General features: G+C 71.8%; 414 protein-coding genes, 5 tRNA genes and 1 riboswitch (1 of these 420 running past the window's edge). Of the genes, 198 read left to right on the top strand and 221 right to left on the bottom strand.

Features of this window, described 5'->3' with window-relative positions; genetic code table 11:
- Both D9598_RS02095 and D9598_RS02090 read right to left on the bottom strand, forming a co-directional pair.
- On the bottom strand, nt 1–408 hold the start of the coding sequence (locus D9598_RS02095; RefSeq protein ID WP_370591913.1) for a TonB-dependent siderophore receptor. Its footprint begins 1,827 nt before the window's first position; 408 of the gene's 2,235 nt are visible here — the first part of the coding sequence; the start codon lies at nt 406–408; its stop codon lies off the left edge, out of view.
- Nucleotides 409–570: 162 nt separating this feature from the next.
- Nucleotides 571–1,827 carry a D-amino acid dehydrogenase gene (locus tag D9598_RS02090; protein ID WP_198365008.1) on the bottom strand — a complete coding sequence of 419 codons (1,257 nt, stop codon included), beginning with the start codon at nt 1,825–1,827 and terminating at the stop codon, nt 571–573.
- A gap of 152 nt (nt 1,828–1,979) precedes the next feature.
- Here D9598_RS02090 and D9598_RS02085 point away from each other — a divergent pair, with 152 nt between their 5' ends.
- From D9598_RS02085 to D9598_RS02070, 4 genes are all read left to right on the top strand, one after another.
- A complete protein-coding gene (locus tag D9598_RS02085; protein ID WP_232476803.1) occupies nt 1,980–2,456 on the top strand; it encodes an Lrp/AsnC family transcriptional regulator in 477 nt (158 codons plus the stop codon).
- 67 nt (nt 2,457–2,523) lie between these two features.
- The gene (locus D9598_RS02080; protein ID WP_198364728.1) at nt 2,524–4,134 is read left to right on the top strand and encodes an ABC transporter substrate-binding protein; all 1,611 of its coding nucleotides are present in this window, start codon (nt 2,524–2,526) and stop codon (nt 4,132–4,134) included.
- Entirely contained in the window at nt 4,131–5,558 is a 1,428-nt protein-coding gene (locus tag D9598_RS02075) for an amidase (RefSeq protein ID WP_198364727.1), read from the top strand. The genes D9598_RS02080 and D9598_RS02075 overlap by 4 nt, the downstream gene beginning before the upstream one ends.
- Nucleotides 5,555–5,740 (top strand): hypothetical protein, encoded by a 186-nt coding sequence (locus D9598_RS02070; RefSeq protein ID WP_198364726.1) that lies wholly within the window; start codon nt 5,555–5,557, stop codon nt 5,738–5,740. Before D9598_RS02075 ends, D9598_RS02070 begins: the two co-directional genes overlap by 4 nt.
- 25 nt (nt 5,741–5,765) lie before the next feature.
- Here D9598_RS02070 and D9598_RS02065 read toward each other — a convergent pair whose 3' ends face one another.
- Nucleotides 5,766–6,638 (bottom strand): squalene/phytoene synthase family protein, encoded by an 873-nt coding sequence (locus D9598_RS02065; RefSeq protein ID WP_198364725.1) that lies wholly within the window; start codon nt 6,636–6,638, stop codon nt 5,766–5,768.
- Between the two features lie 200 nt (nt 6,639–6,838).
- Between D9598_RS02065 and D9598_RS02060 the strand changes: the two genes are divergently transcribed.
- Entirely contained in the window at nt 6,839–7,477 is a 639-nt protein-coding gene (locus tag D9598_RS02060) for a superoxide dismutase (RefSeq protein ID WP_198364724.1), read from the top strand.
- A gap of 83 nt (nt 7,478–7,560) precedes the next feature.
- Here the strand turns inward: D9598_RS02060 and yajC are convergent, their stop codons facing one another.
- Nucleotides 7,561–7,899: a preprotein translocase subunit YajC gene (gene yajC, locus D9598_RS02055; RefSeq protein ID WP_198364723.1), complete on the bottom strand. Its 339-nt coding sequence runs from the start codon at nt 7,897–7,899 to the stop codon at nt 7,561–7,563.
- 106 nt (nt 7,900–8,005) lie between these two features.
- On the opposite strand from yajC, the gene D9598_RS02050 reads away from it, so the two are divergent.
- Together D9598_RS02050 and D9598_RS02045 are read left to right on the top strand one after the other, a co-directional pair.
- Complete coding sequence (locus D9598_RS02050; RefSeq protein WP_198364722.1) at nt 8,006–8,899, top strand: ATP-binding protein; 894 nt, start codon at nt 8,006–8,008, stop codon at nt 8,897–8,899.
- Nucleotides 8,900–9,080: 181 nt separating this feature from the next.
- Nucleotides 9,081–9,872: an MBL fold metallo-hydrolase gene (locus D9598_RS02045; RefSeq protein ID WP_370591912.1), complete on the top strand. Its 792-nt coding sequence runs from the start codon at nt 9,081–9,083 to the stop codon at nt 9,870–9,872.
- An 11-nt stretch (nt 9,873–9,883) separates the two neighbouring features.
- Here the strand turns inward: D9598_RS02045 and D9598_RS02040 are convergent, their stop codons facing one another.
- From D9598_RS02040 to D9598_RS02030, 3 genes are read right to left on the bottom strand one after another with little or no spacing between them, the layout of a single operon-like run.
- A complete protein-coding gene (locus D9598_RS02040) occupies nt 9,884–10,417 on the bottom strand; it encodes a lysozyme inhibitor LprI family protein (protein WP_198364721.1) in 534 nt (177 codons plus the stop codon).
- Nucleotides 10,407–10,895, bottom strand: a complete 489-nt coding sequence (locus tag D9598_RS02035; protein WP_198364720.1) for a DUF192 domain-containing protein — start codon at nt 10,893–10,895, stop codon at nt 10,407–10,409. The genes D9598_RS02040 and D9598_RS02035 overlap by 11 nt, the downstream gene beginning before the upstream one ends.
- Nucleotides 10,896–10,902: 7 nt before the next feature.
- Entirely contained in the window at nt 10,903–12,042 is a 1,140-nt protein-coding gene (locus D9598_RS02030) for an acetoin utilization protein AcuC (protein ID WP_198364719.1), read from the bottom strand.
- 107 nt (nt 12,043–12,149) lie between these two features.
- A riboswitch (TPP riboswitch) is annotated at nt 12,150–12,261 on the top strand.
- On the opposite strand from D9598_RS02030, the gene D9598_RS02025 reads away from it, so the two are divergent.
- From D9598_RS02025 to D9598_RS02010, 4 genes are all read left to right on the top strand, one after another.
- Nucleotides 12,257–13,000 (top strand): ABC transporter ATP-binding protein, encoded by a 744-nt coding sequence (locus D9598_RS02025; protein ID WP_198364718.1) that lies wholly within the window; start codon nt 12,257–12,259, stop codon nt 12,998–13,000. Its footprint overlaps the riboswitch before it by 5 nt.
- Nucleotides 12,997–13,761 carry an ABC transporter permease gene (locus tag D9598_RS02020; protein ID WP_198364717.1) on the top strand — a complete coding sequence of 255 codons (765 nt, stop codon included), beginning with the start codon at nt 12,997–12,999 and terminating at the stop codon, nt 13,759–13,761. The genes D9598_RS02025 and D9598_RS02020 overlap by 4 nt, the downstream gene beginning before the upstream one ends.
- Nucleotides 13,758–14,780, top strand: a complete 1,023-nt coding sequence (locus D9598_RS02015; RefSeq protein WP_198364716.1) for an ABC transporter substrate-binding protein — start codon at nt 13,758–13,760, stop codon at nt 14,778–14,780. The genes D9598_RS02020 and D9598_RS02015 overlap by 4 nt, the downstream gene beginning before the upstream one ends.
- Nucleotides 14,781–14,872: 92 nt before the next feature.
- Complete coding sequence (locus D9598_RS02010) at nt 14,873–15,685, top strand: peptidoglycan-binding protein (protein ID WP_198364715.1); 813 nt, start codon at nt 14,873–14,875, stop codon at nt 15,683–15,685.
- Nucleotides 15,686–15,689: 4 nt separating this feature from the next.
- Here D9598_RS02010 and D9598_RS02005 read toward each other — a convergent pair whose 3' ends face one another.
- From D9598_RS02005 to D9598_RS01995, 3 genes are all read right to left on the bottom strand, one after another.
- Nucleotides 15,690–15,995 carry an alkylphosphonate utilization protein gene (locus tag D9598_RS02005; RefSeq protein ID WP_198364714.1) on the bottom strand — a complete coding sequence of 102 codons (306 nt, stop codon included), beginning with the start codon at nt 15,993–15,995 and terminating at the stop codon, nt 15,690–15,692.
- 109 nt (nt 15,996–16,104) lie between these two features.
- The gene (locus tag D9598_RS02000) at nt 16,105–17,148 is read right to left on the bottom strand and encodes an isopenicillin N synthase family oxygenase (RefSeq protein WP_198364713.1); all 1,044 of its coding nucleotides are present in this window, start codon (nt 17,146–17,148) and stop codon (nt 16,105–16,107) included.
- 17 nt (nt 17,149–17,165) lie between these two features.
- A complete protein-coding gene (locus tag D9598_RS01995; RefSeq protein WP_198364712.1) occupies nt 17,166–18,521 on the bottom strand; it encodes an O-acetylhomoserine aminocarboxypropyltransferase/cysteine synthase family protein in 1,356 nt (451 codons plus the stop codon).
- A 176-nt stretch (nt 18,522–18,697) separates the two neighbouring features.
- Between D9598_RS01995 and D9598_RS01990 the strand changes: the two genes are divergently transcribed.
- The 16 genes from D9598_RS01990 (at nt 18,698) to D9598_RS01915 (ending at nt 35,090) form a co-directional block, all read left to right on the top strand.
- Nucleotides 18,698–19,540, top strand: coding sequence for a CoxG family protein (locus tag D9598_RS01990; protein WP_198364711.1), 843 nt, complete (start codon nt 18,698–18,700; stop codon nt 19,538–19,540).
- A 3-nt stretch (nt 19,541–19,543) separates the two neighbouring features.
- Entirely contained in the window at nt 19,544–20,494 is a 951-nt protein-coding gene (locus D9598_RS01985; protein WP_198364710.1) for a MoxR family ATPase, read from the top strand.
- A gap of 9 nt (nt 20,495–20,503) precedes the next feature.
- Nucleotides 20,504–21,667: a VWA domain-containing protein gene (locus D9598_RS01980; protein WP_370591911.1), complete on the top strand. Its 1,164-nt coding sequence runs from the start codon at nt 20,504–20,506 to the stop codon at nt 21,665–21,667.
- Nucleotides 21,668–21,873: 206 nt separating this feature from the next.
- Nucleotides 21,874–22,203, top strand: coding sequence for an XdhC family protein (locus D9598_RS01975; protein WP_198364709.1), 330 nt, complete (start codon nt 21,874–21,876; stop codon nt 22,201–22,203).
- Complete coding sequence (locus D9598_RS01970) at nt 22,200–22,937, top strand: XdhC family protein (protein ID WP_198364708.1); 738 nt, start codon at nt 22,200–22,202, stop codon at nt 22,935–22,937. Before D9598_RS01975 ends, D9598_RS01970 begins: the two co-directional genes overlap by 4 nt.
- Complete coding sequence (locus tag D9598_RS01965) at nt 22,934–24,622, top strand: NTP transferase domain-containing protein (RefSeq protein WP_198364707.1); 1,689 nt, start codon at nt 22,934–22,936, stop codon at nt 24,620–24,622. The genes D9598_RS01970 and D9598_RS01965 overlap by 4 nt, the downstream gene beginning before the upstream one ends.
- Complete coding sequence (gene folK / locus D9598_RS01960) at nt 24,619–25,110, top strand: 2-amino-4-hydroxy-6-hydroxymethyldihydropteridine diphosphokinase (protein ID WP_198364706.1); 492 nt, start codon at nt 24,619–24,621, stop codon at nt 25,108–25,110. Before D9598_RS01965 ends, folK begins: the two co-directional genes overlap by 4 nt.
- 79 nt (nt 25,111–25,189) lie before the next feature.
- Nucleotides 25,190–25,585 carry a DNA-directed RNA polymerase subunit omega gene (gene rpoZ, locus D9598_RS01955; RefSeq protein ID WP_198364705.1) on the top strand — a complete coding sequence of 132 codons (396 nt, stop codon included), beginning with the start codon at nt 25,190–25,192 and terminating at the stop codon, nt 25,583–25,585.
- Between the two features lie 82 nt (nt 25,586–25,667).
- A complete protein-coding gene (locus D9598_RS01950; RefSeq protein ID WP_198364704.1) occupies nt 25,668–27,944 on the top strand; it encodes a bifunctional (p)ppGpp synthetase/guanosine-3',5'-bis(diphosphate) 3'-pyrophosphohydrolase in 2,277 nt (758 codons plus the stop codon).
- Between the two features lie 31 nt (nt 27,945–27,975).
- On the top strand, nt 27,976–28,389 hold the full coding sequence (gene acpS, locus D9598_RS01945; RefSeq protein ID WP_198364703.1) for a holo-ACP synthase: 414 nt from the start codon (nt 27,976–27,978) through the stop codon (nt 28,387–28,389).
- Nucleotides 28,390–28,474: 85 nt separating this feature from the next.
- Nucleotides 28,475–29,050, top strand: coding sequence for a hypothetical protein (locus tag D9598_RS01940; RefSeq protein ID WP_370591910.1), 576 nt, complete (start codon nt 28,475–28,477; stop codon nt 29,048–29,050).
- Nucleotides 29,047–29,550, top strand: a complete 504-nt coding sequence (locus D9598_RS01935; RefSeq protein ID WP_198364702.1) for a hypothetical protein — start codon at nt 29,047–29,049, stop codon at nt 29,548–29,550. Before D9598_RS01940 ends, D9598_RS01935 begins: the two co-directional genes overlap by 4 nt.
- A gap of 58 nt (nt 29,551–29,608) precedes the next feature.
- Nucleotides 29,609–32,146 (top strand): ligase-associated DNA damage response DEXH box helicase, encoded by a 2,538-nt coding sequence (locus D9598_RS01930; RefSeq protein WP_198364701.1) that lies wholly within the window; start codon nt 29,609–29,611, stop codon nt 32,144–32,146.
- Between the two features lie 48 nt (nt 32,147–32,194).
- Entirely contained in the window at nt 32,195–32,923 is a 729-nt protein-coding gene (gene pdeM, locus D9598_RS01925; protein ID WP_198364700.1) for a ligase-associated DNA damage response endonuclease PdeM, read from the top strand.
- Nucleotides 32,920–34,356, top strand: coding sequence for a deoxyribodipyrimidine photo-lyase (locus D9598_RS01920; protein WP_198364699.1), 1,437 nt, complete (start codon nt 32,920–32,922; stop codon nt 34,354–34,356). The genes pdeM and D9598_RS01920 overlap by 4 nt, the downstream gene beginning before the upstream one ends.
- Entirely contained in the window at nt 34,353–35,090 is a 738-nt protein-coding gene (locus tag D9598_RS01915; RefSeq protein ID WP_198364698.1) for a metallophosphoesterase, read from the top strand. The genes D9598_RS01920 and D9598_RS01915 overlap by 4 nt, the downstream gene beginning before the upstream one ends.
- Before the next feature lie 116 nt (nt 35,091–35,206).
- Here the strand turns inward: D9598_RS01915 and D9598_RS01910 are convergent, their stop codons facing one another.
- The gene (locus D9598_RS01910; protein ID WP_198364697.1) at nt 35,207–36,181 is read right to left on the bottom strand and encodes a tripartite tricarboxylate transporter substrate binding protein; all 975 of its coding nucleotides are present in this window, start codon (nt 36,179–36,181) and stop codon (nt 35,207–35,209) included.
- Between the two features lie 209 nt (nt 36,182–36,390).
- Between D9598_RS01910 and D9598_RS01905 the strand changes: the two genes are divergently transcribed.
- Both D9598_RS01905 and D9598_RS01900 read left to right on the top strand, forming a co-directional pair.
- The gene (locus tag D9598_RS01905; protein ID WP_198364696.1) at nt 36,391–36,732 is read left to right on the top strand and encodes a carboxymuconolactone decarboxylase family protein; all 342 of its coding nucleotides are present in this window, start codon (nt 36,391–36,393) and stop codon (nt 36,730–36,732) included.
- On the top strand, nt 36,729–37,670 hold the full coding sequence (locus tag D9598_RS01900; protein ID WP_198364695.1) for an NAD(P)-dependent oxidoreductase: 942 nt from the start codon (nt 36,729–36,731) through the stop codon (nt 37,668–37,670). The genes D9598_RS01905 and D9598_RS01900 overlap by 4 nt, the downstream gene beginning before the upstream one ends.
- A 55-nt stretch (nt 37,671–37,725) precedes the next feature.
- Here the strand turns inward: D9598_RS01900 and D9598_RS21550 are convergent, their stop codons facing one another.
- Nucleotides 37,726–38,652 carry an NAD(P)-dependent oxidoreductase gene (locus D9598_RS21550; protein WP_370591909.1) on the bottom strand — a complete coding sequence of 309 codons (927 nt, stop codon included), beginning with the start codon at nt 38,650–38,652 and terminating at the stop codon, nt 37,726–37,728.
- Complete coding sequence (locus tag D9598_RS01890) at nt 38,649–39,053, bottom strand: carboxymuconolactone decarboxylase family protein (protein ID WP_198364694.1); 405 nt, start codon at nt 39,051–39,053, stop codon at nt 38,649–38,651. Before D9598_RS01890 ends, D9598_RS21550 begins: the two co-directional genes overlap by 4 nt.
- A gap of 164 nt (nt 39,054–39,217) precedes the next feature.
- On the opposite strand from D9598_RS01890, the gene D9598_RS01885 reads away from it, so the two are divergent.
- Nucleotides 39,218–39,952, top strand: coding sequence for a GntR family transcriptional regulator (locus tag D9598_RS01885; RefSeq protein WP_198364693.1), 735 nt, complete (start codon nt 39,218–39,220; stop codon nt 39,950–39,952).
- A gap of 4 nt (nt 39,953–39,956) precedes the next feature.
- On the opposite strand, the gene D9598_RS01880 is transcribed toward D9598_RS01885, so the two are convergent.
- The 10 genes from D9598_RS01880 to D9598_RS01835 all read right to left on the bottom strand — a co-directional run bounded on the left by D9598_RS01880 (nt 39,957) and on the right by D9598_RS01835 (nt 51,268).
- The gene (locus tag D9598_RS01880) at nt 39,957–40,283 is read right to left on the bottom strand and encodes an NIPSNAP family protein (protein WP_198364692.1); all 327 of its coding nucleotides are present in this window, start codon (nt 40,281–40,283) and stop codon (nt 39,957–39,959) included.
- Nucleotides 40,284–40,362: 79 nt separating this feature from the next.
- On the bottom strand, nt 40,363–41,724 hold the full coding sequence (locus D9598_RS01875; protein ID WP_198364691.1) for an MmgE/PrpD family protein: 1,362 nt from the start codon (nt 41,722–41,724) through the stop codon (nt 40,363–40,365).
- Complete coding sequence (locus D9598_RS01870; protein ID WP_198364690.1) at nt 41,724–42,443, bottom strand: SDR family oxidoreductase; 720 nt, start codon at nt 42,441–42,443, stop codon at nt 41,724–41,726. Before D9598_RS01870 ends, D9598_RS01875 begins: the two co-directional genes overlap by 1 nt.
- A complete protein-coding gene (locus D9598_RS01865) occupies nt 42,440–43,249 on the bottom strand; it encodes an N-acyl homoserine lactonase family protein (RefSeq protein WP_198364689.1) in 810 nt (269 codons plus the stop codon). Before D9598_RS01865 ends, D9598_RS01870 begins: the two co-directional genes overlap by 4 nt.
- Nucleotides 43,250–43,258: 9 nt before the next feature.
- Complete coding sequence (locus D9598_RS01860) at nt 43,259–45,001, bottom strand: ABC transporter permease subunit (RefSeq protein ID WP_198364688.1); 1,743 nt, start codon at nt 44,999–45,001, stop codon at nt 43,259–43,261.
- On the bottom strand, nt 45,001–45,954 hold the full coding sequence (locus D9598_RS01855; RefSeq protein WP_198364687.1) for a branched-chain amino acid ABC transporter permease: 954 nt from the start codon (nt 45,952–45,954) through the stop codon (nt 45,001–45,003). Before D9598_RS01855 ends, D9598_RS01860 begins: the two co-directional genes overlap by 1 nt.
- Before the next feature lie 6 nt (nt 45,955–45,960).
- Nucleotides 45,961–47,190, bottom strand: coding sequence for an ABC transporter substrate-binding protein (locus D9598_RS01850; RefSeq protein WP_198364686.1), 1,230 nt, complete (start codon nt 47,188–47,190; stop codon nt 45,961–45,963).
- Between the two features lie 429 nt (nt 47,191–47,619).
- Entirely contained in the window at nt 47,620–48,648 is a 1,029-nt protein-coding gene (locus D9598_RS01845) for a DUF4105 domain-containing protein (protein WP_198364685.1), read from the bottom strand.
- Nucleotides 48,649–48,743: 95 nt separating this feature from the next.
- The gene (locus D9598_RS01840; RefSeq protein WP_198364684.1) at nt 48,744–50,039 is read right to left on the bottom strand and encodes an HdeD family acid-resistance protein; all 1,296 of its coding nucleotides are present in this window, start codon (nt 50,037–50,039) and stop codon (nt 48,744–48,746) included.
- A complete protein-coding gene (locus D9598_RS01835) occupies nt 50,036–51,268 on the bottom strand; it encodes an MFS transporter (protein WP_198364683.1) in 1,233 nt (410 codons plus the stop codon). Before D9598_RS01835 ends, D9598_RS01840 begins: the two co-directional genes overlap by 4 nt.
- A 156-nt stretch (nt 51,269–51,424) precedes the next feature.
- Between D9598_RS01835 and catC the strand changes: the two genes are divergently transcribed.
- Nucleotides 51,425–51,703: a muconolactone Delta-isomerase gene (gene catC, locus D9598_RS01830; RefSeq protein WP_198364682.1), complete on the top strand. Its 279-nt coding sequence runs from the start codon at nt 51,425–51,427 to the stop codon at nt 51,701–51,703.
- Between the two features lie 35 nt (nt 51,704–51,738).
- On the opposite strand, the gene D9598_RS01825 is transcribed toward catC, so the two are convergent.
- The 4 genes from D9598_RS01825 to D9598_RS01810 all read right to left on the bottom strand — a co-directional run bounded on the left by D9598_RS01825 (nt 51,739) and on the right by D9598_RS01810 (nt 54,912).
- Nucleotides 51,739–52,464, bottom strand: a complete 726-nt coding sequence (locus D9598_RS01825) for a hypothetical protein (protein ID WP_198364681.1) — start codon at nt 52,462–52,464, stop codon at nt 51,739–51,741.
- Complete coding sequence (locus tag D9598_RS01820) at nt 52,454–53,026, bottom strand: hypothetical protein (RefSeq protein ID WP_198364680.1); 573 nt, start codon at nt 53,024–53,026, stop codon at nt 52,454–52,456. The genes D9598_RS01825 and D9598_RS01820 overlap by 11 nt, the downstream gene beginning before the upstream one ends.
- A 10-nt stretch (nt 53,027–53,036) precedes the next feature.
- Nucleotides 53,037–53,999, bottom strand: a complete 963-nt coding sequence (locus tag D9598_RS01815) for a tyrosine-type recombinase/integrase (protein ID WP_198364679.1) — start codon at nt 53,997–53,999, stop codon at nt 53,037–53,039.
- A 115-nt stretch (nt 54,000–54,114) separates the two neighbouring features.
- Nucleotides 54,115–54,912: a FadR/GntR family transcriptional regulator gene (locus tag D9598_RS01810; protein ID WP_198364678.1), complete on the bottom strand. Its 798-nt coding sequence runs from the start codon at nt 54,910–54,912 to the stop codon at nt 54,115–54,117.
- A gap of 86 nt (nt 54,913–54,998) precedes the next feature.
- Here D9598_RS01810 and D9598_RS01805 point away from each other — a divergent pair, with 86 nt between their 5' ends.
- Nucleotides 54,999–56,186 (top strand): alpha-hydroxy acid oxidase, encoded by a 1,188-nt coding sequence (locus D9598_RS01805; protein ID WP_198364677.1) that lies wholly within the window; start codon nt 54,999–55,001, stop codon nt 56,184–56,186.
- Between the two features lie 21 nt (nt 56,187–56,207).
- On the opposite strand, the gene D9598_RS01800 is transcribed toward D9598_RS01805, so the two are convergent.
- From D9598_RS01800 to D9598_RS01790, 3 genes are all read right to left on the bottom strand, one after another.
- A complete protein-coding gene (locus D9598_RS01800; protein ID WP_198364676.1) occupies nt 56,208–57,809 on the bottom strand; it encodes a bifunctional aspartate transaminase/aspartate 4-decarboxylase in 1,602 nt (533 codons plus the stop codon).
- 24 nt (nt 57,810–57,833) lie between these two features.
- A complete protein-coding gene (gene aspT, locus D9598_RS01795; RefSeq protein ID WP_198364675.1) occupies nt 57,834–59,522 on the bottom strand; it encodes an aspartate-alanine antiporter in 1,689 nt (562 codons plus the stop codon).
- Between the two features lie 147 nt (nt 59,523–59,669).
- Nucleotides 59,670–60,275 carry a DUF6134 family protein gene (locus D9598_RS01790; protein WP_198364674.1) on the bottom strand — a complete coding sequence of 202 codons (606 nt, stop codon included), beginning with the start codon at nt 60,273–60,275 and terminating at the stop codon, nt 59,670–59,672.
- Between the two features lie 126 nt (nt 60,276–60,401).
- On the opposite strand from D9598_RS01790, the gene D9598_RS01785 reads away from it, so the two are divergent.
- The 5 genes from D9598_RS01785 (at nt 60,402) to D9598_RS01765 (ending at nt 65,519) form a co-directional block, all read left to right on the top strand.
- Entirely contained in the window at nt 60,402–60,935 is a 534-nt protein-coding gene (locus D9598_RS01785; protein WP_198364673.1) for a histidine phosphatase family protein, read from the top strand.
- Complete coding sequence (locus D9598_RS01780) at nt 60,932–62,422, top strand: CHAD domain-containing protein (RefSeq protein WP_198364672.1); 1,491 nt, start codon at nt 60,932–60,934, stop codon at nt 62,420–62,422. The genes D9598_RS01785 and D9598_RS01780 overlap by 4 nt, the downstream gene beginning before the upstream one ends.
- Nucleotides 62,423–62,485: 63 nt before the next feature.
- The gene (locus D9598_RS01775) at nt 62,486–63,052 is read left to right on the top strand and encodes a thermonuclease family protein (RefSeq protein ID WP_198364671.1); all 567 of its coding nucleotides are present in this window, start codon (nt 62,486–62,488) and stop codon (nt 63,050–63,052) included.
- Nucleotides 63,053–63,240: 188 nt separating this feature from the next.
- Nucleotides 63,241–64,548, top strand: a complete 1,308-nt coding sequence (gltA, locus tag D9598_RS01770; RefSeq protein WP_198364670.1) for a citrate synthase — start codon at nt 63,241–63,243, stop codon at nt 64,546–64,548.
- 443 nt (nt 64,549–64,991) lie between these two features.
- A complete protein-coding gene (locus D9598_RS01765) occupies nt 64,992–65,519 on the top strand; it encodes a hypothetical protein (protein ID WP_232476801.1) in 528 nt (175 codons plus the stop codon).
- Nucleotides 65,520–65,569: 50 nt separating this feature from the next.
- Here D9598_RS01765 and D9598_RS01760 read toward each other — a convergent pair whose 3' ends face one another.
- The 3 genes from D9598_RS01760 to D9598_RS01750 form a co-directional block, all read right to left on the bottom strand.
- A complete protein-coding gene (locus D9598_RS01760; protein ID WP_198364668.1) occupies nt 65,570–66,664 on the bottom strand; it encodes a hypothetical protein in 1,095 nt (364 codons plus the stop codon).
- Nucleotides 66,665–66,871: 207 nt separating this feature from the next.
- Nucleotides 66,872–68,692, bottom strand: coding sequence for an ATP-dependent zinc metalloprotease FtsH (gene ftsH / locus D9598_RS01755; RefSeq protein WP_198364667.1), 1,821 nt, complete (start codon nt 68,690–68,692; stop codon nt 66,872–66,874).
- An 84-nt stretch (nt 68,693–68,776) separates the two neighbouring features.
- Complete coding sequence (locus tag D9598_RS01750; protein WP_198364666.1) at nt 68,777–69,007, bottom strand: hypothetical protein; 231 nt, start codon at nt 69,005–69,007, stop codon at nt 68,777–68,779.
- Between the two features lie 197 nt (nt 69,008–69,204).
- Here D9598_RS01750 and D9598_RS01745 point away from each other — a divergent pair, with 197 nt between their 5' ends.
- Nucleotides 69,205–70,059, top strand: a complete 855-nt coding sequence (locus D9598_RS01745) for a transglutaminase family protein (RefSeq protein ID WP_198364665.1) — start codon at nt 69,205–69,207, stop codon at nt 70,057–70,059.
- 198 nt (nt 70,060–70,257) lie between these two features.
- Here the strand turns inward: D9598_RS01745 and D9598_RS01740 are convergent, their stop codons facing one another.
- Together D9598_RS01740 and D9598_RS01735 are read right to left on the bottom strand one after the other, a co-directional pair.
- Entirely contained in the window at nt 70,258–70,770 is a 513-nt protein-coding gene (locus tag D9598_RS01740) for a DUF177 domain-containing protein (protein WP_198364664.1), read from the bottom strand.
- On the bottom strand, nt 70,767–71,333 hold the full coding sequence (locus D9598_RS01735; RefSeq protein WP_198364663.1) for a ubiquinol-cytochrome C chaperone family protein: 567 nt from the start codon (nt 71,331–71,333) through the stop codon (nt 70,767–70,769). The genes D9598_RS01740 and D9598_RS01735 overlap by 4 nt, the downstream gene beginning before the upstream one ends.
- Nucleotides 71,334–71,497: 164 nt before the next feature.
- On the opposite strand from D9598_RS01735, the gene D9598_RS01730 reads away from it, so the two are divergent.
- Both D9598_RS01730 and D9598_RS01725 read left to right on the top strand, forming a co-directional pair.
- Nucleotides 71,498–72,022: an outer membrane protein assembly factor BamE gene (locus D9598_RS01730; protein WP_198364662.1), complete on the top strand. Its 525-nt coding sequence runs from the start codon at nt 71,498–71,500 to the stop codon at nt 72,020–72,022.
- A 118-nt stretch (nt 72,023–72,140) separates the two neighbouring features.
- Entirely contained in the window at nt 72,141–73,352 is a 1,212-nt protein-coding gene (locus D9598_RS01725) for an MFS transporter (RefSeq protein ID WP_198364661.1), read from the top strand.
- A 33-nt stretch (nt 73,353–73,385) separates the two neighbouring features.
- On the opposite strand, the gene thiL is transcribed toward D9598_RS01725, so the two are convergent.
- The 10 genes from thiL to rpiB all read right to left on the bottom strand — a co-directional run bounded on the left by thiL (nt 73,386) and on the right by rpiB (nt 81,131).
- Nucleotides 73,386–74,354, bottom strand: a complete 969-nt coding sequence (thiL, locus tag D9598_RS01720) for a thiamine-phosphate kinase (protein WP_198364660.1) — start codon at nt 74,352–74,354, stop codon at nt 73,386–73,388.
- A 73-nt stretch (nt 74,355–74,427) separates the two neighbouring features.
- Nucleotides 74,428–74,940, bottom strand: a complete 513-nt coding sequence (gene nusB / locus D9598_RS01715) for a transcription antitermination factor NusB (RefSeq protein WP_198364659.1) — start codon at nt 74,938–74,940, stop codon at nt 74,428–74,430.
- Nucleotides 74,937–75,416 carry a 6,7-dimethyl-8-ribityllumazine synthase gene (gene ribH / locus D9598_RS01710; RefSeq protein ID WP_198364658.1) on the bottom strand — a complete coding sequence of 160 codons (480 nt, stop codon included), beginning with the start codon at nt 75,414–75,416 and terminating at the stop codon, nt 74,937–74,939. Before ribH ends, nusB begins: the two co-directional genes overlap by 4 nt.
- Nucleotides 75,413–76,540, bottom strand: a complete 1,128-nt coding sequence (ribB, locus tag D9598_RS01705; RefSeq protein ID WP_198364657.1) for a 3,4-dihydroxy-2-butanone-4-phosphate synthase — start codon at nt 76,538–76,540, stop codon at nt 75,413–75,415. The genes ribH and ribB overlap by 4 nt, the downstream gene beginning before the upstream one ends.
- Nucleotides 76,537–77,154 carry a riboflavin synthase gene (locus tag D9598_RS01700; protein WP_198364656.1) on the bottom strand — a complete coding sequence of 206 codons (618 nt, stop codon included), beginning with the start codon at nt 77,152–77,154 and terminating at the stop codon, nt 76,537–76,539. Before D9598_RS01700 ends, ribB begins: the two co-directional genes overlap by 4 nt.
- A complete protein-coding gene (ribD, locus tag D9598_RS01695) occupies nt 77,155–78,282 on the bottom strand; it encodes a bifunctional diaminohydroxyphosphoribosylaminopyrimidine deaminase/5-amino-6-(5-phosphoribosylamino)uracil reductase RibD (RefSeq protein ID WP_232476800.1) in 1,128 nt (375 codons plus the stop codon).
- Nucleotides 78,279–78,854 carry a GNAT family N-acetyltransferase gene (locus D9598_RS01690; protein WP_198364655.1) on the bottom strand — a complete coding sequence of 192 codons (576 nt, stop codon included), beginning with the start codon at nt 78,852–78,854 and terminating at the stop codon, nt 78,279–78,281. Before D9598_RS01690 ends, ribD begins: the two co-directional genes overlap by 4 nt.
- Nucleotides 78,855–78,861: 7 nt before the next feature.
- On the bottom strand, nt 78,862–79,320 hold the full coding sequence (gene nrdR, locus D9598_RS01685; protein ID WP_198364654.1) for a transcriptional regulator NrdR: 459 nt from the start codon (nt 79,318–79,320) through the stop codon (nt 78,862–78,864).
- A 24-nt stretch (nt 79,321–79,344) separates the two neighbouring features.
- Nucleotides 79,345–80,640 (bottom strand): serine hydroxymethyltransferase, encoded by a 1,296-nt coding sequence (gene glyA / locus D9598_RS01680; protein ID WP_198364653.1) that lies wholly within the window; start codon nt 80,638–80,640, stop codon nt 79,345–79,347.
- Nucleotides 80,641–80,645: 5 nt separating this feature from the next.
- A complete protein-coding gene (gene rpiB, locus D9598_RS01675; protein WP_198364652.1) occupies nt 80,646–81,131 on the bottom strand; it encodes a ribose 5-phosphate isomerase B in 486 nt (161 codons plus the stop codon).
- A 217-nt stretch (nt 81,132–81,348) separates the two neighbouring features.
- Between rpiB and hemB the strand changes: the two genes are divergently transcribed.
- Nucleotides 81,349–82,449 (top strand): porphobilinogen synthase, encoded by a 1,101-nt coding sequence (hemB, locus tag D9598_RS01670; protein WP_198364651.1) that lies wholly within the window; start codon nt 81,349–81,351, stop codon nt 82,447–82,449.
- Between the two features lie 72 nt (nt 82,450–82,521).
- Here hemB and D9598_RS01665 read toward each other — a convergent pair whose 3' ends face one another.
- A complete protein-coding gene (locus D9598_RS01665) occupies nt 82,522–83,655 on the bottom strand; it encodes an alpha/beta hydrolase (RefSeq protein WP_198364650.1) in 1,134 nt (377 codons plus the stop codon).
- Nucleotides 83,656–83,818: 163 nt separating this feature from the next.
- Between D9598_RS01665 and D9598_RS01660 the strand changes: the two genes are divergently transcribed.
- Nucleotides 83,819–85,330 carry an aldehyde dehydrogenase family protein gene (locus D9598_RS01660; RefSeq protein ID WP_198364649.1) on the top strand — a complete coding sequence of 504 codons (1,512 nt, stop codon included), beginning with the start codon at nt 83,819–83,821 and terminating at the stop codon, nt 85,328–85,330.
- A gap of 39 nt (nt 85,331–85,369) precedes the next feature.
- Here D9598_RS01660 and D9598_RS01655 read toward each other — a convergent pair whose 3' ends face one another.
- Nucleotides 85,370–86,563 carry an OprO/OprP family phosphate-selective porin gene (locus tag D9598_RS01655; protein WP_198364648.1) on the bottom strand — a complete coding sequence of 398 codons (1,194 nt, stop codon included), beginning with the start codon at nt 86,561–86,563 and terminating at the stop codon, nt 85,370–85,372.
- A 159-nt stretch (nt 86,564–86,722) separates the two neighbouring features.
- On the opposite strand from D9598_RS01655, the gene D9598_RS01650 reads away from it, so the two are divergent.
- Nucleotides 86,723–88,021, top strand: coding sequence for an AmpG family muropeptide MFS transporter (locus tag D9598_RS01650; RefSeq protein ID WP_198364647.1), 1,299 nt, complete (start codon nt 86,723–86,725; stop codon nt 88,019–88,021).
- Between the two features lie 30 nt (nt 88,022–88,051).
- On the opposite strand, the gene D9598_RS01645 is transcribed toward D9598_RS01650, so the two are convergent.
- From D9598_RS01645 to dapA, 3 genes are all read right to left on the bottom strand, one after another.
- Nucleotides 88,052–88,315: a DksA/TraR family C4-type zinc finger protein gene (locus tag D9598_RS01645; RefSeq protein ID WP_198364646.1), complete on the bottom strand. Its 264-nt coding sequence runs from the start codon at nt 88,313–88,315 to the stop codon at nt 88,052–88,054.
- Nucleotides 88,316–88,433: 118 nt separating this feature from the next.
- The gene (gene smpB, locus D9598_RS01640; RefSeq protein ID WP_198364645.1) at nt 88,434–88,919 is read right to left on the bottom strand and encodes an SsrA-binding protein SmpB; all 486 of its coding nucleotides are present in this window, start codon (nt 88,917–88,919) and stop codon (nt 88,434–88,436) included.
- 123 nt (nt 88,920–89,042) lie between these two features.
- Nucleotides 89,043–89,921 (bottom strand): 4-hydroxy-tetrahydrodipicolinate synthase, encoded by an 879-nt coding sequence (dapA, locus tag D9598_RS01635; protein ID WP_198364644.1) that lies wholly within the window; start codon nt 89,919–89,921, stop codon nt 89,043–89,045.
- 150 nt (nt 89,922–90,071) lie between these two features.
- Between dapA and D9598_RS01630 the strand changes: the two genes are divergently transcribed.
- The 8 genes from D9598_RS01630 (at nt 90,072) to D9598_RS01595 (ending at nt 98,776) form a co-directional block, all read left to right on the top strand.
- On the top strand, nt 90,072–92,132 hold the full coding sequence (locus D9598_RS01630; RefSeq protein ID WP_198364643.1) for a lytic transglycosylase domain-containing protein: 2,061 nt from the start codon (nt 90,072–90,074) through the stop codon (nt 92,130–92,132).
- A gap of 1 nt (nt 92,133) precedes the next feature.
- Nucleotides 92,134–92,652, top strand: a complete 519-nt coding sequence (locus tag D9598_RS01625) for a phosphatidylglycerophosphatase A (protein ID WP_198364642.1) — start codon at nt 92,134–92,136, stop codon at nt 92,650–92,652.
- A gap of 5 nt (nt 92,653–92,657) precedes the next feature.
- Nucleotides 92,658–93,161 carry a CinA family protein gene (locus D9598_RS01620; protein ID WP_198365002.1) on the top strand — a complete coding sequence of 168 codons (504 nt, stop codon included), beginning with the start codon at nt 92,658–92,660 and terminating at the stop codon, nt 93,159–93,161.
- Nucleotides 93,162–93,243: 82 nt separating this feature from the next.
- Nucleotides 93,244–94,452, top strand: coding sequence for a sensor histidine kinase (locus tag D9598_RS01615; protein WP_198364641.1), 1,209 nt, complete (start codon nt 93,244–93,246; stop codon nt 94,450–94,452).
- A gap of 76 nt (nt 94,453–94,528) precedes the next feature.
- Nucleotides 94,529–95,002: a preprotein translocase subunit SecG gene (gene secG, locus D9598_RS01610; RefSeq protein ID WP_198364640.1), complete on the top strand. Its 474-nt coding sequence runs from the start codon at nt 94,529–94,531 to the stop codon at nt 95,000–95,002.
- A 200-nt stretch (nt 95,003–95,202) separates the two neighbouring features.
- Nucleotides 95,203–96,831: a CTP synthase gene (locus D9598_RS01605; RefSeq protein WP_198364639.1), complete on the top strand. Its 1,629-nt coding sequence runs from the start codon at nt 95,203–95,205 to the stop codon at nt 96,829–96,831.
- 179 nt (nt 96,832–97,010) lie between these two features.
- Nucleotides 97,011–98,288 carry a phosphopyruvate hydratase gene (gene eno, locus D9598_RS01600; RefSeq protein ID WP_198364638.1) on the top strand — a complete coding sequence of 426 codons (1,278 nt, stop codon included), beginning with the start codon at nt 97,011–97,013 and terminating at the stop codon, nt 98,286–98,288.
- A gap of 164 nt (nt 98,289–98,452) precedes the next feature.
- Nucleotides 98,453–98,776, top strand: a complete 324-nt coding sequence (locus D9598_RS01595; protein ID WP_198364637.1) for a septum formation initiator family protein — start codon at nt 98,453–98,455, stop codon at nt 98,774–98,776.
- Here D9598_RS01595 and D9598_RS01590 read toward each other — a convergent pair.
- The gene (locus D9598_RS01590; RefSeq protein ID WP_198364636.1) at nt 98,770–99,663 is read right to left on the bottom strand and encodes a LysR family transcriptional regulator; all 894 of its coding nucleotides are present in this window, start codon (nt 99,661–99,663) and stop codon (nt 98,770–98,772) included. The genes D9598_RS01595 and D9598_RS01590 overlap by 7 nt on opposite strands.
- A gap of 104 nt (nt 99,664–99,767) precedes the next feature.
- Between D9598_RS01590 and D9598_RS01585 the strand changes: the two genes are divergently transcribed.
- Nucleotides 99,768–100,796: a YeiH family protein gene (locus D9598_RS01585; protein WP_232476799.1), complete on the top strand. Its 1,029-nt coding sequence runs from the start codon at nt 99,768–99,770 to the stop codon at nt 100,794–100,796.
- A 33-nt stretch (nt 100,797–100,829) separates the two neighbouring features.
- Here D9598_RS01585 and gshB read toward each other — a convergent pair whose 3' ends face one another.
- Complete coding sequence (gene gshB / locus D9598_RS01580; RefSeq protein ID WP_198364634.1) at nt 100,830–101,777, bottom strand: glutathione synthase; 948 nt, start codon at nt 101,775–101,777, stop codon at nt 100,830–100,832.
- A gap of 147 nt (nt 101,778–101,924) precedes the next feature.
- Here gshB and D9598_RS01575 point away from each other — a divergent pair, with 147 nt between their 5' ends.
- The 3 genes from D9598_RS01575 to dnaQ are packed head-to-tail and all read left to right on the top strand — an operon-like array spanning nt 101,925 to nt 104,046.
- The gene (locus tag D9598_RS01575; protein WP_198365001.1) at nt 101,925–102,761 is read left to right on the top strand and encodes a shikimate dehydrogenase; all 837 of its coding nucleotides are present in this window, start codon (nt 101,925–101,927) and stop codon (nt 102,759–102,761) included.
- Nucleotides 102,758–103,342 carry a dephospho-CoA kinase gene (gene coaE, locus D9598_RS01570; RefSeq protein ID WP_198364633.1) on the top strand — a complete coding sequence of 195 codons (585 nt, stop codon included), beginning with the start codon at nt 102,758–102,760 and terminating at the stop codon, nt 103,340–103,342. Before D9598_RS01575 ends, coaE begins: the two co-directional genes overlap by 4 nt.
- Nucleotides 103,339–104,046: a DNA polymerase III subunit epsilon gene (gene dnaQ, locus D9598_RS01565; protein WP_198364632.1), complete on the top strand. Its 708-nt coding sequence runs from the start codon at nt 103,339–103,341 to the stop codon at nt 104,044–104,046. The genes coaE and dnaQ overlap by 4 nt, the downstream gene beginning before the upstream one ends.
- A gap of 24 nt (nt 104,047–104,070) precedes the next feature.
- Here dnaQ and D9598_RS01560 read toward each other — a convergent pair whose 3' ends face one another.
- Together D9598_RS01560 and D9598_RS01555 are read right to left on the bottom strand one after the other, a co-directional pair.
- A complete protein-coding gene (locus D9598_RS01560) occupies nt 104,071–104,925 on the bottom strand; it encodes an aldo/keto reductase (RefSeq protein WP_198364631.1) in 855 nt (284 codons plus the stop codon).
- Between the two features lie 132 nt (nt 104,926–105,057).
- Complete coding sequence (locus D9598_RS01555; protein WP_198364630.1) at nt 105,058–106,224, bottom strand: amidohydrolase; 1,167 nt, start codon at nt 106,222–106,224, stop codon at nt 105,058–105,060.
- A 25-nt stretch (nt 106,225–106,249) separates the two neighbouring features.
- On the opposite strand from D9598_RS01555, the gene D9598_RS01550 reads away from it, so the two are divergent.
- The 5 genes from D9598_RS01550 to D9598_RS01530 all read left to right on the top strand — a co-directional run bounded on the left by D9598_RS01550 (nt 106,250) and on the right by D9598_RS01530 (nt 114,120).
- Entirely contained in the window at nt 106,250–108,160 is a 1,911-nt protein-coding gene (locus D9598_RS01550) for an autotransporter assembly complex family protein (RefSeq protein WP_198364629.1), read from the top strand.
- 67 nt (nt 108,161–108,227) lie between these two features.
- Nucleotides 108,228–111,977 carry a translocation/assembly module TamB domain-containing protein gene (locus tag D9598_RS01545; RefSeq protein ID WP_198364628.1) on the top strand — a complete coding sequence of 1,250 codons (3,750 nt, stop codon included), beginning with the start codon at nt 108,228–108,230 and terminating at the stop codon, nt 111,975–111,977.
- A 176-nt stretch (nt 111,978–112,153) separates the two neighbouring features.
- Nucleotides 112,154–112,567, top strand: coding sequence for a MarR family winged helix-turn-helix transcriptional regulator (locus D9598_RS01540; RefSeq protein ID WP_198364627.1), 414 nt, complete (start codon nt 112,154–112,156; stop codon nt 112,565–112,567).
- A gap of 467 nt (nt 112,568–113,034) precedes the next feature.
- The gene (locus D9598_RS01535) at nt 113,035–113,223 is read left to right on the top strand and encodes a hypothetical protein (protein ID WP_198364626.1); all 189 of its coding nucleotides are present in this window, start codon (nt 113,035–113,037) and stop codon (nt 113,221–113,223) included.
- A gap of 15 nt (nt 113,224–113,238) precedes the next feature.
- Nucleotides 113,239–114,120 carry a DMT family transporter gene (locus D9598_RS01530; protein WP_198364625.1) on the top strand — a complete coding sequence of 294 codons (882 nt, stop codon included), beginning with the start codon at nt 113,239–113,241 and terminating at the stop codon, nt 114,118–114,120.
- A 43-nt stretch (nt 114,121–114,163) separates the two neighbouring features.
- Here the strand turns inward: D9598_RS01530 and minE are convergent, their stop codons facing one another.
- From minE to minC, 3 genes are read right to left on the bottom strand one after another with little or no spacing between them, the layout of a single operon-like run.
- Nucleotides 114,164–114,511: a cell division topological specificity factor MinE gene (gene minE / locus D9598_RS01525; RefSeq protein WP_198364624.1), complete on the bottom strand. Its 348-nt coding sequence runs from the start codon at nt 114,509–114,511 to the stop codon at nt 114,164–114,166.
- Complete coding sequence (gene minD, locus D9598_RS01520; RefSeq protein WP_198364623.1) at nt 114,508–115,326, bottom strand: septum site-determining protein MinD; 819 nt, start codon at nt 115,324–115,326, stop codon at nt 114,508–114,510. Before minD ends, minE begins: the two co-directional genes overlap by 4 nt.
- A 45-nt stretch (nt 115,327–115,371) precedes the next feature.
- A complete protein-coding gene (gene minC, locus D9598_RS01515; protein ID WP_198364622.1) occupies nt 115,372–116,124 on the bottom strand; it encodes a septum site-determining protein MinC in 753 nt (250 codons plus the stop codon).
- A 236-nt stretch (nt 116,125–116,360) separates the two neighbouring features.
- Between minC and D9598_RS01510 the strand changes: the two genes are divergently transcribed.
- Together D9598_RS01510 and D9598_RS01505 are read left to right on the top strand one after the other, a co-directional pair.
- Nucleotides 116,361–116,813 (top strand): thioesterase family protein, encoded by a 453-nt coding sequence (locus tag D9598_RS01510; protein WP_198364621.1) that lies wholly within the window; start codon nt 116,361–116,363, stop codon nt 116,811–116,813.
- A 142-nt stretch (nt 116,814–116,955) separates the two neighbouring features.
- A complete protein-coding gene (locus D9598_RS01505) occupies nt 116,956–117,783 on the top strand; it encodes an alpha/beta hydrolase (protein ID WP_198364620.1) in 828 nt (275 codons plus the stop codon).
- Between the two features lie 13 nt (nt 117,784–117,796).
- Here the strand turns inward: D9598_RS01505 and gloA are convergent, their stop codons facing one another.
- The 20 genes from gloA to D9598_RS01405 all read right to left on the bottom strand — a co-directional run bounded on the left by gloA (nt 117,797) and on the right by D9598_RS01405 (nt 139,855).
- A complete protein-coding gene (gene gloA / locus D9598_RS01500) occupies nt 117,797–118,210 on the bottom strand; it encodes a lactoylglutathione lyase (RefSeq protein WP_198364619.1) in 414 nt (137 codons plus the stop codon).
- A 13-nt stretch (nt 118,211–118,223) separates the two neighbouring features.
- Nucleotides 118,224–119,084: an LpxI family protein gene (locus D9598_RS01495; RefSeq protein WP_198365000.1), complete on the bottom strand. Its 861-nt coding sequence runs from the start codon at nt 119,082–119,084 to the stop codon at nt 118,224–118,226.
- Nucleotides 119,085–119,145: 61 nt separating this feature from the next.
- Nucleotides 119,146–120,009, bottom strand: coding sequence for an acyl-ACP--UDP-N-acetylglucosamine O-acyltransferase (gene lpxA, locus D9598_RS01490; RefSeq protein WP_198364618.1), 864 nt, complete (start codon nt 120,007–120,009; stop codon nt 119,146–119,148).
- 5 nt (nt 120,010–120,014) lie between these two features.
- Nucleotides 120,015–120,521: a 3-hydroxyacyl-ACP dehydratase FabZ gene (gene fabZ, locus D9598_RS01485; protein ID WP_370591908.1), complete on the bottom strand. Its 507-nt coding sequence runs from the start codon at nt 120,519–120,521 to the stop codon at nt 120,015–120,017.
- 139 nt (nt 120,522–120,660) lie between these two features.
- Nucleotides 120,661–121,698, bottom strand: a complete 1,038-nt coding sequence (gene lpxD / locus D9598_RS01480) for a UDP-3-O-(3-hydroxymyristoyl)glucosamine N-acyltransferase (protein ID WP_198364617.1) — start codon at nt 121,696–121,698, stop codon at nt 120,661–120,663.
- A gap of 4 nt (nt 121,699–121,702) precedes the next feature.
- Nucleotides 121,703–122,467: an OmpH family outer membrane protein gene (locus D9598_RS01475; protein WP_198364616.1), complete on the bottom strand. Its 765-nt coding sequence runs from the start codon at nt 122,465–122,467 to the stop codon at nt 121,703–121,705.
- Between the two features lie 20 nt (nt 122,468–122,487).
- Entirely contained in the window at nt 122,488–124,806 is a 2,319-nt protein-coding gene (gene bamA / locus D9598_RS01470; protein ID WP_198364615.1) for an outer membrane protein assembly factor BamA, read from the bottom strand.
- Nucleotides 124,807–125,005: 199 nt separating this feature from the next.
- A complete protein-coding gene (gene rseP / locus D9598_RS01465) occupies nt 125,006–126,115 on the bottom strand; it encodes an RIP metalloprotease RseP (protein ID WP_370591907.1) in 1,110 nt (369 codons plus the stop codon).
- A 42-nt stretch (nt 126,116–126,157) separates the two neighbouring features.
- A complete protein-coding gene (gene dxr, locus D9598_RS01460; protein WP_198364614.1) occupies nt 126,158–127,324 on the bottom strand; it encodes a 1-deoxy-D-xylulose-5-phosphate reductoisomerase in 1,167 nt (388 codons plus the stop codon).
- Nucleotides 127,321–128,178: a phosphatidate cytidylyltransferase gene (locus D9598_RS01455; protein WP_198364613.1), complete on the bottom strand. Its 858-nt coding sequence runs from the start codon at nt 128,176–128,178 to the stop codon at nt 127,321–127,323. The genes dxr and D9598_RS01455 overlap by 4 nt, the downstream gene beginning before the upstream one ends.
- Nucleotides 128,179–128,181: 3 nt before the next feature.
- On the bottom strand, nt 128,182–128,949 hold the full coding sequence (gene uppS / locus D9598_RS01450) for a polyprenyl diphosphate synthase (protein ID WP_198364612.1): 768 nt from the start codon (nt 128,947–128,949) through the stop codon (nt 128,182–128,184).
- Nucleotides 128,950–128,957: 8 nt separating this feature from the next.
- On the bottom strand, nt 128,958–129,530 hold the full coding sequence (frr, locus tag D9598_RS01445; RefSeq protein ID WP_198364611.1) for a ribosome recycling factor: 573 nt from the start codon (nt 129,528–129,530) through the stop codon (nt 128,958–128,960).
- A 25-nt stretch (nt 129,531–129,555) separates the two neighbouring features.
- A complete protein-coding gene (gene pyrH, locus D9598_RS01440; protein WP_198364610.1) occupies nt 129,556–130,275 on the bottom strand; it encodes a UMP kinase in 720 nt (239 codons plus the stop codon).
- Nucleotides 130,276–130,444: 169 nt separating this feature from the next.
- Nucleotides 130,445–131,359 carry a translation elongation factor Ts gene (gene tsf / locus D9598_RS01435; protein ID WP_198364609.1) on the bottom strand — a complete coding sequence of 305 codons (915 nt, stop codon included), beginning with the start codon at nt 131,357–131,359 and terminating at the stop codon, nt 130,445–130,447.
- A gap of 31 nt (nt 131,360–131,390) precedes the next feature.
- Complete coding sequence (gene rpsB, locus D9598_RS01430) at nt 131,391–132,224, bottom strand: 30S ribosomal protein S2 (RefSeq protein ID WP_198364608.1); 834 nt, start codon at nt 132,222–132,224, stop codon at nt 131,391–131,393.
- 211 nt (nt 132,225–132,435) lie between these two features.
- The gene (dnaE, locus tag D9598_RS01425; protein ID WP_198364607.1) at nt 132,436–135,885 is read right to left on the bottom strand and encodes a DNA polymerase III subunit alpha; all 3,450 of its coding nucleotides are present in this window, start codon (nt 135,883–135,885) and stop codon (nt 132,436–132,438) included.
- Between the two features lie 58 nt (nt 135,886–135,943).
- A complete protein-coding gene (locus tag D9598_RS01420) occupies nt 135,944–136,624 on the bottom strand; it encodes an ABC transporter ATP-binding protein (RefSeq protein ID WP_198364606.1) in 681 nt (226 codons plus the stop codon).
- Nucleotides 136,617–137,870 carry a lipoprotein-releasing ABC transporter permease subunit gene (locus D9598_RS01415; RefSeq protein ID WP_198364605.1) on the bottom strand — a complete coding sequence of 418 codons (1,254 nt, stop codon included), beginning with the start codon at nt 137,868–137,870 and terminating at the stop codon, nt 136,617–136,619. Before D9598_RS01415 ends, D9598_RS01420 begins: the two co-directional genes overlap by 8 nt.
- A gap of 8 nt (nt 137,871–137,878) precedes the next feature.
- Nucleotides 137,879–139,189 (bottom strand): proline--tRNA ligase, encoded by a 1,311-nt coding sequence (gene proS / locus D9598_RS01410; protein ID WP_198364604.1) that lies wholly within the window; start codon nt 139,187–139,189, stop codon nt 137,879–137,881.
- Nucleotides 139,190–139,591: 402 nt separating this feature from the next.
- Nucleotides 139,592–139,855, bottom strand: a complete 264-nt coding sequence (locus tag D9598_RS01405; RefSeq protein ID WP_198364603.1) for a DUF1467 family protein — start codon at nt 139,853–139,855, stop codon at nt 139,592–139,594.
- Nucleotides 139,856–140,127: 272 nt separating this feature from the next.
- On the opposite strand from D9598_RS01405, the gene D9598_RS01400 reads away from it, so the two are divergent.
- Entirely contained in the window at nt 140,128–141,246 is a 1,119-nt protein-coding gene (locus D9598_RS01400) for an acyltransferase (RefSeq protein WP_198364602.1), read from the top strand.
- 24 nt (nt 141,247–141,270) lie between these two features.
- Here D9598_RS01400 and D9598_RS01395 read toward each other — a convergent pair whose 3' ends face one another.
- From D9598_RS01395 to D9598_RS01280, 24 genes are all read right to left on the bottom strand, one after another.
- Complete coding sequence (locus D9598_RS01395) at nt 141,271–142,929, bottom strand: ribonuclease J (RefSeq protein WP_198364601.1); 1,659 nt, start codon at nt 142,927–142,929, stop codon at nt 141,271–141,273.
- A 317-nt stretch (nt 142,930–143,246) separates the two neighbouring features.
- On the bottom strand, nt 143,247–144,014 hold the full coding sequence (locus D9598_RS01390) for a biotin--[acetyl-CoA-carboxylase] ligase (protein ID WP_198364600.1): 768 nt from the start codon (nt 144,012–144,014) through the stop codon (nt 143,247–143,249).
- A complete protein-coding gene (gene nuoN, locus D9598_RS01385) occupies nt 144,011–145,429 on the bottom strand; it encodes an NADH-quinone oxidoreductase subunit NuoN (RefSeq protein WP_198364599.1) in 1,419 nt (472 codons plus the stop codon). The genes D9598_RS01390 and nuoN overlap by 4 nt, the downstream gene beginning before the upstream one ends.
- Nucleotides 145,430–145,434: 5 nt before the next feature.
- Nucleotides 145,435–146,946, bottom strand: a complete 1,512-nt coding sequence (locus tag D9598_RS01380) for an NADH-quinone oxidoreductase subunit M (protein ID WP_198364598.1) — start codon at nt 146,944–146,946, stop codon at nt 145,435–145,437.
- On the bottom strand, nt 146,943–148,859 hold the full coding sequence (nuoL, locus tag D9598_RS01375) for an NADH-quinone oxidoreductase subunit L (protein WP_198364597.1): 1,917 nt from the start codon (nt 148,857–148,859) through the stop codon (nt 146,943–146,945). The genes D9598_RS01380 and nuoL overlap by 4 nt, the downstream gene beginning before the upstream one ends.
- A 4-nt stretch (nt 148,860–148,863) precedes the next feature.
- Nucleotides 148,864–149,175, bottom strand: a complete 312-nt coding sequence (gene nuoK, locus D9598_RS01370) for an NADH-quinone oxidoreductase subunit NuoK (RefSeq protein WP_198364997.1) — start codon at nt 149,173–149,175, stop codon at nt 148,864–148,866.
- Between the two features lies 1 nt (nt 149,176).
- A complete protein-coding gene (locus tag D9598_RS01365; RefSeq protein WP_198364596.1) occupies nt 149,177–149,902 on the bottom strand; it encodes an NADH-quinone oxidoreductase subunit J in 726 nt (241 codons plus the stop codon).
- 127 nt (nt 149,903–150,029) lie between these two features.
- Nucleotides 150,030–150,518 carry an NADH-quinone oxidoreductase subunit NuoI gene (gene nuoI / locus D9598_RS01360; RefSeq protein ID WP_198364595.1) on the bottom strand — a complete coding sequence of 163 codons (489 nt, stop codon included), beginning with the start codon at nt 150,516–150,518 and terminating at the stop codon, nt 150,030–150,032.
- Nucleotides 150,519–150,571: 53 nt separating this feature from the next.
- Complete coding sequence (nuoH, locus tag D9598_RS01355) at nt 150,572–151,582, bottom strand: NADH-quinone oxidoreductase subunit NuoH (RefSeq protein WP_198364594.1); 1,011 nt, start codon at nt 151,580–151,582, stop codon at nt 150,572–150,574.
- A gap of 6 nt (nt 151,583–151,588) precedes the next feature.
- On the bottom strand, nt 151,589–153,655 hold the full coding sequence (nuoG, locus tag D9598_RS01350) for an NADH-quinone oxidoreductase subunit NuoG (RefSeq protein ID WP_198364593.1): 2,067 nt from the start codon (nt 153,653–153,655) through the stop codon (nt 151,589–151,591).
- Between the two features lie 6 nt (nt 153,656–153,661).
- The gene (gene nuoF / locus D9598_RS01345; protein ID WP_198364592.1) at nt 153,662–154,972 is read right to left on the bottom strand and encodes an NADH-quinone oxidoreductase subunit NuoF; all 1,311 of its coding nucleotides are present in this window, start codon (nt 154,970–154,972) and stop codon (nt 153,662–153,664) included.
- A 4-nt stretch (nt 154,973–154,976) separates the two neighbouring features.
- Nucleotides 154,977–155,606: an NAD(P)H-dependent oxidoreductase subunit E gene (locus tag D9598_RS01340; protein ID WP_198364591.1), complete on the bottom strand. Its 630-nt coding sequence runs from the start codon at nt 155,604–155,606 to the stop codon at nt 154,977–154,979.
- Nucleotides 155,603–156,820: an NADH-quinone oxidoreductase subunit D gene (locus D9598_RS01335; RefSeq protein WP_198364590.1), complete on the bottom strand. Its 1,218-nt coding sequence runs from the start codon at nt 156,818–156,820 to the stop codon at nt 155,603–155,605. The genes D9598_RS01340 and D9598_RS01335 overlap by 4 nt, the downstream gene beginning before the upstream one ends.
- Entirely contained in the window at nt 156,817–157,485 is a 669-nt protein-coding gene (locus D9598_RS01330) for an NADH-quinone oxidoreductase subunit C (protein WP_198364589.1), read from the bottom strand. Before D9598_RS01330 ends, D9598_RS01335 begins: the two co-directional genes overlap by 4 nt.
- Complete coding sequence (locus D9598_RS01325) at nt 157,478–158,032, bottom strand: NADH-quinone oxidoreductase subunit B family protein (protein WP_198364588.1); 555 nt, start codon at nt 158,030–158,032, stop codon at nt 157,478–157,480. Before D9598_RS01325 ends, D9598_RS01330 begins: the two co-directional genes overlap by 8 nt.
- 7 nt (nt 158,033–158,039) lie before the next feature.
- Nucleotides 158,040–158,408 carry an NADH-quinone oxidoreductase subunit A gene (locus D9598_RS01320; protein ID WP_198364587.1) on the bottom strand — a complete coding sequence of 123 codons (369 nt, stop codon included), beginning with the start codon at nt 158,406–158,408 and terminating at the stop codon, nt 158,040–158,042.
- A gap of 228 nt (nt 158,409–158,636) precedes the next feature.
- A tRNA-Asp gene (locus D9598_RS01315) sits at nt 158,637–158,713 on the bottom strand.
- A 148-nt stretch (nt 158,714–158,861) separates the two neighbouring features.
- A tRNA-Val gene (locus D9598_RS01310) sits at nt 158,862–158,933 on the bottom strand.
- Between the two features lie 119 nt (nt 158,934–159,052).
- Entirely contained in the window at nt 159,053–159,325 is a 273-nt protein-coding gene (locus D9598_RS01305; RefSeq protein WP_198364586.1) for an HU family DNA-binding protein, read from the bottom strand.
- Between the two features lie 186 nt (nt 159,326–159,511).
- Nucleotides 159,512–161,923, bottom strand: coding sequence for an endopeptidase La (gene lon / locus D9598_RS01300; RefSeq protein ID WP_198364585.1), 2,412 nt, complete (start codon nt 161,921–161,923; stop codon nt 159,512–159,514).
- A 139-nt stretch (nt 161,924–162,062) separates the two neighbouring features.
- Nucleotides 162,063–163,319: an ATP-dependent Clp protease ATP-binding subunit ClpX gene (gene clpX, locus D9598_RS01295; RefSeq protein WP_198364584.1), complete on the bottom strand. Its 1,257-nt coding sequence runs from the start codon at nt 163,317–163,319 to the stop codon at nt 162,063–162,065.
- A 205-nt stretch (nt 163,320–163,524) separates the two neighbouring features.
- Nucleotides 163,525–164,166: an ATP-dependent Clp endopeptidase proteolytic subunit ClpP gene (clpP, locus tag D9598_RS01290; RefSeq protein WP_198364583.1), complete on the bottom strand. Its 642-nt coding sequence runs from the start codon at nt 164,164–164,166 to the stop codon at nt 163,525–163,527.
- Between the two features lie 238 nt (nt 164,167–164,404).
- The gene (gene tig, locus D9598_RS01285) at nt 164,405–165,742 is read right to left on the bottom strand and encodes a trigger factor (protein WP_198364582.1); all 1,338 of its coding nucleotides are present in this window, start codon (nt 165,740–165,742) and stop codon (nt 164,405–164,407) included.
- A gap of 46 nt (nt 165,743–165,788) precedes the next feature.
- Nucleotides 165,789–165,873 (bottom strand) — tRNA-Leu (locus D9598_RS01280).
- A 150-nt stretch (nt 165,874–166,023) separates the two neighbouring features.
- Here D9598_RS01280 and D9598_RS01275 point away from each other — a divergent pair.
- Nucleotides 166,024–167,217 carry a pyridoxal phosphate-dependent aminotransferase gene (locus D9598_RS01275; protein ID WP_198364581.1) on the top strand — a complete coding sequence of 398 codons (1,194 nt, stop codon included), beginning with the start codon at nt 166,024–166,026 and terminating at the stop codon, nt 167,215–167,217.
- A 73-nt stretch (nt 167,218–167,290) separates the two neighbouring features.
- Complete coding sequence (locus D9598_RS01270) at nt 167,291–168,247, top strand: hypothetical protein (protein WP_198364580.1); 957 nt, start codon at nt 167,291–167,293, stop codon at nt 168,245–168,247.
- A gap of 5 nt (nt 168,248–168,252) precedes the next feature.
- Here the strand turns inward: D9598_RS01270 and D9598_RS01265 are convergent, their stop codons facing one another.
- Complete coding sequence (locus D9598_RS01265) at nt 168,253–170,643, bottom strand: 1-deoxy-D-xylulose-5-phosphate synthase N-terminal domain-containing protein (protein ID WP_198364579.1); 2,391 nt, start codon at nt 170,641–170,643, stop codon at nt 168,253–168,255.
- Nucleotides 170,644–170,786: 143 nt separating this feature from the next.
- Between D9598_RS01265 and D9598_RS01260 the strand changes: the two genes are divergently transcribed.
- The gene (locus D9598_RS01260) at nt 170,787–171,548 is read left to right on the top strand and encodes an EAL domain-containing protein (RefSeq protein WP_370591906.1); all 762 of its coding nucleotides are present in this window, start codon (nt 170,787–170,789) and stop codon (nt 171,546–171,548) included.
- Nucleotides 171,549–171,563: 15 nt separating this feature from the next.
- Here the strand turns inward: D9598_RS01260 and D9598_RS01255 are convergent, their stop codons facing one another.
- Both D9598_RS01255 and D9598_RS01250 read right to left on the bottom strand, forming a co-directional pair.
- Entirely contained in the window at nt 171,564–172,958 is a 1,395-nt protein-coding gene (locus D9598_RS01255) for a malonyl-CoA decarboxylase (protein WP_198364578.1), read from the bottom strand.
- A gap of 47 nt (nt 172,959–173,005) precedes the next feature.
- Nucleotides 173,006–174,481, bottom strand: a complete 1,476-nt coding sequence (locus D9598_RS01250) for an NAD(P)H-hydrate dehydratase (RefSeq protein WP_232476797.1) — start codon at nt 174,479–174,481, stop codon at nt 173,006–173,008.
- Nucleotides 174,482–174,700: 219 nt separating this feature from the next.
- Here D9598_RS01250 and D9598_RS01245 point away from each other — a divergent pair, with 219 nt between their 5' ends.
- From D9598_RS01245 to pcaB, 8 genes are all read left to right on the top strand, one after another.
- Nucleotides 174,701–175,510, top strand: coding sequence for an ABC transporter ATP-binding protein (locus D9598_RS01245; protein WP_255528544.1), 810 nt, complete (start codon nt 174,701–174,703; stop codon nt 175,508–175,510).
- Nucleotides 175,500–176,369, top strand: a complete 870-nt coding sequence (locus tag D9598_RS01240; RefSeq protein ID WP_198364576.1) for an ABC transporter permease — start codon at nt 175,500–175,502, stop codon at nt 176,367–176,369. Before D9598_RS01245 ends, D9598_RS01240 begins: the two co-directional genes overlap by 11 nt.
- Before the next feature lie 90 nt (nt 176,370–176,459).
- Nucleotides 176,460–177,038 (top strand): NMCC_0638 family (lipo)protein, encoded by a 579-nt coding sequence (locus tag D9598_RS01235; RefSeq protein ID WP_198364575.1) that lies wholly within the window; start codon nt 176,460–176,462, stop codon nt 177,036–177,038.
- A 103-nt stretch (nt 177,039–177,141) separates the two neighbouring features.
- Nucleotides 177,142–178,185, top strand: coding sequence for a TRAP transporter substrate-binding protein (locus D9598_RS01230; RefSeq protein ID WP_198364574.1), 1,044 nt, complete (start codon nt 177,142–177,144; stop codon nt 178,183–178,185).
- Nucleotides 178,186–178,260: 75 nt separating this feature from the next.
- On the top strand, nt 178,261–178,719 hold the full coding sequence (locus tag D9598_RS01225) for a TRAP transporter small permease (RefSeq protein WP_198364573.1): 459 nt from the start codon (nt 178,261–178,263) through the stop codon (nt 178,717–178,719).
- 10 nt (nt 178,720–178,729) lie between these two features.
- A complete protein-coding gene (locus D9598_RS01220; protein ID WP_198364572.1) occupies nt 178,730–180,055 on the top strand; it encodes a TRAP transporter large permease in 1,326 nt (441 codons plus the stop codon).
- A gap of 71 nt (nt 180,056–180,126) precedes the next feature.
- A complete protein-coding gene (gene pcaC, locus D9598_RS01215) occupies nt 180,127–181,293 on the top strand; it encodes a 4-carboxymuconolactone decarboxylase (RefSeq protein ID WP_198364571.1) in 1,167 nt (388 codons plus the stop codon).
- Between the two features lie 31 nt (nt 181,294–181,324).
- A complete protein-coding gene (pcaB, locus tag D9598_RS01210) occupies nt 181,325–182,713 on the top strand; it encodes a 3-carboxy-cis,cis-muconate cycloisomerase (RefSeq protein ID WP_198364570.1) in 1,389 nt (462 codons plus the stop codon).
- Here pcaB and epmA read toward each other — a convergent pair.
- Complete coding sequence (epmA, locus tag D9598_RS01205; RefSeq protein WP_198364569.1) at nt 182,695–183,795, bottom strand: EF-P lysine aminoacylase EpmA; 1,101 nt, start codon at nt 183,793–183,795, stop codon at nt 182,695–182,697. The two genes, pcaB and epmA, sit on opposite strands and share 19 nt — an antisense overlap.
- Nucleotides 183,796–183,832: 37 nt before the next feature.
- On the opposite strand from epmA, the gene D9598_RS01200 reads away from it, so the two are divergent.
- Nucleotides 183,833–184,903 (top strand): lysine-2,3-aminomutase-like protein, encoded by a 1,071-nt coding sequence (locus D9598_RS01200; RefSeq protein ID WP_198364568.1) that lies wholly within the window; start codon nt 183,833–183,835, stop codon nt 184,901–184,903.
- Here D9598_RS01200 and D9598_RS01195 read toward each other — a convergent pair.
- The gene (locus D9598_RS01195) at nt 184,900–185,373 is read right to left on the bottom strand and encodes a hypothetical protein (RefSeq protein WP_198364567.1); all 474 of its coding nucleotides are present in this window, start codon (nt 185,371–185,373) and stop codon (nt 184,900–184,902) included. The two genes, D9598_RS01200 and D9598_RS01195, sit on opposite strands and share 4 nt — an antisense overlap.
- 23 nt (nt 185,374–185,396) lie before the next feature.
- Between D9598_RS01195 and D9598_RS01190 the strand changes: the two genes are divergently transcribed.
- The 7 genes from D9598_RS01190 (at nt 185,397) to D9598_RS01160 (ending at nt 191,037) form a co-directional block, all read left to right on the top strand.
- Nucleotides 185,397–186,482 carry an LLM class flavin-dependent oxidoreductase gene (locus D9598_RS01190; RefSeq protein WP_232476796.1) on the top strand — a complete coding sequence of 362 codons (1,086 nt, stop codon included), beginning with the start codon at nt 185,397–185,399 and terminating at the stop codon, nt 186,480–186,482.
- Between the two features lie 105 nt (nt 186,483–186,587).
- Nucleotides 186,588–187,331: a signal peptidase I gene (lepB, locus tag D9598_RS01185; protein WP_198364565.1), complete on the top strand. Its 744-nt coding sequence runs from the start codon at nt 186,588–186,590 to the stop codon at nt 187,329–187,331.
- A 6-nt stretch (nt 187,332–187,337) separates the two neighbouring features.
- Complete coding sequence (gene rnc, locus D9598_RS01180; protein ID WP_198364564.1) at nt 187,338–188,063, top strand: ribonuclease III; 726 nt, start codon at nt 187,338–187,340, stop codon at nt 188,061–188,063.
- On the top strand, nt 188,060–189,061 hold the full coding sequence (era, locus tag D9598_RS01175; RefSeq protein ID WP_232476795.1) for a GTPase Era: 1,002 nt from the start codon (nt 188,060–188,062) through the stop codon (nt 189,059–189,061). Before rnc ends, era begins: the two co-directional genes overlap by 4 nt.
- Before the next feature lie 57 nt (nt 189,062–189,118).
- Entirely contained in the window at nt 189,119–189,880 is a 762-nt protein-coding gene (recO, locus tag D9598_RS01170) for a DNA repair protein RecO (protein ID WP_198364563.1), read from the top strand.
- Nucleotides 189,864–190,400, top strand: a complete 537-nt coding sequence (locus tag D9598_RS01165) for a mismatch-specific DNA-glycosylase (RefSeq protein ID WP_232476794.1) — start codon at nt 189,864–189,866, stop codon at nt 190,398–190,400. The genes recO and D9598_RS01165 overlap by 17 nt, the downstream gene beginning before the upstream one ends.
- Before the next feature lie 70 nt (nt 190,401–190,470).
- Nucleotides 190,471–191,037 carry a DUF1003 domain-containing protein gene (locus D9598_RS01160; RefSeq protein WP_198364562.1) on the top strand — a complete coding sequence of 189 codons (567 nt, stop codon included), beginning with the start codon at nt 190,471–190,473 and terminating at the stop codon, nt 191,035–191,037.
- A gap of 15 nt (nt 191,038–191,052) precedes the next feature.
- On the opposite strand, the gene D9598_RS01155 is transcribed toward D9598_RS01160, so the two are convergent.
- A complete protein-coding gene (locus tag D9598_RS01155; RefSeq protein WP_232476793.1) occupies nt 191,053–192,471 on the bottom strand; it encodes an Nramp family divalent metal transporter in 1,419 nt (472 codons plus the stop codon).
- A gap of 263 nt (nt 192,472–192,734) precedes the next feature.
- On the opposite strand from D9598_RS01155, the gene parC reads away from it, so the two are divergent.
- Complete coding sequence (gene parC, locus D9598_RS01150) at nt 192,735–194,972, top strand: DNA topoisomerase IV subunit A (protein WP_198364560.1); 2,238 nt, start codon at nt 192,735–192,737, stop codon at nt 194,970–194,972.
- A gap of 39 nt (nt 194,973–195,011) precedes the next feature.
- On the opposite strand, the gene D9598_RS01145 is transcribed toward parC, so the two are convergent.
- Nucleotides 195,012–195,974: a tripartite tricarboxylate transporter substrate binding protein gene (locus D9598_RS01145; protein ID WP_198364559.1), complete on the bottom strand. Its 963-nt coding sequence runs from the start codon at nt 195,972–195,974 to the stop codon at nt 195,012–195,014.
- 164 nt (nt 195,975–196,138) lie between these two features.
- On the opposite strand from D9598_RS01145, the gene D9598_RS01140 reads away from it, so the two are divergent.
- Nucleotides 196,139–197,737 (top strand): ABC transporter substrate-binding protein, encoded by a 1,599-nt coding sequence (locus D9598_RS01140; protein WP_198364558.1) that lies wholly within the window; start codon nt 196,139–196,141, stop codon nt 197,735–197,737.
- A gap of 1 nt (nt 197,738) precedes the next feature.
- Entirely contained in the window at nt 197,739–199,304 is a 1,566-nt protein-coding gene (locus D9598_RS01135; RefSeq protein WP_198364557.1) for a GMC family oxidoreductase, read from the top strand.
- A gap of 108 nt (nt 199,305–199,412) precedes the next feature.
- On the opposite strand, the gene D9598_RS01130 is transcribed toward D9598_RS01135, so the two are convergent.
- Nucleotides 199,413–199,488 (bottom strand) — tRNA-Glu (locus D9598_RS01130).
- 75 nt (nt 199,489–199,563) lie between these two features.
- On the bottom strand, nt 199,564–199,863 hold the full coding sequence (locus D9598_RS01125; RefSeq protein ID WP_198364556.1) for a hypothetical protein: 300 nt from the start codon (nt 199,861–199,863) through the stop codon (nt 199,564–199,566).
- A gap of 16 nt (nt 199,864–199,879) precedes the next feature.
- Here D9598_RS01125 and D9598_RS01120 point away from each other — a divergent pair, with 16 nt between their 5' ends.
- The 5 genes from D9598_RS01120 to D9598_RS01100 all read left to right on the top strand — a co-directional run bounded on the left by D9598_RS01120 (nt 199,880) and on the right by D9598_RS01100 (nt 205,952).
- Entirely contained in the window at nt 199,880–200,905 is a 1,026-nt protein-coding gene (locus D9598_RS01120) for an RluA family pseudouridine synthase (protein WP_232476792.1), read from the top strand.
- A gap of 243 nt (nt 200,906–201,148) precedes the next feature.
- Complete coding sequence (rpoH, locus tag D9598_RS01115) at nt 201,149–202,039, top strand: RNA polymerase sigma factor RpoH (RefSeq protein WP_198364554.1); 891 nt, start codon at nt 201,149–201,151, stop codon at nt 202,037–202,039.
- A gap of 151 nt (nt 202,040–202,190) precedes the next feature.
- The gene (locus D9598_RS01110; protein ID WP_198364553.1) at nt 202,191–202,937 is read left to right on the top strand and encodes a gluconate 2-dehydrogenase subunit 3 family protein; all 747 of its coding nucleotides are present in this window, start codon (nt 202,191–202,193) and stop codon (nt 202,935–202,937) included.
- Between the two features lie 4 nt (nt 202,938–202,941).
- Nucleotides 202,942–204,708 carry a GMC family oxidoreductase gene (locus D9598_RS01105; RefSeq protein ID WP_198364552.1) on the top strand — a complete coding sequence of 589 codons (1,767 nt, stop codon included), beginning with the start codon at nt 202,942–202,944 and terminating at the stop codon, nt 204,706–204,708.
- Nucleotides 204,709–204,710: 2 nt separating this feature from the next.
- The gene (locus D9598_RS01100; protein WP_232476791.1) at nt 204,711–205,952 is read left to right on the top strand and encodes a cytochrome c; all 1,242 of its coding nucleotides are present in this window, start codon (nt 204,711–204,713) and stop codon (nt 205,950–205,952) included.
- A 19-nt stretch (nt 205,953–205,971) separates the two neighbouring features.
- On the opposite strand, the gene D9598_RS01095 is transcribed toward D9598_RS01100, so the two are convergent.
- From D9598_RS01095 to D9598_RS01085, 3 genes are all read right to left on the bottom strand, one after another.
- Nucleotides 205,972–206,685, bottom strand: a complete 714-nt coding sequence (locus D9598_RS01095) for a calcium-binding protein (protein ID WP_198364550.1) — start codon at nt 206,683–206,685, stop codon at nt 205,972–205,974.
- A 197-nt stretch (nt 206,686–206,882) separates the two neighbouring features.
- Nucleotides 206,883–208,172, bottom strand: a complete 1,290-nt coding sequence (locus D9598_RS01090) for an adenylosuccinate synthase (protein WP_198364549.1) — start codon at nt 208,170–208,172, stop codon at nt 206,883–206,885.
- Nucleotides 208,173–208,174: 2 nt separating this feature from the next.
- Nucleotides 208,175–209,320, bottom strand: a complete 1,146-nt coding sequence (locus tag D9598_RS01085) for an ATP phosphoribosyltransferase regulatory subunit (protein ID WP_198364548.1) — start codon at nt 209,318–209,320, stop codon at nt 208,175–208,177.
- 263 nt (nt 209,321–209,583) lie between these two features.
- Here D9598_RS01085 and D9598_RS01080 point away from each other — a divergent pair, with 263 nt between their 5' ends.
- The 6 genes from D9598_RS01080 to D9598_RS01055 all read left to right on the top strand — a co-directional run bounded on the left by D9598_RS01080 (nt 209,584) and on the right by D9598_RS01055 (nt 219,275).
- Entirely contained in the window at nt 209,584–210,138 is a 555-nt protein-coding gene (locus D9598_RS01080) for a hypothetical protein (protein ID WP_198364547.1), read from the top strand.
- A 102-nt stretch (nt 210,139–210,240) separates the two neighbouring features.
- Complete coding sequence (locus tag D9598_RS01075; protein WP_198364546.1) at nt 210,241–213,678, top strand: DUF2126 domain-containing protein; 3,438 nt, start codon at nt 210,241–210,243, stop codon at nt 213,676–213,678.
- A gap of 13 nt (nt 213,679–213,691) precedes the next feature.
- The gene (locus tag D9598_RS01070) at nt 213,692–216,214 is read left to right on the top strand and encodes a circularly permuted type 2 ATP-grasp protein (protein WP_198364545.1); all 2,523 of its coding nucleotides are present in this window, start codon (nt 213,692–213,694) and stop codon (nt 216,212–216,214) included.
- Nucleotides 216,211–217,101 (top strand): transglutaminase family protein, encoded by an 891-nt coding sequence (locus tag D9598_RS01065; protein WP_198364544.1) that lies wholly within the window; start codon nt 216,211–216,213, stop codon nt 217,099–217,101. The genes D9598_RS01070 and D9598_RS01065 overlap by 4 nt, the downstream gene beginning before the upstream one ends.
- A 153-nt stretch (nt 217,102–217,254) precedes the next feature.
- Nucleotides 217,255–218,409, top strand: a complete 1,155-nt coding sequence (locus tag D9598_RS01060) for an OpgC family protein (RefSeq protein WP_198364543.1) — start codon at nt 217,255–217,257, stop codon at nt 218,407–218,409.
- Entirely contained in the window at nt 218,409–219,275 is an 867-nt protein-coding gene (locus D9598_RS01055) for an SGNH/GDSL hydrolase family protein (RefSeq protein ID WP_198364542.1), read from the top strand. Before D9598_RS01060 ends, D9598_RS01055 begins: the two co-directional genes overlap by 1 nt.
- Here D9598_RS01055 and D9598_RS01050 read toward each other — a convergent pair.
- Entirely contained in the window at nt 219,254–220,462 is a 1,209-nt protein-coding gene (locus tag D9598_RS01050) for a Zn-dependent hydrolase (RefSeq protein ID WP_198364541.1), read from the bottom strand. The genes D9598_RS01055 and D9598_RS01050 overlap by 22 nt on opposite strands.
- A gap of 116 nt (nt 220,463–220,578) precedes the next feature.
- Here D9598_RS01050 and D9598_RS01045 point away from each other — a divergent pair, with 116 nt between their 5' ends.
- The gene (locus D9598_RS01045) at nt 220,579–220,959 is read left to right on the top strand and encodes a RidA family protein (protein ID WP_198364540.1); all 381 of its coding nucleotides are present in this window, start codon (nt 220,579–220,581) and stop codon (nt 220,957–220,959) included.
- Nucleotides 220,960–220,999: 40 nt separating this feature from the next.
- On the opposite strand, the gene D9598_RS01040 is transcribed toward D9598_RS01045, so the two are convergent.
- Genes D9598_RS01040 through D9598_RS01030 form a run of 3 tightly spaced genes read right to left on the bottom strand, consistent with a single transcriptional unit; the run spans nt 221,000 to nt 224,434 of the window.
- Nucleotides 221,000–221,785, bottom strand: coding sequence for an SDR family NAD(P)-dependent oxidoreductase (locus tag D9598_RS01040; protein WP_232476790.1), 786 nt, complete (start codon nt 221,783–221,785; stop codon nt 221,000–221,002).
- Nucleotides 221,782–222,744 carry a 3-hydroxyacyl-CoA dehydrogenase family protein gene (locus tag D9598_RS01035; protein ID WP_198364539.1) on the bottom strand — a complete coding sequence of 321 codons (963 nt, stop codon included), beginning with the start codon at nt 222,742–222,744 and terminating at the stop codon, nt 221,782–221,784. Before D9598_RS01035 ends, D9598_RS01040 begins: the two co-directional genes overlap by 4 nt.
- Before the next feature lie 19 nt (nt 222,745–222,763).
- Entirely contained in the window at nt 222,764–224,434 is a 1,671-nt protein-coding gene (locus D9598_RS01030; RefSeq protein ID WP_198364538.1) for a thiamine pyrophosphate-binding protein, read from the bottom strand.
- A gap of 148 nt (nt 224,435–224,582) precedes the next feature.
- On the opposite strand from D9598_RS01030, the gene queA reads away from it, so the two are divergent.
- The 7 genes from queA (at nt 224,583) to D9598_RS00995 (ending at nt 230,080) form a co-directional block, all read left to right on the top strand.
- On the top strand, nt 224,583–225,659 hold the full coding sequence (gene queA, locus D9598_RS01025) for a tRNA preQ1(34) S-adenosylmethionine ribosyltransferase-isomerase QueA (protein ID WP_370591905.1): 1,077 nt from the start codon (nt 224,583–224,585) through the stop codon (nt 225,657–225,659).
- A complete protein-coding gene (gene tgt, locus D9598_RS01020; RefSeq protein ID WP_198364537.1) occupies nt 225,656–226,783 on the top strand; it encodes a tRNA guanosine(34) transglycosylase Tgt in 1,128 nt (375 codons plus the stop codon). The genes queA and tgt overlap by 4 nt, the downstream gene beginning before the upstream one ends.
- The gene (gene queF / locus D9598_RS01015; RefSeq protein ID WP_198364536.1) at nt 226,780–227,247 is read left to right on the top strand and encodes a preQ(1) synthase; all 468 of its coding nucleotides are present in this window, start codon (nt 226,780–226,782) and stop codon (nt 227,245–227,247) included. Before tgt ends, queF begins: the two co-directional genes overlap by 4 nt.
- Nucleotides 227,231–228,331, top strand: coding sequence for a tRNA epoxyqueuosine(34) reductase QueG (gene queG, locus D9598_RS01010; protein ID WP_370591924.1), 1,101 nt, complete (start codon nt 227,231–227,233; stop codon nt 228,329–228,331). Before queF ends, queG begins: the two co-directional genes overlap by 17 nt.
- Nucleotides 228,332–228,380: 49 nt before the next feature.
- Nucleotides 228,381–228,695, top strand: coding sequence for a hypothetical protein (locus tag D9598_RS01005; protein WP_198364534.1), 315 nt, complete (start codon nt 228,381–228,383; stop codon nt 228,693–228,695).
- Nucleotides 228,696–228,786: 91 nt separating this feature from the next.
- Nucleotides 228,787–229,476 carry a 7-cyano-7-deazaguanine synthase QueC gene (gene queC / locus D9598_RS01000; RefSeq protein WP_198364533.1) on the top strand — a complete coding sequence of 230 codons (690 nt, stop codon included), beginning with the start codon at nt 228,787–228,789 and terminating at the stop codon, nt 229,474–229,476.
- 49 nt (nt 229,477–229,525) lie between these two features.
- Complete coding sequence (locus D9598_RS00995; RefSeq protein ID WP_198364532.1) at nt 229,526–230,080, top strand: VUT family protein; 555 nt, start codon at nt 229,526–229,528, stop codon at nt 230,078–230,080.
- Between the two features lie 8 nt (nt 230,081–230,088).
- Here the strand turns inward: D9598_RS00995 and D9598_RS00990 are convergent, their stop codons facing one another.
- Nucleotides 230,089–230,436 (bottom strand): PsiF family protein, encoded by a 348-nt coding sequence (locus D9598_RS00990; RefSeq protein WP_198364531.1) that lies wholly within the window; start codon nt 230,434–230,436, stop codon nt 230,089–230,091.
- A 134-nt stretch (nt 230,437–230,570) separates the two neighbouring features.
- Here D9598_RS00990 and D9598_RS00985 point away from each other — a divergent pair, with 134 nt between their 5' ends.
- Genes D9598_RS00985 through otnK form a run of 6 tightly spaced genes read left to right on the top strand, consistent with a single transcriptional unit; the run spans nt 230,571 to nt 236,004 of the window.
- Nucleotides 230,571–231,389, top strand: coding sequence for a RibD family protein (locus D9598_RS00985; protein ID WP_198364530.1), 819 nt, complete (start codon nt 230,571–230,573; stop codon nt 231,387–231,389).
- Entirely contained in the window at nt 231,386–232,378 is a 993-nt protein-coding gene (locus D9598_RS00980; RefSeq protein ID WP_198364529.1) for a zinc-binding alcohol dehydrogenase, read from the top strand. The genes D9598_RS00985 and D9598_RS00980 overlap by 4 nt, the downstream gene beginning before the upstream one ends.
- Nucleotides 232,379–232,386: 8 nt before the next feature.
- Entirely contained in the window at nt 232,387–232,785 is a 399-nt protein-coding gene (locus D9598_RS00975; protein ID WP_198364528.1) for a 6-carboxytetrahydropterin synthase, read from the top strand.
- A 5-nt stretch (nt 232,786–232,790) separates the two neighbouring features.
- On the top strand, nt 232,791–233,834 hold the full coding sequence (locus tag D9598_RS00970; RefSeq protein WP_198364527.1) for a glycosyltransferase family 4 protein: 1,044 nt from the start codon (nt 232,791–232,793) through the stop codon (nt 233,832–233,834).
- 18 nt (nt 233,835–233,852) lie between these two features.
- The gene (locus D9598_RS00965; RefSeq protein ID WP_198364526.1) at nt 233,853–234,731 is read left to right on the top strand and encodes a class I SAM-dependent methyltransferase; all 879 of its coding nucleotides are present in this window, start codon (nt 233,853–233,855) and stop codon (nt 234,729–234,731) included.
- A gap of 22 nt (nt 234,732–234,753) precedes the next feature.
- On the top strand, nt 234,754–236,004 hold the full coding sequence (gene otnK, locus D9598_RS00960) for a 3-oxo-tetronate kinase (RefSeq protein ID WP_198364525.1): 1,251 nt from the start codon (nt 234,754–234,756) through the stop codon (nt 236,002–236,004).
- A 4-nt stretch (nt 236,005–236,008) separates the two neighbouring features.
- Here otnK and D9598_RS00955 read toward each other — a convergent pair whose 3' ends face one another.
- Nucleotides 236,009–236,905, bottom strand: coding sequence for a diacylglycerol kinase family protein (locus tag D9598_RS00955; RefSeq protein ID WP_198364524.1), 897 nt, complete (start codon nt 236,903–236,905; stop codon nt 236,009–236,011).
- A gap of 14 nt (nt 236,906–236,919) precedes the next feature.
- Nucleotides 236,920–237,909, bottom strand: a complete 990-nt coding sequence (locus D9598_RS00950; protein ID WP_198364523.1) for a 2-hydroxyacid dehydrogenase — start codon at nt 237,907–237,909, stop codon at nt 236,920–236,922.
- A gap of 169 nt (nt 237,910–238,078) precedes the next feature.
- Here D9598_RS00950 and D9598_RS20920 point away from each other — a divergent pair, with 169 nt between their 5' ends.
- The 8 genes from D9598_RS20920 to D9598_RS00910 all read left to right on the top strand — a co-directional run bounded on the left by D9598_RS20920 (nt 238,079) and on the right by D9598_RS00910 (nt 246,130).
- Nucleotides 238,079–239,287, top strand: a complete 1,209-nt coding sequence (locus tag D9598_RS20920; protein WP_232476789.1) for a hypothetical protein — start codon at nt 238,079–238,081, stop codon at nt 239,285–239,287.
- Between the two features lie 974 nt (nt 239,288–240,261).
- Nucleotides 240,262–241,512 carry a D-alanyl-D-alanine carboxypeptidase family protein gene (locus D9598_RS00940; RefSeq protein ID WP_198364521.1) on the top strand — a complete coding sequence of 417 codons (1,251 nt, stop codon included), beginning with the start codon at nt 240,262–240,264 and terminating at the stop codon, nt 241,510–241,512.
- A 93-nt stretch (nt 241,513–241,605) separates the two neighbouring features.
- Complete coding sequence (locus D9598_RS00935) at nt 241,606–242,985, top strand: dihydroorotase family protein (protein WP_232476788.1); 1,380 nt, start codon at nt 241,606–241,608, stop codon at nt 242,983–242,985.
- Nucleotides 242,985–243,203, top strand: a complete 219-nt coding sequence (locus D9598_RS00930) for a hypothetical protein (protein WP_198364520.1) — start codon at nt 242,985–242,987, stop codon at nt 243,201–243,203. Before D9598_RS00935 ends, D9598_RS00930 begins: the two co-directional genes overlap by 1 nt.
- A 2-nt stretch (nt 243,204–243,205) precedes the next feature.
- Entirely contained in the window at nt 243,206–243,418 is a 213-nt protein-coding gene (locus tag D9598_RS00925; protein ID WP_198364519.1) for a hypothetical protein, read from the top strand.
- A 16-nt stretch (nt 243,419–243,434) separates the two neighbouring features.
- A complete protein-coding gene (locus tag D9598_RS00920) occupies nt 243,435–244,436 on the top strand; it encodes an N-carbamoyl-D-amino-acid hydrolase (protein WP_198364518.1) in 1,002 nt (333 codons plus the stop codon).
- Nucleotides 244,437–244,542: 106 nt separating this feature from the next.
- Nucleotides 244,543–244,821, top strand: coding sequence for a hypothetical protein (locus tag D9598_RS00915; protein WP_198364517.1), 279 nt, complete (start codon nt 244,543–244,545; stop codon nt 244,819–244,821).
- Nucleotides 244,822–244,930: 109 nt separating this feature from the next.
- Complete coding sequence (locus D9598_RS00910; protein ID WP_198364516.1) at nt 244,931–246,130, top strand: M20 aminoacylase family protein; 1,200 nt, start codon at nt 244,931–244,933, stop codon at nt 246,128–246,130.
- Here the strand turns inward: D9598_RS00910 and D9598_RS00905 are convergent.
- A complete protein-coding gene (locus tag D9598_RS00905) occupies nt 246,127–246,771 on the bottom strand; it encodes an aspartate/glutamate racemase family protein (protein WP_198364515.1) in 645 nt (214 codons plus the stop codon). The genes D9598_RS00910 and D9598_RS00905 overlap by 4 nt on opposite strands.
- Before the next feature lie 184 nt (nt 246,772–246,955).
- On the opposite strand from D9598_RS00905, the gene D9598_RS00900 reads away from it, so the two are divergent.
- The 5 genes from D9598_RS00900 to D9598_RS00880 all read left to right on the top strand — a co-directional run bounded on the left by D9598_RS00900 (nt 246,956) and on the right by D9598_RS00880 (nt 250,542).
- Nucleotides 246,956–247,453, top strand: coding sequence for a DUF983 domain-containing protein (locus D9598_RS00900; RefSeq protein ID WP_232476787.1), 498 nt, complete (start codon nt 246,956–246,958; stop codon nt 247,451–247,453).
- The gene (locus tag D9598_RS00895; RefSeq protein ID WP_198364514.1) at nt 247,446–247,916 is read left to right on the top strand and encodes a UPF0262 family protein; all 471 of its coding nucleotides are present in this window, start codon (nt 247,446–247,448) and stop codon (nt 247,914–247,916) included. The genes D9598_RS00900 and D9598_RS00895 overlap by 8 nt, the downstream gene beginning before the upstream one ends.
- 140 nt (nt 247,917–248,056) lie before the next feature.
- Nucleotides 248,057–249,160: an S-methyl-5-thioribose-1-phosphate isomerase gene (mtnA, locus tag D9598_RS00890; RefSeq protein WP_198364513.1), complete on the top strand. Its 1,104-nt coding sequence runs from the start codon at nt 248,057–248,059 to the stop codon at nt 249,158–249,160.
- 179 nt (nt 249,161–249,339) lie between these two features.
- Nucleotides 249,340–250,176 carry a transporter substrate-binding domain-containing protein gene (locus D9598_RS00885; protein WP_198364512.1) on the top strand — a complete coding sequence of 279 codons (837 nt, stop codon included), beginning with the start codon at nt 249,340–249,342 and terminating at the stop codon, nt 250,174–250,176.
- Between the two features lie 63 nt (nt 250,177–250,239).
- Complete coding sequence (locus D9598_RS00880; protein ID WP_198364511.1) at nt 250,240–250,542, top strand: plasmid stabilization protein; 303 nt, start codon at nt 250,240–250,242, stop codon at nt 250,540–250,542.
- A 20-nt stretch (nt 250,543–250,562) separates the two neighbouring features.
- Here the strand turns inward: D9598_RS00880 and D9598_RS00875 are convergent, their stop codons facing one another.
- Both D9598_RS00875 and D9598_RS00870 read right to left on the bottom strand, forming a co-directional pair.
- Nucleotides 250,563–252,086 (bottom strand): pyruvate kinase, encoded by a 1,524-nt coding sequence (locus D9598_RS00875; protein WP_232476786.1) that lies wholly within the window; start codon nt 252,084–252,086, stop codon nt 250,563–250,565.
- A 106-nt stretch (nt 252,087–252,192) separates the two neighbouring features.
- Nucleotides 252,193–252,606, bottom strand: a complete 414-nt coding sequence (locus D9598_RS00870) for a rhodanese-like domain-containing protein (RefSeq protein ID WP_198364510.1) — start codon at nt 252,604–252,606, stop codon at nt 252,193–252,195.
- Nucleotides 252,607–252,756: 150 nt separating this feature from the next.
- Between D9598_RS00870 and parA the strand changes: the two genes are divergently transcribed.
- From parA to D9598_RS00855, 3 genes are read left to right on the top strand one after another with little or no spacing between them, the layout of a single operon-like run.
- Nucleotides 252,757–253,407, top strand: a complete 651-nt coding sequence (gene parA, locus D9598_RS00865; RefSeq protein ID WP_198364509.1) for a ParA family partition ATPase — start codon at nt 252,757–252,759, stop codon at nt 253,405–253,407.
- Nucleotides 253,408–253,415: 8 nt separating this feature from the next.
- Nucleotides 253,416–253,871 (top strand): CopD family protein, encoded by a 456-nt coding sequence (locus tag D9598_RS00860; RefSeq protein WP_232476785.1) that lies wholly within the window; start codon nt 253,416–253,418, stop codon nt 253,869–253,871.
- The gene (locus D9598_RS00855) at nt 253,868–254,296 is read left to right on the top strand and encodes an N-acetyltransferase (protein WP_198364508.1); all 429 of its coding nucleotides are present in this window, start codon (nt 253,868–253,870) and stop codon (nt 254,294–254,296) included. The genes D9598_RS00860 and D9598_RS00855 overlap by 4 nt, the downstream gene beginning before the upstream one ends.
- On the opposite strand, the gene D9598_RS00850 is transcribed toward D9598_RS00855, so the two are convergent.
- On the bottom strand, nt 254,260–255,294 hold the full coding sequence (locus D9598_RS00850; protein ID WP_198364507.1) for a DMT family transporter: 1,035 nt from the start codon (nt 255,292–255,294) through the stop codon (nt 254,260–254,262). The two genes, D9598_RS00855 and D9598_RS00850, sit on opposite strands and share 37 nt — an antisense overlap.
- Nucleotides 255,295–255,335: 41 nt before the next feature.
- On the opposite strand from D9598_RS00850, the gene D9598_RS00845 reads away from it, so the two are divergent.
- The 5 genes from D9598_RS00845 (at nt 255,336) to glgX (ending at nt 261,001) form a co-directional block, all read left to right on the top strand.
- Nucleotides 255,336–255,980, top strand: coding sequence for an NUDIX hydrolase (locus D9598_RS00845; protein WP_198364506.1), 645 nt, complete (start codon nt 255,336–255,338; stop codon nt 255,978–255,980).
- Nucleotides 255,977–256,693: an alanyl-tRNA editing protein gene (locus tag D9598_RS00840; protein ID WP_198364505.1), complete on the top strand. Its 717-nt coding sequence runs from the start codon at nt 255,977–255,979 to the stop codon at nt 256,691–256,693. Before D9598_RS00845 ends, D9598_RS00840 begins: the two co-directional genes overlap by 4 nt.
- Nucleotides 256,694–256,710: 17 nt before the next feature.
- Nucleotides 256,711–257,553, top strand: coding sequence for a sulfurtransferase (locus D9598_RS00835; RefSeq protein WP_198364986.1), 843 nt, complete (start codon nt 256,711–256,713; stop codon nt 257,551–257,553).
- Nucleotides 257,553–258,761, top strand: coding sequence for a cystathionine beta-lyase (gene metC, locus D9598_RS00830; RefSeq protein ID WP_198364504.1), 1,209 nt, complete (start codon nt 257,553–257,555; stop codon nt 258,759–258,761). Before D9598_RS00835 ends, metC begins: the two co-directional genes overlap by 1 nt.
- A gap of 83 nt (nt 258,762–258,844) precedes the next feature.
- A complete protein-coding gene (glgX, locus tag D9598_RS00825) occupies nt 258,845–261,001 on the top strand; it encodes a glycogen debranching protein GlgX (RefSeq protein ID WP_198364503.1) in 2,157 nt (718 codons plus the stop codon).
- 12 nt (nt 261,002–261,013) lie between these two features.
- Here glgX and D9598_RS00820 read toward each other — a convergent pair whose 3' ends face one another.
- Complete coding sequence (locus D9598_RS00820) at nt 261,014–261,514, bottom strand: Fur family transcriptional regulator (protein ID WP_198364502.1); 501 nt, start codon at nt 261,512–261,514, stop codon at nt 261,014–261,016.
- A 64-nt stretch (nt 261,515–261,578) separates the two neighbouring features.
- Here D9598_RS00820 and hisI point away from each other — a divergent pair, with 64 nt between their 5' ends.
- The 4 genes from hisI to D9598_RS00800 all read left to right on the top strand — a co-directional run bounded on the left by hisI (nt 261,579) and on the right by D9598_RS00800 (nt 264,551).
- Entirely contained in the window at nt 261,579–261,986 is a 408-nt protein-coding gene (gene hisI, locus D9598_RS00815) for a phosphoribosyl-AMP cyclohydrolase (RefSeq protein ID WP_198364501.1), read from the top strand.
- Complete coding sequence (locus D9598_RS00810; RefSeq protein WP_198364500.1) at nt 261,976–263,064, top strand: GTP-binding protein; 1,089 nt, start codon at nt 261,976–261,978, stop codon at nt 263,062–263,064. Before hisI ends, D9598_RS00810 begins: the two co-directional genes overlap by 11 nt.
- 121 nt (nt 263,065–263,185) lie before the next feature.
- The gene (locus D9598_RS00805) at nt 263,186–263,836 is read left to right on the top strand and encodes a GPP34 family phosphoprotein (RefSeq protein WP_198364499.1); all 651 of its coding nucleotides are present in this window, start codon (nt 263,186–263,188) and stop codon (nt 263,834–263,836) included.
- Between the two features lie 7 nt (nt 263,837–263,843).
- Nucleotides 263,844–264,551: an SDR family oxidoreductase gene (locus tag D9598_RS00800; RefSeq protein WP_198364498.1), complete on the top strand. Its 708-nt coding sequence runs from the start codon at nt 263,844–263,846 to the stop codon at nt 264,549–264,551.
- Between the two features lie 12 nt (nt 264,552–264,563).
- Here D9598_RS00800 and D9598_RS00795 read toward each other — a convergent pair whose 3' ends face one another.
- Together D9598_RS00795 and D9598_RS00790 are read right to left on the bottom strand one after the other, a co-directional pair.
- The gene (locus D9598_RS00795; RefSeq protein WP_198364497.1) at nt 264,564–265,550 is read right to left on the bottom strand and encodes a tripartite tricarboxylate transporter substrate binding protein; all 987 of its coding nucleotides are present in this window, start codon (nt 265,548–265,550) and stop codon (nt 264,564–264,566) included.
- Nucleotides 265,551–265,620: 70 nt separating this feature from the next.
- Nucleotides 265,621–266,094: an META domain-containing protein gene (locus D9598_RS00790; RefSeq protein ID WP_198364496.1), complete on the bottom strand. Its 474-nt coding sequence runs from the start codon at nt 266,092–266,094 to the stop codon at nt 265,621–265,623.
- Between the two features lie 125 nt (nt 266,095–266,219).
- On the opposite strand from D9598_RS00790, the gene D9598_RS00785 reads away from it, so the two are divergent.
- The 4 genes from D9598_RS00785 to D9598_RS00770 are packed head-to-tail and all read left to right on the top strand — an operon-like array spanning nt 266,220 to nt 269,371.
- On the top strand, nt 266,220–266,834 hold the full coding sequence (locus D9598_RS00785) for a GNAT family N-acetyltransferase (protein ID WP_198364495.1): 615 nt from the start codon (nt 266,220–266,222) through the stop codon (nt 266,832–266,834).
- On the top strand, nt 266,831–267,718 hold the full coding sequence (locus D9598_RS00780) for a carbon-nitrogen hydrolase family protein (protein ID WP_198364494.1): 888 nt from the start codon (nt 266,831–266,833) through the stop codon (nt 267,716–267,718). The genes D9598_RS00785 and D9598_RS00780 overlap by 4 nt, the downstream gene beginning before the upstream one ends.
- Entirely contained in the window at nt 267,715–268,893 is a 1,179-nt protein-coding gene (lpxB, locus tag D9598_RS00775; RefSeq protein ID WP_198364493.1) for a lipid-A-disaccharide synthase, read from the top strand. Before D9598_RS00780 ends, lpxB begins: the two co-directional genes overlap by 4 nt.
- A gap of 52 nt (nt 268,894–268,945) precedes the next feature.
- Nucleotides 268,946–269,371, top strand: a complete 426-nt coding sequence (locus tag D9598_RS00770; protein ID WP_198364492.1) for a thioesterase family protein — start codon at nt 268,946–268,948, stop codon at nt 269,369–269,371.
- A 27-nt stretch (nt 269,372–269,398) separates the two neighbouring features.
- On the opposite strand, the gene D9598_RS00765 is transcribed toward D9598_RS00770, so the two are convergent.
- Genes D9598_RS00765 through D9598_RS00730 form a run of 8 tightly spaced genes read right to left on the bottom strand, consistent with a single transcriptional unit; the run spans nt 269,399 to nt 278,833 of the window.
- Nucleotides 269,399–270,463, bottom strand: a complete 1,065-nt coding sequence (locus D9598_RS00765; RefSeq protein ID WP_198364491.1) for an ABC transporter ATP-binding protein — start codon at nt 270,461–270,463, stop codon at nt 269,399–269,401.
- A complete protein-coding gene (locus D9598_RS00760; protein ID WP_198364490.1) occupies nt 270,460–271,461 on the bottom strand; it encodes an ABC transporter ATP-binding protein in 1,002 nt (333 codons plus the stop codon). The genes D9598_RS00765 and D9598_RS00760 overlap by 4 nt, the downstream gene beginning before the upstream one ends.
- Nucleotides 271,461–272,894, bottom strand: coding sequence for an amidohydrolase family protein (locus D9598_RS00755; RefSeq protein WP_198364489.1), 1,434 nt, complete (start codon nt 272,892–272,894; stop codon nt 271,461–271,463). Before D9598_RS00755 ends, D9598_RS00760 begins: the two co-directional genes overlap by 1 nt.
- A gap of 17 nt (nt 272,895–272,911) precedes the next feature.
- On the bottom strand, nt 272,912–274,537 hold the full coding sequence (locus D9598_RS00750) for an ABC transporter substrate-binding protein (RefSeq protein WP_232476784.1): 1,626 nt from the start codon (nt 274,535–274,537) through the stop codon (nt 272,912–272,914).
- Nucleotides 274,538–274,560: 23 nt separating this feature from the next.
- Nucleotides 274,561–275,460, bottom strand: coding sequence for an ABC transporter permease (locus D9598_RS00745; protein WP_198364488.1), 900 nt, complete (start codon nt 275,458–275,460; stop codon nt 274,561–274,563).
- Nucleotides 275,457–276,398: an ABC transporter permease gene (locus D9598_RS00740; protein ID WP_198364487.1), complete on the bottom strand. Its 942-nt coding sequence runs from the start codon at nt 276,396–276,398 to the stop codon at nt 275,457–275,459. The genes D9598_RS00745 and D9598_RS00740 overlap by 4 nt, the downstream gene beginning before the upstream one ends.
- 3 nt (nt 276,399–276,401) lie before the next feature.
- Complete coding sequence (locus D9598_RS00735; RefSeq protein ID WP_198364486.1) at nt 276,402–278,060, bottom strand: amidohydrolase; 1,659 nt, start codon at nt 278,058–278,060, stop codon at nt 276,402–276,404.
- Nucleotides 278,060–278,833: a class II aldolase/adducin family protein gene (locus D9598_RS00730; protein ID WP_198364485.1), complete on the bottom strand. Its 774-nt coding sequence runs from the start codon at nt 278,831–278,833 to the stop codon at nt 278,060–278,062. Before D9598_RS00730 ends, D9598_RS00735 begins: the two co-directional genes overlap by 1 nt.
- A gap of 349 nt (nt 278,834–279,182) precedes the next feature.
- On the opposite strand from D9598_RS00730, the gene D9598_RS00725 reads away from it, so the two are divergent.
- Complete coding sequence (locus D9598_RS00725; protein WP_198364984.1) at nt 279,183–280,781, top strand: ABC transporter substrate-binding protein; 1,599 nt, start codon at nt 279,183–279,185, stop codon at nt 280,779–280,781.
- A 40-nt stretch (nt 280,782–280,821) separates the two neighbouring features.
- On the opposite strand, the gene D9598_RS00720 is transcribed toward D9598_RS00725, so the two are convergent.
- Nucleotides 280,822–281,595: a class II aldolase/adducin family protein gene (locus tag D9598_RS00720; protein ID WP_198364484.1), complete on the bottom strand. Its 774-nt coding sequence runs from the start codon at nt 281,593–281,595 to the stop codon at nt 280,822–280,824.
- On the bottom strand, nt 281,596–282,537 hold the full coding sequence (locus D9598_RS00715) for a glyoxylate/hydroxypyruvate reductase A (protein ID WP_198364483.1): 942 nt from the start codon (nt 282,535–282,537) through the stop codon (nt 281,596–281,598).
- A 251-nt stretch (nt 282,538–282,788) separates the two neighbouring features.
- Here D9598_RS00715 and D9598_RS00710 point away from each other — a divergent pair, with 251 nt between their 5' ends.
- From D9598_RS00710 to D9598_RS00695, 4 genes are all read left to right on the top strand, one after another.
- Nucleotides 282,789–283,790: a tripartite tricarboxylate transporter substrate binding protein gene (locus D9598_RS00710; protein ID WP_232476783.1), complete on the top strand. Its 1,002-nt coding sequence runs from the start codon at nt 282,789–282,791 to the stop codon at nt 283,788–283,790.
- Entirely contained in the window at nt 283,787–284,269 is a 483-nt protein-coding gene (locus D9598_RS00705) for a tripartite tricarboxylate transporter TctB family protein (RefSeq protein WP_198364481.1), read from the top strand. Before D9598_RS00710 ends, D9598_RS00705 begins: the two co-directional genes overlap by 4 nt.
- A gap of 30 nt (nt 284,270–284,299) precedes the next feature.
- Nucleotides 284,300–285,799 carry a tripartite tricarboxylate transporter permease gene (locus D9598_RS00700; RefSeq protein WP_198364480.1) on the top strand — a complete coding sequence of 500 codons (1,500 nt, stop codon included), beginning with the start codon at nt 284,300–284,302 and terminating at the stop codon, nt 285,797–285,799.
- A gap of 141 nt (nt 285,800–285,940) precedes the next feature.
- Nucleotides 285,941–286,132: a cupin domain-containing protein gene (locus D9598_RS00695; protein ID WP_370591923.1), complete on the top strand. Its 192-nt coding sequence runs from the start codon at nt 285,941–285,943 to the stop codon at nt 286,130–286,132.
- 170 nt (nt 286,133–286,302) lie between these two features.
- On the opposite strand, the gene D9598_RS00690 is transcribed toward D9598_RS00695, so the two are convergent.
- On the bottom strand, nt 286,303–287,133 hold the full coding sequence (locus D9598_RS00690; RefSeq protein WP_198364478.1) for a sulfite exporter TauE/SafE family protein: 831 nt from the start codon (nt 287,131–287,133) through the stop codon (nt 286,303–286,305).
- 129 nt (nt 287,134–287,262) lie between these two features.
- Between D9598_RS00690 and D9598_RS00685 the strand changes: the two genes are divergently transcribed.
- Both D9598_RS00685 and D9598_RS00680 read left to right on the top strand, forming a co-directional pair.
- Nucleotides 287,263–288,057: a sulfite exporter TauE/SafE family protein gene (locus D9598_RS00685; RefSeq protein ID WP_370591904.1), complete on the top strand. Its 795-nt coding sequence runs from the start codon at nt 287,263–287,265 to the stop codon at nt 288,055–288,057.
- Entirely contained in the window at nt 288,054–288,785 is a 732-nt protein-coding gene (locus D9598_RS00680) for an aspartate/glutamate racemase family protein (protein ID WP_198364477.1), read from the top strand. The genes D9598_RS00685 and D9598_RS00680 overlap by 4 nt, the downstream gene beginning before the upstream one ends.
- A gap of 3 nt (nt 288,786–288,788) precedes the next feature.
- Here the strand turns inward: D9598_RS00680 and D9598_RS00675 are convergent, their stop codons facing one another.
- Nucleotides 288,789–289,307: an ankyrin repeat domain-containing protein gene (locus tag D9598_RS00675; RefSeq protein ID WP_198364476.1), complete on the bottom strand. Its 519-nt coding sequence runs from the start codon at nt 289,305–289,307 to the stop codon at nt 288,789–288,791.
- Between the two features lie 155 nt (nt 289,308–289,462).
- Here D9598_RS00675 and ggt point away from each other — a divergent pair, with 155 nt between their 5' ends.
- Entirely contained in the window at nt 289,463–291,193 is a 1,731-nt protein-coding gene (gene ggt, locus D9598_RS00670; RefSeq protein ID WP_370591903.1) for a gamma-glutamyltransferase, read from the top strand.
- 71 nt (nt 291,194–291,264) lie between these two features.
- On the opposite strand, the gene D9598_RS00665 is transcribed toward ggt, so the two are convergent.
- From D9598_RS00665 to D9598_RS00650, 4 genes are all read right to left on the bottom strand, one after another.
- Complete coding sequence (locus tag D9598_RS00665) at nt 291,265–291,936, bottom strand: general stress protein (protein WP_198364475.1); 672 nt, start codon at nt 291,934–291,936, stop codon at nt 291,265–291,267.
- A 54-nt stretch (nt 291,937–291,990) separates the two neighbouring features.
- Nucleotides 291,991–292,452: a PepSY domain-containing protein gene (locus D9598_RS00660; RefSeq protein WP_198364474.1), complete on the bottom strand. Its 462-nt coding sequence runs from the start codon at nt 292,450–292,452 to the stop codon at nt 291,991–291,993.
- A 227-nt stretch (nt 292,453–292,679) separates the two neighbouring features.
- A complete protein-coding gene (locus tag D9598_RS00655; protein ID WP_198364473.1) occupies nt 292,680–292,919 on the bottom strand; it encodes a hypothetical protein in 240 nt (79 codons plus the stop codon).
- Nucleotides 292,920–293,018: 99 nt separating this feature from the next.
- On the bottom strand, nt 293,019–294,092 hold the full coding sequence (locus D9598_RS00650; RefSeq protein WP_198364472.1) for a tartrate dehydrogenase: 1,074 nt from the start codon (nt 294,090–294,092) through the stop codon (nt 293,019–293,021).
- Between the two features lie 169 nt (nt 294,093–294,261).
- Here D9598_RS00650 and D9598_RS00645 point away from each other — a divergent pair, with 169 nt between their 5' ends.
- Together D9598_RS00645 and D9598_RS00640 are read left to right on the top strand one after the other, a co-directional pair.
- Nucleotides 294,262–294,714, top strand: a complete 453-nt coding sequence (locus tag D9598_RS00645) for a MarR family winged helix-turn-helix transcriptional regulator (protein ID WP_198364471.1) — start codon at nt 294,262–294,264, stop codon at nt 294,712–294,714.
- A 47-nt stretch (nt 294,715–294,761) separates the two neighbouring features.
- Complete coding sequence (locus tag D9598_RS00640; RefSeq protein WP_198364470.1) at nt 294,762–295,928, top strand: Bcr/CflA family efflux MFS transporter; 1,167 nt, start codon at nt 294,762–294,764, stop codon at nt 295,926–295,928.
- 22 nt (nt 295,929–295,950) lie between these two features.
- On the opposite strand, the gene D9598_RS00635 is transcribed toward D9598_RS00640, so the two are convergent.
- Nucleotides 295,951–296,883, bottom strand: a complete 933-nt coding sequence (locus tag D9598_RS00635) for a mitochondrial fission ELM1 family protein (RefSeq protein WP_198364469.1) — start codon at nt 296,881–296,883, stop codon at nt 295,951–295,953.
- Between the two features lie 51 nt (nt 296,884–296,934).
- Between D9598_RS00635 and D9598_RS00630 the strand changes: the two genes are divergently transcribed.
- From D9598_RS00630 to D9598_RS00605, 6 genes are all read left to right on the top strand, one after another.
- On the top strand, nt 296,935–297,660 hold the full coding sequence (locus D9598_RS00630) for an orotate phosphoribosyltransferase (RefSeq protein WP_198364468.1): 726 nt from the start codon (nt 296,935–296,937) through the stop codon (nt 297,658–297,660).
- A gap of 92 nt (nt 297,661–297,752) precedes the next feature.
- Nucleotides 297,753–299,090: an Nramp family divalent metal transporter gene (locus D9598_RS00625; RefSeq protein ID WP_198364467.1), complete on the top strand. Its 1,338-nt coding sequence runs from the start codon at nt 297,753–297,755 to the stop codon at nt 299,088–299,090.
- Nucleotides 299,091–299,141: 51 nt separating this feature from the next.
- Nucleotides 299,142–300,806 (top strand): peptide ABC transporter substrate-binding protein, encoded by a 1,665-nt coding sequence (locus D9598_RS00620; RefSeq protein ID WP_198364466.1) that lies wholly within the window; start codon nt 299,142–299,144, stop codon nt 300,804–300,806.
- Complete coding sequence (locus tag D9598_RS00615) at nt 300,791–301,732, top strand: ABC transporter permease (RefSeq protein WP_198364465.1); 942 nt, start codon at nt 300,791–300,793, stop codon at nt 301,730–301,732. Before D9598_RS00620 ends, D9598_RS00615 begins: the two co-directional genes overlap by 16 nt.
- A complete protein-coding gene (locus D9598_RS00610) occupies nt 301,729–302,556 on the top strand; it encodes an ABC transporter permease (protein ID WP_198364464.1) in 828 nt (275 codons plus the stop codon). The genes D9598_RS00615 and D9598_RS00610 overlap by 4 nt, the downstream gene beginning before the upstream one ends.
- A 13-nt stretch (nt 302,557–302,569) precedes the next feature.
- Nucleotides 302,570–303,292, top strand: coding sequence for a haloacid dehalogenase type II (locus tag D9598_RS00605; protein ID WP_198364463.1), 723 nt, complete (start codon nt 302,570–302,572; stop codon nt 303,290–303,292).
- A gap of 13 nt (nt 303,293–303,305) precedes the next feature.
- Here D9598_RS00605 and D9598_RS00600 read toward each other — a convergent pair whose 3' ends face one another.
- Nucleotides 303,306–304,211, bottom strand: coding sequence for a polysaccharide deacetylase family protein (locus tag D9598_RS00600; protein WP_198364462.1), 906 nt, complete (start codon nt 304,209–304,211; stop codon nt 303,306–303,308).
- A 115-nt stretch (nt 304,212–304,326) separates the two neighbouring features.
- On the opposite strand from D9598_RS00600, the gene cydD reads away from it, so the two are divergent.
- The 3 genes from cydD to D9598_RS00585 all read left to right on the top strand — a co-directional run bounded on the left by cydD (nt 304,327) and on the right by D9598_RS00585 (nt 309,052).
- Nucleotides 304,327–306,006, top strand: coding sequence for a thiol reductant ABC exporter subunit CydD (cydD, locus tag D9598_RS00595; protein ID WP_198364461.1), 1,680 nt, complete (start codon nt 304,327–304,329; stop codon nt 306,004–306,006).
- Between the two features lie 32 nt (nt 306,007–306,038).
- Nucleotides 306,039–307,694 carry a thiol reductant ABC exporter subunit CydC gene (gene cydC, locus D9598_RS00590; RefSeq protein ID WP_198364981.1) on the top strand — a complete coding sequence of 552 codons (1,656 nt, stop codon included), beginning with the start codon at nt 306,039–306,041 and terminating at the stop codon, nt 307,692–307,694.
- Between the two features lie 218 nt (nt 307,695–307,912).
- Nucleotides 307,913–309,052, top strand: a complete 1,140-nt coding sequence (locus D9598_RS00585; protein ID WP_198364460.1) for an acyltransferase — start codon at nt 307,913–307,915, stop codon at nt 309,050–309,052.
- Here D9598_RS00585 and D9598_RS21545 read toward each other — a convergent pair.
- From D9598_RS21545 to D9598_RS00565, 4 genes are read right to left on the bottom strand one after another with little or no spacing between them, the layout of a single operon-like run.
- Entirely contained in the window at nt 309,036–309,578 is a 543-nt protein-coding gene (locus D9598_RS21545) for a dihydrofolate reductase family protein (protein WP_198364459.1), read from the bottom strand. The genes D9598_RS00585 and D9598_RS21545 overlap by 17 nt on opposite strands.
- Nucleotides 309,571–310,392, bottom strand: a complete 822-nt coding sequence (locus tag D9598_RS00575) for a tetratricopeptide repeat protein (protein ID WP_198364458.1) — start codon at nt 310,390–310,392, stop codon at nt 309,571–309,573. The genes D9598_RS21545 and D9598_RS00575 overlap by 8 nt, the downstream gene beginning before the upstream one ends.
- A 57-nt stretch (nt 310,393–310,449) precedes the next feature.
- Nucleotides 310,450–311,391, bottom strand: coding sequence for a hydroxymethylglutaryl-CoA lyase (locus D9598_RS00570; protein WP_198364457.1), 942 nt, complete (start codon nt 311,389–311,391; stop codon nt 310,450–310,452).
- Nucleotides 311,388–312,644 (bottom strand): CaiB/BaiF CoA-transferase family protein, encoded by a 1,257-nt coding sequence (locus D9598_RS00565; protein ID WP_198364456.1) that lies wholly within the window; start codon nt 312,642–312,644, stop codon nt 311,388–311,390. Before D9598_RS00565 ends, D9598_RS00570 begins: the two co-directional genes overlap by 4 nt.
- A 56-nt stretch (nt 312,645–312,700) precedes the next feature.
- Between D9598_RS00565 and D9598_RS00560 the strand changes: the two genes are divergently transcribed.
- On the top strand, nt 312,701–313,375 hold the full coding sequence (locus tag D9598_RS00560; protein ID WP_198364455.1) for an IclR family transcriptional regulator: 675 nt from the start codon (nt 312,701–312,703) through the stop codon (nt 313,373–313,375).
- Nucleotides 313,376–313,381: 6 nt separating this feature from the next.
- Here D9598_RS00560 and D9598_RS00555 read toward each other — a convergent pair whose 3' ends face one another.
- The 4 genes from D9598_RS00555 to D9598_RS00540 form a co-directional block, all read right to left on the bottom strand.
- Nucleotides 313,382–314,050, bottom strand: a complete 669-nt coding sequence (locus D9598_RS00555; protein WP_198364454.1) for a glutathione S-transferase family protein — start codon at nt 314,048–314,050, stop codon at nt 313,382–313,384.
- A 102-nt stretch (nt 314,051–314,152) separates the two neighbouring features.
- The gene (gene gltB, locus D9598_RS00550; RefSeq protein ID WP_198364453.1) at nt 314,153–318,688 is read right to left on the bottom strand and encodes a glutamate synthase large subunit; all 4,536 of its coding nucleotides are present in this window, start codon (nt 318,686–318,688) and stop codon (nt 314,153–314,155) included.
- 5 nt (nt 318,689–318,693) lie between these two features.
- Entirely contained in the window at nt 318,694–320,136 is a 1,443-nt protein-coding gene (locus D9598_RS00545) for an NAD(P)-dependent oxidoreductase (protein WP_198364452.1), read from the bottom strand.
- A 211-nt stretch (nt 320,137–320,347) separates the two neighbouring features.
- On the bottom strand, nt 320,348–321,298 hold the full coding sequence (locus D9598_RS00540) for a complex I NDUFA9 subunit family protein (RefSeq protein ID WP_198364451.1): 951 nt from the start codon (nt 321,296–321,298) through the stop codon (nt 320,348–320,350).
- Nucleotides 321,299–321,521: 223 nt separating this feature from the next.
- Here D9598_RS00540 and D9598_RS00535 point away from each other — a divergent pair, with 223 nt between their 5' ends.
- Entirely contained in the window at nt 321,522–322,085 is a 564-nt protein-coding gene (locus tag D9598_RS00535; RefSeq protein WP_198364450.1) for a DUF1013 domain-containing protein, read from the top strand.
- Nucleotides 322,086–322,199: 114 nt separating this feature from the next.
- Here D9598_RS00535 and D9598_RS00530 read toward each other — a convergent pair whose 3' ends face one another.
- Both D9598_RS00530 and D9598_RS00525 read right to left on the bottom strand, forming a co-directional pair.
- Nucleotides 322,200–322,445, bottom strand: a complete 246-nt coding sequence (locus tag D9598_RS00530; protein WP_198364449.1) for a DUF3126 family protein — start codon at nt 322,443–322,445, stop codon at nt 322,200–322,202.
- 262 nt (nt 322,446–322,707) lie between these two features.
- On the bottom strand, nt 322,708–322,878 hold the full coding sequence (locus D9598_RS00525) for a YdcH family protein (protein ID WP_198364448.1): 171 nt from the start codon (nt 322,876–322,878) through the stop codon (nt 322,708–322,710).
- A gap of 240 nt (nt 322,879–323,118) precedes the next feature.
- Between D9598_RS00525 and D9598_RS00520 the strand changes: the two genes are divergently transcribed.
- Entirely contained in the window at nt 323,119–323,328 is a 210-nt protein-coding gene (locus D9598_RS00520) for a DUF465 domain-containing protein (RefSeq protein ID WP_198364447.1), read from the top strand.
- Nucleotides 323,329–323,445: 117 nt separating this feature from the next.
- Here D9598_RS00520 and D9598_RS00515 read toward each other — a convergent pair whose 3' ends face one another.
- The 5 genes from D9598_RS00515 to def form a co-directional block, all read right to left on the bottom strand.
- Complete coding sequence (locus tag D9598_RS00515) at nt 323,446–324,525, bottom strand: OmpA family protein (RefSeq protein ID WP_198364446.1); 1,080 nt, start codon at nt 324,523–324,525, stop codon at nt 323,446–323,448.
- A gap of 176 nt (nt 324,526–324,701) precedes the next feature.
- Nucleotides 324,702–325,835, bottom strand: coding sequence for a 5-(carboxyamino)imidazole ribonucleotide synthase (locus D9598_RS00510; RefSeq protein WP_198364445.1), 1,134 nt, complete (start codon nt 325,833–325,835; stop codon nt 324,702–324,704).
- Nucleotides 325,832–326,287, bottom strand: coding sequence for a 5-(carboxyamino)imidazole ribonucleotide mutase (purE, locus tag D9598_RS00505; protein ID WP_198364980.1), 456 nt, complete (start codon nt 326,285–326,287; stop codon nt 325,832–325,834). Before purE ends, D9598_RS00510 begins: the two co-directional genes overlap by 4 nt.
- Nucleotides 326,288–326,423: 136 nt before the next feature.
- Nucleotides 326,424–326,999: a COQ9 family protein gene (locus D9598_RS00500; RefSeq protein WP_198364444.1), complete on the bottom strand. Its 576-nt coding sequence runs from the start codon at nt 326,997–326,999 to the stop codon at nt 326,424–326,426.
- Complete coding sequence (def, locus tag D9598_RS00495; protein WP_198364443.1) at nt 326,996–327,532, bottom strand: peptide deformylase; 537 nt, start codon at nt 327,530–327,532, stop codon at nt 326,996–326,998. The genes D9598_RS00500 and def overlap by 4 nt, the downstream gene beginning before the upstream one ends.
- 212 nt (nt 327,533–327,744) lie before the next feature.
- On the opposite strand from def, the gene rpsU reads away from it, so the two are divergent.
- From rpsU to D9598_RS00480, 3 genes are all read left to right on the top strand, one after another.
- A complete protein-coding gene (gene rpsU, locus D9598_RS00490) occupies nt 327,745–327,948 on the top strand; it encodes a 30S ribosomal protein S21 (RefSeq protein WP_007006360.1) in 204 nt (67 codons plus the stop codon).
- 264 nt (nt 327,949–328,212) lie between these two features.
- The gene (locus D9598_RS00485; RefSeq protein ID WP_198364979.1) at nt 328,213–329,352 is read left to right on the top strand and encodes an efflux RND transporter periplasmic adaptor subunit; all 1,140 of its coding nucleotides are present in this window, start codon (nt 328,213–328,215) and stop codon (nt 329,350–329,352) included.
- Between the two features lie 62 nt (nt 329,353–329,414).
- A complete protein-coding gene (locus D9598_RS00480; protein ID WP_198364442.1) occupies nt 329,415–332,504 on the top strand; it encodes an efflux RND transporter permease subunit in 3,090 nt (1,029 codons plus the stop codon).
- Between the two features lie 9 nt (nt 332,505–332,513).
- Here the strand turns inward: D9598_RS00480 and D9598_RS00475 are convergent, their stop codons facing one another.
- From D9598_RS00475 to D9598_RS00450, 6 genes are all read right to left on the bottom strand, one after another.
- Nucleotides 332,514–333,713, bottom strand: a complete 1,200-nt coding sequence (locus D9598_RS00475) for an acyltransferase family protein (protein ID WP_198364441.1) — start codon at nt 333,711–333,713, stop codon at nt 332,514–332,516.
- A 178-nt stretch (nt 333,714–333,891) separates the two neighbouring features.
- Entirely contained in the window at nt 333,892–335,304 is a 1,413-nt protein-coding gene (locus D9598_RS00470; protein ID WP_370591902.1) for an MFS transporter, read from the bottom strand.
- A 77-nt stretch (nt 335,305–335,381) separates the two neighbouring features.
- The gene (gene ureC / locus D9598_RS00465; RefSeq protein WP_198364440.1) at nt 335,382–337,085 is read right to left on the bottom strand and encodes an urease subunit alpha; all 1,704 of its coding nucleotides are present in this window, start codon (nt 337,083–337,085) and stop codon (nt 335,382–335,384) included.
- Between the two features lies 1 nt (nt 337,086).
- The gene (locus tag D9598_RS00460; RefSeq protein WP_198364439.1) at nt 337,087–337,398 is read right to left on the bottom strand and encodes an urease subunit beta; all 312 of its coding nucleotides are present in this window, start codon (nt 337,396–337,398) and stop codon (nt 337,087–337,089) included.
- Between the two features lie 10 nt (nt 337,399–337,408).
- A complete protein-coding gene (ureA, locus tag D9598_RS00455; protein ID WP_198364438.1) occupies nt 337,409–337,711 on the bottom strand; it encodes an urease subunit gamma in 303 nt (100 codons plus the stop codon).
- 30 nt (nt 337,712–337,741) lie between these two features.
- Nucleotides 337,742–338,542, bottom strand: coding sequence for an urease accessory protein UreD (locus D9598_RS00450; RefSeq protein WP_198364437.1), 801 nt, complete (start codon nt 338,540–338,542; stop codon nt 337,742–337,744).
- 383 nt (nt 338,543–338,925) lie between these two features.
- Between D9598_RS00450 and D9598_RS00445 the strand changes: the two genes are divergently transcribed.
- Genes D9598_RS00445 through D9598_RS00435 form a run of 3 tightly spaced genes read left to right on the top strand, consistent with a single transcriptional unit; the run spans nt 338,926 to nt 340,803 of the window.
- Entirely contained in the window at nt 338,926–339,432 is a 507-nt protein-coding gene (locus D9598_RS00445; protein WP_198364436.1) for an urease accessory protein UreE, read from the top strand.
- A 24-nt stretch (nt 339,433–339,456) separates the two neighbouring features.
- Nucleotides 339,457–340,104, top strand: coding sequence for an urease accessory protein UreG (gene ureG / locus D9598_RS00440; RefSeq protein WP_198364435.1), 648 nt, complete (start codon nt 339,457–339,459; stop codon nt 340,102–340,104).
- 3 nt (nt 340,105–340,107) lie between these two features.
- Entirely contained in the window at nt 340,108–340,803 is a 696-nt protein-coding gene (locus D9598_RS00435; protein WP_198364434.1) for an urease accessory protein UreF, read from the top strand.
- Nucleotides 340,804–340,825: 22 nt separating this feature from the next.
- Here D9598_RS00435 and D9598_RS00430 read toward each other — a convergent pair whose 3' ends face one another.
- From D9598_RS00430 to D9598_RS00420, 3 genes are all read right to left on the bottom strand, one after another.
- Nucleotides 340,826–342,946 (bottom strand): HWE histidine kinase domain-containing protein, encoded by a 2,121-nt coding sequence (locus D9598_RS00430; RefSeq protein WP_198364433.1) that lies wholly within the window; start codon nt 342,944–342,946, stop codon nt 340,826–340,828.
- A gap of 257 nt (nt 342,947–343,203) precedes the next feature.
- Nucleotides 343,204–344,730: an MBOAT family protein gene (locus tag D9598_RS00425; RefSeq protein ID WP_198364432.1), complete on the bottom strand. Its 1,527-nt coding sequence runs from the start codon at nt 344,728–344,730 to the stop codon at nt 343,204–343,206.
- A gap of 4 nt (nt 344,731–344,734) precedes the next feature.
- Nucleotides 344,735–345,751, bottom strand: coding sequence for a hypothetical protein (locus D9598_RS00420; protein WP_198364431.1), 1,017 nt, complete (start codon nt 345,749–345,751; stop codon nt 344,735–344,737).
- A 751-nt stretch (nt 345,752–346,502) separates the two neighbouring features.
- Here D9598_RS00420 and D9598_RS21540 point away from each other — a divergent pair.
- On the top strand, nt 346,503–347,888 hold the full coding sequence (locus tag D9598_RS21540; RefSeq protein WP_198364430.1) for an SH3 domain-containing protein: 1,386 nt from the start codon (nt 346,503–346,505) through the stop codon (nt 347,886–347,888).
- Nucleotides 347,889–347,999: 111 nt separating this feature from the next.
- Here D9598_RS21540 and D9598_RS00410 read toward each other — a convergent pair whose 3' ends face one another.
- Nucleotides 348,000–349,007 (bottom strand): NADPH:quinone oxidoreductase family protein, encoded by a 1,008-nt coding sequence (locus tag D9598_RS00410; RefSeq protein WP_198364429.1) that lies wholly within the window; start codon nt 349,005–349,007, stop codon nt 348,000–348,002.
- Nucleotides 349,004–349,984 (bottom strand): tripartite tricarboxylate transporter substrate binding protein, encoded by a 981-nt coding sequence (locus tag D9598_RS00405; protein WP_198364428.1) that lies wholly within the window; start codon nt 349,982–349,984, stop codon nt 349,004–349,006. The genes D9598_RS00410 and D9598_RS00405 overlap by 4 nt, the downstream gene beginning before the upstream one ends.
- Before the next feature lie 69 nt (nt 349,985–350,053).
- Between D9598_RS00405 and D9598_RS00400 the strand changes: the two genes are divergently transcribed.
- The 9 genes from D9598_RS00400 to D9598_RS00360 all read left to right on the top strand — a co-directional run bounded on the left by D9598_RS00400 (nt 350,054) and on the right by D9598_RS00360 (nt 358,642).
- Nucleotides 350,054–351,178 carry a CaiB/BaiF CoA-transferase family protein gene (locus D9598_RS00400; protein ID WP_198364427.1) on the top strand — a complete coding sequence of 375 codons (1,125 nt, stop codon included), beginning with the start codon at nt 350,054–350,056 and terminating at the stop codon, nt 351,176–351,178.
- A gap of 52 nt (nt 351,179–351,230) precedes the next feature.
- On the top strand, nt 351,231–352,166 hold the full coding sequence (locus D9598_RS00395; RefSeq protein WP_198364426.1) for an SMP-30/gluconolactonase/LRE family protein: 936 nt from the start codon (nt 351,231–351,233) through the stop codon (nt 352,164–352,166).
- Between the two features lie 78 nt (nt 352,167–352,244).
- Entirely contained in the window at nt 352,245–353,381 is a 1,137-nt protein-coding gene (locus tag D9598_RS00390) for an ABC transporter substrate-binding protein (protein WP_198364425.1), read from the top strand.
- 4 nt (nt 353,382–353,385) lie between these two features.
- Nucleotides 353,386–354,255, top strand: a complete 870-nt coding sequence (locus tag D9598_RS00385; RefSeq protein WP_198364424.1) for a branched-chain amino acid ABC transporter permease — start codon at nt 353,386–353,388, stop codon at nt 354,253–354,255.
- The gene (locus D9598_RS00380) at nt 354,252–355,127 is read left to right on the top strand and encodes a branched-chain amino acid ABC transporter permease (RefSeq protein ID WP_198364423.1); all 876 of its coding nucleotides are present in this window, start codon (nt 354,252–354,254) and stop codon (nt 355,125–355,127) included. Before D9598_RS00385 ends, D9598_RS00380 begins: the two co-directional genes overlap by 4 nt.
- Nucleotides 355,127–355,888 (top strand): ABC transporter ATP-binding protein, encoded by a 762-nt coding sequence (locus tag D9598_RS00375; protein ID WP_198364422.1) that lies wholly within the window; start codon nt 355,127–355,129, stop codon nt 355,886–355,888. Before D9598_RS00380 ends, D9598_RS00375 begins: the two co-directional genes overlap by 1 nt.
- Complete coding sequence (locus D9598_RS00370; RefSeq protein WP_198364421.1) at nt 355,885–356,598, top strand: ABC transporter ATP-binding protein; 714 nt, start codon at nt 355,885–355,887, stop codon at nt 356,596–356,598. Before D9598_RS00375 ends, D9598_RS00370 begins: the two co-directional genes overlap by 4 nt.
- Nucleotides 356,598–358,196, top strand: coding sequence for an AMP-binding protein (locus D9598_RS00365; protein WP_198364420.1), 1,599 nt, complete (start codon nt 356,598–356,600; stop codon nt 358,194–358,196). Before D9598_RS00370 ends, D9598_RS00365 begins: the two co-directional genes overlap by 1 nt.
- Nucleotides 358,193–358,642: a MaoC/PaaZ C-terminal domain-containing protein gene (locus tag D9598_RS00360; protein ID WP_198364419.1), complete on the top strand. Its 450-nt coding sequence runs from the start codon at nt 358,193–358,195 to the stop codon at nt 358,640–358,642. Before D9598_RS00365 ends, D9598_RS00360 begins: the two co-directional genes overlap by 4 nt.
- A gap of 10 nt (nt 358,643–358,652) precedes the next feature.
- Here D9598_RS00360 and D9598_RS00355 read toward each other — a convergent pair whose 3' ends face one another.
- The 3 genes from D9598_RS00355 to D9598_RS00345 form a co-directional block, all read right to left on the bottom strand.
- On the bottom strand, nt 358,653–359,612 hold the full coding sequence (locus D9598_RS00355; protein WP_198364418.1) for an ABC transporter substrate-binding protein: 960 nt from the start codon (nt 359,610–359,612) through the stop codon (nt 358,653–358,655).
- Between the two features lie 251 nt (nt 359,613–359,863).
- Complete coding sequence (locus D9598_RS00350; protein ID WP_198364417.1) at nt 359,864–360,634, bottom strand: ABC transporter ATP-binding protein; 771 nt, start codon at nt 360,632–360,634, stop codon at nt 359,864–359,866.
- A 4-nt stretch (nt 360,635–360,638) separates the two neighbouring features.
- Entirely contained in the window at nt 360,639–361,490 is an 852-nt protein-coding gene (locus tag D9598_RS00345; RefSeq protein WP_198364416.1) for an ABC transporter permease, read from the bottom strand.
- 459 nt (nt 361,491–361,949) lie between these two features.
- Between D9598_RS00345 and D9598_RS00340 the strand changes: the two genes are divergently transcribed.
- A complete protein-coding gene (locus D9598_RS00340) occupies nt 361,950–362,750 on the top strand; it encodes a glucose 1-dehydrogenase (RefSeq protein ID WP_198364415.1) in 801 nt (266 codons plus the stop codon).
- 176 nt (nt 362,751–362,926) lie between these two features.
- Here the strand turns inward: D9598_RS00340 and D9598_RS00335 are convergent, their stop codons facing one another.
- The 8 genes from D9598_RS00335 to D9598_RS00300 form a co-directional block, all read right to left on the bottom strand.
- Nucleotides 362,927–363,904 carry a tripartite tricarboxylate transporter substrate-binding protein gene (locus D9598_RS00335; RefSeq protein ID WP_198364414.1) on the bottom strand — a complete coding sequence of 326 codons (978 nt, stop codon included), beginning with the start codon at nt 363,902–363,904 and terminating at the stop codon, nt 362,927–362,929.
- A gap of 103 nt (nt 363,905–364,007) precedes the next feature.
- Nucleotides 364,008–365,081 (bottom strand): tartrate dehydrogenase, encoded by a 1,074-nt coding sequence (locus D9598_RS00330; RefSeq protein ID WP_198364977.1) that lies wholly within the window; start codon nt 365,079–365,081, stop codon nt 364,008–364,010.
- 124 nt (nt 365,082–365,205) lie between these two features.
- The gene (locus D9598_RS00325; protein WP_198364413.1) at nt 365,206–366,456 is read right to left on the bottom strand and encodes a type III PLP-dependent enzyme; all 1,251 of its coding nucleotides are present in this window, start codon (nt 366,454–366,456) and stop codon (nt 365,206–365,208) included.
- Nucleotides 366,457–366,831: 375 nt separating this feature from the next.
- Complete coding sequence (gene speB / locus D9598_RS00320; protein ID WP_198364412.1) at nt 366,832–367,734, bottom strand: agmatinase; 903 nt, start codon at nt 367,732–367,734, stop codon at nt 366,832–366,834.
- A 120-nt stretch (nt 367,735–367,854) separates the two neighbouring features.
- Nucleotides 367,855–369,057, bottom strand: a complete 1,203-nt coding sequence (locus D9598_RS00315; protein WP_198364411.1) for a CaiB/BaiF CoA-transferase family protein — start codon at nt 369,055–369,057, stop codon at nt 367,855–367,857.
- A gap of 117 nt (nt 369,058–369,174) precedes the next feature.
- Nucleotides 369,175–370,497: an SLC13 family permease gene (locus D9598_RS00310; RefSeq protein WP_232476782.1), complete on the bottom strand. Its 1,323-nt coding sequence runs from the start codon at nt 370,495–370,497 to the stop codon at nt 369,175–369,177.
- A gap of 107 nt (nt 370,498–370,604) precedes the next feature.
- Complete coding sequence (locus D9598_RS00305) at nt 370,605–372,161, bottom strand: malonyl-CoA decarboxylase (protein ID WP_198364410.1); 1,557 nt, start codon at nt 372,159–372,161, stop codon at nt 370,605–370,607.
- Between the two features lie 125 nt (nt 372,162–372,286).
- Nucleotides 372,287–372,961: a GntR family transcriptional regulator gene (locus tag D9598_RS00300; RefSeq protein ID WP_198364409.1), complete on the bottom strand. Its 675-nt coding sequence runs from the start codon at nt 372,959–372,961 to the stop codon at nt 372,287–372,289.
- A gap of 131 nt (nt 372,962–373,092) precedes the next feature.
- Here D9598_RS00300 and D9598_RS00295 point away from each other — a divergent pair, with 131 nt between their 5' ends.
- Both D9598_RS00295 and D9598_RS00290 read left to right on the top strand, forming a co-directional pair.
- Entirely contained in the window at nt 373,093–374,019 is a 927-nt protein-coding gene (locus D9598_RS00295; protein ID WP_198364408.1) for an NAD(P)-dependent oxidoreductase, read from the top strand.
- A gap of 92 nt (nt 374,020–374,111) precedes the next feature.
- On the top strand, nt 374,112–375,098 hold the full coding sequence (locus tag D9598_RS00290; protein WP_198364407.1) for a tripartite tricarboxylate transporter substrate binding protein: 987 nt from the start codon (nt 374,112–374,114) through the stop codon (nt 375,096–375,098).
- Between the two features lie 14 nt (nt 375,099–375,112).
- Here the strand turns inward: D9598_RS00290 and D9598_RS00285 are convergent, their stop codons facing one another.
- A complete protein-coding gene (locus D9598_RS00285; protein WP_198364406.1) occupies nt 375,113–375,931 on the bottom strand; it encodes an IclR family transcriptional regulator in 819 nt (272 codons plus the stop codon).
- 162 nt (nt 375,932–376,093) lie between these two features.
- Between D9598_RS00285 and D9598_RS00280 the strand changes: the two genes are divergently transcribed.
- The 3 genes from D9598_RS00280 (at nt 376,094) to D9598_RS00270 (ending at nt 380,830) form a co-directional block, all read left to right on the top strand.
- Entirely contained in the window at nt 376,094–377,482 is a 1,389-nt protein-coding gene (locus tag D9598_RS00280) for an amidohydrolase family protein (RefSeq protein WP_198364405.1), read from the top strand.
- A gap of 136 nt (nt 377,483–377,618) precedes the next feature.
- On the top strand, nt 377,619–379,202 hold the full coding sequence (locus D9598_RS00275; RefSeq protein ID WP_198364404.1) for an ABC transporter substrate-binding protein: 1,584 nt from the start codon (nt 377,619–377,621) through the stop codon (nt 379,200–379,202).
- Nucleotides 379,203–379,231: 29 nt separating this feature from the next.
- Nucleotides 379,232–380,830, top strand: a complete 1,599-nt coding sequence (locus D9598_RS00270) for a M20/M25/M40 family metallo-hydrolase (RefSeq protein ID WP_198364403.1) — start codon at nt 379,232–379,234, stop codon at nt 380,828–380,830.
- 34 nt (nt 380,831–380,864) lie between these two features.
- Here the strand turns inward: D9598_RS00270 and D9598_RS00265 are convergent, their stop codons facing one another.
- From D9598_RS00265 to D9598_RS00240, 6 genes are read right to left on the bottom strand one after another with little or no spacing between them, the layout of a single operon-like run.
- Nucleotides 380,865–381,512 (bottom strand): GntR family transcriptional regulator, encoded by a 648-nt coding sequence (locus tag D9598_RS00265; protein ID WP_198364402.1) that lies wholly within the window; start codon nt 381,510–381,512, stop codon nt 380,865–380,867.
- 3 nt (nt 381,513–381,515) lie between these two features.
- Nucleotides 381,516–382,172: an ABC transporter ATP-binding protein gene (locus tag D9598_RS00260; protein ID WP_198364401.1), complete on the bottom strand. Its 657-nt coding sequence runs from the start codon at nt 382,170–382,172 to the stop codon at nt 381,516–381,518.
- Nucleotides 382,159–382,929 (bottom strand): ABC transporter ATP-binding protein, encoded by a 771-nt coding sequence (locus tag D9598_RS00255; protein ID WP_198364400.1) that lies wholly within the window; start codon nt 382,927–382,929, stop codon nt 382,159–382,161. Before D9598_RS00255 ends, D9598_RS00260 begins: the two co-directional genes overlap by 14 nt.
- Nucleotides 382,926–383,867, bottom strand: coding sequence for a branched-chain amino acid ABC transporter permease (locus tag D9598_RS00250; protein ID WP_198364399.1), 942 nt, complete (start codon nt 383,865–383,867; stop codon nt 382,926–382,928). Before D9598_RS00250 ends, D9598_RS00255 begins: the two co-directional genes overlap by 4 nt.
- Nucleotides 383,864–384,796: a branched-chain amino acid ABC transporter permease gene (locus D9598_RS00245; RefSeq protein WP_198364398.1), complete on the bottom strand. Its 933-nt coding sequence runs from the start codon at nt 384,794–384,796 to the stop codon at nt 383,864–383,866. Before D9598_RS00245 ends, D9598_RS00250 begins: the two co-directional genes overlap by 4 nt.
- Before the next feature lie 4 nt (nt 384,797–384,800).
- A complete protein-coding gene (locus D9598_RS00240; protein WP_198364397.1) occupies nt 384,801–386,165 on the bottom strand; it encodes an ABC transporter substrate-binding protein in 1,365 nt (454 codons plus the stop codon).
- 183 nt (nt 386,166–386,348) lie between these two features.
- On the opposite strand from D9598_RS00240, the gene D9598_RS00235 reads away from it, so the two are divergent.
- The 3 genes from D9598_RS00235 (at nt 386,349) to D9598_RS00225 (ending at nt 389,669) form a co-directional block, all read left to right on the top strand.
- A complete protein-coding gene (locus D9598_RS00235) occupies nt 386,349–387,824 on the top strand; it encodes a phospholipase D-like domain-containing protein (protein WP_198364396.1) in 1,476 nt (491 codons plus the stop codon).
- A gap of 130 nt (nt 387,825–387,954) precedes the next feature.
- The gene (locus D9598_RS00230; RefSeq protein WP_198364395.1) at nt 387,955–388,950 is read left to right on the top strand and encodes an NAD(P)-dependent oxidoreductase; all 996 of its coding nucleotides are present in this window, start codon (nt 387,955–387,957) and stop codon (nt 388,948–388,950) included.
- A 5-nt stretch (nt 388,951–388,955) separates the two neighbouring features.
- Nucleotides 388,956–389,669 carry a metallophosphoesterase gene (locus D9598_RS00225; protein WP_198364394.1) on the top strand — a complete coding sequence of 238 codons (714 nt, stop codon included), beginning with the start codon at nt 388,956–388,958 and terminating at the stop codon, nt 389,667–389,669.
- 8 nt (nt 389,670–389,677) lie between these two features.
- Here the strand turns inward: D9598_RS00225 and D9598_RS21335 are convergent, their stop codons facing one another.
- The 6 genes from D9598_RS21335 to D9598_RS00200 all read right to left on the bottom strand — a co-directional run bounded on the left by D9598_RS21335 (nt 389,678) and on the right by D9598_RS00200 (nt 397,752).
- Nucleotides 389,678–389,812 carry a hypothetical protein gene (locus D9598_RS21335; protein WP_255528536.1) on the bottom strand — a complete coding sequence of 45 codons (135 nt, stop codon included), beginning with the start codon at nt 389,810–389,812 and terminating at the stop codon, nt 389,678–389,680.
- 76 nt (nt 389,813–389,888) lie between these two features.
- Nucleotides 389,889–390,950, bottom strand: coding sequence for an ABC transporter ATP-binding protein (locus tag D9598_RS00220; RefSeq protein WP_198364393.1), 1,062 nt, complete (start codon nt 390,948–390,950; stop codon nt 389,889–389,891).
- Nucleotides 390,947–393,166 (bottom strand): iron ABC transporter permease, encoded by a 2,220-nt coding sequence (locus D9598_RS00215; protein ID WP_198364392.1) that lies wholly within the window; start codon nt 393,164–393,166, stop codon nt 390,947–390,949. Before D9598_RS00215 ends, D9598_RS00220 begins: the two co-directional genes overlap by 4 nt.
- A gap of 9 nt (nt 393,167–393,175) precedes the next feature.
- Nucleotides 393,176–394,207 (bottom strand): ABC transporter substrate-binding protein, encoded by a 1,032-nt coding sequence (locus D9598_RS00210; RefSeq protein WP_198364391.1) that lies wholly within the window; start codon nt 394,205–394,207, stop codon nt 393,176–393,178.
- 105 nt (nt 394,208–394,312) lie between these two features.
- Nucleotides 394,313–394,711, bottom strand: a complete 399-nt coding sequence (locus D9598_RS00205) for a response regulator (protein ID WP_198364390.1) — start codon at nt 394,709–394,711, stop codon at nt 394,313–394,315.
- The gene (locus D9598_RS00200; RefSeq protein ID WP_198364389.1) at nt 394,708–397,752 is read right to left on the bottom strand and encodes a response regulator; all 3,045 of its coding nucleotides are present in this window, start codon (nt 397,750–397,752) and stop codon (nt 394,708–394,710) included. The genes D9598_RS00205 and D9598_RS00200 overlap by 4 nt, the downstream gene beginning before the upstream one ends.
- Nucleotides 397,753–397,913: 161 nt before the next feature.
- Here D9598_RS00200 and D9598_RS00195 point away from each other — a divergent pair, with 161 nt between their 5' ends.
- The 4 genes from D9598_RS00195 to D9598_RS00180 all read left to right on the top strand — a co-directional run bounded on the left by D9598_RS00195 (nt 397,914) and on the right by D9598_RS00180 (nt 404,270).
- Nucleotides 397,914–399,725, top strand: a complete 1,812-nt coding sequence (locus tag D9598_RS00195; protein WP_198364388.1) for an AI-2E family transporter — start codon at nt 397,914–397,916, stop codon at nt 399,723–399,725.
- 51 nt (nt 399,726–399,776) lie between these two features.
- Nucleotides 399,777–401,324, top strand: a complete 1,548-nt coding sequence (locus D9598_RS00190) for a YdiU family protein (RefSeq protein ID WP_198364387.1) — start codon at nt 399,777–399,779, stop codon at nt 401,322–401,324.
- Nucleotides 401,325–401,476: 152 nt separating this feature from the next.
- Nucleotides 401,477–402,838: an aspartate aminotransferase family protein gene (locus D9598_RS00185; protein WP_198364386.1), complete on the top strand. Its 1,362-nt coding sequence runs from the start codon at nt 401,477–401,479 to the stop codon at nt 402,836–402,838.
- Nucleotides 402,839–402,854: 16 nt separating this feature from the next.
- Nucleotides 402,855–404,270, top strand: coding sequence for an amidase (locus D9598_RS00180; RefSeq protein WP_198364385.1), 1,416 nt, complete (start codon nt 402,855–402,857; stop codon nt 404,268–404,270).
- 19 nt (nt 404,271–404,289) lie between these two features.
- Here the strand turns inward: D9598_RS00180 and D9598_RS00175 are convergent, their stop codons facing one another.
- A complete protein-coding gene (locus D9598_RS00175; protein ID WP_198364384.1) occupies nt 404,290–405,873 on the bottom strand; it encodes an ABC transporter substrate-binding protein in 1,584 nt (527 codons plus the stop codon).
- Nucleotides 405,874–405,921: 48 nt separating this feature from the next.
- Nucleotides 405,922–408,225 carry a penicillin acylase family protein gene (locus D9598_RS00170; RefSeq protein WP_198364383.1) on the bottom strand — a complete coding sequence of 768 codons (2,304 nt, stop codon included), beginning with the start codon at nt 408,223–408,225 and terminating at the stop codon, nt 405,922–405,924.
- Nucleotides 408,226–408,400: 175 nt separating this feature from the next.
- Here D9598_RS00170 and D9598_RS00165 point away from each other — a divergent pair, with 175 nt between their 5' ends.
- From D9598_RS00165 to D9598_RS00155, 3 genes are all read left to right on the top strand, one after another.
- Complete coding sequence (locus D9598_RS00165) at nt 408,401–409,123, top strand: GntR family transcriptional regulator (RefSeq protein ID WP_232476781.1); 723 nt, start codon at nt 408,401–408,403, stop codon at nt 409,121–409,123.
- Between the two features lie 67 nt (nt 409,124–409,190).
- Nucleotides 409,191–411,359, top strand: coding sequence for a thiamine pyrophosphate-dependent enzyme (locus tag D9598_RS00160; protein ID WP_198364381.1), 2,169 nt, complete (start codon nt 409,191–409,193; stop codon nt 411,357–411,359).
- Nucleotides 411,360–411,425: 66 nt separating this feature from the next.
- Entirely contained in the window at nt 411,426–412,673 is a 1,248-nt protein-coding gene (locus tag D9598_RS00155) for an aminotransferase class III-fold pyridoxal phosphate-dependent enzyme (RefSeq protein WP_198364380.1), read from the top strand.
- An 18-nt stretch (nt 412,674–412,691) separates the two neighbouring features.
- Here D9598_RS00155 and D9598_RS00150 read toward each other — a convergent pair whose 3' ends face one another.
- The 15 genes from D9598_RS00150 to D9598_RS00075 form a co-directional block, all read right to left on the bottom strand.
- Nucleotides 412,692–414,260 (bottom strand): ABC transporter substrate-binding protein, encoded by a 1,569-nt coding sequence (locus tag D9598_RS00150; protein ID WP_198364379.1) that lies wholly within the window; start codon nt 414,258–414,260, stop codon nt 412,692–412,694.
- A 148-nt stretch (nt 414,261–414,408) separates the two neighbouring features.
- Nucleotides 414,409–414,594 carry a hypothetical protein gene (locus D9598_RS00145; protein WP_198364378.1) on the bottom strand — a complete coding sequence of 62 codons (186 nt, stop codon included), beginning with the start codon at nt 414,592–414,594 and terminating at the stop codon, nt 414,409–414,411.
- Between the two features lie 395 nt (nt 414,595–414,989).
- Nucleotides 414,990–415,066 (bottom strand) — tRNA-Arg (locus D9598_RS00140).
- A gap of 60 nt (nt 415,067–415,126) precedes the next feature.
- Entirely contained in the window at nt 415,127–416,239 is a 1,113-nt protein-coding gene (gene leuB / locus D9598_RS00135) for a 3-isopropylmalate dehydrogenase (protein WP_198364377.1), read from the bottom strand.
- A gap of 55 nt (nt 416,240–416,294) precedes the next feature.
- A complete protein-coding gene (gene leuD / locus D9598_RS00130) occupies nt 416,295–416,918 on the bottom strand; it encodes a 3-isopropylmalate dehydratase small subunit (RefSeq protein WP_198364376.1) in 624 nt (207 codons plus the stop codon).
- Nucleotides 416,919–416,921: 3 nt separating this feature from the next.
- A complete protein-coding gene (gene leuC / locus D9598_RS00125; protein WP_198364375.1) occupies nt 416,922–418,352 on the bottom strand; it encodes a 3-isopropylmalate dehydratase large subunit in 1,431 nt (476 codons plus the stop codon).
- A gap of 171 nt (nt 418,353–418,523) precedes the next feature.
- Nucleotides 418,524–418,898 (bottom strand): 50S ribosomal protein L19, encoded by a 375-nt coding sequence (rplS, locus tag D9598_RS00120; protein ID WP_198364374.1) that lies wholly within the window; start codon nt 418,896–418,898, stop codon nt 418,524–418,526.
- Between the two features lie 47 nt (nt 418,899–418,945).
- On the bottom strand, nt 418,946–419,677 hold the full coding sequence (trmD, locus tag D9598_RS00115; RefSeq protein ID WP_198364373.1) for a tRNA (guanosine(37)-N1)-methyltransferase TrmD: 732 nt from the start codon (nt 419,675–419,677) through the stop codon (nt 418,946–418,948).
- The gene (rimM, locus tag D9598_RS00110; RefSeq protein WP_198364372.1) at nt 419,674–420,276 is read right to left on the bottom strand and encodes a ribosome maturation factor RimM; all 603 of its coding nucleotides are present in this window, start codon (nt 420,274–420,276) and stop codon (nt 419,674–419,676) included. Before rimM ends, trmD begins: the two co-directional genes overlap by 4 nt.
- Before the next feature lie 27 nt (nt 420,277–420,303).
- Entirely contained in the window at nt 420,304–420,639 is a 336-nt protein-coding gene (rpsP, locus tag D9598_RS00105) for a 30S ribosomal protein S16 (RefSeq protein ID WP_198364371.1), read from the bottom strand.
- 34 nt (nt 420,640–420,673) lie between these two features.
- Nucleotides 420,674–422,062, bottom strand: a complete 1,389-nt coding sequence (gene ffh, locus D9598_RS00100; protein ID WP_198364370.1) for a signal recognition particle protein — start codon at nt 422,060–422,062, stop codon at nt 420,674–420,676.
- Between the two features lie 202 nt (nt 422,063–422,264).
- The gene (locus D9598_RS00095) at nt 422,265–423,860 is read right to left on the bottom strand and encodes an ABC transporter substrate-binding protein (RefSeq protein ID WP_232476780.1); all 1,596 of its coding nucleotides are present in this window, start codon (nt 423,858–423,860) and stop codon (nt 422,265–422,267) included.
- A gap of 14 nt (nt 423,861–423,874) precedes the next feature.
- On the bottom strand, nt 423,875–425,389 hold the full coding sequence (locus D9598_RS00090; RefSeq protein WP_198364369.1) for a serine hydrolase: 1,515 nt from the start codon (nt 425,387–425,389) through the stop codon (nt 423,875–423,877).
- An 84-nt stretch (nt 425,390–425,473) separates the two neighbouring features.
- Nucleotides 425,474–426,190, bottom strand: a complete 717-nt coding sequence (locus tag D9598_RS20905; RefSeq protein ID WP_232476779.1) for a DUF1428 domain-containing protein — start codon at nt 426,188–426,190, stop codon at nt 425,474–425,476.
- A 180-nt stretch (nt 426,191–426,370) separates the two neighbouring features.
- Nucleotides 426,371–428,539, bottom strand: coding sequence for an anthranilate synthase component I (locus D9598_RS00075; protein ID WP_198364368.1), 2,169 nt, complete (start codon nt 428,537–428,539; stop codon nt 426,371–426,373).
- Between the two features lie 428 nt (nt 428,540–428,967).
- Here D9598_RS00075 and D9598_RS00070 point away from each other — a divergent pair, with 428 nt between their 5' ends.
- Nucleotides 428,968–430,509, top strand: coding sequence for an ABC transporter substrate-binding protein (locus D9598_RS00070; RefSeq protein WP_198364973.1), 1,542 nt, complete (start codon nt 428,968–428,970; stop codon nt 430,507–430,509).
- A gap of 50 nt (nt 430,510–430,559) precedes the next feature.
- On the opposite strand, the gene msrB is transcribed toward D9598_RS00070, so the two are convergent.
- From msrB to D9598_RS00055, 3 genes are all read right to left on the bottom strand, one after another.
- Nucleotides 430,560–430,961 (bottom strand): peptide-methionine (R)-S-oxide reductase MsrB, encoded by a 402-nt coding sequence (gene msrB, locus D9598_RS00065; RefSeq protein WP_198364367.1) that lies wholly within the window; start codon nt 430,959–430,961, stop codon nt 430,560–430,562.
- A gap of 105 nt (nt 430,962–431,066) precedes the next feature.
- Nucleotides 431,067–431,867, bottom strand: coding sequence for an arginyltransferase (locus D9598_RS00060; RefSeq protein ID WP_198364366.1), 801 nt, complete (start codon nt 431,865–431,867; stop codon nt 431,067–431,069).
- A gap of 51 nt (nt 431,868–431,918) precedes the next feature.
- Entirely contained in the window at nt 431,919–434,390 is a 2,472-nt protein-coding gene (locus D9598_RS00055; RefSeq protein WP_198364365.1) for a penicillin acylase family protein, read from the bottom strand.
- Between the two features lie 91 nt (nt 434,391–434,481).
- On the opposite strand from D9598_RS00055, the gene D9598_RS00050 reads away from it, so the two are divergent.
- Nucleotides 434,482–434,859 (top strand): YraN family protein, encoded by a 378-nt coding sequence (locus tag D9598_RS00050; protein ID WP_198364364.1) that lies wholly within the window; start codon nt 434,482–434,484, stop codon nt 434,857–434,859.
- Between the two features lie 9 nt (nt 434,860–434,868).
- Here the strand turns inward: D9598_RS00050 and D9598_RS00045 are convergent, their stop codons facing one another.
- From D9598_RS00045 to D9598_RS00025, 5 genes are all read right to left on the bottom strand, one after another.
- Nucleotides 434,869–435,633 (bottom strand): short-chain dehydrogenase/reductase, encoded by a 765-nt coding sequence (locus D9598_RS00045; RefSeq protein ID WP_198364363.1) that lies wholly within the window; start codon nt 435,631–435,633, stop codon nt 434,869–434,871.
- 29 nt (nt 435,634–435,662) lie between these two features.
- Complete coding sequence (locus tag D9598_RS00040; protein WP_198364362.1) at nt 435,663–436,892, bottom strand: multidrug effflux MFS transporter; 1,230 nt, start codon at nt 436,890–436,892, stop codon at nt 435,663–435,665.
- A gap of 156 nt (nt 436,893–437,048) precedes the next feature.
- The gene (locus D9598_RS00035; protein ID WP_198364361.1) at nt 437,049–437,987 is read right to left on the bottom strand and encodes a lactate/malate family dehydrogenase; all 939 of its coding nucleotides are present in this window, start codon (nt 437,985–437,987) and stop codon (nt 437,049–437,051) included.
- Between the two features lies 1 nt (nt 437,988).
- The gene (locus tag D9598_RS00030) at nt 437,989–439,470 is read right to left on the bottom strand and encodes a DASS family sodium-coupled anion symporter (RefSeq protein ID WP_198364360.1); all 1,482 of its coding nucleotides are present in this window, start codon (nt 439,468–439,470) and stop codon (nt 437,989–437,991) included.
- A 698-nt stretch (nt 439,471–440,168) separates the two neighbouring features.
- Nucleotides 440,169–440,717 (bottom strand): hypothetical protein, encoded by a 549-nt coding sequence (locus D9598_RS00025; protein ID WP_198364359.1) that lies wholly within the window; start codon nt 440,715–440,717, stop codon nt 440,169–440,171.
- A gap of 1,338 nt (nt 440,718–442,055) precedes the next feature.
- Between D9598_RS00025 and D9598_RS21535 the strand changes: the two genes are divergently transcribed.
- The 3 genes from D9598_RS21535 to D9598_RS00010 all read left to right on the top strand — a co-directional run bounded on the left by D9598_RS21535 (nt 442,056) and on the right by D9598_RS00010 (nt 445,294).
- The gene (locus tag D9598_RS21535) at nt 442,056–443,405 is read left to right on the top strand and encodes a site-specific integrase (RefSeq protein WP_198364358.1); all 1,350 of its coding nucleotides are present in this window, start codon (nt 442,056–442,058) and stop codon (nt 443,403–443,405) included.
- 612 nt (nt 443,406–444,017) lie between these two features.
- Nucleotides 444,018–444,938, top strand: a complete 921-nt coding sequence (locus D9598_RS00015) for an ATP-binding protein (protein WP_198364357.1) — start codon at nt 444,018–444,020, stop codon at nt 444,936–444,938.
- Between the two features lie 14 nt (nt 444,939–444,952).
- Entirely contained in the window at nt 444,953–445,294 is a 342-nt protein-coding gene (locus tag D9598_RS00010) for an STAS-like domain-containing protein (protein ID WP_198364356.1), read from the top strand.
- 646 nt (nt 445,295–445,940) lie between these two features.
- On the opposite strand, the gene D9598_RS00005 is transcribed toward D9598_RS00010, so the two are convergent.
- The coding region (locus D9598_RS00005; protein ID WP_198364355.1) for a hypothetical protein at nt 445,941–446,318 on the bottom strand (378 nt) is incomplete at its 5' end.

Below are 446,318 nucleotides of genomic sequence, written 5' to 3'. Positions count from 1 at the left end.
GCGCTCGCCGCTGCGTCCCATGCGCGTCGAGTTGCGGCTGCGGACCGGCTTGCCGTCGATCAGGATCAGCGTGTTCTCCGGCCCCATGCCGCGCAGGTCGATCTGGCGGTTGTTGCCGTACTGGCCGGAGGAGGAATTCCCGGTGAGGTTCACGCCCGGCATCCTGCGGACGATCTCGGAGATGTCGTTCACCGGCGGGCTGAGGCGGATGTCGCGCTCGGTGATGACCGAGACACCCGGCGCCTGCTTCAGCTCCTGCTCGGCGGTGGCCACGACATTGACCTCCGGCAGGGCCATGGCGCCGCTGTCCTGGGCGCGGGCGGGGCTGATCGCATGGCCCAGGAGCGCGGCACCGGCGAGGAGGGCGAAGGGCGAGGCGGAGCCCGCCAGAGAAGAACGTCTGCGCACGGCTGATCTCATTCAAGATTGATAATCATTCTCACCATTGCAGGAGTTTCATATTCGGGCAAGATGGCTTGGCAAACTATTCGCCACCACAAGCGTTCCGGGCGCAAAAAAAGCCCCGCCTGAGGCGGGGCCCTGTCCGTCCGGAGAACGAGGCGAGACACTTCAGGCGGCGTAGCGCGCCATGGACAGGTCGGCATGCTCGATGTTCGGCCGCTGGCCGCTGACCAGATCCGCCGCCAGCCGGCCGCTGCCGCAGGACATGGTCCAGCCCAGCGTGCCATGGCCGGTGTTGAGGAACAGGCTCGGGAAGCGGGTCGGGCCGATGATCGGCGTGCCGTCCGGCGTCATCGGCCGCAGCCCGCACCAGAAGATGGCGCGTGCCGGGTCGCCGCCCTGGGGATAGAGGTCGGTTACGGAATGCAGCAGGGTCTGCCGCCGCTCCTCGTGCAGGCTGGTGTCGTAGCCGGCGATCTCCGCCGTGCCGCCGACGCGGATGCGGTCGCCGAGCCGGGTGATGGCGATCTTGAAGGTCTCGTCCATCACGGTCGAGACCGGCGCCGCAGCATCGTCCACCACCGGCAGGGTGATGGAATAGCCCTTCACCGGATAGACCGGGATGCGCAGGCCGAGCGGCGCCAGCAGCTTCGGCGAGTAGCTGCCGAGCGCCAGCAGGTAGCGGTCGGCGGTCAGCGTGCCGGCACCGGTGACGACCCCGGTGATGTCACCGCCCTCCGTCACCAGGCGCTCGATCGGCGTGCCATAGCGGAAGACAACCCCCTGCCCCTCGCAGATCGCCGCCAGGCGCTGGGTGAAGAGATGCGCGTCGCCGGTCTCGTCCTGCGGCAGCCGAAGCCCGCCCACGAACTTCTCCCGCACCCGCCCGAGCGCCGGCTCGGCGCCGACGCAGCCGGCGGCGTCCAGCACCTCATAGGGCACGCCGTACTGCTCCAGCACCCGCAGGTCGCCGCCGATATGGTCGAGCTGAGATTGCGTCCGGAAGAGCTGCAGCGTGCCCCGCTCCCGCCCGTCATAGGCGATGCCGGTCTCGGCGCGGAGGTCGGCCAGGACATCGCGGCTGTAGTCGGCGACGCGCACCATGCGGGACTTGTTGGTGCGGTAGGCCGCCTCCGTGCAGTTGCGCAGCATCTGCCACATCCAGGACCACTGCGCCGGGTCGAGGCGCGGCCGGACCACCAGCGGGCTGTGCTTCATGGTCATCCACTTCAGCGCCTTGAGCGGGATGCCGGGCCCGGCCCAGGGCGAGGAATAACCGAAGGAGACCTGGCCGGCATTGGCGAAGCTGGTCTCCAGCCCGGCCCCCGGCTGGCGGTCCACCACCGTCACCTCATGCCCTGCCCTGGCCAGGTAATAGGCCGAGGTCACGCCGACCACGCCGGCACCGAGAACGAGGACCTTCATCGCGACCATGCTCCGCCGCGCCACCGCCGCAGGCGCGGTGACGACCATGCGCGATGCTAGGGCCGGAAGCCGGGGCAGGTGCTTGCTAAGGTTGCGTGAAGATGCGAAGGCAGCGGGTCCCCCTCGAATTTTCTGCGAATCTTTCGAAGATCATGCCGAATTCCGCCCTCGACGCCCTGGACCGGAAGCTGCTGCGCCTGCTGCGCGCCGACGGCCGGATGAGCAACGCCGCCCTGGCCGCCGCCATCGGCCTTTCGCCCTCGGCCTGCCTGCGGCGGTTGCGGATGCTGGAGGCCTCGGGCGTCATCCGCGGCTATACCGCCATCATCGAGGAGCCCGCGCCGCAGGCACGCAGCGTCGTCATCGTGCAGATCACCCTGGAGAAGCAGACCGAGGAGGCCTTCAACCGCTTCGAGGCGGCGGTGCGGCGCTGCCCGGAGGTCTGCGAGTGCTACCTGATGACCGGCGCCGCCGACTATCAGCTCCGTGTCGAGGCGCGCGACGCCGCGGATTACGAGCGCATCCACAAGGAGCAGCTCTCCCGCATGCCGGGCGTCGCGCGTATCCAGTCGGCCTTCGCCATCCGCACCGTGGTGCATGGCGCCGCCCCGGCCTGGGTGGAAGGCTGAGGACCAGCGCTGGCACGGCCGTTGCTTAAGCTCCGTTGCATCCAAGGCAGGGGATTCAAGCTCCGTGATGAAGCATCGCCTCGCGGCCGTCATCCTGGCGGCATCGGTTGTGACCGGAACCGGCGGCGCCCTGGCGCAGGCACCCCAGAAGGTGCTGCGCATCGCCATGACCGCCTCCGACGTACCGACCACCACCGGCATGCCGAACAACGGCTTCGAGGGGCTGCGCTTCCTCGGCTACCCGATCTTCGAGGCGCTGGTGCTGTGGGATCTCGCCAGCGCCGACCGGCCGGCCACGCTGCGCCCGGGCCTGGCCGAGAGCTGGCGGCAGGACCCGGCGGATGGCCGCAAATGGCGCTTCACCCTGCGCCAGGGTGTCCGCTTCCATGACGGCACGCCCTTCGATGCCGATGCCGTCATCTGGAACATGGACCGCTTTTTCCGGGACGGCGCGCCGCAGATGGAGGCGGCCGGCGCCGCCATCGTGCGCGGCCGCGTCTCCGGCATGGCGGGCTACCGCAAGATCGACGACCGCACCGTGGAGTTCGAGACGGTCCGCCCCCTCTCCTATTTTCCCTATCTCTCCACGCTCTTCCTCTTCGCCTCGCCGAAGTCCTGGGAGGATGCCGGGCGCGACTGGGCGAAGGTGGCGCAGAGCGGCGCCGCCGGTACCGGCCCCTTCCGCATCGCCCGCTTCACGCCGCGCCAGAGCGTCGAGCTGGAGCGCAATCCGGACTACTGGGACAAGGCGAACGCGCCGAAGCTTGACCGCATCCTGCTGTTGCCCATTCCGGAGGCGAACACCCGCCTCGCCGCCCTGCGCAGCGGGCAGGTGGACTGGATCGAGGTGCCGCCCTCGGATGGCATCCCCTCGCTGAAGCAGGCCGGCTTCAAGGTCGTCACCAACTCCTATCCGCATGTCTGGCCCTGGGTCTTCGCCGCCGGCAAGCAGGGCACGCCGGTCGCCGATGTCCGCGTGCGGCAGGCGCTGAACTACTGCGTGGACCGCGAGGCGCTGGTGGCCCTGCTGAACGGCACGGCGGAGCCGGCGGTGGGCTTCTACAACGCCTCCAACCCGCTCTTCGGCAAGCCGGGCAACGCCTATCGCCTGGACCCGGAGCGCGGCAGGGCGTTGCTGGCCGATGCCGGATACACGGCGCAGAAGCCGCTGAAGCTCACCGTCGGCATCTCCACCTCCGGCTCGGGCCAGATGCTGCCGCTGCCGATGAACGAGCTGGTGCAGGAGTCGCTCCGCGAGCATTGCGGCGTGCAGGTCGAGTTCCGCACCGTCGAGTGGAACACGCTCCTGGCCGGATTGCGCAACCCGCCGGAGAGCCCCGCCTGGCTCGGGGCCGACGCCCTGAACATCTCGCTCGTCTCCTCCGATCCCTCGGCCATGGCGCGCTGGTTCCTGGCCGCCAATGCCGCGCCGAACGGCTCCAATGCCGGGCGCTGGAACGATCCGGGCTTCGAGAAGGCCTTCGCCGAGGTCGAGACCGCCACCGATCCGGCGCGGGCCGCGGCGGCGCTGACACAGGCGCATGAGCGCATCGTCGACGACGCGCCCTGGCTCTTCATCGTGCACGACCTCAACCCCCGCGCCATGTCGGGCAAGGTGACCGGCTTCGTCTCCGCGCAATCCTGGTTCCAGGACCTGGCCCGGGTCGACGTGAAGTGACCGCGCTGCATTTCGAGACCCTGGCCGGGCTGTCGGGGCTGATCGAGGCCGGGCGGCTCTCCCCGGTCGAGCTGGCCCGGCACTGCATCGCCCGCGTCAGGGCGCTGGACGGGCAGCTCAACAGCACCCTCCTGCTGCTGGAGGAGCAGGCGCTGGTCGAGGCCCGCGCCGCCGAGGCGGAGATCGCCGCCGGCCGCCGGCGCGGGGCGCTGCACGGCATCCCGATCGGGCTGAAGGATCTCTACGAGACCGCCGGCATACCCACCACCGGCCATTCCGCGCTGTTCCGCGAGCACGTGCCGGCGCGGGACGCGACCGCGGTGGCCAGGCTGCGCGCGGCCGGCGCCACCATCCTGGCCAAGCTGGCCACCTGGGAGTTCGCCATCGGCGGCTCCTCCTTCGACCTCCCCTGGCCGCCGGCGCGCAATCCCTGGGACCCTTCGCGCGACCCCACCGGCTCCTCCACCGGCTCGGCCGTCGCCGTCGCCGCCGGGCTGATGCCGGGCACGATGGGCACCGACACCGGCGGCTCGATCCGCATGCCGGCCGCCTGGTGCGGCATCGCCGGGCACAAGCCGACCTACGGGTTGGTCAGCCGCGCCGGGGTGCTGCCGCTCGCCGTCTCCCTCGACCATGCCGGGCCGATGGCCTGGACCGCCGAGGACTGCGCGCTGATGATGGAGGCGCTCTGCGGCCACGACCCGCGCGACCCGGCCAGCGCCGCGGTGCCGGCGCCGGATTTCCGCGGCGCCATCGCCGAGGGGCGGGACCGGGGCCTGGCCGGGCTGCGCGTCGGCGTGGTGCGGCACTTCTACGAGACCGACCTGCCCTGCGAGCCGGAGGTCCACGCGGCGACGGAAGCCTCGCTCGCCGCCCTGCGGGCGCTGGGCGCCTCGGTGCGCGACGTCACCCTCTCGCCGTTCGGCGACTATGCCGTGGCGGGGATGGTGATCTCGCGCGCCGAATCCTTCGCCCTGCATGCCGAATGGCTGCGCGCCACGCCGGAGCTCTACGGCGAGTACGGCCGCCGGCGGCTGATGGCCGGCGCCTTCCTCTCGGCGGCGGATTACATCAACGCCCAGCGCCAGCGCGGCCGGCTGCTGGCCGAGATGACGGCGGCGATGCGGGATGTGGACGTTCTGGTCATGCCCTCCTCCCGCCAGACCGCCGGCCCGCTCGGCGAGGAGAGCATGCTGCACGGCACCGCGCCGTTCTATGCGCGGCCCTTCAATCTCACCGGCTTCCCCGCCGTCTCCGTCTGCAACGGCTTCTCGGCGGAAGGCCTGCCGATCGGCTTCCAGATCGGCGGCCGGCCCTTCGAGGATCACCTCGTGCTGAAGGTGGGCGACGCGCTGGAGCGCGCCCTGGGCACGCGAGGCCGGCGCCCGGCCCTGGCCATGGGCGGCATGGAGGTCGTGGCATGACACGGGACATCGAGGCTTTCCGTCAGCGCCTCGCGGCGCTCGGCCTGCGGCTGCCGGAGGCGGAGCTGCCGGCGATGATGCAGACCATCGTCGAGCTCGAGGCCGCCGCCCGCACCCTCCGCGTCCCGCGCGACCATGCCGAGGAGCCGGCCTGCTGCTTCCGCCTGCCGCCCCCCGGCTGAAAGGGCGGGCGGAGGGGGCCTCGCCCTAGCCCCGCCGCAGGCCGCCCCAGATCACCGCCAGGCGGTCGCCCAGCCCGCGCGGCGGCGGCGGTTGCGCCGGGTCCCAGCCCGGCGCCAGCATCCGCCGCAGGTCGCGCGCCGCGAGCCGCCCCGGCAGGGCGGCCGCCACCGCCGCGCGCGGCAGGGCAGAGAGGCGGGACCGCCCTTCCCGCAGCAGGCCGAGGCCCTCCCCGGCCAGCACCCGCCCCGCCGCGGCGACCCCCGCCTGGCGCGGATCGCGCGCCACGTCGGCGGGGGTCAGGCCATGCTCGGCCAGGAGATCGGCGGGCAGCAGGCTGCGGCCGTGCCGGGCCTGCGCCGGGATGCCGCGCAGCACCCCCGCCAGGCCATAGGCGGCGCCGACCGCCTGCAGGCCGGGCAGGCTTTCGGCCGGGGCACCGAGCGCCCGCCCGGCCGCCACCGCGAAGCCGCCGGCGGTGCCGCGCAGATAGGCGAACAGCGCGCCCCGGCTCGGCATCTCCTCCTCCGTCTCCGCCTCCCGCGCATCGATCATGCTGTTGAGATCGGCGGCGTCGAGCCGGCCGGCGCGGATCGCCCCGGCCAGCGGCGCGGCCACCTCGTGGCGGCGCGCGGGCCGCCCCTCGACCGCCTCGGCCACCGCGTCGCGCCACCACTGCAGGCGGATCAGCGCCGTCATGGGGTTGCTGGTCGCGAGCCGGGCGCGGGCCAGCTCATGGTTGAAGGCGGTCAGCAGGAACAGCTCCTCCCGCCGCGCGGCGGGCGCGAAGAGCGCGCAGAGAAACCGGTCCGGATCGTGCTGACGGGCCAGTGCCGCCAGCGGGGAGAGGCCGTCCGGAGAGGCGGCGGCAGGGATGGGGGGCGGGGCAGGTTCGGCCATGCGGGGGTTATGGACACGGAAGCGGGCCGCACAAGGGCGATGGCGGCCGGCGCGCGGTGTTCATGGAACCGGCATTGTAACGGCGGCCCGGTTGACGCACAGGGGGGGCACGCCTAGCTCTGACGGGCCGCGGCGCCGGAACCCCGGCGCCCCGGGAATCGTCCACTCGGTTCCTGTCATTCATCGGGAGTTCAGCCACCATGGCCTTCAGCCTTCCGCCGCTTCCCTACGACGCCTCCGCCCTCGCCGGCTCCGGCATGTGCCAGGAGACGCTGGAGCTGCACCACGGCAAGCACCACCAGGCCTATGTCACCGCGCTGAACGGCCTGGTGGAGAGCAAGGGCCTGGCCGGCAAGTCGCTGGAGCAGATCGTCGCCGAGGCCGGCAAGGCCGGCGCCGAGGGCCTGCCGGTGCTGAACCAGGCCGGCCAGCACTGGAACCACATCCTGTTCTGGCAGGTGATGAAGCCGAATGGCGGCGGGGACAGCCTGCCGGGCAAGATCGGCGCCAAGATCGACGAGGATTTCGGTGGCCTCGCCCAGTTCAAGGAGGCCTTCAAGCAGGCCGGCGTGACGCAGTTCGGCTCCGGCTGGGCCTGGCTGATCGTCGATGGCTCGGGCAAGCTCAAGGTCACCAAGACGCCGAACGGCGCCAACCCGCTCTCCACCGGCGAGGGCACGCCGATCCTCGGCGCCGATGTGTGGGAGCACGCCTACTACCTGGACTTCCGCAACGTCCGCCCCGGCTACCTGGACAACTTCCTGAACAAGCTGGTGAACTGGGAGAAGGTCGAGGAGCTGCTGCTGAATGGCGGCCTGAAGTCCGGCCAGAGCGCCTGAGCCGGGCGCGTCCGGTACACTGACGACGAAAGGGCGCCGGGGTATCCCCCCGGCGCCCTTCTCGCTTTCGCCCGCTGGAGCGGTTACTTGCTGTCGTTCGCCGCCGCCGGGGCCCGCACCAGGCTGGCGATGGTGCTGCGCACCACGTTCACCCGCACGTTCGGCGCCAGCTCGACCTCGACCTCGTCCGAACCGTCCTTCACCCGGGTCACGCTGCCGATCAGGCCGCCCCCGGTGATGATACGGTCGCCGCGCTTGAGCGCCGTCAGCATGGTGCGGTGCTCCTTGGCCCGCTTCTGCTGGGGACGGATCAGCAGGAAGTAGAAGACGACGAAGATCAGGATCAGCGGCGCGAGCTGCATGACGATGCCGGCGGCGCCGGCGGCCGCGGCATCCTGGGCATAGGCGGGGGAGATGAGCATCGAAGGGGGCTTCCGTCTTGCCGTGTGTGGCGCGCGAAACTAGCCTCGCTGGGCCGCCCGTCAACCTGTCCGTCCTGTAACGCGGCCCGCCGCCCGGAGCCTTCGCTTGTCCAGCCTCGACGACACCGCCCTGCTGCCCGCCCTGACCCGCATCGCCGAGGCGCTGGAGCGCCTGGCCCCGCCGCCCGCCGCCGCGCCGGACCTCTCCGCCGCCGATGCCTTCGTCTGGCACCCGGCGCAGGAGGGCCGCCCGGCCCGGCTGGCGCCCGTCCCGCGCGTCGCGGCGGTGGAGATCGGGCTGCTGCAGGGGGTGGAGCGGCAGAAATCCCTGCTGCTGGAGAACACCCGGCGCTTCGCGCGCGGCCTGCCGGCCAACAATGCCATGCTCTGGGGGGCGCGCGGCATGGGCAAGTCCTCCCTGGTCAAGGCCGCGCATGCCGCCGCCAACGCGGAGGGCGGCGGGGGACGGTCCGGGGCGCTGGCGCTGATCGAGATCCAGCGCGAGGACATCCGCACCCTGCCCGAATTGCTGAACCTGCTGCGCCAGAGCCCCCGCCGCTGCCTGGTCTTCTGCGACGACCTCTCCTTCGAGCGCGAGGACCAGGACTACAAGGCGCTGAAGTCGGTGCTGGATGGCGGCATCGAGGGCCGTCCGGCGAACGTGCTGTTCTATGCCACCAGCAACCGCCGCCACCTGATGCCGCGCGACATGATCGAGAACGAGCGCAGCACCGCCATCAATCCCGGCGAGGCTGTGGAGGAGAAGGTCTCGCTCTCCGATCGCTTCGGCCTCTGGATCGGCTTTCACAACGCCGACCAGCAGACGTTCTTCGCCATGGTGGAGGGCTATGCCGCCGCGCTCGGCCTGGAGATCGCGCCGGAGGATCTGCGCCGCGCGGCGGTCGAATGGTCGGTGACGCGCGGCGGCCGCTCGGGCCGCGTCGCCTGGCAGTTCATCCTGGACCTGGCCGGCCGGCTCGGCGTCGCCATCCCGGCGTGACGGCACCGGACCTCGAAGGCGCCCGGGGCGCGTCGCGGAAGGGGCGGGCCTTCCTCAACCCCGACGGCTCCGTGGCCGGGCAGAGCTTCCGCGCCCTCTGGCGGCTGATGCGCGAGGCCCGCGCCCCGCGCCCGGCCCGGCCTTCGCGCCGCCGGAGCCGCCGCCGCCCGGCCATGCGGCGGTGACCTTCCTCGGCCATGCCAGCTTCCTGATCCGCCTGCATGGCGGACCGACGCTGATCACCGACCCGATCTGGAGCGAGCGTTGCAGCCCGCTGCCCTTCCTCGGGCCGAAGCGGGTGCGGCCGCCCGGCCTCGCCTTCGAGGCACTCCCGCGCATCGATGCCGTCCTGCTCAGCCACAACCACTACGACCATTGCGACATCCCGACGCTGAAGCGCCTGCAGCGCCGCGACACGCCGCGCATCCTGACCGGGCTCGGCAATGCCGGGCTCCTGCGCCGGCACGGCCTGCGCGACGTGGTGGAGCTGGACTGGTGGCAGGCGGCGCCCCTGCCCGGCGGCGTCGGCGCGCGCTTCACCCCGGCCCGGCACTTCGCCGCGCGCGGCCTGCACGACCGGGCCCGGACGCTCTGGGGCGGCTTCGCCCTGGAGACGGCAGCCGGCGGCCGGCTCTACTTCATGGGCGATTCCGGCTGGGGCGCGCATTTCGCCGAGATCGGCCGCCGCCTCGGCCCCTTCGACCTCGCCCTGATCCCGATCGGCGCCTACGAGCCGCGCTGGTTCATGGACGTCGTGCATATCGACCCGGAGGAGGCGGTGCGGGCCTTCCGCGACCTCCGCGCCCGGCGGGCGCTGGCGATGCATTTCGGCACCTTCCAGCTGACGCGGGAGCCGATCGACGAACCCGAGCGGCGGCTGGCCGCGGCGCGCGCCGCGATGGGAATCCCCGAGAGCGCCTTCCGCGCGCCCGGCTGCGGCGAGACGGTGCTGGTGCCGCTCGCGCTGGCCTGAGGCGGGGCGGCTCAGCGCGGGCAGAAGGCCGGCCGCGGCGTGGGCAGGAAGCCGCAGCCGCGCGCGATCTCATCCTCGATCATGGCGCAGGGATTGGAGTCGTGGCAGGGCGGGCGCGTGGCGGGCGAGACCTGGATGCAGCGCCGCACCAGCTCCCGGGCGGCGGCGGCCCCGCGCTCGGCGCGGCAGGCTCCCACCGGCGGCGCCGGCGCGGCCTCGAGCGCGGCGATGCGGTCGCGATAGGCCCGCCGCAGGCAGGCGGCGTCGCCGCAGCGGTCGCGGGCGGTGAGCCAGGCCCGCTGCTCCTGGCGCAGCGCGGCGCCGGATGCCGGTCCGCCGCCGGCGCGGAAGGCGGCGGCCATGCGCTCGTCCAGGCCGGAGAGTTCGTCGTCGGCGCAGATCATCCGCTCCACCGCGCCGCGCGCCTTGCCGCAGTCGAAGCTGGCGCCGGCGGCGACGCCCGGCGGCATCGCCACGAGCGACAGGGCGAGGATGGCGAGCGGCGCCCTCCGGCGCGGTCCGGTGCCGCCGGCCTCAGCCGGCATTGCCGAAGATCCGCTGCAGCACCCGGTCCCCGGGGCGCAGGTTGAGGCGCTCCGCCGTGCCGGCGGCCAGTTCCAGCACCGCCCGCACCGCGCCCCGGCTCTCGATGGTGGCCAGGCTGCGCGGCACGGTGCGCTCGGCGATACGGTGGATGCGGCCGTCGGCGGCGATGAACAGCATGTCGAGCGAGGCGATGGTGTTGCGCATCCACATGGCGCTCTCGCGCGGCTGGCCCCAGTCGAAAAGCATGCCCTCGTCCGGCCTCACCTCGGGCCGGAACATCAGCCCCACCGTCTGCTGCTCCGGCGTCAGCGCCATCTCGACGTTGAAGGCATGACGCTGGCCGTCGCGCGTGACGATGACGAGCGGCTCGGTGGGCAGGCGCGGCTGCGGCCCCTCGGGGGAGGAGCCCTGGGCCGGGGCGGAGCGGTTGGCGAGTGCGGCCAGCCCGGCGAGGGCCAGCAGGGAGCGGCGATGCATGACGCCCTTATGCCACGCCGCGCAGGGGGTCAGGCAGCCCCTCCAGCGTGGCGGCGGCCAGATGCCGGATCTCGCCCCGCACCGGTCCCGGCCGTGGCGGGTCGCGCAGGGTGGTGAACCAGTGCTCCGGCGGGTTGCGGCCGGCGGCGCGGTGGAAGCTCAGCGCCCGCAGCACCGCCTCCGCCTCGGGCGGCAGGCGCTCCGGCGGCTCGCGCCCATCCAGCACGCCCCAGATCCCGGCCCAGCAGCGCGCCACCGACCAGGGATTGTAGCCCCCACCCCCCAGCACGATCAGCCGCGGCGCCATCCCCCGGATGGCGCGCACCGCCTCCCAGTAGGCGTTGTTCGAGAGCGAGAGCCGCGCGAGCGGGTCCTCCTCCAGCGCATCGGCGCCGCATTGCAGCATGATCGCCTGCGGCCGCAGGTGGCGCGCCACCGGCAGCACCGCCTGGCGCAGCAGGTGGAGGAACTCGTTGTCGTTCAGTCCCGGCGGCACCGGGATGTTGCGGGCATACCCGCCGGCGCGGTCCTCCAGCGCCCCGGTGAAGGGCCAGCGCCCGCCCTCGTGGATCGACAGGGTGAAGACGCGCGGGTCGTCCTGGAAGGCGTCCTGCACACCGTCGCCGTGATGGGCGTCGATGTCGATGTAGAGGATGTTGGTCAGGCCGAGATCGCACCAGCGCAGCAGGCCGAGCACCGCGTCGTTCAGGTAGCAGAAGCCGCTGGCGCGGTCCGGCCGGCCGTGATGCGTGCCGCCGCCGGGGACATGGAGGATGCCGCCCTCCGCCGCCGTCAGGCTGGCGGCGAGCAGGACGCCGCCGGCGCTGGTCGCGGGGCGGCGGAAGATCTCGGGATAGACCGGGTTGCCCCGCGCGCCGATGTGGAAGCGCTCGCGCACCTCGGCGGGCACCGCCTGCTCCGCCTCGGCCCGCATCAGGGCGGCGATGTAGTCCGGGTGATGGAAGCGCGCGAGCTCGGCCGGCGTGGCGCGCGGGCTGTCGAGGTAGCGATCCCCGGGCAGCCAGTGCAGCGCGCGGATCAGGTCCAGCGCGGTGGAGACGCGCGGGATGGCCAGCGGGTGCTTCGGCCCGTAGGTGGACTTCCGGTAGATCTCGGAACCGATGAGGCGTGGCGAGGGGGCGGGCATCCGGTCACGGCGGAGAGGGAGGCTCCTGGAGATGGGGCCGCGGCGGCGGATGGGAAGCCTCCGGCCGCCCGGGCTTGCGCCCCGCCCGCGCCTGTCGCATAGAGACGTCATCTTCCGGGGGGAGCCCGATCGCGCGGGCTGAGAGGCAGGGATGGGCCCTGCGACCCCTTGAACCTGATCCGGGTCATGCCGGCGAAGGGATCGGTGGTCTGCCATGGCATCCTCGGATGGACTTGCCCTGCATGTGTCCCTGCCCGCCATCCGGCTGGGCGGCCGCGCGATCCTGGGCGCGGCGCGGCTCGATGTCGCCGCCGGGCGGCTGACCGCCCTGCTCGGCCCTTCCGGCGTCGGCAAATCCACCCTACTGCGTCTGCTCGCCGGCCTGCTGCCGTTGCCGCCGGGCGCGCGGGTCACGACCGGGGACGGCAGGCCGCTGCAGGGGCGCGTCGCCTGGATGGGCCAGCAGGATCTGCTGCTGCCCTGGCTCGACCTGATCGGCAATGTCGCGCTCGGCGCGCGGCTGCGCGGCGAGCGCCCCGATCTCGACCGCGCCCGCGCGCTCATCGCCGCCGTCGGGCTGGCCGGGCGGGAGGGCGCCCGGCCGGCCCAGCTGTCCGGCGGCATGCGGCAGCGCGCCGCCCTCGCCCGCACGCTGATGGAGGACCGGCCGATCGTGCTGATGGACGAGCCCTTCAGCGCCGTGGACGCCCCCACCCGGCACCGGCTGCAGGGGTTGGCCGCCGGCCTGCTGCGCGGCCGCACCGTGCTGCTGGTGACGCACGACCCGCTGGAGGCGCTGCGCCTGGCGCACCGCATCCTGGTGCTGCGCCCGGCCCCGGATGGCGCCGTGGCGGAGGAGCAGCCGATGCCCCCCGGCGAACCGCTGCGCCCGGCGCACGAGCCCGCGGTGCTGGCCGCGCAGGCGGCGCTGCTCGAGCGGCTGGCGGAGGCGGTGTGAGGCCGCTGCTCGCGGCCCTCGGGCTGCTGCTGATCTGGGAAGGCTTCGTGCGCTGGAGCGAGGTGCCGCCCTTCCTGCTGCCCTCCCCGCTGCGCGTCGCGGATGTGCTCTGGCGGCGCTGGGAGATCCTTTGGCCGCATGCGGTGACGACCGGCACGGAGATCCTGCTCGGCCTCGCCCTCGGCACGCTGCTCGGCTGCGCGACGGCGCTGCTGCTCGCCGCCTGGCGTGGCGGGCGGCGCTGGCTGCTGCCCCTGCTGGTCGCCAGCCAGGCCATCCCGGTCTTCGCCATCGCGCCGCTGCTGACGCTCTGGCTCGGCTTCGGCCTGGGCAGCAAGATCGCCATGGCGACCATCATCATCTTCTTCCCCGTCGCCACCGCCTTCTATGATGGGCTGCGCCGGACGGAGCCGGGCTGGCTCGACCTTGCCGCCACCATGGGTGCCTCCCGCCGCGCGGCGCTGTGGCGCATCCGCGTGCCCGCCGCCCTGCCCGGCCTGGCCTCCGGCCTGCGCGTCGCCGCCGCCGTGGCGCCGATCGGCGCCGTGGTCGGCGAGTGGGTCGGCGCCTCGGCGGGGCTCGGCTACGTCATGCTGCAGGCCAATGGCCGCAGCCAGACCGACGTGATGTTCGCCGCCCTGACCCTCCTGGCCGGCATGGCCATGGCGCTGTGGTTCGCGACCGACCGGCTGCTGCGGGCCCTGCTGCCTTGGCAGCCAGACCAGCTCTCCGAGGACACCGAGAAAGGAAGACCGTCATGACCGGGACGACCCCTGGGATCACCCGCCGGGCGCTGCCCGGTTTGGCACTGCCCCTGGCCCTGCCGCTCGCCGGCCCCGCCGCGGCCCAGGCGCCGGCCCAGGCGCCGGCTCAGGCCCCGGCACCGACCGCCGCGCCAGCCTCGCTGACCCTGCTGCTCGACTGGTTCGTCAATCCGGACCATGCGCCGATCGTGGTGGCGCAGGAGGCCGGCTTCTTCGGCCGCGCCGGGCTCGCCGTGCGGACCATCGCCCCGGCCGATCCGAACGACCCGCCCCGCATGGTGGCGGCGCGGCAGGCCGACCTTGGCGTCTATTACCAGAAGAACCTGCATCTGGCGGTGGACCAGGGCCTGCCGCTGGTCCGCGTCGGCACGCTGGTGGCGACGCCGCTCTCCACCCTCTCGGTGCTGCGCGACGGCCCCATCCGCTCGCTCGCCGACCTCAGGGGCAAGCGCATCGGCTTCAGCACGGCCGGATTCGAGGAGGTGGCGGTAGGCACCATCCTGGGCACGGTCGGGCTCGGCGTGCGCGACGTGCAGCTGGTCAACGTCAATTTCGGCCTGTCCTCGGCGCTGATGTCCGGGCAGGTGGAGGCCATCCTCGGCGGCTTCCGCAACTTCGAACTGCACCAGTTGGAGATCGAGGGCCGGCCCGGCCGCGCCTTCTACCCCGAGCAGCACGGCATGCCGATCTATGACGAGCTGATCTATGTCGCGCACCGCGACCGGGCGCGGGACCCGGCGCTGCGCCGCTTCATGGACGCGCTGGAGGGCGCCACCACCTTCCTCATCAACAATCCCGACGAGTCCTGGAAGATGTTCATCGCCGGGCCGCGCAAGGAGCTGGACAACGAGCTCAACCGCCGCGCCTTCCGCGACACGCTGAACCGCTTCGCCCTGGCCCCGGCGGCGCTCGACGCGAACCGCTACCAGCGCTTCGCCCGCTTCCTGCACGAGAAGGCGATGATCGGCGCGGTGCCGCCGGTGGAGCGGTACGCCGTGGAGCTTCCCGCCGCCTGAGGAGAATTAAATCCTAATTCCCTTGTGCGAGTGCCGCGTTTGATATAGGAATTTCTTCCGAATGCCCGATCGGGCCAGGAAGGAGTGCCCGTATGCTCACGCTGCCGCAACTGCGCGCCCTGTACCCGGAGGCCCCGGCCGCCCATCTCACCGCCTTCGCGGCGGAGGCGGCCCGGCTTCTCCCCGCGCACGGGCTGGCCGCCAACCGGCAGCGCTGCCACTTCCTCCTGGCGCAGCTCGGCCACGAATCGGGCGGGCTGCAGTTGCGGACGGAAAACCTCGCCTATTCCGCCGCCCGGCTGATGCAGGTCTGGCCCTCCCGCTTCCCGACGCCCGAGGCGGCCCGTCGCCTCGCCTTCTCGCCCGAGGCGCTGGCCGAGGCCGTCTATGGCGGGCGCATGGGCAACGACCGGCCAGGCGATGGCTACCGCTACCGCGGGCGCGGCTATATCCAGATCACCGGGCGGGAGACCTACCGCGCCCTCGGCCGGCTCTGCGGCCTGCCGCTGGAGGAGGAGCCGGGCCTCGCCGACGACCCCGCGCATGCCGTGACCATCGCCTGCGCCTACTGGTCCTGGAAGCGGCTCAACCCGCTTTGCGATGCCGGCGACTATGCCGGGCTGACCCGCCGCATCAATGGCGGCCTGACCGGACTGCAGGACCGCTACGGCTGGCTGGAACGGGCGCAGCGCTGCATCCCCTGGCCGGAGGCGGGATCGGAGGCGTTGCCGCTGCCCCGGCTCCGGGCGGTGCAGCGGGCGCTGAAGGCGCGCGGCCTCTATGACGGCTCGATCGACGGCATCATCGGCCGCCGCAGCCTCGCCGCCATCGCCACGCTGCGGGCCGAGCTCGGCCTCCCCGGCGAGGGGTTGGACGCGCCGCTGCTGGCCGCGCTCGCCGCCTGAGGCCTCAGCGCTTGCGCACGAACTCCGTGCGCAGCACCAAGCCCTTGATGCTGTCGTGGCGGCAGTCGATCTCCTCGGGATCGGCGGTCAGGCGGATCGAGCGGATCACCGTCCCCTGCTTCAGGGTCTGGTTCGCGCCCTTGACCTTGAGGTCCTTGATGAGCGTGACGGAATCGCCATCGGCCAGGAGGTTGCCCGCCGCGTCGCGCACCTCCACCCGGGCCGCCGCGGCGGTGGCCGCCGCGACCTCCGAGGCCGGGCGCCACTCGCCGCTGGCCTCGTCATAGACATAGTCCTCATCGCCGGACATCGCCGCCTCCCTGCTGGAACGCGGCGGTTCTCCGCCCGGGCCGGGCTTCGCGCAAGCGCCCTGATGCGCATGGCAAGGGGGCGCATGGCAGGGCGCGCGTGGGCTCCGCTCAGGCGGGGACGGCCGCGGGCTGCGCCAGCAGGTCGGCGTGGTACTTCTCGGCCACGTCGGGGTGCGAGCGCAGCCGGCCCTTCAGGTAGTTCTGGCCGACCGAGCGGAAGAGCGGGTTCTGCGGATCGCTCGCCGGCCCCTTGGCCTCGGCGGCCAGATGGGGCGGCAGGTCGAGCAGCGGCACCTCGGCATCGAGCCGCGCGCCGAGGAAGAACGCGACCGAGATCCGCTCCGCCCCCGCCTCCGGGCTGACCACGCGGTGCAGTGTCGCCTTGAGGTAGCCGTTCGAGGCCAGTTCCAGCAGCTCGCCGATATTCACCACGAAGGTGCCGGGGCGCGGCTCGGCGTCGATCCACGCGCCCGCCTCGTTCTGCACCTGCAGGCCGCGCCGGCTGTCCTGCAGCACGAAGGTCAGCAGACCGCTGTCCTTGTGCGCGCCGACGCCCTGGTCGCCGGCGCCGTCCTGGCCGGGATAGCGGATGATCTTCATCGTCTGGTTCGGCTGGCCGGCATAGATCGCCTCCAGCGCATCCGGCTGGCCGACCAGCGCCTCGGAGAAGGCGCGGAGCAGGCGGATGCCGACCTCGGTGAGCCGCGCCTGCCAGTGCAGCAGGGCGGGCTTCAGCTCCGGCAGCGCCTCCGGCCACTGGTTCGGCCCCTGCAGCCGCTTCCAGCCCGGATCGCCCGGCCGCCAGTCCAGCGCCTCCCGCTCGGCATGCACGTCGAACTGCTCGCGCTGGTCCTGCCGGCCGCGCGTCAGCTCGCGGCCGACGCGGTTGTAGCCGCGGAAATGCGGCGAATGGATCATCTCGACGGCGAGCTTGTCCGGCTCCGGCAGGGCGAAGAAGCGGCGCGAGATGGCCAGCACCGCCTCCATCTCGGCCTGGGTGACGCCATGGCCGCCGAGGTAGAAGAAGCCGACGTCGCGCGCCGTGGCGCGGAGTTCGGCGAGAAAGGCGGCGCGCTCCTCCGGGCCGGCGTCGAGGCGGCTGAGATCGAGCAGCGGGAGTTCGGTGATACCGGCGGCGACAGGGGCGGTCATGCGGGTTTCCTCGTCGTTCAGGCGGCGGCGGCGAGGCGCGCGCCGGCCAGGGCCTGGTCCAGATCGGCCAGGATGTCGTCGATGTGCTCGATGCCGATGGACAGGCGGACATAGCCCGGCGTGACGCCGCTGGCCGCCTGCTCCTCGGGCGAGAGCTGGCTGTGGGTGGTGGTGGCGGGATGGATCGCCAGGCTGCGCGCGTCGCCGATATTGGCCACGTGGTAGAACAGCTTCAGCCGGTCGATGAAGCGCGCGCCCTCGGCCGCGCCGCCGGCCAGCTCGAAGCCGACCAGCCCGCCATAGCCGCCGGAAAGGTAGCGCTCGGCCCGCGCCCGCGCCGCGCCGGATTGCCGCGTCGGGTGGATCACCCGGCTGACGCGCGGGTGCCGGGACAGCCACTCGGCCACGGCGGCGGCATTGGCCGAGTGCCGCTCGATGCGCAGCGCCAGGGTCTCGATGCCCTGCAGGATCTGGAAGGCGTTGAAGGGCGAGATCGGCGCGCCGAGGTCGCGCTGCACCGTGCTGCGCACCAGGGCCACATAGGCACCGATGCCGTGCCGCGCCGCCACCTCGGTCCAGACCGCGCCGTGATAGCTCGGATCGGGGGTGTTGAGCGCCGGCTGCCGGGCCGGATGCGCCGTCCAGTCGAAATGCCCGCCATCGACGATGATGCCGCCGATGCTGGTGCCGTGGCCGCCGAGATACTTGGTGGCCGAATAGACCACCACGGCGGCGCCATCCCGGAGCGGCCGGGCCAGCAGCGGCGCGGCGGTGTTGTCCAGGATCAGGGGGATGCCGAGCGGCCGGCCGATCGCCGCTACCTCGGCGATGGGAAAGACGGTCAGCTTCGGATTCGGCAGGGTTTCGCCGTAATAGGCCCGGGTGCGCTCGTCGGTCAGGCGGCGGAAATTCTCCGGATCGGCCGGATCGGCGAAGCGGACCTCGATGCCCTGGCGGCCAAGCGTGTTCGCCAGCAGGTTCCAGGTCCCGCCGTAGAGGTCGGTGCTGGCGACGACATTGTCCCCCGCCCGCGCCAGGGCCAGCAGGGCGAAGGCCGAGGCCGCCTGGCCGGAGGCCAGGGCCAGCGCGCCGACGCCCCCCTCCAGCGCCGCCACACGCTTCTCCAGCACGTCGGTGGTGGGATTTCCCGTCCGGGTGTAGGTAAATCCGAGCTTCTCCAGCGCGAACAGCTGCTGGGCATGCGCCGCATCGGGAAACTGGTAGGAGGTGGTCTGGAAGATCGGCACGGCGACGGCCCCCGTGGCGGGATCGGCCCGCCATCCGGCGTGCAGCGCCAGGGTCTCCGGCTTCTGCGGCCCAATGGCCGCGGCTGCGCCCTGCTGGACTTCGCCATCCCCCGCTGCTTCGCTCATGCCGTCCCCCAAATCACATTCTATCTTTGGTAATTACAGAAACAGCGAAATCATAAAGTCAATACGAAAGCGGCCGCCCCCTCCGGCCGGCTCGGTGACGGAGGCGGCGGAGCCACCCTTTCCCCCGGCCCCGGCCCGGCCTAGCTTCGCGTATCGGGTTACAGGGAGAGTTGACGATGGAAATGACCGGTGAACGCCGCATCGAGGCGCCGCGCCAGACCGTCTGGGAGGGGCTGAACGACCCGGAGGTGCTGCGCGCCTCGATCCCCGGCTGCGAATCGGTGGAGCGCACCGGCGAGGATTCCTTCCAGGCGCGCGTCTCGATCAAGATCGGCCCGATGGCCGCCAGGTTCACCGGCAAGGTGCAGCTCAGCAACATCAACCCGCCGGAATCCTACACCATCTCGGGCGAGGGCAATGGCGGCGCCATGGGCTTCGCCAAGGGCGGCGCCGATGTCTCGCTGAAGGAGGAGGCGCCGGCCGTCACCCTGCTCAGCTATGCCGTGAAGGCGCAGGTGGGCGGCAAGATGGCGCAGCTCGGCGCGCGGCTGATCGACAGCACCGCCAAGCAGATGGCCGACCAGTTCTTCACCCGCTTCGCCGCCCAGATGAACGCCCCCCAGGGAGCGGAGGCCAGGGCGGAGGCAGGGGCACCGGCGGAGGCGCCGGCGCCGCGCCCCTCCGCCGAGGCCGCCCTGCCCCCCGGCACCGTCCCGACCCCCGCGCCGGGCACGCCGGTCGGCGACGCCTCGCCGGTGGAGCGGCTCGGTGCCGCGACCGGCATCGGCGCCGGGCTGACCGAGCATGCCGGCGGCACCCCGCCCGGCGGCCAGGCGCATGCCGGGCAGCCCGGCGCCGCCGCGACGCCGCCGGCGACGCGGCCCGCGCCACCCCCCGCGCCCGCCGGGATCTCCATCTTCTCCCTGCTGCCTGACGAGATCTTCGGCCTGCCGCTGCTGTTCTGGGGCGGTTCGGCGATCTTCGTGGTGATCCTCTTCCTGCTCTTCGTGCTGGGCTGAGGCATGAGCGCCAGCGCCACGCCGGCGGCGGCCCTTCCTGCCTCGGTCGCCGAGACCGAGCGCCTGCTGGCGGCCGGCGGCTATGTCGCCGACCGGGCGCTGGCCACCACCGTGCATCTGGCGCTGGCCATGGGCCGGCCGCTGTTCCTGGAGGGCGAGCCCGGCACCGGCAAGACCGAGATCGCCAAGGTGCTGGCCTCCGGCCTCGGCCGGCGGCTGGTGCGGCTGCAATGCTATGACGGGCTCGACCTCCAGGCCGCCGCCTATGAGTGGAACCACGCGCGGCAGCTGATGGCGATCCGCCTCGCGGAGGCCTCCGGCGCGGCGCACAGCACGGAGGGCCGCGCGGCGCTGGAGGCCGGCATCTACGACCAGCGCTTCCTGCAGGAACGCCCGCTGCTCTCCGCCCTCTCGGGCAGCCCGGCGGTGCTGCTGATCGACGAGCTGGACCGCGCCGACGAGCCCTTCGAGGCCTTCCTGCTGGAGATCCTGGCCGATTTCCAGCTGAGCATCCCCGAACTCGGCACCATCCGCGCCGAGACGCCGCCCATCGTGGTGCTGACCAGCAACCGCACGCGGGAGGTGCACGACGCCATCCGCCGCCGCTGCCTCTACCAGTGGGTGGACTACCCGGACGCGGCGCGGGAGCGCGCCATCCTGGCCAGCCGCCAGCCGGACCTCCCGGCGGCCCTCTCGGCGCAGATCGTCGCCTTCGTGCAGGCGCTGCGCTCGGGCGACTTCTTCAAGTATCCCGGCGTCGCCGAGACCATCGACTGGGCCGCCGCGCTGCGCGCCCTGGACGCGCGGGAGCTGGAGCCGGTGCTGGTCGAGGAGACGGTCGGCGCTTTGCTCAAGTACCAGGACGACATCGCCAAGCTGCGCGGCGCCGAGGCGGCCAGGCTGGTCGAGGCGGCGAAGGAGGCCAGCCGGCCCAAGCCCGTCATCCCCTTCTGAGGCGGGACGGTGTCGCTCGCCGCCAACCTGCTCGGCTTCGGCCGCCTGCTGCGCCGCGCCGGCCTGCCGATCGGGCCGGGCGAGATGCTGGCCGGGGCGGAGGCGCTGCGGCGCGTCGAGATCGGCGACCGGTACCAGGTGCAGGCGGCGCTGCGGGCGACCCTCGTGCACCGGCACGAGCATGCCGAGATCTTCGACCACGCCTTCCGACTCTGGTGGCGCGACCCCGAGGCGGGGCGGCACGCCGCCGCCATGGAGGCGCTGCAGCAGGGCCGGGAACCGCCGAAGCCGCCGCCGGGCGGCCGCCGCCTGGCCGAGGCGCTGGGCAGCGCCGCGCCCCCGGCGCAGCCGCCCCCGCCGGCGGAGCGGCGGATCGACGCCAGCCTGACGGTCAGCGCCAGCGAGGCCTTGCAGACCATGGATTTCGAGGCGATGGGCGCGGCCGAGATCGCCGCCGCCCGGCAGGAGATCCGCCGCCTCACCCTGCCGCTCGACGCCCGCCCGACGCGCCGCTTCCGCCCCGACCCCGCCGGGCGCCGGGCCGATCTGCGCGCCACCATCCGCGCCAGCCTGCGCCAGGGGGGCGAGATCCTGGAGCTGCGCCGCATCCGCCGGGTGGTGCGGCCGCCGCCCCTCGTCGTCATCTGCGACATTTCCGGCAGCATGGCGCGCTACGCCCAGGTGCTGATGCATTTCCAGCACGCCGTCACCTCGGACCGCGACCGGGTGGCGAGCTTCCTCTTCGGCACCCGGCTGACCAACATCACCCGCGCGCTGCGCCACCGCGACCCCGAGGCCGCCTTCCAGATGGTCAGCCACATGGTGCCGGACTGGTCCGGCGGCACCCGCATCGGCGAGGCGCTGGAGCTGTTCAACCGCCAGTGGTCGCGCCGCGTGCTGGGCCAGGGCGCGGTGGTGCTGCTGATCACCGACGGGCTGGAGCGCGGCGGCGAGGCGGATCTGGCGAAGCTCGCCGCCGCCACCGAGCGGCTGCGCAACTCCTGCCGGCGGCTGATCTGGCTGAACCCGCTGCTGCGCTTCTCGGGCTTCCAGCCACGCTCTCAGGGCATCCGCACCATGCTGCCCCTGGTGCATGAGCACCGTCCTGTCCACAATCTGGAGAGCCTGCGCGCGCTGGTACGGACCCTCTCCGCCCCGGCGCTGCGGCGCTAGAGCGTTTTCCGTTCGCATTGGCTCACGGCAAACGCTCCAGCCACTTGTCTTGCGAGCATCTTCACCCGATCCGGTGATTCCGCCGGATCGGGATCTGCCCGAGTCGAATCCAGGGCCTGCCGCCCCGCCCCTCCCCACGCCGGACAGCCGGCGGGCCGGGCGCCAGGCCTTCCGAGATCGAGACTCTCCAGGGACGGAGGACCGGCATGAGCGACCAGGAAGACATTCTCTCGACCGCCGCGGACTGGCTGGCGGCCGGGGAGACGGTGGCGCTGGCCACCGTGGTGGAGACCTGGGGGAGTTCCCCCCGCCCCGCGGGCTCGCAACTCGCCGTGACCGCCTCGGGCCGGCTGGCGGGCAGCGTCTCCGGCGGCTGCATCGAGGGCGCGGTGGCCGAGGCGGCGCGGCGCAGCATGGCCGACGGCCAGCCGCAGCTGCTCGACTTCGGCATCAGCGACGAGCGCGCCTGGGAGGTCGGGCTGGCCTGCGGCGGCAAGCTCAAGGTCTTCGTCGAGAAGCTGGACGCTGCGGCATGAAGGCCGGCTTCCTGGCGCGCCTGCGGGCGGCGCGGACGGCGGGCCGCCCGGTCGCCGTGCTGACCCGGCTGAGCGATGGCGCCCAGCACCTCCACCCCGAGGACGAGCTGCCCGCCGCCCTGGCCGAGGCAGCGCGCGAGGCCCTGGCCAATGACGCCGCGCGCAGCCTGACCGAGGAGGGCGTCTCCTGGTTCGTCCAGCCCTACAATCCGCCGCTTCGGCTCATCGTGGTCGGCGCGGTGCACATCGCCCAGGCGCTGGTGCCGATGGCGGCCGGGCTCGGCTATGCCGTGACGGTGGTCGACCCCCGCCGCGCCTTCGCCACCGAGGAGCGCTTCGGCGCCGCCGTGACGCTGGTCGGCGACTGGCCGGACGAGGCCATGCAGGGCCTGGCGCCCGACAGCCGCACCGCCGTCGTCACCCTGACCCATGACCCCAAGCTGGACGACCCGGCGCTGGAGGTGGCGCTGCGCTCCCCCGCCTTCTATGTCGGCGCGCTGGGCAGCCGCCGCACCCATGCGAAGCGCCTGGCGCGGCTGGCCGAGGCGGGGCTGAGCGAGGCGGAGACGGCGCGCATCGCCGCCCCCGTGGGACTGGCCATCGGCGCGGTGACGGCGCCGGAGATCGCGCTGTCCATCATGGCCGAGATCGTGGCCCGCCGCCGTGGAGCGGAGATCGGGAGACTTCGTGGAGCGGAGATCGGGAAGCCACGCGAAGCGGCGCCGGCGCCATGATCTTCGGCCCCACCCGCCTCGACCAGGCGCTCGGCGCGGTGCTGGCGCATACCCGGCGCCTGCCGGGCCGCGTGCTGAAGAAGGGGACCGTGCTGGACGCCACCGCCATCGCGGCGCTCCGCGAGGCCGGCGAGGAGGCGGTGATCGCCGCCCGGCTGGAGGAGGGCGACGTGGCCGAGGACGCGGCGGCGCACCGCCTCGGCGAGGCCCTGCTCGGGCCGCACCTCACCCGTACGCGCGCCGCCACCGGCCGGGTCAACCTGCTGGCCGGGGCGGCCGGGCTGCTGGTGGTGGACCGCGCGCGGGTGGACCGGCTGAACGCCCTGGACGAGGGGCTGACGCTCGCCACCCTGCCGGGCCATGTGCCGGTCTCGCCGCGGGAGATGCTGGCGACCGCCAAGATCATTCCCTTCGCCGTGCCGGGCGCGGTGCTGGAGGCGGCGGAGGCGCTGGCGCGCGAGGCGCCGCTGCTGGCGCTGCATCCGTTCCGGCCGCTCACGGTCGGGCTGGTGCTCACGGAGCTGCCGGGGCTCAAGGAGAGCGTCATGGAGGGCGCGGTGGAGGCCACGGCGGAGCGCGTCGCCGGCCTGAGCGGCAGGCTGCTGCCGCCCGAGCGCTGCGCGCATGAGGCGGGCGCGATCGCCGCGGCGCTGCGGCGCCTGGGCGAGCGGGGGGCGGAGATGCTGCTGGTGGCCGGCGCCTCGGCGGTGGTGGACCGGCGCGATGTGGGGCCGGCAGGCATCGTCCTGGCCGGGGGCGAGATCCTGCATTTCGGCATGCCGGTCGATCCGGGCAACCTGCTCTGCCTCGGCCGGATCGGCGAGGTTCCCGCCATGGTCCTGCCCGGCTGCGCCCGCAGCCCGAAGCTGAACGGCTTCGACTGGGTGCTGCAGCGGCTGTTCGCCGGCCTGCCGGTGGGCCGTGCGGAGATCGCCGGCATGGGGGTGGGCGGCCTGCTGAAGGAGATCGAGCTGCGTCCGCTGCCGCGCGAGGCCGCCTCGCGCGGCGGCGCGCCCGCAAACGGCGCCGCTCCGGGCCCCGCTCCGGCGGCGGCGCGGCGGGCGCGGCCGGTGGCGGGGCTGGTGCTGGCGGCCGGCCTCTCCCGCCGCATGGCGCCGCGCAACAAGCTGCTGGTGCCGGACCGTCAGGGGCGGCCGATGCTGCGGCGGGTGGTCGAGGCCCTGCTGGCCAGCCGGGCCGGGCCGGTGATCGTCGTCACCGGCCATGAGCGGGAGCGGGTGGAGGCGGCGCTGGCGGGCTGCGCGGTGCGCCTGGTGGCGGCGCCGGACTATGCCGCGGGACTTTCCGCCTCGCTCAGGGCCGGACTCGCCGCCGTGCCGGAGGCGGCGGAGGGCGTGCTGGTCTGCCTGGGCGACATGCCGCTGGTCACCACCGCCATGCTCGACCGGCTGATCGAGGCCTTCGATCCCGAGGAGGGCCGCGCCATCGTGCTGCCGACCCATGCCGGGCAGCAGGGCAACCCGGTGCTCTGGGCCCGCCGCTTCCTGCCCGAGATGCAGCGCCTGACCGGCGACGCGGGCGCCCGCCGCCTGCTGATCGCGCATGCCGAGCAGGTCGCCGAGGTGGAGCTGGAGGACGCTGTGCTGCGCGACTTCGACACGCCGGAGGCGCTGCGCGCCGCGCCCGACTTCGCGCCCGCCGACCCCGCCGGACAGGTCCCATGATCCTGATCGCGCTCGGCGCCAACCTGCCCGGCCCGGACGGCGCGGCGCCGCTCGCCACCTGCCGCGCCGCCGCCGCGGCGCTGGACGGGCTGGCGGGCCTCCGCCTCGTCGCCCTCTCCGGCTGGTGGGAGACCGCGCCGGAGCCGCCGCTGCCGGGCGCGCCGTGGTACGTGAACGGCGTCGCCCGCTGCGAGGGGGAGCCGGAGCCGGACGCCCTGCTGCGCGCGCTGCAGGGGCTGGAGCGGGAAGCGGGGCGGGAGCGGCCCTATCCCAACGCGCCCCGCACGCTCGATCTCGACATCATCGACCTGAACGGGACGGTGCGGCGGGGGCCGGACCCGCTCCTGCCGCATCCGCGCGCGCATCTGCGCCGCTTCGTGCTGCAACCGCTCGCGGAGGTGGCGCCGGAATGGGTGCATCCGGCGCTCGGCCAGGGCGTCGCGGCCCTGCTCTCCGGCCTGCCGGAGGCCGGCATGCGCCGGCTATAGGGCCGCCGGAACACTTGCCTTTCGCGGGTGCGGTGGTTATCTCGGGGGTTCAGCACAGTATTGAGTTGGAGGCCGCCCCATGGCCCGCGTCACGGTCGAAGACTGCATCCTGAAGATTCCGAACCGCTTCGAGCTGGTTCTGCTCGCCGCCCAGCGCGCCCGCAACATCAGCCGGGGCGAGGAGCTGACGCTCGATCGCGACAACGACAAGAACCCCGTCGTCGCGCTGCGCGAGATCGCCGACGAGACCGTGCCGCTCGACTCGCTGCACGAGGACCTGGTGAAGTCCCTGCTGCGGGCGCCGGAGCCGGAGCCGGTGGAGGAGGAGGTGATCGACCTCATCGCCACCGACGAGAACATCTTCGGCGTCATGGATGTGAACGACGAGCCCCTGCCGGAGGCCGGCGGCGAGGATCTCTCGCCGGATGACATCGAGGCGGCCATCGCCGCCGAGCTGGGCGGCGGGCGCCGCTGAGCCGGGGGCGCGCTTGAAACCGGCGGACGGGCTCCCGCACGACCCGTCGCCGCGCGCACCCGAGGGGTTGCCGGGCCCCGCCATGGGCGTCGCCCCGGTGCCGTCTGCCCCGGTGCCGTCTGCCCCGGTTCCGAACGGAACGGTGGCACCTCCCGCCGAGCCGGTCATCGAGACGCCGGGATCCGAGCTCGCCCGCCGCGTCGCGGCCTATGACCCGCGCGCCGATGTGGCGCTGCTGGAGGCGGCCTACAACATGGCCGCCACCGCCCATGCCTCGCAGGCGCGGGAGAATGGCGAGCCCTATATCACCCATCCTCTCGCCGTTGCCGGCATCCTGGCCAGCTACCGGCTCGACACCGCCACCATCGCCACCGCCCTGCTGCATGACGTGGTGGAGGATACCACCATCTCGCTCGCCGAGCTGGAGCGGCGCTTTGGCGGCGACATCGCCCGGCTGGTGGACGGCGTCACCAAGCTGACCCGCCTGGAGCTGCAATCCGAGCGCACCAAGCAGGCCGAGAACTTCCGCAAGCTCGTCCTCGCCATGAGCGAGGATATCCGCGTGCTGCTGGTCAAGCTCGCCGACCGCCTGCACAACATGCGGACGCTACACTTCAAGCCGAAGCCCGAGAGCCGCGCCCGCATCGCCCGCGAGACGATGGAGATCTACGCGCCGCTGGCCGAGCGGATCGGCATGGACGCGGTCAAGACCGAGCTGCAGTCCCTCTCCTTCCGCGAATTGCAGCCCGATGCCTACCAGACCATCACCGCCCGCCTCGCCTTCCTGCGCGGCCAGGGCGCCGACCTGATCGACGATGTCGCGGCCGACCTGCGGGCGAAGCTGAATGAGGCCGGCATCCCGGTCATCGAGGTGACGGGGCGCGAGAAGTCGCCCTACTCGATCTGGCTGAAGATGCACGAGAAGAAGGTCGAGTTCGAGCAGCTCTCGGACATCATGGCCTTCCGCATCGTCACGACGGACAAGGCGAACTGCTACGCCGCGCTGGGCGCCATCCACTCGGCCTATCGCGTGGTCCCCGGGCGGTTCAAGGACTACATCTCGACACCCAAGCCCAATGGCTACCAGTCGCTGCACACCGGCGTCACCGTGCCGGAGCGGCGCAACGCCAAGATCGAGGTGCAGATCCGCACGCCGGAGATGCACGAGATCGCCGAGTACGGCGTGGCCGCGCACTGGATGTACAAGCAGGGCGGCGGCGGGGCGTCGGAGGGGCCGAAGCGCCGGCGCTACCCCTGGGTCAAGGAGCTGCTGGAGATCCTGGAGACGGCCGCCGAGCCGCAGGACTTTCTGGAGCATACCAAGCTCGCCCTTCACCAGGACCAGGTCTTCTGCTTCACGCCCAAGGGTGACCTGATCGCCCTGCCGCGCGGCGCGACGCCGATCGACTTCGCCTACCAGGTGCATAGCCAGGTGGGCGACGCCTGCGTCGGCGCCAAGATCAACGGCCGCATCGTGCCGCTGCGCCACCAGCTCGAGAATGGCGACCAGGTCGAGATCATCACCGCGCGCGGCGGCACGCCCAACCCGGCCTGGGAGCGCTTTGTCGTCACCGGCAAGGCCAAGGCGCGGATCAAGCGCTTCGCCCTCGCCCGGCAGCGTAGCGAGTTCCAGGAGCAGGGCCGCAGCGCCATCGCCAAGGCCTTCCGCCAGGAGGGCCTCGACTTCGCCGAGAAGCTGGTGGAGCCGGCGCTGAAGGCGCTGAAATACACCAGCTTCGAGGATCTCTGCGCCGCCGTCGGCAACGGCAATCTCGGCGCGCGGGAGGTGCTGCACGCCGCCATCCCCGAGCTGCGCGGCCCGCCCCGGCCGATGGACCATCTGCCGCTGGCCCGCGCCCGCGGCAAGCCCGGCGCCACCGTCATGCGCACCGAGCGGCGGCGCGAGGCCGCCTCGGGCATCACCGGGCTGATCGCCGGCATGGCGGTGCAGTTCGCGGGCTGCTGCCATCCGGTGCCGGGCGACCGCATCGTTGGCATCGTCTCCACCGGCAAGGGCGTGACCATCCACAAGAGCGACTGCCACAACCTCGAGGCCCTGGCGGCGACGCCGGAGCGCTTCATCGACGTGGACTGGGACTACGAGGCGGGCTCGGGGGGCGGGCATCTCGGCCGCATCGATGTCGTCACCGCCAATGAGGACGCGGCCGTGGCCGCCATGACGGTGGCCATCGCCAAGCAGAGCGGCAAGCTGCACAACCTGCGCTTCACCCATCGCGGCACCGACTTCGCCGAGCTGGTGGTGGATCTGGAGGTCAGCGACCTGCGGCACCTGTCCAACATCGTCGCCTCCCTGCGCGCCTGCCCGGGCATCATCCAGGTCGAGCGCAGCAAGGGATGACGCCGCGCGCCGCCGGCGGTAAGCCACCGGGATGATCATCGGCCTCGGCAACGACATCGTCGACATCCGCCGCATCGAGCGGTCCATCGAACGCTACGGCGCGCGCTTCCTGGAGCGCGTCTTCACCCCGCTGGAGCGGCGGAAGGCCGAGAGCCGCACCGAGAAGCTGCGCGCCGCCACCTACGCCAAGCGCTTCGCGGCCAAGGAGGCGGCCGCCAAGGCGCTCGGCACCGGATTCCGCCAGGGCGTCTTCTGGCGCGACCTCGGCGTGGTCAACCTCTCCTCCGGGCAGCCCTCGCTGCGCCTGACCGGCGGCGCGGCGAAGCGGCTGGACGCCATCACGCCGCAGGGCTTCGGTGCCCAGATCAGCCTGACCATGACGGACGAATACCCCTATGCCCAGGCCGTGGTGATCATCGCCGCGGTGCGCATCGCGCCGGTCTGAGCCGGGCCTTCGGAGCCGGCGGCTCGACCCGCGAAGGCCGAACGGCTATGCCGGAACGATCGGGAATCCACGGAGGCGCCGGGCCGTGAAGCGCGTGCTGCTGTTGGGGCTGCTTCTGCTGCCCGGTTGCAATGCCCTGCTGACGGAAGGCACGGCCGATCTCGCCGGTCTCGCCGGCGCCGGGATCTCCAAGGCCGTGACCGACAATGGCGCGGTCGCCGCCGGTATCGGCCTCGGCGTGCAGACCGTGGCGCGGGCCGGGCTGCAGTACACGCAGCGGCGGATGCAGCGTGCCGAGCAGGACAGCATCGCGGCGGCGGCCGGGCCGCTCCGCATGGGGGCGGTGGCGAGCTGGTCGGTCAGCCACGCCATCCCGATCGCCGACAACCACCAGGGCGAGGTCACGGTCAGCCGCGAGATCGGCGCCCTGGGGCTGGCCTGCCGCGAGATCGTCTTCTCCGTCCAGCGCCAGCCGCCGCCGGCCGAGGTGCAGGCCAGCGCCGTGCCTCCCATCGCGCCGCAACCGCCGGCCGGCCCCGGAGTGGCCGCCGCGCCGTCGCCGGAGAAGGACTTCTACACCGCCATCATCTGCCGCCAGGGCGAACGCTGGAAATGGGCCAGCGCCGAGCCTGCCACGGAGCGGTGGGGCTCCCTGCAATGAGGCTGGCGCTCCGCGCCGGCGCCCTGCTGCTCGCCCTGCCGCTGCTCGGCGGCTGCGAGATCGCCGGCGGCATCGCCGGTGGCGCCAGCGGCCTGGTGACCGGCGCCGTGACCACCAATGTGGCCGTCGGCTACGCGGTCGGCCTCGGCGTGCGGGTGGCGACGGACGCCATGGTGGCGAGCTGGATGCGCGGCCTCCAGCAGGACGAGCAGGACGCCATCGCCGCCGTCATCGGCGACCTCGGGCCGGAGGAGGTCCGGCCTTGGAAGGCCGGGCATGGCCTGCCCTTCGGCTACAAGGACGCCGAGGGAACGGTGCGGCTGGTCCGGCTGCTCGACACGCCCCTGGCGCAATGCCGCGAGGCGCTGTTCACCCTGGCGGGCGAAACCCCCGAGGGCCCGCCCGCCGGGATCTTCGTCACCACCGTCTGCCGGCAGTCGGAGGGCTGGAAATGGGCCATCGCCGAACCGGCCGTGGAGCGCTGGGGCGCGTTGCAGTAGCCCCGCTGAACGGCCAAGCTTGGCAGAGCCGCGCCGTGGCGCCATACCGGGCGTCTCCATGGGAACATTGCCGGAACCCTTCGCCCGCTGGTTCACCGCCCGCGGCTGGCGGCCCCGCCCGCACCAGCTGGCGATGCTGGAGGCGGCGCGCCAGGGCCGCTCCGCCCTGCTGGTCGCGCCGACCGGCGGCGGCAAGACGCTGGCCGGCTTCCTGCCCAGCCTGATCGAACTGGCCGGGGCCGATGCGGGGGAGCGGCTGCACACCCTCTACATCTCGCCGCTGAAGGCGCTGGCGGTGGACATCGCGCGCAACCTTCTGGCGCCGATCGAGGAGATGGGCCTCACCATCACGGTCGAGACCCGGACCGGCGACACCCCGGCCAATCGCCGCACCCGGCAGCGGCAGGCCCCGCCGCAGATCCTGCTGACCACGCCCGAAAGCCTGACCCTGCTGCTATCCCTGCCGGATGCGGCGGCCTTCTTCGGCGGGCTCAGGCGGGTGGTGGTGGATGAGGTGCACGCGCTGGCCGGCACCAAGCGGGGCGACCAGCTGGCCCTCTGCCTCTCCCGCCTCTCGGCCCTGGCGCCCGGCTCCTGCCGTGTCGGCCTCTCCGCCACGGTGGCGCATCCGGAGGCCATCGCCGCCTGGCTGGCGCCGGATGCGCGCGCGGGGTCCGTGGCGCAGGTCCGCGCCACGGGCGGCGCGGCGCCGGCGCTCGATGTCATCCTGCCCGCCGGCAAGCTGCCCTGGGGCGGGCATATGGGCCTGGCCTCGATGCCCGATGTCTATGAGCGGCTGCGCCGGGCGGCGGTCAGCATCGTCTTCGTCAACACCCGCGCCCAGGCCGAACTCTGTTTCCAGGCGCTGTGGAAGCTGAACGACGACAACCTGCCGATCGCGCTCCACCACGGCTCGCTCACCATCGAGCAGCGCCGCAAGGTCGAGGCCGCCATGGCCTCGGGGCGGCTGCGCGCCGTGGTCGCCACCGCCTCGCTCGATCTCGGCATCGACTGGGGCGCGGTGGACCAGGTGATCCAGGTCGGCGCGCCCAAGGGCGTGGCGCGGCTGCTGCAACGGGTCGGCCGCGCCAATCACCGCATGGACGAGGCTTCCTCCGCCCTGCTGGTGCCGGCCAACCGGTTCGAGGTGATCGAATGCCGTGCCGCCATCCAGGCCGTGGCGGCGGGCGAGGTGGATGGCGATCCGCCGCGCCCCGGGGGGCTCGACGTGCTGGCGCAGCACATGCTGGCCATGGCCTGCCACGGCCCCTTCCACCCGGACGAGCTCTTCGCCGAGGTGACGCGCGCCGCGCCCTATGCCGCCCTCTCCCGCCACGATTTCGACGACACGCTGCGCTTCGTGGAGGATGGCGGCTACGCGCTCGCCGGCTATGAGCGGTTCCGCAAGCTGTTCCGCGACAGCGAGGGCCGGCTGCACCCGCGCAACGGCCATGTGGTGCGGCAGTTCCGCATGAACCTCGGCACCATCGTCGAGACGCCGCTGATGAAGGTGAAGCTGCGCGGCGGCCCGGTCCTGGGCGAGGTGGAGGAATGGTTCGTCTCGACCCTGGAGCCGGGCCAGTGCTTCGTCTTCGCCGGCCGGCTGCTGCGCTACGAGCGGCTGGAGCCCATGGCCGTCGTCGTCTCGCCGGGTGGCGAGGGCGAGCCGCGCGTGCCCGCCTATGCCGGCAGCCGGATGCCGCTCTCGACCCATCTGGCCCGGCGCGTGCGCGCCATCCTGGCCGATCCGCGGCAATGGCGCGCCCTGCCCGAGCCGGTGCGGGAGTGGCTGCGGCTGCAGCGCCATGCCTCCGAGCTGCCGGATCGCGAGGGGCTGCTGGTCGAGACCTTCCCGCGCGAGGGGCGCTGGTTCCTCGTCGCCTATGCCTTCGAGGGGCGGCTGGCGCATCAGACGCTCGGCATGCTGCTGACGCGGCGGATGGAACGGATGGGCCAGGCGCCGCTCGGCTTCCTGGCCACCGACTATGTCATCGCCACCTGGTCGGCCTTCCCGCCCACCGACCTCGACCATCTCTTCGCCGAGGATCTGCTGGGCGAGGAGCTGGAGGAATGGATGGCCGACAGCTCCATGCTGCGCCGGACCTTCCGCAACATCGCCACCATCGCCGGGCTGCTGGAGAAGAACCATCCCGGGCAGGAGAAGTCCGGCCGGCAGATGACCATGTCGGCCGACCTGATCTACGACGTGCTGCGCCGGCACGAGCCCGACCACATCCTGCTGCGCGCCACGCGGGCCGAGGCGGCGGCGGGCCTGACCGATGTCGGCCGCATCGGCGCGCTGCTGGCGCGGGTGCGCGGGCGCATCCGCCACGTCGCGCTCGACCGCGTCTCGCCGCTGGCGGTGCCGGCGCTGATCGAGGAGGGTCGCGAATGGGTCTCCGGCAGCGCCGAGGACGCGCTGCTGGCCGAGGCCGAGGCGCTGGTCGAGGAGGCCACCGACGGCGCCGACCACTTCACCGGCAGCCTGGGCCTGGAGATGCTCTATCCGCCAGCGCCGGAACCGCGCCCGCCCCGCACGCGCCGCCCCCGCCCGGCGCGCCGCGCCAGCCACCGCCTGCGCCACGGCGCCGTGTGAAGAACCCCCTTCCCGCCCGCCCCGCCCTCCGGTAACGCAGTTGAAGCAATGATTTCCGCGCCCTTCCACCTCGCCGGCGAGCGCCTGGCCCTCGATCCCGCCGGGGTGCTGTTCTGGCCCGCCCGCAAGCTGCTCGCCGTCGCCGATCTGCACCTCGAGAAGGGCAGCCACTTCGCCATGCGGGGCCAGATGCTGCCGCCCTATGACACGCGCGAGACCCTGGCGCGGCTGGCCGCGCCGTTGCGCCGCTACGCGCCGGAGCAGATCGTCTTCCTGGGCGATTCCTTCCATGACGCGGCCGGCGCCGGCCGCCTGGCCACGGCCGACCGCGCGGCGCTCGGCGCCCTGCTGGCCGGGCGGCAGGTGTGCTGGGTGCTGGGCAACCACGATCCCGTGGCGCCGGCCGGCCTGCCGGGCGAGGCGGTGGAGGAATTTCGGCTCGGCCCGCTGGTGTTTCGCCACCAGGGCGTGCCGGGCAGCGGCGCCGGCTTCGAGCTGAGCGGCCATTTCCATCCCAAGGCCAGCATGCCGACGCGCTGCGGCCCGGTGACGCGGCCCTGCTTCCTGGCCGATGCGCGGCGCGTGCTGCTGCCGGCCTTCGGCGCCTATACCGGCGGGCTCGCCATCACCGCCCCGCCCATCGCCGCGCTCTTCCCGCGCGGCGGCCGCGCCTTCCTGCTGGGGCGCGAACGGCTGTTCAGCGCGGCGGTGGGGCCGATGCGGCATCTGGCGGCGGCCATGGCCATGCCGGCGCCCGAACCCACATCCATCGCATGAGCGAGCCCCTTTCCCTCCTGTGGCTGCGGCACGACCTGCGGCTGGCCGACCATCCGGCCCTGGCCGCCGCCGCGGAAGGGCGGGTGCTGCCGGTTTATGTTCTGGACGAGGCGGCGGCCGGCCGCTGGGCGCCGGGTGGCGCGGCGCGCTGGTGGCTGCACCACTCCCTGGCCGCGCTCTCCGCCGCCTACCGCGACCGTGGCGTGCCGCTGCTGCTGCTCCAGGGCGAGGCGGCGCGGCTCCTGCCCCGGCTGGCCGAGGAAACCGGCGCCGCCTCCATCGCGGTCAGTGCCGGCATCGCCCCCTGGGCGCGCGCACAGGAGGCGGCGGTGGAGGCGGCCCTGGCCCGGCAGGGCCAGAGCCTGAACCGGCATCCCGGCGCCACCCTGCTGCCGCCCGATCGGCTGCGCACCGGCCAGGGCAGGCCCTATTCCGTCTACACCCCCTTCGCCCGCGCGGCCCTGGCCCTGGGCGAGCCGCCGCCGCCCCTGCCGGCCCCGGACCGGCTGCGCGGTCCCGCCCGGCCACCGAAGGGCCTGGCGCTGGAGCGGCTCGGCCTGCTGCCGCCGCGGCGCGAGGGAGACTGGGCCGCCGCCTTCCCCGAATACTGGACGCCCGGCGAGGCCGGCGCCGAGGCACGGCTGCGCGAATTCCTGGAGGACGGCCTGCCCGACTACGCCCGGGGCCGCGACCGGCCGGGCGAGGACGGCTCCTCCCGCCTCTCCCCCCACCTGCACTGGGGCGAGATCTCGCCCCGCCGGCTCTGGCACGCCACGCGCGGCGGCGGCGCCCCCGCCGGGGCGGCCGACACCTTCCTGCGCGAGATCCTCTGGCGGGACTTCAACCACAGCCTGCTCTGCCACCGCCCCGAGATGCCGGAGCAGCCGTTGCGCGCGGCCTACCGCGACTTCCCCTACGAGCCCGACCGCCGCCTGCTGCGCGCCTGGCAACGGGGGCTGACCGGCTATCCCATCGTCGATGCCGGGATGCGCCAGCTCTGGAAGCATGGCTGGATGCACAACCGCGTGCGGATGATCGCCGGCAGCCTGCTGGTGAAGCACCTGCTGCAGCCCTGGTGGGAGGGCGAGGCGTGGTTCTGGGACACGCTGGTCGATGCCGACCTCGCCAACAACAGCGCCAACTGGCAGTGGATCGCCGGCTGCGGCAGCGATGCCTCGCCCTATTTCCGCGTCTTCAACCCCGTGCTGCAGGGCGAGAAGTTCGACCCCGAGGGCAGCTATGTGCGGGACTTCGTCCCGGAACTGGCGAAGCTGCCGTCACGGTGGCTGCACCGCCCCTGGCAGGCCCCGGCGGCGGTGCTGGAGCAGGCAGGGCTGCGCCTGGGCGAGACCTATCCGGCGCCGGTGGTGGATCACGAGAGCGGGCGCGCGCGCGCCCTGGCGGCGCTTCGTTCGTTGAAGGCGGGGAGATGACCGGACCGTCCTTCGCCCTGCTGACCCGGCTCAAGCACGACTTCAGGGGGCTGCGCGTGGTGGGCGACGTGCATGGCGACGCCCGCGCCTTCGCCAGCGCCATCGAGGGCGCGGCCGAGAAGCGGCTCTTCGTGCTGCAGCTCGGCGACCTGACCGACCGGGGGCCGGACAATCCCGCCACGCTGCGCATGGCCTTCGACCTGCTGGACAGCGGGCAGGGCCTCTTCATCCTCGGCAATCACGACCACAAGCTGCGCCGCGCGCTGGCCGGCGCCATGGTCCGGCCCGACCCCGAGGGGCTCGGCGTCACCCTGGCGCAGCTCGAGGCGGCCCCGGACGGCGCGGCGCTGAAGCAGCGGGCGCTCGCGGCCATCGCCGCCGCCCCGGCCTGGATCCGTCTCGGCCCCTGGCTCTTCGTCCATGGTGGCTTTCATCCGCGCATGCTGCGCGAGCCCTCGCCGCCCGATGCCGGCTCGGCGAAGCCGGAAGGGCTGGTCCCGCGCGCCCTGTTCGGCCAGGTGACAAGCCGCACTCGGGAGGACGGCTATCCCGAGCGGCTGCACAACTGGGTGCACCGCATCCCCTCGGGCATCACCGTCTATTGCGGCCACGAGCTTCGCAGCCTGAACGGCCGCCCCTTCGTCGCCGTCTCCGCCGCGGGGGGGCGCGCCGTCTTCCTCGACACCGGCGCCGGCAAGGGCGGCCACCTCTCCTGGATCGACCTGCCCTGGTAGGAAGCCCGGCGCCCATCGCGTTCTCCGTTCGCACCGGCTCACGGCAAACGCGCTGTGTCATGAGCTCGATCGCGTGAGTCACGCCTTTCGGTGAAGCCACCTCAGGCGATCACGCTCTACTGCGGCGTGATGCCGGCGTCCTTCACCACCTGGATCCAGCGCTCGACATCGGCCGCGATGCGCCGCCGCAGCACCTCGGGACCCCGCTCCTCCGGCGCCGGGGCGGTCGTCGCCAGCTCGGCGAAGCGGCTGGCCACGGCCGGGCTGGCCAGCGCCGCCTCGACGGCCTCCCCCAGGCGCCGCGCCGCCGGAGCCGGGATGTCCCTGGGCCCGACGATGGCGTTCCAGATCACCATGTCGAACTCGGGCACGCCGGCCTCGGCGAAGGTGGGCACATCGGGCAGCTGCGCCAGGCGCCGGCTGCCGGTCACGGCCAGGGCCCGGGCGGTGCCGCCCCGATGGGCGGGGATCATCGTCACTGTCTGGTCGATCACCGCGTCCACCGTGCCGGAGGCCAGGTCGCTCATCGCCGGGCCGGCGCCGCGATAGGGCACCAGGGTCGCCTGCAGCCGGGTCAGCGACAGCAGATAGGCGGGCGCCAGATGGCCGGTGGTGCCGGTGCCGGGCGTGCCGAAGGTCACGCCGTCGCCGCGCTCGCGGATGCGCGCCAGCAGCGTGCCGAGATCCCGCGCGCCCGACTTGTTGCTGGCCGCGATCACCATCGGCACATTGGCGACGATGCCGATCGGCGTCAGGTCCTTGCGGGGGTCGAAGCCCAGCTCCTTCGTGATCGCGACATTCGCGGCCAGCGAGCCCAGGTTGCCGAAGCCGATGGTGTAGCCATCGGGCGCCGAGCGCACCAGGCGCTGCATGCCGACGATGCTGCCGGCGCCGCTGACATTCTCGACGACCACGTTCTGGCCGAGGGTCTCCGCCATGCCCTGCGCCATCAGCCGGCCCAGCGCATCGAGCGTGCCGCCGGGGGCGGAGGGCACGATCATGGTGACGGTGCGGGCCGGGAATTCCTGCGCCACGGCGCCGTCGCCGCAGCACAGCGCCAGGACCGTCGCGATCCAGAACCTGCGTCGCATGGACAATCTCCTTCCTGTGTCGTCGAGGCTTCTTCGTCGGGCAAGCCCGAGGGCCGCCCGCCTCGGCCGGTGCATTGCCGGTAGCCCACCGCGATTTTGTCTGTCAATCTTACGAAGCATTGCCGGACGCCTCCAGGGGCCATAAGCTCCGGTCCGGGACGAAACCGACCGGACGCGGAAGGCGGCCGGCGACGCCAGGAGTGCCAGGAATGAGCAAGCCCATCCCGCAATCCGCGCAGCGCGACCGCGTGCGCAAGACGGTGCCGGCGCTGGTCGCCTACACGGAGGGCGTGGTCTACAGCGATCTCTGGGAACGCACCGATCTCTCCAAGCGCGACCGCAGCCTGGTGACGGTGGCGGCCCTCGCCGCCACCTACCGGCCCGAGCAGCTCAGCGTGCATATCGGCCGCGCCCTCGACAACGGCGTGACACAGGAGGAGATCGCCGGCGCCATCACGCATCTCGCCTTCTACGCCGGCTGGCCCGCGGCGATGTCGGCGGCGCAGGTGCTGACCGAGGTGCTGGAGAAGCGCGGCGGACCCACGGCATGAAGGTCGGGTTCATCGGGCTTGGCACCATGGGTGCCAGCATGGCCGCCAATCTCGCCCGCGCGCCGGGCGTCGAGCTTGTCGTCCACGACATGCGGCGCGAGGCGGCGGCGAAGCTGGAGGAAGGCGGCGCGGGCTGGGCCGCGACGGCGCGCGACCTCGGCGCCGCCTGCGAGGTCGTCTTCACCTCCCTGCCCGGCCCGAAGGAGGTCGAGGCGGTGGGAGCCGAGCTGATCGCCACGATGGCGCCGGATGGCGTCATCGTCGATATCTCCACCAACGCCGTGTCCGCCGTGCGGGCGCTGCACGCGGCGGCGGCGGCGCGCGGGCTGCATGTGCTCGACGCGCCGATCAGCGGCGGCCCGCGCGGCGCCGCCACCCGCAAGCTCGCCTTCTTCGTCGGTGGCGACAGGGACGTTTTTGACCGCGTGCGCCCGCTGCTGGACGCGATGGGCGACCGCGCCATCCTGGTCGGCGACATCGGCGCCGGCAGCATCGCCAAGCTGGCGCACAACCTCTCCGGCTATGCGCTGAACGCCATCATGGCCGAGGTCTTCGCCATGGGTGCCAAGGCCGGGCTGGAGCCGCTGGCGCTCTACGCCGCCATCCGCCAGGGCGTGCACGGCCGCCGCCGCACCTATGACGGCGTCACCGAGCAGTTCCTGCCCAACAGCTACGACCCGCCTGCCTTCCAGTTGCGGCTCGCGCACAAGGACGTGTCTCTGGCCTGCGCGCTGGGGCGCGAGGTCGGCGTGCCGATGCGCTTCGCCGCGCTGACGCTGGAGGAGATGACGGAGGCGCTGAACCGGGGCTGGGGCCACCGGGATTCCCGCTCCGCCATGCTGCTGGAGCTGGAGCGTGCCGGCGTGCGGATCGCCGTCGACCGCGCGGAGATGCAGGCGGTCATCGACGCCGATGGCGCGGAGCCGCCGCGCCGGTGACAGGAGGCCAGTGACGGGAGGGAGGCGGGGGGATCGCCCTCCCGACTCCGCCGCCTCAGCCCGGGCGGTTGCCGCCGCCCAGGGCCTCGCCGGCCAGGCGCTCGGAGAACTGCGCCATGGCCGTGTGGTCCATCCCCGGCCCCAGCAGCTTCACCGCGCTGGCCCACATCTCCCGGCACAGCGCCGAGAAGGGCGCCGGCGTCGCCGTGTCGCGCGCCACTTCCAGCGCCACGGAGACATCCTTCGCCATCAGTTCCAGTCCGAAGCCGGCATCGAAGCGGCGCGACAGCACGAACTGCTTGAACTTCTTCTGCGTGCTGTTGTTCATGCCGGTGGAGTTGTTCAGCACATCGACCATCTGCGCCGGGTCGAGGCCGAAGCGCTGGCCGATCAGCAGCGCCTCGACGCCGATCAGGAAGCCCGCCGCGCCCATCAGGTTGTTCAGCGCCTTCATCGCCTGGCCGGCGCCGACGCCGCCGACATGGGTCAGCGTTGTGCCCATGGCACGCAGCAACGGCTCCGCACGCTTCACCTCGGCCTCCGCGCCGCCGATCATGATGGCCAGCTCGCCGCTGATGGCACGTGGCACGCCGCCCGAGACCGGGGCGTCGATCATCGCGACGCCCTGCCCCGCCAGCGCCTCGGCGAAGCCGCGCGTCGCCGTCGGCACGCCGGAACTCATCTCGATCACCAGCGCGCCGGGCGCGAGCGCGTCGCGCATCGCCGCGACGGCCTCGCCGACATGCTTCGAGGTGGGGAGGATGGTGATGACGGCATCGGCGCCGCGCACGGCGGCCGCCGCGTCCGCCGCCGCCTCGCCACCGACCTCCTGGGCGAAGCGCGCCGCGCGCTCCGCCGCCACGTCGCAGGCGACGACCTGGAAGCCGGCGCCCACCAGCCGGGCGGCCATCGGCCAGCCCATATTGCCGATGCCGATGAAGGCGACGCGATGCGGCGCGCCGCCCTGCACGGGGGTGCTCACTTCTTCGCCGGCTCGCCGGTCAGCGCGCCTTCCTTGACCAGCACCTCATGCGCCGCCTTGAAGGCATCGAGCCCGGCCGGGATGCCGCAGTAGACCGTGGCGTGCAGCAGGATCTCCTTGATCTCCTCGACGGTCAGGCCATTGGCCAGCGCGCCCTTCACATGCAGTTTGATCTCCGGCGTCTTGCCGAGCGCGGTCAGCATGGCGAGGTTCAGCATCGAGCGCTGCTTGCGGTCGAGTCCGGGCCGGGTCCAGGCATAGCCCCAGCACCACTCCGTGGTGATGTTCTGGAACGCCATCATGAAGTCGTCGGCGCGGGCGATGCTGCCATCGACATACTCGGCGCCGAGCACGGCGCGGCGGACCTCAAGGCCCCGTTCGAACAGATCTTTCTCGGACATCGTGATCTCCCTTCAATGACCTGAATGTAGATAGCTGTATGATTGTCTGTCAATAATGGAGAATACTATCCGGCCGCCGGTCTTTCGCTGGACGCCACGCACCCGCGTCGCCAGATTGCGGAAGGCGGAGGCGGCGGGAGCTTCCGCAAGGATACGGGACTGGAATGCCGGACGATTCTTTGCAGATCACGCCACAGCCGGTGCGGCGCCAGGTGGAGGAGCGCCTGCGCGACGCCATCATCACCAGCCGCTTCATGCCGGGCGAGCATCTCTCCGACCGCAAGCTCTGCGACCTCTTCGGCGTCAGCCGCGGCGTGATCCGCGAGGCGGTCCGGCTGCTGGAGGCGGAGGGGCTGATCGTCGTCGTGCCCAACCGCGGCCCCTTCGTCGCCTATCTCTCGGCCGCCGAGGCGACCCAGGTCTACGAGGTCCGCTCGGTGCTGGAGGCGCTGGCGGGACAGGGCTTCGCCGAGCGCGCCTCCACCGAGGAGATCGCCGAGCTGCGCGCCGTCTTCGAGGAGATCGCCGCCACGCCGCCGGGCGCGGACCGGATGGTCCTGCTCGGCCTGAAGCGCCGCTTCTACGACGTGCTGCTGCGCGGCTGCCGCAACACCTACGTGGCGCGGATGCTGGATCAACTGCTGAACCGCAATTCGCAGCTCAGGGCCACCACCCTGTCCGATCCATCGCGCCTGCCGCACACCGTCGCGGAGATCCGCCGCATCGTCGAGGCCGTCGAGCGGCGGGACCGCGAGGGCACCTGGCAGGCCTGCCGCGAGCATGTGATGCAGGCGGCGCAGGTCGCGCTCCGCATCCTCAACGAGCACGCCGCGGCGGCCGCCAGCCGGCCGGCCCCGCCGCCGCGCCCGGCCACGGTCCCGCGCCGCCGGTCCCGCTGAACCCTCACCGCACCGAGGAGAAGCCCGTCGGCTGTAGGATCAGGTTGCTGATGCTGGCGACGATGGCGCCGTCGCGCTCCGTCTCGGCCCGCTTCGCGATCCATTCCGGGTCGGCCTGGAAGGCGTTCCACTTCGCCTCCCGCTCCGCCAGGGATTCCCATTCGAGCAGGTAGTAGAGATCCTGGTTGGAATCGCCGATGGCCACCGTCCAGAACCCCGCCTGGCGGATGCCGTGCTTCTGCCAGATGCCGAGGGTGATGGTCTCGAAGCGCTTCAGCAGGGCCGGCAGACGGCCCGAGACGCAGTGGTAGATTCGCAGTTCATGGATCATGGAACGTGTCCTCGTGATGTCGGTCGGGCATTGGGCCGCGTGATGAAGGGGACGTCCAGCCCCCGCGCCGCCTTCGCGGTCATGGGCGCGGCGCGGCCTCGCCGCCAGGCGCCTCGGCCAGCCGCAGCGCCGCGCCGAGATCGGCCACATCGGGCAGCCCGGCCAGGGCTTCGCCGAGCTGCCCGCCCCGCCCCTCCCCCAGCGCCGCGCCGGCCGCCTCCGCGAAGCGGCGGCGGACCGTGACCTCATCCGCCGGCTCCAGGTCCGGCATGGCGGCGGAGAGGCGGCGGCCATCGGCCAGCGTCACGATCACCTCCGCGGGCTGGCGGGCCGGGAAGGCGGCCGTGGCGGCCGGATCGATCTCGAGCCGGACCAGGGCGACGAGGCGCATCAGCTCGGGCGAGGCCGGCAGGGCGAAGTGTTGCTCCTCCACGGCACCGTGCAGCAGCGCGGCGGCCACGCAGAAGGCGATGCTCATCTTGGCCTGCAGCACGCGTTGGAACGGCCCCTGGCCGTCGCAGCCCGGATAGCGCACCGCCGCCTCCGAGGCGCGGACGGTGATGCCGGTGACCGTGGCCGGGTCGAACGCGTCCGCCTCCCGGAGCAGGCGCAGCGCCGCCTGGGCCGGGGTCTGCGCGAAGTTGCACAGCGGCAGCGCCTTGCGGAACACCAGCTCCACCTCGGCCGTGGCGCCGTCGAAGAGCGGCAGCCCGGCCGGCGGCTCGGCGCCGGCGGCGGCGATCAGCCCGGCGGGGCCGTCCAGCGCCATGGCCGATCCCTCCGCCCCGCCTGCCGCCAGGGCGAGCACCACCAGCGCGTTGCGTGCTCCGAAGCCGGGGTGGAAGAACATCTCGTCGCCACCGTCACGCGGCCATTCGTTCAGCCCGCCGGCGATGTTAGCGGCGAGCGAGAGGGCCGAGGCCGCCTGCTCCGGCGCCAGGCCGAGCAGCCGCGCCCCCGCCGCAACGGCAGCCAGAGGGCCGGTCCAGCCGGTCGGCCGCCATTGCCGGCTGAAGCGCGGATTGACCATCACCCGGCCCAGCCGGGCACCGACCTCGTAGCCGACCGCCGCCGCCTCGATGAAGGCGGTGCCGCTCACCCGGCGTTGCTGCGCCAGGGCCAGCAGGGTGGGCAGCACCACCACGCCGAAATGGCTGTTGGCCCCGGCATGCATGTCCTCCCGCACCAGCCCGTGGCCGGCGGCGGCATTGGCGAAGGCGGCGGCGCCCGGGGCGGCGCGGCGGGACAGGCCCAGGATCGTGGCCTCCCCGGGCTCGGCCAGGGCCATGGCCTGCGCGGCGCGGCTGGGCCGGCTGTCGCGCGCCGCGAAGGCGCAGGCCAGGAAATCCAGCAGGCACAGCTCCACCGCCGGCGTGACGCCGCCGGGCGGGCGGGCGGCGAGAAGGTCGCGGGCGAGGCCCGGGGTCAGCGGCGGGCGCATCAGTACATCACCATGCCGGCATCGGCGACGATGGTCGCGCCATGCAGGTAGGAGGCGCGGGGCGAGAGCAGCCAGGCGATGACCTCGCCGATCTCCTCCGGCGTGCCCAGACGGCCGAGGCTGGTCATGCCCTCGATGCGCGTCCGGATCGCCGGGTCGGCCAGCGGCGCGGCGGCGAAGGGCGTGTCGATCATGCCCGGCGCCACGGTGTTCACCGCGATGCCGCGCGGGCCAAGCTCACGCGCGGCGGATTTGGTCAGGGCGATGACCGCGCCCTTGCTGGTGGCATAGGGGGCGGTGCCGGCCAGCCCGCCGCCGCGAATCCCGGCGACGCTGCCCACGGTGCAGATCCGCGCACCGCGCACCATCCGCTTCGCCGCCTCGCGCAGGCAGAGGAAGGTGCCGATGACATTGACCTCGTTGACCCGGCGGAAGGTCTCGGCGGTGCTGTCGAAGAAGGAGGTGGTCTCGTAGATGCCGGCGCAGGTGGCGAGCGCGTCGATGCCGCCGAGCGCCGCCTCGGCCTCGGCGATGGCGCGGATCACCGCCGCCTCGTCCGCCACATCCACGCCGATGACGGGCTGGTCCCCGGCGACGGCGCGCGCGGCCTCGGCATTGCGGTCGAGGCAGGCGACGCGCCAGCCCTCGGCGACGAGGCAGCGGACCGTGGCGGCGCCGATGCCGCTGCCGGCGCCGGTGACGATGGCGCGACCGCTCACGCCGCACTCTCCTTCGGCGGCACGTCGAGCCGGACGGCGATGCCCTCCAGCGCCGGCGAGACCGCCGGGTAGCGCCGCATCACCTCCGGGTCGTGGCCGGGGACGATATGCGCCGGGCTCGGCGCCGCGGCGTAGAGCAGCTGCTGGCTCTCCAGCATGTCGGCCACGTTGACGCAGGTGGGGAAGGGCCGGCCCTTCTCCATGTTCTCATAGAAATGCGTGACGTCGGAGGCGAGCACCACCGGCCCGCGCGCCGTGTTGACGCGGACGAACTGCAGCCCCGCCGAATGCCCCGGCGCCGGATGCAGGGTGATGCCGGGTGCCAGATCCACCGGCCCCCTGTACAGCCGCACCCGCTCGGCGAAGTTCAGCCGGACGATGCCGACCACGTCCTCCACCTCGAAGGAATGCCGCAGATGGCCGAAGCGCATGTGCCGGCCGCAGGTGAAGTGCAGCTCATCCTCCTGCAGATGGAACTGCGCGGCGGGAAAGCGGTGGAAATTGCCGACATGGTCGTAGTGCAGATGCGTCAGCACCACGTCGCGCACGCTGTCCACCTCGACATCGAGCAGCCTCAGGCTGTCGATCGGGTCGCGCAGGAAGGTGCGCCCGCGACGGGCCGCCACCTCGGCGGTGAAGCCGGAATCGACGACGATGGTGCGGCCATCGCCGCGGATCAGCCACAGGAAGTAATCCATCGGCATCGGCCCGTCATGCGGATCGCCGCCGATGAAATGCTCGGAGCGCTTCGCCTCGCGCATGGCGTAGCGGAGCGCGAAGACCTCATAGGTCGGTTGCTCGGTCATCCTCTGTCCTCATGCCCCCAGATAGGCTTCGCGCAGGGTCTTGTCGGCCAGCAGCTCGGCGCGCGTGCCGCGCATCACAACCTCGCCGGTGGAGAGCACATAGCCGCGGTCGCAGATCTCGATCGCCTCGATGGCGCGCTGCTCGACGATCAGCACCGTCAGCCCTTCCTCGCGGTTCAGGCGCTGAACGGATTCGAAGATCGTGTCGACGATGGTGGGCGCCAGGCCCATCGAGGGCTCGTCCAGCATCAGCAGCCGCGGGCGCGAGGCGATGCCGCGCCCGATGGCCAGCATCTGCTGCTGCCCGCCCGAGAGCGATCCGGCGAGCTGCTGCCGCCGCTCCGCCAGCACGGGAAACAGCGCGTAGCACCGCTCCAGGCTACGCCCCGCATCGCGCCCGTCGCGCAGCGCCGTGGTGCCGAGCTGCAGGTTCTCCTCGACCGTCAGGTCGCCGAACACCTGCCGCCCTTCCGGCACATGCGCGAGGCCGAGATGCGGGCGCCTGGCCGGGGAGAGACGCTCGATCGGCTGACCCTCCAGGCGGATGCTGCCGGCGGCCAGCGGCACGACGCCGGATATCGCCTTGAACAGCGTGGTCTTGCCGGCGCCGTTCGGGCCGATGATGCCGAGGATCTCGCCGCGCCGCACCTCCAGCGACACGTCGGACAGCGCGTGCAGGCCGCCGAAGCGGACGTCGATGCCGCGCACGACGAGGAGCGGCTCGCCCGGCGCCTCCCTGTACTCGGGATGCGGCACCGCCGCTTCCTCGGACGGCGCGCCGTGGTCGGCCGGGACGCGCCCGCGGGGCGCGAGATGGTCGCGCACCGCCCAGTAGATGCCCTGCGGCCGGAACAGGATGACCGCCATGATGGCCAGGCCGAAGATGACGCCCTGCATGCCCGGCAGGCGGCCGCCGAAGGTGGCGTTCAGCAGCTCGGCCGCCGGCACCAGGATGATGGCGCCGATCAGCGGCCCCCAGGCGGCCCCGAGCCCGCCGAACATGGAGACGATCAGCGCCTGCGCCGAGGCCAGCATGCCGAAGACGGAGAGCGGCGTGACCACCAGCACCGTGGTCGCGTAGAGCCCGCCCGCCAGCCCCGCCATGCCGCCCGAGATGGCGATGGAGATGAGCTTGACGCGCAGGGTCGCGATGCCCGCGCATTGCGCCGCCAGCTCGTTCTGGCGAATGGCGAAGAGCTGCAGCCCGAGCCGCGTCCGCTCGATGCGCAGGCAGATCCAGAGCGCGGCGCCGAGCGCGGCCAGCACGATCAGCGGCATGATGCGGGGGTCGGAGAACTGCATGTAGCGCAGCGGATGCTCCCGCTCCAGCGGCAGCGCCACTTCCGACCAGCCGGCCCAGGTGAAGAGCGGGATCAACGCCAGAGGATAGGCCAGCATGGCCAGGCTGAAGTAATGACCCTTGAGGCGGAAGGTGACGGCGCCGATCAGCAGGCCGAGCGCCGCGCCGACCACCGCCCCGAGCGGGATGCCGATCCAGGGCGTGATGCCGAGATCGTGCGACAGGATGGCGACGGTATAGGCGCCGCCGCCGAAGAAGGCGGCATGGCCGAAGCTGACCAGCCCGGCATAGCCGCCCAGGATGTTCCAGGACAGGCCGAGCATGGCCCAGATGCCGACGAAGCAGACCAGCAGCAGCTCGTAGCCATGGATGGTGAAGGTCACGGCCACGCCGCAGAGCAGCAGCACGGCCAGCGCCGCGAGCTGGCGGCCGGGAGGGCTCAGGAACTGCATCAGGCGCGCTCCACGCTGCGGCCGAACAGGCCCTGCGGCCGGATCAGCAGCACCGCCAGGAAGACGACGAACACCGCCGTGTTCTGCAGCTGCGCCGGCAGCACCAGGGTCGAGAGCTGCTGCACCAGCCCGATGATCAGCCCGCCCAGGAAGGCGCCGCCGACGCTGCCCATGCCGCCCAGCACCACCCCGGCATACATGATGATGACGAAGTCGAAGCCGCTATAGGCCTGGAACGGATAGAAGGTGGCGACGCAGACGCCGGCGATGGCGGTCAGCGCCAGGCCGATGCCGAAGGCGGTGCGGAAGGCGCGGTCGACATTGACGCCCATGTAGAGGGCGGCGATCGGGTTGCTGGCCACGGCGCGCAGCTGCCGCCCGATGCCGGTGCGCGTCATCAGCAGGATGGCGAGCAGCACGGCCGCGACCGCCATCAGCGCCGAGAACGCGCGCGCCTGGTTGATGAAGAGCATGATGTCCCCGCCGAGCAGCTCCAGCGTCCAGGACTGCGTGCCGGCGTCGCTCGGGATCGAGACGGGAGAGGAGCCGAACAGCATCAGCCCGCCATTCTGCAGCACCAGCGAGAGGCCGAGCGTCAGGATGAGCTGCCCGGTATGGCCGGCATCGGCGGTGTCCACCGCGCGTGCGCCGGAGACGCGGCTGACCAGCGCCCAGTGCGTCAGCGCGCCCAGGCCGTAGAAGACCAGCGCCGCCGCGCAGGCCACCGCCATGGCCGTGGCGAAGGCCCAGGACCGGCCCGGCGCGAACAGCGCGACGCCGGTCAGGCCGAAATACATGGCCAGCATCATGAAGTCGCCCTGGGCGAAGTTGATCACCCGCATGATGCCGAAGATCAGTCCCAGCCCGGCGCACATCAGCCCGTAGAGGCAGCCGAGCAGCAGCCCCGCCGCGAGGATCTGCAGCAGGGCCTCGATCTCACCCGTGTAGCCCATCGTCGCTCAGCCCGGCCGCGGCCAGGACAGTTCCGCCTCGGCATCCGCCTCCGGCAGCACGGTCAGAGGCTTGCCGTTCTTCCATTGGAAGACGGCCGGCACGGCATCGGCGCGGCGACCGTTCTTCTCGAAGCGCAGCCGCTCGCCCAGGAAGAACCTCGCCGGGCCCTCGGTCGTGTCGGTCGCCAGCAGCGCCGCCATCAGCGCGTCGCGGTCCGCCTTGCCGGCGCGCTCCAGCGCATCGGCGATGAGCGCCACATGGCCGTAGAGCGAGAGCGTGTCCTGGATCAGCCAGGGCTCGCCCGAGCGCTTCATCAGGTCGGCGTTGAGCGCCGCCTGCCGCTTCGAGGTCCAGTTGCCGGCGACGCCGATGACGCCTTCCAGGTAGTTGGCGCCCATGTTCTTCAGCATCTCGGGCGTACCGAAATTGGCCGAGGGCGCGATCACCGGCACCTTGCCCTGGCCGAGGCCGAACTCGGTCAGCGTCTGCAGCAGCAGGCGGGAATCCGAGGTGGCGGTGGTGCCGAGCAGCACGAGGTCCGGCCGCGCGCGGCGCAGGCGCTGGATCAGCGGCGTGGCGTCCGAGAGCGGGACGCTGAAGTTCTCGTCCATCACCGTCTTCAGGCCGAGCTTCTCGAAGCCGCCCTCGCGCAGCGGCTTCATGTTGGCCTGGTTGACCGCCGTGTCGTCATTGATGCAGGCGATGGTCGAAGGCTTCTTGCCGGCGACCTTGCCGGCCAGGGCCAGCAGCGGCTCCAGCGCCGCCGGGATGATCCGGCTGGACGGCGGCGAGGAGGCGAGGACGTAGTGGAAACCGCGGGCGGTGATGGTGTCCGCCCAGGAGAGGGTGATCCAGGGCAGCTTGGCGCGCTCCGTCACCTCGGTCGCGGCCAGGGTGAAGGAGGAGGCCCAGGCGCCCATGCCGGCAAGCAGCTCGCGGTCCGCCGCCAGGCGCTGCGCCGCCGAGGTCACCTGCTCGACGTTGGCGCCGGCATCGGCGATCACCAGCTCCAGCGTCGCGCCGCCCAGCGCCTTGATGCCGCCATTGCGGTTCACGTCCTCGACGGCCAGGGTGGCGCCGGTGCGCATCAGCTCGCCCTGCCGCGCGAAGGGGCCGGAGAGCGGCGCCAGCAGGGCGAGCCTGATGGGCGCCGATTGAGCCCGCGCCGTGCCATGAACGATGGCGGGCATGGCCAGGGCGGTGCCGAGCAGGCCCCGCCGGGTGATGGTCGTCATGGACGTCTTCCTCCAGACCGGACTTGGCGCCGGTTCCTGCATCACACGCGCTGCTGATCCTCAGTGAAGAGAGCCCGCTGTCCAGGGCGTCCTGACCTCTTCCCCTGCCCGACGCGGCCGGCGCAACGGCGCGGTCCGGACATGAAAGGCGGGGTTCAGGCGGATAGGAAATCCGCTGAACGGGCCGGAGAGCATGGCTCCGGCCAGGCCGTGTGCCTGGACATGGTGTCTTCCTTCCGGATTGCGGCGAGCCTAGTCCGCCACCCTGAAGACCGTCAATATGACAATATTTGCGCCATCAGCCATGATCGGACAATGTTGCCGCATAAGAAATCCAACTTTATCAATTTCCTAGATTAAATTTGGGGTTATCGGCCCGGATTGCTGACAAAAGAAATGGAAGATTGTCGGGCGATTTCTGGCCAGGCCTCAGTGCCCTGAGGGGGCTTCCGTTCCGAGGGGCAGCGGGGTACCCGCCGCGTCATAGCCCGGCACGTCCTGCCGGATGCGGGCGGAGAAATCCTCCGCTTCCCCCGCCCGCCGCGCCCGTCTGGTGATGCACCCGCGGCGCCGCAGCTCCGCCACCGTGTGGCCCGGCGTCAATCCGCCCACCGCGTGCAGGTAGTCCGGCAGATAGCCGGAGCACAGCAGCCGCCAGTCGAGCGGCAGGCCCCGGATGATGCGGCGGACCATCTCATACACCATGGTCGTGCAGTTGGCGGTCAGCGTGTTGTAGAAGCGCGGCCGCGCCTCGATCGCCCGCGCCGTGTCGAGATAGGCGAGGAACAGCGAGCGCATCGCCGCGCGCGGCATCAGGACGCGGTAGAGATAAACGTCCTCGCCCCGCGCATTGGTCCTGAGCGCCAGGATATCCCGCTCATCGGCCGCCACCAGGCAGGCCTCGAACTGCCGGAACAGCCCGCCCAGCGCATGGAAGGCCTCGCCCCGCTTGCGCCGGATCTCGATGGAGAAAACGACGTGCCGCCCGTCCCGGAAGCCGAAGGAGACCAGGGTGTGCGCGATGGCCGGACCCATCCAGTAGGACAGGACGGCATCGACGCTGACCAGCCCGTCGAGATCGTAGCTCCGGCTCTCCCAGCGGGGCGTGAAATCCGCGGCCGAGCGCCAGGTGAAGTTGCGCAGGTTGTGCAGTGTCACCCTCTCGCCCGCCCGCTCGGCGCGGAGCAGCCGCGCCACGTCCTCGGCCCAGACACGGTCATGGCTCGGGCGCAGCGTGAACCACCAGAGCAGCAGCGCGGCGAAGCCCAGCGCATAGCCGCCGAGCGCGGGCCCGGGCACGCCGGCCCAGGCGGCGGCCACCGCGGTCAGCCCCAGCCCGAGCCAGCCCAGCGCCATCGCCCGGCGCCAGCCTGGCGCGGCGGCGGGGCCGCGGATGGCCAGCGCCGGGCAGGCCCAGACCAGCGACAGCAGGGCCAGCAGGCAGCCCGCCAGGACCATGCCCCCTCCCCGCCGCCCTCAGCGCAGCCGCCCGGCGAGGGGCGGGCCCGCCGGGAGCCCCGCAGGACCGGCGCGGCGGAGGCCCGGCCCCCGCCTCACAGGGCCCGCCCCTTCGGCCGCAGCAGCCGGTGCCAGAGCGTCTCGGGCGGGTGCACCACCGCGCTCATGGCGCGGGCGTAGTCGAGCACCAGCCCCGGCGTCCAGGCCATGCTCTCGGCCCGCTGGCGGATCAGCCCGGCGGCCCAGAGCTCGGGGTTGGTGATGGCGCCGAGCGCCGAGAGCACCGGCCGGCGCCGCCTGACGAAGGCGCCCTCCAGCGCGGCGTCCAGCGCGGCGGCGACGGCGCTGGAACAGTTGCGGCTGGTCAAGTTGTAGGTCGGGTCCTGCCGGTACCGCGCCCAGAAGCCGCGCAGCCGCCGCGCATCGAAATCCCGGAACGCCACCTGCACGGTGGAGGGGCACCAGCCGGCCGCCTCCTCGGCATAGCTGGGCTGGAAGCGGCCCGGCACGTCATTGTCGGCGGTGGCCCGCAGGACGCGGGCGAAGTCGGCGCTGGAGCGGTCGATCTCCACCGCCGGGTAGTGGCTGATGTAGAGATCGGGTGCCAGTTCCAGCGCCGCGTGGCCGGTGGAGATGACGCCCTGCGCGTCCACGGCGGCGATGTAGCGGTTGACGGCGCGCTGGCGCAGCGGCGTGCTGACCGTGCCGGTCGGCGTCCAGACATGCACGACCAGGCTGCCGGGCGGGATGTCCCCTGTCCCTGTTCCTTCCGGGGCCAGCGGCAGGAGCATCCGCGCCAGCGGGTTGCGCGAGAACAGGGCGGTGATTGAGGCCCCCGGCGGCAGCCGCCGCAGCCGCAGGGCGAGATGCACCATGCCGAAGCCGGTCACCGCCATGATCAGACCGACATTGCAGCCCACCGTCGCCTCGTACCAGGTCGGCCAGGGCTGCAGCGTCCAGATGGCGAGCAGGATCTCGAACACGCCGACGGCCAGCGCCCCGCGCCAGCCGCTGAAGCGCACCACATGCGCGCTGGCGATGCGCAGCCCGCCGTCGACGAGGAAGCCGGCGCCGAGGATCAGCGCCAGGATGAAGTTGGCGCGGTGATACCCGCTGAGCAGCAGCAGGGCGATGCCGAGCAGCGCTAGTCCCTTGACCAGACGCAGCCGCCGCGCCGTTCCATGGCTGCCGAGGGCGGCGAGCAGGCTGAGCGCGGCCTCGGGCAGGATGAACCAGCCGAAGAAGCGCGGCGGGATGAGGGTCCGCCCGTCCAGCGCATCGATCAGCAGGAAGGTCCCGACACCGCCCCAGAGCAGCCCGGTGGCCAGCAGGGCCCACCAGCGCCGCCGGATCACCTCCTGCCCCAGCAGCAGCAGCATGATGCGGATCATGGCGCGCCGCGCTCCGGCCGGCCGGGCTCGCGGCAGACCATCAGGAACAGGGTGAACAGGCCGCAGGCGAGCGCCACGAACAGGGGCAGCCCGTGCCGGGTGAGGTCGAGCGCGAGCCCGGCCAGGCTTGGCCCCAGCAGCGCTCCGCCGCCCCAGAGCAGCCCCATCGCGGCATAGACCCCGACCAGATCGGTGCCGCGGAAGCGCGCGCCGATGACCGCCAGCATGGTGGTGTAGATGCCGACGAACGCCCCGCCCCACAGGAACAGCGCCGGATAGGCCACCCAGTCATGGCTCAGCATCAGCGGCCAGGCGAGGGCGCCGGCGGCCGACACGGCGCCGAGGCCGAGCATCAGCCGCCGCCGGTCCATCTTGTCGCACAGCCAGCCGACCGGCAGTTGCAGCAGGATGGCGCCCACCATCAGCGTCGTGATCAGATGCGTCCCCGCCTGCTCCTCCCAGCCCAGCCGCACGGCATAGAGGGTGAGGAAGGAGAGGCCGGCGGTCTCCACCCCGGCATTCAGCGCGGTGGTGGACATCGCCACGGGCGCGAGCCGCATGGCGCGCCACAGATTGCCATGCCCATGCGCCCGCATCGCCGGCTGCCGCAGTCCGGGCAGCAGCATCAGCAGCAGCGCCAGCAGCGACACCGCGGCGCCGGCCGCGAAGGGCAGCACCCCGTCCGGCCCGGTGACGGAGAGGATCATCGGCCCGCCGGCGAAGCCCAGCGACAGCAGCGCGGTATAGGTCGCCATGACGCGCCCGCGCGTGGCGTCGTCGGCCAGTTCGCTGGTCCAGCTCTCGGTCAGCACGAACAGGATCTCGGCGCCGATGCCGAGGCCGATGCGCAGCAGGAACCACACCGCCACGAGCGGCAGCGCGGGAAACAGCGGCAGCAGGACCGCCGTCAGCAGCAGCGCGAAGAGGATCAGCGGCCGCGCCCCGAACCGCCCGGCGAGCCGCGGCAGGATGGGCGCCACCAGCAGCACCCCCACGGCGTGCATGGCGGCGTTCAGCCCGATCATCGTCTCGCCCAGCCCCCGCTCGGCCAGGTTCAGCGCCACCAGCGGCGCGGTCAGGCTGTAGGTCAGGCCGAAGATGGTGGCGGCGCCGATGACGGCGATGAGGGAGCGGCGGCGGGACCCCGCCGGGCCGGCCTCCCCCGCCGCTGCCCGGGCCTGCCTTCCGGCGGCCGGCGAACTGGGACAATCTGGCGGTCCGACGGCCATTCCGCATTGCTCCGAAGCTGCAGGGCGACAGTTTCCGAGCTAGATGGAAGCGCGGTGTCCGGCAAGCGGAATGCCACCTCCGATTGCAGGACCGCGCCGTTTCCGGGCGGAACCCGGGACGACACCCAGGCGGCGAACAGGGAGAAAGGACTGGACATGCTCTATTGTGTGCAGATGGATGTGCGCGTTCCGCCGGATATGGACCGCGAGGCCTTCGAGCGGCTGAAGGCCGAGGAGAAGGCCGTGGCGCAGGCGTTGCAACATGATGGCAGGTGGCGGCATCTCTGGCGGGTCGCCGGCCGCTACGCCAATATCAGCGTCTTCGACGTGGCGGATCATGACGAGCTGCACGGCATCCTCTCCACCCTGCCGCTCTTTCCCTTCATGGAGATCACCGTCACGCCCCTCGCGCGGCACCCTTCGGCCATCGACTGAACGCCCGGAGGGGGCGAGGCGGAGGCCTGGGCCGTTCAGCCCGCCGGATGCAGCAGGATCGGCCCGAAGGGGGTGGACTGCTCCAGCCGCAGCACCCCTTCCCGGCCCAGCTCGAGGCCGGCCAGGAAGGTGTCGGCCAGCGCCAGGCGGACGGACCGTGCGCCCGCCCCTTCCCCGAGCGGCGGCAGGGCGTCCTGGAGCAGGCAGGGCACCGGGGCACCGGCCATCCTCCGCCGCAGCCGGGCCAGGGCCCGTGACGCCCGCCGGACGGGAGGGGCCGCCGGCGGCCCGGCGTCCGGCATGACTTCGGCAGGGCGCGGCTCCAGCACGGCCAGCAACGCCTCCCAGAAGGCGAGCTGCCGCTCCGCCGGGCTCTCGGCCGCCGCCTCGCGCGGCGGCGCCCCGCGGCCCCAGACCGCCTGCCCGAGCTGCGGGCGGGCGGCCAGCCAGTCCGCGGCGGCCCGGGCCGGGGGCAGCGCCCCGCGCCGTTCCAGCCGCTGCCGCGCCGCGGCCTCCGCCGCCCCGCCGGCCCGACGGGGTGGCGGAGGCCGCGACCGCAGCAGCACCAGCTCGCTCGCCAGCAACACCCAGTCGCCCTGGCGTTCCAGCGACACGCGCCGCGCCGCCAGGGCCGAGGCCAGCGCCTCCAGCAGCGGCAGCAGCGGCAGCCGCCCCAGCTCGGTGAGAAGCTCCGGCCGCTCCGCCGGATCCGCCTCCTCCGTCCAGGGCATGGCGGGCGGCGGGGCGGTGTCAGCCGTCATCGTAATGCGGCGCCAGATCGAGGCGCAGGGCCGGCCAGCCGCGCCGCAGCCGCAGCAGGGCCGGCCAGGGCGACCAGTCGGCCGACCAGAAGGCCACGACCCAACGGTCCGTCCGCCGCAACCGGCGGTCCCGCGTCACGGGCAGTTCGTGCACCTGCCGCACGGCGCGGCCGGTGCCCCAGTGCCGCCAGAGCCAGTCCCGGCTCTCCGCCTCGTCCGGGCCGAGAGCCAGCAGCGACGCCGGCACCGGCAGAAGGCGGTGCAGGTCGAAGGGACAGGCACGATCCTCCGCCATGGCGCGCGCCTGCGCCCGGGCCTCGTGCAGGGCCACGGCGTCGCGCAGCCGGCGCGCCAGCAGCCGCGCTCCCCGCAGGCTGATGGCCCGCTCGCCCTCCGGCGGCGCGGCCAGGCCGAGGAACCATTCCTCCTCCAGCCGCGCCAGGTCGCGCCGCCAGGGAATGATCCCCGGCCCTGCCGCCGCGGCACGGAACCGCGCCACCTCCGCCGTGGCGCCGATGACGGTGAGGCTGTGGCGCAGCCAGTCGGTCCGCTCCGGGATCATGCGGCGGCCCTCACAGGTCGAGCAGGCGGGCGGGGCTGTCGCGGGTGATGCGGGCGCGGCGGCGATAGGCCTGGGTGGTGGCGATGCTCTTCTGCCGGGCATGGTGCATCACCTGCTCGTCCAGCGCGCCGCGCAGATAGGCCTCGGTGATGCAGCCGGCGCGCAGCCCGTGCGGCGACAGGCGCTCGGCGGCATCCACGGCCAGTCCGGCGCGCTCGGCCCGGCGGCGCAGGATGAACCAGACCCCGGCGGGCCTCAGCCGGCCGCGCGGCCGCCCGCCCCGTGTCAGGCTGGGAAACACCGCCCCCCATTCGATGCGCGCCCGCTGCAGCCAGGTCTCCATCGCCCGCACCGGGCAGGTGAGCGGGTTGAGCCCGCGCGGGATGCCGACGCGCGCCCCCTCGCCTTCCTGGTCCCCCTTGGCGCGTGGAATCCCGACCGTCATGCCCTCGGCGGTGAAGCGAAGATGCTCGCGGTCGATGCCGGTGATCTCGGAGCGGCGCAGCGCGCCGGCGAAACCGACCAGCAACAGCGCCCGGTCGCGCAGGCCCGCCATGTCGGTGCCGCAGGCGTTCAGCAGGCGCTTCACCTCGGCCGAGGTCAGCGCCGCCGCCGGCCGCGCCGCCACGCCATGCTGGCCGAGGATGCCGCGCAGCGTGGCGCGGATGGCCGGATGCCGCTGGTCCCAGGGCTCGCCGGCCTGGCGGTGCATGTGACCGATCGCGGCCAGCCGACGCCAGAGCGCGCTGCGCCCGACGCGGCCGGCCAGGCTGGCGAGATGGCCGGCCACCACCACCGGCGCCGCCGGCAGGGCGCGAGCGCCGCCGGCCTCGCACCAGGCCTGGAAGGCGCGCCAGTCGCTGGCATAGGCCCGGAGGGTGTTGGCGGAGAGGGCCTGCCCGGCATAGCGGGCCGCCTCGGCCATGGCCTCGCCGACCGGCCCGGCCAGCAGCCGCGCGGTGGCCTCGTCCATCACGTCCGCTCCACCCGGCCATCGTTCCGCCATATCCCCCACCTCCGCCCGACCGATGACGCGTTCTCGCAGTGTAGGGTCAGCCGGCGCCGGAACAAAGCGGCGGCGGCCTCGGCTAATCCTCCGCTACCAGCCCGCGCCGATCGCGCATGCGAAGGCTCTCCGCCAGCCTCTCCTCACCGGCGCGGAAGGCCTGGAAGGCCGATTCGGTGAAGTCGATATGGCCGCGCATGGCCTCCGCCGCCGCCGCCGCGTCTCCGGCCAGCACCGCCTCCCCGATCCCCAGATGCTGCGCCAGGATCGCGCCGCGCAGATCGTCGCGCCGCCAGTACTGCTCGTGGCTGACCAGGATGCCCCGCCGCAGCAGATCGGCCAGGACGCGCAGGACATGCAGCAGCACCAGGTTGTGGCTGGCCTCGTGCAACAGCCGGTGCAGCCGCAGATCGGCCTCCGCCTCCTCCGCCGGCACGGCGCGCCGGTGCGCCGCCTCCATCGCGGCCAGGGCCTCGCGCAGCGCCACGCGCTCGGGGTCCGTGATGCGCCGCGCCGCCAGGGCCGCCGCCTCCGGCTCCATCAGCCTGCGATACTCGAAATAGTCCCGGGCGATCCGCGGGCTCTGGCCGAAGAGCGTGGCCAGGGGTCCGCTCAGCGGCGCCAGGAAATCCGCCACCTGCGTGCCGGCTCGCGAGCCGGTCAGCAGGCCCCTGTTCTCCAGCTGCGCCAGCGCCTCGCGCAGCGAGGGGCGCGAGACGCCGAGGGCCTCCGCCAGCTCGCGCTCCGGTGCCAGGCGCTCGCCGGGACGCAGCACGCCCTCCAGGATCAGCGTCTCCAGATGGCTGGCCACGGCGCCGGCCAGGGGCTGCGGCCGGATCGGCTGTGGCCGGCTGGGCGGCGGTCGGGTCGGGTCGGGCATGCTCCCTCCTCCTGGTCAAAAGACTTTACCAAGAGCGCGGTGCGGGTGACAATGCCGGCCACCGACCCGCCGCCGGAGGATGCGCCATGCCGACCGTCACCAATATCGAGGATCTGCGCCGGATCGCCCGCCGCCGCATCCCGCGCGCCATCTTCGACTACGCCGACCGCGGCTCCTACGACGAGGCGACCTACCGCGCCAACCGCGAGGATCTGGCGGCGCTGAAGCTGCGCCAGCGGGTCATGATCGATGTCTCCGAGCGCAACCTGGCCTCGACCATGCTGGGCGAGCCGGTCTCCATGCCGGTGGCCATCGCGCCGACCGGGCTGACCGGGCTGTTCCACGCCGATGGCGAGATCCTCGGCCGCCGCGCGGCGCATGCCTTCGGCGTCCCCTTCACCCTCTCGACCATGTCGATCTGCTCGATCGAGGATGTCTGGGAGGCGACCAAGCTGCCCTTCTGGTTCCAGCTCTACGTCATGCGCGACCGGGGCTTCAGCCGCTCCCTGGTGGAGCGCGCCATCGCCGCGAACTGCTCGGCGCTGGTGCTGACGCTCGACCTGCAGATCCAGGGCCAGCGGCACAACGACATCAAGAACGGCCTGGCCGTGCCGCCCAAGCTGACGCTGCGGAACGCGCTCGACGTGATGACGAAGCCATCCTGGGCGCTCAAGGTGCTGCGCGGCCGGCGCAAGACCTTCGGCAACCTGACCGAGGCGCCGGGCGCGAAGGAGGGCCTGGCCACCCTGTCGCACTGGATCGCCGGGCAGTTCGATCCCTCGCTGTCCTGGAAGGACGTCGCCTGGATCCGCAGCATCTGGCCGGGGAAGCTCATCCTGAAGGGCGTGCTGGACATCGATGACGCGCGGATCGCCGCCGATACCGGGGCGGATGCCATCGTCGTCTCCAACCACGGCGGACGGCAGCTCGACGGCGCGCCCTCCTCGATCTCCGTGCTGCCGGCGATCGCCGAGGCGGTGGGCGACAAGACCGAGATCCTCTTCGACGGCGGCGTGCGCTCGGGCCAGGACGTGCTGAAGGCGCTGGCGCTCGGCGCCAGGGGCTGCATGATCGGCAAGGCCTGGCTCTATGGCCTGGCGGCGGGTGGCGAGGCCGGCGTGACGCAGGCCCTGCAGATCATCCGCAAGGAGCTGGATGTCAGCATGGCGCTGACCGGCACCCGGGATGTCCGCGACGTCACGCCGGAGGTGCTGCACGCGGCGCGCCACGGCGATGTGGTGCGGCCGGCCGGATCGCGGCTGGAGCACGCCTGAACCGGCCGCGGCGGCGCGCCTTCAGCCCGGAGGCGCGCCCTTCTCCTTCTCGAAGGCGGCGTGGTACTCCTCCGCCATGCCGCGCAGGGCACGCCCGATCCGCGCATACTCGTATTCGTTGAGATTGGCGAGGGAGACGCGACCGGCCGGCTGGTCGGCGCCGAAGCCGCGTCCGGGCAGCAGCACGATGCCCGTCTGGTCGGCGATGCGGAACAGCATGTCCCCGGCACCGGCCTTCTCCTTGATCCAGGCGGCGAACTCCTCACCATAGAGGTGCCGCGCGATACGCTCCAGATCGAGCAGGGTGTAGTAGCCCACCTCGTTCGGATCGGATTGCGGCGGCATCCCCAGCTCGCGGTAGAGCGTCGCCTCGCGGCGGCGGATCAGCTTCTTGAGCTGCGCCTTGTAGCCCTCGTTCTCATCCATCAGGGCGAAGAGCGAGAAGAGGACCATCTGCACCTGCTGCGGCGTCGAGAGCCCGGCCGTGTGGTTCAATGCCACGGCGCGGCTGTCGGCGACGAGCCGGTCGATGAAGCGGAGTGCCGCGACATCCGGCACCAGTGAGGAATAGCGCGTGACGAGATCGGCCTTCTCGGCCTCCGGCAGGGCCGCCAGCGCCGCGTCCAGCGCATTGTCCCGATGCGTGGCGATGACGCCAAGCCGCCAGCCTGTCGCGCCGAAGTACTTGGAGAAGGAATAGACGAGCATGGTGTTGCGCGGGCAGACCGCGAAGAGCGAGCGGAAGTCATCGGCGAAGGTGCCGTAGACGTCATCGGTCAGGATGAAGAGGTCCGGCCGGTCCTGCGCCACGATGCGCGCCACGGTCTGCAGGCTGCGGTCATCCATCTTCACCGAGGGCGGATTGCTCGGGTTGACGCAGAAGAAGATCTTGACCGCCGGGTCCTTCAGCTTCTCCAGCTCGGAATCCGGATACTGCCAGTTCTGCGCGGGATCGGCGTGGATCGCCACCTCCTCGAGACCGTACTCCGCGAGTTCGGGGATCTCGATATAGGGCGTGAAGACCGGCAGGCCGATCGCCACCTTGTCGCCGCGCCGGACCAGGCCGTTCTGCTGCAGGGTGTGGAAGACATAGGCCATGGCGGCGGTGCCGCCCTCCACGGCGAAGAGGTCGACGCCGCCTGTCGAGAGATAGCCGCCGACCATCTCCTTGACGATGTAGTTGCGCACGATCTCCTCGCTGACGCGCAGCATGCGCGGCGGCACCGGGTAGTTGCAGCCGAGAACGCCCTCGACCATCTCATGCAGGAAATCCGAGGCCGAAAGCCCGAGCTGGTCGCGCACATAGCTGAGCGCGCGGCTGAGGAAGAGCACGCCCGGCTGGTCGCGATGCTCGGCCGTGAAGCGCTCGAAGCGGCCCTCGATCCCCTCCAGCTGCGGCAGGCCGCCGACGCCATCCGGCATGTAGGAGAAGGAAAGCTCCGCCTCGTTCGTCGCGAAGAGGCCGAGGCGGAAGAAGGCGCGCCGCGGCAGGGTGGCCAGGAAGTTCGGATTGCCGCGACCGGCGTTCAGCATCAGCCGGTTCTCCCGCCCGGAGGCCAGCCGGATGAGTTCGTCCTTCAGCTCGAACGGGCTGAGCTTGGCGTACTGGCTGTAGTCGGTCATGGGCGTCTTGTCCTTGCTGGCGGTTCAGGCGAAGGCGACGACGAGCGGCCCGAGAAGGGTGAGGAAGACATTGGCCAGGGCATAGGTGATGGCGAAGGGCGTGGTCGGGATGGCGTTGCCGGCCTTGTCCAGCACCTCGCCGAAGGCCGGATTGGCGCTGCGCGACCCTGACAGCGCGCCGGCGAAGATCGCCGCATTGTCGTAGCGCAGCAGGTAGCGCCCGACGAGCATGGTGACGACCAGCGGCACCACGGTGACGACGACGCCCAGGAGAAAGATCGAGAGCCCGCTGCTGGCTATGGTGCTGACGGCCTGCAGCCCGGATTGCAGCCCGACCACGGCGACGAAGCCGGCCAGGCCCAGGTCGCGCAGCAGGGTGGAGGCGGCGGTGGGCATGTTGCCGATGGCCAGGTGCCGGCTGCGGTACCAGCCGAAGATGAGGCCTGAGAGCAGCGCGCCGCCGCCGCTGCCAAGCGTCAGCGGCACGGCGCCGATCCGCAGCACCAGGAGGCCGATCAGCAGGCCGACGACGAGGCCGAGACCGTGGAAGACGAAATCGGTCTTGTCGCTTGGCACCACGGCGGTGCCGGCGAGTTGCACGGCCCGTTCCACATCCTTGGCGGAGCCATAGAGGGTGGCCACGTCCCCCGCCTCGACGCGCGTCTCCTTCGTCACCGGAACGGGCTTCCCGGCCCGCGTCAGGCCGGTGACATAGACACCATGCCGCACCGCCTCGTCCACCTGACCGCGGATCTCCGCGACCGTATGGCCGATGAACGCTCGGTTCGCCACGGCGACGTCCCGCGTCAGCATGATGACATCCATGCCCTCGGCCGATTGCACCTCGTCGCCCGCCTGCGATGCCAGGCTGACCACGCCGGGCCTCCGTCCGACGATCAGCACGATGTCGTCCTTCTCCAGCCGCAGGTCCGGCTGCAGGCCGATCAGGGCATTGCCGCGCCGCACGCGCTCGACGCTCACCGTGTCATCCGCCATGCCCTCCAGCTCGGCGACGCTCCGCCCGGCCGAGGCGCCGATGCGATAGAGCCGCCCGACGAGCGGCGGCATGGCGGGCTGCTCCCCCGGCCCATAGACCGGCGCGCCCGCCAGCAACGCGGTTTCGGCCTTGATGGCGTCGTCGCGGATGCTGCGGCCCATCAGCCATTCGAGGGCGTTGACGCAGATCAGGATGGCGCCGAAGGAGCCGAAGATGTAGGTCACGGCGTAGCCGATGGCGACATTGGCCTGCAGGCGCTGGGTTTCATCGGCGGCGAGGCCCAGCTTCTCGATCGCCGCGCCGGCGGTGCCGATGATCGCCGACTGGGTCAGCCCGCCGGCGGCGAGTCCGGCCGCCATGCCTTTGTCCAGCCCGAAGATCCGCGCCAGGATGACGACGGTGACGAGGCCGCTGATCGCCAGCACCGCGGCGAGGATGATCTCCCGCACCGAGTGGCGGCCGAGGGAGCGGAAGAACTGCGGTCCGCTCTCGAAGCCCACCGCGTAGATGAACAGCGCGAAGAGCACCGCCTTGATGCCGTTGTCGACATGCACGCCGAGCTGGCTGATCAGCACCGCCACCAGCAGCGAGCCGGCGACGCCGCCGAGCTGGAACTTGCCGAAGCGGAACTTGCCGATCCAGTAGCCGCCGGCCAGCGAAAGGAAGATGGCGATCTCGGGGGACTGGGCCAGAAGGCCGTGAAGCCAGGACGCCATGCCGATGCTTCCAGGAGAAATTGTCTAGCCGGTGGGCTGTCCGCGTCGGGCATCACAAGGGGAGCGCGATCCGCCGGCCCTGTCCGCTCCGAGGTTTAATGCGCCCTCCCCCCGCGAGGACGTCATCACGATTGCAGGATGGCCGGATCAGAACGCCTCGTAGCGGATGGCGCTGCCGTCATCGCAGCGCATGGTGAAACCGACCCAGCGTCCCGCGGCATCATAGAGCGCGGCCATGTCGCCCTCCGGCCAGCGCCACCGCATCAGCGCCCCGAGCTGGTCGCGCCGGGGGGCGCCGTCCAGCATGCGGCCGGTATGGGCGTTGAACAGGGGCCGCCCCATGCGGCCGGGTTCCCACCAGGACAGTGGCGCGGCCTCCGCCGGCAGCCGCAGCGCGCCCTCCGGCCCCTCGCCGGCGAGGCCCTCCGCCGTGGCCACCAGCCGCAGCCGCGTCTCCCGGCCATTCCGCAGCGTCCGGGAGGCGAAGCCCAGCAGGCGTTCGCCCTGCCAGCGCTCGGAATAGTCATGCGCGTGGCGGTAGACGGTGATGCCGAGCATCGTCACCGCGAGGGCGACCTCGGTCCGGATGGTGCCGTCCGGCTCGGCGCGGACGAGATGCGTGCCGATCTCGCTGTCGCCCCGCAGGACCCGGAAGCGGTAGCCCGCCGGCGGGATGGCGGCGCGGGCGGAAAGGCCGGGCAGCGCCAGCAGGGCCGCCAGAAGGCCCCGCCGGCCCACCGATCCGCCGCTCATCCGTCGCCCTGTCGCCATGCTTCGCCCCTCGTTCCCGCGGACAGAGATGGGACCGCCAGCGGAAAGCGGAAGCCTGTCCTCCGTCCCCCCCGAGACAGACGGGCCGTGCCGTGCCAAACTGGCCGCATGCGGCAATTGCTCCTGCTGCGGCATGCGAAGTCGTCCTGGGACGATCCAAGCCTGCCGGACCACGCCCGGCCCCTGAACACGCGGGGCAGACGCGCCGCCACCATCATGGCCGGCGTGATGCGCGAACTCGGCCTGGCGCCGGACATCGTGCTCGTCTCCTCCGCGCGGCGCACGCTGCAGACGCTCGAGGCCCTCTCGCCGCTGCCGGACAGCCCGCTGGTCGAGCCGATGGACGATCTCTACCTGGCGCCCTGGCCCCGGCTGATGGAGACCCTGCGGGAGGCACCGGAGACGGCGCGCAGCCTGCTGCTGATCGGCCACAATCCCGGCCTGCACGACCTGGCGCTGGCCCTGGCGGGTCCGGCCGGCATGGCGGGCAAGGCCCCCGGCACGCAGCGGCTGGCGGGAGGATATCCGACCGGCGCGCTGGCGGAGTTCGCCATCGCCGCGCCCTGGCGGCTGCTGGAGGCGGGCGGCGGGCGGCTCGTGCGCTTCGTCGCTCCCAACGACCTTCCAGAGATGGCGGGATGACCAGCGATCCGGCGCCGGCGCCCGCCTCCCCCCCGGCCCAGCCCTCCCTGACCCTGGAGGCCACGCTGCCAGCCGGGCAGGCAGCGGCCTTGTGGCGGCACCCCGCCCTGGCCGGGCTGCGGCGCCCCCGCACCGTGCCGGAGGAATGGCTCTGGCTGGACAGTGCCGAGGGCCGGCTGGCGGAGGCCGGCCTGGCCTTGCGCGCCAGCCTCCGGGGCCCGCGGGACCTCTATCCCCTCATGCCGCCGGAAGGCCCCTCGGCCCCCGGCCTGAGTGCCGGTGCCCCCCACCCCCTCCCCGCCGAGGCCGTGCCGGATGCGCTGGAGGGCGCGATCCTCCTGCCCCGCGCCAGCTATGCCGGGCGCACCGGGCGCGGCAGCCTGGGCGGCATCGCCCTGCGGTTCCGCCAGGGCCGGCTGCGCGCCGCGACCGCCACCGCGCCCGAGGCGCCCTTCTGCGGCGTGACCTTCTCCGGGCCGGCGCCGGCGGTGCTGGACCTCGTCGAGGCCCTGGCCGAAACGCTCCCGCTGCTGCCGGCCGGCGCCAGTCTGGACGAGCAGGCCTTCGCCCTCGCCCGGGGCGGCCCGGCCCGGCCGCGACGGCGCGGCGCGCCGGATCTGGGCGCGGTGGAGACCGTCGAGGCCGCCCTGCCGCTCGCCATCGGCCATCTGGCCGAGGCCATCCTGGCGCAGGCGCCGCTCTGCCGCCCCGATCTCGGGCCGGAGGGGGTGCATCAGTCGCGCGTCGCCGCCCGCCGGCTGCGCTCCTGCCTGAAGACCTTCCGGCCCCTGCTGGACGGGCCCGAATTGCGCGCGCTCGACACCGCCCTGCGCGACTTCGCCCGCGCGCTCGGCGACGCGCGGGAGATGGACGTGTTCCTGCGTGGCCTGGCCTCGGATCTGTCCCGGGCGGTGGGCCAGGATCGCCGCTGGGCCCGCCTGCTGCGCGTGGCCGAGGGCCGCCGCCTGGACGCCTATGCCAGGCTGCGGACGATGCTGGAGGACGCGCCCTTCCGGCGGATGATGTGGCAGGCCACGCGTCTCGCCCTGCTGCCGCCCTGGCGCGATGCCGCGCCGGCACGGCCGTTGCGGCCGGAGGCGCGCCACCTGCTGCACCGGCGCCGCCGGAAGATGATCCGGCGCGCCCGCCACATCGACACCCTGTCCGACACCGAGCTGCATGAGCTGCGGCTGGAGGCCAAGCGCCTGCGCTACACCGCGGAGCTCTTCGCCCCGCTCTGGCCCGGCAAGGCGGCGCGCCGCTTCCTCAAGCGGCTCTCGGAACTCCAGGAGGCGCTGGGCCTGTCGAATGACAGCGTGACGGCACGGCATCTGATCGCCGGGCTGGCCGAGGGCGGCGGTGCTTCGGCCTGGGCCGGCGGCCTGGCGGAGGGCTGGGCCCTGGCCGCGGCCCGCGACAGCCGGGCGGCGGCGCTGGAGGCCTGGCGCCGCTTCGAGCGGCAGGACACTTTCTGGCAGGGCGGCTGAACACGACCACGCCTGCGTGTGGTGCTTGAAACAGCGCCTATCGGTGGTTTAACGATTCCTCCCGTGCCCCGTCGCCGCCGCCTCTTCCGACCCGCCCGCCAGCCCCGGCGCTGGCGCGGCGCGCTACTCGCCTGCGGGGGCGCCCTGGCCATGCTCGTGCTGGCCGGACTTGGCCTGCCCGCCCATCTCCTGGGATCCGCGCCCCGCGAGCAGCAGTGGCAGGCCACGGCGGCCCGGCTGCGGATCGTCGATGGCGACACGCTGCTCCTCGGCGACCGTGCCCTCCGGCTGCGGGGCGTGCTCTCGCCGGCCCGGGGCGAAAGCTGCGGCACGGCCGCCGGCATCGGCTTCGATTGCGGCGCCGCGGCCGCCGAGGCCCTCGCCCGCCTGCTGCGCGGCCGCGACGTGTCGTGCCAGGTGCGGGGCAGCGACCGGTTCGGGCGGGCGCTGGGTGTCTGCCAGGCCGGCGGCGCTGAGGCCAACGCGACGCTGATCGCCGCCGGCTGGGCCCTGGCGGCGGACGGGGCCGACACCCGGCTGGTCGCGGCGGAGGCGGCGGCGCGGCAGGCGCGGCTCGGCCTCTGGTCCCACCCGCCCGGCGCGCCCAGGGCCTGGCGCGAGCGGCCCTGACGACGGCCCTCGGGCGGCCCGGCGGCCCTTCGCCGGCGGCGGGCCGCCTCCCGCCCGGCGAGGGCCTGCGATACCCGCGACAAGGCCCCCGGCCGGATGGACAATCCGGCACCACGACGCCTAATGTCGCAACGCACCATCGACGCCGCCGGCCGGTCCGGCGCGCCCCCCGATATGAGGAAGACGCCATGAGCAGCACGGCCAAAGGGTCCGTCACCGTCGCGCTGGACGGATCCAACAAGTCCGCCACCCTGCCGCTGATCCAGGGCTCGATCGGCCCGGACGTTTTCGATATCCGCAAGCTCTACAGTGAACTGGGCGTCTTCACCTTCGACCCGGGCTATGGCGGAACCGCCGCCTGCGAGAGCAAGATCACCTACATCGACGGCGACGAGGGCGTGCTGCTGTATCGCGGCTACCCCATCGAGCAGCTCGCCGAGAAGTCGAACTTCCTCGAGGTCTCCTACCTGCTGCTGAACGGCGAGCTGCCGACGGCGCAGCAGCTGAAGGACTTCGACCGTGGCGTGACGCTGCACACCATGGTGCACGAGCAGCTGCGGCGCTTCTTCGACGGCTTCCGCCGCGACGCCCACCCGATGGCGATCCTCTGTGGCGTGGTCGGCGCCCTCTCCGCCTTCTACCACGACAGCCTGGACATCAACGATCCGGCGCAGCGCGAGATCAGCGCCTTCCGCCTGATCGCCAAGGTGCCGACCATCGCCGCCTGGGCCTACAAGTACTCGATCGGCCAGCCCTTCATGTATCCGAGGAACGATCTCTCCTACGCGGAGAACTTCCTCTACATGCTGAACGCCGTGCCGGCCGAGGAATGGAAGCCGAACCCGATCCTCAGCCGCGCGATGGACCGCATCCTGGTCCTGCACGCCGATCACGAGCAGAACGCCTCCACCTCCACCGTCCGGCTGGCGGGCTCCACCGGCGCCAATCCCTTCGCCTGCGTCGCCGCCGGCATCGCCGCGCTCTGGGGCCCCGCGCATGGCGGCGCCAACGAGGCGGTGCTCAAGATGCTGGGCGAGATCGGCAGCGTCGAGAACATCCCGGACTTCATCGAGAAGGTGAAGGACAAGAATTCCGGCGTGAAGCTGATGGGCTTCGGCCATCGCGTGTACAAGAACTTCGACCCGCGCGCGAAGATCATGCAGGCGACCTGCCATGAGGTCCTGGCCGAGCTTGGCATCAAGGACGAGCCGCTGCTGGATCTCGCCATGGCGCTGGAGAAGATCGCGCTGGAAGACGACTATTTCGTCTCCCGCAAGCTCTATCCGAACGTCGATTTCTATTCGGGTATCATCCTGAAGGCGATGGGCATCCCCACCCACATGTTCACCGTCCTCTTCGCGGTGGCGCGCACCGTGGGCTGGGTGAGCCAGTGGAAGGAGATGATCGAGGATCCGGCGCAGCGCATCGGCCGGCCGCGGCAGATCTACACCGGCCCCGCGCAGCGCGACGTCGTGTCGGTCGAACAGCGCGGCTGAACCCGCGGATGCGGCATCCCGCCGCCCGCCTTCGCCCATGACCAGAATGAGCCCGCCCGGCAGCGCCGTGGCGGGCTTTTTCGTGCCGCAGGACAACATGAAGTAGAATATCAAGAACTTGTGGCAAACCATTGTCCCGCCGCGCGCCACGGGAAGTATCATTGAAGTACTGGGTCTGCCGCCAGCCTCTGGAGGCGGAACTCCCTGAGACCTTTTCTCCCGGGATCTCTTTATTTTTGATGAATTTACCTTGATCACAATACCGCGATTGGCTGATATACGCCTGTAGGTTGAAAATCTCGGGTGGAACTACTGAAATGGGCGATATGATGAGGGCGGATCTCCAGCATCGCTCGCTGGATGACCTTGTGCGCCGACGCCTGCGCGGCTGGCCCCAGAAGCCGCCAGGAGCTTTGGATTCGCTGAAGCAAAAGGGCATCTGGATGCGGGCCCGTCCCGGCGAGCCTGACACGGTGACGCATCCCTTCCTGCGCCTGCCCGGCTCCAATCGCCTTCGCACGGTGCCGGATGGGTTGTGGCTGCACTTCAGCCCCGATCCGGCGGATGCCTATGTCGACATCCTTTGCATCGAGGCCTGCTCCACCTTGCAGAATCTGCTGGACAAGCGCTCGCGCTTCGCGCCGTCCACCACGTCCCTGCTGGCCGTCTGCCCGGCGGCTTGGCTGACCGCGCCGTTGCAGGCGGACGATCCGCTGCCGCGCTGGCGCCGCATCAAGCTGTTGCGCCAGGCGCCCGAGGAGCCGCTGGTGCTGCCGGTACGCGATGTGCGGGTGCTCTATGGCCTGAAGACGCGGCAGTATGACGGTTTCGCGCGCACGCAGATGCCACAGGCGCACGAGTACTTCTGCCCGATGGATGCGCTGACGGATGCCGATGGCGCCAGCAATCCCGCCATGCAGGCGCTGATCGCCCGGGCCTCCGGCGCGGCCAACTTCATGCGGCTGCCGTGAACGGCGGCCAGCGCCCCCGGCCCTGCCGCCGGGGAGGCGCCGACCCCGGTTCAGGCGGGGAGGTTGTTGCTACCCTCCAGCCCGATCCGGGCGGCCAGGGCCAGTTCCTCCACCACCTCGCGCAGGGATTCGGCGGGACGGGCCGGGACCGGGGCCGGGAGCCGTGTGCTGCCGTCATACTCGAACAGGATCTCGCTCGTCGGCAGGCGTTGCACCCGGCATTGGCGGCGGGAGAAAGCCAGTCCTTCGTCGCGGACCTGCCGCTCGTACTGGGCGCCCATGATGAAGGCGCCCTGGGGCGAACGGCGCCAGGCGCGCTCCAGCATGCCCAGCATCAGGTACCAGGACGCCCCCTGATTGACCGCGCCGGAACCGGCTTCCAGGAAATAGGTGTTGGCGCCGAAGTCGATGCCGGAGAAGCCGGCCAATCCGTTCTCCCCCGCGCGGGCGATGGCGATGAAGTTGCGCGGACCAAGGGCCGCGAGGCGCAGCAGGAAGCGCGGCAGGGTGCGCCGGAGCGTGAGACCCAGAGCCTTGCGGCTGGAGAGCTGCGCCCGCAAGCCGTTCAGCGCGCCCCAGTCGGCCAGCGACGCCAGGCCATGCCGCAGGCTCACCGCCAGGTCGGGATGCGTCTCGCGGGCCCGCTTGGCGTTGCGCTTGGCATTGCTGCTGACCTCGCGCAGATAGCCGTCCCAATGCGGCCACTGGCGGAAGTCGACCACATCGAGGGTGATGGGCTCCACCTGCGTGATGACGACGCCGGGCAGCGCCTGCAGCAACGGCTCGCGCGGAGCCTCCAGATTCCACTGCGAGCCGTAATGGTATGCACCAGGGCCGAGATGCCGCAGGACCGCCTGCATGACCTCGCTCCAGCGGTGGGCATGGCCGGGCAGGAGCTGCAGGGAATCGGCGAAGACGCGCCGCCGCCGGCCGATCCCCACTGCGCATTGCGCGATCTTGGTCCGCCGCCCGTCCTCGACGAGCAGGATCTCCAGCCGGCGCAGGCGGAAGAGGCGATGATGATCCAGCTGCCAGGCCCACAGGGCATGCCAGGCGCAACGGAACGATGCTCCGCACGCCATGGCGAAGTCATCCCATTCGCCCGGAGAGATCCTGTCCTCGGAGACGTCCACGACTGGCGACATTGCATGTTCCCGGCTTTTGCTGGTGCTGACAAAGGACTGCACCACCTCCGCTAGAAGGTTATAGCCGCCGCCATGAGGTTCGGGATCATAATTTGGATTAATTCTTAATAATTAATCATTCCGATAAATACTCGATTTTCCGCTTCAAATGGCCGCCGCGGGTTCCCGCTTGCTGAATAGTGAGCAATCTTCCGCCGCATCCAGTCCTCACCCCGTCGGCGAGAAGGGGCCGGCGACGCGGCGGAGGTCGGCCTCGTCCAGCGTCTCCTTCTCCAGCAGCTGGCGCGCGCTGCGCTCGAGCACCTCCCGGCGCTCGCCCAGCAGGGCGAGGGTCTTCTCGAAGGCCTGCTGCACGATGCCGCGCACCTCCTCATCGACCGCCGCCGCCGTCTCGTCCGAGTAGTTCCGCTCGGTCCCGCCCATGCCGGGCAGGGTGGGGGCGAGGTAGGAGCGGCTGTCCTTCTCCAGCGAGACATGGCCGATGCGATCCGTCATGCCGTAGCGCGTCACCATCGAGCGGGCGATGTCGGTCACGCGCGCCAGGTCGTCGGCCGCGCCGGTGGAGAGGTGCCCGAAGACGATCCACTCCGCCGCCCGGCCACCGAGCAGCACCGCCATCTTCCCTTCCAGTTCCTCGCGCGTCATCAGGAAGCGGTCCTCGGTCGGGCGCTGGATGGTGTAGCCGAGGGCGCCGACGCCGCGCGGGATGATCGAGACCTTGTGCACCGGGTCGGAGCCCGGCACCGCCATGGCGACCAGGGCATGGCCCATCTCGTGATAGGCGACGATCTCCCGCTCGCGCGGGTTCAGCAGGCGGTTGCGCTTCTCGAGGCCGGCGATGATGCGCTCGACCGCGTTGTTGAAGTCCTGCATGGCGACCGCCTCGGCCTGCCTGCGCGTCGCCAGCAGCGCCGCCTCGTTGACCAGATTGGCGAGGTCGGCCCCGGTGAAACCGGGTGTCAGCGCGGCGATCTCCTCCGGCCTCACATCCGGCGCCAGTTGCACCTTGCGAAGATGCACCGCCAGGATGTCGATCCGCCCCTTCTTGTCCGGACGGTCCACCAGCACCTGCCGGTCGAAGCGCCCGGCGCGCAGCAGGGCCGGGTCCAGGATCTCCGGCCGGTTGGTCGCGCCGAGCAGAACCAGGCCGGTCGAGGAATCGAAGCCGTCCAGTTCCACCAGGAGCTGGTTCAGCGTCTGCTCCTTCTCGTCATTGCCGCCGCCGAAGCCGCCGACGCCGCGGGCACGGCCCATGGCGTCCAGCTCGTCGATGAAGATGATGGCCGGCGCCTTCTCCCGGGCCTGGGTGAAGAGATCGCGCACCCGGGCGGCGCCGACGCCCACGAACATCTCGACGAACTCGGAGCCCGAGATCGAGAAGAAGGGCACCCTCGCCTCTCCCGCCACGGCCTTGGCGAGCAGGGTCTTGCCGGTGCCGGGCGGCCCGACCAGCAGCACGCCCTTGGGCATCCGCCCGCCCAGGCGCCCGTATTCCTGGGGATTGCGCAGGAAGTCGACGATCTCGCGCAGCTCGTCCTTCGCCTCGTCCACCCCCGCCACATCCTCGAATCGGACGCGGGTGTCGGTCTCGACATAGACCTTGGCCTTGCTGCGGCCGACCTGCATCAGCCCGCCCATGCCGCGGCCCATGCGGCGCAACAGGAACATCCAGACGCCGATGAACAGCGCCATGGGGATGATCCAGGAGAGCAGGTCGCGCAGGAAGGTGCTCTCCACCTGCCCGGTGAACTCGACATTGTAACGCTGCAGCTCCTGCGCGAAATCCGGGTCGACTCGGGTCGTGGTGAACCGTGTCTGCCCGCCCTCCAGCGGTTCCTTCAGCCGGCCCTGGATGAAGCGGTCCGAGATGCCGATCTGCGCCACCTTGCCGTCGCGCAGCAGCTGCTCGAACTGGCTGTAGGGAATCGGCGCCACCGCCTGCTGGGCGGCGATCACGTACTGGATGATGGCGATGCCCAGCAGGGCGGCCAGCCAGTAGCTGATATTGAACCGGGCCTGAGGCTTCATCCTGTCACCTTGCCGTTCCGCCGCCTGCCGCGGCTCCGGCGCGAGGATGCCGCGTCCGGCGCGGGCGCGATAGCTCCCGGCCGGTCAGGAGCCGCCCAGCCGGGCCACGCCGCCCTGCGCCGTGAGGCCGAGGCAGGCGGGGTGCCCGCACTCCGTGGCGAGACGGGAGGTGTTCAGGAACCCCGGCAAGGGTTCCTCCAGATGCAGGACGCCGGCCAGGCGGCCGATCCCCGGCCAGTCCAGCAGGGCGATGCCGGCCAGCATGGCGCCGGCGGCGCAGAACATGGTGAGGGTGTGCAGCCATTTTGGCGTCATCGGGAAGGTCCGCTTTCTGCTGGGCCCAGCCTAGGACGCGGCAGGTTTCGTCATGGTTAAGACCCGGGCAGCCGGGCCCCCAGGGCTTTCCATGATGCATCGCAGCAACCAACCGGTCGCGGAACGGTTAGTCCTCCGCGAAAGGTTCGCGCCGGCACCGGCCAAACGGGGCCGATCACAGGCGCCGGGACATCATCATGCGCTACAGGTTGGGATGCGAGTTGGGCTACGAGGTCCAGGAGGCGGAAGGCGCGCCGCTGGTGTTCAATGTCGAGGCGCAGCGCACCGCCCGCCAGGCGGTGGTGGAGGAGCGGCTGACGCTCTCGGCCGAGGCGCCGCAGGACCGCTTCCTGATGCCCGAGAGCGGCAACCGCTATCTGCGGGTTCAGGCCCCGCGCGGCCCCCTGACCCTCCGCTACGAGGCGGTGGTGGAGCTGGCGCCCGAGAGCGTCGACCCAGCGGCGGTGGGCGAGATGCCGGCCGCTCGCCTGCCCCTCGAGGTGCTGACCCACCTCTATCCGAGCCGCTACGTCGAATCGGACCTGCTCGAACCCTTCGCCCGGAAGGAGTTCGGCGCCCTGCCGCCCGGTCATCAGCGGGTGACGGCGATCTGCAACTGGGTCCGCGACCGGCTCGACTACGTGCCCGGCAGCAGCGACGAGCACACCTCGGCCCGCGACACGCTGCTGCAGCGCCAGGGGGTCTGCCGGGACTTCTCGCATCTCTCCATGGCGTTCTGCCGCGCCCTCGGCATTCCGGCGCGCTTCGTCAGCGCCTATGCCTGGCGGCTGTCGCCGCCGGATTTCCATGCCGTGATGGAGGCCTGGCTGGAAGGGCCGGAGGGCGGCGCCTGGTATCTCTTCGACGCCACCCGCATGGCGGCGCCGGACGGGCTGGTGCGCATCGGCATCGGGCGGGACGCCGCGGAGGTCGCCTTCTGCTCGCCCTATGGGTCGGTGGACTGCGGCAGCCCCAAGGTCTGGATCAGCGCCCTCGACCGCTCCGACGACGCACCCTCGACCACCGCCGCGATCAGCCTCGCCTCCCTCTGAGGACGCGCCCGGGGCGCCCGACTTCACGCCCTGTTTTGATGACGGTCGGGACCGGCTGGTCTACTCCCCCGCGCATGAGCGAAATCGCGGGATATGCGGCGGCCACGCTGCTTTTCGGCACGTCGGTCGGGCTGATGGCCTGGGCCTGGTTTCTCTGAACCAGGCTCGCCTTCCCTTGCGGCCGTCCGGACCGCCCCGCTACGCCTTGCTGCCCTTCAGAACCGCGAAGGGATTGCGCCTCCGGGGTTCCTCCACCACGTCCTCGCCGACCTCCGGCAGGCTGGCGCCGGGCGCGCGCGGATAGGGGTCGAGGGCCAGGGAAAGCTGCTCCGCGAGCGCCTCGCCCAGTTCCATGACGCCATGCTCGGTGGGGATCTCGTCCGGCCCCTCCGCGTCATCCGCGGGCTCCCGCCCGGCGGGGAGGAAACGGAGGTCCACCTCATCCCGCACCAGCTCCCCGAAGGGCTCGAGCGTGATGACGCAGGTCTGCACCACCCGCGCCTCGAGGGTGCCGCGCGCCCGCACGGTGCCGCCAGGCTCATTGCTCAGGTCGAGCTCTGCAACCAGGGACTCGATGGCGGGAATGCCGAAGCGCAGCGCCAGGGCGGCGCATTCCGCGGGGGTGGCCTCCAGTCGCCGGTGCCGTCCCTCCGGGCCCACCGCCGCCCAGGGCAGGGAGCGGGGAAATTCCAGTCTGTTCTCGTCGCTCATGCCAGGGGGTCCTCCAACCGGTGTCCGGGATCAGGAAAGCGCGCCTCCCCCTTCAACAGGGTTTCCATGGCCTGGCCGGCGAGGAGGGCATCCGTCTCGAGCGCGAGCGCGGCCAGCCGTGCCGGTCCCGGCGCCGTGGCCGGCACCGCGCCCCGCCAGACATTGCGGGCCAGCGCCTCGGCCAGGGCCGCGGCGTCGCCGGCGGCGAGCGGCGCCTCATAGGCCTGCGCGCGGCCATGGAAGGCTTCCCACATGTTCTTCACCCGCCGCGCGATGGACATGTCGCCCACGCCCATTTCCCGCAGGTTGAAATCCATGTCGGCGAACATGGCATCGAACACGGCCTGCGCCAGGGCCGCGCCGCGGGGGTCGCTGTCCCGGTGCAGGCGGCGGATCAGCAGGGCCGTCTGGAGGCCGATCAGGTCGAAGCGTCCGTCGAGGGTGTCCGGCACGCCCAGCGCCTCGAAGAAGACCGGATGCCGCGCCGCGCGCACGGCGGCGCCATAGAGCTCGAAGCCCTGCCGCTCATGAGGCTTGCGGCGGAACAGGCCGAACAGGGCCATGGTCGTGGCGTCTCCTCGGCCCCGCCGGGCGGCAGGCCGGTTGACCCCGGTGCGGGGCGGTGGCAATCGACCGTGCAGATGGACCGCAACCCAGCGCCGGTCAATGCGGCGCCGCCCGCCCGGAAGACGGGCGCACCTTCTGGCCGACAGGAATCGGGACACCCGTGAGCAGCAGCGACACCTTCCGCAGCAAGACGCCCAGCCGCGCCCCGCGCCGCCTGCCCGGCCTCGCCCTGGCGCTCAGCCTGACCCTAGCCGGCTGTTCCTTCTTCCAGGCGGCACCCGTGATGCGCGGCAACCGCGCCGACCCGGACCTGCTGGCGCAGCTTCAGCCGGGCGTGCAGACCCAGGCGGATGTCCAGGCGCTGCTGGGCTCGCCGAGCGCCACCGGCACCTTCGACCGCAACAGCTGGTACTACATCAGCTCGGTCACGCGGATGCGCCCGGCCAGCCATGACGGGCGCGAGCGGGAACGGGTGGTCGCCATCGACTTCAACGAGCAGGGCGTCATCCGCACCATCCGGCAGATGGGCGAGGACGACATGCGCGATGTCGGCATGGTGGAGCGCACCACGCCGGTGCCCGGCACGGAACGCACGCTGCTGCAATCGCTCTTCGGCAATATCGGCCGCGTCGGCGCGGGCAACCTGGGCGCCGAGCAGGGCCCCGGCACCGGCCCGGGCCGCTGATCCACCACCGGCCGGCGGCCCGCCGCTGGCCGGGCCGCGGGTGCGATGCCCGCGCCGCAGTCCAGCACTGCGCGGGATGCAACTTGTCGGAAAAGGCGGCTTTCTGTCTTCTGGTGACATGTCAGAACCAGAAGAACGCGCCTCACCGGCCACCATGCCGGGAGAGCGGAGGAACGTCACCCGCCTCGCCATAGCCCAGGCCCTGGCGGGGGCGAACGCCACGATCATCTTCGCCACCGGCGCGGTGATGGGGAACACGCTGGCGCCGGACAAGAGCCTCGCCACCCTGCCCATCACCCTCTTCGTGCTGGGCATGGCCAGCGGCACCATCCCTTCGGGGGCGCTGGCGAGCCGCTATGGCCGGCGGGCCAGCTTCCTCTTCGGCGCCACCTGCGGCGTACTGGTCGGCCTGCTCTCGGCCCATGCGGTGCTGATCGGCTCCTTCTGGCTGTTCTGCGGCGCCACCTTCTTCGGCGGCGCCTATGCCTCGGTCGCCATGAGCCTGCGTTTCGCCGCGGCCGATTGCGCGCCGCCGCAGCGCCGCGCCCGCGCCATCTCCCTGGTCATGGCGGGCGGGGTCTTCGCCGGCGTGCTGGGCCCGCAGCTCGTCACCCACACCATGGACCTCTGGCCGCCCTACCTCTTCGCCGTCACCTATCTCGCGCAGGCGGGGCTCGCCGTGCTCTGCGCCCTGGTGCTGATGAGCGTGCGCGTGCCCTCGCCGCGGATGTCGGGCGCCGCGCGCGGCCGGCCGCTCGCCGAGATCGCGCGGCAGCCGCGCTTCATCGCCGCCGTCGCCGCCGGCGCCGTCTCCTACCTGATCATGAACTTCCTGATGACCTCGGCGCCGCTGGCCATGCGGCTGTGCGGCCTGACGCAGGGGGATGCCAATCTCGGCCTGCAATGGCATGTCATCGCCATGTATGGGCCGGCCTTCTTCACCGGTGGCCTGATCGCCCGCTTCGGCGCCCCGCGCGTGGTGCTGGCCGGCCTGTTCCTCTCCGCCCTGGCGGCGGTGGCCGGGCTGAGCGGGCTCTCCGTCGGCCATTTCTGGCTCAGCCTGATCCTGCTTGGCCTCGGCTGGAACTTCGGCTTCGTCGGCGCCTCCACCATGGTGGTCGACAGCCACCGCCCGGAGGAACGGGCCAAGGTCCAGAGCCTGAACGATTTCCTGGTGTTCGGCGTGATGGTGGTGGGTTCGCTGGCCTCGGGCGGCCTGCTCAACCGGTACGGCTGGGCCATGGTCTGCTGGGTCTCGATCCCGCCCCTGCTGCTGGCCGCCGCGACGCTCTGGCTGGCCCGCGAGGCGCCGGCCCGCCGCCCCGCCTGAGGCGGCCGGCGCGGCTCCAGGGAGGCTAGCCGCTCAGAAGTGGCTCCAGCCGCCCTGCCCGAGCGGCAGGACGCCGCCATCCGCGCCCCGCACGACCACCCTGGCCTCCCCCGCCTGGAAGCGGCCGATGCGCGTGACGGCCGTGCCGGCGGCGGCCGCCGCCGCCAGGATGGCCGGCGCCGCCCCGGCCGGCGCGGCGAACAGCAGCTCGTAGTCGTCGCCCCCGGTCAGCAGGCGCGGCAGGAGCACGGCCTCCGCCGCCAGCAGCGCCGAGGCCTCCGCCGACAGCGGCACGGCGGCCGCCTCGATCGTCGCGCCGCAGCCCGCCGCCCGGCAGAGATGGCCGAGATCCTGCACCAGCCCGTCCGAGACATCCATCGCCGCGCTGGCCAGGCCGGCCAGGGACCGGCCAAGCGCCAGGCGCGGCCGCGGCAGCCTGTAGCGTCCGGCGAGGACGCCGCCGGGATCGGCGGGGAACTCCCCGCGCAGCACGCCGAGCCCCAGCGTCCCGTCGCCGATGCTGCCCGAGACCCAGATCTCCTGCCCCGGGGCCGCGCCCGTCCGGCGCAGGGCGCGCCCTGGCGCCACATGGCCCAGGATGGTCAGCGAGAGGCAGGCCGGGCCGGGGATGGAGACCGTATCGCCGCCGAGCAGCGAGAGGGCAAAGGTCTCCTGATCCTCCGCCAGCCCGGCGCAGAAGCCGGCCAGCCAGCCCTCCGGCAGCGCCTTCGGCAGCGCCAGGGTCATCAGGTAGCCGAGCGGCGCCGCGCCCATGGCGGCGAGGTCGGAGAGGTTGGTGCGCAGCAGCTTGCGCCCCAGCGTCGCGGGCGGATCGTCGGGCAGGTAGTGCACGCCCTCGACCATGGCATCGGCCGCCAGCACCAGCTCGCGCCCGGGCGGCGGCGCCAGCACGGCGGCATCGTCGAGGAGGTCGAGCGCCCCCGGCCCGGCCAGCGGCCGGAAATGCCGGGCGATGAGGGAGAATTCGGGCGGCAGGGTCATGCGGCCATTCTCGCCCCGCCGCCCCTCCGGGGAAAGACCCGTGCGGGCGGGGCCGGCGACCCCGCCCGCCGTCTCAGCGCTGGAACTCGCCGGCGCGCAGGTGCCGCGCCATGGCATCGAGCACGCCATTGGCGAAGCGCGGCTCCTCGCCACTGAAGAAGCCGTGCGCGATGTCCATGTACTCGTTGATCACCACGCGCGCCGGCGGCTCGGCGCCGGAGGAGAGCTCGAAGGCGGCGGCGCGCAGCAGGGCGCGCAGCACGGGATCGAGCCGCGCCACCGTCCATTCGCCCGCCAGATGCCCCGCGACGATGCCGTCCAGCGTCTCGCCCTGGCGGGCCACGCCGCGCACCAACTGGGCGAAGAGCGGCACGTCGGCCAGCGGCACGCGGCCATCCTCGAAGCCTCCCGCATCGGGGCCGATGCGGTGGCGGATGAACTGGTCCAGCACCGTCTCGGCCGATTCGCCGCTCTGCTCGCTCTGGAACAGGGCCTGGATGGCGGCGACGCGCGAGCCGGTGCGCGGGCGCCCCTGGGTGGCGGGGCGCCGGCCGGCGGGGCGGGCCGTGGGGGGGGAGGCCGTCATCGCGTGTTCCACTTCCGCGCCAGGGCGATCTGGCCCAGCAGGGCCTGCGCCGCCTCGGCGCCCTTGTTGTGCCGGTCATCGGCGCTGCGCGCCTCGGCCTGGGCCAGGGTCTCGACCGTCAGGAGGCCGAAGCCGAGCGGCACCCCGGTCTCGCCGCTGATGTCCATCACGCCCTGGCACACGGCCTCGCAGATGAACTGATAGTGGTCGGTCTCGCCCTTCACCACGCAGCCATGCAGCAGATAGCCGTCCCAGCCGCCCTGGCGGATGGCCATGCGCAGCGCGGCGGGCAGTTCGAAGGCGCCGGCCACATCGACCACCTGCAGCGAGGCGGCGGCCTCGGCCAGCACCCGCTCGGCGCCGCGCCGCATGCCGGCGCAGACGCCGGCGTAGTAGGGCGCCTGGATCAGCAGGATCCGCGGCGCCGGGCCGGGAATGACGGGGGTGGCGCGCTCCGGCGCGTCGACGGTGCTCATGGGACGCTGTCCTCGATGCGGCGGGTCTCGGCCACGGTCAGGCCATAGCCTTCGAGACCGACGATGGGCCGCGGATGGTTGGAGAGCAGGATCATCTCGCGGACGCCGAGATCGGCCAGGATCTGCGCGCCGATGCCATAGTCGCGCAGCTCCGGCGGCGCGGTGCGGTCGCGCCCGGCGCGGACGCGCTCCGAGATCGCCGTCGGCTTGACGTCGCGGATCATCACCACGACGCCCCGTCCGGCGGCGGCGATCTCGGCCATGGAGCGTTGCAGGTCATGCGGACCGGCGGTGCCGAGCAGGTCGGACAGCACGTTGACGGCATGCATGCGCACCAGAACCGGGCCGCCGCGCGCGACATCGCCCTTCACCAGCGCGATATGCTCGCCGTATTCGAGCTTGTTCGCATAGACGTGCAGACGCCACTCGCCCCGGCCGGAGGCGTCCGGCAGCACGCCCTCCTCGATCCGCGTCACCAGCCGCTCGGTGCGGCGGCGATGCGCGATCAGGTCGGCGATGGTGCCGAGCTTGAGGCCGTGATGCTGGGCGAAGCTGACCAGGTCCGGCAGCCGGGCCATGGTGCCGTCCTCGTTCATGATCTCGCAGATCACGCCCGAGGGGTTGAGCCCGGCCATGCGGGCGAAGTCCACCGCCGCCTCGGTATGGCCGGCGCGCACCAGCGTGCCGCCCTCGCGCGCGACCAGCGGGAAGACGTGCCCCGGCGTGACGATATCCTCCTGCCGCGATTCCGGGTTGATGGCGACGGCGACGGTGCGGGCGCGGTCGGCGGCGGAGATGCCGGTGGTGACCCCTTCCCGCGCCTCGATCGAGACGGTGAAGGCGGTCTGGTGCCGCGTGCCGTTGCTCTGCGCCATCAGCGGCAGGCCGAGCTGCTCGACCCGTGCCTTGGTCATGGCGAGACAGATCAGGCCGCGCGCGTGGCGGGCCATGAAGTTGATCGCATCCGGCGTGGCGAACTGGGCGGGGATGACGAGGTCGCCCTCGTTCTCGCGATCCTCGTCATCGACCAGGATGAACATGCGGCCGCGCCGGGCCTCCTCCAGCAGCTCCTCGGTCGGGCTGAGAAACTCCGCGTAGGAGGTCCGGTTGGTCAGGACGGTCATGCCTCGAACTCCGCCACATTGAACTGCCTGAGCCGCGCCACGTAGCGGGCCAGCATGTCGATCTCGATATTCACCGCATCTCCCGGCCGGAGGTCGCCCAGCGTGGTGACGGCGGCGGTGTGCGGGATCAGGTTGACGCCGAAGCGCGCGCCCTCGACCTCGTTGACGGTGAGGGAGACGCCCTCCACGGTCACGCTGCCCTTGGGCGCGACGAAGCGGGCCAACTCCGGCGGCAACTGGAACAGGCATCGCAGCGAGCCGTTCTCCGGCGTGACGGAGAGCATCTCGGCCACGCCATCGACATGGCCGGAGACGACGTGGCCGCCCATCTCGTCGCCCATGCGCAGCGCCCGCTCCAGGTTGATCCGGCTGCCCTCGGCCCAGCTTCCGAGCGTGGTCCGCGACAGGGTCTCGCCCGAGACCTCGACGGTGAAACGGTCGGCCGCCAGCGCCACAACGGTCAGGCAGCAGCCCGAGCAGGCGATCGAGGCGCCGATCGCCGCCCCCTCCAGCCAGCCCCCCGGCGTCTCGATCAGGAGGCGCATGTCCTGGCCGGCGCCGATCGGCTCCAGGCCCGCGACGGTGCCGACGGCGGTGATGATGCCGGTGAACATTCAGGCCGCTCCCGCGCTGGTGAACTCGCTCAACAGATCCGGCCCCAGCTCCTCCAGGGCGATGCGGCGGTATCTGGGCATCTCGGCCAGCCGCGCCAATGGCAGCGCCTCCGCGGCCGGGCGGCCGTCGCCGCCCAGGATGGCGGGGGCGTGGAACCAGGCCAGCCGGTCCACCAGCCCGGCGCGCAGCAGGGCGGCGGCGAGGCCGGCGCCGCCCTCGGACAGCACGCGGGTCAGCCCCTGCGCCGCCAGGGCGCGCAGCAGGGCCGCGGCGTCGAGCCCCTCCCCCGCCCCGGCCGCCGGAACCTCCAGGATCGCGGCGCCCGCCTGGCGCAACGGCGCCAGCCGCGCCTCGTCATGGCCGGGCCGCGTGGCGATCCAGACCGGGGCGGGGTTGCGGAACAGCCGCGCCGAGGGGGCGAGCCGCAGCCGCGCATCGGCCACCACGCGCACCGTCGGCACCGGCGCGAAGCCCGGCAGGCGGCAGGTCAGGTCGGGATCGTCGGCGAGCGCCGTGCCGCTGCCGACCAGCACCGCGTCGTGCCGGCCGCGCAGCGCATGGGCGGCGCGCCGCGCCGCCGGGCCGGTGATCCACTGGCTCTCGCCCGCCCGCGTGGCGATACGGCCATCCAGCGTCGTGGCGAGCTTCAGCGTCAGCAGCGGCAGGCCGCTCGCCAGGCGCTTCAGGAAACCGGCGTTCAGCGCCCGCGCCTCGGCCTCCAGCACCCCGGACGCGACGGCGATGCCGGCCTCGCGCAGCCGCCGCAGCCCGGCGCCATCGACGCGCGGATCGGGGTCCTGCATGGCGACGACGACGCGCGCCACCCCGGCGGCGATCAGCGCATCGGCGCAGGGCGGGGTGCGGCCCCAGTGGCAGCAGGGCTCCAGCGTGACATAGGCGGTGGCGCCGCGCGCCGCCGCGCCGGCCCGGCGCAACGCCTCGGTCTCGGCATGCGGGCGGCCTCCCGGCGCGGTCCAGCCCCGGCCGACCACCACGCCCTCCTTCACGATGACGCAGCCGACGGCGGGATTCGGCCAGGTGTTGCCCAGGCCCCGGGCGGCGAGCGCCAGCGCGGCGCGCATCTGCGCCACGTCCTGCGCCGCGGATGGGGGCCCGGCGTGGCTCATGCCACCTGGGCGAGGGCGGGCAGCCGCTTCGCCATCATGGTGTGCGGCAGCGGCATGCCCGAGACCGCCTCGGCCCGCTGGCCGGCCGCCTGCATGACATAACCACGGCGGCGGAACAGGCCGAGGGCGCGCAGATGCCCGCTCGGCACCCGCACGCGCAACGTCGCCGCACCCTCCAGGGCCAGCAGCTCCTCCATCGCCGCCAGCAGGGTGGAGCCGACCCCCTGCCCCATGGCCTGCGGCGCCACCCAGAGGCCGGTCAGCCGCGCGACCGCGCCCGCATCGCCGCCCTCCGGCGGCTCCTCGGCCAGGGCGCAGCCCAGGGGCACATCGCCGATCTCGGCCACCAGCAACGGGCCGGTGGCGGAGAACAGGGCCGAGAAGCGGGCCGCGTCGATCTGGCCGCGCGCGCCGGCCGGCAGCAGCGCCGGCCCCTGGCTGAAGGCGGCGAAGGCCAGCGCGGCCAGGGCCGGGCGGTCGGCGATGCCCGCCATGCGGACCGGCGCGCGCGTCGCCGGGAACGGCGTGCCGGCCCCGGCGGCCAGCGCCGCGGGATGAAACAGCCTGACCATTGGCGGCTTAACCCTTCTTGTCGTCCAGCGAGCCCAGGAAGGCCTGGAAGTCCTTCGCCTCGCCGAAATTGCGATAGACCGAGGCGAAGCGCACATAGGCCACCTGGTCGAGTTCCTTGAGCGTGTCCATCACCATCTCGCCGATGGCGCGGCTGGTGATCTCGCTCTCGCCCTCCGCTTCCAGGCGGCGCTGGATGCCGTTGACAATCTTCTCCACCCGGTCCTCGTCCACGGGGCGCTTGCGCAGCGCGACCCGGATGGAGCGGGCGAGCTTGTCCCGGTCGAAGGGAGCGCGGCGCTGATCGGACTTCACCACCGTCAGCTCGCGCAGCGTCACGCGCTCGAAGGTGGTGAAGCGGGCACCGCAGGAGGGGCAGGAGCGGCGGCGCCGGATCGCCGCGCCGTCATCGGCCGGGCGGCTGTCCTTCACCTGCGTGTCCTCGCTGCCGCAGAAGGGACAGCGCATGGCCCGGCTCCCCGCCCCGCCCGCTCAGCCCCGGTAGATCGGGAAGCGCTCGCAGAGCGCGCGCACCTGCTCGCCCACCTCGCGCTCGATCGCGGTATTGCCTTCGGGATCGTTGCTGCGGGAGAGGCCCGTCAGCACCTTGCCGATCAGCCGGCCGATCTCGCGGAACTCCGCCTCGCCGAGGCCGCGCGTGGTGCCGGCCGGGCTGCCGAGGCGGATGCCGGAGGTGACCGCCGGCTTCTCGGGGTCGAAGGGGATGGCGTTCTTGTTGCAGGTCAGGTGGGCGCGGCCCAGCGCCGCCTCGGCCGCGCGGCCGGTCAGCGCCAGCGGGCGGAGATCAACCAGCATCAGGTGGTTGTCGGTGCCGCCGGTGACGATGCCGGCGCCCTGCGCCATCAGCTCCTCCGCCAGCGCCTGCGCATTGGCCACCACCGCCTTGGCATAGGCGCGGAAATCGGGGCGCAGCGCCTCGCCGAAGGCCACCGCCTTGGCGGCGACGACATGCTCCAGCGGCCCGCCCTGCAGGCCGGGGAAGACGGCGCTGTTCAGCTTCTTCGCCAGCGCCTCGTCATTGGTCAGGATCATGCCGCCACGGGGCCCGCGCAGCGTCTTGTGGGTGGTGGTGGTCACCACATGGGCATGCGGGAAGGGGCTGTCATGCGCGCCGCCGGCCACCAGGCCGGCGAAATGCGCCATGTCCACCATGAAGAGCGCGCCCACCTCGTCCGCGATCTGGCGGAAGCGGGCGAAATCCCAGGCGCGGGCATAGGCGGAGCCGCCGGCGACGATCAGCTTCGGCCGGCTTTCGCGCGCGATGCGCGCCACCTCCTCCATCTCGATGCGGCCGCTCTCGCGGTTCACCGTATAGGGGGCGACCTTGAACCACTTGCCCGAATAGTTGACGTGCGAGCCATGCGTCAGATGGCCGCCGGCGGCGAGGTCGAGGCCCATGAAGGTGTCGCCCGGCTGCATCAGGGCGAAGAACACCGCCATGTTCGCCTGGGCGCCGGAATGCGGCTGCACATTGGCGAAGCCGCAGCCGAACAGCCGCTTCGCGCGCTCGATGGCGAGGGTCTCGATCTCGTCGACGAACTCGCAGCCGCCATAGTAGCGGCGGCCGGGCAGGCCCTCGGCGTACTTGTTGGTGAGGATCGAGCCCTGGGCCTCCAGCACCGCGCGGGAGACGATGTTCTCGGAAGCGATCAGCTCGATCCCGTCCTGCTGGCGGGTCAGCTCACGCCCGATCAGCCCGGCGATCTCGGGATCGGCCTCGGCGAGCGGGGCGGCGAAGAAGCGGCTGGCGGCGGCGAGGTCGGTCATCGGCGTCAGGCCTCCTCGGCCCCGGGGGCGGCCAGGGAACTGGCCGGCTGAAGGGAGAGCTTGGCGACGCGGCGGTCGTGCCGGCCACCCTCATAGGCGGTGGTGAGAAAGGCCTGCAGCGCGTCGGCGACCACCTCGGGCCCCATGGTGCGGGCGCCGAAGCAGGCGATGTTCGCGTTGTTGTGGGCGCGGGTCAGGCGTGCCTCGGTCGTGTCGTGCACCACCACGGCGCGGACCGAGGGGTGGCGGTTGGCGGCGATCGCCATGCCGATGCCGGTGCCGCAGACCAGCACGCCGAAGACGGCGCGGTTCTGGGCCACGGCCTCGGCCACCTGCCGGGCGAAGTCCGGATAGTCCACGCTGGCCTCACCCTGCGTGCCGAAATCCAGCACGGGATGACCCGCCGCCTCAAGCCGGGCGCGCAGGCTGTCCTTCAGGGCGACGCCGGCATGGTCGGCGCCGATGGCGATGGGGGTCTCGGCCGGATTCATGGCGGGCTCGTTACCACGGCTTGTTGAACAGGAAAACTCGCAACGCCCTGGCGCCGCTGCAACCCGGTCATGTGCGCAAGGGGACGTGAAAGGCGGCCCCGCCCGCACCAGGGCCGGCTCCCGATCCCGGCTTGCCCTTGGCCCCCCGGGGTCCTTGGTGCTTCATTGCGCCAATGCCGCCGCGTGACGCTGGGCGGCGCGGAAGCGGAGACGGCGCATGGCCCTTCATGATCCCACCCGGTACGATCCGGCCCGGCAGGACCACGCCGGCCCCGCCTCCCCTGGTCCGTCCTCCCCTGGTCCCTCCTCCCCTTACCCCTCCTCCCCTGGCGGGGGCTTCCCCGCGCTGCGTCCCCGCCGCAACCGGCACGACGCCTGGACCCGCCGGCTGGTGGCCGAGAACCTTCTCTCGGTGGACAACCTGATCTGGCCGATCTTCGTCATGGAGGGCGAGGGCGGCGTCTCGGAGGTCGCCTCCATGCCGGGCGTCCGGCGGGTGACGCTGGACCGCCTGGCCGATCACGTCGGGCCCGCCGCCGAGCTCGGCATCCCGGCCGTCGCCCTCTTCCCGATGACGCCGCCGGAGCGGAAGGACGCGGAAGGCACGGAGTCGGGCAATCCGGAGAACCTGATGTGCCGCGCCGCCCGGCGGCTGAAGCGGGATTTCCCGGATCTCGGCCTGATCGGCGACGTGGCGCTCGACCCTTATACCGACCATGGCCATGATGGCGTGATCCGCGAGGGCTACGTGGACAATGACGCCTCGCTCGGGATCCTGGCGCGGCAGGCGCTGGTCCAGGCCGAGGCCGGGATCGACGTCATCGCCCCCTCAGACATGATGGATGGCCGGGTGGCAGCGATCCGCGCCCGGCTCGACCAGGCCGGCCTGATCCACACCCGCATCATGTCCTACGCCGCCAAGTATGCCTCGGCCTTCTACGGTCCCTTCCGCGACGCGGTGGGCTCCGGCGGGGCGCTGAAGGGCGACAAGAAGACCTACCAGATGGACCCGGCCAATTCGGACGAGGCGCTGCGCGAGGTCGCGCTCGACCTGGCCGAGGGCGCCGACATGGTCATGGTGAAGCCCGGCATGCCCTATCTGGACATCGTCCGGCGGGTGAAGGAGCGCTTCGCGGTGCCCACCTTCGCCTATCAGGTCAGCGGCGAGTACGCGATGATCATGGCGGCCGTCCGCAACGGCTGGCTGGACCATGACAAGGCCATGATGGAGAGCCTGCTGGCCTTCCGCCGCGCCGGCGCCAATGGCGTGCTGAGCTACTTCGCCGTCGAGGCGGCGCGGCGGCTGCGGGCCGGCTGAGGGGGCCCGCCGGCCCCCTCCCCGCCTTCAGGAACGCTCGCCTCAGGAACGCTTGCCTCAGGAACGCCCGCCTCAGGAACGGCGGCGCACCGGCACCACCACCGCCGGCGCCGGCAGGGCGAAGGCGGAGCGCAGCTCGCCGGCCATGAAGCGCTGCGCATCCCCGGCCTTGGCCAGCACCCGCGGGTCGGCGCCGAAGAACTCGTGCGTCACGCCCGCATAGTCCCGCGCCACCACCTGCACGCCGTTCGCGGTGAGGCGCTCGCCCAGGATCTGCCCGTCGCTGCGCAGCGGGTCGATCTCGGCGGTGATGATCACGGCCTTGGGCAGGCCGCGCAGCTCGGCCCGGCCATAGACGTTCAGGCGCGTGTCCTGCAGCTCGGACGGGCTGCTGGTGTACTGCTGGATGAACCACTGCATCATCGCCGCGTTCAGCGGCTTCGCGTTCGCCATCTCGCGATAGGAGGGCGTGGTCATGTCGGTGCCGGCGACCGGGTAGATCAGGCCCATGGCCACCGGCAACGGCATGCGGGCCTCGCGCGCCGCCATGGTGGTGGTGATCGCCAGGTTGCCGCCGGCGCTCTCGCCCACCACCGCGACGCGGGACAGATCGGCGCCCAGCTCCCCGGCATGCGACAGCGCCCAGGCATAGGCCGCATAGGCGTCGTCATGCGCGGCGGGGAACCGGTGCTCCGGCCCCTGCCGGTAATGCACGGCCAGGACCAGCGCCTGGGCCTCCGCCGCCAGGGCACGCGCCGAGGCGTCGTAGGTGTCGAGATCGGCGATGACGAAGCCGCCGCCGTGGTAGTAGACGATCAGCGGCAGCGGGCCACGGGCCGGCTGGCCCGCGCGCGCCGCCTCCAGGGGGACATAGAGACGGGCCGGCAGGGGACCGCCGGGGCCGGGGATCTGCAGCTCCCGCACCTCCGGCAACGGCCGCGGCATGGCGGTCTGGCCGATGGCGCGAAGCCGGTGCTTCACCGCATCCGCCATGCCCGGCTGCAACCGCGCCTCCTGCGCGTTCAGGGTCTCGATCGGCTTCGGCCGCAGTGCCTGCAGGCTCTCGAGCAGCGCCCTCATCTCCGGGTCGGCCAGGCCGGTCGGGTCGGCGGGCGGCAGCGGTTCGGACGGGGTGGCGCAGGCGGCCAGCAGGCCGGCGAGGCCGAGGGGCAGCGCCAGGCTGGCTCGGCGGGATAGAAGGGGCATCAGGCATCTCCTCGTGCCGACGCCTCCGGGCCTCGGCTCAGAAGCTGGAACGTGGGTATCGCGGCCCGGTTGCCTCGCCGGGCGGGCTTGCCCTCCTTGTCCCGCCGCCCCATGGTCTCGGCCTCCGCCGGCCCGGGAGCCGGCCATCGCGGGAGACAACGCCATGCTCGACAAGCCCAGCACCGCCCCCGAGGCGCCGCAGCTCGATCCCTTCGCCCTGGCCAAGGCGCTGTCCGGCCACCACTTCATCGGCGGCCGCTATACGCCCGCGCGCTCCGGCCGGACCTTCGCCGTGGTCAATCCGGCGACGGGCGAGGAAGTGGCGCGCGCGGCCGATGGCGATGCGGCCGATGTCGAGGCCGCCGTGACCGACGCGGCGCGCGCGCAGAAGGATTGGGCGAAGGTCCCCGCCCGCAAGCGCGGCGCGCTGGTGCACAAGGCGGCGGCGCTGATCCGCGAGCATGTCGAGGAGCTGGCGCGGCTGGTGGCGCTCGAGACCGGCAAGGCGCTGCGCACCGAGAGCCGGGTCGAGGCCAACAACGTCGCCGATATCTTCGAGTTCTTCGGCGGCCTCGGCGGCGAGCTGAAGGGCGAGACCGTGCCCTTCGCGCCGGATGTGCTGAACATCACCGTGCGCGAGCCGCTCGGCGTGGTCGGCGCCATCATCCCCTGGAACATCCCGATGATGCTGATGGCGCTGAAGGCGGCCCCCGCCCTCGTCGCCGGCAACACCATCGTCGTGAAGTCGGCCGAGGAGGCGCCGCTCGCCGTGCTGCGCATCGTCGAGCTGATGAACCGGGTGCTGCCGGCCGGCGTGTTCAACATCCTGAGCGGCCAGGGGCCGGAATGCGGCGCCCCGCTGGTCGAGCATAAGCTCGTGAAGAAGGTGACCTTCACCGGTTCGGTCGAGACCGGCAAGATCATCTATCGCGCGGCGGCCGAGAAGCTGATCCCGGTGACGCTGGAGCTCGGCGGCAAGTCGCCGATGATCGTCTTCGCCGACTGCGACTTCGAGAAGACCGTGCAGGGCGCGCTGACCTCGATGCGCTTCACCCGCCAGGGCCAGAGCTGCACGGCGGCCAGCCGCATCTTCGTCGAGCGGCCGATCTACGAGAGGTTCGTCGCCGAGATGGCCAAGCGCGTGGACGCCATGGTGATGGGCGACCCGCTGGACGAGAAGACCGATATCGGCACCATCATCTCCCCCGGCCAGTTCGAGAAGGTCCGCGGCTTCATCGAGGAGGGGAAGGCCACGGCCGGCGCCACCGGCCGCGCCTGCTCCGCCATGCCCTCCGACCCGGCGCTGCGCAAGGGCCTGTTCATCCAGCCGCACATCTTCACCGGCCTCGACACGGAAAGCCGGCTGGTGCGCGAGGAGATCTTCGGCCCCGTCACCGTGGTGTTCCCCTTCGACGAGGCGGAGGCTGTGCTCGCCGCGGCGAACGACACCGAGTTCGGCCTGGCCGCCAGCGTCTGGACCAACAACCTCAGGATCGCGCTGGATTTCGCCCACCGCATCGAGAGCGGCCTGGTGCAGGTGAACCAGAACCTCGTGGTGCAGCCCAACCTGTCCTATGGCGGCGTCAAGGCCTCGGGGCTGGGCAAGGAGGCGAGCCTGGAATCCATGCTCGAGCACTTCACCCACAAGAAGACCATCATGGTGAACATGGCCTGAGGACCATGAACTGAGCCGGGAGGGACCGGGGCGCGGCCCTCACATCTCGAAGGCCGCCCGCAGGCCGATGGCCTGGAAGTCGCGGTCCGGCCCGTCCAGCCCGATCCGGCCGTTCTGGTACTGTGCCGAGAGGCGCAGCCAGGCGGCCGGGAACCAGTTCAGCCCGACCGACCAGATCCGCTGCCGGCCGCCGCGCGTCTCGCCGTCCCGCAGATCCGCCTCGCTGTAGCGGCCGGCCAGTTCCAGCGCGCCGAACCCTCCGGCGGCGGGGTTGAAGTCCGGCACCGTCCCGAGGCCCCAGCTTCCGCTGTCCGCCTCCCGCTCGCGCGGCGGCCCCAGCAGCGGCAGGGCCGCCTGCACGTACCAGCCGGAGAAGTCGCGCCGACCGCCGGACAGGGCATCGACCGTGACGCGCTGGTACAGCGCCTCGACATAGAGCGGCCCCGCCCGGCCGGCGGCCTCCGGCCCCCAGGCGGAGGCGGAGTCGGCGGGGATGGTGCCGGTGTCGAGAAAGACACGGCTGTCCACGCGCAGCTCCGGGTAGTCGTCGAGGCCGATGCTGTTGCGCCCGGGCGAGGTGCCCGGCTCGAACTGGTGCGCGCCGTTCATGCCCAGCTGCAGCGCCCCCACGGGGGCATCGAAGGCCAGCCACGCCGCCCGTCCCACCAGCCCGCGCTGGCGCCCGTCGTTGCGGGTCGAGAGCACGCCGCCCGTGCCATAGGCCGAGGCCACCCAGCGCTCGCCATGCGCCTCCAGGCCGAGGGCGGTGCGGGTGTCGCCGGAGGCCACGGAAGCGGCGATGTTGCTGATCGCCGCCCGTTCCAGGAACAGGGTCTCGAAGGAGCTGCCGGCATATTCCGGCAGGTGCCGGAGCTGGAAGGCGCCGGCCCGGACCGTCATCCTGTCCAGCGCCTTCCAGGCGAGCTGTGCCTCATAGACCTGGCTGTAGTCGTTCGGGCTGGAGCCGCCGAAGTCCCAGGTGAAGCGGTACTCGACCGCCTCTCCCAGCGCGCCGCGCAGGCCGAGCCGGGCGCGGCGCAGGTTGACGCCGCTGCGGAAGCCCTCCGGCTCGTCCTGGCCGAAGAAGGAGCCCGCATCGGCATCGAGCCGCAGGCTCGGCCGCATCGTGAAGCCTCCCCCGAAGGCGGACAGGCGCGGCAGGCCGTCCTGCCAGCCCAGCCCGTCCTCCGCCACCGCCGGCGATGCCGCCAGCAAGGCCAGCCCGGCCGCCATGCCCTTCATCCTACCCCGGATCATCCGCGCCCCCTGCTCCGCCGCATCCGGCGCAGAAGCTCGCCAGGTGGCGGAAAGGTTGCGTGACATCCATCTGACGGCCCTGGCCCACCGGCGCCGCTGTTCAAGCCGGGCGCCGGCATGTCAGGTTGCGCGCCGATGCGCCCGACCCTCTCCTCGATCCTCCACGACCGCCGCTTCCTGATCATGCTGGCGCTCGGCTTCTCCTCCGGCGCCCCGCTGCCGCTCACCCTGGCCATCCTGCGCCGCTGGATGACGGAATCCGGCGTCTCGCTGACCGAGATCGGCCTGACGGCGCTGATCGGCCTGCCCTACTCGCTGAAGTTCCTCTGGTCGCCGCTGCTGGACCACGCGGCGCCGCCGCTGTTCCGCGGCTGGGGATTGCGGCGCGGCTGGCTGGCCACGATCCAGCCGCTGCTGGCCGCCGCCATCCTGCTGATGGGGCTGACCGACCCCGCAGTGGCGCCCACCGCCACCGTGCTGGCGGCCATCGCCGTGGCCTTCCTCTCGGCCAGCCAGGACATCGTGGTCGATGCCTATCGCATCGAGGTGCTCGACGAGCGCAGCCAGGGCCTCGGCCTCGCCTTCTATGTCTGGGGCTATCGCCTGGCCATGCTGGCGACCGGCGCGGGGGTGCTGACCCTCTCCGAGCACTGGGGCTGGAGCGGCGGCTTCGCCTATGCGGCGGCGCTGATCGGCGTCGGCTTCCTGGCCACCTGGCTGGGGCCGCGGGCGGAGGAGCGGATCCGCTCCGCCAGCGCCAGCCTGCGGGCCCGCCTGCGCTCGGCCGTGATCGATCCCTTCGCCGATTTCACGCGGCGGCGGTACTGGCTGCCGATCCTGCTCTTCGTCGCGCTGTTCAAGCTGGGCGAGGCCCTGGCCGGCGTCATGGTGCCGTCCTTCCAGGCGGAGCTCGGCTTCACCCGGAGCGAGGTGGCGCAGGTCGGCAGCGTCTTCGGGCTGGTCGCCACCCTGGCCGGCGCGCTGGCCGGCGGCTGGATCGTGGCGCGGATCGGCACCGCCCGCGCCCTGGTGCTGACCGGGCTGGCGCAGATGCTCTCCAACCTCATGTATGTGGCGCTCGCCTATGCCGGACACGACATGCCGATGTTCTATCTGCAGACCGGCGTCGAGAACTTCACCGACGGCATGGCCGACAGCGCCTTCCTGGCCTATCTGGCGACGCTGACCAACCGCGCCTTCACCGCCACGCAGTATGCCCTGCTCTCCTCGCTCGCGGCGGTGGCGAGCAAGACGGTTGGCGTGTTCAGCGGCTACCTGGCCGAGCGGCTGGGCTGGCCCGGCTTCTTCCTGCTGACCACGGCGGCGGCCCTGCCGGCCATGGGCATCATGCTCTTCCTGCTGCGGCGGCTGCCACCGCGCCCCTCCGGCGCGGCGGAGGTGGAGGTGGAGGTGGCGGAGCGGCACCCCGCCTGATCTCCCCCTGGAGGCCGCCCGCAAGAAGGCTCAGCGGAGCTGGCTGTCCTTGCTGCCGCGGCGGTTGATGCCGAAGCTCTGCGGCCGCCGGTCCAGCGCCGACTGGCAGGCGATGCAGGTGCGCGCACCGGGCAGCGCGCGGCGCCGCGCCTCCGGGATCTCCTCGCCGCATTCCAGACAGTGCTCGAGGGCCGGGCCGGCCGGAATGCGCGCCCGGGCCCGCAGCACGCCCTCCGTGACGGTGTCCTCGATCTGGTCCTGGACGCCGCCATCCGGAGCCCATCCGTTCGCCATCCGCTTGCCTCCGGCAGACCTCGGGAAGGCCGTGCAGATGGGGAAGCGCGCGGGCCTTTCAAGGAAGGCGCGCCAGTCCAGGCACGTCGGTCCAGAGAGGCGTGCCGGGTGGCGGGGCCTAGCCCTTCTCGCGCATCAGCCGCGCCTTGTCGCGCTGCCAGTCCCGCGCGGCGATGCTCTGCCGCTTGTCGGCCTTGTTCTTGCCCTCGCCGAGGCCGATCACGACCTTGGCGATGCCGCGTTCGTTGAACAGGATCTCGAGTGGCACCAGGGTGACGCCCTCGCGCGTCACCGCTCCGGTCAGCTGCCGCACCTGCTTCTTCTTCAGTAGCAGTTTGCGCGGCCGGCGCGGCTCGAACTTGGCGACGTAGCTGCCGGCCTGCCATTCCGGGATGTAGCTGTTGAACAGCCAGATCTCGCCGTCCCGCTCGCCGGCCCAGGCATCGGCCAGGGCGGCGCGGCCGGCGCGCAGCGACTTCACCTCCGGCCCCACCAGGACCAGGCCGGCCTCGAAGGTCTCGCCGATCTTGTAGTCGAAGCGCGCCTTGCGGTTCTGCGCGGCGGTGCCGTGCGAGATCAGCGCTTTCTTGCGGGGCTCGGCCATGGTCGTCTCATTTCTCGGCCCGCAGCGGCCTGGCGCTGCCGGCGGTCCCGCGGGACCGGGGAAACACCCCTCCCCCGCGGCGGTTTCAGGAAGCGCCGCCCGGGCGGGGGCGCGGCCGGCGGCTCAGTTCAGCAGGCCGGCCTGCACCATGGCCGCCTTCACCCGGGCGCGGGTGCTCTCGGCCACTGGCGCCATCGGCAGGCGGCAATGCGCGCTGGACTTGGCGAGCAGGCTGGCGGCGTACTTCACCGGACCCGGCGAGGTCTCGCAGAACATGGCATCGTGCAGCGGCGTCAGACGGTCCTGGATCGCCATCGCCTCCTCGATGCGCCCGGCCTCCCAGGCCGCGTGCATCTCGGCGCAGAGGCGCGGCGCGACATTGCCGCTGACGCTGATGCAGCCCACCCCGCCGGCGGCGCGGAAGGCGAGCGCCGTGTGGTCCTCGCCGGAGAGCTGGCAGAATTCCGTGCCGCAGCTGAGCCGCGTGTGCAGCGGCCGGGTCAGGTTGGCGGTGGCGTCCTTCACGCCGACGATGTTCGGGTGCTTCGCCAGCCGCGCCATGGTCTCGACCGACATGTCGATCACGCTGCGGGGGGGGATGTTGTAGATGATGATCGGCAGATCCACCGCATCGGCGATGGCGGTGAAGTGGAGGTAGAGGCCCTCCTGCGTCGGCTTGTTGTAGTAGGGCGTCACCACCAGGGCGGCGTCGGCGCCGGCCTCCTTGGCATGGCGCGTCAGCTCGATCGCCTCGGCCGTGCTGTTGGAGCCGGTGCCGGCGATCACCGGCACGCGCCCCGCCGCCGCCTCGACGCAGAGCTCGACGACGCGGCGATGCTCGTCATGCGACAGGGTCGGGCTCTCGCCCGTGGTGCCGACCGGAACCAGCCCCTGGGTGCCCTCGGCGATCTGCCAGGCGACGAAGTCCTGGAACGCTTTCGGGTCCAGCGCGCCGTCCTCGGTCATCGGCGTGATCAACGCAACGAGGGAACCCTTGAACATCGGCCCTGACTTTCCTTCCCGGGGGACGCTTGCCGTGAAGGCCGGAAGCTAGGGCCGCCGACCGCGCGGCACAAGCGGTGCGGCGCCGGAGGGGCGACGCGGGGGCGCAACCCCTGGGAGAGGTTTCGCCGATCGGCTAGGGTCACGGCCATGTGCTCCGCGCCACCCCGCCCGCCCCGCCGCCGCGCCCTTGCGCTGGCGCTGCTGCCCGCCCTGCTGCTGCTGCCGGCGACGCCCGCGGCCGCGCAACCCTGGGCGCCGGAGGCCGCCCGCGCCGCCGGCCGCGCCGCCATGGTTGCCGCGCAGGCCGGCCGCTGGAGCGAGGCCGAGGCGATCGCCCGGGAGGGCGCGGACCCGCTGGCCGCCAAGCTCTTCACCTGGATGCGGCTGCAGGTGCGCGGCCTCGCCACCGCCCCGGAGGTGGCGGCCTTCACCGAGGCCAATCCGCACTGGCCGTCGCTGCAGACCCTGACGCTGCGCGGCGAGGAGGCGCTGCCGGTGCTGGCGGAGGATCCCACCGTGCTGCGGCTCTTCGCCCGCATCCCGCCGCGCGGGCTGGTGGCGGTGCGCCAGCTCGCGGAGGCGCAGCAGCGCCAGGGCCAGGCGGAGGCCGCCCGCCGCACGCTGCGCGAGGGCTGGCGGGACGCCGCGCCGGACGCCGGTGCGGAGGCCGGCTTCCTGGCCGCCTTTGGCACGGTGCTGACGCCGGCCGACCATCTGGCGCGCTATCAGCGTCTGGCCTGGGCGCGACAGGGTGCTGCCGCGGCCCGCCTGCTGCCGCTGCTGCCGCCGGAGACGCGCCTCGCCGCCGAGCTTCGCCTGGCCATGGCGGCGGACCAGGCCGGCGCCGAGGCGGGGGCGCAGGCGCGGCTGGGCGAGGATCTCGGCCTGGCCCTGGAGCTGGCCCGCTTCCTCCGCCGCCAGGAGCGCGACCAGGAGGCGGCGGCGGTGTGGCGCAAGGCCGAGCCGCTGCAGCGCGACCTGCCGCCCGAGGCGGCGCGCGCCGTCTGGGCCGAGCGGCAGGTGCTGGCGCGCAAGCTGCTGCGGCTCGGCCAGGCCGAGGCCGCCTACCGTGTCGCGGCGCGGCACGGCCAAGGGAATGGCCAGGGGAATGGCCAGGGGAATGCCCAGGGGAGCGGCGCGGATCTGCAGGAGGCCGAGTTCCTGGCCGGCTTCATCGCGCTCCGGGCCCTGAACGACGCCGCCCGCGCCGCGCCGCACTTCGAACGGGTGGGGCGCGACAGCACCAGCATCATCACCCAGGCGCGCGGCGCCTATTGGCGGGGCCGGGCGGCGGCGGCGCGTGGCCGGGCGGCCGAGGCACGCGCCGGCTTCGCCGAGGCCGCCGGCTTCCCCACCGCCTTCTACGGCCAGCTCGGCGCCCTCGCCCTCGGCGAGACCGCGCCCCAGCTCGCCGCCCGCATCCTCGCCACCCGCCCGCCCCAGCCCACCCCCGACGCCGCGGCGGCCTTTCTCGACAAGGAGCTGGCGCAGGCGGTGCTGACGCTGGCCGACCTCGGCGACACCGACCGGGCCCGCCTCTTCCTGCTGCGGCTGGAGGAGACCGCGCCGGACCCGGCCGAACAGGTTCTGGCGGCGCGGCTCGCCAACAGCATCGGCCGGCAGGACCATGCCGTCTGGGTCTCCCGCCGCGCCGGGATCGACGGGGTGATGATGCTGCCCGAGGGCTGGCCCATGCCCTACAGCCCGCCCGAAGCCGCCGGGATCGAGCCCGCCTTCGTCCACGCCGTGGCGCGGCAGGAGAGCAACTTCGACCCGGCCGCCGTCTCCTCGGCCAATGCGCGCGGGCTGATGCAACTGCTGCCCGGCACCGCGACCCTGGTGGCGCGCCAGATGGGCGTTGCGCACCAGACCGGCTGGCTGACCAGCCAGCCCGAGCACAATCTGCGCCTCGGCGCGCGCTACCTGGCGGACCAGCTCGGCCGCTTCGGCAACCTGGCCATGGCCGCCGCCGCCTACAACGCCGGCCCCCGCCGCGTCGAGGAATGGATCGCCACCTATGGCGACCCGCGCCAGCCCGGCACCGACCTGATCGACTGGATGGAGCAGATCCCCTTCTCCGAGACCCGCAACTACGCCCAGCGCGTGGTCGAGAACGCGGTGATCTACCGCGCGCTCGGCGGCCAGGGCGAGCTGGACCATCCGCTGAAGCCCTGGTTGCCCCAGGCGCCGGCCGGCGCGGCGCGCTGAGATGGGCGAGCCTGCTCCGCCCTCACCGGCGCTCCCCCCGGCCGGCCTGCCCCCCGTCCTCGCTCCGGGCCTGTCGGCGGCCCCGCTGCCGCGGCTGGTCGTCAGCCTGGGCGGCATCGGCCATCTGCGCCCGGCGCCCGGCACCTGGGGCTCGGCCGCGGTGCTGCCCGCCGTGCTGCTCGGACCCGAGGCCTGCCTGATCCTGGCCGCGCTGCTGGGCCTGCTCGGCTGGTGGGTGCTGGAACGGCTGCCGGCGGCGCGGCAGGACCCGTCCTGGGTGGTGATCGACGAGGGCGCCGGGCAGGCCCTGGCGCTTGCCGCCCTGCCGGCCGGCGCCGGCGCGCCCGGCATCATCCTGGCCTTCCTGCTGTTCCGCCTGTTCGACATCACCAAGCCGGGCCCGGTGGGCTGGGCCGACCGCCGCAAGGGCGCCGCGGGCGTGATGCTGGACGACATCCTGGCCGGCGCCCTGGCCGGCGCCATCATCCTCGCCCTGCGAGCCGGAGGCCTGCTGCCATGACCGAGATGCTGTTGCCCGGCACCCGCGAGCAGGCCACCACGCTGCTGCGCGAGCTGCAGGCCCGGGGCCTCACCGTGGCCACCGCGGAGAGCTGCACCGGCGGGCTGGTGGGCGCCACGCTGACCGCCATCCCCGGCTCCTCGGCCACGCTGCTGGCCGGCTTCATCACCTATTCCAACACCGCCAAGGCGCGCATCCTGGGCGTGCCGGAGGCGATGCTGGCCGAGCACGGCGCGGTCAGTGCCCCGGTGGCCCAGGCCATGGCCGAGGGCGCGCTGCGCGGCTGCGAGGCGGATCTCGCCGTGGCCATCACCGGCATCGCCGGTCCCGGCGGCGGCAGGCCGGGCAAGCCGGTCGGGCTGGTGCATTTCGCCGCCGCCCGGCGGGGCGCGCCCACCCTGCTGCGGCACGAGGTGTTCCCCGGGGACCGCGACGCGGTGCGCGCCGCCAGCGTCGTCCTGGCGCTGCGGCTGCTGGGCGCGCAGGCCGGCCTCGGCGGCGGGGCATGACGGGCCCGCGGGGACGCGGGATTAGCGCCCGGCCCCGCGGCGCGATATCCATGCCGGGACTGCCAGAGGAGAAGGGATCAGGATGGACAAGACGCGGGAGCTGACCCTTCGCCTGCACCAGCAGGCCATCATCGCGGAGCTGGGCCTGAGCGCGCTGCGACTGGAGGGGCTGCAACCCCTGCTCGAGATGGCGGCCAGCCTGGCGGGGCGGGGGCTGAGCAGCGATTTCACCAAGGTGCTGCAATACCTGCCCGAGGAGGGAAACTTCCTGCTGCGCGCGGGTCATGGCTGGCGCGAGGGCGAGGTCGGCCGGGTGCGGATCGGCAGCGACCTGGAAAGCCCCGCCGGCTACGCCTACCGCACCGGCAAGCCGGTGATCTCGAACCACCTGGAGAACGAGACCCGCTTCCGGACGCCGCGCCTGCTGGCCGAGCACGGGGTGCGGCGGGCGATCAACGTCATCATCCGCGGCAGCGGCGAGCCGTTCGGCGTGCTGGAGGTCGATGGCCGCGACCGGGAGGATTTCACCACCGACGACGTCCACTTCCTCCAGGCCCTGGCCAATACCCTGGGCGTCGCGGTGGACCGCGAGCTGTCGGGCCGCGAGATGGAGCGGCTGCACCGCCTGGCCGAGCGGCGCGCCCGCGAGGCGGAGGAGGCCCTGGCGGCGCGCGACGCCCTGCTGGCCGAGAAGGACCTGCTGATGCGGGAGATCGACCACCGGGTGAAGAACAGCCTGACCATGACCCGCTCGATGCTCTCCATCCAGGCCCGCGCCAGCACCGAGGACACCGCCCGCCAGGCTCTCGAGGAGGCGGCGCAGCGTGTCGCCACCATCGCCCGGGCGCATGACCGCCTGCACCGCAGCGCCCGCATCGGCGTGGTCGAGGTCTCGGATTACCTGGGCGAGCTCTGCGGCGAATTGCGCGCGGCCTCGGGCCTGACCGATGGCGGACGAAGCCTGCATTGCGACGTCGCCTCCCGGGACTGGCCGGCGGACGACGCGGTGCCGATCGGGCTGATCGTCACCGAGCTGGTGACCATCGCCGCGCGCGCCGGCGGGGGCGACCTTCACCTGCGCTTCGGGCCCGGCGCCCAGGGCGCGCTGAGCCTTGAGCTGCGGGACGACGGCCTGCCGCCGGATTTCGATCCCGGCTCCAGCCTGGGCGTGACGATCATCCAGAGCATGAGCCAGAAGCTGAACGGCAGTTTCGTCTGGGGCCCGGCGGCCGGCGATCCCGGCCTGATCTTCGCGCTCACCCTGCCCGGACAGCCCCTGCCCGGCGGATGAGCCCCATGCGATATCGCAGGCCATGCCGCGCTTGGCCCTGGCATCCCGCCGGGGATGCGGCTAAGAGCGCTGCGCCATGATGACCGTCCTGCTCGTCCTGCATCTCTTCGTCACCCTCGCGCTGATCGGCGTCGTGCTGCTGCAGCGCAGCGAGGGGGGCGGGCTTGGCATCGGCTCCTCGCAGGGCATGGGTTCCTTCATGAGCGGGCGCGGCACCGCCAACCTGCTGACGCGCAGCACGGCCGTGCTGGCCACGCTGTTCATGGTCCTGGCCATGGCGATGGCGCTTCTCGGGCGCGGCGCGGCGCAGCGCGGCTCGATCCTGGACGTGCCGCCGCCGCCCTCGGTCACCGGCGAGCAGCCCTTGCAGCCGCGGCCGGCCGCCCCGGTGCCCGGCCAAGGGACATCCGGCCCAGGGACATCCGGCCCAGGGACATCCGGCCCAGGGACGTCCAGCCCAGGGATGTCCAGTCAGGGAGCGCCGGCCGGCCTGCCCGCCGCGCCCGCCCAGCCGGCGCCGCCGCCCCCCGCCGGCGTGCCGACCAACTGAGCCGCCGGCCTCCGGGCCGTGCCTCCGCCGAAACGGGCGCCCGGGAAGATCCCGCGGCGCCCACGCCGTTTTTATGAGGGCCGGCATCCGCCGCGCCCGCGACCCCGGCGCGGGCCACAGCGACCCACGCTTCCAGCAGACAGCAGCTTTGCCCCGCCGCCGCTTCCCGCCGGCGGCGCGGCGCGTTAGAAAGGTGGCCCATGACGCGGTTCGTTTTCATCACCGGCGGCGTGGTTTCCTCCCTCGGCAAGGGCATCGCGGCGGCCAGCCTCGGCGCGCTCCTGCAGGCGCGGGGCTACAAGGTCCGCATCCGTAAGCTCGACCCCTACCTGAACGTCGATCCGGGCACGATGAGCCCGTATCAGCATGGCGAGGTCTTCGTCACCGACGACGGCGCCGAGGCCGATCTCGACCTCGGCCATTACGAGCGCTTCACCGGCGTGCATGCCACGCGCGGTGACAGCCACACCTCGGGCCGGATCTATGCCGAGGTGATCGCCAAGGAGCGGCGGGGCGATTATCTCGGCGGCACCGTCCAGGTCATCCCGCACATCACCGACGCCATCAAGGAAGCCGCCACCGCCGACACGGACGGGCTGGACTTCGTGCTGGTCGAGGTCGGCGGCACGGTGGGCGACATCGAGTCGCTGCCCTTCCTCGAGGCGCTGCGCCAGCTCAACAACGAGCTGGGCCCGCAGAACAGCCTCTTCATGCACCTGACCCTGGTGCCCTACATCCCCTCCGCCGGCGAGCTGAAGACCAAGCCGACGCAGCACAGTGTCAAGGAACTGCTGGGCCTCGGCATCCAGCCGCAGATCCTGCTCTGCCGCTGCGACCGGCCGATTCCCGAGAACGAGCGGCGCAAGATCGCGCTGTTCTGCAATGTCCGCCCCGAGAGCGTCATCCCGGCGCTGGATGCCTCGAGCATCTATGCCGTGCCGCTGCAGTATCACCAGGAAGGCCTGGACCGCGAGGTGCTGCGGCATTTCGGCCTGTCGATCTATGGCGAGCCCGACCTCTCCAACTGGAAGCGCATCGTGCACCGGCTGGAGCATCCCGAGGGCGAGGTGCGGATCGCCGTCGTCGGCAAGTACATCACGCTGCTCGACGCCTACAAGTCGCTGGCCGAGGCGCTGACCCATGGCGGCATCCAGCACGGCGTGCAGGTGAAGCTGGACTGGGTGGACAGCCAGATCTTCGAGACGCCGAACGCGCTGGAGCGGCTGGAGGGGGTGCATGGCATCCTGGTGCCCGGTGGCTTCGGCGAGCGTGGCGCCGAGGGCAAGATCGAGGCGGTGCGCTTCGCCCGCGAGCGCAAGGTCCCCTTCCTCGGCATCTGCTTCGGCATGCAGATGGCGGTGATCGAGGCGGCGCGGAACCTGGTCGGGCTGGAGCGCGCCTCCTCCACCGAGTTCGGCCCCACCGAGGAGCCGGTGGTCGGGCTGCTGACCGAGTGGCTGCGCGGCAACGAGCGCGAGAAGCGCTCGGCCGAGGGCGATCTCGGCGGCACCATGCGCCTCGGCGCCTATCCGGCCCAGCTGGTCGAGGGCTCCCTGGTGCGGCATGTCTATGGCCAGGCCGAGATCAGCGAGCGGCACCGCCACCGCTACGAGGTGAACATCGGCTACCGCGAGCGGCTGGAGGCGGCGGGACTGCGCTTCTCCGGCCTGTCGCCGGACGGGCTGCTGCCGGAGATCGTCGAGTATCCCGACCATCCCTGGTTCATCGGCGTGCAGTACCACCCCGAGCTGAAGTCGAAGCCCTTCCAGCCGCATCCGCTCTTCGCGGGCTTCGTCGGCGCGGCGGTGAAGCAGGCCCGGCTGGTCTGAGCCCCGCCCCCGCCGCGTGACGATATCCTGACGTTTTCGCGCGCGGCCCGGGGGGAGAAGCCGGGGCCTTGCCCTGGCGCCGCCGGCGTCCTATCCGCGCAGGGCCGCCCGCGCCGGCGACCCGCAGACCGTGGGCCGCCCGCGGCGCATCCAGGCCGTAACGACGAGGGATTTCCGGAATGACCGCCATCGCCGACATCATCGCCCGCGAGGTCCTCGATTCGCGGGGCAACCCGACCGTCGAGGTGGATGTGGTCCTGGAGAGCGGCGCCATGGGCCGCGCCATCGTCCCCTCCGGCGCCTCCACCGGCGCGCATGAGGCGGTGGAGCTGCGCGACGGCGACAAGTCGCGCTTCCATGGCAAGGGCGTGCAGAAGGCGGTGGCCAATGTCGAGGGCGAGATCTTCGACGCGCTCAGCGGCATGGACGCCACCGAGCAGGTCAAGATCGACGAGACGATGATCGCGCTCGACGGCACGCCGAACAAGTCGCGCCTCGGCGCCAACGCCATCCTCGCCGTCAGCCTGGCCACCGCCAAGGCCTCGGCCGAGCATTTCGGCGTGCCGCTCTACCGCTATGTCGGCGGCGTCTTCGCCCGCACCCTGCCGGTGCCGATGATGAACATCATCAATGGCGGCCAGCACGCGGATAACCCGATCGACATCCAGGAATTCATGATCATGCCGGTCGCCGCCGGCACCGAGGCGGATGCGGTCCGCATCGGCTCCGAGGTCTTCGCCAGCCTCAAGAAGGCGCTGCACGATGCCGGGCACAACACCAATGTCGGCGACGAGGGCGGCTTCGCCCCCGACCTGAAGTCGGCCGAGGAGGCGCTGGCCTTCATCAGCAAGGCCTGCGAGGCCGCCGGCCACCGCGTCGGCGAGGACATCATGTTCGCCCTCGACTGCGCCTCCACCGAGTTCTTCAAGAGCGGCGTCTACGACATGGAGGGCGAGGGCAAGAAGCTCGACGCCGCCGGCATGGTCGACTACCTGGCCGGGCTCTGCGCCAAGTTCCCGATCATCTCGATCGAGGATGGCTGCGCCGAGGACGACTGGGACGGCTGGAAGCTGCTGACCGAGACGCTGGGCGACAAGGTGCAGCTGGTGGGCGATGACCTCTTCGTCACCAATCCCGAGCGCCTGCGCCAGGGCATCGAGAAGAAGACCGCCAACTCCATCCTGGTGAAGGTGAACCAGATCGGCTCCCTGACGGAGACGCTGGAGGCGGTCGAGATGGCGCATCGCGCCGGCTACACCGCCGTCATGTCGCACCGTTCGGGCGAGACCGAGGACAGCACCATCGCCGACCTCGCCGTCGCCACCAATTGCGGGCAGATCAAGACCGGCTCCCTCTCCCGCTCCGACCGCCTGGCCAAGTACAACCAGCTGATCCGCATCGAGCAGGGTCTGGGCCCGGCCGGCCGCTATGCCGGCCGCACCATCCTTCGGCGCTGAGGGCCGGGGCCGGAAGCGGCCGGGGATGTCGCGCCCCGGTCGCTTGTGGTCCGAATGTCACGCTATCGGCCGAATGTCACGGCCTCGGCTAAACCCCTCTTGCGAAACGGCTTTGTGCTGCGGTTAGCTGGCGCAGCAAACGCCGTGCGAGGGGGATTCCGGCCATGCGCGCCATCAAGCGGACGATCCAGGTTCTCTGGCTGCCGCTCGTCTTCGCCGGGATGATCTGGCACTTCTCGTGGTATGCCGTGCATGGCCCGCGCGTCGGCTCCCTCGCCCGCGAGGCCAAGGCCCAGGAGATCGCCACCGCGCGCATCACCCTGGCCGAGGCGGAAGCCGAGCGGGACGCGCTGGAACGGCGCGTCGCCGGCCTGCGGGGCGACCGCATCGACCGCGACCAGCTCGACGAGCGCGCCCGCGCCCTGCTCAACATGGTGGGCAAGGACGAGCTCGTGGTGCCCTACGGGCCGGGCAAGCGCCTCTACTGAGCGGCTCCGCCGTCCAGCGCCAGCGCGACCAGCGCCCGCGAGGCGCGGCTCTGGTAGCGCTCCCGGTGCCGCAGGGCCTTGAAGCTGCGGGGCGGCAGGTCCAGGCCCGCCCGCACCAGCAGCCCGGCCGCCAGATGCGGTCCCGCGGCCCGCTCGGAGACCACCGTCGCCCCCCCATCCGCCTCCACCGCCGCCAGCACCGCCTCGTTCGAGGGCAGCTCCAGCGCCACCTCCAGCGCCTCGGGCGCCAGGTTCCAGCCCCGTAGCAGGGCCTCAAAGGCGGCGCGGGTGCCGGAGCCGGCCTCCCGCATGATCCAGGGCGTCTCGGACAACCGCGCCGTGGCGATGGGTCCGGCCTTGGCCCAGGAATGGCGCGGCCCCACCACCACCACCAGCTGGTCCGTCGCCAGCGGGGTCTGGCTGAGCGCCGGCTCCTCCACCTCCCCCTCGACGAAGCCCAGCTCCGCCACGCCCTGCAGCACGGAGAGCGCCACGCTGGTCGTGTTGCCGGCTCCGACCTCGACCCGGACCTCCGGGCAGGCGGCCCGGAAGCGCACTAGAAGTGGGGGCAGCCAGTAGCTCGCCACCGTCTGGCTGGCCTGGATGCGCAGCGTGCCGCGCAGGCTCCCGCCCAGCTCCGACAGCACGAGCTCCGCCGCCTCGGCCCGCGCCAGCACGGCGGCCGCCTCGGCGCGAAAGATCTCGCCCTCCCCGGTCAGTTCGATCCGGCGGCCGACGCGATGGAACAGGGTGATGCCATGCCGGGCCTCCAGGGCGCGGATGGCGGCGCTGACCGCGGATTGCGTCAGGTGCAGGGCAGCGGCGGCGCGGGTGACATGCTCCCGCTCGGCCACGGCGAGGAAGATGCGAAGTTGCTCCAGGGTCATGACCGTTCGGTCTAATCGAACGAAACCACAAGAACAACGCGTTGGATCGATGGATTGGCCGGCGGCACAATCGCCGTCATCCGATTGTCATGCTTCCGGTGCCCATGTCCCAGTCCGCGGCCCTTCCCGGCCCCCGCATCGCCTTGCCCCTGCTGCCCGGCCTGCTGCTCTGCGGCGCCGTCGCCGGCGCGGCGGCCCTGCTCGCCCTGGCGCAGCAGGCCCTGTTCGGCCGGGCCTGGCTGGACGGGCTGGTGCTGGCCATCCTGCTCGGGACCGGGTTGCGCAGCCTGCGCCCGCTGCCCGCCGCCACCGCCCCCGGCATCGCCTTCAGCGCCAGGACGCTGCTGGAGATCGCGGTGATGCTGCTGGGCGCCTCGCTCAGCCTCACCACGCTGATGGCGGCCGGGCCGTGGCTGCCGCTCGGCATCGCCGTGGTGGTGGGGCTGTCCATCCTCTGCGGCTATGGCATCGGGCGCGGTCTCGGCCTGCCGCGCCGCATGGCCGTCCTGGTCGCCTGCGGCAACTCGATCTGCGGCAACTCGGCCATCGCCGCCGTGGCGCCGGTGATCGGTGCCCAGGCGCGCGACGTGACGGCGGCCATCGCCTTCACCGCGGTGCTCGGCGTCGGCCTGGTGCTGGCGCTGCCGCTCGCGGCGCCGCTGCTCGGGCTGAACGACCTGCAGTACGGCACTTTGGCGGGACTGACGGTCTATGCCGTGCCGCAGGTCCTGGCGGCGACGGCGCCGGTCTCGGCCCTGGCGGTGCAGATGGGCACGCTGGTCAAGCTGGTGCGGGTGCTGATGCTGGGGCCGGTGGTGCTCGGCTTCTCCTTGCTGGCCGGCACGAGGGCAGGCCAGCGGCCCGGCCTGGCGCGGCTGGTGCCCTGGTTCATCCTGGGCTTCCTCGGCCTGGCCCTGCTGCGGTCGCTCGGCCTGCTTCCCCCCGTTCTGCTCGGGCCGATCGCCACCGTGACCGGCACCCTGACGCTGCTCGCCATGGCGGCGCTCGGCCTCGGTGTGGATGTGCGGGTGGTGGCCAGGGCCGGGCTGCGCGTCTCGCTGACCGTGGTGCTCTCCCTGCTACTGCTCGGCCTGGCGGCGCTGGGGCTGATCGCGGTGCTGCCGCCGGGGTAAGGGCCCTGGTGAGGCCCCTGGGCGGCCTCCGCGTCAGGCGCGACGCGCCTCGATGGCGTCCCAGATGGCCTTCTCCAGATGCACCCCGTCGAAGCGCGCCAGCTCCTGCAGCCCGGTCGGCGAGGTGACGTTGATCTCGGTGAGGTAATCCCCGATCACGTCGATGCCAACGAAGATCAGCCCGCGCCGCTTCAGCTCCGGCCCGATGCGGGCGCAGATCTCGCGGTCCCGCTCGGTCAGCGCCACCGCCTCGGGCCGGCCGCCGACATGCATGTTGCTGCGGCTCTCGCCCTCGGCGGGCACGCGGTTGATGGCGCCCAGCGGCTCGCCGTCGACCAGGATGATGCGCTTGTCGCCGAAGCGCACGGCGGGGACGTATTGCTGGATCATCAGCGGTTCGCGGGACTTCTCGGCATAGAGCTCCAGCAGGGCGTTGAGGTTGCCGTCCTCGGGCCGCAGGTGGAAGACGCCGGCGCCGCCATTGCCGAACAGCGGCTTGACGATGATGTCGCCATGCTTCTGCCGGAACTTCCGCACCACGATCGGATCATGCGTGATGATGGTGTCCGGCATCAGCTCCGGGAACTGCATGACGAAGAGCTTCTCCGGCGCGTTGCGCACGCTCGCCGGGTCGTTCACCACCAGGGTCTTGGGGTGGATCATCTCCAGGATGTGGGTGGCGGTGATATAGGCCATGTCGAAGGGCGGGTCCTGGCGCATCAGCACCACGTCCATGGCGGAGAGGTCGTGCTCCGCCGCCTCGCCCAGCGTGTAGTGGTTGCCCTTCTCCCGCCGCACCGTCACCGGCTGCATCCGGGCCAGCACCCGGCCGCCGGCCAGCGTCAGGTCCCGGACATGGTAGTGCCAGAGCTGGTGGCCCCGCTCCTGGGCCTCCAGCATCAGGACGAAGGTGCTGTCGCCGTCGATGTTGATGCTCTGGATCGGGTCCATCTGGACCGCGACCTTCAAGGCACGCGTCATGGGGTGCTCCACTCCGTCGGTTCGCTCGGCGCCAGTGGTGGCATCGCGGACGGCGGAACGCCAGGGGTCAGATGGCCCCGGGGGAGCGGGGCGGCGGGCGGCGCCTTGACCGTCCCGCCCGCGCGGGGGATGGATGGCGGCATGACGATCCTCTCCGGCAAGGCCAGGCTGGCCGGCGTGCTGGGCTGGCCGGCCTCGCATTCCCGCTCCCCGCGGCTGCATGGCTACTGGCTGCGCCAGCATGGCATCGACGGCACCTACATCCCCCTGCAGGTGCGGCCGGAGGATTTCGCCGCCGCCGTCCGCGCCCTGGTCGCGCTCGGCTTCCGCGGCGCCAATGTCACCATCCCGCACAAGGAGGCCGCCTTCGCCCTGTGCGACGAAGTCGATGCCTCGGCGCACCGCGCGGGGGCGGTGAACACGCTGGTCTTCGACCAGAACCGCATCCAGGGCAGCAACACGGACGGCTTCGGCTTCCTCGAGAGCGTGCGCGAGCAGGCGCCGGGCTGGCGCGCGGCGGATGGTCCGGCGGTGCTGCTCGGCGCCGGCGGCGCGGCGCGGGCCATCGCCGCCGCGCTGCTCGATGCCGGCTGCCCGCGCCTCACGCTGGTCAATCGCAGCCGTGCCCGTGCCGAAGCCCTGGCCGGGGCGCTGGGCGGCCCGGTCGCCGTGGCCGAGGCGCCGCCGCTGGAAGGCGCCGCCCTGCTGGTCAATTCCACCAGCCTCGGCATGGCGGGCGCGCCGCCGCTGGAGATCGACCTCGCCCCCCTGCCCGCCCATGCCGTGGTGGCGGATGCCGTCTATGTCCCGCTGGAGACGCCGCTGCTGGCCGCCGCCCGGGCCCGCGGCCTGCGCGGCGTGGACGGGCTCGGCATGCTGCTGCATCAGGCGCGGCCTGGCTTCGCGGCCTGGTTCGGCGCCGCGCCCACGGTCGATGCCGCGCTGCGCGAATTCGTGGCCGACGACATCCCGCGCCACGCATGAGGATCCTCGGCCTCACCGGCGGCATCGGCATGGGCAAGTCCACGGCGGCCAGCACCTTCCGCCGCCATGGCGTGCCGGTCTTCGACGCCGATGCCGCGGTGCACCGGCTGCAGGGCCGTGGCGGCCGCGCGGTGAGGGCGATCGGCGCCGCCTTCCCCGGCACGGTCCGCGACGGCGCCGTGGAGCGCGAGGCGCTGCGCCGCGCCGTGCTCGGCGATCCGGCGGCGCTGACCCGGCTGGAGCGCATCGTGCACCCGCTGGTGCGCGAGGAGGAGCGACGCTTCCTCGCGGCCGCCCGCCGCCAGGGCCGGCGCCTGGCGGTGCTCGACATCCCGCTGCTCTTCGAGACCGGCGGCGAGGCGCGCGTCGATGCCGTCGTGGTGGTCTCCGCCCCCGCCGCCGTCCAGCGCGCCCGCGTGCTGCGGCGGAAGGGCATGACACCGGAGCGGCTGGAGGCGATCCTGGCCCGCCAGACCCCCGACGCCGTCAAGCGCCGCCGTGCCGACCATGTCATCCGCACCGGCCTGTCCCTGGCCCATGCCCGCCGCTCGATCCGCCGCCTGCTGGAGCACTACCGATGAGCCGAACCCTGGTGCTGGACACCGAGACCACCGGCTTCGACCCGCAGACCGGCGACCGCGTGCTGGAGGTGGCGGCGGTGGAGCTGGTCAACCTGGTGCCCACGGGGCGGCACTTCCACGTGCTGATCGATCCGGAGCGGGAGGTGCCGGAGGAGGCCGCGAAGGTGCACGGCTTCACCTGGGACATGCTGCGCGGCAAGCCGAAATTCGCCGAGATCGCCCCGGCCATGCTCGATTTCCTGGGCGATGACCCGATCGTCGCGCACAACGCGCCCTTCGACTTCGGCTTCCTCGACTTCGAGCTGCGCAAGGCGGGCCATCCGGTGCTCGACCGCGCGCGCATGGTGGACAGCCTGGTGCTCGCCAAGAAGCGCTTCCCCGGCCTGCCGAACAGCCTGGACGCGCTCTGCCGCCGCTACGGCATCGACAACTCCATGCGCACCGCGCACAATGCCCTGCTCGACGTGCAGCTGCTGGCCCAGGTCTATCTGGAGCTGATGGGCGGCAAGCAGCCCGACCTCGCCCTGGCCTCGGCGCCCCGGGTCGCCGCCCCGGTGATGATCGCGCTCGATGCCGCGCCGGTGACCCGCGCCCCCCGGCCGATCCGCCCCGCCGCGGCCGAGCTGGAGGCGCATGCGGAGTTCCTGAAGAAGATCAAGGACCCGATCTGGTCGCGGATCGCGGTGGCCGAGGAAGGCGGCTGAGGCGCCTCCGCCGGCCACTTCGACTCAGGCGTTCCAATCAGGGGCGAAGTCCGGGTTCACCCGCCGCCGGTCCTTGGGCAGGGCGTCGATCCGCGCGACATCCGCCGCGTCCAGCTTCGCGGCCAGTGGTACGGCCCGCAGATTGGCCTGCTGGCTCTCGCGCCGCCCGGCCTTGGGAATGGCCACCACCATCTCCTGCCGCAGCAGCCAGGCCAGCGCCACCTGCAGGGGCGAGGCGCCGTGCTTGCGGCCGATCGCCTGCAGCACCGGCTGCTCCGCCAGCGCGCCCTGGCCGAGCGGCGAATAGGCGGTGAGCGCGATGCCGCGCGGCACGCACCATTCGAGCAGCGCCCGCTGCGACAGCAGGGCATGGTATTCGACCTGCAGGCAGGCCGGCGCGGCGCCGATCTCCTCCAGCCGGCGCATCAGGCCGAGGGGGAAGTTGGAGACGCCCCAGCGGCGGATTAGCCCCTCCGACCGCGCCGCCTCCAGCGCCGCGACGACGGCGGGCAGGTCCATGTCCGGCGCCGGCCAGTGCACCAGGAAAAGATCCAGGTAGGGTGTGGCCAGCTTGCGCAGTGAGCCTTCCAGCGAGCGGCGCAGCGCCTCCGGGGCGAGATTGTCGTACCAGACCTTGCTGGTCAGGAAGATCTCGCCGCGCGCCACGCCCGCGGCGGCCAGGCCGGCGCCGACCTCGACCTCGTTGCCGTAGCGGTCCGCCGTGTCGACATGCCGGTAGCCGAGCGCCAGGGCGCTCTCCACCGCCGCCTGCCCTTCCGCCCCCGCCAGCTTCCAGGTGCCCAGCCCCAGCTTGGGGATGGCAATGCGCGAGGATTCGGCCAGCGGGATGGCGACAGGGGTCTCGGCGGGCTGTGTCATGTCTCGGCTCCGTGGCGGAACGACCGTGGGGCGGCACCATGCCGCCCCGCGTGACCCCTGCAACCTGGGCTGCTGCAACTTGGGCTTGGCCGCAGGCGTTGCACCGCCATGCGCCCGGAGTCCCGTCCCGCCTCAGCCCTTCGAAACGGCCTCCGGTGCCAGGGCGCGCCGCGCCGTCTCGGCCAGAAAGCCGCTGGCCACCGGCAGGACGGCGTCGTTGAAGTCGTAATGCGGGTTGTGCAGCTCCCGCCCCCCTTCCGAGGAGCCGTTGCCGATCCAGACGAAGGCGCCCGGCACCTCGTTGAGGAAGTGCGAGAAGTCCTCCCCCGTCATCGCCGGCGGGATGTCGCGCCGCAGCTCGGTCACGGCGGCCGCGGCCTCGGCGGCCAGATCGCGCTCCTCGGGGTGATTGCTGGTCACCGGCACGCCGCCCCAGATCCGGCTGGTGGCCTGCACGCCGAAGGTGGCGGAGACGCCCTCTGCGACGCGGCGCAGGCCCTCCTCGATCTGCCGGCCGACCTCCGGGCGCAGGAAGCGCATGCTGCCCTTGATCGAGACACGGGCCGCGATCTGGTTCTCCGCCTCGCCACCCTTCACCATGGTCAGGCTGACCACGCCGGTATCGATCGGGTCCAGGGTGCGGGCCACGATCGACTGGCAGGCGACGATGGCATGGCCGGCCGCGACGATGGGATCGCGCGTCAGATGCGGCAGGGCGGCATGGCCCGCATGGCCCTCGATGGCGATCTCGAAGCGCCGCCCGGCGGCCATCACCGCGCCGTCATGCACGGCGATGGTTCCGGCCGCGAGCCCGGGCCAGTTGTGCCAGCCGAAGATGCGGTCCATCGGGAAGCGCCGGAACAGCCCGTCCTTCACCATGGCGGCGGCGCCGCCGCCGCCCTCCTCGGCCGGCTGGAACACCAGCCGCACCGTGCCGCTCCAGCTCTCGTCCCGCAGGAGCATGGCGGCGGCGCCGAGCAGGGCCGTGGTATGGCCGTCATGACCGCAGGCATGCATGACGCCCGGATTGGTGCTGCGCCATTCCAGGTCCTGCGCCGCCTCCTCGATCGGCAGCGCATCCATGTCGGCGCGCAGGCCGACGCTGCGGTTGCTGCCGGGCCGGTGCAGCGTGGCGACGACGCCATGGCCGCCGACGCCGGTGGCGATCTCCGTCACGCCGAGCTCCCTCAGCTTCTCGACGACGAAGCTCGCGGTCGGGCCTTCGTGAAGGGTGAGGCTCGGGTTGGCGTGGAGATGCCTGCGCCAACGCGTCAGTGTTTCGGCAAGGGTCGCGTCCATGTGCTAGGGCATACCCCCTAAAGCCATGCGCCTCAAATCCCGCCTTCTCCCCCTCGCCGTCTCCCTGCCGCTGGCCGGCACCCTGGCCGTCGCGCTGCCCCTGGCGGCGATGCTGCACGCCGCCGCCCAGCCCCCTCCCGCCGGCGCCGCGCCGGAGGAGAATGCCGAGGAGCCGGGCCTGGCCTACAGCGTGAGCCTGCCCGAAACCGGCGACTCGGCGCTCGACGACGCCATCTCGCGGGCCTCGGCGCTGGAGCAGCTGCGCGAGCGGGCTCCGGTCGACGCCTTCGGCCTGGTCAGCCGCGCCCTGGCCGAGGCCAACAACATGCGCGACGCGCTGCGTTCGGAGGGCTACTACAACGGCAGCAGCCGCGTGACGGTGGATGGCTCCCCGGCGGACACGCCCGGCCTGGCCGACCGGCTGGCGGCGCGCGGCGCCTCGGACCAGCCGGTCCCCGTCGTCATCACCGTGGAGAAGGGGCCGCAATACACCCTGGCCCCGGTGCTGCTGCGCACCGATCCGCCCGGCTTCCCGCTCGGCGCGATGGGCGAGACCGGGCTCGCCGAGGGGCAGCCGGCCCGGGCGCAGCCGATCCTGGACGCCCAGGGGCGGATCAACCAGGCGCTGCGCGATGCCGGCCATCCCTTCGCCGAACTCGGCCGCCGCGTCATCGCCGATCACGACACGCGCAAGCTCGAGGTGACCTTCCTGGTGACGCCGGGTCCGCGCGCCCTGTTCGCCCGCCCCGGCGTCACCGGGGAGGAACGGACCCGCAGCGAGCTGCTCGCCCGCATGGTCCAGCCGCTGGAAGGGCAGGTCTTCAGCCAGGAACGTATCGAGAAGACACGGCAGGACCTGCTCAGCCTCGGCGTCTTCGGCACCGTCCGCGCCCGCGCCGGAGACCGGCTGGACGAGGAGGGGCGCCTGCCGATGACCTTCACGGTGGTGGAGCGGCCGCTGCACGCGGTGGGCTTCGGCGCCGCCTACGAGACCCGCTACGGCCCCACGGTGAGCGCCTACTGGGAGCACCGCAACCTCTTCGGCGGCGCCGAGCGCCTGCGCCTGGAGGCGGAGGTCAACCGCCTCGGCACCACCGGCGACACGAGCGACACCGGCGGCAAGATCGGCGCCAGCCTGCGCACCCCATGGTTCCTGGGCCGCAACCAGACACTGACCTTCGACATCGCCGCCCTGCGCGAGCGGCCGGATGCCTATGACCGCGATGCCTTCACGCTGGGCGCCCTGCTCGAGCGCACCTGGTCGCCCCGGCTGAGCTACGGCTTCGGTCCGCAGATCGAGTTCAGCCGCGTCACCCAGGATGGCGTGACCACCGATTACCAGCTGCTCGGCCTTCTGGGCCAGTTGCGCTGGGCGGATGTGGACAATCCGCTGAACCCCTCGCGCGGGACCCGCGCCTCGCTGCTGGTCAACCCGATCTACAGCATGGGCGAGAGCAACGTCTTCACGCGGCTGCGCGCCCAGGGCAGCACCTACTTCGACATGCTGGGCGACAAGGGCAGCATCCTGGCCGTGCGCGGTGTGGTCGGCAGCATCGTCGGCGCCTCCTATGGCGGCGTGCCGCCGGACAAGCGCTTCTATTCCGGCGGCGGCGGCTCGGTACGCGGCTACACCTACCAGTCGATCGGCCCGCGCACGGCGATCAACGAGCCGGCGGGCGGCCTGTCCCTGGTGGAAGGGTCCATCGAGCTGCGCCAAAGGGTCAGCGGTCCCTGGGGCCTGGCCGCCTTCGTCGATGCCGGCTCGGTCACCGAGGATCCCACACCGGATTTCGACAATGTGAAGGTGGGCGCGGGGCTTGGCCTGCGTTATCTCACCGGGATCGGGCCCATCCGCGCCGATATCGCCGTCCCGCTGAACAAGGAACGGGGCGATTCCGCCTTCGGTGTCTACATCGGCATTGGACAGGCCTTCTGAGGCCGCTTCGCCTCTCCAGGGCCCTGTCCCTGGCAGACGCTTCCAGAAAGGACAGGCTGTCGGTTTGATGCGTCGTCTCCTGCGCTGGCTCCTCATCATTCTTCTCGTTCTCGTTCTCCTGCCTCCCCTCCTGATCGGGGGCGCCCTGCTGGCGGCGAACACCGGGCCGGGGCAGAGGATGATCACCAGCCTCGCGGAACGCTTCGTGCCCGGCCTGACGCTGCAGGGGCTGCACGGGCCGATTCCCGGCGCGCCCGGCTTCGAACGGCTGGTGATGGCCGATTCCGCCGGCCCCTGGCTGGAGATCGAGCGCGGCCGCATCGGCCTCGCCCTGGCCGATCTGGTGCGGCGCGAGTTCCGCATCGAGGAGATCGCCGCCGAGCGCATCGCCCTGCTCCGCCTGCCCGAGCCGGCGCCTGAGCCCGAAGCGGAACCCGAGAGCGGTCCCACCACCATTCCCAGCCTGCCGGACCTGCCGGTCTCGCTGCATCTCGACCGCCTGCACGCCGCTCGCATCGAGCTGCCCCGCGCCCTTGTCGGCCTGCCGGCCGAGGCGGGCGCCGAGGGGCAGCCCGTCGCCCTGTCGCTGGACGGCGAGGCCAGCCTGATCGCCGCCGCCCTGCGCGCGAAGCTGGCCGTGCGGCGGCTGGACGCGCCCGGGCAGCTCGACCTCGATCTGGGGCTGGACCCCAGGGGCCGTCTGCTGGCCGACCTGCGTGGGCAGGAGCCGCCGGGTGGCGTGCTGGCCAGCGCCCTGGGCCTGCCCCAGGCCCCCGCCGATATCAGCCTGCGGCTCGATGGGCCGGCGCAGGACGCTGCCCTCGCCCTGCGCGCCTCGCTCGGGACGGAGGCCGCGCTGACCGCCGATGGCCGGGTCGGACTGGCGGAGGACGGCGCCGCCAGCCTGCGGCTGCAGGGCCGGCTGGACGCGCCGGCCCAGCTGGCGCCGGAGCCGGTGCGGCAGATCGACTTCGCGGTGGAGGGCGGGCGGCTGGCGGATGGCCGGCCGGAACTGCGCGCCCTGCGCCTCGCCACCCAGGCCGCCACCGTCACCGCGCAGGGCGACATGGCGCTGCTGAACGTCCAGGCCGAGGTCGCCGATTCCGCCCGGCTCGGCGCGCTGGTGCCCGAGGGCTTCGGCTGGGAGGCCCTCTCGCTCACCGCGCGTATCGCCGAGGCCGAGCGGATCGAGGCGAGCCTGCGGCCGCGCGGCCTGCGCGGCCCCGATCCGCTGGGCGGCGCCTTGGGTCCGGCGCCGGAGATCGACTTCACCGGCACGCCGACCCGCATCGACAGGCTGGAACTGCGCGGCGCGGGCGCCCGGCTCACCGCACAGGGCACCGGCTGGGACGTGCTGGACCTCACGGCGCGGCTGGAGGTGCCGGAACTCGGCGTCATCCGTCCGGAGCTCTCCGGCCCCATCGCCGTCGACGCGCATGTCACCGGGCCGGCCACCGATCCCGGCTTCACTCTGCAGGCGGAAAGCCCCGGGCTGGTGGTTTCGGGCCGCAAGGTCGAGGCACCCCGACTCTCGGCCGAGGTGCCGGCGATCAGCGGCATGGCGGGGCGGCTGCACCTGACCGGCCGGGCCGAGGGCCAGCCGATCTCGGTGGCGCTGCGCGCCGCCCGGGAGGGCGATCTGGTGCGGCTGGCGGAGGGCGAGGCGACCTTCGGCCCGATCCGTGCCACGGCCGACGGCGCCTTCAACACGGCGACCGGCCTGTTCGACGGCAGCGCCAATGTCGCCGCGCCGGATCTGCAGCCGCTTTCGGAGCTGGCCGGGCAGCCCATCGCCGGCCAGCTCAGCATCACCGCGGAGCTGAACGCCACGCCGGAGGGCCGGCAGGCCGTGGATGCCCGCGCCGATATCCGCCGCGTCGAGCTGGGAGGCCAGGCCTACGCCGCCGAGATGACCCTGAAGGGCACCGATGCCGCCCTGGACTGGGCGGCGCGGGGCCAGCTTCCGCAGGCCAATGTCAGCGGCCATGGCCGCTTCAGCAGCGGCGAGGCCGGCAAGCGCCTCGATATCGCCGCCTTCGACGTCACCCAGGGCAATATGGGGATCCGCCTCGCGGCGCCGGGCGCGATCCTGCTGCCGCCCTCGGGTGCCGTGGAGATCCCCGGCCTGCGTCTCGCCGCGCGCCCGGCCGGCAACCTGACCCTCAGCGGCCGCTGGGGGCCGGACACCGCGGACCTGCGCCTCGCCCTGGCCGCCCTGCCTGCCTCCTTGGTCAATATGTTCGCCCCCGAACCACGCCTCTCCGGCACGGTGGTGGGCGAGGCGCGCGTCACCGGCCCCACCAGCGCACCCGAGGTGCAGGCGACGCTGAACGGCACCGGCCTCCGCGCCGAGGCCGACTGGTCGCGCGGCTGGCCGGCCGCCACCTTGCGCGTCGAGGCGCGGCGCAGCGGCGCCGGCGCCGTCCAGGCCACCGCCGCGGTGCGGATGGGCAACCTCCTCACCCTCGACGCCGAGGCGCGGCTGCCGCAGGGTCCGAGTGCCGAGGCGCCGCTTTCGGCCCGCGTCACCGGCAACGCCAATCTGCAGCCGCTGCTGGCGCCCAGCCTGGGCGGCGGGGCCAATCGCGTGGTCGGCCGCATCGCCCTCGATGGCGGCGCCACCGGCACCCTCGCGGCCCCGGTGCTGAACGGCACCGCGACGCTCACCGGCGGCGAGGTGCGCAACCCGCTCTACGGCCTGCGTCTGACGAACATCACCGGCCGGGTGCGCGCCGCCGGCGACCAGGTCGTGCTGGAGAACTTCGTCGCCCGCGCCGGCGACGGCCGCATCAGCGCCAGTGGCACGGCGCAGCCCCTCGCCCCGGGCATCCCGCTGGACATCGCCATCACGGCGCGCGACGCCACGCCGGTGCAGAGCGAGCTGGTCACCGCCCTGCTCGATGCCGACCTCCGCTTCACCGGCCCGCTGCAGACCAGCCCCGCCCTGGGCGGCACGGTGCGGTTGCGGCGCGTGGCGGTGAACATTCCGCAGAGCCTGCCGGGGGGTGGCGTCGCCACGCTGGGCCAGGTGTACGAGCGCGGGCGCGACGCCCCGCCGCCGCCCGCCCCCTCCAGCCCGCCGCCGCCGATCGCCCTCGACATCCGGATCGAGGCCCCGCAATCGCTGCTGATCCGCGGCCGGGGGCTGGATGCCGAGCTGGGCGGCAACCTCCATATCGGCGGCACCGCGGCCAATGTGCAGCCCGACGGCGCCTTCAGCATGCGGCGCGGCACCTTCCAGCTGCTGGACCGGCGCATCACCTTCGACCGCGGCAACCTGACCTTCGATGGCGCAATGACGCCGGCGCTGGACTTCCTGGCCACCACCCGCTCGCAATCCATCACCATCACGATCACCGTCACCGGACAGCCGAGCAATCCGACCATCACCTTCAGCTCCGAGCCGGAACTGCCGCAGGACGAGGTGCTGGCGCGGCTGCTCTTCAACCGTTCGGTCGACCGGCTCTCGCCCTTCGAGATCGCGCAGCTGGCCGGCGGCGCCGCCAGCCTGGCGGGCGTCGGGCCCACGGGCGGCCGCGGTTTCCTCGGGCGGCTAGCCGACCGGCTGGGCCTCGACCGGCTTGGCGTGGGCGGCGGCGGCAGCGGCACCGACACGGACAGCAGCAACGCCAACAACCCTTCCGTCCAGGCCGGCGGCTATATCAGCCCGGGCGTCTATGTCGGGGTCGAGCAGGGCACCGAGGGGGGGCCGCGCGTCGGCGTGGAGGTGGAGCTGACGCCGCGCCTGAAGCTCGAGAGCAGCACCGGCGGCGAGTCCGGGGAGCGGCTGGGGCTCAGCTACGAGTTCGAGTACTGAGGCTTGGAGGGCCCGCGACATGGCGGCCTGCATCGGGCGGCCGCTATACCGTTTCGAAAATGAATCGCCTGCGCTAGTCTCCGGTCATGGAGAGCATGCGCATCCGGTCGGATAGGGTTGATCTGGGTCCTCTACCGGACCTCCTGGGGCATCTGCTGCGGCGAGCCCATACAAGGATGCTGCTGGACTTTTCCGAGAACACAGCCGATGTCGGCGTGACCGCGGGCGAATTCACCCTGCTCTGCCTGGTCGAAGCCAATCCCGGCATCACGCTGGGCCTTCTGGCCAGCGCCGCCGGGCTGGACAAGTCGACTCTGAGCCCGGCCATGCAGCGCTTAACTGAACGGGGTCTGGTGGAGCGCCACGCCGTGAGCGGCGACCGACGCGCCCAGGCGCTGGAACTGAGCGAGGCCGGACAACAGGTTCTGGCCCCCCTCAAGCGACGGGTTGCGGAGATGGAGAGCCGGCTGGCGGCGCCGCTCACCGCGGCGGAGCGGGATTGCCTGATGCAACTCCTGCGGAAGCTGAACCGGCTGTCACCGCCGGCTTCATGCCGCTTTACCGAAGGCGGGCGGCAGGAAGTAGTGTGATCGGTTGATTTGTGGGCGGCCCTGGCGCCCGGCTGGCCTGCCAATCTTTGTTCTTGGCGAATTCGTCGCGCATGGAGAGCCTGCCTTGGGAAGCGCGGGTTCTGCGGACACAGGGCGGGGCGGGCGACGGCAGCACGGCCGGGTGCGTGGCGGGGAAGGCCCCGAGGGAATGGGCCCGGGGGTTGAGGGTGGACTAGGCGCTGAAGCGGAGGATGGCGAACACCAGGGCCACGGTCGCGATCACCACACCTCTGGTCTGGATAAAGCTGGGTAATCTGGCTGACCCACCGGAGGGGAGGAGGGCTCCCACCCTGCTCGGCGGTGAGCCTTGGCGCCGCGAGTTCCGCCCTCCCCTGTCGCCCATGGCGGGAATTTCTTGCCAGCCCGATATCGCCGCCCGCTGATCCGCTCTAAAGCCTCTCCTGCCCCTGACAGCCGGGCGACGTTTCGACTCGAGGATGAACGACATGCGTGCCTTCGACGGCCAGCTTTCCGGCAATCGTCCGATCTCCCGCAATCAGGAGGAGAAGAAGCGTCAGCTCCGGGAGCTGAAGGAAGCCCTGGCCGCGCTGAAGCCGCATGCCGCCGCCACGTTGCGGCAGTCCCTGACCGCCAAGATCAAGGCCCTGGAGACGGAGCTGGCGCCGCGCCGCTGAGCCGGGCCGCCGCCCATGCCTCCCTTCCGCCTGCCAGCCACGCCCCTGGCGGGGCTGGGGCTGATGCTGCTCGCCGCGCTCAGCGGCGCCGGGGTGAATGCCTGCTACCGCGCCGCCCTGCGCGATGGCCTGCCCGTGCCGCTGGTGCCGTTCGCTCGCGGTCTGCTCACCCTGGCCTTCCTGCTGCCCTGGATGCTGCGCGGCGGGCTGAATTCGCTCGCCACCCGGCGCCCGTTGCTGCATCTGGCGCGTGGCGCGGCCGGCATCACCTCCTTCCTGCTCAGCCTTCTGGCGATTCTCTGGCTGCCCCTTGCCGATGCGGTGGCGCTGGTCAGCGCCAGGCCGCTCTGGGTGCTGCCGCTGGCCGCCCTGCTGCTGCACGAGAGGGTCCGGCGCGACCGCGCGCTGGCCGCCGGCATCGGCTTTCTCGGCGTGCTGGTCATCGCCCAGCCGGGCGGAGACCTCTCGCCCGGCACGCCGGCGGCGCTGGTCGCCGGCCTGTGCAGCGCCCTGGTGCTGATCTGCTTCAAGGCGCTGTCCAGCACCGAGCCGCCAGCCCGTGTCGTGGCCTGGTACTCGCTGCTCTCGGTGCTGTTCTGGGGGCCGGTCTGCCTGTTCGTCTGGCGCATGCCGAGCCTCCTGGCCCTGGCCATGCTGGTGCTCGGCTCGCTCTTCGCGCTGATCTGCGACCTGGCCGCCTCGGCCGCGGCGCGGCGTGCCGATGTCGGGCTCCTGGCGCCGATGGAGTATGCGCAGATCCCGGCCAGCGCCATGATCGGCTGGGCCGTCTTCTCGGAGCAGCCCGGCTGGGGGCTGGTGGCCGGCACGCTGACCATGCTGGCCGCCACGCTCTACCTGGTCCGCTCGGACCGCGCCCGGGCCCGCCCCGGCGGCTGAGGGCGGCGGGCCCGGCGGCCGCCCCAGGGCCCCATCTGCCGCCTCAGGCGGGCTTGCCCTCGCCGGGCGCCGGATCGGCCTTGGGGCTGGCGGACGCGGCACCCTGGGCGGTCTTGACCCGGTCCTGCGGGCCCGGGGGCGGCAGTTCGACCTCGATGGCGAGGGTGCTCATATCGCCGCCACGGTCGAGCGAGACGTTCACCGCCTTCGGATCGATGGCGACATAGCGCGCCACCACCTCGATCAACTCCTTCTGCAGCCGCGGCAGGAAGTCGTTGCCGTTGCGGCTGATGCGTTCATGCGCCAGGACGATCTGCAACCGCTCCTTGGCCGCGCCGGCACTGCTGGGTGGCGGCTTGCTCTTGCCGCGAAAGACGTCGAGCCAGCTCATGCGGCCCTCCCCCCGAACAGGCGCGACAGGAAGCCACGCTTCTCCGGATCGAGGAAGCGGTGCGGGCGGTCCTCGCCGAGGAAGCGGGCGACGGCATCCTTGTAGGCCCGGCCGGCATTCGAGGCCTCGTCCAGGATCACCGGATTGCCGGTGTTGGAGGCCTTCAGCACGCTCTCGCTCTCGGGGATGACGCCGAGCAGCGGAATGGCCAGGATCTCGCGGATATCCTCGAGCTTCAGCATCTCGCCCTTCTCGACCCGGTTCGGGTCGTAGCGCGTGACGACGAGGTGCTCCTTCACCGGGTCCCGCTTCTCCTCGGCCCGCTTCGACTTCGACTGCAGCACGCCGAGGATGCGGTCGCTGTCCCGGACGGAGGAGACTTCCGGATTGGTGACGACGATGGCCTGGTCCGCGAAATAGAGCGCCAGCAGCGCGCCCTTCTCGATGCCCGCCGGGCTGTCGCAGAGGATGTAGTCGAAATCCTTCGACAGCTCCTCGATGATCGTCGCCACGCCTTCCTTGGTCAGCGCGTCCTTGTCACGCGTCTGGCTGGCCGGCAGGATCGACAGGTTGTCGATCCGCTTGTCGCGGATCAGCGCCTGGCTCAGCTTGGCCTCGCCGCTGATCACGTTGACGATGTCGAACACCACGCGGCGCTCGACACCCATGATCAGGTCGAGGTTGCGCAGACCGACGTCGAAGTCGATGACCACCGTCTTCTTGCCGCTCTGAGCCAGGCCCGTGGCGAAGGCGGCGGAGCTTGTGGTCTTGCCGACCCCTCCCTTGCCCGACGTCACCACGATCACTTGCGCCATTAGGTCTCTCCTCTCTGCCGCCCGGGCCTGTTCGTTCCAGCCTGTTCAGCCCAGCCGGTCGAATCGCATATTCTCGCCGATCAGCCGCACCTGGACGGGCTTGCCGATCGGAGCATCCGTAAGTCCTTCCCGCACCGCGTAGTATCCCGCGATGGAAACCAACTCCGGCTCGAAATTCAACGCGAAGACGCGCGCATCGGTATTGTCGGCCCCGCCGGCGATCGCCCGCCCCCGCAGCGCGCCATAGACGTGCACATTGCCGTCCGCAATGACCTCAGCGCCGGGATTGACCGTGCCATTGACGATCAGATCGGCGCCCTGCGCCCAGATGCGCTGCCCCGCCCGGACCGCGTGATCGATCACCATGGTCGGCCGGGACCCGCCCGGCGACGGGGGAGCCGGCGGCTCCGCGGCCGCGGCGGGCTCCGGGGGCGGCGGCGCGAGGTTCACCGCCTCCTCCTTGCCCCCGGCGGTGCGCAGCGGCGGCAGGCCGGCGGACTGGGCGGCGGCGCGCAGCTCCGGCGTGCCCCCCGTGGTGCCGATCGGCATGATCTCGATGGCGCGCAGCTCGGCGGCCAGGCGGCCGAAATCCACCGCGTGCGGCGGCACGTCCAGATCATCCAGCCCCAGCACCAGCGGCGCGAAACGCAGGAAGCCGGGCGCACGGCGGAACTGATCGGCGAGCGCCGGAACGATCACCTCCGGCCTCGGGTCCAGCAGCCGGAGCACCAGCAGGTTGAAGTTCGCGCCGCGCAGCCGGAACGGCTCCAGGCGGGGATTTGCGGCGGGGGCTGACATGGGGGGCGGCGGCCATCCTGCTATCGGGCGTTGCGGAAATCCGGCAGGGCAGGCGCGGCCGGCCGGTCATTCTGCCATCGGACCACACCCTGTTCGCCAGGAATTCTTAACCTATACAGGCGCATCCCCTCCGGGCGAAGCCCCATAGCGCAGGAAGCGCCGCCCGGTCCCCTGGTTTTGCCGCACGCGTGGGCCATTCGCCACAGGCCGACGCCCCTTCCTGAAGGAGATCCGCCATGGCCCAGACCCCGCCCCGCCGCAGCGCGTACCGCTGGTTCCTCGACATGCCCACCCGCTGGGGCGACCAGGACAGCCAGGGCCACGTCAACAACGCGGCCTACTACTTCTATTTCGACACGCTGGTGGCGCGGTTCCTGCACGGCCTGGGCCGCCTGGGCGCGGGCGAGCGCGCCGAGACCTTCGTGGTGGTGGAAACCCTCTGCCGGCATCACGCCCCCGCCTTCTTCCCGGACGTGCTGAGCGGCGGGCTGCGCGTGGCCCGGATCGGGCAGAGCTCCATCCGCTACGAGATCGGCCTGTTCCGGCCCGGCCAGGAGACGGCCTGCGCCGAGGGGCACTTCATCCATGTGCAGGTCGATGCCGCCACCCAGGCGCGCCCCCTGCCCGTGGCGCCGGAACTTCGCGAGGCGCTGGCGCCGCTGATGGCGCCGGACGCCGGGCGGGTCTGACAGCCCGCCGCGCGGCGGCACGGCGGTTGCAAGGCGATGGGACGTCGTCCCGTGGGAGCCGCCCGATGCCTCCAGCCCCGACCGCCTTCGTCTGCCGGTGCCGTCACCACGGCCTCCGCATGTCGCCCATGGCGGCCCGGCGGTGATCCGCCCCGACGCCGCGCGCGGCACCTCCCCCCTGCCCCGCTCACGGCCGGCCGGCGGGACGCTCCCCCTGGTGGAGCGCGTCGCCCGGCGGCGCGAGGCCTCGGCCGCGCTCCGGGCCGCGCGGCCTTCCAAGCTCGATCTGCCCTATGCCGCGACGGCGGAGTGCCGATGGGATCTCTTCCCAGCCATCGAGCCTTCCGCGCCCTGCCTGGTGCTGCTGAACGGCGGCTGGGAGGCCGACGGGCGGCCGCAGGCCGGCGCGGTGGCGCATGGCGTGATGGCCCATGGCTGGTCGGCCGCCCTGCCCGGCCACACGCCGGCGCCCCAGGCCAGCCTGGCGCGCATCGTGCGGCAGGGACAGCGGGCGCTGGACTGGCTGATGGCACAGGGCCCGCAGCACGGCATCTCGGGGCCGGTGCTGGTGTGCGGCTGGGGGTCCGGCGCGCATCTGGCGGCGCTGCTGCTCGAACATCCGCGCGTGGTGGCGGGCCTCGGCCTCTCCGGCCTCTATGACCTGACGGCGATGGGCGACCCGCGGCTGGAAGAGACGCTGCAACTGGACGGGCTGGAAATGGCCGTGCTGTCGCCGCAGCATCGGCCGGTGGTCCGCAAGCCCTTCGCCATCGCCTATGGCGAGGAGGAGCCGGCGGCGGCGCGGCGGCAGTCGCGCGCCTTCCATGCCCGGCGGCGGGCGGAGGGCGGGGTCGGCCCGCTGCTCGCCCTGCCGGGCACCGATCAGGAAGGGCTGCTCGACAGCCTCTGCGCCCCGGACGGGCTGCTCTGCCACACCGCCCAGGTGCTGATCGAGGAAAGCGCGCGTTGAGGCGCCGCCCGCCTCAGCCGCGCGTGCCGGCCTCGGCGCTCTTGCGCTCGATCAGCTCGATCTTGTAGCCGTCCGGGTCCTCCACGAAGGCGATCACGGTGGTGCCGAACTTCACCGGCCCCGGCTCGCGCGTGATGCGGGCGCCGGCGGCGCGGAGGGCTTCGCAGGTTGCATAAACATCGGGCACGCCAATGGCCAAATGGCCAAAAGCGTTGCCCAACTCATAGTTATTAACGCCGTAGTTGTAGGTCAGCTCGATCACGCCGGCGCCGCTGCTCTCCGGCGCATAGCCCACGAAGACCAGCGTGTACTTGCCCTCCGGCACGTCGTTGCGGCGCAACTCCTTCATGCCCAGCAGGCGGGTGTAGAAATCGACGCTGCGCTCCAGGTCGCCGACACGGATCATGGTGTGCAGGAAGCTGCTCATGCGCGGATGTCCTTCAGGGTTGCGGCGCGGTCCAGATGGGATCGTTGACATCGATCGCCAACAGGAAAAGTCCGGCGGCGTCGGCGGCGGAGACGGTTTCGGCGCGGTCCACCACGATGGTGCCATTGGCCTCGATGGCGATGCCGCGCAGGCCGGCGGCGGCGGCGGCGGCGACGGTGGAGGGGCCGATGGTCGGCAGGTCGATCCGCCGGTCCTGGCCCGGCTTGAGGATCTTGACCAGGACCCCGGCCTCCCCCTCGCGCCGCAGGGCCCCGGCCCGGGCCAGCATGGCGTCGGTGCCCTCGATGGCCTCGACCGCCAGCACCAGACCCTGCTGCACGACGCAGCCCTGGCCGACATCGACGGCACCCAGGGCGCGGACCACGGCGATCCCGCGGCGGATATCCCGGCGCGCCACCTCATCCGGCTGCACGTGGGTGAGCACCGCCGGTTCCGGCACCAGCAGGGCGCCGAGCACGCTTTGCGCCGCCATGGGCCGGAACCCCTCCTCCACCAGGACCTGAAGCACAGCACGCAGCAGGGAATCATCCCCGCTGAAGGCCCGCATGCCGATCCGGGGCAGCAGGCGGGCGGCACCGGAATCGGGGCGCAGGGAAAGCAGGCTCGGGCGCGTCACCTGCCCCGCCAGCACCAGATCGCGCACCCCGGCGGCCCTCAGCCAGTCCAGCATGCGCCCGGCGGCCCCCAGGCGGCAGACGATATGCGGATAGGTCGCGTAGTCGTCCGGCCGGGCGAAGCCCTCCAGCACCACGACATGCGGCGGGCGCCCCGCCGCGGCGGCGGAAGCCGCGGCGCGCTGCGGCATCTGGCCGCCGCCCACGATCATGCCGATCGGCCCCTGGCCCGGCGCCATCAGCGGTGACGGGGCCGCGAGGCCCGCCGGCACGCCTTCGTTCATCCGGCCGGCCATCGGCTCAATTGGCCTCGCTGTCCTCATCCTCCAGCAGCTCGCGCCCGGCCCGGCACAGGCCGCGACGGCTGTCGGCCCGGATGAAGGCCAGGATCTCGCGCACCGCCGGCTCCGCGCCGAAGGCCTTCTCGGTGGCCGCGACACGGTCCTGGAAGACGCCCGCCGTGCGGAACAGGCTGCGATAGGCGGCGCGCAGCGTATGGATCTGCGACCGCTGGAAGCCGCGCCGCTTCAGCCCGATCAGGTTCAGCCCGGTCAGCCGCGCGCGGTTGCCCAGAACGGCACCGAAGGGGATCACGTCCGCCTCGACGCCGCTCATGCCGCCGATCACCACCTGCCGCCCGATGCGGACGAACTGGTGGATCGCCACGCCGCCGCCGACGAACACCGTGTCGGCGATCTGCACATGGCCGCCGAGCATGACGTTGTTGGCCAGGATGACGTGGTGATCCAGCGTGCAGTCATGACCGACATGGGCGGTGCACATGATGAGGCAGTCGGCACCCACGGTGGTCACGCCATGGCCGCCGACGCTGCCACGGTGAATGGTGGCATGCTCGCGGATCAACGTCCGCGGCCCGATGACGACGCGGGTCGGCTCGCCCTTGTACTTCAGGTCCTGCGGGGCCAGCCCGATGGTGGCGAAGGGGCTGACCTGCACGCCGTCGCCGATCTCGGCATGGCCCTCGACCACGACATGCGAGGCCAGCACGACCCCTTCGCCCAGCACCGCATCGGCGCCAACCAGGCACCAGGGCCCGATGCGGCAGCCCGGCCCGATGCTGGCGCCTTCCGCGACGAGGGCGGTGGGGTGGATTTCGGCTGCCGGATCGATCCGGCCGGTTTTCTGCAACACGCGATCGAGCATCCCGCTCAATGGTCCATGATCATGGCGGCATAGCTCGCCTCGGCCACCGCGACACCGTCCACACGGGCCACGGCCTTGAACTTCCAGACCGCGCCGCGCTGGCGCTCCTTGACGATGTGGATGCGGAGCTGATCCCCCGGGCCAACGGGGCGGCGGAACTTGGCGTTCTCGACGCTCATGAAGTAGACGATCTTGCCATGCGCGCTCGGGCCCAGCGTCTCCACCACGAGGACAGCGGCGGTCTGCGCCATCGCCTCGATGATCAGCACCCCCGGCATGACCGGATGACTGGGGAAATGGCCCTGGAAGAATGGCTCGTTGATCGTCACGTTCTTGATGCCGATGGCGCTCTCGCCCAGCACCATGTCCACCATGCGGTCGACCAGCAGGAACGGATAGCGGTGCGGGATGGCCCGCATGATGCGGGCGATGTCGCAGCTTTCCATCACGGTCCGCGCCTCACCGTCACCAGGGACGCCCTGTTCCCGGGCCGCCTGTTCTTGCTGGTCCATGCCGATCAGTCCGTTGTCCCGGCCGCGATTCGCGGCCCCTTCTGTTCTGCCAAAAGCCAAAATCGCGGGATGGCGTCGCCATCCCGGTCACTCCGAGTCTCCTGGAAACCTGACGGCGGGCACGCCCCCGCCGCACGTCTCAACTCCCCTCGGCGTCCTTCCGTTTCCGGGCGCCGAGCTTCCGCAGATACAGGGCGGCCCGCAAGGCATCCTTGACCGGCATGGCCGGCGATCCCGTCACGTCCTGTCCGGCGGGGATGTCGCTTTGCACCCCGGCCTGGGCGCCGATGCGGGCCTTGCTGCCAATCTTCAGATGCCCGGTCAAGCCGGCCTGGCCGGCGATGGTGACATAGTCGCCCAGCCGCGTGGAGCCGGAGATGCCCACCTGGGCGACGATCACGCAGCCCCGCCCGGTCACGACGTTGTGTCCGATCTGCACCAGGTTGTCGAGCCGCGTGCCGCGCCCCAGCACCGTGTCGCCCATGGCGCCGCGATCGACGCAGGCATTGGCGCCGATCTCCACCTCATCCTCCAGGACCACGCGGCCCAGCTGCGGGATGGTCACGAAGCGGCCCTCGGGCGTCGGCGTGAAGCCGAAGCCCTCCTGGCCGACCCGCGCGCCCTGGTGCAGGGTCACCCGATCCCCCGCCAGGCAATAATAGGCGCTGGCATGAGCGCCGATGCGCCCGCCCGCGCCGAAGACACAGCCCGGCCCGATCACCGCATGCGGACCGACCACGCAGCCCGGCCCGAGCCGGGCGCCGGCACCGATCACGGCATAGGGGCCGACCTCGCACCCCTCCTCCAGCACCGCATCGGCCGCCACGCTTGCGGTCGGGTGGATCCCGGGGGCCGGGGCGGGGCGGGGATGGAACAGCGCCGCGATTCGGGCGAAGGCCAGATGCGGCGCCGGGGTGACAAGAGCCACCATGCCCGCGGGCACGGCGCCGGCAAGATCCTGGGGCAGGATCACCGCCCCCGCCCCGCTCGCCCGCAGGGCATCCAGATGGCGGCGGCCGTCCAGGAAGGTGACATCCCGCGGCCCCGCCTCGGCGAGCGGCGCGACGCCCTGGAACAGGCGCCCGCCATCGCCCTCGAACCGCAGACCCGCGACCTCCGCCAGCCGCGACAGCGGCTGGGGCCCCGTTGCCGGGTGGAAGCGCGGATCCGCCGTCACGCGGTCAGTTCCGGCGCTGCGGCTGGCCCTGGCGGGCCGCGGGCGTGGAGGCCGGGGTCGGCTCCTCCGGCGCGATATTGACGCTCTTGATGACCTTGTTGAGCTGGGCCGACACCTCGCCGGTCAGATCGAAGGGCGGCTCGTTGAAGATCACCAGCGGGCGCGGCAGCACCAGGTTGACCTTGCGGCTGGCCGAGACCTGCCGGATGACGATGGCCAGCGCCTGCTCGATCTCCTGCAGGCTCTGCTGCGCCGCCTGCTCGATGTTGCGGCTGCGGTCGCGGAAGACGCGCTGCGCGTCCGTCACCCGCTCCTGCAGGTCACGCTCCTTGTTGCGCAGCTCCTCGGGCGAGAGCGTGCTGCGCTGATTGGCGAGCTGCTGCTGCTCCTCGCGCCAGCGGTTCTGCTCGCGCTGCAGATCGTCGTTCAGCTTCTGCCGCCGCTTCTCGATCTCCTCCCGCACCTGGTTGAAGGCGGTCGAGTTGCGCTGCACCTCCGGCACATCGACGATGCCGATGACGGCGGCCGGCGGCGGCTCGCCCGGAGGCAGCGGCGCGGGATTGGCCTGCACGGCGCGCGGCGGCTGCGCCGGGCGCTGCTGCGGCGGACGTTGCTGCTGCTGCTGCGGCTGCGCCTGGGCCGGGCGCTGTTGCTGCTGCTGGTTGGGAACGAACCACTCCTGCTGCTGCTGCGCCACGGCCGAGCCGCCGGCCATCAGGCTCGAGGAGAACAGGACCGCGGCCAGCGCCGAGGATGCGCGTCGCGCCATGGTGGAAACTCCGTGGAAGCTCAGAAGCGCGTCCCGAAGCCGAAGCGGAAGACCTGCGTCTCGTCGTAGGACTTCTTCACCACGGCCTGGGCCACGTCGATGTTGATCAGCCCGAAGGGGCTGCGCCAGGAAATGCCGACGCCGGCGCCGACGCGGGGCGCGGAATCGTCGACGATGTTGGGGGCGGAGTCGATGCCGGTCAGCGCGCCGACATCGACGAAAGCCCGGCCGATCAGGCCCAGTTCGGAGGGCACGGGCAGCGGGAAGCGCATCTCCGTGCTCTGCGTCCACATGGTGCGGCCGCCGAGCGAATCGCGCGTGTTGATGTCGCGCGGGCCAACGCCCGCGACGGAGAAGCCGCGCAGGTTCTCACCGCCCAGGAAGAAGCGGTCGATGATGCGCTCATCCTTGCCGCCATAGCTGGCCATGCCGGCGACGCCGCCGGACACCGCCAGGACATAGTCGGGATCGCCCAGCAGCCGCTCGAAGGGGATGTAATAGGTGCCGTCCAGGCGGCCGCGGACATAGTTCACGTCGCCGCCAAGACCGGCGAGATCGGTCGCGAGGCGGACGACGTAGCCGCTGCGCGGATCGAGGCGGGAGTCGCGCGTGTCATAGGTCAGCGTCTGGCTGATCTGCGACAGCCAGGTGACGCCCCGCTGCTCCTTGATGTAGATCGAGGCGTCATCGTTCACGTTGAAGACGTTGCGGCGCGACAGGGTATAGGCCCAGGACTGGCGCAGCCGCTCATTGAACTCGTAGCCGGCGCGCACGCTGAAGCCGGCGCGGCGCTCCTCATAGCCCGAATAGTCGGTCAGATCGCGCTGGATGAAGAAGACATCCCCGCCGACCGAGAGGTTGCGGTCCAGGAAGGACGGGTCGGTGACCGAGAGGTCGACCTGGCTGCGGCGCTGGGCGATGGTGGTGTTGATCCGCGCGTCGATGCCGGTGCCCATCAGGTTGCGCTCGCGCAACCCGACATCGGCCAGCGCGCCGGCATCCGTCGAATAGCCGCCGCCCAGCGAGATCTCGCCGGTGGCGCGCTCGGCGATCCTGGTGTCGAGAACCACCCGGTCCTGTCCGGAGGGGACGGGGGTGATGGTGACGGCCGAGAAGTAGCCCAGATCCTGGATGCGCTGGCGCGAGCGCCGGACCTGCGCGGCGTTGAAGGCGTCGCCCTCGGCGAGGCGCATCTCGCGGCGGATCACGCGGTCCTGGGTGCGGGTGTTGCCGGTGATGTCGATCCGCTCGACATAGGCCCGCTGCCCCTCGGTGACGTCGAACACCACGTCGATGGTGTTGGCGGCACGGTCGCGGGTGATCCGGGGCTCGACGTCGACGAAAGGCGCGCCGGCCAGGTTGGCCTCGTCGATCAGCGTCTGCTGCATGCGCTCGACGGCGCTGCCGTCGTACCAGTCGCCGGAATAGATCTCCAGCACGCGCTGCAGCCGCTCGGCGGTCACGTTGCGCAGGCTGGACTGGATCTCCACCTTGCCGAAGCGGTAGCGCGGCCCCTCGGTCAGGGTGAAAGTGACGAAGAAGCCGCTGCGGTCGGGCGCGAGCTCGGCGGCGGCGCCGGTGACGTTCACATCGGCATAGCCCTGCCGCTCGTAGTAGCGGCGCAGCAATTCGCGATCGAAGTTCAGCCGCTCCGGCTCATAGGTGTCGGAGGAGGAGAAGGGCCGGTACCAGGCCGCTTCGCGCGAGGAGACGACTTCCTTCAGGCGGCTGTCCGAAAAGGATTCGTTGCCGACGAAGTTGATGCGGCTGATCAGGGCCACATCGCCCTCGGTGATCTCGAAGACCACATCGACGCGGTTCTGGTCCCGCTCGATGACCTTCGGCTCGACCCGGGCGGCGAAACGGCCCCGGCGCGCATAGAGGTCGAGCAGCTTCTGCCGGTCGGCCTGGGCGGCGGCGGGGGTGAAGACGGCGCGCGGCCGCAGCTGGATCTCGCCGCGCAGCGTGTCGTCGGAGAGCTTGCTGTTCCCCTCGAAGGCCACCTGATTGACGCTCGGATTCTCCTGAACCCGCACGATCATGCGGCCCCCCTCGCGGCTGATCTGCACGTCGCGGAACAGGCCGGTGGCGAAGAGGGTGCGCAGGCTGCGATCCTGGCGCTCGCCGTCGAAGGCATCGCCCGGTTGCAGCAGCATATAGGAGCGGATCGTGTCCGCCTCGATGCGCTGATTGCCCTGGATCTCGATCTGGCTGATCACGCCGCCAGCGGGCTGGGCCGCAGGCGGACCGGGCCGGCGTGGCTGGGCCATGGCCGTCGGCGGCAGCAGGGCGGGCACCAGGCAGGTGGCGGCAAGCAGAAGAGCGCGGGTAGCGTTCAAAGGTCGAATCCGGAGCCGGTGGATGGGAGCCCATGGAAAGGCCCCCGGATAGGCGAAGGGAAAACAACCGAAAACAAGGCGTCTCGGGCGGCGGGAGACTAGCGGGGAAAACCGTGGCCCGCCACCCCCGCCTGATCGGTTGCCATGATCCGGCCCGCCGCCGCTCGCGCGGGGGTTGAATATCCCACCAGGCGCGCCGCTAGCCGCCCAGGCTGCTGACCCAGCGGACCACGCCCATCCCCGAGAGGTCGTTCCAGGTGGCGAAGATGAACAACGCGATCAGCAGGGCGAATCCGGCGCGGAAGCCGTACTCGATGGCGCGCGGCGGCAGGGGCCGGCCGCGGATCGCCTCGGCGGCGTAGAACAGCAGATGGCCGCCATCCAGCATGGGGATCGGGAAGAGGTTGATCAGCGCCAGGTTCACCGACAGCACGGCCATGAAGGAGATCAGGCTGGGCAGGCCCAGCTCGGCCACCTGACCGGAGAGCTGGGCGATGCGCAGGGGGCCGCCCAACTCCTCCGTGCCGCGCTGGCCCGCGATCATCTGCCAGAGCCCCGCCAGGGTCTGCACCGTCACGTCCCAGGTCTGGGTCACGCCGGCCGCCATGGCGCTGAACGGGTTCAGGCGGCGGAACTCCGCCGCCCCGCCCGAGACACCGAGCATCCCGACACTGGCGCCATTCACCTCCCGCGGTTCCGGGATGGCGGTCAGGGTGCGCTCCTCGTCCCCACGCTGGATTCGCACCGCCACCGGCTGCCCCGGGCGCGGTTGGATGTGGCGCTGCAACTCCTCGAAGCGGCGCACCGGCGCGCCGTCCAGGCTGAGGATGCGGTCGCCCGGCAGGAGGCCGGCCCGCTCGGCGGCGCTGCCGGCGACCACCGTGCCCACGATGGCGCTGGGCTGCGGCTGCCCGACCGTCATGTAGAGGCCGCCGAACAGCACGGCGGCGAGCAGGAAGTTGGCCACGGGCCCGGCGGCGACGACGATCGCCCGGTCCTTCACCGGCTTGTCGTGGAAGGTGCGGCCGGGCTTCCATCCGGCGCGCTGCTCCGGCGTCGCGTCGTCCGGCCCTTCCTGCCCGTGCAGCTTCACGAAGCCGCCGAGCGGCAGCCAGGAGACCCGCCACTCCGTGCCGTGACGGTCGGTCCAGCTGCGGATGCGCCTGCCGAAGCCGACCGAGAAGACCTCCACATGCACCCCGCGCCAGCGGGCGGCCAGGTAGTGGCCGAGCTCATGGATGAAGACGAGCACGCCCAGCACCACGATGAAGGCGAGGATCGAGCGCAGCGGCTCAGGCAGGAAGTCCAAGGTCACGTCTCCGGCCCGCGGCAAGCTCCGGCGGGCGTCTGTTCAGGCGGCGCGTCGGGCCGCACGCGCCAGGGCATCCTGCCGCGCCAGCCCGTCCAGCGCCAGCACGGCATCGAGATCCGGTGTCTGCGGCGCGCCCAGCGCCTCCAGCGCCTCCTCGACCACCACGGCGATGTCGAGGAAGCCGAGCCGACGCTGCAGGAAAAGGCCGACGGCGACCTCGTTCGCGGCATTCAGAATGGTGGTGGCCCCTGCCCCCGCCCGCAAGGCCTCGCGCGCCAGGCGCAGGCAGGGGAAGCGCCCGGGATCGGGCGGGAAGAAATCGAGCCGCGCCAGGGCCGCCAGGTCCAGCCGGGGCACCTCCACCGCCATGCGCTCCGGCCAGGCCAGGGCATGGGCGATCGGTGTCCGCATGTCCGGCGTACCGAGCTGGGCCAGCAGCGAGCCGTCCGTGTACTGCACCAGGCCGTGCACCGCCGATTGCGGATGCACCAGCACCTCGATGCGCGGCTCCGGGATGGGGAAGAGCCGTGCCGCCTCGATCAGCTCGAGGCCCTTGTTCATCATGCTGGCGGAATCGACGCTGATCTTGGCGCCCATCGACCAGACCGGGTGCCGGACCGCCTGCTCCGGCGTGACCCGCGCCATCTGCTCCGGCGCCATCTCGCGGAAGGGGCCGCCCGAGGCGGTCAGGATGATCTTCTCCACCGCACTGGGCCGGGCGGCGTCGAAGGCCTGGAAGATCGCGTTGTGCTCCGAATCCACCGGCAGCAGCGTGGCGCCGGCCTGCCGCGCGGCGGCCAGCACCAGATCGCCGGCGCAGACCAGCGCCTCCTTGTTAGCCAGGGCCAGGGTGCCGCCACGCCGCAGCGCCGCCAGGGCCGGCTGCAATCCGGCGGCGCCCACGATGGCCGCCATGGTCCAGTCCGCCGGCAGGGAGGCGGCGGCGGCCACGGCGGCGGGGCCGCAGTCATGCGCAATGCCGCTGCCCTTCAGCCGCTCGGCCAGCTCGGCCCCGGCGGCCGGATCGGCCAGCACGGCCAGGCGCGGGCGCAGCCGCAGGGCCTGCTCCGCCAGGCCGGCGGCATCACGGCCGGCGACCAGGGCGGTGACGGTGAAGCGGCCCGGCGCGGCGGCATCGAGCAGGGCAACGGTGCTGCGCCCCACCGAGCCCGTGCTGCCCAGGATGGTGACGCTACGCGGGCTCATCGCCACAGCGGCACGCCATAGCCGACCCCGAAGGCCAGCAGGGCGGCGACCGGCGCCGCGGCCAGCAACCCGTCCAGCCGGTCGAGCAGCCCGCCATGCCCAGGGATCAGCATCGAGGAATCCTTCACCTTGAAGCGGCGCTTCACCGCGCTTTCCAGCAGGTCGCCCAACTGGGTCGCGACGCCGAGCAGGGCGGCCACGGCAAGCACCTTGACGGCATCCGGATTGCCCGGCGCCAGCCAGTCGGCCGCCAGCCAGCCGACCGCCATCGACGAGGCCAGCCCGCCGGCGGCGCCGGACCAGGTCTTGCCGGGCGAGATCGCCGGGGCGAGCTTCGGCCCCCCGAGAAGCCGGCCAACGAGATAGGCGCCGATGTCGCTCGCCCAGACCACCAGGAAGAGGAAGAAGACATTGCCGCGCCCGGCCTCGTTGTCGTGCCGCAGCTCGATCAGCGCGATGCCGGCCAGGCCGATATACAGGACACCCAGCGCCAGCCAGCTCGCCGGCGGCGGCGGCCCCGTCCGGCGGCGCAGCCGCGGCGCCGTCAGCCAGACCGCCAGGGAGCCGAGGACGAGCACCGCCAGGGCCAGGTGGCTGAACTGGAACACTGCCAGCGCGCAGGCGAGGAAGACCACCGCCGGCACCGCCATGCCGGGCCAGAGATGGCTCCGTAATCCGCAGAGCCGCACCCATTCCCAGGTGAGCACCGCCACCGCGATGGTCATCAGCCCGGTCCAGGCCAGCGCGCCGAGCCAGATGCAGAGCAGGGCCCCGGGGCCGAGCACCAGGGCCGAGAGGGCGCGCTTGCGCAGGTCGCGCCACCGCTTTGCCGCGGCGGGACTTTCCGGCGTCATGCCTCAGCCGGCGCCGACGCCGAAGCGGCGGTTGCGGCTGCGATACTCCGCCAGGGCCTGTTGCAGATGCGGGGCGTCGAAATCCGGCCAGAGCACGTCGAGGAACACGAACTCGGCATAGGCCGCCTGCCAGAGCAGGAAGTTGGACAGGCGCTGCTCGCCCGAGGTGCGGATGATCAGGTCGGGATCCGGCATGTCGCGCGTCGCCAGATGCCGCGCCAGGCCCCCCTCGTCCACCTGGTCCGGATCGAGCCGCCCGGCGGCGACCTCGCGCGCCAGGGCGCGGGCGGCGGCGGCGATTTCCGCCCGGGCGCCGTAGGAGAGCGCGACCGTGAGGTTGAGGCGGGTGTTGTGCGCCGTCGCGGCCTCGGCCGCCTCGATCGCCGAGACCGTCTCCGGCCCGAAGCGGTCACGCTCGCCGATGACCCGAAGGCGCACGCCATTCTTCGCCAGCGATCCCACTTCCCGCCGCAGATAGACGCGCAGCAGGCCGGTGAGGTCGCGCACCTCGTCGGCCGAGCGGCGCCAGTTCTCCGAGGAGAAGGCGAAGAGCGTCAGCCAGGGGATGCCGGCATCGGCCGTGGCCTGGATGGCCCGGCGCACCGCGTCCACCCCGGCCTTGTGGCCGATCGCACGCGGCAGGCCGCGGGCCTTCGCCCAGCGGCGGTTGCCGTCCATGATCAGGCCGATATGCAGCGGGCCCTGCTGAGGCTCCGCCGGCACCGGCAGCGCCGCCAGGGCGACGCCGGCATTGAGGGGCGCGGCGCTCATTCTGCTGGTCAGACCGCCTTGATGTCTTTTTCCTTCTCGGCGAGCAGCTCATCGACCTTCTTGATGTTCAGGTCGGTCAGCTTCTGCACCTCGTCGGACCAGGTCTTGGCGTCATCCTTGCCGATCTCGGACTTCTTCTCCCAGCCCTTGATCTGTTCCATGCCATCGCGGCGGACGCCCCGCACGGCCACCTTGGCGGCCTCGGCGTACTTCGCCGCCTGCTTGGCGAGATCGTTGCGGCGCTCCTGGCTCAGCGGCGGCAGCGGCACGCGGATGGTCTGGCCCTCGGCCTGGGGGTTGAGGCCGAGGCCCGAGTCACGAATGGCGATCTCGACCGCCTTCACCGCCGAACGGTCCCAGACCTGGACGGACAACATGCTCGGCCCCGAGACCGAGACATTCGCCACCTGGGCCAGCGGCTGGTTGGCGCCATAGACCTCGACCCGGATCGGCTCCAGCAGCGCCGGGGAGGCGCGGCCGGTGCGCAGGCCGGAGAACTCCTTGCGCAGCGACTCCAGGGCACCCTCCATGCGGCGGGTCAGATCCTGCTTCAGCGTGTTCAGATCGGCAGGTGCGGCCATGGCCAGTGCCTCCTTCTCTCTGCTCTTATTGGTCCACCACCGTGGTGAAGCGGCCCTCGCCCTGCATCACGGCGGTGAAGGCGCCCGGCTCGTGGATGTTGAAGACGACGATCGGCAGCTTGTTCTCGCGCGCCAGGCTGATGGCCGCGGCATCCATCACCGCGAGATCGCGCGCCAGCATGTCGAGATAGGTCAGGGTGGTGTAGCGCTCGGCCTGCGGATTCTTGCGCGGATCGGCGGAATAGACCCCGTCCACCTGCGTGCCCTTCAGCAGCGCCTGGCAGCCCATCTCGGCGGCGCGGAGGGCGGCGGCGGTGTCGGTCGTGAAGAAGGGATTGCCGGTGCCGGCGGCGAAGATCACCACCCGCCCCTTCTCCATGTGCCGCTCGGCGCGGCGGCGGATGAAGGGCTCGCAGACGCTGCTCATCGGAATCGCCGACTGCACCCGCGTCGGCACGCCGATCTTCTCCAGCGCATTCTGCATGGCCAGGGCGTTCATCACGGTGGCCAGCATGCCCATGCTGTCGGCCTGGGTGCGGTCCATCCCGGAGGAGGCGCCGGCGACGCCCCGGAAGATATTGCCGCCGCCCACCACGACGCAGACCTCGACGCCGAGATCGACCACGTCCTTGATGTCGCCGGCGATCGCCCGGACGGTGCCGGTGTCCAGCCCGTAATCCCGCCCTCCCATCAGAGCCTCACCCGACAGCTTGAGGAGGACGCGCTTGTAGGTCGGGGCGGACATGGGTCTGGTTCCGGGCACAAGAGTCATGAAGGGGCGCGGCACGATAGGCAGCCGCCACTCCCGCAGCAAGGCCATGAACCGGCCCGGCGGAGGTACAGCCTTTAAAATCAGACAATATGACGCGAATAAGACGAGGCGCGGGAGGGCGAACCCTCCCGCCCTTCACATTTCAGCCAGCGGTCCCGGCAGCGGCGGCGACCTCGGCGGCGAAGTCGCTGCTTTCCTTCTCGATGCCCTCGCCGAGCTGGAAGCGGGCGAAGCCCGTCAGCTTGGCGCCGGCCTTCTGGACGATGGACTTCACGCGGCTCTCGCCATCATGCACCCAGACCTGCTCCAGCAGCACGACTTCCTCGTAGTACTTGCGGACCCGGCCCTCGACCATCTTCTCGATGATGTTGTCGGGCTTGCCGGAGGCGCGCGCCTGCTCGGTCAGCACCGCCTTCTCTCGCTCCAACGCCGAGGGATCGACCGCCGAGACGTCGAGCGCGTCGGGGCGGGCGGCCGCGACATGCATGCCGATCTGGCGACCCAGCGTCTCCAGCGCCTCCAGCTCGGAGGCGGCCTCCAGCGCCACGACCACGCCGATCTTGCCCAGGCCCGGCTTCACCGCCGAGTGGACATAGGTCGCCACCGTGCCCGAGGGCACCGTCAGGCGCCGGGCGCGGCGGATGGACATGTTCTCGCCGATGGTGGCGATCAGCCGGGTCAGCTCGTCCTGCACCGAGTGGGTGGTGCCGGGATAGGTCGCCGCCTTGAGCTGCTCGACATCCTCGCCCACCGAGAGGACCAGCCCGGCCACTTCGGCGACGAAGTTCTGGAACATCTCGTTGCGCGCCACGAAGTCGGTCTCGGCATTGACCTCGACCATGCCCGCCACCTGCGGGCCCGTCGCGGTGCCGATCAGCCCCTCGGCGGCCACGCGGCCGGACTTCTTCGCCGCGGCGGCGAGGCCCTTCTTGCGCAGCCAGTCGATGGCCGCCTCGGCGTCGCCGTTGTTCTCGACCAGGGCCTTCTTGCAGTCCATCATGCCCGCGCCGGTCTTCTCGCGCAGGTCGCGGACCATCAGGGCCGTCACTTCAGCCATATCACTCGCTCCTGTCGGACGGATCGATCAGTCAGGCCTGCGGCGCGACCGGGGCATCGGGACCGCCCACGGCGGCCTCGGCCTCCGCCACGGCGGCACCCTCGACGCCCTCGACCACCGGCAGCTCCTCGGCACCCAGGTCCTCGGACGCGCCGAGATCGACGCCGGAGGCCTGCAGCTCGGCGCTGATGCCGTCGAAGACGGCGCCGGCGACCAGGTCGCAATACAGGTTGATGGCGCGGATGGCGTCGTCATTGCCCGGGATCGGGAAGGCCACGCCCTCGGGATCGGCGTTGGAGTCGACCACGGCCACGACGGGGATGCCGAGCTTGTTGGCCTCCTCGATCGCCAGCTTCTCCTTCACCACGTCGATGACGAAGATGATGTCCGGCAGGCCGCCCATCTCGCGGATGCCGCCCAGCGCGCGGTCGAGCTTCTCGCGCTCGCGGGTCAGCATCAGGACCTCCTTCTTGGTCAGGCCCTGGGTGTTGCCGGCGAGCTGCTCGTCCATCTGCTTCAGGCGCTTGATGGAGCCGGTGATGGTCTTCCAGTTGGTCAGCATGCCGCCGAGCCAGCGGTGGTTGACGTAGTACTGGCCGCAGCGGGTCGCCGCGTCCGCCACATACTCCGCCGCCGCCTTCTTGGTGCCGACGAAGAGCACGCGGCCGCCGCCCGCCACCACGTCACGGATCGTGCGCAGCGCGCGGTCCAGCATCGGCACGGTCTGCTGCAGGTCCAGGATATGCACCTGGTTGCGCACGCCGAAGATGTAGGGCGCCATGCGCGGGTTCCAGCGGCGGGTGTGGTGGCCGAAATGGACACCGGCCTCGAGCAGCTGGCGCAGGGAAACTTCTGGCATCGCCATGGTGGCGGTCCTTCCTTCAGGTCACGTCCGGTTGAGCCTCCGCGGCGCTTCGCCCCTTTCGGGGACCGGACCCTGTCACCTGCGGGTGGAAGGGCGCGCCGCGTGCGGATTTGCCGGCGCGGGGACGTCCCGCGCCGGCGGGGGCGATATAGGCGGATGGGCCGCCGCTGGCAAGAAATCCCTGGCCCGCGGGCGCCAGCGGATAGCGGCGTCAGGCCGGCAGCACCTCGACGCCGGGGACCACCTTCATCGCCTGGGCCAGGCGGGGCGAGACGTTCCAGTGCCCCGGCAGGGCGACCTCGACCTCCTGCGCCGGGCCCAGGCGCGGCACCAGCACGACGCGGCCCCGGCCGGGCCCCTCCTTCTCCAGCATGGCGCGGATCGGCGCCACGGCCTCGGCCGCCTCGATCCTGAGGCGCAGCATCTGCCCCACCCCCGCCGCCGCCTTGTCCAGGGATTCGAGGCCCTGGGCGGTCAGGCGCAGCGTCTCGCCCTCCATGCGCGCCTCGGCGGTGACCAGAAGGGCGTTGCCCTCGAAGAGCAGCGCCCGGTTCTTCAGCAGCACCTCGGAGAAGAGCGTCACCTCGGTGCTGCCACTGGCATCCGAGAGGCGCAGCCAGGCCATGCGACTGCCGGTCCGGGTGGTGCGCTCCTTGCTGTTGACCACGGTGCCGGCGATCCTGAGGACCCCCGCCCCCGCCTCGGCGCGCTGCTGCAGCTGGGCGATCGGCACGGCGCGCAGCTTCCTCAGCACATCCCGGTAGGTGTCGAGCGGATGGGCCGAGAGGTGGAAGCCGACCGCCTCGGCCTCCTGGCTGAGCCGTTCCAGCTCCGGCCAGTCCTGCACCTCCGGCAGGCGCAGCGGCTCGGGCCGGGAGTCGCCGCCGCCGAACAGGCCGATCTGGCTCGAGACCCGCTCCTCGGCGCTGGCCTGGGCGCGGCGCAGGATGACCTCGGCGCTGGCCGCCATCCGCGCCCGGTTCCTCTCCAGACTGTCGAAGGCGCCGGCCCGCGCCAGATTCTCCAGCTGCATCTTGTTGAGCAGCTTGGGATCGACCCGGCCGGCGAACTCCGCCACCGAGGCGAAGGGCCCCCGGGCGTCGCGCGCCCGCACCAGATCCCGCATCGCCTGCAGCCCGACGCGCTTGACGGCGGCGAGCGCGAAGCGGATCGCCTGCCCGCCATCCTCCCGGCGCTCGACGCGGAACTCGGCCGCCGAGCGGTTCACGTCCGGCGGCAGCACGGGGATGCCGAGCCGCGAGGCCTCCTGCATGTGGTTGGCGAGCTTCTCGGTCTTGTCCATGTCGAGCGTCATGGAGGCGGCCAGGAAGGCGACCGGATAATTCGCCTTCAGCCATGCGGTCTGGTAGGCGACCAGCGCATAGGCGGCCGCGTGCGACTTGTTGAAGCCGTATTCCGCGAACTTCTCCATCAGGTCGAAGATCTCGCCGGCCTTGCCTTCCGGCACGCCGTTCCGCACCGCGCCCTCGACGAAGATCCTGCGCTGGGCCTCCATCTCGGAGCGGATCTTCTTGCCCATGGCGCGGCGCAGCAGGTCGGCACCGCCCAGCGAATAGCCGGCCACGTCCTGGCTGATCTGCATGACCTGCTCCTGATAGACCAGGATGCCGTAGGTCTCCTCCACCAGATGGCGCATGGAGGGGTGCACCGGCTCCCAGGGCTCGCCATGCTTGCGGGCGCAATAGGCCGGGATATTGGCCATCGGGCCCGGCCGATAGAGCGAGACGGCGGCGATCAGGTCCTCGAAGCGGTCGGGGCGCATCATGCGGAGGCAGTCGCGCATGCCCTGGCCCTCGAACTGGAACACGCCGGCGGAATCGCCCCGCGCCAGCATCTCGTAGGTCTTCCGGTCGTCGAGCGGGATCTTCGCGAGGTCGATCGTCTCGCCCTCCTCGCGCAGGATCCCCACCGCGCGCTCGAGCACCGTCAGCGTCTTGAGGCCGAGGAAGTCGAACTTCACCAGGCTCGCATTCTCGACGTACTTCATCGAGTACTGCGTCACCAGCATGTCCGACCGCGGATCGCGGTAGAGCGCCACGGTGTCGATCAGCGGCTTGCGCCCGATGACGACGCCCGCCGCGTGGGTGGAGGCGTTGCGGTACAGCCCCTCCAGCACCAGGGCGGTCTCCATCAGACGGGCGACCGTCTCGTCCGCCTCGCGCATCTCCTGCAGGCGCGGCTCGCCGTCGATGGCCTGCTGCAGCGTCACCGGCTTGGCCGGGTTGAAGGGGATCAGCTCGGCGATCTTGTTGACCTGCCCGTAGGGCATGCCCATGACCCGGCCGACATCCCGCACCACCGCCTTGGCCTGCAACCGGCCGAAGGTGATGATCTGCGCCACCCGGTCCTCGCCATACTCGCGGCGGACGTACTGGATCACCTCGTCGCGGCGGTCCTGGCAGAAGTCGATGTCGAAATCCGGCATCGAGACGCGCTCGGGGTTCAGGAAGCGCTCGAAGAGCAGGCCGAAGCGCAGCGGGTCGAGGTCGGTGATCAGCAGCGCCCAGGCGGCCACCGAGCCGGCGCCCGAGCCACGCCCCGGCCCGACCGGAATGTCGTTCTGCTTGGCCCACTGGATGAAGTCGGCGACGATCAGGAAATACCCCGAGAAGCCCATCTTCTCGATGACGTCGAGCTCGAAGTTCAACCGCTCGCGATAGGCGGCGCGGTCCCTCTCCCCCGGCGGCGTGCCCTGTGCGTCGAGCCGCACCTCCAGGCCGCGGCGCGCCATGTCGCGCACCGTCTCGGCCTCGGTCATGCCGGGCTGGACCTTGGGGCAGACCGGCAGCTCGGGCTTGCGCGTCTCCGCCATGACCGTGCAGCGCCGCGCGATCGCCAGGGTGTTGTCGCAGGCCTCGGGCAGGTCGCGGAACAGGGCCCGCATTGCCTCGGCGGACTTGAAGTGATGCTCCGGCGTCACGCGGCGGCGGTCCGTCTCGGCCAGGGTGCGCCCCTCGGCGATGCAGAGCAGCGCGTCATGCGCCTCGTACATCTCGGGCCGGGCGAAGTAGATGTCGTTGGCGGCGGCGACCGGCAGGTCCGCGGCATCGGCGAGCGCCAGCAGGGCGGGGTCGAGAACGCGCTCGATCTCCAGCCCATGGCGCGTCATCTCCACCACCAGGCGGTCGTCCGTGAAGCTCTCCCGCAGGGCATGCAGCAGCCGCAGCGCCGCGTCCCGCCGCCCTTCCTGCAGGAGGCGGCCCAGCGGACCGGTGGTGCTGGGCCCTGTGAGCAGGACGACGCCTGCGGCATGCTGCTTCAGCAGCTCGAGCGTGACCGCCGGCCGGCCGCTGGGATCGTCGCGCAGGAAGCCCTGGGAGGAGAGCCGCTGCACGTTCTCCAGCCCTTCCGCGTTCATGGCCAGCGCCACCACCGGATCGGGCGGCAGGCGCAGCACCTCGGGCCGCTCGTCCGCCGCGCCGCGCGAGAGGAAGAGCTGGCAGCCCATGATGGGCTGCACGCCCTTGCCCGAGCAGGCCTTGGCGAATTCCAGCGCGCCGAACATGTTGGCGGTGTCGGTCAGCGCCAGGGCCGGCATGTCCTGTGCCCTGGCCAGCTCGGCCAGCTTCTCCGTCTTGATCGCCCCCTCGGCGAGGGAATAGGCGGAGTGGGCGTGGAGATGGACGAAGCTGGCGGTCATCCCGGCAGTTTAGCAGAAGCCGCCGCCGAAGGCAGGCCGCGCCGCGGAGTCGGCGCGGTCAGGCCGCCACCACCTGTCCGTCCCGCAAGGTGACCACCCGGTCCATCCGCGCCGCCAGCTCGGGATTGTGCGTCGCGATCAGCGCCGCCAGCCCGGCGCCCCGCACCGCCGCCAGAAGCTGCGCGAAGACCTGCTCGGCGGTGGCGACATCGAGGTTGCCGGTGGGTTCGTCGGCCAGCAGCAGGCCGGGCCGGTTGGCCAGGGCCCGGGCGATGGCCACGCGCTGCTGCTCGCCGCCCGAGAGGCGACCGGGCCGGTGCGCCTCCCGCCCTTCCAGCCCGAAGCCCGCCAGCAGCTCGCGCGCCCGGCGGGCGGCCTCCTTCTCGCCGGTCCCGATCGCCATCTGCGGCAGCACGACATTCTCCAGCGCGGTGAATTCCGGCAGCAGGTGGTGGAACTGGTAGACGAAGCCGATGGCCCGGCCGCGCAGCGCGCTGCGCGCGTCGTCGGACAGGGTGCCGGCCGGCCGGCCGCCGATCACCACCTCCCCCGCATCGGGCCGCTCCAGCAGCCCGGCCAGGTGCAGCAGGGTGGACTTGCCGGTGCCCGAGGGCGCGACCAGGGCGACGATCTCCCCCGCATGCAGGGTCAGCTCGGCGCCGCGCAGCACGGGCAGCTCACCCGCCTCGGTGCGGAAGCGGCGCTCGACGCGCTCGAGGCGCAGGCGGACCTCACTCATTGCGCAGGGCCTCCACCGGATCGGTGCGCGCGGCGCGCCAGGACGGGTAGAGCGTCGCCAGCAGCGACAGGCCGAGGCCCATCAGCACCACCTGCGCCACCTCATGCGGGTTCACCACCGCCGGCAGCCGCGTCAGGAAATAGACCTCCGGGCTGAACAGCTGCGTGCCGGTCAGCGCCTGCAGCGCCTGGCGGATGCTCTCGATGTTCAGGCAGAAGACCAGGCCGAGGGCGAAGCCGATGCCGGTGCCGAGCACGCCGATCGAGGTGCCGCAGATCAGGAAGACCCGCATCACCGCGCCGCGCGTCGCGCCCATGGTGCGCAGGATGGCGATATCCCGTCCCTTGTCCTTCACCAGCATGATCAGCGAGGAGACGATGTTGAAGGCGGCGACGATGATGATCAGCGTCAGGATCAGGAACATCACGTTGCGCTCGACCTGGACGGCGGCGAAGAAGCTGCTGTTGCTGGCCTGCCAGTCCAGCACCCGCACCGGGCGGGGCGAGAGCGCGTCGACGATCTCCCGGCTCGCCTGCCGTACCCGGTCGGGGTCGCGCACGAAGACCTCGATCTGCGAGGCGGCGTCGCGCATCTGGAAGTAGATCTGGGCCGCCGGCAGAGGCAGGAAGACGTAGGACGAATCGTATTCGTTCATCCCCGCCTCGAACATCGCCACCACCGTATAGGCGCGCAGCCGCGGCACGGTGCCGATGACGGTGGTGCGGCCCTGCGGCGAGACCAGCGTGACCCTGTCGCCGATGCCGACCCCGAGCTTCTGCGCCAGCCGGGTGCCGATCAGGATGGCGTCCTCGCCCTGGAAGGCCTCCAGGCTGCCGGCGCGGATATTGCCGGCGAGCAGCGGCCGGGCGCGCAGGTCCTCGGGCCGGATGCCGCGCGCCAGGCCACCGGTGGCGCCGCCGGCCTCGCTGGTCAGCAGCACCTGCCCCTCGACGATGGGCGCGGCGGAATCGATGCCGGCGAGCTGGCGGATGCGCGCGGTGATGTCGTCGTAGTCGCGCAGGCCGCCCGGCCCGGCGGCATAGACCCCGAGATGCCCGTTCAGCCCGAGGATGCGGCCCAGCAGTTCCTGCCGGAAGCCGTTCATCACGCTCATCACGATGATCAGCGTGGCGACGCCGAGCGCGATGCCGACCAGGGAGAAGGTGGCGATCACCGAGACGAAGCGCTCGCCCTTGCGCGCCCGCAGGTAGCGGAACGCGACCTTGCGCTCGAAGGCTCCGAACACGTGGCGGCTCAGCGGCCGAGGATCTGCGCCAGGGCCGCCTCGATCGAGACCTCCTGCCGCTCTCCGGTCGCGCGGCGCTTCAGCTCGATGACGCCATTGGCCGCGCCGCGCGGGCCGATGATGGCCTGCCAGGGGTAGCCGGCCAGGTCGGCGTCGTTGAACTTGACGCCCGCCCGCTCGTTGCGGTCGTCATAGACGGCGTCGCCCGGCAGCGAGGCATAGAGCTTCTCGGAGAGCGCGTCGGTCGCCAGATCGCCAGGCTTGAGGTTGAGGATGGCGCAGCGGAAGGGCGCCACCGGCTCGGGCCACTTGATGCCGGCCTCGTCGTGATTGGCCTCGATGATGGCGCCGAGCAGGCGGGAGACGCCGATGCCGTAGCTGCCCATATGCGGCACCACCGGCTGGCCGTCCGGCCCGGCCACGGTCAGGCCCATGGGCTTCGCGTACTTCTCGCCGAAATAGAAGATGTGGCCGACCTCGATGCCGCGGGCCGAAACCTGGGCATCGCCCTCCACGGCGTTCCAGGCGGCCTCGTCGTGCATCTCGTCGGTTGCGGCGTAGCGGCTGGTCCAGAAGTCGACGATCGGGCTGAGGTCGCCATTGTAGTCCGGCGTCTGCGCCAGCACGTCGAACTCCAGCAGGTCGCGGTGCAGATAGACCTGGCTCTCGCCGGTCTCGGCCAGGATGATGAACTCGTGGCTGAGATCGCCGCCGATCGGGCCGGTGTCGGCGCGCATCGGGATGGCCTTGAGCCCCATCCGCGCGAAGGTGCGCAGATAGGCCACGAACATCCTCCTGTAGGAGAGCCGCGCCGCCTCCTGGTCGAGGTCGAAGGAATAGGCGTCCTTCATCAGGAACTCGCGGCCGCGCATGACGCCGAAGCGGGGGCGGATCTCGTCGCGGAACTTCCACTGGATCTGATAGAGGTTGCGCGGCAGATCGCGGTAGGAGCGCGCATAGGACCGGAAGATGTCGGTCACCATCTCCTCATTGGTCGGGCCGTAGAGCATCTCCCGCTCGTGGCGATCGGTGATGCGCAGCATCTCCCTGCCGTAGTCCTCGTAGCGGCCGGACTGCTTCCAGAGGTCGGCGCTCTGGATCGTCGGCATCAGGATCTCCTGCGCCCCGGCCGCATCCTGCTCCTCGCGCACGATCTGGCTGACCTTCTGCAGGACGCGCAGGCCGAGCGGCAACCAGGCGTAGAGGCCGGCGCTGGTCTGCCGGATCATCCCGGCGCGCAGCATCAGCTTGTGCGAGGCGATCGCCGCCTCGGCGGGAATTTCCTTCAGGGTCGGCAGGAAGGCGCGGGACAGGCGCAAGGTCGGAACTCCGGAGCATCAGGCCGGCGGAAGGTAAGGGCCGGCGGCGCGTTATGCCAGAGGCCGCCGCCAGCCATGATGCGCCGCAATAAAATTATGCTGCACTGCAAGAAATGGAAATAATACGTCAATTCCCCACTGGATGACGAACAAACCTCCTTCACTCCGGCAGTGTCGCCGGATACAACGAAAAAAAAGGGCCACACCGAAGTGCGGCCCGAGTTTAGGGAGGAAACGCCAGTCACACGGCAGGAAGAGAACCAGCTCTCTTCCTGAACCCATGGTGTCTGGCCAGGCTTCACGCTGCAATGCAAAAACCTCGGATGCCTGTTGAAAAAACGGGCGCCCGAGGCGTATGCGCTCGAATGATGAGCGTTTTCTGCTCAAATTCCGCCAAGAAGCCTATTCCGTAGGCATCGCCAGCCATCCCTCGCGGAAGCTGAGCCAGGAGCTGCTCACCAGCAGCTCGATCCCCAGCCAAATGAGGGTCGCCAGCAGGGTCGTCAGCAAAGCCTTCTTCAGCAGCCCTGGCGATCGGGGGGTGCCGCGCCACCCGCCGATGGCGGGATCGCCCTCGGGCTCGGGCCGGACTCCGATGGGCAGCACCGCGAACAGCACCGTCCACCAGACCAGGAAATAGACCACGAAGCCGGTGAACAGGTTCATGCCAGCCACTCCTCCTCCGGGCGCCGCCATGGGCTGGCGCCTGGCGCGGGACATAGGCCAGCCGCCGCGCGCCGGCCAGGGGCCGGGACCAGGGGCTAGGACGGAGCGGGCCCACGGCCTCGTGAAGCGCCTGCCACAAGCCTGCCACATCCTGGCGCTTGCCTGCGCCGGCGCCGCTTTCGCGCTTCGCCCCTCCTCGGATCCGCGTCACGGCGCGGTCCATGGCCCGGCTCCGCCCCGGCGTCCCGGCCTTCTCCTGAACCGGGACACGCATGACGGCTTTCAAGGCAAGACTGGTTGAACTCGACTCCCTGCGCGGCCTCGCCGCGCTCGTTGTGGTCCTGCACCATGCCTATCTGACCCTCCCCTCGGTGCCCCCTGCCCTGGCCTGGCTGCTGGCCGAGACGCCCTTGCGGCCCCTCGCCACGGGGCGGCAGGCGGTGGTGTTCTTCTTCGTGCTCAGCGGCTTTGTCCTCACCCGGGCGCTGGCCGCGCAGGAGGCGCGACAGCCCGGCTCGGTGCTGAGCGTCGCCGGCTGGTGGCATTTCGCCTTGCAGCGGGCCTTCCGCCTCGGCCTGCCGGTGATGGCCTCGCTGCTCCTCTCGGCGCTGTTGCAAAGGCTGGTCTGGCATGGCCCGCTGCCGGAAGGGACGCCGCATCTCCTGGCCGGCGCCGCCTGGAGCGCTCCCTGGTCCTGGGGCGGCCTCCTGGAGCAGGGGATGCTGCTCAGCCACGGCGATGGCTTCCAGCTCAACCCCGTCCTCTGGTCCCTGGTGCATGAGTGGCGCATCGCCCTCCTGCTGCCGCTCGCCCTGCTGTTCCACGGCAGGCTCGCCTTGCTGATGGCCCTCGCGATGCTCGGCGCGGCGGTGGCGCGAATGGCCGGGATGCCGGAAGGCCATATTTCCCTCGGCGAGAGCCTGGGGCGCACCTTCGCGGCCTCCGCCGGCTTCCTGCCGGCCTTCGCCGCCGGCGCCGCCCTGGCGCTCCGGCCCCCTCTCTCGCTGGACGGCACGCAACGCCTTGCCGCCGGCATCGCCGTGGTCGTCATGGCGGCGGCGGCGCATGACTATGGTGTCATCGCCGGCTCGGTTCTGCTCATCCTGCTGGCGCAGCACGAGGGCGCGCTGGCGCGGATCCTGAGGCGGCCAGGCCTGCTCCGGCTCGGCCGCATCTCCTTCAGCCTGTATCTGGCGCACATGCCGGTGCTGCTGACCCTGACGCATGCGCTGCGGGATCAGGCGGGGCCGCTGGCCATTGCCGCCCTCGCCGTTCCGCTCTCCTTCCCGCTCGCCCTGGCGCTGCACCATGGCGTAGAACAGCCGGCGCACCGGCTGGCCCGCACGCTTCCGCCACCGCGCGGCGGGGCCCTGCAGACCCGACCGGGATAAGACACCGGCCGGACCCCGCCGCTCTCAGACGCGCAGCAGATGCACCTCGACGCTCGGCCGCTTGCGCAGGCGCCGGCCGAGCGCCTTGCGCAGCACCGTGCGGGCGGCGTCCCGCAGCATGTCGTCCTCCTGCTTCAGGGCCGGTGGCAGGTCGCCCACCGCGCGCGCCAGTTCCTCGGCGATCTGTCCCGGAGCGACGTCGGCCATGTCGAAGAGGCCCGGCGCCGAAACCTGGGGCGTGCCGAGCACGCGTCCGCCCCGGTCCACCGCCAGCGACGCCACGACGATGCCGTTGAACAGCATCCTGCGCCGGGCGCCCAGCACGCCGCCCTCCAGGGGGAGCAGCCTGTCGCCATCGAGCACCAGCTGGCCGGTCGGCACGCCTTCCACCACGTCGGGGACGGCGTTGCCCGACAGCGGCCCGAGGCGCAGGACATCGCCATCCTCGACCAGAACGGGGGTCGAGCCCATCTCCCGCGCCAGGGCGGCGTGCTCCTGGAGGTGGCGCCACTCGCCATGCACCGGCACGGCGAAGCGCGGCTTCACCAGGGAATAGAGGCGCTTCAGCTCGTCCCGCGCCGGATGGCCGGAGACATGCACCATGTGGTCATCCGCCGTCATCACCCGGCAGCCGCCGCGCGCCAGATCGTCCTGCAGCCGCAGGATGGCCCGCTCGTTGCCCGGGATCATGCGGGAGGAGAAGATGACCGTGTCCCCCTCGCCCAGCGAGATGCGCGGATGGGTATCGGCGGCGATCTTGGCCATGGCCGAGCGCGGCTCACCCTGGCTGCCGGTGCAAATGATCAGCAGCTGATCGTCCGGCACGTCGTCGGCGTCATCCTCATGGATGAAGGGCGGCACCTCCTGGAGATAGCCGCATTCCCGCGCCGAGGCCTCCGCGTTGCGCAGGCTGCGCCCGAACAGCGCCACCTGACGCCCGGCCGCCCGGGCCGCCAGGGCGATGGATTCGACCCGCGCCACATTGGTGGCGAAGCAGGTCACGGCGACGCGGCCCTTCAGCTGGCGGATCAGCGCGGTGAGATTGCGCCGCACCTCCGCCTCGCTGCCGGAATGCCCCTCGACCAGCGCATTGGTGCTGTCGCAGACCATGGCCAGCACCCCTTCCCGGCCGAGCTCGGCGAAGGCCGCCTCATCGGCCGGCTCGCCGATCAGCGGATCGGGGTCGAGCTTCCAGTCCCCGGTGTGAAGCACGGTGCCGTAGGGGGTGCGGATGGCCAGGGACTGCGGCTCCGGCACCGAATGCGTGACGCGGATGAAGCGCAGCTGGAAAGGGCCAAGCTCCAGGCTGCCCCCGAGCGGGACGGTGACGATCTTCACCTGGCTGAGCAGGCCGGCCTCACCCAGCTTGCGCCGGAGCACGGAGGCGGCGAAGGGGCTGGCATAGACCGGGCAGCGCAGCTGCGGCCACAGCGGCGCCACCGCGCCGATATGGTCCTCATGCGCATGGGTGATCACCAGGCCCAGCAGCTTGTCGCGCCGCTCGGCCAGCCAGGACGGGTCCGGCACCATCACCTCGGCCTCGGGCTGCTCGGCGCCGCCGAAGCCGATGCCGCAGTCGACAGCCAGCAACTGCCCGTCGCAGCGGTAGACATTCAGGTTGAGGCCGATCTCCCCCGTCCCGCCGAGCGGGATGAAGGCCAGATCGCTATTGTAAAGATTCATGTATCCTGACCAGTCGTGATGTTCATTCAGTCATACGCCCAGGGGTGATCCGGGGGCAGATTCGAGAGCCTTCGTCAGCGCCGCTCCAGCGGGAGCGTGGCGCGCGTCAGGCGAATTCCGTGGAAGAAAGATGGGGTGGCACGGGCCCGTGCCAATATCGCCAGTGCCCACGGGCCACCGCGGCGCGGCCCCAGGCAGCGGTAATCGCTGGATGTCGCCGCGCCGTCCCGCGCGGAGTCGGACGTCATACCCTCTCACACCGTCCACATAGCCTTACTTGCCAGCCGATTGCACCGACGGAACGAGACCGCCCGCGATCACGGATTGCGGACAGGCGACGGGTCCTGCGTCTCGATCTCGCCCGAGGAGATTGCCAGCGGCCCTTCCTCCCGTTCCAGCAGCAACCGCCCGTCGCCATCCAGGCCGCCATAGCGTCCCTCGACCAGCCGGCCAGCCTGGCGCAGCCGCAAGGTGCTGCCGGGCCGCGGACCCCTCGCCATCCAGGCCCGCCGCACCGGACCGAAGCCCTCGGCGGCATACCGGGCACGCCAGAGATCGAGCCTGCCGAGAAGTTCCCAGGCGAAGGAAACCGGCTCCGGCACCGCGCCGCCCCGCGCCGCGAGGCTGGTGGTGGCACGGTCCCCAAGATGCGGGGCGTGGCGGAGATTCACCCCTATCCCGACGACCACCCAGCCGGCGCCCCCCGCCCCGTCCGGCGCCGCCTGGGTCAGGATACCGGCGCATTTCGCCCCATCCAGCAGCAGGTCGTTCGGCCATTTCAGCCGCAGCGCCGCCGGCTCGGGCAGATGGGCGGCCACGGCTTCGGCCAGGGCGACCGCGGCCAGTAGCGACCAGTGCGGCACGCTCCGCAGCGGCCCATCGGGGCGCAGCAGCAGGGAGAGGTGGAGATTGCCCTCGGAGGAGTTCCAGGCGCGCCCCTGGGTGCCGCGACCGGCGGTCTGCCGCCGGGCGAGGACGGCGAACCCCGCCGGCTCGCCCGCCGCCGCGGCGGCCAGCACGATATCCTGCGTGCTGGCCAGTTCCTCATGGACGGCGAGGCGCCACGAGGCGTCGGGACGGTTCACCCCAGCAGGGCCAGCACCGCCGCCTGCGCGGCCGCCATGAAGGGCGCCGGGAAGGCGAAGAAGAAGACGGTGAAGAGGCCGGTCCCGGTCAGCACCACCGACAGGCTCGTCGGGCGTGGATCGAGCGCCTCTCCGGCATCGAAGTACATGACCTTGATGACGCGCAGGTAGTAGTAGGCCGAGACGGCGGAGCTGAGCACCGCGACCACGCCGAGGGTGACGAAGCCTTCCTGCCACACCGCGCCGATGGCGTAGAGCTTGCCGAAGAAGCCGGCCAGCGGCGGAATGCCCGCCATGGAGAGCATGAAGCAGGTCATGGCGAGCGCCATGGCCGGGTCCGCCTTGCCCAGGCCCGCGAGGTCGTCCACCCCCTCCAGCGCGCGGCCGTTGCGGCGCATCGCCACCAGCACGGCGAAGGCGCCGACATTGGTGAAGAGGTAGATCGCCATATAGAGCAGCAGCGCGCGAACGCCGAACTCGGTGCCGGCGGCGAGGCCCAGCAGGGCATAGCCGACATGGCCGATCGAGGAATAGGCCATCAGGCGCTTGATGTTCTTCTGCCCGATGGCGGCGAGCGCGCCAAGGATCATCGAGCCCAGCGAGCAGAGGATGATCACCTGCTGCCACTGGCCGACCAGGTCGCCGAAGGGGCCCGCGGCCACACGGGTCAGAAGGGCGACGGCGGCGACCTTCGGCGCCGAGGCGAAGAAGGCCGTCACCGGGGTGGGCGCCCCTTCGTAGACATCCGGCGTCCACATGTGGAAGGGCACGGCCGAGACCTTGAAGACCAGGGCCGCGAGCACGAAGACCAGACCCACCACCACGCCGAAGGGAACGCTCTCCATCCCGGTCAGGGCATCGGCGATGGCGTCGAAATTGGTCGAGCCGCTGAAGCCATAGATCAGGCTGGAGCCGTAGAGCAGCAGGCCCGAGGCCAGCGAGCCCAGGATGAAGTACTTCAGCCCGGCCTCGGCCGAGCGCTCGCTGTCGCGGTTGAAGGCGGCGATGACATAGAGCGAGAGGGAGAGCAGCTCGAGGCCGAGATAGAGCGCGATGAGGTCATTGGCCGAGACCATGACCATCATGCCGAGGCTGCTGAACAGCAGCAGCACCGGGAACTCGAACTTGCCCAACCCCTCCTTCTCGTTCCAGTCCATCGCCAGGAGGAGGCCGAGCGCGGCGCCAGCCAGGACCAGCAGCTTCATGAAGCGGGTGAAGGCATCGGCGACGTACTGCCCGTTGAAGGCGTCGCCCTCCGGCTGCGCCACGACCAGGACAGCGGTGAGCAGGAGCCCGCCCAGCACCGCCATGTTGACGGCGAAATGCGTGTCGCGCTTCGGCAGCACGCCGCCGGCCAGGGCAGCGAGGCCCACCAGGGCCAGCACCAGCTCGGGGAGGATGAGGGTCCAGTTCATGCCGGTCACATCCCGGCCATGCGCGGCAGCGCCATCGCGGCTTCATGCCGCGTGACGAGGGCCGCGACGCTGGCCTCGAAGAAGGAAAGGAAGGAGGAAGGATAGACGCCCATCCAGAGGGTCAGCAGGATCAGCGGCGCGAAGGTGATGTACTCGCGCGGGCTGAGGTCGAGCAGCGCCCGCAGGTCCTCGCGCGTGATCTTGCTGAAGACGACGCGGCGATAGAGGTAGAGCATGTAGCCCGCGCCCAGGATCATGCCGAGGCCGGCCCCGAAGGCGACCCAGGGGTTGGCGTGCCAGGCGCCGACGATCACCAGGAACTCGCCAGGGAAACCCGCGGTGCCGGGCAGCGCGATCGAGCCCATGGTGAAGAGCATGAAGACCATGGCGTAGCTCGGCATGATCTTGGCGACGCCGCCATAGCGGGCGATCTCGCGGGAATGCACCCGGTCGTAGAGCACGCCGACGCAGAGGAAGAGCGCGCCCGAAACCACGCCATGGCTCAGCATCTGGAAGATGGCGCCCGAGATGCCCTGGTGGTTCAGGGTGAAGATGCCGATCGTCACGATGCCCATATGGGCGACTGAGGAATAGGCGATCAGCTTCTTCATGTCCTCCTGCGCCAGCGCCACCAGCGAGGTGTAGACCACGGCGATGACGGAGAGCGCGAAGATCAGCGGCGCGAACCACTCGGTCGCCTGCGGCAGCAGCGGCAGGGAGAAGCGCAGGAAGCCATAGGCGCCCATCTTGAGCAGCACGCCGGCCAGGATGACCGAGCCCGCCGTGGGCGCCTCGACATGGGCGTCCGGCAGCCAGGTGTGCACCGGCCACATCGGCACCTTCACCGCGAAGGAGGCGAAGAAGGCCAGGAACAGCCAGACCTGGACATTGGGCGCGATGGTCAGCTCGAACAGCGCCGGGATGCTGGAGGTGCCGGCCTCGAACCACAGGGTGAAGACCGCCAGCAGCATCAGCAGCGAGCCGAGCAGGGTGTAGAGGAAGAGCTTGTAGGCGGCGTAGACCCGGCGCGCGCCACCCCAGATGCCGATGATGAGGAACATCGGGATCAGCACGCCCTCGAAGAAGACGTAGAAGATGACGATGTCGAGGGCGGAGAACATGCCGATCATCATGGTCTCGAGGACCAGGAAGGCGATCATGTACTCCCGCACCCGCTTCTCCACCGCCTCCCAGGAGGCGAGGATGCAGAGCGGGGTCAGCACGGCGGAGAGCAGGACGAAGAGGACGGAGATGCCGTCCACGCCCATGCGGTATCCGAGGCCGAACTCGGGCATCCACTCGATCTGCTCGACGAACTGGAAATCCGCCGTCGTCTTGTCGAACTGGAACCACAGGATCAGCGACAGGCCGAAGACGATCAGGCTGGTCCAGAGCGCCGTCCAGCGGGCGTTGGAGGCGACGACCGCCTCCTCGCCACGGATGAAGAGGATGATGCCCGCCCCCACCAGCGGCAGGAAGGTGAGCAGCGAGAGCAGGGGGAAGCCCGCGGCGTTCATCGGCCGATCCCGAACAGGAAGATACTGACGAAGAGGACAAGCCCGATGATCATGGCGAAGGCGTAGCTCGCCACCCGCCCGGACTGCAGCCGCACCACGCGACCGGACGCCTGGGCGGTCAACGCCGCCGCGCCGTTCGGCATGCCATCGATGATCTTCACGTCCCCGACCTTCCACAGCATGACGGCGAGGCGGCGCGCCGGCCGCACGAAGATCCGGTCATAGAGCTCGTCGAAATACCACTTGTTGAGCAGGAAGCGGTACAGGCCCGGCACCGCAGCGGCGATCCGCCCCGGCATCTGCGGCATGAACATGTAGAAGGCATAGGCCAGGGCGATGCCGGCCAGACCCACCACCGTCGGCGCCAGCGGCACCCAGGAGGGAACCTCGTGCGCCTCATGCATGATGTGGTTGTGCGGCGCGTTGACGATGGCGCCGTTCCAGAACTCGGCCCAGTGGTGGCCGACGAAGTCGTCGTAGAAATAGGCGCCGGTGAACAGCGCGCCCAGCGCCAGGACGAGGAGCGGCACCAGCATGACCAGCGGGCTCTCGTGCACATGCTCCATCGTGTGATGGTCCGCGCGCGGCGTGCCGTGGAAGGTCAGGATGATCAGGCGCCAGGAGTAGAAGGCGGTCAGGAAGGCGGCCAGGATGCCGCAGACGAAGGCATAGGTCGCGGTCCAGCCATGACCGGCGAAGGCCGCCTCGAGGATCATGTCCTTGGAGTAGTAGCCGGCGAAGTAGGGCACGCCCGCCAGCGCCAGGGAGCCGATCCAGAACATCGCGTAGGTCACCGGGATCTTCTTCCAGATCCCGCCCATCCGGCGGATATCCTGCTCGTCCGACATGGCGTGGATCACCGAGCCCGCGCCCAGGAAGAGCAGCGCCTTGAAGAAGGCATGGGTGAAGAGGTGGAACACCGCCGCCTGATAGGCGCCGACGCCGACCGCGAAGAACATGTAGCCGAGCTGCGAGCAGGTCGAATAGGCGATGACCCGCTTGATGTCGTTCTGCACCATGCCGACCGAGGCGGCAAAGAGCGCCGTCGTCGCGCCGATCACGGTGACGAAGCCGAGCACGTTCGGCGCGTACTCCACCAGGGGTGACATGCGCGCCATTAGGAAGACGCCGGCGGTGACCATGGTGGCCGCGTGGATCAGGGCCGAGACCGGGGTCGGACCCTCCATCGCGTCCGGCAGCCAGGTGTGCAGGCCGATCTGCGCCGACTTGCCCATCGCGCCCAGGAAGAACAGCATCGCGATGACCTCGAGCACCGGCAGGCCGGCGAAGGTGAGCTGACGCGCCGCCTCGACACCCTGGAAGATGGTGTTGAACTCGATGCTGCCGAAGGTCCAGAAGGTCAGCGCCATGCCGAGCATGAAGAAGAGGTCGCCCACGCGATTGACGATGAAGGCCTTCATCGCGGCGCGGTTGGCGCTCTCGCGTTCGTACCAGTAGCCGATCAGCAGATAGCTCGCGAGGCCGACGCCTTCCCAGCCGAAGAAGAGCTGGAGCAGGTTGTCCGCGGTCACCAGCATCAGCATCATGAAGGTGAAGAGCGAGAGATAGGCGAAGAAGCGCGGCTGCGTCTCGTCATGCGACATGTAGCCGACGCTGTAGAGGTGGATCATGGTCGAGATCAGCGTGACCATGCCGACCATCATCGCCGCCAGCGTGTCGTAGCGCAGCGCCCAGGAGAGCTGCAGGCCGCCGACATCGAGCCAGGTGACGATCTCGAGGGTGACGGGCACATGGCCCAGCGCCACCTGGACGAAGGCGGTCAGGCCGCAGGCCGCGGCCAGCGCCATGCAGACCACGGTCGACCACTGCGCCGCCTTGTCGCCGATCCAGCGGCCGAAGAAGCCGGAGATGCAGGCTCCGAGCAGGGGGAAGAAAACCGCACCGACATACATGGGTTCAGCCCTTCAGGGTGGAGATATCCTCCACCTCAATGCTGCCGCGGTTGCGGAAGTAGATGACGACGATGGCCAGGCCGATGGCGGCCTCGGCCGCCGCCACGGTCAGGATGAAGAGGGTGAAGATCTGGCCGGTGAGGTCCTGCAACGCGGCGGAGAAGGCCACCATGTTCAGGTTCACCGAGAGCAGGATCAGCTCGATCGACATCAGGATGACGATGACGTTCTTCCGGTTCAGGAAGATGCCGAGCACGCCCAGCAGGAACAGGATGGCCCCCACCGTCAGGTAGTGGCCAAGACCGATGGTCAGCATCTCAGTGGTGCCCCCCGCCATGATGGCCGTCCTCGTCATGGCCGTGACCATGCCCCGCATGGCCGAGCGACTTGGGCTTCGGCGGCTCCGGCAGCTTGCGGCGCTGGATGCCCAGCACGCCGAGGCCGGTGCGCGGCGGCACCGAGGTCAGGTTGACCGCCTCGGCGCGGGCCACCTGAACGGCGATGTCCTGCCGCCGGCTGTTCGGCTGCTTGTCGCGCAGCGTCAGCACGATGGCGCCGATCATGGCGACCAGCAGGATCAGCCCGGCGATCTGGAAGAGCAGGATATAATCCGTGTAGAGCAGCCGCCCCAGCGCCTCGGTGTTGGTCAGCGTCGGATCGGCCGGCATCGGGTTGATCCGCAGCGCCGTCGCCTCGGGCGCGAACTGCCAGCTGCCGAAGACGAAGAGCAGCTCCAGGAAGAGGATGCCGCCGATCACCGCGCCCACCGGCGCGTAGCGCTGGAAGCCCTCGCGCAGCTGGGTGAAGTCGATGTCCAGCATCATCACGATGAACAGGAACAGGACCGCGACCGCGCCCACATAGACGATGACCAGGATCATCGCCAGGAACTCGGCCCCCGCGATCAGGAACAGCGCCGCGGCGTTGAAGAACGCCAGGATCAGGAACAGCACGCTGTGCACGGGGTTGCGGCTGGTCACCACCATGGCCGCCGAGGCGATCAGGATGGCCGCGAAGACGTAGAAGGCGAGTGCGGCGATCATCGCAGCCCGCCCTCGTGCTGATGCAGCGTCATGGCACCGTTCCGGGAGAGCCGCCCTGGCAGGAGGGCGGGGCCGTGAGGGTCAGGCAGCGGGGAGGTCACGGCCAGATCCATCCCCGCGGCGGTCGTCAACGGTAGGGCGCGTCGAGTTCGAGGCGCTTGGCGATCTCCGGCTCCCAGCGGTCGCCATTCGAGAGCAGCCGGGCCTTGTCGTAGATCAGTTCCTCATGCGTCTCGGTGGCGAACTCGAAGTTCGGCCCCTCGACGATGGCATCCACCGGACAGGCTTCCTCGCACATGCCGCAGTAGATGCACTTGGTCATGTCGATGTCGTAGCGCGTGGTGCGCCGCGACCCGTCCTCGCGCGGCTCGGCCTCGATGGTGATGGCCAGCGCCGGGCAGACCGCCTCGCAGAGCTTGCAGGCGATGCAGCGCTCCTCGCCGTTCGGATAGCGGCGCAGCGCGTGCTCGCCCTTGAAGCGCGGCGAGAGCGCGGTCTTCTCAAAGGGATAGCTGATCGTGCTCTTCGGACTGAAGAAGTACTTCAGCGTCAGCGCCATGCCCGAGGCCAGCTCGGCCAGCAGGAAGGTGCGCGCCATGCGGTCCAGCGTCGCCATCTCTCACCTCGCCGCGCGGGGGTAGCCCGCGCCGAACATTTCGACAAGCCCGCTCATGCCGGCAGCCATCCCATCACCTTGAGCACGAAAGCCGTCAGGATCAGCCAGCCCAGGCTGAAGGGCAGGAAGACCTTCCAGCCCAGCCGCATCAGCTGGTCATAGCGGTAGCGGGGAAAGGTCGCGCGCACCCAGACGAAGGTGAACATGACCAGGCAGATCTTCAGGATGAACCAGAGCGGCCCCGGCACCCAGTTGAAGGGCGCGATATCCATCGGCGGCAGCCACCCTCCCAGGAAGAGCAGGGAGGTCATCGCCGACATCAGGAACATGTTGGCGTATTCGCCCAGGAAGAACAGGGCGTAGGTCATGGAGGAGTATTCCACCATGAAGCCCGCCACCAGTTCCGACTCGCCCTCCGCCAGATCGAAGGGCGGGCGGTTCGTCTCGGCCAGGGTCGAGATGAAGAAGATGACGAACATCGGGAAGAGCGGGATGAAGAACCACACCGTCTTCTGCGCCAGAACGATCTGGGTCAGGTTCAGGCTGCCGACGCAGAGCAGCACGGTCACGATCACGAGGCCCATCGAGACCTCGTAGGAGACCATCTGCGCCGCCGAGCGGAGCGCGCCGAGGAAGGCGTACTTGGAGTTGGAGGCCCAGCCGGCGATGACGATGCCATAGACGCCGAGCGAGCTGATCGCCAGCAGGTACAGCACGCCCACATTGATGTCGGCGATCGCCCAGCCCTCGTTCACCGGGATCACCGCCCAGGCGATCATCGCCAGGATGAAGGTCAGCACCGGCCCGACGATGAACAGCGCCCGGTTGGCGCCGGCCGGGATGATGGTCTCCTTCAACAGCATCTTCGCCGCGTCGGCGAAGGGCTGCAGCAGGCCGAGCGGCCCGACCATGTTGGGGCCGACACGCATCTGCATGGCGGCCATGATCTTGCGCTCGGCATAGGTCATGTAGGCGACCGCGATCAGCAGCGGCACCAGGATCGCCAGGGTCTGCGCCACCGTGATGATCAGCACGCCGAGCGGCGAGGTGAGAAAGGCTTCCATCCCCGGTTACTCCGCCGCCAGCTTGGGCGTGGTGTCGCCCAGGTAGATCCGGGCGCATTCGGCCATGGTGTCCGAGGCCCGGCTGATCGTGTCCGCCTGCCAGTAGTTGGTGATCGGCAGGGTGAAGCCCTCGCCGGCCAGCGCCACCTCGCCGGCGGCGGGGCCGGCGGTGTCGCCGCAGCCGCCCTCGACACGGCCCTCGACCAGCCCGAAGACCGGGTTGGCCTCGACCATGCGGGCACGCAGCGCCTCCAGCGTGTCGAAGGCCATCGGTACCTCCAGTGCGGCGCCGGCGGCGCGGATGATGCGCCAGTCCTCCTTCGCCTCGCCCGGCGGGAAGATCGCCTTGTAGCCGCGCTGCACCCGCCCCTCGGTGTTGACGTAGGTGCCGTCCTTCTCGGGATAGGCGGCGCCCGGCAGGATGACATCGGCCCGGGATGCGGCGCGGTCGCCGTGGTGGCCCTGGTAGATGACGAAGGTGCCGGCCGGGATCAGCCCCGGCTCGAAGCCATCCGCGCCCAGCAGCCAGAGCGCGTCCACCCCGCCGCCCAGCATCGCCGCCAGGTCGAGCCCGCCGGGCCCGGGGAAGAAGCCGGCATCCAGGGCGCCGACCTGTCCGCCATAGAGGTGCAGCAGGTTGAAACCATGCCATTCCGGGGTCAGCGCGCCGACCGAGCGGGCCAGATCCCAGGCCGCGGCCAGCACGGCCGCGCCATCCGCCCGGGCCGTCGCCGCGCGCCCGAGCAGGATCATCGGCTTCTTCGCCGTCTTGAGCACTTCGGCGAAATCGCCGCGCCCGGCCGCCAGATCGGCGATGAGGGAGGCCCCCTCCCCCAGATGCTCGGCATTGTAGGTGAGATCCAGCCCGGCGGGGCCGATCGTCGCCACCTTCAGCGCCCCGCTCGACCAGCGCTTGCGGATGCGGGCGTTCAGCACCGGCGCCTCGCGGCGCGGATCGCTGCCGATGATCAGCAGCGCGTCGGCCTCGTCGATCCCGGCGATGCCGGAATTGAACAGGTAGTAGTCGCGCCGCGACAGATCGAGCCGCGCGCCATCCTGGCGGCAGTCGAGATTGGCCGAGCCGAGGCCGATCATCAGCTCGCGCAGGGCGAAGGCGCTCTCCGCATCGACCAGGTCTCCGGCAACCGCGCCGATGCGGCCACCGGGGATGGCCTTCAGGCGGTCGGTCACCACGGCCAGCGCCTCCTCCCAGGAGGCCTGGCGCAGCTTGCCGTCCTTCCGCACCCAGGGGCGGTCGAGCCGCTTGCGCTTCAGCCCGTCGAAGGAGAAGCGACCGCGATCGGCCATCCACTCCTCGTTCACGTCCTCATTGACGCGCGGCAGGATGCGCAGCACCTCGGGCCCGCGCGTGTCGATGCGGATGGCGGCGCCGACGGCGTCCAGCACGTCGACGCTGTCGGTCTTCCGCAGCTCCCAGGGGCGCGAGACATAGGCATAGGGCCGGCTGGTCAGCGCGCCGACCGGGCAGATGTCGATCAGGTTGCCGGAAAGCTCGGTGGTCAGCGCCTTCTCGACATAAGTGCCGATCTGCATGTTCTCGCCGCGTCCGGTGGCGCCGAGCTCCGGCACACCGGCCACCTCGGTCGCGAAGCGGATGCAGCGGGTGCACTGGATGCAGCGGGTCATGATCGTCTTGACCAGCGGCCCCATGTACTTGTCCTTGACCGCCCGCTTCTCTTCGACGTAGCGGCCGCCCTGGCCGCCATAGGCGGTGGCCTGGTCCTGCAGATCGCACTCGCCGCCCTGGTCGCAGATCGGGCAGTCCAGCGGATGGTTGATCAGCAGGAATTCCATGACGTTGCGGCGGGCGTTGCGGACCATGGTGCTGTCCGTGAACACCTTCATACCGTCCGCGACCGGATAGGCGCAGGAGGCCACCGGCTTCGGCGCCTTCTCCACCTCGACCAGACACATGCGGCAATTGCCGGCCACGCTCAGCCGCTCGTGGTAGCAGAAGCGCGGAATTTCCTTGGCAGCGGCCTCGCAGGCCTGCAGCACGGTGGCGCCGTTCGGGACTTCTACCTCGATCCCGTCAACCGTGACCTTCGCCATGGCGTCTTACTCCGCCGCCAGCGGCATGGCGCCGCCGCTTTTCTGCTGCTTGTAGGCCGCGATGCGCTCTTCCATCAGCGGACGGAAGTGCCGGATCAGCCCCTGCACCGGCCAGACGCCGCCATCGGCGAGGGCGCAGATGGTATGCCCCTCGATCTGCCGCGTGACGCTTTCCAGCACATCGATCTCGGCGATCTCGGCGCGCCCCTCGACCATGCGGTCCATCAGGCGCTTCTGCCAGCCCATGCCCTCGCGGCAGGGGGTGCACTGGCCGCAGCTCTCATGCTTGTAGAAGGCCGCGAGCCGCGCGATCGCTTTGATGATGTCGGTGGACTTGTCCATCACGATCACGCCCGCCGTGCCCAGGCCGGACTTGTGCTCGCGCAGCGCGTCGAAATCCATCAGCACGTCGTCGCAGATGTGCTTGGGCAGCAGCGGCGTCGACGAGCCGCCGGGAATGACGGCGAGAAGATTGTCCCAGCCGCCGCGCACGCCGCCGGCATAGCGCTCGATCAGCTCCCGCATCGGGATGCTCATCTCGGCCTCGACATTGCAGGGCTTGTTCACATGGCCCTGGATGCAGAAGACCTTGGTGCCGGAATTGCGCGGCCGGCCAAAGCTGGCGAACCACGCCGCGCCGCGCCGCAGGATCGTCGGCACCACCGCGATCGTCTCGACGTTGTTGACCGTCGTCGGGCAGCCATAGAGGCCCACCGCCGCCGGGAAGGGCGGCTTCAGGCGCGGCATGCCCTTCTTGCCCTCGAGGCTCTCGATCAGCGCCGTCTCTTCGCCGCAGATATAGGCACCCGCGCCGCGATGCACGTAGAGATCGAAGTCCCAGCCCGAGCCCGCCGCGTTCCTCCCCAGCAGCCCGGCCTCATAGGCCTCGTCGATGGCCGCCTGCAGGACGACGTGCTCGTTGTAGTACTCGCCGCGCACGTAGATGTAGCCCGCATGCGCGCCCATGCCGACGCCGGCGATCAGGCAGCCCTCGATCAGCGTGTGCGGATCGTTGCGGATGATGTCGCGGTCCTTGCAGGTGCCCGGCTCGGACTCGTCGCAGTTGACCACGAGATAGGACGGGCGCCCGTCCGGGCTCTCCTTCGGCATGAAGCTCCACTTCATGCCGGTCGGGAAGCCGGCGCCGCCGCGGCCGCGCAGGCCGGACTGCTTCATCTCCTCGATGATCCAGTCGCGCCCCTTGGCGATGATCGCTGCCGTGCCGTCCCAGTTGCCGCGCCGCCGCGCCTCCTTGAGGCCCCAGGGATGCAGGCCGTAGAGGTTGGTGAAGATGCGGTCCTTGTCGCTCAGCGCCATGGCGTCACTTCTCCTCCACCAGCGGGATGTCGAGCAGGGTCTCGGGCCCGCCCTCCGGCGCGCTGCACAGCCGCCCCTTGGCGCTGCCCGGCCGCGGCCGCTCGCCACGCTTCAGCGCCTCGATCAACCGGACGGTGCTGTCGTAGTCGAGATCCTCGTAGTAGTCGTCATCGACCTGCAGGATCGGCGCGTTGACGCAGCCGCCCAGGCACTCGACCTCGCTCAGCGTGAACAGCCCGTCCTCGCTGGTGTCGCCGTAGCCCGCCAGGTGCCCGGCATCCTTGCAGGCGCGCAACACCTCGTCCGAGCCGCGCAGCCAGCAGGGCGTGGTGCCGCAGACCTGCAGGTGGAAGCGTCCGATCGGCTTGGTGTTGAACATGAAGTAGAAGGTGGCGACCTCGTAGACGCGGATCGGCGCCATGCTAAGGCGCAGCGCCACCTGATCCATCGCCACGCGCGGCACCCAGGCGCTGCCGGTCTGCCGGCCCATCTGCTTCTGCACGACATAGAGCAGCGGGATCACGCCGCTCGCCTGCTTCCCTTCGGGATACCGCGCCAGGATCTTCGCGATCTGCGCCTCGCTCTCGGCGTCGAAGGCGAAGCTCGACGGCTCCTCGTGATGATGCGCGCTCACCGGTCGATCTCTCCGAACACGATATCCAGGCTGCCGATGACGGACACCGCATCGGCCAGCATGTGGCCCTTGGACAGCTTCTCCATCGCCTGCAGATGCGCGAAGCCCGGCGCGCGGATCTTGCAGCGATAGGGCTTGTTGCCGCCATCGGCCACGAGATAGACGCCGAACTCGCCCTTGGGCGCCTCGACCGCCGTATAGGTCGCGCCGGCCGGCACGTGATAGCCCTCGGAATAGAGCTTGAAATGGTGGATCAGCGCTTCCATCGAGCGCTTCATCTCGCCCCGCTTCGGCGGCGCGATCTTGCTGTCCTGCACCTTGATCGGGCCGCCCGGCATCGCCGCCAGGCACTGCTTGATGATCTTGAGGCTCTCGCGCATCTCGGCGATGCGGACGAGGTAGCGCTCGTAGCAGTCGCCATGGCTGCCGACCGGGATCTCGAAATCGAGCTGGTCGTAGATGTCGTAGGGCTGGCTGCGCCGCAGATCCCAGGCACAGCCCGAGGCGCGGATGCAGGGGCCGCTGAAGCCCCAGGCCATCGCCTCCTCGGCGGTCATGATGCCGACGTCGACGGTCCGCTGCTTGAAGATGCGGTTGCCGGTCAGCAGCCGCTCGATATCGTCGACGAACTTCGGGAACTGTTCGGCCCAGGCCGCGATGCGGTCGGTCAGCCCGGCCGGAATGTCCTTGGCGACGCCGCCCGGCCGCACGTAATTGGCATGGTAATGCGAGCCCGAGGCCGCCTCGTAGAACTCCAGCAGCACCTCGCGCTGCTCGAAGCCCCAGAGCGAGGGCGTCGTCGCGCCGACATCGAGCGCGTAGGTGGTGATGTTGAGGATGTGGTTCAGCACGCGGCTGATCTCGGCGAACATCACGCGGATGTACTGGGCGCGCAGCGGCGCCTGGATGCCGAGCAGCCGCTCGGTGGCCAGGGCGAAGGCATGCTCCTGCGCCATCGGCGCCACATAGTCCAGGCGGTCGAAATAGGGCAGCGCCTGGAGATAGGTCTTGTACTCGATCAGCTTCTCGGTGCCGCGATGCAGCAGGCCGATATGCGGATCGGCGCGCTCCACCACCTCGCCCTGCATCTCCAGGATGAGGCGGAGCACGCCATGCGCCGCCGGATGCTGCGGGCCGAAGTTGATGGTGTGGCTGTCGATCTCGACCGTGCGCGTGCCGCCGGCGGCCGGGGTGTCTTCGGTGCTGAGGCTCATTCGCGGCCAATCCGGTTGAGGTGCACCTTCTCGTCGCCCGGCAGGGTGGTCATGCCTTCCCAGGGCGAGAGGAAGTCGAAGTTGCGGAATTCCTGCGTCAGCTGCACCGGCTCGTAGACAACCGCCTGCCGCTCGGCGTCGTAACGGACCTCGACGAAGCCGGTCAGCGGGAAGTCCTTGCGCAGCGGATGCCCCTGGAAACCGTAATCCGTCAGGATGCGGCGCAGATCCGGCTGGTTCTCGAAGACGACGCCGTACATGTCCCAGGTCTCGCGCTCGAACCAGGTGGCGCTCGGCCAGATGTCGTGCACGCTGGCGACCGGCCGCTCGGCGTCGGTCGCGATGATGACGCGGATGCGATGGTTCTGCGTCAGCGACAGCAGGTTGTAGACCACGTCGAAGCGCTCGGCACGTCCCGGCCAGTCGACACCGCAGATGTCCATGCACTGCTCGAAGGCGAAGCGCGGGTCGTCCCGCAGCATCAGCATCACGGCATGCAGCGCCTCGCGCCGCACCCGGATCTCCACCTCGACGCCGCGCGCCACACGGGATTCGAGCGACACGCCGGCGGGCAGGCCGGACAGCACGGCGGAGAGGAGCGCCTCCTGCGGCGTGGGCTCACGCGGCGCCTCGGCGGTCAGTTCGGTCGGGGTCGTGTCAGCCACGGAGGATGCTCCCCGTCCGGCGGATCTTCTTCTGCAGTTGCAGGATACCGTAGACCAGCGCCTCCGCCGTCGGCGGACAGCCGGGAACATAGATGTCCACGGGCACGACACGGTCGCAGCCGCGCACCACGCTGTAGCTGTAATGGTAGTAGCCGCCCCCATTGGCGCAGCTGCCCATGCTGACGACGTAGCGCGGCTCGGCCATCTGGTCGTAGACCTTGCGCAGCGCCGGCGCCATCTTGTTGGTCAGGGTGCCGGCGACGATCATCACATCCGACTGCCGCGGCGAGCCGCGCGGGATGACGCCGAAGCGGTCCAGGTCGTAGCGCGGCATGTAGGCGTGAATCATCGGCACCGCGCAGCAGGCGAGACCGAAGGTCATCGGCCAGAGGCTGCCGGTGCGCGCCCAGTTCACCACCTTGTCGAGATTGGCGACGACGAAGCCCTTGTCCTCGATCTCGCCGTTCACGCCCTTCACCACGGCGTCCTGCTCGGCGCCTGGCGGCAGGGCCTGCTTGTTCCAGGCCAGTTGGTTGCTCGCGCTCATTCGCCGCTCACTCCCAGTCCAGGGCGCCCTTGCGCCATTCATAGATGAAGCCGACCGTCAGCACGGCGAGGAAGGCCATCATCGAGAGGAAGCCCAGCCAGCCGATGTCGCCCAGCGCCACCGCCCAGGGGAAGAGGAAGGCGACCTCGAGGTCGAAGATGATGAACAGGATGGCGACCAGGTAGAATCGCACATCGAAGCGCCGCCGCGTGTCGTCGAAGGGCTCGAAGCCGCATTCATAGGCGGAGATCTTCTCCGCATAGGGCTTCTGACGGGCCGCCAGTACACTCCCCCCCACCATGGCGATGGCAATGCCACCCGCGATGGCCAGGAAGACCAGGATCGGGAAATAGTCCGCCAGCAGGGGCTGGGTCATGATGCATCCGTCCCTTGGGGCCCAAGGCCCTACACCGCCACGCACAGGGGAGCGCGTGGATCGTCACGCCGCGGAACTACCGCAGCGCAACGCTGGGCCGGACATTACCCCCGCGGGCCGAGGATCGCCATAGGCCGGATGCCGCGTAAGGAGATTGAAAAACCAAAAGGTCAGAAAGCCAAAACGCCGCACGAGAAGCTCCCGGGCGGCGTTTTCGGACAGCGCGCTTGGCGCGAGTGACGGGGCTCGAACCCGCGACCTCCGGCGTGACAGGCCGGCGCTCTAACCAACTGAGCTACACCCGCTTGCGGCGTGGGCGGGGAAATAGGGCCCGGGCCGCCCCCTGTCAATCGACGAAAATCGCCTCCCGCGAGATAGATTTGGCCTCGCACCGAACACGCCCGGAAGGCCGGCAGATGACGCTGGTCGGATGGACAGTCTTGAAGGGGGACATGGGCACTGACGGATTCGAACCGCCGGCATCCTCGGTGTAAGCGAGGCGCTCTACCGCTGAGCTAAGTGCCCGTCGCGACGGGACTTACCCCGCCCCCAACGCCCGGACCAGCAGCAAAAAGGCGACTGGAGGAGGAAGCCGGCCAGGAGCGTCGGGGGACCCGGATGGACCCCCTCTCCCCGGCACGCGGTCAGTTCAGGTCGTCGCGCAGCGCCTTGCCGGCCTTGAAGCGGACGGTCGTGGTGGCGGCGATCTCGATCTCCTCCCCGGTGCGCGGATTGCGTCCCTTGCCGGCCTTGCGGCGGGAGGTGGAGAAGGTTCCAAAGCCGACCAGGCGGACTTCCTGCTTGTTCTTCAGCGACTGGCTGATGGCATCGAACACGGCGTCGAGCACCTCTCCCGCCTTGGCCTTGGAGAGTTCGCCGGACTCCGCGACAATCGTCACGAGATCTTGCTTATTCACGTGGTTAAGCCCCCGGTTCCAGGAACGAGGAAGCCGCCGGCGGCGGCTCCATCGGAAGGACACTAAGACAAGGGGGGATCCCGGCGTCAATGTTACGCCCAGGCCAGCTTCCCCGGCGGCGGCTATTTGCCGGAGTGATGCCGGAAGGCCACGGCCGGAACCCGCGGGTCCCGGCCGTGGAAAGTCTCAGTGCGGCAGGGCGGCGGGCTGCGACGCCTTGCCGTCCGGGGCCGGCGGCGGCTCCTCCTCGGACCAGTCGATCGGCTCGGGCTTGCGCACCAGCGCCTGGGCGATGACCTCGTCCACATGCGCCACGGGGATGATGCTCAGCCCCCGCTTCACGTTGTCCGGGATCTCCGCCAGATCCTTCTCGTTGTCCTTCGGGATGAAGACCGTCTTGATGCCGGCGCGCAGCGCCGCCAGCAGCTTCTCCTTCAGCCCGCCGATCGGCAGCACACGGCCGCGCAGCGTGACTTCGCCGGTCATGGCGACATCCTTGCGCACCGGGATACCGGTCAGGATCGAGACAATGCTGGTCGCCATGGCGATACCGGCCGAGGGGCCATCCTTCGGCGTCGCGCCCTCCGGCACGTGCACATGGATGTCCCGCCGCTCGTACAGGGTCGGCTTGATGCCGAAGCTGGCCGAGCGGCTCCGCACATAGGAGATCGCCGCCGAGACGCTCTCCTGCATGACATCGCCGAGCTTGCCGGTGGTCTGGACCTTGCCCTTGCCGGGCACCATGACGGATTCGATGGTCAGGATCTCGCCGCCCACCTCGGTCCAGGCCAGGCCGGTGACGACACCCACCATGTCCTCGGCCTCGGCCTCGCCATAGCGGAACTTCCGGACGCCGGCGTACTTGTCCAAGTTCTTCCGGTTGATCGTGACCTTCCGGGCCTTCTTGGAGACGATCTCCTTCACCGCCTTGCGCGCCAGGCCACCCACCTCACGCTCGAGATTCCGGACGCCGGCCTCGCGCGTGTAGTAGCGGATCAGGTCCAGCAGAGCCTCGTCCGTCACGCTCCACTCGCCCTCCTTCAGCCCGTTGGCCTCGGTGACCTTCGGCATCAGGTGGCGCTTGGCGATCTGCACCTTCTCATCCTCGGTGTAGCCGGGGATGCGGATGATCTCCATGCGATCCAGCAGCGGCTGCGGCATCCGCAGGCTGTTGGCGGTGGTGACGAACATCACGTCCGAGAGGTCGTAGTCCACCTCCAGATAGTGATCGGCGAAGGTCGCGTTCTGCTCGGGGTCCAGCACCTCGAGCAGCGCCGAGGAGGGATCGCCGCGCCAGTCGGCGCCGAGCTTGTCGATCTCGTCCAGCAGGAACAGCGGATTGCTGGTCTTGGCCTTCTTCATGCCCTGGATGACCTTGCCCGGCATGGAGCCGATATAGGTTCGCCGGTGGCCACGGATCTCGGCCTCGTCCCGCACGCCACCCAGCGACATGCGGACGAAGTTGCGGTTGGTCGCCCGGGCGATGGACTTGCCCAGCGAGGTCTTGCCAACACCCGGCGGCCCGACGAGGCAGAGGATCGGGCCGCGGATCTTCGGGCTGCGCGACTGCACCGCCAGGTATTCGAGGATCCGCTCCTTGATCTTCTCCAGGCCGTAATGGTCCGCGTCCAGCACCTCCTCGGCCTTGGCCAGGTCGTTGCGGATCTTGGACTTCTTCTTCCAGGGGATGGAGAGGATCCAGTCGAGGTAGTTGCGGACCACCGTCGCCTCGGCGCTCATCGGCGACATGGAACGGAGCTTCTTCAGCTCGGCCATGGCCTTGTCGCGCGCCTCAGGGGAGAGCTTGGTGGCCTTGATCTTGGCCTCCAGCTCGGCGGATTCATCCTTGCCGTCCTCGCCCTCGCCCAGTTCCTTCTGGATCGCCTTGAGCTGCTCGTTCAGGTAGTACTCGCGCTGGGTCTTCTCCATCTGCCGCTTGACGCGGTTGCGGATGCGCTTCTCCACCTGCAGGACGCCGATCTCGCTCTCCATGTGAGCAAAGACCCGTTCCAGCCGCTGCGCCACCCCGGCGATCTCGAGCAGCTCCTGCTTCTCGCTGATCTTCAGGTTGAGGTGGCTGGCGACCGTGTCGGCGAGCTTCGCCGGGTCCTCGATCTGGTTGATCGAAACCAGGACCTCGGGCGCGATCTTCTTGTTGAGCTTGATGTACTGCTCGAACTGGGAAACGACCGTGCGGGCCAGGGCCTCGACCTCGGGCGCCTCGGCGGGCGCCTCCTCGATCGGGGCGGTATAGGCCTCGAAATACTGGTCGGTCTCCTTGAAGCCGAGCACGCGGGCGCGCTTGCCGCCCTCGACCAGCACCTTCACCGTGCCGTCGGGGAGCTTCAGCAGCTGCAGCACCGTCGAGACGGTGCCGACATCATAGAGATCCTCCGCGCCGGGATCGTCCTGGGCGGCATTGCGCTGGGCGACGAGCAGGATCTGCTTGTCCTCCCGCATCACCGCCTCAAGCGCGCGGACGCTCTTCTCGCGCCCCACGAAGAGGGGAACGATCATATGGGGGAAAACGACGATGTCCCGCAGCGGCAGTACGGGGAGCAGTTCGCCAGTCAGCAATTCGGGTTTCTCATCCGCCATCGGGGACCTCACTCAGGACAGTCGGCGCTGGCCCGCCCGCGTATCGGCACGGACCCACGCCACGGGGTTCTCCCATGAGATGGTGCCGGCCTGGTCGCGGGGCAAGCCGTGAGGCCGCCCCGACTCCAGGCCGGCCCCCTCATGCGGAAGACTGCTCCGCCGCCCGTTCACCATAGATGAAGAGCGGGGCGGCGCGGCCTTCCGCCACTTCCTTGTTGACCACGACCTCCTCGACCTCCTCGAGGCCGGGAAGGTCGAACATGGTGCCGAGCAGGATGCCCTCCATGATGGAGCGCAATCCGCGGGCGCCGGTCTTGCGCTGGATGGCGCGGTTGGCCACCGACTTCAGCGCGTCGTCGGTGAAGGTCAGCTTGGTGGCCTCCATCTCGAACAGGCGCTGGTACTGCTTGACCAAAGCATTCTTCGGCTTGGTCAGGATCTCGACCAGGGCCTTCTCGTCCAGATCCTCCAGCGTGGCGACGACCGGCAGGCGGCCGATGAACTCGGGGATCAGGCCGAACTTCAGCAGATCCTCCGGCTCGACCTCGCGCAGGATGGCCCCCATCCGCCGCTCGTCGGGGCCGCGCACCTCGGCGCCGAAGCCCATGCCGGAGCCCTTGCCCTTGGCGGCGATGATCTTGTCCAGCCCGGCGAAGGCGCCGCCGCAGATGAACAGGATATTGGAGGTGTCGACCTGGAGGAATTCCTGCTGCGGGTGCTTCCGGCCGCCCTGGGGCGGGACGGAGGCCACCGTGCCCTCCATGATCTTCAGCAGCGCCTGCTGCACGCCCTCGCCGCTCACGTCGCGCGTGATCGAGGGATTGTCGGACTTGCGGCTGATCTTGTCGACCTCGTCGATATAGACGATGCCGCGCTGCGCCCGCTCGACGTTGTAGTCGGCCGCCTGCAGCAGCTTGAGGATGATGTTCTCCACATCCTCGCCGACATAGCCCGCCTCGGTCAGCGTCGTGGCGTCGGCCATGGTGAAGGGCACGTCCAGGATGCGGGCGAGCGTCTGGGCCAGCAGGGTCTTGCCCGAGCCGGTCGGCCCCACCAGCATGATGTTGGACTTGGCGATCTCGACCTCGCCGCCCTTCGCGCCATGGGCCAGGCGCTTGTAATGATTGTGCACCGCGACGGAGAGCACCTTCTTGGCGTGCTCCTGCCCGATCACGTAATCATCCAGCACCTTGCAGATCTCGCGAGGGGTCGGCACCCCGTCGCGGGACTTCACCAGATGCGTCTTGTGCTCCTCGCGGATAATATCCATGCAGAGTTCGACGCACTCGTCGCAGATGAAGACCGTCGGGCCGGCGATGAGTTTGCGGACCTCGTGCTGGGACTTGCCGCAGAACGAGCAGTAAAGGGTGTTCTTCGAGTCGCCGGACTTGCTCATGAGCGCTCCTGGACCCCCCGGCATCGGGCCGGCGGATCTTTCGGGACTGTAGCCCCCCTGTCATCCAGGGGGAAGCGGAACGGAAAAGGAGCGGCTTGACCCCCCTCCTTCCCCGCCATTCGGGGGATGACCCGGGAAACATTCCCACGGCCGGCACCGGCCAGAGCCGGGCGGTGCCGTGGGAACGGGCCCTCCCCGCTGGGGATCACCCCTTGGGCGCCTCGGTCGGCGCGGCCGGGCGCTGCTCCACCACCTGGTCGATCAGGCCGAACTCGCGGGCCTCCTCGGCGGTCAGATAGGTGTCGCGCTCCATCTTCCGCTCGATCTCCTCGAGAGACTGGCCGGTGTGATGGGCATAGATCTTGTTCAGCCGCTCGCGCGTCTTGAGGATCTCGCGCGCCTGGATGGCGATGTCCGTGGCCTGGCCCTGGGCGCCGCCGGACGGCTGGTGGATCATCACCTGGCTGTTCGGCAATGCGAAGCGCTTGCCCTTCTCGCCGGCCATCAGCAGCAGCGAGCCCGCCGAGGCGGCGATTCCGAGGCAGACCGTCGAGACGGGGGCGCGGATGTACTGCATGGTGTCGTACATGGCGAGGCCCGCCGTCACCACCCCGCCCGGGCTGTTGATGTAGAAGGCGATGTCCTTGTTCGGGTTCTCGCTCTCCAGGAACAGCAACTGGGCGCAGATCAGCGAGGACATCTGATCGTAGATCGGCCCCGTCAGGAAGATGATCCGCTCCTTCAGCAGGCGCGAATAGATATCGAAGGCGCGCTCGCCCCGGGCGGTCTGCTCGACGACCATCGGGACGAGGTTGTTGTAGATTTCGACCGGATCGCGGTCCCGCATTGTGCATCCTCTCGCGGTGGCGGAGCCGGCCGGACCTGCCATGGACCCCCTGTCCATGGCCTTCCGGCTGCTGGCCGCCGCCGTCACCCTAAAGCTTCCAGGTTAACATGGGGCAGCCGGCGGCGGCGGGAAAGAGGGGGTCCCCCCGGCGCCCGAAACGGCCAGGGGCCGGGGCGGGGAACCCTCCCCGCGCCCAGCCCCCGCATTTCCGCCGAACAGCAGCAAAAACAGTCGTTAATCAGGCCGTCGGATCGGCCGAGAGCTCGCCCGCCGGAACTTCCTTCTCGCTGACCTGGGCCAGTTCCAGCATGAAATCGACCACCTTCTCCTCGAAGAGGGGCGCCCGCAGATTCTCGATCGCCTGCGGATTCTTCTGGAAGAACTCCAGCACCTGCCGCTCCTGGCCCGGGTAACGCTGGGCCTCGGTGCGCATGGCGCGGGTCAGCTCGTCGTTGGAGACCTGGATGTTGTTGCTGCGGCCGATCTCGGAGAGCAGCAGGCCGAGGCGGATGCGGCGCTCGGCGATGGCCCGGTAGTCGGCCTTGAGCGTCTCCTCGTCCTTGCCCTTGTCCTCGTCGTCCAGGCGGCCCGCCTTCAGGTCGGCCTCGACGCGCTGCCAGATCTGGGCGAACTCGGCCTCGACCATGGAGGGCGGCACCTCGAAGCTGGCCTGCTCCGACAGGGCGTCGAGCAGCTTGCGCTTCACGTTGAGGCGGGAGAGCTGGTCATACTCGCCCTGGAGGCTCTCCGTGATCCGCGTCTTCAGCTCGTCCAGGCTCTCCAGGCCGAGCTTCTTGGCGAAGTCCTCGTCGAGCGCGGGGCTGACCGGCTTCTTCAGCGCCTTGGCGGTGATCTCGAAGCGCGCCGGCTTGCCGGCCAGCTCGGCCGCCCCGTACTCGGCCGGGAAGGTCACGTCGACATTCCGGGTCTCGCCGACCTTGATGCCCTCGAGGCCCTCGGCGAAGCCCGGGATGAAGCCGGCGCCGCCGATCTCGACCGGCATGTCCTGGCCCGAGCCACCCTGGAAGGGTTCGCCCGCCGTGTCGCCCTCGACCAGGCGGCCGACGAAATCCGTCACCACCACGTCGCCCTGGGCGGCCGGACGCTCCTCGGTGACATCCTCCAGGCTACGGTTGCGGGCGGCGATGCCCTCCAGCGCCTTGGTCACCTCCTCGTCGCCGACCTTGGCGACGGGCTTCTCCAGGCTGATGCCGGAGAAGTCGGGCAGCGGGATCTCGGGCAGCTGCTCCAGCTCGATCTTGAACTCCAGATCGGCGCCGTCCTCGAACTTCACCAGCTCGATCCTGGGCTGCATGGCCGGGCGCAGGCCGCGCTCGTCCACCACCGTCTTGGTGACGGACTGCACCTGCTCCTCCAGCACCTCGCCCATGACGGCGGAGCCATAGCGCTGCTTCACCACGCCAAGGGGCACCTTGCCCGGGCGGAAGCCCGGAAGGCGGATGTCCTTGGCCAGCGACGCCAGGCGCTGGTCCCGCGCCGCGGCGATATCCGCCGCCGGAACCACCACCGTAAAGGCCCGCTTCAGCCCGTCGGCTGCCAGCTCGGTCACCTGCATCGTCGCTCTACCCGCTCCTGAGATCAGTTCCGTGCCGGCGGTCCGGTGGTGCGGGCGGAGGGACTTGAACCCCCACGGCTTGCGCCACTGGAACCTAAATCCAGCGTGTCTGCCAATTCCACCACGCCCGCGGACGCAAAGGCCGGCGTTGTCATGAGCCGGCGCGTTTAGCGCAGCGGCGCCCTTATTGAAAGGGCGGCCGTCGCGGCGCCCGCCGGAGGCCGGCTTGCGCCCCGCCCGCCGGGGCGGCAGAGAGTAGGGCGACGACGCGGAGAACCCGTATGAGCCTGGCCAGCACCGCCACCCTCCCGCCCCTGGAAAGCCTCCCGGAGCGCGTGCGGGGCATCGAGATCAACCAGATCGCCGAGATCGCCGATCTGGCGCGGGAGGATCCCGAGGTCATCAAGCTCTGGATCGGCGAGGGCGACCTGCCGACCCCCGCCTTCGTCACCGAGGCCGCCGCCGCCGCCATGCGGGCCGGCCAGACCCGCTATACCTACGCCCTCGGCCTGCCGCGTCTGCGCCAGGCGCTGTCCGACTATCACCGCCGCCACTGGGGGGTGGAGGTGCCGGCCGGGCGCTTCACTGTCACCGCCGGCGGCATGAACGCCATCATGCAGGGGCTGCAGGCCATCCTGCGCCCTGGCGACGAGGTCATCATCCCAGGCCCGCACTGGCCCAACTTGGGCGAGACCGTGAAGCTGCTGGGCGGCGTGCCGGTGGACGTGCCGCTGCGCGAGCGCGAGGGCGGCGGCTTCACCCTGGCGCTCGAGGACATCGCCGCCGCCCTCACCCCGCGCACCCGCCTCATCGCCATCAACTCCCCCTCCAACCCGACCGGCTGGGTGATGCCGAAGGCGGAGATGGTGGCGCTGCGCGACCTGGCGCGGGAGAAGGACCTCTGGCTGCTCTCGGACGAGGTCTACAACCACTACACCTATGGCAACGCCATCGCCCCCTCCTTCCTGGAGATCTGCGACGGCACGGACAAGCTGCTGGTCAGCAACACCTTCTCGAAGAACTGGGCGATGACCGGCTGGCGCGCCGGCTGGCTGATCTTCCCCGAGGGGCTGGCCCCCGTCTTCGACAATCTCGGCCAGTACAACACCACCTCGATCCCGACCTTCGTGCAGCATGCCTGCATCGCCGCGCTTGAGCAGGGCGACGACTTCATCCGCACCATGGTCGGCCGCTGCGCCGAGAGCCGGCGCATCTTCTGCGAGGGGCTGGGCGCCCTCCCCGGCATCCGGCTGCAGCCGCCGGAGGGGGCCTTCTACCTGATGTTCGGCGTCGACGGGGAGGCGGATGCCCGCGCCCTGGCGCGCCGGGTGCTGACCGAGGCCAAGGTGGGGCTGGCGCCCGGGACCGCCTTCGGCCCCGCCGGCCAGGGCCGGCTGCGCCTCTGCTTCGCCATTGATGCCGAGCTGGCGCGGGAGGCGATGCGCCGCCTGGACGGGTTCTTCCGCCGCCGCTGAGTTCCCTGGCGCCAGGCCGGCGATTGTCTATCCTGGCACCTCCGCAGCCGGAAGTCGCGAGTCTGGAGGTGTCATGCGCGCGATCCGCCCGGAGGACGAGCCCGTCGAGGTCGCGGCGCCGGTCATCCTCTATTCCTTCGACCGCCCGGACTATCTGCGGCGGGTCTGCGCCGGCCTGCGGGCGCAGCGGGGCGTGCGGCTCGATCCGGCCGGGATCTGGCTGCTGCAGGACGGCGCCGTCTCGCCGCACACCGGGCGCCGGCGCGGCGATCCGGCCGCCATCGCGGCCAGCATCGCCGTCTTCCGCGAGGCCTTCCCGGCGGGGCAGGTGCTGGACAGCGCGCACAATCTGGGCGTGGCCCACAACATCCTGCGCGGCGAGCGCCTGGCCTTCGAGACGCTCGACGCGCCCCTGGCCTACTTCTTCGAGGACGATCTGGAGCCCGGCCCGCATTACCTCTGGGCGCTGGAGCAGCTCCGTCGCCGCAGCGAGGCCGAGCCGCGCATCGCCTATTTCGGCGCCTATGGCGATCACCGGCGCGACTATCCGGGGCCGGAGGTGAAGTACATCCCCCTGGAGCACCATTGGGGCTTCGGCCTCTACCGCCGGGCCTGGCGGCGCATGGCCGACTGGCTCGCCCCCTACTACGCGCTGCTGGAGGGCCGCGACTACAACGACCGTGACCACGGGCGGATCTTCCGCCTGTGGGAGGGGCTGAGCATCGCCAGCGAGGCCTCCTCCCAGGACGCGGCCAAGAGCATCGCCTGCCTGGAGCTCGGCCTCTCCCGCGTGCTGACCACGGTCAGCTTCGGACGCTACATCGGGGAGCGCGGCAATTCCTTCTCGCCGGCGCATTTCCGCGCCATGGGCTTCGACCGCCACCGCATCGTCGCGGCGGAGGCCTTCGCCTTCCATCCGCTGGACCCGGCGCGGCTGGAGGCGGTGGACGCGCATCACCGCCGGCATTACGAGCGGCTGCGGCGCGAACGGTTCGACGCCATCCTCGCCGCGCATCCCGCGCGGGGCTGAAGCCCTCAGCCGAGCAATGCCTGGGCGCAGGCGTCCAGGATGGCATCGGTGTCGAGCCCATACTCCCGGTAGAGGTCCGGGATGTCGCCCGCCTGCCCGAAATGGTCGACGCCGAGCGGCACCACCCGCTGCCCGCGCACCGCGCCCAGCCAGGCATGGGCGGAGGGATGGCCATCCAGCACCGTGACCAGGGCCGCGTCCGGCGCCAGCGGCGCCAGCAGCCGTTCCACATGCGAGGGTGCCGCGCCCGGCGCGCGGCGCGCGGCGCGCCGGGCCGCCAGCCAGCCGGCATGCAGCCGGTCGGGGCTGGTGATGGCGAGCAGCCCGGCCCCCGGCTCCTCCTCGCGCAGCGCCTCGAAGGCGGCGAGCGCCTCCGGCGCCACCGGCCCCTGATAGGCGATGGCGATCCCCGCCCCCTCCGCCGGCGGCACGGCCCAGTGGCCGCCGGCGATCACCGCCGCAGGGTCGAGGTCGCGCTGCGGCTGGACGATGCCGCGGGTGGAGAGCCGCAGCCAGACCGCCGAGCCCTCCGGCTGCTGCATGTGGTGGAAGGCATGGCGCAGCAGGATGGCCAGCTCGTCGGTATGCGCCGGCTCGTAGGCGGCCAGCCGGTCCTGCGCCATGCCGATCAGCGGCGTGTTGATGCTCTGGTGCTGCCCGCCCTCCGGCGCCAGGGTCAGGCCCGAGGGGGTGGAGACCAGCAGGAAGCGGGCATCCTGGTAGCAGGCATAGATCAGCGCATCGAGGCCGCGGTTGACGAAGGGATCGTAGACCGTGCCCACCGGCAGCAGCCGCGCCCCGTGCATCCGGTCCGCCAGGCCCAGCGCGCCCAGCACGAGGAAGAGGTTCTGCTCGGCGATGCCGAGTTCCACGTGCTGCCCCTTGGGCGACATCCCCCAGCGCTGCGCCGAGGCCAGCTTGGAGTCGCGGAAGACATCGTTCTTCAGGTGGCGGTCGAAGATGCCGCGCCGGTTCACCCAGGGGCCGAGGCTGGTGGAGACGGTGACGTCCGGGCTGGTGGTGACGATGCGCGACGCCATCGGCGCCAGCTCCCGCCCGCCGCGGCCGATCTCGGCCATCATCTCGCCGAAGCCCGCCTGGGTCGAGAGCATGCGGTTGGGCGGCAGGCGCGGCGGCGCCAGCGCCGCCGGCACCGGAACCTCGGGCGCCGTCAGGCTGCGCCCCTCCTCCGCCAGGGGCCCGGCGAAGGGCACCGAGGCCAGGAAGGCCTCCAGCTCGGCCTCCGGGATGTCGAGCCCCTCGAAACGGTCCCATTCATGGCCCGGCCGGATGCCCATCCCGTCACGGAAGGCGAGCATCTGCTCCCGGGTCATCAGCCCGGCATGGTTGTCCTTGTGCCCGGCGAAGGGCAGGCCCATGCCCTTGACGGTATAGGCGATGAAGCAGGTCGGCTGGTCGCCCGCCGCCTCCTGCGCGCGGAAGGCCTCGGTCAGGGTCTCGATGTCGTGCCCGCCGAGATTGGTCATCAGCGCGCCCAGCTCCTCGTCGGTGAGGGGGTCGATGATGGCGCGGATGCCGGGGAGGCGGCCGAGCTCGGCCAGGATGGCGGCGCGCCAGGCGGCGCCGCCCTGGAAGGTGAGCGCGGCATAGAGGCTGTTCGGGCAGTCGTCGATCCAGCGGCGGAGATGCTCGCCCTCCTCGCGGGCGAAGGCGGCCTCCAGCTTGCGCCCGTATTTCAGCGTGACGACGTTCCAGCCCATGTCGCGGAACAGCCCCTCGATGCGCCCGAAGAGCCGGTCCGGCACCACGGAATCGAGGCTTTGCCGGTTGTAGTCGATCACCCACCAGACATCGCGGACGTCGTGCTTCCAGCCTTCCAGCAGGGCCTCGTAGATATTGCCCTCGTCCAGCTCCGCATCGCCCACGATGGCGACATGGCGGCCCTTGGGCATGCCCGGCCGCGCCAGGCCATGCAGGTGGACATAGTCCTGCACCAGCGCGGCGAAGCTGGTCAGCGCCACGCCGAGCCCGACCGAGCCGGTGGAGAAGTCCACCTCCGCCCCGTCCTTCACCCGGCTCGGATAGGGCTGGATGCCGCCGAACTGCCGCAGCGTCGCGAGCTTCTCCCGCTCCTGCCGGCCGAGCAGATAGTTGACGGCGTGAAACACCGGCCCGGCATGCGGCTTCACCGCGATGCGGTCCTGCGGCCGCAGGATGTCGAAATAGAGCGCCGTCATGATGGCGGCGACCGAGGCCGAGGAGGCTTGGTGGCCGCCGACCTTCAGCCCGTCCCGGTTGGGGCGGATGTGATTGGCGTTGTGGATGGTCCAGGCCGAGAGCCAGAGCAGCTTGCGCTCCAGCGCCTGCAGCAGCTTCAGCCGCCGGGAAGGGTCCTGCTCGGGGCGCAGCGCGCGGGGGTCGGGCGTGGCGTTCATGGATCTCCCCTTCCGTCCTTCCTGGGACCTTGTCGGAACAGGCTACAGACGGGCCGGCGATCCACCAAGCGTCGCGGCATTAACTCCCCGGCAGGACAGGTGGAGGCAGACTTCCCTCCTGCCTGCGCCAAGGGACCGTCCCCGTGCCCGACCACCTCTCCCTCGCCTGCCGGGGCGGCCAGAAGCCGCGCCCGGCCCTGCCGCCGCTGTCCATGGCCTTCCAGCCGATCCTGCGCTGGAGCGGCGCGGGACGGGAGCTTTTCGGCTTCGAGGCGCTGGTGCGCGGCCCCGCCGGGGAGGGCGCCGGCAGCGTCATGGCACAAGTGAACCACCGCAACCGCTTCGCCTTCGACCGGTGCTGCCGCCTCCGCGCCATCGAGCTGGCGGCGGAACTCGGCCTGGCGGGGACCGGGGCGGCCCTGTCGCTGAACATCCTGCCCGGCGCCGCGACGGCGTCCGAGGCCTGCATCCGCGCCACCCTGGCCGCCGCGCGGCGCGCCGGCCTGTCCCGGCGGCACCTGATCCTGGAGATGACCGAGCAGGAGGCGATGCTGCATCCGGCCCAGCTGCAGGCCCTGATGGACGGCTGCCGCGCCCTGGGCTTCCGCATCGCCATCGACGATTTCGGCGCCGGCTACTCGGGCCTGGTGCTGCTGACCCGCTTCCGCCCCGACATCGTGAAACTCGACATGGAACTGCTGCGCGGCGTGGACGCCGATCCGGCGCGCCGCGTCATCCTGCGCCACCTCGCCGCCATGTGCGCCGAGCTCGGCATCGCCGTGGTTGCCGAAGGGGTGGAGACCCGGCCGGAATTCGAGGCCCTGCGCGACCTCGGCATCCAGATCTTCCAGGGCTACTACTTCGGCCGCCCCGGCTTCGAGCACCTGCCCGGCCTGGCGGCCTGACGGGGCGGGGTCGGCTCAGACGCTGCGCGCCAGCTTGCGCAGACTGGTCGCCGCCGCCCGGCTGCCCTCGCCGACATAGGCCTCGTGATAGTCCTCGATCTTCGCCGGGTCGTAGAGATAGTTCACCATGAAGCCGAGGCTTTCACGCATGCCCTTCTCGGAGGTGTCGCCGCGCCAGCAGATCCGCTCGACCCGCGCGCCGTTCGAGAGATGGAAGTGCCCGACCGGATCGCGCGCCCGGCGGCCGCCCCGTCCCGTCTCCAGCACCAGGTAGCGGGCGCAGAGCCGGGTGAGGATGGCCTCCGCCTTCGGCGCCCAGCGCGCCGGCAGCGTCCTCGGCGAGGCCAGCAGGGCGCGCAGCGCGGCCTCGCCGCTCTCCAGGCCGGAAACCTCCGCCAGTTGCCGGGCTTCCTCCTCGCTGAGCAGCTTCGGCTCCTCCGCCGCCAGCCTCTCCTCCAGCCAGCGCCGGAAGCCCGGGATCGGCGAGAGGGTCGAGAAGGCCTTGATGTTCGGCAGGTCCTGGGACAGCAGCGCGACCACCCGCTTGATCAGGAAATTGCCGAAGGAAATGCCGTCCAGCCCACGCTGGCAGTTGTTGATCGAGTAGAAGATCGCGGTATCCGCCTTGCGCGGGTCCTGCACCGGCGCCTTCTCGTCCAGCAGCTTCTGCACCGAGCCGGACAGGCCCCGCACCAGCGCCACCTCGACGAAGATCAGCGGCTCCTCGGGCATGCGGGGGTGGAAGAAGGCGTAGCAGCGGCGGTCGGAATCCAGCCGGTTCTTGAGGTCGCGCCAGGTGCGGATGCGATGCACCGCCTCATAGCCCACCAGCTTCTCCAGCAGCGCGGCGGGCGAGTGCCAGTCGATGCTGCGTAGCTCCAGGAAGCCGAGGTCGAACCAGCTGGCGAAGAGGCCGCGCAGGTCGGCGTCCAGCGCCAGCAGCATCGGGTCCTGGCCCATGACCCGCAGCAGATCGGCCCGCAGATCGACCAGGAACTTCATGCCGTCGGGGATGGTGGTGAACTGGGTCAGCAGGCGCAGGCGCGGCGGCTCCAGCACGCGGCGCAGCTTCGCCTTGGCGGCCGCCCGCGCGGCGCCGTCGCGGGCGGCGCTGACCTCGCGCATCGCCGCCTCGACCGCCACCGGATCGGAATCGAAGCCCGCCAGCGCTCGGAAGAAGGCCATGCGCCCGGCCGGGTCGAGGGCCAGGTAGGATTGCGCCAGGCTCGCCGCGCGGTTCCGCGCCGAGATCTCGCCGCCCGGCGCCTCCAGGCTGGCGCGCAGGCGCGTCTCCCAGGAGGCATCCTCAGCCGGGGCCGAGACGGAGGAGGCCATGTCACGCCAGAGCAGGGCGACACGCTTCAGCGCCCGGTCAAAAAGGCCTGGTTCCGCGACGGCGACATCGGACATGGGGGGTTCCTCGGTAGCGGGCCCGGCGGCAGGCCGGGCTTTGTAATTCAACGAAATATATGGTGAGGAGGTTGCCCTATCCCAGCCCGCCGGGAAAGCGCGAAGGCGAAGCTCTCGGCGATGTGGGGCAGCAGGTCCTCGGCGATCAGCGGGCTCCCCGGAGGGCGCCCCCCGAGCGCGCGGCGGGCCGCCTCGCCGTGCAGCCAGACGGCGGCGCAGGCGGCCTCGAAGGCCGGCAGGCCCTGTGCCGACAGCCCCGCCGCGAGACCGGCCAGCACGTCGCCGCTGCCGGCGGTGGCCAGGGCGGGCGGGGCGTTGTCGTTGATGGCGGCGCGGCCGTCGGGGGCTGCGATGATGCTGTCGGAGCCCTTCAGGACCACCACGGCGCCGGTCGCCGCCGCCGCGCCACGGGCGGCGGACAGGCGATCCGCGCCGGGCGGGCCGAAGACCCGGGCGAACTCGCCCGCATGCGGCGTGAGAATGGCGGCGCCACGCAGCCGGTCCGGCGCGCCGGCGGCCGCACTGAGCGCCCCGCCATCCGCCACCACGGCGCACCCGGCCGCCAGGAGACGCGCCAGCACCGCCAGCGTCTCCGCCGAGGGCGGCAGGCCGGGCCCGACCAGCCAGGCATGGCGCCGCGTGTCCGCCAACAGCGCCTGGAGCGGCGACTCCGTTACCAGATGGCCCGGCTCATCGGCGCGGAACAGCGCGGCGGTGGTGGCATCCGCGGTGGCGAGGCTGACCAGCCCGGCCCCCGCGCGCCGCGCCGCCGCCGCCGCCAGCCGCGCCGCCCCCGGCATCTCCGCCCCGGCGGGAATCGTCAGATGGCCCTGGGCGAACTTGTGGCTCCCCGATGTGCGGCGCGGCAGCGTCCACAGCCAGGGCCCGTTGTGGAAGCAATGCACGCCCAGGCCCGGCAGCACCGCCTCCGGCAGGCCGATCGGCGCCAGCACCGTCTCGCCGCAGAGGTCGCGCCCCGGCAGCAGCAGGTGGCCCGGCTTGCGGCGGAAGAAGGTGACGGTGAGCGCGGCCGGCGTCACGGGGCCGCGTGGCTGGCCGGTGGCGCCATCCAGGCCCGAGGGCACATCCACCGCGACCACCGGCCCGCCGGCCGCGCCCAGGACCGCCGCGACCTCCGCCGGCAGATCGCGCGTCAGGCCGGCGCCGAGCACGGCATCCACCACCAGCGCCGCGCGCGCCGCCTCGCCGGGCGCGAAGGGCAGCACCGGCCCGCGCCATGCGGCGGCGGCGAGCGCCGCGTCGCTGCCTGGTCGGGGTGGCGCGAGCGCGGCCACCGCCACCGGCCAGCCGGCCTGCTCCAGCCGCCGGGCCACGACATAGCCATCGCCGCCATTGTTGCCCGGCCCGGCCAGGACCAGGGTGCGGCAGGGCCGGAAGCGGGCGCGGATGGCCTGGGCGACCGCCTGCCCCGCCGCCTGCATCAGGGCCAGGCCGGACAGGCCCCCGGCGATCGCCGCCGCATCGGCCCGTGCCATCTCCTCCGGGGTCAGCAACTCGTTCATCTCCACGCTCCTCGGCGCCAGGGGAGGGAATGTCGCCCGCCCCGCCCGTCTCCGCGAGAGGGACCGCGATGCCCGGATCGCGGGCGCCCTGCCCCGGGCCCGGGCAGACCAGGGCATGCCCGCCCGCCCGCCCGGCGCGCCGGCATGGCCCGGGGCTTGCTTCCAGGGTCCCCCGGGGCCGGGCTGAAGGCCCCCGAGGATGGAGGCGGGATGGCGGCGATGGAACGCCCATTTGTCGAGATTGACGGGGTCTCCCTGCGCTATGGCGGCGCGGAGGGGACGCTGGCGCTGCGGGATGTCTCGCTCACCGTGGGGCGGGGCGAGTTCGTCGCCGTGGTCGGCCCCTCGGGCTGTGGCAAGTCGACGCTGATGAAGCTGGTCTCCGGCCTCTGGCCCTCCAGCGCCGGCAGCGTCATCGTCGGCGGGCGCGAGGTGGACCGGCCGCTCCCGCTCGTCGGCATGGCCTTCCAGAACCCGACCCTGCTGCCGTGGCGCAGCATCCTGGCCAACGTGATGCTGCCGCTGGAGGTGGTCGAGCCGCACCGCCGCCGCCTCCGCGGCGAGCGCGCCGCCTATGAGGAGAAGGCGCGCCGGCTGCTGGCCATGGTCGGCCTCGCCGGCTTCGAGGCGAAGCACCCCTATCAGCTTTCCGGCGGCATGCAGCAGCGCGCCAGCCTCTGCCGCGCGCTGATCCACGACCCGCAGCTGCTGATGCTGGACGAGCCCTTCGGCGCCCTCGACATCTTCACCCGCGAGGATCTCTGGAGCCAGTTGCAGGGGGTCTGCCTGACGCTGAAGCCCACCGTGATCCTGGTCACGCACGATCTGAAGGAAGCCGTCTACCTGGCCGACCGCGTGCTGGTCATGTCCGGCCGGCCGGGCCGCATCCTGGTCGAGCGGCGCATCCCCTTCCCGCGTCCGCGCAGCCTGGACGACAGCTACAGGCAGGACTTCCAGGACCTGGTGCACGAGTTGCGCGACCACATCAACACCGCCCGCAAGGGGGAGGAACGACCGGATGCCGCCTGAGACCGGACCCTCGGCGGCGCGCGGCGCGGCCAATGCCCGTCGCGTCGAGGCCATGGCCACCGCCGCGCGCCGCCGCCGCCGGCTGCAGCGGCTGCTGCCCTGGCTCGTCATCCTGGGCAGCTTCCTGCTCTGGGAGGCGGTGGTGCGCGGCTTCGCCATCGACGCCTTCATCCTGCCGGCGCCCTCCGCCATCCTGGCCAGCATGATCCAGTGGTGGCAGCCGCTGCTGGAGAACGCCTGGCAGACGCTGATGACGACGCTGATCGGCTTCGGCCTCGCCATCGTCTTCGGCCTGCTGCTCGGTGTCGCCATCGGCAGCTCGGCGCTGCTCTATCATGGGCTCTACCCGCTGCTGATCGGCTTCAACTCGGTGCCCAAGGTGGCGGTGGTGCCGATCCTGGTGATCTGGTTCGGCATCGGCACCGTGCCGGCCATCATCACCGCCTTCCTGATCAGCTTCTTCCCGATCGTGGTGAATGTCGCGACCGGCATCGCCACCGTCGAGCCGGAGCTGCGCGACGTGCTGCGGGCGCTCGGCGCGCGGCGGACCGACATCATCCGCAAGGTCGGCCTGCCGCGCGCGATGCCCTACTTCTTCGCCTCGCTGAAGATCGCCATCACGGTCGCTTTCGTCGGCTCGATCCTGGCCGAGACGGTCGGCTCCAACAGCGGCATCGGCCAGTTGATGATGCTGGCCAGCAGCCGCTTCGACGTGCCGCTGGTCTTCGCCGGGCTGATGGTCACGGCCATCATGGGCGTCGCCATGTACGCTGTCGCCGTGGCGATCGAGGAGCGCACCACCGGATGGGCGATGCGCGGGCAGGCGGACCAGGGCGTTGCCTCCGTCCCCGGAGGCTGAGATGCGGGGCGGCTGAGGCGAGGCGCGGACTGGACGGCGGCGGCGAATCGGGGCCTCCTCTGCCCCCGCCCCGTCATCGCAGGAGATGCCATGCCCCGTTCGACCGTGCTCCTGGCCGCGCCGCTGGCGCTGATGGCGGGCTGCGCGACGGCGCCGGACCCGGCGCCGACGCCTCCGCCACCCTCGCCCGCCCAGGCGCGCCAGGCCGCGGAGACCGCGATCGCCACCTTCGAGGCGGCCTGCCTGGCGGCGGAGGATGCCGCGCGCCGGGAGGCCTGGCTGACCGCCGCGGGCTACCGGGCCGCCCTGGCGGTGCGGAAGGGCCAGGAGGTCGCCACGCCGGGCCGGCAGGTCTGGATCGGCCCCGATCCGGCACAGCCGCTCGCCGTGACGCTGCGGCCCGGCCAGGCCGATTGCGCCGTGCTCTCCCCGCTCGGTGACGCCGCGGCGGCCGGGCAGGCCTTCGATGCCATGATGTCGCGCCACCTCGCCCGCATCGCCGGCGCCGCGACGCGGGAAGAGACGGCGGCGGAGGGCATCCTGCTCCAGCGCAGCTATCGCATCCCGCCGGCCGGGGCCGGGGCGCCGGCGGCCCGCATCGAGCTCTCGGCCCGGCCGGTGGCGGAGGGGCGCCCGGCGCTGCTCATCGCGCTGGATCACCCCGGCTGAGGCGCCTCGCATGGCGAAGCGTCATGGCGCCGGCGGGAACTCTGCTACAGTCGCGGCAGAAGCGGCCGCGCCGCGACACGGCCACAAGGCCAGGAGGGAAAGCATGTCCAAGATCTCGCGCCGCCGGCTTTCGCTCGCGGCCGCCGGCCTGCTGGCGGCACCGGCGCTCCCGCGGCCGGCCCGGGCGCAGGGCGAAACCCTGCGGCTGCACCATTTCCTGCCGCCGGGCTCCAACATCCACCGCAACTTCCTGGCGCCATGGGCCAGGAAGGTCGAGGCGGCGACCGACGGCCAGCTCCGCATCCGGCTCTTTCCCGCCATGCAGCTCGGCGGCGCGCCGCCGCAGCTCTACGACCAGGCGCGCGATGGCGTTGCCGATATCGTCTGGACCCTGCCGGGCTACACGGCCGGGCGTTTCCCGCGCATCGAGGCGCTGGAGCTGCCCTTCGTCGCGGACCGCGGCGGGGTGGCGAATGCCCGCGCCGCCCAGGCTTTCGCCGCGCGGCATCTGGCGCAGGAATTCGGCGAGGTGCATCCGCTCTGCTTCTGGGCGCATGACGCCGGGCTGATCCATTCCCGCACGCCGGTCCGCACCCTGGAGGATCTGCGCGGGCTGAAGCTGCGCTTCCCGACGCGGCAGGCCGGCGAGGCGCTGCGCGTCCTCGGCGCCGCGCCGATCGGCATGCCGGTGCCGCAGGTGCCGGAGGCGCTGACCCAGGGTGTGCTGGACGGCGCCGTGGTGCCGTGGGAGGTGGTGCCGTCGATCAAGCTCCAGGAGCTGGTGAGGAACCACACCGCCTTCCCTGGCAGCCCGACCTTCTATACCGCGACCAACGTGCTGGCGATGAACAAGGCGCGCTACGAGGGTCTGCCGGCCGAGTTGCGGCGCGCGCTTGACGCGCAGTCGGGCGACGCGGCCGCCGCCATGGTCGGCGCCACGCTGGACGAGCAGGCCGTCACCGTCTCCGAGCTGGCGCGCAAGCGCGGCAACACGCTGATCGAGCTGGAACCGGCCGAGGCGGCGCGCTGGCGGGAGGCAACGAAGCCGGTGGTCGAGGCCTGGCTCGCGCAGATGCGCGGACGCGGCATCGACGGCGAGGCGCTGCTCGCCGACGCGCAGGCCCTGTTCCGCCAGTTCGCCAGCTAGGGGCCGCCGCTCCTGTCCACCTCCTCCGAAGCGCCCCGCGCGGCGCGCCAGATCGACGCGGCGGCCGGGTCCCTGATGCTGGCGGGCAGCCTGCTGCTGATCGCCACCGCCCTGCTGACCACCGCCAGCGTGCTGCGCCGGTGGGTGGCGGGCCTGCCCATTCCAGGCGACTTCGAGCTGGTGCAGATGGGCAGCGGCCTGGCCGTCGCCGGCTTCCTCGCCTGGGGCACGCTGCGCCGCAGCCACATCATGGTGGACAGCCTCACCGGCTGGCTGCCGGCCCGGCTGCAGGCCGCCATCGACAGCTTCTGGAACCTGGTCTGGGCGCTGGTCGCCGGACTGCTGGCCTGGCGCATGGCGCTCGGCGCCGCCGACGCCTGGGCCAGCGACACCCGAAGCATGGTGCTCTCCCTGCCGATCTGGTGGGCCATCGCGCTCGGCGCGCTGGGCTTCGGCGTCACCGCCCTCGCCGCCCTGCTCGCCGCCCTCGGACCGGCCGGCCGGACCTCCGCCCCCGTGAGCCCAGCCCTGTGAGCCCCGTCCCATGAGCGAGGAGATCCTGCAGGCCGGCGCCGGCTTCGGCGTCCTGCTGCTGCTGATCGCGCTGCGCGCGCCGGTCGGCCTGGCGATGCTGCTGACCGGCGCGCTCGGCTATCAGCATATCCTGGGCTGGGGCGCGCTCGGCAACTACCTCAAGGCCACGCCCTACCACCTCTTCTCCAGCTACACCCTCTCGGTGATCCCGCTCTTCATCCTGATGGGAGCGATCGCCGAGCGGGGCGGGCTGGCGCGCGATCTCTTCATCGCCGCCCAGGCGCTGGTCGGCGGCCGGCGCGGCGGGCTGGCCATCGGCGTCATCGGCGCCTGCGCCGCCTTCGGTGCGGTCTGCGGCTCCTCGGTCGCCACCACCGCCACCTTCGGCCGCGCCGCCCTGCCCGAGCTCCGGCGCTACGGCTACGACCCCGGCCTCGCCTGCGGCACCATCGCCGTGGGCGGCACCATGGGCATCCTGATCCCGCCCAGCGTGATCCTGGTGATCTATGCCATCAGCACCGAGCAGAACATCGCCAAGCTGTTCATGGCGGCGCTGCTGCCGGGACTGATGGCGACGCTGTTCTACATCCTGGCGGCGGCGCTGGTGGCGCGGTTCAGGCCCGCCGCCATGCCGGTGGCGCCGCGCCTGGCGCCGGGCGAGCGACGGGCCGCGATGCTTCGCGTCCTGCCGGTGCTGAGCATCGCCGTGGTGGTGGTGGGCGGCATCTATGGCGGCATCTTCACGCCCACCGAGAGCGCCGCCATCGGCGTCGTCGCCACCCTGGCGGTCGCGCTGCTGCGCCGCAGCCTCGCGCCGGCCGAGTTTCTTGGCGCGCTGCGCGGCACAGCGGAGACCACGGCGATGATCTTCGCCATCCTGCTGGGGGCCGAGGTCTTCAACGCCTTCCTGGCGCTGACCCAGGCGCCCGACCTGCTGGCGGAATGGATCGTCGCGCTGGCGCTGCCGCCGCATGGCGTGCTGGCCCTGCTGCTGCTGGCCTATATCGTGCTCGGCGCGGTGATGGACGAGATGGCGATGATCCTGCTCACCCTGCCGGTGTTCTTCCCCATCGTCACCGCGCTCGATTTCGGCCTGACGGCGGAGGAGACGGCGCTCTGGTTCGGCATCCTGGTGCTGGCCGTGGTCGGCATCGGCCTCACCGCGCCGCCCATCGGGCTGAATGTCTTCGTGGTCTCGAGCCTGGCGCGGGACGTGCCGATCCTTCGCATCTATCGCGGAGTGCTGCCCTTCCTGGCGACGGATCTGCTCCGTCTCCTGCTGTGCGTCGCTTTCCCTGGAGTTTCCCTGGCGCTGGTGCGCTGGCTCGGAGGATGATCGCGCTCCAGGCGAGTCAGGCCGTGACCATGCGCCACCGCCAACCTTTTTCATCGGGACAGGATTGAGGCATGTTCGTCCAGATCGGGGACCATCTGGTGCATTGCGTGGTGGAGGGCGAGGCGGAGGCGCCGCCGCTGCTGCTGCTGCATTCCATCGGCACGACGCAGCATGTCTGGGACCCGCAGGCCCCGGCCCTGGCGCGCCGCTTCCGCGTCATCCGCCCCGACATGCGCGGCCATGGGCTGAGCGGGGTCACGCCGGGCGACTACACCATGGCGGGGCTGGCGGGGGATCTCGTGGCGCTGCTCGACGCCCTCGGCATCGAGCGCGCGCATGTCGCCGGCCTGTCGATCGGCGGCCGCATCGCGCAGCAGCTGGCGGCGGATGCGCCGGAGCGCGTGCAGTCGCTGCTGCTCATCGACACCGCGCTGGAATTCCCCGAGCCCTCGCTCTGGCAGCAGCGGATCGACGCCGTGCGCCAGCATGGCACCGAGGCGCTGGTCGAGGCCGTCATGCCGCGCTGGGTGGTGGACCCCACGACACCCTCGGCCCAGGGCCTGCGCCGGATGCTGCTGCGCACCGACCGGATCGGCTATGCCGCGGCGGCGGCGGCGCTGCGCGACGCGCGGGCGGAGGATGTGCGCGGCCGCATCCGCGCGCCGGCCACGGTGATCATGGGCGAGCACGACCCCGCCTCGCCCCTGCCGGCCGCCGAGGCGCTGCGCGACAGCATTCCGGGCGCGCGGCTGGTCGTGCTGCCGGCGGCCAGCCACATCCCGAATTACGAGGCGGCCGAGGGACTGACGGCGGCCATGCTGGCGCATCTCGCGGCGCAGCCGCCGGAGGCCGCCGCCGCCGCCGATCCGCTGGAGGCCGGCATGGCGGTGCGCCGGGCGGTGCTGGGGGAGGCGCATGTCGCCCGCGCCACCGCCGCCGCCACGGCGCTCGACGCACCCTTCCAGGACTACATCGCCCGCAATGTCTGGGGGCAGATCTGGACCCGGCCCGGCCTGCCGCGCCACACGCGCAGCCTGCTGACGCTCGCCATGATGGCGGCCCTCGGCCGCGACGACGAGTTCGCGCTGCATGTCCGCGCGACGCGGCAGACCGGCGTCACGCCGGAGGAGCTGGCGGAGGTCCTGCTGCAACTCGGCGCCTATGCCGGCGTGCCGGCGGCGAACCACGCGCTGAAGCTGGCCAAGGAGACCTATCGCCAGATGGAGGACGCGCCATGACGATATCCGCCGCGCCGAGGGGCCGCCGCTGATGCTCTCGGTCAATCCCGCCGACGGCGTGGTGCTCTCCGTGCTCTACGGCACCGATGCCATGCGCGACATCATCGGCGAGCGCGCCTTCCTGGCCAGGATGCTGGAGGTGGAGGCGGCGCTGGCCCGGGCGCAGGCCGGGCTCGGCATCATCCCCGCCGAGGCCGCCGCGGCGATCGAGGCGGCGGCCGACCTCTCCCGCTTCGATCTCCCCGCCCTGGCTCGCGCCACGCAGAACACCGGCTATCCCGTGGTCGGGCTGGTGAAGCAGCTCTCCGCCCTGGCCGGTGCCGAGGCCGGGCGCTGGACGCACTGGGGCGCCACCACCCAGGACATCATGGACACCGCCGTCGTGCTGCAGCTGCGCGAGGCCTTCGCGCTGATCGGGGCCGACCTGGACCGGCTGATCCGCGCCCTGGCCGGGCAGGCGGAGCGGCACCGCGGCCTGGTGATGGCCGGGCGCACGCACCTGCAGCACGCGCTTCCCGTCACCTTCGGCTACAAATGCGCCATCTGGCTCTCGCCGCTGATCTCGATGCGCGAGCGGTTGGAGCAGTTGCTGCCGCGCGTGCTGAAGGTGCAGTTCGGCGGTGCCGCCGGCACGCTGGCCTCGCTCGGCGAGGACGGCATCCCGGTGACCGGGGCGCTGGCCGCGCAGCTCCGCCTCGCCCTGCCCGACGCGCCCTGGCACGCGGCGCGGGACGGCATGGCCGAGGCGGTCTGCTTCCTCGGCCTGCTGACCGGCGCGCTGTCCAAGTTCGCCACCGACATCGTGCTGCTGATGCAGACCGAGGTGGCCGAGGTCTTCGAGCCGCACGCGCCGGGCCGCGGCGGCTCCTCCACCATGCCGCAGAAGCGCAACCCGATCGCCTGCGAGTACATCCTCGCCCAGACGCGCGGCGTGCAGGCGCTGGTGCCGCAGATGCTCGGCGCCATGGCGATCGACCAGGAGCGCGGCACCGGCCCCTGGCAGACCGAGCCGCTGGTCCTGCCCCAGGCCTTCACCCTGGCGCATGGCGCGCTGGTTCAGGCCATCACCATCGCCGAGGGGCTGACGGTGGATGCGGAGCGGATGGGCGCCAATCTCGATTCCACCGGCGGCCTGATCGTCGCCGAGGCGGTGATGATGGGCCTGGCGCCGGCCATCGGGCGCGGGGCGGCGCATGACGCGGTGCACCAGGCCTGCGACCTGGCGCTGGCCGAGCGCATCCCGCTGGCCGAGGCCCTGTCACGCGATGCCTGCGTCAGCGCCGCCCTCAGCCGCGCCAGCATCGACCGGCTGACGAACCCGGCGAACTACCTCGGCAGCGCCGATGCCTTCATCGACCGCGTGCTGGCGCGGCTGGAACGGGGCGCTGGCGGCGGCGAGGCTCAGCCGGCCGCCTCGTAGGGCCACCCCCCGAGCGCCAGCGTGTCGCTGACCCGCCCGACACCCGCCGCCAGCATCGCCAGCCGGTCGAAGCCCAGGGCGATGCCGGCGGTGGGCGACATGCCGTGGCGCAGCGCCGCCAGGAAGTCCTCGTCCACCGGCCAGCCCTCGCCATAGAGCCGCCGACGCTCGGCGACGTCGCGGGCGAAACGCGCGGCCTGCTCGGTCGGGTCGGTCAGCTCGTCGAAGGCATTGGCCAGTTCGAGGCCGGCGACGAAAAGCTCGAAGCGCAGGGCGACGCGCGGATCGGCCGGGTCGCGCCGCGCCAGCGCCGCCTGCGGCGCCGGCCAGTGGGTCAGGAAGGTGGCGCGGCCGCGCCCGAGATGCGGCTCCACCCGCTCCAGCAGCAGGCGGAAGAACAGGTCCTCCCAGCCTTCCTCGCCGCGCGGGGCGACGCCGATGGCGGCGGCGGCGGCGCGCAGGGCGGCGGCATCCCCCTCGCCCGCCGCATCGAGCGTGGCCAGCAGGTCGAGCCCGCCGCAATGGCGGCGGAAGGCCTCGGCCAGGCTCAGCCGCTCGAAGGGAAGGGACAGGTCGGTGGTCACGCCGCCATGGGAGACCGTGGGGGGCAGCACCGCCCGCAGATAGGCCTCGGTCTCCGCCATCAGCGGCTCCAGGCCGAAGCCGGGGCGGTACCATTCCAGCATGGTGAATTCCGGCGCGTGGCGCGGCCCGACCTCGCCGTTGCGCCAGACCCGCGCCAGCTCGAAGACCGGCCCGCTCCCGGCCACCAGAAGGCGCTTGATGGCCAGTTCGGGCGAGGTGCGGAGCCAGAGGGGATAGCCCCCCTCGCCCAGGATCGGCCGGAACTCGCTGCGGAAGGCGGCCAGGTGCACCTCCATCCCCGGCGCCGGCACCAGGGCGGGCGTCTCCACCTCCCAGTAGCCGCGCGCGGCGAAGAAGGCGCGCGTCTCCGCCACCAGCCGGGCGCGGCGGCGCAGCGCCGGCAGCCGCGCGGCCAGGCTGTCCGGATGCCAGAAGGGATGAGGTGGGGGCGGCGGGCCGGTCCTGCCGGCGCGGGGCTGGGACGCGTCTTCGGGCATTGCGGGCGGGCCTCCTCCGGGCGTAAGCGGCGCGACCATGCCTGACGGGACGCCCCCTTTGAAGCCGCGCACGCTGCGCGACGCCCAGGCCCTGCTCGAGGCCGGGCTGATCACGCCCGCGCAGCTGCCCGGCATCGCCGCCCTGGCCGGGACCTATGCCATCTCGGTCACGCCGGCGGCGCGGGCGCTGATCGACCCCGCGGATCCGGCGGACCCGATCGCCCGGCAATACGTGCCCGACGCCGCCGAGGCCGTCACCCTCCCCTCCGAGCGGAGCGACCCGACCAGCGACGCGCCCTTCACGCCGGTCAAGGGCGTGGTGCACCGCTATCCGGACCGCGCCCTGCTGAAGCCCCTGCTGGCCTGCCCGGTCTATTGCCGCTTCTGCTTCCGGCGCGAGGTGGTGGGACCGGAGGGCGGGCTGCTGTCGGAGGCGGAGCTGGAGGCGGCGCTGGACTGGTTCGCCGCGACGCCGCAGGTGCGCGAGGCCGTGCTCACCGGCGGCGACCCCCTGATGCTGTCGCCCCGGCGCCTGGCGCATATCGTGGCGCGGCTCTCGGCGATCCCGCATCTCGACATCATCCGCCTGCATTCCCGCGTGCCGGTGGCGGCGCCGGAGCGGGTGGGCGAGGCGCTGGTCGCCGCGCTGCAGACGGAGAAGGCGCTGTTCCTCTGCGTGCACGCCAACCACGTGCGGGAATTCGCTCCGCCGGCGCGCGCGGCCCTGCGCCGGCTGGCGCTGGGCGGTGTCGCGCTGCTCGGGCAGAGCGTCCTGCTGCGAGGGGTGAACGACAGCGCGGCGGCGCTGGAGGCCCTGTTCCGCGCCATGCTGGCGGCCCGGGTCAAGCCCTATTACCTGCACCAGCTCGACCGTGCTCCCGGCACGGCGCGCTTCGAGGTGCCGATCGCCGAGGGCCGCGCCCTGCTGCGGGCGCTGCGGGGCCGGCTGACCGGCCTGGCCTGGCCCGCCTATGTGCTGGACCTGCCGGGGGGTGCCGGCAAGGCGCCGCTCGGCCCGGACTTCGCGCGGGCCGAGGGCGAGGACTGGCTGGTCGACGGCCCGCTGGACGGCCGCCCGCGGCGCCATCCGGCCGGCGGTTCGGACTAGCGCCGCGCGGGCGACAGGATCTGCCGCAGTTCCTCGACGGCGGCCGGCGCCTGCTCGGCCAGGAAGCGCATCCCGCCTTCCGAGGGGGTGATGAGCTTCACGCGGCTGTCCTCGGGCGCCGGGCTCTGCAGCAGGTAGCCGCGCGCCACCGCATCGGCCAGGGCGCGGGAGAGGGTCGCCGGGCTCAGGGCGCCGGCGCAATAGGCCTGCAGGTCCTTGTGCGTCAGCCGCTCCCCGCGACTCTGCGCCAGCGCCGCTTCCAGGAAGCACCAGAGCATCTCCGGGCCGCGCACCACCGGGCCGCCCCGCCCCGCCTGGGCGAGCAGGGCGTACTGGCGGCGCAGCACCGCGACATGCGCCGCCACCGCCGCCTCGCTCGCGGCATCGAGGGGGGCTGGCGCGCCGCGATCCCCGGCGGCGCCTCCGCCGGTCTCACCCGGGCCGTGAACGGCCTCCACGCGCCGCCCCATCAGATGCTCCTTCCTTCTCGCCGATGGCGCGCTACGCTGCCGGCATGGCGCTCGCTGTCTCGATCCTGGACCAGTCCACCATCGCCTCCGGCCGCGGCGCCGATGAGGCGATCCGTGAAACCCTCGCCCTGGCCGCCCTGGCGGACCGGCTCGGCTATGCGCGCTACTGGCTGGCCGAGCATCACAACAGCCACAGCCATGCGGGCGCCGCCCCCGAGATCCTGATCGCCGCCATCGCAGCCACAACACAACGCATCCGTATTGGTTCCGCAGGCGTAATGCTACCGCATTATTCCGCGCTGAAAGTGGCCGAGCAGTTTCGTGTCCTGGAAGCCATCTCTCCCGGCCGCATCGATCTTGGCGTCGGCCGCGCGCCCGGCAGCGACGGCCGCACCGCCTATGCCCTGAATCCCGCCGCCGCGCAGTCCCAGTCCGACCGTTTTCCAGCCCAGGTTCAGGAGCTTATGGGATGGCTGGGCGAAGGGCTGCCGGAGGGGCACCCTTTCGCGAGCGTCATCGCCCAGCCCCGGGGCCCGACCCGGCCGGAGGTCTGGATGCTGGGCAGTTCGGGCTATGGCGCGCAGCTCGCGGCCTGGCTGGGCCTGCCTTATTGTTTCGCATATTTCATCACCGACGGGGCCGGCGCCGCCGAGGCGATGGCGCTCTACCGCGAGAGCTTCCGCCCCGAATCGGGCCGGCTGCCGGCGCCGCACGCCGCCCTCGCCGTGGTCGCCCTCTGCGCCGGGACCGAGGCGGAGGCGGAGCGGCTCTTCTCCTCCCGCGCCCTCTGGCGCCTGTCGCGGGACCGCGGCATCTACCCCGCCCTACCGAGCCCGGAGGCGGCGGCGGCGCATCCCTACACGCCCGCCGAGCGGGAGAAGCTCTCGCGCATGCGCGAGAGCGCGATCATCGGCACGCCGGAGCAGGTGCGGGCGCGGCTCGAGGCGCTGGCGGCGGAGCTCGGCGCCGCCGAGGTCGCGGTGCTGACGCCGGTGCACGATCCCGAGGCGCGGCGCCGGTCGGTCACGCTGCTGGCCGAGGCCTTCGGCCTGCCCCGGCGGGAAGCCGGCGCCGCCCCCCCTGCCCTCTCCGCGCCGGCCGTTCCTTGACAGCCCGCCCCGCGCCGGGCTCTACCCCTGCACGCCGCCGCGGCGGAGGGCGTGGCGGATGTCGTGCGACCTCTCGCAACCCTCCCGGACGACCGAAGAGCAGTGATGACGAAGACGACGGGCGGCTGGCTCGAAAGCATCAAGACCGTGGTCTACGCGGTCCTCATCGCCGTCGGCATCCGTACCGTGGCCTTCGAGCCCTTCAACATTCCCTCCGGCAGCATGATCCCGACGCTGCAGGTGGGCGACTACCTCTTCGTCTCGAAATACGCCTACGGCTATTCCAGGCACTCGATCCCGTTCAGCCCGAACCTCTTCGAGGGCCGCATCCTCGGCGCCCTGCCGAAGCGCGGCGATGTCGCCGTCTTCAAGTACCCGCGCGACAACAGCACCGATTACATCAAGCGCATCGTCGGGCTGCCGGGCGACCGCATCCAGATGCGCAGCGGCCGGCTGTTCCTGAACGGGCAGGAGGTGCCACGCGAGTCCCTCGGCCCCTACACGGTCGAGGGCGACGGCCCGCGCATGACGGTGCGGCGCTACCGGGAGACCCTGCCGCGCAATGGCGGCACCCGGCAGCACGAGATCCTGGAGGCCATGGATGACGGACCCTACGACAACACGCAGGAGTTTCTCGTCCCCCCCGGGCATGTCTTCGCCATGGGCGACAATCGCGACAACAGCCTCGACAGCCGCGAGATGAACGCCGTGGGCTTCGTGCCGCTGGAGAACCTGGTCGGCCGCGCCGAGATGATCTTCTTCAGCGTCGACGGCTCGGCAGCCTGGTACGAGGTCTGGAACTGGCCCTCCGCCATCCGCTGGTCGCGGCTCTTCTCGGGAGTGAACTGACGGCGCATGACCCAGGCTGCGGGACAGGGGGCCAAGGCCGGCTTCATGGCGCGGATCGGGCATCGCTTCGCCGATCCCCGCCTGCTGGAACAGGCGCTGACGCATCGCTCGGCCGCCGATCCGCGGCGCGGCATGCTCGATTCCAACGAGCGCCTCGAATTCCTCGGCGACCGGGTGCTGGCCCTCGTCATGGCGGAATGGCTGGCCGAGCGCTTCCCCCGCGAGCGCGAGGGCGCGCTCGGCAAGCGCCTCTCCGTCCTGGTGGCGGCGGAGAGCCTGGCCAAGGTGGGCGAGGCCATCGGCCTGCCCGCCGCGCTGCGCATCCCCCCCGCCGAGGGGCGCACCGGCTTGCGCGGCCGCCACACCGTCATCGCCGATGCCACCGAGGCGCTGATCGGCGCGCTCTACCTGGATGGCGGCCTGCCTCCGGCGCGCGACTTCGTCCGCCGTGAATGGGCCGCCTTCATGGAGGCCGACCCCACGCCTCCGATGTCGGCCAAGAGCCGCCTGCAGGAGCATACGCTGGGCCGCGCCGAGGGCCTGCCGGAGTACCGGCTGGTCAGCACCGCCGGGCCCTCCCATATGCCGGTCTTCACCGTCTCCGTGACCGCCGGCGGGCGCGTGGCCGAGGGGGTGGGCGAATCGAAACGCGCGGCCGAGCAGGCCGCCGCCGAGGCCTGGCTGGCCCGGCTGGACAGGTCGGAGGCCGGCAAGCCCGGCGGCAAGGCATGAGCGACAGCAGCGAGCACGGCCCTCCCCCGCAGGACGCCGCCCCAGAGCGGACGCAGCCAGAGCAGACGCAGCCAGAGCAGACGCAGCCAGAGCCGCGGCAGCCGGGGCAGACGCGCTGCGGCCTGGTCGCCGTGGTGGGCGCGCCGAATGCCGGCAAGTCCACCCTGGTCAACCGGCTGGCCGGCACCAAGGTGAGCATCGTCTCGCCCAAGCCGCAGACCACGCGCTTCCGCATCCGGGCGGTGGTGATGCGCGGCCAGACGCAGATCGTGCTGACCGACACGCCGGGCATCTTCGCCCCGCGCCGCCGGCTCGACCGCGCCATGGTCGCCGCCGCCTGGGAGGGCGCCCAGGACGCCGATCTGGCCCTGCTGATCGTCGACAGCCGCGCCGGCATGACCGAGGCGGTGCAGTCGATCGTCTCGGTCCTCAAGCGCTCGCGCGTGCCGATCTGGCTGGTGCTGAACAAGTCCGACCTGATCGACACCAAGCGCCTGCTGCCGCTGACGGCCAGCCTGAACGAGCAGCTCTCCTTCGAGGAGACGCTGATGGTCAGCGCCGAGAGCGGCGACGGGCTGGACCGCCTGCTGGAGATGCTCGCTTCCCGCCTGCCCTACGGCCCCTGGCTCTTCCCCGAGGACGAGCTTTCCGATCTGCCGGAACGCATGCTGGCGGCCGAGATCGTGCGCGAGCAGATCCTGCGGCTGACGCATGAGGAGGTGCCGCACCATGCCACGGTCGAGACCGAGCAGTGGCAGGAGCGGCGCGACGGCTCGGTCCGGATCGACTGCACCATCTATGTCGGCCGCGCCTCGCAGAAGGCCATCCTGATCGGCGACGGCGGGACCAAGGTGAAGGATATCGGCCAGCGGGCCCGCGCCGAGCTGGAGCGGCTGCTGGAGCGGCGGGTCCATCTCTTCCTGAACGTCAAGGAGCGCCAGGGCTGGGACGAGGAGCGCGCCCGGCTGCGCGCCATCGGCCTGGACGACGCCGGCTGAGGCGGCGGCGTGATCCCGGGCGCCGGGCCGGGGCTGCCGGCCACCCCCCTCTAGGCCATGGAATGGCAGGCGCCCGCCATCGTGCTGGAAGCCCGCCCGCATGGCGAGGGCGGCGCCGTCGTCTCGGTGCTGACCGAGCGACACGGGCGCCATGCCGGCCTGGCCAAGGGCGGCACCTCGCGGGCCCAGGCCGGGCTGTGGCAGCCGGGCAACCTGGTCGAGGTGCGCTGGGTCGGGCGGCTGGCCGAGCAGCTGGGCGCCCTCAGCGGCGAGATGGTGCACCCCACCGCCGCCCTGGCGCTGGACGATCCGCTCGCCCTGGCCCTGCTGAATTCCGCCTGCGCGCTGGCCGCCGAGGCCCTGCCGGAACGCGAGCCGCAGCCGCGCGTCTTCTCCGGCCTGCTGACCCTGATGGCCCATCTCGGCCGCGGCGCGGCGGCCTCGGTCGCCGACTACATCCGCTGGGAGGCCCTGCTGCTGGACGCGCTGGGCTATGGCCTCGACCTCGACGCCTGCGCCGTGACCGGCGGGGCGGAGGATCTGGCCTTCGTCTCGCCCCGCAGCGGCCGGGCGGTGAGCGCCGGGGCGGCCGGGCCGTATCGCGACCGGCTGCTGCCCCTGCCGCTCTTCCTGCGCGGCGGGCAGGATGAGCGCGACCCGGCGCAGTGGCTGGCCGGGCTGCGCCTGACCGGCCATTTCCTGGCCCGCGACGCCTTCGGCGCCCGGCACCGCCCCCTGCCCCCGGCACGACAGCGGCTGGAGGCGCGCATCGCCACCCTGCTGCCCCCCGGCCCCCCGGACGATGCCCCGCCCGGCTGAGCCGATCCTGCCGGATCTGTTGCGGCCCGGCCTGCGACTGGTCTTCTGCGGCTCGGCGCCCGGCGCGGTCTCGGCGGCCCGCGGTGCCTATTACGCGCATCCGGGCAACCGTTTCTGGCCGGTGCTGCAGGCGGCCGGGCTGACGCCGCGCCGCCTGGCGCCGGCGGAGTATCCGCTGCTGCTGGACTACGGCATCGGCCTGACGGACATGGCCAAGCACGCCGCCGGCAACGATGCCGAGCTGCCGCGCGATGCCTATGACCCCGAGGGCTTCGGGGCGCGCATCCGCGCCGTTCGCCCGGCCATGCTGGCCTTCACCGCCAAGGCGCCGGCGGCCGCCTTCCTGCGCCGCCCGACCGCCGCCCTGGCCTATGGGCGGGTGGAAGGGCCGGCCGACTTCCCGCCGGTCTGGGTCCTGCCCTCCACCTCCGGCCAGGCCAGCCGCTTCTGGGATGTGCGGCCCTGGATGGCGCTCGGGGCCTGGTTCCGGGAGCGGCCGCCGGGTGGCGCGGCCCCCTGACCACGGCCCATACTGTCCGGCCCACGAGCCGCTCCCCGGCCCGCGCCGCCGTAGCCGAGATCCCCCGCCCATGCAGAACCAGCCGCATCCCGACTTCGCCACCGCCGCCCGGCGCTGGTTCGGCGCCAGCCACACCCTGGGCGACGTGGAGCAGCGCGCGCTGAGCCATGCGCTGGCGCGGCGGCCGGTCAGCCGCGACACCAACGAGGCCTTCTCCGGCCGGCTCAGCCTGGGCGACCGGCTGGCGGACCGGGTGGCGGCCTTCGGCGGTTCCTGGAGCTTCATCCTGGGCTGCACGGCGGCGCTGGCGTGCTGGGTCGTGGTGAATGGCTGGGCGCTGGTCCACCCCTTCGACCCCTACCCCTTCATCTTCCTGAACCTGCTGCTCTCGATGGTGGCCGCGCTGCAGGCGCCGATCATCATGATGAGCCAGAACCGGCAGGCCGCGAAGGACCGGCTGGACGCCACGCATGACTACGAGGTCAATCTCAAGGCGGAGATCGAGATCATGGCGCTGCACGAGAAGCTCGACCGCATGCGGTCCGAGCAGATCACCGCCCTGCTGGCCCAGCAGGAGCGGCAGATCGCGTTGCTGACACGCCTGCTGGCCGAGCGCGGGGGCGGCGCGCCCGGCTGAGGCGCGCGCGCCGGCTCAGAACGCGCCGAAGACGTTCAGCATGGTGTAGAGGCCGAGCAGCACGATGGCGATGCTGCTGACCACCAGCAGGGCGTTGAAGACCGGGCTGCCGTAGAGCGCCGGATCGGTCTCGGTCCGCCGCAGGTGCCAGACGGCGACCACCACGGCCAGCAGGAAGATGCCGGTGGCGACGCCGCCGATCTGCACCATCAGCACCGGCGAGCGCATGAAGAGATAGGCGAGTCCCCAGACCACCGGCAGGCCGATGGTGAAGCCGCGGATCCAGCGCAGCCGCTGTCGGCTGTCCTGCCAGTCCAGCACGTCCATCACCGCCAGCAGGTTGGTGTACATCCGGGCCCAGCTCGGGATGGCGGCCCAGAGGGTGGAGCCCAGCACCACCACGGCGCCGACCAGGAAGAGCAGCCCCGCCCATTCGCCCAGCGTGTCGGTGTACATGCGGGTGAGCGCGGTGATCATCTCGTTGCCCCGCGGCACGATCCCCTGCGGATGCAGCACCGCGGCGCCCATGACGAAGAAGGCGATGGTGCCGAAGGTGTAGATGACCCAGGAGAGGAAGGCATCCTTGTACATCACCGCGATCCAGCCCCGGGCGCGGCGGCGCCAGGCCTCGCTGCCGTCGTTCGGGCCGACATAGCGGGCATAGCCCTTCTCGACGCACCAGTAGGTGTAGAAGGTCAGCTCATCCGCGCCCACGCCGGTGATGCCGAACATGGCGATGGCGGCGCCGATCGCGCCCGCCGGGATGGCCAGGGACAGGCCGCTGGCGATGTCCTCCATCGAATAGGCGTAAGGCGTGAAGGGCAGGCCCAGGGCGATGCCGATGGTGATGAAGGAGAAGACCACCACCAGCAGCCCGGCGCCGTGCTCGATGCGGCTGTACTTGCTGGAATAGAGCAGCGCGATGCTGCCGAGGACGATGATCACCGTCCAGAGGCCGAGGGACGTCCCGCTCATCGGATCGCCGCCGATCGGCAGCATGATGCTCATCGCCAGCGCCACGCCGCCGACCACGCCGCCCATCTGCAGGACCTTGGACAGCGCCATGAGCGCCCAGAGCAGATTGATCCAGCTCAGCTTCCCAAGATGCGGGCCGACCTTGTTGTAGCCCGTCAGCGCCGGCTGGCCGGTGGAGATGGTCCAGCGCGCCAGCTCGATCTGCACCGCCACCTTCACGAAGGTGGAGAAGATCACCATCCAGAGCAGCGCGAAACCGACCGTGGCGCCGAGCGTGGTGGTGACGATCAGCTCGCCGGATCCGACGATGGAGGCACTCAGGATCAGGCCGGGGCCGAGATGCCGCAGCGAGTGCTTCCAGCCAACCGGTGGTTCACGAATGCCTTCGGGTGTCAGGCAATAGGGGTCCTCGGCATCCACCCGGTCGCGAGGGGTGGCTACGGGGTTGTCGGCATTCAAAGGCGCATCCTCCCGGATCATTCAGACGAGGGGCGGCCTGTTCGTGGTCTTGGGCCCCTCTTCTTCCCTATGGCCGGAAGCACGCCACCGGTCAGCCCCACCCGGACCCTCGCTCCCGTGTTTGTGAGCGGCGGGCGGCGAGGACGATCGCGTCTGGTGGCCGGCATATGTTCGGCTTATGTTCTGTGCCGGCCATTCGCCCCTTCCGCCAGACCGCGCACTGCGCTAGCCCGGGGCGGCCGCGACCGCCCGGAGGATTGCCCATGCCCGACGACCTGAACACCCTGCCCGAAGGCGGCGACGTCCGGCCCACCAACCTCTCCGCCGCCCTCTCCGAGCGCTACCTGGCCTATGCCATGTCCACCATCACGGCGCGCTCCCTGCCGGATGTGCGGGACGGGCTGAAGCCGGTGCACCGCAGGCTGCTCTGGGCCATGCACCAATTGAAGCTGGACCCCGCGGCGGGCTTCAAGAAATGCGCCCGCATCGTCGGCGACGTCATGGGCAAGTACCACCCGCATGGCGACGCCGCGATCTACGACGCCATGGTCCGGCTGGCGCAGGAATTCGCGGCCCGCTACCCGCTGGTCGAGGGCCAGGGGAATTTCGGCAATATCGACGGCGATAACGCCGCGGCCATGCGCTACACCGAGGCCCGCCTCACCGCCATCGCCAGCGCCATGCTGGAGGGCATCGAGGAGAACGCGGTCGACTTCCGCGCCACCTATGACGGCGAGGAGCGGGAGCCGGTCGTGCTGCCCGCCGCCTTCCCCAACCTGCTGGCCAATGGCGCCAATGGCATCGCCGTCGGCATGGCGACCTCGATCCCGCCGCACAATGCGGGCGAGCTCTGCGCCGCCGCGCTGGCGCTGATCGCCGATCCGGCGGCCGGGGTGGACGAGCTGCTGCGGCACATGCCGGGCCCGGATTTCCCCACCGGCGGCGTGCTGGTCGAGAGCGCCGAGGCGGTGCGCGAGGCCTATGCCACCGGCCGCGGCGGCTTCCGCGTCCGTGCCCGCTGGGAGCGCGAGGCGCTGAGGAACGGCGCCTGGCAGATCGTCGTCAGCGAGATCCCCTACCAGGTGGCGAAGTCGCGGCTGATCGAGCAGATCGCGCAGCTCATGGAGGAGAAGAAGCTCCCCCTGCTCGGCGACATCCGCGACGAGAGCACCGATATCGTCCGCATCGTGCTGGAGCCCAAGAGCCGCGCGGTCGATCCCGCCGTGCTGATGGAGACGCTGTTCCGCGCGACGCCGCTGGAATCCCGCGTCTCGCTCAACATGAACGTGCTGGATGCGAGCCGCACGCCGCGCGTCATGGGCCTGCGCGAGGTGCTGCGCTGCTGGCTCGACCACCGGCACGAGGTGCTGGTGCGGCGCAGCCAGCACCGGCTGGACGCCATCGCCCGCCGGCTGGAGATCCTCGACGGCTACCTCATCGCCTATCTGAACCTCGATGAGGTGATCCGCATCATCCGTGAGGAGGACCATCCGAAGCCGGTGCTAATCTCGACCTTCGGCCTGACCGACGTGCAGGCCGAGGCGATCCTCAACATGCGGCTGCGCAGCCTGCGCAAGCTGGAGGAGATGGAGATCCGCAAGGAGCACAAGAAGCTCACCGCCGAGCAGAAGTCGCTCCAGTCCCTGCTGGGCAGCGAGAAGCTGCGCTGGAAGCGGATCGCCGACGAGATCGCCGAGACGCGCCGCCGCTTCGGCGAGGAGACGGAGGCCGGCCGCCGCCGCACCGCCATCGACGCCGCCCCCGCCGCCGTGGTCATCGACGAGCGCGCCTTCGTCGAGCGCGAGCCGATCACCGTCATCCTGTCGCAGAAAGGTTGGATCCGCGCGCTGAAGGGCCATGTGCCGATGGAGACGGAGCACAAGTTCAAGGAGGGCGACGGGCTGCGCATCGCGCTGCATGCCGAGACCACCGACCGGCTCTGCCTCTTCGCCACCAACGGCAAGTGCTTCACGCTGAAGGCCGATGCGCTGCCGCGCGGACGCGGCGACGGCCAGCCGGTGCGGCTGATGGTGGACCTGACGAACGAGGATGACGTGGTCGACCTGTTCGTCTGGAAGGAGGGACGGAAGTTCCTGCTGGCGGCGACGGACGGGCGCGGCTTCGTGGTCCGCAGCGACGACCTGCTGGCCGAGAAGCGCACCGGCAAGCAGGTGCTGCTGGTCGATCCGCCGGCCGAGGCCGCCGCCTGCGTGCCGGCCGAGGGCGACAGCGTCGCCATCATCGGCGAGAACCGCAAGCTGCTGGTCTTCCCGCTGGAGCAGGTGCCGGAGATGATGCGCGGCCGCGGCGTGGCGCTGCAGGGCTATCGCGATGGCGGCCTGGCCGATGTGAAGGTCTTCACCGCCACGGCCGGCCTGACATGGCGCATCGGCGAGCGGGTGCGGCTGGAGACCGACCTGACCACCTGGCGCGGCAACCGCGCCGGGGCCGGCAAGCAGCCGCCGAACGGCTTTCCGCGCAACAACCGCTTCGGCGGGTAGGCCCGCCCCGCTCGCTCCGGCGCCTACCGCCGCGCGCGCTCAGGAGGGGGTGAGGTTGGCCTGGCGGATGACCTCGGCATAGATCGCCGTGTCGCGCCGGATGCGTGCCGCCAGATCGGCGCCGCCCTGGGCCAGCACGTCCAGCCCGATCGCCCTCATGCGTTCGCGCGCCTCGGGCCGCCCGATGCTCCGCAGCAGCGCGTCGGACAGCGCCGCCCTGGTCTCCGGGTTGGCCCCGGCCGGCATCACCACGCCGTAGAAGGTGTCGTTCACCAGCTGCGGCCAGCCGAGCTCGGCCATGGTCGGCAGGTCGGCGAGCAAGGGGTGCCGACCAGGGGACACGACGCCCAGCGCCACCAGCCTGCCGTCACGCACCGCCTCCAGCACGTCGGGCAGGTTGCCGAAGGTGTAGTCCACGCGGCCGCTCAGCAGGTCCGTCAGCATGGGCGCGACGCCGCGATAGGGGACATGCTCGGCATTCAACTCCGCGAGCTGCTTGAGATGCTCGAGGCCCATGTGCTGGCTGGTGCCGTTGCCATTGCTGCCGAAGGAGAGGCCGGCGCCCGGCTGCCGCGCCTTGGCGAGGAAGCTCGCGAAGTCCGGCGCCACCGAGGGATGGCAGACCAGCACATGCGGCGTGCCGACCAGCAGCGCCAACGGATCGAAGTCCGCTGAGGCGTCATAGGGCCGGGGCCGGTGCAGGGTCTGGTTCACGGTGAAGCTGTTGGCGACCATCAGCAGGGTCTGCCCGTCAGGCGGCAGGACCTTCACCGCCTGCACCGCCAGCAGCGTGCCGGCGCCCGGCCGGTTCTCGACGACGAAGCTCTGCCCGAGCAGAGGGCCGGCCGCGTCCGCCGTCAGGCGGCCGACGAGATCGATGGCCGAGCCCGGCGGGAAGGGCACGACATAGCGGATGGGCGCCGCCGGTCTCCAGCCCGAGGGTTGCGCGAGGGCGGGCATGGCCAGAAGGCCACCCAGGGCCAGGAGCGGGCGACGACGCATCCATTCGGTCCTTCGACAGGGAGACGGTGCGATGCCCTGTGCAAGCCGCGTGCCACGGCGCGCGGCCGCTCTGGCCCAGGCTTTGCAGAGTCCACCCGACCGCGGCGCCGGACTGGCTCCGGCGCGGCTCTCAGGGCAGGCTGTCCGGAAGGGGAAGCACGAGGATGAAGACGATCAGGCGAGGCGTCCTGGCCAGCGTGGCGATGCTGACCGCCTGGATGCCGCCCATATGGCCCGCGGGAGGGTCTTCGCGAGCCGGTGAGGCTCGCGCGGAGACCATCACCGCGGTGCTGGAAGCGGAGATCGTCACGCTCGATCCCCATTACATCGGTGCCTATATCACGCGCACCTTCGGCTACATGGTGTTCGACACGCTCTTCGCTCCGGACAGCGAGGGCAACACGAAACCGCAGATGGTGCAGTCCTGGACCGTCTCGGACGACCAGCTCACCTGGGACTTCACGCTGCGCGACGGGCTGGCCTTCCATGACGGCGCCCCCGTCACCGGCGAGGATGCCGTCGCGTCGCTGAAGCGCTGGAGCACGCGCAGCGCGCTCGGCGGCCGGCTGATGAAGGTCGCGGCCTCGCTGGAGGCCACCGGCGCGAAGAGCTTCCGCCTGCAGCTGAAGGAGCCCTACGGCCTGGTGCTCGACACACTCGGCACCACCTCCTCGCCGACGCCGTTCATCATGCCGGCGCGCATCGCGGCGACCACGCCAGGCAGCACGCAGGTGTCCGAGATCATGGGTTCCGGGCCCTTCGTCTACAGCCGGGCGGATCACCGGCCCGGCGACCGCATGCTGCTGCGGAGGAATGCCGCCTATGTGCCGCGCCCCGAGCCCGCCGACTTCCTGGCGGGCGGCCATGTGGTCAAGGCCGACGCGCTCGACATCCGGGTCGTGCCGGATGGCGCCACCGCGGCGGCGGCCCTGCAGCAGGGCGAGATCGACTACATGCAATACGCCCCCTTCGACCTGCTGCCGGCGATGGAGAAGGACCGGCGCCTCAAGGTGCTGAACTTCGCCGGCGCCCACATGTTCACCGGCCACTACCGCATCAACACCGCCTCCCCGCCCTTCAACGACCCCGCCATCCGCCGCGTGCTGTTGCGGCTGGTGAACCAGGAGGAGGTGGTCGCCGGCCTCGGCCTCGACAGTCGCTACGGCCAGAGCTGCGCCGCCTTCTTCATCTGCGGCTCGCCCTATGAGAGTGCCGCCGGCACGGCGCCGCTGAAGGATCCCTCGATCGAGGCCGCCGCCGCCGCGCTGAAGGCCACGAACTACGATGGCACGCCGGTGGTGGTCATGGCGGCGAGCGACCTGGAGGCGCCGCGCGTCGCCTCGACCATCCTGGCCGACCGCCTCGCCCGCGCCGGCTTCAAGGTCGACCTGCAGATGACCGACTGGGCCACGCTGCTGGCGCGCCGCACCAACCGCCAGGGCTGGAGCGTCTATGGCGTGCACGCCCTGGGCCTCGACCTCGCCTCGCCGCTGACCAACTCCGTCATCAACTTCAACTGCACCAGCGCCGCCACCGCCGGCTTCATGTGCGATGAGCGGATGGTCCCGCTCTTCGACGCCTTCGCCCGCGCGCCAACGCGCGAGGCCCAGCGCGAGGTGGCGGGCCAGATCCAGTCCATCGTCTACGAGCAGGGACTCGGCATCCCCTTCGGCCAGTTCGCCCAGCCGGCGGCCTATCGCGCCGTGCTGTCGGGCGTGATCCCCTCCGCCATTCCCCTGTTCTGGAACATCGAGAAGAAGTAAGATGCACGACGTGATCGTGGTGGGTGCCGGCTCGTCCGGCGCCGCCCTCGCAGCCCGCCTTTCCGAGGATCCCCGGTGCCGCGTGCTGCTGCTGGAGGCGGGGCGCGACTGGCGCTCGGCCGAGGCGCCGCAGGAGCTTCGCAGCGCCAATATCGTCCCCTTCATGCATGACCCGGCGCACCAGGCGAAGTGGCAGTGGCCCGGCCTGATGGCCCGCCGCACCGCCGCCCAGGCACCGAAGTTCTACTGGCGCGGCAGGACCATGGGCGGCTCCTCGACGGTGAACGCGCAGATCGCCATCCGCGGCGTGCCGGCCGCCTTCGACGCCTGGGCCGAGGCCGGCTGCGAGGGCTGGTCGGCCGAGGATGTGCTGCCGCTCTTCGACCGGATCGAGGACGACGCGGAGACCGGCACGGCACCCGGCATCCGCCGGGGCGGGCCGCTGCCGGTCCATCGCGCGCCCCTCGCCGAATGGGGCGCGGTCGATCTGGCGCTGCGCGAGGCGGCGCTGGCCGAGGGCTATCCCTGGAAGGCCGATCTCAACGCGCCCACCGGGGAGGGCATCTCCTGCAACCCGATCAACAGCCGCGACGGCCGGCGCGTCACCACCAATGACGGCTACCTGGAGCCGGCGCGCGGCCGGCCCAACCTTGAGATCCGCGGCGAGGCCCTGGTGGACCGCGTCCTGCTCGTGGGCGGCCGCGCCGTCGGTGTCCGGGTGCGGTTCGGTGACGGGGGCTGGGAGGAGATCCGCGCGAGGGAGATCGTGCTCTCCGCCGGCGCCATCCACAGCCCGGCCATCCTGCTGCGTTCGGGCATCGGCCCCGCGGCGCCGCTCCGCGCGCTCGGCATCCCGGTGGCGCTGGACCTGCCGATGGTCGGGCGGAACCTGATGGACCACCCGATCCTCCGCGCCACGCTGAAGCTGAGGCCGGAGCATCGGGCGCGCGGCGCGGACGCGCGCCACACCAATTGCTGCCTGACCTACAGCAGCGGCCTGGCCGGCGGCGGCGAGCGCGACATGATCATGATCGCCTACAACCATCGCGGCCTGTCGGAGGCCGGTCCGGCGCCGGAAGGGGCGATCGGCGCCGCGCTCTACGATGCGTATTCCCGCGGGCAGCTGGAGCTGACCTCGGCCGATCCCGAGGCCCATCCGGTCGTCGAGGAGAACATGCTCGACCACCCGGGCGACCGGCTGCGCCTGCGCGATGCGGTACGCCGACTGGCGCGGATCGTGCGGCAGCCGGCGGTGGCCGGGCTCTGCGAGGCCGTCACCTTCGGCGACAGCGGGATCGGCATGACGGAGGCCGCGGCGCTGCCCGACAACGAACTGGACGCGCTGATGCTGCGGGAGGCCGGCGACATCCAGCACGCCGCCGGCACCTGCCGAATGGCCGCCTTCGAGGACCCGCGCGGGGTGGTGAACCCGGATCTGACGGTGAAGGGGATCGCCGGGCTGCGCGTGGCCGACGCCTCGATCATGCCAACCGACTGCCGCGCCAACCTGCACTTCACCTGCGTGATGATCGGTGAGAACCTCGCCCGACGCATGCGGCGGGCCTGACGGCCTGGCCGCGAGCGCCCGCCCTCGCGGCGGTCGCTCCGGCTTGTGCCGGCGGATGCAGAAATGTCTGGAAAAGCCAAGGCCACGGCGCGCGGTGAAAAGCGCGCCTGGCGTCCCCTAGGGGATTCGAACCCCTGTTGCCGCCGTGAGAGGGCGGTGTCCTAGGCCTCTAGACGAAGGGGACTAGATGGCGTGGGCGGGCTTCTATCCGCCCGGCCGGGGGTCCGCAAGGGGGCTTCCGCGGAAAAACGCGAAAAACCTACTCGCCCAGACGGATCTCCCCCGCCATACGGCCGGAGCGCGGATCGACCAGCAGGATGCGCGCCCCGTCCGGCCGTTCGACCCAGACCGCGAGCCGCCCCTCCAGCGCGGCGATCTGGCCGATCCGCGTTCCCGGCGGCTGCCGCAGGGCGAGATCCGTGCTAGTCCAGGGCAGGCCGCCCTCGCGGAAGCCCTGGGGCGCCGCCTCCGGGGCGGAGAGGCGCGTGGTGGCCTCGCCCATGCGCTGGACGAGCACCACGACCAGCGCCACCGTGCCGACGATGATTATGACCCCCATCACCCCAACCAGTATCTTGAGCCAGCGCACCGATCCTCCTCCCAACACCACGGACCCCGCCGGCAGCACGCCGGAGGGCCCCTTCCCCGTCATCGCCACGGCGGAGGATGCGGGGCTCCGCCTCGACCGCTTCCTGGCGGGCGCGATAGGCGCCGTCTCGCGCTCGCGCGTCAAGGCGCTGATCGAGGGCGGGCACGTGACGCGGGACGGCGCCCCGGTCGACAATCCCTCCGAGGCCGTGCGGCCGGGGGCGCGCTACCTGGTGGCGCCGCCGCCCGCCGCGCCGGCGGTGCCGGAAGCCCAGGCGATCCCGCTGACCATTCTCTTCGAGGACCGTCACCTGATCGTGCTGGACAAGCCCGCCGGGCTGGTCGTCCATCCGGCACCGGGCAATCAGGACGGCACGCTGGTCAACGCCCTGCTCGCCCATGCCGGGGAGGAGCTGACCGGCATCGGCGGCGAGCGGCGGCCGGGCATCGTCCACCGGCTGGACAAGGACACCTCCGGCGTCATGGTGGTTGCGAAGACCGAACGGGCGCACCAGATCCTGTCCGAGGCCTTCGCCAGTCGCGACCTGGAGCGGTCCTACCTGGCCCTGGCCTGGGGCGTGCCCGCCGTGCCGCGCGGCGAGGTGGAGGCTTCCGTCGGCCGTCACCCCATGGACCGCAAGCGGATGGCGGTGGTCACGCGCGGCGGCAAGACCGCCCTGACGCGCTACCAGACCGAACGGGCCTGGGGCACCGGCTGTTCCCTCCTGCGCTGTCGCCTGGCGACGGGGCGGACGCATCAGATTCGCGTGCATCTGTCGCATATCGGGCATCCCCTTGTCGGGGACCCGGTCTATCTCCGCCGGCTCCCGGCCGCCGCGCGGGCGGTGCCGCAGCCGGCGCGGGACGCGCTGCTGGCCTTTCCGCGTCAGGCCCTGCATGCGGAAACGCTGGGATTCCAGCATCCTGTGACGGGCGAGACGCTGCGCTTCTCCGCCCCGCTCCCGCCCGACATGGCGGCGCTGATCACGTTGCTGGACGGTAACCCGGAGTAACCCGACTATTACAGTCGGGATTTCCTTGCGCAACTCTTCGCAGCGCGGTAGCGTTCATCTGTCGCCAACGCCGGGTGCCATCGCCATGGCGCGGCCGCCGAACCTGTCTGGCCCGTGACGCCAGGCGGGAGGGCGCGTCAGGGCCCGAGCGGAGGACGACCCGGACCGCACGCCGACCGTGCGGGACATTCCGGGGGTTCGCTGTCACAGGGGCTCCCGGCCGGTGCAGGAGGCAAAGCAGTTATGGCTTCCACGACTTCTTCGATGTTGACCATGGCCCCCGAGGGCAATCTCTCCCGCTATCTGCAGGAGATCCGCAAGTTCCCGATGCTCTCCCCCGAGGAGGAGTTTCGCCTTGCCAAGAAGTGGAAGGACGAAGGCGACCAGCAGGCCGCCCACCGCCTTGTCACGTCGCATCTCCGCCTCGTCGCCAAGATCGCCATGGGCTATCGCGGCTATGGCCTGCCCGTGGGCGAGCTGATCAGCGAAGGCAATGTCGGCATGATGCAGGCGGTCCGCCGCTTCGATCCCGACCGTGGCTTCCGTCTGGCCACCTACGCCATGTGGTGGATCCGCGCCGCGATCCAAGAGTACATCCTGCATTCTTGGTCGCTCGTGAAGATGGGCACCACGGCCGCGCAGAAGAAGCTGTTCTTCAACCTGCGCCGGCTGAAGGGACAGATGGCCGCGCTCGAGGAGGGCGATCTCAAGCCCGAGCAGGTGGAGAAGATCGCGCACACGCTCCAGGTTCCGGAGCAGGACGTGATCTCGATGAACCGCCGCCTCGCCTCGCCGGACAATTCGCTGAACGCGCCCGTCCGCGCCGACAGCGAGGGCGAGTGGCAGGACTGGCTGGTCGATGACAGCGAGAGCCAGGAAACCGAGATCGCCGAGCGGCAGGACATGTCCAACCGCCGCCAGCTTCTGGGCGAGGCGCTGAAGACGCTGAACGAGCGCGAGCGCCACATCCTGATCGAGCGGCGGCTGAAGGACGAGCCGACGACGCTCGAGGAGCTTTCGCAGCAGTACAGCATCAGCCGCGAACGCGTGCGCCAGATCGAGGTGCGGGCCTTCGAGAAGCTGCAGAAGAGCATGAAGACGCAAATCATGGAGCGGCGCCTGGCGGTGGACTGACCGCCCGTCCCTTCCGACGCTGCACGGGGGCGCGGCCGGCTGGCCGCGCCTTTTCCGTTTTCACCGGAATGCGAGAATCATGGCCACCTTGTAGCGCAACGGCTTACCTCAACTTGGTATTCCGGTAGCAGCCCCTGCCCAAGGTGCCGCCATGACCGCCCTGCTTCCGTCGCCCGGGAGGCGACGCTTTCTCCTCGCCTCCGCCGCGCTGCTTCTGGGCGCCTCCGGCGGCGCCCTCGGCCGCAGCATCCAGGGTGGCCTGCCCTGGACCCCTTTCGCCGCGGATCCGCCCCGCCCCTTCCGCCCCGGCCCCTGGCAGTACTTCACCCTGGAGGAGGCGCAGGCCGTGGAAGCGGCGGTGGAGCGGCTCATCCCGCGCGACGAGTTCAGCATGAGCGGCAAGGAGGCGGGCTGCGCCGAGTTCATCGACCGTCAGCTCGCCGGTCCCTATGGCCGTGCCGAGCGCGCCTATATGCGCGCGCCGTTCCAGGCCGGAACGCCGGAACAGGGCTTCCAGCAGAACACCACCCCCGCGATGACCTATCGCCGCGGCCTGGCGTCGCTCGACACCCATTGCCGCGAACGACTGGGCGGCCGTGGCTTCGCCGAATTGCCGCCGGAGGAGCGCGACCGTCTCCTCGCCGCCATGGAGAAGGGCGAGGCCGGCCTCAGGGGTGTGGACGAGAAGCTCTTCTTCGACCAGCTTCTCGGCAACACCATGGAGGGCTTCTTCGCCGACCCGATCCATGGCGGCAACCGCGACATGGTGAGCTGGAAGATGCTGGGCTTTCCCGGCACCCGCTACGACTTCCGCGACTTCGTCGATCGGCACAATCAGAAGCTCGACCTGCCGCCCGTCAGCATCGCCGGCCGCGCCGGCTGGATCCGGGAAGGCTGAGGCGGTGGCGCGCCTGCTTCCCCGCCGGGATGTCGTGGTGGTCGGGCTTGGCTGGTCCGGCTCCATCATCGCCAATGAGCTGACCGAGGAAGGGCTGGACGTGGTGGCGCTGGAACGCGGCCCCTGGCGCGACACGGCGGCGGATTTCAACATCGGGGTGGCGCCGGACGAGCTGCGTTTCGCCCGCCGCCGCGAGCTGATGGTCTCCCCCGCCCAGGTCACGGTCACCACCCGCAACAACGCCAGCCAGACCGCGCTGCCGATGCGCGAATGGGGCAGCTTCCATCCCGGCAACGGGGTGGGCGGCGCGGGCATCCACTGGGCCGGCATCACCTATCGCTTCCATCCCACGGATTTCCGCCTGCGCAGCCACCTGACGGAACGCTACGGGGCCGCCGCCATCCCGGAGGAGCTTTCGGTGCAGGACTGGGGCACCGACTGGGAGGAGATGGAGCCCTTCTACGACAGGTTCGACTATCTGGCCGGCATCTCCGGCAAGGCGGGCAACATCCAGGGCCGCATCGAGGAGGGGGGCAACCCCTTCGAGGGGCCGCGCGCGCGGGACTATCCCCTGCCCCCGATGCGCCAGCCCTACGGCCCGACGCTGTTCGCCGAGGCGGCGCGCGGCCTGGGCTACCATGTCTTCCCCGCGCCCTCGGCGCTGCTCTCGCAGGGCTATGTGAACACGCTCGGGGTCGCCATGGGGCCCTGCACCTATTGCGGCTTCTGCACCAACTACGGCTGCGCCAACTATTCCAAGGCCAGCGCCCAGACCGCCGTGCTGCCCGTGCTGATGCGCAAGCCGAACTTCGAGCTCCGCACGCTCTGTGAGGTGCTGCGCCTGCGTCTCGACCCCAGCCGCCGACAGGTGCGGAGCGTCATCTACCTCGACAGCGACGGAGAGGAATGGGAGCAGCCCGCCGACCTCGTCGTCGTCACCGCCTTCACGCTCGACAATGTGCGGCTGATGCTGCTCTCCGGCGTGGGCGAGACCTACGACCCGCGCACGCGGCGGGGCACCATCGGGCGCAACTTCTCGTACCAGATGGGCAATGGCGCGCAGTGCTACTTCGAGGACAAGGTGTTCAACACCTTCATCGGCGGCGGCGCCATCGGCATGGCCATCGACGACCTGAACAACGACAACTTCGACCATGGGGGGCTCGGCTTCTTCGGCGGCGGCAGCGTGCGCTGCATCCCGGTCGGCGCCACGCCCATCGCGCAGCGGCCGGTGCCGCCGGGCACGCCGCGCTGGGGCTCGGCCTGGAAGCGGGCGACGGTGAAGTACTACCAGGCCAACCTGAACGTCAGCGCCGAGTCCAGCTCCTATTCCAGCCCGGCCAACCACCTCGATCTCGACCCGACCTATACCGACAGGCTGGGCCGCCCCCTTCTGCGCATCACCTTCGACTTCCCGGAGAACGACCGGCGCATGTCGCGCTACGTCACCGTGCGGGCGGCGGAGATCGGCCGCGCCATGGGCGCCAGCCAGGTGGTGGAGACGGTGCGCGACGGGCACTGGTCCAGCGTGCCCTACCAGTCGACCCATGTGGTGGGCGGCATGATCATGGGCGCCGATCCGACGACCAGCGCGGTCAACAAGTACCTGCAGAGCTGGGACGTGCCGAACCTCTTCGTCGTCGGCGCCTCGGCCTTCCCGCAGAACTCCGGCTACAATCCGACCGGCACGGTGGGCGCCCTGGCCTTCAAGGCCGCCGATGCCATCCGGACGCGCTATCTCGCGGCCCCGGGACCGCTGGTGCCGGCATGAGGATGAACGCCTCCGCCCGGCGCCTCGCCGGACTCGCCTTCGGCCTGATCCTCGGCCTGGCCGGCACGGCCGCCGCGCAGATGCCCTCCTTCGAGCGCATCGAGCGTGGCCGCGACCTGGCGGCGCAGGGCGACTGCACCGGCTGCCACACGCTGCGGGGCGGCCCGCCCTTCGCCGGCGGCGTGGCACTGCAGACGCCCTTCGGCACGCTGGTCGCGCCCAACATCACCCCCGATCGCGAGACCGGCATCGGCGCCTGGAGCGAGGAGGAGTTCCTCCGCTCCATGCATGAGGGCATCGCCGCCGGCGGCAAGCGGCTCTACCCGGCCATGCCCTACACCGCCTACACCAGGATGTCGGAGCGCGACGTGCGCGACATCTGGGCCTATCTGCGCACGGTCGAGCCGGTGCGGAACGCGATCGAACCCAATCAGCTTCCCTTTCCGTTCAACATCCGCGCGGTGATGTGGGTGTGGAACACGCTGAACTTCTCGCCCGGCCGCTTCCGGCCCGACCCGAACCGGTCCGAGCAGTGGAATCGCGGCGCCTATCTGGTGGAGGGCGCCGGTCATTGTGGCACCTGCCACACGCCGAAGACCTTCCTGGGCGCCGACAGGTCGGACGAGGCGCTGCGCGGCGCGGTGCTGCAGGGCTGGTACGCGCCGCCGATCACCGGCAACCCCTGGCAGGGCCTGGGCGGCTGGAGCGCGGAGGAGATCGTGCAGTACCTCCGCACCGGCGCCAACCGCCACGCCATGGCCTCGGGCCCGATGGCGGAGGTGGTAGAGAACTCCACCATGCACATGAGGGAGGAGGATCTGCGCGCCATCGCGGCCTATCTGCGCGAGGTGCCCGACCCCGCCGCCAAGCCCGCGCCGCTGGCGGCGGAGGACCCACGCCTGCGCACCGGCGGCGCCATCTACGCCGACACCTGCTCCGCCTGCCATGTCAGTCAGGGCCAGGGCGTGACCATGCTCTTCCCGCGGCTGGCCGGCAGCGCCCATGTGCAGGCGCCCGATCCGACCAGCCTGATCCGGATGGTGGTCGAGGGCTCCCGCCCCGTGGCGACGCCGGGCGCGCCGACGGCGCCGGCCATGCCCTCCCTGGGCTGGCGGCTGAGCGACCGGCAGGTGGCGGATGTGCTGAGCTACATTCGCAACAGCTGGGGCAATGCCGCCCCGCCGGTGACGCCCGAGCAGGTGCGCCGGACGCGGGAGGGCCTGCGGTCGGCGGCGGGCGGCTGAGGGAGCGCGCCCGCGCCCGTCAGGCGAAGAGGATGTCCCCCGCCTGCAGGGCGGCGACACCGTACAGATGGATCCCGGCGGGCTCGTAGACGGCGGTGAAGTCGAGGGACAGCCCCCAGGGCTGCGGCGTCACCGCCACCGCCGCCTCACTCAGCCCATAGCCGCGCAGGTCGATGCGATCCTCGCCGGGCTGGAAGTCCATGATGGTGTCGATGCCGCCATTGGCATCCGCCGCTTCCTCGCTGAAGCTGCTGTAGGCATAGACGAAGATGTCGCCGCCGGCGCCGCCCCAGAGCCGGTCGGCGCCGCTGCCGCTGCCGATGAGGTCGTTCCCCTCGCCGCCCAGGATGATGTCGTCGCCGCTGCCGCCGCGAAGCTGGTCGTCGCCGCTGCCGCCCAGGAGGAAATCGGCCCCGCCGCCGCCCAGGATGACGTCCTGGCCCGGACCTCCATCGAGGTGGTCGCCCAGGTCCCGCGCGGCGAAGGCGTCCACGGCCCCGGCGCTTGGCCCGGCCGGGCCATAGCCATGGATCAGGTCGTCGCCCGCGCCGCCGGACACCCTGTCACGCCCGTAGCCGGCATGGATGGTATCGGCGCCGTGGCCCGCGATGATGACATTGTCGCCCGGCGGAGCGTTCGGATCGGCGTCGCCGTCACCGAGGATGGTGTCCCCCTCCCGGTGCCAGAACAGGTTGATGACGTCGTTCCCCAGGGTGCCGCGATAGATCGCCATACGGGCCTCATGCAGTTTCGCCTCCCCCCGAATGGGGAAGGGCCCGGCATGGGGCGACAGAATCTCACAAATCGGGAATGACATGGGCGTGTCCTCCGGAGATTGTCAGAATCTCCGGAGGTGCTTTTTCATTCCGATATTGAGATGTTCCGCTGGCGGGATTCCGGACGGAGGCTCTTTCCCGGCCGGCCTCCGCCCTAGCCCGCGAAGGGGTCGCTCACCAGGATGGTGTCGTCGCGCTCCGGCGAGGTGGAGAGCAGCGTCACCGGCGCCTCCACCAGCTCCTCGATGCGCTTGACGTACTTGATGGCGGTGGCCGGCAGTTCCGCCCAGGAGCGCGCCCCCATGGTGGACTGGCTCCAGCCTTCCAGCACCTCGTAGATCGGCTTCGCCTTGGCCTGGGCGCCGAGCGCGGCCGGCAGGCGCTTCACCACCTCGCCGTCGATGTCATAGCCGGTGCAGATCTTCAGCTCCGTCAGGCCGTCGAGCACGTCGAGCTTGGTCAGCGCCAGGCCCTGCACGCCGCCGACCTTGACCGCCTGCCGCACCAGGCAGGCATCGAACCAGCCGCAGCGGCGCGGCCGGCCGGTGACGGTGCCGAACTCGCGGCCCCGCTCGCCCAGGCGCTTGCCAACGTCGTCGAACAGCTCGGTCGGGAACGGGCCCGAGCCGACACGGGTGGTATAGGCCTTGGCGATGCCCAGCACCGTGCCGATGCCGTGCGGCCCGATGCCGGACCCCGCGGCGGCATTGCCGGCAACCGTGTTGGAGGAGGTGACGAAGGGATAGGTGCCGTGATCGACGTCCAGCATCACCGCCTGCGCGCCCTCGAACAGCACGCGCTTGTTGGCATGGCGCGCCCCGTCCAGCCGCTCCCACACCGCCTCGGCATAGGGCAGCAGCTTCGGCGCCAGCGCCACCAGCCCATCCAGCAGCGCCTGCTTCTCGAAGGTGGCCGCGCCCAGACCCTTCAGCAGCGTGTTGTGGTGCAGCAGCAGCTCGTCGAGCTTGGCCGAGAGCGTCTCCGGCTCGGCCAGGTCGCAGAGGCGGATGGCGCGGCGCGCCACCTTGTCCTCATAGGCGGGACCGATGCCCCGCCCGGTGGTGCCGATCTTGGCCTCGCCGCGGGCCTCCTCGCGCGCCTTGTCGATGGCGGGGTGCAGCGGCAGGATCAGCGGCACGTTCTCGGCAATGCGCAGGTTGTGCGGGCCGACATCGAGGCCCTGGCCGCGCACCCTGGAGATCTCGGAGAGCAGCGCCTCCGGGTCCAGCACCACGCCATTGCCGATGATGCCCAGCTTGCCGCGCACCACGCCCGAGGGCAGCAACGAGAGCTTGTAGGTCTGGTTGCCGACGACCAGGGTATGGCCGGCATTGTGGCCGCCCTGGAAACGCACGACGATATCGGCCCGGCTGGCCAGCCAGTCGACGACCTTGCCCTTGCCCTCGTCACCCCACTGGGCGCCGATAATGGCGACATTGGCCATGGCTACGCGTTCTCCTCGATCGGCGCGGCGCTGCCGCCGCGCAGGATGTGGCCGCAGCGCAGACGTTGCGGCGTGTCGGCGGCCGACAGCGCCGCCACCGTGATGAAACCTTGGGTCCGGAGCCGCGCCGCCGCAACCGGATCGGCGCCGAGCGGCAGGAAGACGCGCGGCGGCGGCGGAGCGGCCGGGGCCGCGCGGCGCACCGCGTCGGGATAGAGGGTCAGGCCGGTCGCCGGCTCCTCGCCGCTGCGGTAGCGGCCGCCGCGCGCCAGCTCGCCGGTGCGGCCCGGGCCGTAGAGGGTGAAGGCGACGCCGACATGGTAGCGCAGCCCGCGGAACTCGACCGGATCGAGGGTGATGCGCAGCCCCGGCGCGCGGGCGCGGATGGCGGTGACGATGGCGGCGGCATTGTCGGCGATGGCGCGGGCGGCGGGCGGCAGCTCGGCATCGGCCAGGGCCTGGAGCGCGCGGTCGGCCGGGCCGGCCGCGGTCAGCAGCGCGGTCAGGCCATTGGCCGGCGGCCCCGCGATGGCGGCCAGCTCGGTGACGGCAGCGGCGTCCTTGCGGTCCAGCGCCCGGGCCAGGCGGCGGCGCGCCTCGCCCTCCACCCCGGCGGCGTCCAGCAGGGCGGGCGCCATGGTGGGCAGGGTGATGTCGAGGCTGGGCGCGGCGATGCCGATGGCGGCCAGCGCCTCGACGCCGAGCAGCGCCACCTCGGCATCGGCCTCGGCGCTGTCGGCGCCGATCAGCTCGATCCCCGCCTGCGGGATCTGCCGCTCCGGCGCGAGCTGGCTGCCGCTGACCCGCAGCGCCTGCCCGGAATAGGAGAGCCGCAGCGGCCGGGGCACGTCGCCCAGCCGGGTGGCGGCGATGCGCGCCACCTGCGGCGTGATGTCGGCGCGCAGCCCCATCATGCGGTGGCTCGCCGGGTCCATCAGCCGGAAGGTCTGCTCGGCCATCGCGGCGCCGGATCCGGCCAGGAGGGAATCCTCGAACTCCAGCAGAGGCGGCTTCACCCGCTCGTAGCCATGGCCGGCGAAGACCGCGAGCATCGCCTCCACCAGCGTGGCCTCCTGCGCCGCCTCGGGGGGCAGCAGGTCGTTCAGGCCGGAGGGCAGCAGAGCGGGGTTGGGCGGGTCTTCGGTCATGGGTCCTGGGCCGGATGCACCGTGGGTCCGTGAGGGTCTGCGCGAGGTGCCGCATCCGGGGCGCGGAGCACGGCGGCCGGAGCGGCTGCCCGGCTTTAGCACCGCGCCGCGCGGGCGGCACGCCGCAATGCACGGGCGGCGGCTGTGTGGCAGCGGCGGGCGCGCCGGGCAAGGGCGGATCGCGCAGGGAAGCACCGCAGCCGGCGCGGGCGGTCACGCAAGCATGGTTGGGATCGGAGGGTGGAAAGGCCTATCCTGCGGGCATGAAGCGCCGCGCCCTGCTCTCCGCCCTTCCCCTGGCCTTTCCCCTGGCCCTGCTCGCCGCCTGCGCCGACGACGCGGCGCGGAGCCACCTCTGGGGCTTCGGCGACCCGGTCCGCGGCGCCGCGCTCAATGCGCCGCGGCAGTTCGGCGACCTCTCGCGTTGGCAGGGCCAGCCGGACCAGGCGGCGCTGGCCCTGGTGCAGATCGAGTTCCTGGCCCAGGCGCTGGCGACCGACCCCTTCTACACCGCCCAGGTCTCCCCCACCGTCGTGATCCAGCTCCAACAGGCGCGGGACCAGGCGCGCGATCACCTCGGCATCCGACGCGACGCGGCGCCGGAGGCGGTGATGGCGGCGCTGCGGCAGGCCGCCGCTGCGGTGCGCGACGGCCGCATGGCCAGCGCCGAGGCCGCCCTCTCCGGCCCCGACTTCACCCTCGGCGGCGCCGCCACCCTGCGCCGCCTGTCCGCCCTGCCGCGCCTGCCGCGTGCCTCGGAGGCGGCAGGCGCGGTCAACGCGGAGTTGCGCCGCATGGACGGTTCGCCCCGCCGCTGAGCCGGAATCGGCGCGCCCGGGCGAATTCCGGAACAGGAACCGTTCCACCGCCGCCAAGGCCATGCCTATGCTGCATCGCAGGAAGTCCTGCCGGGAGCCTGCATGTCCATCCACGTCGCGCTGACCCATCGCACCAGCTACCGCTATGACCGTCCGGTCACGCTCGGGCCGCAGACCATCCGGCTGCGGCCCGCCCCGCACGCCCGAACGCCGATCCTCTCCTATGCGCTGACGATCGCGCCGAAGCCGCATTTCCTGAACTGGCAGCAGGACCCGCAGGGCAACTTCCTGGCCCGCGTGGTCTTCCCGGAGCCGGTGACGCATTTCGACGTGACGGTGGACCTCGTGGCCGACATGGCCACGATCAATCCCTTCGACTTCTTCCTCGAGCCCGAGGCCGAGACCTGGCCCTTCAGCTACGACCCGGTGCTGGAGCAGGAGCTGGCGCCGTTCCGCAGGGTCCCGGCGCCGGGGCCGCTGCTGCGGGCCCTGCTCGACGAGGTGCCGCGCGGCGAGCAGGGCACGGTCGGCCTGCTGATGGACCTGAACCGGCGCATCGGCGAGCGCGTCTCCTACATCGTCCGCATGGAGCCTGGCGTCTGGGAGGCGGAGGAGACGCTCGGCAACGGCAAGGGCTCCTGCCGCGACAGCGCCTGGCTCCTGGTGCAGCTGCTGCGCAACCTCGGCTTCGCGGCCCGCTTCGTCTCCGGCTACCTGATCCAGCTCGTCGCCGACCAGAAGCCGCTGGAGGGGCCGGAAGGCCCCGCCGCCGATTTCACCGACCTGCACGCCTGGGCCGAGGTCTACCTGCCCGGCGCCGGCTGGGTCGGGCTCGATGCCACCTCGGGGCTGATGGCCGGCGAGGGCCACATCCCGCTGGCCGCGACGCCGGAGCCGCAATCCGCCGCGCCGATCAGCGGCCTGATGACCAAGGCGGAGGTCAGCTTCGACTTCGCCATGGAGGTGGCCCGGGTGCGCGAGACGCCGCGCGTCACCAAGCCCTATTCCGATGCGACCTGGCAGGCGATCCTGCAGGCCGGCGAGACGGTGGACGCGCAGCTGCAGCGGGGCGGCATCCGCCTCACCATGGGGGGCGAGCCGACCTTCGTCTCCGCCTCCGACCAGGAGGGGGAGGAGTGGAACACCGCCGCCCTCGGCCCGACCAAGCGCCGGCTGGCCGGGCGGCTGCTCGACCGGCTGATGCCGCTCTGGGCGCCGGGCGGCGTGGTGCAATACGCCATGGGCAAGCACTACCCCGGCGAGCAGCTGCCGCGCTGGGCGCTGAACGCCTTCTGGCGCAAGGATGGCGAGCCGGTCTGGACCGACCCCGCCTGGCTCGCCGATGACGACCATGTGGACGACGCCACGGCGGCCGACGCGGCGGAGTTCGCCGCCGCCCTGGCGCTGCGCCTCGGCCTCGATCCGCGCCACGTGCATCCGGCGCATGAGGATATCCACTATCATCTCTGGAAGGAGAACCGGCTCCCGGCGAATGTCATCGCCGAGGATTCCAGGCTGCGGGACCCGCTGGAGCGCGCCCGGCTGGCGCGCGTCTTCGGCCAGGGGTTGGCGGCCAGCGTCGGCTCGGTGCTGCCGTTGCGCAGCCGCGCCGACGGCCGGGCCTGGGAGACAGGCCGCTGGTTCTTCCGCGAGGACGACCCGATCTTCCTGATCCCCGGCGACAGTCCGCTCGGCTTCCGCCTGCCGCTCGACAGCCTGCCCTGGGCCGATGCGGCCAGCATCCCGGCGCAGTTCGAGGTCGATCCCTTCGCGCCGCGCCAGGCCCTGCCGCCGGCGCAGTCCTTCCGACAGCGCGCCACGGAGGCAGGCGGCGTGCCGGTGCACGGCCAGGGGGTGCACGACACCGAGGCGGACCGCGTCAGCCACACCGGCATGGGCTTCGAGCGCGGCCCGCCGCCCGGCCCCCTGCCCTCCGCCGCCAGCCTGCGCCAGGGCCGCCCCACCCCGCTGCCGGGCGGCGTCCGCGCGCCCTACCCGGAGGCCCGCCCGCTGGCCGGCCGGCCGGAACCGGACCTGGTCCGCACCGCGCTCGCAGTCGAGGCGCGGGAGGGGCGGATGCATGTCTTCTTCCCGCCGCTCTACGCGCTGGAGGACTGGCTCGACCTCTGCGCCGCCATCGAGGACACCGCCGCCGCCCTGCGGCGCCGCGTCATCCTGGAGGGCTATGGCCCGCCCTCCGACCCGCGGCTCAACAGCTTCTCGGTCACCCCCGATCCCGGCGTGATCGAGGTGAACATCCACCCCTCGACAAGCTGGCCCGAACACGTCGCCCGCACCGAGCAGCTCTATGCTCTGGCGCGCGAGGAAGGGCTGGCGGCCGAGAAGTTCATGCTGGACGGCCGCCATGTCGGCACCGGCGGCGGCAACCATGTGGTGATGGGCGGCGAGACGGCGGCGGAGAGCCCCTTCCTGCGCCGGCCGGACCTGCTGAAGTCCCTGCTCGGCTTCTGGCACAACCATCCGAGCCTGAGCTTCCTCTTCTCCGGCCTGTTCATCGGTCCGACCAGCCAGCATCCCCGCATCGACGAGGCGCGGCAGGATTCGCTGAACGACCTCGAGATCGCCTTCCAGCAGATCAGGCCTTTCCAGCCGGTGCCGCCCTGGCTGACCGACCGGCTGTTCCGCAACATCCTGGCCGACATGACCGGCAACACGCACCGCACCGAGTTCTGCATCGACAAGATGTATTCACCGGATTCGAGCGCGGGGCGGCGCGGCCTGGTCGAGTTCCGCGCCTTCGAGATGCCGCCCGCCCCGCAGATGTCGGCCGCCCAGATGCTGTTGATGCGCGCCGCCGTGGCCGCCTTCTGGCAGCACCCCTATGAGCGGCGGCTGGTCCGCTGGGGCACCCGGCTGCACGACGACTTCATGCTGCCGCACTACGCCTGGCAGGACTTCGCCGATGCCATCGAGGAGTTGCGGGGCCTCGGCGCCCCCCTGGAGGCCGCCTGGTTCGACCCGCATTTCGCCTTCCGCTTCCCGCAGGTCGGCGAGGTCGCGCTGCATGGGGTCGGGCTGGAGCTGCGGCACGCCCTGGAGCCCTGGCACGTGCTGGGCGAGGAGAGCACCGGCTCCGGCACGGCGCGCTACGTGGACAGCAGCACGGAGCGCCTGCAGTTGCGCGCCACCGGCTTCGCCCCGGAGCGGTTCACGCTGGCGGTGAACGGCCGCGCCCTGCCCATGGCACCCACCGGCAGGGCGGGCGAGTTCGTCGCCGGGGTGCGCTTCAAGGCCTGGGCGCCGCCCTCGGCGCTGCATCCGGCGATCGGCGCGCAGACACCGCTGATCTTCGACCTCTGGGACAGCTGGACGGGCCGCTCCCTCGGCGGCTTCACCCACCATGTGGCGCATCCGGGCGGGCGCAACTACGAGCGCTTCCCGGTCAATGCCAACGAGGCCGAGGCCCGGCGCCGCGCCCGCTTCTTCCCCTTCGGCCACAGCCCCGGCACCAGCCCGGCCCCGGTGGTGATCGACTCGCCGGAGCTGCGCAGGACGCTCGACCTGCGGCGTTTCGCGTGATAGCGCCCGCAGGGTGAATGCCCTGCCGCCCTCGCCGGACGAGATGGTCGATGGCCATGGTCGTGTCCGCCCGCACTGGCGCGGCGTGCTCTCGGCCCTGGCCGACCTGCCCCAGGACCAGGCCGGAAACGGCCTGATCGAGGCGAGGCGGCGGCTGGACCGCGCCTCCGAGGATGAGGGCATCACCTCGATGCTGCCGGGCATCTCCGGCGAGGCGCCCGCCCGGTCCTGGCGGTGCGATCCGGTGCCGCTGCCGTTGCCCGCCGCCGAGTTCGACCGGCTGGCCGCCGGCCTGACCCAGCGGGCCCGCCTGCTGGAACTGGTACTGGCCGATCTCTACGGGCCGCAGCATCTGCTGGCCGAGGGCCTGGTGCCGCCGGGCCTGGTCTTCGCCAACGCCAATTTCCTGCGCCCCTGCCGCAGCGCCACGCATCCGCCGCGGCTGCCCCTGCTGCAATCCTATGCCGCCGACCTGGTGCGCGACGGCGCGGGCGGCTGGCAGGTGGTGGCGGACCGCACCAGCCGGGCCGCCGGCCTCGGCCACGCGCAGGAGAACCGGCGCATGCTGGGCCGGGTGCTGCCGCAGCTCTTCCGCGCCCAGCAGGTGCAGCCGTTGCAGCCCTTCTTCGACCGCTGGCAGGACGCGCTGCAACGCCTGGCCCCGTCGGGGCGGGAGAACGCCAATATCGCCCTGCTGACCCCCGGGGTCCGGCATCCGCTGTGGTTCGAGCATGTGCTGCTGGCGCGCGAGCTGTCCTGCGCCCTGGCCGAGCCGGGCGACCTCGCCCTGCGAGGCGGCAGCGTCTGCCTCAAGACCCTGAAGGGCCTGCAGCCGGTCGATGTCCTGCTGCGCCGCATGGATGGCCGCGACCTCGATCCGCTGGAATTCGGCGGCCACGCGCCGGGCGTTCCCGGGCTGATGGACGCCATGCGGCATGGCGCCGTGCGTGTCTTCAACGCCCCCGGCTGCGGCCTGGCCGAGGCGCCCGCGCTGGCCGCGCTGATGCCCGCCCTCTGCCGGCGGCTGCTCGGCGAACCGCTGCTGCTGCCCTCGGTCGAGACCCACTGGCTGATCGACGGCGAGGCCCGGGCGATGGTGCTGCGCGAGCCGGGCGAATGGGTGATCCGCTCGGCGCATGACGCCACCCGGCCCGGCCGCAACCCCGACCGGATGGAGCCCGCCGCGCGCGAGGCCCTGCTCGAGCGGATCGCCCGCCAGCCGCGGGACTTCGCCGCCTCGCGCGACGTGCAGCCCTCCCAGGCTCCGGTGGCCGAGGAGGGGCGGCTGGTGCCGCAGCCCGTCATGTTGCGCCTCTACCTGATCCAGGACGGGCAGGAGTGGCAGGTCATGCCGGGCGGGCTGGCCCGGGTGATGGCGCCGGGCGAGAGCCTTTCCGCGCCGCTGCCGGTGCGTGGCCTGGCCAAGGATGTCTGGGTGCTCAGCGAGGAGGGGGCGCAGATCCTCGGCCCCTCCGCCCTGCCGCACCCGCCGCTGGCGATCCGCCGCGCCACCGGCGACCTGCCCAGCCGGGTGGCCGACAACCTGTTCTGGCTCGGCCGCTATGTCGAGCGGATGGAGAGCGGCGCACGGCTGATGCGCGCCGCCCTGGCGCGGCTGGATCGCGGCCCCCTGCTGCCGCGCGAGATGGCCGAGCTGTCCGCCCTCGCCGCCATGCTGCGCCATGCCCGCCTCGTCCGGCCCGAGGACATGCCCAACGGCGCCGCCCCCGCCGCGCTGCAGCCGGCCCTGTGGCGCGCCCTGCAGAAGGGCGGCGCGCTGGGCAACCTGTTCGAGGAGATCAGCCGGCTGGTCGAGGCGGTGCGCGACCGCATGACGGGGGACATGCACAGCCTCTTCACCCTGCCGCTGCGCGCCGTCCAGGTCCAGGCGGCGGCGCAGCATCGCGGGCTGCAGGGGCTGGAGGAGGCGCTGGGCGGCGCGGTGCGCTATTCCGCCGGCGTTGCCGGGGTCGCCGCCGAGAACATGGTGCGGGCCGGCGGCTATGCCTTCCTCGACCTCGGCCGCCGCATCGAGCGGGCCCGCGGCATCGTCCTGCAGCTCGGCATCGCGCTCGACCAGCCGGCCGCGCGGGCCGAGACCGGCCTGCGGCTGGCGCTCGAGCTCTGCGATTCCGTCATCACCTACCGCAACCGCTACATGGGCGTGCTGCAGGCTGCCCCGGCGCTCGACCTGGTGCTGGCCGATCCGGGCAATCCGCGCGGCCTGGCCTTCCAGCTCCAGGCCATGCTGCATCTCGTGCAGGATCTGGGCGGCGAGCCGGAGGACAGCCTGCTGCCCCAGGTGCGCGCCCTGATGGCCGAGACCGAGGCCATGCCGCCCGCCATCCTGGCGGCGCGCGACGGCGCCGGCGCGGCCGTCGCCCTGGCGCCCCGGCTCGCCGCCATGGAGGGCGAGATCGCCGGCCTCTCCGACACCATCTACCGCCGCTACTTCGCCCTGCTGCCTCCCGCCCAGACGCTGGGGCCCGAGATGGCCGAGCCCGAGCCGGTCATGCAGTTCTGGGGCACCGCATGAACTGGCGCGTCCGGCACTCCACCCTCTACCGCTATACCGAGCCGGTGGATCTGGCGACGCAGCAGCTGCATCTCTCGCCGCGCCCGCTGCCGCACCAGCGCGTCCTCTGGGACAGCCTGGCCTGCACGCCGGAGCCGACGCGGATCTCCACCGCCACGGACCATTTCGGCAACCGCGTCACCTGGCTGTTCCTGGACCGGCCGCATACCCGCTTCGAGGTGGTGGCCGAATCCGAGGTGGCGGTGGAGTTCCCGCCCGCGCCCGCGGTGGCCGATACTCCCGCCTGGGAAGCGGTCGTCGAGGCGGCGGCCGGCGATGCCGAGGCGGCGGAGTTCACCTATCCGTCGCCCATGCTGCCGGAGCATGTGGGGGCGCGGGACTATGTCGCCCCCTCCTTCCCGCCCGGCCGGCCGGTGCTGGAGGGGCTGCTGGAGCTGAAGGCCCGCATCCGCCGCGAGTTCAGCTTCCGCGCCGGCGTGACCGGCATCTCGACGACGGTGACGCAGATCCTGGCGCAACGCGCAGGCGTCTGCCAGGACTTCACGCATCTGATGATCTGCGGCCTGCGCGGCCTCGGCCTGCCGGCGCGCTACGTCTCGGGCTATATCCGCACCTTCACGCCCCCCGGTCAGCAACGCCGGCTGGGATCGGACCAGTCGCATGCCTGGGTCGGCGCCTGGATGGGGCCGGGCCTGGGCTGGGTGGACCTTGACCCGACGAACGACCTGATCGTGCGGGACGAGCATGTCGTGCTCGGATGGGGCCGGGACTTCAGCGACATCTCGCCGCTCCGCGGCATCATCCTGGGCGGCGGGCGGCACAGCCTGGAGGTCGGCGTGGACCTGCTGCCGCCGGATGAGGCGGCCGCCCTGCTGGCCCGTTCCTGAACGTCCGGCAATCTTTCGTCACGATAACCCACCGCCGGTTGCGGCGTTGAAGGAACAGGCGCAGGCAACCGGCCCGCGGGCGGCCCCATGGGACCATCCCAGAGGGCGACCCGACCCGGCGGCGTTTCCGGCGGAAGGGCACGAGGATCAGGCATGGCGCCATTCGAGAGCGAGGGGGCGGGAGGCGGCGGCAGGCGCGACACCGCCGTCGATGTCTGGCGCGGCCTCGCCCTCGTCACGATCTTCGTCAACCATGTCTCCGGCAATGTCCTCGAGCAGTTCACGCACAAGAACTTCGGCTTCTCGGACGCCGCCGACCTGTTCGTGCTCTTCGCCGGCTATGCCGCCGCCGCGGCGTATTTCCGCAGGTACGCGGATGGCGACCGCCTCGGTGTGTCGATGGCGCTGATGAGCCGGTCGGTGAAACTCTACATCACCCACTTGGCGCTGGTGGTGCTGGGCGCTGCCGTGTTCTCCCTCGGGGTCATCCGCACCGGTGACGCCGGATTGTTCACGGTGATCGCGCTCGAGCCGCTGATCCTGGACCCGGCGACGGCCCTGGTCGCGGCCGTCACCCTGCGCTATCAGCCCGGCTTCCTGAACATCCTGCCGCTCTACTTCGTCCTGGTGGGCATCCTGCCGTTGCTGCTGGCGGTGGCGGCACGCAGCCTGTCCACCGCCGTCGGCCTGTCCGCCGCGCTCTATGTCGCGGCCGGGCTCACCGCCACCAACCTGCCCTCGGACCCGCTGCCCGGCGGCTGGTTCTTCAACCCGCTCTGCTGGCAGTTCCTTTTCGTGCTGGGCTTCGCGCTGGGCGAGCGCCGCAGCCGGCTCGGTCACGCCTTCCCGTATCACCGCCTGCTCTGGTACGCGGCGCTCGCCTATGTGGTCCTGGGGCTGGTGGCGATGCGCGGCACGGGGTTGCCGCAGCCCGGATGGCTCGCGCCGCTGCCCGACTTCCTCACGGTGCCGGAGAAGCAGTTTCAGACCCTGCCCCGGCTGCTGCACGTCCTGGCGCTGTGCTACGTCGTCGCGCATTCGCCGCTGCAGGGCTGGGCGCGGCGGGTGGCTTCCAACCATCCGCTGGCGCTGATGGGCCGCCATTCCCTGCCGGTCTTCTGCACCGGGCTGGTGGTCAGCATCACCGGGGTGGCGCTGCGGCAGACCGGCTTCGGCGGCATCGCCTTCGACCTCGCCTATGTGGGGGCCGGCGTGGTGGTGCAGGCCGCCGTGGCCTGGATGCTCAGCAAGGCGAAGCGGCGCGGGCCGAACCCCGCCGCGCTGCCGGCACGGATGCGGCCGGGCTGATGCGCCGCCCGTTCCCACCGCTGCTGCTGGGTCTGGCCCTGCTGGCCGTCCCGGCCGCCTCCCGCGCGCAGGTGCCGACCGAGACGCGCCCCGCCGGGCCGCCGCCGCGCCTATCCCCCGCGCCGGAACCGCCCGACCTCCCGAAAGTGCGCACCGATAACGTGCCCACGGCCTGCACCGTGCCGGACGAGTTGCGCGACCTCGCCTTCACCCTGCCGCGCCTGTCGATGCTGCTGCGCGAGAAGCAGCCGGTCCGCATCCTGGCCATCGGCTCCTCCTCCACCGCCGGGATCGGCGCCAGCGCGCCGCAGCGTGCCTATCCGCCGCGGCTGGAGACGGCGCTGAAGCGGCTGCTGCCCGGCGCCGACATCACCGTGCGCAACGACGGCATCGGCGGGGAGGTCGCCTCGACCACCCTGCTCCGCCTGCGCAGCGCCGTGGACAGCTGGGCCCCGGATGTCGTGATCTGGCAGCTCGGCACCAACGATGCCCTGCAAGGCATCACCGCCGAGGCCTTCTCCCGCGTCATGCGGGACGGGATCGGCTTCGTGCAGGAGCGCGGCCGGGATCTGCTGATCATCGACCCGCAGTTCTTCCCGAACATCCCGCAACAGGACCTCTACATGACCTTCGTGCAGAGCGTCGACCGGGTGGCGGTGGAGAGGCGCGCGCCGCTGATGCGGCGCTACGCCATCATGCGCTACTGGGCGGCCTTGCCGCAGCCGGTGCCGATGCTCTCGGAGGACGGCTTCCACATGAACGACCTCGGCTATCAGTGCATGGCCGAGGTGCTGGCCAGCGGCATGGCCCGGCTGGTGACACGCCCCGTCCGTGCCGAGGCGCGTCAGTTGGAACCGGCGAGGTAGCGCCGCGCGCCTTCCACCAGCACCGAGACGCCCATCGCCAGGTCCTCGTCCGAAGTGTTCTCGGCCCAGTGGTGGCTGATGCCGCCGATCGAGGGCACGAAGAGCATCGAGGCCGGCATCACCTTGGCGATGTACTGCGCGTCATGCCCGGCGCCGCTCGGCATGTCCTGCCACTTCCCGGGCGCCAGCGCCTCGGCCGCGCCCCGCAGGGCGCGCATGGTCGCCGGGTCGCAGAGCGCCGGGGTGGCCTGGGCGACAGCGACAAGCTCCGTCCGGCAGCGCTCGCGGCGGTTGCTCTCCTGCACCAGACGGCGCAGCCCCGCCTCCATCTCGCGCAGCCTGTCCATCGACACGTCGCGGAACTGGAACAGCACGTCGGCCTTGCCGGGAATGATGCTCGGCGCGCCGGGATCGAGGGTGATGCGGCCGGTGGTCCAGGTGCTGCGCTCGCCGCAGAAGCGCGGGAACTCGGCGTCGATGGCCGCCAGCAAGCGCACGGCGGTGAGCCCGGCATCGCGGCGCTCGGCCATGGTGGTGCCGCCCGCGTGGTCCTGCTGCCCCTCGATCACCAGGCGCCACTGCCAGATGGCGACGATGCCGGTGACGACGCCGATCTGCAGGCCCGCCTGCTCGAGCTGCGTGCCCTGCTCGATATGCATCTCGAAGAAGCCCTTGTAGCGGGCGGGATCGATCCGTGTCCGCGGCAGGCCCTCGAGGCCGGCGGCCTTCAGGGCCTCGCGCAGCGGGGTGCCGTCGGTGCGGTTGCGGCTGCGGTCGATCTCCTCCTCGGACAGTTCGCCGATGATCGAGCGGCTGCCCAGGAAGCCGCCCTCGAAATGCCCCTCCTCATCGGCGAAGGCGCAGACATCGACGGGCAAGCCGGCGCGCGCCATGGCCAGCGCACCGACCACGCCGAGCGCGCCGTCCAGCCAGCCGGCCTCGTTCTGGCTTTCGATATGGCTGCCGGCCAGCAGGTGCGGCCCCTCGCCCCGGTGGCGTCCGAAGACATTGCCGATGCCGTCGATCGAGGCCTCAAGGCCGACCTCCTCCATCTTCCGCATCAGCCAGCGGCGCGATTCCATGTCCTGCGGCGAGTAGGTCGGACGATGCACGCCGGTCCTGAAGGCGCCGATCTTGCGCAGCTCGTGGAGGTCGCGGAGGAAGGCCTGGCTATCGGCTTTGATCATCGTCATGGTCCGGCTGAAAAGGTGACATGGGCGCGGTTGCTGATGCGTCGCCGATCCTGCTTTGCAAGGCGCATGCCGGCAAGCCACCCTCCGGCATCGACCGAGGAGAATCCGCCATGCCCCGACACTATCCGCCCGCCGAGCCCGGCCGCATGCCGCCGCTGTCCATGGCGGTGCGCACCGGCAATCTGCTCTTCGTCTCGGGTGTCGGACCGCATGACGAGAACTTCCAGGTGGCGGCGGAGGATTTCGGCCTGCAGATGCGGGCGGTGCTGAACACGCTGGACAAGGTCCTGGCGGAGGCCGGCACCACGCGCGACCGCATCGTGAAGGTGAACGTCCTGCTGACGCGGGAGCGGGACATCCCGCTGATGAACAGCCTCTACGCCGAATGGCTCGGCGGCCCGCCCTGGCCGGCCCGCACCACCGCGGTCGTCACGGCCCTGCCCGTGCCGCAATTCCTGCTGGAGATCGAATGCGTGGCCGAGATCGGCTGAACGCCGCGCGGAGCCTGCCCTCCGCGCGGCCGCGCCCAGCCTAGCGCGATTCCAGCGTCAGCCCGCCATCCACCACCACGGTCTGCCCCGTCACCATCGCGGCGCCGGCCAGCAGGAAGCCGATCACCTCGGCCAGATCCTCCGGCTGGCAGCGACGCTTCAGCAACGCCTTGCTGGCCGAGGCGGCGCGGCGCTCCTCGGTCCATTCCACCATCCAGGAGGAGTCGACCGCGCCCGGCGCCACGGCATTGACCCGCACCTCCGGCGCCAGGCCGCGCGCCAGGTTCTTGGTCAGGCTGACGACGCCCGCCTTGGTGGCGCCATAGGCCATCGAGCTGCCGGGGCTGTCGAGCCCGGCGATGGAGGCGACATTGACGATGGCGCCACGCGCCGCCTTCAGGGCCGGGGCCGCCGCCTTGGCGCAGCGGAAGACGCCGAGCAGGTTGACCTGCAGCACGGTCTGCCACAGCTCCTCGGTGATGCGGTCGATCGCTGTCGGCGGGATCAGGCTGGTGGTGCCCGGCGTGCCGGCGTTGTTGACCAGGTAGTCGAGCCGGCCCCCGAGGTCGGCCACCGCCTGCTCCACCATGCGCGGCCCGTCCGTGGCGTCGCCGACATTGCCGGGCGCGGCGATCACGTCATGCCCGGCGGCCTTCAGCTCGGCCACCACCGCCGCGCCCCGCGCATCGTCGGCCAGATGGTTGATGGCGACGCGGGCGCCGCCACCGGCCAGCAGCTTCACGGTCGCGAGGCCGATGCCGGAGGCGCCGCCCGTGACGAGGGCGGTGCGGCCGGTGAGGTCGTAGCGGATCATGCGCTCGGTCATCCTTTCTTCGTGTCGGCGGCGAGGCCCGCCATGGGGCCGGTCTGGCGCAGGGCGCGCTTCAGGGAGAAGAGGCGGTTGTCGCGCTCGGCGAACAGCGCCTCGGGCGAGCCTTCCCAGTCATAGAAGCCGTGCCCGGACATGACGCCGGTGCGGCCCTCGGCCAGCAGCCGGTCGAGCGTCTCGCTATGCCCCTTCGGCTCCGGCGGCTGGTACATCCGGTTGGCCAGCGCATGGGCCGAGAGCGGCAGGCCGGTGAAGTCGCCCTTCGCCATCTGCCCCAGCAGCAGCAGGCGCAGCGCCAGGCCATGGATGATCGCCTCGTCGATCTCCTGCGGCGTGGCGTAGCCCTCGTCCATCAGCCGGTAGCATTCCAGGCTGAGCGCCGATTGCAGCCGGTTGGCGATGTAGCCCGGCAGGAAGCGGCGCATGACGAGCGGCACCTTGCCCATGGCGCGCAGCATCGCCGCCACCTCCTCGACCAGCGCCGGCGGGCACTGCTCGCTGCCCACCAGGTCAACGAGATCGACCAGATAGGGTGGCGTATACCAGTGCATGATGATGGCGCGCGGCAGGCGGGCGGGCGGCATCAGCGGGAAGACGTCGAGATAGGAGGTGTTGCTGGCCAGGATCGCGTCCTTCGGCATCAGCGCGTCGAGCTCGGCATAGAGCGCCCGCTTCGGCTCCGGCTTCTCGACGATGGCCTCGATGACCAGCTCGGCATCGGCCACCGTCTCGGCCAGGGCGCCATGCGTCGTCACCCGCTCGCGCAGCCCGGCCCCGGTCAGGCCCTGCGCCTCGCCCGCCGCCTCCAGCGTCGCCCGCGCCGTCTCCATGAGGCCCGGCGCGCGAGCCAGGGTCTCGGCATTGGTGTCGGTCAGCCTGACGCGGTGGCCGCCGATGGCGAAGACCAGGGCCAGGGCATGGCCCATCAGCCCGGCGCCGATGATCGCGATCTTCATGGAACTCAACCCTCCGGGTTCACGCATCTGGGGTCCAGGGCTCGGGCGCGCGGTGCTCGATGCCGGTCATCACCTCCACCACCACCGTCTCGTCGCTCGCCATGGCCTCGCGGAGCGCCGGGCCGATCCGGTCGGGGTGCTCGACGCGGATGGCGTGCAGGCCGAAGCCGCGCGCGATGGCGCAGAAATCGGTGTGCTCGCCGAAGCGCAGCAGGGTGTTCGCCACCTCCGGCCGGTTGCCGGTGGCGCGCAGCAGGTTCGGCCAGCCCTGGCCGAAGCCGCGGTTGTTGTTGACCACCAGCGTCACGGCGATGCCGCGCCGCTTCGCCGTCTCCAGCTCCGGCAGGTGGTAGTAGAGCGCGCCGTCGCCGCTGTAGCAGACCACCTTGCGCGCCCCGGCCGCGCATTTGGCGCCGAGCGCGGCCGGGAAGGCCCAGCCGAGCGAGCCGGCGGCGCGCAGATAGCGCTGCCCGGCCCCGTTGAACTCCACCAGCGTGCCGGTCCAGATGCCGGAATAGCCGGTGTCGGCCACCAGGATGCCATCCTCCGGCAGGGCGGCGGAGATTTCGGCGCAGAGCCGGGCGGGGTCGATCGGCGCCTCGCCGCTGGCCAGGCGTCCGGCCATGGCGCCGCGCCACTCCTCCATCAGCGCCGCCGCCTCGCGGGCGAAGCCGTCGTCGCGCGGCGCGGTGCCCAGCGCCTCCAGCAGCGCCCGCAGCGTGCCGCGCGGATCACCGTGCAGCGAGATCTCGGCTGGCATCCGGTCCAGCTCCAGCGCGTCGGCGTCGATCTGGATGACCGGCGTGCCGGGGCGCGGCACGCGCCAGCCATGGGTGAGCTGGTCGCCGCCATCGGCGCCCACCATCAGCACGAGCTCCGCGGCGTGCACCACCTGGTTGGCCGGCGGAGCGGAATAGCTGCCGACGACGCCGACATTCAGCGGATGGCGCGAGGGCACCAGGTCGCGCGCGCCGAGGCTGGTGGCGATGGGGGCCCGGAGCGCCTCGGCCAGCGCCAGGATCTCCGCGCCGCAGCCCGAGAGCGCCGCGCCGTCGCCGGCGAGGAGGAGGACGCGTCCGGCCTGCCGCAGCCGGGCGGCGGCGCGCTCCACCTCCGCCGCATCCGCCACCGGCCGGTGGCGCGGCGCCGTCCAGGCGGACAGCTCCGCGGGCTCGGCCGGGGTCACGCTCTGCTCGACGAACTCGCCCATCAGCCCGTTCAGGTCGAGATGCACGGGGCGCGGCGGGGCGCTGGTGGCCGCCGCCCAGGCCTGGCGGAACAGGCGCGACAGGTCCGCCGCCTCCTCGACCGCCGCCGCCCACTTGGTCACGGGGGCGAAGAGCGGCGCGTGCGCCACCTCCTGATAGGCGTTGCGGTGCTGGGCGGAGGGGGGCTTTCGGCCGGTCAGCGCGATCATCGGCGCGCGGCCGAGATAGGCGTCCTGCAGGGCGGCCGCGAGGTTCGCCGCGCCGACCGACTGGGCGGCGACGATGCCGGGCCGGCCGGAGACGCGGGCATAGCCGTCGGCCATATAGGCCGCGCCCTTCTCGGAGTGCGCCAGCACCGGCTGCACGCCCTCGGCCAGCAGCGCCATCAGCGTCGGCCGCAACACCGCGTCGATGAAGAAGACATGGCTCTGGCCCGATCGCGCGATGCTGCGCGCCAGCCAGTCCGCGCCCTTGAGGCTCATGGATCGTTTCCCTCTCGCATGTTGGGCGCAAGCCTGCCCTTGGCCGGGCGGCCCGGCAACCCTCGGCGAAGCAGGCCGGGGGGTGGAAATGTCGAGGCCGCGCTTGCCTTCCCCTCCCCCCTCCGCTACCGCCCGCCGCGCAAGCGCCATGACCCCAGACCCTGCCCTGCCCCCCCTCCGGGCCGAGGATTTCGATTTCGCCCTGCCCGAGGCGCTGATCGCCCAATCCCCCGCCCGCCCGCGCGATGCCGCCCGCCTGCTGGTGGCCGCACCCGACGGGCTGCGCGACGGGAGCGTGCGCGACCTGCCCGGCTGGCTGCGCCCCGGCGACCTGCTGGTGGTGAACGACACGCGTGTCATTCCGGCCAGGCTGCGCGCCCGGCGCGGCGAGGCGCGGCTCGAGATCATGCTGAACCGGGCCGAGGCCGGGGGCCTCTGGCACGCCCTGGTGCGCAACGCGAAGAAGCTGCGCCCGGGCGACATCCTCGCCATCGAGGGCGCGCCGGAGCTGGCGCCGCGTGTGGTCGAGCGCCAGGAGGGCGGCGCGGTGCTGATCGATTTCGGGCCGGACCAGGGGCTGCTCGCCGCCGCGCTGGAGAGGGCCGGCGAGATCCCGCTGCCGCCCTATATCGCCCGGCCGGACGGGCCACGGCCGGAGGATCGGGAGGACTACCAGCCGATCTTCGCCGAGCGGCCCGGCGCCGTCGCCGCGCCCACCGCCAGCCTGCACTTCACCCCGGCCCTGCTGGAAGCCCTGGCGGCGCGCGGCGTCGGCCAGGCGGCGCTGACGCTGCATGTCGGCGCCGGCACCTTCCTGCCGATCCGCGCCGGGAACCCGCGCGAGCACCGGCTGCACGCCGAATGGGGACAGATCCCGCCCGGGGCGGCGGCGGCGATCAACGAGGCCCGCGCGCGGGGCGGGCGCATCGTCGCCATCGGCACCACGGCGCTGCGGCTGCTGGAGAGCGCGGTGGACCGCGAGGGCATCGTCCATCCCTTCCAGGGCCTGACCGACATCTTCCTGCTGCCGGGCCATGTCTTCCGCTCGGCCGACCTGCTGCTGACCAACTTCCACCTGCCGAGATCGAGCCTGTTCATGCTGGTCTCGGCCTTCGCGGGCCAGGCGCGGATGCGCGACGCCTATGCCCATGCCATCGCTGAGCGCTACCGCTTCTACTCCTATGGCGACGCCAGCCTGCTGTTCCGGGAGGATGCCGCCCCATGACACTCCGCTGGAGCTGCCAGTGCCAGGACGGCAAGGCGCGTGCCGGCACGCTGCACACCGCCCATGGCGAGGTGCCGACCCCCGTCTTCATGCCGGTCGGCACCGCCGGCACGGTGAAGGGCATGACGGCCGATGCCGTGCGCGCCACGGGCGCGCGGATCGTGCTCGGCAACACCTATCACCTGATGCTGCGGCCGGGGGCGGAGCGCGTCGCGCGGCTGGGCGGCCTGCACCGGATGATGGACTGGGACGGGCCGATCCTGACCGATTCCGGCGGCTTCCAGGTCATGTCGCTGTCGCAGTTGCGCAAGCTCGACCGCGACGGCGTCACCTTCCAGAGCCACATCAATGGCGAGCGCTTCCGGGTGACGCCGGAGCGCAGCATCGAGATCCAGCATCTGCTCGATGCCGACATCACCATGTGCTTCGACGAATGCACCCCCTTCCCGGCCACGCACGAGGTCGCCGCGCAGTCGATGCGGCTGTCGATGGACTGGGCCGCGCGCTCCCGCGCCGCCTTCACGCCGCGCCCAGGCTACGGCCTGTTCGGCATCCAGCAGGGTAGCATCTTCGAGGATCTGCGGGCCGAGAGCAGCCGGGCGCTGACCGGCATCGGCTTCGAGGGCTATGCGATCGGCGGGCTCGCGGTCGGCGAGGGCCAGGAGGCGATGTTCCGCACGCTGGATTTCTGCGCCGGCATGCTGCCGGAGACGCATCCGCGCTACCTGATGGGCGTCGGCACGCCCTCCGACATCATCGGCGCGGTGCGGCGCGGGGTGGACATGTTCGACTGCGTCATCCCGACCCGCTCGGGCCGCACCGGCCGCGCCTATACCAGCGCCGGCGTGCTCAACATGCGCAATGCCCGCCATGCCGACGACCTCGCCCCGCTCGACGCCGAGTGCGACTGCCCGGCCTGCGCGCGGCATTCACGCGGCTATCTCCAGCACCTGTTCAAGGCCGGGGAGATGCTGGGACCGATCCTGCTCACCTGGCACAATATCCGCTACTATCAGCGGCTGATGCAGCGGCTGCGCGAGGCCATCCTGGCCGGCCGCTTCGAGGGCGAGGCCGCGGCCATCGAGGCCGGCTGGCGCCGCAGCAGCGAGGAGACCGCCGCATGACGACCTCTCACGACGTGTCCGGCCTGACCATGCTGGGGCAGGCGACGCGGCAGCCGTCATCGCCCGAGGAGGCGGTGCTGGAGCGCGTGCCCAACCCGCATCCCGGCACCGCCTATTGCGTGCGCTTCACCGCGCCGGAATTCACCTCGCTCTGCCCGATCACCGGCCAGCCGGACTTCGCCCACCTCGTCATCGACTACATCCCCGGCGCCTGGCTGGTGGAGAGCAAGAGCCTGAAGCTCTACCTCACCAGCTTCCGCAACCACGGCGCCTTCCACGAGGCCTGCACGGTGGGCATCGGCCTGAAGCTCGCCGAGGTGCTGGAGCCGGCCTGGCTGCGCATCGGCGGCTACTGGTATCCGCGCGGCGGCATCCCGATCGACGTCTTCTGGCAGACGGGCGAGGCGCCCGGCGGGGTCTGGATCCCGCCGCAGGACGTGCCCGGCTATCGTGGCCGGGGGTAGGGCGCCCTCCGTCGCCACGACGCCGGAGGGCCGCGCGGCGGAGATCCGCGACCAGGCGTTGCGCCTCGGCTTCGACGCCGTGGGCTTCGCCCCGGCCCATCTCGGCCCCGAGGTGCGGCAGCGCCTGAACGACTTCCTCGCCGCCGGCCTGCAGGGCGAGATGGGCTGGCTGGCCGAGCGCGCCGAGCAGCGCGCCCATCCGCAGGCGCTCTGGCCCGAGGCGGTCTCCGTCATCGCCCTCGGCCTGAACTACGGGCCGGAGGAGGATCCGCTCGGCATCCTGGAGCAGCGCGACCGCGCGGCGATCAGCGTCTATGCGCGCAACCGCGACTACCACGACATCGTCAAGAAGCGGCTGAAGGCGCTGGCGCGCTGGATGGTCGAGCGCTGGCGCGACAGCACGCTCAAGGTGTTCGTGGACACCGCGCCGGTCGCCGAGAAGCCGCTGGCGCAGCAGGCCGGGCTCGGATGGCAGGGCAAGCACAGCAACCTGGTCAGCCGCGAATTCGGCTCCTGGCTGTTCCTGGGCGAGATCTACACCACCCTCGACCTGGCGCCCTCCGGCGCCGAGGTGGATCATTGCGGCCGCTGCACGCGCTGCCTCGCCGCCTGTCCCACCGACGCCTTCCTCGGCCCCTACCGGCTCGATGCGCGGCGCTGCATCTCCTACCTGACGATCGAGCACAAGGGGCCGATCCCGGAGGAGTTCCGCGCGGCGATGGGCAACCGCATCTATGGCTGCGACGATTGCCTGGCGGTCTGTCCCTGGAACAAGTTCGCCCGGGGGGCGCGCGAGCCGGGGCTGATGCCGCGCGCGGACCTGACGGCGCCGCGCCTGGCGGAACTCGCGGCCCTGGACGACACCGGCTTCCGCGCGCTCTTCAGCGGCTCGCCGATCAAGCGCATCGGGCGCGACCGCTTCGTCCGCAACGTGCTGATCGCCATCGGCAATTCCGGAGAGGCATCGCTGCGGCCCGTGGCCGGCGCGCTGTGCGGCGATCCGGCGCCGGTGGTCGCCGACGCGGCGCGCTGGGCCCTTGCCCGCCTGCCGCGCGAATCGGGACATGGGCTAGCGGTTCCTTAACCCGCCTGTCCCATCCTGCCACCCGCGGCACGGATGGTGGGAGCGGTGGATGAGCGAGAAGCCTGTGATGGGCTTTGCCTGGTATGACGCGGCGACCTTCGAGCAGTTCCGCGAGGCCATGCCGGATATGAGCGACAGCTACGAGGACTGGCGCGAGGGCGCGCACCGGGACGTCCGTCGCGCCGAGGGCCAGGGCTACCGCGTCATCCGCATCGCCATGCGGCCGACAGAGTTCTTCGGCTGGTGCCGGGAGCATGGCATCGCCCTGCCCGGCCTGCAGGCGCGCCGGCAGTTCGCGGCCGACCGCGCCCGGCTGGTGGTGCGCGGCGAGCGCGCGGGGCGGCGCTCCTTCTTCCCCTTCTGACTTTCTTCCCTCCACGCCTCCGTCCACGGGCCTTGCCTCCACCCCGCGCCCCGCGCCACACAAGGGGCGGCATGATGGGAAGGGCGGACGGATGAGCGAAGGGGCGCTGGTGCTGTTCAGCGGCGGGCAGGATTCCGCCACCTGCCTGGCCTGGGCGCTGGAGCGGTTCCCGGTCGTGGAGACGCTGGGCTTCGACTACGGGCAGCGGCACCGCGTCGAGCTGGAGTGCCGCGCGGTCTTCCGTGCGGGGCTGAAGCCCGAATGGCAGGCGCGGCTCGGGCCGGACCACACCCTCTCGCTCGATGCGCTCGGCGCCGTCTCCGACACCGCGCTGACGCGGGAGACCGAGATCGCCATGCAGGAGAACGGCCTGCCGAACACCTTCGTGCCCGGCCGCAACATCGTCTTCCTCACCTTCGCCGCCGCGCTGGCCTATCGCCGCGGCCTGCGCCACATCGTCGGCGGCATGTGCGAGACGGACTACTCCGGCTATCCCGACTGCCGCGACGACACCCTCAAGGCGCTGCAGGTGGCGCTCAACCTCGGCATGGCCAGCCGCTTCGTGCTGCACACGCCGCTGATGTGGCTCGACAAGGCCGAGACCTGGCGGCTGGCGGAGGCGCTGGGCGGGCCGGAGCTGGTGGCCGCGATCGTCGAGCAGACCCACACCTGCTACCGCGGCGAGCGGGGCCTTCGGCATGACTGGGGCCATGGCTGCGGCCAGTGCCCGGCCTGCGACTTGCGCGCCCGGGGCTGGATGGCGTATCGCTCCGCCCGCTGAGCCATCAGCGCGGATGCTCCCGCCCCACCCCTTGGGAAAACTCGCAGGAATGACCGGACCTCGCCTGGAGGGCCTGCTGGCCCTTGTCGCCTTCGGGCTCACCATCCCCGCCGCCAACTGGCTGATCGGCCATGCCGGCACCGTCTGCGTGCCGCAGGGCCCCTGTCTCATCCCCGTCGCCCCCGGCGTGATGGCGCCCTCCGGCGTGCTGATGATCGGCCTCGCGCTCGTGCTGCGGGACGTGGTGCAGCGCCGGCTGGGGCTGGGCTTCGCCTGGATGGCGATCCTCGCCGGCACCGCCCTCTCCGCCCTGCTGGCGCCGCCCGCCCTGGTGATGGCCTCGGCCGTCGCCTTCCTGGTCAGCGAGACGGCCGACCTCGCCGTCTACACCCCGCTGCAGCGGCGGCGCTTCGTCCTGGCCGTGCTCGCCTCGGGGCTGGTCGGGCTGGTGGTGGACAGCGTCTTCTTCCTCTGGATCGCCTTCGGCGACCTCGGCTTCCTGCCGGGCCAGATGCTCGGCAAGCTCTGGATGGTCCTGCTCGCCCTTCCCCTCGCCGCCTGGCTGCGCCAGGCCGATGCGCGGCGCGGCATCCTGCCGGCCTGAGCCGCCCCTCAGCCGCCCGACAGGCAGGACTTCATGAATTCCTGGCGCGCCGGACCGGTGAGCTTGCGCGTGCCGGCCGTCGCGTTGCAGTCGCTCATGCGCTGACGCTGCGCCGCCTGGGCGGAGGAGCCGCCACCGGCCTCCGGCGGGGCCGGCGGCACCCGCCCGGCCAGGCAGTCGCTCATGAACTGGCGGCGCTCCGGCCCCTCCAGCTTCCGGACGCCGGCGCCGGCGTTGCACTCGCTCATCCGCGTCTGCTGCGACGTCTGCCGCGGTGTCTCTCTCTGGGCCCGCGCCTCGCCCCCCGGCAGGGCGAGCGCCGCCAGAAGAGCAGGCAGCAGAAGGATTCGGATCATGGCCCTGTCTCCCTGAGGGGATCGCAGGATAGGACGCGGCGGCACGTTCGTTCTCCACAAGAAATGGAGACCGCCGCGCCGGCGCGACCCCCGCACTGGCAACCTTCCCTCTGCTGCGGCATAGAGACACGCAGATGGATGCCGTATCCGACTCCACCGCCCAAGATCCCCTTTGGCAGGATCCGCTCTGGCAGGCCCTGCTGCGCCGGCGGGACAGCGACACCGCGCCGCTTCCCGCCTCGCCGCTGACCGATCTCTTCGCGCCGCTGTTCCAGCCCCCGGGACCCGATGGCTGCATGGTGCTTGGCCGCCTGGCCCAGACGCTGGACGGGCGGATCGCGACCGCCTCCGGCTCCAGCCAGTGGATCGGCGGCCGGGCCGACATCCTGCACACGCACCGGCTGCGCGCCCTCTGCCATGCCGTGGTGATCGGCGCCGGCACCGTCAAGCACGACAATCCCCGCCTCACGACGCGGGAGGTGACCGGCCCCCATCCGGTGCGCGTCGTGCTGGACACCGAGCGGCGCCTCGGAACCGGCCACACGCTCTTCGCGCCCGGCGGGCCGCCGACCCTGCTGGCCTGCGCCCAGGACGCCCCCGGCCCCGACCACCATGGCAGCGCCGAGTTGCTGCGCCTGCCGCGCGCCGCGATCGGCGGGCTCGACCTCTGCGCCCTCCTGCCCCGCCTGGCCGAACGTGGCCTGACGCGCATCTTCGTCGAGGGCGGCGGGCTGACCGTCTCCCGCTTCCTCGCCGCCGGCTGCCTCGACCGGCTGCATGTCACGGTGGCGCCGGTGCTGCTGGGTTCCGGCATTCCCGCCTTCACCCTGCCGGAGGCGGCGCGCATCGCCGACGGGCTGCGCTTCGACTGGACCGTGCACCGGCTGGGCCAGGACATGCTCTTCGACATCGTGCTCGGCCGCGCCCGGCCGGCGGTCTGCTCCGCCCCATGATGGCGAGGGCCTTCTGGACCGTCGCGCCGGGCCGGGGCGAGCTGCGCGAGGAGGTCCTGCCGCCCCCCGCCGCCGGCCAGCTCCGGCTGCGGATGCTGGCGAGCGGCATCTCGCGCGGGACCGAGCGGCTGGTCTGGCGCGGCGGCGTGCCGGACAGCCAGCGCGCGGCGATGCGGGCTCCGCTGCAGGGCGGCGACTTCCCCTTCCCGGTCAAGTACGGCTATGCCGCCGTCGCCCGCGTCGAGGCGGAGGCCGCGGGCGGATCGGAAGGCTGGGCCGGGCGCCGCGTCTTCTGCCTGCATCCGCACCAGGACCGCTTCAACGCCCCGGCCGCCCTCTGCGTGCCGGTGCCGGAGGCCGTGCCGGACCGGCGCGCCGTGCTCGGCGCCAATCTGGAAACCGCGCTCAACATCGCCTGGGACGCCGCGGCGCTGCCCGGCGAGCGCATCCTCGTCATCGGCGCCGGGGTGGTCGGGCTGCTCGCGGCCTGGCTGCTGGCCCGCATCCCCGGCACGGCCGTCACGGTGGTGGACCGCGACAGCGCGCGCCGCGCCGCCGCCGAGGCGCTGGGCGCCCGCTTCGCCACCCCTGGGGAGGCGCCGGAAGATCAGGAGCTGCTCGTGCATGCCTCGGCCGATCCCGAAGGGCTGCGGCAGGCGCTCCGTTGCGCCGCCTTCGAGGGCCGCATCCTCGAGGCCTCCTGGTACGGCGACCGGCCGGTTTCCCTGCCGCTCGGCGAGGCCTTCCATGCGCGCCGCCTGACCCTGCGCTCCACCCAGGTCGGTGCCGTCGCGCCTGCCATGCGCGGCCGCCGCAGCCATGCCGAGCGGATGGCGCTGGCGCTGGCGCTGCTGGAGGATCCGGCGCTGGACATCCTGGCCGGGCCGGCGGTGCCCTTCGCCGCGCTGCCGGCCCGCATGGGCGCCCTGCTCGATCCGGCGGCCGGCACGCCCGCGCCGCTCTGCCCCGTCGTCACCTACGAGGAGTGACCCCCGCGATGTTCAGCCTGACGGTCGCCGACCACATCATGGTCGCGCACAGCTTCCAGGGCGAGGCGTTCGGCCCGGCCCAGCGCGTGCACGGCGCCACCTTCGTGGTCGAGGCCGAGTTCCGCGCGGCGCGGCTGGACCGGGCCAACCTCCTGGTGGACATCGCCGCCGCGCGGGTCGAGCTGCGCCGCATCCTGGATGCCATCGACTACCGCAACCTGGACACCGTGCCGGCCTTCGCGGGCCAGAACACCAGCACCGAGTTCCTCTGCCTGCACATCCACGGCGCCCTGGCCGAGGCGGTGCGCGAGGGCCGGCTGGGCGAGAGCGGCCGTGGCGTGGAGGCGATCCGGGTGCTGCTGCGCGAGAGCCCGCTGGCCTGGGCGGCCTATGAGGCGGCGATCTGACCGCCATGGACATCGCGCTGCTCGTCCCCGGCCCCTTCAGCACCGTCTCCGGCGGCTACGGCTATGACCGCCGGCTGGTGGAGGGCTTCCGCGCCCGCGGCCATCGGGTGGAGATCGTGGAGCTGGCCGGCCGCCACCCGCTGCCGGACACGGCGGCGCAGGAGGCCGCCCGCGCCGCGCTGGACGCCGTGCCGGAGGACAGCGCCCTGATCATCGACGGCCTGGGCCTGCCCGCCTTCGCCCCCTTCGCCGGGGAGCTGGAGGAGCGCCGCGCGCTCGGCCTGATCCATCACCCCACCGCCATCGAGCCCGGCTTCTCCGAGGAGGAGGCCGAGGAGCTGCGGCAGCGCGAGCAGGCGCTGTTTCCCGGCCTCGCCCGGCTCGTGGCCACCTCGCGCCTGACCGCCGACCGGCTGGCGGTGGAATTCGGCGCCGATCCGGCGCGCATCGGCGTGGTCGAGCCGGGCACCGACCCCGCGCCGCGCGCTACCGGCTCGGGCGGCGCGGGCTGCGCCATCCTCTCGGTCGGCGTGCTGGTGCCGCGCAAGGGGCATGACGTCCTGCTCCGCGCCCTCGGCCTGCTGCCCGACCTGGACTGGCGCCTGACCATCGCCGGCGCCCCGCGCGACCCGGTGCACGCGAAGGGCCTCGCCGCCCTGGCCGAGGAGCTGAACATCGCGCGGCGCGTGACCTTCGCCGGCGCGGTGCCGCAGGACGTGCTGGAGGCGCTCTATGCCGGGGCCGACCTCTTCGCCCTGGCGACGCACTGGGAGGGCTACGGCATGGCCGCTGCCGAGGCGCTGGCGCGTGGTCTGCCCCTGGCCGTCACCGCCGGCGGGGCCATCGCCGATGTGGTGCCGCGCGATGCCGGGGTGGTGGTGGCGCCGGGCGACATCGCCTCCCTCTCGCGGGCGATGCGGCGGCCGATCTTCGACCCGCGGCTGCGCGCGGAGATGGCCGAGGCCGCCTGGCAGGCGGGGCAGCGCCTGCCACGCTGGCCGGACCGGGCGGATGCCTTCCTGGCCGAGATCGGGATGGCGCGCGGATGAGCAGAGCGGCGCCGGCCCATGCCTGACACCTTCGACGCCGACTGGCTGGCCCTGCGCGAGCCCTTCGACGCCCGCGCCCGCGACCCCCGCCTGGTCCGGGCGCTCGACGCCGCCCTGCCCGCCAGGCCCCGGCTGCTCGAACTCGGCGCGGGCAGCGGCTCGCTGCTGCGCTGGCTCGCCCCGCGGCTCGGCCGGGCGCAGTCCTGGACGCTGGTCGATGCCGATGCCGCCCTGTTGCAACGGGCCTTCGCCGACACCGAGGCGCGCGCCATCCGCCTCGGCTGGGCCACCTCCTGGCCGGCGCGGCGCACCCTGCTGATCCACGCGCCCGGCGGCGCGTGGCGCATCGAGGCGGTGGTCGCCGACCTCGCCGCCGGCCCCTCCGGCCTGCCCCCGTACGAGGCCGACGCCGTGGTCTGCTCGGCGCTCTGCGACCTGGTCTCGCGGCGCTGGGTCGAGGCCATGGCGGCGGCGCTGCGCCTGCCCTTCTACGCGGCGCTCAACGTGGACGGCCGCGAGGCCTTCCTGCCGCCCCACCCCGACGACCGGCTGGTGGCGCGCGGCTACCGGCGCGACCAGCGGCGCGACAAGGGCTTCGGCGGCCCGGCGCTGGGGGCCGCGGCCCCCGCCGTCCTCGCCGCCGCCTTCCGCGCCCGCGGCTTCACCGTGACCACCGCCGCCAGCCCCTGGCGCATCGGCGCCGGCACGCCGGCCATGGCAGCCGCCCTGGCCGAGGGTCACGCCCTGGCGGCCGAGGCCGCCCTGCCCCAGGCCCTGGCGCCCCGCCTGCGCGGCTGGGCGGCGACGCGCCTCGCCCAGGCCGGGCGTGGGCGCCTGTCCGCGCGGATCGGCCATCGCGACCTGCTGGCCCTGCCGTCCGTCCAGGGCCCTGCATAGAGCATCGAGGAAGGACCGACCCATGCCGCTGCTCGGCTGCATCGCGGATGACCTCACGGGCGCGACCGATCTGGCCGCCATGCTGGTGGCCCAGGGCATGACCACCGTGCAGCGGATCGGCGTGCCGCACGGCCCCCTGCCGGAGGCGGATGCCGCCGTCATCGCGCTGCGGTCGCGCACGGCGCCGGCGGCCGACGCGGTGGCCGCCAGCCTGGCGGCCTGCGAGGCCCTGCTGGCCGGCGGGGCGCGGCAGATCTTCCTCCGCTGCGGCCCCGCCTTCGACAGCACCGAGGCGGGCAATATCGGGCCGGTGGCGGATGCGCTGCTGCGGCGGCTGCAATCCGGCTTCGCCGTCGTCTGCCCCGCCTTCCCCGCCCAGGGCGGCAGCATCTTCCAGGGCCATCTCTTCCTCGGCGGCGCGCTGCTCAGCGAGAGCGGCATGGCGCATCATCCGCGGACACCCATGCGGGACGCCAACCTGCCGCGCCTGCTGTCGCGGCAGACGGAGGGTGGCGTCGGCCTGTTGCCCTTCGCGGTGGTCGAGCAGGGTCCGCCCGCCATCCGGCGCGCCATCACGCAGATGCGCGAGGGCGGGCGCCGCTACGCCGTCGCCGATGCGCTGACCGAGGCGCATCTGCGCGATCTCGGCGCCGCCTGCGCCGACCACGCGCTGATCGTGGGAAGCACCGGGCTCGCCATGGGCCTGCCGGAGAATTTCCGCGCCGGCGGCCTGTTGCCCGACCGGCCGGACGCCGGGGCCCTGCCGCCGCCGCGCGGCGCCATGGCGGTGCTCGCCGGCTCCTGCTCCCGCGCGGCGCTGGCGCAGATCGGCCTCGCCCGGCTGCATCTTCCGGTGCTGGAGCTGGATGTGCTGGCGATGCCGGACGCCGCCGCCCTCGCCGCCGAGGCCGAGAGCTGGATGCGGGACAGGCTCTCGGAGGAGCGGCCCGTCGTCATCGCCACCTCCGCCCCGGCCGGGACGGTCGCGGCGCTGCGGGCGAGGCTGGGGCAGGAGGCGGCGGACGCTCTGGTCGGGGAGGCGCTGGCACGCATCGCGGCGTTGCTGGTGGCGCGGGGCGTGGGCCGGCTGCTGGTGTCGGAAGAGGACACCGCGGAGGCGATGCTGCGGCGGCTCGGCATCGACAGCCTGCGCGTCGGCCCTCAGATCGAGGCCGGGCTGCCCTGGGCGCGGGCCGAGCCGGACGGGCCGTGGCTGGCGCTGGCCCCGGGCCAGTCCGGCGCGCGGGACCTGTTCCTGAAAGCCTTCGCCTGACGCCTCAGGCCGGTGGCGAATCAGCCGCCAGGACCCGCAGGGCGCCCGGCCGGATGCGGTAGCGCAGCGGCGTGCGCAGCATCGCCACCTCGCCATCCAGCGACACACGCAGCAGCGGCGCGCGAGCGTGGATCTCCGCCGTCTCCACCGCGCGCATCTCGAAGTCCCGCTCCTCGCGCAGCCGGCCGAAGGCCGCGCGCAGCGCCAGCCGCAGCAGGGACAGCCGGCTGCCGTGCCGCGTGACGCAGAGGCAGAGATGGCCGCCATCCAGCGCCACGCGGCGTCCGGGGCGGGGCAGGCTGGTTTCGTAGTCGTTGTTGCCGATGAAGACGAGCGGCGTCTTCACCCGCTCGCGGCGGCCCGCGGCCCGCACCGTCAGCCGCCGCAGGCCGAAGCGGCGCAGGATGCGTAGGCAGGCCAGCAGCATGGCCGGCCCCTTGCGCCAGCCGCGCCGCCGCCGCTCGCGGTCCCGCTCCGACACCATGTCGGCATAGAGGCCGACCGAGGAATTGTTAATGAAGACGCGGCCGTTCACCTCGGCCACGTCGATCCGCCGCACCTGGCCGCGGGCGAGCTGCGCGGCCGCCTGCCGCCAGTCCGCCGGCAGGCCGAGGTCGCGCGCGAAGTGGTTGAGCGTGCCGAGCGGCAGCACGCCGAGCGGAACCTCGCCCCCCGCCAGCACGCCGGCCACGGCGCTGACGGTCCCGTCGCCGCCGCCGGCCACCACCGCCTCATACCCCTCCGCCAGCGCCGCGCGCGCGGCAGCGGCGAGAGCATCGCCGCCGAGCTGCTCGACATCGGCGGCGACACCATGGGCGGCGAAGACGGCGGCGATCTCGGCGCGCAGTTCCCGACCTCGCACGGACCCCCCGCCGGCATTGACGAGGACCTTAATCCGCACGGCCCCCGGCTCGCTCAGCCGGCGGCGCCGAGGTCGATCTCGTCCTGCAGCGCCTCGCCCCGCACGAAGCGGGCGATATTGGCCATGGCCCCGTCCACCTTGGCCTGCATGGCGTCCAGCGTGCCGGCGGCGACATGCGGTGTGAGCACGACGTTCTCGAGGCCGAGCAGCGGATTGTCCGGGCGCGGCGGCTCCGGCTCGAAGACATCGACGCCGGCGGCACGGATCAGCCCGCCGGACAGGGCGCGGGCCAGCGCGGCCTCGTCCACCACGGCGCCGCGCGCGCAGTTCACCAGCACCGCGTCGCGCCGCATGGCCTGGAACGCGGCGTCATTGAACAGGTGATGCGTCTCCGCCGTGGCCGGCAGATGCAGGGTGACGACCTCCGCTTCCCGCAGCAGCTCCTCCATCTCGACGCGGCGGAAGTTCAGCGCCAGCTCGAGCCCCTCCGGCAGCTTCTCATAGGGATCGACGTAGAGGCCACGGACGCGGAAGGGCTGCAGCAGCGCCGCCACCGCCGAGCCGATGCGCCCCATGCCGACGATGCCGACGGTACGGCCGCGCAGGTTGCGCGACACCGGCCGCAGCGCGGTGCCCAGCCAGTCGCCGCGCCGCATCGCCGCGTCCGTGCGCGGGATGTGCCGCAGGCAGGCCAGCATCAGCGCCAGGGCGTGCTCGCTGACCACCTCGGCGGTGCCGGAGGGATTGATCGCCAGCCGGATGCCGCGTTCGCGGAGCTGCGGGATCGGCGTCTCGCCCTGCCAGCCGACACCCTGATGCTGGACCAGCTTCAGCCGTGGCGCCTTCTCCACCCACTCCGGCCGCAGCACGGCGGGCGCCACGATCACCACATCCGCCAGGGGCAGCTTCTCCAGCCGCTCGGCATCGTCGTTCGCCGAGAGGGTGATCAGTTCGCAGCCTTCCGGCAGCCGGGCGCGCCACATGGCATAAACGGCCTCCGGCGCATGGCTCAGATACAGGATGCGGCGGATGTTATCGGTCATGGCGTTCCCTTCGCGCGGCGGCCCCAGCGGCCCGGCGCAAGGTAGGCCGGACGCCAGATGCCGCAAAGCCGCCGGAATGAAAAAGGCCGCCTCGCGGCGGCCTTGTCCTTCACGGCATCGCCCGCCGAACTACTCGGCCGCGGAGCCGTCCACCACCTGCGGCGCCGGCATGTCCGGCACCGGCTCGGGCGCCGGAGGCGCCTCGGGCGCGGCGGCGGCCAGAGCGGCCGCCTCGGCCTTCTTGCGCGCCCGCGTCTCCGCGCCACGCCTGGCGGCATCAGACCGCGCGGCGGCCGTCGGCGAGTCCTGCGCCGCCACCTTGCGCGTCGCGGGCCGCTTTACGGGCGCGACCTTGCGGCTGGTCGCCGCCGGCTGGGCCGCGGTCTTGCGCGCCGAGGCGGTGCGCGCGGTTCCGCCGCTCTTCGGCGCCGACTTGCGCGCAGTGGCCGCCGGAGCCTTCCGGGCGGTCGTCGTCTTCGCCGGGGCCTGGCGGGCCGCCGCCGTCCGGGTGGTGGTGCGCGTGCTCGTCTTCGCCGCGGTCTTCGTCGTCGCGCGGGTCGTGGTCCGCTTGGCCGGCGCGGCCTTCCGCGGCGTGGCGGCGGCGCGCGTCGCCGTCTTGCGGGCAGGGGCGCGGGTCGTCGCGGCGGTCTTCCGCGCGGGCGCCTTGGCGGCGGGCTTGGCCGACGCCTTGCGCGCCGTGGCGGTGGTCGTGCCGCGGCGCGTCGCGGCCGCGGTCTTGCGGGCCGGGGCGGCCTTCCTCGTTGTCGCGGCCTTCGTCGCCGTCGCCTTCGTCGTCGCGCGGGCCGGCTTCGCCGCCGCCTTCGTCGTCGCCCGCCGCGTCGTGGCGGCCTTCTTCGGGGCAGCCGACTTACGCACCGCCGTCGCGGTCCGGGCCGCCGTGGTCCGGGACGAGGCCGCCTTCCGGGCCGGAGCCGCCTTCTTCGTCGCGGCCGTCGTCTTCGTTGCCGTGGCCTTCCGGGTCGTGGTCGCCTTCTTCGGGGCGGCGGCCGGCTTGCGCGCCGTCGCCGTCCGGCTGGAGGTGGCCTTCTTGGCCGGCGTCGCCTTCTTGGCCGCGCCGCTGCCGCTCTTGCCCGTGCCGGAGCTCTTCGCGGCTGTCTTGCTCGCCGCGCCGCGCGTCGTGGCCGCCTTGCGCGTGGTGCCGCTGCTGCGGCGGGTGGTGGCCACCGCCATCGCTTGCGCGCGCGGGCGGCCGGTTTCGGTCTCGTCGGTCATGTGCTGGATCTCCTTACCCAGAGTTCAGGCCGCGATGGGAAGCGATGTCCGCTGTTCCACATCGGATAGCTTCTTTTCTTGCGCTCTTCCGAGAGCATGCGCCCATCATTCGTCAATGACGGCCATGAGGGCGCGAGCCGTTTGACACCCACCGCTTCCCTGCCGGCGATCGCCGCAGGATACGCGGGCAGCGCCGGCTTGCCTCATCCCGATGTCCTTCCGAACCGCGGCGCATCGCTTCCTCCCGATCCGTCGGCTTCCTCTGACAGCGGCGCCGCGAATCGCGCCCAACCGGTGCGCGCGCGAAACACGCTATCTTCACGCGCAATCGGCTTGTCAACGAAATCCGTTGCATCTCGTTGCAAATTTCCAGCCGCCGGGATTCAGACGCGCCTCCCGCGTGGCCGGAAAGCGACACCGCTCCCGAAGATGGCGCTCTCACCTACAGAGTTTGGAAATCGCCGAACCGCGCGCCGTGCCTGTCACGACGCCCCTTCCGACGCGTCGCGGTGATACCGCGCGGCAGGGCGTGGTGATACCGCGCGGCAGGGTGCGGTGATACCGCGCGGCGGGGTACGGCGATGCCGCGCGGCGCGGCGCTCCGTCACCGGCGCGGTGTGAGAGGCGATGCGCGGGCCGCAGCTTTCTCCGGTGCACGGGTTCATGGCGCCCATCGACCAGGCCACGCCGGGACACGTCGACAAGAAGCACCCGCCGCTCCGATCCTTGCGCGCATCGGCCTGACGCCGGAAGCGGCGCGCCGGAAGCAGCGCGTCCGTCGCGGCGCCGATGCGCGGGATGGAGACGGCGCGTCCCTGCGTCGAGCGGCACGTCGGGCATGTCTCACCGCGCCTTACGAACTGACGGGAGTGTGAGCAACAAAAAGTAATTTTCGTGCTGGATCAGACCATAAGCGCTTTCTTCTCATGCGCGACCTCGCCATGCTGCGCGCAACCTGGCGCCGCTGGGGAGCCGCCCGTGTCTTCTTCGGAAGTCCGTGGGCGGTTGCGGCGCCGGTGTTGGTCCGCCCGGGCACGCCAGGCGGGCGCTGGGGATGCATGACGGGCCCCACGGGGCTCGGCGTGGAACGGGGGAACTGACGCCATGGCGGAAAGGGGCATGACCGCGCGGCAGGGCGCGTGGCTGCGACATGTTCTGGACAGAGCGAGGAGAGGCCGATCCGCCCTCTCCGCAGGACTGCTGCTGGCGGCGCTTCTGCCCGCCGCCTGGACGGCGCCGGCACAGGCGCAGATCGGCGGCAGCCGCTACGCCTCCATGGTGATGGACGTGGCGACCGGCGAGGAGATCTTCGCCATCAACGCCGACGAGCCGCGCTATCCCGCCTCGCTGACCAAGATGATGACCCTCTACATGGTGTTCGAGGCCATGGAGCAGGGCCGGCTTTCCGCCGGCACGCGGATCCGCGTCTCCCGTCACGCGGCGGGGCAGGAACCTTCGAAGCTCGGACTGAAGCCGGGCAGCAGCATCACGGTGCGCGACGCCATCCTGGCGCTGGTCACCAAGTCCGCCAACGATGTGGCGGCGGCGCTGGGCGAGCATCTCTCGGGCAGCAGCGAGGTGCAGTTCGGCCGCATGATGACCCGCCAGGCGCGCGCGCTCGGCATGCGCAGCACCAGCTTCCGAAATGCCTCCGGCCTGCCCGACGCCAACCAGGTGACGACGGCGCGCGACATCGCCATCCTGAGCCGCGCGCTGATCCGCCACTTCCCGCAGCGCTATGCCTACTTCAGCGCACGCAGCTTCACCTGGGGCGGCCAGACCATCCGCAGCCACAACCGCGTCGTTGCCGAGTATGACGGCGCCGACGGGCTGAAGACCGGCTATATCCGCGCCAGCGGCTTCAATCTCGCGGCCAGCGCGGAGCGCGGCGGCACGCGGCTAGTCGCCGTGGTCTTCGGCGGCGCCAGCAGCCGCGAGCGCGACGACCACGTCATGGCCCTGCTCGACCGCGGCTTCTCCGAGCGCGGACGGAGCGCGCCCGACATGCTGATGGCCGGGCGGACCGGCGGCCCGAGGCTGGTCGGCACGGCGCAGGCCGCCGCCCTCGCCGCGCCGGTGGCGCGCGCCGTGCCCCGCCCGTCCAGCCGGCCCGCGGCGCAGCGCGCCCCGGCGCCGGCGCGGTCCTCTGTCAGCGGCCGCTGGGCCGTGCAGGTCGGCGCCTTCGCCAGCCAGTCCACCGCGCGCCAGGCGGCCGCCCGCGCCGCGCGGCAGGGCGGCACGGTGGTGGTGGAGCGGGTGCGTGTCGATGGCAAGCTGTTCTGGCGCGCACGGGTCACCGGACTGTCCTCCGGCCACGCGCAGCGCACCTGCAAGGCCATGCGCGGTCCCTGCATGGTCCTCTCGCCCTGAGGGGCGCCTGCGCGCGCCGATCGGCCGGGACGGGTTGAGGGCAACGGGGCGGCGGGACTAGTCTCGTCGCCCTGATCGCTTTCCGGACCCGATATGATGCCTCTTCCCTATGACCGTGTGCTGCGCGGTGACCTCGTTCTGCCCGACGGTATCCTGCGGGATGGCTATGTCGCCGTCCGCGGGGAGAGCATCGCCGCCATCGGCGAGGGCGAGCTGCCGCCGGCCCGGGCCGTCGAGGATCACTCCGGCCGCTTCATCCTGCCCGGCCTGGTGGACGGGCACATGCACACCGGCAGCGCCATCGGCTGGCCCGGCATCGAGGGCGCGACGATGTCGGCCGCCGCCGGCGGCGTCACCACGGTCTGCGACATGCCTTATGACGTGCCGCGCGCCGTGACCGACGCCGCGATCTTCCGCGAGAAGGTCGAAGCGGTGAACGCCCTGTCGCATGTCGATGTCGCCCTCTACGGGACCATCCGCAAGGAAGGCGGGGTGGATGCGATCGCCGGGCTGGCCGAGGCCGGCGCCTCGGCCTTCAAGCTGTCCACCTACGAGTACGACGCGGTGCGCTTTCCGCGCATCGACCACCCGACCATGACCGCCGCCTTCCGCGAGATCGCGAAGACCGGCCTGATGGTCGCCGTCCACAACGAGGACCAGGAGCTGGTGGAGCGGCTGACCGCCGAGGCGCGGGCGAGCGGCCGGGTCGATCCGATCATGCACGCCCGCACCCGGCCGCCGCTGGCCGAGACCATGGCGGATCTGGAGATCTTCGAGATCGGGCTGGAGACCGGCGCGCATGTGCACATCGCGCATTCCTCCGTCGCCCGCGGCTTCGAGATCGCCGCCGCCTTCCGCGGGATGGGCGGTCGCGCCAGCGGCGAGGCCTGCATCCAGTATCTCTGCATGACCGAGGAGGATCTCGTCCGCCTCAAGGGCTTCGGCAAGTGCAACCCGCCCTTCCGCACGGCGGCCGAGGTGGAGCGCATGTGGGCGGAGCTGATCGACGGGCGGATCGCCTATGTCTCGACCGACCACGCCCCCTGGCCGCGCGCGAGGAAGTTCGGCGACGACATCTTCGCCTGCGGCGCCGGGCTGACCGGCATGCAGTCCTTCGCGCCGCTGATGGCGACGCTGCTGCTCGAGCGCGGCCTGCCCCTGACCCTGATGGCGCGGTACTGCGCCGAGAACACCGCCCGCCACCACGGCCTGGCGCCGCGCAAGGGCGCCATCAGGCTCGGGGCGGACGCCGATTTCGCCGTTCTGGAGGAGGGCGAGTTCACCTTCGACGAGGCCTCCATCCAGGACCGCGAGGACGCCCGCTGGTCGCCCTATCATGGCCGGCCGATGAAGGTCCGCGTCGCCGCCACCTATCTGCGCGGCACCCGCATCTGGGACGGGACGACGGTCTCGGCCAGGCCCGGCCAGGGCCGGTTCCTGCCGCGCCAGCATCGCGAGAGCGTGCCGCTCTGATGCGCGGCGCCGCCGTCGCGCTGGTCGCCCTCGGGGCCTTCGCCCTCTGGATCTGGTTCACCGGCCCGGGGACCAGCCTGCCGCTGGCGCTCGGCGGCGGCCTCGTCGCCGTGCTGGCCGGCCGCCTGGCTTACGGCCTGCTGACCCCGCGCGAGCCCGCGCCCGACACCGCCCCGCCGCCTGTGCCCCCGCCCGAGAGGCCCGAGAGAGGAGCCTGAGGATGTTTGAGATCCGCGAGGAGAAGGATGGCAGCTTCGCCGTCTGGATCGCCGGCCGCGAGCGCGTGGCCATGCTGAAGAGCGCGGCCGCCGCCGAGGCGCTCATGGACGCCCTGGAGGATGCCTGGGACAGCGCCTTCATGCAGGCCGTCGCCGAGGTCCAGGAGGATTACGGCGCCGATTTCCTCGACCCGCTGCCGCCCGCCACCAACTGACCGGAGATCCGATCGCATGCCCCGCCTCCTCACCCTTGCCGCCGCGCAGCTCGGCCCGATCCAGAAGTCCGAGGGGCGCGACGTCGCCGTCGGCCGCATGGTGCGGCTGATGGAGCGCGCGCATCAGCGCGGCGCCGAGGTTGTCGTCTTCCCCGAGCTGGCGCTGACCACCTTCTTCCCGCGCTGGTACGAGGAGGACATCAACGCCGCCGACCACTGGTACGAGCAGGCGCTGCCCTCGAACGAGACGGCGCCGCTGTTCGAGGCGGCGCGGCGGTTCAACATCGGCTTCCACCTGGGCTTCGCCGAGATCGCCCACGAGGCGGACGAGACCGGTGCGGTGCGCAAGCGGCACTTCAACACCGCCGTCTACGTGCATCCCTCGGGCGAGGTGGTGCTGAAGTACCGCAAGGTGCATCTGCCCGGACACCGGGACTTCGACCCGAAGCGCAAGGTCCAGCACCTGGAGAAGCGCTACTTCGAGGTGGGCAACCTGGGCTTCCCGGTGGTCCGCGCCCCGATCGGCCAGGCCGGCCCGGTGAACATCGGCATGCTGATCTGCAACGACCGGCGCTGGCCGGAAGCCTGGCGGGTGCTCGGCCTGCAGCAGGTCGAGCTGGTGATGCTGGGCTACAACACCCCCTCCATCAACCAGGATGCGCGCGGCTTCGAGGCGCATCACCTGCGCGTCGAGCACAGCCATCTCTCGATCCGCGCCGGCTGCTACCAGAATGCCTGCTTCGCCGCCGGTGTCGCCAAGGCGGGCGTGGAGGACGGCAACGAGCTGTTCGGCCATTCCATCATCGTCAATCCGCAGGGGGAGATCATCGCCCAGGCGACGACCTGGGACGATGAGCTGATCGTGGCCGATTGCAATCTCGATCAGTGCACCCTGGGGCGCACCACCATCTTCAACTTCGCCGCCCATCGCCGTCCGGAGGCCTATGGCCGCATCCTGGACCAGGTGGGCAGCGAGCCGCCGGCGGAATGGCGGCCGGCGGCGCGGGCGGCGGAATAGCACGCGGACCACGCCGCCCGGGTCGCGCCAATCGGGGCAGAATCCGGGCGGGCGCCGCCGCATCCTCGCCAGACCTGGCGGCCAGTCTTCGTGGCAGGAGGTGACCATGTCCCATTCCACGACCCGCCGCCGCCTCGGCGCCGGCCTGCTGACCGCGCTGCTGCTATCCCCTGCCCTGGCCCGGGCGGATGACGATGATGATGATGATGGCCGGCGGCGTCCCTGGCCTGGCCGCGAGGCCCGGGGCTCGCGCGACGACGACGACGATGACCGGCGCGGGCGGGACGATCGCCGCCGCGACCGCGACGACGACGATGACGACGATGACGATCGCCGCAGCCGGCGCCGGTGCGGCGATCGCGGGGATGATGACGATGATGATTGATCGTGGGGAGGGATCGCCGGCGCCTTGTCCCCGGCGGATCCTGCCCTATGACGGTCCTGCGACGGGTGGCGCCAGCTTCCCCCTCCCCTGTTGATCGCGGAGCCTGCCGATGCCGAATGAAACCGATCCCCTCGTCACCGCCATCGCCGCCGAGGCCACGGGGTGGCGGCGCGACATCCACGCCCACCCCGAGCTGGCCTTCGAGGAGCACCGCACCAGCGCGCTGGTGGCCGAGAAGCTGGCCTCCTGGGGCATCGAGGTGACGCGGGGCATCGCCGGCACCGGGCTGGTCGGCACGCTGCGCGGCCGGCACGGGGGCGCGGCAGGTGCCAATGCCGGCCGCGCCATCGGGCTGCGCGCCGACATGGATGCGCTGCCGATGCAGGAGATCACCGGCCTGCCCCATGCCTCCACCGTGGCGGGCCGGATGCATGCCTGCGGCCATGACGGGCATACCTCGATGCTGCTCGGCGCCGCGAAGTACCTGGCCGGGACGCGCGACTTCGAGGGCACGGTGCATTTCATCTTCCAGCCCGCCGAGGAGGATGGCGGCGGGGGCGAGGTGATGGTGAAGGAGGGCCTCTTCGCCCGCTTCCCCTGCGACGCCGTCTTCGGCATCCACAATGATTCCGGCACCCCGGCCGGCACCTTCGTCATCACCCGCGGCACCACCAACGCGGCGGCGGATTCGATCGACATCCGCCTCCTCGGCAAGGGCGGCCACGCCGCCCGGCCGCATCTGGCGATCGATCCCGTGGTCGCCGCCGCCCATGTCATCGTGGCCGCGCAGACGGTGGTCAGCCGCCATACCAACCCGCTGGATTCCGCCGTGGTCTCGCTCTGCACGATCCATGGCGGCTCGGCGCGCAACGTGATCCCGGAGGAGGTGACCGTCACCGGCACCGTACGCACCCTGCTGCCCGAGACGCGCGACGCGGTCGAGCGGCAGCTCCGGGAGGTGATCGCCGCCACCGCCGCCGCGCACGGCGTGCGCGCCGAGATCACCTATGTGCGCGGCTATCCGCCGGTGGTGAACAGCGACGGCCCGGTGGAGCGCGCCCGCCTCGCCGCCGCCGCCCTGGCGGGGGAGGAGCGCCTGGTGCGCGAGCGGCCGCCGACCATGGGCGGCGAGGACTTCGCCTATATGGCCCAGGCCGTGCCCGGCTGCTTCATCCGGCTGGGCCAGGTGGCGGAGGGCCGGGAGAACTTCGGCACCCACCACCCCCGCTATGACTTCAACGATGCCATCCTGCCCTCCGGCATCGCCTTCTGGGCCAGCCTGGTGGAGCAGGAGCTGGCCCCGCGCTAGGCCGCCACCGCCAGCAGGGCCTGCATGGCGGCCGCCTGGCATGGCTCGATCACCGGCACGCCGACCGCCGCCTCCACCGCGGCCCGGTGTCCCGCCATGCCGGCGCAGCCCAGGATCACCGCCTCGGCCCCGGAGTCGACCAGCCGGCGCGCGGTATCGCAGAGCGCCTGCCGGGCCGCCAAGGGTTCGGTCAGCGTCTCCATCGGCAGGTTGAGGGCGATGCTGGCGGCCAGCCGGTCCTCCGCCCCCATGGCCTGGAGCGCCCGCCGCTGCCGGGCCTTCGAGGCCTCGACGAAGGCGATGACGCCGAAGCGCTCGGCCCGCGCCAGGGCGCTGGCCACGGCGCTGCGGAAGGGGCCGAACACCGGCCGGGCGGTCGTCATGCGGACCGCCTCGAGCCCGGGGTCCGAGACACAGGCGATGATATAGGCGGCGGCCGGCTCGGCCTCGACCAGGCGGCAGAGCGGCTCCGCCACCGCGTACCAGTCGCGCCAGTTCACGATGGCCGGCGGCCCTCCGGGAAGCGACACGGTCTCGAAGGGCGGCGCGCCGGGCATGACCAGCGGCCGCAGGCTCTCGGCGATGCCACGGGTGCAGCTTTCCGAGCTGTTCGGGTTGATGACGAGGATGCGATGGCCCATCTGCGTAACATCCGGCTCCTCGTCGCCGGAAACAAGATGCCGGAGACAAGGTGCCAGGGCACGTGGCGGGACGGGGCGGCAGGTCGTGCTTGATCGCCGGGGCTCCCCGGGCCGATACTGCAATGCACACGGAATTCCCGCCGCATGCGGCGGTGCTGAAGAACGACAAGCCAGGAACACCTCGATGGATCATCAGACCCGACGCTGGGAACCCGATCGCGCGAGCCCTGGCCCGGCCGCCCTTCCGCCCATGACCACCATGCTGCTGCGCGGCGCGATGAACCGTTGCCCGGCCTGCGGCCAGGGGAAGGTCTTCCAGAGCTATCTCCGGGTCGTGCCGGCCTGCTCCCATTGCGGGGCCGCCCTCGGCCGGCTGCGGGCGGACGACGCGCCGCCCTACTTCACCATCTTCCTCGTCGGCCACCTGCTGGTGCCCTTCATCTTCCTGGTGGAGCGTGCCTGGGAGCCGCCGATGTGGCTGCACATGGCCGTCTGGCTGCCGCTGTTCACCCTGGTCTGCATGGCGCTGCTGCCGCCCATCAAGGGCGCGGTGGTGGGCTGGATGCTGCGCCTCGGCATCGATGGCGAGGGGCCGCGGGATTCGCGGGCGGAGCCCCTGCCCCCCGCCTCCGCCTCAGCCCCCGCGCGCAGCGCCGTGAGACCCGGCACGGGCCATGGCTGACCAGCGCCTGGCCAGCATCACGCTGCCGGACAACGCGCCGCTGCCCAATCCCTACGCCGAGGCCGACCGCTCCCAGGCCGTCATGGATCTGCTGGCGGGGAACAGCTTCGATCCGGCCGGCCTGCCGCCGGGCCCCTACGTGCTGCACCTCGAGGTGCGCGACGGGCGGCTGGTCCTGGACATCCGCGATGCCACGGAGACGCCGCTGCGCCTCATCGCCCTGGCCCTCGGCCCCTTCCGCCGGCTGATCAAGGATTACCACATGGTGGTGGCGAGCCATGAGCAGGCGGTGACCGAGGGCGGCTCGGAGGCCCGCATCCAGGCCATCGACATGGGCCGCCGCGGACTGCACAACGAAGGCGCCGAGCTGCTGCGCGAGCGGCTTGATGGGCGCGTCACGCTGGATTTCGAGACCTCGCGGCGCCTCTTCACCCTGGTCTGCGCGCTGCACCAGAGGATCTGACCCCCAGGGGTCCAATCGGGGGTCCGACCGCCGGACGGGGCTGGTCCCTGGAGGCCGCATGCCGCGGGCGAGCCGGAACCCCTTATATGCGGCACCGAACCCGCCCGCGCGCGCGGCCACCACGCACGGAGTGCAGCCTGATGAAGATCGACGGCGTCCCCTATCGCAGTGTCTGGGTGGATCCCGAGGATGGCTGGTCGATCCGCATCCTCGACCAGACCCGGCTGCCCTGGGCGGTGGAGATCCTGCGCCTGACCGACGAGAAGCAGGTGGCGCAGGCGATCAAGACCATGCAGGTGCGCGGCGCGCCGCTGATCGGGGCGGTCGCGGCCTACGGGCTGGCGCTGGCGCTGCGGCGCGATGCCTCGGACACCGGGCTGGAGGGGGCCGCCGCCATGCTGGGCCGGACGCGTCCCACGGCCATCAACCTGCGCTGGGCCCTGGCCCGCATGCTGGAGGCGCTGCGGCCGCTGCCCGCACCCCGGCGGGCCGATGCCGCCTATGCCGCCGCCGCCGCCATCGCCGAGGATGATGTCGAGACCTGCCGCCGCATCGGCCAGCATGGCCTGCCCCTGTTGCAGGCGATCGCCGCCCGCAGACCGGGCAGGCCGGTCCATGTGCTGACCCATTGCAACACCGGCTGGATCGCCACCGTGGACTACGGCACGGCGCTCTCGGTGGTCTATCAGGCGCATGATGCCGGTCTGCCGGTGCATGTCTGGGTGGACGAGACCCGGCCGCGCAACCAGGGCTCGGCGCTGACCGCCTGGGAGCTGGGCCGGCATGGCGTGCCGCACACCGTCATCGCCGACAATGCCGGCGGCCACCTGATGCAGCATGGCGAGGTGGACATCGTCCTGGTGGGCACCGACCGGGTTACCCGGCAGGGCGATGTCGCCAACAAGATCGGCACCTATCTGAAGGCGCTGGCGGCCCGCGACAACGAGGTGCCCTTCTGGGTGGCGCTGCCCCATTCCACCCTGGACATGGCGGTGCGCGACGGGCTGCGGGAAATCCCGATCGAGGAGCGCGACGCGCGCGAGGTGCTGGAGACCACCGGCCAGACCTGGGACGGGCGGATCGAGACGGTGCGGACCGCCGCCCCCGGCAGCGCCGGCGCCAATCCCGCCTTCGACGTGACGCCGGCGCGCCTGGTCACCGGCCTGATCACCGAGCGCGGCCGCTGCGAGGCCTCCGAGGCGGGGCTGCTGGGTCTTTACCCGGAATTCGCCGCGGCGGCCTGACGCTTCGCCCAAGGGACATTCCAAGGGACATTCCTTCGCCCTCCTCCCTGTTGCATGCTTCTTGCAGGCGCCGGCTTTCGCACATGCCTGCCGGCCCCGCCCGCGGACTCATCCCCCGCGGGCCGGGGCCGGTGGGCCACCGGGCCGGACCACCGATCCAACAGGGAGATCACCCGTCTATGCGTTCCTTCACCTTCGCCCTCCTCCTGGCGGCGCCCTTCCTCGCCGGCACCGCCCAGGCGCAGCAGCCCCTGCGCACGGCGGTGGACGGCACCTTCGCGCCGCATGCCTTTCCCAAGCTCGATGGCGGGGTGCAGGGCTTCAACGTGGATCTCTTCACGGCGGTGGCCAAGAAGATGGGCCGTCCCATCACCATCGACAGCGCCAGCTTCTCCGGCCTGGTGCCGGCGCTGAACGCCGGGCGCTACGATTTCCTCGCCGCCCCGGTCACGGTCACGCCGGAGCGGGCGGAGAACCTGCTCTTCACCGAGGGCTACCTCTACACCGAGTACCAGTTCGGCATCCGCAAGGGCACGGCGCCGATCACCTCGCTCGACGATGTGCGGGGCAAGGCCATCGCGGTGAACAAGGGCTCGGCCTATGACGCCTGGGCGCAGGCCAACGCGGCGAAGTACGGCTTCACCGTGCAGACCTTCGACAGCCAGCCCGATGCGGTTCAGGCGGTGATCGCCGGCCGCGTCTTCGCCACGCTGGGCGGGAACACCACCATCCGCTACGCGGCCACCCGCGCGCCCCTGCTGGTCCCCGACTTCACCATCAAGGAGACCCGCGCCCACTGGGCGGCACCCTTCCGCAAGGACAATGCGGAGCTGCGCAAGTCGGTCGAGAACGCCCTGGAATGCCTGAAGAAGGACGGCACCGTGGCGGCGCTGTCGGAGAAGTGGTTCGGCGTGAAGCCCGGTCCGGAGGATGCCGAGAACGTGGTCTTCCCCGGCTATGGCGTTCCGGGCCTGCCGGGATACGACCCGACCGAGCACACGCCCGACTGCGGCTGAGGCAAACCCGCCGCCGCTGGCGCGTTTCTCCTCCGGATGCCACAGGCAAGGAGGGCAGACGTCATGCCGCGCGGCGACAAATCCGCCTATACCGACAAGCAGAAGCGCAAGGCCGAGCACATCGAGGAAAGCTACGAGGCGCGTGGCGTCCCCGAGGAGGAGGCCGAGCGCCGTGCCTGGGCCACGGTGAACAAGGACGAGGGCGGCGGAAAGAAAGGCGGCTCCGGCCGGGGGCATGCCGACAGCAACGCCGCCTCGCATCGTGGCGGCGAGCTGGGCGGCAAGGCCTCGGCCGAGCGTCCCGCGGCGGAGCGCTCAGCCAGCGCCCGCAAGGCCGCCGAGACCCGCAAGGCCCGGGGGCACTGACCCTCCCGCGGCTCCGCTTCTTACCAGCTGGTCAGGCGGCGGAGCTGCGGGGTCTTCTTGCGCTGATGCTCGCCCATGCGGCGCAGCAGGACGTCGAGCGCGTCGATCGCCGCGAAGAGATGCGGCCCCTTGTTCAGCATGATGCATTCCGCCCGCGCCGCCATGGCAGCGTCGGTCATCTCCCCGCGCACCGGCTTGCCGTTCTTCACCAGGCTCTCCAGCACCTGCGTCGCCCAGATCACCGGGATATGTGCCGCCTCGCCGAGCCAGAGGATCTCCTCCTGCATTTCGGCCATCCGCTCGAAGCCGATCTCCACGGCGAGATCGCCGCGCGCGATCATGATCGCCGTCGGCTGCTGCGCCGCGGCCCGCATCACGATCTCCGGCAGGGCCCGGACGGCTCGCGTCGTCTCCACCTTGAGTACCAGCGAGAGGGTGCGCCAGTCCTCCGGGCGCCGCGCCGCCAGCTCCTGCTGCAGCAGGCGCACATCCTCGCCCGACTGCACGAAGGAATAGCCGATACCGTCCGCATGGCGGGCGACGACGTCGAGGTCCTCATGGTCCTTGGCGCTCAGGGCGGCGCAGCGCAGCGCGGTGTCTGGGAAATTGAGCCCCTTCTCCTCCTTCAGCTTCGCCCCGTCCTCCGGCACATGGGTGACGCGGGCGACCAGCCCCCAGGGCTCGGTCCGCTCCACCACGGCGCCGATCTTGCCGTCATCGACGAACACCCGCTGGCCGGGCTCGACCATGCCGACCGCCTCGGCGAGGCTGCACTCGGCGGCGAAGTCGGTGAAGTCCAGCGGCAGGTCGTCCAGCCCGCCGGGCGGGACGACGGCCAGTAGCGCGCCGAGCCGCACGCGCCTGTCCTCCTTCGGCAGGCGCAGCACCCCGGTGCGGATCTTGGGGCCGGCCAGATCCATCAGCACCCGCATCCGATGTCCGGTCACCGCCTCAGCGTTGCGCACGTGGCCGATCATGCGGAGCCAGGCGGCCGCGTCGTCATGCGCGCAGTTGATGCGCACTGCCTCCACCCCGCGCCGCGCCAGGGCCAGCAGGAAGTCGGGCGCCTCGGCCGCTTCGGAGGGGCAGGTGACGAGCAGGCCGACCGGGCGCTGCGGCGTGGCCTCACCCAGGATCTGCGCGGTGTGCCGGGCGAGCGCCTTCTCCCCGGCGAAGAAGTCCTCAATGCTCGGCCGGGTGGGCTGCGGCAGGCCGGCAAGCACGGCGAGCGTCGCCCGCACCGCCTGCAGGCTCGGCACCACCCGGCTCTCCAGCCGGCCCAGCGAGGACAGGCCGAGCGGCATCAACGCCCGCTGCAACGGCCGCAGATCACGCCGGCGCAGCGCCAGGTAGCGGGCCAGGTTTCGCGCCCCCGGAATGACCTCCGCGCGCGGGCCGGACAGGGCCCAGGCCTCGCCGGTGGCGGAGGCCTCCTCCTCCAGCGCCGTCATCAGCCGCGCCAGCACCGCATGCAGGGCTGCGGGCCCAGGCGCGGCCTCCAGCCCTTCCAGCACCTGTTCACCGACACCCGGTATCGTATCCATGGCCTCTCTTCCTCTTCCGCCCTGGCGGCGGCATAGCTCAGGTGCGGAAGCTAGGCGGAAGCGCGGGTGCCGGGGGTGAAACTGGCATGACGTCGGCGCGGGTGGCTCAACGCTGGCGCCAGGGCAGGCCCTCCGCCTTCCAGCCCGCCACCATGCCGCGATGACCCTCGGCATCCGGTGGCCCCTCGAAGCCGTCCGCGACGTTGAAGGACTGGGCGAAGCCGGCCGCCCGGGCCGCCTGCGCGGCGGCCAGGCTGCGGGCCCCCGAGCGGCAGAGGAAGTAGAGCTTGTTCAGCGGCGTCAGCCCGGCCTTGCGCAGATGCTCGGCGAAGGCGGTGTTGACCTGCATCGACGGATAGAGCTGCCAGGGGATCAGCACCGGCTGCTTCCCCGCCTCCGACAGGTCGGCCAGCCCGACGAAGGTCCATTCCGCGTCGGTCCGCACATCCACCAGCATGGCTTCCGGATCGTCGTGCAGGGCCTCGTAGCTGGCCCGGGGGGTCACGTCCTCGATCGTCATCGCCGCAAGCCTCCAAACGGTTCGCCCGAAGTGTGGGGTGCCGCGGGCGCCGCGTCCATGCCGGCGCCCCGCTTTCGGCGGCGGCGGATCGCTGGCCGCCGGGCCGCATCGCGGGCAGGATGGCGGCGGCACAGTGAGGGGAATCACGCCATGGCCTTCGTGGTGACGGTCGCGCAGCGCAAGGGCGGTGCCGGGAAGTCCACCCTGGCGGCGACGCTGGCCACCACCCTGGCGCGGGAAGGCGCCCGGGTGGCGCTGCTCGACACCGATCCGCAGCAGAGCCTGGCCCGCTGGCACCAGGAGCGCCAGGGCCGCGCCGAGGCGGCGCCGCTGGCCTTCGAGGCGCCGTCCGGCTGGCGCGTGCCGGCGACGCTCGACCGGATGAAGGCGGAGAGCGAGGTTCTAATCCTGGACACGCCGCCGCATGCCGACACCGATGCCCGGATCGCCATGCGCGCGGCGGATCTGGTTCTGGTGCCGCTGCAGCCCTCGCCGGCCGACCTCTGGGCCATGCAGGGCACGCTCGACCTCGCCGCCGCGGAGGGCCGGCGCGCCCTGCTGGTGCTCAACCGGGTGCCGTCCAGCGGCCGGCTGCGGGATGAGGTCATCGCCCAGATCCGGGCCCGCGGCCTGCCGCTGCTGGAGCCCGCGCTGGGCAACCGGACCGCCTTCGCCAGCGCCTTCGCCCAGGGGCTGGGGGTGGCGGAGGCGGCGCCCCGTGGTACGGCGGCCACGGAGGCGCGGGCGGTGACCCGCGCCGTCCTGCGCGCCGCGCAGGAGCGGGACGGGAAGGGACGATGATGACGGGAATGACGCTGATCTACGTGCTGCACCTGCTGGGTGCCGTGCTCTGGGTGGGGGGCATGGCCTTCGCCATCCTGGCGCTGCGGCCGAGCCTGGCCGGGTTGCCGGGGCCGCAGCGGCTGCAGGTGCTCGCCGGCACCCACCGGCGCTTCTTCCTGGTGGTCTGGCATGCCATGCCGGTCATGCTGGCCACCGGCTATGCGCTGCTCTTCGGCTGGTATGGCGGCTTCGCCGGCACCGGCTGGCATGTGCACGTCATGCACCTGACGGGATTGCTGATGTCCGCGGTCTTCCTGGCGGTCTTCTTCGGTCCCTGGAAGGCGATGCGGACGGCCCTGGCCGAAAGGCGTGACGAGGCCGCCGCCCTGGCCGCCGACAAGGTCCGCAAGCTGGTCACGGCCAATCTTGCCCTGGGCCTGCTGACGGTGGTGGTGGCCGGCTGGGGGCGCTTCGGCGGATGAGCGGGCTGGAGATCGCCGAGCCCGGCGGGCCGGAGGAGCGGGCTGTCCTGGCCGGCCTGCTCGAGCATCGCGCCGGCGCCCTGCCGGAGCGGGCCGATGCCCGGGAGCGGGCGCCTCTCTGCCTGGTCTGGCGCGGCGCGGATGGCGCCGTCCAGGCCGGGCTCGTGGCGGAGTACGCGCTGGACTGGCTCTATGTGGACAAGCTCTGGGTCGATGCCGGGCTGCGCGGCCAGGGCATCGGCCGCCGCCTCCTGGCCGCCGCCGAGGACTGGACGCGGGCGCGGGGTGGTGTCGGCGTGCACCTGCACAGCAGCAGCTTCCAGGCGCCGGACTTCTACCGCGGCCTGGGCTATGCCGAGATCGGCCGGCTGGAAGGCCGGCCGGCCGGTCACGACCGTTTCTGGTTCGCCAAGCGGCTGGCCTGAGGCGGGTTGGCCGCCCCCGCGGCCTGGGCGCGGGCGGCGGGCAGCACGCGGGTCTCGCGGTGCCAGATATAGAGGCCGGAGGCGATGAGCACGGCGATTCCCGCCAGATCCAGCGCCACCGGCCACTCCCCCCAGAAGAACAGGCCGAAGCTCATCGTCCAGAGGATGCCGGAATACTCGAAGGGCGCGACCAGCGTGGTCTCGCCGCCGCGATAGGCCGCCGTCATGAGCAGTTGCGCCAGGGCGGAGATCAGCCCGACCGCCGCCAGCAGGGCCCATTGCGTCGCATCCGGCCAGACCCAGCCCGGTATCGCCGCGGCACCGCCCACCAGCGTGCCGCCGAGCGCGAACCACAGCACGATGGTGGCCCCGGATTCCCCGTTCGCCCCCATGCGGCGGATGGTGATCATGGCCAGCGCCCAGGCCACCGCCCCCGCCAGCACGGCCAGCATCGGCAGCGCCGTCTCCCCCGTCCCCGGACCCGTGCCCGAGCCTGGGCGGATGATGAGCAGCACGCCGAGGAAGCCGACCGCCACGGCGCTGGCGCGCCGCCAGCCCACCTTCTCGCCGAGCAGCGGGATGGACAGCGCGGTGAGGAAGAGCGGCATGGTGAAGCCGAGCGCCGTCACGGTGGCCAGCGGCAGGTGCATGTAGCCGTAGAAGCTGCCGAACATGCCGATCAGGCCATAGAGGATGCGCTGGGCATGGGACCAGGGCCGGCGCGTGGCCAGCAGCCCGAACCCCCTCGGCCCGCCCGCCGGCGCGGTGGCCATGGCCAGCAGGAAGAGCGGCGGGATGGCGAAGAGATTGCGGAACAGGATGACCTGCATCACCGGGATCGCGCCCTGCAGGGCCTTCACGGCGACAGCGGCGAGCGCGAAGGTCGCGGCCGCGCCCAGCACGCTGAGGATGGCGCGGCGGCGGGCGGCCATCAGCCCGCGTTGCGCTTCGGCGCCGGGCAGGTTCCCGGCGGGGCATGGTTCTGCTGTGCTGCTCATGTGTTTACGGCGTTTCCCCGCGAGGCTAGGCTGCCCGCCGCATGAAGGCCAGACCGCCGAAGGCGCCGCCGGTGCCGGCGCACCCGCTCTATATCCCCGAAAGCGACGAGGTTGTCTGGTCCGGGCGCTTCGCCCTGCAGATCGTCCGCTTCCGCTATCGCCGCTCCGACGGCACGCCCTCCGCCCTGCTGACCTGGGAGATGTGGCGGCGCGGCCAGGGCGTGGTGCTGCTGCCCTACGACCCCTGGAGCGGGCGCGTCGCGCTGATCGAGCAGTTCCGCCTGCCGGCGCTGGCGGCGGGCGAGGAGCCGATGATGATCGAATGCCCCGCCGGGCTGCTGGAGGCCGGCGAGGACCCGGCCGCGGCCGGCCGGCGCGAGGTGGCCGAGGAGACCGGCTTCGCCCCCGACCACATCGAGAAGATCGGCGAGTTCATGCTGATGCAGGGCGGCTGCGACGAGCGCATGCACTTCTACTGCGGCCGCTGCCCGCTGCCGGAGCCCGGCCTCGCCGGCACGCGCGGGCTGGAGAGCGAGGGCGAGGAGACGCGCGTCCTCGTCCTGCCGCTGGAGCAGGCGCTGGCGATGCTGGCGCGCGGCGAGATCCGCAACGTCACCGCCGCCCTCTGCCTGATGTGGCTGCAGATCAACGCGCCCCGCCTGACCGAGGAATGGACCGCCCGATGACCGAACTGCTGTTCCGCGAGACCCCCTATGCGCGGGACTGCGCCGCCCGCGTGCTCGCCGCCGGCCCGGAGGGCGTCGTGCTGGACCGAACTGTGTTCTATGCCCAGGGCGGCGGTCAGCCGGGCGATGTCGGGCGGCTCGCCTGGGCGGGCGGCACGATGGCGGTGGCCAATGCGGTGAAGGGGCCTGAGGGCACCGTGCTGCACCTGCCGGCCGAGGGCGCCGACCTGCCCGCCCCCGGGACCGAGGTGACCGTCGCGCTGGACTGGGGCCGCCGCCACCGGCTGATGCGGATGCACACCAGCCTGCACCTGCTCTGCAGCCTGATCCCCGGCGCCGGCGTCACCGGCGGGCAGATCGGGGTGGAGAGGTCGCGCCTCGATTTCGACCTGGCGGAGCCGCCGACGAAGGAATGGCTGAGCGAGCGGCTGACGGCCCTGGCCGCCGCCGACCACGCGGTGAGCGAGCGCTGGATCAGCGATGCCGAGCTGGAGGCCAATCCCTCGCTGGTGCGCACCCTCTCGGTGCAGCCGCCGCGCGGCTCGGGGCGGGTGCGGCTGGTCTGCATCGGCGATCCGGCGGCGCCGGTGGACCTGCAGCCCTGCGGCGGCACGCATGTCGCTCGCACCGGCGAGATCGGGCCGGTCACCGTCAGCAAGCTCGAGAACAAGGGCAGGCAGAACCGGCGTGTCTACCTGATGCTGGAAGGATGACCCTGGGAGTGACCGTCATGCAGGATCTGGTTTCCACGGAATGGCTGGCCGCCGAGCTGGGCGCGCCGGATCTCCTGGTCTTCGACGCCACCAAGTACCTGCCGAACGAGCCGAAGGACGGGCTGGCCGAGTTCGAGCGGGCGCATCTGCCGGGCGCCGGCTTCTTCGACATCGACGCCGTGGCCGATCCCGAGACCGACCTGCCGCACATGGCGCCGACGCCGGGCCGCGCCGCGCGCCAGTTCGGCGCCCTCGGCATCGGCAAAGACAGCCGCGTCGTCTTCTACGACCAGAAGGGGCTGGCCTCGGCGGCGCGCGGCTGGTGGCTGCTGCGCCTCTTCGGGCACGAGAAGGTGGCGGTGCTGGATGGCGGCCTGCCGAAATGGCTGGCCGAGGGCCGCGCGACCGAGAGCGGTCCCGCCCGCGCCCGCCCGGCGCAGGCCTTCCGGCCCGACCTCATCGCCCGCCGCCTCGCCGGCATCGGCGACGTGAAGCGGGCCATCGCCGAGCGCTCGGCGCTGATCCTCGATGCACGGCCGAAGGGCCGCTTCGACGGCACGGCGCCCGAGCCGCGCCCCGGCCTGCCCTCCGGGCACATGCCCGGCGCCGCCAGCGTGCCGGCCAGCGAGATGCTGGCCGCCGACCAGACCATGCTGCCGCCCGAGGCGCTGCGCGCCCGCTTCGCCGCCGCCGGGGCGGATGGCGGCCGGCCGCTCGTCACCTCCTGCGGCACCGGCGTCACCGCCTGCATCCTGGCGCTCGGCCTGGTCCGCGCCGGCCTGCCGGAGCCGGCCGTCTATGACGGCTCCTGGACCGAATGGGCCGCCCGGCCCGAGACCCCCAAAGAGACCACCCGCTGATGCCCCACGACCTGCCGCCGAAGGCCCGCCCCTACGGTCTCGCCACACGCCTCTCGCATGAGGGCCGCGCCGGCACCCGCGCGCATGGCTTCGTCAACCCGCCGGTCCATCGGGGCTCGACGGTGCTCTACCCCTCCTGCGCCGAGCGCGGCACGCTGAACGCCCGCGCGCTCGAGCAGGTGATGACCTACGGCACCGCCGGGGGGCCGACGCATTACGCCCTGGAGGACATGATCGCCGGCATCGAGGGCGGCAGCCGCGCGCTCATCCTCGGCACCGGCCTCGCCGCCTGCACCCTGCCGCTGATGGCCTATCTGAAGTCCGGCGAGCATTGCCTGATCCCGGATTCGGTCTACGGCCCCACGCGGCGCATCGCGAACGGGATGCTGAAGCGCTTCGGCATCGAGACCACCTATTACGATCCGGCGATCACGCCTGAGGACCTGCGCGCGCTGATCCGGCCCGAGACCCGCGTTCTCTACACGGAGAGCCCGGGCAGCCACACCTTCGAGATGCAGGACATCCCGGCGCTCGCCGCGGTGGCGCACGACCACGGCATCAAGGTGCTGATGGACAACACCTGGGGCATCCACCACTTCCAGCCCTTCACCAAGGGCGTCGATGTCTCGATCCAGGCGCTGACCAAGTATGTCGGCGGTCATTCCGACGTGCTGCTGGGCAGCGTCACGGTCAACAGCGAGGCGGACTGGGCGATCGTCGCCAATGCCGCGCGCGAGATCGGCCACTATGCCAGCCCCGACGATTGCTGGCTGGCGCTGCGCGGGCTGCGCACCATGGCGGTGCGGCTGCGCCACCAGCAGGAGGCGGGGCTCGCCGTGGCGCGCTGGTTCGAGGGCCGGCCCGAGGTCGCCCGCGTGCTGCATCCGGCCCTGCCCAGCCACCCGCAGCACGCCCTGTGGCAGCGCGACTTCACCGGGGCCTGCTCGCTCTTCGGTGTGGTCTTCCAGCCGCGCTACAGCGCCGCGGAGATCGACGCCATGGTGGACGGGCTGAAGCTCTTCGGCATCGGCGCCTCCTGGGGCGGCTATGAGAGCCTGGCGCTGCCGACCACCAACTACATCACCCGCACCGCGACCAGCCTCGGCGTGCTGGAAGGACCGACGGTGCGCTTCCACATCGGGCTCGAGGAGGTGGGCGACCTGATCGCCGACCTCTCGGCCGGGCTCGACAGCCTGCCGCGACGCTGACGGGAGCGCCCGGCCGGCGGGCGGGCGGCAACTTCGCGGCCTCTCGCGCGTCTTAACCCCGCGCTCTCACCGAGGGGTCCACAGTGCCGCCTGCCATCAACAAGTCCCGCATCACCGAAGGCCGTCCCAATCCGCTGGGGGCGAGCTGGACCGGGCTGGGGGTGAACTTCGCCCTCTTCTCCGCCCATGCGACGAAGGTCGAGCTCTGCCTGTTCGACGACAAGGGGGAGACCGAGCTGGAGCGGATCGAGCTGCCGGAATACACCAACGAGGTGTTCCACGGCTTCCTGCCCGATGCGCGTCCCGGCACCATCTACGGCTATCGCGTGCACGGGCCCTACGAGCCCGAGCAGGGGCACCGCTTCAACCCCAACAAGCTGGTGCTGGATCCTTATGCCCTGTCCCACGTGGGCGAGCTGAAGTGGGACCACGCGCTGTTCGGCTACACCATCGGGCACGAGGCGGAGGATCTCTCCTTCGACGAGCGCGACAGCGCCCCCTTCATGCCGAAGTGCCGCGTGGTGGACCCGGCCTTCACCTGGGGCGACGACCGGCGGCCGCGCATCCCCTGGGAGCGCACCATCGTCTATGAGACCCATGTCAAGGGCATCACCAAGCGCCACCCCTTGATCCCGCCCGAGCGCCAGGGGACCTATTCCGCCCTATCGAGCCGGGAGATGATCCGGCACATCAAGTCGCTCGGCGTGACGGCGGTCGAGCTGCTGCCGATCCACTTCTTCATCAACGACGACTACCTGCTGGACAAGGGCCTGACCAACTACTGGGGCTACAACTCCATCGGCTTCTTCGCCCCGGCCCGGCGCTATGCCCGCAACCAGGACTTCGCCTTCGCCGAGTTCAAGGAGATGGTGGCCCGGCTGCACGATGCCGGGCTCGAGGTCATCATGGACGTGGTCTACAACCACACGGCCGAGGGCAATGAGCGGGGCGCGACGCTCTCCTTCAAGGGCATCGACAACGCCAGCTACTACCGCCTGCTGCCTGACCAGAAGCGCTACTACATCAACGATACCGGCACCGGGAACACGGTGAACCTGTCGCATCCGCGCGTGCTGCAGATGGTGATGGACAGCCTGCGCTACTGGGTGAACGAGATGCATGTCGACGGCTTCCGCTTCGACCTCGGCACCATCCTGGCGCGCGAGCCGCACGGTTTCGACGACCAGTCCGCCTTCCTCAAGGCCTGCCAGCAGGACCCGGTGCTGGCCGATGTCAAGCTGATCGCCGAGCCCTGGGACATCGGCCCCGGCGGCTACCAGGTCGGCAATTTCGCGCCCGGCTGGGCGGAATGGAACGACAAGTACCGCGACACGGTGCGCGCCTTCTGGGTGGGCGAGGAGGGCAAGGCGGCCGATCTCGGCAACCGCCTCTCCGGCTCGGCCGATCTGTTCAACCATCATGGCCGCCGCCCCTGGGCCAGCATCAACTTCCTGGCGGCGCATGACGGCTTCACGCTGAACGACCTCGTCACCTACAACGAGAAGCACAACGAGGCGAACGGCGAGGAGAACCGGGACGGCCATTCGCACAACTACTCCTACAATTACGGCGTCGAGGGCCCGACCGACGACCCCGAGATCAACGCCGTGCGCGAGCGGCAGATCCGCAACATGCTGGCCACGCTCTACCTCAGCCAGGGCACGCCGATGCTGCTCGCCGGCGACGAGTTCGGCCGCACCCAGCAGGGCAACAACAACGCCTATTGCCAGGACAACGAGATCTCCTGGCTGAACTGGGATCTCGACGAGAAGGGCGAGCGGCTGGTCGCCTTCACCCGCCGCCTGGCGCGGCTCCGCAACCGCTTCCCCGTGCTGCGCCGCGCGCGCTTCCTCTCGGGCGAGTTCGACGAGGCGAGCGGGGTCAAGGGCCTGTCCTGGTACAAGCCCTCGGGCGAGGAGATGGACGCCGCCGACTGGGACGATCCCAACACCCGCTGCTTCGCCCGCGTCTTCGACGGGCGGGCGCAGGAGAGCAACATCCGCGTCGCCGGTCACGACCAGACGCTGCTGCTGGTCCTGAACGCCTATCACGACGCGGTGGACTTCACCCTGCCCGCGATCGCCGACGGCAAGGCCTGGGTCCGGCTGCTCGACACCAATATCTTCGGGACCGAGACCGACCACGAGGACAGCTTCGACATCGGCGAGACCTACACCGTCACCGGACGTTCGCTGCTGCTCTTCTACCTGAGGACCGAGAAGGGCGAGGAAGGCAACTGAGGCCGGAGGGCCTCACCCCGCCGGCGCCGCCTCGGTGCAGCGGGCGCAGAGGCCTTCCACCTCCACTGTCGCATTCGCCACCTGGAAGCCGACGCGCCGCGCCGCATCGGCCAGGGCGTGCGCCACGGCATGGTCGCTGAGCTCGACCGTGGCGCCGCAGGTGCGGCAGATCAGGAACTGCGGCGGGTGCTGGTGGTGCCCGTGGTCATGCTCCGCCTCGACGCAGCCGACAAAGGCGTTCAGCCGCTCCACCTTGTGGATCAGCCCCTGCTCCAGCAGGAAATCGAGCGCACGATAGACGGTGGGCGGCGCGGCGCCCGGGCGCTGGGCCTTCAGCCTGTCCAGCAGCGCATAGGCGCCGAGCGGCTGCTCGGCCTCCAGTACCAGCGCCAGCACTTGCCGCCGCAATTCCGTCAGTTGCGCCCCGGCCCGGAGGCAGCGCGCCTCGGCCGCCGCCAGGGCGCGTTGCATGGCGGTATTCATCTCCGTCGCGCCGCCCTGCCCTGTCGCCATCGGCCCTCTCCTCCTGCTGTCTGAGGTTATATAGTAACGGCAGCAGTCCTGAGGAGCCGCCCCCATGCCGGTCACCGATTCCGCCGCCCGCGCCCGCTTCCTGGCCGCGCTCCGCTTCAACGAGGCGGGGCTGGTCCCGGCCATCGCCCAGGCGCATGACACCGGCGAGGTGCTGATGCTGGCCTGGATGAACGCCGAGGCGGTCGAGGAGACGCTGGCCAGCGGACGTGTGGTCTATTTCAGCCGCAGCCGCAACGCGCTTTGGCGCAAGGGCGAGAGTTCCGGCCAGACCCAGCGCCTCGTCGAGCTGCGGCTGGACTGCGACGGCGATGCCCTGCTCGCCCTCGTGGAGCAGGAGGGGGTCGCCTGCCACACCGGGCGGCGGTCCTGCTTCTACCAGGCGCTGCGCGAGGGCGAGATGGTGGCGATCAGCGCGCCCGAGGTCGATCCGGCGGTGCTCTATGGCCGCTGAGGCGACGCGCTTTCCCCTGCCGGTCACGCTGCTGACCGGCTTCCTCGGCGCCGGCAAGACCACGCTGCTGAACCACCTGCTGCGCCAGCCGGAGATGGCCGGCACCGCGGTGCTGATCAACGAGTTCGGCGAAGTCGGGCTGGACCACCTTCTGGTCGAGACGCTGGACCGAGAGGCGGTGCTGCTGCAGGCGGGCTGCCTCTGCTGCACCATCCGCGGCGATCTCTCGGCGGCGCTGGCGCGGCTGGCGGACCGCGCCGAAGCCGGCGCGCCGCTGCGGCGCGTGCTGATCGAGACCACGGGCCTCGCCGATCCGCTGCCGATCCTGCAGACGCTGATGGCCGATCCCGCCATCCAGCGGCATTTCGTGCTCGATGGCGTGGTGACGCTGGTCGACGCGGTGAACGGCCTGGCCACGCTGGAGCGGCAGCCCGAGGCCGCGCGGCAGGTTTCGGTGGCCGACCGGCTGCTCATCAGCAAGGCCGAGCTGGCCTCCGGAGACGGACTGGACAGGCTGCGCGCGAGGCTGCGCGCACTCAATCCCGGCGCCGTGCCGCTGCCGGTGCGGGACGGCGCGCTGGACCCCGCCGCGCTGCTTCGCCTCGGCCCCTTCGATCCTGCCCTCACCACTCCGCCCCGCGCCTGGCTCGACGCCGCCGCCTGGGCCGGGGCGGAGCATGCCGGGCACGGGCACGGACACGGGCACGGGCACGGGCACGGCCACCACCATCACGGGCACGACCCCAACCGCCATGGCGACGAGATCCACAGCTTCTGCCTGCAATACGACCAGCCCCTGCCCTGGGAGGGCCTGGCCACCTGGCTGGAGATGCTGAGCGTCACGCGGGGCGAGGCCGTGCTGCGGGTCAAGGGCATCCTGGACCTGCGGGGCCAGGAGCGGCCGGTGGTCATCCATGGCGTGCAGTCCGTCTGGCACCGGCCCAGGACACTGGCGGCCTGGCCCGTCGGGATGCCGCGCCGCTCCCTCCTCATCTTCATCCTGCGCGGCCTGCCGCGGCGCGTGATCGAGGAAGGCCTCGCCGCCTTTTGCGCGGCGGCCGGACCGGACCCCGCCTAGGATCTGCGGTCACCTCGCGGGCCCTTGACGTCGCCACCCAGCCGAGGCCGCCTGCGGGCAACTTTCGTCCCCGGCCCGGCCTTAGCTTCGCGTAAGCTGGGCCAGAACCGGAGTTGCCGCCATGCGCCTGACCATGCCGGAGGAGATCCTTCTCCTCATGCTCGACGACGAAACCGGGCGTCTGATCGACCGCGCCGCCCCTTCCGGGGATTACGCCCTGGTCGGCGCCATCCTGGCCGAGCTGGCGCTGCAGGAGCGCATCCGCACGGCGCCGGCGCGGCTGACCATCGCCAATCCAGCCCCCCTCGGCGACGAGGTGCTGGACGAGGTGCTGGGCCGCATCCAGGCCGAGGCGGAGCCGCAGGACAGCCGCTGGTGGATCGAGACCCTGGCCAAGGATGCCGACCGCTTCCGGGACGCCTATTTCGACCGCCTGGTGCGGCGCGGCATCCTGAAGATGGAGGAAGGCCGCTTCCTCTGGATCTTCGCCGAGCGGCGCTATCCGCTGATCTCCGACAAGGAGGAGCGCGAGGTGAAGGGCCGGGTGATGGCGGTGATCTTCAACGACGCCGTGCCGGAGCCGCATGATTCCCTGCTGATCGGCCTGACGCGGGCCGCCGGCCTCTTTCCCCTCCTGCTGGCGCCGGCCGAGCTGGAGCGGGCGCAGCCCCGCATCGACCAGGTGGCGGACATGCAGGAGCTGAACCGCAGCCTGCTGGAGGCGGTGCGCGACATCTTCACCGAGGTGGCCCGCTACGCCCCGCTGATGTGAGGGACGCATGAGCACAGACCAGGATTCCCCCGTCGCCCTGGTCAGCGGCGGCGCCCATGGCATCGGTGCCGGCATCGCGGCCCGCCTGCGGCGGGATGGCTGGCGGGTCGTCACCGCCGATCTCCGGCCCGGCGAGGCCGGCACCCGCCATGTCCTCGCCGATGTCGCCGACGAGGCAACGGTGACGGGCCTGCTGAACGGCGTGGCGGAGCGGGAGCGCCGCCTCGACGCGCTGGTCTGCAATGCCGGCATCATGGTGCGCCGCCCGCTGGCCGAGCTCACCCTGGAGGCCTGGCGGAAGGTGCTCGACACCAACCTCACCAGCGCCTTCCTGCTAGCGCGCGCCGCCGAGCCCCTGCTGCGGGCCAGCCGTGGCAGCATCGTCACCATCGCCTCGACACGGGCGCACATGTCCGAGCCGGATACGGAATCCTATTCGGCCAGCAAGGGCGGGCTGATGGCGCTGACCCATGCCCTCGCCGTCAGCCTCGGCCCGGCGGTGCGGGTGAACTGCGTCAGCCCCGGCTGGATCGACGTGTCGGGCGAGGCGCTGCGCCCCGAGGACCATGCCCAGCACCCGGCCGGACGGGTCGGCCGGGTGGAGGACATCGCCGGCCTCGTCGCCTGGCTGGTGGGGCCGGAGGCCGGCTTCGTCACCGGCGGCGAGTTCATCGCCGACGGCGGCATGACGCGGAAGATGATCTACGCCGAGTGAGGCCTCGCCGGCTCAGTCGGCCTTCAGCCCCAGGTCGCGGGCCGCCTGGCTGAGCCGGGGTACGTCCCGCGCCAGGAAGGCGTCCAGCTCGGCGGCCGGCAGGTCGGAGACGGTGACGCCCTGCTCGGTCAGCCGCACGCGCAGCCGCGGGTCGCGGCGCCCGGTCTCCATGGCGTCGCGAAGCCGGGCGAGGATCGGCGCCGGCACCCTGGACTGGGTGAAGAGGCCCATCCACAGGCTGAAGTCGTAATCCGCCACCCCGGCCTCCTGCATGGTCGGCACATCGGGCAGCTGGACGGCGCGTTGGGCGGAGGTCACGGCGAGGGCCCGGACCGCGCCGGCGCGGATATGCGGCACGGCGGTCGGCAGGCTGTCGAAGGAGAAGTCGGTCTCGCCCGCGATCAGCGCCGTCATCGCCGGCGCGCTGCCGCGATAGGGGACATGGATGGTCCGCATCCCCGCCTGCCGGTTCAGCAGCTCGGCAGTGAAATGGCTGGAGGAGCCGGAGCCGAAGGAGCCGAAGGTGAGCTGGTCCGGCTTCGCCCGGGCCATCGCCACCAGCTCGGCCACGCTGCGGATATCGTGCTTCTTCGGATTGACCAGCAGCACGTTGGGCAGCGAGCCGATCAGCCCCAGCGCCGCCAGGTCCTTCATCGGGTCGAGCTTCGCCTCCGGATAGATGACCGGGTTGATGGCATGGGTGGCGACGGTGCCGTGGAACAGGGTGTAGCCGTCCGGCTCGGCCTGGATGGCGGCGGCCATGCCGATATTCCCTCCCGCGCCGGGGCGGTTCTCGATCACCACCGGGCGGCCCAGCGGCCCGCTCATCGCCTCGGCCATGAGGCGGGAGGCGATGTCGGTGATGCCCCCCGGCGTGAAGGGGACGATCAGCCGCAGGGGCCGGTCGGGCCACTCCGCGGCGCGCAGGGTGGCAGGCGCCGCAAGCAGGCCGGAGGCCAGCAGCGGCAGGTGGCGGCGGGTGATGCGAAGGCGTTTCATGCGCTCTCTCTAAGCCAGGCGGAGCCCGGGTGGCGAGCCCAGGTGGCGAGCCCGGGCGGCCGGGCCCGTCCTACCGCTTCGTCGCCTCCTCCAGGACGGCGAGCGGCGCGCCGGCGGCATCCAGCAGGGTCAGCCGGCGTCCGGCGATACGATAGGCGGCCGTGGCCTCCAGCGCCGCCAGGAAGCGCGTCTCCGTCCGGCCCGCCGCCGGGTCGAGGCAGGCCATGCGGGTGGCGGCGAGCGGGCCGAGCGTCAGCCGGCCGCCCTGGCGGCGAAAGGCGCCGGTGAAGCGGTTGCAGCCGCCCGATCCGCTGGCCCGCCCCGTCCGGGCGTCAAGATGCAGGGAGGCCTCGCGCTGCCCGGGTCCCGTCGCCACCGGCTCGTCCCCCAGGCGGACCAGGCGCCAGTCCAGGCTCTCCGGCTCCTGATCGGGGCCGGCCGGGCTGGCGGGCGTCTCCGCCCCGGGCGCGGCGCAGGCCGGGACCAGGCCGGCGAGCCCGGCCAGGGCGATGGCGCGCGTCAGGGCCTCGCGTCGTGGGAGCATGGCTTTCTCCTTCTCGCCGTGTCTCCGCCCAGGCTAGCCGCGCGCCCCCGCTTGTCGAGGGCCCGGCCTGGCCGCCCTGCCCGCCGGCACGTGACCCGGCGGCGCTTCCGGCCTATCTGGAAGCCATGCGACCTTCGACCCTCCGCTTCAGGACCCTGCATGGCGCCGATCTGCGGCCCTGGCTGCCGGAGCTCGGCCGCCTGCGCATCGCCGTCTTCCGCGACTGGCCCTATCTCTACGAGGGCGACGAGGCCCATGAGGCGAAGTATCTGCGCGGCTATGCCGAAACGCCCGGCGCGGCGGTGATCGTGGCCTTCGACGGCGAGCAGCCGGTCGGCGCCGCCACCTGCGAACCCCTGGCCGGTACGCACGGGCCGGTGCGCGACACCTTCCTGGCGGCCGGCCTCGACCCGGCGCGCTTCTGCTACTTCGGCGAGAGCGTCCTGCTGCCCGCCTGGCGCGGCCAGGGCGCGGGGCTGCGTTTCTTCGCGTTGCGCGAGGCGCAGGCCGCGCGCCTGGGCGCCGATTTCGCCACCTTCTGCGCCGTGCGCCGCGATCCGGCCGATCCGCGCCGCCCCGCCGCCTATGTCCCGCTCGACGGCTTCTGGCGCCGGCGCGGCTACACGCCCTACCCCGCCCTCACCTGCCGCATGACGTGGCGCGAGCCCGGCGGCGCGGCGGAGATCCCGCATGAGCTGAGCTTCTGGATGAAGCCGATCGCCGGAGCGCCCCTGCCATGACCGCCCTTCGCCTCGCCCTGATGCAGTATCCGGTGGAGCGGCCGGACAGTGTCGCGAGCTGGGGCGCCAAGCTCGACCGCTGGCTGGCCGAGGCCCGCGACCAGGGCGCCGGTCTCGCCGTGCTGCCGGAATATGCCTGCGTCGAGCTGGGCTCCGCCCTGGCCGGCAGGGCGCCGGCCGGGGAGGCGGAGGAGCTGGCCGCCATGGTCGAGGCCGCGCCGCGGATCCTGGACCGCATGCGCGAGGCGGCCATGGCCGCCGGCCTGTGGCTGCTGCCGGGCACCCTGCCCCAGCGCGACGCCGACGGCGCCGTCCGCAACCGCGCGCCCCTGATCGCGCCCGACGGCCGCCTGGCCTTCCAGGACAAGCACGCCATGACCCGCTTCGAGGCGGAGCGCTGGGGCGTCACGGCCGGCGCGCCACCGCGCGTCTTCGACACCCCCTGGGGCCGGATCGGCATCTCCATCTGCTACGACAGCGAGTTCCCCGACCACGTCCGCGCACAGGTCGAGGCCGGCGCCTGGCTGATCCTCGCCCCCTCCTGCACCGACACGCCGCACGGCTTCAACCGGGTCCGGGTCTCCGCCGCCGCGCGCGCGCTGGAGAACCAGTGCTTCGTCGCGGTCAGCCCGACGGTGGGCGAGGCGCCATGGTCGGCGGCGCTCGACCGCAACCGAGGCCGTGCCGCCGTCCTCGGCCCGATCGACCGCGGCTTCCCGGAGGATGGCGTGATCACCGAGGGGGTGCCGGACAGGCCGCAATGGCTGCTGGCCGATCTCGACCCGGCGCGGATCGCGACCGTGCGGCGCGAGGGGGCGGTGTTCAACCACCGCGACTGGCCCGCGGGCCGCTTCCCCGCCGCCACGCCGGCCGCCTTCGCGTGACGCTGGTCTATCTGGTCGCCGGCGAGGCCTCCGGCGACATGCTGGGCGCCCGGCTGGTCGCGGCGCTGCGCCGCCGCCGGCCGGACCTCGCCTTCGCCGGCGTGGGGGGCGAGCGCATGGCGGAGCAGGGCGTGCCCAGCCTCTTCCCGATGCGCGAACTGGCGCTGATGGGGCTGATGGAGGTGCTGCCCAACCTGCGCCGGCTCGCCCGGCGCCTCGACGAGACGGTGGCCGACATCCGGGCGCGCCGCCCGGCGCTCGTCGTCACCATCGACAGTCCGGGCTTCACCCTGCGCGTGGCGCGGCGGGTGAAGCCGCTGGGCTTCCCCGTGCTGCATTATGTCGCGCCGCAGGTCTGGGCCTGGCGGCCGGGACGGGTGAAGCGCATCGCGCACGAGGTGGACCGCATCCTCGCCCTGCTGCCCTTCGAGCCGCCCTTCTTCGAGAAGGCCGGCATCCCCGTCACCTTCGTCGGCCACTCCATCCTGGAATCGGGCGCCGACCGGGGCGATGCGGCGCGCTTCCGCGCCGCGCACGGGCTCTCGCCGGAGGACCGCGTCCTGCTGGTCATGCCCGGCAGCCGCCGCAGCGAGACCGGGCGGCTGCTGCCGGTCTTCGGCGAGGCCCTGGCCCGTACCGCCGCGGTCGTGCCGCGCCTTCGCCCCGTCGTGCCGCTGGCCGGGCCGGTGGAGGAGGAGGTGCGGGCGGTGACGGCGCGCTGGTCCCCGGCCCCCCTGCTGCTCCGGGGGGTCGCGGAGAAGTACGACGCCTTCGCCGCCGCCCGGGAGAGCGAGGGGGCCGGGCTGATCAAGTCGGGCACCTCCTCGCTGGAGGTGGCGCTGGCGGGCGTGCCGATGGCGGTGGGCTACCGGGTCAACCCGGTCTCGGCGATGATCGCGCGGCGGCTGCTGAAGGTGCGCTTCGTCAGCATCGTCAACCTGCTGGCCGATGCCGAGATCGTGCCCGAGTATCTGCAGGAACGATGCACGCCGGCGCTGCTCTCGGCCGCGCTGATCCGCCTGCTGACCGACCCCGCCGCCGCCGCCGCGCAGCGCGACCGCTTCCGCCACCTGCTGGACCGGTTGCGCCCGCCCGAGGGGCTGCCGAGCGAGGCCGCCGCCGGCGCGGTGCTGCGCATGCTGGAGGAAGGCCGGACCCTTCCGGCAGGGGGCTGACAGCGCCACGCCAGCGCCGCATGCTGCGCCCCCCGCGACACAGGGAGACCCCATGCCCAACGACACCCGGCTGAAGCAGCGCGCGACCTATGGCTTCTGGACCGCCGAGCGCGTGCGCTTCGGCGACACCGACCGGCTCGGGCATGTCAACAATGCCGTCTACTCGACCTATTTCGAGACCGCCCGGGTGGAGTTGATGGACCAGTTGATCCGCGGGCCGGAGAGCTACTTCGTCATCGCCCGCATGGCCATCGACTTCACCGCCGAGCTGCGCGAACTGGGTCCGATCGAGATCGGCACCGCCATCACCGGCATCGGCCGCTCCTCCTTCACCACCGGCCAGGCGGTCTTCCAGGGCGCGCTCTGCGCCGCGACCGGCGAAGGCACGGTGGTGCTGATCGACGCCGCGACGCGCCGCGCGACACCGCTGCCGGAGGAGATGCGGGCCAGGCTGGAGGCGCTGATGCCGCCGGCCTGATCCCGCTGGCCCGAGCCCTCCGCCGGCTCAGGCCGCCGCCTTGCGCCGCGCCGCGTCGTAGAGCGCGAGGCGTTTCGCCGCCGCCTCGGTGAGGCCGCCGGAATAGTCGAGGCCGGGATCCGGCAGGGATTCCGCGAAATGGCAGGCCACCTGCTGCCCCTGCAGATCCCGCAGCGCCGGAACCTCGCTGCGGCAGCGATCCTGCGCGAAGGGGCAACGGGTGTGGAACCGGCAGCCCGGCGGCACCGCCATCGGGCTCGGCACGTCGCCGCCGAGCGGCGTCACGCGGCCGCGCCGCGACGGATCGGGGTGCGGGATGGCGGCCAGCAGCGCCCGGGTATAGGGATGCCGCGGCCTGGCGAAGAGGGCGCGCTTCTCGCCGACCTCCATCACCGCACCGAGATACATCACCGCGATGCGGTCGGCCATGTGCTTCACCACGGCGAGATCGTGCGCGATGAAGAGGTAGGAGAGGCCGAGCCGGGCCTGCAGATCCTTCATCAGGTTGACGACCTGCGCCTGGATCGAGACATCCAGCGCGGAGACCGGCTCGTCGCAGACGACGAGGTCGGGCTCCACCGCCAGGGCGCGCGCGATGCCGATGCGCTGGCGCTGCCCGCCGGAGAATTCGTGCGGATAGCGGTCGGCGTGGAAGGGCCGCAGCCCGACCAGGGCGAGCAGTTCCTGCACCTTGGCGCGGCGGCTGGCCTCGTTGCCGATGCCGTGCACCGCCATCGGCTCGGCGATGGCGTCACCCACCGTCAGGCGCGGATTGAGGCTGGCATAGGGGTCCTGAAACACGATCTGCATGCGCCGCCGGAGCGCGCGCATGGCACCGCCATCGACCTTCGTGACGTCCTGGCCGTCGAAACGGATGCGGCCGGCGGAGGGCTCAATGAGGCGCAGCACCAGCCGCGCCGTGGTCGACTTGCCGCAGCCGGATTCGCCCACCAGCGCCAGGGTCTCGCCCCGGTTCAGGGTGAAGGAGACACCGTCCACGGCCCGCACCGCGCCGACCTGCTTCTGCAGCAGCAGGCCCTTCTTAACCGGATAGTGCTTGGCGAGGCCATCCACCTCGAGAAGCGCGCTCATGCCGCCGTCTCCAGGGCCAGGGACTCCTCGACCGGCGCGCGCAGGCAGGCCACCTCGTGGCCCGGGGCGACCTCCCGCAGCAGCGGCATCTCCGTCCGGCAGGGCGCGATGGCGAAGGGGCAGCGCGGGTTGAAGCGGCAGCCCTCGGGGAAGGCGAAGGGCGGTGGCACGGCGCCGTCGATGGCGAGCAGCCGATCGCGCTCCTCGTCCAGGCGCGGCACGGACCCCAGCAGGCCCAGCGTATAGGGATGCTGCGGGTCCTCGAAGAGCGCGCGCGCGGCGGTGCGCTCGACGACGCGGCCGGCATACATCACCGCGACCTCGTCGGCCATCTCGGCGACGACGCCGAGATCGTGGGTGATCAGGATGATCGACATGCCGGTGTCCTGCTGCAACTCGCGCAGCAGGTCGAGGATCTGCGCCTGCACCGTGACGTCGAGCGCGGTGGTCGGCTCATCGGCGATCAGCAGGCGGGGCCGGCAGGCCAGCGCCATGGCGATCATCACGCGCTGCCGCATGCCGCCCGAGAGCTGATGCGGATACTCGTCGAAGCGCCGCTCCGGCGAGGGGATGCGGACACGCTTCAGCGCGGCGATGGCCTGCTCCTTCAGGCTGGCCGCGTTGTCCTTCGGCGCGTGCACGCGCATCGCCTCGACCAGCTGCCGGCCCACGCTGTGCACCGGGTTGAGGCTGGTCATCGGTTCCTGGAAGATCATGGCGATCTGCCCGCCGCGCACCTGCCGCATCTCGGCGGTGGACAGATCGAGCAGGTTTCGATTCTCCAGGAGCACACGACCTTCCGTGGTCCGGCCGGGCGGCGGCACCAGCCGCATGATGGACAGGGAGAGCATCGACTTGCCGCAACCGCTCTCGCCGACGATGCCGAGGGTGCGGCCGCGCGGCACGGAGAGATCGACCCCGTCCACCGCGCGCACCAGGCCGGAGGAGGTCTTGAAGACGGTGCGAAGGCCTTCGATTCGCAGGAGATCCGGTTGCATCAGGCCCATCGGAAAGTGGGAGGGGAAATCTTCTCGGCCGAACGGTGCGCCCAGTCCATCCGCGGCGTCCGTTCAATGATCCGCTTCTGCGCCTCATGCAGATGCGCGGCGGCGCCTTCGTAATCCATGGTCAGAACCTTGCCGTCCCGCACCACCGCCTCGCCATCGATATGCACGGCACGGATGGCGCGGTCGCCGGCGGCGTAGATCAGGCTGCGCATCGGGTCGCGCGCCGGGCGCATCATCGGGTGGGTGACATCGACCATGACGAAATCGGCGCGGCATCCCGCGGCCAGCCGGCCGATATCCTCGCGTCCCAGGGCCGTTGCGCCGCCGATGGTGGCGGCATCGAACAGATCCGTCGAGCTGAGGCTGCGCGGATCGCCCGACTGGGTGCGCGCGATGTAGGAGACCAGCCGCAGTTCGTCGAGCATGTTGTGCGGATAGGTGTCGGTGCCGATGCCCATGTTCACGCCGCGCTTGCGGTAGCGGCCGAAATGCTGCAGCGAGATGCCGCGCCGGGCGAAGACCGTCGGGCAATGCGCCACGGTGGTGCCGGTGGCCGCCAGCCGGTCGAGGTCGTTCTCGGTGTGCCAGCGGGTGCTCGGATGGTCGTCGAGGAAGATGCCGTGACCGATGATCGAGCGGTCCGACAGCAGGCCCTGGCTGTCCAGCCAGCCGATCGGCGTCAGCCCGTGGCGGCGGGTGATCTCGTGGAACTCGACCACCGATTGCGCCGCGTGGATCTGCCAGGCCACGCCGCGCGCCCGGGCCTCCTGGAAGCTCTCGCGCAGCAGCGTCTCGGAGCAGGTGTCGATCTGCGCCGGCACCACCATGCCGAACAGCCGGCCGGAGGGGTGCTGCGCGGCACGCTCGATCAGCCCCAGCGCCTCGCCCATCGCCTTCTCGCCGGCCGCCTCGTCCCATTCATACTCGACGACATGGCCGTTCCGGGTGAACCAGCGGGCGGAGCGGAACATCGGCGCGATGCAGACCCGCATGCCGCTCTCGCCCAGCAGGTCGAGCCAGCCGGGATGCGCCATGGACAGGTCGGCCACCGTGGTCACGCCGGAGAGCAGCAGTTCCGACAGCGCCACGCGGACGCAGGAGGGCACGGCCTCCGCGTCGGCGCGGAAGATCGGCAGATACTCGTAGAGGGAGGAATTGTAGAGCCCCGGCGTGCCGATCTCGTCGATCAGCCCCTTGTTCATCGGCTCGGAGGAGGGGTGGCAGTGGATGTTCACCAGGCCGGGCATGACCATCATGCCGCGGCCGTCGATCACCTCATCGGCCGGGCCATCATAGCCACGGCCGACAAAGGTGATCTGGCCGTCGCGATAGGCCACCTCCGCATCCGTCAGGTAGGTGTGCTGCCGCGCCGAGGCATCCCAGGCGATGACGAGGTCGGCGTCGCGGATGACGGTGGTGGTCATCGGTCCTTTTCCTTCGCTCAGCGGGTCAGGCGGATGTCGAGGCCCTTGTAGAGGGCGACACCGTAGATCCCGTGCGGACGCACGCCCTCGACCCGCGGGCCGGAGACCACCCAGAGCGGCTGGCGGATCAGCGGCAGCCAGGGGCTGGCTTCGGCCAGCTGCTCCTGGACCGTGCCGATCGCCTGAGCGCGGTCGGCCGGCTCGAGCGCGGTCTTGGCCGCGTTGATCAGATTGTCGGTCTTCTCGTCCTTCCAGTTCATGCGGTTCGGCGTCGGCGTGTTGGTGCTCGGGAAGTAGAGCGCCAGCGCGTCCGTCGCCGAGGCATAGGGGTAGGACATGATGAAGGCGTCGAACTCCTGCGTCGCCAGCTTGCCCCAGGCCACCGTGGCATCCCAGAGCTGGATCCGCATCTCGACGCCGATGCGGCGCAGATCCGCCTGGATCGCCTGCGTCATGCCGTTGTTGTAGGTCTGCTGGATGCCGTAGATCAGGAAGCTGGCCCGCTGCCCGTCCTTGACGCGGATACCGTCGCTGCCCGGCTTCCACCCCGCCTCGTCCAGCAGCTTCCGCGCCGCGTCGGGATCATGCGACGGCATGGCCTTGGCCGCCTGGGCGCTGGCGTCCAGCGCGTTGGGGTTGATGTAGGCATCCGCCACCTCGCCGGCGCCGAACCAGACCGCCTTATTGATGGCCTCCTTGTTGACCGCCATGTTGATGGCGCGGCGCACCACCGGGTCGTTCATGACCGGCTTGTCGACCTTGAAGCCGACGAAGTTGTCGTAGAAGTAGTTCGGCTGCTGCACCAGCTTGAGCGTCGGGATGCGCTTCAGCCCGTCCAGCGCGAAGTACGGGATCCACTGCGTCACGTCGCCCTGGCCGGACTGGACCGCCGCCAGGCGGGTGTTCGCCTCCGGGATGACACGCAGCGAGATGCGGTCCACCTGCGGCGAGGGGTTCTTGTAGATCGGCGGCCCCCAGTTGTAGGCCGGGTTCTTGGTCAGCACCATTTCCTGCCGCGGCGCCCAGCTGGCCCAGCAGTAGGGGCCGACGCCGTTGAAGCCCTGCACGCCGAAGTTGTCGCCGAGCTTCTCGACCGTCGCCTGGTCGACCATGCCGGCGAAGTACTGCGCCAGCTGCAGCAGCAGCTCGCTATACGGCGCGGTCAGCTCGTACTCCACCGTGTGGTCATCGACCGCGCGCACCTCCTTCACCGGTCCGGCGCGCCACTTGACCGGGCTGCGCGTGGCCGGGTCGATCCAGCGATTGATGCTGTAGACCACGTCCTTCGCCGTGAAGGGCTTGCCGTCGCAGAACTTGACGCCCTGCTTCAGCTTGAAGGTGTAGGTCTTGCCGTCCTCGCTGACCGTCCAGCTCTCGGCAAGGCCGGGGCGGACGGTCTTCTGGTCCCAGTCCATCGAGACCAGCGTGTCGGTCAGCAGGAACAGCGCCTCGCCGGCCGCCGTCGCGGTGGTGCGGTGCGGGTCGTAGCGGTCGGCGTCGATCTCGCGCAGCACGACCAGCGTGCCCTTCGGCGCCATCTGCGCCGTGGCCTGGCCGGCGGGGAGCATCCCCGCGAGGGAGAGCATGGTGCCACCGAGCAGGGCGGCGGCGCGGCGTCGGCCGGCCATGAGGACACTGGACATTCTTGGCCCTTTCTCGAGGAGGTCTAGACGCGCAGGCGCGGGTCGAGCGCATCGCGCAGCGCATCGCCCAGCAGGTTGAAGGTCAGCACCACGACGAAGATCACGACGCAGGGCAGCACGGCGATATGCGGCGCGAAGAACAGGAAGCTCCGCCCTTCGGAGGCCATGGCGCCCAGCTCCGCCACGGGCGGCTGCGCGCCGAGGCCGAGGAAGGAGAGCGCCGAGCCCAGCAGGATCACCTGGCCGAAGCGCAGCGTGGCGAAGACGAAGATCGGCGAGAGGCAGTTGGGCGCCAGATGCCGCAGGATCAGCCGCCCGTCCCCCATGCCGGTGGCCCGCGCCGCCTCGATGTAGTCCTGCCGCATCACCACGAGCGCGTTGCCGCGCACGATGCGCGCCATCAGCGGCACGGTGGCGACCGAGAGCGCCAGGATCACCGCCGGGATGCCCGGGCCGAAGATCGCCGCGATGGCGAGGCCGAAGAGGATGGCGGGGAAGGAGAGCAGCACGTCCATCAGCCGCATCAGCAGCCCGTCGATCCGCCTGTAGTAGGCGGAGGCGAAGCCGATGATCGCGCCGGCCACGCCGCCCAGGAGCACCGAGGCGCCGCCCATCAGCAGCGTGGCCCGCAGCCCGTAGAGCAGGCGGGTGATCATGTCCCGCCCCTGGCTGTCGGCGCCCAGCAGCAGGCCCGGCGCGCCCGGTACGGTCATCGCCGAGGCCAGGTCGTTGTCGAAGGGATCGGTGGGCGCCAGCACCGGCGCCAACGCGGCAGCCAGGATCAGCAGCACGGCGACGATCAGGGACACCGCCGCCACCGGCTCGCGCAGCAGCCGGCTCAACGTGCCCGGCCGCTTCGGCGTGCCGGGGGCGACCGGTGTGGCGGCCGCCGCGGCCGTGGAGTTCACGCTCGCCATGCTCATGCCCCCCGCATGCGCGGATCGAGCGCGGCATAGAGCACATCGACCAGGAGATTGATCAGGATGAAGCCGAGGGAGAGCACGATGATGGTCCCCTGCGCCATCGGGAAGTCGGAGGAGAGGATGGCGCCCACCGCCAGCCGGCCGACGCCGGGCCAGGAGAAGACGGTCTCGGTCACCACCGCGCCGCCGAGCAGGAAGCCGATCTGCAACCCGATCAGCGTCACCACCGGGATCAGCGCGTTGCGCAGCGCGTGGTGCAGCACCACGGCACCCTCCCCGAGGCCCTTGGCCCGGGCGGTGCGGACATGCTCGGCGCCCAGCACCTCAAGCACGGCCGTGCGCGTCATGCGGGCCACGGGGGCGATGAAGACGCCGCCCAGCGTCAGCGCCGGCAGCGCCACCGCCTGCCAGCCCTCGAGGGTCCAGAGCGGGCCGCCGCGCCCGGTGAAGGGCAGCAGCTGCCACTGGAAGCCAACCAGCCAGATCAGCATCAATCCCAGGAAGAAGACCGGCACGGAGCCGCCCGCCACCGACAGGGCGGTGACGAAACGGTCGAGCAGCGAGCCGCGCCAATAGGCGCCGATGGTGCCGAGCGCGATGCCGATCGGGATCGACCAGAAGAGCGAGGCGAACATCAGCTCGAGCGTCGGGCCGATGGTGGCGCCCAGCTCCTGCGTCACCGGGACATTGTTGATGATGGAGACACCGAAGTCGCCCTGCAGCAGCCGCCAGAGATAGATGCCGAACTGCACGTAGAGCGGCTGGTCCAGGCCGAGATCGCGGCGGATCTCCGCAATCAGCTCGGCCGTGGCCGTGGGACCGGCCCGCACCGTCGCCGGGTCGGTCGGCACCACCTGCATCAGGAGGAAGCCGATGAGCAGCACGCCGAAGAGAACCGGCACCGCCATCAGAAGGCGTTGAAGCGCGTGACGCAGCATCGGTCAGTCCGCGGCGCCGGCCAGCGCGGCGGCCTCGCCATGGCGGTCGAAGAGAACCTTGCCGCCGCGCAGCGTCAGGTCGGCCTGCGTGGTCAGGATGTCCTCCGGCGCGACGGTGAACAGGTCGCGCGAGAAGACGGCGATGTCCGCCTGCATGCCCGGCTCCAGCGTGCCGCGCTCGCTCTCGGCGAACTGCGAATACGCGCCGCACCAGGTGTAGCAGTGCATCGCCTGCTCGGGCGTCAGGCACTCCCCGGCACCCAGCACCGTGCCGCGATTGGTCTTGCGCGTGACCATGGTGAACAGGTTCTGGAACGGGTTCACCGTGCAGACCGGGCTGTCCGAGGAGGCCGCCGGATGGTGCCCCTCCTCCAGCCAGGTGCGCATCGGATAGGCCGCCTCGGTGCGCTCGCGGCCGAGGTTGCGGAGGTAGAGATCGCCGAACTCATACATGAAGAGCGGCTGCGGAATGGGGATGATGCCATGCCGCAACATGCGCCGCCGCTGGTCGGCGTTGAGGAAGCCGCAGTGCTCGATGCGGTGGCGCCGCCCCTCGATCGGCTGCGCCGGGGTGGAGGCGCGCTCCATCGCCACCAGCACCTGCTCGATGCCGGCGTCGCCGATGGCATGGATGTCGAGCTGCCACCCCTGCGCGTGGTAATGCGCCAGCATCTCCTGCATCGCCGCGTCGGGGAAGCAGAAGATGCCGGTGCCGCCGCCGGCGCTCTCCAGATAGGGATCGAAGAAGGCGGCGGTGAGCCCGCCCGCCGAGCCGTCGCCGAAGACCTTCACCGCGCCCCAGGCCAGCAGATCCTCGGCCCGCTCGCCGACCGAGACCGAGGGCCGCAGCCCCTCCTCCCAAGCGGCGCGGGCGATGCCTTCGGGGTTGCCGGCCAGCACCTGCCACATGCGCTGCATCAGCCGCCCCTCGGCCGCGGCGCGGCGATAGGCGCCGATCTCGGCCATGCCGGCGGTCATGCCGACGTTCATGTCGCTGGCGGAGGCGAAGCCGAGGGCCGCGAGCTCGCGTCCGGCTGCCTCGATGGCGGCGACCATCTGCGCCTCGCCGGGCGGCGGCATGACGTCGCGGATCAGGCGCATCGCCCGTTCCTGGAACAGGCCGGTGAGCTGCCCGCCCTTGCGCTCGATGGCGCCACCCTCGGGATCGGGCGTGTTGTGGCCGACACCGGCCCGCTTCATCGCCGCGCTGTTGGCCACGGCGACATGGCCGCAGGTGCGCACGATGAAGACCGGATGATCGGGCGCCACGCGGTCCAGCTCGCCGGCGAGCGGATGCCGGCCGATATCCAGCTCGCCGTGATCGTAGCCGCGGCCCAGGATCCATTCGCCCTTCGGCGTGTTCCGCGCGGCGGCGGCGATGCGCGCCAGCACCTCGTCCAGCGTGCGGACCTCTTCCGGCCGCAGGTTCACCTGCGACAGGCCGAGGCCATAGGGCAGGAGGTGCATATGCGCCTCGTTTAGCGCCGGTGTCGCCACCCGCCCGCCGAGGTCGATGCGGCGCGTTCCCGCGCCGGCCAGCGGCGCCACCTCATCGAGGCTGCCGATGGCGAGGACACGGCCGTCCTTCACCGCCATCGCCTCGGCGAAGCCGGCCGAGAGACCACGGAAGATGCGGCCGCCGGAGATCAGCAGATCAGCCATTACGCGCGCCAGTCCGGCTTGCTGCCTTCGATGAGTTGCAAGGCCGAGCCCCAGGCCCATTCGGCATGCGCCAGCGAGCGCGCCGGATCGCCGTTGAACTGCGCGGCGGTCCTGAGGCGGACCTCCTCCGGCGGCAGCACCAGCTCGGCGCCGCCCGCGAGCGCCGCCACCTGCGCCTGGCAGGCGCGCTCCAGGTAGTAGATCAGGTTGAAGGCCTCGGGGATGCTGCGGCCGGCGACCAGCAGGCCGTGGTTGCGCAGGATCATGGCCTTGTTCGTGCCGAGGTCGGCGACCAGGCGCTCGCGCTCGTCGAGATCCAGCGCGATGCCCTCATAGCCGTGATAGGCGAGATGGCCGTAGAACTTCAGCGCGTGCTGGCTGATCGGCAGCAGCCCCTGCTTCTGCGCCGAGACGGCGATGCCGGCGGCGGTGTGCGTGTGGACGACGCAGAAGGCATCATCGCGTGACATGTGCAGCGCCGAATGGATGGTGAAGCCCGCCGCGTTGACCTGCTTGGTCTCAGCTCCCTCCTCGACGATATTGCCGTGGAGATCGATCTTCACCAGGTCGCTGGCCTTCATCTGATCGAAGAGCACGCCATAGCGGTTGATCAGGAAGTGGTGCTCGGGGCCTGGAACCCGTGCGCTGATATGGGTGTAGATGAAGTCGGTCATGCGGAAATGCGCGACGAGGCGGTAGAGCGCCGCGAGGTCGCAGCGGATCTGCCATTCCTCTTCGGAGCAGTTCATCAGCGGTGCGGTGGCGATGTTCATGACAGATCCCCTCGGGTTGATGAAATGTCATCATGCCCGCAGGCACCGTCAATCGGTCGATTTGCCTTCGCGATGCAGCAAACGGCGCGCCTGCCTGGATTCGAGGCAAAACCCGGCCGGGGACGCCACGCCACCGGGCATACGCGAGACTCCCTCGGATCGGCGCAATTGCCCTGCGATACCTTCTTCGCACAAGGCCCGCTCCGAGGTCCGAAATGCCTTCCTCAGGCGGATCGCGGGCCTTCCGCGCTGGCTGGCGGCCCGGTTCCTGCTATGCGACGACCTGTGCGACACGCCAGACGCGACCATCATGGCCTCACGGAGGCCGCAGGAGAGCACCGCCTTGCCGATGATCCCATTCCTCGCCCGCGGCCTGCGGCGCCGGGCCACGCTGCTGGCCACGGCGGTGCTGCTCGCCGCCTCTCCCGCGGTGGCGCAGACCCCGAAGGACACCTTGCGCGTCGTCCTCAGCAACGAGATGACGACGATCGATCCGGTGATGTCGGCCGCCGCCTTCGCGCGCAACCATGGCTTCCTGGTCTATGACCAGCTCTTCGCGATGGACAGCCAGGGCGTGGCGCGGCCGCAGATGGTCGGCGAGCATGTCGTCTCGGCCGATGCCATGACGCACCGCTTCACCCTGCGCGACGGCCTCGCCTTCCATGACGGCGCGCCGGTGCGGGCCGCCGACGCGGTGGCCTCGATCCGCCGCTGGGGCGCGCGCGATGTCGTCGGCAAGGCGCTAATGGCCGCCACCGCCTCGCTGGAGGTGATCGACGACCGCAGCTTCGAGCTGAAGCTGAGCCGCCCCTTCGGCCTGATCACCGAGGCGCTGGCCCGGCCGACGGCCAGCGCGCTCTTCGTCATGCCGGAGCGCATCGCCAGCACGCCGGCCACCACCGCCATCACCGACCCGACCGGCTCCGGCCCCTTCATCCTCGACCTCGCGAACTGGCGCATCGGCGACCGCGCGGTCTATCGCCGCAACGCGAACTACAAGCCTCGCCCCGAGCCGGCCGATGGCCTGGCCGGCGGCAAGGTCGCCCAGGTCGAGCGTGTCGAATGGCTCGCCATGCCGGATGCCGCCGTCGCGGCCAATGCGCTGACCAATGGCGAGATCGACTTCATCGAGCATCCGGCGCCCGACCTGCTGCCCCTGCTGCAGAAGGCGCGCGGGGTCACGGTGGGGCTGATCAACCCGGTGGGCAGCATGGTCTGGCTGCGCCTCAACCACAGCCAGCCGCCCTTCAACGACCCGCGCCTGCGCCGCGCCCTGCTCCAGGCGATCAGCCAGCAGGAGGTGCTGCAGGGGATGGGCATCCCCGATGAGGATCAGGTCGCCTATTGCCCGGCCTACTTCATGTGCGGCACGCCACTGGAGACGGCCGCCGGCGCCAGCGGCCTGCGCGATCCGGATCCGGCCAAGGTCCGCGCGCTGCTGAAGGAGGCGGGCTACGACAACGCCCCGGTGGTCTTCCTGAGTGGCGCCGACAATCCGCTGAACAGCAACTCCACCCTGGTGCTGGCTGAGCAGTTCCGCCGCGCCGGCTTCGCCATGGATGTGCAGACCACCGACTGGGCGACCGTGACCGTGCGCCGCAACCGGCGCGAGCCCCCTGCCCAGGGCGGCTGGAACCTCTTCGTCACCATCGCCAATGCGCTGGATGCCGGCAATCCGCTCTCCAACCTCTACCTCGCCAGCCCCTGCGAGGGCGGCCTGACCGGCTGGCCCTGCGACCCGGAGCTGGAGCAGCTTCGCCGCGCCTGGTGGGAGGAGCCGGATGCCGAGAAGCGCCGCGCCCTGCTCGACCAGGTGCATGCACAGGCCTATGAGAGCCTGCCCTACATCAATGCCGGGCAGTTCCGCACCAAGTCGGCCTGGCGGAGCAACCTGGACGGGCTGCTGCCGACCACCGTGCCGGTGTTCTGGAACGTCGTGAAGAAGTGAGGCGCTGGGGCCGTGGTGCCGTCTCGGAAGGGGCGGCGCCTCAGTCCCGGTAGTCCGGCTGCTCGCGGTCCATCTTCCGCTTCAGCGCCTGCCAGGGCAGCCATCCCTTGACCGGGGAATCCGATGCCTGTCCGCGCACCCGCTCCACCACCGCCGGGGGCGGCAGGGACAGTGGCGCGCCCGTGGACTGCGCCGCGACCTGGATGCGGCAGGACTGCTCCAGGTAGTACATCCAGTAGAACGCCTCCGCGACGGTGCGACCGATGGTCAGCAATCCATGGTTGCGCATGATCATGGCACACCGGTCGCCCATGTCGCGCACGATGCGGTCCCGCTCCTCCAGATTGTCCATCGCCGCGATGCCTTCGTATTCATGGATGGCGACGCGGTCGTGCAGTTCCATGTTCATCTGGTTGAGCGGCAGCAGGCCGCCGGCCTGGGCGGCCACCGTCATGCCGGCCAGGGTATGGGTGTGCATCACGCATTGCGCCCGCGGCGCGCCGCGATGCAGGGCGGAGTGGATCACGAAGCCCGCCGGATTGACCGGCCAGGTCGTGCGCTGCAGCGCGACCCCGTCGGCATCGACCATGACGAGGGAAGAGGCGGTGACCTCCTCGAAAAGCAGGCCATAGGGATTCACCAGGAACTGGTGGCCATGCCCGCCGGGCACCCGCACCGAGAGATGGGTGTAGACGAGGTCGGTCATGCCGAAATGCGCCAGCAACCGATAGGCGCAGGCGAGATCCTCCCGCAACTCCCGCTCGGTCGGGACGTGCTCCGGATCGGGGCGGACGGGCGGGGGGATCAGGAGCATTCAATATCCTCGCTCGGGGTCGTAAAGATTGGGGAGCGGACGCCCGGCCTCGAAGGCCGCGATGGCGTCCGCAATGTAGCGCGCGCGCTCCGGCCTGCTCGACATCGAAGCGACATGTGGCGTGATCGTAACTCCGGGATGCGCCCAGAGCGGGCTGGCGGGCGGCAAAGGCTCCTCCTCGAAGACGTCGAGCACGGCCCCGGCCAGATGGCCGCTGTCGAGCGCGGCCAGCAGGTCGGGTACCACCAGATGGGAGCCGCGCCCGGCATTCACCAGTTCCGCCCCGCACGGCAGTTGCGACAGCAGGCGGGCGTCGATCAGGCCGGCGGTCTCCGGCGTGGAGGGCAGCAGGCAGACCAGCATGTCGGTGCTCGCCAGGAAGGCCGGCAGTTCCGCCGCCCCGGCGAAGCTGCGCACGCCCGGGAGATCCTTGCGCGAACGCGACCAGCCCTGCACGGGGAAGCCGACGCCGCGCAGCATCTCGGCGGCGCGGCGGCCGAGATTGCCGAGGCCCATGATGCCGACGCGGCGCATGGAGGCATCGAAACGCGCCTCCTTGTGCCGCCACTCCGCCACCGCCTGGCCCAGGGCGAAGTGCCGCATCTCCCGCAACAGGGACAGGCAGGCCCAGACGACATACTCGCCCATGCGCTGCGCCGTGCCCTCCCCGCCCATGCGGACCAACGGCAGGTGGCGCGGCCAGGCGGGATCGCAGGTGATGTGGTCGACCCCGGCGGCCGAGGAGAAGACGACGCGCAGATTGGGCAGCTTCGCCAGGCGGCCCGGCTGCGGCTCCCAGACGACGACGTAATCGACCTCCTCCGGCCGCACGGCGGGATCGTCCCAGAAATGCACATCGAGCCGCGGATCGGCCGCCCGGAAGCACTCCCGCCAGTGGCCCAGCGCCTTCTCGCCACCCGACTTCACCAGAAGCTTGACCATCCGCCCTCGCCTCGCCCTCTCGCCATCCAGGACCCCGGCCGGGCCCGTGCCGGAACCTGCCGCCCCGGCCGGCCCGCGTCCAGCGCCGGACGACCCGCCGGCCGGTCCCGTCGGGCCGCGCCAGTCCGCCGCCCGCCACTGCCTTGATCAGGCTGCGCAAGGGACAGGCAGGTGGGGCCTGCCGCCGGCAGCCTCGGCTTGACGAGAGTGCGCCGGCGGCGGAGCATTCCCGCAAGAAATCCTTGCGGGAGATGCCCCTGATGTTGCGCCGCGCCCTTCTGGCAGCCCTCGCCGTGTCGGCCGCCACCCTGCCGGCCACCGCCCCGGCCCGTGCCCAGGGCTTCACCCCGCAGAACCCGGAATGCATTGCCCCGGCGGCGCCGGGCGGTGGCTTCGACCTGACCTGCCGCACCACGGCGCGGCTGCTGAACGAGTACGGCATCGTCGGCCCGGCCATCCGCACGCAGAACATGCCGGGCGGCATCGGCGCGGTGGCGATGAACCAGGTGATCGCGCAGCGCGGCGCCGATCCGAATGTCATCGTCGCCGTCTCCACCGGCTCCTGGGTCAATCTGGCGCAGGGCCGCTTCGGCCGCTGGACCGAGAACGACGTGCGCTGGATCGGCGCCATCGGCGCGGATTTCGGTGTCATCGCCGTGCACAAGGACAGCAAGCTCAGGACGCTGGCCGACCTGATGGCGGTGCTGAAGGCCGATCCCGGCAGCGTGCCGATGGGCGCGGGCGGGGCCGTCGGCAGCCAGGACTGGACCAAGGCCGCGCTGATCGCCAAGGCCGCGGGCGCCGACCCGCGCAAGCTGCGCTACGTGCCCTTCGAGGGCGGCGGGCAGTCGATGGCGGCGCTGCTCGGCGGCCATATCCAGGTCTTTCCCGGCGATGCCTCCGAGGTGCAGGGCCAGTTGCAGGCGGGCGAGATCCGGCTGCTCGCCGTGCTCTCGCCGGAGCGCCTGCCGGGCGTCTTCGCCGCGGTGCCGACGGCGAAGGAGCAGGGCGTGGACGCCGAATGGACCATCGTCCGCGGCTTCTACATGCCGCCCCGCGCACCCGACGCCGCCTATGACTTCTGGGTGGGCGCGATCCGCAAGCTGCAGGCCGATCCGCGCTATGCCGAGGCGCGCAGCGGCGCCGGTCTGTTCGAATACAACGTCACCGGCGCCGAGTTCGACGCCCTGGCCAAGAAGCGCACCGCCGAGTACCGCGCGTTGGCGAAGGATGTGGGGCTGGTCTCGCAGTGACCGACCTGCCGGCGGCGGAGCCGCACCCGCCGCGCGCCCTGGCCCATTCCACGGCGCCGGACCGGTCGCTGGGCGTGGCGCTGCTGCTGGTCGCGACCGGCGCGCTGTGGCACGCCCTGTCGCTGCAGGTGCCCTTCGCCGCCGATCCGCTGGGGCCCAAGGCCTTCCCCGGCGTGGTCGCCATGGTGCTCGGCCTCGCCGCCCTGGCGCTGCTGCTGCGCCCCGGCCTCGGCTGGGAGGCCGGCGGGCCGCCCTGGAAGGGACTGGCCTGCATCGCCGCCATGGTCGCCTATGCCTTCCTGCTGATCCCGCTCGGCTTCATCCTGGCCACGGCGCTGCTCTGCCTGGTCATCGCCCGTGCCTTCGCCGGGAACTGGGCGCAATCCCTGCTGGCGGCGGCGGTGACGGCGCCGGCGCTGTTTCTGCTGATGGACACCCTGCTGGATCTGCCGCTGCCGCGCGGCCCCCTCGGCTTCTGACCCTCGGTTCCTGACAGGCGGGATTCCCGGATGCTCGATGCCTTCTCGCAGCTCGCCGGTGGCTTCGCCGTCGCGCTGACACCGCTGAACCTGCTGCTGGCGCTCTGCGGCAGCTTCGCCGGCACCGCCATCGGCGCGCTCCCTGGCCTCGGGCCGCTGAACGCCATCGCCCTGCTGCTGCCGCTGGTCTTCGCGCTGAAGCTGCCGCCCGAGAGCGCGCTGATCCTGCTCGCCGCCGTCTATTACGGTTCGGGCTATGGCGGGCGTATCGCCGCCATCCTGCTCAACATGCCGGGCGAGCCGGCGGCCGTGCTGACCACGCTCGACGGCCACCCGATGGCCAAGGCCGGGCGGGGCAGCGCGGCGCTGGCCATCTCGGGCATCGGCAGCTTCGTCGGCGCGACGCTGTCCGTCGTGCTGATGACCTTCCTCTCCGTGCCCCTCTCGCGCGCCGCCGTCGGCTTCTCGCCGGCCGATTACGTGGCGCTGATCGCCTTCGCGCTCTCGCTGCTCGGCGCCGTCGCCGCCGGCAACGCGGCCAAGACCTGGGCGGCCGCCTCGCTCGGCCTGCTGCTCTCCATGATCGGCATCGACGGCGGCACGGGCATCGAGCGCTTCACCTTCGGCAGCCTGGAATTGCTGGGCGGCATCGACTTCACCGTGCTGGCCATCGGCCTCTTCGCCATCAGCGAGATCCTGCTGCTGCTGGAGAGCCCGGTGACCGCGGCGGCGAGCCATCTCGGCCGGGGGGCGCGGCTCCGCCTCTCCGAGATCCGCCGCTGCGGGCCGACCATGCTGCGCTCCACCGGCATCGGCTTCGTCATCGGCGTGCTGCCCGGCGCCGGTGCCTCGATCGCCGCCGCCCTCTCCTATTCGACCGAGAAGCGGATGCAGGGGCGCGATGGCACCTTCGGCCGTGGCGACATCCGCGGCGTCGCGGCGCCGGAGACGGCCGACAACGCGGCGCAGATCGGCAACATGGTGCCGATGCTGGCCCTCGGCATTCCCGGTTCCGGCACCACCGCCGTGCTGCTCGGCGCGCTGCTGATGTACAACATCACCCCCGGCCCGCTGCTGTTCGAGCAGCGCCCCGAGGTCGCCTGGGGGCTGATCGCCAGCATGTACATCGGCAACGTCATGCTGCTGGTGCTGAACCTGCCGCTGGTCGGGCTTTTCGCCCGGCTGCTGATGGTGCCGGCCTGGGCGCTCTATCCGCTGGTGATCGGCATCTCCTTCGCGGGTGTCTACGTCGTCTCCAACTCGGCCGCGGACCTGCTGCTGGCGGTGGGCTTCGGCGTCGTCGGCTGGCTGTTCCGCAAGCTGGACGTGCCGCTGGTGCCGATCATCCTCGGCTTCGTGCTGGGGCGGCTGCTGGAGGACAATCTGCGCCGCGCCCTCTCGCTCAGCGATGGCGACCCGATGGTGCTGCTGGCCTCCCCCGTCTCCATCGGCCTCTGGGTGATGACGGTGCTCGCCGTGCTCTGGCCGCTGCTGCCGGGGCTGCGGCGCGGGCCGGCGCCCTCGGCCTGAACGCCCGGGACGCGGGGCCGGCCCGCGCCGGGCCTGTCCACCCGCATCTTCGCCGGCGAGCACGCCATGCTCTCCATCGTGACCATCGCGCCGGGCGCCGCGGACGAGATCCACCACCACCCCGAGGAGCAATGAGGGGTCCTGCTGGAGGGGAGCGCCGTGCGCATCCAGGGCGGCGAGGCGATCGCGGTGCGGAAGGGCGACTTCTGGCGCACGCCGGGCGGCGTGCCGCACACCATGCGCGCCGGGCCGGACGGCGCGCGGGTGCTGGACATCTTCAGCCCGCCACGGGCGGAGTACCGCGTGCCCGGAAAGGGCTTCGCCGGGCGTTGAGCCTCCGCCTGAAGCTCGTCCACCGGGCCGAAGAACTCGTAATGCAGCCGCTCCGCCGGGACGCCGGCGCGCATCAGCCTGGCCGACCTGCTGGAGCCGCGCCAGGCCCGGCTGCGCGCGCTGCTCGGGATGGAGGAGGCGGGGCCCGCGGCGCCGCCCCCGCCGGTGCCTCAGAAGATCAGGCTGTAGAACATCCGCACCGCGGTGATCGCCAGGAAGATGGCAAAGGCGCGCTTGAGCATCAGCGGCGGGATGGTGTGCGCCAGATGCACGCCCCAGGGCGTCGCCAGCAGCGAACTCGGCACGATCAGCAGGAAGCCGATCAGGTTGACGTAGCCGAGCGAGAAGGGCGGCAGATCGTGCGCGCCCCAGCCGCCATAGATGAAGCCGACGGTCGCCGGGATGGAGATGATCAGCCCGAAGACCGAGGAGGTGGCGACCGCCGAGCGGATCGGCGTGCCGAACATGGAGAGGATCGGCACGCCCACCGTGCCGCCGCCGATGCCCATCATCGCCGAGACCATGCCGATGAAGCCGCCGATGCCCCAGAGCCCCGGGCCGCGCGGCGTCACGTCGCGGATTTTGTAGTCCACCCCCGTGAAGCCCATGTTGAGCGCGACCAGCAGCGCGATGGTGGCGAAGACCGCCGAGAGCGCGCTGCCATGCAGCCAGATCGCCGCCACGGTGCCGAGCGCGACGCCGATCACCATCGATGGCCAGATCGCCTTCAGCAGTCCGGTGTCGATGGCGCCGCGGGCATAGTGCTTGCGGGCCGAGATGATCGAGGTCGGGATGATGGTGGCGAGGCTGGTGCCGACGGCCAGCTTCATCTGCACCGCTTCGGGGATGCCGAAGAGCGGCAGGATGTTGAACAGCACCGGCACGATGACGATGCCGCCACCGACGCCGAGCAGGCCGGCCAGCGTCCCCGAGATCAGGCCGGTGACGGCCATCGCGACGGCAAGACCCGCGAGCCAGAGCGGGTCAGACATGTGTTCCATGAAGCAGGGCTACCTTGGCGACGGACGGAAGGGCAGGCGGAGACGAAGACCGCGATCGACGCTTCCGGCGATTTCGTCTTCGGCGCTCGCGCGCTAGTGCTTACACCCCACGTCCGGTTCCGTCAGCCCGTGCCCTTCCCCCTTCACGCCCCCCTGCCCTGGTCGGACCTCCTCGTCACCGACCCCTGGTTCTATGCCCTGGCCGTCCCCGCCCTGCTGATCACCGGCATCAGCAAGGGCGGCTTCGCCTCGGGCGGCGGCAATCTCTCCGTCCCCGCCATGGCGCTGCTGATCCCCGCGCCGCAGGCCGCCGCCATCAGCCTGCCGGTGCTCTGCGCCATGGACCTCGCCGGCCTGCGCGCCTGGTGGGGCCGGTGGAGCTGGCGGGAGATGCGCGCCATCATTCCCGGCGGCCTGCTCGGCATCCTGCTCGGCACCCTGGCCTTCGGCGCCATGAGCGACCGGCACGTCAAGCTGATGGTGGGCGTGATCTCGCTCGTCTTCCTGGCGCGCAGCCTCTGGCTGGCGCGGCGCGGCCCGCCGCCGCCCAGCCGGCCGAATGCCTGGAAGGGCGGCTTCTGGTCCACCATCTCCGGCTTCACCAGCACCATCGCCCATGCCGGCGGCCCCCCGCTCGCGGTCTACCTCTATCCGCTGCGCCTGGACCGGGGGACGCTCGCCGCCACCACGGTGGTCTTCTTCGGCGTCATGAACTATGTGAAGCTCGTGCCCTACGCGGCGCTCGGCCAGCTCGGCCTGTCGAATCTGCTGACCAGCCTGGTGCTGCTGCCGCTGGCGCCCGCCGGCATCCGCCTCGGCGTCTGGCTGCATGGCCGGATCAGCGACAGGGCCTTCTACCGGTCGATCCACCTTCTTCTGGCGCTGACCGGCGTGAAGCTGGTCGCGGATGGTCTGGGATTATGAGCGACGCTTCCTCCCCGGGACCTTTCGGGGGACCCTTTCTCGGCGTGCTGGGCGGCATGGGGCCGCTGGCCAGCGCGCAGTTCATGCTCCGCCTCACCCTGCTGACCCCTGCGGAGCGGGACCAGGACCACCTTCCGGCCCTGCTCTGGTCAGACCCCCGCGTGCCTGACCGCACGGCGGCGCGCCTCGGCCAGGGCGAGGATCCCCTCCCCTGGCTGCTGCGCGGCCTGCGCGGCCTGGAGGCGGCGGGCTGCGGCGCCATCGCCATCCCCTGCAACACCGCGCATGGCTGGTACGATGGCCTGGCGGCGGCCACCCGCCTGCCGATCCTGCATATCGTCGACGCGGCGGCGGCCGAACTGGCGCGGCAGGGTATCGACGGCGGGCGCATCGGCATCCTCGGCACGGCCGGGACGCTGGATATGCGCCTCTACCAGTCCCGCCTGGAAGGTCGGGGCTATGACTGCATCGTGCCGGACCCTGCCGAGATGGCGGCGCTGGTCTCCCCCGCCATCGCGCTGGTCAAGGCCAACCGGCCGGCCGAGGCCCATGCGCCGCTGGCCGAGATGGCCTCGCGCCTGCGGGCGCGCGGCGCCGCCGCGGTGGTGCTGGGCTGCACCGAGATCCCGCTGGGCATCCAGGCCGGCCCCACCGACGCGATCGGCCTGCCGCTGATCGACACCATCGACGCCCTGGCCCTGGCGGCCCTGCGCTGGGCGGGGCGCTGAGCCTCAGCCCGCGCCGGTCCCCCCTTCCAGCAGGGCGATGGCGTCCGACGCCCCCATGGCACGCGCCGCATCCATCGCCGTGTTGCCCATCGCGTCCCGCGCGGCGGGATCGGCTCCGTGCTCGAGGAGCAGCCGCATCATGTCGAGGCGGTTGAACATGGCGGCGACCATCAGCGGTGTCCGCCCGTCCGGCCCGCTGCCATCGACCGCCGCGCCATGCCGCAGGAGGTGCCGCACGATCGGCTCGTAGCCCTTGAACACCGCGCCGGTCAGGGGCGACTGGCCCCGGTCGTTCAGCAGGTCCGCATCGGCCCCGTGATGCAACAGGGTCTGCACCACCGCCTCCTGGCCATGGTAGGAGGCCAGCATCAGCAGGCTGTCGCCCTTGTCATTGCACAGATTGGGCGGAAGTCCGGCAGCGAGAACCTCCGTCAGCTCGTGCGCCCTGCCCTCGCGCGCGGCCTGGAAGACCCGCCCCGCGAAGGCGATCGTCTCTGCGTCCGGCTCCTCATTCCGGCCCATCTCTGTCCCTCCTGTTCCGTCCATCATGGTCACATCTCGCGGTCCTGGACTGTAAACGGTAAGGCGGAGGCAAGAGTTCCGTCACGCGGCGCGGCGGCTGGACAATCCGCCTGCCCGGCGCAAGCTGGCCATTCCGGCAATGGAGGAGCAGCGCCTTGAACCCTTGTCCAACCGGCCCGGCCTGGCGGCAGCGCGCCGGCAGCCCCTTCTCCTGCGAGAAGCGCCCCGCCCTAGCCAGCAGGGGCATGGTCGTGACCAACCATCCGGTGGCCTCGGCGGCCGGCGCGGAGATGCTGCTGTCCGGCGGCAACGCCATCGACGCCGCCATCGCCGCCCTGTTCACCCTGACGGTGGTGGAGCCGATGATGGTGGGGCCGCTGGGCGGCGGCCTGGCGCATCTGCGCCTGGCGGACGGGCGCCACCTCGTGCTGGACGGCCTCTCCACCGCGCCCGCCGCCGCGCGGCCGGACCTCTACCGCCCCGTCTCCGACCGGCTGCCGGACTATCAGGAAACCGAGGGCCGGGCGAACGCGGTGGGCATCCTGGCGATGGGCGTGCCCGGGGCACTGGCCGGCTGGTGCCGCGCGCTGGCGGAGCATGGCAGCCTGCCGCTGGCCGAGGTGGTCCGCCCGGCCATCCGGGCCGCCGCCGAGGGCTTTCGTGTCACCGCCTATCTGACGGGCGCCATCGGCGATGCCGCGGCCGACCTGGCGCGCGACCCCGGCCTCGCCGCCACCTTCCTGCCGGATGGCGCCCCGGTGGCCCCCGGAACCCTGCTGCGTCAGCCGGAGCTGGCGGAATCCCTGCGCCTGATCGGCGAGCGGGGGCCGGCGGCCCTGTATGGCGGCGAGCTGGGACGGGCGCTGGTGGCGCACATGGCGGCGGAAGGCGGCCTGATCGGCGCGGGTGATCTCGACACCTATGCGGTGGTCGAGCGCCAGCCGGTCATCGGCCACTACCGCGGCTTTGAGATCCTGGCGCCGCCGCCCCCGTCTTCCTCCGGCGTCCACATGACGCAGATGCTGAACGTGCTGGAGGGCTTCGACCTCGCCGCCTCGGGCTCCGGCAGCACCGAGACCATCCACCTGCTGGCCGAGGCGCTGAAGCTGGCCTTCGCCGACCGTGGCGTCGCGACGGCGGACCCCGCCTTCATCGAGGTGCCGGTGCAGCGGCTGACCAGCAAGGCCTACGCGGCCGAGCGCCGTGCCCTGCTGCGGCGCGACGCGGCGCGGGACTGGTCACCCGGCATCGCCGCCGGCCGGCCGATCGGCGCGGGCGGGCGGGAATCGCCCAATACGACCCATGTCACGGTGGCCGACGCGGCGGGAAACATCGTCGCCACCACGCAGACGATCAACAGCCTGTTCGGCGCCCGCTTCTCCGTCCCCGGCACCGGGCTGATCGCCAACAACTACATGTTCAACTTCGACCCGCACCCCGGCCTGGCGCTCTCCGTGGCGCCGGGCAAGCGGGTCTTCACCTCCATGGCACCGACCATCGTCCGGCGCGAGGGCAGGCCGGTCTTCGCCCTGGGCCTGCCGGGCGGCCTCCGCATCTTCGGCTCCGCCATGCAGGCCGTGATCAACCTCATCGACCACGGGATGGACCTGCAGGACGCCGTGGAGGCGCCGCGCATCTGGACGAACGGGCATACGCTGGAGCTGGAACCAAACGTGGCGGCGGAACTGGACGCACCCCTCGCCGCTCTCGGCCACCGCGTGCAGCGGGTGAAGCACATCGGCGGTGGCATGGGCGCGATCCGCTTCCATGCCGATGGCATGCTGGAGGGTGCCGCCTGCTGGCGCGCCGATGGCACGCCGGTCGGAATCTCGGGCGGTCTGGCCCGGCCCGACGTTCGCTTCGATCCGGATACGGGACGGCGCTGACCCTGGGATCGCCGCGACGGACTGAGGGGGCCTCGCGGCCCCCCCCCGTTTCTCGGCCCAACAGGCCTGTATCAGATCCGCCGGTCGGACGGCGTGGTGCCGGGCACGGTCGGGTCCACGGCGGCGCCGATGCCGCCCGGAGGGCTGACCGCCGGCCGGCCGGTGCCTTCCGGCGGCATGTCCTCCTCGTAGCCACGCCAGCCGCTCTCGCGGTAGCTGGCCTCGCGGCCGGCGATGTCGACCGGGTTGTGGCGATTGAGGATGGCGATGGCTTCCGCCTCCCGCTCCTCCGGCGCGTGCACCGTCACCATGCTGCCGCCTCGGCGGATGCCCTCGGCATAGACCGGCGCCTCGGATTCGCTGACGCCCGCGCCGGTCAGCGCGCCGATGGCGCCGCCGGCCGCCGCGCCGGCACCCGCGCCGGTCAGAGCCGCCACCAGCGCACCGGCCGCGACGATCGGGCCGAGCCCCGGGATCGCCAGCGCACCGAGGCCGGCCGCGAGCCCCGCGCCGCCGCCCACCAGCGTGCCGAGGGTGGCGCCGATACCGGCCCCGGACTTGGTCTCGCCCTCGGTTTCCTGATGGGTGGAGGCAGTACGGGTGGCGGCGGTCGTGTCATCCCGGTGGTCACTGGAGACGATGCCGATATCGTCATGCGAGAATCCGGCCGCCTCGAGGTCCCGCAACGCGGCCTGGGCGTGGTCGCGGGTGTCGTAGAGCCGGGTGATGGTCTTCTGGGCCATGGGAGTCCCCTTTCCTGACGGAGATGCGCGGGCGGCCCCTGCCGCCCCTCGTGCTCAGCGAGCGGGTGCGTTCCCGGTCACCACGTTGCCCTGGAAGTCCAGGCCGACATCGGTTCTCTGGCCGTTGCGCATCGCCCTGCCACGCCAGACGCCCTGGTCATCCTTCCGCAGTTCCTGGACATCCGTGTAGCCAGCGTCCTCGAGGCGGCTGCGGGCCTGGCCTTCGGTGAAGCTGTTGGCGCCCGCCGTTGGCGTGGCGGTCGTGGGCGGGCTGGACCGCTCCTCGCTACGCGGCGCCGCCGTCGTCGCCGGGGGCGTGGTGGCAGCCGGCGGCGCGGCCGTGCCGGGCGTCCCCTGCTGCATGCTCGTGCCGCCGCCGCCCGGCGCGGCGGGCGAGCCCACCGTGCCCTGCGGAGGCTGCGCCTGGGGGGTCTGGGACTGAGGAGAGGTCTGGGCCATGGCCGCCGGAGCGGCCATCAGGCCGGCGACGAGCGCGAGGGCCGTCTTCATGCGCATGTGTGGCTTCCCTGTTGTCCAGGCGGCTCTAAGTCCGCCGTGCCAGGGAATAACCACCGAGAAGGCCAATGTTTTCCGCGCTCGTGCGGAATTCCGCCGGCGCCGGGCCGCGACCGGAGGCGTGGTCCTGGCGATGCCGTGGTGTGGCATCAAAGAATGTGGAGATGAAAAGGCCGCCCGGAGGGCGGCCTGTCAGTCCTGGACGCCGGAAGGCCGCGCCTGGCCGCTCAGGGGCAGTCGCAGCCGTCGGTCGGGCCGGATTCGCCCCGCACTACGTGATGATCGATCCATTCGGAGACCAGCCGACGCGCCTCGCTGACCGAGGATTCGGGGTGGTGGATCCGGTACAGTGCCGTACAGGCCCGGAAGGACGACAGGTCGTCATTTCCGGTTTCCCGCAGCTCCCTGTAAGCCGTCACCACCGCCCGCTCACAGCGGCGGGTGATGTGGCTGAAGTCATTGCCCATCAGCGATCTCCTGCAGTTGCGAGACAATTGAGAATCGCTCGCAACTCATCCCGCCCGTTTTATAGGCTGATCCGCCGGGACCATCAAGGTTCCTCTCGGTCAGCCCGCGGCCGCAACGGCCTCCGCCAGCGCCTTGCCGACATCCGCGGTCGCCGCCTGCCCGCCCATGTCACGGGTGCGCGGGCCGCCCTCGGCCAGCAGCTTCTCGATGGACTCGGTGATGGCGCGCGCCGCTTCCGGCTCGCCCAGATGCTCCAGCATCATGGCGCCGGACCAGATCTGGCCGATGGGATTGCAGATGTGCTTGCCGGCGATGTCGGGTGCCGAGCCATGCACCGGCTCGAACATCGAGGGATGCGCCTTCTCCGGGTTGATGTTGGCGCTGGGCGCGATGCCGATGGAGCCCGCCACCGCCGGGCCGAGATCGGAGAGGATGTCGCCGAACAGGTTGGAGCCGACCACCACGTCGAACCAGTCGGGATGCTGCACGAACTGCGCGCAGAGGATGTCGATGTGGAACTGATCGGTGGTGACGTCCGGATACTGCTTCGCCATCTCGGCGAAGCGTTCGTCCCAGTAGGGCATGGTGAAGGTGATGCCGTTCGACTTGGTGGCGCTGGTCACTTTCCTGCGCGGACGGGTGCGCGCCAGCTCGAAGGCGTATTTCATCACCCGGTCGACGCCCTTGCGGGTGAACACCGCGTCCTGCGTCACGAACTCCCGCTCGGTGCCGGCGAACATCTTCCCGCCCGAGGATGAGTATTCGCCCTCGGTGTTCTCGCGCACCACGTAGAAGTCGATCTCGGCCGGCGTGCGGTTGGCCAGCGGCGTCTTGCAGCCCGGCATCAGCTTGCAGGGACGCAGGCTGATATACTGGTCGAATTCGCGCCGGATCGGGATCAGAAGGCCCCAGAGCGAGATATGGTCCGGCACGCCGGGCCAGCCGACCGCGCCCAGGAACACGCTGTCGCTCTCCCGCAGCCGGTCGATGCCGTCCTCGGGCATCATGCGGCCGGTCTTCTGATAGGTCTCGCAGGACCAGTCGTAGTGATCGAGCTTCAGCTCGAAGCCGAAGCGCCGGGCCGCGGCATCCAGCACCCGCAACCCCTCCGGCACGGTTTCCTTGCCGATGCCATCCCCGGGCACGACAGCGATTCGATAGGAGCGGGACATGGACGATCCTCAGACGGTGGTTGGCGGATGCGCCGGAGGATGGCCGCGGCCCTGCCCCCGGGCAAGCGGCCCCGAGGAAAGACCCCGAGGAGAGACCCCGAGGGAGGCGGGAAGATTGTATCACAGTAGTTGATATGCCATCTATTGGCCCGCCATCCTGGAGGCCGCCATGACGCATTCCCCCGAGCAGCTCCGCCAGGGCTTCGGCAGCCTTCTGGCGCAGATTGCGCGCCAGTGGCGCCGCTGGGCCGACAACCGCCTGCAGCGCTTCGGGCTGACCGAGGCCACCTGGCTGCCGCTGCTGCGCATCGCCCGTGCCGAGGCGCCGATGCGGCAGAAAGACCTCGCGCGCTCCCTCGCGCTGGACGGCTCCTCCGTGGTGCGGCTGGTGGATGCGCTGGAGGCGGCGGGGCTGGTCGAGCGGCGCGGCGAGGAGGGCGACCGCCGCGCCCGCGTGCTGGTGCTGACCGACCAGGGCCGCGCCACGGTCGCCCAGGTGGAGCAGGTGGCGCGGGCGGCGCGGGAGACGGCGCTCGCCGGACTCGACGAGGCGGAACTGGTCATCGCGGACCGCGTGCTGCGCCACATCGGCGCCAGGCTGGCCGCGGAGGCGGCGCCGTGAAGTGGCGGCCCGGCGGATCGCCGGCGCCGCATGAGACCGCCGCCCCCATGGCGGCACCGCGCCAGGCGCCGCTCTGGCTGCTGGCCCTGGTCACGCTCAGCGGCACGCTGGCCATGCACATCTTCATTCCCGCCCTGCCGGCCGCCGCGGCGGAGCTGCGGGCCAGCGACGGCACCATGCGGGCCACGATCAGCCTCTACATCCTCGGCCTGGCGTTCGGCCAACTGGTCTATGGCCCGGTCGCCGACCGCTTCGGCCGCCGCGTCACGCTGCTGGCGGGCCTTCTCCTCTACACCGTCTCCGGGCTGGCCGCCGCCTTCTCCGCCACCGCCACAGGCCTGATCCTGGCGCGGCTGGCCCAGGCGCTCGGGGGTTGCGCCGGGCTGGTGCTGGGCCGCGCCATCGTGCGCGACACCGCCGGGCCGGAGCAGGCCGCGCGCCGCCTCGCCCTGATGAACCTGATGGTGCTGCTGGGCCCCGGCCTGGCGCCGATCCTGGGCGGCGTGCTGGCGACCGCGCTCGGCTGGCGCGCCATCTTCGGCGTGCTCTGCGCCCTCGGCCTCGCCCTGGCCCTGCTGACCTGGCGCATCCTGCCCGAGACCGGCGCCCGTGGCGCGAACACGGACCTGGCCTCGCTCGGCCGCAACTACCGGCGGCTGATCGGCTCGCGCGCCTTCCTGGGGCTCGCCCTGGGCGGGGGCTGCGCCACCACCTCCATGTACGCCTTCACCGCCTCCGCGCCCTTCATCTTCGGCGGCCAGCTGCATCGCCCGCCCGAGGAGGTCGGCGTCTATCTCGCCATCCTGATCGCCGGCGCCTGGGTGGGCAGCGCGATGACCGGGCGCCTCATCGCCCGCCTGCCGATGCAGCGCCTGATGGTGGGCGCCAACCTGCTGAGCCTGGCCGCCGCCGCCCTGCTGCTGGGCGGGGTGCTGCTGGGGCAGCTCTCGGTCCCCCTCGCCGTGGGCAGCATGTTCGTCTTCACCATGGGCGCCGGCGCCGCCTCGCCCCTGGCGCTGACCCAGGCGGTGGGCATCAACCCGGCGGTGGCGGGCTCGGCCGCCGGCCTGTTCGGCTTCGCGCAGATGGCGGTCGGCGCCCTCTGCACCTCGCTGGCCGGGCTGGGCTCCGACCCGGCGCTGACGGCCGCGCTCGTGCTCGTGGGCGCCAGCCTCCTGGCGCAGATCTCCTTCCGGGTGGCGGCGCGGTCCTGAGGCGGCCGCGGCGCCGGAGGCTTCACGCCCAGCCGCGTGCCCGGATCGCCGCCGCCACCCGCCCCGCCTCGTCCAGCCGGGCGCGCGGGAAGAAGGCCACGCCGGGCGAGAGGCGCCGCGCCTGCCCGGAGTCGTAGAGGCTGCGCCAGAGGGCGCGGTGGCGCGGCGCCTCGGTGGTCTCGGCGATGAAGAGCGGCGCGCTCGTGGCCAGGGCCTCGCTCAGCATGGAGACGGAATCGCCGGTCGCCACCACCGCATCGGCCCAGGCCAGCATGCCGGCATAGGGGTTGGCGCCGGCGGCGCCCCAGCCGTGCAGCCGGTGCGGCACCGCCGCCAGAGCCGCCGCCACCGAGCCGGCCGCGGCCGCGCCGCTGCGCCGCGAGGTGGTGGCCAGCACGCTGCCGCCGAAGCCGGCCGCGGCCCGCGCCAGCTCCGCGGCGAGGTCCGGGGCCAGCCCTTCCCCCCGCACCGCGCCGCCCAGCAGCAGGGCCACCCGCGGCGCCGGCAGGCTGGCGAAGCCGGCCCATTCGGCCCGCGCCGCGGCGAGCCGCGACGGGCTGAGGCGGTGGCAGGCGCCGAGGATGGGAAACAGGTTGGGCGCCGGCCGCGGCGCGTCGTGCCGGCCGATCACCAGCAGGTCGAAATCGGCCGCGCCGAAGCCGGGCCGCATGGCATGGACAGTGCGCGCCCCCCGGCGGCGCAGCCAGCGCGCCACCGGCGCCGCCCGGCGCCCGGCCGAGAACACTAGCCCCGGCCAGGGCGGCGCCAGCCCGGCGCGGGCCTCGGCCGACAGCCCGGCCAGGCTCGGCCAGGGCAGCGGCAGCCGGGCCAGGGCGCCCCAGCCCAGCGGCAGGGTGTGGAAGGGCCGCCCGAGCCGCTCGGCCATGCCCAGCGCCTGGGCGGCGGTGCCGGCGCGGGGATCGGCCAGGACCCAGACGCGACTCGCTTCTGTCATGGACGCGCCGCCGGGCGGGCGTTACCAACCGCGGCAAAAGGAGCCCCTGTCATGTCCTCGACCCACCCTTCCGACTGGGACCGCGACGCGGCCCTCACCACCGCCCGCATCCTCCTGGAGATCAAGGCCGTCAACTTCCGGCCCGAGGAGCCCTATACCTTCACCAGCGGCTGGAAGAGCCCGGTCTATATCGACTGCCGCAAGATCATCTCCTTCCCCCGCGCCCGCAACCGCATCGTCGAGCTGGCGGTGGAGAAGATCGGCCGCCACATCGGCTACGAGACGATCGAGGCGGTGACGGGCGGCGAGACCGCCGGCATCCCCTACGCCGCCTGGATCGCCGACCGGATGATGGCGCCGATGTCCTATGTCCGGAAGAAGCCCAAGGGCTTCGGCCGCAACGCCCAGATCGAGGGCGACGTGCCGGAGGGCAAGCAGACCCTGCTGGTCGAGGACCTGACGACGGACGGCGCCAGCAAGATCCGCTTCGCCCAGGCGCTGCGCGACGCCGGCGCCATCTGCGACCACACCTTCGTCGTCTTCTTCTACGGCGTCTTCCCCGGCGGGCAGGAGAAGCTGAAGGAGATCAACCTCAACCTGCTGCATCTCGCCACCTGGTGGGACGTGCTCGAGGTCTGCCGCGAGAGGCCCTACTTCTCCGAGGCGGCGCTGAAGGAGGTGCGGCGGTTCCTGGAGGATCCGGTGGAGTGGAGCCGGGCGCGCGGCGGTGTCGGCAGCCTGGCGGAGGCGGAGGCCTACAAGGCCAAGGCCGGCTGAGGCCGCGGCGGCCCCGGCCCGCGTATCGCAGCCGGGCGCTTGATTGTAGCTCCGGCTACAGGCTCAATGCGCGCCATGCTCCGCCTTTCCGCATGGTCCTCCCGGCGGCGCCGGGCGCACCGCCCGTGACCGACCGGCACGGCGCCCCGCGCAGCCTGACCGAGATCCACCGCAGCGTGGCCGTGCCGCTCGGCGCCGGCTGGCTGCGGCGCCTGCTGGCCTTCATCGGCCCGGGGTACATGGTGGCGGTGGGCTACATGGATCCGGGCAACTGGGCCACCGCCATCGCCGGAGGTTCGGCCTTCGGCTACACGCTGCTCTCGGTCGCCCTGCTGTCCTCGCTGATGGCCATGCTGCTGCAGGCGATCTGCGCCCGCATCGGCATCGCCACGGGGCGCGACCTCGCCCAGCTCTGCCGCGAACGCTTCCCGAAGGCCGTCGCCATCCCGCTCTGGCTGCTGGCGGAGCTGGCGATCTGCGCCACCGACCTGGCCGAGGTGATCGGCACCGCCATCGCCCTGCAGCTGCTCTTCGGCCTGCCGCTGCTGGAGGGCGTGATCCTGACCGTGCTCGACACCTTCCTGATCCTCTGGCTGCAGCACAAGGGGGTGCGCTGGCTGGAGGCCTTCGTCATCGGCCTGATCGCGCTGATCGCCCTCTGCTTCCTGGCGCAGCTGGCGCTGGCCGACCCGGACTGGGGCGCCGTGCTGCGCGGCTACCTGCCCTCCGCCTCGATCGTCGCGGATTCCCGCCAGCTCTACCTGGCCCTCGGCATCCTCGGCGCCACGGTGATGCCGCACAACCTCTACCTGCACACCGCCATCGTGCAGTCGCGCGCCGCCGGCGAGGATCTCGCCGGCAAGCGGGAGGCGATCCGCTTCGCCAGCATCGACAGCAGCGTGGCGCTGACCCTGGCCCTGCTGATCAACTCCGCCATCCTGATCGTCGCCGCCGCCGCCTTCCATGTGCGGGGACAGACCGGGATCGCCGAGATCGGCGAGGCGCATGCCATGCTGGCGCCGCTGCTCGGCGCGGCGGCGCCGGTCTTCTTCGCCGTGGCGCTGCTCTGCTGCGGGCTGAACTCCACCGTCACCGCCACCATCGCCGGCCAGGTGGTGATGGAGGGCTTCCTGCGCATCCGCCTGCCCCCCGCGCTTCGCCGGCTGGTGACGCGCTTGATCGCCGTCGTGCCGGCGGTGCTCGTCACCTGGCATTATGGCGAGCGCGGCACGGCCGAGCTGCTGGTGCTCTCGCAGGTGGTGCTCTCGCTGCAGCTGCCCTTCGCCGCCATCCCGCTGATGCTCTTCGCGGGGGACCGCCGGCGGCTCGGCGCGCTGGTCACACCGGTCTGGCAGCTCGCCCTGGGCTGGGCGGCCACGGCGCTGATCGTGGGGCTGAACCTGCTGCTGCTGCGGGAAGCCTTCGGATAGGCCGGGTTTTGCCCTACCGCGCCGCGGCATGAGCCGGCATCATCCCGGCCCATGCGCCACTGCCTCGCCGCCACCCTCGCCCTGTTCGCCCCCGGCCTGACCCTGGCGGATGCCGCCGCCCAGCCGCGCCGCGACAGCCTGACCATCGGCCTCAGCCAGTATCCGGGCAACTTCCACCCCAACATCGAGAACATGGCGGCCAAGGCCTATCTCCTCGGCTTCGCGCTGCGCCCCATCACCGCCTATGACGCCGACTGGCAGCAGGGCTGCCTCGCCTGCACCCGGCTGCCGAGCCTGGAGAACGGGCAGGCGGTGCTGGAGACGACGCCGGATGGCCGGCCCGGCATCCGCGTCACCTGGGAGCTGCGCGCGCTGAACTGGGGCGACGGCACGCCGGTCACGGCCGAGGACATGCGCTTCGCCTGGGAGGCCGGCCGCGCCTTCGAGACCGGCTTCGGCCCGGCCGAGACCTACCGCTCCGCCTATGAGTTCAGCAGCGACGATCCCCGGCGCTTCACCATCCGCTTCGACAAGGTGACGTTCGACTATGCCGGCCTCGGCCAGTTCCAGCCGCTGCCGGCGCGCATCGAGCGGCCGCGCTGGGAGGCCGACAGGGCCGGCTACCGCACCCGCTCCGCCTACGAGACCGAGACCGCCAATCCGGCGCTCTGGAACGGCCCCTACCGCATCGCCGCAGTGCAGCCCGGCGCCGGGGTGACGCTGGAGCGCAACGCGCACTGGATCGGCCCCGCCCCCGCCTTCGACCGCATCGCCATCCGCACGGTGGAGAACACGGCGGCGCTGGAGGCGCAGCTGCTGGCCGGGCAGATCGACATGGTGGCGGGCGAGCTGGGGCTGCCCCTCGAGCAGGTCGTGGCGCTGGAGCGCCGCGCCGGCGCGCGCTTCCGCTTCGCCTACAATCCGGGCCTCACCTACGAGCATATCGACCTCAACCTGGACAACCCCCTGCTGGCCGACCGGCGGGTACGCCAGGCCCTGCTGCTCGCCGCCGACCGGGCGCAGATCGTGGCGCGCCTCTATGGCGGGCGGCAGGAGGTGGCGGCCGGGGCCGTGCATCCGCGCGATGCCGGCTACGACCCCGACACGCCCGCCTGGCCCTTCGACCCGGCGCGCGCCGCCGCCCTGCTGGAAGAGGCCGGCTGGCGCCCCGGCCCGGACGGCGTCCGCCGCAACGCCGCCGGGGACCGCCTGGCCTTCGAGCTGATGACCACCGCCGGCAACCGCTCGCGCGAGCAGGTGCAGCAGATCCTGGCCGGGATGTGGAAGGCCATCGGCGTCGAGGCGCGGATCCGCAACGAGCCGCCCCGCGTCTTCTTCGGCGAGACGGTGAGCCGGCGCCGCTTCACCGGCGGCGCCCTCTTCGCCTGGGTCAGCAGCCCCGAGAACGTGCCGCGCAGCACCTTCCATTCCGACGAGATCCCGCGCGCCGAGCGCAACTGGTCCGGCCAGAACTACACCGGCTACCGCGACGCCGGGGTGGACGCGCTGATCGAGGCCCTGCCGCTGGAGCTGGACGCGGCGAAGCGCCGCCCGCTCTGGGCGCGGCTGCAGCGCCGCATCGCCACCGACCTGCCCGCCCTGCCGCTCTGGCACCGTTCGGACGCGCATGTCTGGCCGCTCTGGCTCGACGGCGTGCGGCCCACCGGGCACCAGAACTATTCCTCTCTCTGGGTGACGGAATGGCGGGCGCGCTGAGGCTGGCGGCGCTGCGCCTGCCGCAGATCGCCCTGACCCTGCTGCTGCTCTCGCTGGCCGCCTGGTTCGCCATCGGTCTGATGCCGGGCGACCCGGTCTCGCTCTCGCTGATGGCCGATCCCCGCCTGACCGCCGCGGACGTGGCGCGCCTGCGCGCGCTGCACGGCCTGGATCAGCCGCTGACCGAACGCTACCTGGCCTGGGGCGCGAGGCTGCTGCGCGGCGAGTTCGGCTATTCCCGCCTCTTCGCCCAGCCGGCCGTGGCGGTGCTCTGGCCGGCGCTGCTCTCCACCCTGGTGCTGGTCGGCGCCGCCGTGCTGCTGGCGGCGCTGGCCGGCACCGGCCTCGGCGCGCTGGCGGCGCTCTCGCCCCGCTGGCGCCGGCCGGTGGACCTGCTGGCCCTGCTGGCCCAGGCGGTGCCGGGCTTCTGGCTCGGCATCCTGCTGATCATCCTCTTCGCCGTGCAACTCGGATGGCTGCCGGCGGGGGGCCTGCCCGCGGACGGCGAATCGCCGCTGCGCTACCTCATCCTGCCGGTCGCCACCCTGGCCTTCGGCCAGATGGCGGCCTATGTGCGCCATGCCGCCACCGCCCTCTCCGCCGAGTTGCGGCGCCCCTTCATCACCAGCGCGCGGGCGCGCGGCGCCGGCGAGGGGCGCCTCCTCTGGCACCATGCCCTGCCGAACGCCGCCGTGCCCCTGCTCACGCTGCTGGCGCTCGACGCCGGCGCCCTGGTCTCCGGCGCGCTGGTGACGGAGACGCTCTTCGCCCGCCCCGGCATGGGCAAGCTGCTCTATGACGCGGTGATGGGCAATGACTACAACCTGGCCCTGCTGGCGCTGCTGCTGGTGGCGCTCGTGACCATGCTGGCCACCCTCGCCGCCGACCTGGCGCAGCGCTGGATCGATCCGAGGCTCGGCGAATGACACGGCTCCGCGCCGGCCTCGCCCTGCTGAGCCTGCTGGCGCTGGCCGCGCTGGCCGCCCCCTGGGTGGCGGGCTGGCTCGGCCAGGATCCCTTCGCGCCGGACCTCTTCGCCCGCTACGCGCCGCCCTCCCCGGAGCACCCGCTGGGCGCCGACGAGCTGGGGCGCGACCTGCTGGCGCGTCTGTTCCACGGCGCCCGCGTGTCGCTGGCCGTCGGGCTGGCGGCGGCGCTGGCCTCGGCGCTGCTCGGCACGGCGGTCGGGCTGCTCGCCGCCTGGCGCGGCGGCTGGGTGGATGCCGCGCTGATGCGCCTGGCCGACGGGCTGCTGGCGCTGCCCGCGCTGCCGATCCTGGTGCTGCTGGCGGCGATCGACCCCGCCCGGCTTGGCCTGCCGCGCGGCGCGGCGGCGACCGACATGCTGCGCATCACCCTCATCCTGGTGCTGTTCGGCTGGGTGGGGGTGGCGCGGCTGGCGCGGGCCGGGGCGCTCGCCATCCTGGCCAGCGACTATGTGCGCGCCGCCCGGGCGCTGGGCGTGACCGAGGCGCGGCTGCTCTGGCGACATGTGCTGCCGGGCCTGGCCGCGCCGGTCGCCGTCGCCGCGGCGCTGGCCGTCGCCGGCGCCATCCTGGCCGAGAGCGTGCTAAGCTTCCTCGGCCTGGGCATCCAGCCGCCCACCCCCTCCTGGGGCAATATGCTGGCCAACGCACAGGAGGCGGTCTTCGCCGCGCCGCTGGCCGCGCTCTGGCCGGGCCTGGCCATCCTGCTGGCCATTGCCGGATGCTCCCTGGTGGCCGACGGTATCGCCCGCGACAAACACTGAGGGGAAGATGGCCATGCGGGCCTTCGCGGATGTCCAGGCGCTGGTCTTCGACGTCTTCGGCACGGTGGTGGACTGGCGCGGCGGCGTGGCGCGCGAGGCGGCGCCCTTCCTGGCCCGCCACGCCCCCGGCGCCGATCCGGCCGCCTTCGCCGATGCCTGGCGCCGCCGCTACTCGCCGGCCATGGAGGAGGTGCGCTCCGGCCGCCGCCCCTTCACCCGGCTCGACATCCTGCACCGCGAGAACCTCGAGGCCGTGCTGCCGGAATTCCGCATCGATCCGGCGGGCGTGCCGGCGGCCGAGCTGGACGCGCTGAACCTTGCCTGGCACCGGCTCGACCCCTGGCCCGATTCGGTGGCCGGCCTCACCCGGCTGAAGCGGCGCTTCATCATCGCCCCGCTCTCCAACGGCAACATCCGGCTGATGCTGGACATGGCCAGGCGCGCCGGCCTGCCCTGGGACGCCATCCTGGGCGCCGAGGTGGCACAGGCCTACAAGCCCACCCCCGAGGCCTATCTGCGCACCGCCGAGGTGCTGATGCTGCGGCCGGAGCAGGTCTGCCTCGTCGCCGCGCACAATGGCGACCTGGCTGCGGCGCGGGGCTGCGGCCTGCGCACCGCCTTCATCGCCCGCCCGACCGAGCACGGGCCGGACCAGACCACCGACCTCCGCGCCGAGCAGGACTGGGAGGCCGTGGCCGGCGACATGGAGGATCTGGCGCGGCAGCTCGGCCTCTGATCCCGGCCGGGGATCAGGGAACCGTCCCCTCCGGCAGGGTCAGCACATGGTCCAGGATCGCGCCGGCCGTGGTGATCCAGACCTCCTCCCGCCGCGCCACGACGGCCGCGAGCGCCCGGCGCAGCGCCCGCAGCCGGTAGGGCTGGCCGATCAGGTAGGGGTGCAGGGCGATGCCCATCACCTGCGGCCGCCCGTCGCGCACCTGCCGCAGCCGCTCCAGGAAATCCGCCTCGATCATGGCGGCGAACCGCTCGGCCCCGTCCTTGCGGGCGACGATGGACGGGATGTCGTTCACCTCCTGCGGATAGGGGATGGCGAGCAGCCGCCCCTCCCCCCGCGTCCGCAGCCAGATCGGCTGGTCGTCGGCGCACCAGTTCAGCGTGTAGCGATAGCCCGCCTCGGCCAGCAGGTCCGGGGTGAAGGCGCTCTCGGCGATCCAGGGCGAGAGCCAGCCGCGCGGGGCGGCGCCCTCCGCCGCCGCGATGGCGGCGGTGGCCTCGGCGATAAGCTGCGCCTCCGCCGCCTCGTTCATCATGTTCTGCCGCTCGCTGTTGGTCCGCCCATGCCCGGCGATCTCATCGCCTCGCGCCCGGTGGGCCGCGACGAGCTGCGGCGCGTAATCGTACATCGCGCTGTTCAGCAGCACGGTCGCCGGCAGGTCCAGCTCCTCCAGCAACTCCAGCATCCGCCAGGCGCCGACGCGGTTGCCGTAGTCCCGCCAGGCGTAGTTCAGCACGTCGGGCTGCGGACCGCCGCCGCCATTGGCGCCCGGCGCCAGCTCCGCCCCCAGCCCCTGGCCGAAGGCGAAATGCTCCAGGTTCAGGCCGAGATAGACCGCCAGCCGCGTCCCGCCGGGCCAGGCATAGGCCGGCCTGCCGGGCCAGGGGTGGTAGTCGTAGCGGCCATGGCTGGGCAGCATGCGGGGCGGTCTCCTCTCCGGCGCGATGCCCCCGCGGGCAAGCAAGCGGCACGCCAGCCCTCCGCCGGCCCGCGCGCGGTTCCCGCCATCCGGAAAACCCGCTAGAACCCCGCCCATGTCCAAGCCCCTGCCGGCCGAGGCAGAGGCGGCGCGCTCCCTGCTGGCCGCGACTGCCCGTGACGGGCGGGCGCGCCTGTCGCGCCCCATCCTCTTCGGCCTCGCCTCGACCGCCTGCGGCATCGCCCAGGCCTGGCTCATTGCGCGCATTCTCGCCGCCCTGCTGGGATATGGCGGGGCGGGCTGGTCCGAGCTGGCCGCCGCCGCCGCCCTGGCCCTGCTGCAGACCGGCTTCGGCGTGGCGCAGGAGCACGCCCAGGCCGCCGCCGGGGCCGCCGCCCGCGCCGAGCTGCGTCGCCGCGCCTTCGCCCGGCTGCTGGAGCTGGGCCCGGCCGACGAGCGCCCGGCGGGCGAGCGCGCCGCCCTGGTGGTGGACCGCATCGAGGCGCTGGACGGCTACTTCGCCCGCTGGCTGCCCGCCGCCATCCTGGCCGCGCTGGCCCCGCTCGCCATCGCCTGCGCCGTGGCGGCGGAGGACCCGCTGAGCGGCGTCATCCTCTTCGCCGCCGGGCTGCTGGTGCCGGTCGGCATGGCGCTCACCGGCATCGGCGCGGCGCTCGCCAGCCGGCGTCAGTTCGACGCGCTCCAGGCGCTCTCGGGCCGCTTCCTCGACCGCATGCGCGGCCTGCCGCAGATCGTGCTGTTCCGCCGCCAGGAGGCCGAGGCGGCGGCGCTCGGGGAGGCGGCGCAGGACCTGCGCCGGCGCACCATGCGGGTGCTGCGTGTCGCCTTCCTCTCCGGCCTGTCGCTCGAGGTGATCGCCGCGGCGGTGCTCGGCTGCCTCGCCTGGCGGCACGGCAACCTGCTGATCGGCGGCCATCCCGACCCGACGGCGGCGCTGTTCTGCCTGCTGATGGTGCCGGGCTTCTTCGCCCCGCTGCGGGCCTTCTCGGCCGCCTATCACGAGCGCATGGCCGCCCAGGGGGCGGCCGCCGCGCTTGCCCCACTGCTGGCCGCCCAGCCCGAGGAGCCCGGCCTGGTCCTGGCCGAGATCCCGCCCAGCGTGGTGCTCACCTTCGAGCAGGTCGGGCTGACCTACGACCCGGCGCGCGGCCCGGCGCTGACCGACCTCTCCTTCCGCGTCCTGCCGAACGAGGCGCTGGTGCTGGCCGGCCCCTCCGGCTCCGGCAAGTCGTCGGTGTTGCGGCTGCTGATGGGCTTCCGCCGCCCGGACACCGGGCGGATCGCGCTGAACGGCCGCGACGCCACGGCGCTGCGTCCGGCCGAGTTGCGCCGCCTCTCGGCCTATGTCGGGCAGCGCGCGCATCTGTTCCGCGACACCATCCGCGGCAATATCGCCCTGGCCCGGCCGGAGGCGACGGAGGCCGAGGTCGAGGCCGCCGCCCGCGCGGCCCGCGTCACCGATTTCACCGACACCCTGCCACGGGGCCTGGACACGCCGGTGGGCGAAGGCGGCTTCGGCCTCTCGGGCGGACAGGCGCAGCGGGTGGCCATCGCCCGCGCCTTCCTGCGCGACGCGCCGCTGATCCTGCTGGACGAGCCCACCGCGCATCTCGATCCCGGCACCGAGGCCGAGGTCCTGGAGAGTCTGCGCCGCCTCTGCGCCGGGCGCACCGCCATCATCGCCACCCATTCCCCGGCGCTGCGGGCGCGCTTCAGCCGGGTGCTGGAGCTGGAGGGCGGGCGCGCCCTCCTGCCGCGGATGGCCGGCGAATGAGGCCCGGACCCACCCCGCCGGGCCCGCGGCCCATGCGCGAGGACCTGCTGCGCGTCCTCGGCCTCTGGCGCGTCCGGCGCGGCTGGCTGCTGGCCGGTGGGGCGATGGCCGCCCTGGCGGCCCTGGCCGGCGTGGCGCTGCTGGCGCTGGCCGGGCGCGGCGTCTCCGAGGGCCTCAGGACCGGGGTGCTGGCCGGCGCCGCCGTGGGCTCCCTGCTGCTGCTGCGGCCGCTGATCCTGCTGCGCCCCCTGGCCCGCTACCTGGAGCGGCTGGTGACGCATGCCGCCACCTTCCGCGCCCTGGCCGATACCCGGATCTGGTTCTTCCGTCGGCTGGCGGAGCGGCTGCCCGGCGGCCTCGGCCTGCGCGGTGCCGGCGACCTCCTGGGCCGGCTGGTCAGTGACGTCGAGGCGCTGGACGGCCTCTATCTCCGCGCCCTGGTGCCCGGCGCGGCGGCGATCGCCGTGGTCCTGGCCATCGCCATCCTGCTCGGCGCCATGGCGCCCGCCCTGGCGCTGGTCGTCGCCCTGCCGCTGGCGCTGGCCCTGCTGCTGCCGCCCCTGCTGGCGCCCGGCGCCGCCCGCGCCGCCACCCGCGCGGCGGCGGCGCAGGGCGAGCTCCGCTCCGCCACGGTGGACCCGCTGCTGGGCCTGGAGGATGTGCTGGCCGCCAATGCCGAGCCGCGCGCCGCCGCCCGGCTGGAGGCGGCCGGGGCCGAGCTGGCGCGGCGGCAGGCGCGGCTGACGCGGCGCTCCGCCTGGGGCGCGGCGGCCGGCAGCCTGCTCGGCCAGGCGGCGCTGCTGGGGGCTATGGGCTATGGGCTGGCCGGTGGCCCGGGTGCCGTCGGCGCCGCCGTGCTCGGCCTGTTCCTGGCGCTGGCCGCGGCCGAGCCGCTGGGCGCCCTGCCCCGTGCCGGGGCCGCGCTCGCCGCTGCCGGCGCCGGCGCGCGCCGCCTCTTCGAGGCCGCCGATGTCGAACCGCCGCTGCGCGACCCCGCCACCCCCGCCCCCCCGCCGAAGGGCTTCGCGCTGCGGGTCGAGGACGTGCGCTTCGCCTGGGCGGAGGACCGCGCGCCCGTTTTCGAGGACCTGAGCTTCGAACTGCCCGAAGGCGGCCGGCTGGCCCTGCTCGGCCCCTCGGGTGCCGGGAAATCGACCCTGGCGCAGTTGCTCCTGAAGCTCGCGGCGCCGCAGGCGGGGCGGCTGATGCTGGGCGGCGTCGACCTCGCCACGCTCAGCGCCGATGCCGTGCGGGCCCGCATCACCTGCCTCACCCAGGACGCGCGGCTGTTCGACGACAGCATCGCCGCCAACCTGCGCCTCGCCGCGCCAGAGGCGGACGAGGCCGCGCTCTGGTCGGCGCTGGAGCGGGCGGGGGCCGCCGATGTGGTGCGCGCCCTGCCGGACGGCCTCGCCACCCGCTGCGGCGAGGGGGGCCTGCGGTTCTCCGGTGGACAGGCGCGGCGCATCGCCCTGGCCCGCGTCCTGCTCTCCCCCGCCTCGATCCTCATCCTGGACGAGGCCGCCGCCGGGCTCGATCCCGCCGCCGAGCGCGCCTTCCTGGAGACGCTGGAGAGTGCCACGGGCGGCCGCACCGTGATCCTGATCGCGCATCGCCTTCTGGGCGTGGAAAGGCCGACGCGCATCCTCCGCCTGGCCGGGGGGCGGGCCGTTCCGGCCATGGGATGAGGCCCCGCCGGCTCATTTAAGCTCCTGACTTCGCATTCCGAGACGTACCCCGGGGTTTGTACGCTTTTGTAAGTCACAAAAGGGTGCGCCGGGTCTCCTTCTCTGCCTTCGCGCTTGGCCAGGTCCAGGGGCTTGCTGCATTGCAACACTCCGTTGCGAAAGGCGAGCGCTGGCCTCGCGGCATCATCCGGAAAGGGGACGGCGGAATGAGACAAGCTGTGGCAGACGCCCTGGCCATGCTGCGGCAACGTGGCACCGCCGCAGTCCGCGGAGCCGGCTTCATCCCCGCCATCCAGGGGCTGCGCGGCATCTCCGCCGCCGCAGTGCTGATCGTCCATATCTGGTTGATCGCCAAGCATGCCGGCATGCTGCCCTGGTCCTTCCCCGCCTGGCTCGATTTCACCCTGCCGACACTGGGCCAGGGCGTGAACCTCTTCTTCATCATCAGCGGCTTCCTGATCCCGGCCAGCCTGGTGCGGCACGGCAGCACGCGGAAGTTCCTGGTGGACCGGGTGTTGCGGATCATGCCGCTCTTCGTGGCCCTGCACCTGATGGTCTTCAGCCTGGGGCCGCTGATCGGCTACAAGGAGTTCCGCGGCATGCCCGCGGGCGAGTATGTCGAAACCTTCCTGGCCAACCTCTTCTTCCTGCCGCCCATCACCGGGCATTTCCTGGCGCAGCAGAACTCCTGGACCCTCACCTACGAATGGGGCTTCTACCTGCTGGTGGCGCTGGCCTTCCTGGGCCTGTCCGGTCGGCGCCCGCTGCTGCTCGGCGCCGCCCTGCTGGCCGGCGTCCTGGCGGTGCTCATCAGCCCCTTCGTGCTCTACTTCGTCCTCGGCATGGGCTTCGCCTTCCTGCAGGTGAAGGTCCGCCTGCCGCGTGCCCTCGGCTGGGTGGTCTGGAGCCTCAGTCTCGTCCTGTTCTTCTATGCCAGCCAGTATATCGGCTCCGGCATCGGGGTGCCGCTCGGCTTCCTCGTCTATGGCATCCTGCTCGATGCGGGGAGCGGCCCCGCGCGGCTGATGTCCCGCCCGGTCTTCCAGTATCTCGGCCGCATCAGCTACAGCCTCTACCTGATCCACCCCTTCGCGCTCTTTCCCTTCGCCTTCCTGGCGCGCTGGGTGGGGCAGCACGGCATCAGCATGCAGAGCTGGTTCCTGTTCTACCTGGTTGCCGGGCCGGTGGTGGTCTTCATCGCCTCGGAGCTCAGCTACCGCCTGATCGAGGTCGGGCTGCGGCGGCGCATCGCCGGCTGGATCGACGGCCGGGCGACCCGGCGGCTGCCCGTGACCCTGGTGCCACCCGCCGCCGAGGCGCCCGCCTTCAAGCCGCCCGCCTTCAAGCCGGCGGAGTGACCGGCTCCTCCAGCGTGGCGTAGCGGCAGAGCACGCTGCCATTGTCCCAGCTGCGGCATTCCAGGAGCCGCAGTGGCCGGGGCGGCGGCCCGGGCGGAAACAGGCGGATGCCGTTGCCCAGCATCAGCGGCATCGTGAAGACGGCCAGCCGGTCCACCGCCCCGGCCATCAGGAAGGCGTGGATGGTGCGGGCCCCGCCCACCACCCAGACCCGGCCCGGCATGCGCCGCAGCCCGGTGATCAGGTCCCGCGAGCCGCCGAACCAGGGCTCGACCAGCTCCGGCACCGGCGGATGAAGGGCGGTCGAGGTCAGGATCAGGCTGGGCTTGCCGAGATAGGGCCAGACCCGGCCGGCGCGGATCTGCTCATAGGTGAAGCGCCCCATCACCAGGCTGTCCACCTCCTGGAAGAAGGCGTCGTAGCCGTAATCCTCCGCCTCGAAGGCGTTCAGCCATTCCACGCCGCCGGAGGGCGTGGCGATGAAGCCGTCCAGGCTGACGGCGATGAAGAGATGGAACTCAGCCACGCCCCGGCCCGCCGGGCGCCGTCTGCCCCGGCATCGGGAAGCGCGCCCGCAATCTGTCCATCAGCCTCTGGCCGAAGTCGCGCACCGCCGGTTCCGGGCGGGTCAGGAGCCGCTCGGCCATGCTTCCCAGGAAGCCGGGCGAGCCGGTCTCGGCGGCGCGCCGGAACCAGTCCAGCGCCGCCTCTTCCTGGCCTGCCTCCAGCGCCAGGCTGCCCATGTTGAACTGGGCGCGGAACTCGCCCGCCGCCGCCGCCCGGGCATAGAGCGCCCGCGCCGCCGCCGGGTCGGGCGGGCCCGCCCAGCCGGCCTCAAGGTAGCGGCCCAGCACGGTCATGGACTTGGCGTGCCCCTGCGCCGCGGCGCGGCGGAACCACGCCAGCGCCGCCGCCCGGTCCTGCGGCAGCCCCGCGCCGCGCGCCAGGAGGGTGGCGAGATTGTACTGCGCCCAGTCGAAGCCCTGCTCCGCCGCCTGCCGATAGAAGGTGGCCGCCCGCGGCAGATCGGCCGTGGTGCCCCAGCCCAGCTCGTGGCAGCGGCCGACCATGGTCAGCGACGGCAGATGCCCCGCCCCGGCCGCGACCTGGAACCAGCCCAGGGCGCCGCGCCGGTCCTCGGGGACGCCGCGCCCTTCCAGCAGGATCTGCCCGTAGAGGAACTGCGCCTCGACCATGCCGGCGCGGGCGGCTGCGGCGATCCAGCGGGCCGCCTCGGCCGGCGGGCCGGAAAAGGCCCGCGCCAACTGCTCGGCGCTGGCCTCACGCACCTGCGCCAGCGAGATCGGCGACGATGATACGACTTCGGAACGGGACCGCATGCGTGACCTTATGCTGCGCTGCGGCACGGATCACAACATTTCCTGACCGCGCCGCCATCACGTGCTGCGGCGCAGCGTCCCGCCCTGCTTCACCCGCCCGGGCAGCGGGTGCCCGACCACCGTCTCGGCCAGCCGCCCGGCCTCCGCCAGGGCCTCGAGGTCGAGCCCGGTCTCGATGCCCGCCTCGGCGCAGAGCAGCGCCAGATCCTCGGTGCAGAGATTGCCCGCGGCCCCGGCGTGCTTCGCGAAGGGGCAGCCCCCGAGTCCCGCCACGGCGGCATCGAAGCGGGTAACGCCGAGCCGCATCCCCTCCCAGGCATTGACCATGGCCAGGCCGCGCGTGTCGTGCAGGTGCAGGGACAGTTCCAGCTCCGGCCACTTCTCGCGCACCGCGCTGACGAGGCGGCGGATCGACGGCGGCGTCGCCCAGGCCATGGTGTCGGCGAGCGAGATCACCGGCCGCTCCAGCCCCGCCCCGCCGGCCAGGGCCAGGATCGCGGCGATGCGGTCCAGCACGGCGCCGACCGGAACCTCGCCCTGAAAATTGCAGCCGAAGGCCGCCATGATGGTGGCGCGGGCGAAGGGCACGCGGTGCTCGGCATAGAGCGCCATCAGCGCCGCCGCGGCCGCCAGGTCCTGCTCCCGGTCACGGTTCTGGTTGCGCCGGCCGAAGACCTCGGAGGCGGAGACCGAGACGCTGCCGTCGATCGTCAGGTTCGGCGCCACCAGGGCGCGGAGGAAGCCCTTGGCGTTCAGCCAGAGCGCGCCATAGGCCACGCCCGGCGCCGGTTGGAGCCCCTGGCAGACCCGCTCGGCATCGGCCATGCCGGGCACCCGGCGCGGATCGACGAAGGAGACGGTCTGGATCCGCTTCAGCCCGGTCCGCGCCAAGGCGTGGATCAGCGCCAGCTTGCCTTCGGTCGGGATCTCGCCCTTCTCGAACTGGAAGCCCTCGCGCGGCCCTTCCTCGCGGATCTCGATGCGGGCGGGGAAGCTCATGCCGCGGCCTCCCCGGCGGCGGGCGCCAGCACCCCGTCGCGGCGCAGCGCCGCCCGCTCCGGCTCGTCGAGGCCCAGGCTGGCGAGCAGGGCCTCCGCCCCCTCGCCCACCGCCGGCGGCTGCCGCCGCAGCCCCAGCGGCGCGGTCTCGAAATGCAGCGGCGTCATCGGCAGGGGCCGGGTCAGGCCTTCGGCCAGGCGCGTCTCGCCCATCACCCCGCCCGACAGCAGCTGCGGGTCCTCGAAGAGATCCTCGGGATGCGCCACGGGCGCGCAGGGGATGCGCGCGGCGCGGCAGCGGCGCAGCACCTCCTCCACCGGCATGGCGGCGAAGATCCGCTCCAGCTCGGGCATGATCCGGGTCCGGCCGGCGACGCGCTGCGCATTGCTCGCCAGTTCGGGATCGGCGCCGAGCGCCTCCAGGCCGAACTGGGCGCAGAGGCGCTGCCAGTGCTGGTCGCTGGTGGCGCCGACAAAGACCTGCCCGTCCCGCGCCAGGAAAACGTCATAGATCGCCCAGGTGATGCGCCGCGCCGTCATCGGCGGCACGCGTTCGCCGGCGATGGCGCCGGCCGCCATGTGCTGCCCGACCATGAAGGCGACGCTCTCGAACAGCGAGGCCTGCACCCGCTGCCCGAGCCCGGTGCGCTCGCGCTGGCGCAGCGCCGCGAGGATGCCGACCACGCCGAAGACGCCGCCCATGATGTCCACCACCGAGGTGCCGGCGCGCAGCGGCCGGCCCGGCAGGCCGGTCATGTGGGCGAGGCCGCCCTGCATCTGCACCACCTCGTCGAGCGCCGGCAGGTCCTCGTAGGGGCCGGGCAGGTAGCCCTTCAGCGCGCAGTAGACGAGGCGCGGGTTCAGGGCCCGCAGCGCCTCCCAGCCGAGGCCGAGCCGCTCCATCGTTCCGGGGGCGAAGTTCTCCACCAGCACATCCGCCGTCGGCACCAGCCGCTCCAGGATGGCCTTCCCGCGCGGGTCCTTCAGATCCAGCGCCAGGCTGGCCTTGTTGCGGTTGTAGGTGGCGAAGAAGCCGATGCCGAAGCCGCCCAGGCGACGGGTGCGGTCGCCCTCCGGTGGCTCGATGCGGATCACCTCGGCGCCGAGATCGGCCAGCACCACGCCGCAGGTCGGGCCCATGACGGTGTGGCCGAAGTCGAGCACGCGCAGCCCGGCCAGGGGCAGCTCAACCGGGGGCAGCCCTGCCGGCGGCTCGCCTGGCTGGTCGCTGGCGGGAGAAGCTTGGCTTGACATGGCACCGTTCCGTTGGACAGAATGTCGTTCTGTTTTCAAGTCTGGAACCCGATCGCATGTCCGTCAAGCCGGAAGCGCCCGCCGAGGGGGTCGGCGCGGTGGACCGCGCCCTGTCCATCCTCGCCGCCTTCCGCCCCGGGGAGGCGGGCCTGACCCTGGCCGAGCTGTCGCGCCGCACCGGGCTCTACAAGAGCACGCTGCTGCGACTCATGGCCTCGCTGGAACGGGCGCGGATGCTGGTCCGGCCGGGCGAGGCGGCGGTCTGGCGGCTGGGGCCCGCCCTGGTGAGGCTGGGGCTGATGGCCGAGGGAGCGGAAGGGCCGCTGCGCGCCTTCGTGCCGCCGGTGCTGCGCGAGCTGGCCGACCGGACGGGGGAAAGCGCCAGCTTCTACATCCGCGACGGCCAGGCGCGGCTCTGCCTGCTGCGGGAGGAGGGCCGGCACCTGGTGCGCGACCAGCTCCTGCCCGGCACCCGCCTGCCGCTCGACCGCGGCGCGGCCGGCCATGTCCTGCGCGGCGAGGGGGGCGAGCTGGTGGTGACCCTGGGCGAGCGCGACCCGGAACTGGCGGCGATCGCCGCGCCGGTGCGGGGCCCGGGCGGCCGGCTGCTCGGCGCCCTGACCCTCTCCGGCACGGCGACCCGGCTGGGCGATGCCACGCTGCGGGCGCCGCTGGAGGCCGCGGTGGCGGCGGCGGCGCGGCGGCTCAGCCAGGATCTCGGCGGCGGCTGAGGCGCCTCAGAAGTCCAGGTCGGCGTAATGCGGCGGCGGGTTCGTGCCGCTGACACGGTCGGCCAGCAGGGGGCGGAAGGCCGGGCGGGACTTCACCCGCGCATACCAGTCCTTGGCGGCATCGTTCAGCGACCAGTCGAGGTCACCGATATAGTCGAGCGCCGAGAGATGCGCCGCCGCGGCCAGATCGGCCAGGGAGAGGAAGTTGCCCGCCAGCCAGAGCCGCGTCTCCGACAGCCAGCCCAGATAGTCGAGATGCGGCTTGAGGTTGGCGTAGCCGGCGCGCAGGGCCCCGGCATCGGGGTTGCCGCGCCCCATCAGCCGCTTCATCTGCTTCTCGTAGAGCAGATTGTCGGTGACCTCGCGGGCGAACTTGCCATCGAACCAGGCGACCAGCCGGCGGACTTCCGCCCGCTCCCCCAGGGTCCGGCCCAGCAGCGGAAGGTCGGGATAGGCCTCGTCGAGATATTCGCAGATGGCGTAGCTGTCAGCCAGAACCAGCCCGTTCTCCTCCACCAGCACCGGCACAGTGCAGCCGGGGTTCAGGGCCAGGAACTCTTCCCGCCTCTCCCAGACCCGCTCGATGCGCAGCTCGAAAGGAATCCGCTTCTCGCTCAACACGAGGCGCACCTTGCGCGCATAGGGGGAGAGGGGAAGATGGTAGAGGATTCTCATGCAAACAGCCGGACCGTGATGGGGGCCGCGCTTATCGCATGCGCGACCCCCGGGGGCTAGGCGAACATCACGGGAAGTTGCAGGATATTACCATTCCCGCCATCACTCGGCGGCGATGGCGACATCCTCCATCGGCCGCGGCAGGTACTTGGCGAACTCCTTCGGCACGACGTGCCAGAAGCGGTCCCGCTCCACCGCCCAGTCGTTCAGCAGCCGCGCGGCGAGGCGCGAGCCGGTTTCGGCGGCATGACGGGCGATCAGCTCGCGCAGCATCCCCTCCCAGTGCGCGGAGCCCAGGCGGCGCCAGAGCAGCGTGTCGGGATTGACCCGCTTCTCGAAGCTTTCGTCGGCGTCATAGACGAAGGCCTGGCCGCCGGTGAAGCCGGCACCGAAGTTGTCGCCCACCGCGCCCAGCACGACGACGACGCCGCCGGTCATGTACTCGCAGCCATTGGCGCCGACGCCCTCGACCACCGTCGTGGCGCCGGAGTTGCGCACGGCGAAGCGCTCGCCCGCCTGGCCCGCCGCGAACAGCTCGCCCGCCGTCGCGCCATAGAGGCAGGTATTGCCGACGATGGCGTTGTCGCTCCAGACCAGCGGCGAGGAGGGCGCCGGGCGGATGACGATGCTGCCCCCCGAAAGCCCCTTGCCGACATAGTCGTTGGCATCGCCCAGAACCTCGAGCTTCAGCCCGCGCACGGCGAAGGCGCCGAGCGACTGGCCCGCCGAGCCGCGCAGGCGCACCGTCAGATGCCCCGCCTGCAATCCGCTCATCCCGAACTTGCGGGTGATCTTGCTGCTGATCTTGGTGCCGATGGCGCGGTGCGTGTTGCGGATGTTGTAGGCGAGCTGCATCTTCTCGCCCCGCTCGAACAACGCCTGCGCATCGCGGATCATGTCGGCGTCGAGCGTCTCCGGCACCTCGTTGCGGCCCTTCAGCGTGCAATGGCGCGGATAGGGGCCGGCATCGGCCTGCACCAGCAGCGGGTTGAGGTCGAGGTCGTCGAGATCCTCCGCGCCGCGGCTCACCTGCTGCAGCAGGTCGGTGCGGCCGACCACATCCTCCAGCCTGCGGAAGCCGAGCCCGGCCAGGATCTCGCGGATCTCCTCGGCGATGAAGGAGAAGAGGTTGATCACCTTCTCCGGCGTCCCGGTGAACTTCTTCCGCAGATCCTCATCCTGGCTGCAGACACCGACGGGGCAGGTGTTGCTGTGGCACTGCCGCACCATGATGCAGCCCATGGCGACCAGGGACGCGGTGCCGATGCCGAATTCCTCGGCGCCCAGCATCGCCGCCATCACCACGTCGCGCCCGGTCTTGAGCCCGCCATCGGTGCGCAGCCTGATGCGGTGGCGCAGCCGATTCAGCAGCAGCACCTGATGCGTCTCGGACAGGCCCATCTCCCAGGGCAGCCCGGCATACTTGATCGAGGAGACCGGCGAGGCGCCGGTGCCGCCGACATGGCCGGAGACCAGGATCGCGTCGGCCTTGGCCTTGGCCACGCCCGCCGCGATGGTGCCGATGCCGGAGCGCGCCACCAGCTTCACGCAGACGGTGGCCTCGGGATTGATCTGCTTCAGGTCGTAGATGAGCTGCGCCAGATCCTCGATCGAGTAGATGTCATGGTGCGGCGGCGGCGAGATCAGCGTCACGCCCGGCGTGGAATGCCGCAGCTTCGCGATCAGTCCGGTGACCTTGAAGCCGGGAAGCTGGCCGCCCTCGCCCGGCTTCGCGCCCTGCGCCACCTTGATCTCGATCTCGCGGCAGTTGTTGAGATACTCGGCGGTGACGCCGAAGCGGCCGGAGGAGATCTGCTTGATCGCGGAGTTGGCGTTGTCGCCATTGGGCCGGGGCCGGGCGCGCTCGGGGTCCTCGCCGCCCTCGCCGGAATCCGAGCGGGCACCGATCCGGTTCATCGCGATCGACAGGGTCTCGTGCGCCTCGGGGCTGAGCGCCCCGAGCGAGATCCCGGGCGCGATCAGGCGCTTGCGGATCTCGGTGATGCTCTCCACCTCCTCGATCGGCACCGGCTTGCGCCCCGTCATGCGGAAGTCGAGCAGGTCGCGCAACGCCACCGGCGGCAGCTTGCGCACGCCCTCGGAGTAGCGCTTGAAGATCTGGTAGCTGTCCGTCTCCACCGCGCTCTGCAGCATGTGGATCAGGCTGCCCTCGAAGGCATGGGCCTCGCCGCGCCGGCGCAGCTTGTAGAGGCCGCCGACCGGCAACACCGCCGCCTCGCCGCCCCAGGCCTTCGCATGCAGCGCCAGCAGGCGGCGGGCGATGCCCAGCAGGCCGATGCCGGAAATCCGCGACTGCGTGCCTGGGAAGAATTCCGCGACCAGCGCGCGCGAGAGGCCGATCGCCTCGAAGTTCATGCCGCCGCGATAGGAGGAGAGCACCGAGATGCCCATCTTGGACATGATCTTCAGCAGGCCCTTGTCCACCGCCTTGCGGTAGTAGGCCACGCAGTCCTTCAGCGACTTGTCGCCGAACAGCCCGCGCCGGTGCCGGTCCGCGATGCTCTCCTGCGCCAGATAGGCGTTCACCGTGGTGGCGCCGGCGCCGATCAGCACGGCGACGTAATGCACGTCCATGCATTCGGCGGAGCGGACGTTGAGGCTGGTGAAGGTGCGGAGCGAGTTCCGGACGAGATGCGTGTGGACCGCGCCGACCGCCAGGATCATCGGGATGGCGGCCCGCTCCGGCCCCTGGTTCTCCTCGGTCAGGATGACGTGGGCGCAGCCGGAGCGCACGCCCTCCTCCGCCTCATGCCGGATGCGCTCGATGGCGCGGCGCAGGCCGCTCTCGCCCTCCTCGACGGGGAAGGTGCAGTCCACGAAGCAGGCGGTGCTGCCCATGTACTCGCACATCGCGGCGAACTCGGCATTGGAGAGCACCGGGCTCTCCAGCTGCAGCATGTCGCACTGCGTCGGGTCCTCGTCGAGGATATTGCCGAGATTGCCGAGCCGCGTCTTGATCGTCATCACCCGCGTCTCGCGCAGGCTGTCGATCGGCGGGTTGGTGACCTGGCTGAAGGTCTGCCGGAAATAGTGGTGCAGGCCGCGATAGTGGTTGGAGAGCACGGCGACGGGCGTGTCGTCGCCCATGCTGCCGATGGCCTCGGCGCCCTCCTCCGCCATCGGGTGCAGGATGGTCTCCAGCTCCTCCAGCGTGATGCCCATGGCGAGCTGGCGGCGGCGCAGGGCCTCGCCGGTGATGGTCGGCGTCTCGTCCACCTCGTTGCGGACGATGCCGTCGATCTTGGTGGTGCGGCCGACCCATTCGCCGAAGGGATGGCGCGCGGCCAGCATGTCCTTCAGCGCGCCATCGGCGTAGAACTTCGCGGCGTCGAGATCGACGCCGATGCACTGCCCGGGGCCGACGCGGCCCTTGGCGATGATCTCGGACTCCGCGACCTTCACCATGCCGGTCTCGGAGCCGACGATCAGCAGCCCGTCGACGGTGACATTGTAGCGGATGGGCCGCAGCCCGTTGCGGTCGAGGCCCGCGACCACCCAGCGGCCATCGGTCGCGCAGACCGCCGCCGGCCCGTCCCAGGGCTCCATCACCGCGTTGCAGTAGAGGAAGAGGTCGCGATGCGCCTCGGGCATGGTGGCGTTGCTGCCGATGCTCTCCGGGATCAGCATGGCCTTGGCCATCGGCGCGTCGCGCCCGCCCCGCACCAGCAGCTCGAAGACATTGTCCATCGTGGCGGTGTCGGAGCCGCCCGCCTGCACCACCGGCTTGATGTCCTCCATGAAGGGATCGAGCAGCGGATGCGCCAGCCGCGTCTCATGGCTCTTCATCCAGTTGATGTTGCCATGGACGGTGTTGATCTCGCCGTTGTGCGCGAGCATGCGGAAGGGCTGCGCCAGGCGCCAGGTGGGGAAGGTGTTGGTCGAGTAGCGCTGATGATAGATGGCGAAGCGGCTGACGAAGCGGCTGTCGAGCAGGTCCGGATAGAAGTCCGTCAGGTTCTCCGCCAGGAACATGCCTTTGTAGATCATCGAGCGGCAGGAGAGGCTGCAGAGATAGAGCTCCGGCACCTGCGCCGCCAGCGCCTGCTTCTCGATGCGGCGGCGGATGACGTACATGTCCCGCTCGCAGGTCGCGGCGTCGCGCTGCTCCGGGTCCCAGATCAGGATCTGCTCGATCTCGGGCCGCGTCGCATTGGCCTTCTCGCCGATGCAGGAGACGTCGATCGGCACCTGCCGCCAGCCATAGATATGATAGCCGGCGTTCAGGATCTCGGTCTCGACGATCTGCCGGCACCGCTCCTGGGCGGACAGATCGGTCTTCGGCAGGAACACCATGCCGACCGCGATGCGGCCCGGGCGCAGCCGGTCGCCGCCGCGCTCGACGACCTCGGCGAAGAAATCCTGAGGGATCTCGATGTGGATGCCGGCGCCGTCGCCGGTCTTGCCGTCGGCATCCACGGCGCCGCGGTGCCAGACCGCCTTCAGCGCGTCGATGCCGGACTGCACCACGTCGCGGCGCGGCTTGCCGTCCAGCGCCGCGACCAGGCCGACGCCGCAGGCATCGTGCTCGGTCAGGTCCAGATGCGCGGCGCCGGCCAGGGTGGCGGCGTTGCGGGCGTAGCTCTCGGCGAACGCGGCGCCGTTCTCGAAACCGTCCATGGAGGTCACTCCGCAGCCATCGCCGGCGAGGTCTTCGCCAGCACGTACTTCTCGATCTGCTCGGCCACGTCCCGGCCGTCCCGGATGCCCCAGACCACCAGCGAGGCGCCGCGCACGATGTCGCCGGCGGCGAAGACGCCCGGCAGGTTGGTCATCATGGTCCGGCGGTCGATCACCAGCGTGCCCCAGCGGCTGACCGTCAGCGCCGGCTCCCCGAACATCGTCGGCAGGTCCTCCGGATCGAAGCCCAGCGCCTTGATCACCAGCTCGGCCGGCTCGTCGAAGGCGCTTCCGGGGATGGGCTCGACCTGCTGGCGGCCGGTGGCGTCGGGCAGGCCGAGATGCATCCTTACCGCCCGCACCGCGCCGACACGTCCGGCCTCGTCCTCGACGAAGCCCTCGGGGGCGGAGAGCCAGGCGAAGCGCACGCCCTCCTCCTCCGCATTGGCCACCTCGCGCAGCGAGCCCGGCATGTTCGCCCTGTCGCGGCGATAGAGGCAGGTGACGCTCGCCGCGCCCTGGCGGATGGCGGTGCGCACGCAGTCCATCGCCGTGTCGCCGCCGCCGATGACGACGACGCGCTTGCCGGCGGCGTTCAGCCGGCCGTCCTCGAACGCCGCCACGCTGTCGCCCAGGCCCTGGCGGTTGGAGGCGGTGAGGTAGTCGAGCGCGGGCACGATGCCGTCCAGCTCGCCGCCCGGCCCGCCGATGTCGCGCGCCTTGTAGACGCCGGTGGCGATCAGCACCGCGTCGTGCCGGCCCCGGATCTCCTCCAGGCTGACATCCTCGCCGACGCGGCAGTTGAGCACGAAGTCGATGCCGCCTTCCGCGTATTGCGCGTGCCGGCGCAGCACCACCTCCTTCTCCAGCTTGAAGTTGGGGATGCCGTAGATCATCAGCCCGCCGACGCGGTCGTAGCGGTCGTAGACCGTGACCTTCCAGCCGCGCAGCCGCAGCCGCTCGGCGGCGGCCAGGCCGGCCGGGCCGGCACCGATGATGCCGACCGAATGCCCGACCTCGCGCGCCGGCCGGGGCGGCTTCACCCAGCCCCGCTCCCAGGCCGTGTCCGTGATGTACTTCTCCACCGCGCCGATGGTGACGCTCTCGAACCCCTTCTCGATGACGCAGTTGCCCTCGCAGAGCCGGTCCTGCGGACAGACGCGGCCGCAGATCTCGGGGAAGGTGTTGGTGGCGGCGGAGACCTCGTAGGCCTCCTCCAGCCGCCCCTCGGCGGTCAGCTTCAGCCAGTCGGGGATATTGTTGTTGAGAGGGCAGTGGATCGAGCAGAAGGGCACACCACACTGGCTGCAGCGGCTGGCCTGCTGGCCAGCCCGCTCGGCGCTGAAGCGCTGGTAGATCTCGCCGAAATCGGTCCTTCGCGCCTCCGCCGGGCGCTTCTCGGGAGTCTGTTGCGACAGGCGCACGAATTGCAGCATGCGTTCGGCCATGGGCGCGGTGTCCTTCGGGCAGGAAGGCGGTCAGGGGCAGGGGCGGCAGCCATGCGGCACCGCGTCACAGCAGGACATTTGCCATATCCCGCGCGCCTCAGGCGAGTCCTAATTCGCCATAAGGTCAGTAATGCTGTCTTTCTTTCGGCGAGACTTCCAAGGTCTTTTACGGAACCGTATCGCATTACCAAGACAAACGTCCGATTCGGCCCTATGAGGTCGAAGACCGTTCCCGCCCGCCATCCGGCCGATAGGGCGCCAGGTAGCCCGGCACCACCGCCTCCATCGCCACCGGCCGCAGGCCCAGCGCCGCGAATCCGTCTGCCTCCGGGGAGACCACATTGTCGTGCCGCAGCAGGGCGAGCTGATCGCGGGTCAGCGGCGCGCCCGGCAGATGCTCGCCCAGCCTGGCCTGCAGCCGCGCCAGGCCCTCCGGGACCGGGAGGAGGCGGCGCGAGCGGCCGGTGACTTCCAGCACATAGCCCATCAGCTCCCGGAAGGTGGCCACCCGGGGCCCGCCCACCTCGAAGGTGCGGCCGGCGAAGGCGCCCCCTTCCGCGGTCCGCAGGATGGCCTCGGCGACATCCCCCACATGGACGGGCTGGAAACGCGTGCCGCCGCGGATGACCGGCAGGACCGGCAGCCACCGCGCCATGGCGGCGAAGCGGTTGAAGAAATGGTCCTCCGGCCCGAAGATGATGGACGGCCGCAGGATGGTCGCCTGCGGAAAGGCCGCCCGGACCGCCGCCTCCCCGGCGGCCTTGCTGCGCGCATAGGCGCTGTCGCTTCCCGGATCGGCGCCGATGGCGGAGACCTGCACCAGATGCGCGACGCCCTCCTGCCGGGCCGCAGCGCCGATGCGGCCCGGCAGCTCGCCCTGCAGCCGCTGGAAATCGCCCCGGCGCCGCTCGGCCAGGATCCCGATCAGGTTGACCACCAGCCGCGCTTCCCGCACCGCCCGCGCCAGCGCCGCGTCGGACCGCAGATCCGCGGTCCAGGGCACCACCTGCCCCAGCCGGCCCTGGGTGGACAGCGGCCGCACCGCCTCCGGATTGCGGGTGACGATCCGGCACTCATAGCCATCCCGTGCCAGGCGCGGCACCAGATGCCGCCCGATGAAGCCCGCGCCGCCGAACACCACCGCCAGTTTCCGACCCATCATCCGCGCTCCTGCTTCCCTTCTGGAACGATATGGATGCCGGCGGCCGGCGCAAGGCCACGCCACGACGAGGGGGCATATCCGCGTGATCTCCGCGCATTCCGCTTGGCGAATGGCCTCGGGCTTTGACCCCCTCCCCCCCGGGCCTTATATGCAAGGCCACCGGGGTGGGCGGCGGGCTGCCCCCGCCCATCCGCCATGCCCCGACCGACTGACAAGGTTGCCGATGCCGCTCCCGCTGATGCCGAAGGCCACCGCCGTGTGGCTGATCGAGAAGACCTCCCTCAGCTTCGAACAGATCGCCGAGTTCGTCGGCATGCATCCGCTCGAGGTCCAGGCGATCGCCGATGGAGAGGTCGCGCAGGGGATCGTCGGCTATGATCCGATCCAGAACGGGCAGTTGACGCGCGAGGAGATCCTCCGCGTCGAGGCCGATCCGAATGCCCGTCTGCGGCTGCTGGAAAGCGCGCTGCCGGCGCCGAAGAGCCGGGGCAAGGGCGCGCGCTACACCCCCGTCTCCAAGCGCAACGACCGTCCGGACGCCATCGCCTTCCTGCTGCGCAACTTCCCGCAGCTGTCCGAGGCGCAGATCGGCAAGCTGCTGGGCACCACCAAGGACACCATCGCCAAGGTGCGCGATCGCACCCACTGGAACAGCGCCAACATCAAGCCGCGCGATCCGGTGATCCTGGGCCTGTGCAGCCAATCGGACCTGAATGCCGCAGTGATGGCGGCGGGCGGCAACCCCGCCGCCCCGATGGCGCCACCGGAGGACGAGGACGCGGCCTGAACAGGCCGCCGGCGCCTGGACCGGGGCGGAGCGGCAAGCTCTGCGGACAAGAAAAAAGGCCGGGGCATTCGCCGCCCCGGCCTTTTTCATGCGCCTCCTTGCCAGAAGAGGGCCTCAGCGCCGGCGCGGCGCCGCGGCCGGCTTGGGCGCCTGGGGCAGATCCTCCTCGAGCACGGTCAGGTGGATCGAGTAGGAGACCTCGCCGTCCTCGGCATCCCGGTGCGCCGTCCCGATCACCTCATCCTGCACGGCGACCTCGACCGAGAGGCCGGGCCGCGCCGGCTTCACGAGTGTGACCCTGTCGCTGCCGAGAATACGCCGCAGATAAGCCTGCACCCGCGCAATGTCCGTGGCGTCCATGCGGTGCCATCTCTCCTGTTCATGGAATAGGTCGGCCCGGGCCATGCGGCCCCGCCTCTTCGCTCCGCCGGACGGCGGGCAACCGCCCGTCGCCGCAGTGGGGTTACGTGGTGAGGTCACGTGGTGCGGGCCGGGTCGGGCTTCCATGCCCCCTGGCCATGGATTTGTCACGACCCCTTGCGCGCCGCCGGACCGGGCGCGCCGGAACGGAAAAGCCCCTGTGGCCTCGCGGCCACAGGGGCGGTTCAGGTCAGCGCTCCGATCAGCGGCCGGGGCGCAGCCGTTGCATCTCCTCCTTCAGACGGAGTTTGGCGAGTTTCAGGCGGCCAAGAGCACCGGCATCCGGTTGAGGCCTGTTGCCTTCCTCGGCGATCTGCCTCTCCAGATGGGCATGACGCTCCTGCAGGCTGCGCAAGCGGGGCTGTTGCATCATCGGCACGCGATCCTCCAATCGGTTGGCGGGCTCACGGAGCCGGCCGGGAGCCTTGTCGGGCCTCTGCCCGACCGGTTCCTCCGCGAGGCAGGGCCGCCGTAGCGCCCGTACCGTCCAGCCGGCCGCGGTGCCGGTAAAGCGGCGACCGCGCGCAACAGACGACAGAGCATGCTGTGCGGCCATGCCTGGACATGATATGGCGCATTCCCGCCCGGATGCGACTCAAACCGAACACAACTCATGAGGCTCACCCTGGCCGACCGCGACAGCCTGCTCCGCCGCCTGCACGAGCTCCGAAGCGAGCATCGTGACCTGGACACCGTCATCGCTCGCCTGGAATTGTCCTTGCTGGACCAGCTTCAGCTCCAGCGCCTGAAGAAGCGCAAGCTGAAGCTGAAGGATGAGATCGCCTGGCTGGAAAGCCGGCTGGTGCCCGACATCATCGCCTGACGCCGGGCGGCGGCGGGTCGTTCCCGGCGCCCTCCCCGGTCTTGCCCGCCGACGAATGCCCGCAAACGAAAAGGGGCGCCTCGCGGCGCCCCTCCTGTTCCGGCCGAAGCGTGCTGCTTAGCGCAGCACGATCTCGACGCGGCGGTTCTGCGGCTCGCGCACGCCATCGGCGGTCGGGACCAGCGGGCGGCTCTCGCCGAAGGCCTGCACGACGATGGAGGAGCGGTTCACGCCCAGACGGACCAGCTCGGCCGCCACGGCGTCGGCGCGACGCTGCGACAGGCGCTGGTTGTACTGCGGCGAGCCCGAGCGGTCGGCGTGGCCGGCCACCTCGATGCGGGTGCTCTGCACGCGGCCGGCGTTCTGCGCCGCCTCGGCGATGATCTGCCGGGCGCGCTCCGTCAGGTTGTACCGATCCCAGTCGAAGAAGACGAGATAGGTGCGGGCCGGGGCCGGGGCGGCGGCGGGAGCCGGAGCGACCGGAACCGGGGCCGGCGGGACCGGCTGGTTGAAGGCGTAGCGCAGGCCGACGAAGACCGAGTGGTTGTAGTTGTCGACCTTGGCGTCGCGGTTGCTGGTCACGGCGCCCGCGGTGTTGCGGGTCACGGTGCTCAGCTCGGGGCGCAGCGTGCCGAGGAAGCGGTACTCGGCGGTCAGCGCCAGGCCGGGAACGGCGGCGATCGGGAAGGCCGCGCCGGCGATGCCCTGATAGGCGAACTGACCCTCGTTGTCGTCGGTCGTCACGCTGGACAGACCCGGGCCGCGGCTGCGGACGGTGTCATAATCGGTCCAGGCATAACCCACGCCACCGCCGACATAGGGAACGACCGGCAGGCCGAGGTTGAAGTCATACAGCACGTTGGCCATCGCGCCGTAGGTGCGGGCGGTGCCGCCGATCCGGGGCAGGGTCGTGCTGCCGAGCGTCAGCTTGCCGACGTCGTTCTGACGGTAGTTGCCCTCGATCTCGGCGCGCAGGCCGTTGCCGAAGCCGTAACCGATGCTCAGAACACCGCCGAAGCCCTCGTCGAACTCCGCCTTCAGGTCCTGGGCGACGCCGCCGGTCCCGATATCCGTGTCCTGCAGATGGTTCCAGCCAGCACCCGCACCGATGTAAACACCCGTGACCGGCGTCTGCGCCTGAGCCGCGAGCGGCAGCGCCAGAACGGTCGCCGCCAGAAGCGCCTTCTTGAGGCTCATTAGAAATCTCCTCGATCCACCAGAGGCATGCTCGCTGCGCGCATCCGCGAAGAAGTCCTTCGAGTCCGGCGCCGCGTGACCATGACTTAGCATCACCTTGAGCGCTGCACAGCGGGTTGCAACCAGATTGCAGCCACATGTGTCATTCAAGACACAGCACCCCTGGGGCTTTTTGGTCACAGCCGCGCGAGCAGCTTCCCCTCATCCTGCGCGGACAGGCTGCCGCGTGGCAGGAGGCAATTGGCGTGGCCCATCTTCCGGCCGGCCCGGGCGGCCTGCTTTCCATAGAGATGTACGGAAACGTCAGGCTGCGGCAGCAGCGCGGGCAGCCGGGCCATGCCTTCGGGCCCAATCAGATTGCGCATCACCGCATCCGAATGCCGTTCGGCGCTGCCGAGTGGCATTCCTGCAACAGCCCGGATGTGTTGATGGAACTGCCCGGCCTGGCAGGCATCCATGGTCCAGTGCCCGGAATTGTGTGGCCGGGGCGCGATCTCGTTGCCCAGCAGCCGGCCGTCCGGCAGCAGGAAGAACTCCACCGCCAGCACGCCCACCAGCTCCAGCGCCGCGGCCACCTCCGCGACATGGCGCCGGGCCTGTCCGGCCACCGCCTCCGGCACCCGGGCCGGTGCGAAGGAGAGGTCCAGGATGTGGTGGCTGTGGTGATTCTCCACCGCGTCATAGACGGCGACGCTCCCGTCCAGACCACGCGCCGCCACGGCGGAGATCTCCTGGGTGAAGGGGACGAAGGCCTCCAGGATCAGCGGCCTGGGCTCGAGCCGCGCGAAGGCCTCCGCCGCCTCCTCCGGCCGGCGGAGCACGGCCTGGCCGCGCCCGTCATAGCCGAGCCGCGTGGTCTTCAGCACGGCCGGCAGGCCGATCTCGGCCACCGCCGCCTCCAGCCCGGCGAGGTCGTGCACCGCGCGCCAGGGCGCCACCGGCACGCCGGCCCGCTCCAGGAAGGCCTTCTCCTGCAGCCGGTCCTGGCAGACGGCGAGCGCCTTCCGGCCCGGGCGGCAGGGCACTCGCGGCGCCAGGATCTCCAGCGTGCGGGCGGGCACGTTCTCGAACTCGAAGGTCACGACATCGACGGCGGCGGCGAAGGCGGCCAGGGCCTCCGGGTCCTCGTAGTCCGCCACCGTGCGGGCAGCCGCGACCTGCATGCCGGGCGAATCGGCGTCCGGCGCGTAGACGTGGCAGCGATAGCCCAGCTCGGCGGCGGCCAGCGCCGACATGCGGCCGAGCTGCCCGCCGCCCAGGATACCGATGGTGCTGTTGGGGGGCAGCGGCGTGGCCGGGGCGCCGCTCATGCCGGCTCCTCCACCACGGCGGCGGTCTGCTCCGCCCGCCAGGCCTCCAGCCGCTCCGCCAGCCCGGCATCGGTGGTGGCCAGCATGGCGGCGGCCAGCAGCGCGGCGTTGACGGCGCCGGCGCGGCCGATGGCGAGCGTGCCCACCGGAATGCCGGCCGGCATCTGGACGATGGAGAGCAGGCTGTCCATGCCCTTCAGGGCGTGGCTCTCGACCGGCACGCCGAGCACGGGCAGCCGGGTCATGGCGGCGGCCATGCCGGGGAGGTGCGCGGCGCCCCCCGCGCCCGCGATGATGACGCGCAGGCCGCGTTCGGCGGCGGTGGCGGCATAGTCGTAGAGGCGCTGCGGCGTGCGGTGCGCCGAGACCACGCGGCACTCATGCGCGATGCCGAGGCGCGTCAGCGTCTCGTCGGCATGGCGCATGGTCTCCCAGTCCGAACGGCTGCCCATGATGATGCCGACAAGCGGCGAAGGAGTATCGGTCACGTGGGGGATCCCGCGGCAAGGTGGATCAAAGGCGGGGCTGTGCCGCGCGCGCCGCCCGATGTCCACCGCTTTCCGCTCGACCCCGCCCCGCGCCTCCGGCTCACGCCGGCTTGCGGCGCTTCTGCATCCGCGCCAACCCGGCCAGGCGGCGGTCCAGGAAGGCGAGCGTCGCCTCGGGGTCGGGGTCCTGCAGCCAGAAGGTCAGGGTGGCGGCATAGATCCCGGCCAGGGTGGCGCGGCGGGTGTAGAAGGAGAGGTCCGTGGAGGCGTCGCCGGCCGCCTGCCAGACGGCATCGACGGTGCGGGCGGTGATGCGGCTGGCGGCGCCGAGGTTCCAGGGCAGGGCCAGCAGCGCCAGGGCCCGGCGCACCGCCTCCTTGTGCGGGGCCTGCTGGCGCAGCCGGATCGCCAGCAGGGTGCGGATGCGCTGCGGAATGCGCATCCCCTCCACCCCCGCCTCGGCGCCGGCCGCCGCCATGTCGCGGTCGGCCAGATCGGCCCAGGCCTCCACCATGCCGACCGGCCCCTCGGGGAACAGCCAGGCCGCCGCCTCGGCCTCCTGCCCTGCATCCCGCAGGGCCACCCGGAGCGCGGCCTCGTTCCAGCCGAGACGCGGCACCTGCGGCAACAGAAGGCGGAGCGCGGCGTCCCGCTCGGCGCTACGGCGCAGGCTCATCGTGCCGGCCCGGCCATGGCGGGCGCCGCCTCGGCCTGCTGCCGGACGGCGGCGCGGGCCAGCTCGTCGGTGAAGCCGAACAGCGCCATGTCGCTCATGCGGGAGGGGTAGAGGATGCCGTTCAGGTGGTCGAACTCATGCTGCATCACCCGCGCCAGCAAGCCCTCCGCCTCGCCCTCCACCGTCCGCCCCTCGATGTCGAGGCCGCGGAACGCGACCTTCCCGGCGCGCTCCACATTGCCGCGCAGGCCGGGGATCGACAGGCAACCCTCCCAACCGCTCTGATCGGGCGGGCCGAGCAGCTCGATCTCCGGGTTGATCAGGGCGGCGACATTCTCGCCGTTGCGCCAGACGAAGAGACGGAGCGGCTCGTGCACCTGGGGCGCCGCCAGGCCGAGGCCCGAGGCGTCCAGCATGGTCTCCGCCATGTCGCGCACCAGGCGGCCGATCTCCGGCGCGGTGGGGTCCGGCACGGGCTCCGCGACCTGCAGCAGGACGGGATGTCCCATGCGGGCGATCTTCAGGATGGCCATGCGTCCTCTCCTCGGCTGGGGCCCGCCTAGAATTGGGGCGCCGGACGACTCCGGGAAGGGGCTTTCATTCCCGCGCGGAGACATGCTAAGGGGCTCGCCACCTTGCAGGAAGGCGCCGGCATGACCGGCGCTTCGTGCGTTTCGCATCCGCAAACCTGGTCGGCCAGAATCCTGGTTGCCGGGCCCTGACCAGAAAGAGGAGACCGCACAGCGTGCAGGTCGTCGTTCGGGATAACAATATCGACCAGGCCCTCAAGGCCCTGAAGAAGAAGCTGCAGCGCGAAGGCGTCTTTCGCGAGATGAAGCTGCGCCGCCACTACGAGAAGCCCTCCGAGCGCCGCGCCCGCGAGGCCGCCGAGGCCGTTCGCCGCGCCCGCAAGGTGGAGCGCAAGCGCCTGGAGCGCGAAGGCTTCTGAGCCTTCCCCGTCCGCCGGATCATCCCGGTCCCGGACGGAACAAGCGGATCTGTCGTGACCGTGGGGTGGGCCGAGAGGCCTTCCAGCCCGCGGTTTTCGGCTTTTGTCCGCTTGTCAGGACAGGTTGCGGCAGGCTGCACGACGTTTAATGTAACGCCGTGTAACGGTGGCTATGCCGCCCTCCGACAACACTTTATGGCGATAGCCATGAAGGCATCGCGGTCGCCCAGCCCTGCGCCGGCTCTTCCCGCCGGCGTGCCCCTCATGCTGCCCTGGCGGCGCCGTGGGGCGCTTCGCCATGTCCTGGCGGCACTCGCCCTCGGGGTGGCGGCCGTATCGCCCGCCGCCGCCCAGGCCCCCGCCATCCCCGTCCTCGTCAGCCCGGTCGAGCGGGGCCCGATCCCGCTGGAGATCGCCGCCAACGGCAATGTGGTCGCCGAGGCGACGGTGACGGTGCGCAGCCGCGTCGAGGGGCAGATCCGTCAGGTGCATGTCGCCGAGGGGCAGCGGGTGAAGGAGGGGGATGTGCTCTTCACCCTCGACTCGCGCATGACCGAGGCGCTGCTGGCGCAGCAGGAAGCGCAGCTCGCCCGGGACAAGGCCCTGGCGGTCCGCGCCCGCGCCGATGCCAGCCGCTACAGCGCCCTGCGCGGCGAGGGCTTCGCCGCCGTGCAGCGCTACGAGCAGGCCCAGGCGGACGCCGCCAGCGCCGAGGCCACGGTGAAGGCCGGGGAGGCGCTGATCGCCCAGACGCGCATCACCCTCGGCTACGCCACCATCCGCGCCCAGATCGACGGCCGCCTCGGCGCCCTGCCGATCACCGAGGGCAACCTGGTCCGCCAGGGCGACAGCGCGACGCTCGCCACCATCACCCAGACCGACCCGATCCAGGTGCAGTTCGCCGTGCCGGAACGCTGGTTGCCCGAGATCCGCACGGCGATGCGCGAGGGCGGCCCGCCCCGCGTCACTGCGCATCCGCCGGGCGACAGCCACCCGCCCGTCGAGGGCGCGCTGCATTTCGTGGACAGCCAGGTGGACACCGCCTCCGGCACGGTGCAGCTCAAGGCCCGCTTCGCCAATCCGGACGACGCCCTCTGGCCCGGCCAGTACGTCAACGTGGTGCTGGTGCCGCGCGTCGAGCCGGACGCGCTGTCGATCCCGGTGCAGGCGGTGCTGACCGGCAGCCAGGGCGGGCGTTATGTCTATGTCGTCGATGCCGGGAGCCAGGCGCACCGCCGCCCGATCGAGCTGCAACGCGTGGTCGCGGGGCGCGCCGTGGTGAAGGCCGAGTTGCAGGCCGGCGACCGGGTGGTGACCGACGGCGCGCAACTGCTCTCCGACGGCGCCCGGGTCGCGGTGCGCGGCGCGCCGCAGGCGGCCCGGACGCCGGCCGGCCCGAGCTGAGCCGCCAGTTGAGATGACCGCCCGCCTGCCCTGACCCGCCGCCTGGCCGAGGAACCGCCCCGATGCACCTGTCCGAGCTCTGCATCCGCCGCCCGGTGATGACCTTCCTGCTGGCCGTGGCGGCGGTGGTGGCCGGGGCGGTGGCCTATTTCCAGCTTCCCGTGGCCGCCATGCCGCGGGTCGATTTCCCGGTCATCTCGGTCAGCGCCCAGCTTCCCGGCGCCAGCCCGGAGACCATGGCGAATTCCGTCGCGCTGCCGCTGGAGCGGGAGTTCTCGACCATCGCGGGCATCGACCAGATGTCCTCGACCAGCGGCCAGGGCACCACCTCGATCACCCTGCAATTCGTGCTCGGGCGGGACATCGACGCTGCGGCGCTCGATGTGCAGTCGGCCATCTCCCGGGCCCAGCGCCGCCTGCCGCAGGAGATGACCAACCCGCCCAGCTTCCGCAAATCCAACCCTGCGGACGCGCCGGTGGTGCTGCTGAACCTGCGCGGCGGCGACGTGCCGCTCTACCGGCTGAACGAGGTGGCGGCGGTGCTGATCTCCCCCGCCCTCTCGCGCATCCCCGGCGTGGCGCAGGTGCTGACCTATGGCGAGCAGAAATACGCCGTGCGCGTGCAGCTCGACCCGGACCGGCTGGCGGCGCTCGGCCTGGGCTTCGACGAGGCGCAGCGGGCCATCGCCGCCGCCAACACCAACACGCCGGTCGGCGCGCTAAACGGCCCGCGCCAGCAGCTCACCCTGCGCGCCAACGATCAGTTGCAGAATGCCGAGGAATTCGGGCGCCTCGTCATCGGCGGCCGGCCCAATGCGCCGATCCGGGTGCAGGACGTGGCGCGCGTCGAGGATGGCGTCGAGAACAACCGGGTCGCTTCCTGGATCAACGGCGCGCGCGGCCTGACGCTCGCCGTGCAGCGCCAGCCGGACGCCAATACGGTCGATGTGGTGGACGGGGTGAAGGCCGCCCTGCCCGGCCTGCAGGCCGCGCTGCCGCCCGGCGCCGAGCTTTCCGTCATGCTCGACCGCTCGGTCTCGATCCGTGAGGCGGTGCATGACGTGCAGCACCACCTGATGATCGCCGTCGGCCTCGTTGTGATGGTCATCTTCCTCTTCCTGCGCCGGGTCTCGGCCACGCTGATCCCGGGCATCGCCGTGCCGATCTCGCTGGCCGGCACCTTCGGGCTGATGCACGCGCTGGGCTATGGCATCGACAACATCACCCTGCTCGGCCTGACGCTCGCCGTCGGCCTGGTGGTGGACGACGCCATCGTCATGCTGGAGGCCATCGTCCGCCATATCGAGGAGGGGATGCATCCGCTGGCCGCCGCCATCCGCGGCGCGCGCGAGATCGGCTTCACCATCATCTCGATCACCCTCTCGCTGATCGCCGTCTTCATCCCGATCCTGCTGATGGGCGGCGTGGTCGGGCGGGTGTTCAACGCCTTCGCCGCCACCGTCTCGCTCGCCGTCATCGTCTCCTGCATCGTCTCCCTGACCCTGACGCCGCTGATGGCCAGCCGCCTGCCGGCGCATGGCCGGCCCTCGCGCTTCGAGGCGGTGCTGGAGCGCGGGTTCCAGGGGGTGGAGCGCGGCTATGCCTGGCTGCTGGACCGCTCGTTGCGCTTCCGCCCGGCCGTCTGGCTGGTCTTCCTGGCCTCCATCGGCGCCTCGGTCTGGCTCGCCGTGGCCATCCCGAAGGGCTTCTTCCCGATCGAGGATACGGGGCTGCTCAGCGTCAACACCGAGGGTCCGCAGGATGTCTCCTTCGACGACATGGCCGCGCGGCAGCAGCGGCTGGTGGAGATCGTCCGCGCCCATCCGGCGGTGGAGCGGGTCAATTCCGTGGTCGGTATCGGCGGCACCGCCTATTCGCTGAACCAGGGCCGCATGTTCGTCCAGCTCAAGCCGCGCGCGGAGCGGGCGCCGATCGGCCGGATCATCCAGGAGCTGCGGCGCCAGACCACCGCCGTGCCGGGCACCAAGGCCTTCATCAACCCGATCCAGAACATCAACTTCGGCGCCCGCGCCTCCCGCACCCTCTACCAGTACACGCTCCAGGGCCTGCGGGCCGATGAGCTCTACGACTGGTCCGAGCGGCTGCAGGCGGCCATGCAGGGCCTGCCGGAGCTGCAGGACGTGAACACCGACCTGCAGCTCGCCGCGCCCATCCTGTCCGTCAATGTGGACCGCGACCGCGCCGCCTCGGTCGGCGTCACCGTCGATCAGGTGCGGCAGGCGCTCTACTCGGCCTATGGCGCGCGGCAGATCAGCACCATCTTCGGCGCCTCGGACAGCTATGCGGTGATCCTCGAGGCCCTGCCGCGCGACCAGCGGGACGAGAGCGGCCTGTCCAAGATCTATCTGCGCAGCAGCTCGGGCCGGCTGGTGCCGCTGGATGGCATCGCCCGGCTGGAGCGGCGCGTCGGCCCCCTCACCGTCGCCCATCAGGGTCAGCTTCCGGCGGTGACCATCGGCTTCAACACGGCGCCGGGCGTGGCGCTGGGCCAGGCCACGGATGCCATCGCCGCGCTGGAGCGGCAGGCGGGCCTGCCGCCCACCATCGTCACCGGCTATGCCGGCACGGCGCAGATCTTCCAGCAGGCCCTGGCCGGCCAGGGAATGCTGCTGCTGGCCGCGGTGCTGATCATGTATGTGGTGCTGGGCGTGCTCTACGAGAGCCTGGTCCACCCGCTGACCATCCTCTCCGGCCTGCCGCCGGCGGCGCTGGGCGCGCTGGCCACGCTCTGGCTCTTCGGGCTCGACCTCTCGGTCATCGCCGTCATCGGCGTGCTGCTGCTGATCGGGCTGGTGAAGAAGAACGCCATCATGGTGGTCGATGTGGCGCTCGCCCGCCTGAAGGCGGGGGACGACCCGCTGACCGCCGTGCGCGAGGCCAGCATCATCCGCTTCCGCCCGATCATGATGACCACCCTCGCCGCCGCCGCCGGCGCGGTGCCGATCGCCGCCGGCTGGGGCGCCGCGGCCGAGCTCCGCCAGCCGCTGGGCCTCGCCGTGGTGGGCGGGCTCGCCGTCTCCCAGGCGCTCACCCTGTTCGTGACGCCGGTGCTCTTCCTGGCCTTCGAGGGCGTGGCGCGGCGCTTCTCGCGCGGCCCGGGCACCGCCCCCAGCGCCGCGCCGGCGGAATAGAGCGTCGCCTCAGGCGCGGCCAGCGCCGCTCCCGGCCAGAACGGCAGAGGCCGGGGATGGCCGGAGCGGCGTGCCGTTGAACAGAAAGGTCAGCAGCGGGCTCAGGGCGACCAGGCGATAGACCAGATAGGAGCCCAGGCCCGTGAGCAGGACGATGATCAGGATCTCCAGCTCCGCCGGCAGCGGCACGGCGAGAAAGAGCACGGACAGCCAGAGCACGAAGACGACATGGACCAGGTACATGGTCATGGCGGCATCCACCATGAGCCGCGTGAAGCCGGTCGGCCGGTCGAGCCAGCGCCGGGCCGCCGAGAGCAGGACATGCGAGAAGAGGATGCCGACCACCGGCATCAGGAGATAGGTCAGGGCCTTGTTCAGGGTGCCCTCCTCGCTCTGCACCGCCGCCATGGCGATGGCCGCGAGGAAGGCCAGCACCCAGACGGCCGGCTTCGGCCGGCGGAAGCCCTCGAGCCAGGCCGGCCGCAGAACCAGCAGGGCGCCGGTCAGGAACATCAGCCCGTTGGCCACGAAGTCGGCGGGAACGAAGATGCCGCCGATCAGGTAGCTCGCCTCCACCAGGCTGGCCGCCGTGGCGACGGCGAGCGTCGTCAGCCCCGCCGCCGCCAGGGCAATCCAGGCCAGGGCCGGGCGGCGAGCCAGCCCCTCACCCAGCAAGGCCGCGCCCCGCTCCATCCGCTCGACCCCGATCAGGCCGCAAAGCCCGGCGAAGAGGCCGCAATAGAGCAGCAGGTAGATCAGGAACCAGAGATGCACCGTCCAGGTAGAGGAGATCTGGCGCAGCTCCGCCAGCAGGCCGGGGGCGATGTTCTCCATGCCGCCCAGCGAGGCGGCGCTGGCCATGACCATCAGCGGGCTGATCAGCACCAGGGAGGTGGCGAGCGGGATGCCGATGCGCCGCAGCCGACCCGCGAGCCAGGGGCCGCTGCCCCGCCGCCGGATCAGCAGCATGGCGAAGAGGCCGGCGATCAGGAAGAAGGCGGGCATGCGGAAGGTATGGCTGAACTGGAGCCACCAGGTCATGACCTGGGACCGATCCGGCGAGGCGACGATCCAGGTGGCATGCGCCGCGTAGACCAGGCCGACATGGTAGGGAATGCCGGCCAGCATGAGGATGGCCCGCAGCTGGTCGAGGTCATGCCAGCGCTGTCGGACGACGCTTCCCGCAGCGGTCTCTGGCCTCTGGTTCATGCTGCCATCCATCCTGCGATGCCTTCCGGACTATGCCCCCGGTCCCGCCTGACGCGGAGGTCGACGGCACCTTAGCAAGGCCGGAGACGTCGCAGTTTGCGTTTATTGTCACAATTGGCGTGACAAAGGCATGAAACGGTCTGGACGCCGCTTCATCTCCCCGTCATGGCGGCCCGGCTCAGCGCCGGCGGCCCTCGACGATGCCCTCCCCCGCATCGCGCGGCAGGCCGGCCGCCAGGGGCGCTGCCAGCAGGGTCAGCAGGGCCGCGGTCAGGAACCCCGCCGTGAAATCGGGCATCGCCACCGCGCTCCGGCCGCTCAGGGCCACGCTGGCCTGCAGCACCGCGGAGGCGAGCGCCACGCCCAGTGCCAGCGGCAGCTGCTGGGCGGTGCTGTAGAGGCTGGTCGCCGCCGAGAGCTTCTCCTGCGGCACCTCGGCGTAGGCCAAAGTGTTCAGCGTGGTGAAATGCAGGCTGCGGAACAGCCCGCCCAGCAGCAGTACCGCGAAGACCGCCGCCATGGGCCAGCCGGGGCGGAAGGCCGCGCAGGCGGCGATGCTGAGCGCCGTCAGCACGGCGTTCCAGACCAGCACGCCGCGGAAGCCGAAGGCGCGCAGCGCGAACCGGGCCATGGGCTTCATGGCGAAGGCGCCGAGCGCGGTGGCGAAGCTCACCATGCCGCTCTGCGCCGCGCTGGCGCCGAAGCCGAGTTGCAGCGCCAGCGGCACCAGGAAGGGCACCGCCCCGGCCCCGATGCGGAACACCGTGCCGGCCAGGTTCGGCACCCGGAAGCTCGGGATCGACAACAGGCTGAAATCGAGTGCCGGATGGGGCGCGCGCAGGCAGTGGCGCACCGCTAGCAGGCTCACCAGCAGGCCGAGGCCCAGCATCGCCTCGGCCAGCAGCGGCGGCACCAGGCCGCGGCCCAACGTCTCGAAGGCGAACATCAGCAGCGCCAGGGCGAGGCCCACCAGGGTCAGGCCCCGCAGATCGGGCGGCGGCGGCAGACTGGCCGGCAGGGCGGGGATGACGCGCCAGACCAGCAGCAGGCCCAGCAGCCCGACCGGCACGTTGATCCAGAAGACGGCGCGCCAGGAGATCAGGTCGGTCAGCAGGCCGCCGACGGGCGGGCCCAGCAGCGGGCCGAGCAGGCCGGGCATGGTCAGCCAGGTGGTGACCGAGAGCAGCTCCTCCTTGCGGACCCGGCGCAGCAGCAGCAGGCGCCCGACCGGCACCATCATCGCCCCGCCCAGGCCCTGCAGCACGCGCGCCGCCACCAGCTCCGCCAGCCCGCCCGACAGGCCGCAGAAGGCCGAGGCCAGGGTGAAGGTGGCGATGGCGGTCATGAAGACCTGCTTGGCGCCGAAACGGTCGGCCACCCAGCCACTCAGCGGGATGAAGACGGTCAGCGCCACCAGATAGGAGGTGATGGCGACGCCCATCACCAGGGGGTCCTCCCCCATGGAGCGGGCCATGGCCGGCAGCGCCGTGGCCACCACGGTGCTGTCGAGGTTCTGCATGAACAGGGCGCTGGCGACGATGGCCGCCATCAGCCGGGGATCGGGGGTCTTGGAGTCGTCGGGAACGGGCACGCGGACAGGCTAGCCGTTTCATCCCGTCCTGGAAGGAGGCGGGGCGGGCCGCAGGAGAGGCCCGCCGGCGCCATCCCTCAGAACAGGAAGTAGCGTTGCGCCATGGGCAGCACATCGGCCGGCTCGCAGGTGATCGGCGCCCCGTCCACGCGCACCTGGTAGGTCTGCGGATCGACCTCGATCCGGGGCGTGAGGTTGTTGTGGATCATGTCCTTCTTGCGGATGCCACGGATGCCCTTCACGGCCACCAGCTGCTTCCGAAGCTTCAGCAGGCCGCCGATGTCGCCCTCGAGCGCCGCCTGGGAGACGAAAGTCACTCCCGTGCTCGCCCGCGCGCGGCCCAGCATCCCGTACATTGGCCGGTAATGGACGGGCTGCGGCGTCGAGATCGAGGCGTTCGGGTCGCCCATCGGCGCCATGGCGATCATGCCGCCCAGGATGACCAGCGAGGGCTTGACGCCGAAGAAGGCCGACTTCCACAGCACGAGATCGGCGCGCTTGCCGACCTCGACCGAGCCGATCTCATGGGCGAAGCCATGGGTGATGGCGGGGTTGATGGTGTACTTGGCGACGTAGCGCTTGCAGCGGAAATTGTCGTTGCGCGCGCTGTCCTCGGGCAGGGGCCCGCGCTGGACCTTCATCTTGTGCGCCGTCTGCCAGCAGCGCAGCGTCGTCTCGCCGATGCGCCCCATGGCCTGCGAATCCGACGACATCATCGAGAAGGCGCCGAGATCGTGCAGGATGTCCTCCGCCGCGATCGTCTCCTTGCGGATGCGCGATTCCGCGAAGGCGACATCCTCCGGGACTTCCGGATTGAGGTGATGACAGACCATCAGCATGTCGAGATGTTCGTCGATGGTATTGATCGTGTAGGGCCGCGTCGGATTGGTCGAGGAGGGCAGGATGTTCTCCTGGCCCGCGGCGGTGATGATGTCCGGCGCATGGCCGCCGCCCGCGCCTTCGGTGTGGAAGGAATGGATGGAGCGGCCCTTCATCGCCGCGAAGGTGTTGGCGACGAAGCCGCTTTCGTTCAGCGTGTCGGTGTGCAGCGCGACCTGGACATCCATCTCCTCGGCAACGCTCAGGCAGTTGTCGATCGCGGCGGGAGTCGTGCCCCAGTCCTCGTGCAGCTTGAGGCCGATGACCCCGGCGCGGACCTGTTCGCGCAGCGGTTCCGGCAGGCTGGCATTGCCCTTGCCGAGCAGGCCGACATTGACCGGCAGATCCTCGACCGCCTCGAGCATGCGGTGGATATACCAGGGGCCGGGGGTCACGGTCGTCGCCAGCGTGCCGACGGAGGGGCCGGTGCCGCCGCCCACCAGCGTGGTGGTGCCGCTGGCCAGGGCCTCGTCCGCCTGCTGCGGCGCGATGAAGTGGATATGCGTGTCGATGCCGCCGGCGGTGAGGATCTGGCCCTCGCCGCCGACGACATCCGTGCCCGGCCCGATGACGATGGTGACGCCGGGCTGGATGTCGGGATTGCCCGCCTTGCCGATGCCCGAGATGCGGCCGCCCTTAATGCCGACATCGGCCTTCACGATGCCCCAATGGTCGAGGATGACCACATTGGTGATGACGAGGTCGGCGACCTCGGCGGCATTGCGCTGGCTCTGCCCCATGCCGTCGCGGATCACCTTCCCGCCGCCGAAGGTGACCTCGTCGCCATAGACGGTGTGGTCCCGCTCAATCTCGATCACCAGCTCGGTGTCGGCGAGCCGGATCCGGTCCCCCTTCGTCGGGCCGTAGAGCGAGGCATAGGTCTCCCGGGTGATACGCCGCATCTCAGCTCTCCAGCTTTCCCATGATCCTGGCATTGAAGCCGTAGACGGCGCGCTCGCCGGCCAGCGCCACCAGCTCGACCCTGCGGGACTGGCCGGGCTCGAAGCGGACGGCCGTTCCCGCCGGGATGTTCAGGCGGAAGCCGCGCGCCTGGTCGCGGTCGAAGTGGAGCGCCGGGTTGGTCTCCTGGAAATGGTAATGCGAGCCGACCTGGATCGGCCGATCGCCCGAATTCGCCACGTCGATCGAACGCGTCTCACGGCCGGCGTTGATCTCGATCTCGCCGTCCTCGATGAAGAACTCACCCGGGATCATGGCCTGGACCTCATGGAATGGGGCTGTGGACGGTCACCAGCTTGGTTCCGTCGGGAAAGGTCGCCTCGACCTGGACGCTGCCGATCATCTCGGGGACGCCGGGCATGACATCCTCGCGCGTCAGCAGGGTCGCGCCGAAGGACATGAGATCGGCCACCGTGCGGCCTTCCCGCGCGCCCTCCAGGACCGCCGCCGAGATATAGGCGACCGCCTCGGGATAGTTCAGCTTGATGCCGCGTGCCTTCCGTCTCTCCGCCAGCAGGGCCGCCGTGAAAAGCAGGAGTTTGTCTTTCTCGCGCGGAAGAAGTTCCATTGCCTTTGTCCTCTGCTGGGCGACCCGGCCTCAGGTCGACCAGATCCGTGGCTGATGGGCCGCCTTGCCCTGGCACGCCGCCCGCAGGACGTCCCAGGCGCGGGCGAAGAGTGCCTTGCCGTCCGCGACCCTGGTCCCGAGATAGCGGCAGACCACGACCTGATCGACCTGGCTGGCGGAGAAGATCCCGTCGCCATCCCCGCCGATGGCCGCCCGCACGCGCTCCGCGGCATCGTCGACGGTGGCGCCGGCATAGACCATCGTGCCCCAGCTCGGCTTTCCGGCCAGCGCGAAGGCCGCGCCGAGAAGCGGCGACCCGCCCGAGAGGGCGACGCGCTCGAACCAGATGGGCCGGCCATCCCGCGTGATCTCGATGCGTTGGGTGAACCGCCCCCTGCCGAAGCCCTCGCCCGCGGCGGGCCTGCCGAGGCACAGGAAGTCCCACCCGACATAGGTGGCGCCGGCGGCAAGCGATATCCGGGTGTCGAGCCGCGCATCGGCGCCGTCGAAGAGGATCGTCTCCTGCGGCAGATACTCGCACACCGCATCGGCCCCGATCTCGAAGCACGCTGACTGCATGGAGACATTGTGCTCACTGCGGTAGAATTTGGTGGCGGCGGGCGTAGTCAACACCACGCGGGCGCCGGCATCAAGGCGGCAGCGCAGGCTCAGCCTGTCACCGCCCGCCACGCCGCCCGGCGGATGCAGGAGATAGACATGGCAGGTGCCGTCACGCTCCGGATGGAACGGGCGTTGCACGGCCAGGGGTCCGACATGGCGCCGGCGCGCCAGCCGGGTCCTGTCCGCGATCCGCGCGAACCACAGATCCATCTCCGCCGGCCAGGTGTCCGGCGGGGCGACAGGGCGGGCATGGCCGGCCGGAGCGGCGGGCGGCAGGGGTGTGGCCGGGGATCGGCGTGGTCCCACCGCGACCGGGGGCGGAGTCTCGGCCATTGAACGCAGGGATTCCCAATCGAATCAATCTGATCCTGGCGGCAGTCTGAAGGTCCTCCCGGATGCTTTCAATGGCGAAGTCATCGGCGCGCACCCTGCCCTGGCGGCCGGCCGGTCCCTGGTGTGCGCCCCCGTGTGGCCCCCCATGTGGCCCCCCCTGGTGCGGCCCCCTGGTGCGGCCTGGGTCTTTCCGATAGCGTTCGTACGGCCTTCGCCACGGAATCCTGACGCAGCGGAGCCGCCCATGACGGAGAGACGGAATGCTGAAAGCCCTTGCCCTTGTGCGGGCGCCGAAGGCCACTGAGGGCCTCGGGCCGACGCTTGGCCGGGCCGTCCTCGAGCATGACGAACGTCATCTGCGCCGCCGCGTGATCGAGCTGACCGATGGCCGGAAGGTGTTTGTCGACTTCCCCGAAACCGTCGTGCTGGCCGCCGGCGACGTGCTGCCAATCGAGGGCGGCGGCATCGTCGAGATCGCCGCCGCGGTCGAACCGCTCTATGTGATCCGCGGCCGGGATCCCGTGCATCTGACGGAACTCGCCTGGCATATCGGCAACCGCCATCTGGCCGCGGCGATCGGGCCGGACCGGATCGTGATCCTGCGCGATGCCGTCATCCGGGGAATGCTCGAGGGGCTCGGCGCGCAGATCGAGGAGATCCTGGGCGAATTCGATCCGCTGCGCGGTGCCTATTCGGGCCACGGCCACGGCCACTCGCATGGCGATGCCGGTCATTCCGCACAGGGCCATGAGGCCGCCGGCGGATAACGCAATCCAGGGATTTTCGTGCTCATGACGTCCAGAAACGGTCCCCTCCGCGTCGGCATCGGCGGCCCCGTGGGCTCGGGAAAGACCACGCTGACGGAGAAGCTGTGCAAGGCGATGCGCGAGACCTATTCCATCGCCGTCGTCACCAACGACATCTACACCAAGGAGGATGCGCTGATCCTGGCCCGCCTGCAGGCGCTGCCCGAGGAGCGCATCATGGGCGTCGAGACCGGCGGCTGTCCGCACACCGCGATCCGCGAGGATGCCTCGATCAACCTGCAGGCCATCGCCGAGATGCGGCGGAAGATCCCGGATCTCGACATCATCTTCATCGAATCCGGCGGAGACAATCTAGCGGCGACGTTCTCGCCCGATCTCGCCGACCTGACGCTCTACGTCATTTCCGTCTGCCAGGGGGAGGAGATTCCCCGGAAGGGCGGCCCCGGCATCACCCGCTCCGACTTCCTCGTCATCAACAAGAGCGATCTTGCGCCCTATGTGAACGTCGATCTCTCGGTGATGCGCGCCGATGCCGGGCGGATGCGGGGCTCACGGCCCTTCGGCTTCACGGACCTTTCCCGGGGCCAGGGGCTCGAGGAGGTCATCGGCTTCATCACCGAGTTCGGGGGACTGGCGGCATACCGGCGGGAGGCGGACCCGGCGAGGGTCTGAGCCATGGCGGACGGTCCCGCCCTGCCCGGTCCTCCCGGAACCGTGCCCTTGCATCTGCTGCGCCTGGTCAGCCAGGGCCTGCCCATCGGCGGCTTCTCCTACTCCCGCGGCCTCGAGGCGGCGGTCTCCGCCGGCTGGGTGTCCGATGAGCAGGCGGCGCGTGACTGGATCCTCGGAACGCTCCGGGCCAATGTCGCGCAGCTCGATGGCGCGCTGTTCTGGCGCATGGCCACGGCCCTGGAGGCGGACGACCGGGAGGGCTTCGGATCGGCGAATGCCTGGCTCATGGCCGCGCGCGAGAGCCGCGAGTTCCGGCTCGAGGACCGGCGGCTGGGCGAGGCGCTGCTCCGCCTCCTGGACGATCTCGAGGTTCCCGCCGCACAGCGGTACCGGGACCAGGCGCTGACCTATCCGGCCGCCTTCGCCCTGGCCGCCCACCACTGGCGAATCGCCCCGGCCTCGGCCCTCCGGGGCCTTCTCTGGGTCTATGCCGAGGGCCAGGTCATGGCCGCCATCCGGCTGGTTCCGCTCGGCCATACGGCGGGCCAGCGCATCCTGATCGGGGCCGTCGAGGCGATCGAGCAGGCGGCGGGGAGAGCCCAGTCCGTCAGCGACGACGAGATCGGCACCCTGTCGCCGGCCCTGGCGATGGCGAGCGCGTGGCACGAAACGCAGTACAGCCGCCTGTTCCAGTCCTGACCCGACCAGGCCCGGCGCCGCGCTAAGCCACCTGCGCCAGCACGGCGACACGGCGCAAGGGTGCCTGCAGCTCGCAGACGAGGCCGGAGGCGTGCCATTGCCAGCGCACCGCGCCCGTCAGCTGGTCCCGCAGCGTGGCCGTGATCAGCCGGGCGCCGAAGCCGCGCCGGGCCGGCGGGCCGGCCACCGCGGGGCCGTTGCTCTCGCTCCAGCGCAGGCGCAGCAGCCCGGCGGCCTCGTCCACCTCCCAGCACAGGGACAGGGCGCCGCCGGCGACGGAGAGCGCGCCATAGCGGGCCGCATTGGCCGCCAGCTCATGGATCACCATCGACATCGGCTGTGTCGCCTCGGGCGTCAGCGTGACCCGCGGCCCGACCAGCTCGACCGAGAAGGCCGGGACACCGTCTCCCAGGCGCGTCAGGAGGAAGGGCTTGACCTCCCCTTCGACCAGGGCGCGCAGGTCGGCGCCGTTCCAGTTGGCGTCGGCCAGCCGGGTCTGCGCCCTGGCCATGGCGGCGACCCGGCCCTCCACCGCCCGGACGAAGGCGTCGGTGTTCTCCGCCTGGGTCAGGCGCAGCGTCGCCTGCACCACGGCCAGCACGTTCTTGGCGCGGTGATCCACCTCGGCGGCCAGCAGGCGCTGCCGTTCGGACGCGGCGCGGGCTTCGGTCACGTCGTCGAAGGTGCAGGCGGCGAGCATGTCGCGGCCGCTGCCGGCGCGAACCGGCGCCGCGCTCATCTCCAGGGTGAGCAGCCGCCCGTCGGCATGGCGGTAGTACATGGTCTCGCGCACCACGCTCTCGCCCAGCCGCACGGCGCGGGCCAGGGGATAGTCCTCCGCCTCGTAGGAGGAGCCATCCTCGTGCAGGCCGCCGATGGCGCCGTAGCGCTGCAGGTCTTGGATGCTCGTCAACTCGCGCTGCAGGATGGCCGTCGCGCGGGCGTTCTGGAAGATGATGGGCCCTTCCGGCATCTGGGCCAGCATCACGCCCACCGGCATCTGTTCCAGCACAGCGCTCAGGCGAGCCTGGCTCTCGGTCAGCTCCTGCTCGCGGCGGCGGAGGCTCGCCAGGAGATCGCGCAGGGCCTCCGACAGCGCGTCGGCCTCATGGATCATGCCCCCCGCCGGCAGGGGCGTGGCGGGATCGTCACGCAGGCGCCGCGCCGCCCGCGACAGGGCCCTCAGCGGCGCGGTGATCAGCGCCGACAGCAGCCAGCCCAGCAGCGCCGCGCCGACGGCCGCGAGCAGGGCCCAGAGCAGCGCGTCATGCCGCAGCGCCGCCACCGGGGAAAGAGGCAGGGCGGCGTCGCGCATCACCACGACGCGCCAGCCAAGCCCCAGGAAGTCACGATGGCCCTGGGTCGGAGCGACACCGATGAGGCGGCTTCCGTCCAGGGACAGCCAGGCGTCGGCCCGGGCCGAGAGCAGCCGCGACGGGGCTTCCGGCTCGACCTCGCCCAGGCCGCGCCGGCGCGCCTCCGGCGGACCGATCACCACCCTGCCGGATTCATCGGCGATCAGGGCGTGAATGCCGGGGTGCTCCCCGGACAGCGGCGTCAGGACGTTCCGCTGCACCTCCATCGCCCATTCGGAATAGAGATGCCCGGCGACGACACCGATCAGGCGGCCATCGGGGCCGTGCACCGGCGCGGCGAGGTCGATGAAGCGGGCGGGATCGTCGGCCGGCCGGCCCAGCAGCGGCGACATCAGCCGGGCGTCGTGCACATCGCCTACGAAGGGCCCCTCGCGGCCCTGCCGGAAATAGGCGCGCCGGGAGACATCAACGCCCTCGAGCAGGCCGCTGCCGGTCGCCAGGACCTGCCCCTCGGTCGAGATGAGCATCAGGATGGCGTAGTCGGGCCAGGCGGCCTGCATGTCGCGCAGCACCTGCCGCCGGGCGGCGAGCGGCGCGCTGGGGTCGCGCATCAGGCCCAGCGAGGCCAGGAAGACCATGTCGCGGCGGCGCTCGTAGAGGCCCTGGTCCAGCAGTTCCGCGATGCGCCCGGCGGCCCCGGCGAACTCCGCCAGGATGCTCTCCCGCAATCGCCACTCCGCCGATCGGCCGAGGGCCAGGCCGATCAGCAGGGCGACGGTCAGTCCGACGAGGCCGAAGCCTCCGGTCAGCAGGGACCGGAGGCTCATGCGGAAGCGCGGCCGCCCTGAAGGCCGGGGAGGCAGGACCGGTGCGGCACGGGGCGGTTGTTCTGGCAGGCGTGCTTCCTCGGGGAATTCTCCCCCTTAGATTGCGATATCCTCCAGAGACTCTACTTAGAAGGGCAAATGCCACCTACTCAATTTCGTGAGATGGGCAAGCCCGTTTCTGCGGCAAAGCTTTCCACAAGCGGGCAATACAATCGTGGATTGTATTGCCGATCGTTCCGTCATGAACTTATCCTGGTTCAGAACTGGAAATAAACGAATTCCTTCACCTCGGCCATCAGTGCCAGGGCCAGGAGGAAGGCGGCCGCCGTGGCGAAGGCCGTGGCGAAGCGGGGCCGGAACCTCAGCCATGGCCAGCGTGGGGCTTCCGCCGGATCGGCGGCACGGCCGTCGATCATCTGCTGCGAGTTCGGCAGCAGGGCGATGATCAGCAGCGCCGCGACCAGGGTGGACAGCGCCACCGCCTGATTGAGCAGCGCCATGCCGCCGATCTGCGCCGCCACGGCGCGCGGCCCCTCACTGAACAGGGTCTGGATCAGCGCCGCGGTCTCCGGCATCGCGAGACCGTTCACCCCGGCCATGCCGCCCAGGACGGCGAAGGCGCGGCTCATGTCCGGAGCGGCGAAGAAGACCCAGGCCAGCAGCACGGCGCCGAGCGTCAGCAGCCGGGCCGCGGCCGGCGGCAGGGCGCGCGCCCGGCCCGCCTTCACGGCGCCCGCCCAGGCATGGTTGATCAGCAGATAAAGGCCGTGCAGCCCGCCCCAGACCACGAAGGCCCAACCCGCGCCGTGCCAGAGTCCGCCCAGCAGCATGGTCGCCATCAGGTTCATGCTGCGCCGGCCGCCGCCATGGCGATTGCCGCCGAGCGGGATGTAGAGATAGTCGCGCAGGAAGCGCGACAGGGTCATGTGCCAGCGCCGCCAGAAGTCGATGATCGAGGCCGACCTGTAGGGCGAGTTGAAGTTGTAGGGAAAGACGATGCCGAACATCCGCGCCAGGCCGATGGCCATGTCGGAATAGGCGGAGAAGTCGTAGTACAGGCCGACGGAGAAGGCGACGGCACCGATCCAGGCCTCGGCCAGTCCCGGCGCTCCGGCGCCGTTGAAGACCGGCGTGGCGAGGCCTCCGACCGGATCGGCGATCAGCAGCTTCTTGAGCAGTCCCATGGCGAAGAACGCGACGCCGGCGGCGATGTCGGCGGCGCGCGGCCGGTAGATGGCCGGCCGGTGGAACTGCGGGATCAGCTCGTAGTGGTGGACGATGGGCCCCGCGATCAGGTGCGGGAAGAAGGTGACGAACAGGCAGTAGTCGAGGAAGCCGTAGCGCTCCGCCCGCCCGCGCCGCGCGTCCACCACATAGGCGATCTGCAGGAAGGTGTAGAAGGAGATCGCCAGCGGCAGGATGACGGCGCCGAAGGCGAAGTCGAGACCCGTCAGGGCGCCGACATTGTCCAGCACGAAGGCCGCGTACTTGTACCAGGCCAGCAGCGCGACATTGCCGGTGACGCCCGCCGCGGTGAGCCACCAGGCGGCGCGCGGCGCCCGCTCCCGGCGGTCGATGATGGCCAGGCCCAGCGCGTAGTTGAGCAGCATCGAGAGCAGCAGGAGGCCGAGATAGGGAATGCTCCACCAGCCATAGAAGACCAGCGAGGCCGCCAGCAGCCAGAGCCGCGCCGGGCGGGTGGAGGACAGCCTGCCCAGCAGGAAGAAGCCGAGCAGGGTGATGGGCAGGAAGGCCAGGATGAAGATGTGGGAGTTGAACAGCATGGCCCTACTCCCCGCCTGCCAGGGCGGTGCGCGGCCCGGCGGCCATGGCCTCGGCCACGAACTCGGTGAAGGCGGTGTGGTTCGGGTAGAGCAGGTGGACCGGGTCGGCGAAGCGGGCATCCTCCCAGTCCAGCGCGCGGCCGTCGATCAGCAGGCTGTCCGGCCGGTGCAGCGCTCCGGCCACGCGCCGCACCCAGCCCTCCACCAGCCGGTCGTCGGGGTCGAAAGTCTCCGCCCATTCCGGCATGATGGGCGCGACCGCCAGCACCAGGCGGGCGCCACGCGCGGCCACGGTCTCCTCCAGCCCCGTCAGGGCCGGGAAGCAGGCCTCGTCGAAATAGGGCGGTGGCCGCCAGTCATGCGGCCGGCGCAGGATGCTGGAGCCGAAGTCATCCTCCACGGTATCCTCCGGCCGCAGCGGCGGATCGCGCCGCTCCAGCGCCTCGCGCGCCAGGTAGATCGGGCGGAAGCCGGTGAGGTAGGGCAGCCAGCGCGGCACCAGCCCGTCCAGATAGGCATCGGCCAGGGCGGTGTCGAAGAAGGCGCGCTCCGCCACCGGACAGGCCTCGAAATCGCGCGGCGCCACGACCACCAGGACCGTCTCGACCTCGGGCATCCGCTCCAGCAGGAAGCCGGTCATGAAGCCGGTCTGGTCGATATGGAGGTAGCAGGGCGCGGCGTTGTAGGCGCGGTGGCCGGGAAAGCGCCGCTCCAGCACCGCCATGTCGAGGTTGCGCCAGGTCACCGAGGAGCCAATGGCGACCAGCGTGCGGTCCTCGAGCGGGGCCTCGCGCAGCAGGACGAACTTGTCGTCGATGCAATTGGTGGCCGCCAGGGGCGGCGGTGCCAGCAGCCCTTGCGAGGCCAGCGCCATGTGCAGCCCGGCGACCAGCCCCATGCCCCCCAGGAACAGGGCCAGGAAGCTGAGCAGGAAGCGGCGGGCGGCGGCATCGGGCCGGGGCTTGCCGGGGGGCTTGCCGGGGGGCTTGCCAGTGGGAGGACCAGGGGGAAGGTCGGACATGGGCAACCCTTGTCGCGCCACCAGGGGAGGGACGCGGAGAACGTGCGGAAGGGTGGGCGCCGAACAAGGTCCGCGCCTCAGGCTGAATCCCGTCCCGGTGTCAGGGCGAGCCCGCGCCGGGCAGGGCAGGCCGGAGGGCTATGGCGGCGTGAGCATCATGGTCACACCACGCATCTTGCATGGACCGTTCATGACCGAAACTTAACAGGCCCGCAGAGTCGCCACAACGGAAGAAGGCGCCAAAACACTTTTGTGAATATCAAAAAAGATACGATCTGGCCCCTGCGCGACGCGCGCAGCACGGCCGACACGGCAACTTCAGGTAGATAGGATTGCGAAGAATTCTTCTCAGCTCATAACGAAGAAGTGAGGTCATCCCTCGCGAGGCGTGAATACATGGCGATGGAGCAAGAATAACTTGCCGGACCCGGCCCGCGTCGTTCTGAATTTCTGCTTCCGGAAGTCTTTCCGCCAGGCTCCCGCCCCGGCCGTGGACAGGGACCGTTCCGCCCCGGTTCGCCGGATCACCCTGTCCGGGGCATCCATGACTTGACGCGCTGCCTTCCTGTGCGAGGTTCCGGCCATGTCATCGCCTCCGTTTCCGTCCCTTCCCACCGAGGCCGCCCCGGCGCGTGGAAACACCGCGCGCGGAAACGCTGCCCTGGAGGAAGGGCGGCCCGCGGACGCGCCGCCGCCGCTGCTCCGCCAGCCCGCCGGCGAGCGGCCGCCAGCGCGACCGCCGGTGCAGCCCGTGCCGCCCGATGTGGCGCCCGGCTTCGTCGATCCCGCCCTGACGGGCGGCCCGGTGCCGCCGCCCTCGGCCAGCGACAAGCGCCGCGCCATGCTGCGCGACGTCCGGGCCGCCCTGGCCGATCCGGCCCTGCGCGCCGCCTACGAGGCTTTCGTCAAAGCGGCGAGTGACGTCGCGGAGGCGGGCCTGATCTTCGAGATGGTGGAGCGTCGCGGCCGGCCCGGCGAACCGCCCCCGGCCCTGCGCGAGCCGCGCGCCCTGTCGATCGCCGTGGTGCCGGAACCGGCCATCGAGCCGGGCTTCCGCATCGTGGTGCTGATGGGGGTGGGTTTCTGGGAGTTCCTGCCCGGCCGCTTCTACGGCAGTGAGCGGGTGCTCGACGGCACGCGGCTGGCCATGGACACCGGGACCTACCGCTTCTTCGAGAACACGGCCTCGGGCGATGCGGAGATCGTCGGCCATTCGGAGGGCCGTCCGCTGGCCCAGTACCTGCGGGTGGACATCCAGGGGGACGGCCTCTCGAAATCCATCGCCATCAGCAACATGGCCCTCGGCGGCGCCTTTGTCGCGGCCTACCGCAACTATGTCGAGGTGCTGGCGGGCTGCCCCTATCGCAGCCTGCATCCCTACCGCCAGCTCGCCGCGCCGGCGTTGCAGCCGGAGCCCGGCCTGCAGCGCGCGACACCGGCGGAGGTGGCGCCGCAGGCGGCGGCCCTGCCGGCGGCGCCCCGCGCGATGCCGCCGGCCGGCCTGGCGGCGCCCCTGGCCGCCGCCGGGGCCGCGCGCCTGGGCCAGCCGCGGCCGGCGAGGCCCCGGCGGGACGGCGCGCGATCCTGGAGATCCCGGCACTGGGCCTGGCTGGCCCTGCTGCCCGTGATCCTGGCCGCCTATGGTCTCGGCGCCATGCTCGGCGGCGGCGCGCCGGAGCCCCCCTCGCCCGCCCCGCGGGAGGTTGACCGCGCGCCGCGGCTGTCGGACCCGCCGCCCACCGTCGCGCCGCCCGCGCCCCTCGCGGCGCAGCCGTCCACGACCGCGCCGGGCCTGCCGCCGCTGGCCGGCACGGTGGACCTGCCCGACGGCACCGCCGAGGGCACCGACCTGCCACCGCCGCCGCCCGTGGCGCCACCGGCGCCGCCGCGCCCGGAGCCGCAGGCGACGATCCAGCCTGTCGAGCCGGACAGCGGCCAGCTCGGCGGTCTCTGGCAGGAGGCACGGGTGCGGCAGGATGCCAATGTGCGCAGCCAGCCGCTGGGCGGCTCGCCGATCGTGCGGGCGCTGCCCACCGGCACGCCGGTCCGCATCATCGAGACCCATCAGGGCTGGATGCGGATCGCCCTGGCCGACGGCACGGTGCTGGGCTGGATCTACGGCGCCCTGCTGGAGTGACCTGGCCTGGAACGGATCCCGATCAGGCGGTATCATCTGATCGGGCGAAGAGACTCGCAAAAACAAGCGCCTAGATCGTTTGCCGTGAGCCGATGCGAACGGGGAAACGCTCTAGGGCCGCAGCACCACGCGGCCCACCGCGCGGCGGCTCCGCACCTCGGCCATGGCCTCGCGGAAGCCTTCCAGCGGATATTCCGCGTGCACCTCCGGCCGCAGCAGCCCGGCCTGCCACCAGTCCATCAGCTGCGCCCACAGGGCGCGGACGCGCGGCGCGTGGTCGCGCCGCCGGTCGCCCGGGGACCAGCCGATATAGGTGCCCCAGTTCAGCCCGGCGACCGCGATGTTCTTCAGCAGCAGCAGGTTGACGCCGAGCTGCGGGATGCTGCCCGAGGCATAGCCGAGCGTCAGCAGCGTGCCGCCGTCGCCCAGGCAGCGCAGCCCCTCGTCGAAGGCCTCGCCGCCCAGCGTGTCCAGCACGGCCGCGACGCCATCTCCGCCGGTGATCTCCGCCACAGGGGCGCGGAAGGGCTGCGCGCTGTCCAGCACGGCATCGGCGCCGCGCGCCAGCAGCATGGCGTGCTTGGCCGCGCCGGCACGGGCGATCACCCTCGCCCCCACCGCCTTCGCCACCTCCAGCCCGGCCAGGCCGACGCCGCCGCCCGCGCCCTGCACCAGAACCCACTGCCCCGCCTCCAGCCGGCCGCGCCAGAGCAGCGCCGAGGCGGCGGTCGGGTAGCTGATCGGGAAGGCCACGGCGGGCGCGGCCGGCAGGCCGTCGGGGATCGGCACGACATGGATGTCGTCCGCCACCGCCTGCTCGGCCATGCCGCCCCAGTCCAGCACGGCGAAGACACGGCTGCCGGGCGGCGGCGCCTCGGCATCCGGCGCCGCCTCCAGCACCGTGCCGACGATCTCGGTGCCCGGCGAGAAGGGCAGCGGCGGCCGGCGCTGATACTTCCCCGCGACCACGAGCTGCACCGCGAAGGACACCCCCACCGCCTCGACGCGGATGCGCACGCCGCGCGGCCGCAGCGGTGGCACCGGCACCTCCTTCAGCACGAGATCGTCGAAGTCGCGCCAGCTCTCGCAGACCAGCGCCCGCATCGTCGCGCCGCTCACTGCGCCTCGATCCCCGCATCCCGCACCAGCCGGCCCCAGCGGTCGTATTCCGAGCGCGCGAAGCGGGCGAAATCCTCGGGCGCGTCAGCGACGGGCACGGCGCCCAGCGTCTCCAGCGTCGCCTGCAGCGCCGGCAGGGCCATGGCCTCCGCCACGCTTTGCTGCATGCGCCCGAGAATGGCGGCCGGCGTGCCCGCCGGCGCCCAGAGGCCGTACCAGGTGGCGATCTCGTAGCCCGGCACACCGGCCTCGGCGATGGTCGGCAGATCGGGGAAGGCCGGGATGCGCTCCGCGGTGGTGACGGCCAGGGCGCGGATCTGGCCCTCGCGCACCGCCGCCGCGCTGCTCGGCATGGAATCGAACATGAGCTGGATGTTCCCGGCCATCAGGTCCTGGATCGCCGGGCCGGAGCCGCGATAGGGCGCGTGGGTCATCTCCGTCCCGGTCATCTGCTTGAACAGCTCCCCCGCCAGATGCGGCGCGGCGCCGATGCCGGAGGAGCCGTAGGAGATCGGCCGCGCGCCCTCGCGCAGCAGGGCGATGAGCCCGGCCACGTCCCGCACCGGCAGGTCGGGGGTGACCACCAGCATCAGCGGCACGCGGGCGAAGTTCGTCACCGGCGCGAAGGCGGCCAGCGTGTCGAAGGGCATCTGGCGGTTGAGATGCGGGATGATCACCTGGATCGAGGCATTGGCCAGGAAGGTCTGCCCATCGGCCGGCGCGCGCGCCACCTCGGCGCTGCCGATGACGCCCGAGGCGCCGGCGCGATTCTCGATCACGATGGGCTGGCCGAGCCGCTGCCCGACCCGCTGCATCACCACCCGCGCCAGGATGTCGGTCGGGCCACCGGGCGGATAGGGCACGACGCAGCGGATCGGCCGGGCCGGCCAGCCGCCGGTCGCCGCGCGCGCAGGCCCGCCGACGAGCGGCACGCCCGCCGCCAAACCTGCCAGAACCGCGCGTCTTGTCAGCGGCATCGGCTCTCCCTCCCTTCCCTTGTTCGTCATCTCGTCGTCAGATGGCGGCACATCCGGGGAGGAAATGCAATGAACGGTGAACCGCCTCGCCCCTATCGCGGGCTGCGCGTTCTGGATGCCGGACAGGGCATCGCCGCGCCTTACTGCGGCATGCTGCTGGCCGCCGCCGGCGCCGATGTCATCAAGCTCGAGCCGCCGGAGGGCGACTGGTCGCGCGGCCTGTCCACCCGCGCCGAGGGCCAGTCGGTCATGCATGCCGCCTTCAATCGCGGCAAGCGCAGCCTGGCGCTGGACCTGAAGAGCGACTCGGGCCGCGCCGCCGCCCAGGCCCTGGCCGCGCGGTGCGACGTGCTGATCGAGGCCTTCCGGCCCGGCGTCGCCGCCCGCCTCGGCCTCGGCCCCGAGGCGACGCGGGAGGACGCGGTCTGCCTCTCCATCTCCGGCTTCGGCCAGAAGGGGCCGAACGCCGAGCGGCCCTGCACCGATTCCGTCGCCCAGGCCTTCTCCGGCCTGGTCGCGCTGAACCAGGGCGTGGACGGCACGCCGCACAAGGTCGGCACCTATGTCTCCGATGTCGTCACCGGCCTCTACGCCTTCGCCGCCGTGCAGGCCGCGCTGGCCGAGCGGGCCCAGGACACGGCGCCGCGCCGCCGGGTGCTGGACATCTCGCTGCTCGCCGGCACGGCGGCGCTGATCGGCTTCCCGATCGGCGAGGCCGGGCTGCTCGGCCGCGCGCCGGGCGCGCTGAACATCCCCTCCGGCTCCTACCAGACCGCCTGCGGCGCCTGGGTGATGATCGCCCTGGTGCGCGAGGCGGAGTTCGTCGCGCTGGCCGGCGTGCTCGGCCGGCCCGACTGGACGACGGACCCGCGCTTCGCCAGCTTCGGCGCCCGCGCCGAGAACCGCGACGCCATGCTGGCCGAGATCCGCGCCGTCTTCGCCACGCGGGACGCGGCGCACTGGCTCGCGGCGCTGCATGGTGCGCGGCTGATGGCGGATCGCGTGAACACGCCGCTCGACTGGCTGTCGCATCCGCATGTGCGGGCGATCGGCGGCCACGCGCCCGTGGCGCAGCCGGAGCTGGGAGAGATCCCCTTCCCCGTCCTGCCCGGCTTCGGCGCCTGGACCCGGCCGGCCCCCGCGCTCGGCCAGCACAGCGACGAGATCCTGGCGGCGTTGCGGGCGGAAGCCTGACGTCGCGGCGCGAAGAAGCGGCAAAGCCAGGAACGGCAAGGGAGGAAACGAAATGACGGATGATCGCGTGATGGCCGAGGGGCTGCGCTTCCCGGAAGGCCCGGTGGTGATGGAGGACGGCGCCGTGGCGCTGGTCGAGATCGAGGCGGGCGTGATCTCCCGCATCGCCCCGGACGGCGCCCGCAGCATCCTGGCCGAGCCGGGGGGCGGGCCGAACGGCCTGGCGCGCGGCCCGGGCGGGCAGCTCTTCCTCTGCAACAACGGCGGCTTCACCTGGCATGACGCGCCGGGCTGCCTTCGCCCCAGCGGTCAGGCGTCCGACTACAAGGGTGGCCGGATCGAGACGGTGGACCCGCGCGACGGCACCGTGCGCCGCCTCTACGAGGGCTGCGGCGAGCACCGGCTGCGCGGCCCGAACGACATCGTCTTCGACAATCCCGGCCGCTTTCCCGTGCCCGGCTTCTGGTTCAGCGATCTCGGCAAGGTGCGCGCGCGCGACCGCGACCACGGCGCGGTCTACTGGGCGGCGGCGGATGGCAGCGCGATCATCGAGGCGGCGCTGCCGATCGCGGGCGGCGCCAACGGCATCGGCCTCTCGCCGGACGGGCGCACGCTCTATGTGGCCGAGACCGAGAGCGGCCGGCTCTGGTCCTGGGAGATCACCGGGCCGGGCGAGTTGCGCAAGGATCCGTGGCCGAGCCCGCATGGCGGCCGGATGCTCTGCGACCTGCCCGGCTTCACCCGGCTCGACAGCCTGGCGGTGACCGAGGCGGGGAACATCTGCGTCGCCACGCTGGTCACCGGCGAGATCACCACCATCGCGCCGGACGGCCGCATCCTCGGCCGGGTGAAGTACCCGGACCCGATGGTGACGAACATCGCCTTCGGCGGCGCGGACCGGCGCACCGCCTACATCACCCTCTCCAGCACCGGAAAGCTGGTCGAGGCGGCCTGGGACGAGCCGGGACTGGCGCTCGCCTACGGTTGACATCCGCGAGAGCGGGCGGGACTTTGTCGCTCAAGAACGGGCCGCGCCGGCAGGGCGCGGCCAGGGAGCCATAAGTCCATGAACCGTCCGCAACCGGGCCGTCGCGCCCTGCTGGGTGCCACGCTCGCCCTCCCCTTCCTCGGCCGCAGCGCCCTGGCGCAGGGTGGCGAGCCCTATGTGCTCGGCACGCTCTTCCCGATGTCGGGCCCGAATGCCGAGTACGGCACGGTCTTCACCGCCGGCGCGCAGCTCGCCCTGCAGCATATCGAGGCGGACAAGGTGCTGAAGCGCCCCATCCGCCTGCAGGCCGAGGACACCCAGGCGCTGCCGCAGCAGGCGGTGGTCGGCATGACCAAGCTCGCCAATGTGGACAAGGCCAGCTTCGTGCTGGTCGGCTTCACCGCGGTCTCCAAGGCGGTGGCGCCGGTGGGCGACCGGGCGAAGATCGTCATGGTCAATGGCGGTGCCGTCGGGCCCGACCTGTCCGGCCTCTCGCCGTATTTCTGGAACACCATCCCGCTGGCGCATCTCGAGACCGAGGCGCTGCTGCCCTACATCGTCGGCGAACGGAAGCTGAAGCGCATCGCCCTCGTCTATGTCGACGACCCGCTGGGCGACGCCATCCTCGGCGCGCTGCGCGACGGCCTGCCCAAGGCCGGCGGCACCCTGGCCGGCAGCTTCAGCGTGCCGCGCACGGCGCAGCAATTCGCCCCCGTCGCCGCGCGCATCCGGCAGACGCGCCCCGATGCCGTCTATATCGCGAGCTTCGGCGCCCAGCAGAGCCAGATCATCAAGCAGCTGCGCGACAACGGCATCTCGCAGCCGCTGCTGTCCTACTCGGCCATGAACCTCGACAGCGTGAAGAACACGGCCGAGGCGGAGGGGCTGATCTTCACCACGCAGAAGACCGACTTCGCCGGCGGCGACGCCATGACGAAGCGCTTCGCCGCCGACTTCAAGGCCCGCTTCAACAGCGACCCCGGCACCTACCACGTCAACTACTACAACGCCGTCTGGCTCTTCGGCCAGCTCGCGGCGATGAACGAGGCCGCGGGCAGGCCGGTCGATGGCGAGACGCTGCGCGCCGCGCTGCTGGAAAAGCGGGAGTTCGACCTGGTGGGCGGCAAGGGCCGCTTCGACGACAAGGGCAACCTGACCGCCGCCATCCAGGTCAACGAGCTGCGCGGCGGCGCGCTGACGCGCATCGCCGGCTGAGCCCATGCTCTTCCTCCAGCTTCTGCAGGGGGGCGTCCAGACGGGCGCCCTCTACGCGCTGACGGCTGCGGGCTTCGCGCTGATCTTCGGCGCCACGCGCATCTTCCACTTCGCCCATGGCGCCGCCTTCACCCTGGCCGGCTATGCCTTCCTGATGGCCTGGAACGCCGGCTGGCCCTGGCCGCTGGGCGCTCTCGCCGCCATTGCCGTCGCCGTGCTCTTCGGCGTCGCCATCGAGCAGCTGGTCTACCGTCCGATCGGCCGGCACGAGGGCGGCTTTTTCACCGTCTTCGTCGCCGCCTTCGGCGTGTCGATCGTGGTGCAGAACCTGGTCGGCATGATCGCCGGGCGCGGCTTCGCGGTGATCGACACGCCGCTGTCCCGCGCCACGGAGGTGCTGCCGGACCTCTGGATCGCACCGGTCTTCTATGTCGCCATCGGCGTCTCGGCGCTGCTCTTCCTGGCGCTGTCGCTGTTCCTGACGCGCAGCCATGCCGGCGTCGCGTTGCGCGCCCTGGCGCAGAACCCGGACCTGATCCGCACCTACGGCCTGTCCTCGACCCGGCTCTCCATCCTGGCCTTCGCGCTCGGCTCGGCGCTGGCCGCCCCGGCGGCGATCCTGACCGGCATGACCGTCGGGCTGAACGAGGCCATGGGGCACCACGTCATGCTGATCTCGATGGCGGCCACCATCGTCGGCGGCGTCGGCAATCTCAAGGGCGCGGCGCTGGCCGGCCTGCTGCTCGGCATCGCCGAGAGCGTGGCGCTGGCCTTCGTCGAGCCGCAATGGGCCGAGGCGGTCAGCTTCGTCGTGCTCTTCGGCTTCATCCTCTTCCGGCCCTCCGGCCTGTTCGGCGTGGCGGTGGCCCGATGATCGCCTATCTCGCCAATCTCGCGACCATCGTCGCCATCTTCGGCATCCTGGCCTCGACGCTGAACGTCGCCATCGGCCATGCCGGCATCTTCAGCGTGGCGCATGCCGTGTTCTTCGGCCTCGGCGCCTATGCCGGGGCGCAGACGGCGATGCTCCTGGTGCCCGACCCGCTGCTGGCCCTGCTGGTCGCGGCGCTGATCGCCGGCGGCCTCTCGCTCTGCCTCGCCCTGCCGGCGCTGCGCGTGCGCGGCGAGTATTTCGTCGCCGCCAGCCTCGGCCTGCAGATGGTGGCGACGACGCTGTTCAGCGAGCTGAAGCCGCTGACCGGCGGCATCGGCGGGCTGGTCGGCATCCCGCGGCCCGAGCTTTTCGGCGTCACCATCACCGCGCTGCCGCTGGCGCTGGCCACCCTGGCGCTGATCCTGCTGGCCACGCACCTGCTGGCGCGGGGCTCCTTCGGCCGCACGCTGCGCGCCATCCGCGACGCCGAGAGCGCCGCCGAGGCGCTGGGCAAGCATGTCGCGGTCGCCAAGACGCTCGCCGTCGCCTTCGCCTGCGCCGGGGCGGGCATGGCCGGCGCGCTCTTCGCCTTCCACATGGCCTTCGTCAATGTCGAGAGCTTCACCCTCGACCAGTCGGTGCTGGTGATGGCGATGGTCATCGTCGGCGGCACCGGAACGCTCTGGGGGCCGCTGCTCGGCGCCGCGCTGCTGCTGGCCCTGCCGGCCGGCCTCTCCTTCCTCCCCTTCATCCCGCCGACCGAGGTCGGCGCGGTGCAGCAGATCCTCTACGGCCTGGCCATGACATTGCTGATGATCTTCCGCCCCGCCGGACTGGTGGGCGACCTCGGCCGCGGCAAGGTGGCGCACTGATGGCCGCGATCACCGTCGAGAACGCCTCCCGCTCCTTCGGCGGCGTCCAGGCCGTGGCGGGCGTGTCGATCACCCTGCCGGCCGGCGCCGTCACCGCGCTGGTCGGGCCGAACGGCGCCGGCAAGACCACGCTGTTCAACCTGATCACCGGAAACCTCCGCGCCGATTCCGGCGACATCCGCCTCGACGGCGCGCCGATCCTCGGCCTGCGCCCGTGGCAGATCGCGCGGCGCGGCGTGGCCCGCTCCTTCCAGGACCTGCGCCTCTTCACCCATATGACGGTGCGGGAGAACGTGCTGGCGGCGACCGAGACCGGCTCCTGGTTCTGGCAGCCCGGCGGCCGCGCCGCGCGGGCGACGCGCGAGGCGCGGGTGGAGAAGGCACTGGAGCGCACGGGCCTGGCGAGGCTGGCGGAGGAGCGCGCCATCGACCTCGCCTATGCCGAGCGCAAGTTCCTCTCCGTCGCGCGCATCCTGGCGGCCGAGGCCGAGGTCTGGCTGCTCGACGAGCCGACCTCCGGCCTCGACCTCGCCTCGCGCCGGCATTTCTCGGGCATCCTGCGCGAGGCGGCGCAGCAGGGAAAGGCGATCTGCCTGATCGAGCACAACCTCGATGTCGTCGTCGAACTCGCCGACCGCATCGCCTTCCTCGACCAGGGCCGCGTCCTGGCCGAGGGCGAGCCGCAGGCCATCCTGCGCAATCCCGAGCTGGCCGCGATCTATTTCGGCGACCGGCCGCAAGCCGTGGAGGCCACCCCATGAGCGCGATGGTGCTGGAGGCCGAGGGCCTCACCGCCGGCTATGGGGGGCACGCGGTGCTGGAGGATGTCTCGCTCGGCCTGCGGCAGGGGGAGACGCTGTGCCTGATCGGCCACAACGGCGCCGGCAAGTCCACGCTGATGCGCTGCCTCTACGGGCTGCACCGCCCGTCCGGCGGGCGCATCCGGGTGCGGGGCGAGGCGCTGCCGCGCCATCTCCCCTCGGCCCTGGCCGCCGCCGGCATCGCCTTCGTGCCCGAGGGGCGCGGCGTCTTCATGGACCTGACGGTGGAGGAGATCTTCGGCCTCGCGCTCTGGTCCGCCGGCGTGCCGCGCGCGGGCTATGCCGAGCGGATCGAGGAGGTTCTGGAGATCCTGCCGCGCATCCGCGACTTCCGCACCCGCCGCGCCGGCACCCTGTCGGGCGGGCAGCAGCAGATGGTCTCCATCGCCCGCGCCCTGCTGACGCGGCCTCAGGTGCTGCTGCTCGACGAGCCCTCGATCGGCCTGGCGCCGAAGCTGTTCCAGGACCTGCTGGCGCCGATCGCGGCGCTGCGGCAGTCGCGCGGCATGGCGATCCTGCTGGTCGAGCAGAATGTCCACGAGGCCTTCGCCATCTCCGACCGGGTGGTGGTGATGAAGTCGGGGCGGATGATCTTCGAGGGGCAGCCCTCGGACCTCTCGGACCACGCGCGGCTGATGGAGCTGTTCTGATGCGCCAGACGCGCATGCACCAGACGCTGACGGCGCTGCTGGATGAGACGGCGGCGGCGGTGCCCGAGGCGCCGGCACTGGCCTTCCTCGATGGCCCGGCCCTCTCCTATGCCGGTTTCGCCGCGGCGGTGCGCCGCGTGGCGGGCGGGCTGGCGCGGCAGGGCATCGGCGCCGGGGACCGGGTGGCGATCTGGCTGCCCAACCGGCCGGAATACCTGATCCTGCACTTCGCACTGGCGCGGCTCGGCGCCACGGCGATCCATGTCAACACCCGCTTCCGCGCGCAGGAGGTGGCCTATCTGCTGGACCGCGCCCGCCCCGTGGCGATCGCCACGCAATGGGGCTTCGCCGCGGGCGATTTCCCGGCCCTGCTCGGCGCGGTCCTGCCGGACCTCGCGGCGCCGCCGCGCTGCGTGATCGGGCTGGACACGGCGGAGACACGGCTGGGCGCGCTGCCGGTGCTGCCCTGGGCGGCGCTCGACGCCACATCCGGGCAGGCGGAAGATGCCGCTTCCCCAGGGGCCTCCCCGGAGAGCGACTGCCTCACCTTCACCACCAGCGGCACCACCAGCGGGCCGAAGCTGGTGCTGCACCGCCAGCGCAGCATCGCGCATCACGCGGGCGACGTGGCGCGGCGCCTCGGCCTCGATGCGCCGCGCCGGGGTGGGCGGGCGACGCTGCTCGCCGTGGTCCCGCTCTGCGGCACCTTCGGGCTGATGGCCGCGCTGGGCGCCGTCGCCGGCGGCGCGGAGATCGTCTGCCAGGACCGCTTCGATCCCGCCGTGACCGACCGGCTGCTGCGCGCGCGCCGCGTGACGCACACGATCGGCGCCGACGACATGATCTACCGCCTGGCCGAGGTCGCCGCCGGCCGGCCCTATCCCGATCTGCGCTTCACCGGCTTCGCCAGCTTCAGCCCCGGCGCCGCGCGCGTGCTCGCCCTGAGCGATGCCCTCAACCTGCATGCGCGCGGTCTCTACGGCAGTTCCGAGCTGCTCGCCCTCTTCGCGATCCAGGAGGAGACGGATGCGGAGCGGCGCGGCCTCGGCGGCGGCCTGCCCCTGTCGCCGCGCGCCGAATGCCGCATCCGGGAGGGCGGCGAGCGCGGCGAGCTGGAATGCCGCGCGCCCTCGATGTTCGCGGGCTATCTGGACGATCCCGGCGCGACGGCGAAGGCGCTGACGACGGACGGCTTCTATCGCACCGGCGATCTCTGCCGGCTGCGCGCCGAGGGCGGCTTCGACTACGAGAGCCGGCTGGGCGACGCCCTGCGGCTCGGCGGCTTCCTGGTCAGCCCCGAGGAGATCGAGGCTTTCCTCAAGGCGCTGCCCGGCGTGGACAATGCCCAGGTGGTGGGGCTGCGCGAGGCCAGCATGGCCGTCGCCTTCGTCACCCCCCGCCCCGGCGCGACGCTGCGCGAGGCCGATCTCGCCGCCGCCTGCCGCGCCCGCCTGGCCCGCTACAAGCAGCCGGCCCGCATCCTGCCGCTCGACGCCTTTCCGGTCACGGAAAGCCCGAACGGCGTGAAGATCCAGCGCGTGCGCCTGCGCGAGATGGCCGAGGCGCTGATGGCCGACACCGAAGGAGCCACCCCATGAGCCACGCCCTCTACCTGGAGGATTTCCAGCCCGGCCAGCGCTTCGAGAGCCGCGGCCGCACGCTGACCGAGAGCGACCTGACGATGTTCGCCATGCTCTCGGGGGACTGGAACCCCGTGCATGTCGATGCCGCCTTCATGAAGGAGAGCCGCTACGGCCAGCGCATCCTGCACGGGCTGCTCGGCCCGGCGGTGATGACCGGCATGATGCACACGCTCGGCATCTTCGACGGCAGCGCCATCGCCATGCTGGACGTGAAGGAGCTGCGCTTCCTGAAGCCGCTGCTGATCGGGCAGACGGTGCATCTGGAACTCGAGATCCTCTCCGTCCGCGAGACCAGCGACGGGCAGCGCGGCGTGGTCGATCGGCTGTTCCGCCTGGTCGATTCCGAGGGCGTGACGGTGCAGGAGATGCGCTCGGCGGTGCTGGTGGCGAAGCGGGGCTGAGCCCCCCGCCCTACCCCGTGAGGCCGAAGCTGGTATCCAGCGCGTCCTGGACGCGGACCGGCCGCGAGAACACGCCGAACTCCACCGCCAGGTCGCTCGCCGCCTGCAGCTCCGCCACCAGCGGGGCATCGATCGGCACGGAACGGGTGCGCTGCACCTCATAGGCGCGCCGCAGCATCGGCTCCGGGATTCGCGTCAGATCCGAGGTGCTGCGGGCGAATTCGGGAATGTGGTCCAGCGCCCAGGCGAAGCCGCGCTGCTGCCGCAGCAGCAGGTCCTGCACCAGCGCCCGCTTGTCGCGCAGCACGGCGTCATGCACGGAGATGAAGTTCACCGTGGGCGTCAGGCCGGTGCCATCGACCAGCACGCGGGCGCCGAAGCCGGCCAGCTCGATGGAGATATAGGGCTCCCAGATCGCCCAGGCATCCACGGCGCCGGAGCGGAAGGCCAGTGCCGCATCCACCGGGCCGAGCGGCACCAGGGTGATCTCCTCCGGCGCGATGCCCTCCCGCTTCAGCGCCGCCCGCACCAGGTACTGCCCCCAGCCGCCCCGGTTGCCGGCGATGCGCTTGCCGCGCAGATCCGCCAGGCTCCCGGCCTTGCTGTCGCCCCGCACCAGGATGGCCTGGGACTTCGGGTCGTGCCGCGTGGCGCCGACCGCCTTGATCGGCGCGCCATTGGCGAAGACGCTGAGGAAGGCGAGGTCGCCCTGGCTGCCGGCGTCGATCGCATGGGCGTTCAGCGCCTCCAGCAGCGGCGCCGCAGCGGGGAACTCGCTCCATTCGATGCGGTAGGGCAGGTCGCGCGCCTGGCCCGACACGTCGAGCAGCGAGCGCAGCCCGCCCTTCTGGTTGCCGACGCGCAGCACCGGCAGGCCCTGCGCGCGCAGGAGGGCGGGAGTGGCGAGAGGCGCGGCCGCCAGGGCGGCGAGCAGGGCGCGGCGGCGCGGCGCCAGGGGAAGCTGGGTCATCGGTTGGCGTCCTTGAAGGAGAGGCTGAGGGAGGGGAAAGGCGGCTCAGCCGCCCCGACATCGCTCCCGCCGAGGGCGCCGCATCGCCTCGGAGCCCGTTCGAGAATGAGGCGGCGGCGGGCTGGCGAGGGATTCTTCGTGCCGGGCAGGACGGTCCGCCGCTCCGATGCGGGGCATCGGGGCCAGGGCCTGACGCCCCCGGCGCGGAAAGGACCCGGTAGACCGACCCGCGACCATTCCCGAACGGGCTCTCAGGCTGCCTGCCGCGAATCGGCGCCGAAGGCGGGCCGCGCCGCGGCGTCGTGGCCATCCTCGTCCACGCCCAGCGCGCCGAGCAGCCGCAGGCGCAGCGCCTCGAAGGCCGGATCGGCGCGGCGGCGCGGGCGCGGCAGGCCGATCGGGATGTCCTCCACCAGATGCCCGCCGGCCAGCACCAGGGCGCGGTCGGCCAGCAGCAGCGCCTCCTCCACGTCATGCGTCACCAGCAGCACGGCGGGGCGGTGCGCCTGAACCAACTCACCCACCAGGGACTGCATCCGCAGGCGGGTCAGCGCGTCAAGCGCGGCGAAGGGCTCGTCCAGCAGCAGCAGCTCGGGCTCGCGCACCAGGGCACGGGCCAGGCCGGTGCGCTGCGCCTCGCCACCCGAGAGGGTGAGTGGCCAGGCCTCGGCGCGATGCGTCAGCTCGACCTCGGCCAGCGCCGCCTCCGCCTTCCGCCGTGCCTCGGCGGCACTGCCCGGCAGGCCGAGCGCGACATTCTTCCAGACCTTCTTCCAGGGCAGCAGGCGCGGCTCCTGGAAGACCACGGCACGCCGCTCCGGCACCGTGGCGCGCCCCTCGGTCACGGGATCGAGCCCGGCGAGGGTCCGCAGCAGCGTCGTCTTGCCCGAGCCGCTGCGGCCGAGCAGGGCGACGAACTCGCCACGGCGGATGGTCAGGTCGATGCGGTCCAGCACCGGCGGCCGCTCGGGGCCGTGGAAGCGGCGGGTCAGGCCGTGCACCTCGACGACGGGACGGGTCATGGCGTCAGCCCTCCCGCACCAGGCTCGGGCGCCAGGCCAGGGCGCGGCGCTCCAGGGCGCGCACCAGCTGGTCGGCGGAGAGGCCGAGCAGGGCATAGACCAGCAGGCCGACGACGATGATGTCGGTGCGCAGGAACTCGCGCGCATCCATCACCAGGAAGCCGATGCCGGCGGTGGCGTTGATCTGCTCGCCGACAACGAGGCTGAGCCAGGCGGTGCCGAGCGCGTAGCGCAGCCCGACCAGCGCCTGCGGCAGTGCCGCCGGCAGGACAATATGGACGATCTTCTGCGCGTGGCTCAGGCCCAGCACCTGCCCCGCCTCCAGCAGCTTCGGGTCGGTGCTGCGGATGCCGCCGAACAGCGTCAGGTAGATCGGGAAGGTGGCGCCGAGCGCGACCAGGACGATCTTGGTCGCCTCGCCGATCCCGAGCCAGAGGATCAGCAGCGGCACCAGCGCCAGGAAGGGCAGCGCGCGCAGCATCTGCAGGGTGGCGTCGATGGCGTCCTCGCCGAGCTTCGACAGGCCGGCGACCAGGCCCAGCGAGACGCCGGCGCCGATGGCGATGGCCAGGCCGATGGCCACGCGCTGCAGCGAGACCAGCAGGTGATGGCCCAGCTCGCCGGAGACGATCAGCTCCCAGGCGGCGGTCGCGATGGCGCTCGGCGGCGCCAGCATGCGGGTGGAGATCAGGCCGGCCTCCGCCGCCGCCTGCCAGAGCAGGATCAGCAGCACGGGCACGACGAAGCGGCGCGCCCGGCCGAGACCCGGCCAGCGGAAGGCCCGGCGGAAAGAGGGGCGCGCGGCGGCCCGGACGGGCGGCCTGCCCTCGAGGGCGGTGGTGGCGGAGGCTGGCATGAGGATCACTCCCGGTGCGGACGGCAGGGCCCGGCGGTCGGCCGGAATCGCGGGCGGGTCGCGGGCGCGTCAGCGCCGGCGGGCGAGGCGGAGCATCGGGCGACAGCGGCCCCGGCGGGGCCCGGGCCGGTTCAGGACAGGAAAAACGGACATGGTCAGGAGATTCCACGCAAAGCCATGCGTGTAAAGAAATTCCACCCTCACACTTCCAGGCGCCCTCAGCTCCCCCTCCACATTTCGGGAATTCCTTTAATGCCCTGTAAGGAAACAGTATTCCCCTGAGAATGCCGGGAGCCACGGGGTCCGGCGGGCGGTACGGGAGAATGCCCGTCTCCGGGCCGCCCGGCCCGCAGCATGGCGTTCCACCGGAGCGCTCAACTTTACGAAATTCAACCTCGCTCTCCGGCCCAACCGCCTCGCCTCCCGGGTGTTGCTCAGCAGCGGAGGGGAGACAGGCGCATGGAATGCAGACTCGACGGGCAGGTGGCGGTGGTGACCGGCGCGAGTTCCGGCCTCGGCCGCGCGGTCGCCCTGCTCTACGGCCAATCCGGTGCCGCGGTGGTGGTGAACTATCACCGCGATGCCGAGGGCGCGGCCGAGGTGGTGCGGCAGATCGGGCAGGCCGGCGGACGGGCGCTCGCCGTGCAGGCCGACGTGGCCGAGGAGGCGGCGGTCGAGGCCTTGTTCGACGACGCCGCCCGCCATTTCGGCGGCATCGACATCCTGGTCGCCAATTCCGGCCTGCAGCAGGACGCGCCGGTCGCGGAGATGACCCTGGAGCAGTGGCGGCGGGTCATCGACGTCAACCTGACGGGTCAGTTCCTCTGCGCGCGCGCCGCGATCCGCCGCTTCCGCGCCCAGGGCAGGCGGCCCGGCGCCGCCCCCAGCCTCGGTAAGATCCTCTGCATGAGTTCGGTGCACGAGGTCATCCCCTGGGCGGGGCGGGTGAACTACGCCGCCTCCAAGGGCGGGGTGGCGCTGCTGATGCGCAGCCTGGCGCAGGAGGTGGCGGCGGAGGGCATCCGGGTGAACGCCATCGCCCCCGGCGCCATCCGCACGCCGATCAACGCGGAGAACACCGAGGGCGAGGCCGGGGAGAAGCTGCTGTCGCTGATCCCCTATGGCCGCATCGGCACTCCGGAGGACGTGGCGCGCGCCGCGCTCTTCCTGGCCTCCGACATGGCCGATTACGTGGTCGGCGCCACACTCTTCGTCGATGGCGGCATGACGCTCTACCCCGCCTTCCGCGACAACGGGTGAGGCGGGGCCTTAGCGCGTGATCTGTTCACATTCGTTCACAGAACACGCTTTCCATCCTTGTTCGATCGCGTGATTCACGCCTTTCGGTCATTCCACCTCAGGCGGTCACGCTCTAGCCTTTTGTTTTTGCGAGCATCTTCACCCGATCAGTTGATTCCAACCGATCGGGATCTGCTCTAGTCGGCGTACTGTCCCGCCGCCTGGATGATCGGCCGCCAGCGCGCCACCTCCTCCGCCAGGTAGCGGCGGTGATAGGCCGGCGTCGCGCGCTCGGCGCCGGCCGGCTGGGTGACCAGTTCGCCGAAGCGGGTCAGCAGCCGCTCCTCGCGCAAGGCGGCGCGGATGGCGGCCGAGAGCCGCTCCTGCACCTCGGGCGGCGTGCCGGCGGGGGCGTAGAGGCCATGCCAGGTGCTCATCAGGATGTCCGGCTCGCCCGCCTCGGCCGTGGTGGGCAGGTCGAGGCCCGGCACCCGCTGCGGCAGGGTGACGGCATAGGCCTTGATGCGCTTCTCGCGGATGAAGGGCGCCGTGTTGGTCGCCTGGTCGCAGAAGACATCGATGCGCCCGGCGATCATGTCGGTAATCGCCGGCGCGCTGCCGCGGAAGGCGACGGTGGTGAGCTTCCGGCCCGCCGCGCTCTGCAGCAGGACGCCGCAGAGCTGGTTGGCGCCGCCGAGCCCGGCATGGGCGAGCGTCAGCGCCTCGCCCTTCTCGCGGATCTCGCGCATGAAGCCGGCGAGGTCATCGGCCGGAAAGTCGGGCCGCGCCACCAGCGTCATCGCGGCGTCGGAGACGAGGCCGAGCGGCGCGAAGCTCTCCTGCACGTCATAGGGCAGCTTGCGGTAGAGCGTGGCGGTGCTGGCATGGCCGATGTGATGCATCAGCAGCACCGTGCCGTCCGGCCGCGCCTGGGCCACGCGGCCGGCGGCAATGGTGCCGCCGGCGCCGGTGACATTCTCCACCACCACCGACTGTCCGAGATCCTTGGCCATCCCCTCGGCCACCAGCCGGCTGATGACATCGGTCGGCCCCCCGGCGGCGAAGGGCACCGTCACGGTGATGGCGCGGTCTGGCACGCCGCCGCGGCCCTGGGCCAGGGCGGGGGTTGCCAGCAGGGCGGCGCCGGAGGTCAGGAGGGTTCGGCGGTGGATCATGGATGTCTCCCTTTCGTCGCGTCTGTTTTCGTCCAGTCTGGCCCGTTGGCCGGAGCCGGCAAAGACGCAATCGGGGGACGCAGGCCGCTAGCCCCGCCGCGCCTCAGACATTGGCGCTGCGGATCGCGTCGCAGACCGCCTCGGTCACCTCCCGGGTCGTGGCCTTGCCGCCCAGGTCGGGGGTGAGGAGGCCGCTGGCGGTGACGCGCTCCACCGCCTTCATCAGCCGCGCCGCCGCCTCGCGCTCGCCCAGATGCTCCAGCATCTGCGCCCCGGTCCAGAAGGTGGCGACGGGATTGGCGATGCCCTTTCCGGTAATGTCGAAGGCCGAGCCATGGATCGGTTCGAACATCGAGGGGAAGCGCCGCTCGGGGTCGATGTTGCCGGTGGGCGCCACGCCCAGGCTGCCGGCCAGCGCGGCGGCGAGATCGGAGAGGATGTCGGCGTGCAGATTGGTGGCGACGATGGTGTCGAGGCTCTGCGGCTTCAGCACCATGCGCATGGTCATGGCATCGACCAGCATCTTGTCCCAGGTGACGTCCGGGAACTCGCGCGACACCTCCTCGGCGATCTCGTCCCACATCACCATGCCGTGCCGCTGCGCGTTCGACTTGGTAACGACGGTCAGCAGCTTCCTCGGCCGCGCCTGCGCCAGGCGGAAGGCGTAGCGCATGATGCGCGTCACGCCGACGCGGGTGAAGATCGCGACCTCGGTCGCCACCTCCTCCGGCAGGCCCCTGTGCGCGCGGCCACCATGCCCGGCATACTCGCCCTCCGAGTTCTCGCGCACGATCACCCAGTCGAGATCGCCCGGGCCGCAGTCGCGCAGCGGCGGGGTGATGCCGGGCAGGATCTTGGTCGGGCGCACATTGGCGTACTGGTCGAAGCCCTGGCAGATCGGCAGGCGCAGGCCCCAGAGGGTGATGTGGTCCGGCACGTCCGGCGCGCCGACGGCGCCGAAGTAGATGGCGTCGAACGCCTTCAGCCGCTCCAGCCCATCCGCCGGCATCATGACGCCGTGCTTCCTGTAGTAGTCGGAGCCCCAGGGGAACTGCTCGACATGCAGGCGGAACTCGCCGGCGCGCTGGCTGAGCGTCTCCAGCGCCTGCAGGCCGGCGGCGATGACCTCGGGGCCGATGCCGTCGGCGGGGATGGCGGCGATGCGGTACTCGCGCATGGGGGGCGTCACTCCGGGATGGTTTTCCCGGCAGGATAGACCGTTTCGCCGCCATGCCCATCGGGTGCCAAAGAAAAGGCCGGGGAAGGCGATGCCCTCCCCGGCCCTCTCTCCTCCCCGGCGGTCAGGCCGCCAGGGCAAGCTCCGGCGGTGCCGGCTCGGCCGCCGCGACCTCCAGCATCGGGCGGTCGCGCACCTCGGCCAGGCGGGTCTGGTCGAAGCCGTTGAAGCCGGTGCGCAGGCAGGCGCCATAGGCCCCGAGCTGGCCGATCTCGATCCAGTCGCCCTCGCGGACATCCTCGGGCAGGAGGAAGGGTCCGCGCATGAAGTCGGCGCTGTCGCAGGTCGGGCCGAAGAGCGAGAAGCCGCGCTCCGCCGTGGCCGCCCCGCCCTCCGGGCGGATCAGCCGGGAGGGGAAGCGGAAGCCCGGCGCCCCGGCATCGGAGAGGGTGCCGTAGACGCCGTCATTGACATAGAGCGTGTCGCCGCGGCGCATCTGCACCTGCACCACGACGGAGCCGCCGCCCGCCGCCAGTGCCCGCCCCGGCTCGCACCACAGCTCGGCGCCCGGCAGGCCCAGCGCCTCGAAACCCGCCTCGATCTCGGCGAAATAGGCGCCGAGGGGCAGCGGCTCGATCTCCGGATAGGCCACCGGAAAGCCGCCGCCGACATCGACCACGTCGATGGCGACGCCAGCCAGGCGAATCGCCTGCCCGGCCAGCGCCAGGGCGCGGCGATAGGCCAGCGGGTCCATGCACTGCGAGCCCACATGGAAGGAGATGCCGAGCCGCGCCGCATGCGGCCGCGCCGCGCGCAGCAGCCCGACGGCCGCCTCCAGCGTCGCGCCGAACTTCCCCGACAGGTCGTACAGCGCCCCGCCCCCGGGCGGCGGCGCGATGCGCACCACAAGGCCGAGGCCCTCCGCCGCGCCGGCGCCGGTCTCCTCCAGGATCTTGGCCAGCTCGCTCGCATCGTCCAGCACAAAGTCGCGCACGCCCTGACGGGTCCAGGCCTCCCGGATGGCCGGGCGGGACTTCACCGGATGCATGAAGTGGATCGCGGCCTTGGGGAACATCCCACGCACCAGCGCCACCTCGGCCGCCGAGGCGCAGTCGAAGTGCCACACGCCGCCATCCCAGAGCGCCTGGAGCAGCAGCGGCTCGGGGTTGCACTTCACGGCATAGAGCACCGTGCCCGGAAAGCCGGTGACGAACTCCGTCGCGCCCCGGCTCAGGGCGGCGGGACGCAGGCAGAGCATCGGCTCGGCCGGGCGCTCGATGGCGACCAGGGCATCGACGGAGGGCAGGGCCGCGAGGCTCACCCGCGTCGCGGGACGGACAGGCGAGACAGCGGTGCGGGCGCGGAGGAGGCTCATGGCGGAAATCCCCACAACAACAGGCGACAGCGGAGGAGCCGGCGCGGCCGGCGGCGATGCGAGGCGGGCCGGAAGCGTGGCGCTCCCGGCGATGGCCTCAGGCGATGTTGCGATGGGTGGGCATCGCAGGCGTCCGTTCACCGAACATATCCACACTCCCTTCAGGACGCCGGCCCGCGAGGACCGGCCACTTCGAGAAAGGACGCTTCTACGTCGTTGCTGTGCCCCCTCGGGGGGCTCGCGGCACGTGCGATGGCGTCAGAGACCGCACCATTTGGGTGGCGGCAGGAGGGTTTTAAAGGAATTCGCCCGAATGAGGGAAAAGTTTTCGGTGCCTCAGCCCTGCTCCAGGCGAATAGCGGCCCCTGTCGGGCCTTACTCCGGCTTCCCTCCGGCCATGAGCGCCAGATATTCCCAGGCCAGCGTGGCGCCGGCCAGGGCGGTGATCTCGGACACGTCGAAGGCCGGCGCCACCTCGACGAGGTCCATTCCGCGGAAGTCGAGCCCGCCCAGGCGGCGCAGGATCGCCTGTGCCTGCCAGCTCGCCAGCCCGCCGATCTCGGGCGTGCCGGTGCCGGGGGCGAAGGCGGGGTCGAGGGTGTCGATGTCGAAGCTCAGATAGGCGGGGCCGCCGCCCACCACCGCCCGGATGCGTGCCGCCACCGCGGCCGGCCCCATCTCGTGCACCGTCTGCGCATCCAGCACCGTGACCCCCTGCCCCAGCGTCCAGTCCCAGACCTCGCGCTGCACGGGCGAGCGGATGCCGACCTGGATCATCCGCGCGGGATCGACCAGCCCCTCGCGGATGGCGTGCCAGAAGACCGAGCCATGGCCCCAGACCTGGCCGAAATTGTCGGGCCAGGTGTCCACATGGGCGTCGAAATGCGCCAGGCCGAGCGGCACGCCGAGGCGCCGGCGCAGCGCCCGCAGCAGGGCCAGCGTCACGCCATGCTCGCCGCCAAGGGCAATCAGGTGGCCGATACCGGCGGCCTGCGCCTCGATGGCGGCGAGGCTGGCCGGGATGTCGCCGAGCGCGATGGCGAAGTCCCCCGCATCGGAGAGGGAGAGCGCCGCCGGATCGACCCAGCTCGCCGGATGCGCGCCATCGACCAGCATGCGGCTGGCGCGGCGGATGGCCTCGGGGCCCGAGCGGGCACCGGCGCGGTTGGTGGTGCCGATGTCGAGCGGAATGCCGGCGACGACGAAATCCGCCGCCGTGTCGTGGCGGGTGACGCCGAGGAAGCCTGGCGGCGTGGCGAAGGTGGGGACCAGGGACATGCCGCAGACCTCCTGAGGGATGGCGGAAGGCCGTCTCCAAGCATGGATCGCCGCGCGGTGCCACCTCGGCCGGGGGAGCTTACCCCCCCCCGGCTCCCCGGCCCTACCCCCGCCCCGGTCTCAGGCGATGCCCTCCGCCTTCAGCCGGGCGATGTCCTCCTCCGAATAACCGAGGCCCCGCAGCACCTCCTCCGTGTGCTGGCCGAGCAGCGGCGCGGCGGAGCGGTAGTCCGGCGGTGTCGCCGAGAGCTTCACCGGATTGGCGATCACCTTCACCGTCTGGCCCGAGGCATGCGCCATCTCCACCACCATGTTCCGCGCCACGACATGCGGATCGGCGAAGACGTCCTTCAGCGTGTTGATCGGGCCACAGCCGATCTTCAGCGCCTCCAGCTTCTCGATCCAGTCCCGGGTCGGCCTGGTCTTCGTCACCGCCGTCAGCGTCTCCGTCACCAGGGCGCGGTTGCCGACACGGGCGGCATTGGTGGCGTAGCGCTCGTCGGCCAGCAGGTGCTCCAGGCCGAAATTGCGACAGAAGCGCTCGAAGGTCGGGTCGTTGCCGATGGAGAGCACCATGTAGCCATCGGCGGTCGGGAAGACCTGGTAGGGCACGATGTTCGGATGCTGGTTGCCGAGGCGCGGCGGGTTCTCGCCGGTCGAGAGGTAGTTCATGCCCTGATTGGCCAGCCAGGCCACATGGGTGTCGAGCATGCCGATATCGATCTGCTGCCCCTGCCCCGTCGCCTGCTTGTGGCGGAGCGCGGCCAGCACGCCGATGGTGCCGTAGAGGCCGGCGAAGAGATCGGCCACCGGGATGCCGACCTTCTGCGGCTCGCCCTCGGGCTCGCCGGTGAGCGACATCACGCCGCCCATGGCCTGGATCAGCGCGTCATAGCCCGGGCGCGGCGCATAGGGGCCGGTCTGGCCGAAGCCGGTGATCGAGCAGTAGATCAGGCCGGGATAGGTCTCCCGGAGCTGCTCATAGGCCAGGCCGTACTTGGCCAGCGCGCCGACCTTGAAGTTCTCGACCAGGATATCGGCCGTCTCCAGCAGCTTGTGCACCACCGCCTGGCCCTCGGGCTTGGCGATGTCGAGCGTCACCGACTTCTTGTTGCGGTTGACGCCGACGAAATAGGCGCTCTCCCGCGTGTTCGGCATGTAGGGCGGCGCGAAGCCGCGGGTGTCGTCGCCGGCCTCGGGGCGCTCGATCTTGACCACGTCGGCGCCCAGATCGGCCAGCATCTGCGTGCAGGTGGGGCCGGCCAGGACCCGGGTCAGGTCCACCACGCGAAGGCCCTTCAGCGGCCCCGTCGGCTCGGTCATGGCTCTCGTTCCTTCATGGCTGGTTCATGGGGGTGTCCCCGGCAGGTAACACCCGGAAAGGCGAAAAGAGAAAGGGGCCGGACGGGGATCGCCGCCCGGCCCCGGGGGAGAGTTGGCCTACAGCCAGCCCGGCAGGATCAGCACCGCCCAGGCCAGCGCCGGGCCGAGCACCACGACCAGCCCGCTGTAGATCAGGAAGCGCCGGAACAACTGGTCGCGCTCGCCTTCCGGCGCATTGGCCAGCACCAGGGCGCCATTGGTCGAGAAGGGGCTGACATCGACGATGGTGGCGGAGATGGCGAGGGCCGCGATCATGCCCACCGCGCCGATCTCGCCGCCGGCCAGGAAGGGCACGGCCAGCGGGATGATGGCGCCGAGCACGCCGGTCGAGGAGGCGAAGGCCGAGACCACGCCACCGATGTAGCAGAGCAGCATGGCCGCCAGCAGGGCCGAGCCCAGCGCCGCCACATTGGTGCTGACCATGTCGATGGCGCCCGCCTTCTGCAGCACGCCGACATAGGTGATGACGCCGGCGATCAGCAGGACGGTGGACCAGCTCACCTTGTCGATGGCGCCCTTCTGGGCATTGGGCGAGAGCAGCGCCAGCACGACGGCGATGGTGATGGCCACCATGCCGACGTTCAGCCCGAAGGCCAGCGAGCCGACGCCCAGGATGACCAGCCCGGCCAGGGTGAGGAGCTGGTCGCGGCTTGCCTGGGTGGGGTGGGGATGCCCGCCATCGCGGGGCGCGGCGGGCGTGCCGCCATGGCCGGTCACCGGCAGGGAGGCGCGGGCGCCATCCTCGAATTCCTCGTGCGTGCCGGTGTCGCGCCGCCCGATCAGCTTGCCGCCGCCGAAGGCGAAGAAGACGCCGATGGCCACCGCAAGGTTGAAGAGCAGGCTGGCCAGGAACAGCGCAGTGTCGTTGCCCGGCAGGCCGGCGCGCTCGACGATCTGGTTGGTGATGCCACCATAGATGGAGATCGGCGAGAAGCCGCCGCCCTGGGCGCCATGCACCACCAGCAGGCCCATCATCAGCCGGTCGATGTCGTAGTGGCGGGCGAAGCGCAGGGCGATGGGGGCGATGATCGCCACCGCCGCCGGGCTGACCGCGCCCACCGCGGTCAGCACGGCGGCGACGCCGAACATGACCCAGGGAATGGCGGCGACATGGCCGCGCACGCCGCGCACCGCCCAGTGCACCAGCAGGTCGATGGTGCCGTTCTTCTGCGCGATGGCGAAGAGGTAGGTGATGCCGACCAGGGTGACGAAGAGGTCGCCCGGGAAACCGCCCAGGATGGCGTTGGCCGACATGCCCACCGAGAAGGTGCCGATCAGGAAGGCCAGCGCGAAGGCGATGGCGCCCATGTTGATGGGCAGGGCGGTGCCGAGGATGAACAGGACGACAAGCCCCAGGATCGAGGCCATGGCAGGTGACATTCGGGTTCCTTTGCTCGGACGTTTGCTCGGCAGGCAGCTCTTGAAGGGGCTGCGCGGCCGGAAGGCAAGAGGGAGGGCCGGTTTCCCCGCCCCTCCCCGCGATCGCCTCAGGTGGCGCCAGCCTTGCCGGCATCCTCCCGCGCGCCGGACAGCAGGCGGGGCAGCAGGGTCCGGCCGCGCGGCAGGGCGATGGCCGGCAGCGACAGCAGCGCGTCCACCGAGGCCGAGCGGGCCACGGCGCCGGAGCGGGCGAAGGCCTCGTGGTTCGCCTCGATCACCTCCGGGTCATAGAGATAGTTCACCATGACGCCGAAGGATTCCTCCATCCCCCGCGGCGCCGTGTTGCCCAGCCAGTTGATGCGCTCCAGCTTGGCGCCGTTGCCCAGGTGGAAGCGCGCCACGGGGTCGATGGCGCCCATGCCGGTGTTCGGGCGGGTCAGGTACTCGGCGGCCAGGCGCAGCAGCGGGCCGCGCAGCGCGGCCTCCCGGATCGGGTCGCGCCACCATTCCCCTTCGGTCAGCATCTCGAGCAGCACGCCGGGGCCGGGGGCGACCTCCCCCTCCCTGGCCTCCTCCCTGGCCTCCTGCCCGGCCTCTTCCCGGGCCTCCTCCCCCCGCGCCCCGCGCCGCTGGGGCGCGGCGATCAGCGCGGCCAGCGCCGCCCGCTCATCCGCCCGCAGCGCGGCATCGTCGCGCTCCAGCTTGCGCTTCAGCCAGCGCCGGAAGCCCGGCACCGGCGAGAGGGTGGAGAAGCGGCGGAGCTGCGGCAGCTCGTCCTTCAACTCCTCGACCACCTGCTTGATCAGGAAGTTGCCGAAGGAGACGCCGCGCAGGCCCTCCTGGCAGTTCGAGATCGAGTAGAAGATCGCCGTGTCGAAGTCCGGGGGCGGCGCCGTGACGGGGCCGCCGTCGCGCGTCAGCAGCGGCTGGATGGCGCCGGCCAGCCCCTCGGTCAGCGCCACCTCGACGAAGATCAGCGGCTCGCCCGGCAGGGCGCGGTGGAAGAAGGCGAAGCAGCGGCGGTCCGGCGCCAGGCGGCGCCGCAGGTCGCCCCAGCCATCGATCTCGTGCACCGCCTCATAGGCGATGATCTTCTCCAGGATGGCGGCGGGCGTGTCCCAATCGATCCGCCGCAGCTCCAGGAAGCCCTTGTTGAACCAGGAGCCGAAGAGATGCCGCAGGTCCACGTCGAGCGGGCGCAGCGAGCTGTCCTTCTTCAGCCGGCCCAGCATCTCCCGGCGCATCTCGACCAGGGCCGCGGTGCCGCCGGGCGCCATGTTCATCCGGCGCAGCAGCTCCTGGCGCGGCGGCTCGGCGCGCTCGAAGAGGGTCATGGCCCGTTCCGGCGAGGGCTCGGCCAGATAGGCTTCGGCGGCGGCCCGCAGCTGGGCGTGATCGGGCAGGAAGCCATTGGCCAGGAAGTGACGGAAGGCGTCGCGCTCCTCGGGCGAGAGATCGCGCAGCACCTGCAGCAGCTCGCGCGCCACCGCGGCGCCAGAGGCCTCGCCGCGTTCCGAGAGCAATGCGGCCGCCAGCAGGCGGGCCCGTTCCAGGGGGGGCGTGGCGGCGCCCGGCACCGCGGCATAGGGGCGCCCGCGATCGGCGATACCGGACCAGAGGCGTTCCAGCCAGTTGCGCGCGCCAAGGGTGATGGATGGTGCCATGGACTCTCTACTCCCCAAGCCTTGGGCTCGATTAGAACCCTTCGCGGCGCCCGAGACCAGGGGGAGAATCCCTTACCATTATTCAAGAACGGTCATGGACCGTGAAATTGTATACGCACATTCGCTCAGGAGGCAGGCGCCGCAACCGTCTCCTGCAGCAGCCGCGTGACCACCGGCACGGCATGCGCCCGGTGCTCGTCCACCGCCCGGAGCAGCGCCGCGGCATCCCGCGCCCGGGCGGCCCGCAGGATCGCGGCGTGCTCGCGGCGCATCAGGCCCCGGTTCTTCGGATCGTTGAAGTATACCGCCCGGTACTGGTCCGAGGCATCCCAGATCTGCTCCAGGATGCGCAGCAGGCGGGGCATCCCGCAGGCTTCGAAGAGCGCGAAGTGGAAGCGCCGGTTGGCCGGGATCAGCCCCGCCACATCTGCCGCGGCGCAGGCCGCGTCGATCTCCCGCGTCGCCGCCTCCATCCGCGAGAGGTCGGCCTCGGCCAGGAGCGGAGCGGCGCTCCGCACCGCCTCCGCCTCCAGCACATCCCGCAGCCGGTAGATCTCGCGCAGGTCGTCGGCATCCAGCCACGCCACGGCATAGCCGCGGTGCGGCGTGTAGAGCACCCGCCCCTCGCCTTCCAGGATCCGCATCGCCTCGCGCACCGGCACGCGGCTGACGCCGAACTCCTCGGCCAGCTGTTCCATCGGAATGGCCTGGCCCGGGCGCAGGAGGCCGAGGCCCAGCCGGCGCCGAAGCTCCGCCAGGACCGCTTCCTGCGCCGTCGGTGGCTTCACCCTCTGCGTCATTCCCCGCTCCTTGCGGCCGGCGCCGGGGCGCGCGGCGGAATTGGATTTATCATGTATAAATGCGAGGGTAAAACCATCGCCGGGCGCACCTGCCCGGCCCAGTCTCGGAAGAACCCCTGGGAGGAACCCCGATGTCCGAAGACAAGGCCTTGCCCGATCAGGGCCTGCCGGTCCGCCACGCGGTGTCGGACCGCATCGGCTTCATCGGCCTGGGGCAGATGGGCCTGCCCATGGCGTGCTGTCTGCGCGCAGCCGGCCTGGCGCTGACCGTGCACGACACCGCCCCCGACGCGCTCGAGCGGCTGGCGGCGGCCCCCGGCGCGGCGCCGCCGCAGCGTGCCGACAGCCCCGCCGCGCTGGCGGCCGGCAGTGACATCGTCGTGCTGATGCTGCCGAGCAGCCCCGTCGTCGCCGCCGTCCTGGAGGGCCCCGGCGGGCTGCTGGACGCGCTCCGGCCCGGCATGCTGGTGATCGACATGGGGTCCTCCCTGCCCGGGGAGACGCGCCGGCTGGCGGAACGGGTGGCGGCGCATGGCGCGGAGATGATGGACGCGCCGGTCTCCGGCAGCGTGCTGAAGGCCAGCGACGGCACGCTGACCATCATGGCCGGCGGCAGCGCCGGGGCCCTGGCGCGGGCCACGCCGCTGCTCCGCCACATGGGCCGGACCATCATCCCGACCGGCGCGGTCGGCTCCGCCCATGCCATGAAGGCGCTGAACAACTACGTCTATGCCGCCGGGCTGCTGGCCTCGCTGGAGGCGCTTCGCCTCGGCGAGCGGCTCGGCCTCGACCTCGGCGTGCTGACCGATGTCATGAACGCCTCCTCCGGCCGCAATGTCGCCACCGAGACCAAGCTGCGCCAGCACGTGCTGAGTGGCGGCTATGCCGGGGGCTTCCAGCTCGGCCTGATGCGCAAGGACCTGGAGACCGCCGGCAGCATCGCCGGTGAGACGGGCTACGAGGCCCGCTCCCTCGCGCTCTGCCGCGCCGTCTGGGCCGAGGCGATGGAGCGGCTCGGCCCCGGCGCCGACAACACCGAACTGCACCGGCTGCTGTAGCGCCGGGCGGATGGCGGCAGGGGGGGAGGAAGGATGCCCAGAAGGGCGCGCCCCCCGCCGCCCCCACCACGTCCAAGGGAGATCCATCGATCATGCTGAGATTGCCACGCCGCGCCCTCCTGGGCTCCGGCCTTCTTGCCTCCGGCCTGCTGGCCGGCACCCCCGCGCGCCGGCTGCTTGCCGCCGAGGCCGGGGCGCTCACCCAGCCGCTGAAGGTCATCGTCCCCTTCCCCGCCGGCAGCGTCACCGACACGCTGGTGCGCTTCCTGCTGCAGCCGCTCGGCAACGCGCTGCGGCAGACCGTGGTGATCGACAACCGCGGCGGCGGCTTCGGCGTCATGGCCATGCAGGCCGCGGCCGAGGCGAAGGACGGGCACACGGTGGTGGCCTCCAGCGTCACCACGCTCTCGCTCAATCCGGTCACCCTGCCGAAGCTGCCCTATGACCCGATGGGCGACTTCGTGCATCTCGGGCTGATCGCCGAGACACCCTATGTCCTCGCCGTGCCCAATGCCTCGCCGGCGAAGGACCTGCCAGGCTTCCTGAAGCTGGCGCGGGAGAAGGCGGGGCAGCTCACCTATGCCTATGGCAATGCCAGCGCGCAGATCGCGGCCGAGACCATGGCGCGGCAGATCGGGATCGGGTTGACCGGCATCCCGTATCGCGGCGGCGCGGAGGCGCTGACCGATATCGTCGCCGGCCGGGTGGACTGCACCTTCACCGATATCACCAACGGCCTGGCGCAGGCGCGGCAGGGCGCCATGCGGGCGCTCGCGGTGACGACGGCGCAGGAGACCCCCCTCGCCCCCGGCCTGCCGCCCCTGGCCAGCGTGCTTCCGGATTTCGCGCTGACCGTCTGGTTCGGCCTCTCGGCGCCGAAATCCCTGCCTCCCGAGCGGGCCGCCTACCTGAACCGCACCCTCAACCATGTCCTGGCCCAGCCGGAGATGCAGAGGATCCTGTTCGAGCAGGGCTACACGACCCGGCCGATGTCGGGCCCGGACTACACCGCCTTCGTGGCCGAGGAGACCGGGCGCTGGGGCCGGCTGGCGCGGGAGGCGGGGCTGGCGAAGGGCTGAGGCGGCGCGCCGGCTCAGCCGGCGGCCCTGGCCTCCACGGGCATGGCCCAGGCCAGGGCGAGCCGCGCCGCCGCCTCCCGCACCGCCTGGCCAAGCGCCGCCTCGCGCGGCGTCATCGCCCGCTGCGGCCCCGTGCATTGCAGCACCATGCGCGGCTGCCCGCCGGCATCGCAGACCGCCGTGGCGATGCTCATGATGCCGTCCAGATATTCCATGCGGCCGATGACGAAGCCCTGCCGCCGCGCCGCCTCCACCTCCCGCCCGATCAGCGCCCTGTCGGTGAGGGTGGCGGCGGTGTGGGCGCGCGGCGACATGCCGGCCAGCACCGCCGTGGCGCGCTCCGCCGGCAGCGCCGCCAGCCGGGCCCGCAGCTGGGCCGGCGCATCGGCCGGGTAGCGGTGGCCGATCGGGACGTCGATCATCAGCTCCGGATCCCCCCGCGCGCTCTCGACGCAGGTGAAGCTGCCGTCGCGATTGATGCGGCAGAGCAGGCAGGGCAGGCCGAGGGCGCGCGCCAGGCGCTGCACCACGTCGCGCATCAGCGCGCCGCGATCGTGGCGGCGGATCGTCGCCGCCAGATCCAGCAGCAGGCCCGGCGAGACCGCGTAGCGCTGCCGCTCAGCGTCATGCGCCACCCAGCCCTCGGCCACCAGGGTGCGCAGGATCATCAGGCAGTGGCTCTTGGTGAGGCCAAGGCGGGCGGCGATGGCGGCCAGGCCGAGGCCGGCGCCGGGCTCCGCGTCCAGCAGGCGCAGGATGGACAGGCACTTGCCGACGGCCGGCACGGCGACGGCAGCGGCACGGCTTCCGGGGAGATCGAGGCTGGCTTCCATGCGCGGCGCGCTTTCCCTGCTCCCAGGGTGGCCGTGCCCGGTTGACAGCTCCGTCAAACGAGCGCCACCATCATTCATACAGAACGATGTTCCATATAGAGAACATCGGCCGCCTGCTCAACCGCCGTAGCGCCGTCCCGCGCACCGCGAGGAGAATGCGCCGTGCGCAAGCTGATCCGGAGTGGCACGATCCTCTCGATGGACGATCGGATCGGCGTATTGCCGCGGGGCGACGTGCTGCTGGAGTACGACCGGATCCGGGCCATCGGCCCCTCCCTCGAGGCCAACGGCGCCGAGGTGATCGACGCCGCGGGCTGCATCGTGCTGCCCGGCCTGGTCAACGCGCACCTGCACAGCTGGCAGACGGCCCTGCGCGGCATCGGCGGGGACTGGAGCAGCGCCGACTACTTCCGCATCCTGCACGCGCGGCTCGGCCCCCGCTTCACGCCGGAGGACCTGCGCATCGGCACGCTGGTCGGCGCCCTGGCGCAGATCGATGCCGGCACCACCACCCTGTTCGACTGGTGCCATGGCAATGCCACCCCGGAGCATACCGACGCCGCGCTGGAGGGGCTCCTGGAGAGCGGCATCCGCGCCGTCTTCGGCCATGGCACGGTGAAGCCGGCGCCCCGCCCCGGCGAGCCGCATTTCTCCGAGGTGCCGCATCCCGCCGCCGAGATCCGCCGCCTGCGGACCGGCCCGCTGGCCAGCGACGAGGCGCGCGTCACCCTCGCCGCCTGCATCCTGGGGCCGGACTATTCCACGCTCGAGGTCTGCCGCGCCGACTTCGCCCTGGCGCGGGAATACGGCCTGCTCTCATCCGCCCACGTCTGGGGCAACGACAACCGGCTGCAGCCCGACGGATACAAGGCGCTGGCGGCGGAAGGGCTGATCGGCCCCGACCACAACCTGGTCCATGGCACCTACCTCCGGGATGACGAGTTGCGCGTCATCGTCGACAGCGGCGTCTCGGTCACCGCCACCGCCGCGGCCGAGCTGCGCGGCAATGCGCGGGAGCCGCTGAGCGGGCGGGTCGCGGCGCTGGGCGGCGCGCCCTCCATCGCGCCGGACACCGAGGTGCTGAATGGCGGCGGCATGCTGGACTGCATGCGCTTCGCCCTGCAGGCGCAGCGGATCTTCAACAACCAGCGCACCGTCGCCGCGCTGCCGGCGGGACGCGGCGCGCCGATGGAGCGCGCGACCAGCGGCTCGCCCATCCGCGAGGTCACGCCGCGGCATGCCGACGTGCTGCGCTGGGCGACGCTCAACAACGCCAGGGCGCTGCGCCTCGACCACCGCATCGGCTCGCTGACGCCCGGCAAGCAGGCCGATCTTCTTGTCGTCGGACGGGACAGCCTGAACATGATCGGCGCGCGGGAGCCGGAGCAGGCGCTGCTCCACTTCGCGCAGGCGGCGGATATCCGCACCGTGCTGATTGGCGGCCGGGTGGTGAAGCGGGAGGGGCGGTTGCTGCATCCAGGCTTGGCGGCGCTGAAGGCGCGGCTGCTGGCCTCCGGCGACCGGCTGCTGGCCGAAACGGCGGCGGGCTGAGCGCCGCCGCGACAAAGGACTGGGACGAGGAAGGCCGCCCGGAAGAAGCTCCCGGTGACAGGGAGCCAGGGCGGGCCAGAGGACGGCGAACCGGCGGAGCATGCGCCCGCCAGAGCAAGCTGGAAGGATATCGGGAATGAAACGACGGAGTCTGCTGCAGGGGGTCGGGGCCGGCGCGACGGCCCTTGCCCTGCCCGCCCGGCTGCGGGCGGCCTCGGCCACGACGCTGCGCTTCACGCCGCAGCAGGACCTGGTCACGCTCGATCCGATCCTGACGACGGGCTACATCACCCGCAACCACGCCTACATGGTCTTCGACACGCTCTACGGCATGGACGGCAACTACCGCGCCACGCCGCAGATGGTCGACGGCCACCGCATCGAGGAGGACGGCCGGCGCTGGGACCTGACGCTGCGCGACGGCCTGTTCTGGCACGATGGCGAGCCCGTCCTGGCGCGCGACTGCGTCGCCAGCCTGCAGCGCTGGGGCAAGCGCGATGTCTTCGGCGCCTCGTTGATGGCGGTGGTCGACGAACTCTCCGCTCCCGACGACAAGACCATCCGCTTCCGCCTGAAGAAGCCCTTCCCCCTGCTGCCGATCGCGCTGGGCAAGGCCTCGGTGCCGGTCTGCGCCATGATGCCGGAGCGGCTGGCCAGGACCGATCCCTTCAAGCCGGTGCCGGAGATCATCGGCAGCGGGCCGTTCCGCTTCAAGGCGGATGAGCGGGTGGCCGGCTCGCTGAACGTCTACACGAAGTTCGAGAAGTACGTGCCGCGCAGGGACGGCGCGCTGTCCTGGACCTCGGGCCCCAAGGTCGTGCATTACGACCGGGTCGAATGGCGCTCGATCCCCGACAGCGGCACGGCCACCGCGGCGCTGCTTTCCGGCGAGCAGGACTGGCAGGAATACGCCTATCACGACCAGCTGCCGCTGCTGAAGCGCGCGCGCAACGTGACCACGCGGGTCCTCGACCCGACCGGCTTCGTCACCATGCTGCGGCTGAACCACCTGCACCCGCCCTTCGACAACCCGGAGATCCGCCGCGCGCTGTGGGGCGCCTTCAGCCAGTCCGACTGCATGCAGGCGATCGTCGGCGTAGACGATCCCGCCCTCTTCCACGTGCCGCTCGGCTTCTTCTGCCCCGGCACGCCGATGGGCTCGGAGGCCGGGCTCGACGTGCTGAAGGGTCCGCGCGAGATCGAGAAGGCGCGGCAGGCGATCCGGGATGCCGGCTACAAGGGCGAGAAGGTCGTCATCATGGCCGGCAACAACACCGCGGCCGGCATGGCGCTCGGCTCGGTGGCGGTCGATGTGCTGACGCGGGTCGGCATGAATGTCGAGATCTACGCCGTCGAGTTCAACGCCATGCTGCAGCGGCGCAACCGCCGCGACCGGCCGGAGGACGGCGGCTGGAGCGGCTTCGTCACCACCTGGTCCGGCACCGACTGGCTGAACCCCGCCGTGCACATGGCGCTCCGCGCCGATGGCAGCTACGCCGGCTGGTCCGTGGACGAGCGGATCAACGGTCTGCGCGATGCCTGGTTCGACGCTCCGGACGAGGCCGCGCAGGCCGCGATCTGCCGCGACATCCAGCTGCAGGCGATGCGGAGCGTGCCCTATGTGCCGCTCGGCCAGTACATGCAGCCCACCGCCTACCGCAACGGCATCACCGGCGTGCTCGACGGCTTCGCCACCTTCTGGAACGTCCGCCCGGCCTGAGCCGGACCGCAAACGGGAAGATTGCTCCGATGGAACAACTGCAGGCGCTGCGCCGATCCGCGATGGATTGGATCAGCGGAAACGAGGCGCGGCTCTCCGCCTTCAACGCGCGGATCTGGAGCCATGCCGAGCCGGCCTGGCGCGAATACCGCTCGATGCGCGACTATGTCGAGATCCTGCGCGCCGAGGGCTTCGCGGTCGAGGAAGGCTCCGGCCAGATGCCGACCGCCTTCGCCGCCAGCTGGGGCGATGGCGGCCCGGTGCTGGCGAGCTTCTCCGAGTACGACGCGGTGCCCGGCAATTCGCAGCAGGTGGTGCCCTACAAGGCGCCGCGCGAGGGCCTGCATCCCTATGCGGCCGGGCACACCGATCCGCATTCCGTGCTCGGCACCGCGGCGCTGACGGCGATCCTGGCCGCCAAGGCGGCGATGCAGCAGCACGGGGTGAAGGGGCGGCTGAAACTGTTCGGCGAGCCGGCCGAGAAGGTCTGCGGCTCCAAGCCGATCCACGCCGCCAAGGGCTATTTCGACGACCTTGACGCCGCCGTGGTCTGGCACCCCTGGCCGGCCAATACCGTCACGGGCGAGACGCATTTCGGCGCCTATTGGAGCGCCGTCATCAGCTTCGAGGCCGAGGCGCCCGAGACCTGGGTCGATCCCTCGCTGATGCCGATCGACGCCTCGCACGCCATCGCCCGCTGCCCCGGCGCGGTGGATGCGCTCTGCCTGATGTACACGACGACGAAGTACACCAAGGAGGCGATGTTCCCGCACACCGGCTCCTGGACGCTGAACGAGTACATCCTCGGCGATGGCGGTGCGACCTCGGACAACCTGCCACCACGCTTCAGCCAGATCCAGTACTCCTGGCGCTCCTCCTCCCTCGCCATCCAGGAGCAGATCTGGAAGGTGCTGGCCAACAACGCCCGCCATGTCGCCGCCAGCACCGGCTGCCGCGCCTTCGTCCGCTGGGTGACGAAGACCCGCGTCGGCCTGCCGAACACGGCGATGACGGAGCTCACCTGGGCCAACCTGCAGGAGGTGGGCGCGCCGGTTTATCCCGAGGCGGCGCTGGAGTTCGGCCGCGCCATCCAGAGGAACCTCGGCCTGGAGCCGATGGCCGATCCCTTCATCGCCAATGTCTCCCGCCTGATGTCGCCGGAGGAGAACGAGGCCAAGCTGCGCGGCGGGCTGCCGCCCTGGCAGATGCACCTCTCGGCCGATGACTATGTCGAGTATTCCTGGCACTGCCCCACGGTGCGCCTGCTGGCCGCGCGCCCGCGGCTGCGGCCGCCGGGTCCGGGCTACGCCTATCCGGCCTGGACCTACAACGCCCTGGGCGGCCTGCCGGAGGCGGTGGATCCGGGGATGTTCGTCGCCGGCCGCACCATGGCGCTGACCCTGCTCGACCTCGCCGCGAAGCCCGGCGCGCTGGAGGCGGCGCAGGCCGAGTTCCGCGAGCGCACCGGCGGCGGCATCGGCGGCTCGAAATGGGTGGGGCCGCTGCTGCCCGCGGATTTCGACCCGCCGGTCGATCTGCGCTGGCCGGAATATGTGACCACGCCGCGCGGCGAGGAATGGTGCATCCCGACGCCGCATCACGGGACGGGCGCCGGCGAGCCGCTCTGAGCGGCGATGGCACGGGGTTGAGGAGCGGTGCCCCTCAACCCTCCTTGGCGCGGCGCATGTACTGCGCGAGCGCGGCGCTGGCCGAGAGCATGTGGCCGCGCATCAGCTGCGCCGCCTCCTCCCCCGCCCCGCGCAGCAGGCGCTCCAGGATTGCCGCGTGCTCCTCGTGGGAATGGCCGATGCGCTGCTCCTCGCGGAACTGCGCGCGGCGGTAGGGGGCGAGCCGCAGCCGCATCGCCGCCGCGTGCGCGGCGAGCACGCCATTGTGGGTGCCCTGGTAGAGCAGGCTGTGGAAGCGGCGGTTGTAGTCGTCATAGACATCCAGCCCCGCCGCCGCGGGATCGAAATCGGCGTGCAGGCTCTGCAGGGCGAAGCGCTCGGCCGGCGTCATGCGGAAGGTCGCGAGGCGCGCGCACATCGCCTCGGTCTCGGCCATCAGCTCGAACCACTCGCCCAGCTGCTCGATGCTGACGGCGGTGACGCGCACCCCCCGCCTGGGCGTGATCTCGACCAGGCCGGCCGAGGCCAGCTCGCGCAGCGCCTCCCGCACCGGCGTGCGGGAGGCGCCGAAGCGTTCGGCCACGGCGCTCTCGTCGATCTCGCCGCCCGGCGCCAGCCGCCCCGCGGTGATGTCATCGGCCAGCACCTGGCGGATGGTCTCGGTCAGGGTCGGCTGGGTCATGCGTCAGGCGGCGGCAATCTCGCCCCGCTCGATCACGAAGGTGCTGTCCACCAGCGCGCGGAGAAGATCCGGGCTGCTCTCGGTGATGAGGATGGCGACGTCGGGCAGCGCCGTGCGCAGCCGCGCCAGCGCCTCGGCGTAGCGCAGCGCCAGGGCGGGAGCGAGGCCCTGGAAGGGCTCGTCCAGCAGCACGGCGCGGGTGCCGACCATCAGCGCGCGGCCCAGCGCCACCATCTTGCCCTGCCCGCCCGAGAGCCCGGCGGCCTTGCGCGGCGCGAAGCCGCGCAGCTCCGGCAGCAGCTCATAGACCGCTTCCAGCCGCCGCCGCACCTCCGCCCCGGGCAGGCCGAGCACCTGCGCGGGCAGCAGCAGGTTCTCCTCCACCGTGAAGCTGCCGAAGAGCCTGCGCTCCTCCGGCGCGTAGCCGATGCCGAGCCGGGCGCGATGATGCGCCGGCACGCCGTCGCAAGGCTTGCCGTCCAGCGTGATGCTGCCGCCACGCGGCTCGAGCAGGCCCATCAGGGTCCGCAGCGTCGTGGTCTTGCCGGCGCCGTTGCGGCCGATCAGCGCCACGCGCCCGCCCGCCGGCACATGCAGCGAGACGCCGCGCAGCACCGTCGCCTGCGCGATGTCCACGGAAATGCCCTCAAGCCGGAGCATGGCCAGCCTCCTGCGGCGCGATGCCGATGACGTCGCGCAGCACCTGCGGATCGTTCAGCACCTGTTGCGGCGGGCCGAGCGCCATGATGCGCCCCTGCCCCCAGACCGCCACGCGGTCGGCGAAGCGCGCCACCACCTCCATGTCGTGCTCGACGAAGACGGCGGTCACCTTCGCCTCGCGCAGCACCCGCACCAGCGTCTCCACCACGCCCATCTTGTCGGCGGCGGCGACACCGCTGGTCGGCTCGTCCATCAGCAGCAGGCGCGGGCGCAGCGCCACCGCCATGGCGATGTCGGCCAGCTTGCGGGCGCCCTCGTTCAGCGCGTCGCCACGCCGCTCCGCCAGCGCCTCCAGGCCGAACCGCGCCAGCACCTCCTCTGCCTCACGGCGGAAGGCCGGGCGCAGCAGCGGCGCGAAGGGCGACCAGACGCCCTCCCGCGCGGCGATCGCCAGCGCCACGTTCTCGAGCACCGTGTGCTCGGTGAAGAGCTGCGGAAGCTGGAAGGAGCGCGCCACGCCGAGATCGACGATCCGGCGCGGCGACAGCCCGAGCAGGCTCTGCCCGCGATAGGTGATGCGGCCCGCCTGCGGCTTCAGGTAGCCGGTGGTCATGTTGATGAAGGTGGTCTTGCCGGCGCCGTTCGGGCCGATGATGGCGAGGAACTCGCCCTCCATCACGTCGAGATCGATGCCGTCGGCCGCCTTCACCCCGCCGAAGGCGAGCTTCAGCCCCTGGGCCGAGAGCAGCACGCTCATGCCGCACCCCGCTTCGCCAGCAGCGACCGGCCGATCCCCCACAGCCCGCCGGGCGCGAAGAGGATGACCAGCAGCAGCACCGCGCCCAGGATCATCTGCCAGGCGTCGGCGACCGTCGCCGCCGCGTAGACCCGCGTCAGCTCATAGGCGATGGCGCCGAGGAAGGGTCCGAAGACGCTGCCCGCGCCGCCCAGGATGGCGATGAAGACCAGCTCGCCCGAGGCGGTCCAGTAGGCGAGCGCCGGCGTGACGTGGCGCGAGGCCATGGAGAGGATGGCGCCGCCGCAGCCGGCCATCAGCGCCGCGAGAACATAGGCCGAGAGCAACACGCGCCGCGCCGAGACGCCCATGAACTCCAGCCGCGCCTCGCGCGTCTTGATGCCGGCCAGCGCCTGGCCCATCGGCGAGGCCAGGTAGACCCGGACCAGCGCGCCGAAGCCGAGCGCCAGCACGAGCGCCAGGATCAGCACCGCCCAGCCATAGGCCGGGCCCTCCAGCACCTGGCCCAGGAAGCGCACCGGCGGCAGGCGGATGCCGTCCGTCCCGTGGGTGATGGAGTAGAGCTTCTCCAGCAGCGAGTAGAAGACCATGCTGAGCGCGAGGTTCAGCATGCCGAAGAAGATCTCGCGGTAGCGCACCACGAAGAGGCCGACGAGGAGGCCGAGCAGCGCCGAGCCGAGCGCCGCCACCGGCAGCAGCAGCGTCGCCTCCGGCAGCAGCGGCGCCAGGAAGGCGACGATATAGGCGGCGAAGGCGAGGAACAGCGCATGGCCGAAGCTGACCTGTCCGGCGCGCAGCAGCAGCAGGATGCCGAGCACGGCGAGGCCCTTGGCCATGGCGATGGTCAGCACGAAGCGCAGCCAGGGCACCGCCCAGGCGAGGGCGAGCACCGCCGCCGCCGCCAGCAGGGCGAGAAGGAGTTCGGCGGTCCGGCTCATATGCGTCGGGTCTCCGTCACGCCGAACAGCCCCTGCGGCCGCACCAGCAGCACCGCGACCATGATGAGATAGGGCACGACGACCTCCAGCTCCGGCTCGAAATAGACCGCGAAGGAGCGGCCGAGCCCGATCAGCAGCGCGGCGATGGCCGCCCCCTCGATCTGCCCGAGCCCCGCCGTCGCCACCACGGCGAAGGAGAGCACGATGGTCTGCGCGCCGACGCCCGGCACCAGCGAGACGGTGGGCGAGGCCAGCGCGCCGCCCAGCGCCGCCAGCGCCGCGCCGGCGGTGAAGGTCAGCATCGTCACCTTCGCCGCGTCGATGCCCATGGCGCGGGCCGCCTCGCGGTCGGTGGTGACGGCCACGATCATCCGCCCCGACAGCGTCCGCCGCAGGAACCAGGCGAGGCCCGCCAGGGTGAACAGCGCGATGCCCGGCAGCACGAAGAGCTGGTAGGTGTTGAACGGGATGACGTCGACGCCGAAGGGCACGTCCACGGTGCCGAGCAGCCGCACCGGCGCGTCCGAGACCACCGGCTGCACGCCGAAGAGCAGCTTCTGCAGATCCTCGAGGATCATGAACAGCGCGAAGGTGATCAGCAGCTGCAGCACCGGCTCGTGGTCCTGCATGCGCCGCAGCAGCCGCTCGATCGGCGGGCCGAGCACGGCGCCGACCAGCAGCGCCGCGACCAGCAGCGCCGGGTAGGAGATCCATTCCGGCAGGCCGGCGCCGATCAGGAAGAGCCCCAGCGCGGCGGCCGAGTATCCGCCGATGGCATAGAGGCTGCCATGGGCGATGTTGAGCACGCGCAGCACGCCGAAGACGAGGTTCAGCCCGACCGCCACCATGAAGACCGCCGCCGCGTAGGACAATCCGTCCAGCGCGGCGAGGCCCAGCAGCAGGCCGTTCTCGGCCAGCCAGTTTCCCATCGGTTCAGAGCTTGTGGGCGACGGGCTGCGGCAGCTTGCCGAGGATGTCGGGCGTCAGCGTCTTGAGCCAGTCGGTGCTCTTCTGGCCGACCGGGGTGGTGACCATTTCGCCCGGCATGACCATCATGTCGGTCATCACCGGGAAGGGATACTGCTCGGTCTGCACGGTGGTGCCGATCAGCTGGTCCTCCAGCCCCTGCCCGTCCTCGCGGATGCGGATGGTGCCGGTGAGCGACGGGAACTCGAGCCCCTTGAAGGCCGCCGCCAGCTCGGCGTCGTTCGGCCAGGCGCCACCCTTGCTGGCCATCGCCTTCTCGTAGCCCGCCTTCATGGCGAAGACGGCCTGCGCCATGTGGTGCGTCGAGTAGATCGGGTAGGTGTTGAAGCGCTTGCGGTACTCGTCGGTGAAGCGCTTCAGCAGCGCCGGGTCGCGGGGGCTGGGATGCAGGAACCAGTGGTCGCCGCGGGCGCCGATGATGTGGCCCGGTGGCAGCGCGCGGCCGACGCGCTCCAGCGAGGATTCCGCCAGCGGCAGCACGAAGGTGCTGCGCTCGAACAGCCTGCGGTCGGAGGATTGCCGGATCAGCGCGTCGAGGTCGCCGCCCCAGTGGGTGGAGAAGATGACATCCGGGCGCAGCGCCAGCAGGCGCGTCACCTCGGTCGAGTAGTCGGTGGCGCCGAAGCGGGGGAAGAGCTCGGCGGCGACGCGCACGCCGGGCTTCAGCGTGTTCAGCGCGGTGCGGAAGATCTCCCAGGAATCCCGGCCCCAGGCGTAGTCCTGGTTGACCACGGCGATGGAGCGGAAGTCCGGCTTCACCTTCAGGAGGTAGAGGACCGCCGCCAGCACCTCGGGCGTGGCATTGGCCTGGGGCCGGTAGGCATAGCCGTACTTGCCCTCCTCGAAGATGCGCTGCGTGCCGCAGTCCCAGAGCAGGGTCGGGCGCTTCAGCTCATCGGCCAGCGGCGCGCAGGCCAGGCAATCCGCCGACGAGATGCCGGCGAAGATCAGGTTGACGTTCTCGCTCTGCACCAGCCGCCGGTACTCGCCGACGAAATGGTCCACGCCCGGCCCCTCATCGACGAAGATCGGCCGCGCCTTGACGCCGCCGATGCCGCCGGCCTCGTTGAGCTGCTCGAAGAGCATCTCCGCCGCCTGCCGCGCCGGCACGCCGAAGACGCTGGCCGGGCCCGAGAGATAGGTGGCGATACCGACCTTGATCTCGGCCGGCTTCTGCGTCTGGGCCTGGGCGTGCCGTCCGGCCAGCACCAGGCTGCCGGCGGCCAGCGCCCCCTGGAGCAGGGCGCGGCGCCCGGGATGGGCCGGACGTCCGGACAAGGCGGGGGGGATCGTGGAAACGATCTCAGACATTCGGACACTCCTCCAGCATGGCCTTTGAATCGGCTCTCTGCGGCAGAGTGGCATGGCCGGACGGGACCTGCCAAGCCGGGGCCTGCCAAGCCGCTGCCAGCCCGCCTTTCCGTGCGGACTTCGATCCGGCCCCCGCGCCTGGGGGGCTTGCCCGGCACCCGGCGGCAATGGGATGGAGGAGGCATGGATCTGCAGCCGGCCGCCCCGGATACCCTCCTCCAGCCCGGCGCCGCCTGCTGGCGCATCGAGCCTGCGAGCCGCGTCGCCGTCATCATCGACGCGGACGCCTATTTCCGCGCCGCCCGCGCCGCCATGCTGGCCGCCGAGCGGCGCATCATGCTGGTCGGCTGGGACTTCGACGCCCGCATCGTCCTGCCGGGGGCGGAGGAGGATGGCGGGCCGGAGCGCCTCGGCGACTTCATCCTCTGGCTGGTGCGTCGCCGGCCGGCGCTGGAGGTCAATGTGCTGCGCTGGCGGCTCGGCGCCCTCGCCGCGCTGTTCCGCGGCAATACCCTGCTCTACGTGCTGCGCTGGATGCACCACCCGCGCATCACCCTGCAGCTCGACGGCGCGCACCCGCCGGGCGCCTCGCACCACCAGAAGATCGTCGTGCTCGACGACAGCCTCGCCTTCTGCGGCGGCATCGACATGACCGCCGACCGCTGGGACCGGCGCGAGCACCGCGACGACGAGCCGCGCCGCCGCAAGCCCGGCGGCCGGCCCTACCCGCCCTGGCACGACGCCACCACCGCGCTGGAAGGCGCCGCCGCGCGGGCGATCGGCGACCTGGCGCGCGAGCGCTGGCGCTGCGCCGGCGGCGCGGCGCTGGCGCAGGTGCCGACGCGCGGGCCTTTCTGGCCGGAAGGGCTGGGCCCGGACTTCACCGAGATCGAGGTCGGCATCGCGCGCACCCTGCCCGGCAACGGCGATACCGAGGCGGTGCATGAGATCGAGGCGCTGTACCTCGCGCTGATCGCCCGGGCCCGGCGGCGGATCTATGCCGAAAGCCAGTACTTCTCCTCGCGCCGCATCGCCGAGGCCATCGCGCGCCGCCTGGATGAGCCGGACGGGCCGGAGATCGTGCTGATCAATCCGCTCACCGCCCAGGGCTGGCTTGAGCCCATCGCCATGGACACGGCGCGCGCGCGGCTGCGCGAGGCCCTGCGCCGGCACGACCGGAACGGGCGTTTCCGCCTCTACCATCCCTATACCGCGGGCGGCACGCCGATCTACGTGCATGCCAAGATCCTGGTGATCGACGAGGAGGTGCTGCGCATCGGCTCCTCCAACCTGAACAACCGCTCGCTGCGGCTCGACACCGAATGCGACGTGGTGATCGATGCGGCGCGCCCCGCCAATGCCGCGGCCGGCCCCGCCATCGCGGCGATCCGCGACGGGCTGCTGGCCGAGCATCTTGGCGTTCCCCCCGCGGAGATCACCCGGCGGCTGGCGGAGGGCGGCTCCCTGATCGACACCATCGAGGCGTTGCGCGGACCCGGCCGCAGCCTGCGCCCCTACGAGACGCCCGATCTCAACGCGGTGGAGGCCTGGCTGGCCGACAACGAGATCCTCGACCCCGAAGGGCCGGAGGAGATGTTCGAGGCGCCCTCCCGGCGCGGCCTGTTCCGCCGCCCCCGCCTCTGGCGCCGCCATCGCTGAGCCGCCGCTTGCCCCGGGCGGAGCCGGCGCCCAATCTGGCCGGACGCCGGGCCGATCCAGGGACACGCAGGGTCCGGGAACAGGGAGCGACGAACATGCCGAAGCCGCCGGCCCCAGGACGATGCCCGGAATGAAGGTCTATCTCACCCATACCGACGAGGCCTTCGCGGGCTATTTCGGCGACCGCGCGCTGGCCGCGCTGCGCGAGCATGCCGAGGTGGTCCGCAACACCAGCGGCCGCGTGCTGGCCGGCGCCGCGCTGGCCGAGGCCGCGGCCGGCTGCCAGGCGATCATCGCCCACCGCGCCACGCCCGGCCTCGCGGAGACCTTCGCCGCCGCGCCCGATCTCGTCGCCTTCCTGCGCGGCGCGGTGGATGTCAGCACCATCGACCTGCCGGCCGCTTCCGAGGCCGGCGTGCTGGTGACGCAGGCGACACCGGGCTTCGTCGATGCCGTCGCCGAACTCGGCATCGGCCTGATGATCGACCTGGCCCGCGGCATCTCCCATGCCGGCGCGGCCTGGCAGCACAGCGCCGCGCCGCCGGCGCGCCCGGGCCTGCAGCTCTCCACCGCGACACTCGGCCTGCTGGGCTATGGCCGCATCGCCCGGCGCATGGCGGTGCTGGCGCGCGCCTTCGGCATGCGCGTCCTGGCGCATGATCCGGAGGCGACGATCGCGGATGGGGAGGCCGAGCCGGTCTCCCTCCCGGCCCTGCTTGCGGGCGCCGACGTCGTGGTCTGCCTCGCCGCCGCCACGCCGGAGACCGCCGATCTGATGAACGCCGCCGCCTTCGCGGCCATGCGGCGCGGCAGCTTCTTCATCAACCTGGCGCGCGGCGAGCTGGTGGACGAGGCGGCGCTGGAGGCGGCGCTCGAATCCGGCCATCTGGCGGGCGCGGCGATGGATGTCGGCCGCGCCCCGGACCAGAAGCCGAGCCCGCGCCTGGCCCGCCGCCCCGACGTCGTCGCCACGCCGCATATCGGCGGGCTGACGCGCGAGGCGGCGGAGCATCAGGCGATGGACACGGTGCGCCAGGTCGCCGCCCTCGCCGCCGGACGGATGCCGGAGGGCGCGCTGAATCCCGAGGCGGCGCACCGGCTGCGGCGGCTGGGCATCGGAGGCTGAGGCGCGTGCCCGAGTTCCGTCCCGCCCCCGCCCGCCTGCCGGCCGGGCGGCGCATCTACGCGGTGGGCGACATCCATGGCTGCGCCGACCGCCTCGCCGCGCTGCACGGGCTGATCGCCGCCGACCACGCGGCCCGGCCGGGCCCGTCGGGCCTGTTGCTGCATCTCGGCGATTTCGTCGACAAGGGCGGCGACAGCGCCGGTGTGCTGCGCTGGATGACGGGCGCCGCCCTGCCGGAGAGCCTCGCGGTGAAGAACCTCACCGGCAATCACGAGGTGGCGATGCTGGCCGCGCTGGAGGGCGGCCCCGGGGATGTCGCCGACTGGCTCTGGTGCGGCGGCCGGGCCACGCTCGCAAGCTACGGCCTCTCGCCCGAGGCGGCGGCGGCGGACTGGGCGGCGGCCATCCCGTCCGCGCATCATGCCTTCCTGCGCGGGCTGGAGCTGTTCCATCAGGAGGGCGGCTACTGCTTCGTCCATGCGGGGCTGCGTCCCGGCACACCCTTCCCGGCCCAGGCGCGGGAGGATCTGACGCGCATCCGCCAGCCCTTCCTCTCCTGGACCGGGCCGCATGACTTCGTCGTCGTGCATGGTCATACCGCCCGCGCCGAGCCGGAGGTGCTGCCGAACCGCATCAATCTCGACACGGCCGCCTGGTCCGGCGGCCCGCTGACCTGTGCGGTGCTGGAGGAGGACCGGATCGGCTTCCTCTTCGCGTGAGGTCCGGTTCACCCCGGCGGCGCGGCGCGGCCGCCGCGCATGTAATGCCGCTCCGGGCGGTAGGCGTCCTGGCCCAGCCAGCGGCGCAGCAGACGGGTCACGCGGCGCCGGAGCGGCGGAGAGGTCGGGGCGAGGCAGGCCATGAGCGGCGTCCCTGTCGTTGAGAACGCCTGTCGTTATCCGTCACTTCCGTTAACGCATCCCTGATGGCGCGGCCCGTTATCCCGCCAGCACCGCCACGCCGTGGCCGGTCAGGCCGAGCCCGACGGCCTCGCCCGGTGCCCGGCGGGTCTCGCTCGACGAGGCGATGGCGAAGATCGGGCCGAGCGGCGTCTCCAGCGTGTATTCCATGACGCCGCCCAGATAGGCTGCCTTGGTGACCCGCCCCTCCACGGCCGCCGCCGCGTCGCCGGCCGGAAGCAGGCGGATCGCCTCCGGCCGCAGCGCCACCTCCACCGGCCCGTCCGGCCGGTCGCGATGCGGCAGGGTCAGCCGCGTCCGGCCAAGCCGCACCTCGCCCTGCCGCGCATCCAGCCGCCGCAGATCCCCCTTCAGCCGGTTGGCATCGCCGATGAAGCCGGCGACGAAGGCATTGAGCGGCGCATCGTAAAGCTCGGCCGGCGTGCCTTCCTGGGCGATGACGCCGGTGTTCATGACGATGATCCTGTCGCTGATCGCCAGCGCCTCGCTCTGGTCGTGCGTCACATAGGCGACGGTGACGCCGAGCCGCTGCTGCAACTCGCGGATCTCCTCGCGCATGTGCCGCCGCAGCCGCGCGTCGAGGTTGGACAGCGGCTCGTCGAACAGCAGCACCGAGGGTTCCAGCACCAGGGCGCGCGCCACGGCGACACGCTGCTGCTGCCCGCCCGAGAGCTCCGAGGGCAGCCGTGCCTCGAAGCCCGCCAGCCCGACCGAGGCCAGCGCGGCCCGCGCCGCCTCCCCCGCCGCCGCCTTGCCGCGGCCCGAGACAACCAGGCCGTAGCCGACATTCTCCAGCACCGTCATGTGCGGGAACAGCGCGTAGGACTGGAACACCATGGAGACGTCGCGCTCGGCCGGCGGCAGCGAGGAGACGTCGCGGCCGCCGATCATCACCCGCCCTTCGCTCGGATAGTCGAGCCCGGCGATCATCCGCAGGATGGTCGTCTTGCCGCAGCCCGAGGGGCCGAGCAGGGTGCAGAGCTGTCCGGCGGGGATGGCGAAGGACACGTCGCGCACTGCCGTCGCGGCGCCGAAGCGCTTGGTGACGTGCTCGAAGCGGATCTCGGCGGCGCGGGTCATGCGGCGGCTCCTGGCGTGGCGGTGGGTGCCGTGGCCACCGGCAGGACGGCGCGGCGGCCGATGCGGCGCTGGCCGACCAGGAGCTGCGCCAGCCCCAGCACCGCCAGCATCAGCACGATCAGCACGACGGCGACGGCGATGGCCAGGCCGTAATCGCCGTTGATGACGCGGTTGACGATGAACACCGTGGCCAGCTCGGTCTCCGCCGTGACCAGGAAGATGACGGCGCTGATCGTCGTCATGGCGCGGACGAAGGCATAGGTCAGCCCGGCGATGATCGCCGGCCGCAGCAGCGGCAGCAGGACGCGGCGGAACGCGTCCAGCCCGCCGCCGCCCAGCGTGTGGGAGGCCTCGTCCAGCGAGCGGTCGATCTGCGCCATCGCCGCCATGCCGGAGCGCAGGCCCACCGGCAGGTTGCGGAAGATGAAGCAGATCACGATGATCGCCCCCGTCCCCGCCAGTTCCAGCGGTGGCAGGTTGAAGGCGCGCAGATACGCGACGCCGATCACCGTGCCGGGCACGGCGAAGGACAGCAGGGTGGCGAATTCCAGCAGCCCCCTGCCGGCGAAGCGGGCGCGGCTGAACAGCCAGGCCGCCAGGATGCCGAGCAGCGCGGTGACGGGCGCGGCGATCGCGGCGAGCTCGAGCGTCGTCAGCACGCTGTTCCAGGCGAGGCCGGTGAGCCGTGGCGCGCCGCCGTTCCACTCGATCTCGAAGGCCTTGACCATGTGGCGTAGCGTCGGCGTGTAGTCGCGGCCCCAGACCTCGACGAAGGCGCCCGAGACGGCCAGCGCGTAGAGCGCGACGGTCAGCCCCGCCCAGGGCAGCGCGACGCCGAGGCAGAGGCGCCGCACCCCGCGCGGCAGCGGCGGCGGCAGGCCGGAATCGCCCTTGCCGCCGATGGAGACATAGGATTTCCGCCCCGTCAGCCGGCTCTGCGCCAGGAAGACCAGCCCGGCGATCAGCAGCAGCACCAGGGAGAGCGTGGCGGCGCGGCCCGGATCGGCCTGGGCGCCGACCACGGCGAAGAAGATCTCCGTGGCCAGGACGTTGAAGCCGCCGCCCAGCACCACCGCATTGCCGAAATCGGCGATGCTCTCGATGAAGCCGAGCAGGAAGGCATTCGCGAGCCCCGGCATCAGCAGCGGCAGGGTGACGGTGCGGAAGATCTTCGCCGGCGAGGCGCGCAGCATCGACGCCGCCTCCTCCAGCGTCGGCGACAGCCCTTCGACGACGCCGATCAGCACCAGGAAGGCGATCGGCGTGAAGGCGAAGAGCTGCGCCAGGAAGATGCCGGGCAGGCCGTAGATCCAGCGCCCCAGCTCCAGCCCGAACCATTCGGCGGCGGCGATCGAGACGAGGCCCGAGCGGCCGAAGATCAGGATCAGCCCCAGCCCCAGGATGAAGGGCGGCGTCACGATCGGCAGCACGGTGAGCCAGCGCAGCGCGCGGGCGAAGCGCAGCCGCCCGCGCGTCACCAGCAGCGCGAAGGCGAGGCCGAGCGCCGTGGTGCCGGCGCCGGTCAGGACCGCCAGGAGAATGGTGTTCCAGACCACGCCGCAGCGCGGCGCCCCGGCAAGGCAGCCGAGCCCCCACAGCCGCTCATCGGCCAGGCGCGGCACCGAGGCGGTCAGGCTGACCGCGCCGGCGGCGTCGCGGAAGGCGTCGGTCAGCAGCGCCAGGATCGGCAGGAAGGTGAAGAGCAGCACGCCAATCGCCACCGCCGTCGCGGCCGCGGCGGTGAAGGCATCGCCCCGGAAGGCGCCGCGGCCGGCGAGGCCGGCGGCGAGCACCAGTGCCAGCCCCATCGCCGTCAGGCTGCCGCCCCAGCCGATGCCGAACTGCCGGTCGTCCAGCACGCCGAACAGCGTCTCCAGCCCGGCGAAGCGCCAGCCGCGCACGCCGATCGCCTCGCCCTGCGCGACCAGCAGCGCCAGGCCGAGCCCGCCCGCCAGCAGCAGCCACCCGGCCCGCGCCCGGCGGGACAGCGGCGCCAGCGTCGCGGCCAGCGCGGCGAGCGGCGCCAGCACCGCCGGCCATAGCCACCAGCGGCCCTGGCTCAGCGCCTGCCCGAGCGCCGGTCCGTAATCGGCATCGGTGAACCAGCCGAGGCCCAGCTCCGACAGCAGGCCGAGCCCGTCCCGCGTCAGGTACCAGGGGAGGAGAAGCGCGGCGACCAGGGCGATCACCGCGCCGGTCAGGCCGGCGGCGCGCATGGCCCGGCCTCAGCGCGGCAGGCTGTTCACCTCGCGGTCCCAGCGCTCGATCAGCCGGCGGCGCTCGGCGCTGGTGCCGAACTTCGCGAAGTCGTAGTCGATCAGCTTGATCTGATCCATCTGCGGCGCCTCGGCCGGCACCGGCGTCGCGCGGTTGGAGGGGGTCTGGAACTGCTTCGTCTCGGCGCCGAGCTTCTGCGCCGCCGGGGTCAGCGCCCAGTCGTAGAAGCGCCGCGCGTTGCGCTCGTTCCTGGCCCCCTTGATGATCGACATCGAGCCGATCTCGTAGCCCGTCCCCTCGCAGGGCAGCGCGTAGCCGACCGGGAAGCCGCCGAGCTTCTCGGTCACCGCGTCGTGCACGAAGGAGATGGAGACGCCGGTCTCGCCCCGCGCCACCGCCTTCACCGGGCCGGTGCCGGAACGCGGATAGGTGTTGATGTTGCGGTGCAGGTCCTTGAGGTACTGGAAGGCCGCCTCCTCGCCCATCACCTGCACCATGGTCGCGATCATCACATAGGCCGTACCGCTCGACTGCGGATTGGCCATCTGGATCTCGTTGCGGAACTCCGGCTTCAGCAGGTCCTTCCAGCAAGCCGGCGGCGTGATGCTGCGACGCGCCAGCAGTTCGGTGTTGTGGGCGAAGCCCAGCGCGCCGGCATAGATGCCGACCGTGCGGTGCTTCGAATCACGCGCCTGCTTCTGCGCCCAGTCGTGCAACTCGCCCAGCACGGGAGAGCGGTACTCGGCCGAGAGCCCGTCCTCCGCCGCCTGCAGATGCGGGTCGCCGGTGCCGCCGTACCAGACATCGCCGCGCGGATTCTGGGCCTCGGCGCGGATCTGCGCCAGCACCTCGCCACTGCCCTTCTGCGCCATGCTGACGCGGATGCCGGTCTCCTTGGCGAAGGCATTGGCCGCTGCCTGGCACCATTCCACCTGCGCCGAGCAGTAGATGTTCAGGCTGCCCTGCGCCAGGGCGGGGGCGGCCGAGAGGGCGAGCAGGGCCATGGCGCGCGGCAGGATGTGACGGAGGGTGATCGGCATCGGTGTTCTCTCCCTGGCGGGAGGCCGGCGCGGCGGCCTTCCCGGACCGGCCATCGCCGGCTTGTCGCAGGAATGCAACAAAACCGTCACATCAACAAGGGATCCTCACGCGGCGGGCGGGCGGTCCTGACCCTCCTCCCGGCGCAGCAGGGCGGCGTCGATCTGCTCCAGCAGCCGGGCGAAATCGACGGGCTTCGGATGATAGTCGTCGCAGCCCGCCTCGATCACCTTGGCGCGGTCGCCGGCCATGGCATGCGCGGTGAGCGCGATGATGGGGATATGCGCCGTCTCGGGCCGGCCGCGCAGCTGCCGCGCCGCGGTCCAGCCGTCCATGACAGGCAGATTCATGTCGAGGAGGATGATCTCCGGCAGGGCCTGCACCGCCTTGTCCACCCCCTCCTGCCCGTCATGCGCCAGCAGCACCTCGAAGCCCCGGCGGCGCAGCCGGCGGGAGAGGAAGTCCCAGAGCTCCTCGTGATCCTCCACCAGGAGAAGCGTGGTCATGCGGTTCGTCCTTCCGTATCCAGATCCTGCCGACCCCCGTCCCGGAGGTTCTCCCCGCCGGCGGCGGGCCGCGCCATCTCCGCCGGGCCGGATGGCGCAACAACGCGCGGGACGAGGGTCGCGATGCGGCGCAGCTCGCGCAGCAACTCCTCCCGCATGCCCTCCTCGGCCGGCAGCAGGCCCTGCACCCGGTCGCGCAGCCGCTCCAGCGCCTCCTCCTCCACCGCCCCGCCAGCCAGGGCGATGATCGGCAGCGCCCGCCATTCCTCGCGCCGCCGCAGCTCCTGGATCAGCGCGAAGCCCTCCCCACCGCCCTGCTGCACCGCCACCAGCGCCAGGGCGGGCGGCGGCGGCAGGGCCAGCCGGGCCAGCGCGGCGGCGGCATCCGCCACAGGCTCCACCACCCAGCCGGCCGCCTCCAGCAGGCGGGTCAGCTCGCCGCGATGCGCCGCGTCCTGCTCCAGCAGCAGCGCGCTCCCCGGCTGGGGCTGCGCGCGGAACCGGTCGAGCACGCGCTTCAGGCGGCTCCATTCCACGGGCTTGTCGAGATAGTCGGCGGCGCCCAGCGAGAAGGCCAGGCCCCTCTCCCGCACCATCGTCACCATGACCACCGGCGTCTCGACCAGCACGGGATCGGCCTTCAGCGCCGCCAGCACCGCCCAGCCATCCATGCGCGGCATCATCACGTCGAGCAGGATGGCATCGGGCCGCAGCGCGCACGCCTGGCGCAGCGCCTCCTGGCCGTCAGCGGCGAGGCGCACGGCGAAGCCCTCCCGGTTCAGGAAGCGCGACAGCAGCTCCCGCGCCGCCGGGTCGTCGTCCACCACCAGGACCAGCCCGGCCCGCCCCTCGGAACCGGCGGGAGGCGCCTCCGGCACCGGCGCCGCCGCCGGCGCCCCGAGGTCGAGCGGCAGGCGCAGGGTGAAGAGGCTGCCCTCCCCAGGCCGGCTCTCCACGGCGATGCCGCCGCCCATCATCGCCGCGAAGGCGCGGGTGATGGCGAGGCCGAGGCCGGTGCCGCCGAAGCGCCGGGTGGTCGAGGCATCGGCCTGGGCGAAGCGCTCGAAGAGACGCGCGAGCTGCTCCTCCGTCATGCCGATGCCGGTATCGGCCACGCGCAGCCGCAGCCAGCCGGGGTGACCCTCCGCCTCCCCCGGCTCCACCTCGGCCGCCAGGGTCACACGGCCGCCCTCGGTGAACTTGGCGGCATTGCCGATCAGGTTGAACAGGCACTGCCGCAGCTTGACCGGGTCCGAATGCATCCGCGGCAACCGCTCGGGGATCCGCAGCTCCAGCGCATTGCCCTTCTTCTCGACCAGGCCGCGCACCGTCTCCGCGACCTCCCGCAGCAGCGCCGCCGGGTCGAAATCCTCGGCCTGCACCTCCATCCTGCCGGCCTCGATCTTCGACAGGTCGAGCACATCGTTGATGAGCGAGAGGAGGTGCCGCGCATTGGCGCGGATCTTCACCAGGTCCTCGCGGAAGGCCGCGGTGCCGGGGAGGTCCTGCGCCTCCTCTTCCAGCATCTCGGCATAGCCGATGACGGCGGAGAGCGGCGTGCGCAGCTCGTGGCTCATATTGGCGATGAACTGGCTCTTGGCGCGGTTGGCCTCCTCCGCCGCGCCCTTGGCCACGGCCAGCGCCTCCTCGGCCTCGCGCATCGCGGTGATGTCCGTGTTGGTGCCGAACCAGCCGATCAGGCGGCCCTCGGGAAACTCCTCGTCCGGCGGCTCGCGCAAGGGCAGCGCGCGGGTGAGGAACCAGCGGTAGCGGCCATCGGCGCCACGCAGCGGAAAGCTGTCCTCCCAGCCCTCGCCGGCGGCGATCGCGGCGCGCAGCCCGGCCGCCACCGCCTCGGCATGGTCGGGATGCAGCGCCACCTGCCAGCCGAAGCCATGCATCCTCTCCAGCGTCTCGCCGGTGTAGTCGAACCAGCGGCGGTTGAACCACTGCACCGCCCCCTGGTCGTCGGTCATCCAGGCCAGCTGCGGAATGGAGTCGACCGTCATGCGCAGCCGCGCCTCGCTGCGCCGGAGCCTCTCCTCCATGCGCCGCCGCGCCGAGACGTCGCTGGCGGCAAGGCCGACGCCGTCGCCTCGCGCCGCCGGGCCGCCGAGCGGGAAGAAATCCATCACCAGGTGCCGCTCCGGCCGCCCCGGCGGCCTGATCCGCACCTCGACGCCGGATTCCGCCCGGCCATCCCGCAGGACGCGGCGCAGATGCGGCTCCATCTGCGACCGCACCTCCGTCGGCAGGGCGCGGCCGGCGCCGCCCAGGAGGCTCTCGCTCAGCGCCATCAGGGCCTTGTTGGCATGGGTGACATGCAGGCCCCGGTCCAGGAAGCCGAGCCCGACCGGCGCATGCGCCATCACCCCGCCCAGCAGGGCCACGGCATGGCGCTCGGCCCGGCGGCGGGCGAGGCCATACAGCAGCAGCAGCAGGGCGGCGCCGCCGGCGGCGGCGGCGGCGAAAGCGATCAGCAGCAGCGTCCTGCGGTCATTCTCCGCCTCGAGCACCGCCATCCGGGCGCGGGTGGTCGACTGCACCTCGGCCACCGCCCGGCGCGCCGCGTCCATGACCGCCTTCCCTTCCCCCGTCGCGGTCAGGCGGATGGCGGCCTCGAGCCCCTCCTGCCGGCGCGCCGCCACCACCCGGTCCGACCAGGCGAGCTTCGCCTCGGTCAGGGCGCGCAGCCGGTCGGACGGAAAGCCGCCGGCCTCGGGCGAGGCGGCGCGCTCCAGGCGGTCCAGCGTGGGGCCCAGCGCGAGCCGCGCCCCCATGGAGGTCTCGAGATAGGTGTCGTCGCCCACCAGGACGAAGCCGCGCTGCCCGGTCTCGACATCCTTCAGCGCCGAGAGCAGCGCCTCGGCATCGAGCACATGGGCGTTGCCCGCCACCTGCAGGGCGCGGGCGCGGTCGGCCGCCATCCAGGCGGCGACGCCCGCGCCGACGGCCAGCAGGGCCAGCAGGGCGGCGCCGGCCAGCAGCCGGCCGCGCGGGCGGGAGAGGAAGGCGGCGGTGGCCGAGGCGGCGTCAGGCAAGGCATTGGTTTCCAGGCGATGGGGTCGTAACGCCGCGATCGCGCGGCGGGTTCTCGAAAAAGAGAAGAAGCCACGTCCAGGCTTCAACTCCGGCACCGCCACGGGCGTTGTCCCGGCGCGCCCGACCGGTGGGGACCGGCGCCTTCTCCAGGATGCCGCCCGTGAACCTGCCCCAATCGCTTCCCGACCCGACGCCCTCCCCGCCCGCCACGGCCATCCTGCGCTGCCTGCAGGGCATCCTGGGCCTGCTGGCCGCGGCGCTGACCATCGCCGCCCTGTATTATGGCCGCGACATCATCATGCCGCTGGTGCTGGCGACACTGCTGGCCTTCGTCCTGGCCCCGGTGGCGTCGCTGCTCACCCGCCTCTGGCTGCCGCGCGCCCTGGCGGTGGTGCTGACCGTGCTGCTCGGCGCCGGCGCCATCCTCGGTCTCGGCATCGTCATCGGGCGGCAGGCCGCCGCGCTGGTCGTCAACCTGCCCGAGTACCAGGCCAATCTGCGCGCCAAGCTGGAGGGGCTGCGGCTCTCCGAACTGCTGGCCGATGCGCGGCGCGCCATCGAAGACCTGACCGGCTTCATGGGCGACGGCGTCATCATGCCCTTGCCCGGCGCCGCCTCCTCGGCACCGCCCGCGGCCGAGGGCGGGACCACGCCGCTCGACATCCTGCAAGGGGTCGCCGCCCCGGTCCTCGCCCCCTTCGCCACCGCCGGGCTGGTCGTGCTCTTCGCCATCTTCGTGCTGATCTACCGCGAGGACCTGCGGGACAGGGTGATCCGGCTGGCCGGCAGCCGCGATCTGCACCGCACCACCGTGGCGCTGAACGACGCGGCCCGGCGGCTCTCCCGCTTCTTCCTGGCGCAGGTCGCCCTCAATGCGGGGCTGGGCGTCATGGTCGGGCTGGCGCTCTGGGCCCTCGGCATGCCCAGCCCGGCGCTCTGGGGCATCCTGGCGGGGCTGATGCGCTTCGTGCCCTTCCTCGGCCTGTTCATCGCCCTGCTGCCGACGCTGCTGCTCGCGCTCGCCGTCGATCCCGGCTGGTCGCTGGCCTTCTGGGTGCTCGGCCTGTTCCTGATCGCGGAACCGCTGATGGGGCAGGTGCTGGAGCCCACGATCTATGGCCACAGCACCGGCCTCTCGCCCGTCGCCGTCATCATCGCGGCGATCTTCTGGACCTTCCTCTGGGGCCCGATGGGCCTGCTGCTGGCCATGCCGCTGACGCTCTGCCTGGTGGTGCTGGGCCGCCACGCGCCGAGCCTCGGCTTCCTCGACGTCATCCTCGGCGACCGGCCCTCGCTGCTGCCGGAGGAACGCTTCTACCAGCGCGCGCTGAGCCGGGACCCCGAGGGGCTGATCCGGCAGGCGCGGGAACAGCTGCGCCTGGAACCCTCCCTCACCGCCTATCACGACGGCGTGGCGCTGCGCGCACTGGTGATGGCCGATCAGGACTGGTCGCGCGAGGTGCTGGAGGCGGAGAAGCTGGAGGATATCCGCTTCTCCCTCGCCGGGTTGCTGGAGGAGCTGAAGGGGGAGGAAAGCGACGGGGAGGAAAGCGACGGGGAGGTAGCGCCGCGTATTCTCTGCACCGCCGGGCGCGGCCGGCTGGACGACCTCGCCGCCGCCTTCGCCGCCCAGGCGCTGCGCTCCGAGGGGCTGCCCGCCCTGGCGCTGGCCGAGGGTGCCGAGCCGCCGCCCGGCCTCGTGCCGAACCTCGCGCTCTGCTGCATCGCCGTGCTGGAATCCGGCAGCAGCGCGGCCGGCATCCGCTATCTGGTGCGGCGCTGGCAGCGCCTGCTGCCGGGAGCCCGCATCGTCGTCGGCCTCTGGCACGCCGCCCCGGACAGCGCGCTGCTCGAGGCGCTGCGCCGCGAGAAGGCGGGCGAGGTCATCGTCACCTCCCTCGGCGAGCTGGCGGCGCTCTGCCGCACGCTGGAGGAGGTGCCGGAGCCGCGGCGCGAAGCCGGGTCCGCCTGAGGGATGCGGCGGGGGTTGCGGCTGGCGGCGCGCGTCGCGATCTAGCCTCGCATGACCCCGCGCTTCGCCTTCGACAACAGCTTCGCCCGCCTGCCGGGGGGCCTTCCCGGAGGCTTCCACGCGCGGCTGGCGCCGACCCCGGTGGCCGAGCCACGGCTGATCCGCCTCAACCGGCCGCTGGCCGAGCTGCTCGGCCTGGACCCGGAGGCGCTCGCGAGCCCCGAGGGCGTCGCCATCCTGGCCGGCAATGCCGTGCCGGAAGGCGCGGAGCCGCTGGCCATGGCCTATGCCGGACACCAGTTCGGTGGCTTCGTGCCCCAGCTTGGCGATGGCCGTGCCATCCTGCTGGGCGAGGTGGTGGGGCGCGACGGGCTGCGGCGCGACATCCAGCTCAAGGGGTCCGGCCCCACCCCCTTCTCCCGCCGGGGGGACGGGCGGGCGGCGCTCGGCCCGGTGCTGCGGGAATATCTGGTCAGCGAGGCTATGGCGGCGCTCGGCGTGCCCACGACCCGCGCCCTGGCGGCCGTCTCGACCGGCGAGGCGGTGCTGCGCGAGACGCCGCTGCCCGGCGCCGTGCTGGCCCGCGTCGCCTCGAGCCACCTGCGCGTGGGCAGCTTCCAGTTCTTCGCCGCACGGGGCGATGTCGCGGCGCTGCGCCGGCTGACCGACTATGCCATCGCGCGCCACGATCCGGGGGCCGCCGGGGCGCCCCGGCCCGCCCGCGCCCTGCTCGACGGCGTGGTGGCCCGGCAGGCTGCCCTCGTGGCGCAATGGCTGCTGCTCGGCTTCATCCACGGCGTGATGAACACCGACAACACCAGCATCTCCGGCGAGACCATCGACTACGGCCCCTGCGCCTTCCTCGATGCCTATGAGCCCGGCAAGGTGTTCTCCTCGATCGACCTCGGCGGCCGCTATGCCTACGGCAACCAGCCGCGCGCCATGCACTGGAACCTGGCGCGGCTGGCCGAGGCCCTGCTGCCCCTGCTCGACGAGGAGGAGGAGGCCGCCATCGCCTCGGCGCAGGAGGCCCTGGCCGGCTTCGGCCCCGCTTTCGAGGCGGCCTATCTGGCAGGCCTGCGCCGCAAGACCGGGCTGCTCTCGGCGCGGCGGGACGATGCGGAGACGATGCAGGCCCTGCTGGACCTGATGGCGGCGCAGCAGGCCGACTTCACCCTCGCCTTCCGCGCCCTGGCCGACACCGCCCTGGCCGACACCGCCCTGGCCGACACCGCCCTGGCCGACACCGCCGGGGCCGATGCGGCCGGGGCCGGCGGCGAAGAGGCCTTTCTCGCGCTCTTCGCCGAGCGCGAGCCGGCCGCCGCCTGGCTGGCGCGCTGGCGGTCCCGGCTGGCGCAGGAGCCCCTGTCGCCGGCGTCGCGGGCGGGCGCGATGCGCGCCGCCAACCCGGCCTTCATCCCGCGCAACCACCGGGTCGAGGCGGCGCTGGGGGCGGCGATCTGGCAACGCGACCTCGGCCCCTTCGAGACCCTGCTCGGCGTCCTGTCCCGTCCCTTCGACGACCAGCCGGAGCACCGCGCGCTGATGCTGCCGCCCCAGCCGGAGGAACGCGTCGAGCGCACCTTCTGCGGCACCTGACGGCCGCCTCCCGCGCGGCGCCCCAGGCGGGGGGGGTGGTGGACAGAGGGCGCCCCGGACCATAGCCTCGGCGCGGTAACAGTCGCGGCATCGGCCGCGCCGGGAGGCTGGCCGGTCCAAAGCGGCTCCATTCGAACGGAGCATCCCTCGCCATGTCCGACCCCCGCCCGGCTTCCCCGCCCGGCATGCCCCTCCCCGGCATGCCTCCCGCCGACCTGTCTCCTGCCGACCTGTCTCCTGCCGACCTGGCCGAGACGGCCCGGCGGATCCTCCCGGGTGGCGGCTTCGGCAACATGGCGGGGGAGATCGTCATCCGCGAGGGCCGCGGCGGCCGCGTCCGGGATACCGAGGGCCGAGACTACATCGACTTCCTGCTGGGCTCGGGCCCCATGCTGGTGGGCCACGCGCATCCCGAGGTGAACGCGGCGGTGATCGAGCAGCTCGGGCGCGGCTCCACCTTCTTCGCCAGCAACGAGCCGGGCATCCGGCTGGCGGAGGCCATCGTCGCGGCGGTGCCCTGCGCCGAGCAGGTGCGCTTCGCCTCCACCGGCACCGAGGCCGATGCCTATGCGATGCGCCTGGCCCGCGCCCATCGCCGCCGCCCGAAGATCCTGAAGTTCGAGGGCGGCTATCACGGCATGAGCGATTATGCGCTGATGAGCCTCTGGTCCGCCGCGCCCGGCAATTCCGCCACGCCGGTCGCGGATTCCGCCGGCATTCCCGACAGCCTGCGCGGCGAGATGCTGGTCTGTCCCTACAACGACCTGGAGGCGGCGCGGGCACTGGTCGCCGCGCATCACGACGAGATCGCCGGGGTCATCGTCGAGCCGATGCAGCGCTTGATCCCGCCGCGTCCCGGCTTCCTGCAGGGCCTGCGCGACCTCACCGCCGAGCATGGCATCCTGCTGATCTTCGACGAGGTGGTCACGGGCTTCCGCCTCGCCTATGGCGGCGCGCAAGAGTATTACGGCGTGGTCCCGGACCTCTGCACGCTGGGCAAGGTGATCGGCGGCGGCCATCCGCTCTCCGCCATCGCCGGCCGGGCGGAGATCATGGCGCATTTCGACCGCGCCCGGGCGGGGGATGCCTTCCTGCCGCAGATCGGCACGCTGAGCGGCAATCCGGTGGCCGCCGCGGCCGGCCTCGCCACGCTGGAGATCCTGCGCCGCCCCGGCGCCTATGAACGGATCTTCGCCACCGGGCGCGCCCTGCAGGCGGCGCTGCGCGAGGCCCTGGCGGAAGCCGGCATCCCGGCCCTGATCCTGGGCGAGCCGCCGATGTTCGACGCCGTCTTCACCACGCGCGCCACCATCACCGAGCATCGCGGCATGCTCGACACCGACAAGGCGATGAGCGGGCGTTTCAACGCCTTCCTGCGCGCGCGGGGCGTCTTCAAGAGCGAGGGCAAGATCTACGTCTCGCTGGCGCATGACGCGCGCGACATCACCGAGGCCGGCACGGCCTTCACGGAGGCGGCGCGGCAGGCCAAGGCCCCGTCCCCGGCCCATGCGTGAACCCGGAGAGAACGGCATGACGGAACTGAACTGGCTCCCGGCGGTGGAGATGGCGGCGCTGGTGCGCGGCAAGGCGGTGTCCCCGGTGGAGATCGCCCGGGCCGTGCTGGACCAGGTCGAGGCCTGCGAGCCGCGCATCAACGCCTTCAGCGAGCTTCTGCCGGAGCGCTTCCTGGCCGCCGCCCGGGAGGCCGAGCGCGCCGTCATGGCCGGCGAGGCCACCGGCCCGCTGCACGGCGTGCCGGTCACCATCAAGGACCTGACGGTGATGCGGGGGCTGCGCATGGGCAGCGGCTCGCTCACCCAGGAGGGCGTGGTGCCGGCCGAGGACGCGCCCGTCGTCACGCGGCTGCTGAACGCGGGGGCGATGCCGCTCGGCAGGACGACGACGCCGGAATTCGGCTGGACCGGCGTCAGCCGCAGTCCGCTGACCGGCGAGACGCACAATCCCTGGAGGCATGGCTACAACGCCGGCGCCTCCTCGGCCGGGGCGGGCGCGGCGGCGGCGGCGGGCTTCGGGCCGCTGCACCAGGGCAGCGACGGCGCGGGCTCGGTGCGGATGCCGGCGCATTTCTGCGGCATCTTCGGGATGAAGCCGAGCTTCGGGCGCGTGCCCTATTATCCGGTCAATGGCGGCGACTACGCCTCGCATGTCGGCCCGATGACCCGCACCGTCGCCGATGCGGCGCTGATGCTCTCGGTCATGGCCGGGCCGCATCCCTGGGACCACACCTCGCTCGAGGCGGCGCCGGCCGACTATCCCGGGCGGCTGCACGAGCCGCGCGCGGGCCTGCGCATCGCCTACAGCGCCGATCTCGGCCATGCCCGTGTCGATCCCGAGGTGGCGCGGCTGGCGCGCAAGGCGGCGGAGGATCTGGCCGCCGCCGCCGGCGCCGCGCTCGTCGAGGTGACGCCGGGCTGGGGCCCGCTCGGCCCCGAGATCGGCCGCTTCTTCTGGTCCTCGCACCTGACGCGGCTGGCGCCCCTGCTGCCCGACTGGGCGGCGCGCATGGACCCCGGCCTGGTCGCCTGCGTGAAGCAGGGGCTGACCCACAGCCTGTCCGAGTACCAGCGCATGCGCCCGCGCAAATACGCCTATGTCGCGCAGATCCACCGCTTCTTCGAGGAGGTGGACCTGCTGCTCACCCCCGCCGTCTCGGTGCCCGCCTTCCCGCTGCCGCGCCTGCGCCCCGCGGACTGGCCGGAGCATGCCTGGGACTGGCTGGCCTGGGCGGAGTTCTCCTATCCCTTCAACCTCTCCGGCAACCCGGCGGCGAGCCTGCCCTGCGGCTTCACCGCCGAGGGGCTGCCGGTCGGGCTGCAGGTCGTGGGGCGGCGCTTCGACGATCTGGGCGTGCTGCAGGCCTCCGCGCTGTTCGAGAAGGCGCGCCCCTGGGCCGACCGCCGGCCGCCCCTGGCGCGGCGGGAATGACCGGCGGCCGGGCCCAGGATCATCCCTTGCGGATGTTGTGGAAGATCGGGAAGCCGTTGAGCATGCCGGTGACAGTGGCGCGGAAGGCGGTGGGCTGGGTGAAGGCGCCCGTCGGCAGGTAGGGGATATCCTCGAAGGCCTGGCGTTGCAGCGCCTCGGCGAGGCGCTTCTGCTCCGCCGGGTCCTCCGCGTCCATGAACCGGTCGCGCAGCGCCTCGATCCTCGGCAGGTCCGGCCAGCCGTAGGTGCCCGCCCGTCCCGGCCCGCGCAGGTAGGATTGCGTGGCCGGGCTGGTGGCGATGATGCCGGGGATCGTGTTGCACCAGACGCTCCAGCCGCCCTGCTCCAGCGGGCCGCGATTGGTCAGCCGACCCGCGATCGTGCCCCAGTCGCCGGTCTGGTAGTCCAGGTTGACCCCGCTGCGGCGGAACATGTCGCCGGCGATCTCGCTCATGGCGTTCAACCGGGCATTGTCCGTGGGCACGACGAAGACGACCCGCTCGCCGCGGTAGCCGGCGGCCTCCAGGTTGCGCTTCACCCGCTCGTGGTCCGGCGCGCCGTCCATCGCTTCCAGCCCCGCCTCCGTCGCCAGCGGGCTGCCGGGCAGGAAGAAGCCGCAGCGATCGGTCCAGAGAGCCCGGTCCTCGCCCATCACGGCGGTCATGTAGTCGGCCTGCCGGATGCCGGGCAGGAAGGCGCGGCGGATGGCCGGATTGTCGAAGGGCGGCTGGAGGTGGTTGAAGCGGATCATGGACATGGAGCCGGTCCTGTCCTTCACTTCCAGCCGGATGTTGCGGTTGCGCCGCAGCAGCGGCAGCAGGTCGGGCGTCGGCTGTTCCCACCAGTCCACCTCGCCCTGCTGCAGGGCGGCCGCCGCCGTCGAGGCGTCGGGCAGCGTGTGCCATTCCACCCGGTCGAGATGGGCGCGCTTGCCGCCGGCGAGGAAGCTCGGCGGCTCGTCGCGCGGCACATAGCCCTCGAACCGCTCATAGGCCGCCCGCACCCCGGCCATGCGGTCCGCCGCGACCCAGCGGAACGGGCCGCTGCCGACGATCTCCGTCACCTGTGTCGAGGGCGGGTTGCGGGCGAGGCGCTCCTGCATCACCGGGCAGAAGGAGGAGGGCTTGGCCAGGGCGGCGGCGAGCAGCGGGAAGGGCCGGCGCAGCCGGATGTCGAACACCCGGTCCGAGACGACGACCATCTCCTCCGTGATGGCGCGGATGTTCTGGCCCAGCACATCCGCCTGGCTCCAGCGCGCGATGCTGGCGATGGCATCGGCCGCGCGGATCGGCGTGCCGTCGTGGAAGGTGATGCCCTCGCGCAGCGTGATGCGCCAGCGCCGCCCCTCATCCTCGATGACATGGCCCGCCGCGAGCTGCGGGCGCGGCTCGTAGGATTCGTCGAGACCGTAGAGCTGGTCATAGACCATCATGGCATGGTTGCGCGTGACGAGCGCCATGTTGAAGACCGGGTCCAGCAGGGCCAGGTCCGCCTGGGGCACGAAGCGGAGCAGGCTCCGCGCGCCGGCCGTCCCCTGGGCCCGGACGACCGAGGGCGCGGCCAGCACCGCGGCCGGAAAGGCCAGCATCTCACGACGTTTCATGTCTCTCTCTCTCCCGAGCGTTCGTCATGCGGGGCAGCCGGGCGCCATTCACGGCCGCAGCACCTGGCGCGACCGCGCCGCCTGGCGGACGGAATCCCACCCGTAGAGCATCGGCACCATGCGGGCCGCCGCCCAGTCGGCATGCTGATCGGCGTAGTGCGGGCTGCCCGGACGGCCGGAGACACCATGGAACACCACCCACCGGCTGTTGTCCCAGTCCCCGACATCGAAGACGTAGCGCGCCAGCGCGCCGTATCCGGCGGCCGGGCCGGAAGCGGCCAGCAGGCCGTTCGCCAGCACCGTGTCGTTGTCGCCGCCGATCGGCAGGGCGGGCGGGTCCAGCAGCGCCGCCGCCGCGGGGAAGAGGGCGGAGAGGGGATGCGCGAAGCGCGGCCGATGCGTCTCGCCCCAGGGCTGCTCCGCGGCGCCCGCCACCTCGCGAAGCGCGGCGCCGATCGCCTCCTCCCAGCGCCATCCATCGAGCAGCGCGGCGTCATCCCGTCGCAGCAGGTTCGGCAGCGTCCACCAGAGCTGGTTCATCGGCGCGACGCCCGGCGCCACCGCCAGCCAGGGATGGCCCCCGGCGCCGCCGAGGCCGCTGCGCTCGGCCAGGATGCGCGTCAGGGCCCGACGCAGCGCGACATAGTCGGTGGGTGCCGTGGCGTCGGCGCTCATCCGTCCGTCCCAGGCCAGCAGGCGCTGCCGCAAGGCCTCCGCCTCGCCTTCGAGCGGCGCCAGCGCGGCCAGCCGCTCGCGGAACAGCAGCGCGTTGGGCGAGAGCGTGTCGCCATGGATCGCCGCCGCGTCCTCCGGCCCGAAGCCCGGCGTCCCGCGCAGCCGTTCCAGGATGCGCGCCGCGCGGTAGGGCGGATGGCAGTCGGTGCAGAGATAGTCCGGGTGGTCATCGGCCACCACGCGGTTGTTGGCGGTGACGATCAGGCCCTCCTCCGGGTCGATCGCCCGCGGCATGTCGTCATGCGCGATCCAGCCGCGCCAGGCGTGCTCCCCCGTCCATCCCGGCATCGGCAGCCAGCCGCTCTGCCGCCCCCGGCGCGGCACGCGCGCGCGCACCAGGTGGCCGATATGCCCTTCCGTGTCGGCGGCGACCAGGTTGTGGTCGATCAGCCCCCAGCCGCGTGTCGCCTCGAACAGGTCCTCGACATTCGTGGCGCGCGTCATGCGCGGCAGGCAGTCGAAGGAGAGGTCCGTCTCCGCGAACTGCACCGAGCGCAGCGAGAGGGCCGTGCCGTGGCGCGCATCGCCCGCGATCACCGGGCCGTTCGGTGTCTCCACCACCTCGAAGCGGCGGGGCGCCTCGCCGCGCACCGCGATCGTCTCCTCGCGCCGGCGGGCGGGAACCCACTCGCCCGCCTGCATCACCCGCGCGCCATCCGCCTCGAAGCGTTCGAGGAAGACATCGTGGATGTCCATGAAGGCATGCGTCACGCAATAGGCGACACGCCCGTTCTGCGCGAAGTGCGGGAAGCCCGGCACGCCCGGCACGGTCAGCCCGATCATGTCGAAGGCGTCGCAGGCCACGTGGTGCTGCGCGTACATGTTCGGGATCTCGAAGACCCGGTGCGGGTCGCCGGCCAGCACCGGCCGCCCGGTGCCGCTGCGGGCGGGGCCCACCGCCCAGTTGTTGCTGCCCCCGCCGGTCTCGTCCCCCTGCAGGCCGAGCGACTCCAGCAGCGCGCGGATGGCCGGCGCCAGCACCTCCAGCTCGGCCTCGAAGCGCGCCGCCTTCGCCCCGGGAGGGATGCAGAGCAGGTCGCGCCCGCCATCGTCGTAGCGCAGCGCCCCGACACGCGCCGCGCCCACCACCGGCAGCGCCGCCGCGCGCCAGAGCTTGAACCAGACGGAGCCCATCAACAGGCCCAGCCGCCGCATCACCGCGATGCTGTGCCAGCCTTCCCAGGGTTCCGGCCGCGCCTCCAGCAGCGCGTATTCCACCGGCAGCGGCGCGTCCGAGGCGAGGAAGGCGTTCACGCCGGCGGCGTAGGATTCCAGCATCGCCCGCGCCGCCTCCCCCAGCGCCGCGTGGTCGCGCCGGCAGGCGGCTTCCATCCCCAGCCGGCGGACCAGGATATCCGCCTCCGCGGCACCGGGCCCGAGCCATTCGGCCGCCCGCCCCAGCGCGCGCCGCCGTGTCAGCTCCATCTGGAACAGGCGGTCCTGCGCGTGCACGAAGCCGAGGGCGAACCAGGCATCGCCGGTCGGGCCGGCGCGCAGATGCGGAATGCCATGGGCGTCGCGCAGGATCTCCACCGGCGCAGCCAGTCCCGGCACCTCCAGCACGCCCTCGAGCGGCGGCAGCGCCGCCCGCAGCCTGCGCGCGTCCACGACATCCATGTCCATTCTCCCCTGTTCGGGGGAGTTTGGAACCGACTTGCGGCCATTGTCGATATATCAAATACTATGTTTCGACAGCATCGCCTCGCCGATGGCGCGAAGGTCGCCGGAGCGCCATAAGGCGCGCGGAAGCCGGGACGGGGGAACGGCCGGCGCGGCGATGGAAGACAGGACCATGAAGACCATGCCCGAAGCGACGAACGTGCTCGATTTCGTCGCCCCGGTCGGCCGGGAGAACCTGGCCGGCCGCGTCTACGAGGAGCTGCGCACGGCCCTGTTCGAGGGCCGCATGCGTCCCGGCCAGCGCCTGAAGATCCGCGACCTGGCCGCCGCCATGCAGGTGTCCGAGACGCCGGTGCGGGAGGCTGTGGTGCAGCTCGCCCGCGAGCGTGCGCTGCGCCTGGAGGCGGCCCGCTCCATCACCGTGGCCGGTCTCAGCCTGCAGCAGTATCTCGAGCTCCGCACCATCCGCCTGGAGCTCGAGGGCCTGGCCGCCGAGGCCGCCGCGCTCCGCATCACCCCGGGCGACCTCGGGACGCTGGAGCGCGCCCATGCCGCCCTGGCCGCGGCCGAGGCGGCGGAGGAGGCCACCGCCGCCAACCGCGCCAACTGGGCCTTCCACCACACCCTCTACGCCGCCGCCGCCATGCCGGAGCTGCTGTCGCTGATCGAGAGCATCTGGCTGCGCAACGGCCCGATGCACGCCTTCCTCTACCCCGAGGCGCGGCCGACCTATCCGGGCCGCCACCGGCACCTCGACATCATCGAGGGCCTGCGCGCGCGCGACCCCGAGGCGACCCGCGCCGCCCTCCGCGCGGACCTGATGGAGGGCGGCGCCAACCTCGTCGCACTTCTCGGCCGCCAGGAACGCGACACCGCCTGGACGGCCCCGCCCTGAGCCCGGGGCGAATAGGGCCTCCGCCAACACGGCGCCGTCCGGGCGCCAGAGAGGAACAGGTCCGATCATGCAGCGCATCCCCATCGCCACCGACACCCCCTGGTTCCGGCTGGAGGTCGACGATGCGGACTGGGCGGCGGAGGATCCCGCCGCCCTCGCCCGCTGGATGGAACAGCTCCTGCTCATCCGCCGCTTCGAGGAGAAGATCCTGGAGCTGCACGGCCAGGGGCTCGTCCATGGCCCGGCGCATGCCTCGATCGGCCAGGAGGCCGGCGCGGTCGGCGCCATGTCGGTGCTCGGCACAGGGGACAAGCTGAACGGCACGCACCGCGCGCATCACCAGATCCTGGCGAAGCTGGTCAACAGCGCCCTGCCCGATGGCTACGATCCGCGCCGCGACGCGCCCGTGGCGCCGGCGGGCGACCTCGTCCGCCGCGCCATGGCGGAGATCATGGGCCTCGCGGAAGGCTTCTGCGGCGGGCGTGGCGGCTCCATGCACATGCGCTGGGCCCCCGCCGGCATCGTCGGCACCAGCGCCATCATCGGCGGCAACCTGCCCCATGCCGTGGGCTACGGCCTGGCCGACAAGGTGCTGGGGCGCGAGCAGGTCTCCGTCGCCTTCTTCGGGGATGGCACGCTGATGGCCGGCCAGTCGATGGAGGCCATCAACCTCGCCGCGCTCTACAACCTTCCCGTCATCTTCTTCCTGGAGAACAATTTCTACGCCGTCTCCACCCATGTGCGGGAGCAGACGCGGGAGACGCGGCTGACCACGCGCGGCGCCATGTTCGGCGTGCCCTCGGTGGAATGCGACGGGATGGACCTCGTCGCCGTGCGTCGCGCGATGCAATGGGCGGTGCGGACCATCCGTGAGACCGGCGGCCCCGTCTTCGTCGAGGCCATCCTCTACCGCTTCCTGCACCAGAGCGGCCCGCTGCTGGGCAGCCAGCTCGGCTACCGCGGCAGGGAGGAGGAGGCGGCGTGGCAGGCCCGCGACCCGCTCGCGACCATGCCCGCCCGGCTGAAGGCCCTGGGCGTGCTGGACGAGGCCGGGCTTGCCGCCCTCGATGCGCGCGCGACCCGCATGGTGGCGGAGGCCGCCGCGGCGCTGACCGAGGTGCCGCGCGACTCCAACACCCTTCAGATCCGCGCCGGCGCCTTCCCCGGCACGGCCGAGATCGAGAAGGGCATCCGGGGCGACCTCTCCGAACTGGCCGGCGCGCGCGTGCTGGAGGCGGCCTCCGTGCCGGCCGGGGCGCGGGCGGAGATGAAGTATATCGACGCCATCGCCGCCACCCTGCTGCGCAACATGGAGCGGGACCCGCGCATCGTCGTCATCGGCGAGGATGTGCACCGGCTGCGCGGCGGCGTCTCGGGCTCCACGCGCGGCGTGATGGAACGCTTCCCCGAACGCGTCTTCCCCACGCCGATCTGCGAGAACGGCTTCACCGGCATGGCGCTCGGCGCCGCCGTCTGCGGGTTGCGTCCGGTGGTGGACATCATGTTCGGCGATTTCTGCATCGTCGCGGCCGACCAGATGTTCAACGGCATTGGCAAGTTCTCGCACATGTTCGGCGGCGGCTTCGGCGTGCCGGTGGTGGTGCGCGCCCGCGTCTCGCCGCAGGCGGGCTATGGCTCGCAGCACTCGATGGACCCCTCGGCCCTCTTCGCGCTCTACCCGGCCTGGCGGATCGTCTCGCCCTCCACCCCGCACGACTACATCGGCCTGATGAACGCGGCGCTCCGCTGCGACGACCCGGTGCTGGTGATCGAGCATCAGGACCTGTTCCAGACCACCGGCCCGGTGCCGAAGGACGACCTGGACTACATCGTCCCGCTCGGCCGCGCCCGCACCGCGCGCCCGGGCCGCGCCTGCACCGTGCTCACCTATTCCACCATGGTGCCGGCCAGCCTCCGGGCCGCCGAGGCGGCGGGCGTGGACGCCGAGATCCTCGATCTCCGCAGCCTCGATCCCGGCGGGCTCGACTGGCCCGCCATCGAGGCCAGCATCCGCCGCACCAACCGCGTGCTGATCGCCGAGCAGACGGCGCGCGGCACCAGCCATGGCGCGCGCATCGCGCAGGAGATCCAGGAGCGCTGCTTCGACTGGCTGGACACGGAGATCCTGCGCGTCACCGGCGGCGCGGCCGCCCCCGTCGTCTCGCGCCCGCTCAATCTCGCGGCGCTGGGGGATGCCGCCGGCATCGAGGCCGCGTTGCGGCGGCTGACGGCGTGAGGGGCCCCTTCCCGCCCGGCATTGAAATATGATATATCAAAATAAACGCAGCCAAGGATCCTTCCCATGTCGCAGGCTCTCCTCCCCGCGAAGCCGGGCGCCATCCCGCCGGACGATGCCCTGCGTGCCCGCGCCCGCGCTGTCATTCCCGGCGGCCTCTGGGGTCATCTGAACGCGGCCAGGCTGCCCGAGGGATATCCGCAATACTTCGCCTCGGCCGAGGGCTGCCGCCTGCGGGATGTCAACGGGCGCGAGTACATCGACTTCATGTGCGCCTGGGGCCCCGTGGTTGTCGGCCACCGCCATCCCGCCGTGGAGGCCGCCGCGCGCCGCCAGGCCGGGCAGGGCGACTGCATGAACGGCCCCGCCCCGGTGCTGGTCGAGCTGGCGGAGCTGCTGGTCGTCACCGTCGCCCATGCCGACTGGGCGCTCCTGGCCAAGAACGGCACCGACGCCACCACGGCCTGCGTCACCATTGCCCGCGCCGCAACCGGCCGGCGCAAGGTGCTGGTCGCCCGCGGCTCCTATCATGGCGCGGTGCCCTGGTGCTCCCCCTCGCTGGCCGGGGTCACGGCGGAGGACCGCGCCCATATCCTCCCCTTCGACTACAACGACACCGCCAGCCTCGAGGCCGCCGCGGAGGCCGCGAAAGGCGATCTGGCCGCGGTGATCGTCACGGCGTTCCGCCATGATTTCGGTCGCCACCAGGAACTGCCCACGCCTGAATTCGCGCGCCACCTCCGCGCGCTGTGCGACGCGACCGGCGCCGCCCTCATCCTGGACGACGTGCGCGCCGGCTTCCGCATCGATCTCGGCGGCTCCTGGGAGCCGCTCGGTGTCCGCCCCGACCTTTCCGCCTTCAGCAAGGCCATCGCCAACGGCCATCCGCTCGCCGCCGTCACCGGGCGGGACCGCTTCCGCCAGGCCGCGACCGAGGTCTACACCACCGGCTCCTTCTGGTGCGGCGCCGTGCCCATGGCGGCCGCCGTGGCCACCATCCTGGAGTTGCGCCGCCTCGACGGCCCGGCCCACATGCGCGCCATGGGCGAGCGCCTGCGCGCGGGGCTCGACGCCCTGTCGCGCCGGTACCGGCTGCCCGTCCGCCAGACCGGGCCGGCGCAGATGCCGCTGATGACCTTCGACAACGATCCGGACTGGGCGAAGGGCGACGCCTTCTGCGCCACGGCCCTGCGGCACGGGGCCTACTTCCACCCCCGCCACAACATGTTCCTCTCCTGCGCGCACACGGAAGAGGATATCGACCGCGCGCTGGAGGCGGCGGAGGCCGGGTTCCAGGCGGTGGCCAGCAGCTAGCCGGCGGGCCAGCGCGCCCTACAGCTCCACCTGCCAGAACAGCGGGAAGCTCGACTGGATCAGGTTCCGCAACCGCGCGCGGTATCCGGCCGGACGCGAGAACTGGCCCCACATCACGCTCGGCACCAGCTCGTAGGCGACCCGCTGGATGCGCTCGGCCACCCTGCGGCGCGCCGCCGCATCGGGCGCGCGCGCGAAGTCCGCCAGCAGGGCGGTGATCCGCGCGTCGCAGCTCCGGCCGGGATAGTCGGAGCAGTTGTTCGCCACGTAGAAGTGGTTCAGCGGGGATACCATGTCCACGCCATTGGCATAGACCGGAAACAGGCTCCAGCCGTCCGGCCGGGCGCGGCGCGCCAGCACCGTGCCCCAGTCCATCACCTGCTCGTCCACCACGAAGCCGGCCTGCTTCATGTTCTCGGCCAGCACATGCCCGGCGGTCTGCGAGATCGAGCCGGAGACCTCCAGCATGACCACCGGCTCGCCCTTGTAGCCGGTGCGCGCCAGCTCCGCCTTCGCGGCCCGGACATCGAAGCGCGCGACCTCCACGCCGGCGGCGGTCTCCAGCGGCGCGTCGCACATCCAGAAGGAGGGGCAGTTCTCCACCCGGAAGCGCGGCGGAATGCCGATGGCGCCCAGGATCTCCTTCTGGTCGACGAGCTTCCACATCACCCGCCGCACGGCGGGATCGGCGAAGGGGCCGCTTGCATGGTTCAGGCGGAAATTGCCCTGGAACATGTCGATGCCCTTCAGCTCCATCAGCCGCAGGTCGCGGTTGCGGCCGAGCAGGTCGAGGAAGTCGAAGGGCAGGTACTGCATGTAGTCGATCTCGCCGGCGATGAGCGCGTTCACCCCGGTGGTGTCATCGGGCATGGTCTTCAGCACCAGCTCGTCGATCCTCACCGCCTTGCCGCCGGCCAGGAAGTCCGCCGGCTCGGCCCGCGGGACGTAGCGCGCGTTCCGCCGCAGCACCATCCGGTCGCCCGTGCGCCACTGGTCGCGCGCGAAGGTGAAGGGGCCGGAGCCGATGATCTCGGTGATGCGCGCATCGCCGGCGGGGAGGATGCGGGCGGGCATGATGAAGGGCACCGGGGCGTTCGGCTTGCCCAGCACCTCCAGCATCAGCGGAAACGGCTCCTTCAGGTCGATGCTGAAGCTGCGCGCATCCTCAACCCGCATCGTCCGCATCGCCGCCAGCAGCATGCGCCCGAGGCTGTCGCGCGAGGCCCATCGGCGCAGGGAGGCGACGCAGTCCTCGGCCGTCACCGGCGCGCCGTCGTGGAAGGCCAGGCCGTCGCGCAGGGTGAAGCGCCATTCCAGCCCGTTGGCCGAGACGGTGTGGCCCTCCGCCATCTGCGGCCGGACCGTGCCGCCGGAATCCTGGGCGAAGAGCGTGTCGAAGACATGATAGCCGAAGCTGCGCGTGATCGCGGCCGTGATCGCATGGGGATCGAGGACCACCACCTCGGATTCCAGCATCACCGTGATGGAACCGGCGGCGCGCGCCAGGCGCGGCGCGGCGAGAAGCGCGGGCATGGCGACGGCGCCCGCCCGGAGAAGACCGCGGCGCGTGGTGCTCAGCTCGAACATGGACATCCCCCTGTCTGCCGGGGCGGTTCCTGACGGCCCCGGTGCCTCTGCGCTCATCCTAGGCCATCGATGCCCTCTTGCAACATATGATATATCATCGGAGGGCAGACAGTCCGGGCCCCTGACTAGGCGCGGCCTCCGGGTGCCCTCAGTCCGGCTCCGGCAGGGTCGGCGCGTCGGTGAGGCAGTCGTGGATCGCCAGCAGCGCCTTGAGCGGATCGGTCTCCTTGCCCGCCGGCGCCGTGGCCGCGCCCTTGGTCGTCCAATAGACGGCATCCTCGACCCAGCGGATCAGCTGCCGCCGCGTCGCCGGAGAGCTTGTCGCGCTGGTCATAGGCCTCGGCGTTGATCGCACCCAGCAGGGCGGCGGCATCTCCGCAACGGCGTGATCGAGGTGCGGCAGGTCAAGCGGGAACCCCGCTGCAGATCCCCATGCATCCGGCCCTGGCGGTCGAGCTGGCCCATGTGCCATCCGACCGGATCACCTTCCTGATACGACAGGACAGCGGCGCGACGCCTGGCAGAGGCCGCAGCGGCCATCCATCAGATCGCGGCCATCACCGGCCATCGCACATTGTCGGAGGTGGAAAGATACACGCGGGCGGCGGAACAGCCGCGCCTGGTCCAGGCCGCCATGGCCCGAATGGAGAACGGCGGCTTGCAAACCAAATCCACCGAAACTCGCAAACCGGAAGAAACCGGCACTGAATCAGTATTTCGGGGAATTTCTGGCGCGCCCGAGAGGATTCGAACCCCTAACCTCCAGATCCGTAGTCTAGCGCTCTATCCAGTTGAGCTACGGGCGCTGGCCAGTGGCGGGGGAATAACCGAGGCCCTTCCCCCGCGCAAGAGGCATTTTTGCGTCGTTACGCGGCCAGCTTGTCCAGCTCGCGCAGCACCGCATCGCCCATGACACTGGTCCCGACGCGCGCGGTGCCATGGCCCATGATGTCGGCCGTGCGCAGGCCGCCGGCCAGGACCTTCTCCACCGCCTGCTCGATCATCGCCGCATCCTCCTCCATGCCGAAGGACCAGCGCAGCAGCATGGCGAAGGACAGCAGCTGGGCGCAGGGATTGGCGATGCCCTTGCCGGCGATGTCCGGCGCGGAGCCGTGCACCGGCTCGTAGAGCGCGTGGCGGCGGCCGGAGGAATCCGGCGCGCCCAGCGTGGCCGAGGGCAGCATGCCGAGGGAGCCGGTCAGCGCCGCGGCGAGATCGGAGAGCAGGTCGCCGAAGAGATTGCTGGCGACGATGACGTCGAACTGCTTCGGCCGCGAGCAGAGCTGCATCGCGCAATTGTCGGCATACATGTGGCTCAGCTCGACATCCGGATACTCGGACTTGCCGACCTCGCTCACCACGGCGCGCCAGAGGCGGCCCGACTGCATGACATTCGCCTTCTCGACGCTGGTCATCTTGCCGGTGCGCTTGCGCGCCAGGTCGAAGGCGACGCGCGCCACGCGGGCGATCTCGTCCTCGGTATAGACCTCGGTGTCGATGCCGCGCCGCTTGCCGTTGGGCAGCGTCTCGACGCCGCGCGGCTCGCCGAAATAGATACCGCCGGTGCTCTCGCGCACGATCATCAGGTCGAGCCCGCGCACCACATCGGGCTTCAGGCTCGACGCATCGACCAGCGGCTCCAGCACGAGCGCCGGACGCAGATTGGCGAAGAGACCCAGCTCCTTGCGCAGCCGCAGGATGCCGAGCTCAGGCCGCTTCTCGAAGGGCAGGCCATCCCATTTCGGGCCGCCGACCGAGCCGAAGAGCACGGCATCCGCGTTCAGCGCGCGCTCCACCGTGGCATCCGGGCAGGGCGAGCCCTCGGCATCCAGCGCGGCGCCGCCGACCAGCCCTTCCTCGAGCGCGAAGCTCACATGCCGGCGCCGGTCCATCCATTCGATGACGCGGCGCACCTCGCGCATGACCTCGGGGCCGATACCATCGCCGGGGAGAACCAGCAGTTTCTTGTTGGCCGACATGGGCGTGTCTCGTCCCTCTTCCTCTCCGGGCCCGCCGCCAGCCGGCGGGCCACCCTCATTCGGCGGCGTCCTGGTACAGCCAGGGCTGCGCCGCGCGCCGCTTCGCCTCATAGCCATCAATGGCCGAGGCACGCTGCATGGTCTGGCCGATATCGTCGAGCCCGTTCAGCAACAGGTGGCGACGCAGCGGGTCGATCTCGAAGGGGATCTCCTCCCCGTTCGGGCGCACCACCACCTGCCGCTCCAGATCGATCGTGAGGCGCGCATTCTCGCCCATGCGCGCATCCTCCATCAACTGATCGCAGATCTCGCGCGGCAGCTTCACCGGCAGGATGCCGTTCTTGAAGCTGTTGTTGTGGAAGATATCGGCGAAATCGGGCGCGATGACGCAACGGATGCCGAAATCCAGCAGCGCCCAGGGCGCGTGCTCGCGCGAGGAGCCGCAACCGAAATTCTCGTGCGCGATCAGGATCTCCGCCCGGCGGTAGGGTTCCTGGTTGAGCACGAAGTCCGGATTCTCGCTGCCATCCTCGCGATAGCGCAGATTGGCGAAGGCGGCCTTGCCGAGGCCGGTGCGCTCGATGGTCTTGAGGAAGCGCGCCGGGATGATCTTGTCGGTATCGACATTGGCCATCGGCAGCGGCGCGGCGATGCCGGTCAGGGTGGTGAAGGCGTCCATGGATCAGTGCCTCCCTTGGGCGGCGAGCTGGCGCACATCGGTGAGGTGGCCGGTGATGGCGGCGGCGGCGGCCATGGCCGGCGAGCAGAGATGCGTCCGCCCCCCCGGCCCCTGCCGCCCCTCGAAATTGCGGTTCGAGGTGGAGGCGCAGCGCTGGCCCGGCGTCAGCTTGTCCGGGTTCATGCCGAGGCACATCGAGCAGCCCGCCTCGCGCCACTCGAAGCCGGCCTCCCGGAAGACGGCGTCCAGCCCCTCGCGCTCGGCCTGCTGCTTCACCAGGCCCGAGCCCGGCACCACCATGCCGCGCACGCCCTCGGCCACGCGGCGGCCGCGCACGATCTCGGCGGCGGCGCGCATGTCCTCGATGCGGCTGTTGGTGCAGGAGCCGATGAAGACGACATCGACCTTGAGATCGGTCAGCTTCTGGCCGGGCGTCAGGCCCATGTACTCGACCATGCGGCGGAGCTGCGCCCGGCGCGCCTCGTCCTGCCCGCTCTCGGGGTCCGGCACGGTCGCGGTGATCGGCAGCACGTCCTCGGGGCTGGTGCCCCAGGAGACCATCGGCACGATCTCGGCGGCGTCCAGCACCACCTCCTTGTCGAAGACCGCGCCCTCATCCGTCGGCAGGCTGCGCCACCATTCGATGGCCCGCTCCAGCATCTCGCCCTGCGGCGCGAAGGGGCGGCCCTTGATGTACTCGAAGGTCGTCTCGTCCGGCGCGATCATGCCGGCGCGGGCGCCGCCCTCGATCGACATGTTGCAGACGGTGAAGCGCCCCGCCATGTCGAGCGCGCGGATGGCCGAGCCGGCGAACTCGATGACATGGCCGGTGCCGCCCGCCGTGCCGATCCTGCCGATGATGGCCAGCACGATGTCCTTCGCCGTGCAGCCCGGCGGCAGGGTGCCGTCCACCGTCACGCGCATGTTCCTGGCGCGCTTCTGCAGCAGGGTCTGGGTGGCGAGCACATGCTCGACCTCGGAGGTGCCGATGCCGAAGGCCAGGGCGCCCATCGCGCCATGCGTCGAGGTGTGGCTGTCGCCGCAGACGATGGTCATGCCGGGCAGCGAGAGGCCCTGCTCCGGCCCGATGACATGCACGATGCCCTGGCGGGCGTCGGTCAGCGGGATATAGGGAACGTCGAAGGCCTTGACGTTCTTCTCCAGCGTCTCGACCTGCAGCCGGCTCTCGGGGTCCTCGATGCCGGTGTAGCGGGAGGCGTCGGTGGCGATGTTGTGGTCGACCACCGCCATGGTGCCCTCGCGGCGGCGCAGGGAGCGGCCGGCCATGCGCAGCCCCTCGAAGGCCTGCGGGCTGGTCACCTCATGCACGAGATGCCGGTCGATGTAGAGAAGCGCGGTGCCGTCCGGGAGTGTCTCGACGACATGGGCGTCCCAGATCTTGTCGTACAGCGTCCGCGGCTTCGTGGCCGACATCGTGTGGTTTCCTCGTGGCAGGTGGTTCATGCCCGCGCGGCGCGGGGCTGGGGCCCATACCGCCCGGGTAGCCATTCGCCCGGGGGCCGAGACCCCAGGGCCGGCGCCGGCCCCTCTCGGGGACCGGCTCCCGCCATCAGGTTGCGATCCCCGATGGCGGAGGCAAGGGGCTCACTCCTTGGCGCGCGGAGCGGCCTTCTCGGCGATGCGGGCGGACTTGCCGGTCCGGCCACGCAGGTAATACAGCTTGGCGCGGCGCACCTTGCCGCGGCGCAGCACGGCGATCTCGGCCACGTTCGGGCTGTAGAGCGGGAAGACGCGCTCGACGCCCTCGCCGTAGGAGAGCTTACGCACCGTGAAGTTGCTGTGCAGGCCCTTGTTGGAACGGGCGATCACCACGCCCTCATAGGCCTGGGTGCGGGTGCGCTCGCCCTCGACCACCTTCACCATCACGCGGACGGTGTCGCCGGCGGCGAACTCGGGCACGGCACGGGCAGAGAGCAGGCGCTCCTTCTGTTCCGTGTCGAACTGCTGCAGCAGGTTCATGGCAAAAATCCTCTCGTCAATCCGTTTAGGCGGCGCGGGCCGCCCGTTCAATCCTGTGTCTCAACAAGCCGGCCATGCGGGCCGCCCCGCCGGGCCCATAAGTCGGGCCGCCGTTCGCGCGTCGCCGCCTCCGCCTGCTCCCGCCGCCATCGCGCCACCGCCGCGTGGTGGCCGGACAGCAGCACCTCCGGCACCCGCCGCCCCTGCCACTCCACCGGGCGGGTGTAGTGCGGGTATTCGAGCAGCGGCGCCGCGGCCTCGGCGAAGCTTTCCTCGGTGGCGCTCTCCGCCCCGCCCATCACGCCCTGCAGCAGCCGCACGCAGGCATCGAGCAGGACCAGCGCCGCCGGCTCGCCGCCCGAGAGCACGAAGTCGCCCACCGAGACCTCGCGCAGGCCGCGCGCCTCGATCACCCGCTGGTCCAGGCCCTCGTAGCGGCCGCAGACCAGGACCAGGCCCGGCCCCGCCGCCAGCTCCCGCACCAGCGCCTGATCGAGCAGGCGCCCGCGCGGGGTCAGGTAGATCAGCGGGCGGGCCGGCCCTTCCGCCAGGGCGGCAGCGCAGGCGGCATCGACCACGTCCGGCCGCATCACCATCCCGGCGCCGCCGCCGCAGGGCGTGTCGTCCACGCTGCGGTGGCGGTCGGTGGCGAAGTCGCGGATCTGCAGCGTGTCCAGGCGCCAGAGACCCTCCCGCAGGGCGCGGCCGGCCAGGGAATGGCCGAGCGTGCCCGGAAACATCTCCGGGAAGAGGGTGAGCGCGGTGGCGTGCCAGCTCACGCGCCGCCCCCCCGCACGCCGCGCGGCCCGCTGCGCCGCGGCGCGTCCTGCCGGCGCGGCAGCGACTGCAGCGGCTCCGGCGGCGCGCCGGCCTCGGCTTCCGGCGCCGCCATCACCGCCTCGGGCGGCGCGGCGACAAGGAAGCCCCCGGCCAGATCCACCACCGGCACGGCGGCCCGGGTGAAGGGCAGCAGCAGCTCCCGCCCCTGATCCGCGGCGACGGTCAGGAAGGCGCCGGCACCGTAATCCTCCACCGCCCGCACCTGGCCGAGCGCCCGACCCTCCGCATCGCGGACGTCGAGGCCGATCAGGTCGGCGAGGTAGAATTCCTCCTCCTCCGGTGGCGGCAGCAGGTCGCGCGCCAGATAGAGCCGGGTGCCGGTCAGCTTCGCCGCGGCCTCGCGGTCGGCGACGCCCTCGATGCGCGCCAGACCGCCACTCAGCCAGTGCAGCACGAAGCGCGTCCCGCCGCTCTCGTCGGAGAGCGGGCCGTAAGCGGCGATGGCCGCCGGGTCGGCGGTGAAGGACTGGACACGGACAAGGCCCCGCACACCGTGCGGCCGTCCGATCTCCCCCACCAGGATACGCTTGCTGCCCATGGCGCGTGACGATCAGCCGCCCGGACTTCAGCCCGCGGCGGCCGCGGCGGCGCGCTCCTGCGCCTTCTTCTTCGGCGCGGCCTGCTTCGGCTGCTCGCGGAAAACCGGCATCGGCGCCAGCTCGGCGCGGCCGAGGAACTTCGCCACGCGGTCGGTCGCCACCGCGCCGTTGCTCAGCCAGTGCTTGATGCGCTCGTCGAACAGGCGCACGCGCTCGGCGTGGTCGGAGGGCAGCATCGGGTTGTAGCTGCCCACCTTCTCGATGAAGCGGCCGTCGCGCGGGGAGCGGCTGTCGGCCACCACGATGTGGTAGTAGGGGCGCTTCTTGGCGCCGGCGCGCGCGAGGCGGATCTTCAGGCCCATGATCTTTGGCTCCGTAGTGGGTGTCGTCGGTGGTTCAGAAGGGGCGCTTGCCGCCCCCCATGCCAGGAAGGAGCGCGCCGAGACCGCCGCGCATCAGGCCCTTCTGGCCGAGCTTGTTCATCCGCTTCATCATCGCGGACATGTCGTCGAACTGCTTGAGCAGCCGGTTGACCTCCTGCACCGAGGTGCCGGAGCCGGCGGCGATGCGCCGCTTGCGGGAGGCCTTCAGGATCTCCGGGCTGCGGCGCTCCTTCGGCGTCATGCTGCCGATGATCGCCGCCTGGCGCTTCAGGATGCTGTTGTCGAGCTTGGCCTCGTCGATCTGCCCCTTCAGCTTGCCGATGCCCGGCAGCATGCCGAGGATACCGGACAGCGAGCCCATCTTGCCGATCTGCTTCAGCTGCGCCGCATAATCCTCCAGGTCGAACTGACCCTTCTGCATCTTGGCGGCGAGCTTCTCCGCCTCGGCCTTGTCGATCGTCTCGGCGGCGCGCTCGACCAGGGAGACGATGTCGCCCATGCCCAGAATGCGGCTGGCGATGCGGTCGGGGTGGAAATCCTCCAGCGCGTCCAGCTTCTCGCCGGCGCCGAGCAGCTTGATCGGCGCGCCGGTCACGGCCCGCATGGACAGCGCGGCACCACCGCGCGCATCGCCGTCGATCCGGGTCATGACGATGCCGGTGAGGCCGACGCGCTCGTTGAAGACGCGCGCCGTCTGCACCGCGTCCTGGCCGGTCATGGCATCGACGACCAGCAGGCTCTCATGCGGCCGCACCGCGGCCTTGACCTCGGCCACCTCCGCCATCAGCGCCTCGTCGATCGAGAGGCGGCCGGCGGTGTCGAGGATGACGACGTCGTAAAGCTCGCCGCGCGCCACCTTCATGGCGCGCTCGGCGATCTGCAGCGGGGTCTGGCCCTGCACGATCGGCAGCGAGGTGACGCCGGCCTGCCGCGCCAGCGTCTCCAGCTGCAGCTGCGCCGCCGGGCGGTGCACGTCGAGGCTGGCCAGCAGCACCTTCTTCTTGTCGCGCGTGCGCAGCCGCAGCGCGATCTTGCCCGAGGTGGTGGTCTTGCCCGAGCCCTGCAGGCCGATCATCAGGATCGGCACCGGGCTCGCCGCGGCCAGGCTGAGGCCGGGGACGTGCTCCACCCCCTCGCCGCCGCCGAGCGCCTCGACCAGGCAGTCGTTGACGATCTTGATGACCTGCTGGGCCGGCGAGACGGAGCGGATAACATCGGCGCCGACGGCGCGCTCGCGCACCTTGGCGACGATGTCCTTGACCACCGGCAGCGCGACATCGGCCTCCAGCAGGGCGATGCGCACCTCGCGCGAGGCCTCGGCCACGTCGGCTTCGGTCAGCGCGCCACGGCGGCGCAGCCGGTCGAACACCCCGTTCAGCTTGCCCGAAAGCGCCTCGAACATCCGCCCTCACTGCCGGCGCCCTGCCGAGCGCCCAAAACAAAACGCGCCGCTGCGCGAGCCTTCGCGGAGCGACGGAGCCGGGCCTCTCCGGGAGGCGGCCGACCATGATGACCGGGCACAGGCCCGGGCCGGGGCGATGTAGGGGATCGGCGGCGGGGGGTCAAGCGGAACCGCCCTCCCCTCCGCCACCGGCCCGCGCCGGCTACTTCTTCTCGATGTTCCAGAAGACCAGGATCGGCGCCGTCAGCACGCCCGAGACATTGCTCCGCCGGGCATAGGGCTGGTCGTACTGGCCGAGCACCCGGTAGGGCTGCACCTCGGCCAGCCGCCGGTGCAGCGCCTCGGTCGCCGCCTTCTGCGAGGCGGCGTCCACCGCCTCGACCACGCCGTTGCGCAGCCGCTCCGCCTCGGCATCGCAGGGCCAGCCGGCCCAGGCGCGCTCGCAGGCCATGTTGGTGCCGATATTGGTGATCGGCGACTGCATGGTGGCGCCGGAGGCGAAGGTGACGAAGAGGTTCCAGCCGCCCTGGTCGAGCGTGCCGCGGTTCTGCTGCCGGGTCGTCACCGTGCCCCAGTCGGAGAACTGCAGGTCGACATTCAACCCGGCCTTGCGCAGCGATTCCGCCGCCACCTCGGCCATGCGGCCGATCGGCGCGATGTCATAGGTCGAGGTCAGCACCACCCGCTCGCCCTTGTAGCCGCTCTCGGCCAGCAGGCGGCGGGCGGTCGCCAGATCGGGCTTCGCATAGCCCGCCGCGCCGGCCTCGGTGCCGTTCGGGCTGCCGCAGACGAAGTAGGAGTCGCAGCGCCTCCACCACTTCTCGTCACCGAAGCCGGCGGTCAGGAAGTCGGCCTGGTCGGTGGCATAGGCGAGCGCCAGCCGCGCGCGCGGGTCGTTGAAGGGCGGGTGCAGGTGGTTGGGGCGCAGCATCGCCTGGCCGGGCAGGCTGGAATAGGTCTCGACCTTCACGTCGCGGCTCCGGGCCAGCACCGGCACCAGGTCCTGGCTCGGCTGTTCCCAGAGGTCGATCTCCCCGGTCTGGATCGCCGCCGCCGCCGTCGCCGCATCGGGCATGATCACCCATTCGACGCGGTCGAGCTTCACCACCCGGCCCCCGGCCAGCCCGTCCGGCGGCTCGGCCCGCGGCACGTAGTCGGGGTTGCGGTCATAGACGACACGGGCGCCGCTCTGCCACTCGCCCCGGTTGAAGCGGAACGGGCCGCTGCCGACGGTCTCCGTCACCGGCTTCATCGGGTCGGTCAGGGCATCGCTCTCGCGCATGATGACCGGGATCTGGCCGACGCCGGAGCCGAGGGCGAAGGGCACCATGCCCGTCGCCGTCTTCAGCCGCAGGGTGAAGCTGCGCCCGTCCACCGCCTCCAGCGCGGCGGTGTATTCGGCAAGCTTCACGCCGACCGTGTCGCGCGCCATCCAGCGCTTCAGCGAGGCGATGACATCCTTCGTCGTCACCGGCTGGCCATCGTGGAACTTCAGCCCCTCGCGCAGGCGGAAGGTCCAGACCAGCTTGTCGTCCGAGACGCTGTAATCCTGCACCATCATCGGCTGCGGCTGCAGCTTCGAATCCCAGGCGAAGAGCGTCTCGTAGATCATCAGCCCGTGCATGCGGGTGATCAGGATCGAGCCATGCACGGGGTCGAGCGACTTCAGGTCGGCATGTGGCGCGACGCGCAGCACGCTCTTCGGCGCGGGCTGCGCCGCGGCGCCGGGCGCCCCGGCCAGCATCAGGGCGGGAAGCAGCGGCAGGGCGAGCAGGGCCGCGCGGCGGGAATGGGTCAAGGAGGCTCTCCGAATCAGGATCTGCGGTGAAGATGCAAGACCCGTGCCCGGTGGCTGGCAAGCCGCAGGCTGCCATCGGGCTGCAGCCACAGGCAGGGGCGGTGCCGCCAGGGTCCGTGCGACAGGTCGGCCAGGGCGCGGCCGCCCGGCAGGGGCGTCAGCCGGCAGCGCGCGCCGATGCCCCCGGCCCAGTCGAAGCGGGCCTCGCCCTCCGGCGTGACGCGCAGCCCCGTGCCGAGGACGGGATCGGTCCATTCGCCCGCCAGGGCCGGATCGGGCGCCAGCCCCTCCGGCACGCGCAGCAGGCGCCGCGCCACCCCGCCCACCATGCCGGCCAGCGCATCCGGCCCCTCGGCGCGCAGGCGGATGTCGAGATAGGCCGGAAGGCTGCGCCATTCGCCGCCCGGCGCCGCCACCAGCCGCTCGAAGCCGCCCATGACGCTGATCGAATCCGCCGCCAGCTCGGCCCAGAAGGGACCTTCGGCGGCGGCGAAGAGGCCGGGCGGCAGCGCCGGGGGCGCCGCGGGCAGCGGCTCGCCGGTCAGGGCGGCCATGACGCGCAGCGCCGGCCAGAGCGCCTCCTCCTCCCGGTTGGTCAGCACCACCACGCCGAGACCCAGCTCGGGCGCCATCAGGACATGGTTGCGATACCCCGGCAGCGAGCCGCCATGCCCCACCAGCGCCACCCGGCCCAGCGCGCTGCGGACCAGTCCCAGGCGATAGACGCTCTCGCTGCCATCGGCGAAGCGGCGCGGCGCCGCCAGCCGCTCCAGGATCCCGGCCAGCGGCCCCCGCCCGGCCATCAGCGCAGCCGCCCAGCGGGCCAGCGCCGTGGCGCTGCCGGCCAGGCCGCCGGAGGCGGAGAAGTGCAGGCCATAGCGCCCGCGCCGCCAGCCGGCCCCATCCCAGCAGTAGCCGGTGGCGAGGCCCGGCACGGGCACGCTCTCATTCTCGGGGAAGGCGAAGGGCAGGTCCAGCGGTGCGAAGAGCCGGCGGCGCAGCGCCTCGGGATAGCTGACGGCGCGCCGCTCCGGCAGGATGCGCTGCGCCAGCCGCCAGCCGGTGTTGGAATAGGCCATCTCGGTGCCGGGCGCGGCATTGAGGGCGGGGATGCGGCGGGCGACCGAGAACACCTCCTCCGCCGTCAGGCTGGCGGTGAAGGGCACGCCCTGCTGCCAGAGCAGCTCCATCATGTCCGGCAGGCCGCCGGTCATGTCGAGCGCGCGCTCCAGCGGGACCGCCGCCACCGCCGGCGGCAGCCCGTCCAGCAGCGTGCCCAGGGGCGCCTCCAGCGGGATCTCCTCCAGCAGCAGCGTGGCGGCCAGGAAGTGCTTGCTGATCGAGGCCAGGCGGTTCGGCGTGTCGGGGGTGAAGGGAAGGCCGTGCTCCAGGCTGGCGAAGCCGCCGGCCGAGGCATGGCGGATGCCGGCCGTGTCGAAGAGCAGGATGGCCCCACCCGGCCCCCGTGCCTCCGACCAGGCGCCGGCGAGGGCGGCGGCCTCCGCCGCGGCGGCATTCCAGTCGGGCATGGTCCTGCGCTCCTCACCGGTGGGTGGGACGCATTCTTCGGCGCGCGGGCGGAAAGGGGAAGCCCCGGCCGCGCGCCGGCCGCGTCAGGCGTCGAGCAGCACGCTGAAGCCGCCCATGATCATGCGCTTGCCATCGAAGGGCATGTCCTTGGGCGGTTCCTTCATCCGCTCATCCGTCATCATCGCCTGGACGGCGGCGTCGCGCGCCGCGCGGTCGCGATACTCGATCCAGGCGAAGACCACCGCCTCCTCCTCCGTCGCATGGACGGCGCGGCGGAAATCGGTGCGCTGACCCTCCGGCACGTCATCGCCCCAGGCCTCGACCACGCGCAGCGCGCCAAGCTCCCGGAAGACCGGCAGGATCCCGCGCGCCATCGCGACGTAATCCGCCTTGCGCCCCTGCGGGACCGGCAGGACGAAGCCATCGACATAGCCGCCGGTGCCACCGCCCTCGTCCATCAGCGGGGCGAAGCCGCCATGGATCAGCCGCCTGCCATCGAAGGGCATGGCCGCGCCCAGGGCCTGCATCGCCGGGTCGGTGCGGAAGCGCGCATTCGCCGCGTCGCGCGTGGCGCGATCGGGGTACTCGACCCAGGAGAAGACCACCGTCTCCTCCGGCGTCGCCTGCACCGCGCCCCAGAAGTCGTTCACCTTGCCCCTCGGCACATCGTCACCCCAGGCCTCGACGCAGCGGGTGGCCCCGAAGCCACGGAACAGCGCCGCGGCCTCGGCGGCGTGGCGCGCATAGGCCTCCCTGCTGCCGGTGGGAACGGTGACCACGAAGCCTTCCACATAAGCCATGCCTGGGTTTCCTCCTCCCGTTGACCCACGCTTCCTGCCGCGATTTTAGGTTGATATCAACTATAAACCCCATGGCCGGGGCACGCTTGGCGCGATCGTGAAAGTCCGCTCCTTCCGACCCTTTCCGCGGGAGGGGGCGCGACCCCCTCCCTCCTCCCGACTCCGGGCGCCAACGCGCCCCTACGCCACCGCCGCCGGCTGCCGCAGGGCCGCAGCGATCAGCGGCATGCCGATCCGCGCCGGGTCGGTCATCAGCGACTCGGGGTGGAACTGCACCGCCGAGAGCGGCAGGCGCCGGTGCTCGATCGCCATGACCACGCCATCGTCCGTCTCCGCCGTCGCCACCAGCTCCGCCGGCAGGTCGAGGCGCCGGGCGTGCAGGGAGTGGTAGCGCCCGACGGTGAAGGTCCCGGGCAGCCCCGCCAGCAGCCGCCCGCCGAGGTTGCGGATGCGGGAGGGCTTGCCGTGCATCGGCCGGGACAGCAGGTCCAGCGTGCCGCCGAAATGCTCCACCATGCCCTGCAGGCCGAGACAGACGCCGAAGCCCGGCAGGCCGCGCCGGATGAGGAGGTCGAGCGTGTCCGACATGGCGAAGTCCGCCGGCCGGCCCGGCCCCGGCGAGAGCAGCACGAGGTCCGGCGCCTCCCCCTCCCGCAGCGCCTGGCGCGCCATCCCTGGCCGCAGCGTGCGGACCGAGGCACCCGCGGCCCGCAGGTAGCCGGCCAGGGTATGTACGAAGCTGTCCTCGTGATCGACCAGCAGCACCCGCGCCCCCATGGCCGGGCGCGGCGCGGCGGGCGCGGCCGCCACCGCCGCCTCGCCGCGCAGCGTGGCCAGCATGGCGCTGGCCTTGAGCCGGCATTCCGCCTCCTCCGCCGCCGGGTCGCTGTCATGCAGCAGGGTGGCGCCGGCGCGCACCTCGGCGATGCCGTCCCGCAGCCGGATCGTGCGCAGCGTCAGGCCGGTGTTCATGTTGCCGTCGAAGGTCATGCGGCCGATGGCGCCGCCGTACCAGCGCCGCGCCGAGCGCTCCTCCGCCTCGACATGCCGGATCGCCCAGCGCTTCGGCGCGCCGGTCACCGTCACCGCCCAGGCATGGGAGAGGAAGCCGTCCAGCGCGTCCATCTCCGGCAGCAGCCGGCCCTCGACATGGTCCACCGTGTGGATCAGCCGCGAGTACATCTCGATCTGCCGCCGGCCGATGACCTTCACCGTGCCGGGGACGCAGACGCGCGACTTGTCATTGCGGTCCACGTCGGTGCACATGGTGAGCTCGCTCTCCTCCTTCTCGGAATTGAGCAGGGCGCGGATGTTCGCCGCGTCCTCCAGCGCGTCGGCGCCGCGCCGGATGGTGCCGCTGATCGGGCAGGTCTCGATGCGTCCCTCCTCGACGCGGACGAACATCTCCGGGCTGGCGGCGACCAGGAACTCGCCCTCGCCCAGGTTCATCAGCGCGCCATAGGGCGAGGGATTGACCCGCCGCAGCCGCTCGAAGAGCACGCTCGGCGCCTCGTCGCAGCGGGCCGAGAAGGTCTGGCCCAGCACCACCTCGAAGAGGTCGCCGCGCGCGAAGGCCCGCTGCGCGCGCTCCACCATGGCGGCGTATTCCCCGGGCGCGAAGTCGCTCTCGGGCGGGGTGGCCTGCCCGCCGGGCCGGTGGGGGTCGGCCGGCGTCGCGCGCGGCAGCGCCTCGGTGGAGCCGCCATCGAGCAGGAAGTCGTAGCGGTGCAGCCGGGCGGTGCCGCGCATATGGTCCACCACCAGGATCTCGTCCGGCAGGTAGAGCACCAGGTCGCGCTGGCCGGCGTCGCGCGGCAGGCGCAGCGGCATCGGCTCGAACTGGAAGACCAGGTCATAGCCGAAGGCGCCATAGAGGCCGAGATGCGGGTCCTCCGCGCTGCCGAAGAGATCGCGCAGCGCCCGCAGCACGGAGAAGACGGAAGGCTGGCGGGAGCGCTCCTCCTCGGCGAACTGCGCCTCCGGCTCGCGCAGGGAAAGATGCTGGCTGTCCGCCTCCCGCCGCATCGCGGCCAGCGCCGGCAGGCCGCGCAGCGCCGGGGCGATGACGCCGAGCAGCCGCCGGCCCCGCTCGTTCAGCCCGCGCAGCACCATCTCCCGCCCCCGGGCCGCGATCATCAGCGGCGGATCGGCGAAGCCCAGGTCCCAGCGGGTGTAGCGGCCGGGGAACTCGAAGGAGGAGGAGAGCAGCACGCCGCGTTGCCGGTCCAGCCGGCCGGCGAGCTCGGCCAGGACCTGCCCGACGGGAGGGCCGCCGGCCCTTTCCCTGGCGAGATCCAGGGTCTGGCGCTGGATGGTGAGACCGCCCTGGGTCTGGTAACGCGTCTGCATCGGTCGCTCCGGGCTGGGCTGCCTCGGGTCCGGTGCGCATCGGCTGTCAGGATATGAAGATGGCCGCCCGGTACCCCGAGGCGGCCATGAAAAGGTTCGAGATCACACGGCCGCCTTATGAAAGGGGCCACCACCAGCTTGCAGGTTGGATGCGCGTGATCATGCGGGGAGCGTAGCGAAGCCCCCTGTCGCCCACAAGGGGAGAAACGCCATCCCACGGCGCCTTGCCGCCACGCCGCACGAGGCCGCACACTGCCCGCGGAGATCCGGCCCATCGGCGAAGCCGCCCCGGCAGAGGGCGGCGGCCGTGGCGCCGGCGGGATGGCAAAGGCCCGGTACGACCGGCCCCTCTGAGGAGATCCGCTTCCGTGCGACGCAGACAGTTCCTGCAGGCCAGCCTGGCCCTCCCCTTGGCTGCTCCCCTGGCCATGACCGGCCTCGCCGCCCCCGCCCTGGCGCAGGCCGCCCGCCCGCTGCGCTTCGTGCCACATGCCGACCTGGCCAATTTCGACCCGATCTGGGGCACCCAGTACGTGGTGCGGAATGCCGGCATGCTGGTCTGGGACACGCTCTATGGCGTCGATTCCGCGATGCGGCCGCAGCGGCAGATGGTCGAGGCGGAGGAGGTCTCGGCCGATGGCCTGACCTGGACCTTCCGCCTGCGCCCGGGCCTCAGGTTCCACGACGGCGAGCCGGTGCTGGCGAAGGACGCCGTCGCCAGCCTCGCGCGCTGGTCGGCGCGGGACGGCATGGGGCTGATGATCCGCGCCCTCCAGCAGGAGCTGGTCGCGGTCGACGACCGCACCTTCCGCTGGGTGCTGAAGCAGCCCTACCCGAAGATGCTGCTGGCGCTCGGCAAGAACAACGCGCCTTGCGCCTTCGTCATGCCGGAGCGGATCGCGCGGACCGATCCGTTCCAGCAGATCACCGAGTATGTCGGCTCCGGCCCGATGCGCTTCCTGCGCGACGAATGGCTGCCCGGCGCCCGCGCCGTCTTCCAGCGCTTCGACGGCTACGTGTCGCGCGATGAGCCGGCCTCCTGGCTGGCCGGCGGCAAGCGCGTCGCCGTGGAACGGGTCGAATGGGTGATCATCCCGGATGCCGCGACGGCCGCCGGCGCCCTGCAGAGCGGCGAGGTGGACTGGCTGGAGACACCGCTGGCCGACCTGATCCCCGTGATGCGGCGCAACCGCAACATCGCGGTCGATATCGCCGATCCGCTCGGCAATGTCGGCGCCTTCCGCATGAACCACCTGCACCCGCCCTTCAACGACGTGCGCGCCCGCCGCGCCGTCCTGATGGCGATGAGCCAGGAGGATTACATGCGGGCCATCGTCGGCAGCGACGATTCCCTCTGGAAGCCGATGGCGGGCTTCTTCGCCCCCGGCACCCCGCATTACAGCGAGGCCGGCGGCGAGATCCTGAAGCGCCGGCCGGACCTCGACGCGGCGAAGCGCCTGCTGGAGCAGAGCGGGTATGCCGGGCAGCCCGTCACCTGCATGGTCAGCCAGGACCTGGCGCCGCACAAGGCGATGGGCGACGTCACGGCCGACCTGCTGAAGCGCCTCGGCATGAGCCTCGACTTCGTCGCCACCGACTGGGGCACGGTGGTCGGGCGGCGGGCGCAGAGGACGCCGCCGGGCCAGGGCGGCTGGAACATGTTCCACACCTGGCATTCGGGCGCCGACTGCGCCTCGCCTGTGGGCTATTCGGCGATCCGGGGCAATGGCGAGAAAGCCTGGTTCGGCTGGCCCGAAAGCCCGGCCACGGAGGCGGGCATCGCCGAATGGTACGCCGCCGCCACCCCCGCCGCCGAGCAGGCCGCCATCGACAGGATCAACGCCGCCGCCGTGGAGGATGTCGTCTTTGCGCCCCTCGGGCAGTTCATGGCCTACCAGGCCTGGCGCAGCAACGTCTCCGGCATCACCAAGGGGCCGGCGCCGCTGTTCTGGGACGTGAAGAAGGGGTGAGGCCCGCACCCGGGAGGGGGCACCGCCCCTTCCCGCGGGGCGGCGCGCCGTCAGTCGGGCCGGAAATCCATCGCCACCCCGTTGATGCAGTAGCGCTGGTGCGTGGGCGGCGGCCCGTCGGGAAAGACATGCCCGAGATGGCTGCCGCAGCGGGCGCAATGCACCTCGGTGCGGATCATGCCGTGGCTGCGGTCCGTGGTGGTGCCGACGGAGCCCTCGACCGGCGCGCCGAAGCTCGGCCAGCCGGTGCCGCTCTCGAACTTGCCGCCCGAGGCGAAGAGCGGCTGGCCGCAGCCGGCGCAGAGGAAGGTGCCGGGGCGCTTCTCGTGCAGCAGGGCGCAGCTGCCGGGCCGCTCGGTGCCATGCCCCCGCATCACGCGGTACTGCTCGGGGGTCAGGCGACGGCGCCATTCCTCCTCGCTGAGGGTCACTGGATAGGTGATCTGGTCCATGCGCGGTCTCCCGTCATCCCTGCCCGGCATATTGGGCGTGGCGCGCGGCGGGGGAAGGCCCGGTGGAGGGGAAGGCCCGGTGGAATTGTCCGGTGGAGCGGCGCCTCAGCCGCCCAGCGGGGTGAGGCGCGCCGCGGCGCCGGCCTCGCGCTCCCCGGCGGCGGGCGCGCCGAGCGCGATATCGGCCTCCTCGAGCCGGCGCCAGGCCCCCCCGCTCAGGATCTCGCTGGGCCGGAAGCGGGACTTGTAGGCCATCTTGCGGCTCTGCGGCACCCAGTAGCCGAGATAGACATAGGGCAGGCCCAGCTCCACCGCGCGGCCCACCAGCCAGAGCACGACGAAGGTGCCGAAGGAGCGCTTCTCCAGCTCCGGCTCGTAGAAGGAATAGACCGCGGAGAGGCCGTCGCTGAGCCAGTCGGTCAGGCAGCAGGCGAGCAGCGCGCCGCTGGTGTCGCGGAACTCGACCACGCCGCTCGAGATCGGCGTGTCCTCGACCATGGCGCGGTAGTCGTAGAAGCCCATCGCCGCCATGTCGCCATCCTGGTGGCGCGCCCGCTGATAGCGCTGGAACAGGGCGAACTGCTCCGCCGTGGCCCGGGCCGGGGTGGAGCGGCCCTCCAGCCCCTCATTGGCGCGCAGCACCCGGCGCTGGGTCCTGTCGGGCGCGAAGGCGGCGGCGTCGATGCGGATCGGGATGCAGGCCTGACAGCCGTGGCAGACCGGCGAATAGGCGATGTTGTGGCTGCGGCGGAAGCCGGCGCGGGAGAGGCGGTCGTGCAGGGGTTCCGCGTCCGGGCCGGTCAGCTCGGTCACGATCTTCCGCTCCATCCGCCCGGCCAGGTAAGGGCAGGGCAGCGGCGCGGTCGTATAGAAGAACTGCGGTCGGCGGGCGGAGCGGTGGAGCATGTTTCCGGCAGTTTCCCCGGCCCCGACGCCGGACGCAACGACAGATACGCCTCATTCCCCAGGAACCAGGGAAAGCCTGCCCCCCGACTGGCGCGGGGCGGTCCCCAGTGGCAGCAGCGGCCGCCCCTCCGCCCCGCCGCCCCCCGCCCAGAGCGGCGCCTGATCGGCCCAGTGCGGCGAGAGCGGATGGCCCGACTGACCGGTGGCGATGACGGCCATGGCCCCCTCCGGGTCGCCGAGGTCGAAGACGGCGCGCAGCCCGGCCCCCTGCACATGGGCGAAGTCGCCGCGCATGCCGCCGCGACTGATGGTGTGGTCGTCGCCGGCGGTGGGCAGGACGATGCCGCTCCAGGGGCCCAGCACAGGCAGGAAGCGCAGCAGGAGATGCTCCAGCCGGGCCTGGTGCGCCGCGCCCCAGCGCCAGGCGGCGGGCTCGGGGCCGAAGCGGCGGGCGAGATCCGCCACCGCCTCGCGCAGGGCCGTGGCGGCCAGCGCGGCGCAGGCGCCGCCCTCGGCGAAGGGCGGCGCGGCCTCGGTGGCCCCCGCCCCGGCCCCGGCTCCGGCCTTCGCTGGGCGGCACCAATGCGCCCCGCGCCCGTCCGGATGCAGCACGAAGCGCAGGAACTCCGCCGTCGGCGGCCAGCCGCCCTCGGGCACGCCGCCATGCGCCAGCGCCAGCCGCGCCGCCCGTGGCCACCAGGCGTTGAAGATCAGCGGCTGCGGCCGGTCCGGCGCCATCTCCCCCTCCCAGCCCAGCAGCAGGTCGCGCGCCGCCCCGGCCGGTCCCTCGGGGCGCGGCAGGGCCCGCAGCAGCGGCAGCATCTCGCGGGCGAAGAGGCTGACCGCGTCCCGCTGCATCACCGCCAGGTCGCCGGGCGCGTGGCGCTCGCGCTGCGCCAGCAGCTCGCCGATGCGGCGGAAGCGCCAGTCGCCATACCAGTCGCGGCCGAGATAGGGCCCGGCGCCCTCGGGCTGGATGCGGTTGTTGGCATTGGCCAGCGCGCCCCCGGGCGGGTTCTCGCGATGCGGCAGGTCGTCGAAGGGGACGAAGCCCAGCCAGTCATGGCTGCCGTCCCAGCCCGGCGCCGGCAGGCCGCCATCGCCGGCGCGGCGGACCGGCGTCCGGCCCGTCAGGTAGAGGGCAATCCCCTCCCGCGCCGAGGCCACCATCAGGTTCTGCGGCGGCGAGGAGATCAGCGCCGCCGCCGCCCGTGCCGCCGCGAGCGAGGTGGCCCGGTTCAGCGCCAGCAGGCCATCCGCCGCGCGGTCCTGCGGCGCCAGATTGGCCATGCTGACGGCGAGCACCGTCCCCGCCTCCGCCCCCTCGCCCCCCGCGCCATCCAGGTCGCTTACCACGGGCCCGTGCCGGGTCTCGCGCACCCGCAGCACCTCCGGCTCCCGGCCGCGGACGCGGATCACCTCCTCGCGGATCGTGAAGGGCCGCGGCCCTTCCGGCGTCTCGTAGCCCGCCGGCCCGGCCAGGCGCTCGACGAACAGGTCCTGGGTGTCGGAATGGGTGGTGGTGAAGCCCCAGGCCAGGGCCTCGTTGCGGCCGATCGGCATCAGCGGGATGCCGGGCGCGGTGGCGCCGGCGCGGAAGCGGCCACCGGGCAGTTCGATCCGCGCCAGATACCACAGGATCGGCGCCTGGAAGCCGAGATGCGGGTCGGAGGCGAGCAGCGGCGCCCCCGTCACCGAGCGGGCGGCGGAGAGCGCCCAGGCGTTCGAGGCCGTGGAGGGCAGCGGGGCGTCGAGCGGGAAGCGCGGCAGGGCGGCGGCCAGGCGCGCGAGGCGCGCCGCCGGCGGCAGGTCCCGCGCCAGGCCGGCGAGATCGGCGCGGCCGGGGCTTTCATCCGCCGGCCAGAGTTCGGCCAGCCGCTCCGGCGGCAGCAGCGCCGCCAGCCGCGCCCGGTCCAGCTCGGTGCGCCAGTTGTTCGACAGCCACAGGCCCATGGTCTTGGCCCAGAGCAGCGAATCCGCCGGCCGCCAGGGCTCGGGCGCGCCGAGCGGCAGGAATTCCGGCGCCGCCAGCCGGCCGCGCTCGCCGATCCAGGCATTCACCCCCTCGGCATAGGCCTCCAGCATGTCGCGCCCCTCGGGCGAGAGCGCCAGGACATCCGCCTCGGCGCGCTGGCGCAGGCCGAGGGTGCGGCTGAAGCGATCGGCGCGCAGCGCGGCCGGGCCGGCGATCTCGGAGAGCCGGCCGGCGGCGTTGCGCCGCATCAGCTCCATCTGGAACATCCGGTCACGCGCATGCAGCCAGCCCAGCGCCAGGGCGGCGTCACGCTCGCTCGCGGCGGTGATGCGCGGGATGCCGTGCGAATCCTCGACCACCTCCACCGGCGCTGCCAGCCCGGCCAGGACCAGGCGCCCCTGGCGCGGCGGCAGGCTGGCCCAGAGCAGCCCCGCCACCGCCGCCCCGGCCAGGACCAGCACGGCTGATCCGGCCCAGAGGCCCCGCCGGAGGATCAGGCGCAGCGGGCGGCGCCGCGAGGGGGCCTGGCGGCCGGCATCTCTTCGCATGGCTTCCGATGTAGGGCAGAACCGGCGGCGCCACAGCCGGGGCCGTGCAATTTCATCGGGGACCCCAAAGGGGGAACACAGGAGCGCCGCCATGCCCGAGGAGACCCGCAGCGCCGCAGAGGCGCGCGGCCGCGAGGCCGAGGCCCGTGTCGCCGCCCGGCTGGAGGCGGAGGGCTGGCGGGTGCTGGCGCGCCGCCAGCGCGCCGGGCGCGGCGGTCCGGCCGGCGAGATCGACCTGATCGCCGAGCGCGAGGGGCTGCTGGCCTTCATCGAGGTGAAGCGGCGCGCCCGGCTTTCGGAGGCGGCGCTCACCCTCGCCCCGGCGCAGCAGGCCCGGCTGCTGGCGGGGGCGGAGGCCTGGCTGGCGGCGCATCCCGGCCACGGCGCGGCGGGAGTGCGCTTCGACCTCGTGCTGGTGGATGCGGCCGGACGGATGCGGCGGATCGCCGATGCGTTCCGGCTGGAGTGAGGCGGCCGGCTACCCGCCGCCGCCGTCGATGGTCAGGATGGTGCCGGTCGTGTAGCCCGAGCAGGGGCTGGCCAGGAAGGCGACGGCCTGGCCGATCTCCTCCGGCTTCGCCGCCCGGCCGAAGGGCATGGCGGCCTGGAACTCGCGCCAGCGCTCCGCGTCGCCCAGCTCGGTCTGCGCCCGGTGCCGGGCCAGCATCTCCTGCCGCTCGGTCGCCACCGGGCCGGGATTGATGCCGACCACGCGCATCCCGTCCTTCGGTGCCGCCTTGCCGAGCGCGCGGGTGAAGGCCATCAGCGCCGCATTGCCCGTGGCTCCGGCGATATAGCCCGGCGGGAAGCGCTCGCCGGCGGCGCCGATGACATTGACGACCACCCCGCCCCCGCGCGCCGCCATCGCCGGATAGAGCGCCCGCGTCAGGGTGATGAAGCCGAACACCTTGAGGTCCCAGGCGCCGCGCCAGGTGGCGTCGTCCAGCGCCTGCAGCGTGCCCGGCGGGATGGCGCCGGCATTGTTCACCAGGATATCGACCGGCCCGGCGGCCTCGGCGATCCGCCGCGCCTCGGGCTCCCGCGAGAGGTCGGCGGGCGTCACCGTCACCGCCACCTGGTGACGGGCGCGGATCGCCGTGGCGGCCGCCTCCAGCGCGGCGGCGTCCCGCGCCACCAGATGCAGGTCGCAGCCCTCCGCCGCCAGCACCTCGGCCGTCGCCCGGCCGATGCCGCGCGACCCGCCCGTGATCAGGGCGCGTCGGCCCCGCAGCCCGAGATCCATCCTGTGTTCCCCTCCTGGATTCGTTCCACTCAGCCGGCCTCCCGCCGCAGGGCGAGCCGGAAGGCAGCCTGCCCGATCAGCGCGGCGGCGGCCAGCACCACGGCGGCGGCCAGCGCCGGGTCGCCGCCGATGCCGGCCAGGGCGGCGCACAGCGCGCCCACCGCCATCTGGCTGAAGCCATAGAGGCCGGCGGCCGAGCCGATCACCTTCGGGTTGACGCTGACCGCCTTGGTCAGGGCCAGCGGGCTGGCCAGGCCGACGCCGATGGCGAAGATCAGCGGCCCGCCCACGGCGATGGCGAGGTTCAGCCGGTCCAGCAGCACGGCGCCGAGGAAGAGCAGCGCGCCGCCGACGCCGATCAGGCTGCCGAGGCGCAGCAGCCGCGCCAGCCCGACCGGCGCCACCAGCCGGTTGGCCAGGATATTGCCGAGCGCCGTGCCGGCCACCAGCACCACATAGACCAGGCCGACCTCATGCACCGGCCGGCCGAGCTGCTGCACCAGGATGAAGGGCATGGCCGCCAGATAGGCATACCAGCTCGTGGTGGCGCAGCCCCCGCCGATGGCGAAGCCCAGGAAGGCCGGCGAGCCGATGAGCTGCCGGTAGTCCCGCGCCAGGGCGGCGACCCCCCTGCCCCTCACCTGCCGCCCCGTCTCCGGCAGGCGCCACCAGGCGAGGCCGGTGGTCAGGGCGCCGACGACGCAGAGCGTGACGAAGATGCTGCGCCAGCCGAGGGTCTCGGACAGCGCCGTGCCGAGCAGCGGCGCGATGCCCGGCCCCACCGAGACGGCCAGGTTGAGCATGGCGAGCCGCGAGGCGGCCTCGCGCGGCTCCGCGGTGTCGCGGACCATGGCGCGGCCGAGCGCCAGCCCGGCGCAGCCGCCCAGCGCCTGCAGCAACCGGGCGCCGATCAGGAAGCGCACCTCCGGCGCCAGGGCGGCGGCCAGCCCGGCCAGGCTGTAGAGCGCGAGCCCGGCCAGCAGCACCGGCCGGCGCCCCAGCGCGTCCGAGACCGGGCCATAGGCGAGCTGCCCCAGCGCCAGCCCCAGGATGTAGAGGCTGATGGTCAGCTGCATGGCGCCGGTGCTGACGCCGAACTCCGCCGCCGCCTGCGGCAGGGCCGGGACGAAGATATGGATACCGACGGTGCCGGAGGTGGTGATCAGCACCAGGAGCCAGAGCGGGGGGCGGGGCGGCGCGGCGGACACGGCGCCAGCCTCGCCCTCAATGCGAGCGCGGCGCGGGGAGGAGTCGGACATCCGGCCAGCTTTCCGCAAAAGCCGTGGCGGCGGCAGGGCCTATCTGCCGCCATCCGGCGCCCCCGGACCGGGCCTGACCACGGGCGGGGCAGCCGGGCAGGCCGGGCGCCCAGGCTCCAGGCAGATCCGGCCCGATCAGGCCGGGCCGGCCAGCCCCTAGGTCATCCCCTGCCGGATCGCCTCGTGCAGCACGCCGGCGCTGTGCGTCAGCGCCGCCGTCTCGGCCTCGTCGAGCGGCGGCAGCAGCGGGCGCGAGGCGCCGCGCGCGCCCAGCACATGCGGCAGGGAGATGCAGGTCTCGGGCACGCCCAGCACCTCGTCCATGAAGGTGGAGACGCTGAACAGCACATGCTCATCGGCGACGATGGCGCGGGTGAGCCGGGCGATGCAGCCGCCGATGCCGAAATTGGAGACGCCCTTGCCTTCCTTGATCCGATAGGCCGAGGTGCGAACCTCCTGCGAGATGACCTGCCGCAGGGGCGGCGGGATCGGCTGGCCGAGGGTTTCGGCGAAGCGTTCGAGCGGCATGCCGCCGGCATGCGCGCCGCTCCAGTGCAGCACCTCGGAATCGCCGTGCTCGCCAAGGACATTGGCATGCACCGAGCCGGGCGAGACGCCGAGATGCTGCGCCAGCCGGTCACGGAAGCGGGCGGAATCCAGCGCGCAGCCGGTGCCGATGGCCCGCCCTGGCGGCACGCCGAAGCGCCGGACCGCGATGGCCGGCATGACATCGACCGGGTTGGTGGCGAAGAGCAGCACCGTCTCCGGCGCCACCTTCAGCACCCGCTCGATGATGGCGGCGACGACGCGGACATTGGCCGCCATCAGATCGAGCCGCGTCTGCCCCGGCTTCAGGCTGGTGCCGGCGGTGATGACCACCACGTCGGCGCCCGCCAGATCGGCGTAGTCGCCGGCGCGGATATGGCCGCTGCCGCCGAAGGCCGCGGCATGGGCGATGTCCTGGGCCTCGGATTGCGCCCGCGCGCGGTCGAGGTCGACCAGCACGATCTCGCCCACGCCCGGCGTCAGCGCCAGGAGATAGCCCGCCGCCGCGCCGACCAGCCCGGCGCCGATGATGCCCACCTTGCCGTTCATGTCACAGCGCTCCCATCCAGGGCCAGATCGTCGCCGAGAACAGCGCGATCAAGGCCACGCCCGCCGCCGTCATCACCAGACCGACCTTGGCGAACTGCGTCGTGCTGAAGGCGCCGGTGCCGTAGCAGAGCATGTTCTGCGGCGCGTTGGTCGGCAGGATGAAGCCGAAGGACACCACCCAGCTCTGGATCAGCACGATGCCGAAGATGGTGTGCTGCGGGAGGGGCAGGGTCTGCGCGAAGGCGATCATGATCGGGATCAGCGTGCTGGCGAGGCCGGTGGCCGAGGCGAAGCCGAGATGCAGGATGATGCTGAACAGCGACAGCGCGACGATCACCATGACCACCGACATGCCGGCCAGGCCGAGCTGTCCCAGGGTGACGCCGGCCAGCCAGGCGGCGGCGCCGCTGCGCGAGAGCAGGATGCCGAGCGAGATGCCGGCGGCGAAGAGCACCACTGTCCCCCAGGGCACCTGCTTCTCCGCCTGGGCCCAGTTCATCACGCCGATGCGCGGCATCAGCAGCAGGGCGATGCCGAGCTGGGTCGTCGTCGTGGTGTCGAGCGGGTGCAGCCAGCCCTCGGTGGACCAGAGGATCAGCAGCATCACGGCGACCAGCATCAGCCGCCGCTCGGCCGGCGTCACCGGGCCGAGGCCGGCGAGTTCCTCCTGCAGGCGGCGATTGGCCTCGCCGGCTTCCGGCACATGCGGGCGCAGCAGGAACAGGGCGGTGAAGAAGAGCACCGCGCACATGCTCAGGGTGAAGGGCAGCGCGGTGATGAACCAGCCGCCCCAGGTCACGGTCTCACCGAAGGCGCCCTGCATGAAGCTCAGGCTGATCAGGTTCTGCGCCGCGCCGGTCTTGATGCCCATATTGAAGACCGAGCAGACCTGCGCCGTGACGATCATCAGCGTGGCGCCGAGGCTGCTGGTGACCGGCAGGCCGAGGGCGGTGACGATGCCGACCATGATCGGGATCACCGCGCCGACCCGCGCCGTGGCCGAGGGGATGAAGAGCGCCAGCACGAAGCCGACCAGCATGGCGCCGATCAGCAGCCGCGCGGGCGAGATGCCGACCTTGCTCATGACCAGGAGCGCCACGCGGCGGTCCAGCCCGGTGATCTTCAGCGCGACGGCCAGGAAGAGCGCGCCCGCCACCAGCAGCACGGCGGAGGAGGAAAAGCCCGTCAGCATCACCGCCAGGGCGGAGGAGGAGGTCATGGGCTCGCCCCCCGGGGTGAGCGACTTGCCCATCAGCCCCAGCACGGCCATGCCGGTCAGCACGATGGCACTGGCGGCCGGAGAGACGCATTCGGTGACCCAGAGGATGATCACCAGCGCCAGCAGCCCAAGCGCGACCTGGCCAGCCGGGTTGAGGCCGGCCGGCGTCGGCAGCATCAGCACGGCGCCATAGACCAGGAGGGCCAGGGCCAGGAAGGCGAGCTTGCGGTTGGAGGTCGGTTCGGCGGGCGAAGACAGAAGCATGGATCTTCCCTCATCGGGTGGCGTCATCCCGGCTTAGACGCAACACCGCGATGACACCCGTTACATTGCCGCGATGCTGCGCTGCCCGCCTTGCTCCAGATCAATCCTCGGGAAGATGGGCGAAGGGGGGGGCGGCGGCCTGGACGGGGGTGTCCGGGCCGCCGCGGAATGCCTCCGGGGGCGGAGACATGCCGAAGTGAAGTCTGGGGGTCCTCGGCTGCCGGGAAGCGTAAGCGAAGCGGCCGGGCAGAAAAGCCCTCGGCCACCCCCCTCCTGTCTTCATGGACACACTGTTGCTCTGATGTCACAGAAACTCACCTGAGAGATGAATGGCCATTGCGCCGGAGCTACCGGGCGGGGCATCCGGCGCGGCACCACCCGCTGTTCCGCCGGGTCGTCCTCCTGCGGGAGAGGCCGGGATACGGCGCCGGCGCGCCGCCGCCGAGTCCCGGCGAGGCGGCGCGCAGGAGCGACGGGCCAAGGACATCGGCGTGTGGCCTGACAAGGCGGGAGAGTGGATCGACCACCTGGTCAGTCCCGAAGGACTGGAACCCGCTCAGTCGCGAAGATGGCAGGGCAGGCTCCGGGCGGGGCGCAGGGCGGCGCGGGAGGCAAGGTCCCGGCGGTCCCGGCCGAGGCGGAAAAGGCCCCGACCGTATCTGACCAGCCCATAGCCACCGAGGCCGATCCCAAGGAGACTAGCGCCCCAGATCACGGCGGCGAGGATATCCTGCGGTCCCATCGACCATGCCGTCCCCGTCCAGCTTCGGCGAAGTATGGCCGCTGGCGAGGACGAATTCCAGCCTGACGACATAGGCGAGCGACATCACCGCCGTCGCCGCCAGGGCGGCGCCATAGGCGTGGAACAGGCTCGGCTCCAGCACCCGGGCCAGGGTCGGCGGGTCCGACATGGCGACCAGCCCCAGCGCCGCCGCATGGCCGCAGAGAAAGAACAGCAGCATCGCGCAGAGCCAGCGGTTGAGCCCGCCGGCGCATTGCCAGGCACGCTCCGGCGCGCAGGCCCGGAACACCAGGTCCGAGACCGGCCAGAAGGCCAGGGTCAGGCCCAGGGCCGAGGCCTGCAACCCATAGCGCACCAGCAGGTCCCCGAGCTCCGCGGACGGCACGGGCATTCGGTAATGGTCCCGGAACATCACCGTCAGCGTCCCCAGAAGGCCGAAGGCCTGGGCCAGCGTCCAGCGCGCCAGGTTCTCCATCGCCACCTCCTCGCCGACAGCATCTGCCATGCCTGCGCCGGCCCGGCAATGTTCTTGTTATGTTCCTATCATCAACCTCCGCGGAACGCAGCTGAAACCTTTCATAGCGTTGAAAATCCTCGGTTCTCCGGCGGCGGACTCTGCGGAGGACCGGAAACCGGAGTTATCCCCAGTTTGCGTGGACAGCCCTGTGGGCAAGTCGAGGGATAATCGGTTCGGCCCGGTGGACAGCCGCCCCGCGCGCCTCAGCAGAACAGCATCTCCAGCAGGCTCAACACACCCCCGACGGCGAGGAACAGGGAGCCCAGCATGATCAGCAGAAGGCCCACGACATATTTCAGCGTCTCCACCCCGAGAGCGATCAGCCACCATCCGAAGGCCAGAGCCTGCCGTCCCTGCTGGCAGCGGGGCCGTTCCGGCTCCTGACGCGGGGCGGCGGTGAACGGACCGGACCATGACGGACAGGACCCCGCAACGACCGTGAGAATCCGGCCCTGCGGCCGCTTCGCGCTGTCCGACCAGGCAGGAGACGGGTTCAGGAGGCCGATCACGAGGAAAGGGGACAGGAGATATCGCAACACGGCAGAATACAATTCCAGGTTGAGTTCCGCTTTTTCACTCGCCTTTTAACCAGAAGTTATGCATAGTCCTGCAAGCCATTGTTCCGGATGTCGATCCCATGGATCCGATTCCTGACCCCGCCAATTCGAACCGGAAGCCACCGGAGACCATGGCGGCCGACGCCGAGCCCCGGACCGTGGCTTTCGCGAGCTACATGAACAACTGGCTCCGGCGGCCCGTCGAGGATGCTCCGACCAAGTCCGAGAAATAGGCAGGGCCCCGCCACGAAGGCAAAGCCGCCAGCGACCCGGACGGGCCACGTCGAAACGCCAAAAGGCCCGTCGGGGACGGGCCTGGATCACATGCCGGACTATCGACTTCTCACGGGGTGGCCGGATCGCTGTCCGGTGGAATGGTGGGCGCACTAGGGCTCGAACCTAGGACCCGCTGATTAAGAGAAGGCGTTTCGTCGCCGCCAGCAGGCTCATGAAGCCCGCTAGCCTACACCGAATCGTTGCAGATCAGCCGGTTGTGGATGGACCATGGGCCAATGAGCCACATGACGCCGTCCACAGCCCACTTTTTGCTGAGTCCGCGAGGAGTCCGCCAGCCGAAATCAGGGGGCCGTCAGGAAGGACGGCCTGAGGCAGGACACACAGAAAGCCGGTGTTCTATGTGTTCCAGTGTTCCACACATATATTTATATAGTCTTTTCAGGTTCTTGGCTGGAAATCGGGCTGGAACACCAATGAGTCCGCGTCGTGTGCCGGTGTTCCTGACTGCGGATCCGAGCCGGGAGCAGGGCCGGTGAAGCTTGGGAAACGCGAGATCGATGCCCTCACCTGCCCGCCTGAGAAGAAGGACGTCCTGGTCTTCGACGAAGCCCTTCCCGGCTTCGGGCTGCGGGTGACCGCGTCCGGGAAGAAGGTGTTCATCCTGCAGTACCGAGCCGGCGGCGCGGTGAAGCGGATGGTGCTGGGCGATTACGGGGTGATCACGCCGTCCCAGGCGCGCGCGAAGGCTGAGGAGGCCCGTGGGAAGGTCCGGGAAGGCCGCGACCCCCTTGGCGAGCGTAAGGCCAGCCAGGCGGCCGCTGTGGCCGCCGAGGCCCAGGTGAAGCGGCAGAAGGCCGCAGCCTCCCTGACGGTCAGCGTGCTGATCGAGCGCTGGGCCGAGATGGCGCTGAAGGACAATGCGCCGGCCTATCGGCGTGAGGCTGTGCGGGCCCTGCGGGTCAACCTGGCGACCCTGCTTCCGCTTGCCGCCTCGTCCATCGATCACGAGGAAGCGCAGCGGAGCATCGACGCCGTGACGGCCGACCGCGGCGAATCCATGGGCCGGCGCACCCGAGCCTATGCCCGCGCGCTCTACAACTGGGCGATGAAGCGCCGCCTGGTGCCGGCCAATCCCTTCGGCGAAGTGCACACTGAGGGCCGCGAGGTGTCCCGCGACCGCGTGTTGAGCGATGCCGAGCTGCGCGAGGTGTGGCTCGCCACAGAGGGCCTGGGCCTGCCCTTTGGCCCCTACATGCGGATCCTAATCCTAACCCTGCAGCGGCGCGCCGAGGTGGCGGGCATGCGTTGGAGCGAGCTGTCGCCCGACCTCTCGACCTGGACCGTGCCGGCGGAGCGGGCGAAAAACCGACGCGCCCACCTGGTGCACCTGCAGGAGGCGGCCAGGGCCATCCTGTCAGCCCTTCCCCATGTGCCGCAGGGGCTTGGCAAGCGTCCGTTTACCGGACGGATGACTGCGAGCTATGTCGAAGATAGCCCTCCCTCCGATCTGGTTTTCACGACCAACGGTGAAACGCCCGTCTCCGGCATCAGCAAGGCGAAGGCCCGGCTGGACGAGCTGATCTACAAGGCCCGCGCCCAGGAGGCCGCCCGGCACGGCCGGAGCGCCCAGCCAGCCCCTATGACGCCCTGGCGGCTGCACGACCTGCGGCGGACCGGTGTTACCGCCCTGGCGCGGCTGGGAACGCCGCCGCATGTGGCGGATCGGTTGCTGAACCATGTCGAAGCGACCGGAATTCAGGGCGTCGCGGCAGTGTATCAGCGACATGACTTCCTGGCCGAGCGGCAGGCGGCCAGTGAGGCATGGGCAGCACATGTGCTGGCCTGCAGCGCAGATGGAAGCAGTTCAGCGGCCCGCGGGTGAGGAGGGCTGCGACTTCCGACGCTTTTCGTCGGAAGTGCGGATGAAATTCGTCCGCGCCTTATGCGAAACATAGCCCGCCTCAGCCAGGCGCTTCATCTCGGAGGCCCGCTGGCTGGGGATGCCGATCTCGGGGAGAGTGGCTGAGGAAATGCCCGAGGTTCGGGCATTTCCTCCATGCTGGTTTGCTCCGGTCGGATTGCCTTTGCCGGCCACCTCGCCCCGCTCTTGCACCGCCGCGGAGCTCGGCGCCGATCCGCGCCTCGGCCAGCAGCAGCACCAGTTCGCATTCGTTCTGGGCGGCGCATGTGCTGGAGGTAGCAGCACGTGACCCGTCGTGAGGTCGACCGAGAGCACATCAATGCCCGCTCCCCTTCACGATAGAAGTAGTCAGGCCTGCAGCGGACAGCAGAACCGACGGCCGCGGCGCTACATGACGCCTGAAAAGGAGAATCATGACGGCGGCGAGTTCTCAACCAGACGAAAGCGCCGGGTTGGAGCGCGGCGGCATCCCAACACTCATTAGGTGCAGCGTAACCCGCTAGAAGACGCATCGTTGGACTGATAGACCGTCTTTTTCCAATGCAGCCTTTCCCCCGGAAGCCGCTTCCCACGATGTTAAAAGTCGCGTTGCCTCAAAGTCTTGATTTTGCTTCGCTAATGGCATTCACCTATCAATGGCCCAGTAGCACCGATGAGCTTGTCATAGATCTTTCAGGTCTTCGCTGGATCGAACCTATCGGCCTTGTCGCCCTCTCCTGCCTCGCCGAAAACTATCGCCGAGGTGGCGGCCGAATCCATTTGGACCACGACCGATGTGGTATCGCGGGCTATCTTGAACGCATGGGGCTATTTCGCGAACTTGCTTGCGAAGGCCCTACGCCTTTTGGAATGGCCCAGCCAGCTGCAGGTAGGTTTGCAGAAATTCGGAAAATAGAAGACATAAATAGTGTCGATGATATTTCGGAAAACATAGTAGATGTTTTCGGAATGGAGATTGGAAGCAATGAATGGAGTATCCTGAATCACATAATAACAGAAGCTCTCAATAATGTTTGCCAACATAGTGGTGCGCATGGATTTTGTGCGGCGCAATTTTGGCCAACCAAAGATAGGTTGCAGATTTGCATAGGTGATTGGGGAAATGGCATAAAACACGCTCTCGCCAAATATTCTCCAGCCGACGATGCCTCAGCTTTGGATTTGGCGCTCAAGGTTGGTGTTACTGGAAATCCTCCCCATTTTGGCCAGCCACAGATGCGCAATCGTGGCGTCGGTTTGTCTTGCATCGAGCGGCTCGTCGCGGCGAACAAGGGAAGGATGGAGCTTTGGTCAGGATTAGGCCGTCGTTCAACCTCTTCAAATGCAGCCTATAATGGCAATATGCCGTGGACAGGTACGCTTCTCATGGTGAACATGAGTCGCGAAGGGCTGAAGGCAAATTTTCAACAGATCATGGCAGAGCTCAGTGAAGAGCTCCGTGCTGTTGAAAAAGCTGGGAAGCCTGACCGCGCCAAACGTGGCGGTTGGATGTGAAAAGGGTAGAATCGATGGAACGCGTGCTGGCTTTATATGCCGGACGTGCTTTTTTGGGCGGGCGGGGAGTGGCCTTTAAGGTCCGAACCGAGGCCGCTGCCTCCCTGAATCGCAGTCCGTATTCGACGGTTGTGCTTGACTTCGCAGGCGTCCGCGGCGTCTCGCATAGTTTTGCCGATGAACTGCTTTCTCCTTTAGCCGACGTTTTGGGGGCGCAAGTGCCTGAACGGATCACCATCACGAACTGTGACGGTCAAGTTGAAGGAGAGCTTCGCAGTGTTGCCGCTATGCATGGGCTTCCTTTCCCCTCGGTCAGAAGGGAAGCCAATCAATCTGAGCGTTATGCTTTTGCATGACAGGCAGCGTCGCTCCTTCGTGAGAAAGCCCATCAAAGATGGGCTTTTTTTTATGGCTGGCTCCTTATCCTTCTGTGAAGAAGGTGGGCCACATGCCGGTAGGTAGGCAGCCGCGCGAGCAGCAGGCTCCCCAACGCGGATCCCGACATCGTTAACCTTAGGCAGCCGCCCTTCGTCATGAGCGGCCAGGAGGCTATCGCCGCGGACACGCCGCGCTGGTCGAAGGTCGAGATCTCCAAGCGGCAGATCGCCCGGCCGCAGGAAGGGCTGATCGTGGTTGCCTAACATGCCCGCGCGGAACGGGGACGGCACGGCGCCCTACGAGGCGCATTGCACCTCGACCTATCGCCGCCTGGCGCACGAGGATTGCCCGTGGTGCAGCACCAGCAGACGCCACCTCTGATCAAAGCCTGACCTTTCTCGGCGGCCTGCCGACTGGCTGCGTCTTCCCGAGACAGAGAGGTTCATCGCCACCTGGCCGAAACGCTGGAAGTGGTGAAATCACACTTCCAACTTGTGAAGGCGGTCCGACAGTCCTTAAACCTGCCTGACAGGCAGGTTTGGATTTCGCGGCCTAGTCGCCATGGTAGAGGGACTTGGATGCACTGGCAGATCGCCATGGCCTACGCCAAGTAGATTTTGCCGGTCAGCGGAGCAGGAAGGCTTCCACCGCTTCCGCCAGGCGCTTCATCTCGAAGGCCCGCTGGCGTGGGATACCGATCTCGGGGAGGGTTGAAGGAACGGTGTCCGAACTTCGGACACCGTTTGGAATGTTGGCGCCCGCTCTGTTCTGCGTTGCTACCTCCCCCCTTTCCTGCGCCGCGCGTAGTTCCGCGCCGATCCGTGCCTCGGCCAGCAGCACCACCAGCTCGCACTCGTTCTTGGCGGCGACGGCCGCCTTCATCTTGCGGGCATAGGTGGCAAAGGCCTCGGCGGCATTGCGGATGCCGATGACTTCTTCCAGATCGCGCGCCTCGTTCAGTCCGGTGATGGCCCGGTCGCAGAGCGCGAGGATGCGCTGATC

This window comes from Roseomonas sp. KE0001 (assembly GCF_016107285.1).
Taxonomy (GTDB): Bacteria; Pseudomonadota; Alphaproteobacteria; order Acetobacterales; family Acetobacteraceae; genus Pseudoroseomonas.
Note: the sequence above shows the minus strand (reverse complement) of the source record. Positions and strands in the feature narration are given on the sequence as shown.

Coding starts and splice junctions, on each gene's coding strand:
- D9598_RS00535 (WP_198364450.1), top strand. CDS start 321,522: ATGCCGCTCCCGCTGATGCCGAAGGCCACCGCCGTGTGGCTGATCGAG.
- D9598_RS00340 (WP_198364415.1), top strand. CDS start 361,950: ATGGAATGCAGACTCGACGGGCAGGTGGCGGTGGTGACCGGCGCGAGT.
- D9598_RS00230 (WP_198364395.1), top strand. CDS start 387,955: ATGAAGGTCTATCTCACCCATACCGACGAGGCCTTCGCGGGCTATTTC.
- D9598_RS01140 (WP_198364558.1), top strand. CDS start 196,139: ATGAAGACGATCAGGCGAGGCGTCCTGGCCAGCGTGGCGATGCTGACC.
- D9598_RS01005 (WP_198364534.1), top strand. CDS start 228,381: ATGAGCGAGAAGCCTGTGATGGGCTTTGCCTGGTATGACGCGGCGACC.
- D9598_RS00420 (WP_198364431.1), bottom strand. CDS start 345,751: ATGTCCGACCTTCCCCCTGGTCCTCCCACTGGCAAGCCCCCCGGCAAG.
- leuD (WP_198364376.1), bottom strand. CDS start 416,918: ATGGACGCCTTCACCACCCTGACCGGCATCGCCGCGCCGCTGCCGATG.
- D9598_RS01910 (WP_198364697.1), bottom strand. CDS start 36,181: ATGCGACGCAGGTTCTGGATCGCGACGGTCCTGGCGCTGTGCTGCGGC.
- D9598_RS00965 (WP_198364526.1), top strand. CDS start 233,853: ATGCCTGACACCTTCGACGCCGACTGGCTGGCCCTGCGCGAGCCCTTC.
- D9598_RS00780 (WP_198364494.1), top strand. CDS start 266,831: ATGACCGCCCTTCGCCTCGCCCTGATGCAGTATCCGGTGGAGCGGCCG.
- D9598_RS01815 (WP_198364679.1), bottom strand. CDS start 53,999: ATGGACGAGGCCACCGCGCGGCTGCTGGCCGGGCCGGTCGGCGAGGCC.
- D9598_RS00840 (WP_198364505.1), top strand. CDS start 255,977: ATGACCGAACTGCTGTTCCGCGAGACCCCCTATGCGCGGGACTGCGCC.
- epmA (WP_198364569.1), bottom strand. CDS start 183,795: ATGCCCGAAGACGCGTCCCAGCCCCGCGCCGGCAGGACCGGCCCGCCG.
- D9598_RS00570 (WP_198364457.1), bottom strand. CDS start 311,391: ATGAGCTTCCCCGCCCGCATCGAGATCCGCGAGGAAGGGCCGCGCGAG.
- acpS (WP_198364703.1), top strand. CDS start 27,976: ATGATCATCGGCCTCGGCAACGACATCGTCGACATCCGCCGCATCGAG.
- D9598_RS00050 (WP_198364364.1), top strand. CDS start 434,482: ATGCCCGAGGAGACCCGCAGCGCCGCAGAGGCGCGCGGCCGCGAGGCC.
- D9598_RS01950 (WP_198364704.1), top strand. CDS start 25,668: ATGGGCGTCGCCCCGGTGCCGTCTGCCCCGGTGCCGTCTGCCCCGGTT.
- D9598_RS00875 (WP_232476786.1), bottom strand. CDS start 252,086: ATGGATACGATACCGGGTGTCGGTGAACAGGTGCTGGAAGGGCTGGAG.
- D9598_RS01660 (WP_198364649.1), top strand. CDS start 83,819: ATGCTCGACAAGCCCAGCACCGCCCCCGAGGCGCCGCAGCTCGATCCC.
- D9598_RS00800 (WP_198364498.1), top strand. CDS start 263,844: ATGAGCACAGACCAGGATTCCCCCGTCGCCCTGGTCAGCGGCGGCGCC.
- D9598_RS00430 (WP_198364433.1), bottom strand. CDS start 342,946: ATGAGCCTCCGGTCCCTGCTGACCGGAGGCTTCGGCCTCGTCGGACTG.
- D9598_RS00730 (WP_198364485.1), bottom strand. CDS start 278,833: ATGAACATCGCCACCGCACCGCTGATGAACTGCTCCGAAGAGGAATGG.
- nuoG (WP_198364593.1), bottom strand. CDS start 153,655: ATGGCGAAGGTCACGGTTGACGGGATCGAGGTAGAAGTCCCGAACGGC.
- nusB (WP_198364659.1), bottom strand. CDS start 74,940: ATGACGGCCTCCCCCCCCACGGCCCGCCCCGCCGGCCGGCGCCCCGCC.
- D9598_RS00660 (WP_198364474.1), bottom strand. CDS start 292,452: ATGCGCATGAAGACGGCCCTCGCGCTCGTCGCCGGCCTGATGGCCGCT.
- D9598_RS00405 (WP_198364428.1), bottom strand. CDS start 349,984: ATGCCGCTGACAAGACGCGCGGTTCTGGCAGGTTTGGCGGCGGGCGTG.
- parC (WP_198364560.1), top strand. CDS start 192,735: ATGCCCGACGACCTGAACACCCTGCCCGAAGGCGGCGACGTCCGGCCC.
- D9598_RS01335 (WP_198364590.1), bottom strand. CDS start 156,820: ATGAGCCTCAGCACCGAAGACACCCCGGCCGCCGGCGGCACGCGCACG.
- D9598_RS01230 (WP_198364574.1), top strand. CDS start 177,142: ATGTCCAAGATCTCGCGCCGCCGGCTTTCGCTCGCGGCCGCCGGCCTG.
- tsf (WP_198364609.1), bottom strand. CDS start 131,359: ATGGCTGAAGTGACGGCCCTGATGGTCCGCGACCTGCGCGAGAAGACC.
- speB (WP_198364412.1), bottom strand. CDS start 367,734: ATGTCCCTGGTCCCCACCTTCGCCACGCCGCCAGGCTTCCTCGGCGTC.
- rpsP (WP_198364371.1), bottom strand. CDS start 420,639: ATGGGCCTGAAGATCCGCCTCGCGCGCGCCGGCGCCAAGAAGCGCCCC.
- clpX (WP_198364584.1), bottom strand. CDS start 163,319: ATGAGCAAGTCCGGCGACTCGAAGAACACCCTTTACTGCTCGTTCTGC.
- D9598_RS00725 (WP_198364984.1), top strand. CDS start 279,183: ATGATCCCATTCCTCGCCCGCGGCCTGCGGCGCCGGGCCACGCTGCTG.
- D9598_RS00150 (WP_198364379.1), bottom strand. CDS start 414,260: ATGTTCGAGCTGAGCACCACGCGCCGCGGTCTTCTCCGGGCGGGCGCC.
- D9598_RS01225 (WP_198364573.1), top strand. CDS start 178,261: ATGCTGGCGGGCAGCCTGCTGCTGATCGCCACCGCCCTGCTGACCACC.
- D9598_RS01820 (WP_198364680.1), bottom strand. CDS start 53,026: ATGATCCCGGAGCGGACCGACTGGCTGCGCCACAGCCTCACCGTCATC.
- D9598_RS00925 (WP_198364519.1), top strand. CDS start 243,206: ATGTTTGAGATCCGCGAGGAGAAGGATGGCAGCTTCGCCGTCTGGATC.
- D9598_RS01985 (WP_198364710.1), top strand. CDS start 19,544: ATGAGCGCCAGCGCCACGCCGGCGGCGGCCCTTCCTGCCTCGGTCGCC.
- D9598_RS00990 (WP_198364531.1), bottom strand. CDS start 230,436: ATGATCCGAATCCTTCTGCTGCCTGCTCTTCTGGCGGCGCTCGCCCTG.
- D9598_RS01190 (WP_232476796.1), top strand. CDS start 185,397: ATGGCGCGCTACGCTGCCGGCATGGCGCTCGCTGTCTCGATCCTGGAC.
- D9598_RS00290 (WP_198364407.1), top strand. CDS start 374,112: ATGCTGAGATTGCCACGCCGCGCCCTCCTGGGCTCCGGCCTTCTTGCC.
- D9598_RS01220 (WP_198364572.1), top strand. CDS start 178,730: ATGAGCGAGGAGATCCTGCAGGCCGGCGCCGGCTTCGGCGTCCTGCTG.
- D9598_RS00790 (WP_198364496.1), bottom strand. CDS start 266,094: ATGCTCCCACGACGCGAGGCCCTGACGCGCGCCATCGCCCTGGCCGGG.
- D9598_RS01935 (WP_198364702.1), top strand. CDS start 29,047: ATGAGGCTGGCGCTCCGCGCCGGCGCCCTGCTGCTCGCCCTGCCGCTG.
- D9598_RS01080 (WP_198364547.1), top strand. CDS start 209,584: ATGAAGCGCCGCGCCCTGCTCTCCGCCCTTCCCCTGGCCTTTCCCCTG.
- lpxA (WP_198364618.1), bottom strand. CDS start 120,009: ATGCTCGATCGCGTGTTGCAGAAAACCGGCCGGATCGATCCGGCAGCC.
- D9598_RS02080 (WP_198364728.1), top strand. CDS start 2,524: ATGAAGCATCGCCTCGCGGCCGTCATCCTGGCGGCATCGGTTGTGACC.
- D9598_RS01245 (WP_255528544.1), top strand. CDS start 174,701: ATGGAACGCCCATTTGTCGAGATTGACGGGGTCTCCCTGCGCTATGGC.
- D9598_RS00220 (WP_198364393.1), bottom strand. CDS start 390,950: ATGACCCGCGCCGCCGAGATCCGCTTCGAGCACGTCACCAAGCGCTTC.
- dnaE (WP_198364607.1), bottom strand. CDS start 135,885: ATGACCGCCAGCTTCGTCCATCTCCACGCCCACTCCGCCTATTCCCTC.
- D9598_RS00640 (WP_198364470.1), top strand. CDS start 294,762: ATGGCGGCACCGCGCCAGGCGCCGCTCTGGCTGCTGGCCCTGGTCACG.
- frr (WP_198364611.1), bottom strand. CDS start 129,530: ATGGCCGCACCTGCCGATCTGAACACGCTGAAGCAGGATCTGACCCGC.
- recO (WP_198364563.1), top strand. CDS start 189,119: ATGGAATGGCAGGCGCCCGCCATCGTGCTGGAAGCCCGCCCGCATGGC.
- D9598_RS20920 (WP_232476789.1), top strand. CDS start 238,079: ATGTCCGGCACCGGCTCGGGCGCCGGAGGCGCCTCGGGCGCGGCGGCG.
- D9598_RS21335 (WP_255528536.1), bottom strand. CDS start 389,812: ATGGCCTGCCTCGCCCCGACCTCTCCGCCGCTCCGGCGCCGCGTGACC.
- D9598_RS01495 (WP_198365000.1), bottom strand. CDS start 119,084: ATGGCGCCGGGCCAGGGGCCGATCGGCATGATCGTGGGCGGCGGCCAG.
- minC (WP_198364622.1), bottom strand. CDS start 116,124: ATGTCAGCCCCCGCCGCAAATCCCCGCCTGGAGCCGTTCCGGCTGCGC.
- D9598_RS02015 (WP_198364716.1), top strand. CDS start 13,758: ATGACCGGGACGACCCCTGGGATCACCCGCCGGGCGCTGCCCGGTTTG.
- D9598_RS00855 (WP_198364508.1), top strand. CDS start 253,868: ATGAGCGGGCTGGAGATCGCCGAGCCCGGCGGGCCGGAGGAGCGGGCT.
- D9598_RS00155 (WP_198364380.1), top strand. CDS start 411,426: ATGTCGCAGGCTCTCCTCCCCGCGAAGCCGGGCGCCATCCCGCCGGAC.
- D9598_RS01100 (WP_232476791.1), top strand. CDS start 204,711: ATGAACGCCTCCGCCCGGCGCCTCGCCGGACTCGCCTTCGGCCTGATC.
- D9598_RS01915 (WP_198364698.1), top strand. CDS start 34,353: ATGACCGGACCGTCCTTCGCCCTGCTGACCCGGCTCAAGCACGACTTC.
- dxr (WP_198364614.1), bottom strand. CDS start 127,324: ATGAGCCCGCGTAGCGTCACCATCCTGGGCAGCACGGGCTCGGTGGGG.
- D9598_RS00540 (WP_198364451.1), bottom strand. CDS start 321,298: ATGATGGGTCGGAAACTGGCGGTGGTGTTCGGCGGCGCGGGCTTCATC.
- D9598_RS00025 (WP_198364359.1), bottom strand. CDS start 440,717: ATGGCAGATGCTGTCGGCGAGGAGGTGGCGATGGAGAACCTGGCGCGC.
- D9598_RS00380 (WP_198364423.1), top strand. CDS start 354,252: ATGATCGCCTATCTCGCCAATCTCGCGACCATCGTCGCCATCTTCGGC.
- D9598_RS01700 (WP_198364656.1), bottom strand. CDS start 77,154: ATGTTCACCGGCATCATCACCGCCGTCGGCACCGTCGCGGGCCTGGAG.
- D9598_RS01040 (WP_232476790.1), bottom strand. CDS start 221,785: ATGACCGAGCGCATGATCCGCTACGACCTCACCGGCCGCACCGCCCTC.
- D9598_RS00625 (WP_198364467.1), top strand. CDS start 297,753: ATGGTCCTCCCGGCGGCGCCGGGCGCACCGCCCGTGACCGACCGGCAC.
- nrdR (WP_198364654.1), bottom strand. CDS start 79,320: ATGCGCTGTCCCTTCTGCGGCAGCGAGGACACGCAGGTGAAGGACAGC.
- otnK (WP_198364525.1), top strand. CDS start 234,754: ATGCCGCTGCTCGGCTGCATCGCGGATGACCTCACGGGCGCGACCGAT.
- D9598_RS01535 (WP_198364626.1), top strand. CDS start 113,035: ATGCGTGCCTTCGACGGCCAGCTTTCCGGCAATCGTCCGATCTCCCGC.
- D9598_RS00615 (WP_198364465.1), top strand. CDS start 300,791: ATGGCGGGCGCGCTGAGGCTGGCGGCGCTGCGCCTGCCGCAGATCGCC.
- D9598_RS00735 (WP_198364486.1), bottom strand. CDS start 278,060: ATGGCTGATCTGCTGATCTCCGGCGGCCGCATCTTCCGTGGTCTCTCG.
- D9598_RS01665 (WP_198364650.1), bottom strand. CDS start 83,655: ATGCCCCTTCTATCCCGCCGAGCCAGCCTGGCGCTGCCCCTCGGCCTC.
- D9598_RS01740 (WP_198364664.1), bottom strand. CDS start 70,770: ATGAGCGACGAGAACAGACTGGAATTTCCCCGCTCCCTGCCCTGGGCG.
- D9598_RS01145 (WP_198364559.1), bottom strand. CDS start 195,974: ATGCGTCGTCGCCCGCTCCTGGCCCTGGGTGGCCTTCTGGCCATGCCC.
- nuoL (WP_198364597.1), bottom strand. CDS start 148,859: ATGTATGTCGGTGCGGTTTTCTTCCCCCTGCTCGGAGCCTGCATCTCC.
- D9598_RS00565 (WP_198364456.1), bottom strand. CDS start 312,644: ATGTCAAGCCAAGCTTCTCCCGCCAGCGACCAGCCAGGCGAGCCGCCG.
- D9598_RS01880 (WP_198364692.1), bottom strand. CDS start 40,283: ATGATCCATGAACTGCGAATCTACCACTGCGTCTCGGGCCGTCTGCCG.
- D9598_RS01060 (WP_198364543.1), top strand. CDS start 217,255: ATGGCGCCATTCGAGAGCGAGGGGGCGGGAGGCGGCGGCAGGCGCGAC.
- D9598_RS01765 (WP_232476801.1), top strand. CDS start 64,992: ATGCGGGCCCGTCCCGGCGAGCCTGACACGGTGACGCATCCCTTCCTG.
- D9598_RS00295 (WP_198364408.1), top strand. CDS start 373,093: ATGTCCGAAGACAAGGCCTTGCCCGATCAGGGCCTGCCGGTCCGCCAC.
- D9598_RS01825 (WP_198364681.1), bottom strand. CDS start 52,464: ATGACGGCTGACACCGCCCCGCCGCCCGCCATGCCCTGGACGGAGGAG.
- D9598_RS00485 (WP_198364979.1), top strand. CDS start 328,213: ATGCTGCCCTGGCGGCGCCGTGGGGCGCTTCGCCATGTCCTGGCGGCA.
- gltB (WP_198364453.1), bottom strand. CDS start 318,688: ATGGACGGTTTCGAGAACGGCGCCGCGTTCGCCGAGAGCTACGCCCGC.
- D9598_RS00795 (WP_198364497.1), bottom strand. CDS start 265,550: ATGAAACGCCTTCGCATCACCCGCCGCCACCTGCCGCTGCTGGCCTCC.
- D9598_RS01595 (WP_198364637.1), top strand. CDS start 98,453: ATGCGCGCCATCAAGCGGACGATCCAGGTTCTCTGGCTGCCGCTCGTC.
- D9598_RS01045 (WP_198364540.1), top strand. CDS start 220,579: ATGCCCCGACACTATCCGCCCGCCGAGCCCGGCCGCATGCCGCCGCTG.
- D9598_RS00750 (WP_232476784.1), bottom strand. CDS start 274,537: ATGTCCAGTGTCCTCATGGCCGGCCGACGCCGCGCCGCCGCCCTGCTC.
- hemB (WP_198364651.1), top strand. CDS start 81,349: ATGGCCCTTCATGATCCCACCCGGTACGATCCGGCCCGGCAGGACCAC.
- ribD (WP_232476800.1), bottom strand. CDS start 78,282: ATGAGCCACGCCGGGCCCCCATCCGCGGCGCAGGACGTGGCGCAGATG.
- D9598_RS01325 (WP_198364588.1), bottom strand. CDS start 158,032: ATGAGCGCGAGCAACCAACTGGCCTGGAACAAGCAGGCCCTGCCGCCA.
- D9598_RS01255 (WP_198364578.1), bottom strand. CDS start 172,958: ATGTCCGATGTCGCCGTCGCGGAACCAGGCCTTTTTGACCGGGCGCTG.
- D9598_RS01790 (WP_198364674.1), bottom strand. CDS start 60,275: ATGAGCGGCGGATCGGTGGGCCGGCGGGGCCTTCTGGCGGCCCTGCTG.
- D9598_RS01860 (WP_198364688.1), bottom strand. CDS start 45,001: ATGCAGTTCCTGAGCCCTCCCGGCCGCCAGCTCGCGGCGCTGGCCGTG.
- rpiB (WP_198364652.1), bottom strand. CDS start 81,131: ATGAATCCGGCCGAGACCCCCATCGCCATCGGCGCCGACCATGCCGGC.
- D9598_RS01965 (WP_198364707.1), top strand. CDS start 22,934: ATGATCTTCGGCCCCACCCGCCTCGACCAGGCGCTCGGCGCGGTGCTG.
- D9598_RS02010 (WP_198364715.1), top strand. CDS start 14,873: ATGCTCACGCTGCCGCAACTGCGCGCCCTGTACCCGGAGGCCCCGGCC.
- pcaC (WP_198364571.1), top strand. CDS start 180,127: ATGTTCGTCCAGATCGGGGACCATCTGGTGCATTGCGTGGTGGAGGGC.
- D9598_RS01475 (WP_198364616.1), bottom strand. CDS start 122,467: ATGGCGCGACGCGCATCCTCGGCGCTGGCCGCGGTCCTGTTCTCCTCG.
- D9598_RS00075 (WP_198364368.1), bottom strand. CDS start 428,539: ATGCAGACGCGTTACCAGACCCAGGGCGGTCTCACCATCCAGCGCCAG.
- D9598_RS00555 (WP_198364454.1), bottom strand. CDS start 314,050: ATGAGAATCCTCTACCATCTTCCCCTCTCCCCCTATGCGCGCAAGGTG.
- D9598_RS00480 (WP_198364442.1), top strand. CDS start 329,415: ATGCACCTGTCCGAGCTCTGCATCCGCCGCCCGGTGATGACCTTCCTG.
- D9598_RS01750 (WP_198364666.1), bottom strand. CDS start 69,007: ATGACGCCAAAATGGCTGCACACCCTCACCATGTTCTGCGCCGCCGGC.
- D9598_RS02085 (WP_232476803.1), top strand. CDS start 1,980: ATGCCGAATTCCGCCCTCGACGCCCTGGACCGGAAGCTGCTGCGCCTG.
- tgt (WP_198364537.1), top strand. CDS start 225,656: ATGACACTCCGCTGGAGCTGCCAGTGCCAGGACGGCAAGGCGCGTGCC.
- D9598_RS01545 (WP_198364628.1), top strand. CDS start 108,228: ATGCGTCGTCTCCTGCGCTGGCTCCTCATCATTCTTCTCGTTCTCGTT.
- D9598_RS00630 (WP_198364468.1), top strand. CDS start 296,935: ATGTCCTCGACCCACCCTTCCGACTGGGACCGCGACGCGGCCCTCACC.
- smpB (WP_198364645.1), bottom strand. CDS start 88,919: ATGGCCGAGCCCCGCAAGAAAGCGCTGATCTCGCACGGCACCGCCGCG.
- queF (WP_198364536.1), top strand. CDS start 226,780: ATGACGACCTCTCACGACGTGTCCGGCCTGACCATGCTGGGGCAGGCG.
- eno (WP_198364638.1), top strand. CDS start 97,011: ATGACCGCCATCGCCGACATCATCGCCCGCGAGGTCCTCGATTCGCGG.
- D9598_RS00390 (WP_198364425.1), top strand. CDS start 352,245: ATGAACCGTCCGCAACCGGGCCGTCGCGCCCTGCTGGGTGCCACGCTC.
- uppS (WP_198364612.1), bottom strand. CDS start 128,949: ATGAGCGCCGCGCCCCTCAATGCCGGCGTCGCCCTGGCGGCGCTGCCG.
- D9598_RS01250 (WP_232476797.1), bottom strand. CDS start 174,481: ATGAACGAGTTGCTGACCCCGGAGGAGATGGCACGGGCCGATGCGGCG.
- D9598_RS00185 (WP_198364386.1), top strand. CDS start 401,477: ATGTCCGACCCCCGCCCGGCTTCCCCGCCCGGCATGCCCCTCCCCGGC.
- queC (WP_198364533.1), top strand. CDS start 228,787: ATGAGCGAAGGGGCGCTGGTGCTGTTCAGCGGCGGGCAGGATTCCGCC.
- D9598_RS01745 (WP_198364665.1), top strand. CDS start 69,205: ATGCGCTACAGGTTGGGATGCGAGTTGGGCTACGAGGTCCAGGAGGCG.
- D9598_RS01725 (WP_198364661.1), top strand. CDS start 72,141: ATGTCAGAACCAGAAGAACGCGCCTCACCGGCCACCATGCCGGGAGAG.
- D9598_RS00385 (WP_198364424.1), top strand. CDS start 353,386: ATGCTCTTCCTCCAGCTTCTGCAGGGGGGCGTCCAGACGGGCGCCCTC.
- dnaQ (WP_198364632.1), top strand. CDS start 103,339: ATGAGCCGAACCCTGGTGCTGGACACCGAGACCACCGGCTTCGACCCG.
- D9598_RS01405 (WP_198364603.1), bottom strand. CDS start 139,855: ATGAACCTGTTCACCGGCTTCGTGGTCTATTTCCTGGTCTGGTGGACG.
- D9598_RS00545 (WP_198364452.1), bottom strand. CDS start 320,136: ATGGCCGAACGCATGCTGCAATTCGTGCGCCTGTCGCAACAGACTCCC.
- D9598_RS00700 (WP_198364480.1), top strand. CDS start 284,300: ATGCTCGATGCCTTCTCGCAGCTCGCCGGTGGCTTCGCCGTCGCGCTG.
- gloA (WP_198364619.1), bottom strand. CDS start 118,210: ATGAGCAGCTTCCTGCACACCATGATCCGTGTCGGCGACCTGGAGCGC.
- D9598_RS00845 (WP_198364506.1), top strand. CDS start 255,336: ATGAAGGCCAGACCGCCGAAGGCGCCGCCGGTGCCGGCGCACCCGCTC.
- D9598_RS00970 (WP_198364527.1), top strand. CDS start 232,791: ATGGACATCGCGCTGCTCGTCCCCGGCCCCTTCAGCACCGTCTCCGGC.
- ffh (WP_198364370.1), bottom strand. CDS start 422,062: ATGTTCGAGGCGCTTTCGGGCAAGCTGAACGGGGTGTTCGACCGGCTG.
- D9598_RS01855 (WP_198364687.1), bottom strand. CDS start 45,954: ATGGGCTACACGGGTGAGATCGAGGCCCTGCTGCAGATCCTCGCGGCG.
- D9598_RS00690 (WP_198364478.1), bottom strand. CDS start 287,133: ATGGAACACATGTCTGACCCGCTCTGGCTCGCGGGTCTTGCCGTCGCG.
- gshB (WP_198364634.1), bottom strand. CDS start 101,777: ATGACGCGTGCCTTGAAGGTCGCGGTCCAGATGGACCCGATCCAGAGC.
- D9598_RS00720 (WP_198364484.1), bottom strand. CDS start 281,595: ATGCTCCTGATCCCCCCGCCCGTCCGCCCCGATCCGGAGCACGTCCCG.
- D9598_RS00675 (WP_198364476.1), bottom strand. CDS start 289,307: ATGGGCCGGAATGAGGAGCCGGACGCAGAGACGATCGCCTTCGCGGGG.
- D9598_RS01650 (WP_198364647.1), top strand. CDS start 86,723: ATGCGCCCGACCCTCTCCTCGATCCTCCACGACCGCCGCTTCCTGATC.
- D9598_RS00745 (WP_198364488.1), bottom strand. CDS start 275,460: ATGAGCATGGCGAGCGTGAACTCCACGGCCGCGGCGGCCGCCACACCG.
- D9598_RS00165 (WP_232476781.1), top strand. CDS start 408,401: ATGAAGACCATGCCCGAAGCGACGAACGTGCTCGATTTCGTCGCCCCG.
- D9598_RS01135 (WP_198364557.1), top strand. CDS start 197,739: ATGCACGACGTGATCGTGGTGGGTGCCGGCTCGTCCGGCGCCGCCCTC.
- dapA (WP_198364644.1), bottom strand. CDS start 89,921: ATGTTCAAGGGTTCCCTCGTTGCGTTGATCACGCCGATGACCGAGGAC.
- D9598_RS01780 (WP_198364672.1), top strand. CDS start 60,932: ATGACCAGCGATCCGGCGCCGGCGCCCGCCTCCCCCCCGGCCCAGCCC.
- D9598_RS00250 (WP_198364399.1), bottom strand. CDS start 383,867: ATGAGCCGGACCGCCGAACTCCTTCTCGCCCTGCTGGCGGCGGCGGCG.
- D9598_RS00880 (WP_198364511.1), top strand. CDS start 250,240: ATGCCGCGCGGCGACAAATCCGCCTATACCGACAAGCAGAAGCGCAAG.
- D9598_RS01030 (WP_198364538.1), bottom strand. CDS start 224,434: ATGAGCCTCAAGGGCGCGGACTGGCTGGCGCGCAGCATCGCGCGATCG.
- D9598_RS00820 (WP_198364502.1), bottom strand. CDS start 261,514: ATGGCGACAGGGCAGGGCGGCGCGACGGAGATGAATACCGCCATGCAA.
- D9598_RS00740 (WP_198364487.1), bottom strand. CDS start 276,398: ATGCTGCGTCACGCGCTTCAACGCCTTCTGATGGCGGTGCCGGTTCTC.
- D9598_RS01395 (WP_198364601.1), bottom strand. CDS start 142,929: ATGAATCTTTACAATAGCGATCTGGCCTTCATCCCGCTCGGCGGGACG.
- D9598_RS01655 (WP_198364648.1), bottom strand. CDS start 86,563: ATGGCGGCCGGGCTGGCCTTGCTGGCGGCATCGCCGGCGGTGGCGGAG.
- D9598_RS00515 (WP_198364446.1), bottom strand. CDS start 324,525: ATGAGCCTCAAGAAGGCGCTTCTGGCGGCGACCGTTCTGGCGCTGCCG.
- D9598_RS00940 (WP_198364521.1), top strand. CDS start 240,262: ATGACCGCGCGGCAGGGCGCGTGGCTGCGACATGTTCTGGACAGAGCG.
- thiL (WP_198364660.1), bottom strand. CDS start 74,354: ATGACCCTGCCGCCCGAATTCTCCCTCATCGCCCGGCATTTCCGGCCG.
- D9598_RS00895 (WP_198364514.1), top strand. CDS start 247,446: ATGGCTGACCAGCGCCTGGCCAGCATCACGCTGCCGGACAACGCGCCG.
- D9598_RS00560 (WP_198364455.1), top strand. CDS start 312,701: ATGTCCGTCAAGCCGGAAGCGCCCGCCGAGGGGGTCGGCGCGGTGGAC.
- D9598_RS00475 (WP_198364441.1), bottom strand. CDS start 333,713: ATGAACCAGAGGCCAGAGACCGCTGCGGGAAGCGTCGTCCGACAGCGC.
- nuoH (WP_198364594.1), bottom strand. CDS start 151,582: ATGGAAGCCTTTCTCACCTCGCCGCTCGGCGTGCTGATCATCACGGTG.
- rpoZ (WP_198364705.1), top strand. CDS start 25,190: ATGGCCCGCGTCACGGTCGAAGACTGCATCCTGAAGATTCCGAACCGC.
- D9598_RS01800 (WP_198364676.1), bottom strand. CDS start 57,809: ATGACCGACTACAGCCAGTACGCCAAGCTCAGCCCGTTCGAGCTGAAG.
- D9598_RS01810 (WP_198364678.1), bottom strand. CDS start 54,912: ATGCCCGACCCGACCCGACCGCCGCCCAGCCGGCCACAGCCGATCCGG.
- D9598_RS01365 (WP_198364596.1), bottom strand. CDS start 149,902: ATGATCGCCGCACTCGCCTTCTACGTCTTCGCGGCCATCCTGATCGCC.
- D9598_RS00425 (WP_198364432.1), bottom strand. CDS start 344,730: ATGCTGTTCAACTCCCACATCTTCATCCTGGCCTTCCTGCCCATCACC.
- D9598_RS02005 (WP_198364714.1), bottom strand. CDS start 15,995: ATGTCCGGCGATGAGGACTATGTCTATGACGAGGCCAGCGGCGAGTGG.
- rnc (WP_198364564.1), top strand. CDS start 187,338: ATGACCCAGGCTGCGGGACAGGGGGCCAAGGCCGGCTTCATGGCGCGG.
- D9598_RS01050 (WP_198364541.1), bottom strand. CDS start 220,462: ATGATCAAAGCCGATAGCCAGGCCTTCCTCCGCGACCTCCACGAGCTG.
- D9598_RS01585 (WP_232476799.1), top strand. CDS start 99,768: ATGTCCCAGTCCGCGGCCCTTCCCGGCCCCCGCATCGCCTTGCCCCTG.
- D9598_RS00620 (WP_198364466.1), top strand. CDS start 299,142: ATGCGCCACTGCCTCGCCGCCACCCTCGCCCTGTTCGCCCCCGGCCTG.
- D9598_RS01690 (WP_198364655.1), bottom strand. CDS start 78,854: ATGGTCAGGCTGTTTCATCCCGCGGCGCTGGCCGCCGGGGCCGGCACG.
- D9598_RS00600 (WP_198364462.1), bottom strand. CDS start 304,211: ATGCTGCCCAGCCATGGCCGCTACGACTACCACCCCTGGCCCGGCAGG.
- D9598_RS00445 (WP_198364436.1), top strand. CDS start 338,926: ATGCTGAAAGCCCTTGCCCTTGTGCGGGCGCCGAAGGCCACTGAGGGC.
- ureC (WP_198364440.1), bottom strand. CDS start 337,085: ATGCGGCGTATCACCCGGGAGACCTATGCCTCGCTCTACGGCCCGACG.
- D9598_RS00665 (WP_198364475.1), bottom strand. CDS start 291,936: ATGGCCCAGAAGACCATCACCCGGCTCTACGACACCCGCGACCACGCC.
- D9598_RS00655 (WP_198364473.1), bottom strand. CDS start 292,919: ATGGGCAATGACTTCAGCCACATCACCCGCCGCTGTGAGCGGGCGGTG.
- D9598_RS00930 (WP_198364520.1), top strand. CDS start 242,985: ATGCGCGGCGCCGCCGTCGCGCTGGTCGCCCTCGGGGCCTTCGCCCTC.
- D9598_RS01085 (WP_198364548.1), bottom strand. CDS start 209,320: ATGACCGAAGACCCGCCCAACCCCGCTCTGCTGCCCTCCGGCCTGAAC.
- D9598_RS00240 (WP_198364397.1), bottom strand. CDS start 386,165: ATGTCTGAGATCGTTTCCACGATCCCCCCCGCCTTGTCCGGACGTCCG.
- D9598_RS00205 (WP_198364390.1), bottom strand. CDS start 394,711: ATGACCACGCTTCTCCTGGTGGAGGATCACGAGGAGCTCTGGGACTTC.
- D9598_RS00245 (WP_198364398.1), bottom strand. CDS start 384,796: ATGGGAAACTGGCTGGCCGAGAACGGCCTGCTGCTGGGCCTCGCCGCG.
- D9598_RS00755 (WP_198364489.1), bottom strand. CDS start 272,894: ATGACCACCACCGTCATCCGCGACGCCGACCTCGTCATCGCCTGGGAT.
- D9598_RS01785 (WP_198364673.1), top strand. CDS start 60,402: ATGCGGCAATTGCTCCTGCTGCGGCATGCGAAGTCGTCCTGGGACGAT.
- mtnA (WP_198364513.1), top strand. CDS start 248,057: ATGAAGATCGACGGCGTCCCCTATCGCAGTGTCTGGGTGGATCCCGAG.
- D9598_RS00160 (WP_198364381.1), top strand. CDS start 409,191: ATGCAGCGCATCCCCATCGCCACCGACACCCCCTGGTTCCGGCTGGAG.
- D9598_RS00335 (WP_198364414.1), bottom strand. CDS start 363,904: ATGATCCACCGCCGAACCCTCCTGACCTCCGGCGCCGCCCTGCTGGCA.
- D9598_RS00015 (WP_198364357.1), top strand. CDS start 444,018: ATGTTAAAAGTCGCGTTGCCTCAAAGTCTTGATTTTGCTTCGCTAATG.
- D9598_RS00995 (WP_198364532.1), top strand. CDS start 229,526: ATGACCGGACCTCGCCTGGAGGGCCTGCTGGCCCTTGTCGCCTTCGGG.
- D9598_RS00885 (WP_198364512.1), top strand. CDS start 249,340: ATGCGTTCCTTCACCTTCGCCCTCCTCCTGGCGGCGCCCTTCCTCGCC.
- D9598_RS00915 (WP_198364517.1), top strand. CDS start 244,543: ATGTCCCATTCCACGACCCGCCGCCGCCTCGGCGCCGGCCTGCTGACC.
- D9598_RS00395 (WP_198364426.1), top strand. CDS start 351,231: ATGACGGATGATCGCGTGATGGCCGAGGGGCTGCGCTTCCCGGAAGGC.
- D9598_RS01555 (WP_198364630.1), bottom strand. CDS start 106,224: ATGGACGCGACCCTTGCCGAAACACTGACGCGTTGGCGCAGGCATCTC.
- rimM (WP_198364372.1), bottom strand. CDS start 420,276: ATGGGCAGCAAGCGTATCCTGGTGGGGGAGATCGGACGGCCGCACGGT.
- glyA (WP_198364653.1), bottom strand. CDS start 80,640: ATGACCGACCTCGCCGCCGCCAGCCGCTTCTTCGCCGCCCCGCTCGCC.
- D9598_RS01455 (WP_198364613.1), bottom strand. CDS start 128,178: ATGACGCCGGAAAGTCCCGCCGCGGCAAAGCGGTGGCGCGACCTGCGC.
- D9598_RS00605 (WP_198364463.1), top strand. CDS start 302,570: ATGCGGGCCTTCGCGGATGTCCAGGCGCTGGTCTTCGACGTCTTCGGC.
- D9598_RS00870 (WP_198364510.1), bottom strand. CDS start 252,606: ATGACGATCGAGGACGTGACCCCCCGGGCCAGCTACGAGGCCCTGCAC.
- purE (WP_198364980.1), bottom strand. CDS start 326,287: ATGGGCAGCCGTTCGGACTGGGAGACCATGCGCCATGCCGACGAGACG.
- D9598_RS00715 (WP_198364483.1), bottom strand. CDS start 282,537: ATGGTCAAGCTTCTGGTGAAGTCGGGTGGCGAGAAGGCGCTGGGCCAC.
- D9598_RS01270 (WP_198364580.1), top strand. CDS start 167,291: ATGCGCGCGATCCGCCCGGAGGACGAGCCCGTCGAGGTCGCGGCGCCG.
- D9598_RS00575 (WP_198364458.1), bottom strand. CDS start 310,392: ATGCGGTCCCGTTCCGAAGTCGTATCATCGTCGCCGATCTCGCTGGCG.
- D9598_RS00180 (WP_198364385.1), top strand. CDS start 402,855: ATGACGGAACTGAACTGGCTCCCGGCGGTGGAGATGGCGGCGCTGGTG.
- rpoH (WP_198364554.1), top strand. CDS start 201,149: ATGGCTTCCACGACTTCTTCGATGTTGACCATGGCCCCCGAGGGCAAT.
- D9598_RS01235 (WP_198364575.1), top strand. CDS start 176,460: ATGCCCCGTTCGACCGTGCTCCTGGCCGCGCCGCTGGCGCTGATGGCG.
- nuoK (WP_198364997.1), bottom strand. CDS start 149,175: ATGCTGACCATCGGTCTTGGCCACTACCTGACGGTGGGGGCCATCCTG.
- D9598_RS01380 (WP_198364598.1), bottom strand. CDS start 146,946: ATGAACGCCGCGGGCTTCCCCCTGCTCTCGCTGCTCACCTTCCTGCCG.
- era (WP_232476795.1), top strand. CDS start 188,060: ATGAGCGACAGCAGCGAGCACGGCCCTCCCCCGCAGGACGCCGCCCCA.
- D9598_RS00985 (WP_198364530.1), top strand. CDS start 230,571: ATGGATGCCGTATCCGACTCCACCGCCCAAGATCCCCTTTGGCAGGAT.
- coaE (WP_198364633.1), top strand. CDS start 102,758: ATGAGGATCCTCGGCCTCACCGGCGGCATCGGCATGGGCAAGTCCACG.
- D9598_RS01110 (WP_198364553.1), top strand. CDS start 202,191: ATGACCGCCCTGCTTCCGTCGCCCGGGAGGCGACGCTTTCTCCTCGCC.
- D9598_RS00435 (WP_198364434.1), top strand. CDS start 340,108: ATGGCGGACGGTCCCGCCCTGCCCGGTCCTCCCGGAACCGTGCCCTTG.
- leuB (WP_198364377.1), bottom strand. CDS start 416,239: ATGTCGGCCAACAAGAAACTGCTGGTTCTCCCCGGCGATGGTATCGGC.
- D9598_RS01615 (WP_198364641.1), top strand. CDS start 93,244: ATGGACAAGACGCGGGAGCTGACCCTTCGCCTGCACCAGCAGGCCATC.
- D9598_RS00055 (WP_198364365.1), bottom strand. CDS start 434,390: ATGCGAAGAGATGCCGGCCGCCAGGCCCCCTCGCGGCGCCGCCCGCTG.
- nuoF (WP_198364592.1), bottom strand. CDS start 154,972: ATGGCGCTGAGCGACAAGGACCGCATCTTCACCAACCTCTACGGCCTG.
- D9598_RS00520 (WP_198364447.1), top strand. CDS start 323,119: ATGAGGCTCACCCTGGCCGACCGCGACAGCCTGCTCCGCCGCCTGCAC.
- D9598_RS00785 (WP_198364495.1), top strand. CDS start 266,220: ATGCGACCTTCGACCCTCCGCTTCAGGACCCTGCATGGCGCCGATCTG.
- queA (WP_370591905.1), top strand. CDS start 224,583: ATGACCCCAGACCCTGCCCTGCCCCCCCTCCGGGCCGAGGATTTCGAT.
- D9598_RS00090 (WP_198364369.1), bottom strand. CDS start 425,389: ATGCCCGACTGGAATGCCGCCGCGGCGGAGGCCGCCGCCCTCGCCGGC.
- D9598_RS01400 (WP_198364602.1), top strand. CDS start 140,128: ATGACGGCTTTCAAGGCAAGACTGGTTGAACTCGACTCCCTGCGCGGC.
- D9598_RS02025 (WP_198364718.1), top strand. CDS start 12,257: ATGGCATCCTCGGATGGACTTGCCCTGCATGTGTCCCTGCCCGCCATC.
- D9598_RS02065 (WP_198364725.1), bottom strand. CDS start 6,638: ATGGCCGAACCTGCCCCGCCCCCCATCCCTGCCGCCGCCTCTCCGGAC.
- D9598_RS01240 (WP_198364576.1), top strand. CDS start 175,500: ATGCCGCCTGAGACCGGACCCTCGGCGGCGCGCGGCGCGGCCAATGCC.
- D9598_RS01885 (WP_198364693.1), top strand. CDS start 39,218: ATGCCGGACGATTCTTTGCAGATCACGCCACAGCCGGTGCGGCGCCAG.
- D9598_RS00310 (WP_232476782.1), bottom strand. CDS start 370,497: ATGTCACCTGCCATGGCCTCGATCCTGGGGCTTGTCGTCCTGTTCATC.
- def (WP_198364443.1), bottom strand. CDS start 327,532: ATGGCCATCCTGAAGATCGCCCGCATGGGACATCCCGTCCTGCTGCAG.
- D9598_RS00765 (WP_198364491.1), bottom strand. CDS start 270,463: ATGAGCGCGCTTCTCGAGGTGGATGGCCTCGCCAAGCACTATCCGGTT.
- D9598_RS01835 (WP_198364683.1), bottom strand. CDS start 51,268: ATGGCCGTCGGACCGCCAGATTGTCCCAGTTCGCCGGCCGCCGGAAGG.
- pcaB (WP_198364570.1), top strand. CDS start 181,325: ATGCTCTCGGTCAATCCCGCCGACGGCGTGGTGCTCTCCGTGCTCTAC.
- rpsB (WP_198364608.1), bottom strand. CDS start 132,224: ATGGCGATGCCAGAAGTTTCCCTGCGCCAGCTGCTCGAGGCCGGTGTC.
- D9598_RS00350 (WP_198364417.1), bottom strand. CDS start 360,634: ATGACCCGTCCCGTCGTCGAGGTGCACGGCCTGACCCGCCGCTTCCAC.
- D9598_RS01590 (WP_198364636.1), bottom strand. CDS start 99,663: ATGACCCTGGAGCAACTTCGCATCTTCCTCGCCGTGGCCGAGCGGGAG.
- D9598_RS01630 (WP_198364643.1), top strand. CDS start 90,072: ATGTGCTCCGCGCCACCCCGCCCGCCCCGCCGCCGCGCCCTTGCGCTG.
- D9598_RS01905 (WP_198364696.1), top strand. CDS start 36,391: ATGAGCAAGCCCATCCCGCAATCCGCGCAGCGCGACCGCGTGCGCAAG.
- D9598_RS01560 (WP_198364631.1), bottom strand. CDS start 104,925: ATGACACAGCCCGCCGAGACCCCTGTCGCCATCCCGCTGGCCGAATCC.
- D9598_RS01645 (WP_198364646.1), bottom strand. CDS start 88,315: ATGGCGAACGGATGGGCTCCGGATGGCGGCGTCCAGGACCAGATCGAG.
- D9598_RS00810 (WP_198364500.1), top strand. CDS start 261,976: ATGGCCGCTGAGGCGACGCGCTTTCCCCTGCCGGTCACGCTGCTGACC.
- D9598_RS00235 (WP_198364396.1), top strand. CDS start 386,349: ATGGATCTGCAGCCGGCCGCCCCGGATACCCTCCTCCAGCCCGGCGCC.
- D9598_RS00260 (WP_198364401.1), bottom strand. CDS start 382,172: ATGCTCCGGCTTGAGGGCATTTCCGTGGACATCGCGCAGGCGACGGTG.
- D9598_RS00060 (WP_198364366.1), bottom strand. CDS start 431,867: ATGCTCCACCGCTCCGCCCGCCGACCGCAGTTCTTCTATACGACCGCG.
- gltA (WP_198364670.1), top strand. CDS start 63,241: ATGAGCAGCACGGCCAAAGGGTCCGTCACCGTCGCGCTGGACGGATCC.
- D9598_RS01625 (WP_198364642.1), top strand. CDS start 92,134: ATGGGCGAGCCTGCTCCGCCCTCACCGGCGCTCCCCCCGGCCGGCCTG.
- D9598_RS01850 (WP_198364686.1), bottom strand. CDS start 47,190: ATGACGACCATCACCCGGCGGGGCCTGCTCGGCACCGCCCTGGCCATG.
- D9598_RS01845 (WP_198364685.1), bottom strand. CDS start 48,648: ATGGTCCTGGCGGGCTGCCTGCTGGCCCTGCTGTCGCTGGTCTGGGCC.
- D9598_RS01510 (WP_198364621.1), top strand. CDS start 116,361: ATGGCCCAGACCCCGCCCCGCCGCAGCGCGTACCGCTGGTTCCTCGAC.
- D9598_RS01075 (WP_198364546.1), top strand. CDS start 210,241: ATGTCCATCCACGTCGCGCTGACCCATCGCACCAGCTACCGCTATGAC.
- D9598_RS00645 (WP_198364471.1), top strand. CDS start 294,262: ATGACGCATTCCCCCGAGCAGCTCCGCCAGGGCTTCGGCAGCCTTCTG.
- D9598_RS01065 (WP_198364544.1), top strand. CDS start 216,211: ATGAACTGGCGCGTCCGGCACTCCACCCTCTACCGCTATACCGAGCCG.
- D9598_RS01320 (WP_198364587.1), bottom strand. CDS start 158,408: ATGACCCAGCCCCTGCTGGCGGACTATTTCCCGATCCTGGTCTTCCTG.
- D9598_RS00710 (WP_232476783.1), top strand. CDS start 282,789: ATGCCCCTGATGTTGCGCCGCGCCCTTCTGGCAGCCCTCGCCGTGTCG.
- D9598_RS00680 (WP_198364477.1), top strand. CDS start 288,054: ATGAGCGACGCTTCCTCCCCGGGACCTTTCGGGGGACCCTTTCTCGGC.
- ribH (WP_198364658.1), bottom strand. CDS start 75,416: ATGAGCACCGTCGACGCGCCGGAGCGCGCCACCCCCGTCATTCCCGGC.
- D9598_RS00330 (WP_198364977.1), bottom strand. CDS start 365,081: ATGCGCGAGTACCGCATCGCCGCCATCCCCGCCGACGGCATCGGCCCC.
- D9598_RS01995 (WP_198364712.1), bottom strand. CDS start 18,521: ATGAGCGAAGCAGCGGGGGATGGCGAAGTCCAGCAGGGCGCAGCCGCG.
- D9598_RS00805 (WP_198364499.1), top strand. CDS start 263,186: ATGCGCCTGACCATGCCGGAGGAGATCCTTCTCCTCATGCTCGACGAC.
- D9598_RS00325 (WP_198364413.1), bottom strand. CDS start 366,456: ATGAGCCTCCTCCGCGCCCGCACCGCTGTCTCGCCTGTCCGTCCCGCG.
- D9598_RS00900 (WP_232476787.1), top strand. CDS start 246,956: ATGGATCATCAGACCCGACGCTGGGAACCCGATCGCGCGAGCCCTGGC.
- D9598_RS00010 (WP_198364356.1), top strand. CDS start 444,953: ATGGAACGCGTGCTGGCTTTATATGCCGGACGTGCTTTTTTGGGCGGG.
- D9598_RS00210 (WP_198364391.1), bottom strand. CDS start 394,207: ATGCCGATCACCCTCCGTCACATCCTGCCGCGCGCCATGGCCCTGCTC.
- pyrH (WP_198364610.1), bottom strand. CDS start 130,275: ATGTCCGCCCCGACCTACAAGCGCGTCCTCCTCAAGCTGTCGGGTGAG.
- D9598_RS00305 (WP_198364410.1), bottom strand. CDS start 372,161: ATGGCACCATCCATCACCCTTGGCGCGCGCAACTGGCTGGAACGCCTC.
- yajC (WP_198364723.1), bottom strand. CDS start 7,899: ATGCTCATCTCCCCCGCCTATGCCCAGGATGCCGCGGCCGCCGGCGCC.
- D9598_RS01620 (WP_198365002.1), top strand. CDS start 92,658: ATGCTGTTGCCCGGCACCCGCGAGCAGGCCACCACGCTGCTGCGCGAG.
- D9598_RS00530 (WP_198364449.1), bottom strand. CDS start 322,445: ATGGACGCCACGGACATTGCGCGGGTGCAGGCTTATCTGCGGCGTATT.
- D9598_RS00650 (WP_198364472.1), bottom strand. CDS start 294,092: ATGTCCCGCTCCTATCGAATCGCTGTCGTGCCCGGGGATGGCATCGGC.
- metC (WP_198364504.1), top strand. CDS start 257,553: ATGCCCCACGACCTGCCGCCGAAGGCCCGCCCCTACGGTCTCGCCACA.
- pdeM (WP_198364700.1), top strand. CDS start 32,195: ATGATTTCCGCGCCCTTCCACCTCGCCGGCGAGCGCCTGGCCCTCGAT.
- D9598_RS01160 (WP_198364562.1), top strand. CDS start 190,471: ATGCAGAACCAGCCGCATCCCGACTTCGCCACCGCCGCCCGGCGCTGG.
- D9598_RS00040 (WP_198364362.1), bottom strand. CDS start 436,892: ATGTCCGACTCCTCCCCGCGCCGCGCTCGCATTGAGGGCGAGGCTGGC.
- D9598_RS01970 (WP_198364708.1), top strand. CDS start 22,200: ATGAAGGCCGGCTTCCTGGCGCGCCTGCGGGCGGCGCGGACGGCGGGC.
- D9598_RS00935 (WP_232476788.1), top strand. CDS start 241,606: ATGATGCCTCTTCCCTATGACCGTGTGCTGCGCGGTGACCTCGTTCTG.
- D9598_RS00030 (WP_198364360.1), bottom strand. CDS start 439,470: ATGCTTCTGTCTTCGCCCGCCGAACCGACCTCCAACCGCAAGCTCGCC.
- leuC (WP_198364375.1), bottom strand. CDS start 418,352: ATGTCGGCCACGAAGCCGCGGACGCTGTACGACAAGATCTGGGACGCC.
- D9598_RS01540 (WP_198364627.1), top strand. CDS start 112,154: ATGCTGCTGGACTTTTCCGAGAACACAGCCGATGTCGGCGTGACCGCG.
- D9598_RS00360 (WP_198364419.1), top strand. CDS start 358,193: ATGAGCCACGCCCTCTACCTGGAGGATTTCCAGCCCGGCCAGCGCTTC.
- D9598_RS00255 (WP_198364400.1), bottom strand. CDS start 382,929: ATGAGCGTGCTGCTCTCGGCCCAGGGGCTGAAGCTCGCCTTCGGCGGG.
- D9598_RS01975 (WP_198364709.1), top strand. CDS start 21,874: ATGAGCGACCAGGAAGACATTCTCTCGACCGCCGCGGACTGGCTGGCG.
- D9598_RS02040 (WP_198364721.1), bottom strand. CDS start 10,417: ATGCCGGCTGAGGCCGGCGGCACCGGACCGCGCCGGAGGGCGCCGCTC.
- ureG (WP_198364435.1), top strand. CDS start 339,457: ATGACGTCCAGAAACGGTCCCCTCCGCGTCGGCATCGGCGGCCCCGTG.
- lon (WP_198364585.1), bottom strand. CDS start 161,923: ATGGCGGATGAGAAACCCGAATTGCTGACTGGCGAACTGCTCCCCGTA.
- minD (WP_198364623.1), bottom strand. CDS start 115,326: ATGGCGCAAGTGATCGTGGTGACGTCGGGCAAGGGAGGGGTCGGCAAG.
- D9598_RS00975 (WP_198364528.1), top strand. CDS start 232,387: ATGTTCAGCCTGACGGTCGCCGACCACATCATGGTCGCGCACAGCTTC.
- D9598_RS01265 (WP_198364579.1), bottom strand. CDS start 170,643: ATGAACGCCACGCCCGACCCCCGCGCGCTGCGCCCCGAGCAGGACCCT.
- D9598_RS02090 (WP_198365008.1), bottom strand. CDS start 1,827: ATGAAGGTCCTCGTTCTCGGTGCCGGCGTGGTCGGCGTGACCTCGGCC.
- D9598_RS20905 (WP_232476779.1), bottom strand. CDS start 426,190: ATGGCTTATGTGGAAGGCTTCGTGGTCACCGTTCCCACCGGCAGCAGG.
- D9598_RS01760 (WP_198364668.1), bottom strand. CDS start 66,664: ATGTCGCCAGTCGTGGACGTCTCCGAGGACAGGATCTCTCCGGGCGAA.
- D9598_RS00270 (WP_198364403.1), top strand. CDS start 379,232: ATGGAACAACTGCAGGCGCTGCGCCGATCCGCGATGGATTGGATCAGC.
- D9598_RS00355 (WP_198364418.1), bottom strand. CDS start 359,612: ATGACCCAGCTTCCCCTGGCGCCGCGCCGCCGCGCCCTGCTCGCCGCC.
- D9598_RS02070 (WP_198364726.1), top strand. CDS start 5,555: ATGACACGGGACATCGAGGCTTTCCGTCAGCGCCTCGCGGCGCTCGGC.
- D9598_RS01195 (WP_198364567.1), bottom strand. CDS start 185,373: ATGGGGCGGCGCGTGGAGGCCGTTCACGGCCCGGGTGAGACCGGCGGA.
- ftsH (WP_198364667.1), bottom strand. CDS start 68,692: ATGAAGCCTCAGGCCCGGTTCAATATCAGCTACTGGCTGGCCGCCCTG.
- D9598_RS00950 (WP_198364523.1), bottom strand. CDS start 237,909: ATGACCGATAACATCCGCCGCATCCTGTATCTGAGCCATGCGCCGGAG.
- D9598_RS00365 (WP_198364420.1), top strand. CDS start 356,598: ATGCGCCAGACGCGCATGCACCAGACGCTGACGGCGCTGCTGGATGAG.
- D9598_RS00315 (WP_198364411.1), bottom strand. CDS start 369,057: ATGACCGAGCCGACGGGGCCGCTGAAGGGCCTTCGCGTGGTGGACCTG.
- D9598_RS00835 (WP_198364986.1), top strand. CDS start 256,711: ATGCAGGATCTGGTTTCCACGGAATGGCTGGCCGCCGAGCTGGGCGCG.
- catC (WP_198364682.1), top strand. CDS start 51,425: ATGCTCTATTGTGTGCAGATGGATGTGCGCGTTCCGCCGGATATGGAC.
- D9598_RS01900 (WP_198364695.1), top strand. CDS start 36,729: ATGAAGGTCGGGTTCATCGGGCTTGGCACCATGGGTGCCAGCATGGCC.
- secG (WP_198364640.1), top strand. CDS start 94,529: ATGATGACCGTCCTGCTCGTCCTGCATCTCTTCGTCACCCTCGCGCTG.
- D9598_RS00285 (WP_198364406.1), bottom strand. CDS start 375,931: ATGGAAGCCAGCCTCGATCTCCCCGGAAGCCGTGCCGCTGCCGTCGCC.
- D9598_RS01890 (WP_198364694.1), bottom strand. CDS start 39,053: ATGTCCGAGAAAGATCTGTTCGAACGGGGCCTTGAGGTCCGCCGCGCC.
- D9598_RS00905 (WP_198364515.1), bottom strand. CDS start 246,771: ATGGGCCATCGCATCCTCGTCATCAACCCGAACAGCTCGGAAAGCTGC.
- D9598_RS00910 (WP_198364516.1), top strand. CDS start 244,931: ATGCCGAATGAAACCGATCCCCTCGTCACCGCCATCGCCGCCGAGGCC.
- D9598_RS00610 (WP_198364464.1), top strand. CDS start 301,729: ATGACACGGCTCCGCGCCGGCCTCGCCCTGCTGAGCCTGCTGGCGCTG.
- D9598_RS00045 (WP_198364363.1), bottom strand. CDS start 435,633: ATGGATCTCGGGCTGCGGGGCCGACGCGCCCTGATCACGGGCGGGTCG.
- D9598_RS00525 (WP_198364448.1), bottom strand. CDS start 322,878: ATGATGCAACAGCCCCGCTTGCGCAGCCTGCAGGAGCGTCATGCCCAT.
- D9598_RS00400 (WP_198364427.1), top strand. CDS start 350,054: ATGAACGGTGAACCGCCTCGCCCCTATCGCGGGCTGCGCGTTCTGGAT.
- D9598_RS01125 (WP_198364556.1), bottom strand. CDS start 199,863: ATGGGGGTCATAATCATCGTCGGCACGGTGGCGCTGGTCGTGGTGCTC.
- D9598_RS00370 (WP_198364421.1), top strand. CDS start 355,885: ATGAGCGCGATGGTGCTGGAGGCCGAGGGCCTCACCGCCGGCTATGGG.
- fabZ (WP_370591908.1), bottom strand. CDS start 120,521: ATGGACCAGCAAGAACAGGCGGCCCGGGAACAGGGCGTCCCTGGTGAC.
- D9598_RS01200 (WP_198364568.1), top strand. CDS start 183,833: ATGCCTGACGGGACGCCCCCTTTGAAGCCGCGCACGCTGCGCGACGCC.
- D9598_RS00170 (WP_198364383.1), bottom strand. CDS start 408,225: ATGGATGTCGTGGACGCGCGCAGGCTGCGGGCGGCGCTGCCGCCGCTC.
- D9598_RS01605 (WP_198364639.1), top strand. CDS start 95,203: ATGACGCGGTTCGTTTTCATCACCGGCGGCGTGGTTTCCTCCCTCGGC.
- D9598_RS01095 (WP_198364550.1), bottom strand. CDS start 206,685: ATGGCGATCTATCGCGGCACCCTGGGGAACGACGTCATCAACCTGTTC.
- D9598_RS01165 (WP_232476794.1), top strand. CDS start 189,864: ATGCCCCGCCCGGCTGAGCCGATCCTGCCGGATCTGTTGCGGCCCGGC.
- parA (WP_198364509.1), top strand. CDS start 252,757: ATGGCCTTCGTGGTGACGGTCGCGCAGCGCAAGGGCGGTGCCGGGAAG.
- D9598_RS01090 (WP_198364549.1), bottom strand. CDS start 208,172: ATGGCCAATGTCGCCATTATCGGCGCCCAGTGGGGTGACGAGGGCAAG.
- D9598_RS01865 (WP_198364689.1), bottom strand. CDS start 43,249: ATGACCGAGCAACCGACCTATGAGGTCTTCGCGCTCCGCTACGCCATG.
- tig (WP_198364582.1), bottom strand. CDS start 165,742: ATGCAGGTGACCGAGCTGGCAGCCGACGGGCTGAAGCGGGCCTTTACG.
- nuoN (WP_198364599.1), bottom strand. CDS start 145,429: ATGAACTGGACCCTCATCCTCCCCGAGCTGGTGCTGGCCCTGGTGGGC.
- nuoI (WP_198364595.1), bottom strand. CDS start 150,518: ATGGCGACGCTGGACCGCATGGCGCGCACCTTCCTGCTGGCCGAGCTG.
- minE (WP_198364624.1), bottom strand. CDS start 114,511: ATGAGCTGGCTCGACGTCTTTCGCGGCAAGAGCAAGCCGCCACCCAGC.
- D9598_RS00275 (WP_198364404.1), top strand. CDS start 377,619: ATGAAACGACGGAGTCTGCTGCAGGGGGTCGGGGCCGGCGCGACGGCC.
- D9598_RS00375 (WP_198364422.1), top strand. CDS start 355,127: ATGGCCGCGATCACCGTCGAGAACGCCTCCCGCTCCTTCGGCGGCGTC.
- D9598_RS02030 (WP_198364719.1), bottom strand. CDS start 12,042: ATGCCCGCCCCCTCGCCACGCCTCATCGGTTCCGAGATCTACCGGAAG.
- D9598_RS00460 (WP_198364439.1), bottom strand. CDS start 337,398: ATGATCCCGGGTGAGTTCTTCATCGAGGACGGCGAGATCGAGATCAAC.
- D9598_RS01530 (WP_198364625.1), top strand. CDS start 113,239: ATGCCTCCCTTCCGCCTGCCAGCCACGCCCCTGGCGGGGCTGGGGCTG.
- D9598_RS00035 (WP_198364361.1), bottom strand. CDS start 437,987: ATGAACGGCAAGGTGGGCATCATCGGCGCCGGGCTGGTCGGCGCGGCG.
- D9598_RS01805 (WP_198364677.1), top strand. CDS start 54,999: ATGCCGACCGTCACCAATATCGAGGATCTGCGCCGGATCGCCCGCCGC.
- D9598_RS01550 (WP_198364629.1), top strand. CDS start 106,250: ATGCGCCTCAAATCCCGCCTTCTCCCCCTCGCCGTCTCCCTGCCGCTG.
- D9598_RS00760 (WP_198364490.1), bottom strand. CDS start 271,461: ATGCAACCGGATCTCCTGCGAATCGAAGGCCTTCGCACCGTCTTCAAG.
- D9598_RS00860 (WP_232476785.1), top strand. CDS start 253,416: ATGACGCTGATCTACGTGCTGCACCTGCTGGGTGCCGTGCTCTGGGTG.
- lepB (WP_198364565.1), top strand. CDS start 186,588: ATGACGAAGACGACGGGCGGCTGGCTCGAAAGCATCAAGACCGTGGTC.
- D9598_RS02035 (WP_198364720.1), bottom strand. CDS start 10,895: ATGCATCGCCGCTCCCTGCTGGCCCTCGCCGGGCTGGCCGCACTCGCC.
- D9598_RS00770 (WP_198364492.1), top strand. CDS start 268,946: ATGCCCAACGACACCCGGCTGAAGCAGCGCGCGACCTATGGCTTCTGG.
- D9598_RS00850 (WP_198364507.1), bottom strand. CDS start 255,294: ATGAGCAGCACAGCAGAACCATGCCCCGCCGGGAACCTGCCCGGCGCC.
- aspT (WP_198364675.1), bottom strand. CDS start 59,522: ATGGCGTCCTGGCTTCACGGCCTTCTGGCCCAGTCCCCCGAGATCGCC.
- D9598_RS01035 (WP_198364539.1), bottom strand. CDS start 222,744: ATGAAGATCGCGATCATCGGCGCCGGGCTGATGGGCCATGCCCTGGCC.
- cydD (WP_198364461.1), top strand. CDS start 304,327: ATGTCCAAGCCCCTGCCGGCCGAGGCAGAGGCGGCGCGCTCCCTGCTG.
- D9598_RS00145 (WP_198364378.1), bottom strand. CDS start 414,594: ATGACCAGCGCGACAAGCTCTCCGGCGACGCGGCGGCAGCTGATCCGC.
- ribB (WP_198364657.1), bottom strand. CDS start 76,540: ATGACCGTCCTGACCAACCGGACCTCCTACGCGGAGTTTCTCAGCCCG.
- D9598_RS01930 (WP_198364701.1), top strand. CDS start 29,609: ATGGGAACATTGCCGGAACCCTTCGCCCGCTGGTTCACCGCCCGCGGC.
- D9598_RS00500 (WP_198364444.1), bottom strand. CDS start 326,999: ATGAGCCTGCGCCGTAGCGCCGAGCGGGACGCCGCGCTCCGCCTTCTG.
- cydC (WP_198364981.1), top strand. CDS start 306,039: ATGCGCGAGGACCTGCTGCGCGTCCTCGGCCTCTGGCGCGTCCGGCGC.
- D9598_RS01055 (WP_198364542.1), top strand. CDS start 218,409: ATGCGCCGCCCGTTCCCACCGCTGCTGCTGGGTCTGGCCCTGCTGGCC.
- D9598_RS02000 (WP_198364713.1), bottom strand. CDS start 17,148: ATGACCGCCCCTGTCGCCGCCGGTATCACCGAACTCCCGCTGCTCGAT.
- D9598_RS01275 (WP_198364581.1), top strand. CDS start 166,024: ATGAGCCTGGCCAGCACCGCCACCCTCCCGCCCCTGGAAAGCCTCCCG.
- D9598_RS01840 (WP_198364684.1), bottom strand. CDS start 50,039: ATGATCCGCATCATGCTGCTGCTGCTGGGGCAGGAGGTGATCCGGCGG.
- D9598_RS01990 (WP_198364711.1), top strand. CDS start 18,698: ATGGAAATGACCGGTGAACGCCGCATCGAGGCGCCGCGCCAGACCGTC.
- D9598_RS00450 (WP_198364437.1), bottom strand. CDS start 338,542: ATGGATCTGTGGTTCGCGCGGATCGCGGACAGGACCCGGCTGGCGCGC.
- D9598_RS00635 (WP_198364469.1), bottom strand. CDS start 296,883: ATGACAGAAGCGAGTCGCGTCTGGGTCCTGGCCGATCCCCGCGCCGGC.
- D9598_RS00980 (WP_198364529.1), top strand. CDS start 231,386: ATGATGGCGAGGGCCTTCTGGACCGTCGCGCCGGGCCGGGGCGAGCTG.
- D9598_RS00345 (WP_198364416.1), bottom strand. CDS start 361,490: ATGCCAGCCTCCGCCACCACCGCCCTCGAGGGCAGGCCGCCCGTCCGG.
- D9598_RS01875 (WP_198364691.1), bottom strand. CDS start 41,724: ATGCGCCCGCCGCTGACCCCGGGCCTCGCCCGCGACCTTCTCGCCGCC.
- rplS (WP_198364374.1), bottom strand. CDS start 418,898: ATGAACCTGCTGCAGCAGTTCGACACGGAACAGAAGGAGCGCCTGCTC.
- msrB (WP_198364367.1), bottom strand. CDS start 430,961: ATGGACCAGATCACCTATCCAGTGACCCTCAGCGAGGAGGAATGGCGC.
- D9598_RS00175 (WP_198364384.1), bottom strand. CDS start 405,873: ATGAAACGTCGTGAGATGCTGGCCTTTCCGGCCGCGGTGCTGGCCGCG.
- D9598_RS02060 (WP_198364724.1), top strand. CDS start 6,839: ATGGCCTTCAGCCTTCCGCCGCTTCCCTACGACGCCTCCGCCCTCGCC.
- D9598_RS00070 (WP_198364973.1), top strand. CDS start 428,968: ATGACCGGCCTCGCCGCCCCCGCCCTGGCGCAGGCCGCCCGCCCGCTG.
- D9598_RS00920 (WP_198364518.1), top strand. CDS start 243,435: ATGCCCCGCCTCCTCACCCTTGCCGCCGCGCAGCTCGGCCCGATCCAG.
- D9598_RS00300 (WP_198364409.1), bottom strand. CDS start 372,961: ATGACGCAGAGGGTGAAGCCACCGACGGCGCAGGAAGCGGTCCTGGCG.
- D9598_RS01920 (WP_198364699.1), top strand. CDS start 32,920: ATGAGCGAGCCCCTTTCCCTCCTGTGGCTGCGGCACGACCTGCGGCTG.
- D9598_RS01735 (WP_198364663.1), bottom strand. CDS start 71,333: ATGGCCCTGTTCGGCCTGTTCCGCCGCAAGCCTCATGAGCGGCAGGGC.
- ureA (WP_198364438.1), bottom strand. CDS start 337,711: ATGGAACTTCTTCCGCGCGAGAAAGACAAACTCCTGCTTTTCACGGCG.
- D9598_RS00265 (WP_198364402.1), bottom strand. CDS start 381,512: ATGACCCAGCCGACCCTGACCGAGACCATCCGCCAGGTGCTGGCCGAT.
- D9598_RS01420 (WP_198364606.1), bottom strand. CDS start 136,624: ATGAGTGAGGTCCGCCTGCGCCTCGAGCGCGTCGAGCGCCGCTTCCGC.
- folK (WP_198364706.1), top strand. CDS start 24,619: ATGATCCTGATCGCGCTCGGCGCCAACCTGCCCGGCCCGGACGGCGCG.
- D9598_RS00190 (WP_198364387.1), top strand. CDS start 399,777: ATGACCCCGCGCTTCGCCTTCGACAACAGCTTCGCCCGCCTGCCGGGG.
- D9598_RS00510 (WP_198364445.1), bottom strand. CDS start 325,835: ATGAGCGGCGCCCCGGCCACGCCGCTGCCCCCCAACAGCACCATCGGT.
- clpP (WP_198364583.1), bottom strand. CDS start 164,166: ATGCGGGACCGCGATCCGGTCGAAATCTACAACAACCTCGTCCCGATG.
- hisI (WP_198364501.1), top strand. CDS start 261,579: ATGCCGGTCACCGATTCCGCCGCCCGCGCCCGCTTCCTGGCCGCGCTC.
- D9598_RS00215 (WP_198364392.1), bottom strand. CDS start 393,166: ATGCGCGCCGCCGGCCTGACCGGCGCGGTGATCGCCCTGGTCGCCGCG.